This window comes from Paraburkholderia graminis (genome assembly GCF_003330785.1).
GTDB lineage: Bacteria > Pseudomonadota > Gammaproteobacteria > Burkholderiales > Burkholderiaceae > Paraburkholderia > Paraburkholderia graminis.
Genome location: NZ_CP024935.1, coordinates 2,506,977 through 2,968,349, shown reverse-complemented (window position 1 = coordinate 2,968,349; position 461,373 = coordinate 2,506,977). Strand labels below are relative to the sequence as shown.

The following is a 461,373-nucleotide window of genomic DNA, read 5'->3' as shown; positions in this document are numbered from 1 at the left end:
AATAATAGAGCTACAGACTTCGCCCGGCTACCGGGCTGCAGAAAACTGCGCCACTCTCCCGATATCATGTTGATGGTTACCGGCGTGAATATTAGAATACCTAACGAATCAGATATGACCCAGTTGGAGAAAGAAGAAAAGGGGTGCGTTGTAAAGACCCCCTCAAGCAGAAATACAGCAGCAAGCCCTGAAATAAGTGGTGCAAAAATCCCTGCGATGATGACGAAGCGGAAAAGGATTCTAGGGACTATTAGTTCATCGGCCGAATGAACCTGGGGCAAGAGCAAGGCCGCCGCACATACCTCAATTAACCCGCAAGCGGTAAACGATAGGGACACGTAGAGACTTTCTCCGCCCAGCAGATTTGCCGCAAGATTCCCCACGAACCCGCCAATAAGGACGGATGCTTTGCGGTGTCGACGAACTGTCAGCAGGTGCCCCAGCAGGTAGCCGGCGGCTATCCACACCGCAACGATTTCACCCGCCATTGTCTTCAACTGCCCACTAACAACTACGAGACAGAAAGATGCGATGGCAGCGATGGTAACCACGCGCATCTGGTTACGTGTATCAATCGGCACTGCGGTTAGCGTTGGAGCCCCGTCGTCATCCATCTTCCACCCTGTCTGAGTTGTTCGCATTGTGAGAAGGTCTGCGGATGTTGCTGCATTCAACCCCTTTGCCAATCGTATTTCCAGTAGCCATGCGCAAACTGGACGGCAAGTAGGCGGACCCCGTGCTTGCTGAGAGCCAGTTCCAGTGCCCTCGCTTTTGGCCATTTTCGAATGTTGAAAAGTGCAACGGCACAACTGGCCAAAGGGACAAGACGAAAGTGCGCTCAGCTATGCACAGTCGGTGCCAACTTCCTGGCCGTGTCACGTCTTTTGCAACAAATTCTCCGGCCCGTAAAGCGGGCCGCGTGGGCGCGTCCACAGACGCATTGCAATGCAGTCTCAAATGGAGACCCGACCGATGCCGGATGGGACGGCTCTTCGGGACGAATGGAATATGGCTCGAAACATTTCATCCCCGATACGAGACGAGTCAAAAAATCATGCGACGTTCGCCATCGCTTCGTCAGACACCGCCATATCGCGAATGGAACCCTTCTCATTGTTGAGCGCTCGCTCGCAGTCGGGAAACGTTGCACTTATGAAAAGCGAAATCGTCGATTAGCGCTCCTCCATCTTCGGTCGGCTTACCTGAAAGGACGCCAAGCTCTTGTTGGCCTGATGCATTCATGAAACGCCGACGGTGTTGTTTAAAGCGAGAAGAGTGCTGTTCCAGCGTGCAAGAAGAGACGACGTCTATGCGGATGGCGGCGACTGCGTTCTGCTACACCTCGCGCTCCCTCTCATACTGTGCCAAGGGGAACGGGTCGGGCTTCATGCGGGCCGGCGCAATGAAGGCGCGCGTCACATATCCGGCTAGCGTCGGTCAACGCCTCTTCTTACCGCCTGCCCGTCGGTAATTGGTCGTTATCCCCAGCGCCTTGTTCCGACGGATGATGAATACGCTGAGTATGATTGCGATAACAATCAGCACTGTTAGCACTCCGGTCAGCCCGATTCCGCGGCTAGACGCGTTCATGCGGTTTCCGGAAGAGGTGACCCCTGGCGACGGGGCATTACTCGCGGCAGGTTGCGGCAGCGTGGCGCCGGCCTCCCTGCCTTGAAGCGCCTGCGAGGCTCCAGCCGGCGGCGATGCTGCAGATGCGGAAAGACTGTCATCGTCTGACATAACAGCGTCTGCACCAGATGCGGCTGCAACAGGAGCCGGTTCTGATACGGAAGTCATGTTCGCAGTGTTCGATTCAACGGCTTTAGTTTTGATTTTCCCTCGTCCGAACACTGTGTCAATGCAAAGGATGTCGGCGCAGGCGCTCCCGGATTGTCTCCATTGGGTGAGTCGCGCGGCGAGCTTCCCGCCGCGGAGCAGCGCCTGCGGCGCAGCGACGATATCGTTCCGCTCGTTGCTGCGAATGGCATGGCCACAGACGACGCGTACGACTGATGAGCGGGTTGCCGCGCATTCAATGTCTCGCGACCATACTATTGTCGAAACGAAGGCTGCCATGTACACCAGCAGGTCCAGACACTGCCTCGTACGCATCAGACCTCCTCTATTCCGTGACCGCCCTTGGGCATCTGTCGAAGCTCATCATGGCACATTGATACCCAAAGGTTTTAGCCCGAAACCATTACGCGGCAAGAAGCGCGTTTGAGAAGTCTCCGGAATACAAGCCTTCGAGTGCCCGAGCCTTTGCTTCCAAGGTGTCGTTGTGGGAAGCAGTGCCACTCGGCGCCCCGTAGCGCAGGCTTCCCATTGCTCTCATGTTGTCGCGCGAGCTGGCTCCGTTTTGGGAACAGCCGTTGCGCATCTGTTGGAACACACATCAACAGGAGCGTCAAAATGGCTACACAACCTACCGAGCAGCGCGCGCCCGACGACAAATCCGAGAAGGACGTCGATGCAGCAGTCGAAGATACGTTTCCCGCGAGCGACCCGCCGTCGACAGGTGGAGCGACCAAAATCGGAGCAGACGAGCACGCTGGAACGCAGACGGACAGCGACGTGCCGGGAACCGAACCGGACGAAGACGTTCCCGACGAGGAGACACCTCCGGAGCCGTCTCCCGGCGACGAGCCGCTGGGCGAAAAGGCACCGTGAACGGTAAGTTCAGGTGTGCAACGAAAGAGGCCCGCAAGATTTGCGGCGGGCCCATTCAGGCTGCAACAAGGGCATGCGATGGGTGTGTCGCCCATCCAGTGTCCCGTTGCCCTGCCGGCGATGCGGATACGTCGTTTAGTATGAACGACCCGTTCGAACGGCGTTAGCGGTTCCACGCGGCCCGTTAGTCACTGTGTCGTGCGCAGAAGATTCCGCCAGCTTCGGAACTTTGAACGCGCAGCTCTCGGGTGCGCGCCAATGTCCAGCCCTCGCGTGCCTCGCAGGGTGCGCGTTTTGCTTTGAGCCGCCTCGGCCGTTAGCGCGGTACTGGCGCCGATTCTGCGACTATCAAGTCAGTTGTGAAACCAGCGTTAGTAACTGCTCCACGACCACCGGCTTCTGAACATACGCATCGAAACGGGGCGCGTGCCGGTCTGTTGGCTGCGGGCCGTCGGATAACAGGATGACAGGAAGCCCTTTGCCCGGGTCCGCGTGTCGTAGCAGCTTGCTTAAGGCGAGTTTGTCGAGCATCTTCGAGTCCGTGACAACCACGTCCGGGAGTCTTCCCGATACCATCTCCAAGGCCTCCAAGCCATCCAGCGCCGTCATGGTGTGATGCCCCCTCAACTCCAGACAAACGCGCAGGTCCTCAATCAGATTGGGCTCTTTGCCGACCAACAGTATTCTGCTCATGGACTTCCTCGCTTGGCTACTTTACAGGCGCATGGGACGTGCCTACTCGTGCGCGTGGCGGAGAGCCGCTACTGGAAGCCGGCAGGCTCCGTTGCCACCTCGAGCGACGTGCATCTCGCTAGTGCACCGCCACACGCCGCACTCGCAAGCGAGGGCGGCAACGCCGCTTCTTCCAGCATGGAATGTGTGGTTGCGAAAGGAGGAACTCGGAGGAGGGCCGACCGTATCGTGGCGCCGGTGAATCGTCTTCAAACCGCCGGCCCCAAGCTGAGCAAGCCGGCTATTCATCCCGCAACCACGCACAGGCGGTACATGCGGCGTCACCTCTCCTTGTCGTCGCCAAGTTCGGGATGCAAACGAATGTGCAGGCATGCAAGCCAGCGCCCACGAAAGGTTGGACGAATCGAGATTATGCGCGGCGGGCATCCTTCAACAACGACATGGCGTTGTCGAAGCGCTGCGTCGAATGCTCGACGTGCGTCAGAAAGCACCCATCGGTAACCGAGCAACACGGTTGCCGCACCATACAGAACGAGAGCAGTCGGGGGAACGGCGCCTGCGTTCAGGTCGACAGCAAGTGAAAGCACTATCGCGCTGGTCTCGGCGATGGAGGCCGCAATGACAGCTACCGTTAGTTGAGCCTTTAGTTTGGCTATGAGACCTGGTTCCAAGTCGAGCCTCGTTGACACTTTGCGACTCACACCGCTTGTAGTGCATATCCCCCGATGATGGCGATTCGAAGCCTCGGATAGGGAGCGACGTCAAGAGGCCCCAGCAGGACCGCCGGGCTACGGGCTCTCCGTCGTCGGCCCGGTGTCGGCCGATTTGTCGGTGGGTTTGTCTTCGCCAAACGGGCATCGTCTGGGCAGACAACGCCGGTTGCAATCTCACCTTTCGCTCCGTCCCCATCGGCGGTCCAGCCGGGCCTTCGCGTAAGAAACCGCGTATTCACACGCCGCTTTCTCGCTACAGAAATATTTCAACGGCCCATAGATGCGCTGTTTGCCGACCCCATTGGTAACAATAGCAGTCGCGACATACCCACGTACCGATAACGACGCCACAGGCATTATGATAGCGCCCGCGTACTCAACCGGTTCGGCGTGCATGGTAGGTACCTCCCCAGCCCGGCAGACTAACAAAGATGACGGCGAGTTACGCGCGTGCGCTAGCAAACATGACTGACCGCACCTGAGCGTTTGTCAGCACGCACAATGCCTGCGACTGCAGTTATGGAGCTGGCGGTGATGCAGGTTGTTTAGTGGACGAAAGGTGGCGACAACAGTGGCGGCTTTCGTGGCCCGCTTACGGGTGCAACGTTGGGCCTCTGTCGGCGCGTGTACAGAACATCGGAAAGAGGAATGCATCCGGCCGAACCGCAATCATCGACACCACCGGAACCAGCGCGGCTGCTCTGGGAGCCCCTCTCCGTCCTACGTCCGCTAGTCACGCGCATTTGGCGTCAAGATGCGTTGGCCACGTCACTCGGAGAAGATACGACGGTGCAGCTCTTCTTACCAAGGTCCATTGGGCAGAAACTGCCGCCACAGGTCGGTCCTCCGACTGAGAGCCCTTCACTGGGCACCGCATCGAGACGCGTCTTGCCAATGGAGCACAATCACGGCGTCGCTGCCGCATTGGAGGCTGTTCTTGAATCCATGGACCCACGGCAACGCATGTCGCAAGCATCTGACGATGCGCTAGTGGTCCTGCAGTCTGGAGCGCGTTACGACCTCGTCCTTTCCGACGTACAGATGCCCGAAAAGACCAACGGCATCGACCTTACGGAGTGAGCAAAGCAGAACAGACCTCACCAGACGATAGCGCTCATGACCGGATATACCGACGAATTGGACAGAGCGCGGCGTACCGGGTGCCAATCGTTGCAAAACCATTCGGCAGTAGTGAACTAGTCGCGCTGCTCGCCCAGGTTTGCCGTAGGAGCTCAAGCGGATCGTCTCAATCTCGCCGCTGCGCGCAACGATGAAGCGAGCATTGGCATGACGGGCTCGAGCTCAATGCATCGCTTGTCTGCGTCTACTGAAGCGTCGTGGCGTTTTAGTCCCGCCCGATGACAGCGCCCTTAAGCACAGTTGTGCATCGTCAGGAAAAATACTCCGGCGCTATGGCACGGACAGAGAGCACCTCGTCCCTACGCGTGTTCGGTCTGCTTCCTCGATTTCAACTACGCGCCACCCGTGTCTCTATCGCCGCGGCGACCGGCCAACGGTCGAACGGTCAGTCCGTGTGCGCACGACCGATACGGCCGGCTGGACCGTGTATTCCGACGCACTGACCGCCCAAAGTTTCGCGTGCGATGCGCCGCCGCCGGACGCCGCGAAGCGGCTGAAGCGGACAGGGAACTGAGAGCCGAAACACAGCTGCCGGGCTTCAGTTCTGGATGTCGGCCACGTGCAACTGCCAATTGAGGCTTCCTGACGTTCTCCTGAGGAAGTCAAGTATCTCTGCCTTCGGGGTCGAAAATATCGGAGGTCTCGTTATCATGGACTTCTCCGGAACCGTAACATCGTGTGCAGAGCTGCCAGCGCTCTCCGTCGCATTTTGGGCACGTGATGGTGTTGGACGTGCGAGACACTTCTGAAACAGTCTCAATTTCGGTTATCTGCAGCTTTCCCGTCCCGCCACATTTTTCGCACTTGATTTTTCCTTGGCCACCACATTGCTGACAGGTAGTCATGGTCTCCCCTCCTGGTGGTTAGGTGGACATGACCATACTACTCCGAGCGCCTGAGAGCACGAAGCCAGATACTGGCCTCCACGAACTCGCGCAGTTACTTGCCGGGCGACGAGAATCTGTCGGCGTGGTACTGGGCCAATCGTGCCTTTTTGAGAACACGTGACGGACCTACGCGGCGCTCAGCGACCCGCCCCGACCCGACAGCGACAAGGCGTTCGCTTCGCTCGTGAATAAGACAGTGGAACTGGCGAAAAGCAAAACGGCGCTTGGACTACCGGGCTACCTCGGACCCGAACGCTGACGGGTCAAGAAAGGCCGACGCTTGCGTCGTCCGCGCCGGCTGCGCATGCGCGAGAGGTCCCGGCAGCAAAGCTAAATGCGAAAACACTAGCGACCCATGTTCTCGGGTCGGTATGAAAGCAACGCTGGAACGTTCACGTCCTCATCTATTTCGGGCGCAGAATATCTGCGCATGGTCTAGCGAGATGGCAAAGTGTTCACGCTCGGCTGCTGAGGCTTCCTGCAGCACGGGAAACCAGTCCAGTGGGAATTGAACCGCGGGACCCTCGGACATGTCGAGAAACAGGTTCACGCTGTCAAAATGCACGTCCACCGCAGTGCGCTCCATGGTCGCCTCCTCAATCAGAATCATCTTGAAGATAGGTCGCGGCAAAGCTGCGCTCAAGAGTGCATTTAGTTCGAGAATCCAGCCAGAATGCTCAATGTGTAACGGCAGCCGGACGTTCCCATGCAGGCGAGTCAAGACTTATCCACTTGCGTCGCGGACAACATAGGATAAGGTTATCCTGGCAGCAGGTTGTCAACCTGCCTCTCAGTGGCACAGCGCGGCGGAAAGTGACAGTCGATGAACGAATATCCGATGTGTGAAACGGTTCACTAACCTTGGAACCTCCTGGGCGACGCCTTCCCGCAGTACTATGTTCGCGCGTAGCAATAAACGACTTGCGGGAGTCTCTCACCTTGGCGGTCGACCAAAGCAGTGAGCCCGATGTACCGATACCGGCGCGCAATTTCGAGGTGACGCGGCGCGTGCTCGCCGTCGTCCTGTTTTTGTCGGTCCTTGTTCCTCTCGGTTGCGTCGCGGGCTATGGCTACTTCGACTATCAGCGGCGTATTACCGACTCAAGCGACATAGTGGACCGCCTGACCAGGGTGGCCCAGGAGCACGCGCTGAAGATTGCCGACATGAACCACGAAATCGAAACGCGCATTGTCGAACTCCTCGATACCGACAATGACGACGAAGTGCGCAGGCATGAGGGCCCTGTACATAGCAGGCTCAGCACAATTGCGGCGGACTACCCGCAGCTTGCAGCCATCTCCGTGTTCGGTACCCACGGCGACTTGCTGGCGAGCAGCCGCTTTTTCCCGGTGCCGCCAATTTCCATCGCCGGACGCGAAGACTTTCGAGGGGCACTGGCGTCAGCGCCCGCTCCCTACTTCTCCCGGCCGTTATCCGGCAAAGTTATGCAGTCCGACATTTTCACGACAAACATGGCACGGGTCGGGAAGGACGGAGTTTTGCTCGGCGTTGTATCCATCGCGCTAAAGCGGCAGTATTTCAGCGAATTCTACGCGGACTTGACCAATTCCAACCCGGCGTTACTCGTTGGACTGTATCGGCAGGACGGGACCATTCTGGCTAGACTTCCGGACGTCGGGACCTTGAGCAATCCCGCGCCAGATACTCCCTTTACGATTGCGCTTGGACAGGCGGTGAAAGTTGGCCGGGTCAATATGGTCTCCACGGTTGACGGTGTCGAGAGAATTCTATCGTTCCGGCGCGTCGGAAGGTACCCGCTGTACGTCGCGAGCGGCTATTCCACGGCGGCAATACACGAGCAATGGCGCAAACACTTCATGGTCGTCGCGATGTTCGCGCTTGTCCCGTGCGTCGCGCTCTGGTCACTGATTGTTTTCTCGCATCGTCAACTGCGAACCGAGGAAGCGGCATGGAATCATTGGAAAGCGGAGTGGGTACGGCGAGCGTCCGCTGAAGCCTCGAGCCGGCAGCTACGGCGCATGGGCGCGCTGGGAAATCTGGTGGCGCGAGTGGCCCACGATTTCAACAATCTGCTGATGGTGGTAGCCGCAAATATGGAATTAGCGACGCGAAAGAACTATACGAACGTTGAGAAGGAGGTTACTGCTGTAAAGCGAGCGACAATCGGAGCGGAAGAACTTGCCCGTAGGCTCATGAGCGTCGCGCGTAAGCAGCCGCTGAAGCATGAAGTCGTTGACCTTGCTACGTGGTTTCGGAGTGCCAGTGACATCATAGGCACGGCTCTCACCGAGAAAATCCAGATGACCTTGGACGTCGCGCCAGGTACCGGGTTAGTCAAGGTGGACGCCACCGAGCTCGAGTCTGCGATTCTCAACATTGCGGTGAATGCGAGGGATGCAATGCCGGATGGAGGACGTTTCTCTATCCGATGCTCAAATATTCACCTGAGAGAAGTCGAAACCAGACTGCCCGCAGGAGAATACGTGCTTATAGCGCTTTCGGATGACGGGCACGGGATGCCTCCGGCGGTGAGAGAGCACGCGTTCGAGCCGCTTTTTACCACCAAAGCGCTCGGCGCCGGCACCGGTCTTGGTCTCGCGCAGGTACTGGCAACGTGCGAGCAATCAGGTGGAACTGCGATGATAGAAAGCGAGCCTGGCAGAGGAACAACGCTGAAACTGTTTTTGCCTCCATACATAGGTACAGAAGGTGTTGTCCAACCGGCGTCGCCGAAACAAGCTGCTGCCGCAGCGCCTACGCCTCAGCACGTGTTCGTAGTAGAAGACAACCCGGAAGTGGCCGCCGGACTTTGCGCCGTTCTGGAGATGCTCGGATGCACAGTACGGCACGCGATGACGGCCGACGAAGCCCTTGAGGTGCTCATCCAGGGCGCCGCTTTCGACTTCGTGCTTTCAGACGTGCATCTGCCCGGCAAAATGAGCGGTATCGACTTTGCAGAACACGTCCGGAGCAGATGGCCGGCGCAGAAGATTGCCTTGATGACCGGCTACGCCGACGAACTGGAGCGCGCAAAACTGGGCGGCGTAATCGTTTTGGCAAAGCCGTTCAATATCGACGAACTGACATTGCTGATGAGCGACAGCGTTGCCTTCGCCCAGCCGTAGCCGTAGCCGTAGCCATAGCCATAGCCAGCGCACATAGCCAGAGCCATTAGCTGCTTTGCGTTTCAGCAATGCGTTGAGCCGGGCCAATGTGGTTTCCCCTTTCCTTGCGCATGAGGCTTCCTTCGAGCATCCACAGGATGCGGTTGCCCGCCCTAAAAAGAGTCTCATCCATTCATGGCTTTAATGTCTAAGAGACTCTTCGAGATACGAATGAGTAAAGACATATCTAGCGAACGAGGTTTTAACTTTTCTGAAGGCCACTTTAGGCGGGAGCGCCCCCCCCCGCAGACCGATTCTTCCATGCTAGCGGCTCTGGAAAGCTGCTCTTTCGAGAAGGCGCTCAATTCATCGCGCATCGGTAGCTTCAATCCGTCACAAAATGACTTATGCCGGTGCCGCTTGCAAGCCATTCCCGAGGTTGATTCCTCACAGGCTTGCGCTTCCGCAACGTATTAACTCGTATTCGCAATTCCGCGAAAACCCGCGAGAGGGCCGCAATTGAAGGAATAGCCGTGCAACCGGACAGTGCGCACTTGGGCAAGGGGTTGGCGGGTACTAACGAGGTTCAACAGGAGGCTGGAAAGGAATTGGCTTGACTTCCTGCTCGAAGTCACTACTACAGACGTGTGTTGCTGTCGGACCTACATCATGGCCTCTCCGACGAAAAGCGGAACCAATCCACATGCGCTTCATCGAGCGGCGCAGTACATCCGCATGTCGACTGACCACCAGGAGTATTCACCGCTGTTCCAGCGGGAGGCTATCGCGGAATATGCGCGCGCTCACAATTTCCGCGTCGTTTGCGATTACGAAGACGCGGGCCTGAGCGGGCTCACATTCAGGCAACGTCCGGCGCTTGTGCAACTGCTGCTGGACGTTGAGAATCCACGCCGGAGATTCAATACCATTCTGGTCTTCGACGTGAGCCGTTGGGGCCGCTTCCAGGACGTGGATGAAGCGGCTTTCTACGAGTACGCGTGCAGGCGCGCAGGCGTAAACGTAATTTACGTCGCGGAGTCGTTCTCGAACGATGCGAGCCCCGCAACGTCTGTCATGAAAGCACTAAAACGGGCGATGGCGGCAGAGTTTAGCCGGGAGATGTCCCGTAAGGTCTTCCTTGGGCAATGTCTGAACGCGCAGCGCGGATTTCATGCGGGTGGGCCACCCGGTTATGGTCTGCAACGTATTCTCATTGATTCGAAGCATGAGACAAGACGCGGCCTTGCACGCTACGAATACAAGAGCGTGCAGAGCGACCGCGTCGTCATCGCGCCCGCATCCACGACCGAAGCGTCGCTGGTCAGGAAGATGTACGAATGGTATGCAACGCAAACGGTCACAGGCGTTGGCATTGCGAAGCGCCTCAATGATTTTGGCCTGCGCAACCGCTCGGGGCGGCCTTGGGACGCCCAGAACATTCTGCGCATCCTTCGCAATGAAGCGTACGTCGGTACTAACGTTTACAGCAGGACGTCCTCAAAGCTCGATGGAGCATGGCAGCAGGTTCCGCGTCAGGAATGGATACGTCTCGAGAATGCGTTTGAGCCCGTAGTCGACAGGCGGGTCTTCGCGGCCGTGCAGAAGAAGATGGAGGCGAACCGGAGGCAGTCTACGCGCGCAGAGATACTCGATGGCTTGCGCAAAGTTATAGCGAAAGCCGGCAAGCTCGACCAGGCGACCCTGAGGTATTACCGGAGCGCTCCGTCGGTTGAGCAGGTCATGCGCGAGTTTGGGAGCCTTTACAAAGCGTATGACGAGGTAGGTTACGTACCGAGGCTTGCGTCCGAACGGTCTTTGAACCGACGCACCGAGCAGAACGTGGAACACCACGTCGCGGACGTCACTCTCGATGCGTTGAGGAGGCAGGGCCACGATGTCCGTTACGAAAAGCATACCAGCACGTTTTGCGTCGATAACTGGCTGAGACTGAACCTTGCCGTTCGCAGCCCGTGGCTCATCGGCGGCCACCTGCCCTATTGGGTCGCACGTTGGCCGGACAGCTTCCCTGTCGACTTCCTTGTCTATGGCCGCATTGCGCGGGCAGGCACAGAGTTGCTCGACTTCCACATCTTCCCCAGCGGAAGTCTGGTGCCTGGAGCATTTACCGTTGTCTGCCGCCACGGACAGACACATTTCGGCATGTACCAGCGGCCCGACCTGCGCTCACTGCTGGTTATCGCCGAGAGCGTTCCTTTCGAAATAACGCCGGTTGATGGCACGACCGGGAGCGGACAATGAAGCCGGCACACGGCGGTGCACGAAGTGTCGCGGGGAAAGCTGCACCTGGTGGTCGGCATGACAAGACGGTGCCTCATGTGCGAGGCGCGCGCGGTCGGGCAACGCCGGAGTCGAAGGCGCAATCGGTTCTGACAGAGGAACTGCGCCGACAGCGCAACATGGTGAGTCGCATGAGCGATACCGACCGGGAGATTACGCTGGTACTCGACATTCTGCGCGAGTTGACGCGTGACCCGGGGTTCGTCGCGCTGATGAACACCCGGGGCTTCACGACGCTTCCCCGGCTCCTTCACGAGCGCCTGACCGGCCGTCCGCGATGAGGAAAGCGCAAAGCCCGCGATTCATATGCCGCACCGTTAGCTCAGGCAATCGGGTGCCCGGGAATCTCTGCCCCGAAGCCGCAGCGATGGTGGCGGAACAAACGCTGCCAGCACGGACAGCGCAGGCGCTCGAGAAAATGTCCCCGGCGCGCCAGGTTGAGGCCGTCTCCACTATTGTCCGGCAGGACAACCTCACCGGCGATTTCGCTCGCGCACTGCTGACAGCGACGCCCGCGAGCATGCGTGTAGATGCTGCGCATGGCCACGTTTCACCTCCTGATTGCGTGCGTCGACTGGGTCGCATTGTGCAAAGACTCACCGCACTACAGCAGGATGCGGAATGCCTGCGGTCTCGCCATGACGGGAACCTGCTACTTCTGACACTTGCCGCGGGTTGGGCCAGAGGATGGGTTCGCGACGCCGTCATCGCGCAATGGCTTAAGTCGCGCCGACCCGATTACGCTGCGGTGCTGGAGCGCCTTGTACAGGACGCGGACTACGCGATTGTGCCGGGCCGCCGCATGAAGCTTGCATACGAAGTGGCCGGCGGCATGGTAGCTGCCGCTCGTCGAAGCAAAGGACGCAGAAGAAGGTGCCTGTAGACAGTCGAAACCTTGCTTCAGAAAGAGCCTCAATCAACCAGGTGTCTCAGACAGTACTGGTAAATTTCACGCGCCACGGGCGAACGGAAGTCGAGCCGCAGGTTTTCGCAAAAGAGCGCCGGGACGGATTTGGGTGTCACGGCCGGTTGCAACGTCTTCTCGAGACGTCGGGCGATATCCACTGCCTGGGCGGACAGCATCACGCGCTGCATGACATCGGCGCCTCCCCCGTTCGTTTTGAGCCAGAGCTGCATTGACTCGACGACATGCGCGGCCGACAGCCATTCGCCCGTCATCTGCCGGGCAAGCAGATGCGCTGCGACGAGGTAGGCAAGCAGCTCCGCGCGGGCGTGCAGGTCGAGGTTAAGCGGGTTATTCACTCTTTTACAGGAGCCATAGTGCGGTTAGACGGAGTCAGGCGGCCAGCCGATGCTCGTAGTATGGCCGGTCCCTGTCGTCCAGTATCGCGTACATTGCGTCCAGGTTCGACGGGTCAGGGTTGAGCCAGGCGTCGACGTTTTCCGGCTTGATGGGGATGATGCACCGGTCGTGACCGGCAGCAGCAATCTCCGGTGGCGGCTCGTCGGTGATGGCGGCGAACGAGAGTAAATCTGGGTGACCGGGCGCAGTCCATCGCGACCAGAGGCAAGCCACATGCATCAGTTCGCCGTTGGCCGGGCGGAATTCGAGCACTACGTTCTCGTCGCGCTCGTGTGTCTCGAGAAGCGTGCCTTCAAATTTGGCCTTGCTCACGTTCTCGTAAAAGACCTCAACCAGCAGAATGCCGTGAGTATGTCCAAAGCACGGTTTCCAGAATCCTTGCAGGCTGTCCCTGCGGGCGTTATAAGTTCCGGGAAATTTGATATCGTAAGACGCCGGTTTGCCTGCAATGCGGCATTGATAACGCATCGGCTTGACGACGCGCTTTCCCTTTTCTGAAATCATCACGGGCGCGTAGTGACCTGGGAAAATGCGCGAGTCACGCGGTTCAGGCTCCGTGCGCTGGAGGTCGTCAATTCTGGCTTTGGCCCAGGCAATCTTGGCGGTTGCTATGCGCCGACTTTCGCTGGCAGCCTTCGTAATTCTCGTCTGCAGGGCTCGTTCGGCATCGGCCAGCCGCTTGCGCTGCCTGAACAGGTCCTGCTCGAGCTCTGTCGCCCGTGCAGCATTGAACCGGCCGATGAGGGTAGCGATTTCGCGTTCCGCTTCGTTCTCTGGTTGCGCGAATGCGGCCTCCATGGCCTTCGGTACCTTCGCATTGCTGATGTCTTCGGCTCGCTCAAAAAACAGGCGCGCAAACTCATGAATGTCCATGATGGCGCCGAAGGTGCGCACAAATTTTCGGTAGTCCGCGACTATCTGGGCCGAGTAGCACATCAGTTCCTCCGGTATCCATCACATGAGTGGGCTGCTGATGAAGTGCCCCTAGCTGGAATCGACACCTTTACTGCCCGCCGGCGGTCGGCGTCGGCAACCGCATGAAGCGGCCAAGCGTCAGCAGAAATTCCTGCTGACAGAATGCAGACCGCCCAGCAGATGTGACATGTCGACGAGCCGCTGCGCCACCAGATGCCGCACCTCGCCCTGACACTGCCAGACCCCGTAGACCGCCAGCAGCGACGCACTGAGCGCTTCCTTGCGCTGCTTCTCGAGCAGTGTCGGCCAGATGATGACGTTCACGTTGCCCGTTTCGTCTTCGAGCGTGACAAACACCACGCCCTTGGCCGTGCCAGGCCGCTGACGCACGGTGACGAGACCACAGCCGCGCGCGAGCCGGCCGTCCCGGTAGGTGCGCAATGTTGCCGCGGGCATGAGGCGATTGGCGAGCAACTGCGGGCGCAACAGTTCCAGCGGATGACGACCGAGCGTGAGGCCCACCGAGCGGTAGTCCGCCACGATGTCGTTCGCTTCCGAGGGCGCGCCCAGTTCCGGCGTTTCATCCTCGACGGCCGCGGCCGCCAGCATGTCCTTCTCAGGGACAGCGGCCACCGACTGCCAGAGGGCCTCGCGCCGGTTGCCGGCGAGCGCGGCGAGCGCATTCGCGTCGGCGAGAATATGCAGGTCCCGACGGTCGAGCGCCGCGCGGCGCGCGAGGTCCTTCACGCTCGCGAAAGGCCGTACCGCGCGCGAGTTCTCAATCCGCTCGGCCGTGCCTTCCTTCATGCCACGCAGCAGCGAGAGACCCAGGCGCACTGCGGGCCGCTTCTCGCCGGCCATAGGTTCGAGGGACGAATTCCATCCACTAATGGTCACATCGACCGGCAGCACTTTGACGCCGTGGCGCTGCGCATCCTGCACCAGCTGCGAAGGTGAATAGAAGCCCATCGGCTGGCTGTTGAGCATTGCGGCGAGAAATGCCTCCGGCTCGTGACATTTCAGCCAGCTGCTCGCGTACACGAGCAACGCGAAACTCGCCGCATGACTTTCCGGAAAACCATATTCGCCGAAGCCCTTTATCTGCTCGAAGATGGCTTCGGCAAATGCAAGGTCATAACCCCGTTCCTGCATGCCAAGCACGATGCGGTCGTAGTATTTTCCGAGGCCACCCTTGCGCTTCCATGCGGCCATTGCGCGCCGGAGCTGGTCTGCCTCGCCCGCGGTGAAGCCCGCGGCGAGAATGGCGACCTGCATCACCTGCTCCTGGAAAATCGGCACGCCGAGCGTGCGGCCCAGTGCGGTCTTCAGTGCATCGCTCGGATAAGTCACCGGCTCAAAACCCTGGCGGCGGCGCAGATAAGGATGAACGGCTCCGCCCTGAATCGGACCAGGCCGCACGATGGCCACTTCAATCACGAGGTCGTAGAACGTGCGCGGTCGCATGCGTGGCAGCATCGACATCTGCGCGCGCGATTCAATCTGGAAGACGCCTACCGTGTCGGCGGCCGAAATCATGTCGTAGGTGGCCTTGTCTTCTGCGGGAATGTCCTGCATCTCGAAGCGCTCGCCGCGCTGCTCGGACACGAGGTCGAGCGTTCGACGGATGGCCGACAGCATGCCAAGCGCAAGCACATCAATCTTGAGCAGTCCGAGCGATTCAAGGTCGTCCTTGTCCCACTGGATGACGCTACGCTCGGGCATCGCGGCATTCTCAACCGGAACCAGCCGCGTGAGCTTGCCCCGGCTGATGACGAAGCCGCCCGAGTGCTGCGACAGGTGTCGAGGAAAGCCATAGAGCTGTGCGGCGAGCGAGGCCCACGCGCGGATGAGCGGCGTGTCCCCATTCAATCCGCACTCCTCGAAGCGCTTGAGCAGGTCCGCACTGTTATCGAACCAGTGATGCGACTTGGCGACCGCATCGACTATCTGCAGGTCGACGCCCAGCGCCTTGCCCGTTTCGCGCAAAACGCCCCGCGCGCGATACGTCGACACAGCAGCAGCAATCGCTGCGCGGTCGCGACCGTACTTGCGATATATGTACTGGATGACTTCTTCGCGCCGCTGGTGCTCGAAATCCACGTCGATGTCCGGCGGCTCGCCGCGCTCCTTCGAAATGAAGCGCTCGAACAGCATGTTGCCGCGTGCGGGGTCCACCTCCGTGACGCCGAGGCAGTAGCACACCGCGGAATTGGCTGCCGACCCTCTCCCCTGACACAGGATGTGCTGACTGCGCGCGAAGCGGACCAGGTCGTAGACCGTCAGAAAATACGGCTCGTACTGCAGGTCGCCAATCAGTTCGAGCTCGTGCTCAATCTGCTCCTGGACGTGATGCGGAATGCCCGACGGAAAGCGTCGCTGTGCGCCGATGTACGTCTCCTGCCGCAGATAGGCGCCCGGCGTGAATCCCGGCGGCACCAGTTCGTCTGGATACTCGTAGCGTAATTCATCGAGCGAGAAGGTACAGCGCGCGGCAATGTCGACCGTTGCGGCAAGCGCATCCGGTGAATACAGATTGGCGAGCCGCAGGCGCGAGCGCAGATGCTGCTCGGCATTGGGCGCGAGGTCGTAGCCGCATTCATGGACTGGCTTGCCGACCCGGATGGCGGTTATCGTGTCCTGCAGGGGTTTCCTCGAGCGCACGTGCATCAGCACTTCGCCGAGTGCGACCACCGGCACGTCGCGGTTGCGCGCGACGAACTCCACCGCGCCCCGGTGAATGTCGTCCATCGCCCGCTGATGCAGCACGAGACCGACCCACGCGCGCCCCGGAAATGTCTCGTCCAGCCATTCGACCTGCGCGTCGAGCACGTCTTCCTTTGCGGCGAAGCTCGGTACCAGAATAGCCAGGCAATCCGGCACGCCCAGCAGGTGCCGGTATTCCTTGTCGGGCCGCGACACGTCTTGTGGCGTGAGCCGGTATTCGCCTTTCGGCGCGCGCGTGCGGGCGAGCGTGATGAGCTCGGAGAGGTTGCCATATCCTTCGCGATTTCTGGCAAGCAGGATGAGTCCGAATGCCGGTGAACCGTCCGCGTTCACCAGACAGAAGTATGAGCCGACGATAAAGGGTAGCTTCGCTTCTTTGGCCGCGACGTGCGCCCGCACGACGCCAGCGAGCGAACATTCGTCGGTAATTGCCAGCGCCGAATAGCCGAGTTGCGCGGCGCGCTCAGCGAGTTCCTCCGCGTGGGAGGCACCACGCAGGAACGAGAAGTTCGACAGGCAGAAAAGCTCGGCATACGCCGGCAGCATGGTGAAGGTGGTGTCCACGGCGCGTCATCCAAAGAGGCCGTGCAGGAACCAGCGCTGGTCTTCTTCGGCGTCACGACTGCTCACGCGCTCGCGGTAAATCCAGTAACAGCTCTGGTCGTCGGCCTGCGCGACGAAGTAGTCGCGTGTAACCAGCTCGCCATCGAACCAGCCCGCCTCGATGCGCTCGCCCGGCGATACCATGCGCAGCGGCGAACCATAGAACGGGCGGTGCTGGCGCATGAGCAGGCGCACCGGCGTATCGAGCATCCACGTCGGTCGCGGCAGGCCTTCCGGGATGACCACGGGCTTCGCGGTTTCGGTGACCGGCACCCATGAGTTGGCGACTTCCGGGCGATGGTCAGCGCTTGGCGCCGGCCGCAGTACATTGTCTTCACCAAGCCGCGCGACGAGTAATTCGAGTAGCCGTGCGTGGTCTTCCTTCGAGCCCCCCGGCTCGGGGAAAAGCGTGTCGGACGCTGGCGCCGCGGACTCGACCTTTGATGCGTCCAGGCGCAATGCGATAACCGGCGCGGTGAGCTCAATGCGATGCAGCCGCTCCTTCAGCAACCTCAGGAGGTGCTCTTCCCGCCAGGTGGGCTCACCCAGTGCAATCTCGATAGTGGTCGGTTCGATGGCGTCACGCCCGCGCTCGTGCTCGAGCGACAGGCGAACCGCGGTCACTGCGAGCTGTTTTGCACAGAGCCACCCGCACAGTTGCACGATAAGCCGGTGTGCGCCGAAGACTGCACCGTCCGCGTGTTCGAGCCGGTCTGGCATTTCGATGCGCGCGGAAAACGTGGGCGGCAGTTCCAGCCAGTCGAACAGTTCCGGCGCGGTGCCAAACGCGCGGTCGAGCGAATCGAGCAGATGTTCGCCACAGCGCCGCTGCAGTCCAGCGCGCGGTAGCCGGCGGATGTCGGCGATGGTTTCGCAGCCGAGCCCGCTGAACCAGTCGGCGAACTGCCGTACTTCGGGGACGGCGACCATGGGCAGACTGGCAAGCCGCTGTTCGAGCGTGGAAAGTTTGAGCACGCGCCGCGCACCATGCCCTTTCGCATACCGGGCCAGCAGCCATGCACCCTGCCCGGTCGGCGCGGCACTGATGCGCGCGGTAAGACCAAGCGTGGCGAGCAGCGCCTTTGCTTCGCGGCACAGCGCGAGCAGTCCGCCAAAGAGGCGCAGGCTCGCGCCAACCTCGACCACCACAGTCGCTTCATCGAGCAGCGCGACTTCGGGCGAAAAGCGCATCAGCGCAATGCCGACGTCGCGCTGCGCTGCCCGCTCGCGGGCGAAGTCGCGCTCGTGCATTTCCGTGTCCGGCGAGAGCGTCAGCACGCCACCGCGCTTCATCCCGAGCCGCACGCCTGCCGCGCGCGCGACGCTGTCCGCGATGACGACCTTGTCCTTCTCGAGCACGACGCTGCCGTGAAGCGGCTCAGGCGACCACCTCGGTCTGAAGACTTCGAGCGGCAACTTCGGCAGGTGAACGGCGAGAAAGACGCGCATGTCGTGACAGCAGAACAGGAGTGGGTTGAAGGGGAATCGACAGAGGCTCCGTGCGCGAGGGCCCTCGTCGTTTCACGATGTCGACGGTTAGCCCGTCGGCCGATGGTTTCAGCGCCAGCCGCAGGAGCGCTGGTGACGCGTCCTGTGCGCTCGCAAGCGGGCGCACCATGACGAACAGCGTCTGCGACGACTGCGCGGCCAGATGCAGGCGCCGCAGCGACGAAGCCTGCGCGTACTGCGCCCAGAAAATCAGCGCGCCGCAGCTTCCCGCCCGAAGAATCTGTTCCGCAGACCACAGTGCATCCGCGGTTTTCTGCGCCTTCACGCGCAGCACCTGGTCGAGCGACAGACCGATGTAGCTGAGCCCCAGGCCGTCCGGCGTATGCGGCGGCTGCAGGAATGCAACCGGCCGCTCGTCTACAGCACTCAGCGCGGGCCGCAGCAGCCGCAGCTCACCCACGCCCGGTTGCTGCACCAGCAGGTCCACGAGCGCACCGACCGGCCAGCCGCCCCCGGGCAGCTCGGCTGAGAGCGCCGGATAGCCCGTATCGACCACGCGGCCGCGGCCCCGCGCGAGCTGCGACGCGCGCCACAGGGACGGGTGTATCGCTTCGGGGGACGGCAAGGGGGATGTCATTGCGAGAAAACCTGTATGGATGTACAGTATCCTACACGGATTTCCGTAGCGGCGAACAGGCACTTTTTTCGGGAGCAAGACGGATGGATATGCGTGTCCATGAACCGGTCAGCCATCCGATGCCGGAAATTGCGGCGTTTGTAGCGCAGATGAAATCGGCGTTCGGCGAGCAGGAAATCAACGAGGCGATTCGCCGTGGCAAGGCGGGCGAGCCGACGTTTTACGCCGCCGAAAACGGTCATACCGTTGGGACAGCGAGTCCGCTGACCGCAAATGCATGGCGAGTCACCGAAGTCATTCGGGCACGCCACTATTGCGCAGGTTGCCACGGCGGATGCCTCAACCAGGCGGTGTCTTGCAAACAGTGGCAGCAGCGAGAAGCAGGCAAGGGGAAATCGTGAGGCAACTTGGACTGGCGTTACTGGCCGTGGCGTTTGCGCCGGCGGCTTTCGGGGCCGGCACATATTCGGAAGTCTGGAATCCGCCTGAGGCGCGCGCGACTGCCCCGCATAGGGCCGGTACTCCACACAGGCTCGCAGTACGACGTCACGTGGCCTTGCACGCGAAGAAGGTGCATTCGCCCCGCGCGTTAGCAACTGCTCCACGGCTCGTGGTCAGGCAAGGTAACGCGCAAAAGACCTTGCTCAAGGACGAACCGGACATGTCCGGGATTCCGCGGCAAACCACGCCGGAAGGCAACGTGCTTCGCGTGACAGGCCACACGGCTTCCGCTCACGTAGTCCGCTAATGCAATCGCAGAAGTACCGCGGCTATGACGTATGGGGGCACGCCATCGTTGAGGAAAACGACGCCGACCATCAGCCAGAGCGTTATGCAGCGAGCGGGACCATTACCCGTGGCGGCAAGCTAATTCAGGTGTCGGGCGTTCTGGGCGATTTTGAAAGTGAGGAGGACGCTCAGCTTGCGGGGCTGGAATGGGCCCGCGCCTGGGTTGATGCAAACGCCTGAACTGCCCACTTGGTCTGCGTTTCCCCAAAACGTCAAACCGCCTCCGCTCGAGTCGTTTCTGCGCTGCGCATGAGGCTTCCTTCAAGCATCTAAAGATTTGGTGACTACGACCGTAATATTGGAGGTGTGGTGGCGCGCAGTATCGAAGGCCCCACTCGAACAGGCGGTCGGAGAGTAGCTTGAAAGTAGAAACGGTATGGCACCGTATTGGAACCAATATTAACCGCGCCCGCAGTGATGGCAGCGCGTCCGCATGGCCAGCGCGGAACCAGCAGTTCCTTTCCTATTTCCTTGTCCGCTACGGTCAAGCCACAGCCGCGCCTCTTACGATTCTGCTCATCGCTATTTCTGCTGGCGTTGGCATTAGCTCACTGGTGCACCACTTAACCGCTGAGGCGGCGATGCCGGTACGTCTTGCCGCATCTATAACGGTCGGTGTCGTTGCGCTCGCATCTATACATCGAAAGCTTGCGGCTGACTACCGTCTGCGGTGCGCCGCTGTTGCTCTGGCAAGCGGAATGCTGAACGCGAACCGGGATTGCCTGAAGGTGCTTTCGACAGACGGAAAGTTATTGCGGGTGTCGGAGCATGGCGCGGCGTTGATGGAAGCTGAGTCGCCGGACGAGCTCAGCGGCGCTGACTGGCTGAACTTCTGGAACGGTAATGACCGTGCGCTGGCCGAAAACGCGTGCCGTGACGCTGTTGCTGGCATCAGCACGTCATTTACGGGCAGCTGCGCCACCACGAAGGGCCAGAAGAAATGGTGGAATTCGACAGTCTCCCCAATAGCCGGCAAGGATGGTTCAATTGTCGGTCTGCTGTGTGCTTCCGAGGATGTCACTCAACAGTGCGACTTGATGAAGACCCTTCGTGAACGTGACGAGCTAATGCACGAGATGGAGTCGCACGTTCGGCTTGTGTTCTATTCCTATAGCCCGGACTTCCAGCACTTCCATCACGTGAGTGCGGGGGTTGAGCGTGTGTTCGGCATCACCGCTGAACAGCTTGCCACCACGCCTTCAGCGTGGCTCGAACTGGTGTGCGCCGTGGACGTCGGTCCTCTTCGTGCGGAGATGCATCGCATCGCGTCTGAAGGCGTCGAGGGCCGCTTCGAGTACCGCATCCGGCGCCCGGACGGTTGCCTGCGTTGGATTAGAAGCACGGCATACCCGGTGCGCGATGAAACGGGAGCCGTTGTCCGCATTGTTGGCGTGAGCGAGGACATCACGGTCGAGCAGGAACGGCTGGCAGCGCTCGACCGGCTCGCTCACACTGACGGGTTGACGGGCTTAGCTAACCGCAGCGCACTTGTTCGGCAGATGAAGACGCTTTGCAGTTGCGACGCCGCATTCGCTCTGATGTTCATTGACCTCGACCGCTTTAAAGTCCTTAACGACACTTTGGGGCATACGGCCGCTGACCGTCTGTTGAAGAACATCGCCGAAACCATCCAGGCAGCGCTTCCTGAGGATGCATGCGTTGCGCGCCTCGGAGGCGACGAGTTTGCCGTCATCCTTAACGGCGAAGCAGACAAGGGGAGACTGGCGACGTTGGCGCACACTCTGCTCAGCGCGTTTTCGAGCGGTGTCCCAGCGGACAGCGCCGACCCATTTGTCACGGCATCTATTGGCATATCGGTTTACCCCGAGAACGGACGAGACCACGAATCGCTGCTGACAAGCGCTGACATCGCAATGTACGCGGCAAAAAAAGGAGGCCGTAACGGCTTCAGGTTTGCCGGTAAAGCGTCGAGCGACGTGCTCGGTGATTTCGAACTTGAGCGAGTTCTGCCTCTAGCCCTGGCGTCCGGCCAATTTGTCCTCCATTTCCAGGGTATTCACCAGCCGACGTCTTTGGCGATGACGGGCGTTGAGGCGCTTATTCGATGGAACCATCCGGCGCGAGGCATGGTGCGGCCCGCCAGTTTCATTCCCATACTCGAAGAAAGCGGATTTATTGTCGAGGTTGGCGCATGGGTGATGGATGCTGCTCTCGCGCAGCTGGCCTACTGGCGAAACGCAGGCGAAAAGGACCTTCACATGTCGGTGAACGTGTCAGCGCGCCAACTCAGGGATAACACCCTCGTGGCCATCGTCGACGAAGCATTGCGCAAGCATCAATTGCCGCCGCGCTGCCTTGAAATCGAATTGACGGAAAGCGCACTGATGGAAAATACTTCCCTCGCACAAGAGACGCTCATAGCGCTCAAGCGCCTTGGCGTACGCATCGCCATCGATGACTTTGGAACGGGCTACTCCAGCCTCGGCTATTTAGCTGACTTTTCGCCCGATACGGTGAAGATTGACCGCTCGTTCACCGCAAGGCTTGGTCGCGACGCGGCAGCCGCTGCGATAGTCCGCGGCATTATTCAGATGTCGCACGAACTAGGCATGAAGGTGACAGCCGAAGGCGTCGAGACAAGCAAACAGCTGCAAACCCTGCGTGAGGCGAGTTGTGACTTTGCTCAGGGGTATCTCCTGACAAAGCCCGCGAGCGCTGAGAGCCTCATGCTCGCGTGTCGCTCGGTGACTACAGGACACGACGCATAGTCTGCCCCCGTGGCTGTTTCCGATGGCCGCGACTTACTAGTCAAGAGTTGATTTACCGGCGCAACGCCGTGCAATCGGCAATGAACACCGAGTATGCGGACCAGGCCGCAACTCCGCGAGACTGACGCAACTCTGCTGGCGCCTGTTCGAAGCGTATCAGCGTCAGCACTCGAATGAGACGGAGCAGGCGCGCCTCAATGCCTTCGAGTCCCGGTAGCCGACTTTCCCCTGTCGATGCGACCGCACGCTTTGGCAAGGCAATCAATAGGACCAATCGGTTGACGAAGCCGGAAAGCCGCAGCAGTCGTCCACCGCCCGCCGTTACTCGCCGTCAGAACGGAGGTGGCTTCTGGGTTATCGTCGCGTCCCCGCTCGCACAACTCAGACGTTTGTCCGACCGAGCGCCCTCCACACCCGCGGTATCGCGAAATTTATTGACTTCGCGGCATTGCCCCGTACAATGAATTTTGTTGCAGCGCAGCATTTGCCTTACTCCCCCTCGGGGCGTGCGGGTCTGGTTCTGTTTGGACCCCCCGTCCTTCTGCCGCCTGCCTTACCCTTACGGAGCAGTGATGAGCACTCTTATTCCGCAACAACTAGTTACCGCCCAGCAATCCAGCCTGGAAACACTTTTTGGTCTAACGAGCAAGGTGTTCGAAGGTTTCGAAAAGCTGGTCGCGTTGAATCTGCAGGTTAGTAAAGCGGCTATCGTCCAAAACCACGAAAATGTCACTAAAGCCATGTCGGGCGGCAACCCGGGTGAGCTGCTCGCACTGCAAGCGAGTCTTTCCCAGCCCGCGGCGGAAAAGGCGGTCGCCTACGGTCGTCAGGTTCACGAAATCCTAGCCGGAGTCCAGAGCGAAATCTCAGCCGCCGCTACAGCGCAGGGCCAGCAGTTCCAGCGGGAGGCACAAGGGTTCGTCGAAAACCTCACGAAGAATGCCCCGGCAGGAAGTGAATCGGCCATTGCAGCATGGAACTCGGCCTTCTCCACAGCCAATACCGTCTATGAATCGGCCAACAAGGCGGCAAAGCAGTTCGTGTCGAAAGTTTCCACCGTTCAGTAAGCGTCCTCGTCTCTCTCGCGGACCTTGTACGTCTATCAATGCGAACTCCGGTTCGCATTTCTGCTTTACGAAAGGCGTGTCCTGAAGCGACGAATGCTGTGCAGGTTTTCGGTAGCGGAGTGCCATGCTCCGCGAGCACATATTGACCGAGATGCGACACGTTCCAGGCGATGACGCGCTGGCGCACGAGGTGTCGCGCCGGAACACGGCGCGTCTCGCTAGCGACGAAATGAACGGACAATTGCAATGGACGACCGATTTGATAGACGGGAACTGCTGCTTCATCTTGGCGATATTCTGGAAGCATTGAACTGTTTAGCCCAGATGGGCCGCACCGACGCTATGGTGGTGCAGCTCGCGCAGAGAGAAAACTCTTTGCAGGACCTCGAGTTCCTCAGGGCGCTGCCGTCAACAATGACGATGGCTGAATTTACTAAACGGGTCACCAGCGCATTCTGCGTGTGGCCAAGGGAGCTGCTTGAGGTGGAGCTCAACCGGGACGCACTGGCGTCAACGGTACAGCTCAACCTTTTTGACGGTAACCCTCACGGCTGGAAGGCGTATGTCAGCCACGTCCAGAACAAAGTGAAATGGTTCGGGACCGGGCTTTCGAATATTAAAGAGGGCGCTCGCGCCGAACCGTCGCACGATGCCACCGATGCGGCGAGTCCGGTCGATGCACCGGATACCGCCGTGTCGCCCGTGGGAGGGGATGTGCGCAGTGAAAAGAGAGGTTGGCCTTGGCCCGAACCGAGGCCTAAGTCGTGACGCTTGCAGCTGTCGCTACGAGGAATCCGTCAATAAGCGGCAGATAGGCAGGGCCTTGCCCGTCCCTCGCATTGGACGACGTTTAACTTCAGTACTCCTGTCAGCACAGGCCCTAATCGGCGGACGCAGTGACAAGCGATAAGCAATTGTAGCGTTTCCCGACAGTCTTTCGCCAGCGTTTTCGAGGCATATCGCTTCGGACGGTGTCTGGCGCCTCAGCTTACCGCCAAACAAGGCGCCGACGCAGGAGCAGAGCCCCATCCCCAACGTGCTCGAGAACCACGCGGACGGTGCCGACGCCAAGTTTCGCCCCACCAGCTTTCGCGGCCACGCCGCCCAGAACGGCCAACGAAATCGAAGTGGAAACGACGATGGCCGGTACCATTCTCGGCGCTGACAATGCTAATGTCCGCCACTCTCGTGTTTGCACTGCCTTGCTTGTCGTGCGTTCCGGATTTTTCAACCATTGTCGCGCTACCCCGATTCAAGCCTCGCTCGTCGATTCCTGACGTCGTCACTTTCGCCTTCTGCTTGGGCGTCGAGTGGCTGAACCGTACTGCCATAAAGAAAGCACTCGCTGACCGTATCGAAACGAGAAACACCGCCCACACGACGGTCTGGCATCCGCGCGTGAAGCTGCAGATGCCGGCAGCGGCAATCGGCACGATGCCCTTCGCGATGTTCGAGTGAAAGGAAAGCATGCGGTTGACTGCTTTACCTCGCCACTGGTCGGCCACGCTTCCGTTTGCCGGCAAGTGCGGCTGGTGAGACATAATGAGGTAAGCAACCGGGCTTGCCATCAATGCAAGCTGGTATCTCTGACCGGAGGACTCATGCCCAGTACTGACGCGTCGACCGAGTCGCCCCGGTCGATAGCCCGTGACATAGCGTTGATATCGCGCATCGGAGCAGTCCCTTCGATGCTCAAGATGATTTGCGACGAGACCGGGATGGGTTTCTCCGCTGTCGCTCGGGTAACTGACGTTAGTTGGACCGCTTGCGCGGTCCACGACAACATCGGCTTCGGGCTGAAGCCTGGCGAGCAACTCGAGTTGCACAGCACGTTGTGCTGCGAGTCGCGTGTTGCACGCACCCCAATCATCATCGACGATTTCAGCCTCGATGCTGCCTATAGGGACCATCACACGTCGAAGATTTACAAACTGCGGAGCTATATCTCCGTGCCCATCATCACACCGGGTGGCAGTTACTTCGGGAATCTGTGCGCCATCGACCCGAGACCCGCCCGCGTTTCCGAGCCGCGAGTCATCAGAATGTTCGAGGTCTTCGCGACCCTGATTGCCATGCAGATTGACAGCGAACAGCGACAGTCATCAACTGAGGCGCAACTGACCACCGAGCGGGAGACCGGTACATTGCGCGAACAGTTTATCGCCGTCCTCGGGCACGACCTGCGCAATCCTCTGTCAGCCGTTAATGCAACGGCGGAATATCTGGTCCGCCGCACTGACGACACGAATCTGGTCAATACAGGTAACCGGTTGAAGCGCACTGTATCCAGGATGGCGCGGCTTATCGATGACGTAATGGATTTTGCCAGAGGGCGGCTCGGGTCCGGAATGGCTGTTTCGATTCAGCCCGTTGACGACCTTGACGAGCGTCTGCGAGCGGTGGTTGACGAGCTAAGGCTCGCCAACCCATCGCGCGATATAGTCACCGATTTCGCGCTGACCAGACGCGTCAATTGTGACCCATCCCGCATGCAGCAACTGCTATCGAATTTACTTGGAAACGCCTTGACCCACGGCGCGGCGGACGAACCCGTCGTTGTCCGGGCGGCGACTGACGACGACCATATCTGTATCAGTGTGGCCAATCGCGGCGAGCCGATTCCGTCCGAGGTGCTGCCAAAAGTATTCGAGCCGTACTGGCGACCGCCGTCGAGTTCGCCGGGCGGGGGGCTCGGACTCGGTCTCTTCATTTGCAAAGAGATTGTCGAGGCGCACGGGGGCACCATTGAGGTTTGTTCGTCGGCTGGGGAAGGCACCTGCTTTACGGCGCGGCTCCCCGTCCTTAAGTGCGGCGGTGAACGAACGACTATCCCCTCTTAACAGACCCGGACCTCGCGACCAGAACGCAGTTCCATGTCCTCATGAGCGGCGTCCCGAGCAACGCCTCGTTGAGGTAATTCCGCCGCAGCACATGCGCACGGTGCACGCCCCCTTCAGTGACCAGCGATGCACCGCTCGAAGCGCCGCACCTTTACAGCCCGAGGCACCGTCGACAACGCGTTAGTCAGCGCTGTTGTGCAGCGGGACAGTTACCCAAGCGCCTGCTGGGGGAATGCGTGCAGAGGTGTTCGGTATTCCCCCCACAGATGAGTCGCGACGAACAGGTGCTCCGCGTCACAACGCGAGAGACAATCTGAGCTCGAGCGCCGATGCAGTCGCGGCAATTAGCGGCTAAAGGTTTAGGGGCATTACACCCCCAGCAGGAAGACATGCGATGTCCGTCACTCGATGCAGTATGCGAAACATCGCGATGAACGGCACATTAGTCGACGCTTCGGGTGTGCTCGCGCAGTTTGACACTGAACACGTCAAGGGAATCCTGTCGCGAGGTGCCCGCCGGCGGCCACTGGGCAATGCACCGGGTACGGTACTTGCGCGCTACCTCATACTCACAATTGGGTCTCCCTCTGATGTCTCTCATACTGCTTGTCGATGACGACGCGGAGAACCGATACGCCCTCAAAATGGCGTTTGAGAGCCGCGGGCATCATGTGCTCGTCGCAAACAACGGGCGGGACGCCTTGCGCAAAGCGTCGTCAACGCTTCCGGAACTAATTGTCACTGACCTGCAGATGCCCGAGATGGGCGGCGAAGAGCTCTGTCATCAATTGAAGCGCCGGCCGCCATTCGCCGCCGTCCCGGTAATCTTGCTGTCCGCCGTGCGAGAGCCGGCCTACACCGTCCGCAACTGGGCTGCGTATTTTCGCAAACCGGCTGTAATTGGACGGTTATTAAGCATGGCCGAGGCGTTCATAGCCGCGCGCGGTGGATACCGCCGCGCATTTCGCGCTTCCGAGTATCACGGAATGTCGCGCAGACAAGGCATCGACTCACGAGGTTGGCCATGAGCGTTCAGAGCGCGGCTCGCGGCGAAGGAAGGCGGACGTACGATTCGGGCTCGACCTGCCACAGGTCCGGCGCATTTCGTGGCTGGGTTTGCTGCAGCGTGCGCGTGTCGCTCAATGGCCACGTCCCAGGACGTTGGCGAAGGAAAAAACCTTGGGGTCACGCCATCGTTGAGCAAACAACGACGACCATCGGCCAGAACGTTATGCAGAGAGCGGGACCATCACCCGTGGCGGCAAGCTAATTCAGGCGTCGGGCGTTCTCTGTGATTTTGAAAGTGAAGAGGACGCTCAACTTGCGCGCCTGGGCTGGGCCCGCGCCTGGGTCGACGCACATGACTGAGCTCACCACTCGGTCTGCGTTTCTACAAAACGTCAAACCGCGTCCGCTCGAGTCGTTTCTGCGCTGCGCATGAGGCTTCCTTCGAGCATCCGCAGGATGCGGTTGCCTGACCCAAAAAGAGTCCCGTCACTGAATGGCTTTAATGTCTGAAGAGACTCTTCGATGATACGAATGAGTAAAGACATATCTAGCGAACAAGGTTTTAATTTTTCGCGGCGGCCACTTTAGGCGAATCCGTCTTTCTGCGATAGCTTGCTGAGGGCAGCAACTCGCGCGGGAGCATCACGATGCGAATGCCTCTGCAAGCTCCTTGTCGCGTTGTGTACTGCTGTTGCGGGCTACTGTGCCTGTACCAACTCATTCACCTTATTGAACCTGATGCACCACTCCTGGAAAAGTTGCTCTTCCGGGAATCCGTCGACTTCATAGCGCACGGGCAAAAGTACTGTGCGCTTCATGAGGTGCGCACATTCCTTCACTAGCTCACGCCACGGCACGAAAGCCATTTGCTTCGGCTCCAGGCGCACCAGCACCACGATGTCTGTCGCGGGCAGTAACGAGTGCACGCTGTCCGTCCAAACGCAGGCGGTGAACAACTCGCCGGAAGGTCGTTCCGCTACGGTGTATTGCGGCACAAAAATGTCGACACCTTCGCGACCATGGATGTCGTTCAGATGTGCCTGCTGGTCGTGATAGTCGCCGGCAATCTCCCGGGTTCTCAACTGCCTGAGCTTCGCTTCAAGGCCGTCCGGCACGAACTTCTGCCACACCGCTTCGTCCCACCGAAGCATCAGCGCAGGCAACGCCCGAGGCTGCCCCAATGCTTCTTCCGCTATCTCCATCATTGTCTGCAAACCCACGATGTTTCGGTCGCCCGTCAGGAGCAGCACCGTCCGATTCGGAGCCATGACTACCGGGGCGCCTGAAATAGGCTGCCTGTGCAACACGTCCGTGAGCAAGAGGCGGGATGCGTCGTAATCGTCACCGAACTGCGATAGGTGCACACCATTTTGCAGAGTGGCGAATGGTTTCGATGAAGCAAGTCGCAAGTTGTCGATGGCGATGTCGTAAGCCTCATCGAAGGTCACATTCCACTCGGAAAGCTTGTGTTCGGTAAGCCGCATGATGGTTGACTCGCCATCGTACGCAATTCCGATTTCGAGGTTTTCGCATAGCGGTCGAAAAGCAATGTCGAACCGTGAGCCGGTACCACGGGTCTGGAGGTATGTCACGCCGCGTTCCGTCGAGCTTCGAACGACTGGTCGCAGCCGTTCCCGCGCCTCCTCGAAGATGCTTGGAATGGTCTGCTCCCTCATGCCGTTCGTCTGGCGCCTGAGAATGTCAGTGCGCTCGGCAGGCTTCGCCTCAGCATATTCGCGGAAGAGGTTATGCAGATTGATGAAATGGACAGGCGCTATACCGTCCGTTTCATCCGGCACAAGCCTGTTTAGATTGCTGTCGTACTCCCAGGCACGCGTGTCGCCGGAAGACCGCAGGCTGGACATGAACAACTCGGCGAATTTCTGCGGCGTCGGCTTGCGGAAGCGGTCAAAGAAGCGCATGGCGAAGAGAGATGCTTTGTTTATATCGTAAATGGCGAAACGTCAGCCGCTGCACAGGATGCCATGTGAGTCGGCGTCAAGCTCCGCGATATAGCCGCGTTCTGACAATATGGGGAGAGCGACGGCGAGCGGCTACCCGCCTGCCGCCTGCCTCGGTGCAATGTCGCAGAGCTTTTGCAGCAAACGCCACAGCGTGGACGTTAACTCACTCAATGTGCCGGTTTCAGTCGGCTTTCTTGACAGCTGCGGTGGTTTGAGCTGCAACGTAGTGCAGGTCCTCAAGGTTCTTCACGGCCTCGTCAGCCGACTCCAGCGACGGAACTATCCGACCTACGAGCAGCCCGAATCCAACGCTGGTCTTAACGTATTTCGTTTCGCCCGCGTCAAGCTTGAACGACACTGTCTTCTCCGTCTCGGTGGCAGTCGATACCACATACTGGCCGGCAGGCTCATCGACATAGAAGAATCCACCCGGCTGCGATTTGCCGACCGGTGCGCCGTTCAGATTGATGCTCGGCTGCAAGGCAGCGCCGAACATCGAGTTCGAGCGGTAGAAATAGATTCGGCCTTGAGTCTCTTTTAACGTCGGAATAGATGAGGCGACTTCCTTGTACTGAGGACCACTCGCACAGCCGGACGCGACGAGCGCTACCAACGTGCTGGCAACTAATGCTTTGAATAATTTAGTCATTGATTCTCTCGATTGTTATGGATTGTGGTGGGTCAAGCGGTGAAAAATGGGATTCGCCGGGCAGGAAAAAGCCCACCAAGGTACTTGCCTTCGTCACCAGGTACGCCTCGTGAATCTGGCGACCTTCGATGGTGAACACTCCGCTCACCGGCCGAAGAACGGTTCCCTGCGTTATTGTCCCCACGGGCTGCCAGAGCGACCCCGCACGTACCTCGCGTGAATAGCCCGACGTGAGCCTGACGGTGACGGAACCGACCACTTGAAAGCGCTGCTGAGTCGCGGTAATCGGTACCAGTTGGGTGCTCTGTACCGGTATCGACGGCGCGCATGCAGAAAGCATCAGCGCGGCAAACGCTGATGTAAGGACGGCTCTGATAATCACAATGGATATATTCCTAAAGTCTCCGGCAACTACATATCGGCAATACCGGGAAGAAACTTGAGTTCCATTGGGCATACAGAGAAGTGCACTTCTGTCCGAACGGCAAGTCGCGGAAGCCTTCGCCGGTGCGCGCCGTTGACCAAGGCTCAGCGTTTATTCCATCGACCAGTGAGCCGGAGGGCGCATATTCCTTGTTACGGAAATACATCCACCATTCGTCGGCACCGCATATCGTCCTTCAGTGCGCCGAGCGCGGCAGGCCTCGGCTCTAGCGTTCTGGTAGCGGGCACGTGCCGTGCATCTTTCCCCTAGTTCAGAAGGGGAGAGACATGCCGGGACGATGGAGTACGCCACGCAAGCCCGCACGACGGGTCGTCGACGACCCGCCAGGGGCCATGCCATCAGTCATCGAGCCCGAACTGGCTACCCTTGTCAGCCGCGCCCCCGCTGATGGCGACTGGTCTTATGAAATCAAGTACGACGGCTACCGGATGCTCGTTCGTATCGAGGAAGGTTCGGCCAAACTCATCACGCGCAATGGGCATGACTGGACGGACAGAATGCCCAAACTGCGCAAGGCCGTTGAAGCGCTTCCCGTAGACGATGCGTGGTTAGACGGTGAAGTCGTCGTCCTCAATGCAGCGGGCACCCCAGATTTCAACGCGCTCCAGAACGCCTTCGACCGCCGCAGCACCGCCGACATTGTCCTGTTTGTATTCGACATTCTGTGGCTCAACGGCACCGATGTGCGAGACCAGCCGCTACGAGCAAGACGCCAGCTTTTGCGTGTGCTAATGGACGAGGCCGAAGGTCCGCTGCTGCGGTTCTCCGACGACTTTGCGCAGGACCCCGATGCACTCGTCGCATCAGCGTGCAGGATGAAGCTCGAAGGCATCATTGGTAAGCGCGGTGACGCGCCATACCGCTCGGGTCGCTCCACCGACTGGATAAAGCTGAAATGCAACCTTCGGCAGGAGTTTGTGATTGGCGGCATCTCCCGAACGAAAGGCGCAAAGACCGGCGTGCATGCATTGCTTCTGGGCGTCTACGAGCAGGACGGCTCCCTCCGGTATGCAGGCAATGTGAAACCGTTCCTAGCGCCGGGCCAAAGCGCTGCGTTTCTAAAGAGACTTCAGCCCCTAAAGCAGAGCAAGCCGGCGTTTTATAACCCGCCCGAGCGCGACCGCGAGCGGGACTACCACTGGTTTGCACCGGAGGTCGTGTGCGAGGTCTCGTTTCTCGAATGGACACCTGGCGGCGAAATTCGTCACCCCGTTTTTCATGCCATCCGGGAAGATAAACCGGCACGCGCAGTGACGGAAGAACCGGTCGCCGATGCCTCGGCAGGCGAGCCGGATGATTCTCGTGTCGGGTCGACCCGCGAGCGCCCGGGGCCGCGTGGTACCGTCATCATCGGCGACATAAAGGTCAGCAATCCTGGCCGCGTGATGGACGACGTCACTGGCCACACGAAGCTCGAGCTTGCGCGCTACTACGATGAGATTGCTGAATGGGCGTTGCCGTATCTTCATAACCGGCCTTTGACGCTCGTGCGTGCTCCGGACGGAATCAAGGGAGAACTGTTTTTCCAGAAGCACTCTGAACGCGTGCGGATACCGGGCGTCGAAGAATTGCCGGTGGACCTTTATCCGCGGCATCCGCCGCTGCTCGTTGCCAACAATGCTGAAGCACTTGTCGGACTCGCTCAGATGAGTGTCGTCGAACTGCACTCCTGGAACGCCGTCGCGCCCGACCTGGACCATCCGGACCGCGTTATCTTTGACCTCGACCCGGACCCTGCGCTCCCCTGGTCAGCCATGCTGGAAGCCGCGTCCCTTGTCAAACTTGTGCTCGACGAAATCGGATTGAAGTCGTTTCCGAAGACTAGCGGCGGCAAGGGGTTTCACATCGTCGTACCGTTGACTCGCCGGCAAGGCTGGGATGAAGTGAAGGCGTTCTCACAAGCGGTCGCCCGCCACATGTCACATGTCGTGCCTGAGCGCTTCTCGGCTGTATCCGGTCCTCGCAATCGTGTTCGAAAAATCTTCATCGACTATCTGAGAAACAGCCGAGGGGCGAGCACGGTCGCACCGTTCTCCGTTCGTGCACGCTCCGGAATGGCGGTCTCAATGCCAGTTTCTTGGGACGAACTTAAGACCGTGGAGCGAGGCGACCAGTGGACGATGAAAAAGGCAGTTGCGCGGCAGCGTACGCTTAATGCTGACCCATGGGAGGGCTACTGGCGCGCACGGCAGGGCATCACTGCTGCCATGCGTCGAGCGGTCGGCATGACGCGGTAGTTTGAAGGGGAATTTGTCAGCAGACGCCGACACACCAATTCGGCTTTTTAACCAGCCGGGGTCGTGATAGTCGTTGCCGCCGAGCCGTTGACGTACTTTCACGACGCCGAACATGCCGGCGATTCCCAGCGCGCCTTGATGCGGCAAACCCGCTTGAGAAGCCTCTGTTTTCCTGAATGGTGTGGGCCATGGCATATCGTTACTATTACCGCGGAGCGCCATACACTTCTGCTGACAGTTATGGAGGGGTATCCGTCGGCGGTTGCGATGACTGACTACCTGCCGGCCAAGCGCCTACAATCTTTTTAGCCGAGCGGTCGCTCCAAGACATCTATTCCATGTTCACACGCCATAACGCCGCCTTCACTGCACTTCTGGCAGCCGCGCTCTTCGGCGCGACTACACCACTCGCCAAGACGCTGCTTGGCACGCTGTCGCCTTTCATGGTCGCAGGACTTTTCTACCTAGGCAGTGGCGTTGGTCTTGCCATCGGAATTCTTGTTCAGCGCCTGCGTCGCACGACTGCAGAACGCCGGAACGAAAACCAGATTCAGGTCGTTGAAGTACCTTGGCTTCTCGGCGCAATCGCAGCTGGCGGGGTCGCTGGGCCTGCGCTGCTGATGCTCGGTCTCACCACAACCTCCGCTGCAACCAGTTCGCTGCTCCTAAATCTTGAAGGTGTGTTCACGGCGGTAATCGCCTGGGTTGTGTTCCGCGAGAACGTGGACGTGCAGGTATTCCTTGGCATGGTTGCGATAGTGGCAGGCGGCGTTCTCCTTTCGTGGCAGCCTGGCGACACTCCGGTGTCGCTCGGCGCACTGCTCGTCGTCGCAGCGTGCGTGGCCTGGGCAGTCGACAACAATCTGACGCGGAAGGTGTCGGCGAACGACGCGATGGTCATCGCCTGCGTGAAAGGTCTTGTCGCCGGCTCCGTCAATCTGTGCATTGCGCTGCTTCTCGGCGCGCATCTGCCAGGCGTCGGAAAGATGGCTGCCGCCATGCTGACCGGCTTCGCTGGCTACGGCGTGAGCCTCGTTCTTTTTGTCGTCGCCCTTCGAAATCTCGGCACCGCCCGAACAGGTGCGTATTTTTCTGTGGCCCCAGTGTTCGGCGTCGCGTTATCGCTTTTCCTGTGGCCGGAGGTGCCACCGCTGTCTTTCTGGACCGCGACCCTACTTATGGCTTTGGGAATCTGGCTTCATATCCGTGAGCGGCATGAGCATTCTCACACTCATGAGGCCCTGGACCATAACCATCGACACCGGCACGACGAGCACCATCAGCATGTGCATGATTTTAATTGGGACGGTGACGAGCCGCACACGCATCCTCATCAGCATGCGCCTATTACTCATACGCACGCGCACTTTCCCGACATCCATCATCGGCATACCCATTGATTTGCGGAGGACAATAGAAGCCTATTTGGGTCTTCTGTTGACGTGCGGCAGCATCAGCAGCGTCAGCAACTGGTGCTGGCAAAAGGCCACTCTAGGAACAACCAGTCGCCCGGCGAGTCCGATTACACCGCATGCGAGCACGACCGTTATCACTCGGACCTTGAACCGAAACAGTGCGATAGCGACAGCTACTCCTGTAGCAGCGAGTGAGGGCATGCCCGCGGCGCTAGTCGACAAACTTCGAGTAACCGAGGTGGGCCCCCGATTCCTCGCACCACGTTTCATCAGGGCATAAACGCGGCGCGAACGGGGCAGACGCCGGGCGAGATAGATGCGGCCCTGACAGGCAAACCGCTTTCAACCTTGCAATTCAGTTCCTGCTCCCGACTGTTCGTTTCGAGAACGACAGCCGTTGAACTGACGCCGCGGGCTGCTGAACGGGTGTTCAGGCCATCGAAGTGGATATCCTCGATTCGTCATCCTGAACAGCTTAGGAGGCGCAGTAGCGATGCCCGTATCGTCTCGGTAGGCACAGGTTTTTGCCAAAACTCATCCCACCGCCCCGTGTCGCCGGGCCTTAGCGGCTCAGCGCTGCTGAGAATGAGAGGAATGCGCGCAAGCTCCGGTTTCAGCTTAAGTTGACGGCAAAACTCAACGCCGTCCAAGATTGGCATAGCTCGGTCTGTGATGATGAAGTCGGGCGCTGCCTCCTTGGCGACGACAAGTCCGGCGTGGCCCTCGCTAGCGGTCACGACTCGATAGCCTTCCAATTGTAGGAGACGCTTACAAGCGCTCGCGACGCTGAGTTCGTCATCCACAAGAAACTATTCATGTCCGGCGGCAGTCGCGGCATCGGACTCGCAATTGCACTCAGAGCTGCACGCGACGGCGGGAATGTCGTGATTTGCGCGAAGACTGCCGACCCAGACCCGCGTCTCGAGGGCCTGATTCATACGGCGGCTGCAGCCGTTCAAACTGCCGGCGCTTCCGCTTCCTGTCGATACTAGGAAGACAGACGAACCTCGCGTTTACCGCCGAATAGAGCGGCGAAAATGTCTGCTCCATCGTGGTGCAATGGTTCATTAAATATTCACTTAAATTCTCCGCGACCGGGCCGTAAACAAGAAGCGCAGCGCGTTGATAGTTGGCATCCGGCCGTCGTCATGGCTGGCACGACGTGACGCGCCTCCGTTCACTCACTTCAAAGACCAATTGCAGTCCGTTCCGCCATGAACAAACTCACCGTAAAGAGCCGACTCCTGTTTGTCACGGTGTCTGTAGCCGCCGTGCTCGTCGCCATTGGAAGCACGGGACTCATTGGCATGGCGCAAGGCACAGGCGCTCTCAAAGATGTGTTCCAGGGCGGCGCAAAGGCACTTCAAACGATATCCACTATCGACGAGCTCGTAGCCGAGACGCATTTCTCGGTGAGTGATGCCGTACTGGACCCTTCCGCAACGAAGACGGAAGCAGTTACGGAAGCGACCACGCGACGCGTAGAAAGAATTGACCAGCTCATCGACAACTTTATGAGTCATCCGTTGACGGGCGACCAGAAAAAGCTGGCCACCCAATTCGTTTCCGACTGGCACACGCTCCGCGATAAGGGATTTAAGCCCGTCTCGCAGTTGCTGAAGGCAAACAATCTTTCAGAGGCGCAATGGGTTGTAACTCAAACCATCGAAGCGACAGCCAAGGCCGTCAAGTCGGAAGGCGCACAGCTGCGTGAACTTCAACTTGCCGCGGCGCAAGCGGAATACGACCGCGCACTGAACACCAGCCGAACTGTGCAATGGGTCGTCGCCGCGTCCATCGCTTTGGGAGTCGGCGTTGTTGCACTGCTTTGCGTGTCGATGGCTCGCGTGCTTTTCTACCAGCTAGGGTGCGAACCAGCGTTGGCAGCCAGCGTTGCACATCGGGTCTCCCAAGGCGATTTGTCAGTCGTCGTTCCGGTGAAAAATGGCGACGTCCATAGCGTTATGTACGCAATGAGTTTGATGCGCTCACGACTGTCATCCATGATTGGAGACATCCAGTCGTCCGCAGACACGATTGCGAAAACGACTGTTGATATGAGCGGGGGCAACACAGCACTTTCCAGCCGGACAGAAGAGCAAGCTGCAAGTATCCAGGAAACGTCCGCGAGCATGGAACAGCTTGCATCAACCGTTAAGGCAAACGCAGACCACGCCGTCCGGGCGCGCGAACTTGCGAGCGTCGCGTCGGCCAAGGCACGCGAAGGCGACCGCGCAGCAACAGACGCAGTACGCAGAATGCAAAGCCTCGCTGAACGTTCCGCTCAGATTCGGGAAATCACATCGGTCATCGAAGGCATCTCGTTTCAGACTAATCTGCTCGCACTCAACGCCGCTGTGGAAGCGGCGCGCGCAGGGGCTCAAGGCCGCGGATTCGCCGTCGTCGCGCAGGAGGTGCGAGGTCTTGCCGAGCGCAGCTCGACGGCGGCAAAAGAGATTGCAGCGTTGATTAGAGACGTTACAACGGAGGTCGATTCGAGCGGTGCGGCCGTGAAGGTGGCAGGCGAAACCATCGTTGAGCTTCTGGGCTCGGTAACTGGCGTCACCGAGCTTGTCGACGCCATCGCAAACGCCTCCCGCGAACAAAGCGCGGGCATCAACCAAATCAGCGGTGCGGTTTCGCTGATGGACCGTATGACCCAACAAAACTCGGCGCTAGTCCAGGATAGCCTGAACGCCGCTAATGCACTGGAGACCCAGGCTCAACAATTGAGACAGTCTGTGCAGACATTCCGCATCTAACGCGACGCCGGTTCAATCGCTTGGTGCGGCCAAAGCATGGCAAGAATCGGAAGCGAACCTATCAGTCAACGCGCGCGTTCCATCGTTGCATTGTGGCTCGCCACTCTGGCCGCGCGATAGCAGAGCGGCACTTAGGGTTTAGCCTTCGCCGGCCGCCCCGTCTTCACCGTTTCTACCGCCGAAACTGCTGCCAGAAATCGTTTGGGCGCCGCAGCTTCCAGCATAAGCAACCCTGCTCGCAGGAGCTCACTCTTCTTGACGGAGACGCCTGCATCGAGACACTTCTGCTTTAGCGCAGCTATCTTTTCGTAGTCGGATTTCGGCATCGTGAAGCTGTCTCGCACGACTTTCTCCTTCTTTGTACGCTTGGTCTTCGCCTCTGCTGAAGCCACTTCTTGTGCCTTCGGAGCGGACACGCGCTTCGCTTGGGTGAGCTTTTTTGCCGGAGTGCGTTCGACTTCTGCGGACTGCTGAGCGGCGGCCTCCTCAAGAGCCACCCCTTTGCCTCTTGCGCTCTTGGGGAAATGAAAAGCTTTCTTTGTTGGCTTCTCGACGTTCGGGACGTTCATCTACTTCTCCACAGCGTTAACGATATAAACAGTATATACCGTTTCAGGTCGAGGCAGACCTGTGCATCGCCTCAAGGGGCGTTGGGTACCGCCTGCAAACTGCACGGTGTTTCGCGCCTCTTCTTTATATCAAGCAAACCTACCCTCTAGAGTCGTCCGAGCATCGAATGACTGTTGCGGTGGGCGGGCGTAGGAAGCAGCCAGCCTCGCGCATGGCAATCCTGACACGCACGCATGTGTTCGGGCGGCAGCGCGTGGAGTCGAGTGGCTGAATAAGAAAGCAAGTCGCGGCGCCATAGAACAGCGACTCACCCCCTCGGCGAGACGCCTTGTATTGCCAGCTACGCGCGACTCGCCAATGGCGCTGCTCGTAGTCGAGTTCGGCGACGAGCAAGTCGTTACGTGCCCCCCATGTCGAAAACCGGTGTCGCGCTGCCAAATAGTGGCTCCGCAATGGGACACAAAGTTGGCGTCCGAGCACGAGAAGTTCAGGTCGGCTGATTTAACGTGGATTCACAAAATCTTCACAAACCCGTCGGCCGGTGGTTCGTCTAAAGTCGTTACAGACGCGTTTCATCGGCAAGCGGCGGCAAACAGCGTCACGCCGCGAAGTTAGCGCCGCGAGGAATGTTTTTTGCCCTAGCTGGTGCATTGTGCGAGACAAGGAATCTACATGACCCTAGACGGTAGCAAACCGATATTCAACCGCGAAGTGCTGGCGGAAGAGAGCTTCGCGACCTATGCAAACCCATTGGTCAGCGAGGCCATCGAACACGTGTCAGCGCTGCAGGAAGATGCAGACGCCGAGAAGCTTCACAAGCTTCGCATCGCCCTTCGTCGATTGCGCACCCTTGTCTGGGCCTATCAGCCGATTCTCGACGAGAAATTCGACAGCCAGCAGCTGGCAGTTCTGAAGTTCCTGGCTGGCGCAGCGGGGAACACGCGCGACTGGGACATACTGATTAAGCTTGTCGAAAAAGACAGTGACCAGGCTCTTCTCGATGCGTTCATGAGATATCGAAAAGAAACGGCCGAGAAAAGCGCCGGGATATTGCGTAGCGCTCATCTGGACAAGACCCTACGCAATGCGGTGAGCGAAGCGAACAGGGAGTTAAACACAAGGCCAGCGCGAACACCGCTGAGGAAATTCGCGCGGGAGCGGGTAAAGACGGCACAGCGCCAATTAGAAAAACGGATGCGTCGCGCGTCGAAAGCGGGCACCTCTAACTACAACTCATATCACGACGTCCGCAAGGCGGGAAAAAAAGTCCGCTACCTTGTCGAGTTTTTCGAGCCTTTGCTGAAGAAGAAACAGCGCGATGGTCTTAAGGGACTCAAGCGGCTACAGAAGCATTTCGGCGCGCTCAACGATGTCGTTGCGAGCCGCGACCTTATAGACGCGCACTGTTCTTCTTTGCCCGCCGGAGTGGATGCAACACCAGCCCTTCGTGCCTTGGAGAAGCAGCAGAAGCGCCAGATTAAGGCGGCGTCAAAACTGCTTTAGCCACGAATGCGCGGGCAGATGACTGCACGTCATCGGAACGACTAGGTGTACCGTAGGCTCACCCATCATCCACGCTGCCGTGCGGTCGACTAACGCGATGCGTCATTCAAGTAGCGAGGAAATCTTGTCTAGCGTGACGGAAGGGAGAAATTCCTTGTCCTGATAAACCTTCGCCAATTCCTCTTCTGGTATCTCCCGAGCTCCTGAGGGCAGTGACGTGTCAGCCTTCTCAAATGCTGCCTCCCAGATGGCGGCAAGGTATCGCGCGCCTGCACCCATTAGCTTTGCGGTATCGTCTCCGAAAACGTTCCAGAGACCGTCGACAACCCTCGCCGAACTGCCACCACCGAGGCGGACATACTCGTCGATAAGCTTGCTGGGAGGGAGCATGTCTGCTGCCTGCGCCATCAGCGTTACTGTGGCGAAAGCGGCGCCGCGGCCGTCTGAAATACGGGGGATAGTGCCGTTGAAGCGTTTCGCTTGTTGAGAGATTTGCGGCAGCAACTCACGCGAGTGCCGGTCCACCATCTTATCTTCGAATGTCGAATGGACTCCCTTGCCCGGCCACGCCTTACTCGTTGCGCCCGGGGCATCGCGGTATCCATCAGCATGGTAAGAGCCGTGAAGGGGCTGGCATGCGTCGCCAACGTAATGAGCCAGCACCCCTGCGGCGCACAGGAAACGCGCATCATCCCCCGCCTTCAACTGCCGAACCATCTCATCGAAGATTTGCCAGACACGGAACGGCAACAGCCCCTCTGAGCGGGTGTCCGCCTGCCCGTCATCGGCATACCACTTCAACCAAGCAGAAACACTCATGTTCTCGATACTGCTTAACGTGGCCTCGCGCAACGTTTTGCCGTCGGGACGCGGCTTGTCGATGTCGGCATAGTGGTTCGGATGTTCGGGTCCGGCGTTCTGCGCATAATCCCGTCCGCCGGGCACACGCCCCGCGGTCTTCTTCCACACCAGGTCGGGCACATCAGCAAGCTCGACAAATTGGCCGTTCGCAAGTTTCTCGTGAATCTGCTCCGGCGTCAGCTCATCCGGGCGAAAACTGATGCGTTCGATGTTCGCCTTCAGGAAGTCCCGTAACGGACCACTGCCTACCGATTCAATTGCAGCGGTTGCGATACTGTAATGCCCCGTTTGTCCCCAATATGGCGTAGCGCCTTGGTTGTGGTCGCGGACTAAGTCGACGTCGAGCAACTGACATGCAGCGCTGAGCCCGGCGGCTAGCGCGTAGTTAAGGCGCTTGTCGCCTGCCAGTAGCGACTGCCCGCCCCATTCCACCGCCAACGGATGCAGCGTGGGATTTTCTTCGTCGCCCGACTTCAGATACCACAGAGTTCCCGAGTCTCCAGGCCCGCTTTGGGTAAAGCCCCTTGCGGGCGCGATGAGAAACTGCGAAACGTAGTCGTAACCGGCCAGGGATTTATGCCGGTAAAAAAGAGCCTTGATGGTTCCCTCAAGCAGCCCGGAAGCACTACCGAACGCGGTCACAGGCTGGTCGATAAATTGAAGGCTCAGGCTCAACTCATTGAGGTCAACGATTTCTCCGGGGGTGCCCTTGATACCGAAGGGCTGACTCGACCAATCGTTGACGTCGTGTATCTCGACCAGACCAATGTCCAGCGTAAGATAACTGCGGCTCCCGGGAAATTCAGGAAAGACAGAAGTGAACGGTTCGCGCGTCAGTTGTCGCTCCGAGGCGATGCCAATATCAACGGCTGCGCCGCGCAGTCGGGCCTTGACGATACTTCCTGGCTCCCCGCACACGTGTCTATTCGTAAGCGCATAAGTGGTATGCCCATCGGTGACGAGGCATCCCACGGTTGCCGTGCGTTCGACACCTTGCGCCTGCGAAAGCACGGGACATCCGCCACCGATGTAAGTCGAGGGCCAGCGTGTAGCGGCGGGGGCGCCTCTTGACGGCTCGGTCACCTGCACAGCGACGACACAAACAGGAACTGCGCGGCCGTCCTGCATATAAAGGGTCCGCGGCACCATGTGGTCTGGGTCGACCTTGCCATATCCGAACTCCGTCGCATCCACCCAATCGCGTACGAGCACGATGATTGCGGGCCACGAGTAGGGACGTACTTCGGAGTTGTCAAACGTGCGAATACCCTTCGCATAAGGAGAACCGTCTTTGTCTTGAGCCGCGGCGTCTCCCGGCCAAGGGTCGTCCGTTCGAATCAGGTAAAGCCCCACAGCAGTGCCCACGACGTTTGCTTTGTTAGACAGATGCCAGTGATACAGCTCTCTGGCTTCCAGCAAATCCTTGAGCGAAAGGCTCTGGAAATTCTGCTGCGTGGACAGTGGGCTCATCTCATTACCTTCGCGAGTTCGGATTGAAGGGGCCGTGCACGTTACGCTTCTAGGAGGAAAAAGCTTTCACGCTCGCGCGTTTCCGCATTGAGGTTGGATGAGCCATGTGACAACTTCGGGACAACGTCGTCGACTCGCCTTCAACATGGGGGGCCTACCAGCGGAGCCGAGACGACTCAATCAGCCCGGGGGCCGCAATTACGGCCAATTGATGAGGGACAAAGGTGAATTCCTGCGCGCGCACATCTCGGCGTCGCAACGAGGAAGCCAGGGCGAATGGGCTGAAAGGGGCGCCCCCAACACTTGTCGTTCGGAGAATCTGCTCGACGGATTGGACGGACGTCTGCCAATTCCATGTGTCTCCTGAAGTCCTCGTCAAGCGACAGGCGTCATAGGCTGCCGAACTACGGAGCGCAAGGCGGTCGCACGACTGGAACGGGTTGCTTGCCCACTGCACTCCGGCAGCGATGCGCTGACGCAATGGCACCTGGTCGATGCGCGGGGCCACTGTGCGTCGTGCGGTACTGTAGGCTGAATTCATGCGATACGCGAGCATCGTCCGTACCGTTTGGGAGTCGAATCCCCGGCTCATAGCGGACCTATTCAATCCGTTTTTCGAACACCTATCGCGCACGCTTGGTGCAGACTTCGAAAGCGGGCACAGTCCGATTAGAATCGACTTTGCGGCCGAAGGCACAGTCTGCGAGAGCGGTTGAACTTGCGACAATTGCGAGCGTCCTCCATGCTGCCGACGTAATGAACAAGTGCACGGCTAACTCGCTCGCGTCACTTGTCTCTGCCCTTGTAGGCTCTACTGCGGTACGCGGTCCCAGTGGGCGAACTTATATTCTGACCAGCCGGGGGAAATGTTGTGGACAAAGCGGAATATGAAGGTGCAATCAATCGGTTGGTTGCTGCGGCAGAGCTGGTAGTAGCTGGTGCGTCGGAAGAGCAGAGACTGGATGCTCTCGGGATGTTGGCGTCCCTCCGGCTGCGGCGCGCACGCATCGCCGAGCAGGGTCTTCCGCAAATCTCGGACGAGAACCTATTCAGGGAGACGGCGACTGCAGCACTCGCGATGGCGGGGCGCAAGGAGCTTCTCGCGGCATCCGCGCTTCTGGACCAAGCGCGGATGCTTATTGAGACCTAGCTAACGTAATAGTAGCAACCGGACAAGGCTGCGGACCGGACCACCATCGCAACGACGTGGCCCGCGCGCGACGTTGCATCCAGCGTTTTCATAACCAGCTCCGGGGTCCGACCGAGGTAACCTTCGCCGTGCCTTGATACAGTTAGCTTACACCTCCACGAACCGAGTCGTTCTCTCGGTGCGATTGGTCAGTCGGACACGGTATGCGGCAGATAAAGAAAAGGCGTCGAGACGACGGCTTCCTGCAACTATGGAAATAGCTTGGAGAGGGCGACGTCAGGCCGGCGCCTGCCCAGAGGCGCTGTCAAGAATGCGAAGCTTGTCGCCGAAAATCGGGAATATTGTGACCGCCCGCGCGCAACTCGTCGACAAGCCGATGCGCGGTTGCACGACATTGCTCAAACGTCTCGGGCCGCATTGCCGCATTCCGCATTCCGCATTTTATTGCACGCAATCAATGGCTGGACACGCCACACCCGTTGCGAGAACGAGAAGTGCGGGTCCTTGTTGCTCTGAACCGGACTACTCGTGGACGTTGCCTCCAGTGACAGCGCATCGCATGTTGTCCAGGACAGTGTCAACGACCCATTAGCCATTGCTCAGCGTCTAGCTCAACATGGTATCAATGCCGACGCTGGTCTATCGAACCAGGAACCCATAAGTCAAGGGGTCACGCTCGTCCACAATCCAATTCGCGAAGCCGCAAAGGTATGCGTTGCCTTCCACCTCCGGGATGACTGCCTTGAAGTTGCCGACGGTCGTTTCGCTGAGAACGCGGCCTTTGAAAACAGTCCCGATGATAGACTCATTTACAAGCGTCTCGTCTTTGCCCAATTCGCCGCGTAGGTAAAGTTGAGCGACGCGACCGCCTGTTCCGGAGCCGGTCGGTGAACGGTCCACCTCGCGGTCTGCAAACACACAGCAGTTGGCTTGCGTGGAACCTTCATGCCGCGGTTTGTTGGCAACAATGGTCCCGTAGATGTGATTGATTTCTGGAATGTCGGGATGCTGAACGGGGAATGCCTGGTTTGCAGCGTCCTTCACTTCGGCACCGAACTTGATGAGTTCTTCGACAGAAGACTCGCGAACTTCAAGACCGTGCGGCGCGCCGTCCGTGTAGAAGTAAAATGCGCCACCGAAGGCGATATCGCCCTTGACCGTGCCAAACGACGCGGTCTCGACAGTGACATCTCGCTTCCAGATAAAGGACGGCACATTAACGAAACGGACATTGCCCGCGTGCTCGCCGTTCCACTGCACGAATGCCTCGATGAAGCCGCACGGCGCATCGATACCGACGCGGGTTTCGGGCACCTGACGCTGCACCCACCCAAGCTCCACCGCCGCCGTCGATAGTGCGATGACACCGTGCCCGCAATGGTCGCTGTAGCCTTCGTTGTGAAGAAAAATGATACCGAAATCAGCGTTCGGGCTAACCGGTTCCGTCAGGTAACCGCCGTACATGTCCGCATGACCCCGGGGTTCAAACATCAGGGCCTTGCGGATTTCATCGGCGTTCTCCTTCAGCCACGCGCGCCGTTTGACGATAGTGTCGCCAGGCAGGCGCGGAAGACCGCTGGTGACAATGCGGAACGCTTCACCGCCGGTGTGAACTTCAACAGTCGAGATGGTGCGTGTGATTTTCATGTTTGCTTCGGTGAAATCTGTGGATGTCCTGCTTTTACTCACCGCACGGGACCGGCAGCGATTTAAATCGACGCTAGTTACATGTCAGCGCTCATTTGACGGGCGTCTAAGTCGAGCGCTGAACGCGCTACGCGGCTCGCGGCCAAGTCCCACGCAGCGCAGCCAACACTCTTGAACAGAATCGGCGCACTCGGCTTCAGCTCGCCAGCTAGTGCCTTGGCTAGCGGAGAAACTGAGGCCCACTCAACCCTGGCCTGGATAAGGTCGCCCGCTTCATGCATTGCGCCGACAGGGTCATCTACAACCAGGAAACTTCCGTCGACGGTCTCCTTGCCAATTTCTGCTGCATCTGCCGTGAAAGCGCCGACCCCGACGACGAGACGGTCGGGTCGCGCCGGCAACGTGTAAACGGGAGACTTGCTGGTTGTCAAGGTGATGACGACTTCAATGCTGTCGGGAATCACGTCGCCATCAAGGACAGACAGGTTCGGTGCTACCGACCGGCTCTGAGCCACGAAGGCCTCCGCAGCCGCCCGGGAGCTGCCCTTGACCAACAGTTTTGCTTCCGGAAAGGAAGCCGCGAAAGCTTCCGCGTGGTTGGCCGCCTGTTTTCCTGTGCCAATGATGAGAATTTCGCAGGGAGCCGTGCCATGCAGCGTCTGAATGCCCAGCACAGTGACCGCTGCCGTTCGCCGGCCGGTCACGGTCGGCCCGTCGAGCACGAACAACATTTGCCCGGTGCGCGTGTCGCATGCGATGACCTGACCATGGATGGTCGGAAGCTGGCGCTTTCCATTCCCAGGACACACGGTCACCAACTTATGGATGGCGATGTCTTTAGCACTGGCAGGCATCGACAGCATAAGGCCGCTTTCCTGCATCGGAATGGCCAGGCGCTCAGGACTCGCGATGTGTCCCGCGCCGTATTCGATGATGGTCTCCCGGAGAACTCGCACCAGCGAGGGATAGTCCAGCAGTGCAGCTGTTGCGTGGGCGTCGAAATTTCTGGTGCTGAGAGAGGTCATGTTCGGGTGCGCCTTTGGAGGGGTGTGCGCGACCGATGCCGCGCGCCAGCGGTTCACTCTGCCACTGGCTCGAGCAGTCGGCCGGCTTCCTTCATACACACTCCAGCCTTGATGACCACAGGAATGTGTTCGCCTTGCCCGAGCAGAAGTGAAATGTCCTCAATCGGGTCACCGTCGACGATGATGAGGTCAGCCGCGGCCCCGACGGCGACCGTTCCCCGCACCCCTGCTTCACCTGTGATTTCGGCGGCAACGCAGGTTGCCGACCGGATGGCCTCAACGTTGCCGACGATTTCTGCCCGAACCGCGAACTCGTCGGACTGGAAGGAGTGCAGCTCGCCCAGCATGTCTGAGCCGAACCCAACCTTCACGCCTTCGCGCGCCATCAGCGCAAGTGCCTGCCGGCCGACGGAGCGTGCTCCCTCAATCTTTGCGAGCGATTCAGCGGGAAAACCAAGCGCGGGACCTTGTTCAATGAGACGGTCGAGAGTAGCGATTGTGGGCACGACCGCTACGCCACGCTCCGCAAGGAGCCGGGCGGTCTCCTCGTCGATGAGGTTTCCGTGCTCGATACATTTAACCCCGCACTCGACGGCGCGCCGGACGGCACGAGCGGTGTAGGCATGCGCCATCACGTAAGTCCCGGCCGCCGCCGCTTCCTGAACCGCAGCACGGATTTCATCTTCCGAGTACTGGGTGTTGGTGATGGGGTCGTTGGGCGAAGCGACACCGCCCGACGCCATTATCTTGATTTGGGAGGCACCTTTGAGGAGTTCTTCGCGTACTGCGAGGCGCATCGCCTCGACACCATCGACCACCCGAGCAATCGCTCCCTGACGTCCCAGGCACCCGCAGGCATCGTCAAGCTTGTCATTGCGCTGACGGAAGTCGCCATGTCCACCGGTCTGCGATAACGCCTTGCCCGAAGACAGGATGCGCGGGCCCCAAAGCACGCCGCTGTTGACAGCATCGCACATTGCAAAGTCAGCGCCACCTGCATCACGAACGGTGGTGAACCCGCGATTCAGCATGCCGCGTAGGATGGGCAACGTTTTAAGCGCAGCCAGGAAATTTGGCATCATCGCGTTAGCGCCCAGATTCGCATTCGACGCGACGACGTGGACGTGCAGGTCGATGAAACCCGGCAAGACGGTACGCCCGGGAAGACTTATCCTGCGGGCATCGACAAACGACGAAGGTATCTGTCCTATTGCCGCAATCCTCCCGTCGGCGATGCAGACATTAGTGTTCGTCTCGCGTTTCTTCGTTGCGGGGTCGAAAATGTTGACCCCTTCGATTACCAACATGTTCATGTGAATTTCCTCAAGCCTGGTGTGGCTTTGTCAGCGAGATGCCGAGCAGGCTAACCACCGCGGCGAAGACGATGTAATAAGACGCAGACTCGGCGTCACCCGTGTGTTGGGTAAGCCAAGTGATGATGAAAGCGGCAAAGCCACCGAAGATGGTCACGGCGCCGTTGTAGGCCAAAGACAATCCGGTCGCACGGACGCGGCTCGGGAACATTTCCGTGAAGAGAGCCAGAATCGGGCCGGTGTATGCCGCAATCAGCACGCCGAAAATCGCCTGGAAGGTCAGCAGCGTGGCAAAGTCGGGCGATTTAATCAGATGAGAGAACAGTGGATAGCTGGCAACCAGAATAACGAGCGCAGCGACCGAAAGGACCCGCCGCTTGCCAACCTTATCCGCCAGTGCCCCGAACACGGGCGCCATGACCATCAGCACGACACCGCTGACGACGCCCGACGTGAAGCCCTCACGCTGGGTCATGTGCAGATACTTCACAACATAAGTCGGGATGTAGAACAGGATGACGTACGTGCAGACGGTCCACAGTACGACCATCAGCAGGCTTGAGAGCACCTGGCGCGGATACTCGCGAATGACGTCACGCAGCGGCGTGTTGGTGTGACGCTTCTCCGATATGAACTCGGGCGTTTCCTCGATTTTCAGCCGGATGTAGTATCCAACCGGGGCCACCAGCATGCCGATGAAAAACGGAATGCGCCATCCCCATGTGGTGAGCGATTCGGCCGACATGCTCGACGTGATAAGCGTACCGGAAAGGCTGCCGATGACCACGGCGAAACCGATACTCGTCTGAATCCAGCTCGAATAGAAAGCACGACGTTTAGCTGGAGCATGCTCGGTCAGGAACGCAGTAGCGCCGCCCATTTCACCGCCAGCGGACAGACCCTGCAGCAATCGCGCGATGACGATAAGACATGGCGCGGCGATTCCGATAGATTGATACGTAGGAGCGAAAGCAATGATGCCCGAGCCGAGCGCCATAATGAGCATGGCGAGCGACAGCGCTCGCTTGCGACCCACCTTGTCGCCGTAGATGCCGAAAGCGATGCCGCCGAGCGGTCGCATCACGAAACCAACGCCAAAAGTAGCCAGCGATAGTAGAAGCGACGTTGTCTCGTTGCCTGCGGGAAAAAATAGCTTACCGATGGTTGCAGCGAAGAACGCGTATCCGGAAAAATCGAACCATTCTAGACCGCTGCCGATGACGGTGGCCAAAATCGCCTTCCGGCGCGTTGCCGTCCTTGTGGGCGGCTCGCCCACCAGTATGCCGTTTGATGCACTCGTTGCCATTTAGACCTCTCTGGATTGTCGCTTTGCGAGATGAGCGTCCGTGATTCGTTACGCAATCAATGTAATTTTTGGCGTGACGGCCGCATAACGCTAAATTCGCAAACGCGCTTGCAAAAAACGCAACCGCGTCCAGAGGCTTGCAAGCGGGGGCGTCACAAAGCGGGTGTCTGGCTAATTACCCACTCGCGAAACCGACGGGCGGCTGGTGTTTCCGCACGCTCTGATGGCCAGGTGACAAAGTAGGAGCCGCCCATTGTCGCGTGAGAGTCCGATGCCCTGACGAGCGCGCCGTGCTCGAGGAGCGGGTCGATAACCCGGTTCCAACCGAGCGCGACGCCCTTGCCATGCGTCGCAAGCTGGACAATGAGTGGGTAGCTGTTGACGATGATGGTTTGATTGAGCGCTGGTCGTTCAAGTCCCGCCTTTTCGAACCAGGTGTGCCAGGACATCCAGCTCCGCTCTGCGTCCTCAAGAACAAGCAGCGTGCAAGTCAGCAGTTCCACCGGCTTCAGTTTGCGCCCATCGAGATAAGTAGACGAACAAACCGGAAAGACCTCTTCGTCGAAAAGCTTCCGTGTGTGCGTCCCGGGAACCTCGGGGTTGCGTAGATAGAAAATGCCGACGTCGTATTCCGCTGGCGAGACGGCTCCAAAGTGGTCCCGCACAATGATGCGCAGGTCCACATCGGGATTCCCGTCGATAAACGAACCGATTCTGGGCGCGAGCCAGAATGCCGAGATACCAGCTGAACAGGACACCGTGAGGCGAGACCTGACAACGCGAGCCATCAGACTCGAGGTAACGCTGGTGCACAGCTCCAACATGCGCCGCACATCCACCGCATAGGTTTCCCCCGCCGGCGTGAGCCTTAGGGCGTTGTGCTGCCGCACGAACAGCCGGCGCCCCAGGAAATCTTCGAGTTGAGAAATCTGCCGGCTTACAGCACTGGTGGACAGGTGCAGTTCCTGCCCCGCGCGAGTGAAGCTCAAATAACGGGCGCTAGCCTCGAATGCTTGCAGACATGCGAGTGGAGGCAAGGGAGAAAGAGCCATAGCGTTCGGCGGACTGTCCTGGTTGTAGTAGAGCAACAGGATAGCCCAACGACGTCAGCCGACGGTCATGAGCGTCCGCAGACAGCTTCACGGCCGTAAAAGTCACTTGGATAGCGGCTCGAACGGACCGATTAAGAATCCGAGGCTGCCTGACATCCACATTCATCGCGTGGTGCCAGACCGAGCGCTCCCCGGAACCTTGCGATTGGCGCCTGGGCCACAAGCCACCTTTTGGCGTCGAAAGAAAAGCGAGACGGCTGCCTTCAGGCGCGGGGACAATGATTCTGCAGATTGCCTGCAATCTGTTGTGGTCACTGCCCGGTTCTGCGAGCAGTGCTGGCTAGTGCTCCAAGTTGTCGACCTCCAGAGTGAACACGCTGCCGTCTGTCAGCAATTTTCTGAGACGCCGCGGAGTGTCGCCGAGGCGTTGGCGAAAGTCGAGACTGTCATGCGCGGCACTATTTGCCTCCAATGACTTTGTGAACGCGCTCCGCGACCGCCACTGCCTCGCTTGGCGACATGGGCAGCGGCTCAAGTGGTGCTACGTTCACGACCCAGTCGGCCAACCGGCTGACAAGCGAGACGTCGTCTGCGTTCAGCCCGAGGGCCGCCAACGACTGCGCCAACGATTCCAGCTGCGGAGAACAGCAATAAATGGCATCAAACGCGGCACGTACGCGCGTGGACTCTGTTAGCCCGGCATCGCGAGCATCCGCAATCAGATTCTCGTATTGCACATCAGCTCCAGTTTTTGACCTGAGTGCCGCGAGCCCCGCGGGCTCGCTTATACCGAGGAGTTGGGTCCCGCACACCAGGATTTCGCGGCGCCAAGCGGGGCAGTGAAGATAGTCATCATCTAACGCTAGCCCAAGCAGCGGGCTCGCGGCGCTGAACGTCACTCCATATCTGCATCCCACAGGCCAGGCGGTTCATCGTCCTCCGTCTGGCTGTCGAGATACCGTCTCGCCCTCTCGTCCAACTCTTGCCGGTAACGTCTGACGGAGCCCTCATCGACCATGTACTCGCCATCATGGCCGAGCGCACCGTGAAGGTGTCCGCTCTCCAGCAGATGTCTAACGTGCGACCGGCTAACAAATAGCAACCTCGCGACTTCGGCGATGGTCATACTTTGCCTCCACTGCAGACGGGCCACGGAAGCGCAGTCGGCAGTCACTTTTGTTTGCCATAGATGCCCGCTTCCTGCGAAACGCGTGCGAGTTCTTCGAGCGCTTTGCGCCCATGCCGTTTTGCTCTCAAGCGAGACGCTTCCGCGTCTGTGCGTACGACGGTGTGCGTGCCCTTTGCATTTGCGCTTGCGGGTAATTTGCCGTCGCGGATTAGCGCAACGACATACGCTGGCGAAACATTTAGCATCGCTGCAACCTCAGCGACGGTCATGATTTGGTTCATCTTTGTACCCGTGGGAACGGTGAGCAAGCCGGCGTCGTCAACGGCTTCCGACTTTCGCTCAGCATCTGTGGAGAATCGACGCAGATTCGAGCCTACGTTCGGTTAGCTGCTACCAGTGGAGCAACGCTCGCAGCCGTTCGACAAGCCAGTCCGCTTCCACAACGCTTGCCCACCTTTGGCCTCGATTGCACACCTCATGCGTTGCAGAGTGACCTCCCGCGAATGCTGCGGATACTTTGCTGCGTCCTTTCGAGCCTTCGCGACCAGTTGCTGCGCGAGGTCTGCACATACTTCCCATCGTTGGTAACGCTCATCGTCCGTCTGCCCAACGACAAACTTGCCGTTAATGAGGCGCCCGGCCAGTTTTGGCTGCGCTCCGGACAGCGACGCTGGCGTCACGTCTCGGGGAAAGTCGTCAGGTACATGTTGGCTCATCTCAGGTGGGCGATGACTCGCTTAGCAAGGTCAATAAGACTCGTCTTTCTCAAGGCCGGTAACATCTGTGACTTAAGCGTCGCACCGGGCGCAGCAACGACGCGGACATGAATATCTTCGCGGTCCACTACGATTTGTATGCAAGCCTCTGGCGTCGGCGCACCATCCCCAGCTGTTTGTCGCTCAACAAAAAGGGTGAATTGTCGGACGTCCGTATAAGGGCCGAGCGGCCATTCGTATCCATGGGCGTGAAGGGCCTCCGACGCGCGCTCCCACAACGGACGGCGCGGGTCAATTTCTGCGATTGCTGTGTACAAAGGGGAGACGTCAGTTGGCTCCGTCTCGTGCACGCCCCCGTAGACGTTTACCGAGGTCCGCGACCACTGCGAGGCCCACGCCACTGCTGCTTGCCGTAGCGTCTTGAATTCATTGTCGTCTTCGAGCATGTCCAGCGGGCGCCGGTCGCCAAGACTCCCGTTCTGCGACACTAGGAACTCCAGTCGGCTCATCGGAGGCGCAGGCACTATGAGCTGGCAGATTGCCTGCAAACGCTTGCTGTTCAGCGACGGGTTGGCCAGGACAGCGGGCACGTATTGAACTCCGTCGACCTCGACTGCAAAGACGCTGTTGTTGTCGAGCAGCTGCGTAAGTCGCTTTTCGGTGACACCGATTACCTCTCTGAAGTCTCCGGGCGTCAGTAGCTTTCCACTTGTGACCATTTCTCGACGGGCTTCGAGTGCTAGCTGCCAGAGGTGCTCTCGCAATATGTCGCCGCCGACGTCTTCTCCAGCTTCGAGGTAGGCTTGACGAACGATATGTTCAATCCGGCCAATGACCTCGTCGGGCAACTGCTGATACTTGGCCCGGTCTGTCGCCGGGAGCCGAAACTTGTTTGCAGCGATTTTTCGCACAAGTGCTGACGCCACAAACTGAGGAAGGTCGTAGATGGCGTCGATTCGTCGCATTGCGATGCTCCAGCCGCGTGCACGCGAGGAGGACTGACGTGACATGGCGTTGTTACGTTGCGAGCAAAATCACAGAGACGTTTTCATAAATCATGTTCTCGCAATCGTAACGAAGTTCGCTGTGCCGTTCGCCCCGATACAGTGATTCATATGGGCGCCCCTTACTTAAGCCCCGCTCATACGTCCAAGTTTTCTCGTCCGAACGAACGGAGCGGACCGCTTCAGCATCTTCTTCGGGCGCATCGTAAGACACGAGCATCACGGTGGCATCCGGGTCCGCGTTCCGCAGATGGCCAATCAAGTCTCTTACCTTCATTGCATTCACTCCTTCACTTCACCCATGATGGATGCGTTCAGTGTCCTGTCTTTCCGCGCAGAAGTCGGCCCGCAGCATGCCCCGCGATGGCTGCGCTCAAGGGGGCCGCAAGTAGTAACCAGTTCTCCCGGAGCAATTGCAAGAGGAAGACTGTCATGCCGCAGACCTGAAAATCGCGCGAGCTATCTCAACAACGTCGTCACCGATGCAAACACGAACATCCTTTGAAGCCACGCGTGAACTCGTGCCTTGGACGTGTACGTGCGCTACGTTCTGCTCGCACACCACGTCAATGCGATATGTCGCCAACACGTTCGTGTCGGCTCTCGAATTCGGAAGCGTCTCGTGGATAAAAACCGTGAAGCGGTTTGAGACGGGGTATGGACCGCGCGGCGACGGAAAAGCGAGTGCATCCAGAGCGCGCTGCCACGTCGAGCCGCCGGATTCGACGGATGTTCCCTCGCAGGCAATAAGCAGGCTATCGCCTGTGCAGTCGTCTGCATATACCGTGATGTCGGTTTGCATGCTCATTCCACGCCAGACAACGCATGGTTGAACACGTGAAAGGTATCTCCACCGTGCATGTCCGTTCGGCGCTTAAAAGACTTCACGACCGCCCCTTTCCGCTAGCTCTTTCGTAAGCAACTCGTTTGCTGCCCATCTGAATCCTCCGGCTTATCCGGCGTCCCCCTGTTCTCACGACTGGCATCATAGGGATTTGGGTAGTCCGGCCGGAGTTGTATTCTTCAGCTAGCGTTCCGGGGCTGACGACTATTCCCAGTTTTGTAAACGCTTCTGCCGCAACAGTCTCAAGCGGCGCGGCCGGCAACATTGTTCCCGTGAATTTATTCCTTCGCGTTTTCACATACACGCCGTGTCCGACCCGTACCAGCTTTTCAGCCGTAACCAGTTTCGCCAGGACTTTCGTAAGCTGTGAGCGGCTGCCCAGCTTTGTCAGCTCTGACCGTAGAACGACGACTCCTGAGCGACCGCGGATTGAACGCATCACACGGTCCTCTAGTTGCGACTTCCTGCCGGCTCTTTTTCTCATCAAATCAATCGAAGCCGACCTGACGCAGGCTCGTTTCGAATATTCGTCCAGCGAGCCCGCACACGTCGGATACCGAAATTGCAGGTAGAAATGCGGTGCCTCGCTGCGCCCAGTACAGCAGTAAATCGACCGCGATGCTGTCGCCGTTTGATAGTTTCAACGCTGGAAGCGCGGCATCAAGAGTATCGAAGCTCGGGCGTATGACGGAGAACACATTTCGAGAAGCGTTGCGCTGCAAGTCCTGCATGTGGTCGGTCGTTCAAATTGAGGGGGCATCAATTCGAAGTCGATGCCAACCTTTCAATGACTGGCGGAACTTCAATCTGTTCGACCACGGTCTTCATCTGTGCTCGCTCAAGGAGCGCGGCACCAACCTCATGCATGGATTCTTTCGAGAGCAGTCTAATCACCGGCTGAAGCTCATTTGCTCGGGGATGTGCGGCGCGCAGTTGTGCTTGCAATGCTTCCAGTTCCGTTGCCGGACGCGGAATCATGATGTCGATACGTCGCGAAGCGTTGGACCGGCGGAACGCGCTATAAGGTGGCCTCACAACAACGCCTACTACTCCGAGTGAGTCAAGGGTCGTCAGTGCTACGTGCGCATACTCTGCCCAACGTGCCAACGCAATTGACGCCTTCATTGGGATATCGCGCACCGCATCCACGCGCCGGTCGAGACGGTCAGCCATGGCGTAGTAGTCGAATTCCACCGGTTCTTTCATCTCCGTTGGATACCCTTTCGGGCAATCCAACGCGCGAAAATTACAGGCAAGTCTGTGGACCCAAGTCCTCGCTTCGTCGGAGAGTTGCCCCTCGATTTCGACCGCGCTGCTAGAAAGGCTTTCGAACGCGACGAGTTCGTCGTAAATCACCCGACGCACACATGCCCGGTGAACGGAGCTTTTCGACATCGAATGCGGAATCACCGAGCGGATGGCGTTGGCGTGTCTCGAGAGAGCATCGGCATTCGGGACAAGCGAGGCGGACAGCGGCTCCGCCAAGCCATGCTCGAAAGAAATCGGAGCGGGATGCAGAAGGACTTCTGCGTCCTCTTTGGTCGGCGACTTCGCCTTGCTTCTCCGCTTGTTCGGAGCATGCTTCGAGAGTTCGCGGGCCATCAACTCGCCAATTGGCAGGTCGTCGTCGACCCTCTCGCGGCGTCCGGAACGGCAAACCACACGAACTCCTTCGACGACCAAGTCGATATTTGCCCCAGTAAGACCATGCACCCAGAGGGCGATATCGTCACGGTGTTCACGCAGGACATTGCGCAGGTCGTTTGCCTCGGCACGGAGTCGGACGAGTTTGCGTCGGTACCTCGAGTCCTCAAATTGAAAGATATCGACGGTTTCCGCAGGATAGCCGTCGACGCCCACCAAAGACGCTCGAGTGGGCGAATTGCTTGAAACGACCACCGTAAATCCGTCGAACGGCGTGCTTAGCTTGTCCTCGAGCCAAGCGAGCGCGTGTCGATGCTCAATGTATGCCGCTGCTGGATGCATCGAATCTGCGCTGAAACACGGTTTGGACAATCCTGCTATTCGATAGAGTGCCTCCGCTTCGCGACGGTTCTCGGCTTCGCTCCACCAGTCAGTCGCCTTTATGTCAGCCAACACGGGCGGTGTCGAAATACACTCGGCGACAATTGCAGGGTTCCAATCAGAATAAGACGACCAGAAGGTCGCACCGAGGAATCGGACCCCTGCGATAACCACCTCTTCCCGGTCTAGAACATACACATCCGTCCCTTCGGCAAGCTTCCGCGCGGAAGCCACTGCGGAGGTCACTTCGTGACCGTGCAGCTCTGAAGGACCTAAAACGTACACGCAGGGCATTCCCGTTTTAGACAGAGCCTCGACGGACTCGTCCAATTTGCCAAGTCCACCAGAGACAACCAGAACGTCCGCATCGCCAATTGCGGTGAGCGACTCCATGCGCTCTTCGGACGTGCGTCCTGCAAGGACTTGAATGCGGGGAAACGGCGCGTCTCCGTAGAGGCGCCAGAGCCCTTTAGGCACGGACATGAGCAATCCTTCTGATAAGCGGTGAGGGGCGTTTTAGCAGTTGGAAACGTGCGCGAATGTCCGACTGCCGACAGGTCGTAAACTACCGGGATGTGCGAAGTTTGTCTATGTAAACTTTGTCTATGTAAAGTGCGCCGTAGACCAACTTCACACAGCATGGGAGCATCGGCGACCTTTAGCCCCGCCCTCGAACTGTGACTTCGTCCGCCCAACGCTTTGCAAAAAATCTAAGAGAGGAACGCTTGGGCCTGGATTGGTCGCAGCTCAGGCTTGCCCAAGCAATCGGCGTAGATGTGACTACGGTGAGCCGCATCGAGCGCAATAAGGCAGGCGTCACGGTCGAACGCGCAGCGGAGCTGGCAGCGGCTCTCGGCGTCAATTTGGCGCGCATGCTCAGCGATGACGACTCGCAGAAAATCGCGGAGGGTATGACAGACCCGAGCGCAATTTCCAGTGCAAGAAGCGTTGCCAAATTCAAAGCTCGACGCGAGCAGCTTGGGTTATCACAGACAGCAGTTGCCGCGCGCGGCGGCTTAGGGCGTGATTACATATCTCGGCTGGAGAAGGAAACGAGCGACACCAAGCTCTACCTCACTACGCTGGAAAAGCTCGCGAGGGGACTAGGCGTGCAGATAGCAGAATTACTCTGAAAGCGTTGATGAAGTGTTTGCCTCCTCGACTAAGCCCTCGCTTTGCTCGTGCTCCGCATCCTCAGTCACTGCCGTCAGCCAGTTCAGAACGACATCTTGACGCCAACGCAACAATTCGCGGTCGTAGAGTTCGGCGCGAGGTGGCAAGAGCCACGACCAAATTCGACAGCCCGCGGCAAGGACGAGGTTGTCCAGACCTTAGCCCTGCCTCGCGGGGCCAAGTCGACGGCCATTGGCCGCCGCTGAGGGGGGCGCCCCACTCCATGCTCCCACGGTTGCTAGTGGCATACCAGACGGGGTACCGCGACCGTTTTGAGGATGTGTCGTTTTCGCCCGCTCCTGCGCCGTTCCTGACGGTGTTCCCCCTGCATTCTCGGTAAGCAGCCACAGGCCAATTGCGCTGATGGTAGCTAACTCAACGCTGAGTATGGGGGCGTATTGCTGCGGCGGCGGTCGGCCCGCCCTGTGGCCGACGTCAATTCGATGTCTGTCTAAAACGAAATATAAGTTGGCTCGTTATACCGGCGACCATCAACCGTTTCTCGAAGCGAGACCACTGTAACGGACGGTTCGCCACTTGGCTTTTACCCAAGTGGCGGAGGCAGCGTGAAAAATCATCGCAACTTCAACGACTTACACAAAGTTCGTTACCACATCAAACTCTGCCATAACGAAGGCGAGCGCGACTCGTGGCAGCTATTCGAGAGCCAACCGAAGCCGGAAATGCAACAGACCTATCGCGAAGTAATTGGCCGCAGAAGATTGGAACTACAGCCTGGCGCAGACACGCTCAGTTCGTCAGACACTCAAGTCTTCAAAAACAACCTCTCCACTCTTCACTCATTCCTGGCTTTCTTCGGAAAAACTGAAGACTCTACCGTCGGACGCGAGATGCTTCAGAACTTCGACGAGAAAATGCAGGTGTACCTCGACTCAATGAGTGTGGCGCCGCGCACGAAGAACGACCGCCGCAGTCATCTTCGTGCGTGGCAGCAGAGCATCGCAAACGCCCAGCAGCCTGCTGACCGTAAATCGACGGATACAAGTCCGCCGAGCACCTTTCATCAACTGCTTAGGGAAGCGATTTCCATCTCAGGGTACGCACCCAAGACGCTCGCCAAGCAAGCCGGCGCTTCAGTGTCAGCTATCCAGCGATGGATGAAAGGAGCAATCCCCAACCGTCGTGCCTTCCCGTCGGTTAATCGCATCGAGGCTCAACTTGGATTGCCACGTGATTCACTACTCGCCTCGGTGCCTCAGCGTTCTCGGGAAGCACAGTCCGAGATACTGCGGACACGTAGATTTTCGATTGGCTTCCGAGAGCGTCAACACGCAAACAGCAAAAGCCCCTACATCCTGCACGCGAGGCAGATGACTGCTGAATTCCTTCATGAGTGGGACGATTTTTTCGAGTACAAGACCCAACGGAGCCCGCAACTCGTGCGTTCAGGCCGGGGGTCATGGCGATTGCTTCCGCTTGAAAAGGTTGTGGAGAGACTTCCACCCTATGCACGCCGAGGCAAGATGGGATGCGTCACGGCAAAAATTACGATGGACATGGTGCGCACCTTTTCCGGATACCTTTCACTCCCGAGGGACTCGGGCGGCCGGGGAGTTCCCTTAATCGATGCCCAAACGCTCGCATGGCTGATTGTTCCCAAAGCCATTGAGGGTTTCCTCACTTTTCGAAGCGACCGCTCGGGGGGACTGGTACACAAAGGCCACGCGAATTTCTGTAAATTTGGTGCGAGCCTGACCCATCCGTTGACAGGATATCTGACTCAACAGCCAGAATTTGCATCGAAGTTACCGAACGGGACAGTCACAGGGAACTGGGCCGACGCGTGCGCCAAGGCCCATCGCCTTTATCAAGAATGGATACGGGACGCCAGAGACATATCGCGCAAGCCAGAAGAGCCCATCCAAGGCCTCCTCAATCTTGCTAAGCCCCTCGCTCCCGTCATGCGTGCAGTCGAGCAACTTGACACACTCGCGGCGCGGGCCGCGGCCGGAAGTCTAGAAGAAGCGAGACATAAGCGGGACGCCCTCTTGCTGTCAATGCTGATGGCAAATCCGCTTCGAGCGCGCAACTTTATCTTGATGACATGGAATGAAAAGGGCACGGGCGCACTCTATCGCCGGGAGAGCGGACAATGGCGCTTGCGATTCGGCGCTGGCGACTTCAAGAACGACCGGTATGCCAACAAGACCGACTACGATGCGCCGTTGCCACATGCGTTAAGTGACCGAATCGAGGAGTACTTATATGACTACCGACCACGTCTCATCAAAGAGAATCCTTCCTGTGCTTCGGTTTTTCCCGGACAAACAGGGAAAATCTTCTATGGATTGAACAAACACATATTTCAAATCACGCAGCGCCACGTCCCGGAAACGCCCGGATTTGGTCCACATGCGATGCGACATGTGGTAGCGACTGATTGGCTCAGGACACATCCTAACGACTTTCTCACCGCTGCCCAGCTCCTCCATGACAGGCTCGAAACCGTTCTGAAGGACTACGCTCATCTCAAGCAAGACGAGGCGTTCAGTCGTTTCGAAGAACATTTGAATGCCGTGGGGTACGCGATGAAAAGCTGAACGAGCGGAGCGGATTGGCACGCCGCGCTGTACTAATCGCGAAATGCGCAAGGCCAGCGCCTCCCCGTAGGTCGGCAGCGCTCCGTTCCGTTGCCGACTTCACCCGCTCCTACACCGCTCGCTAACAACTCTGGCTGCACCGCAAAAAGCTATGGGAACGTCATGCTAAGCAACAGCATGGGCGTTGCACGATTCATGCGGGAAGCCATCGATGTATCGTCAACCCACCGTCAAAAGATTTCTTCAACAAAATTCGGAAAGCCCCGCCGCGTTCTCTCTTATGAAGTGACGGGCTGAGTCAAAAAAGCCCGGCGGCAACACCTTATCGCTTCCCTTTGGGAGCACACGTTCAAAACAGTCGTTATCGGGCATTAAATACTGCAGGCACAAAGCTCCGTCGCCACAAGTAGCCGCCCGCACCGTTGTGTCCATTGCGAGCATTGCTTGCTTGACGGCTTCACGGTCTTCGGAGGACCTCCACATGTGCCGGCGCCAGCGATTGTGCTGATATCCGACTACGGCTTCATCGTATTCGAAAAGCCTTCGAGACATTATCTGAACCCCTTTAGGGTCCACGCTCGACTCTGCAATCCAGACGCTTGAGCGGAATATGGGCTGTTCAGGGAAGCCTCGCAAGAGAGCGTCCACGCGTGCTTGCGAAAGTCTCTCAAGTGCCGAATCCACTCCGAAGTGTGGTGAGATTTCGCCGTTGTGCTTTTTGAACGGCGCAACGAGCCATGGGAGCACCTTGTCAAACAAGCTGTTTGCACGGTGAACCGTGACCTGTACATCATCGAGCGTCCCTGCCCCCGAAAACCCGACAAAAAACTCAGCACCCGATGCATCCCACCTAGTTAAAGCAGCATCGAGCTCAACGAGTGACGAAAAAACCGGCGCTGGCGGTTGCGGCGGAAATGGATGCATCGCACGCTTTTTCGTCCTTGCGTGGTTAGCCTCGAATCGCCGCCGAACCTCCGTGGTAGTCAAACGACGGTCAACGATAGCCACGCGACACTCGCAACGGCGAGCAAACCGGCGCCCTACGACAGCAAGCACATCGGACTCATCAGCTGTCGCTGTTCGACAGACCAGCGCAGTGACATGCTCATCTGTCGGCGGCGCGGGCCAGTTCACGCTGTCGGCAACGACAGGGCGCGACTGTCGCGTGAGGCCCCAGTCGAGCAAATACGTGCGCGCGTTTTCTTGTGAAAGATTCAAACGCCGCGCCAAGACAATAGCCTGGCGTTGTCCACGTTCTGCGACCTCGGATGCGGTAATTTCACTGTCGAGTGCGCTGGCACGAATGCCATTGCGCACCGCACGCTCGAGCGCGTGCCAATCATCGAAACCAACTGCCTCTGACGTGACCTGCTGAGCAGACGAAAGTGTCAGTCGGGGAAAAGCCCGATGGAGCTGTTTGGCCTTACGCTTGGCGTGGCCGATATCTGACGGGACGAAGGCGGGTGCGTATTCAAAAGCTGCTGACATGGCTCGCTCCTGCGCGTTAAGCGCAATGAAAGGCTCGTGCCGGCTCCAAGCCTCACAAGGGAACAAACCAAGTGAAGAATGACAAAACGCGAAGCTTCTCTTCCAAGAATTGTGCTACCGGCGCACACGGCCAGAAGCGGGGCCGCGCGTAATTAACTCACGCCGCGCTCTGCATCTGCAAGCGCTGTCGAACAACCGCTCACGCACGCGGCGCGTGACGTCGGGAGACGACGGCCAACCCCGTGGTCGTTGCTCACGAGGGGGCCAGCAGAATTCGCATTTGAAGTGCTACCTTGGCCTGCTATCCTGTAGTCGTGTAGCAGCCGCGAAACCAAGCGTGACAAGCTTCTTCTGACATCTGCCGCGAATCGCCGGTTCGATGCCCGCTTGCAGCGCCGAGTTATAGGTGCCGAGATTCCAGTGATCGAATTTGTCGATGGCATCCGGCGCGGCATCGAACGGAGCGAGCAGCGGCCAGGTCTCGCGTATGCGCTGTCGATTGACGATCAGCATGCCATTGCCGACGGGCGCGCCGAGCCACTTATGCAAACTCGTGACGAAGAAATCGCAGCCGAGTTCGCGGAAGCTCACCGGCATCTGCGCGAACGACTGCGCTGCATCGACAACGGTGATGATGCCGCGCTCTCGCGCGAGCGCGCACAAGCGGCCGACAGGCAGCACTCTGCCGGTCCAGTGAAGCATATGCGTCAGGTGAAGCACGCGCGTGCCGGAACGCATCGCGGATAAGTACGCGGCGACGATTTCGTCGTCGCTTGCAAGCGGATCGAACGCGGCCGTGTCGACAACAATGCCCTCGCGCGTCTGCCGCTGCTGCCAGCCGCCAAGTGCGCTCGGGTAGTCCCACGGAGACACGAGCACCCGCTCGCCGGCCGACAACGGAATGCCGAAAATCGCCACGCTCAGGCCTTCGCTTGCGTTCCGGTTGAGCGCGATTTCGTCGGCGGCGCAATCGGCTAGTGCAGCCAACTGCCGCTTGATGTCCGGCAGCTTCGCATCCAGACCGGTCCACATGTTGACGTCCGGATTTTTGCTGACGAAGCGATAGGCGTCGATGACCGCCTGCTCGACAACCAGCGGCGGCGGACTCACGGCGGCGTTGTTCAGATTGAGCAGCGGATGCTGCTTCGGGTATGACTCGCGCACGCGTGCCCAGTCCACGCCGGCGTTGGTTTTTGTGAAGCTCAAAGTGTCCGTGTGCATTCGCTCGTCCTCTGCGTGGCGCGACGCGGGGGCGCGTCTTTCGGTGCCGACGTTAACTTAGCCGGTAACCGGGTGCGTGTCTCGTCGTTGAGGCGGCGAAAACCGCACGCAGAAAATGTTTTTACGGCCGGAGGAAAGAGGTTGTGCCGTGGGGACCGCTGCCGACGATGCCGCGGCAGATGCGGTCCGCCGACAACGGTGTATTAGGAGAGGCGCGCATGTAGCGCATAGATTGACGTTGTTCTTTTTTTGACGAGGGCGCGCACCAAAAGATGCACGCCCTCTCGCACACACGCCCGACCGATTGCATCCGGTCAGGCGTAGTTCCTTCGCTCGCTTAACGATCCAGTTGCTGAATGCCCGCGAGTCGCCACGTATCTCCGGTATGCGCGCTTCGGACAATATTCCAGACCTCCTGGAACGGTTGCGCGGTCGGTGCATCGTCCTCACGCATCTGGCCGTAGAAGCGCACGCTGACGAACGTTTCGTTTGCCGTACTTTCGACACCGAGCACTTCCGCATCGAGTTGCGGCACCTCCGTACGGCTCGGCTGGCTGCCGCGGCCCTCCAGATCGCGCTTGAGCTGCGCGAACATCTCAGGCGTGGTCAGCTCGAACAGGTCGCCCTGCTCGTTGGCGTCCCATGCACGTTGAAGACGCATGAACATGGTTTTCGCCGACGTCACCAGTTCAGCCTGATCGAGCCCGAGCGGCTGCGACGGCGCGCTGAATGCGCCCGTTGCAGCGACCGGATTCGTCGCGGCGCGCTGCGTGCCGAAAAAATTCGTATCGGGCCGCGCCTGGCCGTTCTGGTTCGGGTGCTGGAACGGCGAACCGTTGCCCTGCGACCGGCTCGCGGCGCCCTGTCCATAAGCCAGATCCGGACGACGACGATTAGCGATAAAGCGGAACAGCATCACGCCGGCCATCACGACGAGGCCGATCAGCAGCATGTTCGACAGCATTTGCGCGAGCCCCGCGCCCAGTCCGAGCGACGACAGCAACGCGGCGATGCCGAAGCCGGCGGCGAGACCGGCCAGCGGACCGAGCCAACGGTTGCGCGCGGGCGCCGCGGCCGGCGCCTGCGCGGCCTGCTGCGCCGGCTGAGCCTGCTGGCTTCGTTGCGCCGGAGCGGACGGCGACGCCATCTGCGACTGGCGTCCGATGCTTTGACTGCCGCCGACGCGCTTCGCTTCGGCGTCGTTGGCCGCCAGCGCGCCGAGCGCCAGCACGGCCGCGAGACCGAGCGTCGCGGTGCCGCGCGTCACCTTACTGGCGACACGGCGGAACTGATTGATGGCTTGCGTATGCATATAAACCTCTCTTGATGAACCGGGGCGCCCGCCTCGCGCGTCGTCTTCACACGCGACTAGCTTACGGACGGTAATTTTCTTCGGTCGCCATGTTTGCCGCTGGTCTGCCGGCAATTTGCAACGTACGACCTGCGAGCCTTCAATCTAGCCGAAGTCCAGACGACGGAAAATTCGTATTTTTATTGCTGATCATTCGTAAAAACCGTAACGTTGCTGAATCGACGGAGGAACGCGTGAACTTCAAGCATCTGTATTACTTCTGGGTCGCGGCGCACGCGGGCGGGATCGTGCGCGCGGGCGAGCAACTGCATGTCACGCCGCAAACGCTGAGCGGTCAGATCAAGCTCCTCGAAGAAGCGCTGGATAAGAAGCTGTTCAGAAAGAGCGGACGCACGCTCGAACTCACCGACGCGGGACGGCTCGCGCTCGACTATGCGGACGAAATTTTTTCACTGGGTTCGGAACTGGAAAGCGCGGTGCGCCGCGAGAAAGAGGTCGGCACGCAATCGCGGTTTCGTGTCGGCATCGCGGACTCGGTGCCGAAGGCGATCGCCTACCGGCTGCTGGAACCCGCGCTGAGCGCGCCGGTGTCGCTGCGTGTGATCTGTCACGAGGGCAAGCTGCATGCGTTGCTCGCGCAACTGGCCGTGCACCGGCTCGATCTGATCATTGCCGATGCGCCCATTCCCGCCGACGTCAACATCAAGGCGTTCAATCACCGGCTCGGCCGTTCGACGTTAAGCTGCTTTGGCGCCGAGTCGCTGCTGCAGGGCGTTCGCAAACGCTTCCCGCTGTCGCTCGGTCAGTTGCCGCTGCTGCTGCCCGGCACGGAGTCGGCGGTGCGCCGCAAGCTGGATCATTGGCTCGCGTCGCGCGCGATTTCACCGCGGATCGTCGGCGAATTCGATGACGGCGCGATGGCCCTCGCGTTCGGCCGCGAAGGACGCGGTCTGCTGTTCGCGCCGACCGTGCTCGAGGCGCAGTTGCAGGCGGAACACAAACTGACCACGGTCGGCCAGATCAATACGATCGTCGAGGAATTCTTCGCGATCTCGATTGAGCGCCGCATCAGTCATCCGGCTGTCGCGATGATCATCGACGCCGCGCGCAGCGAACTGTTCAATGCGTAGACGGCAACGCGCAGGCACGCACCAAGAAAAAAGCCACTCGCGATGAGTGGCTTTCGAAATGTTTGGTGGGCCTCCCGTGAGTCGAACACGGCACCAACGGATTATGCTAACCAGCTACGGCTTTCGCCGCCCCTTTCGGGTTTGTGGTCTGGACTGTCTCTTGTCTTTACGACCTGCCCGTTCAGTCTCTACACGTTCTCTCAAAGAGAGCTTCGCTCGGGATTGCCACGCTGCGAGCAGCAGAGGTTTCCCCGAATTTGAGCAGTTCTACCAGGGGGCAGAGCTAACTTACCCCAAGGCAACCCATTCACGACTCACCATGCCAAGCTGCATGGTTTAGGTGAGCCTTTGCTAAGTCCGCTGCTCTAACCAGGCATGAGCTAGAGGCCCTGAGAACTCGGGATTTTACCGTATCGGATGCAAACAACGAAGGGCTTCGCGTGCGGCCCGCCTTCTGACTGGCCGACTACATGAAAAAGGGCTTCCGCAACCGCTTCGCTTTTGCGAAACGACCGGGAAGCCCCTTCAACATCATGTGCCGCTAACGACGCTTCAGACCATCGCGCCGATCAGTTGCCTTCAAGGAACGACTTCAGCTTGTCGGACCGGCTCGGGTGACGCAGCTTGCGCAGCGCCTTCGCCTCGATCTGACGAATCCGCTCACGCGTGACGTCGAACTGCTTGCCGACTTCCTCGAGCGTGTGGTCAGTGCTCATCTCGATACCGAAACGCATGCGCAACACCTTGGCTTCACGCGGCGTCAGCGAGTCGAGCACGTCTTTCACGACATCGCGCATGCTTGCATGCAACGCGGCGTCTGCGGGCGCGACCGTGTTCGTGTCTTCGATGAAGTCGCCAAGATGCGAATCGTCGTCGTCACCGATCGGCGTTTCCATGGAGATCGGCTCTTTCGCGATCTTCATGATCTTGCGGATCTTGTCTTCCGGCATTTCCATCTTCTCGGCCAGCGTTGCCGGGTCCGGCTCGAGACCGGTTTCCTGCAAGATCTGACGCGAGATGCGGTTCATCTTGTTGATCGTCTCGATCATGTGAACCGGAATGCGGATGGTGCGCGCCTGGTCCGCGATCGAACGCGTAATGGCCTGGCGAATCCACCACGTTGCATACGTGGAGAACTTGTAGCCACGACGATATTCGAACTTGTCCACCGCCTTCATCAAGCCGATGTTGCCTTCCTGAATCAGATCGAGGAACTGCAGACCGCGGTTCGTGTACTTCTTCGCAATCGAAATCACGAGACGCAAATTCGCCTCGGTCATTTCGCGCTTCGCCTGACGCGCCTTCAGTTCGCCGGCCGCCATCTGACGGTTGGTTTCCTTCAGGTCCTTCAGCGGCAACACGACACGCGCCTGCAAATCCAGCAGACGTTGTTGCTGCTCGCGAATGGCCGGAATGTTCCGCGTGAGGATCGCGCTATACGGATGCCCTTCGCTGACGATCTTGTCGGCCCATTCGAGATCCGTTTCGCTACCCGGGAAACGCGCGATAAATTCGGCGCGCGGCATGCCGCACTTGTCGACGACGGTGTGCAGAATCTGACGCTCGACCTGACGCACTTCATCCACTTGCGCGCGCAACGTATCGCACAGACGCTCGACGGTACGCGCGGTGAAGCGGATCGTCATCAGCTCGTTCTGGATGGTTTCCTGCGCCTTCAGATAGGACTTGGACTTGTAGCCTTCCTTCTCGAACGCGCGACGCATCTTGTCGAACCATTCGCTGATGAGGGCAAATTTTTCGAGCGACGCACGCTTGAGCGCTTCCATTTGCGCTGCGTTGGCCGTGGCCTGCGCGGTGCCGTCGTCTTCTTCCTCGTCCTCTTCGTCCTCTTCCTCTTCTTCCTCTTCTTCGCTCTCGATGGCTTCCGCTTCCTGCACCGAGAAGCCGTCCGCGTCTTCCGCGTCGGCGTCGATCAGGCCGTCGACCAGTTCGTCGATGCGGATTTCCTCATTCGCGACGCGCTCGGCCATGGCCAGAATGTCGGCGATCGTGGTCGGGCACGCGGAGATGGCCATCACCATGTGCTTCAGGCCGTCTTCGATCCGCTTCGCAATCTCGATTTCGCCTTCACGCGTGAGCAGCTCGACCGTGCCCATTTCGCGCATGTACATGCGGACGGGGTCGGTCGTGCGGCCGAATTCGGAGTCGACGGTGGAGAGCGCGACTTCGGCTTCCTCTTCCACTTCGTCGTCCGACGAAGCGGCCGGAGCGTTGTCGTTCAGCAGCAGCGTTTCGGCATCGGGCGCCTGCTCGTAGACAGCCACGCCCATGTCGTTAAACGTGCTGATGATGCCTTCGATCGCCTCGGTCTCGGTGAAGTTGTCCGGCAGGTGATCGTTGATTTCAGCGTATGTGAGGAAGCCGCGCTCCTTGCCGAGCTTGATCAGCGCGCGGAGTTTCGAACGACGCTCTTCCAGTTCCTCGACCGTGCCGGGCTGCGACGACGAAAACGCGTCTTTCAGCAGCGCCTTTTCTTTCGCACGGCGGTCGCGAGCCTTGGCCTTTTCCACTTTGCCGGGAGCGGCCACAGGGGTTTCTTCGCTTTGGGTTGCGTCGTCATCGACGGGTACTTCATTCAGCTTTTTCGTCATGGAGTTCGCCGTACCGGCTGTAGTCTCGACTCGCGGCTGGTGGACAACAGCCGGTTGAACCGTGGATACTGGAGTCTCGCGCACTGCCGCATCGTCCTGCGCGACAGCCGCTTCCCTTGCGCTTCTGACACCCGGCCGCCTCGCAGCCGGAGGCGGTACGGCTTGCGCCGTCTTCGTGACCGCCGTTGCCACTCCTTTTGCCTTGCCTGCCGGCTCCGCTTGCGCGGGCGAAGTGGTCGATGATTTTCTCCTGGCAGCCGGTGTCACGCTGGCAGCAGACACCTTCCGGGTAGAAGAAACCAACTTGGCCGAGGCGACCTTTGCGGTCTGCTCCGTGGAGCGTGGGCCTGTTTTGCTCTTTCCACCTGTAGTCTTTGCCATCGCATCGCCTTTTCGCCTTTGCTAGGAAAACCCTTGAAAAACAAACCGCTGGAAACCTTTTATTATACCACTCAGGCTTCTGCGGCTCCGCCTACAAGCCGAGCTGGCGCTTCATGTCAGCTCGCTTACGATTAAGCTCCGCGAGTTCCGCGAACTCCTCCGGCGTGTGCCGGGATTGCCGCGAAAGCTGCTCGAGACGATCGCAATAAGCGTCGTAACGCATCTTCAGAATCGCCGCTTTCAACTCCTCTCCGACGATCCGTTCCTGCTCGCGCCGCTCCTCGATGACGGTCGCATCTTCCGGGTCCTTCAGCAACAAATCCCGGACATTTTCATCATAGTCCAGAATTTTGCGAAAGATTTCCTCGAAAGTTGGGGCGTTTGCACCGTTTCGCAATAGGTCGGAGAGCAACTGGAACTCCGCCGAATCGCCGAGTGCGCGCGCGTGCGTCGTCACTTCCTCGAATAGCTCGCCGTGCCGCGTGACGGTCAGCAACGCCTGTTCGGCCTCTTCATCGAGCACCGCGACCGTGCGCGGATACATCACAAGATTGCGCAGCGTCTTTTCCTCGATGCCCGTCACGCTGCGCCGGTCCTTGCGAGCCGGCGCGAGGCGCGCGGCCGCCGCGATGCGCGAATCGACCTCGCAGAGCGCGGCCACCTCGTCGAACGGCACGTCGAGCCGGTCGGCGAACATATGCATGATCTGCGCGCGCAACGCATTGGCCGGCAGCGCCTGCAACAGCGGCTTCGCGTCGAACAGCGCGCGCGCCCGGCCTTCGGGCTGATCCAGTTCCTTGCCGGCGAGCACTTCGTTCAGCATGAACTGCGACAGCGGCATCGCACGCTCGACCTGCTCGGCGAACGCCTCGGTGCCGAATTCGCGCACGTAGCTGTCCGGGTCGTGCTCCGCAGGCAGAAACAGGAAGCGGATGGTCCGGTTGTCCGCCGCATGCGGCAAGCAGGCGTCCAGCGCGCGACGCGCGGCGCGCCGCCCAGCCGAATCGCCGTCGAAACTGAAAATGACCGTGTCGGTCTGGCGCATCAGCTTCTGCACATGGACCGGCGTGCAAGCCGTGCCGAGCGTGGCGACCGCGTTCTGGAACCCCAATTGAGCCAGCGCGACCACGTCCATATAGCCTTCGACGACCAGCACGTAGCCCTGTTCCCGAATCGCGAGACGCGCCTCGAAGAGGCCGTATAACTCGCTGCCTTTGTTAAATAGCGGCGTTTCCGGAGAATTCAAATATTTCGGCTCACCGCCGTCCAGCACGCGGCCGCCGAAGCCGATCACCTGTCCCTTCACATTGCGTATCGGGAACATGATCCGCTCGCGAAAGCGGTCGTAGCGCCGGTTCTGACCCTGTGCGTCCGATTTTTCGCTGACGATCACGAGACCCGATTCGACCAGCGAGTCATCGCGATAGTTCGGAAACGCGGCTTCGAGGTTCTGCCAGCCGTCCGGCGCGTAGCCGAGGCCAAAGCGCGCGGCGATCTCGCCGGTCAGGCCGCGCTTCTTCAGATATTGGATCGCGACCGGCGCGCCGCGCAGTTGCTTGCGGTAGTAATCGCAGGCGGTCTGCATGACGTCGGAAAGCGCGGTGGTGACTGCTTTGGAAGCGGCCGGCGAATAGCCGCCGCCCGAGCCGCCTGCGCCTCCGTAGCCGGGCGAAGGCTCGTTCGGCACTGTCAGGCCGACGGATTGCGCAAGTTCGTTGACGGCTTCGGGAAACGAGGCGCCGACGTGTTCCATCAGGAAACCGATCGCCGTGCCGTGGGCGCCGCAGCCGAAGCAGTGATAGAACTGCTTCGTCGGACTAACGGTGAACGACGGGCTTTTCTCGTTGTGAAACGGGCAAAGCCCCATGAAGTTCGCGCCGCCCTTCTTCAACTGCACGTACCGGCCCACCACGTCGACGATATCGACGCGGTTGAGCAGATCCTGCAGGAATGACGGAGGAATCAAGGTAGATGACGCTGCCTGAATGACTGCCTGAAACACCCGATGCGGCGCGCGCCACGCTCAACCGCGGGCACGCGAACCACACACACAGCCCGCGCTTTCGCCTTACTTCGCGAGCGCGGCTTTGACCTGAGCCGATACGGCGGTCATGTCGGCACGGCCCGCGAGCTTCGGCTTGAGCACGCCCATTACCTTGCCCATGTCCTGCGGACCGGCGGCACCGGTTTGCGCGACGGCGGCCTGCACCTCGGCGACGATTTCCGCCTCGGACATCTGCTCGGGCATGTATGCCGAAAGAATGGCCAACTCCGCCTTTTCCTTGTCGGCGAGATCCGTGCGGCCCGCGCCTTCGAACTGGCTGATCGAGTCCTTGCGCTGCTTGATCATCTTGTCGATGACAGCGGTCACCGCGGCGTCGTCCAGCGTCACACGCTCGTCGACTTCGCGTTGCTTGATCGCGGCGAGCAGCAGCCGGATCGTGCCAAGACGCTCGGTCTCACGTGCCCGCATGGCGGTTTTCATATCGTCGTTGATCCGGTCTTTGAGGCTCATCACTCACCTGAATGCGTTGAAAATTGAGAACCGGCCGCGTCGGACATACGCACAAGCACGCACAAGCACGCATAAGCAGCGCATGAACACAAACGCCCGCTTGGGACTGCTTCCTCAAGCGGGTTGACGCAATTGTGCGTAGTGGATGCGACCCTGCTGGCTGGTCCGAAGAGACCGTGTTTTCCGTGACGGCACTGGTTGCGCCGTCACCGGTTCGTTGTCGTTGTTCCGTTGGACTGCAACAGCGGCAACACCAGAATCAGTAGAACTTCTTTGGCAGCATCTGGCTGCGCAGACGCTTGAAATGACGCTTCACCGCGGCGGCCTTCTTGCGTTTGCGCTCAGCCGTAGGCTTTTCGTAAAACTCGCGCGCCCGCAGTTCCGTCAGCAACCCGCTTTTCTCCATGGTGCGCTTGAAACGGCGCATGGCGACTTCAAACGGCTCGTTGTCTTTTACGCGGATGGTCGTCATTTTTCAATAACGGAACTTTGTAAAGGTTCAGGAGTATAGCAGAGCTTTTACACAAAGCCACTGCGCCGTCAAGCCCCCCGAGCGTACTCCGCGGCAGCCTGGCCGGCCGCCACGCCCGACGCCCAGGCCCACTGAAAATTGTAGCCGCCGAGCCAGCCGGTGACGTCCACCGCCTCGCCGATGAAGTACAGGCCCGGCGCGCGGGCGCTCATCATCGTCGTCGACGAAAGGTCGCGGGTGTCGACGCCGCCGCGCGTCACTTCGGCCTTGCGGTAGCCTTCGGTGCCGTTGGGCGTGAGCGTCCAGCGCGACAGCGCCTCGCCGATGCGCCGTAGCGCCTTGTCCGGCAGATCGGCCACGCGCGCTTCGGCGGGAATCTGATGGGTGTCGAGCCACACGTGGGCGAGCCGCTGCGGCACCCATTCCGACAACAGATTCGCGATCTGGCGGCGGGTCCCGGTCTTCGCTTCGAGCAACGCGGCAGCCGCATCCTGGTTCGGCAGCAGATCGATGTGGATCGGCTCGCCCGGCTGCCAGTAGCTCGAAATCTGCAGCACGCCAGGGCCGGAAAGCCCGCGGTGCGTGAGCAGCAAATCCTCTTCGAATTCGGCGCCCGTCTTCTTGTTCCCCGTCGCGATCCGCACTTCCAGCGAGACGCCCGACAGCGCCGAAAACGGCTCCCAGTCGGCGGCGGCAAAAGTCAGCGGAACGAGCGCGGGGCGCGTATCGATCAGCTTGTGGCCGAATTGCTTCGCCAGACGATAAGCGAAATCCGTGGCGCCGATTTTCGGAATCGACAGCCCGCCCGTCGCGACGACGAGCGCGCGCGCCGCAATCGGACCCGCATTCGTGTCCAGCGTGAAGCGGCCTTCGGCGTCCTGCCTCACATGTTCGACCGCAAGCGGCGTACGCCAGGCGACATGCCCCGCGTCGCACTCGCTTTTGAGCACGTTGATGACCGCGTCGCTCGACTCGTTGCAGAACAACTGGCCCTTGTGCTTTTCATGCCACGTCACGTGATGGCGCTTGAGCAACGCCATGAAATCGCGCGGCGTGTAGCGTGCGAGCGCGGAGCGGCAAAAATGCGGATTCGCCGACAGATAATTGGCCGGGCCCGCGTACAGATTCGTGAAGTTGCAGCGGCCGCCGCCCGAGATGCGGATTTTTTCCGCGAGACGCTGCGAGTGATCGATCAGCACGACACGCCGGCCCAGTTGCCCGGCCACGGCCGCGCACATCATGCCGGCCGCGCCCGCGCCGATCACTGCGATATCGAAGGATTCCATGGGGCCGCATTGTACCTGCGGGCCGGCGGCGGCTTGCCCGCGCTGCTATACTTTCAGGCTTACTTCTCTGCGTTGCGGACGCTCTCAAGCGTCCGTTTCAGCCCCACCAGACATGCTCGTTCTCGGCATCGAAAGCTCCTGCGACGAAACCGGCCTCGCGCTCTACGACACCGAGCGCGGCCTGCTCGCGCATGCGCTGCATTCGCAGATCGCGATGCATCGCGAGTATGGCGGCGTGGTGCCTGAACTCGCGTCGCGCGATCATATCCGGCGTGCGCTGCCCTTGCTCGAAGAGGTGATGGAGCGCGCGGGCGCGGCACGCGGCGACATCGACGCGATCGCCTACACGCAAGGGCCGGGGCTCGCGGGCGCGCTGCTGGTGGGCGCGAGCGTCGCCAATTCGCTGGCGATGGCGTGGGACAAGCCGACCATCGGCATTCATCATCTGGAAGGGCATTTGCTGTCGCCGCTGCTCGTCGACGAACCGCCGCCGTTTCCGTTTGTCGCATTGCTGGTGTCGGGCGGCCATACACAGTTGATGCGCGTGACCGACGTGGGCGTGTACGAAACCCTTGGCGAGACGCTCGACGACGCCGCCGGCGAAGCCTTCGACAAAACCGCCAAGTTGCTTGGCCTAGGCTATCCGGGCGGCCCGGAAGTCTCGCGCATGGCCGAATTCGGCACGCCGGGCGCGGTCGTGCTGCCTCGTCCGATGCTGCATTCCGGCGACCTTGACTTCAGTTTCAGCGGTCTGAAAACGGCTGTGCTCACGCACGCGAAAAAGCTCGGCGGCGCGAACATCTGCGAGCAGGCGAAAGCGGACCTGGCGCGCGGTTTCGTCGACGCAGCCGTCGATGTGCTGGCAACCAAGTCGATCGCCGCGCTCAAGCGCACGAAGTTAAACCGCCTCGTCGTGGCGGGCGGCGTGGGCGCGAACCGGCAGTTGCGCGAAGCGCTCTCGGCGGCGGCGCAAAAGCGCAACTTCTATGTGCATTACCCGGACTTGTCGCTGTGCACGGACAACGGTGCAATGATCGCGCTCGCCGGTGCGTTGCGGCTGCAGCGCTGGCCGGATCAGTCGGGCAAGGACTACGCGTTTACCGTGAAGCCGCGCTGGGATTTGAGCTCGCTCGCGCGCTGAACGTGAGTCAGATTTTCACGTAGCGCCCGACGCATCCCGTGTAAATGCCGACAAAAAAGCCGCTTCAGCAAGCGGCTTTTCATTCAGTCATTGCCGGCTATCAGTCGGCGTTAAACCACTCGCTTATCGCGCTCGATCACCGCATACGCGCTGTGATTGTGGATCGACTCAAAGTTCTCGGCCTCGAGCACATAAGCGACGATCCGCTCGTCCGCGTTCAGACGTTGCGCGACGTCGCGCACCAGGTCTTCGACGAACTTCGGGTTCTCGTACGCGCGCTCAGTGACGAACTTCTCGTCCGGGCGCTTGAGCAAGCCCCACAGTTCGCACGATGCTTCTTCTTCGGCGATACGGATCAGGTCTTCCACCGCGACCTCGCCTGCCAGTTCCGCGTTGATCGTGACGTGCGAGCGCTGGTTGTGCGCGCCGTACTGCGAGATCTTCTTCGAGCACGGGCAGAGGCTTGTGACCGGCACCAACACTTTCAGGAACAGACGCGTTTCGCCATTACGCGTCTCGCCGGTCAGCGTGACTTCGTAATCAAGCAGGCTTTGCACGCCCGACACCGGCGCGGTCTTGTTCACGAAGTAAGGAAACGACACCTCGATGCGGCCCGCCTCGGCCTCGAGCTTTTGGAGCATCGCGGCAAGCATCGTGCGGAACGTCGCCGGTTCGAGTGGCGCCTTGTTCTCCTCGAGCAACGCGACGAAGCGCGACATGTGCGTGCCCTTCTGATCGGCGGGCAAATGGACGTCGAGGTTCCAGGTGCCGACCGTCGGCTGCGCGTCACCGCTTTGTGTACGCACCGTCAACGGATGGCGCACCGCCTTGACGCCAACCCGCTGAATCGGAATCTGGCGGGTATCCGGCGTGCTTTGCACGTCGGGCATCACAAAGGCGGGATTCATCTGATTCATGTTCTTGTCCTTTCAGGAAGACGCTGACTCGCCACCCTGTGTTCAACTTCGCAGAAAATCTCCGCTCCTTGAAGGAAGTCTTCGTGGATGGAGAGTCGCCCCTTTGAGGCGTTCGCGAAGCGACAGGTCTGGGAGTCGTCAGCGGCCGCGCGAAGCAAAAACCGCAACGGCAAACGCCGGCCCCTGCCGGCGTTCGATGATGGGCACACGCCCATCGACTCAAGTTAGAGATGGCGCATCGTGACGGCCGGCGCGTTGATCGAGCGGCTAGCCTGACTGGTCAACAGATGCGATCGACCAGCTTAAGCCTCCGCTCAAGCAACCCGCTTAACCGACGATTGCGCGCCGACCGCGCCGCTCGACAGGAAGCGTTCGCGAATCGACTTCGCGATGCCCGCGGCGTCCAGTCCGCATGCGGCGAGCAGCTTGCCCGGATCGCCATGATCGATGAAGCGGTCGGGAAGGCCCAATTGTAGTACCGGACGCATAACCCCACTCTCGAGCAGGGCTTCGACGCACGCCGAGCCCGCGCCGCCCATTACGCAGCCCTCTTCGACTGTGACGATGGCGTCGTGCGTTTCCGCCAGTTGACGCACGAGGTCTGCGTCGAGCGGCTTCACGAAACGCATGTTCGCCACCGTGGCGTCGAGTTGTTCGGCAGCCGCGAGCGACGGCGCGACCATCGTGCCGAACGCGAGGATCGCAATGCGCTTGCCCGCCGGTTGCGAGGTTTCGCGACGCACTTCGCCCTTGCCGACCGGGAGCGCGGCCATCTGCTTGACCGTCGCCACGCCGGTGCCGGCGCCGCGCGGATAGCGAACCGCCGTCGGGCACGACTGCTGCAGCGCCGTGTACAGCATCTGGCGGCTTTCGTTTTCGTCCGACGGAACCATCACCATCATGTTCGGAATGCAGCGCATGAACGCGAGGTCGTAGGCGCCCGCGTGCGTCGCACCGTCCGCGCCGACCAGACCCGCACGGTCGATGGCGAACACCACCGGCAGATTCTGCAGCGCGACGTCGTGGATCAACTGGTCGTAAGCGCGCTGCAGGAACGTCGAGTAGATCGCGACGACCGGCTTCATGCCGTCGGCGGCGAGGCCACCGGCGAACGTGACCGCGTGCTGCTCGGCGATGCCGACGTCGAAATAGCGGTCCGGGAAGCGCTTCTCGAACTCGACCATGCCCGAGCCTTCGCGCATGGCCGGCGTGATGCCGACGACGCGCGCGTCGAGTTCAGCGGCGTCGCACAGCCATTCGCCGAACACCTGCGTGTAGGTTTTCTTCGACGGCGCGGAGGCCGGCTTGATGCCCTCGGCCGGATTGAACTTGCCGGGGCCGTGGTACAGCACCGGATCGGCCTCGGCCAGCTTGTAGCCCTGGCCCTTCTTCGTCACCACGTGCAGGAATTGCGGACCGCGCAGTTCCTTGATGTTTTGCAGCGTGGGGATCAGCGAATCGAGATCATGGCCGTCGATCGGGCCGATGTAGTTAAAGCCGAATTCCTCGAACAGCGTAGCCGGCACGATCATGCCCTTCGCGTGCTCTTCGAGCTTGCGCGCCAGATCGAGCATGGGCGGAGCGACGCGCAGTACGCGCTCGACGCCCGCGCGCGCCGCAGCGTAGAAGCGTCCGGACATGAGCCGCGCCAGATGGCGATTGAGCGCGCCGACCGGTGGCGAAATCGACATGTCGTTGTCGTTCAGGATCACGAGCAGCGGCACGTCGTCTTCAACGCCCGCGTTGTTCATGGCTTCGAACGCCATGCCCGCCGTCATGGCGCCGTCGCCGATCACGGCGATGCCCATGCGGTTGTCGCCCTGCAGCTTGCTCGCGATAGCCATGCCGAGCGCCGCGGAAATCGACGTGCTCGAATGCGCGGTGCCGAACGTGTCGTACTCGGATTCGTCGCGCTTCGGGAAGCCGGAGATGCCGCCCAACTGGCGCAGCGTGTGCATCCGTTCGCGGCGGCCCGTCAGGATCTTGTGCGGATACGTCTGATGGCCGACGTCCCACACGATGCGGTCGTGCGGTGTGTCGAACACATAGTGCAGAGCAATGGTCAACTCGACCGTGCCGAGGTTGGACGAGAGATGGCCGCCCGTCTGCGACACGCTGTCGAGCACAAAAGCGCGCAACTCGTCGGCAAGCGGTTGCAATTGGCGGCGATCGAGGCGGCGCAGGGCGGCCGGGTCGTCGATGGTTTTCAGCAAGTCGTACATCGTCGTTCCATTGTAGGAAAACTTACGCGCCCGCACTTCATACACGCACCTTGTGGGACGGTGCGCGGCGGCGGGCTTTCGCGTTCAGCTAACCCGGTTCACCACCAGGTCGGCCAATTCGGCAAGACGCTGCGCGCGTGCGCCGAACGGCGCCAGCGCGGCGTGCGCGTCGCTGCGCAACTGCGCGGCGAGCGAACGCGATGCGTCGAGCCCAATAATCGACACGTAGGTCGGCTTGCCGTCCTTCGCGTCCTTGCCTGCTGTCTTGCCGAGCGTCGCGGAATCGGTCGTGACGTCGAGAATATCGTCGACGACCTGAAACGCGAGACCGACCGCGGCCGAATAAGCGTCGAGCGAACGCATCGCGTTTGCGTCGGGCGCCTCGCCGGCCAGCGCGCCCATGCGCACCGCGGCGCGCAGCAACGCGCCGGTCTTCATGCGGTGCATGGTTTCGAGCTGCGCGCGCGTCAGCGTATGACCGACGCTCGCGAGGTCGATGGCTTGACCGCCGCACATGCCGATCGAACCGCTCGCCAGAGCCAGTTCGCGCACGAGCGCCGCCTGTTGCTGCGGCGCCAGCACATCGGACGTCAACGAAACGAACGCCTGCGATTGCAGCGCGTCGCCAACCAGCAGTGCCGTGGCTTCGTCATATTTGACGTGTACCGTGGGCTTGCCGCGACGCAGTGCGTCGTCGTCCATGCAGGGCATGTCATCGTGCACGAGCGAATACACGTGGATCATTTCAAGCGCCGCTGCCGCCGCATCGAGACACTCGGCGCGCGCGCCGGTGAGTTCGCCCGCTGCATGGCACAGCAACGGGCGGACCCGCTTGCCGCCGCCGAGCACCGCGTAGCGCATCGCTTCGTGAAGCTTTGCAGGCTCCGTTGTTTCAGCCGGCAAGTAGTGTTCGAGTGCCGCTTCGACGCGCTCGAGCACCGAGCGAGTCCATTGTTCGAATGTCATAGGTCGTCCCCGCTTTCAGTAGCGGCTGTTCCTGCTGTATTCACGGGCAGTGGCTTGAGCGTCTCGCCGTCGAGCACCCGCACCTGCTGCTCGACCTTCTCGAGCTGCTGCTGGCAAAACGCCACCAGAGCCGCGCCGCGCCGATACGCGGACAGCGACTCTTCGAGGCTCAGATTGCCGCTTTCCATGCGTGCAACGAGGCCCTCCAGCTCCGCCTGCGCCGCCTCGTAATTCTCGGGCAGCGGCGTGTTGTCGACGCCCTCGGCTGGCGCGGCAGCGGTATCGTTCGACGCGGTCTTCGCCATGAATAGTCGCAAAAATTAAAACAAGTCGGACATTCTACGGCAAAAGCGATAAATCCGATCTCTCAGCCCACCTTCGGGCTGCGTGTTCGCCGGTGGCCGCCCTGTCAGTCTCGCAGAAAAAAATCGATCGGTCTGTGCCGAAAAGGCCGAACTTTCCCGACATTTTTGACCCAAATCAGTGACTTAACTGTCCCAAGGAGGGGGAAACAGGTATAATCTCGGGCTCCCTAAATCGAATCTTCGATGGTTGGGTTGTTCACTGCTTTCACGTCTTCATCGGGAGTGGGAATGTCCAATCTGAGCAATGCATTGCAGTTGCGGTCTGTTCACAGCCAACTGCCAGTCACGGCTTACTTTGACGAAGCGCTTCTAACGCGCGAAATCGAAACCCTTTTCAGGAAAGGTCCCCGTTACGTCGGGCACGAGCTCATGGTGCCGGAAGTGGGGAATTATTTTGCCTTGCCCAGCGAAAGCGAGGGGCGCGTGCTCGTTCGTAACCAGCAGTCGCAAGTCGAACTTCTGTCGAACGTGTGCCGCCACCGGCAGGCCATCATGCTCAACGGCCGCGGCCACGCGGAGAATATCGTCTGTCCCCTGCATCGCTGGACATACGACCTCAACGGCCAGCTTCTCGGCGCTCCGCATTTCGCGGACAACCCCTGTCTGAATCTCGGCGCCACGCCGCTGCAGAACTGGCAAGGGCTGCTGTTCGAAGCACAAGGCCGCGACGTCGCGCGCGATCTGTCCAACCTCGGCACCAGGCAACACTTCGACTTCTCAGGCTTCATGTTCGATCACGTCGAAGTGCACGAGTGCAACTACAACTGGAAGACCTTTATCGAGGTCTATCTGGAGGACTATCACGTTGCGCCGTTCCATCCGGGCCTTGGCAGCTTCGTCAATTGCGACGACCTCGCGTGGGAATTCGGCGAGTGGTACAGCGTGCAAACGGTGGGCGTGCACAAAGGCCTCGAGCAGCCGGGCAGTCCGACGTACCGCAAATGGCACGACGAAGTCCTGCGTTTTCGCGGCGGCAATCCGCCCGAGTTCGGCGCGATCTGGATGGTGTACTACCCCGGCATCATGATCGAGTGGTATCCGCACGTGCTGGTCGTGTCATGGCTGATTCCGCGCGGTCCGCAGAAAACCACCAACGTGGTCGAGTTCTATTACCCTGAGGAAATCGCGTTGTTCGAGCGTGAGTTCGTCGAAGCGGAGCGCGCCGCGTATATGGAAACGGCGCGTGAAGACGACGAGATCGCCGAACGCATGGACGCGGGCCGCCGGGCACTCATGGAACGCGGCGAGTCGCAGGTTGGTCCATACCAGAGCCCGATGGAAGACGGCATGCAGCACTTCCACGAGTTCCTGCGGCGCGAACTGGGCACGATCTAGAATCGGCGCTCACGCATCGCCTCATTCGCGTTTGCACGAACGCATGGAAAGACGGGCTTCGGCCCGTCTTTTTTTGTTTAGACTAACGATGTAGCCCAGCCATCCGGTCGCGTCATGAGGCCGCCGGCAAGGGAGCCGCCATCGCCCGCATCGAGGAGACGTCATGCCCCACACTCACTACACCACTTTGATCTCCGCGACCAATCTCGCGGAACGGCTCGCCGAGGCACCGGGCAGCGTGTTCGTCATCGACTGCCGGTTCGATCTGGCCGATCCCGAAGCCGGCGAAAAGGCGTATCTCGCCGGACATCTGCCGGGCGCGCATTATCTGCATCTCGACCGCGACCTGTCGGGGCCGAAGACCGGCACGAACGGGCGCCATCCGTTGCCGGATCGCGAGCGGCTCGTCGAAACGCTGGAATCGCGCGGCCTGAAGCAAGGCCAGCAAGTTGTCGCGTATGACGCGCAAGGCGGCATGTACGCCGCGCGCGCGTGGTGGCTGCTGCGCTGGCTCGGCCACGACGCGGTCGCGCTGCTCGACGGCGGATTGCAGGCGTGGGAAGCCGCGGGCCAGCCGCTCACGCAAGACGTGCCGCCGCAAAACACCGGCGACTTCAAGGCCGGCGCGCCGCTGTCCGTTACCGTCGACGCGCACATGATCGAGCGCAATCTCGGCTCGAAGGAACGCGTGGTGGTCGACGCGCGCGCGGCCGACCGCTATCGCGGCGAGAACGAGACACTGGATCGCGTAGGCGGCCATATTCCCGGCGCGCTCAATCGCTTCTTCAAGGACAACCTCACCGCCGACGGCCGCTTCAAGCCGGCTCACACGCTGCGCGATGAATTCCACGTGCTGCTCGGCGACACGCCGCCGGAACACGTCGTCCTGCAATGCGGCTCGGGCGTGACAGCGTGCGTCAATGCGCTTGCAATGGAAGTGGCCGGCCTGCATGGCGCGGCGCTCTATGCGGGGTCGTGGAGCGAATGGAGTTCGGACCCGAAGCGGCCCGTTGCGACCGGGCCGAAGCCTTGAGGCCGCGCGAAGATTAAGTCTGAAAGACGAAAGGCCGTTGCCGCTTATAAGCGGCAACGGCCTTTTTTCATTCAGCAAACGCACGCGCCTCCAAACACTCCGAATCGCCCGTCAAGCCACGCCGTGCTGCTTGAACCAGGCGAGCGCGCGGCGCCAGCCATCTTCAGCATCGGCCTTCTTATAGCTCGGCCGGTAATCCGCGAAGAACGCATGGCCCGCATCGTCGTAGACAACGAACTGCGAACCGCGCGCGACGTTCGGCCCTTGCGCGATCGCCTGCTTCATCTGCTCGAGCGATTCCTGCGGAATGCTCTGATCCTGCAAGCCGTAAAGACCGAGCACCGGCGCGTGAAGATCGGCCACGCGGTCGAGCGGATTCGCCGGATTGGTGGCCGTATGATCGCCGGCTACGCGCCCATACCACGCGACCGCCGCCTTCAGCCGCGGCTCGTGCTCGGCATACAGCCAGGCCATGCGGCCGCCCCAGCAAAAGCCCGTCACACCGAGGCGCTTCAGATCGCCGCCGTGCTCGCCGGCCCACGCAACGGTCGCGTCGAGATCGGCCAGCGCCTGGTCGTCCGGCACTTTGCTGAGGATCTGCTGACTGATCTGCGCAATGGTCGGCAGCGCCATCGGATCGCCTTCGCGGACAAACAGATCCGGCGCAATGGCCAGATAGCCGAGTTTGGCGAAGCGCCGGCAAACGTCGGCGATATGCTCATGCACGCCGAACGCCTCGTGAATCACGATGATCACCGGCAGATGCGCCTTGCCCTTCGGCTGCGCGCGATAGGCGGGCACCAGCGTGCCGCCCGAGCGCACGGCAATTTCGCCGGCCTCGAGACCTTCGCTATCGGTATGGATGGTTTGCGCCGACACCGGCAACACCGCAGCCGCGAAGCCGGTGCCGAGTGCGGCCTTGATGAAGGTGCGTCGATTGAAGGGAACGTGCGGGGCGAGGCTGTCGACATCGGGGTTCAGCATGCGGGCGCTCCTCGTTGAACGGTGGAGGCAACAGGATACGCCTCACGCGTGTCCCGTTGCAGATCCGAACATGCGAACATGCAACCACGCGCGAACGTGCGAGCGTCCAACATGCCGCGCAGTCAGTGCAGCTTGACCCGCGGCAACGTGGTGCGCCGCAGCCAGTGCGCGAACGTGTCGAGCACCATACGCGCATAGCCGTGCAGCGCGGCAATATGCAGCCGGTACAGCGACATGTACATGAAGCGCGCGAACAGCCCTTCAATCAGCATATTGCCGCCGATCACCCCGCCCATCAGATTGCCGACCGCGCTGAAGTGCCCGAGCGACACGAGCGAACCGAAGTCGCGATAGGTGAACTCGGGCAGCGGCCGGTTCTCGAGCCGCGCCGCCAGCGCCTTCAACAGAAAGCTCGCCTGCTGATGCGCGGCCTGCGCGCGCGGCGGCACATTCTTCTCGTTGCCCGGCCACGGACACGCCGCGCAATCGCCGAGCGCGAACACGTTGTCGTCGATTTCGGTTTGCAGCGTGCGGCGCACGTTGAGTTGACCAAGACGGTTGACGGGCAGGCCGTCGAGCTGGCTCAGAATAGCCGGCGCCCTGATGCCCGCCGCCCACACCGTCAGATCGGCGCGCACGGTTTTGCCGCTTGCCGTGCGGATGATGCCGGGCGCGACCTCGGCCACCGTTTCGCTCGTCATCAGCCTGACGCCGAGCTTGGTGAGCAATTCGGCCGTTGCCGTCGACACGCGTTCCTGCAAGGCCGGCAAAATGCGCGGCCCCGCTTCGATCAATACAATGCCCACGTCATGCCGCGGATCGAGCTTGTGCAGACCGTACGCCGACAAGACCTGCGCCGTATTGCGCAATTCCGCCGACAGTTCGACGCCGGTCGCGCCGCCGCCGACAATCGCCACCTGAATGCGCGGCTCGGTTGAAGGCGACGTGCCCGGTCCCGACTCGACCGGTTCATGCGCCTGATGCTCGGCCCGCATGCAAGCCGCGATAAGACGCTTGCGAAAGCGCTCGGCCTGGCTGACGGTGTCGAGTGCAAGGGAGAATTCCGGCGCGCCTTTCACGCCGAAGAATGCCGTCGTGCTGCCGATCGCGATGATCAGCGTGTCGTACTCGAGCTGGCGCACGGGCAGCAGTTCGGCGCCGTCGTCGTCGAGTACGGTGCCGAGCGTGAGGCGCTTGTTCGCGCGATCGAGTCCCGTCAGCTCGCCCTGCTGAAACTCGAAGCCATGCCAGCGCGCTTGCGCCGCATATTCGAGTTCCTGCGTGAACGGGTCCATGCTGCCGGCCGCCACTTCATGCAACAGCGGCTTCCAGATATGCGTCGGATTACGGTCGACGAGCGTGACCTGCGCACGCGTGCCCGCCTTGTTGTTGTGACCATAGCGATCGCCCAGGCGAGTTGCCAGCTCGAGTCCTCCTGCGCCTCCGCCAACGACGATAAAACGATGCATTGAACTCTCCGTATTTGCCGATGGGTTGTGCGTCGTAATCGCGCGCCGCGGGCACGCGTTCTTACCGATTGTCCGTGAGCCGCACGGGTTGTCACAAGCTGCCAATTTGCATGTGTGACATGCAAACGACGCTATTGCGCGCCGTCACACGTGCGTCAATGCGCTTCCTCCCAGTTGAGCCCCGCGCCGACTTCCGCGACCAGCGGCACTTTCAGCGCGGCGACGCCGCACATCAACTCGGGCAGACGCTTGCGCACGTCGGACAGTTCTTCATCCGGCACTTCGAGGATCAGTTCGTCGTGCACCTGCATGATCATGCGCGTGCCGATGTTCGATTCCTCGATCCACTTCTGCACCGCGATCATCGAGAGCTTGATGAGGTCGGCGGCCGTGCCTTGCATCGGCGCGTTAATCGCCGCGCGCTCGGCGGCCTGACGGCGCGGACCGTTGCCGCCGTTGATTTCCGGCAGCCACAGCCGTCGGCCGAAAACGGTCTCGACATAACCCTTGGCTTTCGCGCTCAAGCGCGTTTCGTCCATATAACGCGCGACGCCCGGATAACGTGCGAAATAGCGGTCGATATAAAGCTTGGCGGCATCGCGCGTAATGCCGAGATTCGACGCGAGGCCGAACGAGCTCATGCCGTAGATCAGGCCGAAGTTGATGACCTTCGCCACGCGCCGCTGATCGTTCGACACTTCGAGCGGCGTCACGCTGAAAATTTCCGCTGCGGTCGCGCGGTGAATGTCTTCACCTTCCGAGAAGGCGCGTAGCAACGATTCGTCGCCGGAAATGTGCGCCATGATGCGCAGTTCGATTTGCGAGTAATCCGCGGAAACGAGCTTGTGTCCCGGCGGCGCAATGAAGGCTTCGCGAATGCGGCGGCCTTCGCCGGTGCGCACAGGAATGTTCTGCAGGTTCGGATCGTTCGACGCAAGACGCCCCGTGACCGCGACGGCCTGCGCATAGTTCGTGTGCACGCGGCCCGTGCTTGCGTTGACCATGCGCGGCAGCTTGTCGGTGTACGTGGACTTCAGCTTCGACAAGCCGCGATGTTCGAGCAGAATCTTGGGCAACGGATAATCTTCGGCGAGCTTTTGCAGCACTTCTTCGTCCGTCGAAGGCGCGCCGCTCGGCGTTTTCTTCACGACCGGCAACTCGAGTCGTTCGAAGAAGATCTGGCCAATCTGCTTCGGCGAACCGAGGTTGAATTCGCCGCCGGCGAGCACATATGCCTCGCTCTCCAACTGGATAAGCCGCGTTGCAATTTCGCTGCTTTGCTGACGCAACTTTTCCGCGTCGATCAAAACGCCGCTGCGCTCCATCTTGCGCAAAACGCGCGACGTGGGCACTTCGATGTCGCGATACACATGCTCGAGCGTTTCTTCCGCCGCGAGCTGCGGATACAGCGTTTGATGCAGACGCAACGTGATGTCGGCGTCTTCGGCTGCGTATTCGGCGGCCTTGTCGAGCGCGACTTCGTCGAAACCGATTTGCTGCGCGCCCTTGCCCGCGACGTCTTCGTACTTGATCGTCTTGATGCCGAGATGGCGCAGCGCGAGGTTGTCCATGTCGTGCGGACGATGCGATTCCAGCACGTACGATTGCAGCAGCGTGTCGTGTTCGACGCCGCGCATTTCAATGCCGTAATTGGCGAGCACCTGTTCGTCGTACTTCAGATGCTGACCGACTTTCTTGTGCTCCGCGCTTTCGAGCCACGGCTTGAGCTTCGCGAGCACTTCGTCGCGCGGCAGTTGCACGGGCGCATCCGGGCCGCGATGCGCGACCGGCACATAAGCGGCATGACCGGCTTCAACCGAGAACGACAGGCCCACGATTTGCGCGACCATCGGATCGAGCGACGTGGTTTCCGTATCGAACGAAGTGATCTCGGCCGCGTTGATCTTTTGCAGCCACACGTCGAATTGCTCCCACGTCTGCACGGTTTCGTAGTGCCGTTCGTGATCGACGGTGAGCGCCGGCGGCACGTCGGTTTCCGGACCTTCCACCGCGTCGGCAATTTCCACCTCGCGCAGCCAGGTCTTGAAGCCGTGGCGCGTGAACACGTCGCGCAATTCCTCCCGCGATTCCGGGCGGCTCTGCAAATTTTCCTCGATCGACGCGATATGTTCGGTCAGATCGCAATTGCGTTCGACGGTGACGAGCTTGCGCGCCATCGGCAGAAAGTCGAGCGCGCGTCGCAGATTGTCTCCTACCGCACCTTTGATCTCGTCCGCATGTGCGACGATGCCATCCAGCGACTCATATTGCGTCAGCCATTTGAGCGCGGTTTTCGGCCCGCATTTCTCGACGCCCGGCACGTTGTCGACGGTATCGCCGATCAACGACAGGTAGTCGACAATGCGCTCCGGCGGCACGCCGAATTTGGCGAGCACGCCGGCACGGTCGAGCTTTTCGTTGGTCATCGTATTGATGAGGGTGACATGATCCGACACGAGCTGCGCCAGATCCTTGTCACCAGTCGACACGATCACGTTCATGCCGCGCTTTTCGGCCTCGGTGGAAAGCGTGCCGATCACGTCGTCGGCTTCCACGCCGTCGATCATCAGAAGCGGCCAGCCGAGCGCGCGCACGGCCACGTGAATCGGCTCGATTTGCCGCGACAGATCGTCGGGCATGGAGGGACGATTCGCCTTATAGTCGGGATACCAGTCGTCGCGAAACGTTTTGCCCTTGGCGTCGAACACGCACGCGCTATACTCTGCTGTGACTTCCTTGCGCATGCGCCGCAGCATGTTGATCATCCCGTAGAGCGCACCCGTGGGACCACCGTCGGGCCCGCGCAGATCAGGCATCGCATGGTAGGCCCGGTACAGATAACTCGAACCGTCGACCAATAGCAGGGTCTTACCTTCAAGGCTTCGTTCTTCAGGCATTATGACTAAGAGAAAAGTGATTCCGAGTCTGCGATCACTCGCAGATCAAGAGCGCGCAACGGCAAAAAAGGCCCGCGCATCGTGGCAGATGTTCACGATTATGGCAGAGTTTATTGAGGCGACCGAGTACCTCTCGGAGATTCGCCCGGCTGTCAGCATCTACGGTTCAGCGCGCCTGAAACCGAACTCGCCGTATTACAAACTCGCCACGCAAATCGCGCGCAAGCTGTCGGATGCGGGCTTCGCCGTGATCTCTGGCGGCGGCCCCGGCATCATGGAAGCCGCGAATAAAGGCGCGCATGCAGGCAAGGCGCCGTCGGTTGGCCTCAACATCGAGTTGCCGCACGAGCAATCGGGCAATCAGTGGCAAGACATCTCGCTGCGCTTTCGTCACTTCTTCACGCGCAAGGTCACGTTCGTCAAGAACTCCGACGCGGTGATCGTCATGCCCGGCGGTTTCGGCACGTTGGACGAACTCGCCGAAGTGCTCACGCTCATTCAAACCAAGAAGTCGCGCCACGTGCCGATCATTCTGGTCGGCGCTGAGTTCTGGGAAGGTCTGCTTGCGTGGTTCAAGAATTCGCTCACGCCAATGGGTCTCATCAATCCGACCGACATCGACCTGATGCAGGTGATCGACGATCCGGACCAGGTGCTCGAAGCGGTGTTGAAGTTCTACGAAGATCGCGAAGGCGCCGAGCCGCAGCCGACCAAGTCGGAAGAAGACCGGATGTTCTATCTGTAACGCAAGCACGCGGAAGCGTTAAAAAAGCGGGCAGCCTTTGTGCTGCCCGTTTTGCGTTTGTGCTTCATGTTTAATGTTTAACGGCCTACGTCTGCGCCTGCACCTGCATTTGCATCTCGTCGGTCTGATCGCCTTGCGCCTGCAACCATTCGCAGAATTGCGCGACGAGCGGCGCATTCGCGACCTCCCTGCGTGCGACCCACCAATAGCCGCGCGCGTCGATCCGCGGTCCGGCGAGCGGCACGACGAGCCGGCCCGACGCGAGTTCGTCGGCGAGCAGCGGCAATGGGCCGAGCGCCACGCCGAGCCCATCCACCGCGGCCTGCAACGCCAGATAGAAGTGATCGAACGATTGCTTTTTGCGGCACTTGGCCGTCACGCCCGCCGCCGATAACCAGTTGCTCCACGCATCGGGCCGCGTGTCCGAATGCAGCAGCACATGCCGCGCGAGATCGTCCGCGATTCGGATCGGCGAGCGCTGCAGCAACGCGGGACTGCATACGGGCAGCTCGCTCTCGCCGAGAAAATGGCCGCTCACGCAGTTCGCCCAATGCGCGGGACCGCGCCGCACCGCGACGTCGAAACTGTCCAATGTCTCGACGGGCGCATTCGACGTTGCGAGCCGCAGTTCGGCATTCGGCACCTTGCGCTGGAACTGGTGCAGACGCGGCAGCAGCCACTTCATCGCGAACGTGGGAAGCGCATTCACGCGCAGCACATGCACGACGCCGGTGTCGCGCAACTGGTCGGTGGCGTGCGCGATGCTGTCGAACGCGGCTTGCACCGTCGACAGATAGCGGCGGCCGTCGGCCGTCAGCCGCACACGCTTGCCGTGACGCTGGAACACCTGCACGCCGAGCCAGGACTCGAACGCGGCGACCTGCCGGCTGATTGCACCGTGAGTCACATGCAGCTCGTTCGCGGCGGCGCTGAAGCTTTCGTGACGCGCCGCAGCTTCAAAGGCGCGCAGCGCAGGGAAAGGAGGAAGATTGCGAGCCATGCTTGTGATTGTAGATCACAAGGCGCGGCCCAAAAATCGTTTTGTGGCGCGGCGGTTCGGCGCTAACCTTCTGAGCTTGAACTGGAAGCGAAGCGCCATGGACCACAACCTCACCTCACTTGATTCCGCCACGGGCCCGAAGCCCACCGTGCGGGAAATTTTCAGCGGCTTTCTCGGCCTCGGCCTGATCTCGTTCGGCGGCGCGTTGCCGCTCGCGCGCCGCGCGCTCGTCGAGCAGCGCCGCTGGCTGAGCGCCGAAGACTTCACCGATCTGCTCGGCCTCTGCCAGTTCCTGCCCGGCGGCAATGTGATCAATCTTTCGGTCGCCGTTGGCATGCGCTTTCGCGGAATTGCGGGCGCGCTTGCCGGATTGCTTGGGTTGATCGCGGGGCCGTCGCTGGTCGTGATCGGTCTGGGCGTGCTGTACGAACGCACGCAAGACGACCCGCATGTGCGCCATCTGTTCGCGGGGCTTGCGGCTGCCGCGGCGGGCCTCCTGATTTCGATGGCGATAAAGATCGTGCTGCCGTTGCGCAATAAACCGATGGCCGCGCTGATCGCCGCGCTCGGCTTCATCGCGATTGCGATCATGCGGCTGCCGCTCTTGCCCACCATGCTGGTGCTGACGCCGCTCAGCATCTACGTCGCATCGAGGAACGCGCAATGAACGACACGCTGATTTCCCTCGCGATCATTTTCAGCCAGCTTTCGCTGCTCGCATTCGGCGGCGGGAACACCATTCTTCCGGAGATGCAGCGTCAGGTGGTCGAGGTGCATCACTGGATGCCGGCCAGCGAATTCAGCGCGCTGTTCGCGCTCGCGCAAGCCGCGCCGGGGCCGAACCTGATGATCGTCACGTTGATCGGATGGCACGTGGCCGGTTGGCCGGGCATGCTGGTCACGTCGATTGCGAAGTTCGGGCCGTCGTCGATCGTGACGATATTCGCGCTGCACGCGTGGGACCGTTTCAAGGACCGCCCGTGGCGGCGTTACGCGCAAGTCGGACTCGTGCCGGTGACGGCCGGCATCGTCGCGGCGAGCGCGGCGCTGATTGCGCAAGCGTCGGATTCGACGGCGATCGCATGGGCGATTACCGCGTTGACCGCGGCGGTCGCGTTGAAGACGCGCATTCATCCGCTGTGGCTGCTGGCCGCCGGGAGCTTGATCGGGCTTACGGGCTTCGGGCAGTAAGGCGGGTTGCGGTCGCGGTTGCAAACGCAGAAGCGCGCAGCGAAAACCACTGCGCGCTCCCGAAAACGCCGCGTTACTGAAACGCCACTTCCGCGAAACTGCGCAGCTTGCGGCTATGCAAACGATGCAGCCCGTTCTCGCGCAAAAGCTCCATCGCCTTCACGCCGATTTGCAGATGCTGATCGACCTGCGCGCGATAAAACTGGTCCGCCATGCCGGGCAGTTTGAGTTCACCGTGCAGCGGTTTATCGGACACGCATAGCAAGGTCCCGTAAGGCACACGGAAACGGAACCCGTTCGCGGCGATCGTCGCGCTCTCCATATCCAATGCAATCGCGCGGCTTTGCGACAGCCGTTGCACCGGCTCACGATGATCGCGCAACTCCCAATTACGGTTGTCCACACTCGCGACCGTGCCCGTGCGCATCACGCGCTTGAGTTCCACACCGTCGAGTTGCGTGACCTGCGCGACCGCGCGCTCGAGCGCGACCTGCACTTCGGCGAGCGCCGGAATCGGCACCCACAGCGGCAAATCGGCGTCGAGTACATGGTCTTCGCGCACATAACCGTGCGCGAGCACATAGTCGCCCAGACGCTGCGTATTGCGCAGACCCGCGCAGTGGCCAAGCATGATCCACGCATGCGGACGCAGCACGGCGATGTGATCGGTGATGGTCTTCGCGTTCGACGGCCCCACGCCGATGTTGATCATCGTGATGCCGCTGCCGTCCGCGCGCTTCAGGTGATACGCGGGCATCTGCGGCAGACGCGGCGGCGCCGTGCCTTCCTGCGCCTGCTCGCCGAGATTCTCGTTGTACATGACGACGTCGCCCGGTTCGACGAACGACGTGTATTCGCTGCGATAGGCGCGCAGTTCCTCGTCGTCGGTATGGGCCATCATCGTGCGGCCCAGCTTGACGAACTCGTCGATATAAAACTGATAGTTCGTGTACAGCACGTAGTTCTGGCAATGCGTGGGCGAAGTCGCCGTGTAATGCTTCAGCCGATGCAGCGAGAAATCGACGCGCGCCGCCGTGAAGAGCGCGAGCGGATGCGGATCGCCAGCCAACGGCTCATACGTGCCGTTGACGATGCGGTCGTCGAGCAGCGCGAGGTCCGGCGTGTCGAACACGTCGCGCATCAGGAACAGACGCTCGCGATCGAGATCGCCCTCGAGGTGAATGCCTTCGGCGAACGCGAAATGAATCGGAATCGGCTGGTCGGATACGCCGACTTCGATCTTCACATGATGGTTCTTCGCCAGCAGCCGCAATTGCTCGCGATAGTAGTTGCCGAACAGATCGGGCCGCGTCACCGTGGTCTCGAACACGCCAGGCCCCGCGACGAACCCATACGAGCGGCGCGAATCGATATGCGTGTTCACTTCGGTGCAGACGCGCACGAACGGATAGCATGCGCGCACCCGCCGCTCGAACAGTTCGTTGCGGCGATAGCGCGCGAAGGCGTCGCGCAAAAAGGAGGTGTTCGCTTCGTAGATCGCCGACAGGCGGGTGACAGCTTCGGCAGCGTCGTCGAAGGATTCGGTCGGGAAGCTGTTCGCGGGAGTTTGCACCGCGCGTTGATTGGTATCGTTGTTCATCTTCGTTCGCCTCGATTGATGAGACGACATTACCACGGAACCCGTGATCGCCAAATGACTGCGCCGCTCGTCGACATGCGCCGTCGCGGCGTTCGCGCAATCGCGGACGCGTCGCGCGAAAGCGGCGCAAAATAAGGGATCGCGCCCGTGGCAGAGGTCTGGATTTGCTAGAATCGGGGCACCCTCCCGGAGAATCACCATGAAGCCGCTCCTTCCCGTCGCCGTTGCACTGGCCCTTGCCTTTGGCAACGCCGCGATGGCTGCTCAGCCTGTCGACGCCACGCCGCCTCCAGGCGCGCCGCAGTCCGCCAACGAACGCGCCGGTCTGCCCGACCTTGACAAGATCAACCGGCCGGCCGCCGAGGTCAGTTCGAAGGTCGAGATCAACGTCCCGCGCACGCCGAGCTTTTACGAGCGCAGCGCGAACGGCACCGAAATCACCGAATACCGCGACAAGGGCAAGCCAGTCGAAATCAATGTGCATTCGAACCTCGGCACGCGCTATCAGATGAGTGCGCCGCTCGACACGTCGCCATCCGTGCGCGACAACGGTCGAGCGAGCACGCGCTTGCCGTCGGTGAATCTGAGGTACTGATGAATCGCGGGGCAGTGGCTCCGCCCCGCTTTTGCCAACGCGCGCGTGGATGTGGCGTCGCGAAGTTGGCCGCCTTGACCGCCTGACCGCTTGTGCGGCTTCCGCTGCTTTAGCCGCTGTAACCGTTTCGATGCCGCTGTTGCCGTGAATCCCGCTGCCGTTTGCGGACCCGCTGTTCGCGCGTTCGCCACTGCCTTGACCACCGCACGTATGTTGCTGGCCGCACCGCGCCAGCCCGACCAACCTGATCCGACGTTCCCCGCATGGCTGTCTTCACCGCTGTCACCGAATCCCAACTTGCAGAATGGATGCGCCATTACGATCTCGGCGACGTCGTCGAATTTCGCGGCATCACATCCGGCATCGAAAACAGCAATTTTTTTCTGACGACGACGCGCGGCGAATACGTCCTCACCATTTTTGAAAAGCTCACGGCCGGGCAGTTGCCGTTCTATCTGAACCTGATGCGCCATCTGGCGGCGCACCGCGTACCCGTGCCGGACCCGATGCCGCGCGAGGACGGCTCGCTGTTCGGCATGTTGCACGGCAAGCCCGCGGCGATCGTGACGAAGCTCGAAGGTGCGCCCGAGCTCGCGCCGGGCGTCGAACACTGCATCGAAGTCGGCCAGATGCTGGCGCGCATGCATCTCGCCGGGCGCGATTACAGCGGCTATCAGCCGAATCTGCGCAGCCTGCCGTGGTGGAAGGAAACCGTGCCGACCATCGTGCCGTTTCTCGAAGGCGAGCAGCGTGAACTGCTGTCGTCGGAACTCGCGTATCAGGAAGCGTTCTTCGCATCCGCCGATTACGCGGCGCTGCCCGAAGGCCCGTGCCACGCCGATCTGTTCCGCGACAACGCGATGTTCGCGCACGCCGCGCCCGACACCGGCCACGAAGTGCGGCTCGGCGGCTTCTTCGATTTTTACTTCGCCGGCTGCGACAAGTGGCTGTTCGACGTGGCGGTGACGGTCAACGACTGGTGCGTGGACCTCGCCACCGGCAAGCTCGATCACGCGCGTACCGAGGCGATGCTGCGCGCATATCAAACCGTGCGTCCTTTCACCGTCGAGGAAAACCGTCATTGGGGCGACATGCTGCGGGCGGGCGCGTACCGTTTCTGGGTGTCGCGCCTGTATGATTTTTATTTGCCGCGCGCGGCCGAGTTGCTCAAGCCGCACGACCCCGGCCATTTCGAGCGCATTCTGCGCGAGCGCCTGTCCGGCGTCGCACTTCCTGGCATCCATACCTCATGCAACTGATCGAAGTCCCCGCGAAAACCGGCTATGTGTGGTTCCGGCAAGGCATCTGGCTGTTCCGCAAGAATCCGCTCGCGTTCCTGACGCTCTTCTTCACCTATCTGCTGGTGATGACGCTCGTCGCGCAAATTCCGCTGATCGGCAGCGTTTTGCCGCTCGCGTTCATTCCCGGCGTCGCGGTCGGCTTCATGGCCGCGTGCCGCAACACGATCGCCGGCAAGCCGGTGTTCCCGACGATTCTCGCGGACGGTTTCCGTTCCTACGGCTCGGCAGTCGCGCGCCGGCTGATCGTGCTCGGCGTGTTCTATGTGATCGCGATGGCGCTGGTGCTGGCGGGCTCGGCGCTCGCCGACGGCGGCATGCTGCTCAAGGTGATGCTCGGCGCGGCCGGCGCAATGGACCCCGAGGCGATGGCCAACAGCAATATGCCGCTGGCCGTGGTCACGGCCTTCGCGTTCTACATTCCGGTGGCCATGCTTTTCTGGTTCTCGCCGATTCTTGCTGCCTGGCATGACGTGCCGCCCATCAAGGCGATGTTCTTCAGCCTCGTTAGTTGCTGGCGCAACCGCGGCGCGTTTGTCGTGTTCGGCGCGCTGTGGTTCGCGGTGGCGACAACCGTATCGCTCGGCTTGTCAGTGCTGATGCAGGCGCTCGGCGCCGGCGACTTCGCGTTCGCCGTGCTCATGCCGGCCACGATGATCGTCACGACCATGCTGTATTGCTCGTTCTACGCGACCTATCGCGGCTGCTACGGCGTACAGGCGCCGCAGACGCCCGATCTGCCGAGCACACCGGCGACCTGAGGGCGCCGCGCGTCCGTCGTGAACGACACTTTCGACACCGCGCTGGTCTGGTTCCGCCGCGACCTGCGCACCACCGACCACGCCGCGCTGTACCACGCGCTCAAACACTGCGAGCGCGTCTGGTGTGTGTTCGTGTTCGACACCACGATCCTGCAACCGCTCATCGATACATGGCAGGCCCGCCATCCGGGTGCGCCGGCGCAAGACCGGCGCGTCGAGTTCATTCTTGCGTCGCTGCGCGAACTGGACGACGCGCTGCGCGCGCAAGGCGGCGGTCTCATCGTGTTATACGGCGATCCGGCGGATCTCGTGCCGAAACTGGCCGACGAGCTTCGCGTCGACGCGGTGTTTGCGAACCACGATTACGAACCCGCCGCGATCGAGCGAGACGAGACCGTGCGCGAGCGGCTCGCCGAAGCGGGCCGCGCGTGCCTGACGTTCAAGGACCAGGTGATCTTCGAGCGCGCGGAATTGCTGACCCGCCAGAACAAGCCATTCACCGTGTTCACGCCGTACAAAAATGCGTGGCTCAAGCAGTTGACGAGCTTCTATCTGAAGCCCTACCCGGTCGAAACTTACGCGAATCGTCTCGCCGCGCTGCCGCCGGGGCTGAACCGACAGTTACCGACGCTCGAACAACTCGGCTTCGCGCCGGGCAACCTCGCGGAACTGGACTTGCCTACGGGCATGAGCGGCGCACAGCGTCTGCTTGACGACTTCGTGACGCGAATCGCCAGCTACGCCGAGCGGCGCGATTTTCCGGCGGCCAGGGGGCCGAGCTACTTGTCGGTGCATCTGCGCTTCGGCACGGTGTCGATCCGCACGCTCGCGCGACTCGCTCACGAGATATCGCTGCAGCCGGATGGCCTGGGAGCGGCGACGTGGTTGTCGGAACTCATCTGGCGGGATTTTTACTTCATGATCCTGTCGCATCACCCGAGGCTCGCGGGCGGCGCATCGTTCAAGCAGGAATATGACGCGCTGCGCTGGGAGCAAGGCCCGGCAGCGGATGCCGCGTTCGCCGCATGGTGCGAAGGCCGCACGGGCTACCCGCTGATCGACGCGGCGATGCTGCAACTGAACCGCACCGGCTACATGCACAATCGCCTGCGCATGGTGACGGCGAGTTTTCTGGTCAAGGATCTGGGTATCGACTGGCGGCGCGGCGAACGCTATTTCGCCGACCAATTGAACGACTACGATTTGGCAGCGAATAACGGCGGCTGGCAGTGGGCGGCGTCGACGGGATGCGATGCTCAGCCCTATTTCCGCATCTTCAATCCGATTACGCAGTCGGAGAAATTCGATGCCGACGGGCGGTTCATCAAGCGCTATTTGCCGCAACTCGCGAAGTTGCCGGCCAAATGGGTTCATGCGCCGTGGTTGGCTGGCGCGCAAAAACTGGCGGCGTTCGGCGTGGTGCTGGGCGAAGACTACCCGCAGCCGATCGTGGATCACGCGCAAGCAAGGGCGCGGACGTTGGCCCGATTCGGCAAGTGAGCACACGCTCACATTAAACTAACGATGCAGCCCGGCAGCCGGAGGATGGCTCGCTTCGGCTTAATTGAGTTCGAAGCCTCAAAAGCTTGAGAGCTCGGGGGCAAAAAGCAAAGTCGCTCAAGCCCCGCACCGGCGTCCTTCACTACCGCCGATGCTTCAACTGACGCGCAGCTTAGTGCTGGCTCATCCACGACGGCTGACGGAAGTTCGCTTCGCGATCCAGCTTGCGCATGCGGAATTCCAGGTCGTACAGGTCAGTGGCTTCGGCGAGGAACGCGTCAGCGCGTTCTTTGGCGAGTTGTTCGGGCGACTTCGTCAGAAACAGGAACAGGCGGCTAAGCAGGTACATGGTGAACCTCGGCAATGAGTGTTGGCGTTCGCTTGGTGTTAACGCCTAGGGGATAACCCGTATTATAGGGAAAACCCTAGGCGCGCGCCAGCATCCATTTTCGAAGTGTTGCTCGGATGTCACCGGGCCTGAGCGGACGCCTCGTCGGCGGTGCTTTCAACAACGCCCGCGCCCACTCGCCGTTGATGCTTGAAGAACTCCCACACCATTGCGCTCGCGTCCGGCCCCTTGGACGAATGGAACGGCACGGCGTCGTCGCCGCCGGCCCACGCGTGCGCGAGTCCCTGCACGCGGCACATGCGCACCACGCGCCGGCCGCTGCGGAAATAGTCGCGAATCGTCACGCCGCCTTTGCGCTCTTCGCGCAATTCGCCGGCTTTGCGCGCGCCCTTCGGATCGACCATCCGGTTCAGCCGCAGAAACTGCGTCGCGAGCTGGTCGGCATTGACCGCCGCAACGACATGGTCGGCGTCGCCGTGAAGGATGATCGCCGGCATGCCCGGATAATTGGTGACGTCGGCCACTTCGTCGGCGAGTTCGACGGGATCGCGCCGTGCGCCGCGCCGCATCACGTCCATCGCCGTGATGCCCGAGCGGGCTTCGCCGAAAGCGGGGCCCGAATGCAGCGCGACCGCGGCGAAGCGCTCGGGATAACGCAGCGCGAGCAACGCCGTCAGCCCGGCGCCGGCGGAAATACCGGCGACATACACCCGCTCGCTGTCAAAACCGTGCTGCACGATCAACGAATCGACGAGCGACGCCACCGCGCGCGCCTCCGCGCCGCCCGCGTTCTCGCCCGCGTCGTACCAGTGCCAGCAACGGTGCGAGTGCGCGTGCTTCGATTGCTCGGGATAAACGACGGCAAAGCCGTAGCGATCCGCCAGCACGTTCATCCGTGTGCCTTGCGCGAATTCGTCGATGGACTGGGTGCAGCCGTGCAGCATCACGACGAGCGGCATGCTCTCGAGTGCGTGGCCCGACGGCACATACAGCCCATATTGGAGATGATTGACGAGCCGTCCCGGCGCCGCGGGCGCCGAATGAAACGAACGCGTCCACGCACCGCTCGCCCACGCGGCCGCGCGCGGACGCACCCGCGATTCGCGCGCGGCAGCGTGCGGCGTCTCGCGTTTGGCGGGAGTACGGAGCGCGGCGGACTTGAGCGGACGAACTTTCGTCGACGGCTTGCTGGACGCCGGCCGGGCCGGGCGCGTCGTGGTGCGCTTGGTGGTCTTGTGGGCGTGCTCGCTCTGAATCGCCAGCAGGCGCTTAAGACCGCCGAGCCAGATCTTCGATAGACTTTTTGCCATCGGCGCAAAAACCTCGCAAAAAGGGGCAGGACTGCCGGGCGAAACCGGCTTCTTGTGCAATGCACAATAACATCAATCGAGCAGCGATGCAGAACGCGTCACGCGAATTCGCCGCCCCGTTTTTTTGCGATGAACCCGTGCGGTGACGACGCGCGCGCAGCGCTGCCGGCCCCTGTTGGCCACCTAACGTCCCGAAACAAAAAGGCTTTTCGTACGGCGCGAGCCGTCGATGGCCGCCGTCTATACTGGCGGTTGTCGCGCGCGTCGTCGGTTTGCCCGGTTCGCGCGTTGCAGTCTGATATGAACGATTCTATGCGGCCCTGAGCGCCTTTTCCGATGCCTGAATTGCCTGACTATCTGTGGTACTCCATCACCAGCCTGGGCGGCGCCGGCATGACGCTGCCGCTCGCGTTCGCCATCGCGCTGTGGCTCGCGGTCGGCTATACGTGGCGCATGGCGGCGGGCTGGCTGGTGCTGCTCGGCGCGGCGATCGGCGTCGTGACCGTCACGAAGCTGGCGTTCCTCGGTTGGGGCGTCGGCGTGCGCGAGCTGGATTTCACGGGCGTCAGCGGCCACGCGATGCTGTCCACGGCGGTCTATCCCGTCGCGCTTTTCCTGATGCTGCTGCGAACGCGTCCGCCGGCTCGCGTGCTCGGCGTTCTGCTCGGACTCGCCGCAGGCATGGCCGTGGGCGTGTCGCGCGTCGTCCTGAGCGCGCACTCGCCTTCGGAAGCGATTACCGGCTGTCTCGTCGGCGCCGTTGCCGCGCTGCTTTTCGTGCGGATGGCATGGAAGGCCCAGCCCGAGCGCCTTTCGGCGGTTCCGGTCGCGGTGAGCCTGATGGTGCTGGCGGTGCTGATGCACGGCGTGCACGTGCCGACGCAGCGCTGGGTGACTCACATCGCGCTGAAAGTGTCGGGGCATGACCGGCCTTTCATCCGCGCAAAATGGAAGGCCGTGCGCGATGTCCAGCCGGGCGCCGCGCCGGTCTCGCAGACGCGCGACACGCTCGCGCTCATCAGTTCTTCCCACGTTTAAACGCGTTTTCGCTCTGGCTCGCTGCTCTATTTGACCGGCCGAATGTCCGTCATGCCAGCGCTATAACCTCGTCTATATTACGATATGCGTTTTAACCACCGCTCCGGCACACGCCAGAGTCTGATACGTTCATGACGCCTTCCCGCCGCCTGCTGAAACAAGCGCTGTTTGTCGCCAGCGCGTTTTCCGTTGCCTTGAGCGCCAACGCACGCGCCGATGAGCTGGTCGTCTCGGCCGCCGCGAGTCTGACCAACGCATTCAAGGCCGTCAGCGACGCCTTCGAAAAGCAACACGCCGGCACCAAAGTGCTGCTCAACTTCGGCGCGTCCGACGTGTTGATGCAGCAAATCGCCAAAGGCGCGCCCGCCGACGTGTTCGCCTCGGCCGATCAGAAGGCGATGGACAAGGCCGCCGCCGAAAAAGTCATCGTGCCGGCCACGCGCAAGGATTTCGCGGCCAACTCGCTGGTGCTGATCGTGCCGGCGGACAGCCGTTTTGCGCCGTCGAGCCTGAACGAACTGGCATCGTCGAACGTGAAACGGATAGCGTATGGCGATCCGGCGTCCGTGCCGGTGGGCCGCTACACGCAAGGCGCGCTGCAAGCCGCGGGCGTGTGGGACGCGGTCAGCGCCAAAGCCGTGCTGGCGGCGAACGTGCGTCAAAGTCTCGACTACGTGTCGCGCGGCGAAGTGGACGCCGGTTTCGTGTTCGGCACCGACGCCGCGATCGTGCCGGGCAAGGTAAAAGTCGCGCTGAGCGTGCCGACGCAAACGCCGATTACCTATCCGATCGCGCAAGTGGAAGGCAGCCGGCACGCGGCGGATGCGCAGGCTTTCGTCGACTTCGTGTTGTCGCCGGCGGGCCAGGCGGTGCTGGCGAAGTACGGCTTCAAGCCCGCTCACTGATCGGCCATCCACTTACGCCCACAGGAACCGCAAGTCATGCAACAAGCCTGGATTCCGCTGATGCTGTCACTCAAAGTGGCGGGCTGGGCGACCGCGCTGAATCTCGTGTTCGGCGTCGCGGCGGGTTTCGGCTTGTCGCGCTGGCGCTCGGGCGCGCGCGACATCGTGGATTCGTTGCTGACACTGCCGCTCGTGATGCCGCCGACCGTGCTCGGCTACTACCTGCTGGTTCTGCTCGGGCGACGCGGCGTGATCGGCGCGTGGCTCGACCGCTTCGACATTCAACTGGTCTTCACCTGGCAAGGCGCGGTGATCGCGTCGACGGTGGTCGCCTTCCCGCTCGTGCTGAAGTCCGCGCGCGCCGCATTCGAAGCCGTCGATCCGCAACTCGAGCGCGCCGCGCGCACGCTCGGCGTCAGCGAAACGGCGGTGTTCTTTCGCGTGAGCCTGCCGCTTGCCGCGCGCGGCATTCTCGCGGGCGGCTTGCTGGCGTTCGCGCGGGCGCTCGGCGAATTCGGCGCCACGTTGATGATTGCGGGCAATTTGCCGGGCCGCACGCAGACGCTCTCGGTAGCGGTCTATTCGGCCGTGCAAGCCGGCGACGACAGCACCGCGAATTTCCTCGTGGTCGTGACTTCGGTGACGTGCGTCGTCATCCTGCTGCTCGCCGGCCGCCTCGTGCCGCAACGCACGCTTCTGGTTTCCCGCTGATATGCCGCTAAGCGTCGACATCCGCAAGACTTTCGAGAGCGCCGAGCGCCGCTTCACGCTCGACGTCGCCTTTACCGCGACCACGCAGCGGGTGGTGCTGTTCGGCCCTTCGGGCGCGGGCAAGAGCCTGACGCTGCAGGCGATCGCCGGTCTGCTGCGTCCCGACGAAGGCACGATCACGCTGCACGGCAAAGCGCTGTTCGACAGCGCGCGCGAAATCGATCTGAAGCCGCAGGCGCGTCAGGTCGCGTATCTCTTCCAGGACTACGCGCTGTTTCCGCATCTGAACGTGCGCCAGAACATCGGCTTCGGCTTGCAGCGCGGCTGGTTCAATCCGCGCGCGCGCAAGAGTTCCGCGCAAGTCGATTACTGGCTCGATGCATTGGAGTTGCGCAGCGTCGGCGGCCACTATCCGGCGCAGCTTTCCGGCGGACAAAAGCAGCGTGTCGCACTGGCGCGGGCGCTGGTGGCCAACCCGCAACTGCTGTTGCTGGACGAGCCGTTTTCCGCGCTGGACAGCCATTTGCGCCAGCGCATGCGCCAGGAATTATCGGAGCTGCAAACGCGCCTCGACATTCCGATGGTGTTGATCACGCACGATCCCGACGACGTCGCCGCCTTCGGCGATCAGGTCGTGCAGATCGGCGACGGACGCGTCCGCGAACACCAGGCATTCAGCGGCTACGTGCGCAGCGAGACGTGAACGTGATCTGAGCGCGCAGTTTCGTCGCGCGTTTCACCGCTTCAGTCCGCTCAGTCCGCTTCAGTCCTTCACGCCAAGAATCACGCTCGATGCCTTGAAGGCCGCGACCGCGCTCGCGCCTTCCACGAGACTGAGCGCCTCGGCACTCTGGTTCGTGACGACGGCGGTAATGACCGCGCCGCCTTCGAGCACGAGCGACACTTCCGCATTGACCGCGCCGCGCTTCACGCTTTGCACACTGCCACGCAACTGATTGCGCGCCGACAGTTTCAGCGGCGCGCCGCTTTCATCTTCGACGAGCAGCACGACCCACGACGCCTTGATCAGCGCGAACGCCGCCGCGCCGACCGTGAGGCCGAGCGCCTCGGTGCTTTCGTGCGTGAGAACGGCGACGATCGTGTGGCCGCCGGGCAGCGTCAGCGAGATTTCGTCGTTGATGGAGCCGCGCGTGATCTGCGACACCGTGCCATAGAGCTGATTGCGCGCGCTCGTCTTGACGCCGATGCGGCCGATCAGATCCCAGTCCGTCGCAAAGCCTTCGATGGCCGCGCCCGCGCGCTCGAGAAAGCGCCGATGCTCGCGCTCGACGGCGCGAAACGTCTCTATGAGCTTGACCGCGCGCGGCGTCAGCGTCGTGCCGCCGCCGCCCTTGCCACCGGTGAGCCGCATGACGAGCGGCTCACCGGCGAGATTGTTCATGGCGTCGACGGCATCCCACGCGCCCTTGTAGCTCATGCCAACGGCTTTCGCGGCGCTGGTGATGGAGCCCGTTTCGCCGATCGCCGCGAGCAGCGCGATTCGCGACGCGCCGCCGAGCGTGTTCGCGCCCGCCTGGAACCAGACGGAGCCGCCGAGTTCCAGCGGCTCGTGGGACGAATCGTTGCGGTCGGATGCCATGGCGCGGGCGGTCGGGAATGAGCGGGTCGGAATTGAGGAAAGGCAGCGGATCATTATAGCGACCGGCCTTCCGGCCACCGCTCACAGCGCGTAGTGCGCAATCCCGTTGCCGAACGACCAGTTCTCCTTGACCACTTCCACGAGACTGATCAGCACGTCTTCGCGCCGCAGTCCCGGCGACTCGTGCAGTTCGTCGACCAGGCGTTGATAGAGCGCCTTCTTCTGCTCGAGCGTGCGCGTGTTGCTCACGGTGAGCTGAATCATCACGAGATCGTCCGTTCGCTGGACGTTCAGATACTGATTGTCATAGACAAAGTTCGCGGCGTCGTGCTCGCTAATCAGCATGAAGATGTCGTCTTTCGGTACGTTGAAGGTGGCGACGAGCGCGCGCTGGATGCTGTCCGTGAGCGCCTTCCGGTATTCGACGGGCTTGCCGGCGCGCAAAGCGATGCGGGTGAAAGGCATGACGTTCTCCTTCGAGGTGGTGAATACATGCACACAGCGTAGGCGCGCTCAGCCATAATAAACAGACATCTTTAGCTATTTCATCTATGTTGGATTGAAATGAAAGTCCTCGATCTGGACGCCGTTCGCGCGTTCGTGCTCGTCGCCGACCTGTGCAGTTTCACGCGCGCCGCCGACGCGCTCGGCACCACGCAATCCGCCGTCAGCCTCAAGCTGAAGCGGCTGGAAGCGCATCTGGGCAAGCAGTTGCTGGAGCGCACGCCGCGCGTCGTACGGCTTTCCGTCGACGGCAAGGCGTTTCTCGGCGCCGCGCGCGAACTGCTGGGCGCGCATGAGCGGGCGCTGGGGTCGCTGTCGGTGGAGCGCCGGCGGCTGGCGCTCGGGTTGAGCGAACACGTCGCGGGGCGCGATCTGCCGCAACTGCTCGCGCGGCTGAATGCGCACGATCCGGCGCTGGTGGTCGAACTGCACCTCGGCACGTCCGCCGCGCTGCTGGCCCAGTTCGACGAGCGCCGGCTGGACGCGGTCATCGTCCGTTATGGCGCTGACGAGCCGCCGCGCGACGACGCACAGGTGCTGTTCAGCGAACCAGTCTGCTGGCTCGCGACGCCGGCGTGGCTGCCGCGCGTCGGCGAGCCGTTGCCGCTGGCGCTGTTGAGCGCGCCGTGCAATGTGCGCGACGTGGCGCTGCGGACGCTGACGGAGGCGTCGGTGGCATGGCAGGAGGTGTTTGTCGGCGGTGGCGTCGCGGCTGTCGGCGCGGCCGTTGCAGCCGGGCTCGCGGTGTCGCCGCTGGCGAGAAGAGTTGCGCCGCGCGGTTTAGTCGATGTCGGTACGCGGCTCGGCTTGCCGTCGTTGCCGGAATCGCGCGTGACGCTGCACTCGCGCGTGAAGGATGCGCGTTTGAGGGAAACGCTGCGGCTGGTGACGAGCGGGCTGGCGGGCGGTTGAGCGCGCGCCGGCTCGGGCGTTCAGTGCAAGATCGGCGGAAGGGAGCCGCTGCGGGCTGTCGCAGGATTGGCGACTGCGTCTAGCTGATCCGCGGAAGTGTTAGCGGCGAGCGCCGGCGTCTTGTGGTCCGCTGGCGCCGGGCGGGCAGCCGCGCCTTTCGCTGTGCCGGCAACCTTCACTACACCGCCATGCGCGCTCTGACCTTGCGCGATGTTTGCGTGAATGGCCTTCGCGTGAATGGCCTTCGCGTGATCGGACTTCGTCTGAACGACTTGCGCCGGGCGTTTGACGGCATCCGCGACGCCCGCGCTCTTCGGCTTTGCCCTGCCGCTCGCGAGGCCGGAAGCTTTATTAGCAGCCGCGCTTGCCACATGCTTTACGCCCGTCTTCGACTTAGCGGCCCCCGCAGACGCCACATGCTTCGCAGCACTCTTCGCCCGCCCCTTCGCCGCCCCATGCTTCCCGTGCGCCGCGGCCTCAGGCGGATTCCACACTTCGCTATAACCGCTCGCCATTGCCGCGCCGGACGCGCACCACACCGCAACCGCCGTTGCTACTGCACGAAATCTCATCTCCTGAACTCCTGAATTCTTTCCTTTGCGACGAGCCGGGATTATATTCCCTTGCAAAAATCCCGAAATGGACTAGCATAGGAAATAAGTACATATAAGGACTTACCCGCTCATGGCACATGCCGCCCGCGCCGCCCAAGCTGAAGCGCCGATTCGTCGGCCGCTTTCGGAACCCTCGTTTGCAGAAATGTCCGCAGCGGGATTGCGCGCGTTCTTCAACATCGCACGAGACTGGGATCTGAGCGCGGACGAGCAGATCGTGCTGCTCGGCTCGCCAGGCCGCTCGACTTTCTTCAAATGGAAGCAGGCGCCGGAAACGGCGCGGCTAGGCCGCGACACGCTGGAACGTCTGTCGCTGCTGCTAGGCATCTACAAGGCGCTGCAAATTCTCTTGCCGCAACCCAGCGCCGCGGACAACTGGGTCAAGCGTCCCAACAGCGCGCCGCCGTTCGGCGGCCGCCGCGCGCTGGATCGCATGCTGGCCGGCAACATTAGCGACCTCGTCGCCGTGCGCCAGTATCTCGACGCAATGCGAGGCGGCTGGGCGTGACAGAACCGCATTGGCAGGACCGCTGGCGCAGCGCGCCACTGGATTGGTCGCCCGCGTATCGCGTGATTCCCACACGCTTTCCGGCCGTCAATCTGTTCGACCGGGTTGCATCGGCGGAAGATTTCGACGCGCTCTACGCGCTCGAAGCCATGACCAACGACCGCCTGCGCACCGAAATCGGCGAACTCGATCTCGTGCCGCGCGAAGAACGCCGCTTCGGGCCGGGTTATGGACCGATCATGGCCGCGCTCACGCATCTCAATCCGCTCGGCAGCCGTTTTTCCGACGGCACGTACGGCGTGTTCTATTGCGCCCGCTCGCGCGCGACCGCCATTGCCGAAACGCGTTATCACACGGGAAAATTCCTGGAAGCCACCGCCGAGCCGCCCATGCGTCAGCAGATGCGTCTCTATACCGTGGCGGCGCAAGGCGAAGTGGTCGATCTGCGCGGCGACCCGAAGCTGGACCTCGCGGTGCTGTCGCCGGACGACTATCTCGCCGGCCAGTCGCTCGGACGTGCGGTGCGCGAAGCGGGAGCGCCGGGCATCGCGTATCCGTCGGTGCGCGACCCCGAAGGCGAATGCCTCGCCGCGTTCAGAACGACGCTGCTGCGCGATTGCCATCACGCGGCGTACCTGGAATACAACTGGAACGGCAGCAGCGTGGATATGGTGTTCGAACTCAGCCAGGTCGGCTGACACGCGTCGAGCAACGCGCGATCAGGGCAGCGCCAACGCCGCCGCGCCTTCCGCGCGCGCTTCTTCGACGGAAATGGACCAGCGCCGCAGCGCCCTCGGCTCGACCAAAGTCAGCCTGCCGCCAGGCCCGAACGCGCCCGTATCGACGAACACCTGCGAGCCGATCTGCTTGATGTCGCGCATCGGCGTATGGCCGCAGTAAGTGAGCGACAAACCGCGTTGCCGTTGCGGATCGCCGTTGCCCATCGCGAGTTCGCGTCCCCACAGCATTTGCTGGCGCGTGTCGGAGGAGAAATTGCCGGCGTCGAGTTCGGCGTCGGTGCCGAAAAATTCGGCGTGCAGAACATTGAAGCGCTCCGGCCCGCTGCCCACCACGCGCGCGAGCGGCAGTGTGCGCAGCCGCTCCGCATAGCGGCGCAAACTTTCGTCGGGCAGGTTGGCGGCCCACGCGCCGCCTATGCCGTACCACCACTGACGCCGCAAGCGGCCATCGGCGACGGCGCACAGCGCGTCTTCGTGATTGCCGAGCACGGCGAAGAACCACGGCTTGTCGAGCAGCGCGAGCGCCTGCTCCGAATGCTCGCCGCGATCCACGAGATCGCCGACTGAAAACAGCCGGTCGCACGCCGGGTCGAACGAAACCAGGCGCAGCAGATAGCGCAATGCATCGACACAACCGTGCAAGTCGCCGACGACGAAGTCGCGGCCGCTCCGGTTGGCCGGGTGGTGCTGAACAGAGATGTCGAGTACGGAAGCCATAAGCCCATGATAATGCGCAATGTCCGACGCGTATGCGCGCTGCCTCTCGTAGCGCGGCAATCGAAAGCGCAAAGTTGACACAAAATCACGCGAAAACGACAGATTCCGGGCAGATTTTTCCGGAAAATCGCTGACTTGAGGGCGCGTCCTTGCTGGCTTCGCAAACTGCCAACTGGCTGTGCTCATTGGCCGATAAACGCAGATTCGACGCCCATGCGCGGCTAAAGTTGCGAGAAGCGCCACGCGTAGGCTCGGCCTGCAATGCGCTTTCGATTGAAAGCGGCCCGCAAGGCCGTTACGGAACACTACGGGCGCATCAACAGACTCCGCGCCACTTCAGCGCCACTTCAGCGCCTCGCTCGCCATTCCATGTTCACAAAATATTATCCGCAAACGCTTCGCAACCGCCCACGCATGCTGATCGCCCTCGCGTTCGGCGTCGCGGCTGCCGTGCTGATCCCCGCGCACATACGCCCGATGGCGCGCGTACTCGTCGGCTGGGACACGACCGTGTGGAGTTACCTCGTGCTGATCTGGGCGCACATGGTCCGCGCCGACGAAGGCAACGTGCGCGATTCCGCGCGCCGCGACGATGAGAACGCAGGCGTCGTGCTGTTCGTGATCTGCGCCGCCACCGTCGCCAGCATTGCCGCGATCGTGCTCGAGCTTGCGTCGGCGAAAGGCACGGCGGGCGCGTCGACGGTATGGCACTACACGCTGACCGGACTCACGATGATCGGCGCGTGGTTCATGATTCCCACCATCTTCACGCTGCACTATGCGCGGCTCTATTACGACACCGACGTGCCCGAAACGCCGCTGCAGTTTCCCGACCGCTCGCTCACGCCCGACTATTGGGACTTCCTGTACTTCTCGTTCACGATCGCGGTCGCTTCGCAGACGTCGGACGTGGTGCTGCGCTCGCGCACCATTCGCCGCGCGGCGCTCGCGCAATCCATCCTGTCGTTCTATTTCAACGTTGCCGTGCTCGGCTTGTGCGTAAACATCGCAGCGGGCTTGCTCGGCTCGTGACCTGCTCCGCTGGGCGCGCGCATCGCCGCCCGGCGACCTCTCCTTTCCCGCTCCGCTAAATCGCGCGCAAGGCGAGTCGCGTGTAAAACGCGGACGATTGCAGCGCCTTTTACACGCGCCCGCCCTCTGCGGCAGCGTCGGGCCGCAAGCCCCGGAGCAAGCCTCCCCATAAGGGCACCCGCACCCCTTCATCGCGCGCCGGCCGAGTTCACTGGCACAGGCCTTGCTGACTTCCGCAGACGTTCTGGCCGGCTCGCGTCGCGACGCCTGGCGGCGAGGCACCCGTAACTGGCCAGCGGCGTGACGATCTTTGCACTACATTGACCAAGTACGCGCCGACAGTTCACGAATCGCGCGGCCGCCGGCTCTGGAAGCCCAATGAGCGCTGTGATCGCATGCCAACTGCATCCACACCGCAGCAGGACAAATCTGGAAACGACCGATGGAACCTCCAAAAGGGTACGCGCCGCGGATCTATTTTTTTCATTCACTTCTTGTTGGGCCGCTTGACGCGTGGCCGGCGCAGTTCGCCCACGCGGCCGCGCTCGGCTTCGATCATGCGCTGATCGGCAGTCTGTTCGAGCCGGGCCGGGCGAGTCATGGCCAGGTGGTCGGCAATCATGCGCGCCTGCATCCGGTGTTCGAAGCCGGGCAGTCCGCCACGGACGCTATCCGCACGCTCGCGGACGCCGCGCACCAGCATGGCCTGACATTGCTGGTGGATCTCGTGATCGACCGCGTGGCCGCCGACGGCGCGCTTTACGCCGAGCATCACGACTGGTTCCATCCACTCGAGACCGAAGAGGCGCGCCTCGATCCGCGCCACGTGCATCGCGAGGACAACGTCGCGTACGCCAACTTCAGCGATGCCGGCACGCGCGCCGCGCTCGTCTCATGGTGGACGCAGCAGTTGCTCGCGCTCGCCGATGCGGGTATCGGCGGCTTTCGCTTCGACTCGCCGCATCGCGTGCCCGCCGACGTGTGGCGGCAGTTGCGCGATGCGGTGCGCGCCGCGCATCCCGACGTGCGCTTTCTCGCCGCGACGCCCGGCCTCGCGCGCAGCGATCTTCCGGCGCTCGAAGGCGCCGGCTTCGACAGCGTGTTCTCGTCGCTGCGCTGGTGGGACTATCGCGAAAGCTGGATGGCCGACGAGTACGCGGCGCTCGCGCGCATCGGCGGACCCATTGCTTTTCCGGAAGCGCCTTACGGTACGCGGCTCGCCGCCGAACTGAGCGATCCGCACGATTCGGGCATCGTCGAGCGGGCTTATCGGCGCGCGCTCTTCACGTCCGCGTCAATCGGCGCTGGCTGGATGATGCCGATGGGCTTCGAATACGGCGTAAGCGAACCGATGTCGCAAACGCGCGGCGACGCGTCGCAGTTCGCGCTCGCTTGCCAATCCAAACGATTCGACCTCTCGCAACAGATCTCGCGCGCGAACGAACTCGCACGCACGGCCGGCGCGCTGCACGCGAACGGCGAGTTGCGTCCGTTGAGCGGACCGGGCGCGCCCGCCGCCGTGCTGCTGCGCGCGGATCGGCCCGACGTGCGCGATGCCGGGGAAGCGGTCCTGATCGCGATCAATCCCGAACTCGGTGCGCCGGTTCGTGTCGACCCGGCGCGCTTTCTCGCGGGCGTACCCGGCAATTTCACGCGCTTCATTCCGCTCGATGCGCCGGGCCACGCGTCGCCCACGACATTGACGCCGTTCACGCTCGCGCCCGGCGCCGTGCGGCTCTTTCAGGCCGTGACGGAAAAACCGATCTGTCTCGCGCCGCCCATCGACAAGGCGAACAGCAAGCGCAGCGGCCGCAAGACCGTGCTCGAAGCACTCAACGCGCCGCGCGTGGCGATCGAAAGCGTGATGCCTTCCGTCGACAACGGCCGCTTTCCCGCGAAGCGCAGCGTCGGCGAGCGGGCCGAAATCAGCGCCGCGATTTTCGCCGAAGGCCACGACAAGATCGCCGCCGCCGTGCTGTGGCGCGCCGCCGACGAAAACACATGGCACGAAGTGCTGATGACTCCCGCGCAACCCGCGGGCCTCGACATCTGGAAGGCGCGCATTCCACTCGAACGCATGGGCCGTCATGAATTCACGGTGATTGCGTGGCGCGACGACTTCGCTTCGCTCGTCGAACATGTCGAGAAGAAATTGAAGGCGGGGCAAACGGTCGAAACCGAACTCGACGAAGCCGCGCATCTGTTCGCGCTCGTGCTCGCCGAAGTGGAAACGGCCGAAGGCGCGGACAGGCAACCGCTGGAACACATCGTCAAGGACTTCACGAAGGCCGACGACGAGACGAAGCTCAGGCTGCTGCTCGATCCGGCCACCGCGAAGGCGATGACCGCCGCGCGGCATCGCCCGTTCCTGAGCCGCGATCCGGTGACTTACAAGATCGACGCCGAACGCACGGCCGCGCGCTTTGCAAGCTGGTACGAGATCTTCCCTCGTTCGATGAGCGACGACGAAGCGCGCCACGGCACCTTCTCCGATGTCACCAAGAAGCTGCCGCGCATTCGCGACATGGGCTTTGACGTTTTGTACTTTCCGCCGATTCATCCAATCGGCGTGACCAATCGCAAGGGCCGCAACAACACGCTGAACGCGCAGCCGGGCGACGTGGGCAGTCCGTATGCAATCGGCGCCGCGGAAGGCGGCCATACCGCCGTGCATCCGCAGCTCGGCACGCTCGACGACTTCAAGGCGATGCTCGCGGCCGCGCACGCGCACGGACTCGAAATCGCGCTGGATTTCGCGATTCAGTGCTCGCCGGATCATCCGTGGCTGAAGGAGCATCCGACATGGTTCGCGTGGCGTCCCGACGGCACGCTGCGTTACGCGGAAAATCCGCCGAAGAAGTATCAGGACATCGTCAATCCCGACTTCTATGCACACGACGCTAAGCCCGACTTGTGGCTCGCATTGCGCGACGTGATCCTGTTCTGGATCGAAGCGGGCGTGCATATTTTCCGCGTGGACAATCCGCACACGAAGCCGTTGCCGTTCTGGGAGTGGATGATCAACGACGTGCGTTCGCGCTATCCCGACACGATCTTCCTCGCCGAGGCATTCACGCGGCCGCGCATGATGAACCGGCTCGGCAAGATCGGCTTCTCGCAGTCGTACACGTACTTCACGTGGCGCGAGTCGAAGCGAGATTTCATCGAGTATCTGACGGAGCTCACGCAAACCGGCGCGCGCGATTTCTATCGGCCGAACTTCTTTGTGAATACGCCGGACATCAACCCGCGTCATCTGCAATCGCAGGGACGCACCGGCTTTCTGATTCGCGCGGCGCTCGCGTCGACACTCGCCGGATTGTGGGGCGTGTATAGCGGCTTCGAACTATGCGAGGCCGCGGCGTTGCCGAACAGCGAGGAATACCTCGACTCCGAGAAGTACCAGTTGCGCGCGTGGGACTGGAACCGGCCCGGCAACATCATGGCCGAGATCACTACACTGAACCGCATTCGCCGCGCCAATCCCGCGCTGCAAACGCATCTCGGTCTCACGTTCCTGCCCGCGCACAACGACAACATTCTGTTCTTCGAAAAGGCGACCGAAGCGCGCGATAACGTGATCCTGGTCGCGATCAATCTCGATCCGTTCAACGAACAGGGCGCGGACATCGAGCTGTCGTGGGACACCTTCCAGAAATGGAATCTGCATGACCACGGCCCGCTTGAAGTGACCGACCAGATGACGGGTGCCCGTTTCGAATGGCATGGCCGCTGGCAGCATGTGCGGCTCGGCACGGGTCAGCCTTTTTCGATCTGGCGCATCGCGCCGCTCGGCGGCCTGCCCGCCGAACGTCCCGATGAAGCCGACAGCGATTCGAGCAGTGCCCCGCCTGGCGCCTTTCACGCAGACGCCGGCAACCCTACCCCGACGGAAGGTGCGATATGAAGCGTGACGATCCCTCTCAGGCCGCGTCGCAAGCCCATGCGAGCACGGCGACCGCCAGCGCAACCAACGCGCGCACGCGTCGCCGCGGCAAGCCGGCAGCGCTCAGCGACGATCCGCTCTGGTACAAGGACGCGATCATTTATCAGGTGCACATCAAGTCGTTCTTCGATGCGAATAACGACGGCGTCGGCGACTTTCCCGGCCTGATCGCGAAGCTCGACTACATCGCCGAACTCGGTGTGAACGCGATCTGGCTGCTGCCGTTCTATCCGTCGCCGCGCCGCGACGACGGCTACGACATCGCCGATTACCGCAACGTGCATCCGGACTACGGCCAGCTCTCCGACGTCAAGCGCTTCATTCAGGAAGCGCACGCGCGCGGCATCCGCGTGATTACCGAACTGGTAATTAACCACACGTCGGACCAGCACCCGTGGTTTCAGCGCGCGCGCCGCGCGAAGCCAGGCTCGAATCATCGCAACTTCTATGTGTGGTCCGATACCGATCAGAAGTATCAGGAAACGCGCATTATCTTTATCGACTCCGAGCCTTCGAACTGGACACACGATCCGGTCGCGGGCGCGTACTACTGGCATCGCTTTTACTCGCATCAGCCCGATCTGAACTTCGACAATCCCGCGGTGCTGCGCGAGGTGTTGCAGATCATGCGCTTCTGGCTCGATATGGGCATCGACGGGCTGCGTCTGGACGCGGTGCCGTATCTCGTCGAACGCGAAGGCACGAACAACGAGAACCTGCCCGAAACGCACGAAGTGCTGAAGAAGATTCGCGCGACCATCGACGCCGAGTATCCGAACCGCATGCTGCTTGCCGAAGCCAACCAGTGGCCGGAAGACGTGAAGGAATATTTCGGCGACGAAGACGAATGCCACATGGCCTTCCACTTCCCGCTGATGCCGCGCATCTACATGTCGATTGCGAGCGAGGACCGCTTCCCGATCACCGACATCATGCGGCAAACGCCGGACCTCGCGCCGTCGAATCAATGGGCGATCTTCCTGCGCAATCACGACGAACTCACGCTCGAAATGGTCACGGATTCCGAGCGCGACTACTTGTGGAACACCTACGCAAGCGATCGCCGCGCGCGCCTGAATCTCGGCATTCGCCGCCGTCTCGCGCCGCTGATGGAGCGCGACCGCCGCCGCATCGAGCTGATCAATTCGCTGCTGCTGTCGATGCCCGGCACGCCCGTGATCTATTACGGCGACGAGCTCGGCATGGGCGACAACATTCACCTCGGCGATCGCGACGGCGTGCGCACGCCGATGCAATGGTCGTCGGATCGCAACGGCGGTTTCTCGCGCGCCGATCCCGAGCAACTCGTGCTGCCGCCGGTGATGGGCTCGCTCTACGGCTTTGACGCGGTGAACGTCGAAGCGCAAAGCCGCGATCCGCATTCGCTGCTCAACTGGACGCGGCGCATGCTCGCCACGCGTCGCGCGAAACAGACGTTCGGGCGCGGCACGATCCGTTTCCTGAAGCCGGAGAACCGCAAGATTCTCGCGTATCTGCGCGAATTGCCCGGCGAGCCGCCGATTCTTTGCGTCGCGAATTTGTCGCGTGCGCCGCAAGCGGTGGAACTCGATCTGTCGGAATTCAACGGCGCGGTGCCGATTGAAATGACCGCCGATTCCGTGTTCCCCGCGATCGGTCAATTGACTTATCTGCTGACCTTCCCGCCGTATGGCTTCCTGTGGTTCCTGCTGTGTGAAGGCGGTCAGCGTCCGACGTGGGCGCAGGCGCATCCCGAGCCATTGCCGGAATTCGTGACCATCGTGATCCGCGAAGGCCAGGCCGGCCCGACGCCTGAAAACGTGCGGCTGCTCGAATCGGAAGTGCTGCCTTCGTGGTTGAGCCGGCGCCGCTGGTTTGCATCGAAGGATCAGAAGATGCATGCGGTGCGGCTCGCCGCGTTGACCACGATCCCGAACGGCGGCTTCGCGTTCACCGAAATCGAAGCGGACGTCGGCAAGCACACGGAACGCTACGTGGTGCCGATCGCGATCACGTGGGGCGGCGAGACGACGACACCGCTCTTTCTGCAGCTTGCATTGGCGCGCGTGCGGCGCGGCCGCAACGTCGGGCATCTCACCGACGCGTTCGCGCTGCCGATTTTCGCGCACGGCGTGCTGCGCAAATTGCGCGAACGCGCGGTCGTGCCGACCGTGCAAAAGAGCGAGATCAGGTTCATTCCAACCGACCGTTTCGCGGAACTCGACAATCTCGGCGAACGCCCCGAAATCCGCTGGCTCGCGGCGGAGCAAAGCAACAGCTCGCTGATCATTGCCGACGCCGCGGTGCTCAAGCTCGTGCGGCGTCTCGTGAGCGGCATTCATCCGGAAGCGGAGATCAGCCGCTATCTGACGCAGCTCGGCTACGCGAACACGGCGCCGCTCTTCGGCGAAGTGGTGCGCGTCGACCCCGAAGGCGTGCCGCATACGCTCGCGATCGTGCAAGGCTTCGTCGACAACCAGGGCGATGCGTGGAACTGGTCGCTCGATTATCTGCGCCGCTCCGTCGACGAACTCGCGATCACGATCGATACGGAAGCGTCGTCTGCGCCCGATCGCGGCAACGAGGCGATTCTGCTCGAAGGCTACGCGGCGTTGGCCGGCATCATCGGCAGACGGCTTGGCGAGTTGCACGTCGCGCTCGCTTCGCCAACCGACGACCCGGCGTTCGCCCCCGAACCGACGAGCGCCGAGCAGGTGAAGGCGTGGGTCGACGGCACGCAGTCGATGCTCGCGAGCGCGCTCGATCTCCTCGCGCCGCGCATCGACCAGTTGCTCGATGCGGACACGAAGGCGCTCGCGCAAAGTCTGATCGACCGGCGCGCGGCGCTCGCCGAAGCTGTCGACAAGCTCATCGCGCCGGACACGCAGGCGCTGCGCATTCGCATTCACGGCGACTTCCATCTGGGCCAGGTGCTGGTCGCGCAGGGCGACGCGTATCTGATCGACTTCGAAGGCGAGCCCGCGCGTTCGCTCGAAGAGCGTCGGCAGAAGTCGAGCCCGCTGCGCGATGTGGCCGGCCTGATGCGTTCGCTGTCGTATGCGAGCGCCGCGGCGCAGTCCACGACGGAAGCCGCGCCGCAACAGACCGCGGACCGCAAGCGCGCGCTGTTCGACCGTTTCCGCGCGGAAGCCACCAACGTCTTCCTGAAGGAATACCGCGCGGCCACCGCCGAAGCGCCGACGCCGCTCGTCGCGCCCGAGGCGGAGCAGGCGCTCCTCGATCTGTTCCTGATCGAGAAGGCCGCGTATGAAATCCGCTACGAAGCGGCCAACCGTCCGACGTGGCTCAGCTTGCCGGTGCGAGGCCTTGCGGCGCTCGCGAGCCGGCTGCTCGGCGACACCGGCGCGCCGCACGATTCCTCAACCCAGGCGCCAGACGCCGCCACACCGCCTCATCCGGCCGAGGGCGATCATGAGTGAACACGATCCGGCCGCAGGCCTCCAGCCGCTCGACATCGACGCGCTCGTCGAGGCGCGCCATCCCGATCCTTTCTCGCAGCTCGGGCCGCATCACACCGACGGCGGTCCCGTGGTGCGCGCGCTGTTGCCGAATGCCTCGCACGTCAGCGTGATTTCGCGCGCCGACGGCGCGCTGCTCGGCGAGCTTCAGCAGTTGCGTCCGGGCTTATTCGCGGGCCGCGTGAGTTCGGCGGCGCCGTATCGCTTGCGCATCGACTGGCATGGCGTCGTGCAGGAAATCGAGGATACCTACTCGTACGGCCCAGTTCTCGGCGATGAACCGCTCGGCCGTCTCGCGGGCGGCGATCCGTATGCGGTGCTCGAATGCCTCGGCTCGCGTCCGATGGAAATCGACGGCGTGCCCGGCGTGCGCTTCGCCGTGTGGGCGCCGAATGCGCGGCGCGTCTCCGTGGTCGGCGACTTCAATGCGTGGGACGGCCGTCGTCATCCGATGCGTCTGCGTCATCAGGCGGGCGTGTGGGAACTGTTCGTGCCGCGCGTCGGGCCGGGCACGCGCTACAAATACGAGTTGCTCTCGCGCGATGGTCATCCGCTGCCGTTGAAGGCCGACCCTTGCGCGATGCAAAGCGAGAAGCCGCCGGGCACGGCGTCGGTGGTCGCGCATGTCGACGAGATCGAGCAGTTTCCGTGGACGGATCACGAGTGGATTCAGTCGCGCGGCGCGAAGCAGACGCCGCGTTCGCCGATCTCGATCTACGAGGTGCATGCGGAGTCGTGGCTGCGCGTCGCCGAAGAAGGTCAGCGCGGTCTCAATTGGGAAGAGCTCGCCGAGCGCCTGATTCCGTATGTGAAGACGATGGGCTTCACGCACGTCGAATTTCTGCCGGTCGCGGAGCATCCGTTCGGCGGATCGTGGGGCTACCAGCCGCTCGGGCAGTTCGCGCCGTCCGCGCGCTTCGGCAAGCCGGAGCAGTTCGCCGCGTTCGTCAACAAGGCACACGAAGCCGGGCTCGGCGTGATTCTCGACTGGGTGCCCGCGCACTTTCCAAACGACGCGCACGGTCTGATCGAGTTCGACGGCACGCCGCTTTACGAGCATGCCGATCCGCGCGAAGGCTACCACCAGGACTGGAACACGATGATCTACAACCTCGGCCGCAACGAGGTGAGCGCGTTCCTCGTCGCCTCCGGTCTCGCGTGGCTGAAGCGCTATCACGTCGACGGCCTGCGCGTGGATGCGGTCGCGTCGATGCTGTACCGCGATTACTCGCGCGCCGCCGGCGAGTGGGTGCCGAACATCTATGGCGGACGCGAGAATCTCGAGTCGATCGCGTTCCTCAAGCGTTTGAATCATGAAGTCGGTTATGTGCCGGGCGTGCCTGGCGCGATCACCATCGCCGAGGAATCGACGGCATGGCCGGGCGTGACGGCGCGCGTCGAAGACGGCGGCCTCGGCTTCCATTTCAAGTGGAACATGGGCTGGATGCACGACACGCTGCACTACATGCACGAAGATCCGGTGTATCGCCAATACCATCACCACAACATGACGTTCGGCATGGTGTACGCGTATTCGGAGCGCTTCGTGCTGCCGCTTTCTCACGACGAAGTAGTGCACGGCAAAGGCTCGCTGCTCGGCAAGATGCCAGGCGATACATGGCAGAAGTTCGCCAATCTGCGCGCGTATTTCGGCTTCATGTGGACGCATCCGGGCAAGAAGCTGCTGTTCATGGGCGGCGAATTCGGTCAGATCGCCGAGTTCAATCACGACGCGTCGCCGCACTGGCATCTGCTCGACGACGCGCATCATCACGGCGTGCAGTTGCTGGTGCGCGACCTGAATCGCCTGTATCACGACGAGCCGGCGCTGCATCTGCTCGACAGCGAGCCAGGCGGCTTTGGGTGGCTGATCGGCGACGACAGCGCCAACAGCGTGTTCGCGTATCGACGCACCGACGGCGCGGGCCGCGAGCTCGTCGTGGCCTGCAACATGACGCCGGTGCCGCGCGTCGGCTATCGCATCGGCCTGCCGCGCGAAGGACGCTGGTCGGAAGTGTTGAACACGGATGCGGGCGTGTACGGCGGCTCGAACATGGGCAACGGCGGCGTGATTCACACCGAGGCGATCTCGAGCCACGGCTGGCCGCATTCGGCTTCACTGACCTTGCCGCCGCTGGCGACGATCGTGCTGCGCGCCGATTGAGCGGCACTGACCGCGGAATCCGGCAGCGCCGCCCGATTCCGCCCGAGTCCGCAGAAGGCGAGCGCGCGGCCTGTGCGATGACAGGCCGCGCGCTCGTCGCATGAAGCACCGCGCTCGCGCTCCATCGAATCAGAACAAGGAAGGGGAACCATGTCGCATGCAATGCCCGACCGGCTTCTGCCCGGCTCGCCGTATCCGCTCGGCGCGAGTTGGGACGGTCTAGGTGTCAACTTCGCGGTGTTCTCGGCGAACGCACAGAAAATCGAACTGTGTCTGTTCGATCCCACCGGCCGCAAGGAAATCCGACGCTACCCGATGCCCGAATGCACCGATGAGGTCTGGCACGGCTACCTGCCGAACGCGCATCCGGGCACCGCATACGGCTTTCGCGCGCATGGGCCGTATCAGCCTCAGCACGGGCATCGCTTCAATCCGCACAAGCTGCTGCTCGATCCGTACGCGCGCAAACTGGTCGGACAGTTCCGCTGGTCCGATGCGCTGTTCGGCTATCGCGTGCATTCGAATCGCGCGGACCTTTCCATCGACCGGCGCGACTCCGCGCCTGCCATGCCGAAATGCGTGGTGATCGACGAAGCGTTCGACTGGTCGCACGACAAGCGCCCGAATGTGCCCTGGGGCGAAACTGTGATCTACGAAACGCATGTGCGCGGCGCGTCGATGCTGCGCGCCGATCTGCGTCAGCATGAACGCGGGACGTTTGCCGCGCTGTCGTCGCCGGAATTTATCGAGCATCTGCTGAAGCTCGGCGTGACTGCCGTCGAACTGCTGCCGGTTCATGCGTTTCTGAACGACCGCTTTCTCGTCGAGCGCGGCCTGCGCAATTACTGGGGCTACAACACGGCGGCGTTTTTTGCGCCCGAGCCGTCGTATCTGAGCACGCACCGGCTGGACGAAATGCGCATTGCCGTGCGCCAGTTGCACGCGGCCGGCATCGAAGTGTTTCTCGACGTGGTCTACAACCACACGTGCGAAGGCAACGAAATGGGCCCGACCGTTTCATGGCGCGGCCTCGATAACGCGAGCTACTACCGCCTGATTCCCGGCGACGAGCGGCATCACATCAACGACACCGGCTGCGGCAACACGGTCAATCTGCTGCATCCGCGCGTGCTGCAGATGGTGATGGATTCGCTGCGTTACTGGTCGACCGCGTTCAACATCGACGGCTTCCGTTTCGATCTCGGCGTGACGCTCGGGCGCGAGCCGCACGGTTTCGATCCAGGCTCCGGTTTCTTCGACGCGTTGCGCCAGGACCCGGTCCTCTCGCAACGCAAGCTGATTTCCGAACCGTGGGACATCGGTCCAGGCGGTTATCAACTCGGCAACCATCCGCCGGGTTTCGGCGAATGGAACGACCGTTTCCGCGATACGGTGCGCCGCTTCTGGCGCGGCGACGCGGGCCTGCGCCAGGACCTGGCCGCGCGTCTGACCGGTTCCGCCGATCTCTTCAACCGCCGCTTTCGCAAGCCGTGGGCGTCGATCAATTTCGTCGCGTCGCATGACGGCTTTACGCTCGCCGACATGACCGCGTACGAGGACAAACATAACGAGGCAAATCGCGAAGACAACCGCGACGGCCATAACGAAAACTGCAGCAGCAACTGGGGCGTCGAAGGACCGACCGACGACCCCGCGATTCTCGAGACACGCAAACGCGTGGCGCGCTCGATGATGGCGACGCTGTTCGTCGCGCTCGGCACGCCGATGATGCTAGCCGGCGATGAATCGTTGCGTACGCAGAACGGCAATAACAATGCGTACTGCCAGGATAACGAAATATCGTGGATCGACTGGGAACGCGCCGATTCGCCGGACGGACGCCAGATGACCGATTTCGTCGCGCGCGTGGTGGCGCTGCGCAAGCAGCATCCGCTGTTGCGCGAAACGCGTTTTCTGTTCGGCGACCGCGAAGTGCTGCCGGGTCTTTTCGACATCGGCTGGTTCGACGAAAACGGCGAGCCGCTGACGATCGAAGCATGGGAAGACCCGGAAGGCCGCGCGTTCACCTTGCGGCGCGCGGGCCCAGGTCTGAACGGCGAAACAGAAGTATTGTTGATGATGCTCAACGCGAGCGCGGAAACTCTGCGTTTTACACCGCCTCCGCCGCACCTGGAATGGCACGTGCTGTTAGACACTGCGGATACGCAAGGCGCCCCGCACCGGCTCGCCGCAATGGATCTGGAAGTGGCCGCTCGCGGGCTCGTGATACTCGCCGCGCACCCGGTCGGCGAAGCCGACTGGCAAGCGGGCTGGAAAGCCGGCGCGCAGCACGGACAGCGGCTATTGACGGCGTTGCCGCCGCGTCCGGGCGAGCATCCGTTTGCGAACGATGCGTGAGCAATCCGACAGCAAAACCGAATGGTGAAGAGTCATGTCCGAACATCCAATCGATCCTCACGCGCATCATTACGCGCATTGCCTGCCGTTCGGCGCGCAATTGCTCGGGCCCAAGGGCGCGAATCCGCGCACGCGTTTTCGTTTCTGGGCGCCTTCGTGCAAAAGCGTGCAGGTCGAAATCGAGAACGGCGCCGCGCAAGGCGCGCATGAAATGACGCCGGCCGGCAACGGCTGGTTCGAAGCGAGCGTCGAGAGCGGCGCGGGCACGCTGTACCGCTTTCGTCTCGACGACGGCAATGCGGTGCCCGATCCGGCGTCGCGCTTTCAGCCGCAAGACGTGCATGGTCCGAGCGAAGTCATCGACCCGCGCGCCTATCGCTGGGAACATTGCGACTGGCATGGCAGGCCGTGGGAAGAAACCGTGCTGTACGAACTGCACGTCGGTGCGATGGGCGGCTATCAGGGCGTGCAAAAACGCTTGCCGGCGCTCGCGGCGCTCGGCGTGACGGCGATCGAACTGATGCCCTTGAACGACTTTCCGGGCAAGCACAATTGGGGCTATGACGGCGTGCTGCCCTACGCGCCCGATTCCGCATACGGCCGCCCCGAGGAACTGAAGGCGCTGATCGACGCCGCGCACGGTCTCGGCCTGATGGTGTTTCTCGATGTGGTCTACAACCACTTCGGCCCTGACGGCAACTATCTGCACGAATACGCGCGCTCGTTTTTCCGCGAAGGCACGCATACGCCGTGGGGCCCGGCCATCGACTTCGAGCGCAGTGAAGTCAGCGACTTTTTCATGGACAACGCCGTCTACTGGATCAACGAATACCGGATAGACGGCCTGCGTTTCGACGCGGTTCACGCGATCGACAATCACCGCTGGCTGCGCGAGCTGTCCGATCATATTCGCGCCCATGTGCAGCATGGCCGCCATGTGCATCTGGTGCTGGAAAACGAGCACAACAGTGCAAGCCTGTTGGAGAACCACTTCAACGCGCAATGGAACGACGACGCGCACAACACGCTGCATGTGCTGCTGACCGGTGAGACCGAAGGCTATTACCACGCGTACGAGGATCAGCCGATCCGCCGTCTTGCTCGCGTGCTCTCCGAGGGCTTCGCGTATCAGGGCGATCCGTCGCCGCTGCACGACGGCGCGCCGCGCGGCGAATCGAGCGGGCATTTGCCGCCTACGTCGTTCGTGATGTTTTTGCAGAATCACGATCAGATCGGCAATCGCGCATTCGGCGAGCGTCTGCGCAAGCTCACGTCGGACGACGCCTTGCGCGCGGCCACCGGCTTGCTGCTGCTGTCGCCGCAAATTCCGCTGCTCTTCATGGACGAGGAATACGGCTCGACGCAGCCGTTTCTGTTCTTCACCGATTACACCGGCGATCTCGCCGACGCCGTGCGCGAAGGACGTCGCCGCGAGTTCGCGCGTTTCTCGTCGTTCAGCGACGAAAAGCGTCGCGCGCAGATTCCCGATCCGAACGACGTGAAGACGTTTGCCGCATCGTCGCCGCCCGAGCCCGTGACCGCCTCGTCTACTGCGCAGGATGACGAAGCAAAAGACCGCCTCGACTGGATGCACTTCTACAAATCCGCGCTGACGGTACGCGCAAAACTGATCACGCCGCGTCTGAAGCACGGCAAGGCGCTCAACGCAACGGTGCTTGTGGATGAAAACGGCACGGACGCGAATGCGCTAATAGCACGCTGGAAACTCGGCGATGGCGAGACGCTGTCGCTCGCGCTCAATCTGTCGAAGCAAAGCGTGCCGTTTAACGATGTGCCTGCCGGCAAGGTCATTTTCGAAACGCCGCCGCGCGTGCGCGAGCAGATCGACGCGAACGTGCTGCCGCCGAATGCGTTCGTCGCGTGGCTGACCGGCGACATCAACGACTATGCGATCGGTCATGATGCTCGCATAGTTGGGAAAGAGGAGCGCCGCTCGTGAGTACCCGACGCTCTGGCGATACCATCGACACGCTCGCGGCGCGCGCCGGCTTCGAGGTGGAGTGGGAAGACGCGCATCACAAGGTGCATCGCGTGCCCGAGAAGACGCTCGCGGTTCTGCTCGAACGCATGGGCTTGCCGTGCGGCAACGCGACGCAAATCCGGCAAAGCGCGGCTGCACTCGACGCCGAATTGTCGGGCCGCAAACTGCCGCCGCTGATGACCGCCGAAGTCGGGCGCGGCATTGCGTTGCCCGCGACCGCGCTCAAGTCGGGCAGCCATTACCGCATCGAGCTGGAAAGCGGCTCCATCATCGACGGACGCTTTACCGCGCCCAAAGGCGAAGAGGCGTTGCTTGCGCCCATCGACGAACCCGGTTATCACACGCTCGTCATTCACGAACAGCGCGTGACGCTCGCGATCGCGCCGTCGCGCTGCTATACCGTCGCCGACGCATGGCGCACGTTGCGTGACGACGAGCGCGCCGAGGCGCCGCCGCTATGGGGCGTGGCCGCCCAGTTGTATGGCTTGCGCCGCGTGGGCGACGGCGGCATCGGCGATTATTCGTCACTCGCCCGCATCGCCACGGAAAGTGCAAAACGCGGCGCGCATGCGCTCGCCGTGAGCCCGACGCACGCGATGTTCAGCGCGGAGCCCAATCGCTTCAGTCCGTATTCGCCGTCGTCGCGTTTGTGGTTGAACGTCACGCATATCGATCCGGCAGCGGTGTTCGGCGCGGATGCTGCGCGCGCCGCGATGGAATCCGCACAAGCCGCGGATGCGTGGACCGGACTCGAAGGCTTGCCGCTGATCGACTGGCCGAAGGCGGTCGTGCTGAAGCTGAAGGTGTTGCGCGCGTTGTTCGAGAATTTCTGCGCGCATGAGCGGGCCCACGACGGCACGCCCGATACGCCGCGCGCGCTCGAATTTCACGGCTTTTGCGAACGCGCGGGACGAGCGCTCGAAGATCATGCGCGCTTCGAAGCACTGCAGGCCGCGCAACTCGCGCAAGGCGGCAACGGTCATTGGCGCGACTGGCCGGAAGCATTGCGCGATCCGCGCAGCCCGGAAGTGGATGCGTTCGCGCAAGCGCATCGCCATGAAGTCGACTTTCATCTCTTTCTGCAATGGCTTGCCGCGAAAGGTCTGTCGCACGCGCAGCACGCGGCGCGTGAAGCGGGCATGGCGGTCGGTGTGATCGCCGATCTCGCCGTGGGATGCGACAGCGCGGGCAGCCATGCATGGTCCTACCGCGACGACATGCTGCAAGGCGTGTCCGTCGGCGCGCCGCCCGACCTCTTCAATCAGGCGGGACAAAGCTGGGGCCTCACCACGTTCTCGCCGCGCGCGATGCGCACGCAAGGCTTCTCCGCGTTCATCGACATGCTGCGCGCCGCCTTTGCACACGCTGGCGGAATTCGCATCGATCATATTCTTGGCTTGCGGCGCCTCTGGCTCGTGCCGGAAGGCGAGAGCGCGCGCAACGGCGCGTATCTGCGCTATCCGCTCGAAGACCAGTTGCGTCTGATCGCGCTCGAATCGTGGCGGCATCGCGCGATTGTGATCGGCGAAGATCTCGGCACCGTGCCGCCCGGCTTTCGCGAGCGGCTCAACGAGCATGGCATTGCCGGCATCCGCGTGCTGTGGTTCGAACGCGGCGAAGACGGCACAGGCTTCAAGCCGCCGCAGGCGTGGGACCGCAATGCGGTCGGCACGACGACCACGCACGATCTGCCGACCGTCGCCGGCTGGTGGGCCGGCAGCGACATTAGCTGGCGCAACAAGATCGGCCAGACGATGGCGCGCCCCGATGGCCGCGATCCCGAAGAAGCCGCGCAGGAAGAGCGCGCGAGCGACCGCGCCGACTTGTGGCGCGCGTTCCAGGAAGCCGGCGTGGCCGCGCCGGATGTCGACGCGCCGCCGCTCGAGAGCCCGCCCGTCGACGAAGCCCTCGCCTTTGTCGCGGCAACGCCCGGCCCGCTCGTCACGTTTCCGCTCGAAGACCTGCTCGCGCAGAGCGAACAGCCGAACTTGCCCGGTTCGATCGACGAGCATCCGAACTGGCGCCGCCGCATGAATCTGCCCATCGACGAAATGTTTCTCGACGACGCCTTCTGCGACCGGCTGCTCGCAGTCGACCGGGCGCGCAGCGCCGCGACCGTTTCCACTCCTTCAGCCAATACCGCTTCGGAGCCTGATACGCCATGACCGTCCCACGCTCCACTGTTCGCCTCCAGTTTCATCGGGGCTTCACTTTCGACGATGCCGCGAAGCACGTCGAGTATTTCGCCGCGCTCGGCATCAGCCATGTGTACGCGTCGCCGATCACCACGGCCGAGCCCGGTTCGATGCACGGCTACGACACCGTCGATTACACGCACGTCAGCGCCGAATGCGGCGGCGAGGCGGGCCTGAAGCGCCTCGTCGAAAAATTGCACGCGCACGGCATGGGGCTGATCGTCGACATGGTGCCGAACCATATGGGCGTCGGCGGCTCGAGCAATGTGTGGTGGCTCGATATTCTCGAATGGGGCCGCCACAGCACGTACGCGCGTCACTTCGATGTGGACTGGCATTCGCCCGATCCGGCGTTGCGCGGCAAGGTGCTGCTGCCGACGCTCGGCGCGCCGTATGGCGACGAACTGGCGTCGGGCCGCATCGCGCTGCACTTCGCCGCGGACAGCGGGCGCTTTTATGTCGGCTACGGACCGCACGTGTTTCCGGTGTGTCCGGTCGATTACCCGTCGATCCTGCAAAGCGCCGACCGCGCCGATCTCAGCGCGCTCGCCGAGCGCTTCCAGGGACTGACGACGCAGCCCACCGATCAGCCGCGCGCCGCCGAAGGCCGCGAGATGCTGCGCGAGTTCGTTGCGCTAAACGGCGAGTCGGCGATTCAGTTCGCGCTGCAAACCTATTCGCCCGAAGACCCGCTGACGCGCGACCGCCTGCATCGGCTGCTCGAACGCCAGCATTTCCGCCTCGCGTGGTGGCGCACCGCCGCCGACGAAGTCAACTGGCGGCGCTTCTTCGACATCTCGACGCTCGCCGCCGTGCGCGCCGAACGGCCCGAGGTCTTCGAAGCGACGCATGCGCTGGTTTTTCGTCTGTATCAGGAAGGCGTGATCGACGGTCTGCGGATCGATCACGTCGACGGCCTCGCCGAGCCGCGCGAGTACTGTCAGCGGCTGCGGCAACGTCTGACGGAATTGCGCGATACGACGCCGTATGTGGTCGTCGAAAAGATTCTGGCGCGCGGCGAACCGCTGCGCGACGACTGGCCGGTGGACGGCACGACCGGCTATGACTTCATGAACGACGTGGGCGCGCTGCTGCACGACCCGGCAGGTGCAGAGCCGCTTGCCGACGCGTGGGCCGAACTCACGGGCCGCAGCCCGAATTTCGCGGATGAAGCATTGGCCGCGCGGCGCAAGATCGTCGCGGAGAATCTGTCGGCGGAACTCGACCGCGCGGCGCGCGCGCTGCATCGCATTGCGCGCGACTCGCTCGCCACGCGCGATTACACGTTCACCAGCTTGCGCCGCGTGTTGACCGAACTGGTCGTGCATTTTCCCGTGTACCGCATCTATCCGCAAAGCGGCTTGCGCAGCGCCGCCGACAACGTGTTCTTCGAACAGGCGCTGGCGGGCGCGCGCGCGACGCTTTCGCGCGCCGATCATGGCGTGCTCGAACGTGTCGATGCGTGGCTCGGCGGCGGCGTCGACGACACGCAGAGCGCGCGCCACAGTCAGCCGCAGCAAGGCCCGAACGGCGCACCGCCCAACCATGCCGGCTCCGCGCGGCGCACCGCGCAAACGCTGTTCTCGCAGTTGACCGCGCCGGTTGCCGCGAAGGCCGTCGAGGACACGGCCTGCTATCGCTATGGCCGGCTGTTGTCGCGGTGTGAAGTCGGCGCCGATCCGGGCGAGTTTGCGTTGTCGGTTGAGCAGTTTCACGCGGGCAACGTCGAGCGCTCGCAGCGCCTGCCTCACGCAATGCTGACCACCGCCACACACGATCACAAGCGCGGTGAAGACGTGCGCGCGCGGCTCGCGGTGCTGAGCGAAATTCCGCACGAGTGGACGGCGACGTTGCGCGCATGGTCGACATTGAACGCGCCGCAGCGCCGCTCGCTCGACGGCAAGCCGGTCAGCAGCGTCGGGCAGGACACGAGCTACGACTGGGCGCCCGGTCCCGCCGCCGAGGCGATGCTGTATCAGACGCTGGTCGGTTGCTGGCCGCCCGACCTGCAGCCCGACGACCAGGCGGGCGTCAAGGCATTGGCCGAGCGCGTCGCGCAATGGCAGTTGAAGGCGCTGCGCGAGGCGAAGCTGCAAACCAACTGGTTCACGCCCGACGAAGCCTACGAAGCCGGTTGCCGCGACTTCCTGTTCGACATTCTCGCGCCGCAGCGGCGCGACGGGTTCCTCCAGGAACTGGCCGCGTTTGTCGCACGCATCTCGCGCGCCGGCGCGCTCAACAGTCTGCAGCAGACCGTCTTGCGGCTTGCATCGCCTGGGATTCCCGATCTTTATCAAGGCACCGAGTTGTGGGACTTCAGCCTCGTCGATCCGGACAATCGCAGGCCCGTCGATTTCGACGCGCGCGCCGCATTGCTCGCGCAAACGCCGCCGTCCGAATTTCTGTCGACGTGGCGCAACGGACGCGTGAAGCTCGCGGTCGTGCAGCGCGTGCTCGCGCTGCGCGCGCATTTGCCGGAGTTGCTGAGCCAGGGCACTTATCTGCCGCTGACGGTGCGCGGCGCGCATGCGTCGAATGTGATCGCGTTTGCGCGGCGGCATGGCAATGCGTGGGCGGTTGTCGTCGCGAGCCGGCTTGCGGCCGGGCTGCTCGGCGGCGAAGGCGATCTGCCGATGGTGGACCCGGAGAAGTGGCAGGACACCGCCGTCGAGATGCCCGCCGATCTGTCCGCGCGAGCGCTCTTCGACTGGCTGAGTCCGGCCGCGCCGAAGGTCGATGAGAACGGCTTGTTGTGTCTACGAGATGCGCTCGCCGCGATGCCGATTGCGGTGCTCGTTGAGGACGGCGTGCCGCGGAGTTGACGGCGGCTTTAGCGCTTTCGCTAACCGCCTTCGTCGTCGAACACCTTGGGGTACACGCGCACGAGCACGATGCGCGGTCCCTTCATCTTTTTCACGACCACGTCGAAGCGGTCGAATTCGACGCGCTGCCCTTCGGTCGGCAAATCGTTGAGCGCCTGAATCACGAGGCCGCCAACGGATTCGGCCTTGCCTTCGTCGATGTCGATGCCCAATGCGCGTTCGAGCGACACGACCGGCAAGCTGCCCTTGCCCATCAACGTGCCGTCGTCCATGCGCGACCAGTCGGCGTCGCCCTGGCGGAATTCGTCGTGAATCTGGCCGACTAGCGCGCCGAGCAGATTGTCGAGCGTGAGAAAACCAATGGGCTTCGAATTCTTGTGGCCCACCAGCGCGAAATGCGGCGCGCCCTTGCGGAACCGGCGAAACAGTTCGAGTGCCGGCATATCGGGCTTCACGTATTGAACGGGGCGCGCGTAGTGCGACAGATCGTCGAGCGTACTGCCGGCATGGCGCGCGAGCAGCAAGTCCTTCAGGTGGATCATGCCGGCCACGCGTTCGCCGGACGCATCCTCGAAAAGCGGGTAGCGGCTGAAGCGATGCCGCGCGACCACCTGCATGTTTTCGCGCAATGGCAGATCGACACGCAGGCCGATCATTTCGTAGGCCGGACGCATCAGGTCCGACACCGTCATGCGCGAAAAATCCAGCGAATGCGCGATGGTGTTCCACTCGTCCTGACTGTACGCGTCTTCCGGCGCGCCGCGCTCCGACGCGACATTACGGCGGCTGCGCAGGATGAGCTTCAGTTCGTCGGTCGAATAATGCGAGTCGTGCGCATGCTCCGCGTGGAGGCCGGCGAGTTTGAGGACCGCGTTCGCGCTCGTGTTGAGCAGCCAGATCGCCGGATACATCGCCCAATAAAAACCGTACAGCGGCGTGGCGGCCCATAGCGAGACCTTTTCCGCTTCGCGAATTGCGAGCGACTTCGGTGCGAGTTCGCCGACCACGATATGCAGAAACGAAATGCACGAAAACGCGAAGAACAGCGAAATGCCGTGAATCAACTGCTCGGACTGCACACCGGCGATGCTGAAGAGCGGCGTCAGCAGTTCGGCAAACGCGGGCTCGCCGATCCAGCCAAGCCCGAGCGAGGCGAGCGTAATGCCCAACTGACACGCGGACAGATACGCGTCGAGGCGGCCATGCACCTTGGCGAGCAGGCGCCCGCGCATGCCGTGGTGTTCGGCGAGACTGCGCACGCGCGTCTGCCGTAACTTGACCAGGCCGAATTCGGCGGCAACGAAGAAACCGTTGAGGGCGACGAGAAGCAATGCCCCGAGAAGGGCGACAACCTGGATCAAAGCGGCGGGCTCCGGCAACAAAAGTTGTCAGTATAGAGGGTGAAAGCTCGTCGAAAAGTTAATCGCCGATGACGCGTGCCGTAAGTACGTGCCGTAAGCGCTGCAAGCGTTCATCGCGCTGCCGGGGCGCTCAACGGAACGCGCAACGACAGCGTGGCGGGAGCGGCGTCGGTGGCGTCCTGTTGCTCGAAGCCGCCGCCATGCGCTTCCGCGACGCGCTTGCACAGCGCGAGCACCCACGCGATGCGATTGGCTTCGCGCGGCTCGCGAGCCTGCTTCCGCGCAAACGCTTCGAGCAGATGAGGCAGCGACGCATCGACCAGCGCGGCGCTCGCCTCGTACGTGACCGCGGCATGCCAGGCCGTTGCATCCGCACGCGCTTCAAGCGTGACAGCCGAGTCTTGCGCGCTCGATTCGACCGCAAAGGTGAGCATCATCCATAACGCGGCGGCGAGGCGCTCGCGGTCGCCATTCAGTTGCTCGGTGCCGAGTTGAGAATTGACGACGACTTCGACGCCGCGCGTACGCGCGAGGCCCGAGCGCACTTCTTCCGCGGTTTCGTCGAGCAGCGGATGCAGCGGAAACGGCGCATACGCGAGCGCGAGCGATTTCGTCTCGGCGCGCGTGGCGTCGACGACCGTTTCGAGCAACTTCACCTGTTGATCGACACCGTTGCGAATGCCGGTCACCGCACGCTGCGAATTGGGATCGTTGGGATCGAGCTTGCGCTCCAGCACATAAGCCCAGCTATGAATAGCGTTCAACGGACCGCGCAAGTCGTGCGACACCAGGGACAGCACATGGTCGCGCATGAAAAGCGCGGCTTCGGCGCGCAGATGCGCGGTGCGTTCGGATACGGCGAACGTGGAAGCCGCCGGCTGGGTCCCGGTTGCCCCGGCCGTTCCCGTTGTAGACGTTGTCACGATCGACCTCTCAGGCAATGCATCATGATTGGGAAAGTCCCATTATAGGCATGCCACCGGACGCCACCAGCCTGGCCGGATGGCTATTGCTGGCCGCAATCCGCGTGCCACGCCGCGCTGTTCGACTGGCCTGCGTCAACGCGCCTACAATGTCGGTTTTACGTTTGTGAACCAAGGAGCGACATATGTCGACTGTGACTACCGAATCCGGCTTGAAGTATGAAGACATCGTTGAAGGAACGGGCGCGGAAGCGGTTGCTGGCAAGACCGTCAGCGTGCATTACACCGGCTGGCTGACCGACGGCCAGAAGTTCGACTCGAGCAAGGATCGCAACGATCCGTTCGCGTTCGTGCTCGGCGGCGGCATGGTCATCAAGGGCTGGGACGAAGGCGTGCAAGGCATGAAGGTCGGCGGCACGCGCAAGCTGACCATTCCGCCGCAACTCGGCTACGGCGTGCGCGGCGCGGGCGGCGTGATTCCGCCGAATGCGACGCTCGTGTTCGAAGTCGAACTGCTCGACGTTTGAGGCTTCGGCCATCCGTTTCGCTGCTGGTCTGTTGCCTGATTTTCGATGACGCACGCCGCCGTTACCGCACCTAGCGTTTCGCTGCGCCGCTTCGGCGCGGCGCAGGCGTCGGACGTGCACGACTTCCACCAGGTCGTGCTCGGACTCGACGGCGCGATGGTGATGGCGGTGGACGGCGTCGCGCAACGAATCGACGCGCGCTGCGCGTGGCTGATTCCAGCAGGCGCGCGGCACGATTACGCGGGGCTCGGCGAAAACCGGCAGTTGGTGCTGGACTTGCCGGCCGCGACGCTCGCCGTGCCCGAGCGATTGTTCGACCGGGCACGGGCTGTTGTCGTCGATGCGCCGTTTACCGAACTCGTGCAGCGCATTGCGTCACACGCGGCGCAGGGCGTGGACGACACGCACGACGCGCCGGCGGACGATCTCGATGTGCGGCGTTTTCATTGGGACGCGGCTGCGCGCCTCGGCGCAGCGTTGATTGCCGGCGCCGGCATCCAAGGCGCGGAAGCGCCCGCGGCCGGGCTCGACTTCGCGCGGATCGACCGCTGGTTGCGCGCGCATCTGTCCGAACCGCTGCGTATTGCCGACCTTGCCGCGCATTGCGGCTTCGGCATGCGGCGCTTCCATCAACTTTTTATCGACGCGTTCGGCGAAACGCCGCATCGCTATTTGCAGCGGCTGCGGCTCGATACGTCGCTCACGCTGCTCGCCGATCCGCGGCTTTCGCTGGCGGACATCGCGCTCGACATCGGTTTCGGCGATCAGAGCGCTTATACGCACGCATTCACGCGACGGTTCGGGTTAGCGCCTGGGCAATGGCGGGCGTTGCGGCATTGACGATTTTGGGTCGAGGGCGTTGAGCTTCAGACGCTTCAGGCGCTGCCGCATCGACGCATCAAACCTTGCCGCATAAAAAAGCGCGCTGGCCAATAAGCTCAGCGCGCTATGTACCTACTCTTTGCGATAACTCAGCACTCAGCCTGCGAGGCCGCGCTCCAGATCGGCGCGAATATCCGCCGGATTCTCCAATCCCACCGCGAGACGAATCAGACCCTCGGTGATGCCGGCCGCTTCTCGTGCTTCGGGCGTCACGCGGCCATGCGTTGTCGTCGCCGGATGCGTGATGGTCGTGCGCGTGTCGCCGAGGTTGCCCGTGATCGAGCAAATCTTCGTGCTGTCGATCACGCGCCACGCGTTCGCGCGCATCTGCTCGGGCGTGTCGCCCTTCAACTCGAACGAAACGATCGCGCCGCCCGCCTTCTGCTGACGCATCGCGAGCGCGTGTTGCGGATGCGATTCGAGACCGGGATAGAACACGCGCTTCACGGCAGGATGCGAGTCGAGCCAGCGCGCGAGTTCAAGCGCATTCGCCGACTGCTTTTCGACGCGCAGCGACAACGTTTCCAGGCCCTTGAGCAGCACCCACGCGTTGAACGCGGACAGCGTCGGCCCGGCGCTGCGCACGAACGGAAAGACCTTTTCCATGATGAACTTCTTCGAGCCGACCAGCGCGCCGCCGAGCACGCGCCCCTGGCCGTCGAGGAACTTGGTGGCCGAATGCATGACCACGTCCGCGCCGAGCTTCAGCGGCTGCTGCAACGCCGGGCTGCAAAAACAGTTATCCACGACGAAGAGCGCATTCGCCGCCTTCGCGATCTTGCTGATCGCCTCGATGTCGGCAATCTCGGTCAGCGGATTCGACGGCGTTTCGAGGAAGAACATCTTCGTCTCGGGACGCACCGCGTTTTTCCACGCATCCAGATCGGTCGGATCGACAAACGTGGTCGTGATGCCGAACTTGCTGAAGATTTGCGAGAACATGCCGAGCGTCGAGCCGAACAGCGCCTGCGAGCTGACCAGATGGTCGCCGGCCTGCAGCGTGGACATCACCACCGACATGATCGCGGCCATTCCCGAAGCCGTCGCCATGCAGGCTTCGCCGCCTTCGAGCGCGGCCAGACGGTCCTGGAACATCGAGACGGTCGGGTTCGTGAAACGCGAGTACGTGTAATAGTCCTCGGACTTCTTGAAGCGCTCGGCCGCGTCCGCGGCACTCGCGAAGACGAAGCTCGAAGTGAGGAAGATCGCTTCGGAATGCTCGTTGAAGTCGCTGCGCACCGTGCCGGAGCGGACTGCCAGCGTATCGAAGTTCAGGGAGTCGTCCATAGTCGTTGTGGTTTCCAAAGTTCCATGACTGCATTCGGCGCGCGGTTTGCGTCATGCAACCAGACCGCGTGGTCGAACGGCAGTAACAAAAAAGCCCGCTTTGCGCCGGCGCTTTTTGCGTCGGTACAAACGGGCTTCATGTGCGGGGAAAGCTGGAGCGGAGGCGGACAAGTGCGGCTTTTCCACCATTCGCTTTAGCTGTTTCGGGTTGCCCCGCGTCCGCAAGCTGAGATCAAATCGACGCAAGCCATCATGCTAACACGCTCGCGGCGCGGCGTGCAGCGACGCACGCGATGCCGCGAACGCGCGCTCGGCATTTAACCTACCGACAACTGCAAGTGCAACTGCGAGCGAGCGGGACCGCCGCCGTCGATGGCTTCGCTCGCGGCGTCGCGATCCGATTGCGACGACGGCGCAAGGCGCGCGGTTTCGATGCGGTCGAGATACTCGGTCGTCACGTCGCCGGTCACGTAGTTGCCGTCGAAACACGAAGCCTCGAATTCCTTCAGCGCCGGATTGATGTCGCGCACGGCCTGCTTGAGCGCGTCGACGTCCTGATACACGAGATGATCCGCGCCGATCATGCGCGCGACTTCTTCGTCCGAGCGGCCATGCGCGACCAGTTCGCCGCGCGTCGGCATGTCGATACCGTAGACGTTCGGGAACTTCACCGGCGGCGCCGCCGAAGCGAAGATCACCTTGTTCGCGCCGGCATCGCGCGCCATCTGCACGATTTCATGCGAGGTGGTGCCGCGCACGATCGAGTCGTCGACGATCAGCACGTTCTTGCCCTTGAACTCGATGCCCATTGCGTTGAGCTTCTGGCGCACCGACTTCTTGCGCACCGCCTGGCCCGGCATGATGAAGGTGCGGCCCACGTAACGGTTCTTGAAGAAGCCTTCGCGATACTCGACGCCCAGCTTCTTCGCGACCTGCATCGCGGCCGGACGGGACGAATCGGGAATCGGCATGACGACGTCGATCGCGACGTCGGGCAATTCGCGCCTGATTTTCTCGGCGAGGTAATCGCCCATGCGCAGACGCACGTTATAAACCGGCACGCCGTCGAGCACCGAGTCCGGACGCGCGAGATACACGAGTTCGAAAATGCACGGGTTCAGGCTCGGGTTCGTCGCGCATTGCTGCGAGTGCAAGTTGCCGTCGAGGTCGATAAACACCGCTTCGCCCGGCGCCACGTCGCGTACGAATTCGAAGCCGATACCTTCGATCGCCACCGACTCCGACGCCAGAATCCATTCGACGCCTTCCGCCGTCTCCTGCTTGCCGAGACACAGCGGGCGAATGCCGAACGGGTCGCGGAAAGCGAGCAGGCCGTAACCGGCGATCAGCGAAACAATCGCATACGAACCGCGCACCCGCCGATGCACGCCCGACACCGCCTTGAAGAGCGCCGCCGGATCGAGCTGCAGGCCCGAGCTCGAAAGCTGCAATTCGTGCGCGAGCACGTTGAGCATGACTTCCGTGTCGGAATTGGTGTTGATGTGGCGGCGGTCGATGCGGAACATCTCATCTTTCAACTGCTGCCAGTTGGTCAGATTGCCGTTGTGCGCGAGGATGATGCCGAACGGCGCGTTCACGTAGAACGGCTGCGCTTCTTCTTCGCTCGACGCCGAGCCGGCCGTCGGGTAGCGCACCTGGCCGATGCCGGTGTTGCCCGGCAGGCTGCGCATGTTGCGCGTGCGGAACACGTCGCGCACCATGCCGTTGGCCTTGTGCATGTGGAAATTGCTGCCGTTCGCTGTCGCGATGCCGGCGGCGTCCTGACCGCGGTGCTGCAAAAGCAGCAGGCTGTCATAGATCAGCTGGTTGACCGGAGAATGGGAAACTACGCCTACGATGCCGCACATGGCATGTCCTTCAAAGGTACGAAATTCGTCAGAGCGGCCGGTGCCTCGCGAAGCGCGCGCGATATGCCGCGACGGTTCGCGACATGATGACAAGGCAACCGGTTTGAGCCGGAGTCCTGCCGCGTTCCCTTTTCGCTTAACTGATCGTCACACGCGGACGTACGCAGCGAGCGTTTCCGGAAGCAGCGGTTTCATTACGTGCACGCCCTCTACCGCATATGGCCGCAGCAAGGCGTTGCGCCAGAATTCCTGTTGGGGCAGTTCGGTCAGGCCTGCGAGGGCGACCAGAATCAGCACCAGAACGACCCCTCGTACGAGGCCGAACATCAAACCGAGCGAGCGGTCCACGCCGCTCAAGCCGGAAGCCTGCACGATGCGGCTCAGGAGCGCATTCAGCACGCTCGCCACCAGCACCACGCCGATCGCCACCAGCGCGAAGGCCAACAGCCACTGGGTCAGCGCGCCGCCCGGCCACGTGGACGGGATATACGGCACGACATAACCGACGAAGCGGCAGGCAATGAAAAACGCCGCGATCCAGCCGATCAGCCCGAACACCTCGGACAAAAACCCGCGCCATGTGCCGCGCAAGGCCGACAAACCGATCACCGCCATTACAGCGTAGTCGAAGGCAGTGAACATCGCTCGCTTTACTGGCTAGCGCCGTTGTTCGTGCCCGAACCCAGACCTGCCTCGCGAACCTTCGCGATGGCGGCGCTTGCCGCCGCGCGATCCGCGAATGGTCCGGCGCGCAACAGCGTGAGCGTCGAGCCGTCAGCCTGCTTCCGATGTTCGGTATATGCGGGCACTCCCGCCGCTTTCAACTTGCTTGCCCAGTTGCGCGCATTGGCTTCGTTTGCAAAAGCGCCGAGCTGGACGGCGAAACGGTTGCCTGGCGGCGAGGCTGGCGTGCCCGAATTCGCGTCTGCACTCGCGGCGACGTTGTTTTCATCCGCGGATGGCGCGGCGGCCGTGGCATTGCTGCGGGTTGCCGGCTTGCTGGTCGGCTTCGCCGTCACGGCGGGCGCTGTCGATGTGGCGGGCGCCGGTGTCGGCGCGGTGTTGGCTGCGACGGCGGGCGCCTGCGGCTTCGTAGCAGGCTTCGCGGCGGACGCCGAAGCTGCGTTCGCGTCGGCCCGCCTGGTGTCCTTCGACGGCGCTTGCGCGGCCGGCGCGAGGCTCGAAGCGGCGAGTGCCGCGTCCGGCGTCGGATTGTCCGGCGCGACGCCAGCCTGCGTGTCGATTTCGTGCTTTGCGAGTTTCGGTGCGGGACGACTGGGGATGTCGATGGAAATGTCGTCGGTAACGGGCTTGGGGTGCGAGTCGAGCACCATCGGCAGGACGACCACTGCCGCGACGACCATCGCGATCGCGCCGACGAGCCGCCGCCGCGCGCGCTGCTTTTCCGGCAACGTGGGGTCGAGCAGCATCGCATCGGCATCGACGGTGCGCTCGGTGCGGCGGGTCCGCCGCTCCACGCGCTCGCTACGGGCGGCCCGGGTGGAACTGGTGTTTGCGCCGCGCCGGCTTGGCGCGTCGTCTTTCTTGCCGAACGAGAAAATTCCCATGAATCGCTTGGTTCGAGCGTGGCGCCCGTTCAGTGTTGCTGCGATTTACGGTAGGCCATCACGCCTGCTACCGTATAGAAACTGCCGAAAACCACGATTCTATCATTCTCTGACGCCCGCTTTAGCGCATCTTGGTACGCGTCGGCGGGGTTGGCGTAACGCGTGACGCTGCTGTCGGCGCTGTCTTCCACGCCCTGCTCGCGCAACGCGGCTTCCAGTTGCCCGGCCGAGGCCGCTCGCGGCGTGGGCAGATCGGTCACGCACCAGTGATCGATTTCGCCCTTCAGATGCGCGAGCACGCCGGCGATGTCTTTATCGCCCATCATGCCGAACACGCCATAGGTGTACGGAAAAAAGCCCATATTGCCGAGATTCTGGCCCAGCACCGCGGCCGCGTGCGGATTGTGGCCGACGTCCAGCACGACCGCCGGCTTGCCCGGCAGGACCTGGAAACGGCCAGGCAACTCGACGTTCGCGAGCCCAAGCCGGATATCCTGGGCCGAAACCGGCAGGCGATCACGCAGCGCCTCGAGTCCGGCCAATGCAGCGGACGTGTTGATCAATTGATTCGCGCCGCGCAACGCCGGATAGGCAAGCGCCGAGCGCCGCAGCGTCGGGCCGACGTAATTCCATTGCTGACGCTCGCTGCCGGCCTGGCCTTCGTAGCGGAAATCGCGGCCAAATAGCCACAGTTCAGCGCCGATCTGCTCCGCGTGGTCGATCAGCGTTTGCGGCGGCACCGGGTCCGCGCAGATCGCCGGCTTGCCGGGGCGGAAAATCCCCGCCTTTTCGAGCGCGATTTTCTCGCGCGTGTCGCCGAGATATTCGGTGTGATCGATGTCGATACTGGTGATGATCGCGCAGTCGGTGTCGAGAATATTGACGGCGTCGAGGCGCCCGCCGAGGCCCACTTCGAAGATCACCGCGTCCAGTCCGCGCGACGCGAACAGGCTCATGATCGCGAGCGTCGTGAATTCGAAATACGTTAGCGACACCGGTTGGGCGAGGCTCGAACGCGCGGCCTCGACCTTCTCGAAGTGCTCGAGCAGATCGGCGTCGCTCGCCATCTGGCCGTTGATCCGCGCGCGCTCGTTGAACGACAGCAAATGCGGCGACGTGTGACAGCCCACCGTGAAACCGGCGCGCAGCAGGATTGATTCGAGAATCGCGCAGGTCGAGCCCTTGCCGTTCGTCCCGCCAACCGTGATGACCGGGCACGCAAACGAGAACTGCATCGCGTCGCGAACCTGGCTGATTCGCGCGAGCCCCATGTCGATGCCGACCGGATGCGCGGATTCGAGATGCGTGAGCCACGCGTCGAGGGTGGGGAATGTGGTCATCGGGTGAATCGCGAGAAAATCATTGAGCGGTGTGGCAAACATGCGCGGCGCAGGGCCTCGCGCAGTATGTGAGACCGTGATTATCCCGGAAATGACAGCGCGCCGCTTGATTGCTCAAGCGGCGCGCTGTTTTTTACGTTTTTGCCGACGACGAAGACGTCTGTCGTTGGCCTTCGCAGCTTACGCGACGGCGTCCGCCGGCTGATGGCTCAACAGCGCCATCAATTGAGCGAGTTCCTCGCGCAGCTTGCGGCGGTCCACGATCATGTCGATCGCACCCTTCGTCAGCAGAAACTCCGCGCGCTGGAAGCCTTCCGGCAGTTTTTCGCGCACGGTCTGTTCGATCACGCGCGGGCCGGCGAAGCCGATCAGCGCCTTGGGTTCGGCGATCACGACGTCGCCGAGAAATGCGAAACTCGCGGATACGCCGCCCATGGTCGGATCGGTCAGCACCGAGATGAACGGCAGCTTGGCCTCGGCCAGCTTCGTCAACATCGCCGTGGTCTTGGCCATTTGCATCAGCGAGAGCAGGCTTTCCTGCATCCGCGCGCCGCCCGATGCGGTGAAGCAGATAAACGGCACCTTTTGCTCGAGCGCGTTCTGCGCGCCGCGCGCAAAGCGCTCGCCAACCACCGAGCCCATCGAGCCGCCCATGAACGAGAACTCGAAGCAGGCCACGACGACCGGCAACGTGTGAATCGCGCCGCCCATGACGACCATGGCGTCGGTTTCGTCGGTGTCGTCCATCGCCTCTTTCAGGCGGTCCGGGTACTTGCGGCTGTCCTTGAACTTGAGCGCGTCGACCGGAACGATCTCCTGGCCGATTTCATAGCGCCCTTCCGGGTCCAGCAGGCCGTCGAGCCGCTCGCGCGCGCCAATGCGCATGTGGTGGTCGCACTTCGGGCAAACATGCAGATTGGCCTCGACGTCGTTGCGATACAGCACGGCTTCGCACGACGGGCACTTGATCCACAGGCCTTCCGGAATCCCCTTGCGGCTCTTCGGGTCGGTTTGTTTGATTTTTGGCGGCAGCAGCTTATCGAGCCAGCTCATATTGAATCCTTCTGGGGTCAACGGTTGCGCAAACGGCGGGACAAACCCGCCGCTCACACTACAGACGACAAAATCACTGTTATCGGGCAGTCGCGACGCTATCGAGCGCCTCGCGCACCTCTGCGATGAAACGCGTGAGCGTCTCGGCAGCGGTTTCGGGGGCCGCCTGCTCGAGCAATTGCACGATACGGCTACCGATCACGACGGCATCGGAAACTTCGCCCACGAGACGCGCCGTTTCCGCGTCACGGATGCCAAAACCGACGCCCACCGGTAGGGGCACGCGCGACTTGATCGCCGGGATTTTACTCGCGATGCTGGAAACGTCCAGATTTGCCGCTCCGGTCACGCCTTTCAGCGACACGTAATAGACGTAACCGCTCGCGATCTTGCCGACTTCGGCGATGCGCTCGTCAGTCGACGTGGGCGCCAGCAAAAAGATCGGATCGATCCCCGCCGAACGCATTTTTTCGGCGAAGTTAGCGCATTCTTCGGGCGGATAGTCGACCACCAGCACGCCGTCGACGCCGGCTTCCTTCGCCGCCTGCGCGAAGGCTTCGGTGCCCATGCGCTCGATCGGATTGGCGTAGCCCATCAGCACGACCGGCGTCGTGTCGTTGGTTTCGCGAAAGCGTTTCACATCGGCGATCACATGGCGCAGCGACACGCCGTGTGCGAGTGCCCGCTCGGACGATTGCTGGATCACAGGACCGTCCGCCATCGGATCGGAAAACGGCACACCGAGTTCGATGACATCCGCGCCGCCGGCGGCGAGCGCATGCATGAATTCGACCGTGCGGGCCGGGTCGGGGTCGCCGGCCGTCATGAAAGGAATCAGGCCTTTTTTGCCCTGCTCGGACAGTGCGGCGAACGTGTTCTTGATACGGGACATGGAGTTGTTCTCGATTGAGCTACTGCGCTGCGCGTCGGGTTATTGCACTTCGGCTTGCCGTTGCGTTTTGGCTTTGGCCGGCCGACGCGCGGCGGGCGCGGCAGCAGCCGCGCTGACGCGTTCCCGCGCTATCGCGCAGTAACTTTCATTGATCTCATAGCCGACGAATTCGCGCTGCTGGCGGGCGCAAGCGACTGCGGTGGTGCCGCTGCCCATGAAAGGGTCGAGCACGCGGCCGCCCTTCGGACAACTGGCCAGCACCATTCGCTCGACAATCTCCAAAGGCTTTTGCGTGGGATGATCGACGCGTTCGGCGTGTTGCCGATGCAGCCTCGATACAGACCAGACGTCCTTTGGATTATAGCCAAGCTCCAGCCACTTACTGCCTTCGAACAATTTACGCGAACGCGCCTTCTTCGTGACGGCATCGTACGGGATGCGGACGGGATCGAGGTCGAAGTAATAATCTTTCGACACCGCGAAGAAACCGATGTTGTCGTGCACCGAGGTGAATCGGCGCGTCGTTCCGCCCATGCTCGGCACGCGCCGGTCCCAGATGATTTCGTTGATCATCGTGAGCTTTGTCTTCAGGAAGCTGAAGATTTCCGGCGCGTACTGCCAGGTGCAGAAGATGTAGAGCGAGCCCGACGGCTTGAGCTTCGGGATAGCAAGCTCGAGCCAGCCACGCGTCCAGGCGAGGAAGTCGTCGCCGGTGCGCATGTCGGAGTCGTTGCCGTAGTCCTTGCCGAGCCCATATGGCGGGTCGCAAAGAATCAGGTCGATCGACGCGTCGGGAATATTCGCTACATCGGTCAGAAAATCGCGGTTCAACAACTGGATGCCCGCGGGCACCTGCGGCAACAGCAGCGCAGGCGCCTCGGGCGCCAGAAGCTCGCCGGCCGGCGTCGTTTCACTGGTCGCCGGCTGCGGCTCGTCGAACTCGTCGCGCATCGTGGCGGCGCTCAGAACTGGATGCCCGATCGCTCCGCGACCGTGTGCATGTCCTTATCGCCGCGGCCGGACAGGTTCACCAGCAGGTGCTTGTCTTTGGCCAGCGTCGGCGCGAGCTTGGTGGCGTAAGCCAGCGCGTGACTCGACTCCAGCGCCGGAATAATGCCCTCGATGCGGCAGCAGTCGTGGAACGCCTTGAGCGCTTCTTCGTCGGTGATGCCGACGTATTGCGCGCGGTTGCTCTCTTTTAGCCACGCGTGCTCGGGCCCGACGCCCGGATAGTCGAGGCCGGCGGACACCGAATGCGTCTCGATGATCTGGCCGTTCTCGTCCTGCAGCAGATACGTGCGATTGCCGTGCAGCACGCCGGGGCTGCCGCCGATCAGCGAAGCGGCGTGACGACCGGACTCGATGCCGTCGCCGGCCGCTTCGACGCCGATCAACTGCACCGAAGTGTCGTCGATATACGGATAAAAGATGCCCATCGCGTTCGAACCGCCGCCGACGCACGCAATTACCGCGTCAGGCTGCCGCCCGATGAGCTCGGGCATTTGCACCTTGCACTCGTCGCCGATCACGCGCTGGAAGTCGCGCACCATCATCGGATAAGGATGCGGCCCCGCCACCGTACCGATGATGTAGAACGTGTTTTCGACGTTGGTCACCCAGTCGCGCATGGCCTCGTTCAGCGCGTCTTTCAGCGTGCGCGAGCCCGACTCGACCGGCACCACGGTCGCGCCCAGCAGTTTCATGCGGTAGACGTTGGCGGCCTGGCGGCGCACGTCTTCGGCGCCCATGTAGACGATGCACTCCATGCCGAAGCGCGCGGCGATGGTCGCGGTGGCAACACCGTGCTGCCCGGCGCCGGTTTCGGCGATCACGCGCGGTTTGCCCATGCGCTTCGCGAGCAGCGCCTGGCCAATCACGTTGTTGATCTTGTGTGCGCCGGTGTGGTTCAGGTCTTCGCGCTTCAGAAAAATCTGCGCGCCGCCGAGCATCTCGCTCCAGCGCTGCGCGTGATAAATCGGCGAAGGCCGGCCGACGAAGTACTTCAGCTCGCGCTCGTACTCGGCGACAAACTCAGGATCTTTCTGGAATTTTTCGTAGGCTGCGCGCAGCTCGTCGAGCGCGTGAACCAGCGTTTCGGCGACGAACACGCCGCCAAACTGGCCGAAATGGCCTCTTTCGTCAGGCAAGTTATACATGTGGATCACTCTTTTCGTGGCGCGCGGCGAGCTCTTTGGAGCGCCGCGCCGCGGAATCATCCGGCGTCCGCCGCGCGCACTGCGCGTACGAACGCCGCCATCCGGGCGTGATCTTTCACGCCCTTGGCGCCCGGCACTTCGATGCCGCTCGAGACATCGACCGCGTACGGGCGCACGCGATGGATCGCATCACTGACGTTTTGCGCGTTCAACCCACCACTCAAAACGGCCCGACGCGCGAGCTCTGCTGGAATAAGTGACCAATCGAAAACCTTCCCGCCGCCGCCATAGCCTTCGACGTGAGTGTCGAACAGAAAGCCATTGGCGCCTGAATAGTTGAGAGCCGATTCTACCAAATCGGCCGGTCGAGTATCCGCCGCAACGCGCAGCGCGCGCAACCAAGGCAAACCCGCAATGCCGGCGAGCGATTCGCACTGCTCGGCGGTCTCGTCGCCGTGAAACTGCAACAGCGAGAGCCCGACGTTACTGACCACTTCACGCACCCATTCCGGCGACGGATTCACGAACAAGCCGACTACCGACACGAACGGCGGCACACCCTGCATGATTTCGACAGCCTGCGCGACGCTCACCGAGCGCGGACTCGGCGGATAGAACACGAGGCCGATGGCGTCCGCGCCCAATTCGATCGCGTGGTTGACGTCGGCCGGATTCGACAGGCCGCACAGCTTGATGCGCGTGCGCCGGGGCACGGCTTGCTGTGCGGCGCCCGTATCTGACTCTGACGCTGCTGTTGCGAGGTTTTCGGTCGAACTCATGTGTGTGCCTGCTCGTTCCATACGGTGCTCCACGGCACGCTGCCGGTCTGCGGCGCGGGCACCTCGAAGTGCTCAGGATAGCCCACCTGCGCGAGATACAACCCGTCCGGCATGAAGGTCGGCGCCGCCGACTCGCGATCGCGGCTCGCGAGCACCTCGGCCATCCATTCGACCGGACGACGCCTCTTGCCGATATACACCAGGCATCCCATCAGGTTGCGCACCATGTGATGCAAAAACGCGTTAGCCCGGAAACGGAAATGCACGAAGTCGCCGTGCTGTTCGATGTCGATCTGATGCAGATGCTTGATCGGCGTCTTCGCCTGGCATTGCGACGAGCGGAACGCCGAAAAGTCGTGCTCGCCGATCAGATGAGCCGCCGCCGCCCGCATCGCTTCAATGTCGAGCGGCGTGTGCACCCAACCCGCCCGCGCCGCCAGCATCGGCGAACGCACCGGATGCACGTACAGCAGATAGTAATAAGTGCGCTCGAACGCGGAAAACCGCGCGTGGAACGCCTCGGGCATCGGCTTGGCCCATTGCACGGAAATCGTCTTGGGCAAAAACGTATTCGTGCCGCGGACCCATGAGACGTCGGCCCGCTCGAGTTCGGTATCGAAGTGCACGACCTGGCCGAGGCCATGCACGCCCGTATCCGTCCTGCCCGCGACGACGGTATGCACAGGCGTCTGTGCGAACTCGCGCAGCGCCCGTTCCAGTTCGTCCTGAACCGTGTTGCCATGCGGCTGCGACTGCCATCCGCAGAACGCCGATCCGTCGTACTGAATGCCTAAAGCAATGCGCTTCACGACAACGGAGCGAGCGTCGAGAGCAACGCGCGGGCATCGTTGCGCGTGGCCGGATCGTTGGCTTCGATCACTTCGTTGATCAGCGTGCGCGCGCCGGCAAGATCGCCCAGCTCGATGTACTCGGCGGCCAGATCGAGCTTGTTTCGCGCGATGCGGGCAAGATCCGCCGGCGTGAATGCGGGCAGCGGCTGCGCGGGGCTCGGCGGGAGTTCCAGGTCGAAGTCGAGCTTCAGCGCGCCGAAACCGGCCGCGCCCAAGGTGCCCGCGCCGAGACCCGCTACGGCGCCACGTCCGGCCGTGCCGGCCGCGATTTCGTCGGCGGCATGCGGCGCCTGTTCGGCGTTGGGCGGCGGCACCGCTTGACGCGCGGTGGCTTCCGGCGACGCCACGGGCTGGCTGCTTAGCGACTGCGGTGCGCTCACGGTGTCGGCTGCCGACCCCACGCGCGGCGGCAACGGCATATCGAGGCTGCCGAACGCGGTGAGCGCGTCGCGCGGGAATTCCGCCGATGCGGGCGCGCGCGGCTGGTCGTGATCGACTTGGGCGCTCGTGGTCGGCGCTTCCGGGATTGACGGCTCCATCGGCTCGGGCGGCAACGGCTCGTCATCCCATTCCAGACGATGCGATAGCGGCTCGGGTTCCCACGCCTCGTTGAACGGCTGAAGCGGCGCTCGCGGCAACGCGTCGGCGCCTAGTTCGGCGGCGGCGGCGAGGCTCGCGGCTGTCGTCGCGTCGTCGATGTTGTGGCGATGTTCTTCCGATGCGAGGTCGCTTTGGTCGAAGGCAGCGGGTTGTTCCGGCGAGTGCGGTTCGAAAGCCGCCGATGGTTCATGAGGCGCCGATCGATCTGCCTGTTCCGATGCCGGCTCGTGCGCCGCTACGCGTTCAGCCGCGGGCTGCTCCGACGCGAGTTGGGCTTGCCTTGCGGTTGCCTCGTCTGCTGCGGCTTGCTGGGCTGCGGTTTCCTCGCTGGCGCTAGCGCCAGTTACGGCGTGTTCCGCTGTCGAACGCTCGGCCGCGAGGCGTGCTGCGTCGAGGTCCTGTTCAGCCGCGACGCGGTCATGCGCAGCCTCGTCGGCTATCGCGCGTTCTGCCGCTTCGCGCTCCACCGCGCCTTGCGCAGCCGCCTGCTCCGCCGCTTCGCTCGCCTCTGCCTCGCGTGCGGTTGCGGTGCGGATTTCGGCCTCGCGCTCGGCCGCGATGCGCTCCGACATTTCGCGTGCGGCGGCGTCGCCTTCAGCCGCTTCGCGCTCCGTCTCGGCCATCGTTGCGGCGTGGCGCGCGGTCGCGGCGTCTTCGGCGTTGGGTTCGTGGGATTCGTCGCGTTTGGCGATGTCAACGGGAATAGCAGCCGGAACTACCGGCGCGGCGTCATTGGCCGCCGCAGCCTTCTCGGATGCCTCCGACGCCTCCGCTCGCTGCGCGTCGGCCAAACGCTCGCGCTTGCGCCGACCGAGCCGCAACGCAGTCAGCAGCACGACCAGCGCCGCGCCGACCGCCGCGCCCACGGCGAGGTTCGTCTGCGAAAGGCCGGCCTGGTTCGACGTCGACACAGCAGCGCCCGGATGACCCGACACGACAGCCGGGGCCGATGCGCCCGCCGCCGGTTGCACGCCGCTCGCCGACGACTGCACAGCCGGCGCCGCGGGCGAGCCGCCGATGCCATGCTTCTGCAACTCCATCAGCACGCGATTCTTGAGCGCGAGCAGTTGCTGCAAGCTCGACACCTGCGCGCGCGGCTGCGATGCACCCGTGCCCGCGCTGGCGGCTTCGCTCGCTGACGGCTGCACGGACCCCGCCCACACATGCGTGCCGCTCGCGGCGGACGTCGGCTGCGCACCAGCAGCAGCCTCCGACGACGCGGCGCCGGCCCCGGCCGACGCTGCCGAACCCGCGTCCGATGCCGCATTGGCGTTGGCCTGAACCGCAGGCGCTGCCGACGGCGCAGCCTGCGTCGCGGGAGTTTCCGCCCCTGGCGCGCTCGCCGCCGCACTCGCCGCCGCACTCGCCGCCGCATTGCCTTGCGCGGCGCCGCTCGCGGCCGCCGCGACCGAAGCATTCGACGACGACCCGCTGCCAGCCGCCGGCCCCGAAGCGGCTGCAGTTGGCGTTGCACCCGCCGCCGCAACCACTGCGCCCGACGCGTCCAGCGGCGGCACCGTCAGCACCGCCCCCAGACGCATCCGGCTCGGATCGTGGCCCATGAAGGCGTTCGGGTTCGCGTCGAAGACAGCGCGTGCCGCGCGTGCGAGCGTGGCGCGGTCGTGTGATTGGGTGACAGCAATCGCGACATCGTTCAGCGACTGACCCGGCTTGACCGTGTATTGCCCACCCGCCGAGTACGAGGCCGACGCGGCTTGAGGCGCAGATGCCGTGGCGCCTTCGGGCGCGCTCGCGGCGTCGCCGGGCGCGGCCATCGCGCTGCCCAAACCGGCGCCCGTCAGCATCAACGCCAAAGCGGCTGTGGCCGCGAGGCGGCCGGTACGTGGGCGCGCAAACATGGCCCGAAGGGAAGAGAGTCGAGGTTTCATCGGGACTCCTGGCGCGTCAGCGCGCGGCCCTTTTTTGCGGTTATAAAGAGACAAGATAATCGGAGCACACAAATGAAAAAAGCGCCGCGCAAGCGCGACGCTTCTTGAGTTTTCTACGCGTCGTGAGCGCGTAGTTTACTTTACTTGTCGAGCACAATGCGAAGCATGCGGCGCAGCGGCTCGGCCGCGCCCCACAGCAGCTGATCGCCGACAGTAAATGCCGACAGATATTCGCCGCCCATGGCCAGCTTGCGTACGCGGCCGACCGGCACCGTCAGCGTGCCCGTCACCACTGCCGGCGACAGATCGCGCATCGACGCTTCGCGTTCGTTCGGCACCACCTTCACCCAGTCGTTGCCCGAAGCGAGGATGCTGTTCACTTCGTCAAGCGGCACGTCCTTGTTCAGCTTGATGGTCAGCGCCTGCGAGTGGCAACGCATCGCGCCGATCCGCACGCACAGGCCGTCGACCGGGATCGAACCCGGCGTGCCCATGGCCGGCTTGCCGAGAATCTTGTTGGTTTCGGCGCCGCCCTTCCACTCTTCCTTCGACATGCCGTTGCCGAGATCCTTGTCGATCCACGGAATCAGCGAGCCGGCGAGCGGCACGCCGAAGTGATCGGTCGGCATGCTGTCGCTGTTCATCGCTTCGAGCACGCGACGGTCGATATCGAGAATCGCCGAAGCCGGGTCCGCGAGTTCGTTCTTCACCGCGCCGTGCAGCGTGCCCATTTGCGACAGCAGTTCGCGCATGTTCTGCGCGCCCGCGCCGGAGGCGGCCTGATACGTCATGGCCGTCATCCAGTCGACGAGGTTTTCGCGGAACAGGCCGCCGAGCGCCATCAGCATCAGGCTGACCGTGCAGTTACCGCCGATGAAATTCTTTTGGCCCTTGACCAGCGCGTTCTTGATCACGTCGAGATTAACCGGATCGAGAATGATGACCGCGTCGTCCTTCATGCGCAGCGACGAAGCCGCGTCGATCCAGTAGCCGTTCCAGCCGGCCGCGCGCAGCTTCGGGAACACTTCGTTCGTGTAGTCGCCGCCCTGGCAGGAGATGATTGCTTCGCACTTCTTCAGGTCGTCAATGCTTGTCGCATCTTTGAGCTTGGTCTCGTTTTTGGCGAACGACGGCGCGTTGCCGCCCGCGTTGCTGGTGCTGAAAAACACCGGTTCGATCAAGTCGAAATCGCCTTCCTGCTGCATACGCTGCATCAGGACGCTGCCGACCATGCCGCGCCAACCTACGAGACCTACGTTCATGACTTCATACCCTTCGAGTGGAAACTTCCCCGCATCTTTGCCCGCAGTGACCGCGCGGGGAAGATGAGCGGGCACGACGGACGATCAGCGTTTCGTGATCGTTTTCGGGGTAATCGTTTTAATCAGCGCTTTGGTGGTAATGGCGAGCTCAACCACACGGGCCGTTTTGCCGTGCAGTTTCGAAATCGAGGAGATTTGAGCCATCTGTGCCATCGCTACAATATACACGAAAACCGAATCCGGCGACGTCCCTAACCGTCGCTGCCGCCCGTATTACACGCACGAATCGGCCTGTTGCAGGCCGATTCGCGTATTAAAGATCATTTTAACGACCTGATTACCGCCGACTTGAACGCGGGGCGCGGCCATCTACGCCCCACATGCACGAGCCTCTTTTACAGTGCTGCGACCACTGCGTCGCCCATCGCCACCGTGCCGACCTGCTTGCAACCCGGCGTGAGAATGTCGCCAGTGCGGTAGCCCTGTTCGAGCACCTTCTTGACCGCGTTTTCGATGCGGTCGGCCTGCTCCGCCTTGTTCAGCGAATAACGCAGCATCATGGCAGCCGACAGAATCGTCGCGAGCGGATTCGCCACGCCCTTGCCGGCGATGTCCGGCGCGGAACCGTGCGACGGCTCGTACAAGCCCTTGTTGTTCTTGTCGAGCGAGGCCGACGGCAGCATCCCGATCGAACCCGTGAGCATGGCGGCTTCGTCGGAGAGAATGTCGCCGAACATGTTGCCGGTCACGATCACGTCGAATGACTTGGGCGCCTTCACGAGCTGCATCGCGGCATTGTCGACATACATGTGCGACAACTCGACGTCCGCGTATTCCTTGGAGACGTCGATCATCACGTCTTTCCAGAACTGCGACGTTTCCAGCACATTGGCTTTATCCACCGACGTCAGCTTCTTGCCGCGCTTTTGCGCTGCCTGAAACGCGACGTGCGCGATGCGGCGCACTTCGGGCTCCGAATAACGCATGGTGTCGAAGCCTTCCTTCGCGCCCGCAAAAAGACCGTCCGGCGCTTCACGCACGCCGCGCGGCGCGCCGAAGTAAATGTCGCCGTTCAGTTCGCGCACGATCAGGATGTCGAGACCCGAAACGATCTCTTCTTTCAGCGACGAAGCGCCGGTCAACTGCGGATAGCAGATGGCCGGGCGGAAGTTCGCGAACAGTTGCAGATGCTTGCGCAGGCCGAGAATGGCCTGCTCCGGGCGCAGCGCGCGCTCGAGCTTGTCGTATTTCCAGTCGCCGACGGCGCCGAACAGGATCGCGTCGGCTTCCTTCGCGAGCGCGAGTGTCGAATCGGGCAGCGGATGACCCTTCGCCTCGTAGCCCGCGCCGCCAACCGGCGCTTCTTCCAGTTCGAACTTTTCGCCGAGCACGTTGAGAACCTTGACGGCCTCCTTGACGATTTCGGGGCCGATGCCGTCGCCCGGCAACACTGCGATCTTCATGCGAATTCCTTGGTGATTTTCTTCGAGACTTCGAGTCTTATCCGACGATGCGGTGAGCGAGCCACGGCTGCTTCGCGATGCGTTCGGCTTCGAACTGGCGGATCTTGTCGGCGTGACGCAGCGTGAGGCCGATGTCGTCGAAACCGTTCAGCAAACAGTATTTGCGGAATGCCGCCACTTCGAACGGATACTCGGTGCCGCCGTCCGCCGTGCGCACGACCTGCTTGTCGAGGTCGATGGTCAACTGAAAGCCGTTGAACGCATACGTCTCGTTGAACAGGTGATCGACTTGCTGCTCGGTCAGCACGATCGGCAACAGGCCGTTCTTGAAGCAGTTGTTATAGAAAATGTCGGCGAAACTCGGCGCGATGATCGCGCGGAAGCCGTATTGCTGAAGCGCCCACGGCGCGTGTTCGCGCGAGCTGCCGCAGCCGAAGTTCTTGCGCGCGAGCAGCACCGACGCGCCTTGATAACGCGGCTGGTTCAGCACGAAGTCGGGATTCAGCGGACGCTTCGAATTGTCCTGACCCGGCTCGCCGTGGTCGAGGTAACGCCACTCGTCGAACGCGTTCGGACCGAAGCCGGTGCGCTTGATCGACTTGAGGAATTGCTTGGGAATAATCGCGTCCGTGTCGACGTTCTCGCGATCGAGCGGCGCCACGACGCCGGTGTGTACGATGAATTTATCCATGACGCTTGCGCCTGTTTCAGGACCGGCGATGCGCGTGGCGGCACGAAAGCCGCTCGCTGCGTCGCCGGCAAAAAATCAAAAACCGGTTATTTCTCAGCGTGATTGCTGATCGAATTGCCGAGGTGCGACATGTCCTGCCCAAATCCGTGCACCGTGTTGCAGCCGGTCAGGCCGAGCAGCAACCCAGCCAGAGTACCGAGCGCGAAGCGGCGCAGTAGAGTAGTGCGATTCATGTTCTTCATCATGCGATTTATCCCAGCTTGCGAATATCGACAAAATGCCCTTCGATAGCCGCGGCTGCGGCCATGGCGGGGCTCACGAGATGGGTACGGCCACCGGCGCCCTGACGACCTTCGAAATTACGATTCGACGTGGACGCGCAACGCTCGCCCGGATCGAGCCGGTCGGCGTTCATCGCGAGGCACATCGAGCAGCCCGGCTCGCGCCATTCGAAACCGGCGTCGGTGAACACCTTGTCGAGGCCTTCACGTTCGGCCTGCGCTTTCACCAGACCCGAGCCCGGCACGACCATCGCGAGGCGAATGTTCGGCGCGACGCGGCGGCCCAGTTTCTTCACGACGTAAGCCGCGGCGCGAATGTCTTCAATGCGCGCGTTGGTACACGACCCAATGAAGATTTTATCCGGCTTGATCGACTCGATCGGCGCATTCGGTTCGAGCGCCATGTATTTGAGCGCGCGCTCCATCGCCTCGCGCTTGCCCGGGTCCTTCTCGCGCTCGGGATCGGGCACGCGGCCGTCCACGGCGGTGACCATTTCCGGCGACGTGCCCCACGTGACTTGCGGCACGATATCGGCCGCGTTCAGTTCGACCACGCGGTCGAACTGCGCGCCTTCGTCGGACTTGAACTGCTTCCAGTAATCGACTGCGATGTCCCACTCCGCGCCTTCGGGCGAGAACGGACGGCCTTTCAGGTATTCGATCGTGGTGTCGTCCACAGCGACCATGCCGGCGCGCGCGCCTGCTTCGATCGCCATGTTGCAGACCGTCATGCGGCCTTCCATGGAGAGCGCGCGAATGGTCGAGCCGCCGAATTCGATGGCGTAGCCCGTGCCGCCCGCCGTGCCGATCTTGCCGATGATCGCGAGCACGATGTCTTTCGCCGTGCAGCCGCGCGGCAGCGGTCCTTCGACCTTGACCAGCATGTTCTTGCTTTTCTTCTGCAAGAGCGTTTGCGTGGCGAGCACGTGTTCCACTTCCGACGTGCCGATGCCGTGCGCGAGCGCGCCGAACGCGCCGTGCGTGGACGTGTGCGAGTCGCCGCACACGATCGTCATGCCCGGCAGCGTGGCGCCCTGCTCCGGCCCGATGATATGGACGATGCCCTGGCGCAGGTCGTTCATCTTGAACTGCGTGATGCCGTAGGCGTCGCAGTTCGAGTCGAGCGTGTCGACCTGCAGCTTCGAAACCGGATCGGCGATGCCGTGGCTACGGTCGGTGGTCGGCACGTTGTGATCCGACACGGCCAGATTCGCGCTGATGCGCCACACCGGACGCTCGGCCAGCTTCAGGCCTTCGAACGCTTGTGGGCTGGTGACTTCGTGCAGCAGGTGACGGTCGATATAGAGAATCGTCGTGCCGTCTTCTTCCGTGTGGATCACGTGCGTGTTCCACAATTTGTCGTAGAGAGTCTGTGCCATGGTATGCGGGGGTAGTAATGACTGCGGGCTGACTGTGTCGGTCGATTATGCCACGCGAAGTCACGCCGTGGGCCGCGCAACCATGCAAAAAAGCGATAAAAAACAGGGAGTTGGGTGGTAGTGTCGATACCTGTATCGGCGGCACCCGGCAAGGTTTAGTGCCGCCGTTGGGGCCGGGATCGAACGATGCAGCGCCGATCGCGGCACACATCACCCCAGCACAAGCAGCCTCTCCGCATACCCCGTCAGCACCGAAGCCAGGATCATCTCGAGCGCATTCGACGGCGGTGCGGTGCCGCGGTGGAACGGCCGGAACACCACATCGCCCCGCTTGACGGACATGCCGCTCAGCGCGCAAACACCTCTGACGCGCGCATAGCCGGCGCGCCAGGTCTGATCGAGATAGCTGCCGCGCGTGGCGTCGCTCCACGAAACGAGCACCGTCGTGTCGGTTTGCCATTCGATGCTTCGAATCGTAGGCAGGCGGCCGTTGAACACCGCATGCGCAGCCATCGGGCGGCTGCGTCGGTTGCGGCGCCCCGACGCCTCGCAAACCGCCGATGCAGTCTCATGCCAATGCGCGCTCAGCCGTCCGATAATTTGCGACCAGGGGTCGGGTCCACACATCTCCGGTTCTCCTGCGACTTGCAGCGGCGATCGCCTGCACAATGCTTCGCCTCTGGCTTTAGAGTCTCATGGCTGCGGGCTGACGCTGCCGGCTTACCGCTTTGGCGCGCTGTCCGGCCGCGCGAGTGCGACGACGCTCACGATCCCCTCGCGCGCCATCTTCGCGTACGGACAGAAACGTTCGGTGTCGCGCACGAGTGCTTCCGCAATGGCCGGCTCAACGCCCGGCAAATGAATGCGGACCTGCGCAATCAGCCTGAACAGGCCATCGACGGGGTCCCGCCCGAAATCGACCGTCACTTCCACCTTCGCGTCGACGATCGCTATCTCCGCCTTGGCGGCGAGCAGGTTCAACGCGCCGTGAAAGCATGCGGCATAGGCGGCGGCAAACAACTGCTCGGGATTCGTCCCGCCGCCCGGGCCGCCGAGCGCTGCGGGCAGGCGCAAGTCGAGGTGGAGTTGGCCGTCGTCCGACTGGACTACGCCGGATGCCCGGCCATGACCCGCCTCGCCGCCCGTGGCGGTCACGGTCGTCGAATACAGTGACTGAAAATCTGGCCCGAAGTACTTATCGAGCAGCGTGAGGGGCGGCGGATGCAAAGGGCTCATCATGTATGTCCGACAGCCGTTGGCTCACGCCGAGGCTCGCAACCAGTCGAACCATGCGCGTGAGTTCGCGACTCTGTAGGTAGTGCGCCGGACCGGCGTGGATGCGCCGTCAGCGTATGAGTGCATCGTAGGTGCGCGGCCGCCCGTCGGGAAGGCTTGTGCGGCGACGCACCGTGTTGCCTCCAAAGCACCAATCAGAGCGCCGGCACCGCCATCATGGTGCTCAGGCATTGCAGGTCGAGCGCGCGCGTTTGTTCCGCCATGTAGTCGATGAACACGCGGATTCTGGCGGGCAAATGCTTGCGGCTGAGATAACAGACATAGTGACCGCGGTCGTCCGGCGCATATTGGGCGAGGCAGGAAACCAGGCGCTCTTTCCGCAACAGATCGCAGACCTGATAGGCCGGCAATTGAGCGATGCCCTCGCCGTCGAGCACGGCCTGCACGATGAGGTCCATGTCGTTGAAGGTGTGCTGCGCTCGCGGCAACTGCTTTTGTATGAGTCCGTCGACCTTGAACTCCCAATCGCTTACGCGCCCCGACGCACTGCGGAAGTTGATGCACCGATGCTGGGCGAGATCGTCGACATGACGCGGCACCCCATGTTTTTTCGCGTACTGGGGCGACGCGCAGACGATCATCTGCATGGGTATCAGTTGCTTTGCCACGACCTCGCTGTCTTCCATGCGCCCGTCGCGAAACCCGACATCGACGCGATCCGCGATGAAGTCGGCAGGACGATCGTTCAGCAACAGTTCGAGCGCTATGTCCGGATACCGCGAGCGAAAACCGCGCAGCAGCGGCGCGACGATCTTGCGGCCGAATCCGGGTGTCGAGCAGATACGCAGATGTCCGCGCGGCGGTCCGTTACGCAATTCGCGCATGTCCTCGAGCGCCTGCACGATGCGTTCGACGCCCGGATGACAGTTCTGATAAAAAAGTTCGCCTTCGCGGGTCAGCGACGTGCTGCGCGTGGTGCGCAGAAAAAGCCGCGCATCGAGCTGCGCTTCGAGCTTTTGCACGTTTCGGCTGACGGCGGAGCGGCCAATGCCGAGGCGGTCACCCGCCTTGGCAAAGCTGCCTTCATTGGCCACGGCGAGAAACGAAACGACACCGGCGTAACTCGTGGCAAAGCTGCTCGCGAGCGAATTGTCGGTCAAGGGGCGGGCGGAATGATCGTCGGACATGGGCGGGCACGATTTAAAGGTTTCGTACTCGACAAGACGTTTTAACCCGGCCGTCTGTGACAAATCCGGCTCACGAATCCGCTGGGATAGACAATCTGCCAGTCCGCCCGCAAGTTTCAGTCGCGCGATGGCGGGCGCGCTTCCCACTCAGCAATGTTGCGGCATCGATTTCGCTGCTATTGCAATTAATCGTATGGACGTTGTCCAGACCTGGCGGGGTCGCGAATCATCGGCCGTCGAATCTGGCCGCGATGCGCGCCAGCTTGTCGGGATTTCGCTGCACCTGAATGCGCACAATGCGCTCGCCATCCGTCTCGTACGTCTGCGCCGATTCGAGTGCGCCGTCGAAAAAGCGCAACAGTGCCGCCTGGCTGTTGAGGACGATGAGTTCGACGCGCAGTCCGCTTTTGTAGCGAAGCGCAGCCGCATAAAAAAGCTGCGCGATGCGCCGGCCGCCCACCATCGGTTTTGGAAAGCTCTGCACCCGGCCGCCGCCATCGCCCATGAGCACGGCATCTTCGGCCAGCATTGAATTGATCGCCGCAAAATCGCCGCGCTGCAAAGCGTGCGCAAAAGTCTGCAGCAACCGATGATGCGTCTCCCGCGACACGACGTAGCGCGGACGATCGTCGCGCAACTGCGCCTTCGCGCGGCTCACCAGTTGCCGGCAGGCCGCTTCGCTCTTGCCGATGGCTTTTGCTATTTCATCGTAGTCGGCATCGAATACTTCGCGCAGCAGGAAGGCCGCACGCGCTTCCGGGCTCAGCCGTTCGAGCAGCATCAGAAACGCGACGGACACATCGTCAGCGCGCTCCTTCGCCTGCTCCGGCGTTGCGGGATAGTCGGTAACGTGCGGCTCAGGAAGCCAGATGCCGGTGTAATGCTCGCGCTGGATTTTCGCGGCGCGCAAACGGTCGATGGAGATCCGCGTCGTCACGGCGACAAGCCACGCTTCCGCGTTCTCGATGGTCTCCCGTGTGGTCGAATGCCAGCGCAACCAAACGTCCTGCACCACGTCTTCCGCTTCTGCGACCGAACTCAGCATCCGATATGCAATGCCCTGCAAACGCGGGCGTAGCTTGTCAAAAACGCTGGTGTCGTCCATGGAGCGGTCCTTGTGCACAGTACATGGGATCTATTGCGTTTCCGTGGCAGAAACGCATGACCAAACCGCGCACATACGCCCGCGCGATCATTCGCGCCGATCAGTATACCGTCATGAAATCCGGCACCTCCGCCAATCTTTACTGCGCACGGCGCTCGCCGCCGGCTGCTGTCACCGGGGCAACGTTGAAACCGGCATCGCGCCATGCGTCGATGCCTCCGGTCAGCGGCAACGCAAGTCTGATTCCGGCGCGCCGCAAACGGCCGGCCATCCATGCGGCGGACACTTCTCCCGGGCACGAGCAGTAAATGACGAACGTCCGGTTCGCGTCGTACGCCCGTACTATCTCGCTGCATTTGCGTTCGTCGGCGAATACGGCGCCCGGAATGACGAACGGATCGAGCGTCCGCCTCTCGGGAGAACGAATGTCGAAGATGACCGGCCGCGGTTCGTCGGTTAGCAAACCGTGCAACTCCACTGCATCGATCCGCGACGTTTCGAGCGCTTTCGACAACATGAGATGCCGGCAATAGCGATAGCAGCAATACAGCGCGAGTGCACTTGCGACGATACCCAATGCCCGCCAGCCGAGATGCGAAATCACCGCGAATAACAGGTCGATCTGCGCGGCGAACGCTCCGCCAATAGCGAGCGCGATGGAAGCCCACAAGGCCACTCCGGCGCAATCGCAGGCGATGAAGTACCGCAACCTCACCGCCATTGCCCCGCACAACGGCACTGCAACGAGCGACAGGCCGGGGACGAAACGGGCGACGATCAGAACTCGCACGCCCCAGCGCCCAAAGAACCGCTCGGTTTTTCTCACACAACTATCACGCGACGACGATAAGAGACAAACCGTTCGAAGCGTGCGTTCGCCGAATCGTCTTCCGCCTTCATACCAGACGAGATCGCCAAGCACTCCGCCCAACGCGGCAGCCCCTAACGTCGACGCGAAATGCGACACTGCCGATTGCTGAGCACCGGTTGCAATCGTGATGCTGGCGCCGACGGTAATCAACGTTGGCATAGCGGGCACAGGCAGACCGAGTGACGCGCCAAGCACACTCAGGAATACGACGAGCGCGCCGTATTGCGCGATGAGTTCATGGGAAAACACGTTGCCTCCTGACCCGGGAACGGCCGGGTGCTATTGGACGTGCCAGGGAACAGCGGAATTGACCGCGATACCGGCGGTGCAACAACGGATGACCTCGCCGGTCGACCACAATGCGCTGCTGCTCCAGTACCTGAACAGCTCTGAGATTTGCGTCTCGTTGAAGTACTTCCGCATGCGCGACCAGATTTCATCGGACGCCGATTGTTCGCTGACACCCGAAAGATGTTCAGTCCAGGCCAACGCGGCCTTCTCCGCATGACAGAAAACATCGGCGCGCCGCCAGCTTCCGATATGCTCGATCTTCGATGCGGCGACGGCAGCTTGCAGCGCGAGGCGCAGGCCGTGCTGAACGCACAGCAAACAACCGTTGATTTGCGATGCGCGCAACTCGAGAAGCGCGATCAGGCCCGCGTCGAGCGAGCCGCACTGGATTGGCCGCGTCACGATTTCGCACCCGGCCTGTATCGATGCACGTCGTGACTGATAAAGCCGACTTCACGGCTGGGAATATCGAACCACTCGGGATGACAGAAGGAATTGCGAATGTCGTCTAATCCACTCGCCCAGTGCTCCTTCATTGTGTCCTTGCTGAACTCGTAGTCCTTATAGTGCCCTTCGAACGACTTGTTCTTGTAGATCAGGTGCACCACATTCACCGCGCTGCCATCCGCCGTCTTCTGCGCTTCCTGAATGACCGCATGATCGCGGCGCACGGAATCGGGGATATGTTCGAGCAGTGCCTTGATCAATTGAGCGTGCTTCTGGTTCTGCGCCATGAAGGCGGTGACGGCCCGCGTACGGCTTGAATACTGAATGTCCTTGACGCGTTCGTTGACGTCGAGAAAATCACCTGGCAACTTGCCGCGCGAACTCCACAAATCGACCTGCAGAACGAGCGTGTCTCTGTGCTGACTCTCCCTGATAATTTCCGTCAGCGGCGTATTGGAGACGAGCCCTCCGTCCCAGTAAAACTCTCCATCGATCTCGACGGCGGGAAACCCTGGCGGCAGCGAGCCGGACGCGATGAAGTGCTCCGGCTTCAGTCGCATCGTCGAGTTGTCGAAGTACACGAGATTGCCATTCCGTACGTTGACAGCGCCGACCGAAACGCGGATGCCTCCATCGTTGATCCGGTCGAAGTCGGCGTACTTCATCAGCGTTTCACGCAACGCAGTGGTGTCGTAATAGCTGACTTCGTCGGGACGCCTCTTCACGAGATCGGCCGCAAGCGTGCGCATACGCGGCGAGAAAAATCCCTGCTGTCCCTCGACCAGCGTGCGCGTTGCCGCCCACGCGCTCGACCACTTGCGCGCCATGTCTTCACAGCCCGGATAGACGGGCAGCAGGGAACGGACATGCGAGAAAACATCCGCGGGTTGACTTATCGTGTTCCAGAATCCGCGTAGCGCCTCCACCCGGTCTTCCGGCGCGTTCCCCGCAATCACCGCGGTGTTCAACGCGCCGATCGATATGCCGGAGATCCGGGTGGGCTCAATACCCACTTCGGCAATCCCTTCGTATACGCCGGCCTGATACGAACCCAGGGCTCCGCCACCCTGGAGCACAAGTCCGATTTCATCGTACCGGGGCAGCCTGAAAGGAGACGGCTGCTGCAACTCTTTGCGCTGACTCGATCTCACGGTTATCCCCTTACTGCATGAACCAGCCGTGGCTCACCACGACGGACTGGCCGGTCAGCGCATTCGATTCGAAGCCGGCGAGAAACGCGACCGTATTGGCGACATCGGCGAGCAACGTAAACTCGCCGTCCACCGTGTCCTTCAGCATCACGTTTTTCACGACCTCCGCCTCTGAAATTCCCAGCACTTTCGCCTGCTCAGGAATCTGCTTGTCCACCAGCGGCGTTCTGACGAAACCAGGGCACACGACATTCGCGCGCACGCCGTGCGGGCCGCCTTCCTTCGCGACAACACGTGCAAGCCCAAGCAGCCCATGCTTGGCCGTCACATAAGCCGACTTAAGTTGCGATGCCTCGTGCGAATGCACGGAACCCATGTAGATCACGGCGCCGCCTTTACCCGATGCGTACATATGCTTCACCGCTGCCTTAGTAGTGAGGAATGCGCCATCGAGATGAATAGCTATCATCTTTTTCCAGTCGGAGAACGAGTAGTCCTCGATCCGGTTGATGATCTGAATACCGGCGTTCGACACCAATACGTCGATGCTGCCGAATCGGCTTACCGTATCGGCAATGCCCGCATTGACCACCTCTTCGTTCGTCACATCCATGGAGAGAGCAACCGCGCGGCCACCGCTGCGGACGATGTCTTCCGCCACTTTCGTTGCGCTCGGGAGATTCAGATCCGCTACGACGACCGTCGCTCCGTCCTCGGCCAGCTTGCGTGCGCATTGCTCGCCAATTCCGCTCGCCGCGCCCGTGACGAGCGCCACTTTGTCTTTCAATGCCATATATCCTCCGGGAGAGTTATTGGTTCACTACGAGTTTCATCGGATCGACGGAGGCAAGGTAGTCGTGCGCCACCTCGCCCACATCGAGTGTGAGATTGGCGACGACGTGACGCGCGCCGATTACCTTGCGAACGGGCAGGTCCGCGACCGAAGCCAGCGCGTGGGGATGAAGCTCGAGCGCAGCCGGCCCTTCCCAAGCGCCGGTTACCTGAACGTCGCGCAAAAAGAAGCGGACGAGTTCGCATATTCGAACCGAGCCGTCGACGTGCGGTATTACCTTGAGCAGATAGTTGGGTGTGTCGGCGAGCTTGTGTTGCTCGGCAGCGGCGTCGAGCGGACGATACTTATAGCCCATCGTGCCGGTGGCAATTCGCTGCGTGCCGTAGTCGAGCGTTCCGAGCAAGGTGTCTTTTCCATCAATCGAAAGCCGCGGCGAAGCGAGCTTCTTGGGAAAGCCCCAGATTTCCCGGCCGCCGGCGATCGGACCTTCGTCGTCCAGATACATCGAGTGCGTGTAGTTCGCCTTTCTGCCCTGCTCGTCCAGAACCGAGATGACCTGACCGCTCTCCGTATAGTCGCCAAACCCCGACGAATCCGGCATACGAATGAACTCGTAATGAACGATCGCGTTATCGACCTTCAAAGGTTCGGGAACGACGGCTCTTAGCGCCTCGATATCCGTCTCGTAGGAAATAATGAAGTACTCCCGGTCGACGAACCGGAACGGCGGACGCGGGTATGCCGGATTGTGCAGCGGCATCGAAAAAGCGTGTTTGCGGATATCGTCTTTTGTCACGGCTCACTCCTTGGTTGCTTTGAATCACGCTTTCCGCAAACTAGCTTCGCAGGAAAGACAACAGGTCCTGATTGAGCTGGTCCTTGTGGGTATCAGTCAATCCATGCGGCGCGCCGGGATAAATCTTCAGGATCGCGTGAGGCACGAGTTTCTTGCTCGAACGGGCTCCAACATCCACGGGAACGACCTGGTCGTCGTCGCCGTGAATGATCAGTGTCGGTCGGTCGAACTTCAGCAGATCCGCCGTGAAATCAGTTTCGGAATAGGCTTTGACCGATTCGTAGACGTTCTTGAAACCACCGCTCATTCCCTGACGCCACCACGCGTCGATCAGACCTTGCGACACCTTGGCGCCCGGCCGGTTAAAGCCGTAGAACGGACCGGCGGGAATGTCCTTGAACAATTGCGAGCGGTTGGCGATCATCGCAGCCCGAACGCTATCGAACGATTCAATAGGTACACCTGTCGGATTGCCGGGCGTCTTAACCATCAGCGGCGGCACGGCTGAAATCAATCCGATCTTCGATACGCGTGACGTACCGTGCCGGCCCACATAACGCGCGACCTCGCCCCCGCCGGTCGAGAACCCGATAACGGCTATCTCGCGCAGGCCGAGGGTGTCGATGACTGTCGCGAGATCGTCCGCGTAGTGGTCCATGTCGTTGCCGTCCCACGGTTGGCTCGAGCGGCCGTGTCCGCGGCGATCATGTGTGATGACTCGAAACCCGTGCGACGCCAGAAAGAAGGCCTGGTTTTCCCAGCTATCCGAGTTGAGCGGCCAACCGTGACTCAGCGTGACGACGGGAGCGTCTTTCGCGCCCCAATCCTTGAAGTACAGGCTCACTCCGTCCCGGGTGCGGATAACGTCACCGGTATGGTTTGCGGACGACATGTACGCGACCGCCGCGCCGGGTCCTGACTGTTCGCCGGCAGCCGATGCCACCGTTGTCGTCAACGTTGCGGCGATTCCGCCAATCAGCAGGTTGCGGCGTTTTGCGTCGGGGGAAACGTGTCCCAAGTCTTTAGTCATGGCTCAAGTCCAGGAATTATTCGACCGGGAGATAAGGGAATTGGCTTGCTTACCGGTCGAGTATTCAGAGTAACCACGACGCGTTTATCGGCCCAGTTAAGCGCTGCAAAACTCCGTTTATCTTTCTACGTACACCCAACTAAAAATAGCCGTTTCCTTTAACGACGCTTAACAATCAGAACTTCAACGCATGCAGCCGATGAATCTTATCCAGAAGCCAATGGAAGCTGGCGTGCTCATCGTCTGCATGAGCGGCGTTCTTCATCGCCATCTTGTGCAACATGTCTTGCCGTTGGGAAAGCAGCCGGCACATTCGATGAGTCACTTCCTGACTATCCCTCAATAGAGGCGTCACAGCGTCTTTACTCAATCTGTAAATGACACTCCGGGTGAGCGTCACGATCTTCACCTGAACCGGCAAACCCGCGAGTAGTCCGGTCTCGCCCATCGTATCGCCGGGCCCGAGACGCACCACTTCGACCGCCCCGGTAGATTGCTCCGTTGAAACACTGAGCACGCCCGAGTCGACGATTGCGAGACTGTCGGGCACCACTTCCGGCGTGAAGATCACCTGCCCCGCGTCGTATTCATGCCGCACCATGCAACTGGAAAGCATCTTCAACTCGTCGTCGCTGATGGCGGCGAACAGTTCGATGCGTCTAAGCAGGCGCTCCTCGGCGTTTGCCACAATGGCCGTGACAGATGGCACGCCTGGTGGCCGCAAAGCGACTCCCGCGGCGGTGAGGTGTCGATAGCAGAGGTCGTACAGTTCGTTCGTCAATGGCGTCTTTTTCGCGGTGTCATCCACGAAAGCCGTTGCTTCGTACTGAATGGAATGTATCGTCGATTTTCTCGCCTGCACGAAGGGAGCCGGTGTCGGCAGAATGGAACGCGCCGCAGCCAGTGCGCATTCAAGCGCTGCAATCACCGTTGCAGGCCGCTCGTCGGGCGAAATTTCCAGAGACACCGTCACGCCATGCAAAGCGTGCGGCCGGTTCGTATTGGTGATATTTGCCTTTGCCGCCGCGGCATTGGGAACGATGGTTACATTGCCGTGCGAATTGAGAAGATGCGTTGCTCTCCAGTTCATCTCGATCACCTTGCCTTCGGCGCCGTCAATCGAGATCCAGTCACCCACGCGGTACGGTTCCGTGGAATTCAGTACGATGCCCGCAAAGACATCGTGCAAAGTACTTTGAATAGCCAAACCAAGAATAACGGCCAATGTGCCCGACGTCGCAATCAGGCCGCGAACGGGTATTTCCAGAACGAATCCCGTCGCGGCTACTGCCGCGGCAAGAAACACCACGGCGCCGAATACGTCCTGAAACAGTCTCTGCTTGCGCCAGGTCTGCGGCAGCAGAAGGGCGTCGAGAGCAAGCGTGAACAGGCGGGCACCGGTCAGCCACCAGAATATCTTCAGGGCCTGCGCCGCTTCGTGAAGCAGCGACGCTTCAAGATGCGTAGCCTGTCGGAAGGGGCTGAGGCCCGCGGTGAAAATGCTCGCCGTGAACACGGCAAAGATCGCGAGCCGAAGCAATAGACGCGAAACGTCTTGCTTCGGCACTTTGAAACGCCACAGTGCCACGTCGATCAGAACGACGACATAACCGAACACCAGCGAATCGCTCACGGACGCTCCGACGGGAAAAACGCGCCTGACGAGTACTCATGCCGCCCCCGCCCGGAGCCATTGTGAACGACTAACCGCGATGCCCGAACGCACTAACGTACTAACGCATTAGCCAAATGACGCCAGCGGGTCGCCTGCCGCGAACGCATCGGCGCGATTCGGCGCCGGTGGGTAGATCCACTGCGTATTGATCATCTGCTTGCGTGCTTTTCCTTCTGCATGCGTCAGCTTGATCTGGCGGTCCCAGCCTTCTGAATAGACCGCGCCCCACTCGCCGAGATCGAGACAAGTCGCATAAAACGGCTGGGTATACGCAAGCGTCGATTCGCCGATCAGATCGGCCGCGACATTGTGACCGCCGAATTTGCCCATCACCATTGCGTGCTGACAGGACATCAACGCGTAGTGCCCTTGATCGTCGCTACGCACTCGCGCCACATCGCCTGCGACGAACACGCCGGGCGCTTCTTCCACACGAAGATCAGGTGCGACTTCGACACGGCCAAGCGGGTCGAGTCGCGACGAAACCTGCGCTGCAAGCGTGCTCGCTCGCATGCCGCCCGCCCACACCACCGTGTGCGCTTCGATATGCGTGCCCGAGGCGGTTCGGACGCCACTCGCGTCGACCGATACGACACTCGAGCCCAATACCGCTTCGATGCCCAGCGAAGCGAATGCCTCGGCGACGAAAGGCCGCGGGTTAGGTCCGAGATCGGGACCGATGTCGGCCTGCGAACCGACGACGATCACTTTGATCGCCGCATCCGGGCCGAATAGCGCGCGCATTCGTTTAGGCAATTCGGTTGCGATCTCGATGCCGGTAAAGCCGCATCCCACCACGGCAACGGTATTTCGAGCGCTTGAATGGGGCAGCTTCGCGAGTTCCTTCAGATGCTCTTCAAGTGCCGATGCATCCTCCATGCAATCGACCGAGAATGCATACTCGGCGAGCCCTGGAATCGACGGCCGGCTTAACTTGCTGCCGCTCGTGAGCAGCAACCGGTCGTAACCGAGCGTGCGGGTTGCGCCGCTCGCGGCTATCACACGCACGGTCTTCTCGCGGACAGCGATTTCGTCGACACTGCCCTCGACGTAGTTCACACCGACGGCGTCAAGGAGAGGCAAAAGCGGCGCGGACATCAGATGCGGCTCGCTTTCGTACATCCGTGGCCGGATCTCCAACTCGGGTTTCGGCGAGATAAGCGTAATGTCGATGTCGCCAGCCGTTGCGCCGGCACGGTCGCGCACGCGAGCCGCGCCAAGCGCGCCCCACACTCCGGCGAAGCCGGCACCCACAATCAAGATCTTCTGCGACATGATTCTTGCCCTAAGTTTTTAAATTGCCAAGTTGACGATGTGCACCGGAACTCACGACAAACCGAGCCCTGCTGCGCTGCGCGACGATCGCTAATGATCGCGGCGGCCGACTCATCTGCCGCCCGCCGTCACGACAAATCGTAGACTTGGTGTTCGAATGGCAGTAGGCACGCAAAGGAGATCACCGTGTTGTCTCGGGGACAACAATCGACGACTTCAATGTCGTCAATTCATTCTGGCGAGCTCGGCTTCGAGCGTCGCATGGGGATGTTCGCCATCCTCCTTGGCAAGATTCACGATGGTGCGAATGCTCCACGGCGCTTCTGATCTGGACGCGTGTTGTTCAGCCGCAGCCGCGTGTTCCTGCATTGCCTGCTTTACGCCATTGGGAAAGGCAACCCTCGTGTCTCCCACCGCCGTCTGCAATACATGCAATACGGCCTGGCCAAACTTCACGCATTCTTCGCGCGTCGGCATTTTTCCTTTCTGCATGACCGAGTCTTTCCAGTCGTTCTGTTGGTGGCTGAGTAGAACGGGACGCCGCGCGCAGAAGTTCCGGTAGTTCAGCAAGTAGGCTTCCTGGCGATTCTGCGGGCTAATGCCCAGCAGCTTCCACGCGGCATCGAAACGCTCTTTCTTTATTCCGTTCTCGTACGCCATCGCGCGCAGAAAGAATTCGTGAAAGGCTTCGAGACTCGCGGTGCAGGACGATACCGATTGTCGATAGTGTCCATCGCGTATCGCGTAAGCGGCGAGTTCAAAAAGAATCTCGAACTTCTGCTGCCGCAATGCCACGATCTGCTGATGACCGCGCGAGCACTCGGATCTATACCTTCCGTCGCCGTCGGGTCGAAGATCCAGCAAAACAGAAGAAAGAACGGAATTCCCTACGGAGCTTCCGTCCGGGTTGCATTCGAGGCAAATAATGGGAACCGATATCTTTGTCATGGCATGTCTCACAGTTGGATGTTGTTTCTCGCTTCTCGCCGCATCAACTCTTCTCTTCTCTTATCTTCTCGCTTCACCAGCAGATCACACGCGGAGGCGCAAACCTCGTTCGAAACCAGGTCTCGCTGGCACTCTATGCCCAATCAACAGCTTCTGCAGATGAGGTCCGGTGAATGGGCTAGTACGCTAATCATTCGATGGTCCGATGTTGTCCTGGCGGCAACACTGTGATATCCCGCCGGCGTCTTCCATGTTCTGGGCGGCGCAACTAGGATTGCTTGTGACGCAATGTTTCGCCGCGGAGAGACCGGGGTGATGGGTCTATTCCAATGCACCTGAATCGCGCAATCCGGAGTCTGCTGAGAAGATGAATGCCAAGGAAGATTTTTTGCGTTCCGGCGTGATGACAAATACCGACCGGCAGGACTACGGCGAGGCCATATCGTTTGGTCCGTTCACACTGTTTCCGGCGGAGAGGCGTCTCGAACGGTCAGGTTCATTCGTGCAAATAGGCAGCCGCGCGCTGGATATTCTTATTGCGCTTATTCAGAACGCCGGACAGGTCGTGGAGCGGCGCATGTTGATGTCGCATGCGTGGCGGAATATCGTCGTGGACGAAAGCAACCTGCGCGTGAACATTGCTGGATTACGCAAAGCACTAGGCGACGGCGAAGACGGTGTGCGCTACATTAAAAACGTTCAGGGCATCGGCTACTGCTTTGTTGGTCAGCTTACGCGTGAACGGATCGTTGTCGAATCCAGCTCCCGGTTTGCTGAACCTTGTCCCCGAGTACATTCCGGCGACTTCGCACCAGGATCCGCGTGCCCACAAGGTCGCGACGAGGTCTTGCGAACGCTTGCGTCCGACTTGAGCAGACATCGGCTCATATCTATTGTGGGACCGGGAGGCATCGGCAAAACGACAGTCGCCATTGCTCTCGCGAAGAGACTGTCCGGAGTGTTTCCTTCGGAGATCCACGTCGCCGATTTGAGCGAAGTTACTCATGGCGATACGGTAGCGCTCACGCTCGCTCGTCTGCTTGGGTTAGGCGATCTTCACCACATACCCGTCGCATGCATCGCCAATTATCTTTGCACCCGGCGCGCGCTGATCATTCTGGATAACTGCGAGCATGTCATCGACGAGGTGACGTCGCTCACAACGCAAATCCTCGCGGTCTCATCCGCGACCTATTTCGTGCTGACAAGTCGCGAGGCGCTACGAGTGAAATACGAACACGTCTGCCGCCTGCCTGCGCTCGAAGTCCCGCCGGGACCTGAGGTGATTTCGATCGAACATGCGCATACTTATCCCGCCGTGCAGGTATTCATTCAACGCGCTCTGGAAGCGGGCGCGAGATTCCCGCAGACCAGCAAGAGCTATGCAGCCATTTCGGAGATGTGCCGCGAACTGGAAGGCGTTGCGCTTGCAATCGAACTTGCTGCGGCGCGCGTCGCGACGTTTGGACTGGCCGGCACCATGACGCTGCTCGGAACCCGCTCACGTCTTCAATGGCAGGGATGCCGCAATGCGCCTGCGAGGCATCGGAGTCTCGCCGCATCGATTGGATGGAGTTACGCGCTGCTGTCGGACGAGGAGAGGTGCGCTTTCCGCCGGTTGTCGTCGTTTGAACAGCCGGCAACGCTCGATGCCGTTCTCGCGGCGGTGGCGAACGGAACGAATGGAACGGGCGATCTTTCGAATGCGATAGACGTAGTTGAAGGTCTGGTTGCAAAGCACATGCTGCATATCCAGCCCGGACCGGACGACTTGCCTCGCTATCGGCTCGCGGCTTCGGAAAGAATCTATGCACGAGAACAACTCAATCAGCCTGCGCTCGATAAGCGGAGCATCGTGCAATTGAACGGCGTGCAGAGGATTTGTATTTGAAATACGGCAACCGTTCCACCGGCAGCCGAGCTGCCAGGAACGGTTGCCGATATCCTGGTTCTTGCACCCGTCAGTCGTTAATCGTTAGTCGACGCGCGATGATATCTCGCGACATACTTCGCCTGAGCAATGACTTTCCCATGCATCTGATAGGCGACGACTGCGGGACTCGCCGCCGGGGCGACATCGATTTGCGCCACGTCGAGAGCAGACGCCGTCACGACATATCGATGCGATTCCCCTTTAGGCGGACACGGTCCGCCGTATCTGGATTCGCCGAAGTCCGTCAACGTCTCAATGGCGCCTGCCGGCAAGAGCTTCGGATTGCCGGAAGCGCCTTTTTCGAGCGACGACTCGGAAGGTGGAATATTGGCGATCTCCCAATGCGTCCAGCCGAGCCCGCCAGTCGGCGCATCAGGGTCGAAGATGGTCACGACAATGCTCTTCGTGCCGCGCGGAACGTGAGCCCATGAAATGCGCGGCGAAACGTTGTTACCGTGACAGCCAAAGCCTCCGTACACCTGCTCGTTCGAAAAGTGCCCGTCACGCAGGTCATCGACCCTGATCGTGAACGGCTCGGCGCCGGCTATCGCGGGGATGACCGCCAGCGCCATCGACGTGCATAAAATTGCGGGCAACAAACTCTTCACTCTCATGATGCGCTCCGTTGAAGGATGAAAGATGCGTGCAACCGGTATCAACGGCACCGCATTGATCTGCCGCGGTCACACCAGGGCAAGTGACCGTTTGCAAAAAACCGCCGTGAGCCTTGTGCGCTCGTGGCGGTTTTCTGACAAACGTCAGTGCAATCTATACGGCGATGGTTGATCGTCGGGCACCGATCAGTAGTCCCACACCACCGGCACGAAATGGAAGCCGTTGTCCGTCTTCGCAACGTGACCGATGGATGGGAACGCGACGTGCGCTGCGGCCAGCAAAGCGCCGGTTTCCGCGGCTTCGTTGAGTAGCGCGATACGCACATCCGCAGCCAATTCAGGATCGTGCTCGAAGCCGTTTTGCCAGTCGGGATGGTCGAAGTTGACCTCGAAAATCGCGTCGCCCACGAACGTCAGTTTTTCGCCGTTCGATGCGACGTCCACGACGCAATGCCCCGGCGTGTGTCCACCCGTCACGCGCGCCGACACGCCCTTGGCAACTTCCACGGTCTGATCGAACTGCACGATGTTTTCGCGGTAGAGTTCCGCGAACGTCGCAGCAGCCTTGCGTAGCGCCGGAGGAACAGTTTCCGGCATCACCGTCCTGCTGAAGTCCGGATTTTTCCAGAACTCTACTTCCTTCGCCGACACGTGAATGCGCACGTCCGGGCGCAGCTTGGCCCTGACGCCGGCAACGTTCAGGCCGCCGACGTGGTCCATGTGCATGTGCGTGATCACGATATCGGTAATCGCAGACAGGTCGATACCCGCCGACTCCAGGCGCATTACCGAGCGGCCGGCGCGCGTGAAGTATTCGAAACCATCGCCCACGCCCGAGTCGATCAGAATCAGGCGGTCGCCGCTGCGCACGAGCGCAATATTTAGCGCCCAGTCGAACATATCGCGCTGCAGGAAACGACCATCGAACCATTCGTTGCGGTCAGCTTCGCTCACGTTAGTCGACATGGTGGAGGTGGGCAGCGGCAGAACGCCATCGCTGATCAGCACGACGTCAACGTCGCCCACGCGCACGCCGTAGCGGGAAGACACGAGTTCGCCTGACCCTTCTTTGCCGACGTTGGCGATAACCGGCCGCACATTGCGAGTTGTTTCGCTCATGTTCAATAGTCCAATTGATTAAGTGGGGTGAGCCGCACTGCACCGCGCGACGCGGTTCACGAGCACGACTACGAGTGTCACGCGCTCCGTATTGCCTGCATTTCGAAGGAGCGTGTGACAGATAGTAGTCAGCGAGGACGAGCGCCAGTAGCATCGCGAATGCGTACACCATGTTGCCTGGAGGGCAACAATTTCAGGCAGGCACGCAGTGAAATGTGGTGCGGGTGGCGCAGCAGATTTGCCGGATACGTGGTAATTTACGCACCGTTCTTCAAGAACACGTTCTCGGGGCGGGGTGCGATTCCCCACCGGCGGTAATCGTCTTTTGCAGACGTAGCCCGCGAGCGCTCTGTTTCGATATTGCTGCGATAACAGAGGTCAGCAGACCCGGTTGGATTCCGGGGCCGACGGTATAGTCCGGATGAAAGAGAACAGAACAGCCACAATGCCCGCACTGGCGGGAGACGGCTGTTCTTCGCCCTGTTCACACAAAACAGGCTGAACTCCATGAACACATCTCACTCGATCGAAGCACAAGCAGCATTCGTTTCCGGCAGCAACCGCGGTCGCATCGCTTTTGTCCAGGCGTGCTGGCACCGCGACATCGTCGACCAATGCAAAACCTCTTTCCTTAAGGTCATCGAGGACTTTGGTTATGCGAGCGGCGACATCGATCTTTATGAAGTACCCGGCGCGTTCGAAATCCCGCTGCACGCGAAACGGCTGGCACTGAGCGGTCGATACGCTGGCATCGTTGCGGCCGGACTTGTTGTCGACGGGGGCATCTATCGCCATGAATTCGTCGCTCAAGCAGTCATTTCAGGCTTGATGCAGGTTCAACTCGAAACAGGTGTTCCTGTGTTCTCTGCCGTGCTGACGCCGCACCACTTCCACCACGGGGAAGAGCATGTGAAGTTCTTCACTGAGCACTTCGTCGTGAAGGGCGCAGAAGTGGCGCGCGCCTGCGGCGAGACAGTGAATAAGCTTTCGCTATTGCAGACTGCTTGAGACTCGCGGACCGATTCCGATAGAAAGTCGCGAGGCAACGTGTCTCGCGACCTGCGAACGCGGCCTCAGGACATGAACATTCCGCCATCGACGTTCACGGTCTGCCCCGTGATGTACGACGCGTCATCGGACGCCAGGAACGCGACCAGACCTGCTACATCCTTGTCGCTACCTGCACGCTTCATGGGAATGTTCTCGACCCACTCGGCCATGAGTTCGCCAGGCTTGTAGTTGCCAAGCAGCTTGCCCCACGCTTCGTCGTTATACGACCACATGTCAGTCGCGATGATGCCGGGGCAGAACGCGTTCACTGTGATGCCCGTTGGCGCCAGTTCTTTCGCGAGGCTCTGCGTGATGCCCAGAACGCCAAACTTGCTGGCTGCATAGTGCGGGGTATAGACGAAACCTTGTCTGGCCTGTCCCGATGCCGTATTGATCAGACGGCCCGCTTTCCCGGCACGCAGCATCCGTCTCGCCGCTTCCTGGCAACACAGAAAAACGCCTTTGGTGTTCACCGCAAGTACGTTGTCCCATTCCTTCTCAGTCAGATCTTCCAGCTTCGCGATCGTAATGACGCCCGCGTTCTGGACTGAAACATCAACCTCACCTAGCGTGGCCGCCACTTCCTCGTAGAGCGCGACAACCTGTTCCTTGCTCGTGACATCGGTTTGCACGGCGATGGCCTCGAAGCCGGAATCGCGTAGCTGCGCGGCAGCGTCGTGCACGGCTTTTTCATTCGCCGACACGCACACTTTCGCGCCCTCCTGCGCAAAGCGCCTGGCAATGCCCAATCCGATACCCCGGCTGCCGCCAGTGACAACCACCACCTTGTTTTCGAAACGCTGCTGGAATGCCATATGCCGATCTCCACTAATCGACGGAGCTTAAAGCCGTCGTATCCATTGCAACCATTGCTCGTGATTTCTTGCAGCCGCTTCGACGCCTGGCCCTGGTTCAACGCGTCGTGCCACCACGCGAGTCTCGCGATAGGCGTCGAGTGAGTTGATTAACCCGAGCTTCAACGCGGCAAGCGCTGCTGCGCCCGCAGCCGATATCTCGCTCAGCGTCAGCGTGCTCACCGGCCGGTTCAATGTGTCCGCAAGGTATTGAAGAAGGAATGGCCGTTGAACCAGTCCTCCGTCGAGAAAGAGTTCGCGCAACGGGACGTCGGCAGCGCGCTCCATGACTGCGATCACGTCCCTGATCTGATAGACGATCGATTCATAAGCTGCGCGCACGACGTTTTGCCAGGACGTCGAGAAATTCAGCCCGACGATTTGCGCGCCGCCTGGATATTTCCAGTGCGGGCAACCGATTCCCGAAAAAGCCGGAATAAGAAACACGCCGCCGTTGTCATATTCCGTGAACGCCTCTTCCGCTTCCGCGAAATCCTTTACGATGCGCAGTTTTTCCTTGAGGAACGAAGGCGTTGACCCCGCACTGATGACGATGCCTTCCAGCGCGTAATCCACCCGCTGTTCGGTGGCAAAGCAAAGCGTCGACACGAGACCGTGGTCCGCTGGCAACGGCTTGCCACCCACGTTCATCATGATCGAGGAGCCCGTCCCCATTGTTGCCTTGGCAAAGCCGGGACTGAGGCAGCCTTCGCCAACAGCCGCCGCATGGGAATCGCCGATCATCGATACGATTGGGATGGGTCGATCGAAAATGCCGTTGAAATCGCTCGCGCCGAAATCGGATGCCGACGGGCGCAGTTCAGGCAGCCGCAGTTTCTGCAAACCGAAATCGGCGAGCAGTTCGCGATCCCATTCAAGTCCTGCAAGATTGAACAGCATGGTTCGCGACGCGTTCGTGTAATCGGTGCGATACACGTCGCCGTTTGTCAAACGGTACAGAAGCCAGCTATCGACCGTGCCGAAGCGAGCGGTGCCGGCGGCGATATGCGCGCGCACCCGCTCATCGTTTTCGTTAAGCCAGATGAGCTTCGTTCCCGAAAAGTACGGGTCGATCAATAGTCCCGTCTTCTCTGCAATGACCTGTGCCCTGCCTTCCTGCTTCAGACGCTCGCATATCGCGAGAGAACGTTGGCACTGCCACGACACTGCCGGAACGATCGGGCGACCTTCGTCATCCCACAGCACGACCGTCTCACGCTGATTCGAGATGCCGACACCTGCTATCTCTTTCCGGTCGCCTTTGAATTCACCGAGGCAAATGGAGACCGCTTGCAGTACCGACTCATAAATCAGCTGCGGGTCCTGCTCGACGAATCCGTTGCGAGGATGCGTACACGGTACGGCCACGAAACCGCGAGCGTGCACCTGCCCTTCCGCATCGAACACGAGTGCTTTTGTACCGCTCGTGCCCTGATCGATTGCCAGAACATATTGCATGTTGCTTTCCAGAAGACGGCTCAACTCGCGACGCTCACGCGGTGAGCGAAACCATGCGGCTCTGCAGGCGCTGCTGCAACTGATCGATGACCACAGCGAAGATGATCACGAGGCCCTTGATCACCATCTGCCAGAAATCGCTGATACCGCACATCACCATGCCGTCGCCGAGAATGCTGATCACACAGGCGCCGACGACCGAACCGAAGACCGTACCGCGGCCACCCATCAACGCAGTTCCTCCCAATACGACCGCGGCAATCGCGTTCAGCTCGAACGTCTGGCCGGTCAATGGGTGAGCGGTCTGCAACTGCGCAGTGATGACCAGTCCGACGATCGCCGCACAGAATCCCGAGAACATGTACACGAACAGCTTCACGCGGTTGGTCCGGATTCCCGAGAAGCGCGCCGCCTGCTCGTTGCCGCCGATCGCATAGATGCGCCGGCCAAGCGGCGTGCGCCTCGCAACAAAGATGGTGATGGCAGCAAGAATCACGAGAATCCACACGGGCATGGAAAGGCCGAGAATTGTGCCGTTGCCGAGGAATTCGAAGCCCGTATTGCCCAGAGCCGGATTGCCTCCGAGATCGGCGAACGTGCTGCCGTTATTCACGAGCAGTGCTGCGCCGCGTACGACATACAGCATGCCGAGGGTTGCGATGAACGGTGCGACATTGAGCGCCGTTATCAGATAACCATTCACCGCACCGATGATCGCGCCGAGCGCGCATGCAATCAGCGTCACGCCCCACGGGTTGAAGAACACGACGTGATGACCGATCTTCACGCCTTCGAGCAGAAGATAGCCCGCCGCCATCCCGCTTATTCCGACAATGGAACCCACGGACAGGTCGATGCCGCCCGTCAGAATCACAAGCGTCATGCCGATCGACAGAATCGCGACGATAGTCACGTGTTTCGCCATGATCAGCATGTTGCTTGTCGACAGGAAGTTCTCGGTTGCAAGCGAGAACACGATAATGATCGCAAAGAGCGCAATGAAGATTCGCAGCTTGAGCAGGTTCACCGCCATGCGCGAAGCCATGTAAGCGGATTGCCGGTTGTGCTTGCCGTGAACCGGTTGAATCGAAGGAGTGCTGCTGTTCTGAGTAGTCATGGTTTCCACCTCAAGGTGCTTCACACTACGGCTGTCGCGGGCGTTGACGCGCGCACGATGCGCTCGCTGTCAAACTGTGCACGTTCCATGATCGCCGTCAGCTTGCCGCTGGCCATCACGAAGACCCGATTGGAAACAGCCATTGCCTCGTCCAGTTCCGAGGTCGCATACACGACTGCAATGCCTGACTGCGCGAGCACGCTGATCGTCTTGTACACGTCCTCTTTTGCACCTACGTCGATTCCCCGCGTCGGCTCGTCCATCAGCAGTACTTTCGGCGACGTCAGCAATGCCTTGCCGATCACCACCTTCTGCATGTTTCCGCCCGACAGCGACGTGATCGGCGCATCGACCGACGACGCCTTGATTGCGAGGCGCTTGACGATATCGTTGGACGCAGAGAGCTGCCGGTCGCGTCGCAGTGCACCGAACGCGAGACGGCGAGTAAATCTGGACAGACTGGACAGCGTCATGTTTTCGAGGATCGACATGAGCTGCACCATCCCCTGCTTCTGTCTGTCTTCGGGTACGAGCGCAATGCCCGCCTCGATCCGTTTCGGAATTGGCAGATCTTCGATTGCCTTGCCGGCGAGTTCTATTTCGCCGAGAGCCAGCGGCTGCGCGCCGAGTAAAGACTCGAGCAGTTCAGTGCGGCCGGCGCCCATCAAGCCGTAAATTCCAATGACTTCTCCGGCCCTGACGGAAAACGAAACATGGTCAACCGCGTAGATGCCATTCGAGCGCTTCAGCGCAAGATCCTTGACCTTCAGGACTTCCTCGCCGATTGCATGCTGCTCGAATGCGAAACGCTTCTTCGACGATCCGACCATCGCCTCGATGATCCAGGGAATGTCGATATTCGCAATGTCGTCTTCTGCGACGAGGCGCCCATTACGCAATACCGTAATGCAATCCCCGATCGCCATGATTTCCTCAAGACGATGCGAGATGTAAATGACCGTGACGCCCTCTTCCTTGAGCTGCGCAATGATCTTGAAGAGAATCTCGACTTCCGTCTTCGAGAGCGCGGAAGTCGGCTCGTCCATGATGAGCACCTTGATGTGCTTGGAGAGCGCCTTTGCAATTTCGACCAGTTGCTGTTGCCCGACGTAGAGATCGCCGAGTCGCATGCGCGGGTCGATTGGAATCTGCAGACGGTTAAGCAGTACTTTCGCCTGATGGTTCTCGTCCTTCGTGCGGATCACGCCGGAACTCGTCAACTCGTTCCCGGCGAAGATGTTCTCCGCCACGGTCATATCGGGAAAGAGGTTCAATTCCTGGAAGATGATGCCGATGCCGTGCTTTTCGGCGGTACGCACGTCCGTGATGTGGGCAATCTTTTCATCGACCCATATCTCTCCCGATGTCGGCGTCTCGGCACCGGCGAGCAGCTTCATCAGCGTCGATTTGCCGGCGCCGTTTTCGCCGATCAACACATTGACCTTGCCGCGTCGCACCTTGTAGTCGACTTCGACCAACGCAGCGGTGCCCGGATAGACCTTGGACAGTCCGCGCGTCTCGATCACGTTGGCGGGATTCATGGTGTGCGGTTGGTTCATTTCCAGGTCACCGGAATTGCGCGGATTTCGCCCGTCGGTTCGCTCCAGCTGCTGAATACCGCGGCTACGTCGACCGTGTCGCCCACTTTAGGCTTGAGCGACTTTTGCGCTCGCGCGACCACCAGCTTGTTCAGGTCCTGTCCGAATACGGCGAAACGCGTCTGATCGTCGAAGTCGCTGTACTTGACGCCGGGGAATCCGTCGCGCACGCCAGTACCGATCACGACCGGCCCCGTCTCGAGTGCGACATGGACGGGCTCGCCGCCCGAAGCGGGCGTGACATCGACGAATACCTTCCCAACGCGCGACGAAGTGTCGACCTTGATAACCTTGCCCTGCACGCGTATCCAGAAGTTGCATGGGAAAGCCGCGCTTTGGCGAAAGCCGTACTCCTTGCAGGCGTTATCGAAGTTCTGACCGGCAGCGCCGATCACCTGTGCAGCGGGCCTGGCATTCTTGTCCGCATACGGAATCAGTTGTTCATTCAGGATCTTTTCCGGGTCCGGGCCTTGATGCTGGCCCTGACTGCGAATCTGGGCCAGCTCGGTATCCGTCACGACGTGACACCCGGCAACTGAAACGAGAGCGACGACCACCAGCGCGAACCTGGCTACAGATGGGGAAAAAACCATGACAACCTCTCCTGACGACACGTCAACAGGTGCAGCGCCGGCCGCACCCGCCTACTTGAAAAGCTGGCGCGCTTACTTGTTGTAGTAGAAGTCTTTGACGTGCGACGCGTTGTCCTTCGTGATCAGGATGCCGCGCGTGAGCTGGCGCTCCGGTTCGCCGGTCTTGCCCGTCGTGATGTACTTGTTGAGCAGGTCGACGCCGTGAATCGCAAGGCCTTGCGCCTGCAACATGACGCTTGCCTTCAACTTGCCCTGCATGAGCGAATCGCGCTCGTCATTACTGCCGTCGATACCCATCACGACAACGTCTTTCTTGCCGGCGGACTCGAGCGACGCAATCGCGCCGAGGGCCACGGGCCCGTTGCCGCAGATCACGCCCTTGATGTTCGGATGTTCCTGCAGGATCGAGTCCATTGCCTGCTTGCCGGGCAGCAGCGCGCCCTTCGCATCCTGACGCGCAACCATCTTGAGGTCCGGATACTGGTCAAGCACCTGGTGGAAAGCCTGCGAACGGGTCACACAATTCTTGTCTGCCTGATTGCAGGTGAGCTCCACATATTCGCCCTTTTCGCCGATCGCTTCCACGAACTTCTGCGCGACTTCGGTACCCGCCTGCAGATTGTTGTGGCTCAGTTGTGCGATGGCAATGCCATCCTTCGGGATCTCGCGGTTGATCAGCACGACCGGCACCTTCTTTTCCTGCGCGGTGCGAACCGTGGCGACGCTACTGTTCGAATCCGCATTGTCGAGAATGATCCCCTTCACGCCTTTGCCGATCACCAGATTGACCAGTTCATTCTGCTTGTTCACATCCTCGCCGTGCGACAGCACGATGGTGTCGTAGCCAAGCTTCTTCGCCTCGGTGTCGGCGCCCCTGGCTTCGGCGGCGTAATACGGATTGTCGAGCGCGTTCACCAGAATGGCGATGGTTCCTTTCGAAGCGGCGAGTGCATCGACGGAATGAACCGCTGCGAACGAAGCAGCGACGGCAGCAACAAGTGCGATCTTCTTCAGCATTTTTTGTCTCCAGATTGATCTCTTTCTTAACGTGTTGCAGCCTCGGACCGGCTGCGCTCGAACTGCATCAGCAGATGGTGTATCCCCCATCGATCATGATGTCAGCGCCGGTGATCATGTCCGCTCCATTCGAGAGCAGAAACAGAATGGCCGCGGCAATCTCATCCGTGTACGCAAAGCGTCCGACGGGTATTAGCTTCTTCATCGCTTCGCCCTTTTCGCCCTCCCAAGCGGCTGCGCCCATCGGCGTCAGTACAACGGTCGGCGAAACGGTATTCACTGTTATTCCGCGCAACGCCCATTCTTTCGCCAGCACTTTCGTCATACCGATCAACCCGGCTTTGGCCGACGTGTACGCACAATGCTTGTCGATCGCCACGGTTGCAGCCTGCGAAGCAATATTGACGATCTTGCCTCCGTGGCCGCTCGCGAGAACATGCCGCGCGAAATGCTTCGCGCACAGGAACGGACCCGTGAGGTTCACGCCGATCTGCTTTTGCCACTCGTCGACACCGATGTCTTCGGCTGCCGTCAGCGTGATGCAGCCGGCAGCATTGACGAGCAGATGAAGATCGCCGAAGTGGCCGAGCGCAGCCTTCATTGCCTTTTCGACGTCGGCCTCGTTAGCGACGTCGCATGGAAACGCGCGGGCGTTAGTGGCCCCGAGTTCTTCGATCGCCGCCTGCACGCGCGGCTCTTCGAAACTCGGATAGAAGATCGCAACGCGGGCACCCTTAGCGATAAGCGCTGCGTTCGTCGCCATCGCGATACCGCCCAGACCACCTGTGACGACGGCGACCTTGCCGTCGAGCCGGAAGTCGAAGTCGACGCCATGACGCAGCGACATGTCGTACTGAATTGCCATTCCAGTGTCTCCTTGAGGTCTTTGCTATACGTTCAATGCGCGCACTGGGCGCGAATTGCGTCGGCGATACCTGCCGCGTCGATTCCGTAATGGCGCCGGATGCCTTTGCGCGTACCGTAGTTTGCGAATTCGCCTTCGGTGATGCCGAGCATGGTCAGCGGTTTCGAGAGCTGACGCCGCGCCATCAGCACAGCGGTAAGCGCGCCGATGCCGCCATGAAGCGAATGCTCCTCAACGGTGACAATCGAGTCATGAGCCGCAATGATTTTTGCGAGCGCATCGGCATCGAGCGGCCGGATTGAAGAGAGGTTGACGAGCGTCGGCGCAATGCCATGCTCTGCCTTCAGCGACTCGCACGCTTCGAGCGCCTCGCCGACCACGGAGCCCAACGCAATCACCGCGACGCGGCTGCCCTCGATCACCACGTCCGGGCGACCAGGCTCGAAACGGTAGCTCGCCTCGTGAACGATCGGGAACTTCGCGTTATCGAGCCGGATATATACGGGACCTTCGACGGCCGCGGCGTATTCGATCATCTGCACGACTTCGATCCCGTCGCACGGCGCAAGAATCTGCACGTTGCCGAATCCGCTCATGATGGATATGTCGTCGATGGCATGGTGCGTCGACGCCAGCGGGCCGTAGGCGACACCGGCGTTCAGGCCCAGCATCTTCACGTTTGTTGCGCTATAGCAGACGTCGTTCTTCACCTGCTCGTTAGCGCGAGCCACGAGGAACGGCGCCGCGTTGGCCGTGAAGACGACATGGCCGCCCAGGGCCAGGCCCGCGGCCATACCGACCATGTTCTGTTCCGCGATGCCGACATTGATGACCCGTTCGGGGTACGTCTCGAGAAACGGGCTGATCTTCGACGTGGACGTCGAGTCCGCGACCATCACGACAATGTCGCGGCCTTCGGCCGTCAACCGTCCGAGCGCGCTGACCGCACCGTCCCGCAAATCGGCGTACTCACGCATGGTCCAGTTCCTCCAATGCCTGCTTCAGTTGCGTTTCGTCCGGGACCTTGTGATGCCATGCCGGCACGTTCTCCATGAACGACACGCCGCGGCCCTTGATCGTATGAGCGATGAGGACTTTCGGCTTCCCGTTTTCGTAGTCCAGACTTTCGATCAGTTTCCAGATGGCGTCGGCCTGATTGCCGTTGACGTCGTGCACTTCGAAGCCGAAGGCCCGGAATTTTTCGTCGAGCGGGTCCATGTCCATGATGTTGTGGGTGAAGTCCGCCAGTTGCAGCCGGTTGCGGTCGACGATCACCACGAGATTGGCCAGTTCGAAATGCGCCGCCGCCATTGCGGCTTCCCAGTTCGAACCCTCTTCCAGTTCGCCGTCGCCTGTGAGAACGAAAACGCGGCCGACTGAGCCTTGCGTGTTAGCGGCATGACGCCGCTTAGCCATCGCGAGCCCTGCCGCGATCGGGAAGCCGTGTCCGAGCCCGCCCGTGTTGACTGTCACCAGCGACGGCAGCTTTTGCCTGACCGGATGTCCCGGCAGACGCGAACCGTCCTTGAGATACGTGAGAAGTTCTTCGTCAGCCAGCCAGCCGAGTTCGGCAAAACAGGAATAGAGGCCGCCTACGCCGTGTCCTTTGCTGAGGATGAATTCGTCGTGCCATTTGACGGTGCCGTCCGACTGAACTTGGTAGCGGAGCACATGGAAGTACAGCGCCGCGAGCACATCGGCCTCGGACATGTCGCCGCCCGTGTGGCCGCTCTTTGCAGCGGAATTCATCACGCAGATTTTTTTACGGATTTCCTGCGCCCGCCGATGTAGGGCGTCGCCAGACTGCTTGTAGGGGTTTTCCATTCCCAACTCCCGAACTTCCCGTTTGCTTGAGATTCAGTTTCTGTTACTTTCTTTCGAAAGTCAAAGAGAAATAGATGGAAAGCGGGAAAACCCCTGGCCGGGCCATACTGCTGCCGTTTAGGGCACAATATCGACGGGTGTTGTGAAGCCGCACCGACGCTTCGCGGGATGAGCAAATGGACCAACGGACAAGAACAGAGAAGATCTTTGAGAAAGTGCAGGCCGCCAGGCTGGTAAAGCTTTCCGAGCTTTCCAGCGAGTTTGGCGTTTCGATGCCAACTATTCGAAAAGACATTGATGAGCTGCAGAAGCAGGGACGCGTTGAACGCGTTCACGGCAACGTCCGCCTGGTCACGTCGGAGGCGGGTCCGAAGCGGCATTTTGTCGATCGGGCCAACATCCTTCCGACAAGTCCGGAAAAAGCGCTGATCGGACGGATGGCGGCGAGCCTCGTCAAAAACGGCGACTCGATTATTCTGGATTGCGGTGCGACGACGACCGAACTTGCGAAAAATCTTCTTGATCGTCAGAACCTGCGGATCGTGACGAATGCGCTCAATATCGCGATCATTCTCGGCGCGGAGCCTACCAACCGGATCATGCTGACGGGCGGCGAATTCAAGCCGGAAACCATTGCGGTCTCAGGGGAAAAGGCGTCGGCCTTTTTCCAGGGCATGTTCGTCGACAAGCTGTTTCTGGCTGCCGGTGGTGTGTCGAAAGAATCCGGTATTTCGTACCCCGACTTCATCGACCTGCACGTTAAGCGGGCGATGATCGATGCGGCAAAGACCGTCTACCTTCTCGCCGATTCGGGCAAGTTCGGAAAACGCGAGTTCGCGGCGTTCGGGGCGATGGACCGAATCGACTACCTTGTCACCGACGGGGGCTTGACGGACGACTTCGCAAAGTGGCTCGGCGATAACGGCACGCAGATCATCTACGCTGCGGACGAGACGGACGAGTTGGCGCGCTGAGGGACAGTAGCGCTAAGTGCTTCGTCCGACGTTGCGGCGGCGGCTCCGGATTTCGCGACGATTTCCACGCCGTCGGGCTCGAACGCAATTCGCCTATCGCGCGGCCAGGTCGAGCCGACAATCGATAGCCGCATCACCGACAGTCCAACGCAGTGCTCAACGGCAAGTGCGGGACATTCCCGGACGTCGTAGTCGCGCCTGGACCTGGGCGCGATTGTTGCGACGGCGCACGCGATGCACAAACCAATGCGCCTTTTTTGGCCCTATCCCGCGTCTCGCGTATGCTCCGAAAAGCGTCGCCGGGAAAGCGGCAGCTCGTAGTAAAGAAGACTGAAGTACTCACACTCTTTGGGAGGTCAGCATGTTTTCCTTCATTGGTACAGTGATCGTAGGGCTGGTCGTCGGATTGATTGCGCGCGCGCTGAAGCCAGGCGACGACCGCATGGGTCTCATCATGACCATCATCCTCGGCGTTGCCGGCTCGCTGATTGCGGGCTACGTCGGACGTGCGCTCGGCTGGTATCAGCCGGGGCAGCCGGCAGGCTGGGTGGCGTCGGTGATTGGGGCGATCGTGCTGCTGGTCATTTATGGAATCGTGCGGCGCCGGGCATGAGCGCCTGGCGGTGACGCGACGCGCCCGCCCGGAGTCGGCTCTGGTCTGCAAGCGAATAAACCGAGTCGTCGCCGGCGGGCATCCGATGCTTTAGCGCGAAAGATCGAAGCCGAGTTGCGCGCGGCCAAGCGGCGTCAAATCGCTTTCCTGAGCGCGGCCGGCGAAGTCCGTTTCGAAGTGGTCGGCGGGAAAGTCGGGCGGACTTTCGCCGCGCAAAAAACTCGGCAACTGACGCTTCAGGTAAGCCTCGTTTTTCGCGCACCACGGCGCCGATGCGATGTACATCACGTTGCTGTAGCCGCTGCCGCGATGCGCGTCCTCGACGGAATGCACGACGTCGCTGTGCCAGAACACCGCGTCGCCCGGCTGCATGTGCGGAATCGGCGTGACTGCTTCGAGCAGCAGGCCGTGCCATTCAGGTTTGATCGACAGCGCGCGGGCGGGTTGAGCGCCGCACAGTTCGTCGTCGGGAACGTCGTCCTGCAACGCTCGCAGAATCACGTAAGCCATCGCGTTGGCGATCGGGATCAATTGCAATGTGCCGTCGCCGGGGCCTTGCGGCGTTAGCGCAGTCCAGCCCTGGAAAGTGCGGAACATCGAACACACCGCCGGCGACGGAATTTCCTGCACGTCCGGCCGATACGCGGCGTCGAACGGGTCATACGCGCGCCAGTTGCCTGACAGCACATGCCGATAAACCTGCTGAAAATTCGTGTCGAGCCAGCGCTCGACCGAGCCGCCATCCACATGCGGCGACAAACCGAGCGACTCGGAACCCGGCGGCCGGCGACGAATCCGATCCGCGTACACCGGCACGCGCTCGGGATCAAAGTGCCGCCGGCCTTCGCTTTCCGACGTCCACAGGCGGTTGAGGAACACGCGCGTATTCGTTAGCTGTGGCGACTGGCGCGCGGCCGTTTGCGGCTTCGACCAGTAGACGCCGTAAATCTGCGGCTTGCTCGACGCCAGGTTGCCGAAATACTTGTCTTCCGCGCGATGCGCCAGCTTGGCGTCGAGGTCGTTACGCTGCACGTATTCGGCGATTTCGTCGTTCCATTCGCTTGCTTGCTGCCGGTCGAAAACGCCGCGCACGACGCATGCGCCGCGCGTTTTGATGCTGGCGATCGTCACCTGATCGACAGCGCCGGACATAATCGACGAATAATCGAACACGGGAATCGCATCGCGCCCCTGCGCGCGGTCGCGGTGAATTGCGTCGATCTGCTGGCGGATCGCGCCTTCCACCTGCTCGAACACTTGCTGGTGGTTCGGCAGCGCGGCGCGCAACGTGCGCTTGTTGCTGCGAATAGCCTCGGGAAGATTGTCGATGACGAGCGGCATGGGTTGTCTCCTTGAGATGATCTGTGTGCTTCGGCCTTCTTGCAGATTAAGGATGTTCGGCCATCGCCAAGCATGCTTTACGGCCACATACCGATACAATCCAGACATTCGCCGCCGTTTCCGGCTCCCGAGTGCGGCCAGGCTGCCTATCGTGAAACCTCAATACGAACGCGTCACCATTCCGGACGGCTGCTCGATCCGCGTCTACCATCGGCAGCTCGCGCAGATACCGTTCGAGTGGCACCACCACCCGGAATACGAACTCACGCTGACGATGAATAGCCGCGGCCGCCGTTTTATCGGCGATCACATCGCGGACTACAGCGGCGACGATCTCGTGCTCGTGCCGCCCGACATGCCGCATACGTGGGCGTCGACGGCGCCGATCGACGCGAGCGCGCCTCAGGTGGCGATCGTCGTGTGGTTCAGCGGCGACTGGGCGCGGCGAATCGCGGACTGCTGCCCGGAGTTCGCGTCGCTGCGCACGCTGCTGCGGCGCGCCGCGCCGGGGCTGCGCTTTCCGAGCGAGGCCGCTGCGTCGATGCGCGAACGAATGGAGGCGTTGCTGGACCCGTCGCCGCGCGTGCGGCTTGGCGCTGTGCTCGACGTGCTCGCGCGGCTTGCGGAAGGCGCTTCGGAGCCGTTGGCGTCGCCGGCGGCGTATCGGAGTGCAACGAAGCGAGGCGGTGCGTCAACGTATAGCGCCGTGCGATTTGCCGGGCCGGGCCGACCGGCCGATTCCGTCGAGGCGGGAGCGGGAGGTGAAGCAGAAGCAAGAACGCGTCGCCCCGTCGGAGGCGTTACCGTCACGCCGGGCGCAAGCGCGTCCGAAGCCGAGCGGCTGAACCGCGTCCTCGATCTGCTCGACCGGCGCTTTCACGAGCCGCTGCGGATCACCGAACTGTGCGAGGTAGCGAACCTGTCCGAGCGCTCGTTGCACCGCTACTTCGTGCGGCATCTCGGCGAAAGCGTCGGGCGCTATCTGAACCGTCTGCGGATCGGCTATGCCACGCGTCAACTGACGGACACGACATGGCCCATCGCGCTGATCGCAGCAAAGGCCGGCTTTGCGAATCTGGCCAATTTCAATCGACAGTTTCTGTCGGCGCGCGGCATGACGCCGAGCGCGTATCGACGCTTCTTCGAGACGCATGGCCGGACCGCGGAAGACGCAGCCGCGACGCCGCATAATTTGCAGATGCGTCCGCCTTCGCTCGAGAGGTCGGGAAGGCGGCAGCGGCGCGAATGAGCTTCCAGGACGAACGGCTCGCCGCACGCAACACCCATCGCAATACGCGTCGAAAACGGAAACGCCCCAACGGTGTACCCGTTGGGGCGTTTTCTATCTCAAGCGTTGAAGCCCACTCAAGCCCGTAGCGAACCAGCCACTACAGGCCAGGCAGACTCAACCCGCTCAGCGTTGCCCGATCGGCTTCGCTTCACGCGGCGTATCGCCGATGAACAACTGACGCGGACGGCCAATCTTCTGCTCAGGATCGGCGATCATTTCGTTCCACTGCGCAATCCAGCCAACCGTACGCGCCATCGCGAAGATACACGTGAACATCGACGTCGGGATGCCCAGCGCGCGCTGCACGATGCCCGAGTAGAAGTCGACGTTCGGGTACAGCTTGCGCGACACGAAGTATTCGTCTTCCAGCGCGATCTTTTCCAGTGCCATGGCGAGCTTGAACAGCGGGTCGTCGTGCAGGCCCAGTTCGTTCAGCACTTCGTGGCAGGTTTCGCGCATCAGCTTCGCGCGCGGATCGTAGTTCTTGTAGACGCGGTGACCGAAGCCCATCAGCTTCACGCCCGAGTTCTTGTCCTTCACCTGCTTGATGAACTCAGGAATGTTGTCGACCGAGCCGATTTCTTCCAGCATGTTCAGCGCCGCTTCGTTCGCGCCGCCGTGCGCCGGGCCCCACAAGCAGGCGATGCCCGCTGCGATACACGCGAACGGATTCGCGCCCGACGAACCGGCGAGACGCACGGTCGACGTCGACGCATTCTGCTCGTGATCCGCGTGCAGAATCAGGATACGGTCGAGCGCGCGCACCAGCACGTCGTTGACCTCGTACTCCTCGCACGGGTTCGAGAACATCATGTGCATGAAGTTCGCGCTGTACGACAGGTTGTTGCGCGGATACGCGAACGGCTGGCCGATGCTGTACTTGTACGCCATCGCGACCAGCGTCGGCAGCTTTGCGATCATGCGAATGGCCGACACTTCACGGTGACGCGGATTGTTGATGTCCAGCGAGTCGTGATAGAACGCCGACAGCGCGCCGACTGCGGCAACCAGAATGGCCATCGGGTGCGCGTCGCGACGGAAACCACGGAAGAAGAAGTGCATTTGCTCATGCACCATCGTGTGATTCGTGACGGTCTTCACGAACTCGGCCTTCTGCTCCGTGTTGGGCAGTTCGCCCTTCAGCAGCAGATAGCACGTTTCGAGGAAGTCGGCGTTTTGCGCGAGGTTGTCGATCGCGTAGCCGCGGTACAGCAGTTCGCCCTTATCGCCGTCGATGTAGGTGATCGCCGAATTGCACGCCGCCGTCGACATGAAGCCCGGGTCGTACGTGAACTTGCCGGTCTGGCCGTACAGCTTGCGGATGTCGATCACGTCCGGGCCGAGAGTGCCCTTGTAAATCGGCATTTCAACGCTCGGCGAATTGTCGCTGAACGATAGCGTGGCTTTAACATCTGACGGGGTCATAGCACATCCTCAATCGAAGTATGTAAACAGGGTTTCGATAATTGCACGCCTGGAACAACGCACTCGCGGCGCTCAAGCGTTGCGCAGCAGCTCCAGGACCCGAATCACATCGGGGTCGGCAAGCTCGCCTTCAGGTTCCTTGCGCGCGAGAAGCAAGTCCATCAGGTCGTTATCGCTCAGCTCGAGCAGGCGCGTAAGTGCGCCCACATCGGCATCGCTGAGGTCATGCTCATATCGGCTGAAAAAACGTTCAAAGATCAGATCGTTTTCCAGCAGGCCCCGCCGCGCGCGCCAGCGAAGACGCGCGCGGCGGAGAGGATCGGACTGATGCGATGCATCGTTCATGTCAATACTTGCCGGGTCGCTCCGCGGCGCTCCGACCGCTCTTTCGGGCAGCCAACGACACGAAGCGTGGGTTATTCACTTCACTCTAGACAGTGCGGCGAACCATCAATTCCTTGATCTTGCCAATCGCCTTCGTCGGGTTGAGCCCCTTCGGGCAGACGTCGACGCAGTTCATGATCGTGTGGCAACGGAACAGACGGTACGGATCTTCGAGGTTATCCAAACGCTCGCCGGTCGCCTCATCACGGCTATCGGCGATAAACCGATAAGCCTGCAGCAGACCCGCCGGACCGACGAACTTGTCCGGATTCCACCAGAAGCTCGGGCACGACGTCGAGCAGCTCGCGCACAGAATGCACTCATACAGACCATCCAGCTCGTCGCGTTCTTCCGGCGACTGCAGACGCTCCTTCTCCGGCGGCGGCGTGTCGTTGATCAGGTATGGCTTGATCGAGTGATACTGGTTGAAGAACTGCGTGAAGTCGCAGATCAGGTCGCGCACCACCGGCAGTCCCGGCAGCGGACGCAGCACGATCTTCTGCGGCAGATCGTTCAGGTTCGTCAGACATGCCAGACCGTTCTTGCCGTTGATGTTCATCGCGTCCGAACCGCATACGCCTTCGCGGCACGAACGGCGGAACGACAGCGTTTCGTCGAGCGCCTTCAGTTTCACCAGCGCGTCGAGCAGCATGCGCTCGTGCGAGTCGATCTCGATCTCGTACGTCTGCATGCGCGGCGCTGCGTCCTTATCCGGATCGTAGCGGTAGATTTCAAATGTACGCTTGGCCATATTGTGGGTCCTTTGACTTGTGCGTGTGCCTTAAAAGGTCCGCGCCTTGGGCGGCACCGATTCAACCGTCAGCGGCTGCATATGCACCGGCTTGTAGTCGAGGCGATCGCCCTCGCTGAACCACAACGTATGGCGCAGCCAGTTTTCGTCGTCGCGATGCTCGAAGTCGTTCTGCGCATGCGCGCCGCGGCTTTCCTTGCGTGCCTCGGCCGAGACCATCGTCGCGCGCGCGACTTCGATCAGGTTCGCCACTTCCAGCGCCTCGACGCGCGCGGTGTTGAACACCTTCGACTTGTCCTTCAGGTGGATATTGTCCACACGCGCCGCCACTTCGCGGATCGCCTCGACGCCTTCCGAGAGCAGCGCCGACGTGCGGAACACGCCCGCATGTTTCTGCATCGTGCCGCGGATGTCGTTCGCCACCGACTGCGCATACTCGCCCGACGACGAGCTTTCCAGCTTCGCCAGACGCGACAGCGCGAAGTCCGCCGCATCGGCCGGCAGCGGCTTGTGGTCCTTGATTTCCTTCACGTGCTTCACGATGTGATTGCCCGCCGCGCGGCCAAACACCACGAGGTCGAGCAGCGAGTTCGTGCCCAGACGGTTCGCGCCGTGCACCGACACGCACGAACATTCGCCGACCGCGTAGAAACCGTTGACCGGCTCCTCGTGACCGCGCGCCGTGCCGACCACCTGACCGTGGATGTTCGTCGGAATGCCGCCCATCTGGTAGTGAATGGTCGGCACAACGGGGATCGGTTCCTTGATGCAGTCGACGTTGGCGAACTTCAGCGCGATTTCGCGGATCGACGGCAGACGCTTCATGATCGTCTCGGCGCCGATGTGCGACAGGTCCAGCAGCACGTGGTCCTTGTTCGGACCGACGCCGCGGCCTTCCTTGATTTCCTGGTCCATCGAGCGCGAAACGAAGTCGCGCGGCGCGAGATCCTTCAGCGTCGGCGCGTAACGCTCCATGAAGCGCTCGCCGTCCGAGTTACGCAGAATGCCGCCTTCGCCGCGCACGCCTTCGGTGATCAGCACGCCCGCGCCCGCCACGCCCGTCGGGTGGAACTGCCAGAACTCCATGTCCTGCAGCGCGATGCCCGAGCGCGCGGCCATGCCGAGGCCGTCGCCGGTATTGATGAACGCGTTCGTCGATGCCGCGAAGATGCGGCCCGCGCCGCCCGTGGCGAACAGCGTGGTCTTGCCTTCGAGGATGTAGACGTCGCCGGTTTCCATTTCGAGCGCGGTCACGCCGAGCACGTCGCCGTCGGCGTCGCGGATCAGATCGAGCGCCATCCATTCGACGAAGAACTGCGTCTTGGCCGCAACGTTCTGCTGATAGAGCGTATGCAGCAGCGCGTGACCGGTGCGGTCAGCCGCGGCGCACGCGCGCTGCACGGGCTTCTCGCCGTAGTTCGCCGTGTGGCCGCCGAACGGGCGCTGGTAGATCGTGCCGTCCGCGTTACGGTCGAACGGCATGCCGAAGTGTTCGAGTTCGTAGACGGCGTTCGGCGCTTCGCGGCACATGAACTCGATCGCGTCCTGGTCGCCGAGCCAGTCGGAGCCCTTGATCGTGTCGTAGAAGTGGTAGTGCCAGTTGTCCTCGCTCATGTTGCCGAGCGACGCGCCGATGCCGCCTTGCGCGGCGACCGTATGCGAGCGCGTGGGGAACACTTTCGAGAGCACACACACCGACAGACCCGCGCGCGCCAGTTGCAGCGACGCGCGCATTCCCGAGCCGCCCGCGCCGACGATAACCACGTCGAACTTGCGACGCGGCAGGGCATTCTTGATTGCAGCCATGCTTTTACACTCTCCAGAGAATCTGCGCGGCGTAGCCCGCACACGCGAGCAGCCAGACGATCGTCAGCGCCTGCAGCAGCAGACGCACGCCCACGGGCTTCACATAGTCCATCCAGATGTCGCGGATGCCGACCCACGCGTGATAGAAGAGCGAGAGCAGCGTGACGAAGGTGGCGAGCTTCATCCATTGCGTGGCGAAGATCGACGCCCAGCCTTCGTAGGAGAAGTCGCGCGCGCCGAAGAACCACGCGAGCAGGATCACCGTGTAGAGCGCCATCACGCACGCGGTGATGCGCTGCGCGAGCCAGTCGCGCAGACCGTAGTGGGCGCCCACGACCAGACGCTTCGAGCCGATTCGGTTATTGGCTGCCATGTTTAGAATGCTCCGAAGAGTTTGAGCGCGAACACGATGGTCAGCAGCGACGACACCACGAACACCACGATCGAGGTCTGCTTGCCTTTCTCTTTGGTGACGGCTTCATGGTTGGTGTCCATCAGCAGGTGGCGAACGCCGGCGCAGAAATGGAACAGGTAGGCCCACGCGAGCACCAGCGTGATGAGCTTGACGATGAGGTTGGAGAGAAAGCCCTTGAAGACTTCGAAGCTCAGCTCGGAAGTCAGGCTCTGGTCGAAGAGGTACAGCAGGAACGGCAACGCGACGAACAGCAGGCCGCCGCTCAGCCGATGCAGAATCGACACGCGCCCCGCAAGAGGCAGGCGATACGCCGTCAATATCTGCCCGATACCGATGTTCCGGAACTCCGGCCTCGGTTTTTTTACCGCTTCAGCCATGCTAGACCCCCTGCTATGTAGTTCACACCAATCCGCAATTTTAGCGCCTTTTCATTTCGCGCTGCAGCGAAAACCCCGACAGGTCCATTGCAGCGCGCGCAATAAAGGCGCCGTCAAACGGCGCGCGTGTGGGACGCCGCGCCTTCAATCCAGCTCGGTCCAGCCCGATTTAGCTGAGATCGTTCTGATAGTAGTACCCGGTTGTGACATACCAACCTCGCCGGACTTCGACCGGCCGATCCCCATAGGTGTAGGACACGCGTTCGACGGACAGCAGCGGAAAACCGGGCGGCACCTGCAGCAGATCGGCCACCGACGGCTCGGCGGCGACCGCGCGGATTTTCTCCGTGGCGCGGATCATGCGCGTGCCGAACTCCGTCTCGAACATCGCGTAAAGAGGACCCTTGTACTCCGACAGCCGCTCCAGCGTCAGCCCGCGAAACACGGCGCCTGGCAGCCAGATTTCATCGAGCACGGTCACTTCGCCGTCGAACTGCAACAGACGCTTGATCAGCACAACGGGATCGGCGGGCTTCAGGTCAAGTTGCCGCGCGATGTCCGCCGATGCACGCAAGCGCCGGCACTCGAGCAGGCGGCTAACGTGCGGATGTTCGGCGCCGTCATCGGCAAGTAACCGCAAAAAGCGAAACTGCGCGCGATCTTCGTTGTGCGTCGCAACGAACGTGCCCTTGCCCTGGCGGCGCACGAGCAGGTTCTCGGCGGCGAGTTCGTCGATCGCTTTACGCACCGTGCCCTGGCTGACCTTGTATCTGGCCGCTAATTCGACTTCACTAGGAATGATCTCGCCGGGCTTCCATTCACCGCTTTCGAGACTCTGCGTGATCAGCCCTTTGATCTGCTGGTACAGCGGGCTGAAAGTGGGTGACGCAGCGGGGACGGCCGCGGATGCACCTTCGCCCGCGGCCGCCTGGCCGCCGGGATTCGTGGTGTTGGCCGGGTTCGAATTCATGCGCGCATTTCATCATAAAGCGCTGGCTCGCGTCCAGCGTTTCCCCGGCAATAGATGTGTCTTATATAAGACATAAGATAATGTTGACTTTGCCTCTGCCGACTCCTACACTCCTTGTCGAGCAAGGGTTTGCGGGCGTTTTGACGGCTCTGCGCTGCATCCGGTTTGGCAGCGCCGCCACGCACTGGCAGCCACTCTGCACCATGCTGTTCCCACGCAGTCCAGGGTTTCGATTCGCCGCCGTTCGTTGGTCCGACGCTTGCCGAAACGCGCTGTTTGCAGGAGCCCGCACCGTGCAGCGGCTGCCCCGGCGCCTCAATGACCGCTCCCGCTCTGAAGAAACGGCCGCTTCCCCGTTTGATATGTCGGCGGAACAGGGGCGAAGCGCCGGCTCGAGAGAGCTCAGCAGTACCGGTTTCCGGCATGGCGGTCTTGCCGCAGCGCCGCTTTCGGCCCGCAATTAACGGGCCGGCAGCGAGCCTCCCGCGAACAGCGAATTCCGCCGTGTTTAACAACGCTTCGCTGAACGCGCATATAGAATGGCGTTTTCCCTAGCGTCTAACGCATCGTCCTGGAGATTTCTCAATGGCTAAGCCCGCAAAGCGCGTTGCCGTCACCGGCGCCGCAGGTCAAATTGCTTACTCCCTGCTGTTCCGCATCGCCAATGGTGATCTGCTCGGCAAGGATCAGCCGGTGATCCTGCAACTGCTCGACCTGCCGCAAGCGCAAGGCGCCGTCAAAGGCGTCGTGATGGAACTGGATGATTGCGCATTCCCGCTGCTGTCGGGCGTCGTGATCACGGACGACCCGAAGGTCGCATTCAAAGACGCCGACGTCGCCCTGCTGGTCGGCGCGCGTCCGCGTTCGAAGGGCATGGAGCGTAAAGACCTGCTGTCGGCAAACGCCGAGATCTTCACGGTTCAAGGCAAGGCGCTGAACGAAGTCGCCAGCCGCGACGTGAAGGTGCTGGTGGTCGGCAACCCGGCCAACACGAACGCCTACATCGCGATGAAGTCGGCACCGGACCTGCCGAAGAAGAACTTCACCGCCATGCTGCGTCTGGACCACAACCGCGCGCTGTCGCAACTGGCCGCGAAGTCGGGCAAGCCGGTCGCTTCGATCGAAAAGCTGGCCGTGTGGGGCAACCACTCGCCGACCATGTACCCGGACTTCCGCTTCGCCACTGCAGAAGGTCAAAACCTGACCAAGCTGATCAACGACGACGAATGGAACCGCAACACGTTTATCCCGACCGTCGGCAAGCGCGGCGCGGCGATCATCGAGGCACGCGGTTTGTCGTCGGCGGCGTCGGCGGCTAACGCTGCAATCGACCACGTGCGTGACTGGGTGCTCGGCACGAACGGCAAGTGGGTCACCATGGGTATTCCGTCGGACGGCTCGTACGGCATTCCCGAAGACATCGTCTACGGCGTGCCGGTGATCTGCGAAAACGGCGAATACAAGCGCGTGGAAGGCCTGGAAATCGACGCGTTCTCGCGCGAAAAGATGGACGGCACGCTGCAGGAACTGCTGGAAGAACGCGAAGGCGTTCAGCATCTGCTCGGCTAAGCACCTGATGCAGACCAACCGGAACTCCGTAGCGTCACCGCGGCGGGTTCCGGTTTTTTTCGTGCGAATCGAGCAGACCAGTCGATTCGCACCCGATCCGAGCGCGTTTTGCCGGTCTGCCTGTACGACCGGACAGAGCGCGCCCGAATCGGTTTTTCCTCAACAAAACCCACGCCCCTGACGCCGAAGATGCGCGCCCTCACACCCGCCGAAGTGCTGTTTGACGGCGAAGTGCCGCCCGCTGTGCTGCCTGCCTGCGATCACTACGCCGGCAGCGAAAAGCTGATGCTGAAATCGCTCGCGTTGCAGCAGCAACTCGGTCCCGTGTTCGACATCACGCTCGACTGCGAAGACGGCGCGCAAGTCGGCCGCGAAGCGGAGCATGCGGAGTTGGTCGCGTCGCTCATCGGCAGCGAGCATGACCGCTTCGGACGCGTCGGCGTGCGGATTCACGACTACGATCACCCGTACTGGCGTGACGACGTGCGCCTGATTCTGCGCGCGGCGAAGCGAGCGCCTGCTTTCATCACGCTGCCGAAAATCCGCAATGTGCTGGACGCAGCCGAAATGGTCGCGTTCATCGAAGCCACGCGGCGTGAGCTTGGCATCGCAAAAGCCATCCCGGTGCAACTGCTCGTCGAAACGCATGGCGCGCTCACGCGTGTGTTCGATCTCGCCGCGTTGCCGGGCGTCGAGGCATTGAGCTTCGGCCTGATGGATTTCGTCTCCGCGCACAACGGCGCGATTCCGGACACGGCCATGCGCTCGCCCGGCCAGTTCGATCATCCGCTCGTGCGGCGCGCGAAGCTGGAGATTTCAGCGGCCTGCCATGCGCACGGCAAGGTGCCGTCGCACAACGTCAGCACCGAAGTGCGCGACATGAGCGTGGTCGCGAGCGACGCCGCGCGGGCTCGCAACGAATTCGGCTACACGCGCATGTGGAGCATTCATCCCGCGCAGATTGAGGCCATCGTGAGCGCGTTCGTGCCGCGCGACGAGGAAATCGCCACCGCCGCCGAAATTCTGCTGGCCGCGCAGTCCGCTCAATGGGGACCCACACGCCATCGCGACACCTTGCACGACCGCGCGAGCTACCGCTATTACTGGTCGGTGCTGCGTCGCGCGCGATCCACCGGCCGCGCGATCCCGCAAGATGCCGCGCCGCTTTTCGGGGACGTGAAGCAATGAGCACGCAAACAGGAGACAGCGGCAGATGAGCGAGACAACGCAAACCGCCGGCGTACAAGGCGGCTTCAAACCGAAAAAATCCGTCGCGCTGTCCGGCGTGACCGCGGGCAATACGGCGCTGTGCACGGTCGGCAAGACCGGCAACGATCTGCATTACCGCGGCTATGACATTCTCGACATCGCGGGCAATTGCGAGTTCGAAGAAATCGCCTATCTGCTCGTGCATGAAAAGCTGCCGACGCAAGCCGAACTCACCGCCTACAAGAGGAAGTTGAAGGCGTTGCGCGGCCTGCCCGCGAACGTCAAGGCCGCACTCGAATGGATTCCCGCGGCCGCGCATCCGATGGACGTGATGCGCACCGGCGTGTCGGTGCTCGGCACCGTGCTGCCGGAGAAGGACGATCACAACCTGCCGGGCGCGCGCGACATCGCCGACAAGCTGATGGCGTCGCTCGGCTCGATGCTGCTCTACTGGTATCACTACTCGCACAACGGCAAGCGCATTGAAGTCGAAACCGACGACGATTCGATCGGCGGCCACTTCCTGCATCTGCTGCATGGTGTCGAGCCGCCGAAGTCGTGGGTCGATGCAATGCATGTGTCGCTCAATCTGTATGCCGAGCACGAGTTCAACGCGTCGACGTTCACCGGGCGCGTGATCGCGGGCACGGGTTCCGACATTTACTCGGCAATTACCGGCGCAATCGGCGCGCTGCGTGGCCCGAAACACGGCGGCGCCAATGAAGTCGCGTTCGAAATCCAGTCGCGCTATCAGACGCCGGACGAAGCGCAAGCCGACATCCGCAGGCGCGTCGAGAACAAGGAAGTGGTGATCGGCTTCGGTCATCCGGTCTATACGATCTCGGACCCGCGCAACAAGGTCATCAAGGAAGTCGCGAAGAAGCTGTCGAAAGAAGCGGGCAACAACAAGCTCTTCAATATCGCCGAGCGTCTTGAAACAGTTATGGCTGAAGTGAAAAAGATGTTTCCGAATCTCGACTGGTTCAGCGCGGTTTCGTACCACATGATGGGCGTGCCGACGGCCATGTTCACACCGCTCTTCGTGATCGCACGCACTGCAGGCTGGAGTGCGCACATCATCGAGCAGCGGATCGACAACAAGATCATCCGTCCGAGCGCGAATTACACCGGACCTGAGAATTTGAAGTACGTGCCGCTAAATAAGCGAAAATAGCGGTCGCTGTGCGCTTCAAGGCGCTGCAGTTCAACCCCGCGGCCGCCAGGACCGGTAGACCGCGTACCGTTTAACTGAAATTAGATAGAAAGGTTCTCCATGAACAAGTTGATGATCGCCGCCGTGATTGGCGCCCTGTCCACGACGATGCTGACCGTCGCGACTGACGCCGCCGCGCAAACGGCGACCACCACGAAGCCCGCCGCCAAGGCCGTGGCCAAGAAGCCGCAGCCGCGCCGTCTGATCAAGCGCAAGGCAAACCCGGTGAAGGAAGCGAAGCTCGATCCGATCCCGGAAGGCGCGGAAAAATGGTCGTGCAACGAAGGCCTGTCGTTCGATCTGAAGGGCGACATGAAGCGTGACCAGATCGTCACGGTTCACTGGGCGAACAAGAACTACAATCTGCCGCGTCAGTCCACGACCACGGGCGCAGACCGTTTCCACGACGCCGCCACCGGCATGGACCTCGTCGTGATCCCGACGAAGGCCATGCTGTTCTCGGACAAGGACAGCTCGCGTCTCGCCGACGAGTGCAAGACGGCAGCCATGGTGCAGGGCGCGCCGGCTCCGACGCAATCGAACGCGATCAACAAGACGAACTAACTGTCGTCATCAGGAAGAGCTCTCGATGTCCGCTCCGATTTCCAACGTGCGACCCGACCCGGACAAAGTCCTGGTCGATATCGTCGACTACGTTCTGGACTATCCGATCGACAGCGCGCTCGCGCTGGAAACCGCGCGTCATTGCCTGATCGATACGCTCGGCTGCGGACTCGAGGCGCTCACCTACCCTGCCTGCACCAAGCTGTTGGGACCCATCGTGCCGGGCACGATCGTCCCCAACGGCGCCAAGGTGCCGGGCACGCCGTTCCAGCTCGACCCGGTTCAGGCCGCGTTCAACATCGGCGCGATGATCCGCTGGCTCGACTTCAACGACACCTGGCTTGCCGCCGAATGGGGTCATCCATCGGATAACCTCGGCGGAATTCTCGCGACAGCCGACTGGCTCTCGCGTACGGCCATCGCAGCGGGCAAAGCGCCGCTGACGATGAAAGACGTGTTGATCGCGATGATCAAGGCGCACGAAATTCAAGGCTGTATCGCGCTCGAAAACTCCTTCAACAAGGTCGGGCTCGATCATGTATTGCTGGTGAAGCTCGCGTCCACGGCGGTCGTCGGTCAGTTGATCGGCCTCACGCGCGACGAGCTCATCAACGCGGTCTCGCAGGCGCTCGTCGACGGGCAAGCGCTGCGCACGTACCGCCATGCGCCGAACACCGGCTCGCGCAAATCATGGGCCGCCGGCGACGCGACCTCGCGCGCCGTACGTCTCGCGCTCATTTCAAAAACTGGCGAGATGGGCTATCCGTCGGTGCTGACGGCGAAGACGTGGGGCTTTTACGATGTGCTCTTCAAGAGCAACGCGTTCAAATTCCAGCGCCCGTACGGCTCCTATGTGATGGAAAACGTGCTCTTCAAGATCTCGTTTCCGGCCGAGTTCCACGCGCAGACCGCCGTCGAAGCGGCCATGACGTTGCAGGCGCAGCTCGTCGCGCACGGCAAGCATGTGGACGACATCCGCAAGATCACGATCCGCACGCACGAAGCCGCGATTCGCATCATCGATAAAAAAGGTCCGCTCAATAACCCGGCCGACCGCGATCATTGCATTCAGTACATGATCGCGGTGCCGCTGATTTTCGGTCGCCTCACGGCTGCCGATTACGAAGATTCGATCGCGCAAGACGCGCGTATCGATGTCCTGCGCGCCAAAATGCAATGCGTCGAAGACGCGCAGTTCACGAAGGATTACCACGATCCCGAGAAGCGTTCGATCGCCAATGCACTGACGATCGAATTCAACGACGGATCGCAGTTCGACGAAGTCGTAGTCGAATACCCGATCGGTCATAAGCGTCGTCGCGAAGACGGAATTCCGTTGCTGGTCGAGAAGTTCAGGACCAACCTCGCGCGCCGCTTCCCGGTCAAGCAACAACTGGCGATCCTCGACGTGTCGCTGGATCAGGCGCGGCTCGAAGCCATGCCGGTCAATGAGTACGTCGATTTGTACGTCATCTAGTCAAGTTAAGTACTGTAGTTCCGCGATCAAACCAAGGAAAACACCATGGCCCACAACCTCCACAAAACGCTCAAGGAATTCGACAGCGGTTCCGGCAAAGGCAAGTTCTACTCCCTGCCGCAACTCGGCAAGGCACTGAACATCAAGATCGACCGCCTGCCGGTTTCGATCCGAATCGTGCTGGAATCGGTGCTGCGTAACTACGACGGCAAGAAAATCGCCGAAGAACACATCACGCAACTGGCGAACTGGAAGCCGACGGCGGCACGCGTCGACGAAATCCCGTTCGTCGTGTCGCGCGTGGTGCTGCAGGACTTCACCGGCGTGCCGCTGCTCGCCGACATCGCCGCAATGCGCGGCGTCGCGAAGCGCGTGGGCAAGAATCCGAAGTCGATCGAGCCGCTGGTCCCGGTCGATCTGGTCGTCGATCACTCGGTGCAGATCGACCACTTCCGCGAAAAGAACGCGCTCGACCTGAACATGAAACTGGAATTCCAGCGCAATAACGAGCGCTACCAGTTCATGAAGTGGGGCATGCAGGCATTCGACACGTTCAAGGTCGTGCCGCCGGGCGTCGGCATCGTTCACCAGGTGAACCTCGAGTACCTCGCACGCGGCGTGCACAAGAAGGCCGACGGCACGGACACCGTGTACTACCCGGATTCGCTGGTCGGCACCGACAGCCACACGACGATGATCAACGGCATCGGCGTGGTCGGCTGGGGCGTGGGCGGCATCGAAGCTGAAGCCGGCATGCTCGGCCAGCCGGTGTACTTCCTGACGCCGGACGTGGTCGGCGTGCACCTGAAGGGCAAGCTGCGCGAAGGCGTGACGGCAACCGACCTGGTGCTGACCATCACCGAACTGCTGCGCAAGGAAAAGGTTGTCGGCAAGTTCGTCGAGTTCTTCGGCGAAGGCACGCGCTCGCTGTCGCTGCCGGACCGCGCGACGATCGGCAACATGGCGCCGGAATACGGCGCGACCATGGGCTTCTTCCCGGTCGACGAAAAAACCATCGACTACTTCAAGGGCACGGGCCGCACGGACGCAGAAATCTCGGCGTTCCAGAACTACTTCAAGGCTCAGAACCTGTTCGGTATTCCGAAGGACGGCGACATCGACTACACGAAGGTCGTCACGCTGGATCTCGGCACCGTCGCGCCGTCGCTGGCAGGCCCGAAGCGTCCGCAAGACCGCATCGAAATCGGTCATGTGAAGTCGACGTTCAGCGACCTGTTCTCGAAGCCGGTTGCCGAAAACGGTTTTGCGAAGAAGCCCGACGATCTGAACGCGCAATACACGACGACCAACGGCGTCAACGTGAAGAACGGCGACGTGCTGATCGCCGCGATCACGTCGTGCACGAACACGTCGAACCCGAGCGTGCTGCTGGCTGCCGGCCTGCTCGCGAAGAAGGCGGTCGAAGCTGGCCTGACGGTCGCTCCGCACATCAAGACGTCGCTGGCTCCGGGATCGCGTATCGTCACCGAGTATCTGACGAAGACCGGCCTGCTGCCGTACCTCGACAAGCTCGGCTTCACGCTGGCCGCTTACGGTTGCACGACCTGTATCGGCAACGCGGGCGATCTGACGCCGGAACTGAACGAAGCGATCACGAAGAACGACATCGTCGCGGCTGCCGTGCTGTCGGGCAACCGTAACTTCGAAGCGCGTATTCACCCGAACATCCGCGCGAACTTCCTGGCTTCGCCGCCGCTGGTCGTGGCTTACGCGATCGCCGGCAACATCACGCGCGACCTGATGACCGAACCGGTCGGCAAGGGCAAGGGCGGCAAGGACGTCTACCTCGGCGACATCTGGCCGACCAGCGACGAAGTCAACGACCTGCTCAAGTTCGCGCTCGACGCGGAAGCGTTCCGCAAGAACTACTCGTCGCTGACCAAGAAGGGCGACCTGTGGAGCAAGATCGAAGGCGAGGAAGGTCAGGTCTACGACTGGCCGAAGTCGACGTACATCGCAGAGCCGCCGTTCTTCGGCGACGACTTCTCGATGACGCCGGCCGACAGCATCGCCGCCGTGAAGAACGCGCGCGCGCTGGGCATTTTCGGTGACTCGGTCACGACCGACCACATCAGTCCGGCTGGCTCGATCAAGGAAGACTCGCCGGCAGGCAAGTGGCTGAAGGCAAACGGCGTGCAGAAGGCCGACTTCAACAGCTACGGCTCGCGCCGCGGCAACCACGACGTGATGATGCGCGGCACGTTCGCGAACGTCCGGATCAAGAACCTGATGATCCCGGCGAAGGCAGACGGTTCGCGCGTGGAAGGCGGCCTGACGATTCACCAGCCGAGCGGCGAACAACTGTCCATCTATGATGCAGCGATGAAGTACATCGACGCCGGCACGCCGACTATCGTGTTCGCGGGCGAAGAGTACGGCACGGGCTCGTCGCGCGACTGGGCGGCGAAGGGCACGCAACTGCTGGGCGTGAAGGCTGTGGTCGCACGCAGCTTCGAGCGGATTCACCGTTCGAACCTGGTCGGCATGGGCGTTCTGCCGCTGCAATTCAAGGGCTCGGACAGCGTGCAATCGCTCGGCATTACCGGCGAAGAAACGTACGACATCGAAGGCCTCGGCGCGGACTTCAAGCCGCAGCAGGAAGTGACGCTGGTGATTCGCAGCAAGGACGGCCAGGAGAAGCGCGTGCCGGTGCTGCTGCGTATCGACACGCCGATCGAAGTCGACTACTACAAGCACGGCGGTATTCTGCCGTTCGTGCTGCGTTCGCTGCTGGCTGCTTAAGGCTCGCGACGACGCAAACAGCTTGCTGTTTTGCAGGGGCTGCGTCCTGTGGAGGGCGCAGCCGACTTTTGAAGCCCGACCTTGGTCGGGCTTTTTTTTCGTCGATGGTTTTAGCGCTTATGGCTGCGCGCGGTCGGCCTGGAAAGCGGCGGGATTGTCGGTAATCCGGCGCTGCGTCATGTGAGCATTCCAGTCGGAGTCGGCTTGCGAAGATGCCGGCGACGTTGCACGTGTGTTGGCGTTTGCGCGCCGCTGTTGAGCGGCCCAATCGAACAATGCCGCGCTCTCGGTTGAGTCGTTTGCGAGAGTTCGCGGTGTGGGCCGCTCGGGTTGCCCCTGTCCCCTCGATACCGAAGAGTTCGCCAGCGAATCAATCGAATGGTTCGATCCGCGACGCAGTCTTTCGATTTCCACGCGATTCGCCAGTGCCGCTGTAGTTGTCGCAGTGCGATACGCTTTTGCCAAGCGGTTGTCCGCGGCGATATGGCGTTGCGTACCGGCGTTACGCTGCGAGTCGGCACGTTGTTGCGGCGAACTCGCTGTGTCGACGCGATATGCGGCTTGCGGTGACCGAGCCGTCACTGACGATGACGCCTGCGCCTGCGCCTGCGCAGTACGTTGAGGCGCTTCTGCCACGCGTGGCATCGGCTTGAGTGCGTCTGGTTGGACGTCTGCTAATGGCTGAACTGTCACGCGGCCAGTACGCGTCGACGTTGCAGACGGCTTTGCCGCTGTTGCGAATTGATCGGCGACGTCATGCGTGGAACAGGTCGCCAGCAGCCACGCGAGCGCAATGCTGCAGCCCACGAAGATCGCGGCGCCAAGCATCCGATCCGAACGCGACGAATGCGGACGCACGTAGTCCGCCTGGAGATAATGCCGCGCTTCTGCCAATTGCTCGTCGAAACGGCTGTCCGAATTGGGCCGCTGCGGCAACTTGTAGAAGAATCGGAACCTGTTGTTCGGGGGATTCCGTCGGCGAGGTTGCGGCCTTGGCGTGTATTGCGGCACGCCCGGCCTTGCCGGTTGCGGGACGCGTTCCTGTGTGTACGACGCCGACCGTCGCCACGAGCCGAAAGGCGGCGGCAAACCGGACAGCGGACGCGAACTGGGAAGCGCAAGCGCGCCCTCGATCAAGGCCAACGGCCTGTTCATGGTCGTGCGCTCCGGTGTTCGTCACGCACGCCTTCGAATTGCTCGATCAGCGCTCGCATGCGTGCGGCAAGCGCATCAATTAATTTGCAAGTGGGCTCGGATCGCGTGGTGGGTACGCGCCGCAATGCGTCCATCAAACTGTGGGCGCCGACAAGTCCTAGCGCCCCGCTGAGCCTGTGCAATAGCGGCGGTAAATCGTCGAAGTCGCCTTCGTCTTGCAGACTGCCGAGACGGTCGAGATCGTTGCGCATCGCTACGCACCATCCTTCGAGAAATGCGCCGAGATCGATCCCTTCGTGGATCAGTGCATCAAGATAGCGGCGATCGAATGGCTCATGAAGAGCGCGTCGCCGATCGCCTTGTTCGACATGCCCCGCGAGAGCATCTGCAAAATGACGAGTTCCTTGTCGGACAGCAGCATGATCCGGCCTTCCTCGCCGCTCGGCGCCATGCCCGGCGCAATGCTCGCGCCGTTGGGTCCGACCGGAAAAACCGTATAGCCCGCGAGCACCGCTTCGACGCCGCGCAAGATTTCCTTCATGTCCTGCGACTTGCCGACGAAGCCGTGAACGCCCGAACGCATTGCGCGCGGCGCGAAGGTCGCCGCGTCGTGGCCCGACAGCACCATCAGGCGAATCGAAGGATGCACGAGCTTCAGACGCGGAATCACATCGAGTCCGCTGATGCGCGGAATGTCCAGGTCGAGTATCGCGAGGTCGGGCTTGTATTGGCGAGCCATCTCGACAGCGGTCTGGCCGTTGTCCGCCTCGACCACTTGTTCGACGCTAAGCAGTTGCATGAGCTGCAACCGGACAATCATCCGGAACGCTGGGTGGTCATCGATAATCAGAATAGTCGACATGTGTTGCATTTCTCCTGAAAAACTTCCATTTCCGGTTGGGGCGATCATGGACTTCTGACGGCCCTCTCGTGACCTCCCGGCAGCCATAAGCCGTTGGCGTCCGCGGGGTACGACGTTCGTGTGCGCAACCTGAGCAGATCAGGAAGGCGCGACGACGAACTCGATCTCCACCCTCCGGTTCGGTGCGAGACATCGCACCAGTTCATCGCGCCTGGTTTGCCGGCATTGCGCCACCGGTTTCGCACTGCCAAGCCCGCGAATAGCGATTGGCACGGTGACGCCGCGAGCGCGCAGATACGCTGCTACCGTTTGCGCGCGTTGCAGCGACAGGCTCTGGTTATGGGCGTTGTCGCCGAGACGGTCGGTGTAGCCGGTGATCCTGAGTTCGCGAAGCGTGGCCGTTGTCTTCATGCTTCGCGCCACTTTGTCGAGTTCGCGTCTGCCGGCGGCCAGCATCGCGGCATCGTTGCCGCCGTCGAAACGGAACAGCGAGTCGGCGCGCAGCGTGACCGTTCGTGGCATTGCCGGACTCTGCGCCGCAGCGCTCGCGGGCACGGCCTGCTTGCATTGCAGCGCGCTCTCGGCCGATTTACGCAAGTTATCCTGAATGTCCGGCAGACGCTTTTCGGCATGAGCGAAGTTGCGTACCCATGCATCATGGCCCGCTTGCATGAGCTGGACTTCAGCGCATGCGAGCGGCTGCTGCGCTTCGCGACACGAAGCCGTGACCGGGTCCGACTTGATGGTATTGACGATCTTCCACAGATCGGGACGCACCACGGAGACGGTGCGCAGCGCCGGATTGGCAGCCGATAACGACGTGCCATTTTCAAGGCCCAGGGTGATGACCGCCGCCTGACCGATGGCCTCCTCGACGAAACCCCAGTGGTCGCCGGCTTGCCGCGCCTCCTGGCCCGCGCTGATCCAGCACTGCGCCTTCGCGCGGAAATAGCCGTTCTGTTCAGGCGGCAAGCGGTTCAGCCGCGCTTGCAATGACGCGAGCGCCGTGCCGCCGCTGGCAGCGGGCGCGTATGCGTTGATCCATTGCGGGTTGGCGGCGCCTGCCGCCTCGTCTTGCGAGGCGCCAATGCCGGATTGAAGCAGGGTGGGGTCTTGAATGCCGAGCCGTGCGCGCGCGGCGTGATCCGCGCAAGCTGTCAGTGTGAGCGCACACACAAGCACGGTTAGCGGGGTTTTCATTGGTTATCTGCGCCTCGCGCATCTTTTTATCAAGGGATAAAAGTATGACGAGACGCAGAAGCCCGCGGAATGGGATGAATCTTAGAACGGTGTCAAGAGTTGTCGATTCTCATGTTGCATCAACGAAGTTACCGGATATTTGCTCGCGCCGCATTTACGCCCGAACCGCTCGCGCCGCATTGCGGCCACGAAGCCATTCCAGCGCCAGCAATAAGCACGTCGAAAAAATAATCAGAATGGTGGCGAGCGCTGCAATCGTCGGGCTGATATTTTCGCGGATGCCGGTGAACATCTGGCGCGGCAGCGTCGTCTGGTCCGCGCCTGCCAGGAAGAGTGTGACGACGACTTCATCGAACGACGTCGCGAACGCAAACAAGGCGCCGGAAATCACGCCTGGTGCAATCACGGGCAATGTGATGCGAAAGAACGTCTTCACCGGATTTGCGCCAAGCGACAAGCTCGCGCGCACGAGGTTGTAGTTGAAGCCCTGCAAGGTCGCGGCCACCGTCGTCACGACAAACGGCACGCCGAGCGACGCATGCGCGAGAATCAGCCCGACATACGTATTGGCGAGTCCGAGCGGCGCAAAAAACAGATACATGCCGACGCCGACAACAACCACCGGCACGATCATCGGCGAAATCAGGATTGCCATCAGCAAGCCCTTGCCGCGGAAGTTGGCTTTCGTGAGGCCGATTGCCGCCAGCGTGCCAAGCACAGTCGCGACCACCGTCGCGGACGGCGCGACAATAAAGCTATTCTTAGCCGCCATACGCCACTCATCAGACGCAATGAGATTCTGATACCAGCGCAGAGACCAACCAGGAATCGGATAGACGAGGAACGTACTCGATGAGAACGACAGCGGCACGATCGCGAGCACGGGCAGGATCAGATACAGCAGCGTGAGCACGGCAAGCGCACGCAACGCGAAATACCACGCGCGCTCCACCCAGGACGTGTGCGGCGCGAACAGGGGCTTGGCAAGTTTCATGTCGGTAGACTCCGTTCAGCCGAGGCTCAGCGATGAACGCGTGAAGCGTCCATAGATCACATACAGCACCAGCGTCGCGGCAAGCAGCAGCGCGCCGAGCGCACACGCCATGCCCCAGTTGATCGTCACGTTGGTGAAGTAGGCCACGTAGTAGCTGACCATCTGGTCGTTCGGGCCGCCGAGCAGCGCCGGCGTGATGTAGTAGCCGATCGCCAGAATGAAGACGAGCAACGCGCCGGCGCCGATGCCGGGATAAGTCTGCGGCACATACACGCGCCAGAATGCGGCGAACGGATGGCTGCCGAGCGAAACGGCCGCGCGCTGATACGTCGGCGGAATCGACTTCATCACGCTGTAGAGCGGCAGGATCATGAACGGCAGCAGAATGTGCGTCATCGAAATATAGACGCCGGTGCGGTTGAACAGCAGCGCGAGCGGATCGTGCAGCAGGCCGCTGCCCACCAGCGCCTTGTTCACGAGACCTTCGCTCTGCAAGATGACGATCCATGCCGCGACGCGCACGAGGATCGACGTCCAGAAAGGAATCAGCACGAGGATCATCACGAGATTCGCGCGACGCTCCGACAGCGTCGAAATCCAGTAAGCGAGCGGATAGCCAAGCAGCAGCGCGAACAACGTAACGGCAGCGCCGATCACGAAGGTGCGGGTGAACACGGCGAGATAGATCTGCTGGTCGGGATCGGTCGGAATGATGTGACCGAACGCGTCCTGCTTGTGATCGAGCGAAGCGAGCACGTAGAACGGCGAATACGGACTGCCGTTCTTCGCGATGGCTTGCCAGTACGCGATGTTGTTCCAGCGTTCGTCGAGCTCGGCGAACTTCGCGTGAAATTGCGCGGGCGTCAGTTGCAACGGCTTGCTGTTGTCGTCGACGAAGGGCATCGCGCGCGCCGACTTGGCGACCAGCGAGCGATAACCAGGAATTTCCACATTGAGCCGGCGCGCGAGCGCGCCCATGCCGTCGCTATCGGCGATGGCGGTCAGATCGGTCGCCAGTGCGGCGTATGCGGCATCGGGCGGCGGCGTCTTGCGGTCCCATGCATGCAGTGCGCTGAGCGTATGCGGCAACGCGTTCACGACTTCGGGATTCTGCGCGGCGCGGGTCAGCAACGCGCCGATCGGCACGACGAAGATCAGCAGCAGAAAAATCGCGAGCGGCGCGATGAGCAGCAGCGCCATCGCACGCTTTTTCGCTTCCGCGGCCTTCAGTTCGCGCTTGAGCCGGCCGGTTGATTCCGGCGTGGAATCGGCGGCGATCGTCATCGTAGTCACACCTGGTCTCCCTGCAAAGCTGCGGACCGGAGCAGCGTTAGTCCGGCTCCAGTCCATCCACCCGCGCGCGCAGCGGATCGCTCCAACGCGCGCGCGTCATCGCATCACTTCACGGCTTACTTCGAAGCCCACGACGAGAAACGCTGCTCCAGCTCGTCGCCATGATCGGTCCAGAACGACAGGTTCTGCAGCACCGCGTTCTTGCCGTTAGCCGGCGAGTTCGGCAGATTCGAGAGCGTCTTCGCGTCGAGCCCCTTGATCGCCGCCACGTTCACCGGACCATAAGCGATGTGGTGCGCGTAGTCCTGCTGCGGCTTCGACGAAAGCGTGTACGCGATGTACTTCTCGGCCAGCGCCTTGTTCGGCGAGCCCTTCGGAATCGCCCAATAGTCGAGGTCGTAAATGCTGCCGTTCCACACGACCTTGAGGTTCTTGCCTTCCTTCTGCGCGGCGTCGATGCGGCCGTTATACGCCGTCGACATCACCACGTCGCCCGCCACGAGAAACTGCGGCGGCTGCGCGCCCGCTTCCCACCACTGGATGTTCGGCTTCAGCTCGTCGAGCTTCTTGAACGCGCGGTCCTGGCCTTCCTTCGTCGCCAGCACCTTGTAGACGTCTTTCGGCGCGACGCCGTCGGCCATCAGCGCGAACTCGAGGTTGTAGCGCGCGCCCTTGCGCATCGCACGCTTGCCCGGAATCTTCTTCACGTCCCAGAAATCGGCCCAGCCGGACGGCGCGCTCTTCAGCTTGTCGGCGTTATACGCGAGCGCCGTCGACCACACGAAAAAGCCCACGCCGCAAGTTTGCGGCGCTTCAGGAATCAGATCCGACTTCTTGCCGATCTTCGACCAGTCGAGCTTTTCATACAGACCTTCGTCGCAACCGCGGCCGATGTCGCCCGACTCCACTTCCACCACGTCCCAGTTGACATGCTTGGCCTCGACCATCGCCTTGACCTTGGCCTGCTCGCCGTTGTATTCGACGGCGGTCACCTTGCTGCTGGTCTGCGATTCGAACGGCTGGTTGAACGCTGCCTTTTGCGCGTCCCCGTTGGCGCCGCCGAAGTTGACGACCGTCAGTTCGGCCGCATTCACCTGCGCCGCGCCCAGCGCGAGCGCCACAGCACCGACAGCGATGGCGCAGCGCGATTTCCCGATCTTGCTCATGGTGTGTTGCTCTCCTTTGGTGGTGGTTTCAAGCATGAGTCCATGCGACGTTCTTATGTGCTGCTGACTGCCCCGCTGATGCAATCATGCTCGCGTTTGCCGCGCTTACGCCCCCGCGAATACCCGCAGATGCTCCGGCGCGAACTCGAGCGCGACGGGCGCGCCGGGTGCGAACGCGTTGAGCGCGTCGGTGCCGAGCGGCACCTTGACGAAGCACTCGTCCTGCTGCGGCAAACCGCAGCGCATCCGCACGTGATCGCCGAAATAGATGAGTCCGCGCGCTTCGCCGGCAAGCGCGTTGGCGCCAGGCCGCGCAGCGCCGTTGGCATGTCCATTGCCGCCCGCCGAGAGCTTCATGCGTTCCGGCCGGATGCACGCGATGGCCGGCGTGCCCGCCCGCGCGCCGCCGATATTGCGGCCCGTCACTCGTGTGCCGTCAGCCAGATGAAGCTCGCAATATTCGCCGTTCACGTTCGCGATCGTGCCGCGCAGCTTGTTGCTGTCGCCGATGAAGTTCGCGACGAATTCGTTGCACGGCGATTCGTAAAGACGGTCCACCGTATCGAGTTGCTGCACGATGCCTTTATCGAAGACGGCGACGCGATCGGACATGGTCAACGCCTCGCCCTGATCGTGCGTGACGTAGACAAAGGTCACGCCGAGCTTCTCGTGCAGCGACTTCAGTTCGTACTGCATGTGTTCGCGCAATTGCTTGTCGAGCGCGCCGAGCGGCTCGTCCATCAGCACGAGTTTCGGCTCGAACACCAGCGCGCGCGCAAGCGCAATGCGCTGCTGCTGTCCGCCCGAAAGCTGCGCGGGATAGCGCTTGGCGAAGCTCTCCATGCGCACCATCTTCAATGCGTTATTCGTGCGATGCGCGCGCTCTTCCGCGGAAACCTTGCGCACGGTCAGCGGATACGCGACGTTCTGCTCGACCGTGAGATGCGGGAACAGCGCGTAGTTCTGAAACACCATGCCGATGTTGCGCTTGTGCGGCGGCACGGTATTGAGCAATGTGCCGTCGAGCCAGATCTCGCCGCCGGTGGGAAATTCGAAACCGGCGAGCATCATCAGACAGGTGGTTTTGCCGGAACCCGACGGCCCGAGCAGCGTCAGGAATTCGCCCTGATAGATGTCCAGATCCAGTTGCTTGACGACCAGCGTTTCGCCGTCGTACGTCTTGCGCACGCCTCGAAAGCTGACGATCACTTCATCCGTTTTCATCGCCGTAGTCTCCTCTGCGGTCGAGCCGGCTGCTCTTGCGTAACAGCGGGCTTGCATCAATTGCGTGGCCCACTATAGACCGTTACGGTTCTACAATATGGAACCATTTCATTATTCCGGATAGAACCACTTGGATACGATCATCTTGTCGGATTGGCTCGCCGCCAGGCTTGATCGCGCGGCCTCGGAACCGCTCTACCGGCAGACGTTGCGGCTGATGCAGCAGGCCATTCTCACCGGTCAGTTGCCGCCTGGCACCAAGCTGCCGAGTTCGCGCACGCTCGCCGAAGACCTGGGCATCGCGCGCAACACGGTGCTGCATGTGTACGACCAGTTGACCGCCGAAGGCTACGTGATCTCGACCACGGGCAGCGGCACCTATGTCGCCGACACGCAGCCGGACAGCGCCGCCGTCAACGCGCGCCGAAAGCCGGCGGTGGCGGCGGTTGGCGCTACGGCCGGTGCGGCAGTCGGCACGCAAACCAAACCGCCGAAGCGCGATCTGAACGACCTGTCCAATCGGGGGCGGCGTCTGATCGGCCAGGCCGGGGTCTCGGCGAAACAATGGGGCGCCTTCATGCCGGGCGTGCCGGACGTCGCGGAATTTCCGGCCCGAACGTGGAGCCGCCTGCAAGCGCGTTTGTGGAAAGAAGCGAATCCGGATCTGCTGACGTATGCGCCCGGCGGCGGCTATCGTCCGCTGCGCCGCGCGTTGTCGGACTATCTGCGCGTCGCGCGCTCGGTGAATTGCACGCCGGATCAGATCATCATCACTACGGGTATTCACCAATCCATCGATCTCGCCGTGCGTCTGTTAACCGACGTCGGCGATCGCGCCTGGGTGGAGGAGCCGTGCTATTGGGGCGCGCGCAGCGTGTTGCAGTCGTCGGGAATCACGCTGGTGCCGGTGCCCGTGGACGATGAAGGTCTCAATCCGCGTGAGGAGGATTTGCGGGAGCCGCCACGTCTCGCGCTCGTGACGCCGTCGCATCAATACCCGCTCGGCATGGTGATGAGCCTCGCGCGCCGCCGAACGTTGCTCGAATACGCGCGTCAGCACAACGTGTGGATCATCGAGGACGATTACGACAGCGAGTTTCGCTACGGCAGCCGGCCTCTTGCGTCGCTGCAAGGTCTCGACGAAGCCGGTCAGGTCATTTACGTGGGCAGCCTCGGCAAGATGCTGTTTCCGGGTCTGCGCATGGGCTACATGATCGCGCCGGAGCATCTCGTCGATACGTTTCGCATGGGCGTCGCGGAGCTTTATCGCGAAGGACAGTTGATGCAGCAAGCCGTCATGACCGACTTCATCATGGACGGCCACCTCACGTCGCACGTTCGGCGCATGCGCGCGCTGTACGGAGAGCGCAGGCAAATTCTGATCGACGCGATCACCGCGCGTTTCGGCAGCGAATTGCCGGTGATGGGCGACGAAGCGGGCTTGCATCTGGTGCTGGGCTTGCCGGATCACGCGGACGACCGTGCGGTGACGGCGGCCGCATTCGACGCCGGCGTGATCGTGCGGCCGCTCGCGACCTATTACAGCAGCGATCCGCCCGCGCGGCGCGGGCTGTTGCTCGGCTATGCGTGCGTGCCGAACGAGAAGATCGGGCCCGCGTTCGACACGCTCGCGCGCGTCATCGAGCAGACCGCGTTGAAGACGCCGACGCGCGCCGCCTGAGCGACGCGATTACGCCGCCGCGCACGTGACCTTACTCACTTCAGCCCGAAATCAACGCGCGTAGTCGCGCCTTTGTCCTTGATGCCGTCCGCGTCGAGCTTCGGCGCGACGACAAACACCCGGCTGCTGTCGATCTTGCCATCCAGATACTGCTGCACGCTTTGCGCCCGCTGCTGCGCAAGCTGCCGCAGGCTGGCCTCGTCGATGGGCGCGTTTGCTGCGAGCGCGCTCTTCATGTCGTCGTCGGGCAAGGACTTCGTCAGGCCGACGAAATTGCGCGGCTTCTTGAAGTCCGCGGACTTGTAGGCCTTCGTCAGATACTTGTCGTATTCCTTCGGATCGACGGTGACGCTCGACAGGTCCACGCTCTCGCCGTTGCCCACCACGTCCTTGATTTTCTGCTGCTTGACGAGGCGGTCCACGTAGCGCATGCGCAACGCGGGCTCGTCGATCTTCGGGTCGACGCGGCCGATCAGATCCATCTTGATCGACGGCTTCGCGCCGAGCGCCTTCACGATCGTCTCGAGCTTCTTCGTGTCGGCGTCGGTGAGTTGCGCGGAGCCCGGTTCGAATTCCACGTAGCCGAGTTCCTCGCCGCTGCCGCCGAACGCGTTCGCGATCAGCGAGAACGGCGCGGTCACCGCCTTTTGCAGCAGATTCAGCACCGCATGCCAGATCAGGCCGCCAATGCTGAACTCGGGGTTCGACAACGAGCCGGACACCGGCAGATTGACGTCGATCTCGCCGCGCGAATTTTTCAGGAGCGAGATGGCGAGCCGCACCGGCAGTTTGGTCGCCGTGTCGTTTTCGATGTGATCGCCGAACGTCAGTTGGTCAATGAACAAATGGTTGTCCGCGTTCAACTGGTCGTTTTCGAGCTTGTAGTGAAGATCGACGTTCAGCTTGCCCTTGGTGATCGGATAGCCCGCGTATTTCGCGGAATACGGCGTGAGATTGGTCAGCTCGATGTCGTGCGCGCTCGCGGTCAGATCGAGCGCCGGTTTCGCGATCAGCGGATTGACGGTGCCGCGAATCGACAGCGGGCCATTGGCGGCCAGCTTCGCCGCGATGTCGACGGGCGCGGACGTGGTCGACTGCGTGCCGAATGCGCCGACGGTGCCCTGAATGCCAACCAGGTTCGCCGTGAAGTTCGGCTTGATGAAGTTGTCGGTGTAGGTCACGCGGCCTTGCTGCAAGACCAGTTGGCCGAAATGCAGCTTGACCGGACTTTGCGGCGGCGTCGCGGCAGTGACGGTGGTGGGCGTGGCAGATGCACCAGCCGCACCAGCCGCACCAGCCGCAGCGGACGACGCCGGCGCGGACGCTGACGCCACGATCGGTGCCGACGCGGCAACCACGGCCGAGGCCGTCGGCGGCGTCAACGGCACGGGCTCCGCGCCGTCCTTGGCGTTCTTGTCGCGCGTAAGCGACTGCGCCGCGCCGCTCTGATGCGCGACGACATCGTTCAGGTTGAGCTTGCCTTGCGCGTCGAGCAGCACGCGTCCATAGAACTTCGTGAAGGTGACGCGCTCCGCGTCCACCGACGTGCCGCGCTCGTCGTAATCCGCCTTCAGCCCGGTCAGCGCGAGCGAGCGCCACCCGGCGAACGGATCGGAGGTGGCCTTGTCGAGCATGCGCACGTCCACGAGCGCCACATCGCCGCGATAAGTCGCCTTCAACGACTTCGCCTGAGTCAACGCAAGATCGCCGCTGCCGTTGAGCAGCGCGCTCGCAATCGTCGCATTCAACTGGCTGCCGAAGTACGGTTCGAACGCCGCCGCGTCCAGCCGGTTCGCGTTCACCTTGACCGCAACCTTGAGCGGCGTCGCGGTGACGTCGCCCTTCAGGCCAAGCGTGCCCTTCTTGTTCAGCGTGGCTTGCAGTTCCACGGGCAGCGGACGGCTCAGGTCGTCGCTGATCTGCTGCACTTTCAGTTGCAGCGGCGCGATGCCGAGTTTGACCGGCTGCGGCGTGGTGTTGTCGGTGAAATTGGCGGTGCCGTCCTTCACGTTCAGCTCGCCGATCTTGTAGTGCCATGCCGGACCTTCCGCCTGCGCCTTCTTCACAGCATGAATGGCCGTGCGTTTCGGCTCCGCCTCATGCGGACCGGCGAGCGACGCAAGGTTGATGCTGCCGTCTTTCAGCCGTTGCACGTCGACGGCGAGGCCGGTCGTGTCGACGCTCGTCACATCGGCGGTGCGCGCGTTCAGGTCCACCTGCTTGACCTTGACGCTGCCCTGCGCGAGCGAGATCACAGGAGCCTTCGCGCCGCGCGTCGTCAATTTCAGCGATTGCAGATCGAGCTGCGAGTCCGCGACCATCACCGCGGCCGGCGACTTCGACCAGTTCGCGCCGATGTTGGCGGTCGTCGAAAGCGTGCCGTCGGTAACTTGCGCCACGGTTGCCGCATCGAGATAAGGTTGCAGCAGCGGCAGATTCAGCGACTTGATATCGAGTTTGGCGCTCGCGGTTTTGGCGGCCAGGCTCAATGCGCCTGCGACGCCCAGTGAACCGCCGCTGCGTTTGAGGTTCGTGTTGAGCGTGTAGTGCGCGGGCGCGGTGGCGAGCGTCGAAAAATCGGTCAGCGTGACCGCGAGCTTTTCCATACCGACGTCGACGGGGCGCGACGTAGCTTCGTCGCGCGCGTTGACGGTGCCGTCGTTCAGTACGAAGCGTTTGATCGAGAGGTCGAGCGGCGGTGCGGGTTTGTCCGCGCTTTTTTGCGCTTCGTGCTGAGCGTTGTTCTGCGCGCCGCTTGCCGCAGATGCAGCCGACGGTGCCGCCGCTGCGGAGCCAGGCGCCGGCGAACTGGCGGCTTGCGCCGCATTCTTCGCAGGCGCGGGGGCAGCCGAAGGCGCCGGCGCGGGGGCGAACATCTTCTCGACGCTCAGCGCTCCGTTCCTGTCGCGCGCGAGATTCGCAATCGGCGCGTCGATACGAATGTCGTCGAAGTGATAGACGCTCTTCAGCGGCTCGAGCGTGCGCGCCGCGACATGCACCGCGCGCGCGGCGAAAAACGGCGCCTTGCTTGCGTCCCGCACATCGACATCGTTCAGATCGACGGTGCCTGCGACGCGCAGCGTGGGCGCGTCGTTCGACATCACGAAGTTGAGCTTCAGATCCGTCGAGAGCTTGCCCGCCTGCACGATCACCGGCAATTTGGTCGGCACATACGAAATGAGGCGCGGCACGTCGAGCCCTTCGAAGCGCAACGACACTTCCGACTCGCGCGACGCGGCGAACGGTTTCGTCTTGCCGTCGATGGCAAGCGGGCTGCCGTCGATGCGCGCGCGCAGCAACGGCTCGACGAAGATATCGGTTTTCGACGGCAACGTGGCGATAAACGGAATGCCGAGCTTCCATTGATCGATCACATGCGTCGCGCCGAGCAGTTTGTCGTCGAACGTAATCTGGCCGTTCTCGAGACGAATGTTCGACACGGAGAAGAGCGTCGGCTTGCTGTCGGGCGTGCTTGGCTGCTTCGAGAATTTCTCGATCAGATCGGTGAAATTAAAGCGCTGCGCGTCGTAGCGAACAATATGAAAACGCGGCGAATCAAGCTGTATTTCATCGACAATCGGCGCCGCGCGAAACAGCGAACTCCACGACGGCTGAACAATAAGCCTTTCGATGTCCACGAAATCGCCCGCGCCGCCGCGCTCGCCGATATGCACGCGGTCCGCTTCGAGTTTCAGCGTATAGGGATTGAGCGCAATGCGGCCAATCGTAGCGGGCCGGTCGAGTTGCTTGCTGAGCTGTTGTTCGGCGATATGGCGAATCAGCGGCGGCGCCGCGAAAAAGCCCAGCAGTCCGAACACTACGATGAAGATCAGCAGACCGGTGATGACGCGACGTGTGCGGCGCGACTGCGCGACATCGCGCATGGTCTGCATGGAAGACGCGAGTGATGCTTTATTGATGCTTGCCATGCTCGGTTTTGGGTAATGCGGCGGCAAGCCGGCCGCGACACGAAAATCCCGCAAGCGGCAGTATAAGTCGTGAATCTTTCGTCGGATAGAAATGTAAGCCGTGCTTACACAATCGCCGGCGCTCTACAACCGCGCGTCCGTCATTGACCGCGAAGTCGTGACGGACGCGCGCTGCCGGCCTTCGAATCTTGCCGACTATGCGAAGCGCAAGTTACTGACGCACGACGGCGGGCGGCTGCCAGGTGCCGTCGGTGGCTTGAGGCTTCGGCGCATAAAGGCGCAGCACGAGTTGCAGATCGGCGCGCGGCGCCGGCAGCCAGTTGCCGCTCTTGCCGCGCGTCGACGAGACCGTGACATCAAGCGATCCATCGCGATTGCGGCGCGCGCCGTTGCGATCGCCGACCGCAATACGCGCCGGCGCGCTTTCGCCGAGCGCGCCGTCCTTCGTATAAGCGGTGATCGACCAGAAGCCGCGCACCGGCAACTGATTCGGCGCGAAGTGAATCACATAGCGATTCGCGCCGTTGAGCGCGTGACCGTCGCTGTCCTGAGTGACGACCGCGCGCACTTCATCGTCTTTCGTGCCGATGCCCGGCTGCGCGAAAGCGGCGTAAGCGCGCAGCGCATAGTCGGGGCCGTAGCTACCCACGCCGTCGCCGAACCAGCTCCAGCCGTTGCCCGTCAGCAGGTTGGACGGCGGCGTGACCACGCGCTCGTGGCCGTCGGCAAGACCCGCTGCAATGGCGTCCGATGCGCCCGGCAGCTTCACCGGCTGGCCCGGCGTCACGCCAAGGTCGGAGAGAAACTTGAGCGCGTGCGGATCGGCCGGCGTCGGCGGGTTGTCGGGCAGCGCCTGCGCGAGCCGGTTGAAGAAGCCGTTTGCGTCGAGCGCGGCGACCTGCGCGGCGGGCGTGCCGGATGCACCCGCGGCGCCAATGGCGCCGGTGGGCGCATCGGCATTACTGCGCGGCGGCGCAATCGACGCCGAGCGCGTGCTGCCCGCGTACACCGAAAGCGGCGCCACGCGAATCGCGCGCTGCAGTTTGCGAACCGCCGTCAGATCGCGCGTGCCGTTCGACTGGACGCGCACGCTCACCCATGCGTTGCGGGTCGGCACGTCGACGCGCTTGACGTTTTTCGGCAGATCGCCCTGCCAACCCGGTCCGACGAACGCGATGGCCTGCGCCTTGATGCCGTTCGCGCGCGTCGCGAACTGGTCGGCCGTCGACCACACCACGTTGGTCCACATATCGAGCACGCGGGCGTCCACATAGCGGCCGCGCGAGTCGGGCAGCGCGAGAATCACCGGTTCGCTGCCGACGTCGAGCCAGCCGGTGGAGTCCAGCGTGTCGAGGCTCGGCTGCATCGGATTCGCCGCGCCGATGGGCGGCAGCGCCTGCGCATGGCGCAGTGTATTGAGCGGCGCCTGGCCGGGCTCGGTGCCGACGGCCGCGTCGCGCGCCACACCCATCAGCACCAGTGGATAGCCGAATACATAGGAATCGGCGACTTCGTCCTTGATCCAGCCGGTGGATTTTTGCGTCGTGGACGGCGTCGACGCGCAACCAGCCAAAAATGCGAGGCCTGCGAGCGATGCGCAGGTCCAGTAATTCGTAAACACTGCTCGGCGATTTTTTATCATTCGTTCAGAGGGCGGAACGTGCTGTCCAAAGGGAGACGCCGGCGTGAGGGCAACAGTGCTCGCGCGGTCTCCCAAAACCAGCGCAGCCAGTCCGCGTTGCATCGCCGACAACATCGCGTTGTATCGTATCCGCGCTCACCAGGCAAGCGCAAAGGCGTGAATCGCTGATTGCCGCAAAGCCCGGCGCGTGGCGAGACTGCGCTTGACCTTCCCATCATGGGAAGGTCGATACTAGGCTTCATCATGCGGCCGATGCCGCCACGAGCCTTCATCACCATGACCGAACTTGCCGCTGCTGCCCGTCCTGCCGACGCCGATCCGATCCACACCGCCGAGCTGGAAATCGGCGGAATGACCTGCGCGTCGTGCGCGATGCGCGTCGAAAAAGCGCTGGCGAAGGTGCCGGGCGTCGCCGGGGCGTCCGTCAATCTGGCGACCGAGACCGCGAGCGTCAATCTGATGAGCGATGCGGCGACCGGCGCGGCGGTCACTGCCGACGCGCTCATCGCCGCCGTCAAGAAAGCCGGCTACGAAGCCGCGCTGGTCGCGCCGCCGGACACCGCGCCGGAATCAGTCGATGCCGGCCCGTCCAGCGCTGCCGGCGCTTCCGGCGCCGCCGCGCCGTCCGCCGCCGAGCGCAAACGCAGCGAGGCACGCCGCGAACTCGCGGCCGTGCTCGTCTGCGCTCTGCTGACGCTGCCGCTCATCGTCCCGATGATCGCCGCATGGTTCGGCACAGAGGCGATGCTGCCGGTCTGGCTGCAGTTCGGCCTCGCGTCGGTCGTGCAGTTCGTGTTCGGCGCGCGCTTCTATCGCGCGGCCTACCGCGCGGTGCGCGCCGGCGCGGGCAACATGGACTTGCTGGTCGCGCTCGGCACGTCGGCGGCGTATGGCATCAGCGTTTATCAACTCGCGCGTCATCCAGACGACGCGATGCATCTGTACTTCGAAGCGTCGGCGGTCGTCATCACGCTCGTGCGCTTTGGCAAATGGCTCGAAGCGCGCGCGAAGCGCCAAACCACCGACGCAATCCGCGCGCTCCAGGCGCTGCGGCCCGAGCGCGCGCGCATTCGCGTCGGCGCGGGCGAGCGCGAAGTGCCGCTCGCGGAAGTGACGGTCGGCAGCGTCGTGATCGTGCGGCCGGGCGAACGCGTTCCGGTCGACGGAGCGGTGCTCGAAGGCCGCACGCACATCGACGAATCGCTGATTACCGGCGAAAGCCTGCCCGTCGCCAAACAGACTGGCGACGCGGTGACCGCCGGCTCAATCAACGGCGAAGGCGCGATTGCCGTGTCCACCACCGCGACCGGTGCGGAAACGACGCTCGCGCGGATCATTCGGCTTGTCGAAAGCGCGCAGGCCGAGAAGGCGCCGATCCAGCGGCTCGTCGACCGCGTCAGCGAAATCTTCGTGCCGGCGATTCTGGCGATTGCGGCGCTCACGCTGATCGGCTGGCTACTGGCGGGCGCCGGCGGCGAAACGGCGATCCTGAACGCGGTCGCGGTGCTAGTGATCGCCTGCCCGTGCGCGCTCGGCCTGGCGACGCCGGCCGCGATCATGGCCGGAACCGGCGTCGCGGCGCGGCACGGCGTGCTGATCAAGGACGCCGAGGCGCTCGAAACCGCGCATCGCGTGAATCTCGTCGCGTTCGACAAAACCGGCACGCTGACCATCGGGCAGCCTTCGGTGACGGCGTTCGAACCGGTCGGCGACATCGCTCGCGATGAAGCGCTCGCGCTCGCGGCAGCCGTGCAGCGCCAAAGCGATCACCCGCTCGCGCGGGCCGTCGTCAGCGCGTATGAGGCGGCGAAATCCAGCGCGCACGCGCTGACTGCGAGCGACGCGCGCGCCGTGGCCGGCCGCGGCGTCGAAGCCGAAGTCGGCGGCCGCAAGCTGGCGCTCGGCAGCACGCGCTGGCTCGATGAACTGGGCGTCGAACTCCCGCCGCCAGTCGCCGCGCGCGCCCGCGAACTCGAAGCGGCCGGCAATACCGTGTCCTGGCTCATGCAGCTCGATCCGTCGACGCCCGTCGCGCTCGCGTTGATGGCATTCGGCGACACCGTCAAACCGACCGCGCGCGCGGCCGTCGCGCGGCTCGCGGCAATGGGCGTGAAAAGCGTGCTCGTGACCGGCGACAATCGCGGCAGCGCGGCGAGCGTCGCGCAAGCACTCGGCATCGACGAATTTCATGCGCATGTGCTGCCGGACGACAAGGCGCGCGTGATCCGCGATCTGAAGATCCGCAGCGCGGGCATCGTCGCGATGGCCGGCGACGGCATCAACGATGCGCCCGCGCTCGCCGCCGCCGACATCGGCATCGCGATGGCGACCGGCACCGACGTCGCGATGCACGCGGCCGGCATCACGCTCATGCGCGGCGACCCGGCGCTCGTGGCCGACGCAATCGACATTTCGCGCAAGACGTGGCGCAAGATCCAGCAAAACCTGTTCTGGGCATTCGTGTACAACCTGATCGGCATTCCGCTCGCCGCCTTCGGCTTGCTGAATCCGATGCTGGCCGGCGCGGCCATGGCGTTCTCGAGCGTGAGCGTGGTCACAAACGCGCTGTTGCTGCGCACGTGGACGACGAAGCGCTGACAGGCCGACGGGGTGTTCAGGCGCTGTCAGACGGTGCGTTGAGACGTGCAAACAGGCGCTTTGAAGCGCCGCAGTATTACGAAATGCTTCCAGTTCGCTAAAGGAAGCGTTATCGGCGGCCGTAAACCAGACACGATGCCGGCGGGTGCCTGCGCGCCCGCCGTGCATCGTTTGTCCTTCTTACTCCGCACACGTCCATGAAATCATTCTCTTTGCGCGGCGCCAGCGTCGGCGCGCGGCTCGCCGTACTTTCGTGCGTGCTGGTCGCGTTGATTTTCGCCTCGTTCACGTGGGCGCTCACGCGCAGCGCCGGCAAGCAGGTCAGCGACCAGGTGCTTGAACGCATCGCCGAAAAAGATCGCTCGATCGCCGCGATGATCAGCTTGTTCGACAAGGCGCTGTCCGCCGAAGTGGACCGCTCGACGTCGCTGTTCGCGAGCTTCCTGCCCAGCACCTATACGCTCGACGAAACGCAGAAGATCGACGTCAACGGCGTTGCCACGCCCACGTTCAAAGCCGGCGACAAGGTACTGAACATGGACTTCACTATCCCCGACCAGTTTCTCGAACGCAGCGGCGCGGTCGCCACGATCTTCGCGCGCACCGGCGACGACTTCGTGCGCGTGACGACCTCGCTGAAGAAACAGGACGGCTCGCGCGCAATCGGCACGCTGCTCGACCGCAACGGACCGGCGTATGCGCTCGTCGTCGCCAACAAGACCTATACCGGGCTCGCCGCGCTGTTCGGCAAGCGCTGGATCACGCAATACCGGCCGGTGACGGACGCGAGCGGCCGCGTGATCGGCGCGCTGTTTGTCGGCGTGAACGTCGATCCGGAAATCCAGCAGGTCCAGGACGGCATCCGCAAGCTGAAGATCGGCGACAGCGGCTACTACTTCGTGGTCAACGCGTCGAAGGGCGCGGACCGCGGCAAGCTGGTCGTGCATCCGGCCGCCGCCGGCCAGAACGCGGACAACGCGAACGCGCCGTATCAGCAAATGCTCGACATGAAGGAAGGCCGGCTGGAATACAGTTCCGCCGACGCCACGCTTGGCGAGCAAGGCGCGCGCGACAAATTCGTTTCGTTCATCACCGTGCCGGAATGGCAATGGCTCGTGGGCGGCGTCGCGCCGCGCGACGAAGTGATGGCCGAAGTCAACGCGACGCGCAATCACTTCCTGATCGCTGGCTTCGTGCTGGTCGGCGTGTTCGCGGTCGTGTTTCTGTTCGCGGTGCGCCGCCTCGTCAGCCGGCCGCTCGACGAAGCGGTCAAGGCGTCCGAGCGCTTCGCGTCGGGCGATCTGAGCGTGCGCGTCGCCCAGGGCGCAAGCGGACGCGCCGACGAAATCGGCCGCCTGATGCGCTCGATCGACGGCATCGGCGAAGGTCTCGCGCGCATCGTTTCGCAGGTGCGCAGCGCGTCGACGGATATGTCGGAAGGCACCGAGAAGATCGCCACGGGCAGCGGCAACATCGCCTCGCGCATCGCGACGCAGGCCAGCAGCCTGGAAGAAACCGCGGCGAGCATGGAGCAGATCACGTCGACGGTGCAGCAGAACGCCGATCACGCGTCGCAAGCGAACACGCTGGTCACGCGCGCGGCGGACGCGGCGCTCGAAGGCGGACGCGCGGTCGAACGCGTGGTGTCGACGATGGGCGACATCAGCCGCTCGTCGCAGAAGATCGCCGAAATCACGAGCGTGATCGAAGGCATCGCTTTCCAGACCAACATTCTGGCGCTTAACGCAGCCGTCGAGGCGGCGCGCGCTGGCGAGCACGGCAAGGGCTTCGCGGTCGTCGCCTCGGAAGTGCGGGCGCTCGCGCAGCGCAGCGCGGCTTCGGTGAAGGAGATCGAAGGTCTGATCGCCGAATCGACCGCGACCGTGCAAAGCGGTTTCCAGATTGCCGAGCAGGCCAGCTCGACGATGCAAGGCATCGTTCAGCAGGTCGGCCAGGTGCGCGCGATCATGGGCGAGATCAGCGTGGCGTCGCGCGAGCAGTCGGGCGGCATCGAGCAGGTCAATCTCGCCGTCACGCAGATCGGCGAAGCGACGCAGCAGAACGCGACCATTGTCGGGGAAGCGGAAGAGGCGGCTGCGGAATTGCGCGACCATGCGGCGCGTTTGGCGCAAGTGGTTAGCGTGTTTAAGCTTGAGAGCGGGCGGGATTGAGTGGGTTCGAGGCGCGCTTGAGGTGGGGCTGAGGCGCGCTTGAAGGCGCGCTCGGAGCGGGACTCAGCCGCGCTCGAAGGCGCGGTCCAAGCGTGCTTCTGCTGTGCATTGCTCGGGCTGTAGGTTGCTCGGGCTGCGAGCGCGCCGCGTTTGCAGAGGCCTGCTGTTACGCGGTCGGCCGGAACATCTCGAACATGTTGCCAATCTCCGCGTAATCCGCGCGATAACCGGCGCGCATGATGGGTTGCGCGGCGTGCGTATCGAACAATCCATCCTTCAGATAGGCCTCGTTGATGTGCACGCCGACCACCTGCCCGAGCGACAGGTAGTTGTCCATCGGCTTGCCGTCGAGAGTATGCAGCCGCACGACCTGCAGCAGCTTGCATTCGAGCGCGGCCGGCGATTCCGCGACGTGCGGCACCTGCACGTTACGCCCCGGCGCAGGCGTGAGCCCCGCGAGCTCGAATTCATCGACATGCGGCGCAACCGGCGCGGACGAACGGTTCATCTGCTCGGCGAGCGGTTTCGTCGCGAGATTCCAGACGAATTCGCCGGTGGCTTCGATGTTGGAAACGCTGTCTTTGCGGCCCTCGCTGCAAAAACCAATAATCGGCGGAAAAGTCGCAAACGCGCCGAAAAAACTGTACGGCGCGAGATTCAGCGTGCCGTCGGCGTCGCGAGAAGAAATCCATCCGATCAGACGCGGCGCGACGATCGCCTTGAACGGATCGTGCGGGAGATTGTGGCCGGCGGCAGGGTCGTAGAAGTAGTGGGACATGGGTGTGGCGCGTGTTGGAAGGATGATGGGTAGTTATAGCGCAGAGTCGGGCGGGCGGTGCGGCGCACGTTTAACAGGTTTTAGCTTGTAATTTGCGAATACAGGCTTAAGCCTGTATTTGCGATTTATATGCCTTAAGTCAGCGGCATCGCCGTAACCCTACCCCCGCCCAATCACCCGCTTGCGCCCTTCCTTCACCTGCGCGAGATGCGCTTCGTCCCAGTCATAAAACCCGGCGCCGCTCCGCACGCCGACGCGCCCCGCGTCCACCTGCTGACGCAGCAGATCGAGCACGTCTTCGTCTTTCGCGAGCTCGGGCATCAGATGCGTGGATATATCGAGGAAGGTGTCCAGCCCGCCCATGTCTGCCGCCTCCAGCGGACCGACGATTCCCCAGCGGCGCCCGAGCGACGCCTTCATGACGCGGTCGACCACATCCGGCGTCGCCGCGCCCGAGCGCACGATGTTCAGCGCCTCGCGCAATACCGCGAACTGCAGACGGTTGCCGACGAATCCGGGAATCGCCTTCGTCAGAACCACCGGCTCCATGCCGATCGCGCTCATCAATTCCGCGGTCTTTGCGGTGACGTCCGGCGCGGTCGCGCTTCCCGGCACCACTTCGACGAGCGGAATCATGTGCGGCGGATTCCAGAAATGCGCGATGACAAAGCGCTCTTTTGCGCGCAACGGCGTGACCAATTGATCCGGCGGGAAGCCGCTTGTGTTGCTGGCGAGGATGGCGTCGTCGGCGAGAAGCGTCGACAGCTTTTCGTATAGGCGGTGCTTCAGTTCCAGCACTTCTGGAATCGCTTCGATGACGAAATCGGCGGAACGCATTACGTCCAGCGCGGCATGCGTCTCGATATGCGCGAGCGCCGCCTGCTTCGCCTCCGGCCCGATGCGGCCCGCGTCGATCAGTTCGTCCAGCACCGCTTCGGCTTTCGGCACGACGCTCGCGAGACGAGCCGCGTCGACGTCATGGACGACCGTCCGGTGTCCGTGCAACGCGCTCTGCGTCGCGATGCCGACGCCCATCAACCCGGTGCCCACTACGCCTATCACTGCCTTTGCTGCCTTGCTCACGCCGCTACCTCGCTGACAATCCATAAAGCGTTAAAGCATAGCGCAGGCCGAGCACGCTCCATGCCGAACGCGACAAAGCCGGCCTTCCTCGCGGAAGAGCCGGCTTTGCCAGGTCCGCGCCGTTTCAGGCGGCGCGAAGGTTCATGCGCGAATTAGTAGCGCGCAGGCGGACGGTGCTCGTCGCGGCCGTGGTGACGCGGATCATAGTCGTGCGGGTGATGACGCATCCACTCGTCGTGCTGCCAATAGCGATGGCCGTCGTAATAGCGATCGCCGTGCCAGCCGATGTCGATCGACACGCCGACCGGCATCATATGCGGCTGACCATAAACGACCGGCGCCGGGCCGTGTTCGACGATGACGCGTTCCTGAGCGGACGCGCCGCCGGCTACCAGCATGGCGCCGCCGGCCAGCAATGCCGCGACGATAGTCCGCGATGTCTTGTTGAAGGCTTTCATGGTTCTCTCCCGTAAAGTTCGGATCAAGCCGGCGCCGCGCTGCATTTGGCCGGGTTTTGGGCCTGCACACGCCGCCGTGCGCTTGAAAACCACTTTAACGACGCAAACCGCATGAAGACGTGAGCACTTGTAAGCGCACATTTCAAAGATAGGGACGGATGGCGTTAGCGCCTTCTCGGCTGAGACCTGCGGGCAATAAGGCTCTCGGGGCCGAGCGCGCGCTTTGCGCGGCGCAATCACGTCAGCCGCCGTTACATTCATTTCGGCGGGGAAATATAAGACGGCAGCGAACCCGCTGAAGCGGCGCGCCAGGCGCCGAATAAACAAAAGCCACGGCACGCTTTCGCGGGCAGTGGCTTGAAATGATGCGCGCGCACTCGAGGTGCGCACCCGGCGCTTTAACGCGCGCGGGCCGAACAGTTTGCTCTTAGTCGGTCAGCTTGATGCCGAACAGCGTGGCTTGCGCCTTGCGCTGACGCTCGGCTTCGCGGGCGCGTGCCGCATACGAATAGTCTGCGTCCAGCGGCAGGTGGGGCGACGCAAAGAGGTCGCTGACCTTTTGAAACAGTGCAAAGATGAAGCTCATGGCGACTCCCGGTTAATTGCTGCATTTGCTAGGGGTTTTCCCTTAAGAAGAATTATAGGGTTTTCCCTAGGCAAAAGCTAGTGCAGCGCAGCAATAAATCGGAGGTGCGACGCCTGGCCGCATCTGCGGGCATATTGCGTTGCAACATTACAACATCCCTGTTTTTGCCCGCCTTCCGTTTGTCGCCGTCAGCGCTTATTACAGCGTCGTCGGCCCTGCTTTCGGGCTGGCCGCTCGCCGCTTTGACGGCCCGCTTTTGCGCGGGTTGACGGCGGCGGCGTCGACGGAGCCTTCCGCCGACGGGTCAGCCGCCACCAGCGTCGCGCTGTTGACGGACACGATCAGCCCCGGCAGCGTGCGCGTCGGCTGGTCTTGCGGCTTGACGGCGGCGCCGGTGGCCGAGAACTCGATGTTCAAGGCCCAGTGTCCGTCGTGTATGCCTTGATCGCGCAGAAGCGCGGCGATCAGGTCGTCGATGGAATATTTGTGTTCGCTCGTCGGCATGTGGCTCGGGTCGGATGAGGCGCTGGCGTGTCCGATTCGGCTTCGCGGCAGCAGGCAGAGTGTAGAGCGCGCAATTGCGCTTGCGGCGGACGACGGGCGGCGTCCGCCTTACGGCGTCTATCCGGGCGAGGCGGTGGAAATAACGGCGCGGCCGGCATTGCGCCGGCGCGGCGGGGACTCGCGGACGATCAGCGCGTGGCGGTCTTCGGCTTGTGCGCGTGTTGAGTACGGACGGCGCGCTTGCCGTTCGCTGTCGGCGTCGTGGTGGCTTGCTGCGGTGCTGCGCCCGCTGCAGCGCCCGCCGTCGGCATCACGGCCGGGGAAGCGGCCTTGGCGGCGGCGGCATTGGCCATCGCCAATTGGGTGTCGAGCAGACTGGCCATCGCGGCCTGCTGGTTTTGCATCATCTCTTCGACGCGATGCTGCTGCGCCGTCGTCTCGCGTGTCAGGCGCATGAGAAGCAGCGTTTGCGTGATGCCGATCGCGACCGTCATCAGCAGCGCGCCGACCACGATCGACAGCATCCATTTCATGCGGCGCGAGTGGTCAGTTGCCGCGCGGCGCTGGTCGGCGATCACGCCGTACAGCGCATCGACGGTGTCCGCGAAGGCGGTTGCACGCGCGCGGTCGAGTTCCGGTGCGGTGGGCGCGGCGGCGGGTTCGGCGCGTTGGGCTTCTGTCGCTGCTGTCGCGGTTGACGTTGCGCCGCGCGCCGACGTCAGTGCAGTGGCGGTGCGTTTAGTCTCTGGCGCTTCGGGGGCCACGGTCGCAGTCGGTGTCGTATCGCGCGCCGAGGTGGGCGCGGTGACTGTGCGTTTAGTGTCGAGTGCTTCTTTCGCTGCAGTTGCGGTTGACGTTGTATCGTGCGCCGACGCGGCCGCGGTGCCGATGCGTTTGGTTTCCGGCGCTTCTATGCCTGCGGTTGCAGTTGCCGTTGCGTCGCGCGCTGATCCAATCGCCGATGGCTTCGTCTCGTCCGCAAATGAGCTCGCAAATCTGTCCGTCGACGCGGCCGTCCGACGCGCTTGCGCGTCCGCCGCCCTGGACGACGCCACGCCTGCGGCCAACCCAAGCCCAGACTCCAGCGCTACAGGCGCTCCGCCGCGGGGGCTCGCTGCAGTCGCATCCGCCAAGCCAGGCAGCGCCGCTTCCGTTCGCTCGGTCGAAGCCAACCGCTGCCCGGATTTGGCGTTCCCCTGTCTTGCGCCGTCACCAGCCGCCGAGTCCACACTCACGCCGCCAGGCTCCACGGCCTGACGCAGCGCGGTCACGCTGCGCGCGACGGTCGCGGCCGCCATGGCCGGCGTAAGCGCCGAAGTGGCCAGCTTATCGCCGTCAGCCGAATCCACAGCCGACGATTCGCGCGCCGCATCCGACGCAACGGCCGCCGACGGCTCGATCTCCAGCCCAGTCAATTGCGCGCTCACCGCCTCAGATTCGTCACTCTTCCCGCCGCGACCTGTCCGCCGCGCCGCCTTACCACCATCCATCGACACACCCTCAGCCGACGCATCCAAAGCGCCCACCGCCGCGAGCACCACATCGGGCAGCTCGAAGCCATGCAGCGTGCCCTGGCGGATGTCGATATTCATCGCTTCCAGCGTCGCGCGGGTGGGGTCGTCGGGGAACAGGTCGAGCGTGCTGTCGTCGCGCGCGACGTCGCTCAGTTGCGCGAGGCGTTGCGCCGAGCGCGCGGCGCGCGCCAGCTTCTTTTCGGTTTCGGTTGGGACGGTGGCCTGCCGACGCTTCTTCGAAGCGGCGCGCTCAGGCCGGGACTGCTTGGTTACTGCGGAATCTGCCATAGAGAAGAAAGCGGCCGTCGCCGGGGAGCGGGCGCCGGCACCGCTCGTCAAATGCCATTGGAATTTTTCGAGACCGCATTGTCGCATGGCGCCCACCGCCGCCGAAGCCATTCGCCGACGATTTTCGCTTAACCCGACGCGTCGTCCTGACGGAACTCCCTCACGCCCTGCAACTGACGCAAGCGCGTGCAAATCGCCTCGTATTCGACACTCGACACGCGATGCAGCGTGATCATCACCTCGTCGCATTCGGGCGTTTCGTCGCTCTGCTGCATCACGAATTGCTTCACGCGCGGGCTCGCCGCGCCCAGCTCGTCGTGCAGCGAGTGAAACGTGAGAGTGCCGCGCTCGACGAGCATCGTCACCTGGCGCCGCTGCTTCACGGTGATGAAGCGCCGCTCAAGCGGCTTGATGCCCGCGAGGATGATCAGAATGATGACGGTCGCCGCAATCGACGCCGTATAGAGCCCGCCGCCGACCGCAAGACCGATCGCGGCGACCGACCAGAGGCTGGCCGCCGTCGTCAGCCCGCGCACGATTTCGCCGCGCAGCAGAATCGAACCCGCGCCGAGAAAGCCGATTCCGGAGACGACCTGGGCCGCCATCCGTGAAGGATCGAGCACGACGTGTTCGCCGGTGAGCACCTCGGCGAAACCGTAGGCCGACACGATCATGATCAGCGCCGAGCCGACGCACACGAGCATGTGCGTGCGCAAGCCCGCGGCCCACGACAGGCGCTCCCGCTCGAAGCCTATGACGCTGCCGAGCGCCGCGGCCAGCACCAGACGGGAGATGAGATCAAAGTTGCCGAGCATCGTCTTCTCTCCTTCTTGAAGTTATTAAGCCTTTTCGCTGCCGATTTTGGGTGCCGGCTCGCATCCGTTTGCATTATGCTAAGCCGCGTGCCGTTGCTGGTTCCGCCGCTCCTGCTGCACCCGCCGCTCCTGTCGTACCCGCGAGGCAGGCCGCACGCCGCAGCCGCGCTGCCGCCGAACCCGGCCCGCTCTCACGGGCGCCTTGAAACCCGCGCTTGAATTTGATTATGCCCAGCACCCACTCTGACGCCGCCTCGACGATCGCGCTCGCCGCCGGCCTGCGCGACCACTTCAACGGCGTCATCCTGCCCATGTGGCGCGGGCCCGGTTTCAACCCCGCGCTCAGGTTGCCGTACGAAGCGCTCGTCGCGGAAGACCACCGTCCGGCGCCCGTCGAGCGTTACCGGGCAATGGCGTGCGCGCGTCAACTGTTCGTGTTCTCGCAGGCCGGCGATGCGGCCCACGCGCAGGTCCTGTTCGATTCGCTCACGCGCACTTTTCAGGACACGGAACACGGCGGTTGGTTCTACAGCGTAGACGCGCAGGGCGCACCGCTCGACACCGTCAAAGACCTGTACACGCATGCGTTCGTCGTCTTTGCGTGCGCGGAATATGCCGGCCGCTCGGGCAATCGCGACGCGCTCGAGATCGTGCATTCAACGTCGGCGCTGATCCAATCGCGCTTTACCGCCGACGACGATCTCTTCAACGCCGCGCTCACTGCCGACTTCGCGAACGTGACCGGCACGCCGATCCAGAATCCGCTGATGCATTTGACCGAAGCGTGGCTCGCCGCCCGCGAGGCCACGCGCGACAACGCTTTCGACGCCGCGCTGCGGCGCCTCGCCGGCGCCGTCGCTCGTCACTTCGTGCATGCGCCGTCGGGCTGCATCGCCGAATTGCCGGTCGGCGCGCCGGACAATCGCCTGGAGCCAGGCCATCAGTTCGAATGGTTGTGGCTGGTCACGCAGGCACGCGAACTGTTCGACGGCTCCGGGCTTGCGGAAGCGTTGCCGCGCGCGTTCGCCTTCGCGCAACGTCATGGCGTGGATCAGGAAACCGGCGGCGTGTATGCGTCGCTGAATGAAGACGGACAAGTCAAAGACCCAATCCAGCGCATCTGGGCGCAGACGGAATATCTGCGTGCACTCGCGAGCCACGACGATGCGGCCGTACGCGCCGCGCTGCCGCGGCAAATCGAACTGTTCCAGCAGCGCTTCCTGCGGCCGCAAGGCTGGTTCGAATGCAAAACCTCGGCCGGTGAAGTGGCGCGCGCCGACATGCCGTCGACCACCCCTTATCACCTCGCCACCGCTTTCGACGCGTTACCGGCCTGAAGCGCCAAAATTCCGGGGCAGGCCAGTCCGGGGCAACCCTTAATACCAAGGGTTTACCCTGGTTCGAGTAATGCGTTTTTTGCGCCGTTGACACCGGAAAAACCCCCAAACCTGGGAATACCCGAATACTGGTTGATTGGCGTCCGTCATAAAGACGTGATACAACTCGTACTTCGCGCTCGATCTCGGGTTGAGAAGTAGCGGTCGCGAATGCAATACACAACATTTACTGGATTAAAAATGGCAACAGGTACTGTGAAGTGGTTTAACGATGCAAAGGGCTTTGGTTTCATTACGCCGGACGACGGCGGCGAAGACCTGTTCGCGCACTTTTCGGAAGTTCAAGGCAGCGGCTTTAAGTCCCTGCAAGAAAACCAAAAGGTGTCGTTCGAAGTGAAGCAAGGCCCGAAGGGCAAGCAAGCTGCGAACATCACGCCGGCCTAAGTACCCACGGTACTTTGAGCTTTGCGTAGGCGCTTGCGCCTGACAAAAAAATGGCCCGCTTTTGCGGGCCATTTTCTTTTTGCGGCTGCCTGATTTTTATGCGCAGACGATTTAAATCGCGCGCATTCGCGACAACGCAAATTGCGCAGATTGGACCGGCATTGCGTCGAACTGTTGTGTCCGCAACACAGCTTCAGAAATTTCGAAGACGGAAACCGCCTCCTTCAATTGCTGCGTCTGTTGATGCAGCGAAGCCGCCGCTGCCGCCGCCTCTTCCACGAGCGCCGCGTTCTGCTGCGTCATCTCGTCCATCTGAACCACGGCCTGATTCACCTGCTCGATGCCCGTGCTCTGTTCGAGCGACGACGCGCTGATTTCCGCCATCATCTGCGTGACGCGGGAAATGGACGCCGACACGTTGCTCATCGCCTCGCCGGCGTGCTCGACCAGCGCGGAACCGCCCTGGATTTCGGCAACCGACTCGCTGATCAGCGTCTTGATCTCCTTCGCCGATTGCGCGCTGCGCTGCGCGAGCCCGCGCACTTCGCCGGCCACGACCGCGAAGCCGCGGCCCTGCTCGCCCGCGCGCGCCGCCTCGACGGCCGCATTGAGCGCGAGGATATTGGTCTGGAACGCAATGCCGTCGATCACCGAAATGATCTCGGCAATCTTGTCCGAGCTTTGCGCGATGCCGCGCATCTTGTCGACGACCTGGTCGACCACTTCGCTACCGCGCGAGGTCGCTTCCAAAGCGGTCTCGGCGAGCGCATTGGCCTGACGCGCGTGGTCGGCATTCTGACGCACGGTGGCGGTCAATTCCTCCATGCTCGACGCCGTTTCTTCCAGCGATGCCGCCTGGTTCTCCGTCCGTGCGGACAAATCGGCGTTGCCGGTCGCGATTTCATCGGCGCCAAGGTGAATCGAATCGGCGGATTCGCGCACGGTCTGCACAGTGCGAGCGACGCTTGCTTGCATCTTCGCCAGGCCCGAGAACAGCCGGCCGATTTCATTCGTGCCGCGCGCGGCGATCGGCTGATCGAGGCGCCCTTGAGCGATGCGCTCGAAGTGACGGCCGGCTTCCTCGAGCGGCGCGACCACGCCACGGCGCAACGCCAGATGCACGGCGAACGTTCCGCCGACCAGCGCCAGCAAAATCACAATGCTGACGACGCGGAAAGTCGCCATGCGCGTGTCGATCGAATCCAGCGACGCGCGGCTCGCGGCGTTACCGAACTGCGTGAAGTTATGGAGCTCGGTCAGATAGGCGTCCTGGAACGACTGCGTCGGCTGATCGAGAAAAGCCTGAATGTTGTTCGCGTCGAGAAACTGCGCGAGCTCGCTGAGCGCGCCATGCAGCTTCTTGTAGCGCTCGGCAAGCGCCGCCGCGCGCGCGCCGTTTTCGTCGCTGGTTTTCGGCGCGCTCGAGAACGCGTTGAACGACTGCTCGGCGGCCGTGAGCTGCTCGCGGGCATGCTGGACGATGTCCGTCGGCTCCGCGCCGCCGCGCACCATCCGCGTACCGGCGCGCGACAGGTTGATACGCGCGTCCATCAGATGCTGCGTCGTTTCGTTGACGGCATCGACCTGCTTCAACGCGATATTCGCGAGGTCGCCAACGTCGTGATGGGTACGCGTCAACGACCAGAAACCCAACCCCACCGTGACAAGCTGGAAAACGCAGAACGCGGCCAGGACACATAACAGGCCGGATGCGACCTTGATCTTGCTGAACATCGTGAACACCTGAAGGCAAAGAATAACGGGAGCTACGTCAGGGTTAACGGCAGCATCAAAGCTGGCTGAAGATCAAATTCGTCAAAGTTCGCCTTACGGTGCGTTTACGTCGGCCATCGTCTGAATTTCTGTCGACCGACACAAGCATGCCGCCCGGATATTTCCGATTCACCTTGACGGCGTGCGTCGGCGCTTCCTAGAGTGGGTAGGGACCGACGAGCGCACCCTCGTGCGCGATGCCACCGCGGGCCTTCCTCGAAGGAAACACAATGACTGACCTACTCGACCGGGCGCGCGGCGCATTGCACGCCCAGCCGTTCAGCATGCTGTTAGGCGCCGAGCTGATGTACACGGGCACCGGCGAACTCGCACTGAGCCTGCCGATCCGCGACGAACTGCGGCAGCAGCACGGCTTCGTGCATGGCGGCGTGATCAGCTATCTCGCCGACAACGCGCTGACCTTTGCCGGTGCGCTCTCGCTCGGGCCGAAGGTCGTGACGGGGGAATATAAGATCAACTATCTGCGTCCGGCCGTGAACGGGACGCTGATTGCGAGGGCGCAAGTGGTGTATGCAGGCCGCCATCAGGCGACCTGCCAGTGCAACATCTTCGTGATGGACGGCAACCGCGAGAAACTCGTGGCGGTTGCGCAAGGCACGGTCAACCGGATCGGCGAGAACGGCGACCACGAACCGGCGAATTGAAGTCGACGACGTGAAGTTGACGCGAAGTTCACGTTGAAAGCGCGAGGCTCATGCGCCCCGCGCCCGCGTCGGCCGCGAGCGTTTTACTCCGCCGCGTAGGTCTTCTGCGTTTGTTCGCCGAGACCTTCGATGCCGAGGCGAATCGTCTGCCCCGGCTTCAGATACACCGGATTCGGCTTCACGCCCATGCCGACGCCCGGCGGCGTGCCAGTGGAAATCACGTCGCCCGGTTGCAGGCTCATGCACTGCGACACGTACGAAACCAGCTTGGCGACGCCGAACACCATCGTCTTCGTGTTGCCGTTCTGATAGCGGTGACCGTCCACTTCGAGCCACAGGCCCAGGTTCTGCGGATCGGCGACTTCGTCGCGCGTGACCATCCACGGGCCGATGGGGCCAAACGTGTCGAAGCCCTTGCCCTTGTCCCACGTGCCGCCGCGTTCGATCTGCCATTCGCGTTCCGACACGTCGTTGATCACGCAATAGCCGGCGACGTAGTCGAGCGCATTCGCTTCGTCCACGTACTTCGCGGGCTTGCCGATCACCACGCCGAGCTCCACTTCCCAATCGGTTTTCTTCGAGCCGCGCGGAATTTCCACGTCGTCGTTGGGACCGGAAATCGCGCTCGTCCACTTGTTGAAGATCACCGGTTCGGCGGGCACGGGCAGATTCGATTCAGCCGCGTGATCCGCGTAATTCAAGCCGATGCAGATGAATTTGCCGATCTTGCCGACGCACGGACCAATGCGCGGATTGCCTTCGACCAAGGGCAGCGAGGCCGCGTCGACTGCACGCAGTTTGGCGAGGTTTGCGTCGGTCAACGCCGCGCCGTCGATGTCGGCAACCACGCCGGACAGATCGCGAATCTTGCCTTGCGCGTCGAGCAAGCCCGGCTTTTCCTGGCCTTTCGGCCCGTAACGAAGCAGTTTCATCGTTGCACTTTCCTCTGGGTTTCAGTGGTGTTCAGTTGGTACGTCAACGCGCGCCGGCTCAGGCAGGCGCGCATGAATCAGTTCGACCAGCCGCCGTCGATCACATGCGCATGGCCAGTCGTGAACGCCGACTCGTCCGACGCGAGATACAGCGCCAGCGCGGCGATCTCTTCCGGCTTGCCGATGCGGCCCATCGGCTGACGCGCGACGAACGCGGCCTGCACGGCTTCGAGCGTCGCGCCTTGCGCCGCGGCCTGCGTGGCGATTCGCTGTTCGAGCGACGGCGACGACACCGTGCCCGGGCAAATCGCGTTACAGCGTACACCACGCGTGATGAAGTCCGCGGCGACCGATTTGGTCAGCCCGACCACCGCCGCCTTCGACGCGCTGTACGCGAAGCGATTCGGCACGCCCTTCACGCTCGACGCCGCCGACGACATATTGATGATCGAGCCGCCGCCGCGCTCGAGCATGCCTGGCAGGAATGCGCGGATCATCCGGTACATCGCCTTCGCGTTCAGGTCGAACGCGAAGTCCCAATCTTCCTCGCTGCATTCGAGGATCGAGCCCGCATGCACGAAGCCCGCGCAGTTGAACAGCACGTCGATCGGACCGATTTCGGCGGCCAATGCCTTGATCGCCTCGCCGTCGAGCACGTCGAGCTTGCGCGCCTCGACCGGTTTGCCGGCGAGGCCGTCGATGCGAATGTCCGTGGCGATCACACGCGCGCCTTCGCGTGCGAACATTTCCGCGGTCGCGAGCCCGATGCCTTGTCCCGCTGCGGTAATCAATGCTGTCTTGCCGGCCAGTCTTTGCGTCATCTACGACTCCAGTTGAATGGGCTTAACCTGTGTTGGTCTGTTTGCTTGGGTCACATCACAGTCGATAAAACGCTGCGGCGTTGCCGCCGAAAATCGCTTCGCGCTCGCTGTCGGCGAGCGACGAAAGCAGCGTGTTCGCCACCGAATGCCACAGCAGATAATCGCCGTTGAGTTCGAGCACCGGCCAGTCGCTGCCCCACATCAGCCGCGCGGGACCGAACGTGGCCAGCAGATGCTCGACGCAGGGCCGCAGCGTGTCTTCGGTCCAGCCTGGCGACGCCTCGGTCGCGAGTCCGGACAGCTTGCAGTGCACGCCGGGCAACGCGGCGAGCCGCGTAATTGCATCCGCCCAGGTCTGCCAGCCCGTCTGACCGTAGCGGATCGGCGGCTTCGCGCCGTGGTCGACCACGATGCGCAGCGCCGGAAAGCGTCGCGCGAAGGTTTCAACGTGTTCGACGTGCCGCGCGTAAATCAGCGCGTCGAAAGCGAGGTCGTGTGCGATCAGCGCGTCGATGGCCGGCGCGAGATCGGGATTCGCGATCCAGGTGTCGTCGGGCAGATCTTGCAGCATCGGGCGCACGCCCTTGAACTTGGGCTCGTCCGCGAGCGCGCCGATCAAAGCCGGCGCGGTGGGCAGCAGCAGCGGCACCCAGCCGACCACGCCGGCAATCGACGGCTCGTTGCGCGCGATGTCCAGCAAATAACGCGTTTCGTCGATGGTCGGCGCCGCCTGCACGACCACCGTTTTCTCGATGCCGGTTTGCTCCCGCAACGGCGCGAGATCCGCCGGGCCGAACGGCCTGTACAGAATCTCGAGTTCCGGCGTGAGCCATTCGTAATCGCCGCGGGCGGGGTCCCAATAGTGCTGGTGGGCATCGATACGCATGTTCTGTTCAGTCCTCTGGCGCGGGCGCGCGGGCGTCGAGCAGGCCCTCGTCGCGCAAGGCGGACCACAAGGCCGCCGGGATGGGCAACTCGAACGACGCCGCGTTCTCGCGCAGTTCGTCGGTACTGCGCGCGCCGGTCAGCACGGTGGCGACCGCCGGATGCGCATACGGAAACTGCAAGGCCGCGGCGGCGAGCGGCACGCCGTGCGCGCGGCACACCGCCTCGAGCCGCGCAACGCGCTCGATCACTTCGCGCGGCGCCTCGCCGTAGTTGAATTTCAGATCGCCTTCGACACCGCGCGCCAGAATGCCCGAGTTGAAAGCGCCGCCCAACAGGATGCTGACGCCGCGCTGTTCACACGCCGGCAGGAGGTCGTCGAGCGTCGTCTGTTCGAGGAGCGTATAACGGCCCGCGAGCAACGCGCAATCGATATCGAACTCGGCCATCGCGTCGAGAATCACGGCGCTTTCGTTCACGCCGAGTCCCACGGCCTTCACCGCGCCGGCCGAGCGCAGTTCGTCGAGCGCCCGAAAGCCGCCGCCTTCGGTCAGTTGCCGCCAGTAATGCGGATTGTTGTCGCCGTGCGTGACGCGGCCAATGTCGTGCACCAGCAAAATGTCGATGTCGACGATGCCGAGCCGCTGCTGGCTGTCTTCGAACGAACGCAGAATGCCGTCATGCGTGTAGTCGTAAATCGCCTCGAAGGGCAGCGGGTTCTGCCAGTCTTCCTTGCCGTCGTAGGGCGTCGTGCGCGGCACGAAGCGGCGGCCTACCTTGGTCGACAGCGCATACTCGCCACGCGGATAGCGGCGCAATGCGTCGCCCAGACGATGCTCCGCCTTGGTGTGCCCGTAATGCGGCGCGGTGTCGAAATAGCGAACGCCGGCGTCCCACGCGGCCGCGATGGTGGCATGCGCTTCTTCATCCGACAGATCGCGATAGAGGCCGCCAAGCGGCGCACTGCCGAGGCTCAAGCCGGTTAATTCCAGCGCGCTACGCCCGACGCGGCGGCGCTGCCGAACCTTCGAACCGATCGTTGCGGTCATGTACCCGTCTCCATCCTGGTCACACTCTGTCGAATGAGCTTTTTATCACACCGCGAGCCGACGCTCAGTGCGGTTCTTCACTGCGGTTCTTGCGCTGCCTTATTGCGTTGCGTTACTGCGGCTCGACCGCAACAACACGACGCGGCGCCGCCACGCTCGACGGCAGGCACGCGGGCCCGACCGGCTCGAACGTCTTGTACGTCAGAATGAATTCCTGGTGGCCCAGCATTTCCGATTTCGACGCCGCGCCTTGCGACACCGCCACGGTCTGCTCGAACACCTCGCGGCCCACTTCGTCGAGCGTGCCGCGCCCTTCCAGAATGCGGCCTGCGTCGACGTCCATGTCGCCGGACAGATTGCGATATGTCGCGGGATTCGCGCACACCTTGATGACCGGCGAGATCGCCGAGCCCACCACCGAACCGCGTCCGGTCGTGAACAGAATCACATGCGCGCCGCACGCAATCAGTTCGCCGATTTCCGCATTGTCGCTGATGTTCGGAAAGCCGAAACGCGGCTCGCCGTCCGGCACCACGTCGAGCAGATACAGGCCGCCGGTCGGCGGAATATCGCCCGGCTTGACGATGCCCGCGATCGGCGACGCGCCGCTTTTCGCATACGCGCCGAGCGACTTTTCTTCCTGCGTGGTGAGGCCGCCGTCCGCGTTGCCGACCGCGAAACTGCCGTGGCCGAGAATCGAGTAATAACGCGCCGCCTTGGCCACACACTCGACAATCGCATCGCCGAGTTCGGGCCGCGCCGCGCGCGTCTTCATATGAAACTCGCAGCCCACGAGTTCGCCGGTTTCCTCGAAGATGCAGGTCGCGCCCGCATCGATCAAATGATCGAACGCGCGGCCCACGGCCGGATTCGCGGTAATGCCGCTGGTGCCGTCGGAGCCGCCGCAAATCGTGCCGACCACGAGTTCGCTCAGCGCCATCGGCACCTTCTGCTGCGCGGCGAGCTGCTCGCGCGCGCCGCGAACCCAGTCCACGCCATACTGAATCGTGCTGCGCGTGCCGCCTTTCTCCTGAATGGTCAGCACTTCGACGGGACGGCCGCTCGCGCGCACGACATCGACGAGATAGTGCTTGTTCATGCTCTCGCATCCCAGCGACACGAACAGCACCGCGCCGACGTTCGGATGCGTGGTCAGCCGCTCGAGCATTTTCTCCGCGTAGCCGTTTGGATAGCAGCCGGGAAAGCCGATCAGATGAACCGGCGCTTCATGCGCCGCGCCGGCCTCGCCGAACGCGTCGAGCGGCTCGCGAAACTGCGTGACGATCTCGCGCGCCACGTGATGCGCGCACTCGACCAGATACGCGACGGCAACCACGTTGCGGATGCCCTTGCGGCCGTCGCTGCGCAGGTAGCCTTGCAGCGTCGGCTGTTGCGCAGAGGCGCTTGCTACGGATGTCTCAGTCATGTTCGTTCCAGCGCGGCGCGAGGCCGCCTCGTGATGCGCAAATCAGTGGTGGACGAATTGATGACCCGCGTCGTGCGTGTACGTCGGCAGGTAATCGCTTTCGAGGTTGTGCGTATGCAGATGCTCGCCGCGCGGCACCGCTTCGGTGACGTGGCCGATCACGGCGCCGTAGCGCAGCACCTTGTCGTCTTTCGCCAGATCGCGGCGCGCCACCTTGTGCCCGAGTTCGATGGTCCGCGAGAGCGTGACGCTTTCGCCTTCGATCTGCACCTGCGTGCCGGCGTCGAGACGCGCCGCCGCGATCAGGCAGTTGTCGTCCGGACTGAGCAGGATCAGTCGCGGATCGGTTTCTTGTTGGCGGCTCGTCAAATGAGTTCTCCGTCAGGCCGTTGAATGAGCGTTGTGTTAGTTCTGGCCTTCGCCGCTCGCGAGGCGCGCCACCATCAGCGAGCCGAGGATGATCGCGCCGTAGATCGCCTGAATCCAGAACGACGGCACTTGCGCCAGAGTCAGCAGGTTTTGCACGACGCCGAGCAGCAGCACGCCGGAGAGCGCGCCGATCATCGTGCCCTTGCCGCCGTCGAGCGAAATGCCGCCGATCACCGCTGCCGCGAACACCGTAAAGATCATGCCGTTGCCCTGGTTCGCATTGATCGCGCCGACATAGCCGGTCACGATCAGGCCGCCGACCGAGGCCAGCATGCTGCCGAGAATGAACACGCCCCACGTGATGCGCTCGACGCGAATGCCCGCCGCGCGCGCCGCTTCCGGATTGCCGCCGATCGCATAGAGCGCGCGGCCGAGCCGGTGATAGCGCAGCATGAAGGCGGCGATCGCGAACGCCACCGCGGCGAGCCACACCGACAACGGCAAGCCCAGCACGATGGTGGTCGCGAGCGAGAAGAACGACGGCGGCATGTCGAACAGCGTGCCGCCCTTGGTCGCGCCGACGAGCATGCCGCGCAGCACGATCAGCATGGCCAGCGTGACGATGAAGGCGTTCAGCCGCAAACGCACCACCAGAAAACCGTTGATCGCGCCGACTACTGCGCCGACCGCGAGAATCGCCAGCAAGCCGGCCGCGGCGGGCCATTGCGTGCCGAATCCGGCCGAGGCGGCCGGCATCACGAGCATCGCGCCCACGGCCGGCGCAATGCCGACCGTCGATTCCAGCGACAAATCGAACTTGCCCGTCAGCACGATCAGCGATTCGGCGAGCACGACAAGCGCGAGCGCCGCCGACGCGCCGAGCACGCTGATCAGATTCGCACGCGTGAGAAAGCTCGGGCTCACGAACGCGCCGATCACGATCAGCAGCACGAGCGCAGGCAACAATGCGAGCTCACGCAAGCGGGCAAGTTGCGAGCGTCCGCGTTTGCCGCGCGAAGCCGATGCAGATGCGGATGCGGACGCTTGCGCGTGGACCTGGGCCTGCGCCGCGCCGAACGCGGGACTGGGCACACTATTCTTCATGGAGACTTACTCCTTCAACGGATGCAATCAGATCCTGGTCCTGCCATCCCGCGGGAAATTCCGCGGCGATACGGCCACGGAACATGACCAGAACACGGTCACAGGTGCGCAGATCGTCGAGTTCGCCGGACACGACCAGCACGGCCTTGCCTTCTTCGCGCACGCGATCCACGACGGAGAGCAGCGCTTCTTTCGATTTCACGTCGACGCCCGCCGTGGGGTCGATCAGCACCAGCACGTTGGGATTGGTGGCGAGTGCGCGCGCCATCACGACCTTCTGCTGATTGCCGCCCGAGAGGCCCGATACGACGTGCTCCGGTCCTTGCGCGACGATGCCGAGCGCGTCGATCATCTTCTGGCCGAACGCGTTTTTCTTTGCGGGCGTCGCGATGCCGAACTTGCCGAAGAGCCGCGCGATCGTCATCGACGCGTTTTCCGCGATCGATTGCGTCAACACGAGCCCCTCGTGATGGCGGTCTTTCGGCACGCAGCCGATGCCGTGCGCGAGCGCTGCGGGCACATCGCCGGGCGGCAGGCTCACGCCGTCCACGCTGATCGTGCCGCGCTTCGCCGCGCGCAAGCCGGCAATCGCTTCGGCTACGCTTGTGCGGCCGCTGCTCGTCGCGCCGGTCAAGCCGACGACTTCGCCGCGCTTGACGGCGAACGACACGTCTTCGTAGTCCGCGCCGCTGAGCCGGTCGACTTGCAGCGCAATCGCGGTGTCGGCGCGCAACGGTTCGCGCGCCGCCGCATCCGCGACCAGAAGGCCGCCGCGTTCGCCCGTCATCGCTTCGATCAACTGTTCGCGCGGCAACGCGGAAACCGGCGCGCTGACGATATGCCGCGCGTCGCGCAATACCGTGACCGCCTGGCAAATCTCGTACACCTCCTGCAGATGGTGCGAAATGAACAGGAAGGTCACGCCTTCGCGCTGCAATTCCTCGATACGCCGGAAGAGCCGCTTGATTTCGTCGCCGTCGAGCTGCGCAGTGGGTTCGTCGAGGATGATGAAGCGCGCGCCGTACGACAACGCCCGCGCGATCTCGACGAGTTGCCGCGCCTCGACGCTCAGGTCGCCGGCGCGCGCGTCTTCACGCACGTCGATCTTCCAGTGGTCGAGCAAGGTGCGCGCGTCACGGCGCATGGTTCGCCAGTCGATCACGCCGCCTCGCGACGGCTGCCGGTTGATGAACAGATTTTCCGCGACGGACAGGTCGCGAATGATCGTCGAATGCTGATACACGCAGGCCACGCGCTCGCGCCATGCATCGCGGTCGGCGAGCGGCGGCGCGGGCTCGCCGTTAAAGCGCACGTCGCCGGTATCGGGCTTGCGCAAGCCGGTCAGGATCGACACGAGCGTCGACTTGCCCGCGCCGTTGCGCCCGACGAGCGCATGCGACTCGCCGGGCATCACGCGAATGCTCACGTCGTTCAGCGCCGCCGTCGAGCCGTAGCGTTTGGTGACCGACAATGCTTCGACCACCGAAGCAATTCGCGCGCGTGACGTGCGCTCGCTGATGTCGCCGCTCATGTCGCCGCTCATTTGACGGTGTTGCCCCACAGCGCCTTGTCGTCGACATTCGACTTCGTGACGAGCGGCGCGGGCAACTGGTCTTCGAGGATGCCCGGCGCGAGCTGGATGATCGTGCTGCCGTGATCGGTCGGGCCCGGCTTGAAGGTCTGCCCGGCCAACGCCGCCTTGATGTAGTAGAGGCCGTACTTTGCGTACGAATCGGCGGGCTGCGACACGGTGGCGTCGATGTCGCCGCGGCGGATCGCGTCGAATTCCTGCGGAATGCCGTCGTTGCTGACGATCACGACGTGCTTTGCGTCGCCGGCCGGAAACAGCATCTGCTTGCGACGCAGCGTTTGCAGCGTCGGCGACAGATACACGCCGCCCGCCTGCATGTAGATCGCCTTCACGTCGGGATTCGCGGTAAGCAGACTGTCGAGTCCGGTAGCCGCGACGTCGCCCTTCCAGCTCGCCGGAATTTCCAGCAGCTTCAAACCGGGAAAGCCCTTCAGGCATGAGCGGAATGCCTCGGAGCGGTCGCGTCCGTTCACCGAACCCAGGTCGCCCATGATCTGCACGACCTTGCCCGACTTCACGTGTTCGCCGATGTACTTGCACGCCTTCTCGCCGTACGCGTGATTGTCGGCGCGCACGACCATCGCGATCTTGCCTTGCGTCGGTGCGACATCGACGGCGACGACCGGCACGTTGCGCGCCGTCGCGGCGTCGAGCGCGCGGCTGATCGCGGCGGAGTCGAGCGGGCCGACCACGATGCCCTTCGCACCCAGGTTCAACAGGTTGTTCATGTCGGTGATCTGCTGCACCGGATCGCCATTCGAATTCACCGGCGCGAGGATGTCGATGCCCATCTCCTTCGCGTACTTCGGCAGATAGTTGTTATACGACTGCCAGAACGGCGACGTCAGCAGCGGCAGGCCGAGGCCGACCTTGCCTGCCTCGGCGGCCTCCGCAGCGCCGCCCAGACTCAAACCGGCGATGCACGCGGACGCGGCCACCGTGAAGAGCGACTGACGGAACGAACGGGAAAACAATTGGCGAGCCGGCTTCTGCTCTTTCGCGAACGACATGACTGTGTCTCCTGATATGCGTTGTTGAACTGCGTGAACCGGTCGTGGATGCCGGCACTTCGTCCTGCGCTTTCTTATGTGCATTGGCGACTCTGTGCGAATCTTGGCGTGCGCTCATTCACCAATGAACGTATTATTCATATACGGACTTTTCGAAGTCAAGCGAAGTGCACTGCACCAACCGTCCGTGTTTTCCCTGGACGCATCGGCGCGCACGGAGCGCGCTGCGGCACTTACACTCAAGCGCCACTTACTGAGAACAGCTCACGGAACTCGCTCACGATGGACGCAGAAGACAAGGACGATGCCGACCGTTATCGCGCGCCCGCGCTCGACAAGGGCCTCGACATCCTCGAGTTGCTGGCCGAGCAGAAGGAAGGGCTCACGCGCGCCGAGATCACGAAGCTGCTCGGGCGCAACGCGAGCGAGATGTATCGGATGCTTGAGCGTCTGGTCGCGCGGCAATACGTGGTGCGCTCCACGGGCGGCGACCGCTATTCGCTTAGCCTGAAGCTGTATGCGCTGGCGCATCGTCATCCGCCGATGAACCGGCTCATCTCCGAGGCGTTGCCGCTGATGCAACGTTTCGCCGATGCCGCCGAACAATCGTGCCATCTGGCCGTGTACGACCGCGGCAATCTGCTCGTCATCGCGCAAGTGGATGGACCGGGCACGTGGGGCATGTCGGTGCGGCTCGGTTCGCGCGTCGGCTTGATCGACACCGGCTCGGGCCGCGTGATGCTCGCGTTCCAGACCGTCGAACAGCGCGCGCAGATGCTTGCCGAGCACACCAAGGTCAAGGGCGAAGTGACGATAGACCGCGAGGCGCTCGAAGCCGCGTGCGAGCGGATTCGCGCGGCCGGTTTTTCGCAGAAGGACAGCCAGCAGACGTTCGGCGTGACCGACGTCACGTTCCCGGTTCTCGGTCCGTCCGGCCAGGCGATTGCGGCGCTCACCTGCCCGTATCTGAAGCGTATCGACGAATATGTCGCGCCCACGCTCGCGGCCGCAACGACGCTGCTGCGCGAAACGGTGCAGGCGCTTTCGATGTTTCGCGAGCAGACGGTTTGAGGTGTGGTGGAAGTGCAGTTGCGGTGTCTGCGGCGTGTGGTCGATGGAATTCGCCGCGGCAAGTTTGATTAGAAGCGGGCCGCTTGCGCATATGGTTTAGAATGGCGGCCCTCTCAAAAAACGACGCCGCGTGAAGTCATTCGTGCGCATCCATCGATAAGCAATGGCGAAACTTCTGACCGATTCCGAATTCCAGCGTTTTTCCGAACTCCAGCAGAAGCAATCGAGCTTCACGATCACACCGGAAGAAGCCGACGAACTGCGCGACATCGTCGCTCATGCGCAGAAGCGCCGCGACGATCGCGCGGCGGCAATGCAGAGCATCGAGACTTTCATCCAGCAATTCGACATCAGCCCGGACGAGCTGTTTTCGCCGGAACAGATTGGCGAAGCGGCGCGCACCTATGGCCTGATTCCGGCGGCCAAGAAGGAGCGCGTGCTGCCGCCGTCGTTCACCTTCAACGGCAAGCCGTACCAATGGACGACGCGCGCGCTGCCGGACGACATTCGCGTGCCGCTGTTCGATGCGTTCAAGGCGGGGCAGTCGGTGAAGTCGTTTATCGCGACGCCGAAAGATGCGAACCGTTGCGCGGCGACGATCGCGCGTCTGGAGCGTGAAACCGGTGCGGTGTATGCGGATGCGTGGCTCGAAGAGCTGGCGGTGACGCGGGCGCAGGTTGATGAGGCGGCGGGGAAGTTGCCTGCCTAAATAATTGTTGGCCGGGCACCAGCGCGGTGGTGCCGGCTTGCTGATCTTGTCTTGTACAGATCATTATCCTAGCGAGCACCTGCGCGGCTTGCTCTGCAATTGCCTTCTCATCTCCGTCTTTGGTGCGCTTTCCGCAACGCGAAAGCAACCGCCGCGCTGCGTCTCGTAGGGCGGCGTCTCATGTCTCGTGTCCGATCCGCTGCTCGCACTTCTGACGGCATACGCCGACAAAACACGCAGAAAAAGCCAGTCGCGCCCTACGCGCGTAGGAATGCAGAGAGCGGAAACTTCCGCCATTACACAAATTCGGCTGTAGCGAATGGGTGACTCTTGTCACATGGCCCCGGATATTACAAACTCGTCAGCTCGCTTACAAATCGCCGAAATTAACTATCACAGTTGAGAGTAAGCCGCAGGAGGGATGACTCACCTTCTACGAGTTTGCCGAAAGCCAGGTTGCGTGGCCTCTACTTAGTTAGGATCCCAATCGACTCTTAGACTTTTGATGGGGACATGAGAAAAAGTCGAGGAAGCATCGGACGATCTGAAACGCGAGTGTTTCGAACAAGAACAATCCTATTCACTCACAATCCTTTTATCCTGATGATCAAAAATATTAGAAGGAGCCTGACGAGAAACATCGTTAGATGGCTCATGGCCGGCTCGCTCGCGGCATCTCTGGCTGCATGCGGCGCAGGCGACGGTGTGTCGTCCCAGCCCACGTCTACCGGAGCAAACACGGCGAAAAGCGCGAGCAAGACACCTCTGCAGACGCCGAAGTTCACGGAGGTGAAGTTGTCGTCTGCTGCGCGCGCCTCGACGAATGCCCCAATGTTATTTAGAGCGTCTCAGCTGGGCAGCGCTTCGCTGGGGGGTTATCCCATTCCTCCGTTGATCTGGAACTCGCACCGGATCAACGTGTGTTGGGAGAACGCGACAGACGGGAATGAAACACAACGCAACTGGGTGAGGGAAGCTGTCACCAGTGCCTGGGACGCAAATTCCGACGTCACGTTTGCCGACTGGACGCAGTGCCCCGACTATGACACCTCGCCGACTTACCTGGGCGTTCGAGTGGCCTTCGCGGACGGTGGTCCTCGAACGCTTAGCCCAGGGGAAGCAGGCCTCGGCCGCAGAGGCGACGTCCGATTAAGGATGGCTTTTAACCAGTGGGAAACTCAATGCGCAACAAAGGATGACTCAGGAAACTGTCTGAAACAGTTGTTCTGCTGGAATTGGGATGATCTGGAAGCGTGCGTCAAAATAGTTGCCGTGCACGAATTCGGCCACCTATTGGCATTTGCTCATGAACAGGATCGACCAGAGACGCCTGAATGGTGCAAGAATCAACCTGAGGTGCTGCAAGAACCCAAGAGAGGAGACGGCGTGGTCTTTGGGCCTTGGGACCTGCATTCCGTAATGAACTACTGCAACCCCGATTGGATGGGCTTTGGCGTTTTGAGCCCGGGCGACGTCAGCCTCGTGCAAGCGTATTACGGAAAACCGGGAAGCAAAATTTATTCTGTATATACAGCTAATGATCCGCCCATCGTAGTGATCCAGGATAGTAAGACTTTCGACTATGCTGCGGACTACCTGACCATTCCCAATGCGGACGGCTTCGTGGTTCGTCATTTCGCGGCTACGCCCGACGGCAACAAAGTCGCATACACGCTGGTCAATCGGCAAAACCACAGCACAATGCTTGGCTACATCGATACGCACTCCGATACGCTAAAGCTTCAGAAAACGATCGCCGAAGAAATCGTGGACATGCAATTGTCCGGCGACAGCAAGTACGCCTATGTCATATGGCAGCAGGGTAGTACTACTGGACTTCGCGCCTACGACATGAGCACCCTGAATGTCGCCTGGAACCTGCCTATTGCGGGGGCTAAGCGAATCGCGGCACAACGTAATGTCTCCAGCCAGCGGCTCTATGTGGTCAAGAACGCAGGAACCGGTAGCGCGCAGTCGATCGCCGTGGTGGATATCAACTCGCACAGCCAGATTGCCAGCTACCCTGTCGGGACAACGCATTCGCAAGCGTTGCTGGTTGGTCTGACGCCCGACGAGAAGACGCTGTATCTCGCCGATCCGAGTACCGAAAATCAGCTCGTTCCGTTCATTGCCAACCTCGATACACAGTCTGGCCAATACAATGTTCTGCAGCCAATTACCCCCGCCGATGCCGGTGTTCACGATCTCCACGTGCTCGACAGCAACCGGGTTCTACTTGGAACGAATAAGCAAGGAATCGCACCGCTTGTTTATGATGTCGGCGCAAAATCGTTCAAAGCGATAACCGATGGGATTCCGGACAATTGGTCTCTCCCGTTCGTCTACTCACCGGACGGCAAAACAGTGTTCACGATGGGCCAGTACTGGGACGACGGCATTCCGTATTACTCGTTCGTTCGCCTCGACAGTTATAGGTTGCAAATGGCGACTGCACCCCCGATCTGGGCGGGCTCCAACCATCCGGTCTGGAGTGTCGGTTTCGGTCAAGACGTCGTGACTCGACCATTCGCGGTGATCTATCGCTGATGAGATCTTCACCGCGCAATTGTCACGCTGACGTTCTCTAACGTAAAAACGCCGTTCAGCCTCCCGGTTGAACGGCGTTTTTAACGAGTCGGCGCACGGCAACAAGCCAGCGCAATCGCGCGCTATTCCCTAAAACGTTGTGGAAACCGTGACCCACGTCTGCTGACGAGCTGTGTGCGCCGGAGCATGCCCGGCGCGCATCGCGTAGCTCAGTTGCGCGGCCACGCGTTTGCCGCTGAAATTTGCGCCGATCCCGTAGCCTTGCAGTCTGACGCTGCCACCGGGTATGGGGCCGTCGCCGCGCGTTCTCCCTCGTGCATCGTCGTAGAAGATTTGCAGGGATGTACCGGGAATACTGCTGAAGGACTTGCTCGCGGCGACGGAAAACACGAACCCATCGTCCACCGAGGCCGCGTTCTGATCATAGGCGCGTACCGCCGATGGACCACCAAGCCCGAGCCGCTCTGAGCTATCGAGACTGCGGCTCGCCCATTGCCCGCGCATCTGAACGGACGCGCGAATGGTCGGCGTAATCGCCTGCACGTAGGCGAGCGCCGGCTCGGCCTTATAGAAGTCGAATCGTCGCCCGCTCAACGCAGCAACACTGCCCGAGTAGTCGGATTCTCTCTGCTTCGCCGTACCGCGACTGACAATCGCGCTGTATTGAATCGCGTTCCGGCGCTCGTCGAGCTGCCCGAGCATGGTGCCGTCGACGCGCACCGAAGCAAGAACGCTGCGCTCGTCGGTGCGAAGAATTTCGCCGAACTTTTCGTCGCTGGATCGTTTGAAGTTGAGACTGGCGCCCACGTCGAGACTCACGGTGCCTGAGCGAATCACGGGGTTCGTCCCGTAGAGACTGATTACATTGGCGGAACCCGTTCCCAGGCCCGCGAACGCTTCCCCGAGTTTGTAGTCGACGCGCGAGTATGCGATACCGGCTCGACTCGCACCTACGCCCGTGAGCAGGTCGTAGGAAACACGGCCCAGGCGGGTATGGCCATCTTCGCCCGCTTTGGTCTGCATGAAGCGAGGCGTCAGATAGGCTGTCGCCTGGAACTGATCGCCGAGTCCCAGCGGATTGTTGATGCCACCTGTTACGCCGAATCTGCGCCAACCCGCCTGTCTGGAACCGGCGTTGTCGATCGCAGCGGCGCCGTAGAAGCGGTCGCCCGGCTCGACATCGACCGTGGCGATTGTGCCGCCCGGTTCACTTCCGGCCGACAAGGTCGGCGTTGCAGACGCGACTCCCGGGACTTCTTCAGTCAGCCGCACGTTACGCTCGATTTCACGCAACGAAGGTTGTCCATCGCGCGACGTATGGAGAATCTCTCTCAGCCGTTCAGTGACCACGTTAGAGGTATTCTCAACATCGAGCGACTCAATGTGGCCGCGCACGATCTCGAAGTGGACGACACCGTCCGTCACTGTTTGCGGCGGAAGAATCACACGAACAAGTGAGTCACCGCCGTTGTAGAGCACGGCAGTGAGCGCGTCGCGCAACGCATGTAGCTGTGAGATGGTTACATTGCGTCCACGCCAGGGTGTGGTGAACGCGTCGGCGCGTTGTTGCTCCTCCGGGGACAGCGCACTGCCGAAATCGAACGCCGTGACGGGGAACGACAGTTCGCCGTCGTCCCGCGCGGTTGCGACCGGAGCCGATGGCTCCGCTGGGATAGCTCGATCTAGTCCGGGCTCCGCTCCGGCTCCTCGTATGAGTTCGGGATTTTGCCGAAGCAGCGAACCCGTGCTAGTCGGTTCATAGGCATGGACGGACGCATGCCAGGCGGTCACGCCGATTAACGGTAGCCATGCTGGGCTAAACGCGCGGCGCAGAGGCCGGGATTGAACGGCGATTTTCAAAAGGCAGTGACGTCAGAACGTATTGCTAAAACTGGCGCGAAGGACAGACGTGACGCATCCGCATCGTCACGTCAACCGAGCGTTACAGGCTCGCCGATTCCGGCAGAATCCGGACGTTACCTTTAACGTTCTCCGTGTTGTCCGGCAGGTTGATCTCCGGCGCAGTCAGCTTCCCACCCAGGCGCGCAATATAAGCGTTGACGTTGATCTGCTTGCCGGCGTCGATCTTGCCCGTGTCGACAGCGAAGCTATCTAACGTGACAACCTTGCCCGCCGAGGTGCGCGACTTCGATTGCTGTGAAATGGAGCTGCTCGCATCCAATGTCACGTTCCCGTCGCGGCTGATGACGTTACCCGCCTGAGCGAGATGGCCGCCCGTCAGCACCGCGATACAGGACATGCCCGAAGGACACGACGGGCTGTACGTTTTGGACTTGACCGAGATGTCGTTATCCGCGTTGAGGTTGCCGGCGAGTTTGATATCGCCACCTCGAATATTGATCGTTTCAGCCGCGATATTCGCTGCTCGAATTTCGTTCGACCGCAACCTGTACGACCAGTAATTCGAATCGGTGTCTAACGTAACCGTGTGGGCCGCAGAGGTTTTGACGCTATCGGCCTGTTTTATGTTGCCTCCAGCCAGTAAGTATATGGAGCCGTTCGTCGACGTTACATTGGCTCGCTGATTGACGTCGCCGCTGTAGCTTTCCACATACACACCGTTCACTGTCTTAATGGGCGCATTGATGTTGATACTGTTGCTCATCAATTGCGCGGTCTGAGCGTTGATCCGGCCGTTGGTGGTAATCACGCCATCAGCCGTTTCGGGACCCATGTCGCCGTATTTCATAACGGTGGAATCGATATTGACATCGCTGCCAGCATTGATAACGCCGTTCATATCGACTTTGCCGCCATAAGAGCTAATGTTCACCGATCCTTTTGACGCCAGCTTTGCGCCAGATTCAACCGTCACGTCGTGTGTCGAAGGCGCCGAATACACGCGTGCGCGGGCAACGGATGGGTCGAGGAAGGTGCCGGCCGGAGCGAGCACTCCGCCTTGGCCTTCGGAACTGATCTCGATTCGATTGTCAGCCGATACACGGCCGCTTACGCTGATCTTGCCGCCGTCCATAGAAGACAGCCTGATAGTGCCGCCTTCTCTCGCAGATGCACTTGTTGCCTCAATGCGACCTGTGTTCTGAATAACGGTACCAATAACGGCACCCGTGGCGGACGTGGATAACAGGACGTCGCCGCCGTTCGCGGTAATAGAACCGTGATTCGCTGCGAGCGCATTTTGTGCCTGTTTCCCAAGCACCACCCGCAGGCTTGAATCGTTCATCACCATTGCGGCGCCATTCGCCGCACCCAACGTGACATCCTTCGCCACGATCACGCCGGAATTGGTTACCTGTGGGCCAACGAGAATGACCGCTCCCTGCGCAACGAGCTTGCCGTTGTTCGTCACACGTCCGTCTGCCTGGCCGGGATACAGATTGAGGCTCCGATAGTTGCCTCCGTACGGCTGCCCGCCGTCCATGAACTCCTGATCATGCATGTCCAGCGTCGACGCCACCAGACTCCCAACATCCACTTTCGCGCTCTTGCCGAACACAACCCCGGCCGGATTCACCACGAACACGCGCCCGTTAGCCTTCAGCGTGCCGTCGATTTGGGTCGGATTCGCGGTAGTCACACGGTTGAGCACAGCCGATGTAGCGCCCGGTTGATTGACAATCACCGACTGATCTTTGCCGATGTTGAAGTTCTTCCAGTTGACGATCATCTTGTCGCTCGACTGCGAAATCGTCGTCGTTTTGCCTTGCGTCTTGATCGCGCCGGCGCCCGCCGCTACGACACCGCCGTCCACGGCCCACGCAGTGCCCACGACTGCCATGAACATGGCTGGCAGCAGCGCCAGACGATAATTCGGCGCCACCCCGCGCCCGATTGGCTCGCGGATACATTTCTTATTCATTCGTTGACCTTTTAAGAGAGCTAACTAAATTTCTCACGCGAACGCTGAGCGTCGCACGGCAGGCGTTCCAGCAATTGAAGTCGGAACGTAACCGCGTCGTAAGATTGTAGGGATACTCTCAGCCGAAGAACTTGAAGAAACGTCCGAACCTATGTGTGCTTTCGTCATCGGATAGACGGCGTTTCGCTCTCGCCAGAGTCATCCAGCGCCATCCGAAACCCCACCACGCCCGGATCTTCCGTCGGCGTCATCGTGAAGCCGCTCGCCCTCGCGAGCGCGATCATCGCGGTATTCTCACGCAGCGCCTCGCCCACCAGCCAATGCGTGCCGCGTGCCCGCGCATACCGGATGATCCGGTCCGTCAGCAAACGCCCGAGCCGTCGCCCCTTCTGATCCGAGCGGATCGCCACCGCAAACTCGGCCGTTTCGTTATCAGGATCGGCAACCGCCCGCACCACGCCGAGCGTGCGCGAAACGCCGGCTTCGTCCCGCACGGTCGCGATCAGCGCCATTTCGCGGTCGTAGTCGATCTGTGTCATGCGCGCGAGCTGCGAATGATCGAAGCTGCCGACCGCGCCGAAGAACCGCAAGCGCAGATCCTCAGGCGTCATCGCTTCGACGAAATCGTGATGCGCGGCCTCGTCTTGCGGGCGAATCGGCCGCACGGTCACACGCAGACCTTCCCAGTCGAGCGTCTCTTCGAAACGGCGCGGATACGGCACGATCGCAAGCCGGCTGCGTTTCGCCGCAATGCTGACGATCGGCTCAAGCACCGCGACGTGGTCGTCGTACACATTGAGCGTCAACGACAATCCGACGATCTCCTTCACATCGCACACCGCGTGCGACAGCGCCGTGAGCGCAGCGAGCGCCGGCTCGGGCGCGACGAGCCGCGCATAGGGCGAACGCGTGACGATGTCGCGTGCGAGAACCGGGTTCAACGGCGGCAGGCCGTACACGCGCAACGGCTCGGAGACGCCATCGGCGGATGGCGCCGTGAAGCGGAACACCGGGCCAAAGTTATCGTCGTCGTGAAGCGCGACCGCGATGCCGACTATCGGCTTGGCCTCATGCGCGCCGCCCGCTTCGTTTTCGACCCGAAGCCCGAACCGCTCCAATAGGCCCGCCGCGGCTTCGCCGGTTAGTTGGTGCTCACCTGCCGCGAGCGCCGCGCAAACCTGCGCTTGCGCGGCGTCGATTGCGTCGGGGACTTCGGCAGGCAAACCCTCGGGCGTCTGCATCAGCAATTCGCGCCCCATCCGATAATCGACGAGACGTGCGAACGCGCGGGCGAGCCGCTGCGGCGTCGTGTGAACCGGAATGCCTTGCGCGTGCAACGCATCGCGCGTAGCCGCGTCCACGCCGCCAAAGAAACAGGCGAGCAGACCGCGATAGGCGAACCGTTGATTCGCGATCAATGCCTGCGCGACCTCGTCGACCGGCGCGCTATGCGTCGACGCATGAACGACGAAAGCTGTGCCGGTGCCGCGATGTTGCGCCAGCAGCTTTAGCGCGGTGCCGAAATGCTCGGGACGCGCGTCGTCGCCGAGTTGCAGCGGATTGCCGCCGATCACGTTCGGCAACGCTTGCTGCAATGCCTGCGATGCTTCGTCGGGCCACGGCGCGAGCGTATCGCCGGCGGCGGCGAAGGCGTCGCAGGCCAATGTTGCGAGGCCGCGGTCGCTCGTAATCAGCGTCGCCGTCGCGCCCGCCGCGACGCGGCCCACGCCGAGCGTCTCGATTTCGTCGAGCAGATCGTCGAGCGCGTCCACGCGCACCATGCCCGCGCGGCGGAACGCAGCGGTGTAAAGCGCATCCGCCGGATCGGCGCGGCCCGAGCGCAGCGCGAGCACCGGCTTGTTGCGCGCCGCGGCGCGAGCCGCCGACATGAACTTGCGCGCCGCCCGCACGCTGTCGAGTTCGAGCAGAATCGCGCGCGTGCCGGGATCGCTCGCCAGATAGTCGAGGACGTCGCCCGCGTCGACGTCGGCCTCGCCGCCCAGCGCGACCGCGTGCGAAAAGCCGAGGCCGCGCGCGTGCGCCCAGCCGAGCACGGCATTGGTCAGCGCATTCGATTGCGACACCCACGCGACGCCGCCCGCCTTCACCGTGCACGACGGCGCGCCGAAATGCGCGCGCAGCGCCGGCGACACGACGCCGAGACTACCCGGCCCGACGATCCGCAACAGATGCGGCCGCGCCGCCGAAAGCGCATGCCGCAACGCGAGCCGGTCATCGTCGCAGCGTGCTTCGCCGACGATGATCGCCGCGCGCGTGCCCAAACCGCCGAGCTTGTGAATGATCGAAGGCCAGGTCGCGGGCGGCGTGCAGATCAGCGCGACGGTCGGCGCTTGAGGCAAGTCGCCGGCATCGGCGATCACCGCGTGGCCGTTGAGCGTGTGGTGCTTCGGATTGACGGGCCACAGCGGGCCGTCGAAGCCGCCTTCCAGGAGCCGCGCCCACACCATCGCGCCGGTGCTGCCCGGCCGCTCGGAAGCGCCGATCACGGCGACGGATTTCGGTCGGAACAACGCGTCGAGATTGCGAACGGTCACAGGCGCTCCGCAGATGGAAAGGGCGCGCCGCTCGGGCGTCGACGCGCGCGTCTTCGTCAGGATAGGCGAAGTGGAGCGATCGCGCGGTGCTTCTCGAACGCAAGCCTTGGCCGCCGTCAATCGACGCTTGATTAACGCGACCGCGCGCCGGGATTTTTTTAGCGTGCGCAGGCAAAATACCGCGCTTCAGTGCGACAATCGCAGACGATCCGCGCGCCTTCCCATCGGCCGCACTGCCCCGGATGTCAAAGAATCAGAAGGTGATGTATGCGACGCTTGCCATCGCTCATCGCGTTGCGCTTTTTCGAGGAAACCGCGCGCCACATGAGCTTTAATCGCGCGGCGAGCGCACTGTGCGTGACGCAAGGCGCCGTCAGCCGGCAGATCAAGCTGCTCGAGGAATCGCTCGGCGCGAAGCTGTTCGAGCGCGACCACAAGGGCATCCGCCTGACGCCGGTGGGCGTGCAGTTTCTGCCTTGCCTGTCCGACGCATTCGATACGATCGAGCGCGGCTTCCGTCAGATCACCGCGGCCAAGGGCCGGCGCCGTCTCGTGGTTGCCGTGCCGCCCACGTTCGCGACGCAGTGGTTCTCGCCGCGGCTCGGTTCGCTGGCCGACGAAATGCCCGACGTCGAATTGTCGATCCGCACCGAGCCCACCACGGACTGTCATTGCAACATCCGCTTTGGCCGGCACGCGCTGGCCGATACGCATTCCGAACTGCTGATGACCGAGCGCCATGTGCTCGTGGGTGCGCCGAGGTTGCTCGGCGAGCCGCTCGACAGGCTGCTTGAACACATGCCCGCGCTGCATGTGCTGCACAACGACGCAAGGCTCGACCTATGGCCGAACTGGCTGGCCACGGCGGGGCTGCCCGCGCGTTACGCGGAAAACGGCATTGAATTCTCGACGCTCGAACAGGCGATTCGCGCGGCGCGCAAGGGCGCGGGACTGGCTATCGTCGACAGGAACATGATCGTCGAGGAACTCGCGGACGGCAGTCTTGCACGCTTCTCGGACGTTGAAGTGGCCGGCCCGTTCGGCTATTGGCTCGACGTCGCGCCGCAGCACGCCGCGCTTGAATACGTGCAGGCGTTTGCGGCCTGGCTGCGGGAAGAAGTGTTGAAGATGGGCTGATGGAGCCGTGTCCGGCGGCAGCGCCTATGCCGGCAATGAGCCCGCAATCGAATGGAAAAAGCCGCGTGGGCATGACTGCACCACGCGGCTTTTTGTTGTTGCGTAAGTTTGTTACGTAAGCCGCTGTGAGCTCGCGGCCCACCTGCGTTACATCGCCTTCTTGAACGGCGCGCCCGAATGCTCGCGCAACTCGTTGAACACGATCTTCGGCCACGCCTTTTGCGCGACTTCGATTTCCGAGACATGCGAAGCGAGATACGTCGGTGCGTCGGATGCGTCGAGCGCGATCCGCGCCGCGTATGAATCGGTGAAGCGACGCAGTTCGGCGGGATCGTCGCAAGTGACCCAGCGCGACATGCGGTAGCGCGCGGGCGCCATGCGCACATCGACCTTGTACTCAGTCGACAAGCGGTGCGACACCACCTCAAACTGCAGTTGCCCAACCGCGCCCAGGATCATCAAGCCGCCCACTTCCGGACGGAACACCTGAATCGCGCCTTCCTCGCCGAGTTGCTTCAACGCTTCGCCAAGTTGCTTGGCGCGCATCGGATCGACCACTTCGACGGTCTGAAAAATTTCCGGTGCAAAGAACGGCAGCCCGACGAACTGCAGCGCCTCGCCTTCGGTCAACGTATCGCCGAGACTCAGCGTGCCGTGATTCGGAATACCGATGATGTCGCCCGGATACGCCTCGCTCACCGTCTCGCGCCGCTGCGACAGAAACGTCACCACGTTATTCGCGCGGAATGTCTTGTTGGAACGCGTCACCTTCACGGCCATGCCGCGCTCGAAACGCCCCGAACACACGCGGATGAACGCCACGCGGTCGCGGTGCGCCAGGTCCATGTTCGCCTGCACCTTGAACACGACGCCGGTGAACTTCGGCTCGTCGGGCATCACCGGACGCTGCACGGTCATGCGCATCGACGGCGGCGGCGCCAGGTCGACGAGCGCGTCGAGAATTTCCTTCACGCCGAAGTTGTTGATCGCGGAGCCGAACAGCACCGGCGACTGCTGACCGGCAAGAAACTGCTCGCGGTCGAAATCGGGCGTGGCGCCGGTAATCAGATCGATCTCTTCCTTCGCCTTCACCCAGCTTTGGCCGAAGCGGCGTTCGCCTTCCTCGCTGCTCAGCGCCTGCAGCGTTTCGACGTCGCCGCCCGCCTTATCTTGCCCGGCGCGGAACACGCGAACCTGATCGCGCTGAATATCGTAGACGCCCTGGAATTCCTTGCCCATGCCGATCGGCCACGTGAACGGCACCGCCGCCACGCCCAGATGCTGCTCAATTTCGTCGAGCAGGTCGAGCGGCTCGCGCACTTCACGGTCGAGCTTGTTGATGAACGTGACGATCGGCGTCTTGCGGCTGCGGCAGACTTCGAGCAGCTTGAGCGTTTGCGCTTCGACGCCGTTCGCGCCGTCGATCACCATCACGGCGGCATCGACCGCGGTCAGCACGCGGTACGTGTCTTCGGAGAAGTCTTCGTGGCCCGGCGTGTCGAGCAGGTTGATCACCGCGTCGCCGTACTCGAACTGCATCACCGAGCTGGCGACGGAAATGCCGCGCTGCTTTTCGATCTCCATCCAGTCGGATGTCGCGTAGCGATTGCTCTTGCGGCCCTTCACGGTGCCGGCGATCTGAATCGCGCCCGAGAACAGCAGCAGTTTTTCGGTCAGCGTGGTCTTACCCGCGTCCGGGTGGGAAATAACCGCGAAGGTGCGGCGGCGTTTGAGTTCGGAGACTGACATCGGGTCTGGCGGTCACGGATAGGGGTTCGGCGGTCTTCGGAAGCGGCTGGCTTCCGGGCTGCCGCGCGTGGCGCGGCGGCGTCGAGCTGCGGGAGTCGGGTCGGGAACCCGCATCACTATGGCAACCGGGCCGCGTCGGAAAACAGGTCGGGAACGAGCGTTCGACAATACGGATAATCGCCAGCGCAGAACAGCGCAGGGAACGAATGATACACGCCGGGACGCCGGACGTGGGAAAGCCGCCCGCGAGGGGCGGCTGTCTGGGGAGGGGGATTGGGGAGGCGGAGAGTGCGTTAGGTCGTTGCAGTGGTCCGCGGGCGGTCGTGCCTTCGTGCCGTAGTGGTCGCCGTGGCGAGCGGAACTTGGCGGCGGCCGCCGGGCAGTTCGCGGTTCGCGGTTCGCGGTTCGCGGTTCGCGGTTCGCGGTTCGCGGTTCGCGGTTCCGGTGCCCGGCTCCCGGCTCCCGGCTCGCCGCAAATACCCCCTACCCGCCGCTGGCCTGGTTCAACGTCAAATGCTTCGTTTCAGGCGCCCACGCAATCGACACAACCATGCCGACGAGCAGCACCGCCGCCAGCACCATCATCGTGACGTGAAACCCGAAGCCGGCAATGCCGAGCGGCAACAGAAACGTACCCACCGCCGAGCCGAGACGGCTGCACGCAATCGCGAGACCGACGCCGCACGCGCGCACTTCGGTCGGAAAGCACTCCGGCGGGAACACGCCGACGAGATTCGAGAACGCCGACATGGTCAGCGTGAAAATGCCGAACGCGACGATCATCGCGAGCGTCGCCGATTCCGGCAGCACGCTCAACGCGATCAGCGAAACGCACGTCACCGCAAACGAGCCGATCAGGAAGAGTCGCCGCGACAGCTTGATGGTCAGCCAGATCCCAATCAGTGCGCCAAGCACCAGAAAGCCGTTCAGCAGCAGATCCGCGCCGGAATCGTTGTTCAGGTGAATCGCCTTCAGGATGGTCGGCAAGAACGTGTAGATCGCGAAGTACGGAATGACGAGACACACGAAAAACGCGCAGTTGAAAATCGTCCGGCGAATCAGGTCTTTTTCGAAGAGACGCATGAACCCGCTGGCCGTTTGCGCGTGTTCGTCGTGCACGCCGTCGAGCGTCACGTTTTCGCCAAAGTGCTTCAGCACGACCGACTTCGCCTCCGCAACGCGGCCCTTGCCGAGCAGCCAGCGCGGCGACTCCGGCGTGCCCATGCGCGCGATCAGCACGATCACCGCGGGAATTCCCGCCGAGGCGAGCAGCCAGCGCCACGCATCGGGCGACGCATCGGCGTAATGCATGCCCAGCACGTTCGCGACCACATAGCCGACGGTCCATATCACGCTGAACGATCCAAGCAATGTTCCGCGATGCTTGCGCGGCGAGAATTCCGCGAGAATCGCATGTCCGACGGCGAAGTCGCCGCCCATGCCGAAGCCGATCAGCACGCGCAGCAAGCACAGTTCGAAAGGCGAGTGCACGTAGAACTGCGCGAACGCAGCCACGGTGATGATGACAAAGCTCATCAGGAAAATTTTCTGCCGGCCGAGCCGGTCCGACAGCCAGCCGAACACGAGGCTGCCGAGAAAAATGCCCATCAGCGCGGAGCTGCCGATCATGCCCATCCAGAAGGCGTCGATCGGCATCTGACGATTCATCGCGGCGAGCGCGTAGCCGATGGTGCCGAGCGCGAAGCCCTCGGTGAAGTGCGCGCCGAACGTGAGGCCCGCAATCTTGACGTGAAACGCGTTCAGCGGCACGTCGTCAATGGAAACGGCGCGCGTCGCGGACGACGCCGCAGCGGGGAACGCAGGCGCGAGGCCGAGCGCACTTGCCTGGATATCCTGATTATTCATCTTGTCTCCTGTGATTGTTCTGAGCGGCGGATGCCGCGTAACGACATCCGCCAACGGTCTAACGATCAGCGCCCCAAGCCGCCCATCATCATGTACTTGAGCTCGGTGTATTCATCGAGTCCGTACTTCGACCCTTCGCGGCCAAGGCCCGATTGCTTCACGCCGCCAAACGGCGCGACTTCGGTGGACAGAATCCCTTCGTTGATGCCGACCATGCCGCTTTCGAGCGCCTCGCCGACACGCCACGCGCGCGCCAGATCGCGCGTGTACAGATAGGCCGAGAGTCCGAACGGCGTTGCGTTGGCAGCGGTAACGGCTTCGTCTTCGGTCTTGAAGCGAAAGCACGCGGCGACCGGCCCGAAGGTTTCTTCTTGCGCGATCAGCATCGAACTGGATGCATCGACGAGAACCGTCGGCTCATAAAAGGTGCCGCCCAGCGCGTGCCGCTTGCCGCCGGTCAACACCTTGGCGCCTTTCTGCAATGCGTCGGCGACGTGCGCTTCGACCTTGCTCAACGCAGCCTGATTGATCAGCGGACCCTGTTCGACGTCGCCTTGCAACGCGTCGCCCACGCGCATCTTGCGCGCGGCCTGTGCGAGTGCCTGCGTGAACGCGTCGTAGACGCCGTCCTGCACATAGAAGCGATTGACGCACACGCAGGTTTGCCCGGTGTTGCGAAACTTTGAAGCCATCGCGCCTTGCACGGCGGCGTCGATGTCGGCATCGTCGAAAACGATGAACGGCGCATTGCCGCCAAGCTCCAATGAGAGCTTCTTCAACGTATCCGCCGACTGCTTCGCGAGCAACTTGCCCACGCGCGTCGAGCCGGTGAACGACAGCTTGCGCACCACGTCCGATTCGGTGAGCGCGCCGCCTATCGCGACGGCATCGCCGGAAACGATGTTGAACACGCCCGGCGGAATGCCCGCTTTCGCGGCCAGCACGGCGAGCGCAAGCGCGGACAACGGCGTTTCTTCCGATGGCTTGAGCACCATCGTGCAACCGGCCGCGAGCGCGGGACCGGCCTTGCGCGTGATCATCGCGAGCGGGAAATTCCACGGCGTGATGGCCGCGACGACGCCCACGGGTTCGCGCGTCACGACGATCTTCGCGTTCGGATTCGGGCTCGGAATCACGTCGCCATAGGCGCGCTTCGCTTCCTCCGCGAACCATTCAAAAAAGCTCGCCGCATAGCCGACTTCGCCGCGCGCTTCCGCAAGCGGCTTGCCTTGTTCGCGCGTCAACAGCTCGGCAAGCGCATCGCGATGCTCGAGCATCAACTCGCCCCAACGCCTGACGCGCGCGCCACGCTCTTTCGCCGTCAACAAGCGCCACGCGGAAAGTGCGCGCTCGGCGGCGGCGATGGCTTGCACCGTCTCTGCCGCGCCGCCCTTCGCGACTTGCGCGATCACTTCGCCTGTCGCGGGATTGCGGACCGGATAGGTCTCTGCACCTTCATACCACTCGCCTCCGATGTAATGCCCGGTTCGAAGAAGTTCGCTCATGCCGCTTTCTCCAGGTTTTCGACGAACGCGCCTTGCGCAAGCCGCGGCTCGCGCGCAATGCGCTTGCCGGCGGTGTAATCGTTGATCAGATCGCACGGTGTGTAATTGCGTTCGAGTTCGAAGAACTCATCGTCGGAGAGCGTCGTGCCGAGCGCGGCGAGCGCGCTGTCGAACTGCGCCGGCGTATCCGCGCCGACCAGCATGCTCGCCACGCCTTCGTGCCTGAGCACCCAAGCCTGCGCGATTTGCGCAGCCGACACGCCGCGCCGCGCGGCGACGCGCGCGACCGACGCCGCGATTTCGCGCGACACGTTATCGCCGTACATTTGCGCGGTGAAGAAGTCGGTCTGATTGCGCGTCGAGTTGGCGTCGCTCGTCAACAGGCCGCGCGCGAGCGGACTGAACACCGACACGCCGACGCCCTGATCCTGGCAATACGGGATCATCTCGCGCTCTTCTTCGCGATACGCCAGATTCAACTGCAACTGCATGTTGATCGGCTTATGCCAGCCGTTGCGCTCGCAGACCTGCATGATCTTCGCGAACTGCCACGTGTACATGGTCGATACGCCGATATAGCGCGCCTTGCCCGCGCGAACGATATCGTTCAGCGCACTCATGGTTTCCTCGACCGGCGTGTTCACGTCAAAGAAATGCAGCATGTAGATGTCCACGTAGTCCATGCCGAGGCGCGCGAGCGAGCCGTCGATGCCGTCCATGATGTGCTTGCGCGAATGGCCGCCGGCGTTCTGATACACGCCCATGTCGTAGCCGACCTTCGTCGTCACGACGATTTCCTCGCGGCGCGCGAGGCGCTTCAGAATGCGGCCCACGACTTCTTCGCCGACGCCTGTCGAATAGAAATCGGCGAGGTCGATGAAATTGACGCCGGCCTCGAGCGCGTGACGAACGATGGGCTCGCTGCGCGCTTCGTCGAAAATCCAGGGCTTCCACTGCGGCGTGCCCATGTTCATCGTGCCGAGGCACAAGCGCGAAACCTTCAGGCCGGATTGGCCGAGGCGAATGTATTCCATGAAACCTGTCTCCTTGTAGTTCGGATGCGGCGCGTGCAGTCGGCGCCGCGCTCCGCGTGTGGTCACCGTTTGGTCAGCGTTGTTTCGGCGTGTAGAAGGGATTCGAGACGTCGCGCGCGGCCGCGAACACTTCGTCGCGATGCGGCAGGCCTTTCATCGCCGCGACAATGGCGTTCCTGCACGCGCGGTAGTTGTTTTCGAAGACGGCGTCGAGGTCGTCGGTGGCCGGATTGACCCAGTTCGCCGACACGACCACCCAGTCGTTCTCCGCTTCGGCCGGGAGCGTGCCGTTCTCGAGCGACTCGGCCACTGCCTTCGCGATGCCCGCCTGCGACGCGCCCCACGTCGCGTTGCCGTGAAACTCGCTGCCGATCTGCGCCTTGTTCACGTAGAGCGTCAACGGCTTGGTCGGCACGCCCGGCCGCGCGATGACGACGAATGGCGCGTGACCCGCCGAAGGCGTCGCCAGCGCCGTCGCGAACGCTTGCCCCGCGGGACCGTTGCGCGGGCCGACCAGCACGTTGATATGCGCGAGGTTCACGCCCGGCCCTTCGAATCCTTCGCCGATAAAAAGTTGTTTGTCTGCCGATACGCTCATGGTCTTTCCGTCGAGTTAAGTGGATGACCGATTGTGGCGTTCGGCGTCCGCGACCATGTATCGATGAGTTTTGATCCGGGGTATGAGGCGAACTCAACTCCGGGTTTGTCCCGACGAATGCGGACGAACGTTACGACGCATCGCGTTGCCGGTGACGACGCGCGCAAAGGTGAGGGTTTTCGGGACTAGCAGCGACGAGGCGTGGAGGACAGCGAAAGGTGAGCATCCGCGAAGTGCTTATTGCACCGACGATACCGCGCGAGCCGCGCGCCGACGCCTATCCGTGAAAGGCCGACGGACGCAGCGGGAGCTTCGCCGGATTCTTCGCACAGCCTGGGAATGCCCGCCAGCAAAGGCTGGCGCGGGTTTGCGGCGCGTCGGTGAGACCCGATGCTTGCGCCGGGCTCACCTCGCGGCCGGTGCGCGCCGCAGAGAAACCAGGCTCACCGAAGCAATGCCGCCAGGTGCAAGCCGCCGGTTTCTATTCACCAGTCGAATCGGGAATTTGAAGCAAAGGTGAGCGTTTTCGGGACTTGCGCAGCGGTGCGAAAAAAGCCGCGGGCATCGTCACCTGAGAGTGATGGATGGCGCAATCGCGCTCTACGCGTCGATCAGATAACGATCGCGATTCTTGCCCGCAAGCCAGCCCGGCGAACGGCCTCGCCCGCTCCACGTCTCGCCGGTTTTCGGGTTGCGATACTTGGCGACCGCAGCGCCTTTGCTCGCCGCCGTACGAGTTTTCGCGAAGCCGAGTTCCTCGGCCGTCAGGTCGTACTCGGCAATCTTCTGCTTGATGTCGGCGATCGCCTGCGCGATCTCCTTTTCGCGAGCCGCCGCAACTTCCTTGTGAAGCTTTTCGAGCTGAGCGGTCAACTGCTTGTAAGAGGCCATGACGAAATGCTCCCATTGATTGTGGCGGACCGACATGCGGACGCTATCAGACCAAAAAACGCTGGAAAGAGAAAGCCCGTCATCGTGCGGCGCTTGAACGAGCGGCGGACCATCGGCGAGGCGCGCGCTCAATCGTCAATTGCATCGTACACGCGACGTTCGAAGTCGACTGCCATGGGAAACGGATCGATTGAACGGCGCTGAATCAGCATGACGCCGATAAGATCTTCCACCGGATCGGCGAACCAGCTCGTGCCAAAAGCGCCGGGCCAGCCGAAAGAGCCGATCGAACGATAGCCTTGCGGCAACTGCTGCGCGGGATCGTCGACGATCGACAAGCCGAGGCCGAAGCCCTGACCCGCCCACATCGCATGACCGAACGCCGGCAGGCGGCGCTGCTCGCGAGTCAGAAAGTTGGAGCGCATGAGATCCACCGAGCGATGCGACAGCAAGCGCGTGTCGCCGACGCGTCCGCGCCGCAACAGCAACTGCGCGAATTGCAGATAGTCCTGCGCGGTCGAAACGAGCCCGCCGCCGCCGCTTTGAAAGCGCGCCGGGTTCGCCCAACGGCTCGCCGACGCGTGATCCTCGACCACGCGCCGCCGCGTGCCGGCATCGACGCCATAGGCGGTGGCGAGCCGTGCGAGCTGCGGCTCGGGCACCGAGAAAGCGGTGTCGCGCATGCCGAGCGGCTCGAAAATCCGCGTGTGGAAAAACTCGCCCAGCGGCATGCCGGTCACTCGTGTGATTAATGCGCCGAGCACGTCGGTGGCGACGCTGTAGTGCCAGCGCGAGCCGGGCTGAAACATCAATGGCAATCCGGCGATGCGCGCGAGCCACGCGTTCACATCGGCGCGCGCGTCGAGACCGTTGAAGGCGGCCGCATAGGCTTCGGCTAGCGGCCCGGTCGCCGTGAAGTGATAAGCGAAGCCCGCGCGATGAGTCAGCAGGTCGAGCACGGTCAGCGGCTTGCGCGCCGGGTCGGTTTGATCGAGCGGGCCGCCGGGGTCGCGCAGCACGCGCGGCGCGGCGAATTCGGGCAGCCACTGCGCGATCGGCGCGTCGAGCGTGAGCCGGTCCTCTTCCACCAGCATGAGGATGGCGGCGCTCGTCACCGGCTTGGTCATCGACGCGATGCGAAACAGCGTGTCGCGCTCCATCGGCAATGACGCGGCTTCGTCGCGCAGGCCGAGCGGCTCGAAGTAAGCGGTTGCGCCGCGCCGCCAGACGAGCGCGACGACGCCGGCCACATCGCCTCGTTCGACATAGCCCTGCAACGTACCCGTGAGCACCGCGAGCCGAGGCGATGAAAATCCCACTGCTTGCATATCGATGTTGTCCGGCCTGGCTTCGTCGATGGATCGTAATGAGGCGAAAAACCGCTGCCGACAGCAGAGGCTATCGCCTCAGGCTTTTTGGCGCTCCTCGAGTGCGGCGAGCGCGGCATTCAGCCGTTTGATGCGATTGACTTGCGTTGGCACGCGAACCGCGCCGGAAACCGAATCGATGCGATTGCGCCAATAAGACAGCGGTATTCGGTCTTCAGCGGAAATGTGTGAAATGACGTGTTCTAGATGTCGGATGTCTTTTTCGAGTTGATGGTGATTCATTCGTTTCCCCGGAATGCTCGTTGACTTAATTCGAAACGCAACGTTAAGCACAGATTGTGCCGCTCTCAAAGCCTGTTTTTCTTGGTCGGCAAGTTCTTCCCGCCTTTTGCCGATTGGCCTCCCTATCCGGCAAAAGCTGCTGATCGCATGCGTTAGCGAACCTGTGAAAATAGAATACTGCCGCTTAATTCAGGGTTCCGTTACCTTCCGCACCGACTTCACTCCAGTGCGAAAAAATACAGTGACTTTTTATTGCTGTCGATCCGTTCGGAATAAATCTTGTCAAATCGAAATTCATTATGCGGCGCGCATAGTGGAACTTCCTTCGTCTCGCCGCATTAGAAGCATATATTTATGACGCGGATGCACGTATCGGGAAACGCGTACGCTCAGTAATGAGGAGAGCGCAGACAACGGCGCGCGGATTAAGCCGCTTTTTAAAGGAAGGCGAGCGCAGCCCGTCGACGGGTTGCGAATCGCAGAAGACAGTGAAAGTCCGGCCGCGCGCCGCATGACGCGGCGCGCATCGCGTTACTTCGCGCGGCAGGCGTAGATCAGGCTAAGCGTGCCGTTACTCGTGGATTGGCGCACGGTGTCGAACGCACCGCCGCTGCAGCTTGCGGCCGCCTGCTGCGCGCAGGAGTCGGAACCCGCGGGGCATTCGACCAGCGTCGTCGGGCGGCCGTCCGACAGAAACAGCGGCGCGCTGCTGCCGCAGCCGCCCAGCGCGGCGCCGGCTGACACAGCCAGCATCAGGCCGAGATAGCGCGCAAGGAAAGAGAAGCTCCGGTTCATGTGAAACCCCGATCACGTCTTGTTTTTCGATCACGCGATTGTGCCACGCGGCCATGACGCTGCGTGACAGGATGCAGGCCCGCTCCGCTCAAACCTGGATGCCGTGTGCCGCGATCTTCTTGTACAGCGTCGCGCGCCCCATGCCGATTTGCGCGGCGGTCTCGATCACGCGCCCGCCGTTCGCACGCAACGCATCGCTCAGGAAGCGCTTTTCGAACGCCGCCATCGCGTCGCTCCATGACGATGGCTCGCGCGCCGCATCCGCGCCGCTCGCAGCCGTCTGTGATGAGCCGTCCGGCGTCTGCGCCGTCGCGCCTTGCGCGCCGCTCTGCCCCGAACCGATGAACGGCGCCAGCGCGCGCGCGTCGATCCGCTCGCTGTCCGACAGCATCACCGCGCGCTCCAGCGTATTGCGCAACTCGCGCACGTTGCCTGGCCACGCATACGAGCACAGGAGGCGCAATGCGTCGTCCTGCAATTCGTAGTGGCTGCCGCCGCGTGCCTGCGTCGACAGGTCCTCGAGCATTGCGTACGCGAGCGCTTCAATGTCCGACGTGCGCTCGCGCAGCGGCGGCGCATGAATCGTCAGCACGTTCAGTCGATAGAACAGATCGGCGCGGAAACGGCCCGCCGCGACCAGCGCCGGCAAATCCGCGGAGGTGGCCGCGATGATCCGCACGTCGGCGCGCACGATCCGGTTGGAGCCGAGCGGCTCGAACTCCTTGTCCTGCAGCACGCGCAGCAGCTTGCCCTGCAAAGGCAGCGGCATGTCGCCGATCTCGTCGAGAAACAGCGTGCCGCCGTTCGCCAGTTCGAACTTGCCGACCCGTCCCTTGCGATCCGCGCCCGTGTAGGCGCCAGGCGCCGCGCCGAAGAATTCGACTTCGAGCAGGGTGTCCGGGATCGCCGCCACGTTGACGGTCACGAGCGGCTGATTCGCGCGAGCCGAGCCGCCGTGGATCGCATGCGCGAGCAATTCCTTGCCGGTGCCGGTCTCACCCAGTAAAAGCACCGGCGATTCGAGCTGCGCCGCGCGGCGCGCCTGGCGCTTCACTTCCAGACTGGCCGCGCTGGTGCCGACGAAGCTGCCGAATGTGTACTTGGCTCGGCGGGCCTGCGCGAGCGACTGACGCGTCGCGATCAATTCTTCCTGCACGCGCGAATAGTGGGAAAAAAGCGGCGTGAGCGCCTTCAACTCGTCGAACAGCGCGAAGCCGACGGCGCCGACCGTCGCACCGGCGTCGTCCTTCAGCGGAAGACGCGTGACGACGAGCGGCTCGCGGTCCGTTTCGAGAATGTCGAGCAGAATCGGCTTGCCGGTTTTGACGACCTCGCGCATCAGGCTGTTTGGAATCACCGCTTCGCAATCGCGGCCAATCGCCTGCTCGGGGTCGGCAAAGCCGAAGCGCGCCGCATAGCGCTTGTTGATCCACACGACGCGCGCGTCGGCGTCGACGATAAACGTGCCTTCGCTGAAGTTCTCGAATGTGCGGAAGAGGGAATCCATCGCGCGGCGCAGCACGTCGCCGTAGATGGCGGGAAGTCCCGCCCAGTCGTTCATCATGTTGTCGCTGTCTCCGGCTATCGTTCTATTTGTCGCTTGTCTCTTTTCGTGGACAAGCTTATCTCAAGGTGGAGATCGCCGACAAGCCCATCGCCATGCGGATTTCGTGTCAATACCGGACACACTTAGCACGATTGACGTCCCCGTTTGGAGACGTTTGGGTACAATCGGCGGCGCCACGTCTCCCGGTTTTGCCGGCTTTTGGCCCGCCGCGTCAGCGCGCGAGCCGATGCCGGCCGCATGGCATGGAACCTGCGTTCGCGGGCGCCATGCCGTCGTCAGCGGGAGACGGCGTACACGTAGAACAAACCAAGCTTCTGGAGACTCAATGTCCTTTGTCATCGTCCTTGCCGCGCTGGCGTTTCTGATGTTCGCCGCGTATCGCGGCTACAGCGTTATCCTTTTCGCGCCGATCGCCGCGCTCGGCGCCGTCCTTCTGGTCGATCCCGCCGCCGTCGCGCCCGTGTTCACGGGCATCTTCATGGAGAAGATGGTCGGCTTCGTCAAACTCTATTTCCCGGTGTTTCTGCTCGGCGCCGTGTTCGGTAAGGTCATCGAACTGTCCGGCTTCTCGGAGTCGATCGTGGCGGCCGCGATTCGCTATATCGGCCGCTCCCGCGCCAATGCGGTGATCGTCGCGGTGTGCGCGCTGCTCACCTACGGTGGCGTCTCGCTGTTCGTCGTGGTGTTCGCCGTCTACCCGTTCGCCGCCGAACTGTATCGCCAGAGCAATATTCCGAAGCGCCTGATGCCCGGCGCCATCGCACTCGGCGCATTCTCGTTCACGATGGATTCGCTGCCGGGCACGCCGCAAATTCAGAACATCATCCCGACGACGTTCTTCAAGACGACGTCGTGGGCCGCGCCCGCGCTCGGCGTGATCGGCTCGCTGTTCATCATCGTGGTGGGTCTCACCTATCTCGAGTGGCGCCGCCGCTCGGCGATGGCAACCGGCGAAGGCTACGGCACGGAACTCGTCAACGAGCCGGAGCGCGTCGAGTCGAAGCAATTGCCACATCCGTTGCTGGCCATTGCGCCGCTGGTTCTGGTGGGCGTCGCCAACTTCTTCCTGACTCGCTGGATCCCCGACGCGTACGGCACGTCGTACACCGTCGCGCCGGATATTTTGCCGGGCGTTCACACGCCGCTCACCACGACGATCAAAACCGTGCTGGGGATCTGGGCTGTCGAAGGCGCGCTGCTTCTCGGCATCGTCATGGTTGTGGTTACGGCGTTCGGCCGCGTGCGCGAGCGCTTTGCGATCGGCACGAAGGCCGCCGTGGCGGGCGCGCTGCTGGCGTCGCTGAATACGGCGTCGGAATATGGTTTCGGCGGCGTGATCGCGGCGTTGCCCGGCTTCGTCCTGGTCAGCGACGCGCTGAAGAGCATTCCGAATCCGCTCGTCAATGCGGCCGTGTCGGTCAGTTCGCTGGCGGGCATCACCGGTTCGGCGTCGGGCGGCATGAGCATTGCGCTCGCGGCCATGTCGGACGTGTTCATCAAGGGTGCGGAGGCGGCGCATATTCCAATGGAAGTGCTGCACCGCGTGGTCGCAATGGCGAGCGGCGGCATGGACACGCTGCCGCATAACGGCGCGGTGATCACGCTGCTGGCGGTGACCGGGTTGACGCACCGTCAGTCGTATCGCGACATTTTCGCGGTGACGGTCATCAAGACGCTGGCGGTGTTCTTCGTGATCGCCGTTTATTACACGACGGGGCTGGTTTAAGAAGGGCTTGGGCGGGTTCGGGGACTGCTGGTCCTGAACCCGCCCATCAGCATCTGGCGCGGCGAGTCGCCCGTCTCGTTTGCGAGCCAGACGACATCTTCTTTCCACGGCTCGTTGCTCGTCAAGCGCGCTAACTTCTCCTGCAAAATCGCGATCCACGCGGTGGCGAATCTCGGTAGCTCGCGTTCCTGAAGTCGGAGCATGCGCTCGCGATTTTCGACAATACCGGGCTCGAGCAGCCGCAGATGAACTAGTCAGTCATGGCATCAAGTTTCTGCGCTGGCCGTGTAGAACGTTAGTATCACTACCTATTAGTGGTCATGTCATATCCGGCTTCGAATAGCAAATTCAATTGAGTCACTACCTCCAGAAAACAGGCTCTCGCTGCAATCATTCTCTTGGTGTCCGTGTGCGCAAAGCGGTCGACGGCGCCGGAGATGGGCGAGAACGACGCAGTGGCGCCTCGCCGATTTTCGCAAGTGCTCGAGAACTTGCTCGGAGAGCGGGTGACTGTGTCGTGTTGCCCAACGCAGGTCACGCGATGGCGCCTGAGCAGCCAAAAGCAATGGCCGACGCGATCCCGACGTTCGCGAAGCGCGTCAATCAGTAAGTGATTCCACGATGTCCAGACATCGGCGTCGGCCACGCGTCGCGACTTTTGATCGGTTATCGTATCAACCCACATTCGCAGCCGTGAGGTGCAATCTCCATGAGCCCTACCCCCGCTTTCTGGATGGTCCCCGGCGCGCCGACGCCAGTCGGCCCGTTCTCCCACGCCGTGGAAACCGACGGCTGGGTCTTCCTCACCGGCCAGATGCCGACCTCGCCCACCGACGACGCCGCGCCGCTTCCCGAAGGCGTGGTCGCGCAGACGAAGCGCGTGATGGACAACCTCGTGCTCGTGCTGCAAGGTCTCGAACTCGGCTTGCAACACGTGGTTGCCGTGCGCATTTTCCTCACCGAGTTCAAGCGCGACTACGGGGCGATGAACGACACTTATCGCGCGTACTTTCCCGCCGACGCGCTGCCTGCCCGGACGTGCATCGGCGTAACGGCATTGGCGCGTGACGCGCTGGTGGAAATCGACTTCATCGCGCGACGGCCGGGCTGAGCGTCGACGCCTCAGCACTGGCTCGATAGCCCATCCTGAGCAATTCGTTTTGCCGCAGCTTCGGGCCGTGCCGTGCCGCGGCCTTCACCCGATGTTCGCGACACCGTTCGAGAATCGCGAATCGGTTGAATGGGCAATTGCCTTCTCCATGACGTCCCCGTTATTCAGGGCGGACTAATTATCCGAATCAAATGCGAATGGATTAAAACGGGCGATGCAAAAAGTCCCGTTGTGACCATTAATAATTGCATGCAGCGGGGAAGGCGGCGGCGTTTCTATTAAATCTAATACGACCAATATTTTCCGACATTCAATGCACATGTCCGGCGCTGACATTTTCGCTTGCTGAAATTGAGGCGACTATTCAAGCATTTCGGCGCTATCACACCTTGCAGTGTTTTTCGTTAGGACAATTCCTAAAAGCGTCCGCGCCACATTCTTGCGTCTTGCATTTTCTTGATCTCCGTCACCGCTGATTTCTCAATTTTCCCTGGTATTTAGGAATAATCCTATTGAGCCATCGTTCAAGTCTCATAAAGTTCGGTTGTTGCCGGCAATTTTGAGACGGGGTGTGACTTAGCTATCGAGCTGAATTCAAATCCATAGTGGACGAGCAGTCGTCGCAAAAATCGTGAATCGGTGTGCGATTCAGTTGATTTTTGTGCGATTTAATCGTGACGAGCCGAGCGCAGTAATCGTCACGTCCACTCCCAAGCCTGAGTTGAGCAGCGACAGAACGCGTGACGATATTTGTTCAATAAGGGGTTTTAAATGAATAAAGCATTTCGCTCGGTTTGGAACGAGTCAACCGGCACTTGGGTGGCTGCGCAGGAAGATGCAAAAGGAAAAAGCAAAAATTCGAAACCCGCTTGTAAAAGTAGGCTGAGCGCTATTTCGTGCTCGTTAGGCGGCTCGGCGGGCATTGCGCTTGCGATTTTTTCTTTGCCAGCATCTGCAAGCGTTCTGTGTCTGTATGACAACATTGGAAAAGACCAGGTCTCCAGTAATTCGACATTTGCTAGTGGCTGTTCAAGCCGGTACGTGCCCTCCAGCGACTACTATGCCCTCCTCGAATCCGGCTCGCCGTCTGGAGCTTCCGGCATCGTGCTCCAGGCTGGAAACATAACGTACTACCTGGCCAGCACGATGACCCAGAACACGCTCACAATGAGCGTGTCTGACACCAACGTGTTGTTGGACGGCCTGGCGCCAGGAGCAGTAACAGCCTCAAGCCTGAATGCTATTAGCGGTTCCCAGCTTTACGGTACGGCAAGTACCACGGCGGCCGCGCTAGGCACGACGATGGCGGCGAACGGCACGATCGTTGCGCCTGGCTACGCGCTGCCGCAAGCGAATGCAATCGATGGGACGTCGGGCCCGGCTAACAACGTGAGTTCGGCGTTCGCTACGGTCGATACAGCCCTGGGCAAGTTAAGCGACAAGCTCAGCGCAGGCATCGAGTACTTCCACGCGAACTCGGCGCTGGCGGATTCGTCGGCGATTGGCTCCGAGGCGATCGCGATCGGTGGGGCCGCGGCCGCATCCTCCGGTGGTGCGATTGCCGTGGGCCAGCTAAGTATGTCCAACGGTACGGCTGCTGTTGCAATCGGCCAGAATGCAACCGCCACTGGCATTGCCAATATCGCGATCGGTCAACGCGCCACCAATGCGGCGACTCTCAACAATTCGATTGCAATTGGCGGAGACTCAAAATCGGGTGGTCAGTCAAGTTCGCTGGGTAATAGTGCCGACACGTCGGCAACCACATTCGCAGTCGCTGTCGGTCACAGCAGCGTGGTGACAGGTAGCTCCGGCACCGCGCTGGGTGCCGGAGCGTCGGCAGCGACGGCGAACTCGGTAGCGGTCGGCTCGAACTCGGTGGCGAACTCGACGACGCTGGCGACGGCAGGCTTCACGCCGCTCGGCGGCACGGCGATTTCGGCAGGGACGGCAGCCGGCGGCGAAGTGTCCGTGGGCTCGGCAGGTGCAGAGCGTCGCATCACGAACGTCGCGGCAGGCCTGAACGCCACGGACGCGGTGAACCTGAGCCAGCTCATGTCGGAAGACGCGAAGGTCAACACGATCAACAACAACGTGAACAACCTGAGCAACACGGTGAACAACATCGTGAACGGCGGCGGCATCAAGTACTTCAACGCTAACTCGACGCTGGCGGACTCGTCGGCAACGGGCACGGATGCAGTTTCGATCGGCGGCAATGCTCAGGCGACGACGGCGAACTCGGTGGCACTGGGCTCCAACTCGGTTGCCAACTCGAGCACGCTGGCGACGGCAGGCTTCAACCCGGGCAGCAGCGCAATCTCGGCAGCCACGGCAGCCGGCGGCGAAGTGTCGGTAGGCGCTTCAGGGGCAGAGCGTCGCATCACGAACGTGGCAGCAGGTCTGAATGCGACCGATGCGGTGAACGTAAGCCAGTTGCAGTCGGAAGACGCGAAGGTGAACCAGATCGGCACGAGCACGGCGGCGTCGCTGGGTGGCGGTTCGACCTACGACACGACGACGGGCGCAATCACGAACCCGACGTACTCCGTGGGCGGCACGACCGTCAACAACGTGGGTGACGCGCTCACCAATCTGGATGGCCGTACGACGCAGAACACGACGAACATCGGCAGCCTGACGCAGAACATCAACAACGGTACGGTCGGTCTCGTGCAGCAGGACGCAACGTCGCGCAACGTCACGGTGGCGAAGGATACCGGCGGCACGGTGGTGAACTTCACGGGTACGGCAGGTTCGCGCACGCTGACCGGTGTAGCAGCAGGCGCGCTCAACGCCACGAGCGTGGATGTGGTGAACGGTTCGCAGTTGTACGCGACGAACCTGAACGTCTCGAACCTGACGAACGTCGTCAACAACATCAGCAGCGGCGGCGGCATCAAGTACTTCAACGCTAACTCGACGCTGGCGGACTCGTCGGCAACGGGCACGGATGCGGTGGCGATCGGCGGCAACGCACAGGCGACGACGATGAACTCGGTGGCACTTGGGTCCAACTCGGTGGCCAACTCGACCACGCTGGCGACGGCTGGCTTCAACCCTGGCGGCAGCACAATCTCGGCAGCCACGGCAGCCGGCGGCGAAGTGTCGGTAGGCGCGGCAGGTGCAGAGCGTCGTATCACGAACGTGGCAGCAGGTCAGAATCCGACCGATGCGGTGAACGTGAGCCAGTTGCAGTCGGAAGACGCGAAGGTGAACCAGATCGGCACGAGCACAGCGTCGTCGCTGGGCGGCGGTTCGACCTACGACACGACGACGGGCGCAATCGCGGCCCCGGCGTACTCCGTCGGCGGCACGACCGTCAACAACGTGGGTGATGCGCTCACCAATCTGGACGGCCGTACGACGCAGAACACGTCGGACATCACCAACATCAACAACACGCTGAACAACATCACCAATGGCGGCGTCGCTACCAGGTACTTCCACGCCAACACGACGTTGCCGGATTCACAGGCGACGGGCGCGGAATCGGTGGCGATCGGCGGCAACGCGCAATCTCTCGCGACGAACTCGGTTGCGCTGGGTTCGAACTCGGCGGCTGATCGTGCCAACACGGTGTCGGTCGGCTCGGCGGGCAACGAACGCCAGATCACCAACGTCGCAGCCGGCACGGCCGACACGGACGCAGTGAACCTCGCTCAGTTGAAGGCCTCGGGCATCATCAACCCGAACGGCACGACCAACGCGGCAGTCACGTACGACCACAACGCCGATGGTACGACCAACTACAGCAGCGTGACGATGGGTAACGGTGCTGCGGGCGGCACGACAATCCGCAACGTGGCGGCAGGTACGTCCGGTAACCACGCAGTCAACGTCGACCAGATGAACGCAGCGATCTCGACGGCGACGGACATTGCCAAAGCAGCCAGCAACCCGATGTTTGCAGCAGACGGCAACCAGGACACGCAGATGGCTAGCGCAACTGGCTCGTATTCGACTGCGATGGGTGCCAGCGCCAATGCCGGCGGCAAGCAGTCGATTGCAGCCGGCAACAATGCCAACGCAAGCAGTGAAGGTGCAACTGCGATCGGCGCCAATACTCAGGCGACCGGCAAGGGTTCGGTTGCCCTGGGTTCCGACTCGGTGGCAGACCGCGACAACACGGTGTCGGTGGGCTCGGCAACGAACCAGCGCCAGGTCGCCAACGTCGCAGCCGGTACGGCGACGCACGACGCAGTCAACTTTGGTCAGTTGAACGACGCGATCGGCAATCTGCCGGCCGGCATGACGGCAAAGACCTACGTCGATCAGCAGATCAACTCGGTGCAGAACAGCGTCAACCAGGTCGCCAGGAGCGCTTACTCGGGTATTGCGGCAGCCACCGCGCTGACGATGATCCCGGACGTCGATGAGGACAAGAGGATCGCGGTCGGTATCGGCGGCGGTTCGTACAAGGGTGCGCAGGCTGTGGCGCTCGGCATCTCGGCGCGTATCAATGACAACCTGAAGATGAAGGCCGGCGCGGGCACCAGTTCGGGTGACACGACGTTCGGCGTGGGTGCTTCGTATCAGTGGTAAGTGCCGTGATGGATCGGACGCAAGTCCGGTCCATCAACCGGATCTGCGTTGACTGAACTGCAAGCGCGCCCTTGTCCGTCGGACCCTTGGCAAGGGCGCCGCTTCAATCACTGCATTCGTGAAAATGAACACTTCTCTCTTTAAATCTATGCGCCGACTCAATGCGCCGACGCTTCGTCGACGCCATAGCGATCGCACAACGCTTCGTGCAGCGACACGGCGCGCTCGTCCATCTCCGTCGTCCAGCTCTCGCTTTCGTTGCATAGGCGCTGCAACTGCCTGCATTCCTCGACGAATCCCGGCTCCTGCACGATCACGAACGCGCCGCTCGCGCTATGCGCCCAGCCGGCCAGCGCCTCCCGGTCTTCTTCATCGACGATGGCGAGAAGCCGCGGCAAGTCGTTCTTCAAATGCTCCTTGAGCATCGCGGTGTAGCGCGCTCTCTCATCGACGGTGAGTGTGCTTGCAGCCGAGGCAGCGGACGCCGGCCCTGTCGTGCGCGCCGCGCTGTCCTTCGCGACGGGCGCCACCGCGACCAGCGCAGTCTCGAGTTCGCTCAACGAAGCGGGCTTCGACACATGACCGCTGAAGCCGCGCTCGCGCCAGCTATGCGCCTCCTGATTCTCCGCGACCGCGCTGAAGGCAAGCACCGGCACCTGCTGGTCCCGCTCGCGCAGCGCGGCAAGCAGTCGATAGCCGTCCATCGCCGGCATGTGGATGTCGGTGAGCACGGCGTCAAAACGCTTCGCCTGAAACGTGGCGAGCGCCTGTTCGCCGTCTGGCGCGATGGTCGGCACGCAGCCGAGCGTCGCAAGCTGTTCGGCGATCAGGCTCTGGATCAGCGGATTGTCTTCGGCGACCAGAACCCTGAGTCCTTGCAACGCCGGATGCGTCGCCACGGAAGGCGCGGGAGCAGGCGCCGCGTCCAATGCGTTCGATGCGTCCATCTCGGATGCCGCCGCTGCCGCCGATGCGGACACCGCAGCAACAGGCACGCCGTCGACGGCCTGCTCGATGGCCCTGCGAATCGCCGTGGCGCTGAATTCGGTCACTTCGAGCACGCCCTCATCACGCGCGCGCGGTCGCGCCGGGCCCTCGCGAGTGATCCACACGGCGCTCAGCGGCTGCAACGCGCGCAAGCTCGCGATCGCCTCGAGATCGTATGCGTCGGAGACAATCAGCGCCATTGCGCAGTTCGTCCGCAGCCAGTTCTGCGCGTCAGCCAGCGTCGAGACGACGTGCGCGCTCCAGCCAAAGTGCTCGAGCCAGCGGTCGAGCAGATTGACGACCTCGCGATCGGGAAACAGCGCGAGCAGCGGTCCACGCGTTGCCGGCTGAGGCGCCGGTTTTTCGTCAGGCGACGCAACCAGCGGAATCGATACATTGAATACGCTGCCGACGCCCACCACGCTTTCCGCCGACACCGCGCCGCCCATCAACTCGCACAGCCGCGCGCAGATCGCGAGTCCAAGGCCGGTGCTTTCCGCGCCGCGCGAGGCGCCTGCCTCGCCTTGCACGAACGGCTTGAAAAGCCGCCCGACGAGTTCCTCGCTCATGCCGGGCCCCGAATCGGAGACGCGGCACTTCAGGACCGGGTGGCCTGGCGTATCGTCGGCGAGTTCGGCTTGCAGCGTGATCTTGCCGCTCGACGTGAACTTGAATGCATTGCTCAACAGATTGTTGATGACCTGCGCGATCCGCATTCTGTCGCCGATCACCGTGCGATCGATCGCGGGCGAAAGCAGCGAATAGAAACGCACGCGCCGATCGCCCGCCATCGACGCATACGAAAGCGCGATGTTCTCGAATGCGTCGAGCAGCGCAAAGGGCGCGCGCACCAGAAGCATTTCGCCCGCATCGATCTTGGAGAAATCGAGAATGTCGTTGACGACGCGGCGCAGCGCATCGCCCGCCACGTTCAGACTGGCGAGCCGCTGCGCATGCGCGTCGAGCCCAGGCGTACGCGCGAACAGTTCGAGATTGCCGAGCAGCGCATTCAACGGCGTCCGGATTTCGTGACTCATCGCGGCAAAAAAATTCGTGCGCGCGCGCATCATCGCTTCCGACGTCTGCTGCGCTTGCCGCAGTTGCTGTTCGAGCTCGTGCTGCGCGGTCACGTCGAGGATCGCGCAGAACAACACGTCCTCGCCGGCATAACGAGCGGGCGCATAGGTGAACTGCAGGAAGCGGGCGGGCGTGCTGTCCGTCTGAACCGGCGCCGAGGACGCTTGCGAAGGCGCCGGCTGAACTTCCTGCACGGGCCTCGCCGGTGCGACGAAAGCGGCAATCCGCGCCAACGCGGCCGCCGAAACCTGCTCCGGCACCTTCGTCAGAAACTCGGCGGCAATATGCGGCGGCAGGCGGCTCGTGCCCGGCTCGATACCCAGGAGTTCGGTGGCGAGTGCATTCGCCGTCAATATCGAACAGTCGCTTCGCCGGACGATGCACAGTCCGACCGGCGTCGCGCTCACCAGAATGTGATTGAGCGTCTCGCTTTCCAGCGCGCGCGAGGTCTCGGCGAACGCACTGCGCAGAAGCCGCAGTCCGAAGAAGCGCGCGGTCAGCGCGATAGCCAGCAGCACCAGCAACGCGAGCCCGCCGATCACGCCGAGTTGCCAGCCGAGCGCCACGGCGAGCGCGCCCCACGGCACGTAGCCGACCAGCGAGCCGAAGCCCGGCATCAACGGCTCGTGAAAAATCGCGCCTTCGCGGCCGAAGTGGAAGGCGTGAGACGGGGTCGCGGCTATCGTCCGTTGCAGCCTCGCGCCGGTTTGCGCGCTGAGCGCGGCGGAAGATACGAGAATGCGCCGGTCAGGGCCCATCAGCAAAGTCGCGCCCGCGCCGCCGGGCGGCGCAAGGCGCGCGGCGAGCACGTCGAGCGAAACGCTTGTGGTGATCAGCGTGACAGGCTTGTCGCCTTCGTAGTAGGCACTCACCACCGAGATGACCGGCGTGTTGCGCAGCGGATCGCGATACGGTCCGATCCACACGTGCTCGCCTTTGCCGGGCACGCGCTTGCCTGTTTGCGCTTGCAGCTCATGCTCGATCGTGTCGCGCAACGTGCCGATTACCGCCTCTTGCGGCGGCGGCGCCCGCGTGGCCCCGGCTCCAACGTCGGTTGCCGAATCCGCGAGCGAAGGCAAAATCACGGCGTAATTTTCATCGAGGCCGATCAGCGTCGCGTGCTGCGCGAGTTCGAACGCCTGCTGCGTGACCAGCGTCGATTGTGCGGATTCATACAGCCGCCAGACTTTGTCGCCGAACTGCGCACCCCACGCCGCGCGCGTTGCCTGGCCGATGACGATGTCGAATTCCGCGTCGACCCGGTCGACCTTGCCGCGCGCCGCGCCCGTCTGCGCGATGGATCGCTCCACCGCTTCGGGTGCGCGCCGCACCTGGGTCGCGCTGTAGTAATAGTCGAGAGTGAATTCGGTGCGCCGCAAGAACGACTCTTTGCGATGCAGGAGTAGCGACAGGTCGGTGGCGCTTTGCGTCGCGAACGTCCGGCGGTATTCCAGTTGCTTCAGCCCCGCGACCACAGCCAGCAGGAGCGAAAAGATCACCACCATCAGCATCAATGAGCCGATTGTCGCGAGATAAACCCGCCGCTGGCGCTTCGCGTTTTTTGCGAGCGAGGCAAACGCCTGAGCGAGTGACTCTTGAGTACGATCAAGGATTTTCTGCATCGGCCCAAGTACGTTGCGGTTCGCGCAGGCAGACCGCTGCGATCTTTGGCAAACCACGTCTGCTGACCTATACCGGCGCAGTGTAGTCTTTTTGAAGATGATGCGCGACGCATCCGGCACCTTTTACGCATTGACCTTTCACGCATTGACCTTACGCATTGATCGGATAGATCAGCATTACTCCCACCTCGACAGCGATGAATTGGCGACCCACGATGCATGCGTCAGTGCCCGATGAATGCATGGGGCGGACTGACCCAAGTAACAACGGCGTTTAGCGGCCCGTCGCAAGACGGGCCGTTTTTTTTGTGCGCGGTCTATGCTGTTCAGGCGCAGAGGTCGATGTGCGCACACCATCCACGGAGGCAGACATGGTTCGTTCCGACTCGCGAGGCGCTGCGCCGCGCGATGCGCTGTCTGAGCATTTCAGCGATATGGCGCGCAACAACGCGTGGTCCAACCTGCGCCTTTACCGCGCGTGTCTGAGCTTGAGCGACGAAGCGTTCGCCGCGCACCGGGTGAGCTTCTTTCCGTCGTTGCAGCTCACGCTGAATCACATTCTGCTGGTGGACCGCTACTACTTCGACGCGCTGATCGACGGCGGCCAGGGCCTCACGATTTTCGACGACGAAGTGCCCTATCCGCACGCGGCGCAACTATGGCAGGCTCAGGCGGACAGCGACCACGCGCTGCTGAGCTTCTGCGAATCGCTGACGGCCGACGACTTGCAGCGCGAAGTGCAAATCGACCGGGGTCCGTCGATCGGCGTGCAACGCGAACGCATCGGCAACGTGCTGCCGCATGTGTTCGTGCATCAGATCCATCATCGCGGACAGGTTCATGCGATGTTGAGCGGCACCGCCATCGCGCCGCCGCAACTCGACGAGTTCTTTCTCGATGCCGACGCGCCGCTGCGCGCCTCGGAGATGCGGGAGCTGGAGCGCATGCGTGAAGGACGTGCAGAGCGTAATCGGCCGCTATAGCGTCGCGGCGCTCATGGCATTGCCTGCCCACGCTGCGACACGCGCCTCATGATCTCTTCAGGTGCGCTTTGCATCGGGCGTTTTTGCCGATCAGCGCGCACGCGGTTGCGCGTCGCGTCTAACCGTACCGCGCGTCACGCGCATGACAACGTCGAAGAACGATTGCACCGCGACGGGGCAGGAAAAATGCAGCCGTCGTCGCGACGACTCCGTTAAACTCATTGTCACTGCGAACGTCATCGCCTGCGTGGGCGCGCGGCCCGCAAGGCCACGCGCACGGCGGCGCTCGGGCTTGCAGGCAGAGGCGCCGGCAATCGCCAAAAGCGTCAACATTGCGCGACAGACGGCGCGTCATGCTGCCCGTACAATGATTCGATCAACAACGGAACAAGGACAACTTCGATGCGCACTACCGGGTCCTCCGGGTCAATGGCCCTGCTCACCGAATACGACGACGCAACCGGGCGTGAACTGCGCACGCTGCGCCTCGAATCGACAGAAGACGGCAAAGGCATCCTTCTGGTCGAAGTCGACGAGCGCAAGCCAGGCATCCATCGGGAAGTCCGCTACGAAATCACGCCGGCGGAACTGATTGCCGCGATTCGCGCGCACGGCGCCGAGTTGCCCGGCGAGCAGCACAATCATCGTCAATAACGCAAACGCGCGGCGCCTTGTGGTGGGCGTCGCGTAGGCAGCGGTTTTCGCCGGCGTTGCAGTCGGCGTTTGTTGCTCGCGGTTCTGATGCTCGCCGCTCTGTTGCTCGCCCTTTCCCGCAGTCTTCGCGCGCCGATTTTATTCAGAGCGCGCGAGCTTTAATCGTTTTTGATTATTAGAATCCGGGCCGCGCGGCGGTAGCGCTTCCAACGCCGCTTCCAACCCCGAATAACCGGGGCATTTCAAGGGCTTTGCACGTCTTGAAAATGGTCCATAATCGCTCCATTCTCCTTTGCTTCCCTACTGCGCGCCGTGCCTGAAAAGGCCGCGGATGTAAGTCGATGCTACATGACCTCGTCGAGCAATATGGCCCGGCGCTCATCTTTGTGAACGTGCTGGCCGCCTCCATCGGCCTGCCGGTGCCGGCCATGCCGTCGCTCGTGTTGTTCGGCGCGATGGCCGCAATGCATCCGGGGTCCGTCGGCACGGAATTGCTGCCGGTGCTCGTGCTGTCGATCTTCGCGACGCTGATCGGCGACAGCGCCTGGTATCTGGCGGGCCGGCTGTACGGCGGCAATACGCTGAAAACGATCTGCCGTCTGTCGCTGTCGCGTGACACGTGCGTCAAGAAAACCGAGCGCTTTTTCGGGCGTTGGGGCGTGCGCGTGCTGGCCGTCGCCAAGTTCGTCCCTGGCCTGTCGATCGTGTCGATTCCAATGGCGGGCGCAATGGGCACGCGCTACCGCACGTTCCTCACCTACGACAGCATTGGCGCCGCGTTGTGGTCGGGCACGGGGCTCATCGTCGGCGCGTTGTTCGCGCGTCAGATCGACATGGTGTTCGCAGCCGCCGGGCGTCTCGGGCGCACTGCCGGCGCGGTCGCCATCGCGTTGCTGCTGTTGTATGCGGTGTACCGCTGGATTCGCCGTCGTCAGTTGATCAACAAGCTCGCGTCCGCCCGCATCGAAGTGGACGAGCTCGCCGAGCTGGTCGCCGCGGGCAACACGCCGGTGCTGTTCGACATCCGCTCGCACGAGAAGCGCAAGCTCGATCCGTTCGTGATTCCCGGCTCGCAATTCGCCGACGAACGGCAGCTCGATCAGATCGTCGCCACTTATCCGCGCGATCAGAAACTGGTGATCTACTGTTCGTGCCCGAATGAAATTTCGGCCGCATGGATGGCCAAGCAGTTGAACGAAGCGGGCTTCGACGACGTGCTGCCGTTGCGCGGCGGCATGGAAGCCTGGCGCGACTCCGGCCGGCCCGTCGAGGGCTTGCCCGGCATGCCGCCACCCGAAGCCGCCGTCGAGCATATCGCGCCGAAAGCGGTCTGACGCCGCGCGCGGCACCTTCGCTAGCGCGCGCGCTGGCGGATGCGCGCCGTCGCGCCTTCGTTCAGTCAATCAACGAACATCGAGGGAGCGGTTCGATGCTTTCCACTGCAGAACCCGAAGTACAGCCCGATGCGGTAGTCGCGGACGCACCGTTTTCCAATCTGTCGACGCGCATGCACCAGATGTTTCCCGAGCTCACCGCGGCGGAAATCGATCGCGTGCGCAAGTTCGGCGAAGTCGGCCAATGGCAGGCTGGCGAGCTGCTGTTCGAGACGGGCCACACCGGCCCGGGCATGTTCGTGCTGCTCGAAGGGCGCGTGAAGATTTCCCAGCGCGACGGCATCGGCCGTGAAGTGGTGATCGGCGAACACGGGCCGGGGCATTTCCTCGCCGAGGTCGGTCAACTGTCCGGGCGTCACGCGCTCGTCAACGGCATGGCGCTCACTCACGTCAAGGCGTTGCTGATTCCGCCGGAGAGGCTGCGCGCGCTGCTGGTGGCGGAAGCCGAGCTTGGCGAGCGCATCATGCGCGCGCTGATTCTGCGGCGCGTATCGCTGATCGAAAAAGGCGCGGGCGGGCCGATCCTGATCGGCAGCAGTACCGACGCACGGCTCGTGATGCTGCAAGGCTTCCTGTCGCGCAACGGCCATCCGCACTCCACGATCGACGAATGCGATGAGGACGCGTTGCGCCTCGTCGAGCAGTTCGGCGCGCAGGACGGAGACATGCCGCTGGTGATTTGCCCCGACGGCTCGGTGCTGCGCCATCCGAGCATGCCGGAACTGGCGACCGCGCTCGGCCTGCTGCCCGATCTGAACGACTGCATGGTCTACGACGTCGCGATCGTGGGCGCGGGGCCGGCCGGACTCGCCACCGCGGTCTATGCGGCGTCGGAAGGTCTCTCGGTGATCGTGCTCGACAGCCGCGCGCCCGGCGGCCAGGCGGGCGCGAGCTCGCGAATCGAAAACTATCTCGGCTTCCCGACCGGCATCTCCGGTCAGGCGTTGGCGGGCCGCGCGTTCGTGCAGGCGCAGAAGTTCGGCGCGCACGTCGCCATTCCTGTGCATGTGAAGGCGCTGCATTGCGGCGAGGCGCCGTACCGGCTCGAGCTCAAATGCGGCGGCCATATCAGCGCGCGGACAATCGTCATCGCGAGCGGCGCCGTGTACCGGCGCCCCGCGCTGGAAGGACTCGACCGTTTCGAGGGACGCGGCGTGTACTACTGGGCGTCGCCCGTCGAAGCGAAGCTGTGCAAGCGCCAGCAAGTCGTGCTGGTGGGCGGCGGCAATTCGGCCGGCCAGGCGATCGTCTATCTGGCGACGCACGCGGCCAAGGTCCACGTACTGATCCGGCGCAGCGGCTTCGAGGCGACCATGTCGCGCTATCTGATCGACCGTATCCGCTCGTTGCCGAACGTCGTCGTTCATCCGAATTCGGAGATCGGCCAGCTCATCGCGGACGAAAGCGGACTCGCGGCGGTCGCCCTGAAAAAGCCCCTGCCCGACGGCACGGAGCAGATCGACACGCGGCATCTGTTCCTCTTCACCGGCGCGGACCCGAACACCGACTGGCTGCGCACCTGCGGCGTGGAACTCGACGAGAAGGGCTTCGTGTTGACGGGCACGGGCGCGGACGGCGCGTCGGCTTGCGACCTCGCGACCACCGTCAAAGGCGTGTACGCGATCGGCGACGCCCGCGCGGGCTCGACCAAACGCGTGGCGGCGGCGGTCGGCGAAGGCGCGGCCGTGGTCGCGCAAATTCACCAACTGCTGGCCGTTTCCGCGGACGAGGCGGTCGCCTCGGTGGCCTGAACGGGCGCTCATGCAAGGGCCGTTGCCGCCGCCACACGTGGCGGCGGCGCCCCTGAAGTAATGGCTTCCGAAGTAATCCCCTGTTACACACGCCTGCAACTCGTTGCACCTGCTTTTCTTTCTGCCTCGTAAGATAGACGTCAGCCATTCGACAGTGAATGCCGACCGTCGAAACAGCCATTGTCTTGCTGGGAGACAGGAGAAAAGCATGAACACACGCGCGATCGTCTTCGCCGCCTTCGGACTTGCCGCCGCCTGCGCATCGACTGCCGCTTCCGCTCGCGTCGACGTCGGCGTGTTCGTCAACACGCCGGGCCCCGTCTATGCCGCGCCGCCGGTCATGTACGCGCCGCCGCCGGTCGTCTATGCGCCTCAGCCGGTCTACGGTTACGGCTATCGCGACGACTATTACCGGGAGCGCCGCTGGCATCACGATCACGGCCGTCATCGCGGCTGGGACAAGCATCACGGCCGCGGCTGGTAATCGTCGGAGCGAGCAACGCGGCCGCTCGTCTTGCACGGCACTTCGCTCGTCACTGCGGCGCTTCGCTCGTCACGCCGTCAACCACGGCGCCGACGCATTCACGCTACAGTAGCGTCTGCTGATTCAGGCGGGCTTTCTGCCCGCTTCATCGCAGTCACTTACTGAACGACGTCCGCGTGAAGACTCTTTCGCTTTCCGCCGCCCGCACACTCCACCTGGCCGCGCAAGGTCTGCTGTCGCCGCCGCGCCGCAAGGCCACCAAAGCCGACGTGCTCGAAGCAATCCGCCGCATGGCGCAGTTGCAGATCGACACGATTCATGTGGTCGCGCGCAGTCCTTATCTCGTGCTCTTTAGCCGGCTCGGCGCCTATCCGCAGCAATGGCTCGACGAACATCTCGCCGCAGGCAAGCTGTTCGAATACTGGTCGCATGAAGCCTGTTTTCTGCCGATCGAAGACTACGGACTGCTGCGCCATCGCATGCTGGACCCGAGCGGCATGGGCTGGAAATACGCGGCCGACTGGCACCACAAACATCGCAAGGACATCGACGCACTGCTCGAACACATTCGAGCAACGGGCCCCGTGCGCTCGGCGGATTTCGCTCGCGAGTCGGGCAAAGGCAACGGCTGGTGGGACTGGAAGCCGGAGAAGCGTCATCTGGAAGTGCTGTTCGCCATCGGGCAATTGATGGTGGCCGAGCGGCGCAATTTTCAGCGCGTCTACGACGTCACGGAACGCGTGTTGCCGCATTGGGACGACGCTCGCGATCTGCCGCCGCAACAGGCCGTCGCCGACGAACTGCTGCGCCGCACGTGCCGCGCGCTCGGCGTCGCGCGGGCCGACTGGGTCGCGGACTACTACCGGCTGCCGCGCCGTCCGTATCGCGACGAACTTCATGCGCTTGCCGATCAAGGGGAACTGATTCCTGTGCAGGTGCCCGGCTGGAAGCAGGACACGTTCGTGCATCGCGACTTCGGCCCCATGCTCGACGACGCCGCGAGCGGCAAGCTCGCATCGACGGTGACGACGGTGCTCTCGCCATTCGACCCGGTCGTGTGGGATCGCAAACGCGTGGCCGCGCTGTTCGACTTCGACTACGCGATCGAATGCTATACGCCGGCAGCGAAGCGCAAATACGGCTACTTCGTGCTGCCTCTGCTGAGCCGCGGGCGTCTGGTCGGCCGCGTCGATGCGAAAGCGCACCGCGCGGAAGGTGTTTTCGAATTGAAATCGGTGCACATGGAAGCGGGCGTACGGCCGAGCGCGCGGCTCGCGGGCGATCTGCGACGCGCGTTGCAACGGTGTGCAGATTGGCACGGCACGCCGCATCTGCAGATCACGTCGGCGGCGCCGGAATGGCGCGAAGCGCTCAGCGCGGGCGAGGACGAAGCGGAAACCGAAGCCGAAGACGTGAAACCGAAAGTGAAAGCGAGCGCATAGGCACGCCTTCAGCGCGTGCCGTCAATGCAACGCCGACCATGCAAGCGTCAGCGAAAACACGCCGAGCACGACCGACGCGCCGCGCTGGATCTTCGCCGGATCGAGCCAGCCGAGCTTGCCGCTGCCGAGTGCCGCGCCGAACGCAATCCACGCGAGCGCGATCGGCGCGAGAAGGCACGCGAATATCAGCATCGACAGCAGATACGCCGGCCAAAGCACGAAAGCAGCAGCCGGAAAGATGGTGCCCGCGAACAGCAGCGCCTTGGGATTGAGCAGCGTCGCGATGAACAGGCGCAGTGTGCCGCTCGCTTTTTGCGTCGAGTCCGGCAACGCGACGGCCGCGCGCCACATATCGACGGCGAGCCACGCGATGTACGTCCCCGCCGCCACGCGCAGCAGCGCGGGCAGCCAGGGCAGCGCGTGCGCGGCCTGTGCGAGAAAGCGTCCCCAGACGGAAATGGCGACGAGATAGCCGGCGAGTTCGGCGGCTATGAGCGGCAGCGAGCGCCGCACGCCCTGGCGCAGACCGGCCGACGCGAGCAACGTATTGGTGGGGCCCGGCGTGATGAGCACGACGACAATGCCGACGGCTAATAACGCGATAGCGGACACAGAGAACATGGAAAAGGCGCAATGTTGGAAACAGTGCGCCTTTTTATCACAGAAGCGGATTCGGCCCGCAAACAGGCTCTATCGCGATAACCGGCCGCAATCCTCAAGGGTCAAGCGGCGAGCCGCGAGAGTCCGCTCAGTGCTCGAGCTTCGCGCGCAGTTCGCGGGCGGCTTCGAGCAAGCCTTCGTAACCGGAACGCGCATGCTCGGGCAAGTCGGGATCGCCGACGAACGTGCCTAGCGTTTCGATCAGGCTGTACAGAATGCCCTTCGCGGCACCCGACGCAATGCTGCCGGATGACACCTGCTGATTCACGTGACTGAGCGCCGCGTCGAGGTTGTCGAGATCGGGCCGGTCGCCGGTGGGCGGCTTGGGCGTGGGCGTTACGTCTTGCGTCATGATGATGCATCTCCCCGTTGAAGCTTCGGTAAACGAGCGATCCTTTCACGTTTGTTATATACCGATCGCGCGTTGCCGTCTATTCGTGATCCGCGCGACGAGCCCGAAGCGATTCGCCGCACGGGCCCGCGCGCTGAGGTTCGCAGCGCTCCCGAAATAGCTCACCGATGGCCTTGATGAACGCGGCGTCCGTGCGTCGTCGTCTCTATGTCGTTATGTCCTTACGCCTTCATGTTCGTGCAATGGCCGCGTCGCCCGAAGATGCGCCGGGTCATGTCGAAGGCGACGAGGTTGCCGGCCACCACGAGCAGCAATCCGACCACGGCCAACGCGGACCACTGGTAGCCTTCGAATACCGTCGACACCGCGAGCGCCACGATCGGAAAGAGCACCGTCGAATAGGCCGCGCGCTCCGGGCCGATGCGCCCCACCAGCATCAGATACGCGGTAAAGCCAATCACCGAGCCGAAAATCGCGAGATACGCGAGCGCGCCGACGTAACGCGCGGAGGGCTCGATCGCGAACGGGAAACCGGCCACGACGCTGCCCACTGTCAGCATGCTCGCGCCGATCAGCATGGCCCAGCTATTCGTGGCGAATGGATGCAAGCCCATCGATTGCATGCGGCTCGACAGCAGATTGCCCGCCGAAAAACACAAGGTGCCGAGAAACGCGATGCCAAGCCCGAGCCACGCCGCGTGATCGCCGAGATGCCCGCTCATCTGCTGGACGAACAGACACACGATGCCGACGAGGCCGAGCATTGCGCCCGCAATCGCCGAAGGCTGCAACGGGCGCCCCATGAAAAGCCGTCCGTTGATCGAATTGAGAAGCGGCGCCGTCGAGAATACGACGGCGACGAGCCCGCTCGGCACCACCTGTTCGGCGTAGTAAAAGCACAGAAAGTTGACGCAGAAGAGCGCGAGCCCCTGCGCGAACAGAAAGCGCCATGCGGCGCGCGGCGGCCACATCGGCCGGCGCATGATGCGCAACAGCGCGAACAGCACCAACGCCGCGATCCAGAAGCGCCACGCGATCGACACCGGCGGCGGCACCGAGCCCAGTTGCCACTTGATCGCGATCCACGTGGTGCCCCAGATCAGGACGGTAATGGCATAAAGAAAGAGATTCATGGTCAAGCCTGCAAGCAGCGGATACGGGAGTTCGACTATGCGTCGGCGCGGCTCGCGGCACTTGTCCAGGATTGCGCATTTTTTGGCGCGCGTCGCCGGGGCGTGTGTCGTCATGCGCGGCGGGTCGTATACTTGCACTATTCCTCGCAAGAAAGACACCCGCCCATTCCGTGAACACGAGCCCGCCCGTCCCCGTGATCGACGCCACTGAAACGCCGTTCGGCATTCAGTCGGTATGTCACACGCTCGGCACCTCGAATGCGAATTTGGACCGCTTCGCGTGGCTCGGCGACGGTCTCGCGATTGCCGTCTGGACGCGCGACACCGAAGTCGCGGAAACCGTCTACGAGCGCCCAGGCCATCACACGCTGTCGTGCTATCTGGACGGCGGCTATCGCACGGAGCGTCAGAAAATGCCGGGGCGTTATGGTGCGCCGTCCCGGCTGTGCGCATTGCCCGGCGATCATGAATCGCGCTGGTGGGTGCGCGGCCATATGCACTTCATGCACCTGTATTTTCTGCCCGAGCATTTCACGCAGCGCGCCGTGCAGGAACTCGACCGCGAACCGCGCGAGCTGACGCTTGCCGATCGCACGTATTTCGAAGATGCGCGCATTGCCGGGTTATGTCAGTCGCTCGCCAACGAGCATTGGGACGATGCCGACGGCTTGCTGCGCACCAACGAAACCGCGCATGAAGTGCTGAGTCTGCTGCTGCAGGCGCAAGGCGTGCGGCGCAGCGGCGTCGCGCTGAAGGGCGGCTTGTCGGTCGGGACGCGGCGGCGTCTGCGCGATTACATCGAGAGCCATCTCGCCGAGCCGCTCACGCTCGGCGAACTCGCGAGTGTCGCCGCATTGTCGGAGTTTCACTTGGCGCGGATGTTCCGCACGTCCTTCGGATTGCCGCCCGCTGCATGGATCGCGCAGCAGCGGCTCGAGCGCGCCCGGACGCTGCTGCGCACCACCGCGCTGCCGCTCGCGCAAGTCGCCGGACTATGCGGCTATGCGAACGCGAGCCACCTGAGCCATCGTTTCCGCGAAGGCGTCGGTGTGTCGCCGGGCGCGTACCGGCAGGCTATGTCGGCGGTCTGATAGCAGCGGGCTCCAGCGCAGCGCGCGCGTCATGTCATTGCAGCGCCATCGCCAGCACGCGCGCGACGTGGATCGCCTCGACGCCCGCGCCGTCATGAATCTGATGACGGCAGCTCGTGCCGTCGGCGACCATGATCGTGCCGGCGTCCATTTTGCGCACTGCCGGCAGTAGCGACAACTCGGCCATCGCCTGCGAAGTCGCGTAGTGCTCCGCTTCGTAGCCGAAGCTGCCGGCCATTCCGCAGCACGACGATTCCACCGTCGATACCGTCAGTTCAGGAATCCATTTCAACACGGTTTGCACGGGCGTAAAGGCGTCGAATGCCTTCTGATGGCAATGGCCATGCACGAGCGCCTGCTGCGTCGCCAAAGGCTTCAGCGCAAGCTGCAAGCGCCCGGCCTGTTGCTCGTGCACGAGGAATTCTTCGAGGAGAAACGCCTGTTTCGCGAGCCGCTTCGCTTCGTCGCCGAAACCGTAGTGCAGGAATTCGTCGCGCAACGACAGCAGGCACGAAGGCTCGAGTCCGACAATCGGCACGCCGCGCTCCACGTAGGGCTTGAACAGATCAAGCATGCGCCGCGCTTCGTGCTTCGCTTCATCGACAAGTCCTGCGGCCAGGAACGTGCGCCCGCAGCAGACCGGCCGCTCGCCTTGCCGCGTGTTGAAATGCACCGTGTAGCCCGCGGCTTCCAACACCTTCTGCGCGGCCCGCGCGTTGTCGGGCTCCATGTTGTTATTGAACGTATCGACGAACAGCAGCACTTCGTTCAACGCCGCGCCGCGCGCGTTCACAGTCGGCTTCGCGCTCGACAGAAACGGTTTTGCGAAACGCGGCAAGCTCCGTTCGCTTGCAAAGCCGACCGAACGCTTGAACCACGTCGACAGCAGCGGCACGTTGTCGGCAAATGCGATGAGGCCCGGCACGCGGCTCGCCGTTGCCGCGTAACGCGGCATGAAGGCAACCAGCTTGTCGCGCAGCGTCAGTCCGTGCCGCTTCACGCGCGCCGCGCGCGCCTCGATCTTGAACTTCGCCATATCGACGCCGGTCGGGCAATCGCGCTTGCAGCCCTTGCACGATACGCAGAGATCGAGCGTGTCCTTGACGTCGTCGCTGGCAAGGCCGGCTTCGCCGAGTTGTCCCGAGATCGCGAGGCGCAACGTGTTCGCGCGTCCGCGCGTGACATGCTGCTCGTCTTTCGTCACGCGATAACTCGGGCACATGGTGCCCGCGTCGAACTTGCGGCAGTGGCCGTTGTTGTTGCACATTTCGACGGCCCTCGCGAGACCGCCCGACAGATCGTTGCCGCTGCCCGGCGCGCTCTCGCGGCCCGTCAGCGGATCGCGTTCCACATTCCACGCGGACCAGTCGAGCGCGGTGTCGATGCGCCGTTCGCGATAGCCTGGCGCGAAGCGGAAGTAGCGCGCGTCGTCCATTTTCGGCGGACGCACCATCTTGTCGGGATTGAAGCGGTTGTCCGGATCGAACAGCGTTTTGATCTCGCTGAACGCCTCGTTCAGTTTCGGGCCGTATTGCCACGCGACCCATTCACCGCGGCACAGGCCATCGCCGTGTTCGCCCGAATAGGCGCCCTTGTATTCGCGCACCAGCGCCGCGGCTTCCTCGGCGATCGCACGCATTTTGACGGCGCCGTCGCGGCGCATGTCGAGAATCGGCCGCACATGCAGCGTGCCGACGCTTGCGTGCGCGTACCAGGTGCCTTCCGTGCCATGCCGATGAAAAACTTCCGTCAGCTTGCTCGTGTATTCGGCGAGATGTTCGAGCGGCACGGCGCAGTCTTCGATAAAGGACACGGGTTTGCCGTCGCCCTTCATGCTCATCATGATGTTGAGCCCGGCCTTGCGCACTTCCCACAGCGCCTTTTGCGCATTCATGTCCGGCATTTCGACGACAGAGCCAGGCAAGCCGAGATCGGCCATCAATTCGGTGAGCTGCCTGAGCGACTCGAGTTGCGCGTCGCGCGATTCGCCGGCGAACTCGACTAGCAACACCGCTTGCGGTTCGCCGACCAGCGCCTTCGCGACCACCGGACGAAACGCGGGGTTGCTCATCGCGAGATCGATCATCGTGCGATCGACCAGTTCAACCGCGACCGGCTTCAGCTTGACGATGTGCTGCGTGAAATCCATCGCCTGCCAGAAGGTCGGAAAGTTGACCACGCCGAGCGTCTTGTGCGCGGGCAGCGGCGCGAGCTTCAACGTCAACTGACGGCTGAACGCGAGCGTGCCCTCGGAACCGACCAGCAGATGCGCGAGGTTGGCGACGCCGTCGTCGGTATAAGCGCGCGGGTTCTGACAATCGAACAGGTCGATGTTGTAGCCGGCCACGCGGCGCAACACTTTCGGCACGCGCGCCGCGATTTCGTCGCGCTCGCGCTCCGCGATCCGCTTCACGCCTTCGAGTATCTGCTGCAAGCGTGCGCCTTGCGGCACTTGTCGCAACGATGCGAAACGCGCTTCGCTGCCGTCGGCGAGAATCGCGTCGATGGCCTCGACGTTGTGCACCATGTTGCCGTATTCGATCGAACGCGAGCCGCACGAATTGTTGCCCGCCATGCCGCCGATCGTGCATTGCGCTGCCGTCGATACATCCACGGGAAACCACAAGCCATGCGGCTTGAGCCACGCGTTCAGATGATCGAGCACGACGCCTGGCTCGACGGTAACCGTGCGTGCGTCCGCATCGAAATCGACGATGTTATTGAGCCACTTGCTCGTGTCGATCACGAGCGCTTCGCCGACAGTCTGTCCGCATTGGCTCGTGCCGGCGCCGCGCGCGAGCAGCGGCACTTTTTCACTGCGCGCGATGTCCAGCGCGATGCGCAAATCGTCCTGATCTCGCGGCACCACGACACCGACCGGCATGATCTGGTAGATGGACGCATCGGTCGCATAACGGCCGCGGCTCGCCGCATCGAACAGCACGTCGCCGCGCAACGCTTTGCGCAGATGCTGCGCGAGCGGACTCGTCAGACGCGCGGCGGACGGCACAAGATGAATCGGCTTGACCAGCAAAGCGGAAGTGGGATTCGTCATAACGTCGATGGTTGTTGCATTGCGTGCATTGCGTGCGTCGCGTGCGTCGCGCGAAGGTTCAGTACAGCGTGACGCTCACGGACGGCAGTCCTTCAATGCGTCCGTGCGCGAGGCCCGCGCTTCGCGGGAAGAACATGCCGGTGTATGAACCCGTGGTGACGACCATGTCCGGCGTCACCGCAATGCCGCGCGATGTCGCGTGATTGACGAGCCACGTGAGCAAGCGGCGCGGATCGCCGGCCGGGTTGGCGGGCGTCAGTTCGACGACATCGCGTCCGTTGAAATCGAAGCGCAGCGCAGGCGAGGCAAACGGAAAATCGTCGTGATACGGCATGAATTCGCCGACGATCAGCGCGCCGTGGTTCTGCAAGTCCGCGAGTTGCGCGAGCTTGTCGATGTCGGGCCACGCGGCGAAACGGCTCGCGACAATTTCAATCGTCGCGCCGAACGAACCGATTGCCGCGTGCACGTCGGCCTCGCTATAAGGCGTTGCCGAAGGCTCGAAGCGGCGGCCGAAGCGAAAGGCGATTTCGAGTTCCAGGCCCAAGGGCGCAAAGGCCGCGCGCGGCAATGTGGAGCCGTCGGAATGCAAGTCGATGCGCGGCAGAGGCGCGCCCTGGATCGGGCCCGTTGGCGACTTGGCGCCGATCTTCCAGCCGCCGATGCGCGCGCCGCCGATTGCCAGAATCTCATGCTGGATCGCATAGGCCGCGTCGGCGTCGGCGGGCGTGAGGTTGGGCTGCGGCTTGCCGAGCGTCGCATGATCGCGGCGGGCATCGGCAAGCAGGCGGCTGAGGGGCGAGGCGCCCGGCTTCATTGCGTCGGCGTGAGGGGACTTGAGCATCGCTCACACGCCCATGCTGGTGGAAACCTGCCCCTTGTCCGCGGCATTGCCTGCGAACTTGCTTTCCGGCTGCATGCGGAACGCGAGCACGACACCGAGCGCCATCAACAGCATGCTGCCGACGAACGGCAATTCCCAACTGCCGAAATAGTCGATCAGGAAGCCGCCTACCACCGGCGAGATGATCGCCGCGAGCGCCGAGCCCGTGTTCATCATGCCGCTCGCGGTGCCCGAGGCGTCCGGCGCGATGTCCATCGGAATCGCCCACATCGGTCCAATCGTCATTTCGGCGAAGAAGAAGCCCGACGCGAGACACGCCATCGACAGATACAGGTGGTGCGTGAACATCAGCGGAATCAGCGACAGCAGGCAGAAGAACATGCACACCGACACCATCCAGCTACGCGCGCGCTTGAGGCTCCCCGTGCGCGTATAGATGAAGTCGGTCACGATGCCGCCGAGCGTGTCGCCGACCACACCCGCGAGAAACACGGCCGAAGCGAAGATCGCCGACTTCTTCAATTCCAGGTGATAGCTGTGCAGGAAATATTGCGGGATCCAGCTCAGGAACAGCCACAGTGTCCAGCCGTAGCAGAAGTAGACGATCGTGACCGGCGCCATGCGGCGAAACAGCTTGCCCCAGGGCACGCCCGCCGACTTTGCTTTCGGCGCGGGCAGCACTTCGAGTTCTTCCTTCGTGATACGCGGATGGTCTTTCGGATGCTCGGTGAACGTCAAAGCCCACACGACGACCCACAACAGACTGAACGCGCCGCAGATATAGAACGATTCGCGCCATCCCCAGTTCGCCATCACGAGTACGACGATGCCGGGCGCGACCGCATTGCCGACGCGCGACGCCGCATGCGTGATGCCCTGCGCGAAACCGCGTTTTTCTTTCGCGACCCAGCGCGCCATCGCGGACGTCGCCGCAGGAAAGGTCGCGCCTTCACCGAAACCGAGCAGCACGCGCGCCGCCAGCAGCGAGATCAGGCCACCGGCAAAACCGGTCAGCAAGGTCGCGATGCCCCACACCGCGCCGCACGCGAGCAGCGTGCGTCGAGCGCCGAAACGGTCGCTGACCCATCCGCCGATGATCTGGAAAAGCAGATACGGATACGCGAAAGCCGAGAACACCAGGCCGACTTCCGTATGCGAAAGATGGAATTCCTTGCCGAAGCCCGCCGCCGCCGTACTGACGTTGACGCGGTCCAGGTAAGTGATGAAGTACATGATGCAGAGCATCAATAGAACGATACTGGTCGCACTGGTCACACGAAACCGCTTCATCGTCTCTCTCCATTTGCATGTATCGACGGCGTTCCTGAGATGGCGCGCTTCGTCGTCGCGAGACGGCACGCGCCGCCTCGCCATCGCATTGTTCGGGGCCGCGTTCTGTGCGCGGCTTCATGACGGAACTGACTTCGTTGATGCCTGCTTGTTGTTATTGATGCGGCCTCGCTTACGCTGCCGCCCTCAAACCCGAGGCTTGCGTCGGCTCGCTCAACCAGTCCATCGCGGCCGGCAAGCCGCTTTCGTCGAGCGGCACGCCGGCGAGCCGCATGCCCATTTCGCAGCCGGCCAACGTGGCGAGCAACATCAGATCGTTGCAATCGCCCAGATGGCCGATGCGGAACATGCGGCCTTTCATCTTGCCGAGGCCCGTGCCGAGCGACATGTCGAACCGTTCGTAGATGAGCTTGCGCACCGCGTCGGCGTCGATACCCTCGGGCATCATCACGCCGGTCAGCACCGGGCTATACACGGAAGGATCGGCGCACTGAATCTCAAGCCCCCACGCACGCACCGCGCGACGCGTCGCCTCGGCAAGACGCTCGTGACGCGCAAAGACGTTGTCGAGCCCTTCGCCGAGAATCATGTCGATTGCCTCGTGAAGGCCGTAGAGCAGATTCGTATTCGGTGTGTATGGCCAGTAGCCGGTCTTGTTCATCTCGACGATGTCGCTCCAGTCCCAGAAGCTGCGCGGCAGTTTTGCGTGCTTGCTGGCGGCCAGAGCCTTCGGCGAAATCGCGTTGAAGCTGATGCCCGGCGGCAGCATCAAGCCCTTCTGCGAGCCTGACACCGTCACGTCGACGCCCCACTCATCGTGGCGATAATCGGCGCAGGCGAGGCCCGAAATCGTGTCGACGAGCAACAGCGCGGGATGGCCAGCGGCGTCGATTGCGCGGCGCACGGCAGCAATGTCCGACGTGACACCAGTCGACGTTTCGTTGTGCACGACGCACACTGCCTTGATCGAATGCTGCGTGTCGGCGCGCAGCCGTTCTTCGATCAGGTTCGGTTGAACGCCGCGCCGCCATCCTTCGATACCCGGAAGGCCGAGAAACTCAGGCTTCAGGCCGAGACTCTCCGCCATCTTTTTCCAGAGCGTCGCGAAATGCCCGGTCTCGTACATCAGCACGTGATCGCCGGGACTCAGTGTGTTCGAGAGCGCCGCTTCCCATGCGCCGGTGCCGGACGCCGGATAAATCACGACCGGATGCTGCGTCTTGAAGATCTTCTTGATTCCGTCGAGCACCTTCAAACCCAGTTCGCCGAATTCCGGCCCGCGATGGTCGATGGTGGGATAGCTCATCGCCCGGAGGATGCGATCCGGCACGGGACTCGGCCCAGGGATCTGCAGGAAGTGACGGCCAGCGGGGTGGAAATCTAACTTCAGCATTACGCTCCTCCGATTGAATTTTGCATGCAAAAAACTATATCAGACGAAGTTGCGCGAGCGAAAGGCGAAAATTGCGTGCGGGCACAGGTGTTTACCCGCGCTGTATCGTTGTCGGCGGTGATCCGATAAAATTGCGGCAGAGAGGCATCTGAGGACGTTTGTATGCAAAATTCTGAAATTGAAGCAGGTTCGGCGGGTTCGGCAGTGTTGCCGAAAGTGGAGCGTCAGCGTTTGCACGACACGGTGGTCGAGCACATTCGCCGGTTTATCGTCGAAGGCGTATTGGAGCCGGGCAAGAAGTTGAACGAGCGCGAGTTGTGCGAAACGCTCGGCATTTCACGCACGCCGTTGCGCGAGGCGCTCAAGGTATTGGCCGCTGAAGGGCTGATCGAGATTTCGCCGAATCGCGGCGCGTCGGTGTCGAAGATGTCGGAAGCCGAACTGCGCGAGACCTTCGAACTGATGAGCGGTCTCGAGGCTTTCTCGGGCGAACTCGCGGCCGAGCGAATGACGGCGGCCGAGCTCGCCGAAATCAAGGCATTGCATTACGCAATGCTCGCTTGTCGCGCGCAGAACGATCTGGCCGGGTACTACAGCCGCAATCAGGCGATTCACGACAAGATCAACGAGGCCGCGCGCAATTCGGCGCTGCGCCAGACGTATGTGTCGGTGAACCGGCGTTTGCAGGCGCTGCGCTTTCGCTCGAATTTTCAGATTCCGAAGTGGGATCGCGCGATTCATGATCACGATGAAATGCTGAAGGCGCTCGAGGCGCGCGACGGCAAGAGGCTCAGCGCGATTCTTCGGCAGCATCTGCTTGATAAGCGCGATGCGGTGTTGCAGGTTCAGTCGCGGGAAGAGGCGGCGGGGGGAGCGGGGTTATCCACGTAAATTGTTCATAGGGCTGTGGACAACGTTCTTATAGTCGGCGCAAGTGGTTGATGCGATGGCTGAATTTGCAGGCGGGTGATGTATGGGCAGGGAGGGTGGGTTTGAGTACTCTGCCCTTGGTACGCTTTCATCGCGGCCTGCGCGGAAAAATGCATTCCTCGCTGTCGTTCGAACATTTGTTCACCTACGTTTCCCCACAGGCCCGCTGCGGTGCAGGGAAACGGCCATTCTCCCAATCGCTGTCTCGAATAGCCTATGGATGACATCTGCCATTCCGCGCCGGAAGGTGGCAAAACCCCAGGCGCAACGCAGTGGCAGCGATGCAACTTCATGGCCTCACCAGTTTGTACACCGTCGCTGACTTCCGCCAACGGGAGAGCGCCCATGCATTCATCGCCAAACCCGCGAGAAGGCAAACGACGGTTCCGACCGTATTGGCGCCTCCACTGAGGACTTCACCCAACCACTTAATTGAAAAAGCGGCTGAGATAACGGCAATAACGACAAACGAACCCAAAGACTTTGCGGGCGAATTGACGCCGCAGATCTGCCCAGTCGAGTGATCCAGCCAGCCGACCAGTGTCTGCCAGTTATCCGGGTCGCGCAGTACCGCAGTCACTACCATGCCGCTTTCAAGCCTCGGCTTGCCGTCCATCTTCACGGAGTACTGACGTCTTCCAGCGATCGTTACGTTAAACATTGTGGCGACCGTGCCGCCACTCTTGTCTTTCTCAAAAACAACGCCTCCTATGTCGTCAAGGGTTACTGTAATGGCGCGGTAGGTCATGGGCAAATGGTGCGGTGATTGATTCGAGAAGTTCTACGGGCTCATTGTGCCAACTCGAGCGTATCGTTCTCGATTTTTTATCAACTGCGCAAGCATGAAGGAGCAGGACCTCTATGATTCAAGATCAAGCGATCGCGCAGCAAGTAAGCGACCGACTATTGCAAGTGAACGGCGCGCTAGACGAAGCAGTCGTCTTCGTTCAGGACAACTGTTCTGCTATCGAGATTCAGGAGTTCAAACGGGCTATGGGCGAGATCATGTACAAGGTGTTCGAAGAAGCCCTCATCCCCATCTACAAGAAGCATCCGATTCTTGTCCCCGAAGGACTGCGCGTGAGTGGCATCACTGATTGAGACACCGCAGGGCAAAGCAGGGCGCGGGACGCCGCGCCCCAACTGCCCAGACGCGCACCAAAGTGCGCGTCTCCCCACATAGAAACGCACTACACCTCAAACGCCCTACCGCACCCCATCCCTGGCCCGAAGCGACTCCGGCAACCCCCGCAACACAATCAACGCACAAATCACGCTCATCGTCCCGATCACATACAAAGCCGGCGTCGTACTCCCAGTCAGATCCCTGACGCGTCCCACCATGATCGGACTCACGATCCCGCCAAGCTGTCCGAGCGTGTTGATCAACGCGATGCCGCCCGCCGCGCCCGCCCCCGTCACCAGCTTCGGCGGCAATGCCCAGAATGCCGGGATCGACGCCACCACGCCCCCGCCCATCACCGCAAGCGCGACGATCAGGAAGCCCGTCTGTTTGTCGAAGAAACCGGCCGCAAAGAATCCGATCGCCGACATCACCAGCAAACCGAACACGAACTTGCGACGCTCGCCGCTTGCATCGGACAAGCGCCCCACAACCACCATGCAGATCGCGCCGCACACATAAGGCACGGCTGTCAGCAAACCGATCAGCGTCGGATTATGCGTACCTGCCACGCGGATCAAATGCGGCGCCCAGAAATTCAATCCATACGACGCCACCTGAATCAGAAAATAGACGAGCCCCAGCGTGAGAAATCCCGGCGTCTTTATCGCGCCGATGAACGAATGCCCAGTCTCAGGATGACGGCTCTGCTGCGCAATCTGCTCAGACAGGAATGACTTCTCCGCGGGCGACAGCCAGTTTGCATCGTCGATGCGATCTTTCAGCAGCTTCAGCACAAGATAACCAAGCAGCACGCACGGCAGGCCGCCGAGCAGGAACAGCCAGTGCCATCCCGGCATGCCAAGCAGGCCGTTCATATGGCCGATGACAAGCCCCGCCAGCGGCGCGCCGACCAGCCCCGAAAACGCCGACGCGAGAAACAGCATCGACGTAATGCGTCCGCGATAGCTCGGCGGAAACCATAGCGTGAGGTAGTAGAGCACGCCCGGCGCGAAGCCGGCTTCCATCGCGCCGATCAGAAAGCGCAGGCCGTAAAACTGCCATTCGGTGTTGACGAACACCATCGCCGCGGTCGCGAGTCCCCACGAAATCATGATGCGCGCAATCCAGCGCCGCGCACCGACCTTGTAGAGGAACAGATTGCTCGGCACCTCGAACAACACATAGCCGATCACGAACAAACTCGCGCCGAGACCATATGCGGTGTCCGACAAGCCGAGATCGCTTTGCAACTGAAACTTCGCGAAGCTGATGTTGATGCGGTCGAAGAACGCAAACAGATAGCAGATCATGATGAGCGGCATCAGCCGCCATGCCACTTTGCGGATGATGGCCGCCGCGCCGTCCGCGCTCTGTTCACGGCCGCCGGTTGCGATTGCGCCGAGGTCACTCATGATTCGTCTCCAATGCCGGATTCGGCTGTACCGTCCGGTCGTTTAGTGGATCAGGGAAAGTCAGATTTGCAGCACGTAGTCCGGCACGGGATGCAGGTCACGATTGCGCCCCGCCTTCGCCACTTGCCCGGGCACGTCGTGGCCCAGCAAAGCCGGCAACGCTCGCGACAGCGCAAGCAGTTTCTCGAGGTCGATTCCCGTGGGAATACCCATTTCGTCGCACAGATTCACGAGGTCCTCAGTGCAGATGTTGCCCGACGCACCGGGCGCAAACGGGCATCCGCCGAGACCGCCCAACGCGGCGTCGAAGCGCCGCGCGCCGGCTTCGTAGGCGGCCAGTACATTGGCGAGCCCAAGTCCGCGTGTATTGTGAAAATGCAGCGTGAGCGCCGACGACGGCACGCGTTGCAGCACTCGCTCGACAATCCGCGCCACCTGGCGCGGATTCGCCATGCCGGTCGTATCGGCGAGCGTGATGCCCTCAATGCCCATCTCGCGGTACGTATCGACAATGCTGACCACGCGGTCCTCGTCGATCGTGCCTTCGAACGGACAGCCGAACGCCGTCGCGACGGACGCATTCAACAGCACGCCCGCGCCCTTCACGTGACGCACGATGTCGCCAAACGCCGCGAGCGACGACTCGCAGCTCATGCGCATGTTGGCGCGGTTGTGCGTCTGACTCGCGGACATCACGAGATTCAGTTCGTCCGCCTTCGCGGCGAGCGCGCGCTCGGCGCCCTTGAGATTCGGCACGAGCGCGACGTAGATCACGCCCGCGCGCCGCTCGATCTGCTGGAACACGGCCTCGCCGTCGCGCAACGCAGGAATGGCTTTCGGCGAGACAAACGAGCCGGCCTCGATGCGCGTGAAGCCCGCCGTCGAGAGCGCGTTGATCAATTGGATTTTGTCGGCGGTGTCGACCCACGTCGGTTCGATCTGCAAGCCGTCGCGCGGCGCGACTTCCTGCACGATGAGCTTGTCGGCGACTTGTGAGTTCAATTCGCGGTTCGTTGCACCGTTCGTTGCATGTGTCGTTGCATGTGTCATTGCACGGCTCCTTCGCGGCGCAGCCGCTCGACCTCTTCACTCGCGAAGCCGAGTTCGCTCAGCACGCTTCCCGTATGTTCACCGAGCGCGGGGCCTTGCCAGCGCACTTCGCCTGGCGTCTCCGACAGCTTCGGCACGATGCCCGGCATCTTCACCGAGGCGCCGCCCGGCAGTTGCGCCTGCAACAACATGTCGCGCGCCTGGTAGTGCGGATCGGCGACGATGTCCGCGACGGAATAGATGCGCCCCGCCGGCACTTCAGCGCGTTCGAGCGCGGCCAGCACGTCGTTGGTGGAATGATGCGAGGTCCATGCGGCGATCGCTTCGTCGAGCATCGCGCAGTGTTTGGCGCGGCCGTCGTTGTGCGCGAGCGCGGGATCGTCGGCGAGATCGGCGCGGCCGATCACCTGCATGAGGCGCCGGAAAATCGGATCGCTGTTGCCGGCGATCACGACATAGCCGTCGTCTTCGGTGGGATAGGTGTTGGACGGCGCGATGCCAGGCAGCGCCCCGCCGCTTCGCTCGCGAACGTGGCCGAGCAGATCGTATTCGGGGACGAGACTTTCCATCAGATTGAAAACGCTTTCGACGAGCGACACGTCGACCACTTGCCCGTCGCCCTGCCCTGTCTTCACGCGCAGCAGCGACATCAACGCGCCGATCACGCCATGCAGCGACGCAAGCGAATCGCCGAGACTCACGCCGACGCGCGCCGGCGCGCCGTCCACCTCGCCCGTCGTGTAGCGAATGCCACCCATCGCTTCGCCGATGGCGCCGAACCCCGGACGGTCACGATATGGACCCGACTGGCCGTAACCGGAGATACGCACCATCGTCAGTTTGGGGTTGATCGCGTGCAGCACGTCCCAGCCGATGCCGAGCTTTTCGAGCGCACCAGGACGCAGGTTTTCGATGACGACATCGGCCTCGGCCGCGAGCCGCTTCACGATCTCGACGCCCTCCGGCGACTTCAGATTCACGCACACCGACTTCTTGTTGCGCGACTGCAGATACCACCAGAGCGACGTGCCTTCGTGCAGCTTGCGCCATTTGCGCAGCGGGTCGCCGGTTTGCGGCGCTTCGATCTTGACGACGTCCGCGCCGAACTCGGCCATCAGGCGCGCGGCAAACGGCGCGGCGATCAGCGTTCCGATTTCAACGACGCGGATACCTTGAAGGGGTCCACCCATGTGCTGTCTCCGAAGTGGTTTTCTGTTGGGAGACAGCTTGCAGGCGTGCGGCGGCGGCGTCCAACCGCAATTCGCCAACGACCGTTCGCGAACGACGAACGCTCAAGCGCGGCGCAGATTCATGCCGCCGGCGTTTGCGTGGCTTCGGAGGCTTCTATCGAACGCAAATGATCGAACAGCAAACGGCTCACGGGCGAGAGCGCATCGACATCGCGCACGACCAGCACGAGGCTGCGCTCCGACCAGTCGTCTTCGAGCGGCGCGCCGACGAGCCCGAGCGGCCGTCCCATGAGTTCATAGACCTTGCGCGGCAACACGCCGACGCCCATTCCCGCCTGCACCATCCGGCAAACGGCGTCGAAGCCCGGCACATGGATGCGCAAGCGCAACGGCTTGCCGGCGACGCGCGCGGCGATATGCGTTCGCGCATTGATCGAACTCGCGGCGTGCAGGCCGACGTGATCGCCGTCGAGCGTTTCGGCAAACGCCACGCTCGTGCGCGCGGCGAGCGGATGATCGCCGCGCATCACGAGCACCAGCGAATCGCGGCGATAGTGCTCGACGTGCAGCTCGCGCGTGTCGGCATCGGCGGAACAGATGCCGAGATCGGCGAGGCTATCGTCCACCGCTTCGACGACGCCGCCGCTCGGCCGCTCTTCGAGGTCGAGCTTCACGCGCTCATGCAGCAACTGGAACGCGCGCAAATCTTCAGGCAAAAATTCGACGATGGCAGACAGGTTCGCCATCATCCGCACATAGCCGCGTACGCCGCTTGCATGGCCAGCCAGTTCGATGCCGATGTTTTCGATGTCGCGCATCACGCGCCGCGCATGATGCAGCAGCGTTTCGCCGGCCGGCGTTAGCGTCATGCCGCGCGCGTTGCGCTGAAAGAGCGTCGCGCCCACGGCCTGTTCCAGTTCGAGCAGCCGCTTGCTCGCAGCGGAAACGGCAATGGCCTCGCGCTCCGCGGCACGCGTGAGCGTGCCTTCCTCGTAGACGGCGAGAAACAGTTGAAGCGTGGTCAGGTCGAGCTTGCGGAGAAGGTTTTTAATCACCATGGCGCGGCGCCGGAAGTTCGGTCAGTGGCTAATCATCCCATATGCGGCGCGTGAATCATTGCTTGCGCGACGACTATGCGAGGCTGTTTGGCCTCGCCGTGCAGCGTCAAAGCGCGTTTGGTATGCTGGGCCACCGCGTTTTCCCCAACAATCGCGCGAGGCCGTAGAACGCTGCCAATCGCACCGCGTTCACTGCCGCGGTTTGCTTATCGTGAAAGGAATCATTCGATGCCCACCGTCGCGATCGCGATCTTTGCTGGCGTGCAGGCGCTCGACGTCGCCGGTCCCGTCGACGTCTTCTCAGAAGCGAACCGCTTCATCGCGCCGGACGCGCGCTACGAAGTCACGCTTCTGAGCGCGCAACAAGCACCGCTGCGCGCGTCCAACGGCATGACGCTGATCGCCGACGCCGTCTTCGCGCGCGCTCGCAAACCGTTCGACCTCGCGTTAGTCGCGGGCGGCCCCGCGCTCCCCGAAGGCGCTCCGCCCGAGGCGTCCTTGCTCGACTGGTTGACCAACATCGCGCCGCAATGCGGCCGTTACGGCTCCATCTGCACGGGCGCTTTCGCGCTCGGCCATGCCGGTCTGCTCGACGCGCGCAACGTCACGACGCATTGGCAGCACGCGGCCCAACTCGCCGCGCAGTTTCCGAAAGCGCGCGTCGACTACGACCGCATTTATCTGCGCGACGGGCAACTGGTCACTTCCGCGGGCGTGACTGCGGGTATCGATCTGTCGCTCGCGCTCGTCGCCGAAGATCACGGTGCGCATATCGCGCTCGCGGTGGCAAAGCGGCTCGTCGTGTTCGCACAGCGCCAGGGCGGACAGTCGCAATTCAGTCCGTATCTCACGGCGCCCGTCGACGAAACATCGCCGGTTGCAAAAGTCCAGGCGCATGTGATGGAGCGCATTCACGAGAGCTTTACAGTCAAGCAACTCGCCGATGTCGCCGGCATGAGCGCGCGCAATTTCGCGCGCGTGTTCGTGCAGGAAACCGGCGTGACGCCGCATGAATTCGTCGAGCGCGCGCGTGTCGATGCCGCGCGCAAGCTGCTGGAAAGCAGCGGCGCCGCGCTGAAAGCGATTGCCTACGATTGCGGTTTCGGCACCGCGGATCGCATGAGGATCGTCTTCGTGAAGAGAATCGGCGTCACGCCGATGCAATACCGCGAGCGCTTTCGCGCGGCCTGAAAGCGCGCGAGCGGCGCCGCTGCGCGTGCGAAACATGCGTGAGAAGATAACGGCCTGCATGAGCTATTTTCAAGGAACGACATGAATCCCTCTTCTCCCATTCGCGCGATCGTCACCGGCCATACGCGCGGCCTCGGTGCGGCGCTCGCCGCGCAACTGCTTGAGCGCGATGTCGCGGTGCTCGGTCTCTCACGCTCGCGTCATGCGTCGCTCAAACAGCGCTTTCCCGCGCTGCTCGATGAAGTTGAACTCGAACTCGCTGACACGTCGCGTGTTGCGCAATGGACGGCGACCGATGCACTGCGCGCGTTCGTCAGCGGCGCGCACACTGTGCTGCTGATCAACAACGCGGGCATGGTGCAGCCAATCGGTCCAATCGACGCGCAGGACGCAGCGGCCATTGCCAGCGCAGTGAGCCTGAACGTCGCCACGCCGTTGATGCTCGCAAGCGCGCTCGCCGCGGCAAGCCCCGATGTGAGCGACCGACGCATCATGCATATTTCGAGCGGCGCGGCGCGCAACGCTTACGCCGGCTGGAGCATCTACTGCGCGACGAAGGCGGCGCTGGATCACCACGCGCGCGCCGTCGCACTCGATGCCACTCGCGCGCTGCGTATTTGCAGTCTCGCGCCGGGCGTCATCGATACGAACATGCAGGCGGAGATCCGCAGCACCGGCGTCGAACAGTTTCCAATGCGTGAGAAGTTCGAGGACTTGAAGCGCAACGGTCAGCTTTCGACGCCCGAGCAAGCTGCGGCTCAATTGCTCGACTATGCGTTCAGCGATGCATTCGGCGAAACGCCGGTGGCTGATATTCGCGAGGTTGGGAAGCGGGCGTGATGCGCTGTTGATGCGCTGGGGTGCACAGTCACTATCGCGGCTCCTGAAAAGTCTCACCTTTGGACCCGCGCGGCGATGATTCGTGTGCTTTTTGCAGCGGCGCGTCGCGCGAATTGCGCTTGATATGCTGTGGTTTTATCGCGCTGCTGCTGCGGCTTGCCTCGCCACCTGCGCCAGAACAGCGGGCTCCCGAAAATCCTCACCCTTCGCACGCAGCGGCCGAAGGTGAGCGGGAGGGAGCAGTTTCACAACTCCCGAAAACCCTCACCTTAAGCGCTTGCGGACCGCCCGCAAAGCCATGCTGGGCGTGGGCCGACGACCCCGAAAGAGGCGAATCCCGAAAACTCTCACCTTTAGAAGCACGCGAATGATCGGGATACCCAGGTAAGACGTCGATGTGGGGTGCGGTGAAAAAATGACTCGCAAACCGCGAACCGTCCGACTCGATATGGACGGTGAGGCACATGCGTTCCAGTCGCTCACGGATCGCCGCAGCGTCGAAGTGCTCCCGAATTCCCTCACCTTAGAGCGGATGAAGCCCCGGGACGACACAGCTTTGGCCTCCGCACCAGGCGGACATTTAGCGGATTTCGCCCATTTCCGCGACGATAACGCGTGCGAATCAAGCGCGGAACTCACGCGCCGAACCGCTCCCGAAAACCCTCACCTTTGACGGCGTGGCGCGCAAGCGTCAGTTCGCGAGCTTATGAAACGTCTCCAGCACCGCGTCGCCCTTGAACGGCTTCACGATCGAGCCCTTGACGCCGCAGCCTTGCGGCGTTCTTTCATTGCCGGGCTGCTTTCGGTTGTGAGCATGATGACGTTGACGGTCTTGTTCGCGAGTTCGCCGCGAATTTTCTTGGCCATCGTGAGGCCGGCTATATACGCGCGTCTACGTCGCTGAACAGCGAGCTTCATGCTTTGCCGTGCATCGCTCGTGTCGATGCCGAGACCGTTCCGGTTCAGAAAGAAAACCCGCCACTTCGTCGCGCACAGTACTGGACTCATCCACGATCTCACCTTTGCGGCGACCTCCTGGAACTCCTCACCTTTACGCACGCTGTCGGGTGAAATGCAGCAAAGGTGCGGCGTGAATCCTGGGACGACTCACCATTGCAGGCGTCGCGTCATCTCCTGGAACATCTCACCTTTGCATTGAAGACGTCGATGGTGATGCCGTCTCCTGGAATTCCTCACCATCCTGGAACGGCTCACCTTTGGCGATATCCGCAAGCAACGTGCGGACTCACGCGATACGTTATCGCGTCAGCTTGATGACATTCGACAGCCCCGCAGCCGGCGAATTGCCGAAGCTATAGGTCGAACGCCCGCTGCGTTTGGCCGCGTACATGGCGGCATCGGCGACGTCGAGCAAGCCCGCGATGCTCTGCACTCTGTCGGGAAACGTGGCGATGCCGATACTCACGCCAATCGCAAAACGGCCACCGTACTCTTTGTCGCCGATTGCTCGCACACCTGAGACAAGGCGCTCGGCGAGTTCCCGCAATTGGGCGTCGTCGCCGCAATCGGTTGCGAGCAGCACGAACTCATCGCCGCCGACACGAGCGAGCATGTCGCTCTGCCGCGTCGCGGCCCGCAGCGATTCTGCAAGCCGACGCAGCAACACGTCGCCGGCGCTATGGCCCATCGCGTCGTTGACCTTCTTGAAGCCGTCTATGTCGAGGTACAGAAGCGCGATTCGGCGCGACTCGGCCTCGTTGCCCGAGAGCGCGTCGATGGCGGACAGCAGCCGGCGGCGGTTCGGAAGTCCCGTCAGCGTATCCTGCGCGGCCTGTTGATCGAGCATGTTCGAATACGCGTGCACCCTCGCGAACGCACGACGCTGGACATACACCGTGTAACCCATCAGGCAGCACACGAGCACGGCAATGGCAACGAGCGCGGCGCTTCCGAACACGAGGCGCCGATGCGCATCCTGCGTGGCGACCTTGCGCCTTTCGCGCCACTCGTTCAGCAGTTCGCCGAGGTCCTGGCGCAGGCCATCCATATACGCCTTGCCTTCGTTGGTCTGCACGAGCTGGATGGCGGCCGCACGATTCCCGCTGCGAGCCAGTTCGATCGTGCGCGCGAGTTCGACCACCTTGTCGGTCTTCGCATGCTCGACACGGCGCACGAGTTCGAGCGATTTTTCGTCGCTGCCTGCTGTCTGCTGCAAACGCAAAACGGTGTCGTCGAGATCGCGAATGCCCTGGCGATAGGGCACGAGGTAGGCCTCGTCGCCGGTGAGCAGATAGCCGCGCTGGCCGGTCTCCGCGTTCTCGAGATCGTGCAGCACGCGATTCGCGGCGCCGAGCACGGCGAACGCTTCCTCGTCGCGCAGACCGTCGGCGACAATGATCTTCGCTTCGTACACGAACAGACCGGCTGCGACGAGCAAGCCAATGGCCATGCTGATGTAGAGCGCAATGAAACGGTTACGGTCGGCTTTCGCGGAGCGGAACAAACGCGCGGGCACGAGAGGCTCCAGGGCGGTGGGAATGGTGGAAGGGTGCAATGATACTGGAGAGCCGTGACAGGCTCTCGCGAAGCGTCTCTGGGTCGGCTATTCCGGTGATGCCACCGCATAACAATTTTTTTGAAAAGCAGTGTCAGGTTTTTGCGGCAGCCCCGACTAAGCCCAACATCGACCGTGTTGGATAGCGCGACAACGTCCGAACTATCAAACGCAACACGGGAAGAATGATTTGGCCAAAGGAGCTTGACGGATGGATATCGACTTCGACTGCACGATGTGCGGCAAATGTTGTCACAACCTTCGGTTGCCGCTGACCGTATCCGAAGCAATCGCGTGGCTCAAGCGAGGCCACGACGTTCAGCTATTTGTTGAAGCGCTGCCGTGGCCGGAAGAGCCGCCGGAAGACAATCTGGTCGCGGCACATAAGCGCCGGCGCTCGTTTGCGGCTACAAGCGGTTCTCTGCCCGTACGAGTGGTCGTTGTCATCGTTGCAGCATTCGATGGTCCATGTCCGAACCTGCTGGAAGATATGCGATGCGGAGCTTACGAGAGTCGACCTCTGGTATGCCGTATTTATCCTGCGGAAATTAACCCGTTCATTTCCATGGACCCAGCGCAGAAAGCATGTCCGCCAGAGGCCTGGACGGGTGCGAGCTCGCCACTGTTGCGTCAAGGACAAATTGTCGACGCGCAGATCGCCGCGCTAGTCGCTGAGTCGCGCAACACGGATGCTGCCGATGTCTGGGCGAAAGCCGCCCTCTGCACAACGCTCGGAATCAGCAGTGCGGCCTTGAGCAACGAAGGGTTCGTTGTTCACACGCCAGACCGATCCAGTCTCTTAAGCGCTCTTGAGTCGGCGCAAATGGTCAAGACGGCCACGGCAAGTTCCTGGCAATTTGTCTCGAACCGAAGTGAGACGGCGAACGCATTGGATTCAGTTGATGCGGTCGTATCGAGAACGTCGGCTTGGGAAGCAGAGGGCGCTACCTTCCTGGGCTTTTTCCCGGACGATGTCTCGGGGAGTGGGACTCACGAAAGCGGCGCTCACTGAAAGGTGAATAAGCACTAAAACTTGACCTTCACCTGAAAGCCGATGGTGAAGGGAAGATCGTCGGAAGGGATCGGCGGAATCACGATGAAGTTCGCGCCGACACGCTTGTATTCGACCATGATGAGCGGCGCGAGCACGGGTCCGATCGTGTGATCGCGGCCGAGTCCCCAGTTGCCATAGTTATAGCCGGAGATGATGCCGCCCATCGCCGCTATGCGGACAATGCCCCAGTGCAGAAAATCCGGCGACCAGACGCCGCCGCCGTAATACGACGGCCGGCGCAGTGAATTGCGAAAGCCGCCCGCCGTCAGCGCCCATTGATTGTTGAGCCAGCACTCGACGCCGAGGCCTGGGTTGAACTGCTCGAAGTGTTTGTCCGGGTCGGGATTGATGTGATACGAGCCGAGCATCGCGTCGACCCATACGCCGCCCTCGCACCAGTTGCCCGCATGCGCCGCCGATGTGCCGGCGACGCTCGCGGCAAGCGCGAACAATGCGCGGCAAAAGTGCGTTTTGAACTGGCCGGTGTGCTGGCTTTTGTGCTGGCTGTTGTGCCTGCCGATTTGCGTGGTCATCCGCCTGCTGATCTGCCGAAGATGCATGTCCTCTCCATCGCCAGTCGAACGCCGGCGCGATGCTGTTCTCATATCGGTGCGTGCCGCCCGTCGCGCACTGTACCGCAAGCCACTCGTGCGATGTTGAGGACGCACTCGGGCTTGCGGGCACAAGACGTGCCGTCAAGCGTCAGCACAACTCTAATGGAGGACCGATGGCAAAGCGGTGAAAGACGCGCGCCGCGTTTTCACGCGTTTTCACGTTGCAGGCAGAGTGTTTATAGACCGAGGTCGGAAAGGCCAGGGTGATCGTCGGGACGGCGGCCGAGCGGCCAGTGATACAGACGGTCCGCTTCGCGGATCGGCAGATCGTTGATGCTGGCGTGACGGCGCGCCATCAATCCATGCTCGTCGAACTCCCAGTTCTCGTTGCCATACGAGCGGAACCAGTTGTTGGAATCGTCGTGCCATTCGTAGGCAAAGCGCACGGCGATGCGGTTATCGGTGAACGCCCACAGTTCCTTGATCAAGCGATAGTCGAGTTCCTTCGCCCATTTGCGGCGCAGTAAGCCGACGATTTCCGCGCGCCCATGCGTGAATTCCGCGCGATTGCGCCACACGCTGTCCTGCGTATAGGCGAGCGACACACGTTCAGGGTCGCGCGTGTTCCAACCGTCTTCCGCGGCGCGAACTTTCTGGATGGCGGTTTCGCGCGTAAAGGGCGGCAGCGGCGGACGGGTTTCGATCGGATCGGTCATGAGATACCTCGCTTTTGGTCAGGTGGGCAGTCAGGATGCGGGTCGCCTCGTCGGCGGGGACTTGCGTGAAGGTCGGCTTGAAGTTTTGTTGCGTGCGGGCGTGTTCCCGTTGCCGGCTGATTGAGCGTCGAGCAAGGTGACAGCGACGGCCTGCGCGTCGAGCGCCGCATCGGGCTCGCCGCTCACAAGCGCAACGGCGATCGCACCGTCGAGCAACACGAGCCACTGCCGCGACAAACGGGCGGCGCGCCTCGCGTCCAGTTTGCTTTCGGCGATGAACTCGTCGAATTGCGTCCGCACGAAAGTCAGCAAGCGCTCCTTGTGCTCGCGCGCGACGATGCGAATCGGGTCTTCCGCCGAAGCGATCTCACCGGCCGCGTTCAGAAACGCACAACCGTGAAAGTCCTCCGACGCGAACCATTCGCGCAATACGTCGAACATGCCGAGCAGCCGTTTGCGCGCGCTCTTGCCGCGCCGCTGCGTGCCCTCGACAAACCAGTTCATCCAGCGTTCGTCGCGCCGCTCGAGCGCGGCCGCGACGAGCGCGTCTTTCGATTCGAAATGCGTGTAGAAGCTCTTACGCGCGGTGCCCGACTGCTTGACGATCGCGTCCACGCCGGTTGCATGAATGCCGCCCGCGTAGATCAACGCTTCGGCAGCGTCCAGCAGACGCTCACGCGCGCCAGCCGCCGATGCCTTTTCCATGAGAGTATCCGTAGCCATGTGCGAAGGGTAGAACGATCATTCTCCCTCGTCAAGTCTTGCCGCTTTTTGCACGACGTGCGCGGCACCTGTTATCCTGGTTGCCAGCAAACAACCGGAACTCACTTGATGAATGCGTTCACTGCCCGCAGCATTGCCGTACGCGCTTTACTCGCCGCAATGCTGCTTACATCAATGGCCTGCACGCCGCTGCAAGTGCTGACGCATTCGGTCAGCCAGAACGAAGCGCGCGTGCCGGTCGGGCGCTACGACCTCGACCTGGATCATTGCAGCATTACGTTCGACGTCGAACACTTTAAGTATTCGCGCTTCACCATGCGCTTCGATCGCAAGAAAGGGCAACTGAACTGGAATGAAGGCGGTCTCGAAAAAAGCAGCGTGTCGGTTTCAATCGACGCCGCGAGCATCGACACGAACGTGCCGCTGCTCGACAAGATGGTGAAAAGCGCAAGCCTGCTGGACGTGGAGCGCTATCCGGAGATTCGGTTCGTGAGTACGAAGTTCGAGCGCACCGGCGAATCTCGCGGCACGTTGACGGGCAATCTGACCATTCACGGCGTAACACAACCCGTCACGCTGGATGTCACGTTCAACGGTTTCGCACGAGATCCGCTGACGAAAAAAGACACGCTCGGCTTTTCCGCGGAAGGACAGTTCAGCCGCGCGAAGTTTGGCCTCGCGACGTGGTATCCCGCAGTGGGCGACGACATTCACGTACGAATTCAGGCTGAATTCGGCAAAACGCCCGCGGGCGCGTGAGCGCATCGCGGGCGTGTGTGAGACGGCAAGCGTCGTGATGCTTACGCGGCCGTCCAGTCGAGAATGACCTTGCCGCTTTCGCCGGAGAGCATGGTCGCGAACGCTTGCTGGTAATCGTCGACCTTGAAGTGATGCGTGAGAATCGGCGACAAGTCGAGCCCGCTTTGCAACATCGCCACCATCTTGTACCAGGTCTCGAACATCTCGCGGCCGTAAATGCCCTTGATTTCGAGGCCCTTGAAAATCACCTGAGTCCAGTCGATCGCGGTCTGCGCCGGCGGAATACCGAGCAGCGCGATCTTGCCGCCGTGGTTCATCGCTTCGAGCATGCTCGTAAAAGCGCTCGGCACGCCGGACATTTCGAGGCCGACGTCGAAGCCTTCGGCCATGTGCAGGTCCGCCATCACGTCACGCAGCGATTCGCGCGACACGTTCACCGCGCGCGTCGCGCCCATCTTGCGCGCGAGGTCGAGCCGGTAATCGTTGATGTCGGTAATCACGACGTTGCGCGCGCCGACGTGCTTCGCAATCGCCACGGCCATGATGCCGATTGGCCCCGCGCCGGTAATCAACACATCTTCGCCGACGAGGTTAAACGACAGCGCCGTGTGTGTGGCGTTGCCGAACGGATCGAAGATCGCGGCGAGGTCGTCGGAGATTTCAGGCGGAATCTTGAACGCGTTGAACGCCGGAATCACGAGATACTCGGCGAACGCGCCCTCGCGATTCACGCCGACGCCCACCGTGTTGCGGCACAAATGCCGGCGTCCCGCGCGGCAGTTGCGACAGAAGCCGCAAGTGATGTGGCCTTCGCCCGACACGCGATCGCCGATCGAAAAGCCGCGCACTTCCTCGCCCATTTGCACGATTTCGCCGACATATTCGTGGCCGACATGCATCGGCACCGGAATCGTTTTTTGCGCCCAGTCGTCCCACTTCCAGATGTGAATGTCCGTGCCGCAGATCGCCGTGCGCGTGATGCGGATCATCACGTCGTTATGGCCGACTTCGGGCAGCTTCACATCGGTCAGCGTGAGACCCGGCGCGCGTTCGAGTTTTGCGAGTGCCTTCATGCGCCCTCCGCCTGGATCACGCCAAGCTCACGGCCGACGCGCGCGAACGCATCGACGGCGCGGTCGATCTGTTCCGTCGTATGCGCCGCGCTCATTTGCGTGCGGATGCGCGCGCGGCCTCTCGGCACGACGGGGAATGAAAAGCCGATCACGTAGACGCCTTCCTTCAACAGCGCATCGGCCATTCTGGAAGCAAGCTGCGCGTCGCCGAGCATCACGGGAATGATCGGATGTTCGCCCGGCACGAGCGTGAAACCAAGCGCGCTCATCTTCTCGCGAAAGTGCGCGCCGTTTTCGCGCACGCGGGCGCGTAGTTGCGCGCCTTCGTTGCTGGCGAGCAGTTCGAGTACTTTCAGCGACGCCGCCGCGATGCTCGGCGTCAGCGTGTTCGAGAACAGATACGGCCGCGAGCGCTGACGCAGCAATTCGACGATCTCCTTGCGCGCGGCGATATAGCCGCCCGATGCGCCGCCGAGTGCCTTGCCGAGCGTGCCCGTGATGATGTCGACGCGCGAGAGCACACCGCAATGTTCCGGCGTGCCGCGTCCCTGTTCGCCGATAAAGCCGACGGCGTGCGAGTCGTCGACCATCACGAGCGCGCCGTAGCGGTCGGCCAGATCGCAGATGCCGGCGAGGTCGGCGATGATGCCGTCCATCGAAAATACGCCGTCTGTCGCGATGAGCTTAAAGCGTGCGCCGGCCGCGTCCGCCTCTTTCAGTCTGGCTTCGAGGTCCGCGAGATCGTTGTTCTTGTAGCGAAAGCGCTTGGCCTTCGAAAGCCGCACGCCGTCGATGATGCTCGCATGATTCAGCTCGTCGCTGATGATTGCGTCGTTCTCGTCGAGCAGCGTTTCGAACAGGCCGCCGTTCGCGTCGAAACAGCTCGAGTAGAGAATGCAGTCGTCGGTTTGCAGAAACGCGGCGAGCGCCCGCTCGAGTTGCTTATGGACCGTCTGCGTGCCGCAAATAAAACGCACCGACGCCATGCCGAAGCCGTCGTTGTCGAGCCCTTGCTTCGCGGCGTCGATGAGGCGAGCGTCGTTGGCAAGACCGAGATAATTGTTCGCGCAGAAGTTCAGCACCTCGGCGCCGTCGGCGAGACGAATATCGGCCGATTGCGGGCTGTCGATAACGCGCTCGCTCTTGTAAAAGCCGTCGGCGCGAATCTGCTCGAGCGTGCCGCGCAGATGGGCGAGAAATGAGTCACGCATGAACCGGGCTCCTGAATGGGTGAGACCGACGTGGGCGAACAGGCAACGGCCTGCTATAGTCGGTTGTCAGTTTTATCGGATATTTTCGTTTTTTCGAACTAAAATCCGGTATATCGAACAACTCTAAACGATGGGTCAGGAAATGGCAAGTTCGGGTATTCGCCGTGCGGCGGCCGGCGCGGCACCCACTCCGAGTGCGATCGCGGCGCCGGCAATCGCGGCGCCGCCGCGCGTCGGCGAACAGATTCAGCGCCTGCGCGCCGAGCGGCGCATGACGCTCGACGATCTGTCGCGTGCGGCAGGCGTGTCGAAATCGATGCTCTCCGAAATTGAGCGTGACAAGGCGAATCCAACGATCGCAGTCGCCTGGCGGCTGACCAATGCGCTTGGCGTGAGCCTGGATTCGCTGTTCGCGCCGCAAAAGACGCCCGAGGCGATCGCCGTCGCCGGTCCGCACGAGATTCCTACGTTAAGCGGACACGACGCGAAATACCAGTTGCGCGTGTGGGGGCCGATCGAGCTGGCCGGCAAATTCGAGTGGTACGAGTTGACGCTTCAGGCGGGTGGTGCGCTCGTGTCCAATGCGCACGAACCCGGCACGCGCGAGCATCTCACGGTGCTGCAGGGGTCGATTGAAATCGAGGCGGCCGGGACGACAAAACGGCTCAAGGCCGCGGACACGGCACGCTACGTCGCCGATGAGCCGCACGCTATCCGCAATGCCGGCAAAGGCGAGGCGAAGGCGTTGCTGGTGGTGATTCACGGCTGAGGTATCGAGCAGCAAGAGGCGTCTACGCGGAATCGGGGCTTGCGCGAGGTTGCGCCGGATACTGTATGTTTGTACAGTACAGGCTATCGACTGGAGCCGATAATGAACGACCTGAAAACCGCCCCGACCGACCACGCTCTGGCTGCGCTGCGCTATCAAACCGCGGCGCGCGATCTCGAACGTATCGTCCGCAACATCGCCGGGCGCTATATCGTGCAGCAAGTGCCGCTCACCTGGCGCCTGCTTCACGCGATTGAAGCCGAGGCGCTCGCCGACCTCGGATTTGCCAGCCGGCATGACGCGCTCATGCTCGGTCTGTTTCAACGTCCGTCGGATTTGCCCTATCCCGAGACTGACGAGGCCGTGGACTTCGGCATGTCGACCGCGCTGCCCGCCGTGTTCGCGTTTGCTGTCTCGGCTTACGAGGAAGCCGCTCGCCGCGCCGCGCAACGTACCTCCGAAGGCGCTGCTGTCCACAAGCGAGTGCAAGCCTGGGGCGATTAAGCCGGCTGCGCTTGCGCCGCGTCTACAATATGCGCAACTAACCGATAGATAGCGCATGTCGCCTCCTCACTTGTCCGATCCGGTGCCGCGTCCCCAATCGTCCACCGATCTGTTCGATCAGCAACGCGAAGACTGGCGCCGCGATCCGCAAGTCGCGTTCGACGCGTGGCTCGCCCGGCAGCATTTCAGGCGCTCCTCGGCGCAGGTGTACCAGGCGCAGTGGGGGCTTTTCCTCGAGTGGCTGAGGGCGCGCCAAAAGAGTCTCGTCACCGTCGATACGCAGACCATCGCCGATTTCGTCGCCGGGCTCGAGATTCGCAAGCCGCAACGCGTACGCTATCTGCGGCTTATCGAGCGGGTGCTGGATCATGTGCGCGAAGTCGAGGCATCGTCGACCAATCCTGCCCGCTTCATCGCTCAGGATGGCGAGGCTGCGTGGCGCAACGCGCGCGACAACGAGCCGACCGGATTCCTTCATCACGCCGAACGCGCCGCGCTGATCGCGCATCTGTTTTCGCCCGTGCAGGCGCTCTCACGCGCGCAGCGCTGGAAAGAACGGCGCGACCGCGCGCTGATCGCGGTGTTTCTCGGCGGCGGACTGAAAACGGGCGAGGCCGCCGCGCTTACGGTTAGTTGCGCGACGCCAGGCTCGCCGTGGATCACGATCGATTCGACCAATCCCATGCTGGTCCGGCGGACACGGCTCGCGCCGTTCGCTTCCGCGATTCTCGACGCCTGGCTGGCCGAGCGGCGTTTGGTCGGGCTCGCTGGCGATCTCGTTTTTGCCGCGTCTCCTTCCGGCAGGCCGATGCATAAAGCCACGATGCTTCGCGCAGTGGATGCGCTCGTCGACGCGGCGGGCATCGCGGCGTCGCGTACCTCGCGCGCCAGTCCGCACACCTTGCGCAACACGTTTGCCGCGGATCTGTTCGAGAGCGGCGTGGAAGCGGAGCTGGTCGGACAATGGCTCGGATTTGTTCAGGCCGTGTCCGCGAATCGTCTGTATCGCGCGTGGCAAACGTGGATGGAACAGCAGAATTCACGCGTCACCGAGGAACCCGATCCGGCCGCGCCGCTCCTGCCCGAAGCTCGCACCGACAGGCGTTTTACGAGGAAAGCAGGCTCGGCCGAATCCTGAAACTTCTCACGTTTCAGGTCCCGAATTTCCTCACCTTTGCGGGCTCTCGGGCTCTCGGGCTCTCGGGCTCTCGGGCTCTCGGGCTCTCGGGCTCTCGGGCTCCTCGGCTCCTTGCTTCAGGCCGGAGCGGACAAAGAGCCGCGCGACAAAAACCGGCTCACGGCTTCCAGCCGTGAATCGCCCGGCCCGGACGAGTGATCGCATTCCGGACATTGCAATTCGAACTGGTGATCGACTTGCGACAGTTCCGGCTCACCTTCTTCGCATTTAGGACAACGCAACGGCAAGCTCACGTGGCCATCGGCTGCGGTGCCGATCGTGCGCAACTCGTCGCTGGTGAGACGGCCGGCTTGCACGAGCGAGTACAGCAAACCGCCGATCGCCGGATCGATGCCCTGTTGGCTGCGCAGGCTCGCGAGTTCTTTCGTCAGCGCGTCGATCTCGTCCGATTGTTCGCGCATTTGCGCATCCAGCCGGTCGCCGCGCGCTTTCGCCGCGGCAAGTTGCTGAATGAACTCGAACTCCTTGCGGCTGGCGTCGCGCACACCCGACTGATAGGTCGCGGCCATGCTGCGCAACGAATCCAGTTCGACGAGCATCGGCTTGACCCGGCGCTCGGCTTCCGCGACGGCGTCCTTGATCTGCTGGGCATAGTGCTCGGTGCTCTGGCGCAGCTCGACATGTAAGGCGTCGATGCGATCGCGCAGCGTCGCGTTTGTCGCCTGCTCGGTGTCGACGCGTTGCTGAAGTGTCTGATTTTCGTGTTCGAGCCGGCGCACCGCTGCCTGAAGTCCTTCCTGATGGGCGGTGCCGTGCGTGGCGACGGCGGAGAGCTCGGCTTCCAGCGCCCGGATGCGTTCCCACGCGGCTTCCGCCCGTTGCTCACTGCGCTTGATGGCTTCTTCGGAGGCGTCGCGGCGGATTTCCGCGTCGCGCGCACGCTGCTCGGCTGCTGCGATTTGGGCGCGTGCTTCGTCGCGCTCGGCATCCAATGAGGTGCGTGCTTGTGCGACCGCTTCTTCAAAGAGTGCGCCCAAGAGTTCTCCGGCACGCTCTTCCAAAGCTTTCGGGATTGCGCCGCCGCCGATCTTCACACGCGAGACGTTGCGGATGCGCTCCCAGAAGTGGTCGATGTCTTTCGGGATGTCGCTGGCGCTGCCGGTCTGGGTTAGATCGCGGACGGCTGCCATCGACGGACGTATGCCGAGATCGAAGAACAGCCGCTTGCAGGCGTGCAGTGAGAGTTCTTGCCGTCGAGCGCCTTTGGTTCGCATCGCGTCCAGCTCTTCGCGTAGGGCTCGACGTTCGTCGTCCAGGTTCATTTAGGCCTCTGCGAGTCGTGAAGTGTAGCGATCATAACAAGTTACGTATCGGACGATACGATTTTTTGTCTACTGGCTGTGGCAGAGCCTTTTTATGCTGGGTAGCCTGCGCTTCCTGTTCGTTGCGTCGTGCGTGCTGGTTTTTTCCGTGAAACAAAACGAAGAACGTCATGTAAGTCTTTGTTCTGTCGGCTGAATATCCACTTTTTCTTTCATTAGGCACTGTTTCACGATGCGCAAGCTTGGGAAGGTGGTTGGGGATGTGGCTCTTTCCGGAGGACTCGCGGGTTCGAGACTAGAGAGTAATAAAAGTAAACACCCTTGAACCTAGGTTAAAAACGTTAACGCCAAGGCAAAGCCTTACCTGGCGCGGGTTTCCCGGCGGCAAGGTGAAGCTTTCCGGGAAGCCAGGTGAGATCCTGCGGGACGCACGAGTGATGAGGTTCGGGGACAGTGGTGAGCCGGTGCGGGAAACATCGTGAGCGGGTTCGGGAAGCGTCCTTGCAGTGAGTGCCGGCACAAGGTGAGATTTTGCGGGAGCTTATCATTCGCGAGCGCCCGGCTGCGCTAGAAAGCAATCCCTCGCGCCGGCGGAGCCAAGGTGAGTGTTTACAGGACGGTCGCAACACGCTGTTTTTGCCCCTGTTCGGGGGTCCAAAAACCTCGAGGTGAGCGAAGACAGGAGAAAACGCGGATGCAAGGTGAGGTTTTACGGGGATCGGTAGGCTGTTTTGCCTTGATTTTGTACAGTCGACTGGCGTAGGTGAGCTTTTTCGGGAGCGTTGGCGGCATTGGTGATGCTTTTTGCCACGACATGGCGGTGAGCGGTGACTGCCCTATGCAAAAGGTGAGGAAATACGGGACCTGCAACTAGGGGCTTGCCACGGGTGCTCAAAATCCAGGCGCCGACAGGCAAAGGTGAGGCTTTTCGGGAGATTTTCGGCCGCGTTTCTCGCCCAAAGGTGAGCGAATGCAGGAAAGCAGCCGACTTTATGGTCCGCAAATGTCCTGTGGACGGGGCTTGATCTTCATCGGGCCAGAGCGAGTTGGATCTGAACGGTGAGCGTTTTCGGGAGCGTCTTGCGCTGCACCAAGGCTCCTGGACAGTGACAATTCGGCGTTAAGGTGAGGTTTTACGGGAGATGCAGAGCCGCGCGCGGTGCATGGTGGTTCTTTTGTGTTCGACGTAAGTCACTGACAATAAAGGGGAAATTACTGAGTTAGCCGAAAGGTGAGGCTTTTCGGGAGGAAGGTTTGGCAACTGCGCCAGCGCATCGCCGATACCAAAGGTGAGAACTTCCGGGACTGTTTTGAAGCAGTACCGATAGCCTGGGTTGCTGGAACCCGCGTCATCCGGAGCGCTGAACGCACTTAATGGTGAGCTTTTGCGGGAAGCTACGGGCACTACTGATCGCATGCGCCGCCGGACAACTGGACTGCGCTGGCCGCGGCGCTCCGCGAACGCATAGGTAAAGGGTGCGCTTGCCCGTCGAGATCGCAGTATTCGCGTCGTCGATCTGTCTGCGTCCGGCTTACCAGCGCCGCGACCGTGGACGACAAGCGTTGCGGTCCAAAACCCAAAAATTTTTAAGGTGAGAAGATTCGGGACGATCGAGTTCCCCTTTCCGTCCGCACAAAAAGCGCGGGTTTTTTCCCAAGCCGCGACGCTAAAGGATCGCCGGAATCTCGCGTCAAATGGTCAGGTGAGGGTTTTCGGGAGTCGCCCGAGGTGAGCCGCGTCGCGTAAACTGCCTTCACCCGCAACGGTGAGAGCCGCGCTATAGACGCGTATCACCACAGTCGGTATGCTCTCGCCAAATCCCTCCTTGACCAGACGCATGGCCACGAAGCGCGCCAAGAAAACCGATGTAGTCAGCCCGAGCTCGGCGGAGTTGCGCAAGGCCGTCGAGGCGATCGCCATTCAGCCCAAGAGCGGCAAGATCACGCTGCTGACGCGCAAGCTGTTCAACGTGCTGCTCGCCGTTGCACAACAGGCCGACGAATCGGGCGATACCTACCGCGCGTTGCTGTCCGACATCGTCGCCAATTCCGCGTTCGATTCCAACGACACCGCGCTCGTCAAGGAACACCTGCGCCGTATGGTGTCGGTTCAGGTCGAATGGAGCACCGGCACGTCCAGCCAGAAGCCCGGCCGCAAGTGGGGCATTTCCACGCTGATCGCCGACGCCGAAATTCTCGAAGATCCGACTACGCGGCGGGTCTGGGTGGAGTTCTCGTTCGCGCCGAAGATCAAGAAGAAGCTGCTCGATCCGGTCCAGTATGCGCGCCTGAGCCTGCAATTCCAGAGCCAGTTGCGCAGCAGCGCGGGTCTCGCGCTGTACGAAATCTGCGTGCGCTATCTGACTAATCCGAGCCATCTGACGATGCGCGAATCGTGGGAATGGTGGCGCCCGATCCTGTCGGGCACGCCCGACACGGAAGCCGGCGACGAAGCGAAGCGCGAGTACAAGTACTTCAAGCGCGACTACTTGCGCCCGGCGATTGCCGAGGTTAATGCGGTCACGAACATTTTCGTCGAGCTGATCGAGCACCGCGAAGGCCGGCGCGTCGCCGAAATCCAGTTCCGCGTGACCGAGCGCAAGCAGCCGATGCTCGCGCTCGATGAGCATCCGAACGTATTCGACAGCACGCTGGTCGACCGGATGGTCAAGATCGGCATCCCGCTCAAAGAGGCTCAGACGCTTTACGCGGACAGCGAGGAGAACCGTATCCGCGCGGCGCTGCAGATGACCGAGCAGCGCATGCGTAGTACGTCGTTGCCGCCGGTCCGCAGCGCGCCGGCGCTCTTCAAGGACGCGCTGAAGAAGGGCTACGCACCGCCGGTCGAAGCCGTGCCGTCCGTCGGCAGCGCGAAGGCTGCGGTGGCGGCGCCCGCGGACGACCTGAAGGCGCGCCTGTTGGGCGAGTATTCCGCGTATCGCCGCCGGGAAGCGCGCGAGCTCTACGACGAGCAGGGCGAGTCGGAACGCGAGATTGCGCGGCAGTCTTTCGAGGAAGAAGAATTGCCGGGGCTCGGCGCTCACATGCGCGACGACTGGCGCCGCCGGGGACTGGACTCGAAGATTGTGGAAACCGCTTTCTTCGATTGGCTCGCTCGCAAGACGTGGGGCGAACCGACGGATGGCGATCTGCTCGCCTTTACGCTGAGTCAGTCGCGCGCGGCCTGATTGCGCCGCGCCTCGCCGCATCCCGCTCTGATTGCTGGCGGCGGCGGTTGGCTTGCGCCGTTGTGCCGCCGCTTCGTTCCGCGCCTGGTTCTGCGCCTTGTTCCGCGCTTTGTTCCGCGTCTATTACTTCAGCATCTTCTCGATCTGGCGAAGAATGTCGTCGCGCTTTTCACGCGTGAGACCCTTCAGGCGCAACTCGATCCGATCATCTCCGTATGACTTCAGGTCGCCCACCGATACGCCGTCCAGCTTGATTTCCAGCCGTTGCGCGTAGCGCTGGCGACCCGCAGGCTTGGTGCTTTCCTGCGTGGTTGCCCTGCCTTTGACGATGTCGGCGACCTGCCGCGTGCTCAGGTCGTCGGAGATGATTTTGTTGATGAGGCGCAGCGTCGCGTCGGCACCGCGCGCGGTGTGGTAGCGGCCCACTTGATAAGCCATGTTGGAGCCGAAACGATCCGGCCGCGCGACCATCTCGTGCATGACCGCTTCCGGCAATTTGGCGATCGACAAGGCGACTGCAACCGTCGACTCGTCGAGGCCAAGGTGCTCGGCAAGTTCCTTCTGGCTCTGGAAATGGCGATCTTCAAGAAAGCGTTTCCAGACGACTGCGTTGTCGAATACGGTCTGCGAATCGCGTTGGACGTTGAGGTCGTAGCCGAGCTTATAGCTCTGGATTCCGATCGGCAGGTCGATAACGATCGCCTTCACCGATTCCTTGTTTGCTTCCTTCAGCGCGCGCACGCGTCGGCCACCGTCACTGACGAAGTAGGTGCCGGGATTGTCGTAGTCGGGAATGACGTGAATTGCCTGCTGCTGCCCTTGCTTCGCCAGGTTGACGGCAAGTTCGGCAATCGACGACTTCAGATAAAAATGCCGCGGATTGAACGGGCTCGGCTTGATGGTCTTCAACGCGAGTTCGATCACCTGGCCGGGGCGGTACCCGTGTTCCATTCTCCACGCGCGATAGGCGGCGGACTCGTTCTCCGTATCAACGGTGTGGAGGTCGGTGTGTGCCTGCGGGATCACGGACGATAAGGTCCGCGCCGTCCCGTCTTGGGACTTCGCGACGTTGTTCTTCACCAGACCGTCGATGGCGTTCAGGCGGTCAAGTGCAGTTCGTTTCTCGCTGCTGGTCGTATCAGGACGTGCTTGAAAGCCTTTGGCGAATTGGGAGGGTTTCATTCAGGGTCCTTTATGCGCATAAACTTCACGGGAGCAAGGCGGCGATCTCATTCGCGCACGCCCGTACTTCGATCGCGGCGAGCTTGGCGCCTCGATCGCTCATCTGTAGCACTGTTTGACCCAACGCCATCGCCTGCTTGTAGGCTTCGCGCGTGGGGATCTGGGTCTTAAGGAGAGGAAATCCAAGCTCCTCCAACGCGCGCTTTAGTTCACGCGTGAGCATCCGTTTCTCTTCCGTCTTGTTCAAGAGGAATACTGCGCGCAGGTCTTCGTTCATGACCTGCGCCTGCTGAACGAGTTTGACGAGGCCGATGCTCGACCAATAATCGGCCGGCGATGACGACGTCGGTATGACGGCGACGCTCGCCGCCAGCAGCACAACGCCCGACACTTTTTCCGTAATGGAAGGCGGGCAGTCGACGACGATGATGTCGTAGTCGGCCACGAACTTCTTGATCTCGCGGTGGATCTGGCTCCCGGCTTCGGAGAGGTTGACAACGGGGAACGGGATGCCGGTATCACCGTCGGATGAGGCGCTCGCCCAGTGGATCAGAGTGTTCTGACCGTCGGCGTCGACGACGAGGACCCGTTTGCCCTTCTCATGAAAAGCTGCCCCGAGGTGCATCGCGATTGTGCTCTTCCCGACACCGCCCTTCTGTTGAGTTACCGCGATGATTTCCGCTGCCAATGTTCACCTCCTTTTTTAGACGCAAAAGGATTTTACCTGGATGATTTCGCATTTCAATCGTTTCTTGTGTAAAGAGATAGAAATGGCCGATCGGGTTAGGTTTATGCGCATAAAGATGCGGTGAAGCGTGGCGAGTTGGAGCTTGGGGAAAAATGCTTCGCGGCTTGTGCTGTGCGGATGAGCCTACTACCCGTCGACATCGTGCTGGTCTCCAAAGACCGGTTGGTGCGCTGGCGATGAATGCGACGCGTGCCACGGTGGACTCATGCGTCGGCTTGCCCGTGCGATCTCGTATTGCGGATAAGCATGGGCACGAGGCATGAGACGCGAGACGCGCGCGTGGGATTGGCAGCGTGGGGCGTGGGCGCAAATGCAGCGGGTTCGTTCCGAAGCGCCCGGAGCGGTTTATGCGCATAAACTCGCGTCTATCACGGAGTGCTTGTGCGTGTCTTTGTGGGTCGACGCTATTAGTAGGTCCGTGGGCCCGCGCGTTCGAGGGGCGAGCGGCGACTTGACGATCACCATGCAGAACGCAGTGTCCCGTGCGAGGCGAAGCCTGACTACCAACCCTGCGAACTAGACGTAACAACTGTCTTGGGTGAGGCTAGAGCTAACGCCAGCGCGGGGCAGTTTATGCGCATAAACCGCGGTCCGCGCGATCGGCGTCTCTGTCACGGATCGCAAAAGCCGCCAGAACAAAAACTGACAGCGGCGTGCAGCAAGGCACAAGCGTCGGGGACTCCCCAGCGAACGACCAAGAAACACCGCCTGCTCTATCGCACAAACGGACAGTCAATCGCTGCAAGACAGTCCTGCGCGCATTAGCCGCCTAGAAAAGTTGCTCAACGACGCATCTAGCGAAGCCCCGCCAACCATCGCCCCGAAGCGTCCCGGATCCGCACAAATCTCCTGGCGCTCGCGTCGTTAGCGGTCCGCGCCTCGCACCACCGATACCCAACCCACGCCCACAAACCCCAACCTCTCCAACCCGAGCGGCTAAAATCAGGCCAAGCCCCATCCCCGGAACGAAACGACTGACTGGCTCACCCACCTCCTTTACTCACCGCCCGATGATCACCATCTACCACAACCCCCGCTGCTCAAAGTCCCGCTCGACGTGCGAGCTAGTCACCGCGCAATACAACCGCGACGAAGAACCCACAACAATTATCGAATATCTGAAGCAACCGCTCACAGTCGCCGAATTGCATGAGCTGAATCGACAACTCGGCTGTCCCGTCCGCGACATGATCCGCGACTCGGAGCCCGAATATAAGGAACTGGGTCTTTCCAATGTGACGCTTTCGGACGCTCAGTTATACGAAGCATTGGCCGCGCATCCGATCCTCCTGCAGCGACCCATCGTGGTGCGGAACGGACGAGCCGTGATAGGCCGGCCACCCGAAAACGTAGCGGCGTTGTTCGTCTGACGCCGTTGCTGCCTGCTCCAGTCGCGAGGCAAAGCACGAACGCAACTTGCGAACGCAATCACACTGGCAGCAATTGACGCAGCGCTGTCAGTTGCGGAAACGCCATGCCACCTACACTGGCGCTGCGCTCAATGCTAGCCAGGTTCGTCAGCGCGCGAACCGAAAGAACTTGATGCGGAGTCCGAATGCTTGAACTACGACCGTCCTGTGAAGGATGCGGCAAGTCGCTGCCGCCGAACGCGTCCGACGCGATGATCTGCACCTACGAATGCACTTTTTGCGAAGTATGCGCACTCACCACGTTGCGCAACGTGTGCCCGAACTGCGGCGGCAATTTCCAGCATCGGCCGATACGTACGCGCGCGCAATTAGCGAAACATCCGGCGCGCGATGAACGAAGCCCCGTCTCAATCGACGAACCCGCGCACGCACAATTCCTCGAGCGCTATCGGAGCACGCCGCCCAGCGAACGGTAACGCTGGCAGTCGCAACGGGCATCACCCCGCAAGGCGAGGCAAGCCAACGCGACCTCAATCGTCGCCGTTCGCCGCGCCAGACGTCGAAATGCCGCTCATCGTGTGGGCGGCTTCACGCAGCAGTCGGATCTGTTTGCGATAGTTGCGGCAGCCGCTGCACGTCGGCAAATGCAGCCGGATCGCGACCCACTCGCCGGTCGTCAAGGAACGGTCGAGTGCGTCGGACAACAGGCGAGTGATGTTCTTACACTTCCCCATTGGCGTCCTCGCTGGATAGACCCTTCTCGCTCAGGCACGTCCGCAAGCGCAGTCGCGCGCGATAAATCAGCACACTGCAATGGTTCGCGGTCATCTGCAATTCGGCGCAGATCGCGTCGGTGTCGAGGTCGAGAAATTCGCGCATCATGAAAACGCGGCCGATGTGCTCAGGCAGATGCTCGAGGCACATCTCGAACAAAGTCCAGAACTGTTGCTGACGCAGCGCCGTTTCCGGTGTGGGCCACGGTCGGGGTTTGGTCTGCTGCGACCAATGGCCGTTGTCCTTGAACAACTCGCGATCCAGCAGCGCCTCGTCCTCGAGTTCGGACTCCAGCGCCGAGAGATTCACCGTGCGTTGCCGGGCCCGCAACGTATCCACGAGCTTGTGCCTCAAGATGCCGAATACCCACGTCTTATGCTCCGATTGCCCGGCAAACCGGTCGCTCTGCGTCCAGGCGGCCGCCAGCGCTTCCTGGACGGCGTCTTCGGCAGCGGCGGCATCGCGCAACTGGAGGCGGGCGAAACGCACCAGGTCCCGGCGAAGTCGCGTCAGGTAAGCGCGATCGTCGAGTGCGGCGCCGCTCACTTGCGCCACGAAACGCTCCGCGCCACATTTCGCGGCACGCGCAGGGTGTCGTTTGAATAGTTGTCGCTCATAAGCCGGGCGTCTGTCTCGTACGAGGTTCGAAGATGTGCGCCATTCTGCCGTAGGTTGCGGCCCAAGCGAATGAGTAATGGACATGCGCGATTCCCCCATCGAGTGATTCAAAGGGTTCTGTCGCGCCGCGCCGCCGGTTTATGACGAACGGAAATTGATTATTGCGGAAATCGAAAACCGCACGCCGTGCTGATATCGAAAGCCGTAAGGCCGCCGGCAAACGCAGGCAGGCAACGGCGCGGCCCCAAAGAACGCTCGGCGCCGGCACCGATCATTTCAAAAAGCGAAAAGATGTCTTCCGGTCTTCCCCATTTTTACGCAGACACCGAATGGCTATTCTTCGTCCGTCGATCGACCGAGATCGCTGCCAACACCCTGAGGAGTAGCACCATGAAACGCATTCTGTCCGCCTTGATCGCTTCCATCGCACTGTTCGCCGCCGCTTCGGGCGCAGCCGAGGCCGCCGCTCCGTCGCAGTGCAACGGCCCGGCGTCCTACTGCAACGTGTTCTTCGGCAACTGATCGGCCGGCGCCGGCTACACGAACCCCGAGCCGACGCAAACAAAAAAGGGCGCCCATTAAAAGGCGCCCTTGTCACATCCAACACCAGCGCGGCAACCCACGCCGCCCAGCGCACAGCGCACAACAGACCGCTACGACTTCCCGCTGCCGTCCATGCCGGCGCCGGTCCGCCACACATCTTTGCCGCGCTCCGACAGCTTCCCGCTGCTATGCGTCGCGTCCGCCTGCGTGCCGTCGACGGCCATCTCGCCGCCCGGTTGTTCCAGCGAGCGCGGCTTCTCCTTTTTGCGAGCCGCGACTGCTTCATCGTGCGATTTTCCGGCGTGATCCAGACTCATGGCTGATCCTCCGTGAATGCTTGCTGCCTCCAAATGGCATAGGCCGGAGGCAGGCTTGATTGACAAGGCAAAAGTACCAGTTATCCACAAGGTTATTCAGTAAATCTGTGGATAACTTTTGCTGGCCGTGGCTTATCCACCGGCCTAGCGCAAACCCGCCACACTTTTCCGCCGATTCACCGCTCTGGCGCTCGACCACGCACCGGCGTCGGGCTTTTTGCCTATGATGAGCAGTTCGTACCCTTCGCGCCTCGAGCGCCTAATCCAAGGAAGCGAATCATGGCCCTACATATCGCAGTCGTCGTCGGCAGCCTGCGCCGCGAGTCGTTCAACCGCCAGTTGGCGCAAGCCGTCATTTCTCTCGCGCCGCCCGAGTTCACTTTCGAATTCATCGACATTGGCTCATTGCCGCTTTACAGCCAGGAGTACGACGCCGACTTCCCCGAAGTTGCCAGGCAACTCAAGCAGCGCGTGGAAGCCGCCGATGGCCTGCTGTTCGTCACCCCCGAATACAACCGCTCGATTCCCGGCGTGCTCAAGAACGCGCTCGACTGGGGTTCGCGCCCGTGGGGCAAGAATTCCTGGGGCAACAAGCCGGGCGCGGTGATCGGCACGTCGGTCGGCGCGACCGGTTCGGCTCTCGCGCAACAACATCTGCGCAATGTGCTTGCCTATCTGGACGTCGCCACGCTCGGCCAGCCCGAGGTGTTCATCAAGCACGACCCGGCGGTCATCAACGAGAAGGGCGAAATTCTCAACGACGGCACGCGCAAGTTCCTGCAAAGTTTCGTCGACCGCTACGTGACGTGGGTGAAGCGGCATACCGCCGCCTAACGCCGGCACCTACGCTTCGCAAGACAAGCTGCCCACATCAGCCGATATCAAATGCAGCGGCGTCGCCATCGCTTCACGGCGCGCCGCTGCAGGTTCACACGTGATGATGCCCGGTCACGCGCTCCCAGCCGTGACGCACGGCGAGCTTGAAGCGCTCCCACGTGCTGTTCTCGGCCGACGTCGATTCCCAGTGACGCCGCGCTTCCGGCTCGACGTCATCCCACGCTCGATCGCGATAACGCACGTCCTTGCCGATCTCCGCGCCGTAGCGGTAAGCCGGCACATAGTCCTCATAACGCGAGTCGTCGGCGGCGTACTGCTCGTCGTAATGCGTGCGGAAGTCTTCTTCGTATTCCAGATATTCGTTCGGAATCTGGCCGCTCAGGCCCGCGGTCGGCTGAGCGGTGCCCGACACGACTTCGGACGGCTGCATCACCGCGCCCGAACCCGGCGCCGAGCCCGCGGCAATCGCGCTGCGTCCGACATCGCCGGCCAGCGGATCGCGCACGGGTTCGCCGAGCGGATCGGCGGTCGGCCGCTCGCCAAGCGGCGGCGGCACGAAGGGTTCGGCGTCAGTGCTGCGCGGTGGCGTGGAATACAGCGGGTCGGCCGTTACATCCGACCGCGCGGCGGCGGCATTCGCAGCCGCGCTGCCGGGCGTCGCCACGCCAGCGGTCGGCGGCGTCGTCGTTCCGGTTCTCGGGGATGTCATCGTGTCCCGGCTCCCGACGCCCGTCGTTCCGACCTCGGAGCCGCGTGTGGCGCCGGGCGTAGGCGTGCCGATGCCCAGTTCGTCGAGCAGCGAATGTTCGCGCGCGGTTTCGGTGCCGGCTTGCGTGCCCCAATCCGGCGAGCGCTCGCCGATGTCCGTCGCGCCGAGCCGCGTCAGCGTGTTGCGACCGAGTTCCGCGTGCGATTCGCTGGCGGCGTCGATGACGACCAGCACCGCCCCACGACGCAGCGCTTCGCTGTAACGCGCCGTCTCCGGCGCGCGCGGCCCGCTCGCGAAGAGGCTCGCCAGAAACCGCTCAATGTTTGCGAGCACGCCCGAACCGGCGACTTCGTCGGTGGCCGAGCCGACCGAAGGCTCCGCGTTTGCCTGCAATTCGATCGTCTCCCGCGCGAAACCGGTCTGCACCAAGGTGTCGCGGGCGGCTTCGGCCTCAGCGTAGGTGTTGAATAAACCAATCACGGTATGTCGCATGGCTGCCTCCCGTTTGGCTACGACGGACAGCGCAGCGCGCGCCATCCCCATTACCTGTCGGATGCCGCAACGTTCATGCCGGAACGCGGCGATGCGCGGCCCGCCCGCCGCCGTGGGCGTGAGCGAAACGCTTTGTCGACCCGCCGTGGCCGCGTCAACCGCGCTTTTTACAATTCCGCGTAACGGGAGGAAGAGGCAAAAAGCCGCCGGCGAACCGCTTATTGGACGTGATGCGCCGCTGGATCGAGGCCGCTCTGAGCGAGTTCATGCTGGATTGTCTTCAGCAAGCTTTCGAGCAGCGCGATGTCGAACGGTTTGGAAAGCACCCGCACGTTGACGTGCCGCGCGCGATCGAGCTCTTCCGCGTAGCCGGTCACGAGGATGACCGGCAGCCTCGAGTCGAGCGCCCTGATCGCCTCGGCGAGATCGATGCCGTTCAGGCTTCCCGGCATATGGATGTCCGACAGCACGACGTCGAACGGCAGCGGCTCACCGGTGCGCATTTGCCGCGTGTGGGCGTCGTCCAGAAGGCCCAACGCCATGTCCGCATTCAATACGCAGGTGACGTGGTGGCCCATCATCTGCAGCAGCGCTTCGGTGCCGGCCGCCACTTCCTCGTTGTCCTCGACCAGCAGAATGCGCAGCGCGTGCTGCGCGGCTGGGTCGTCGGCGCCGGTTTCGATCGGGCCGTCGACGGTCGCTTCTTCCGTCGCCCGCGGCAAATAGAGCCGCACGGAGGTGCCCGCGCCGACCGCACTGTCGATCGCGGCCAGCCCGCCCGAGCGCTCGCAGAACGCAAACACCTGCGGCAAGCCCAGCCCCGTGCCCATGCCCTTCGCCTTGGTCGTGAAAAGCGGCTCGAAGGCGCGCGCGAGCACCTCGGGCGCCATGCCGGCGCCAGTGTCCTCCAGCGACAACTGCACGAAATCGCCCGTCAGCGGGAAGCCGTCTTCATGACGGAACGTGATGTTGGTCGCGCGCACGGTGAAGCGCCCGCCGTTGGGCATGGCGTCGCGCGCGTTCACGGCGATGTTGATGAGCGCGAGTTCCAGTTCGGCGACGTCCACGCGCATCGGCCAGATATCGACGCCGATATCCATCACCAGGGAAACCTTCGCGCCGAGCGACGCGCGCAGCAGATCGCGGCACGCCGGCAGCCACCGTTCGAGCGCGACGGTTTCGTTGCGAAGCGGCTGTTTGCGCGCGACGCCCAACAACTGCCGCGTGAGCGACTGGCCGCTTTTCAGCGCCCGTTCCATCGCCGACAGTTCGCGGTCGAGCCCCGCCGCGCCGCGCCGCCGCGCGACCTGGACGTTGGCCGAGAGGATCATCAGCAGATTGTTGAAGTCGTGCGCGACGCTGCCGACCAGCGTGCCGAGCGCTTCCATCTTGCGCGACTGCCGGTATGCCGATTCGATCGAGCGGCGCATGGACGCTTCCGCCTGCCAGCGCGCCCACGCTTCTTCTTCGGCGCCGAGCCGCCGCAACGACAGCCAGATCACGCACCAGAGCGCGACGGACGGCGTGAATATCGTCAGAAACAGCACCGCGAGATGCCGATACCAGGCGGCCCACATCGCCGACGCGCGATAGCCGCACATCACGTACACCGGATACGAGCCGACGTGCCGGAACGCGACGATCATGTTGTCGCCGTCGACGTTCGAATGCATGCGCGTGACGCCGGCGCGGCGTCCCTCTTTCATCGCCTGGGCGAACGGCGAATCCGCCGCGACGGCCGCCGGCTCGCGCGGGCGGCGCGGATAGTGCGCGAGAACCGCGCCGTCGGCGCGCACGAGCGTCATGGTCATCGGCAGGCCGTCGTTGCCGCCGAGCAGCTCGCGGTAGAACGCGTCGAAATAGCTCGGACGCAGCGCGACCGACACGACGCCCGCAAACGTGCCGTCCGGCGCGCGCCGTTCGACGCCGGTGTTGAACACCTGCTCGCCGGCGACGTGCCCCGTCATCACCTTCGATACATGTTCGAGGTCGCGGCCCTCGCGAAGGCCGACGAAATCGTCGCGCTCGCCGATCGACACCACCGGCGCGGGATAAAACCGGCTGCTGACGAGCAACGCGCCGTCGCGGCCGAAAATCGACACGGCGGCCACTTGCGGATAGCCGCCGCCCATCGTTCGCACTTTCTGGTGAATGACCGCCGCGCGCGCACGAATGCCGTCGTCGTCGAGGCCTTCCGTCAAATCGACGATGCGCGTGTCGAGCGTTTCGTTCATGTCGAACACTTTCAGCGCGTGTTCCTCGGCGACGCGCACGGTGCGCAGGGTCATGTCGGTGGCGTCGGCTTCGCGGGTGCGCAGGTCGCTGAACGCCATGGCCGCGACGTAAAGGCACGGCAGCACGACCGCGGCGACAAGCAGCGCGATCAAAGTCATGCGCCGAACCTGAAAATTCTGCTCCGGCACGGCGGGAAATACCGCCTCGCCCTGCCCGTCAGCGGAAAGGCGGCTCGCTCGATGCGGGTCGAACCGGTCTTGTGTCATTAATAAACGCTCGGTGTTTCAAGGCGGAAAAAGAAAGGATACGAGAAGCATAGTCGCAGAACGGCGGTAGAAGTTACCGTTATGAACTGAGCTTGCCGCTTTAATGCGTAATTCGTCGCCCTTTTAAAACAGTGACAAATCGAGAAGCGCAAACGTACACAAAAGTATAAACGGTATAAAAACGATTATTATGCGGCGCGTATGTTTTCGAAAAGCCTCGAACCAAGGAAGATATTGTTAGCGCGACGCGAATACCGTGTATTGCTTTTCGGCTGCTTTACTTCGAGAATCGACGCACGATAAAAAGTGCGTCCGCCATGTTCGAACGCATACGCCGCGAGGGCACCGGATCATGCGTACGCGCGTGAGTGCCGGCGTTCGCGGAAACCACGCGCGCGCGGCACGGAATCAGCCAGGTTCAGCGAGCCGCGCCGATTCATATACGGGGTAGGCTCAGCACATGCCGGTCATAGCCGTCGTCCGCCGCACACGCGCGCATTCCTGCGCGAGCAATGGTTACGCTAGGCGCGCGTCGCCGCGCCTTCTCCACGTCTTGCCGTTCTCCGCTTTCCCGCCAGCATCGGCGCGGTTCGCCGCGCGCCGTCAGACTTCTCCCTAAAGAGATCCCGCTATCCGCCGTTAACACGCACGAGCTCATTCCGTCTTTCGTCCGCCATGCCTTTGCCTATCGTGATCGCCGATGATTCATTGCTTGCCCGCAAGGTGCTCACCAAGGCATTGCCGCCGGACTGGGACGTCGACGTGTCCTACGCCACGAACGGACGCGAAGCGCTCGCTTTGTATCGTCAAGGGAAGGCCTCGGTGATGTTCCTCGACCTGACCATGCCGGACATGAACGGCTATCAGGTGCTCGAGGCGTTGCAGCATGAGGATCTGAATACCTTCGTCATCGTCGTCTCAGCCGATATTCAGCCGATGGCCCAGGCGCGCGTGCGCGCGCTCGGCGCCGCGGCGTTCATCGCCAAGCCCGTGACGCCCGAGGCGGTACTGCCCATCCTCAAGGAGTACGGGTTGTATGTCTGAGCCAGTCCTCACCGAAGATCAGCGCGACGCGCTGCAAGAGGTCGCCAATCTGGCGATGGGTCAAGCCGCGACGCGTCTCGCCCGGCTGCTCGATTCGTTCATCGAGTTGTCGGTGCCGCGCGTGAGGGTGGTGGCGGTCAGCGAGGCGGCGCAGGCGCTGCGCGAGATGACCGGGATCGAAGACCCGGTGAGCGCGGTGCGCCAGGGTTTCCGCTCGGACATCAAGGGCGAGGCGCTGGTGATTTGCCGCAGCGACAGCGTCGACGATCTGTGTGCGCTCGTGAGCGATCCGTACTCGCGCTCGGCCTACGAATCGGTGAGCCAGAAAGAGTTGATGTTCGACGTCGCCAACGTGCTGACCGGCGCGTGCGTGTCATGCATCCTCGACCAGCTCGGCCGCACGCCGGTGTTCTCCGCGCCCGGTCTTCTCGGCGACGCCATGACGCTGGACGAAGTGTTCCAGCCGGGCGTGCTGCAATGGGAAGTCGCGCTGCTCGTCGAGGTCAATTTCACGCTCGAAGACCAGAGCTTCCGCGCGCATCTCGTGATGCTGATGGCGGAAGAATCGATCCGCCACATGAACGACGCACTCGACGCGTTGCTGTCCAGCCTATGAGCTCGCCCGCGCAATCGTTGAGCGACCTGGTCGTGGAGCGTGTCGGCTTCGGCATTTTCGTGCTGGATCGCGACATGAACGTGCTGATGTGGAATCGGTTCATGCAGGACCACAGCGGTTTGTCGGCGGAACAGGTGGTCGGCAAGTCGCTGTTCGTCCATTTTCCGGAACTGCCGCGCGTGTGGTTGTCGCGCAAGATCGAAAGCGTGTTTCAGTTGGGCAGTTTCGCGTTCAGTTCGTGGGAGCAGCGCCCGTATCTGTTCAAGTTCGATCACGACCGGCCGATCACGGGCGGTGTCGATTACATGCAGCAGGACTGCACGTTCATGCCGCTCACGCGCGAGCGCGAAGTGGTGGCCGTGTGCGTGACGATCTCCGATGTGACGCACGTGAGCATCGTGCAGCGCGAGCGCGAAGAGGCCGTCGCGAAGTTGCAGGAATATGCGGATCGCGACGGACTCACCGGCATTGCCAACCGCCGCTATTTCGAGGCGCGTCTGCTCGACGAATACACGCGCTGGCAGCGCTACGGCGGCGACATGTCGGTGCTGCTGTTCGATCTCGATCATTTCAAGAAGATCAACGACCAGTTCGGTCACGGCGTCGGCGATACGGTGCTGCGCGTGATGGCGCAGCGCGTCGCCGGAGTCGTGCGGGCGCAGGACACGTTTGGGCGTTTCGGTGGCGAGGAGTTCGCGTTGCTGCTGCCGTGCACGCCGCTCGAGGACGCAATGCGCGTCGCCGAAAAAATCCGCTGCACGATTGCGGATACGCCGGTCGAAGTGCAGGGCACCAGCGTGCCCGTGACGGCGAGCGTGGGCGGCGCGGCCGCGCGCCCAGGGTTGCCCGCCTACGAGGTGCTGATCAACGAGGCCGACGCGGCGCTCTACAGCGCCAAGCGGCAAGGACGCAACCGCTCGGTGGCGTTGACGTGACATCGTCTGTCGCCGGGCGATCTGGCGGCTCGCCCCCGTATACAGCAGCGGAAACTGCGTCGTCCGACAAACGTTGATATACTTTTCGCCGTTTCCGGCATCCCAGCCGTCTGTTTCGCGCGTGTCCGCGCGCGCGGACCGCCCGCCCTGCGGCGAGGCATAAAAAATTCCTGAACGCCTTTCAGCGGGCGCCCTCCTGCGGAGATCGTCTTGGCTGTTTCCAATCTTGTCGTGGACGATACTGAAATCGACGCCGCTGCCGCCACATCCGGCAGCTCGTTCTATCTCGCAATGCGCATCCTGCCGGCCGCGCAGCGCGACGCGATGTATCAGGTCTACGCTTTTTGCCGCGCCGTCGACGACATCGCCGACAGCGATCTGCCGCGCGCCGACCGCGCCGCCGCGCTCGAGCGCTGGCGCGCCGACATCGACGCCTGCTATGCGGGTGCGCCGCGCGCTTCTTTGCGCGCGCTGACGCGGCACATTCACACGTTCCATCTGCAGCGCGAGGATTTTCACGCGATGATCGACGGCATGGCGATGGACGCCGCCGGCGACATCTGCGCGCCCGACGAAGCCACGCTCGACCTGTATTGCGACCGCGTCGCGAGTGCGGCGGGCCGTCTATCGGTGAGAATATTCGGGATGCAGGAGGAGCCGGGCCGTTTGCTGGCGCACCATCTGGGCCGCGCGCTGCAGCTCACGAACATTCTTCGCGACATCGACGAAGACGCCGGCATCAACCGTTGCTATCTGCCGCGCGAGTTGCTGGCGCGCGAAGGCATCGCCGTCGAAAACCCGGCGCAGATCGCCGACGACCCGTCGCTGCCGCGCGTCTGCGCGACGCTTGCCGAGCGGGCCAAGGCACACTTCGCCGCGTCCGACGCGATCATGGACCACGAGCCGCGCAGCCACGTGCGCGCCCCGCGCATCATGTCCGGCGTGTATCGCGTGCTGCTCGAGCGGACCCTTGAGCGCGGTTTCGACATTCCGCGCACGAAGGTCAGCAAGCCGAAACTGCGCTTGCTGTGGATCGTCGCGCGTTACGCGCTTTTCTGAGCCGATGCCGAGGCTCGTACATGTGGTCGGCGCGGGCCTCGCCGGCCTCGCCGCCGCCGTGCAGTTGCAGCGGCGCGGCGCGCGGGTCGTGTTGCACGAAGCGGCCGCGCAGGCCGGCGGCCGGTGCCGTTCGTATTACGACGCGAAGCTCGGCGCGACGATCGACAGCGGCAATCACCTGATCATGTCGGGCAACGCGGCCACGCTGAACTACCTTCGGGCGATCGGCTCGGCGGACGAACTCACGGGGCCGGCGCTGCCGGAATTGCCCTTCGTCGACCTCGCCACGCGGGCGCGCTGGACGGTGCGCATGTCGCCGGGACGGCTGCCGTGGTGGGTCTTCGACCCGAACGCGCGCGTGCCGAACACCGGCCCCGGCGATTACCTGAGCGTGGTGCCGTTGTTGTTCGCCAAGCCCGGCCGCAGTGTCGCGCAGACCATGCGCAGCAACGGTCCGCTGTGGGACCGTCTGCTGGCGCCGCTGTTTCGCGCGATGCTCGGCGTCGAGCCGCGCGAGGCGTCGGCGGAACTCACCGCGGCGATGGTGCGCGAGACGCTGATTGCCGGCGGTCTGGCGTGCCGTCCGCTGGTTGCGCGCAACGGCCTGAGCCATGCTTTCGTCGACCCGGCGTTGCGCCTGCTGCAGCATGGCGGCGCGACCATCGAACTGGGTTCGCGGCTCGAAAACCTCGTGTTCGCCGAAAGCGCCAACGTGAGCGCGAGCGCAACGTCGAATTCGAACCGCGTAAAGGCACTGAATTTCGTCGATGAAACCATTGCGCTCGACGCGAACCATGCGGCGATCCTCGCCGTGCCGCCGGACGTCGCGCAGACGCTGGTTCCGGGTCTGCGCACGCCGACTCGCTTTACCGCGACCGTCAGCGTGTATTTCGCGGTGGAGCCGCCGTTCGGCTTGCCGTCCGTGACCGGCCTCGTCAACGGAACGGCGCAGTGGCTGTTCGCGTTCGACGGGCGTCTTTCGGCGACGATCCACGGCGCGGAATCGCTCATCGACACGCCCGCCGAAGAGCTTGCGGTGCGCGTGTGGGCCGATGTCGCGCAGGCGGCCAATCTGCCCGCCGCGCCGATGCCGGACTGGCAAGTCGTCGTCGACAGGAATGCGACATTCGCCGCGCTGCCGGACCAGGAAACGCTGCGTCCGGGCACGCGCACTCGCTGGAATAATCTGATGCTCGCGGGAGACTGGACGGCTACCGGCCTGCCCGCGACGATTGAAGGCGCGATCCGCTCCGGCCAGAAGGCCGCGGATACGCTGCTGAATCAACCGATGGAACGCTGATGAACGACTTATCTCAAGCCCACGCGCTGGGCGCCGCCATGCCCGAAACCGCCGGCGAGGCGCAGAACGCGCAGGCCGCGGCGAACAGTGCAGCCGCCGCAGCCGAAGCATCCGCCGTGTTGGCTCCTTCGCTCGACGCCGCCATCACGCGCGCGACCGATGCCATTCTCGCCGCGCAGAAACCGGACGGCCACTGGGTCTACGAACTCGAGGCGGACGCAACCATCCCCGCCGAATACGTGTTGCTGGTCCATTACCTCGGCGAGACGCCGAACGTGGAGCTGGAGCAGAAGATCGCGCGCTATCTGCGCCGCATCCAGTTGCCGAACGGCGGCTGGCCGCTTTTCACCGACGGCGCCATCGACATCAGCGCAAGCGTGAAGGCGTACTTCGCGCTGAAGATGATCGGCGATCCCGTGGATGCCGAGCACATGGTCCGCGCGCGCGAAGCGATTCTCGCGCACGGCGGCGCGGAAACCGTGAACGTGTTCACGCGCATCCTGCTCGCGCTCTTCGGCGTGGTGTCATGGCGCGCGGTGCCGATGATGCCCGTCGAAATCACGCTGCTGCCGATGTGGTTCCCGTTCCATCTGTCGAAGGTGTCGTACTGGGCGCGCACGGTCATCGTGCCGCTGCTCGTGCTCAACGCCAAGCGGCCGCTCGCGCGCAATCCGCGCCGCGTGCGCATCGACGAACTGTTCCGCGGCGCACCGGTGAACACCGGCATGCCGGCGCGCGCGCCGCATCAGCACGTCGGCTGGTTCGGCTTTTTCCGTGTCGTGGATACCGTGCTGCGAGCGGTCGACGGCCTGTTCCCCAAAGCCACGCGCGAGCGCGCGGTGCGCGAGGCGGTGGCGTTCGTCGATCAGCGTCTGAACGGGGAAGACGGCCTCGGCGCGATTTTCCCCGCGATGGCCAACTCGGTGATGATGTACGACGTGCTCGGCTATCCGGCCGATCATCCGAATCGTGCGATCGCGCGCCGGTCGATTGAAAAGCTGCTCGTCATCAAGGACGACGAAGCGTATTGCCAGCCGTGTCTGTCGCCGGTATGGGACACGTCGCTCGCCGCGCATGCGCTGCTCGAGACGGGCGAGGCGCGCGCCGAGCAGGCGGCCGAGCGCGGCCTTGCGTGGCTGCGTCCGCTGCAAATTCTGGATGTGCGCGGCGACTGGATTTCGCGCCGGCCCAATGTGCGTCCCGGCGGCTGGGCGTTCCAGTACAACAACGCGTATTACCCCGATGTCGACGATACGGCAGTGGTCGCGATGGCGATGCATCGCTCGGAAGCGCTCACGCACTCGGGCGCGGACCGTGAGGCGATTGCGCGTGCGCGCGAATGGGTCGTCGGCATGCAGAGCAGCGACGGCGGCTGGGGCGCATTCGAGCCCGAAAACACGCAGTATTACCTGAACAACATTCCGTTCTCGGATCACGGCGCATTGCTCGATCCGCCGACCGCCGATGTGTCGGGCCGTTGCCTGTCGATGCTCGCGCAGCTTGGCGAATTCCCGCAGAACAGCGAACCGGCGCAACGCGCGCTCGACTACATGCTGAAGGAGCAGGAAGCCGACGGCAGCTGGTACGGCCGCTGGGGTCTGAACTACATCTACGGGACGTGGACTGCGCTGTGTTCGCTGAACGCGGCCGGCATGCCGCACGACGATCCGCGTATCCGGCGCGCCGCGCAATGGCTTCTGTCGATTCAAAACGAAGACGGCGGTTGGGGCGAGGGCGGCGAGAGCTACAAGCTCGACTATCGCGGCTACGAGCGCGCGCCGAGCACGGCGTCGCAAACGGCATGGGCGCTGATGGGTTTGATGGCGGCGGGCGAGGTCGATCACGAGGCTGTGGCGCGCGGCATCGAGTACTTGCAGCGCGAACAGCGTGAGCATGGTCTGTGGGACGAGACGCGCTTTACGGCGACCGGTTTCCCGCGCGTGTTTTATCTGCGTTACCACGGCTATCGCAAGTTCTTCCCGCTGTGGGCGCTGGCGCGCTACCGTCATCTGAAGCGCAACGGGCTCACGCGCGTCGCGGTCGGGATGTAACGGATGGTTCGTTCAACAGGGCGGTCCGCCGATGCGGATGCCGGCTCACGCTCCGGCTCTGGCGATCTGCCGGTGATCGTCGTGACGGGCATGGCCTTCGAGGCGCGGATTGCGCGCGGCGAGGGCGTCGAAGTCGTGTATGCGGCACGCGCCGATCTGCTCGAGCGTGCGCTGAGCGCCGCGGTGGCACGCGGTTGCTCGGGCATCGTCAGCTTCGGGACGGCGGGCGGTCTCGCGCCGGATCTGAAGCCGGGCGCGCTGGTTATCGCCGACGCAGTCGTCGGCCCGTTCGGCCGTGTTCCGACCGATGCCGCCTGGGCCAACCGGCTCGCCGCCGCGCTCGGAATCGCGCCGCTCGCGTCGCGTTTGCGGCGCGGTCCAATGGCCGCGGTGGCCGCACCGCTCATGTCCGCCGATGACAAGCGCGCGCTTCATCGGTCGACGGGCGCGTTGGCTGTGGATATGGAGTCGCATCTGGCCGGCGCGATGGCCGCGGCGCGTGGCTTGCCGTTCGCCGTGTGCCGCGCGATTGTCGATCCGGCGTGGCGCACGTTGCCGTCGGCGGCGACTGCCGGACTGCGCGACGACGGTAGCACTGCGCTCGCGCCGATTTTGCGTGAGCTGTTGAGGCAGCCGTCGCAGATTGGCGCGCTGATTCAGGTGGCCGTCGATGCTCGTGCGGCGCGGGTTTCGCTGGTGCAGGCGCGGCATGCGCTTGGCGCGGCTCGTGCGTTGGATATGCGCGTGGTTGACGGCGCGCGGTGAGGGCGGCTGGGCCAGTAGTTTTGCCCCGGTCGCCCGCGCCGCATCCGCACAGTTCTGGCACGGCCAGCCGCTGCTCGCCCATCCGCGCAGTGCTTATCTGCGACGTTCAGCTATGACGCCTACTTGCCGCAAACGCACCTGCGGCGAACCCACCTGCGGCAAACCCACCTGCGGCAAACCCACCTGCGGCAAACCCACCTGCGGCAAACCCACCTGCGGCAAACCCACCTGCGGCAAACCCACCTGCGGCAAACCCACCTGCGGCGGCGCACCCACCTGCCGCCACTTCGATCCGACTGCTCTGCTATCCTCGCCCGCCTGAGCACACCCATCTGCCGCCCGACTGCCTGCGGCACTTTATAAGTGGACTGCTTGCCTATCCCCGCCCACCTCGGACCATGACTCGCCGATGGCCCTTATTGCGCGGCGGGCGCTGAAGCCGGCTGTTTATTATCAGCAGGCGCAGACTGCGGAGCCGGCGTGGTTGTGCCCGGCGCGGAAGCCGCAGCCGGTGCCGTTGCCCCACTATTCGCTCCCGTCGCCGCACCACCCGCACCACCCGCCGGCGCTTCCCCCGGGTCCGTGTAATCCGGCACCCCCGCCGGCGCGCCCGTAGCCGCACCAGACGCCGCATCCGGCGTCCCCGCCGTATCGCCAGGGTCCGCGTAGTTCGGCAGCGCGGCCGGCGCGCCTGCCGCAGCGCCTTTCGCCGGAACCGTCGCGGCGCCCGAGTCGCCCTCATCGTCGTATTCCGGCAGCGGCGCGGCGTTATCGCTCGTGCCGCGCAGACGCGCCCGCCGTTGCTGCGTGTACGCGTCGCGCACGAACGAGTATTTGTCCAACGCCGCCTGTTGCAGCAGATCCGTCGCGCCGAGCAGGTCCGAGCGCACGCTCACGAACTGCAGCACATACAGCGGATTACGCACCGCCGGCTCCATGTAGTTCAACGGATTGAACTTCACGTCCACCACCAGCCCCATGCTGTCGCGCACCGTGCTCGGGCCGAACAGCGGCAACACCAGATACGGTCCCGACGGAATGCCCCAATGCCCAAGCGTCAGTCCAAAATCCTGGTGATGCTTCGGCAAGCCGGCGGGCGTCGCCCAATCGAGCAGGCCGCCAAGACCGAACGTCGAGTTGAACGCGAAACGGATGATGTCCTCGGTCGCGTCGGTGATCTTCAATTGCAGCAGCGCGTTCGCCGCGTTGCTGAGGTCGCCGAGGTTCGAGAAAAAGTTGCTCACGGCCGTGCGCAGCGGCTGCGGCGTCACCTTCTGATAGCCCTTCGCGACGGGCACCGCGACGTAGCGGTCGAGGCCGTCGTTGAAGTTGAACACCGCCCGGTTCATCGGCTCGAACGGATCGCCTGGCTTGCGCTCAGGACCGGTCGCGCAGCCCGATATGAGGCCGGTGGCGGCGAACGCCAGCACAGTGGTACGCAGTTTCATGCTTATATTCCTTGGTGCTTCGCGCGACGTGGGCGCGGCTTGCCCATCAGCACAGGTTGAAAAACCACGGCGCCGATGAGTGTGCAAAAGAGCGAAAGCGCCAGCAGGCGACCCATGCTGGACGTCCCCGGATGATGCGATAGCCAGAGGCTGCCGAACGCCGTCGCCGTGGTCGCGGCGCTGAACAGCACGGCATGCGTCAGGCTCGACTGCAACAGGCCGGTCTGGCCATTGCGCCACGCCATCACGAAGTAAATCTTGAAGGCCACGCCGACGCCGAGCATCAGCGGCAATGCGATGATATTCGCGAAGTTCAGCGGCATGCCGAACACCACGCACAATTCGAGCGTGACGAGCGCCGACACGAGCAACGGAACCAGCGTGCGCAACATGTCGCCGAGGCGCCGCAGCGCGACCCACAACAGGATCGCGATGGACAGCAGCGCCCAGCCGGCAGCCTGCAGGAACGCCTTGATGATCGTGTCCGCGGAATGCAGGATCGAGATCGGCCCGCCGATCGCGCCCGGCTCGGCCTTCTTCACCGCATGCGCGAAGCGGGCGAGCGCGACGTCGTCATTCGGATCGGCGCCCGGTTTTACTTTCGGCGCGATGTCGACGAGCGCGCGGCCGTCTTTCGAGACCCAGCCCTTCGAGATTTCCTTCGGCAGATTGTCGCGCGTGATCTCGGTCGGCTGCAGCAGGTTTTCGAGTTGCTTGAGCGCAATGCGGAGCGGCTCGGACATCGCGTTTTCGGCGCGGTCGCGCGTGGCGGCATCGGCGGCGGCGAGCTTTTGCAGCGTGTCCGACAAGTGTTTGGCTTCGGCCGCGCCGGGGCCGGGGTGATCGTCGGCGGCGAGCGAGAGCTGGTTCGACGCGCGCTTGAGCGCCGCGACGCGCACGGCGTCCGTGGCTTGCGGCGCGGGCTGCTGTTGAAGCGCGGGCAGCAATTGCTGCGCGGCGCTTGCGATCAGCATCATCTTCTGTTGCTGCTGCGCCGGAACGAACGTGTCGAGCGTCGTCACGCGGCCGACCTCGGGCAACGCGCGCAAGCGCTCGGCCATGCGGTCGGCGTCGGCAAGCGACGGCGCAAGCGCATGCACATTGTTCACCGCGGCCTCGGGCGAATCCTTCAGCGACAACAGCGTGGCCATCGACTCCGTATGCGGATCTTTCAGATGCAGCGGATTGAAGTCGAAGTGCAGACGCGTAAGCAGCGGCGTCGCGCCGATCACGACGATCAACGTGCCGATCAGCACGGGCTTGCGGTGACGAGCAAGGAAGTCGTCGACGGGAGCAAGCTGTTTGAAGCCAGGCGATGCGGGCTCGCCCGGCGGATTGAAGATCTTCAGCAATGCCGGTAGCAACGTCATGTTGGTCAGATACGCGACGAACATGCCGACGCCGGCAATCTCGCCGAGCTCGGACACGCCGCGATACGCCGTCGGCAGAAACGAGAAGAAGCTGAGCGCGACGGCGACCGCCGCGAGCGTGAGCGGCACGCCGATACTGTGCGCGGTATGGGCGAGGGCGGCGGACAGCCGGTCGTCGCGATTGCGCTCCTCACGATACTTGACGCCGAACTGCACGCCGAAGTCCACGCCGAGCCCGACGAACAGCACCATGAACGCAACCGAGATCATGTTCAGCGCGCCGACCATCATGAGGCCGAGCGCCGCGGTGATCGCTAGTCCGACGAAGAGCGTGATGAAGACCGCGGCGATCATGCGGCCCGAGCGCAGCGCGAGCCACAAGATCACCAGCACGACGACGAACGTGCCGATGCCGTTGAGCACCGCACCGTCCTTGACCGACGCGAATTCCTCGTCGGCGAGCGGCTGTTCGCCGGTCAGGCGCACGCTCGCGCCATAGCGCGAGTCAAGGTGCAGCGAAGCGGCTGTATCGCGGATCGCCTTCGACGCGCTTGCGCCCGGCTCGAGCGCATCGTAGTTCACGACCGGCTGCACGACCACGAATGCGCGCGCCGGATTGGTGGCCGCACTCTTATCGACGAACGCGCGCCACGAGAAGGCAGCGGGCTTGCCCGCCAGCACAAGATCGAGCGTGTTGGCGCTTTGCGACAACAGGCGGCTCATGTCCGAGAGCTTCACCTGGCCGATTTGCAGCGGCAGTAAGAGGCTCGTGGTGAGCGTGCCGGCGAGTCCCGTGAGACTCGGGTCGTGCGCGAGCGTGTTCACGAGCGGGCGCGACTGCACGAGTTGCGAGGTGGTCGACATGACTTCTTCCGTCGACGGGAACAGCAGGCCGTTGTGTTCGAAGAACGGCCCGCCGGCGGGCTGCGAGACCGCGACGAATTCCTTCGGCTCGGCCTTCAGAGCGGCTGTGAGCGCATTCGCGGCAGCGTCGGCGAATTCGGGCGCGCGCGCCTCGACGACGACCAGCACCGTTTCGCCGCGATCGGGGAAGGCCTGGTCCATCGCATGCTCGAGCGTTGACCATTGCTTGTCCGTTTCGATGAGACGGCTGATGTCCGTGTTGATCTTGAAGTGATGCGCGACATAGATCCCGCTCAGGACGGCGAGCACGATCGACAGTGCGATGATCCGCAGCGGATGACGCACCGAGTAGGCGACGAGGCGAACGATAGATGACTTCAGCATGTAGGCGGAGCTGGCCTTATCACGGGTGGCATTTTCAGGAAAGTGCACAAGTATACAGAGCCGGAGCAAACCGGACCGCATTCGACGGCAATGCGCGTCGGCGGCGCGTAGTCGCGTCGGCATCGCCGGCGTGCCCGGCATGGCCGGCAGCAAGGGCGGTAGCAAATGCGGCTCCCGGACGCGCCGTTGGATGGCACTGCTCGCCGGCATCGCTCGATGGGGCGGGAACGCAATCTCGGTATACTGGTCTATCCAGCTTTCGCCGCCAGCTTGCTTATCCGTTGTGCTTGCTGGTTCGCTGCTTCGCGGCTAGCGGGCGGCGCACACTTTTTCCAGGTTGCCTGAGCGTATGAAACGTTATCTATCTGCTTTTCTGGCTGCGGCCGTTGTGTCGACGGCTGCCTATGCGCAAACTGCGCCCGACGCCGTGGTAAAAAGTGCCGTCGAGGGCACGGTCTCGGCAATGAAGGCCGATCCGCAGGCACGCGGCGGCGATATGTCGAAGATCACGCAACTGGTCGAGACGCGCTTCGTGCCGGCAACCGACTTTCAGCGCACCACGCGTATCGCGGTGGGCAAGGCATGGAGCACGGCGACGCCCGAACAGCAGAAGCAGCTCTACGAACAGTTCACGCTGTTGCTCGTGCGCACTTATGCTTCGTCGCTTTCGCAGTTGCGCGATCAGGACGTGAAGTTCAAGTTTCTGCCGGTCAACGCGCCGGGCGGCGCAAAAGACATCGTCGTGCAATCGCACGTGCTCAGCAATGGCGGCGACGACGCAATCGACTACCGGCTGACCAAGGGACCGTCCGGCTGGAAGATCTACGACATCAACATGATGGGCGCGTGGCTGATCCAGGTGTATCAGACGCAGTTCGCCGATCAACTGGCCAAAGGCGGCGTCGACGGATTGATCAAGTTCCTGACCGCGCATAACGCGCGCAGCGCGGGATAACTGCACTGCAAAGAAAGCTGCAAAGAAAAAGCGCGGTGGCCTCTAAAGCCACCGCGCTTTTTTATTTCGATTCAACGCTCAGTGCGCAGCCGTAGCCGTCTGCACCTTCTTGCCCTTGCCCGCCACCTTGATCTCTTCCAGCTTGATCTCGACGTGGCGCGAGAACACGTACTCGGCCGGGCGCTGCTTGTCCAAAGGAATGTCTTTGGTGAAAGCACCGCTCGTCTTCGGACCGCGCAAGCTCACCTTGAGCGCCTTCAGCGGATGCGCAACCGTATCCATCACGGCCGTCGCTTCGAAACCGCAGTGGACCATGCAGTCGGCGCACTTTTCGTAGTTGCCGGTGCCGTACTTGTCCCAGTCCGTAGTTTCCATCAATTCCTTGAAGGTCTTCACGTAGCCTTCGCCGACCAGGTAGCACGGCTTCTGCCAGCCGAACACGGTGCGTGCCGGGTTGCCCCACGGCGTGCATTCGTACGTCTGGTTGCCGGCGAGGAAGTCGAGGAACATGGCGGACTGGCTGAACGACCAGTTCTTGCCGTTGTTGCCGCGCTTGAAAATCTCGCGGAACAGATGCTTGGTCTTGTCCCGGTTCAGGAAGTGCTGCTGATCCGGCGCGCGCTCATACGCATAGCCCGGCGACACGGTGATGCCGTCGACGCCCATCGGCCCGACCGTGTCGAAGAACGCGGCCACGCGCTCCGGCACGGCGTCGTTGAACAGCGTGCAGTTGATGTTGACGCGGAAACCGCGGCGCTTCGCTTCCTTGATGGCCGCGACCGCCTTGTCGTACACGCCGTCTTGCGACACCGAATGGTCATGCATCTGCTGATCGCCATCCAGGTGAACCGACCAGACGAAGTACGGATTCGGCTCGTAGTCGTCCATCTTCTTTTCCATCAGCAGCGCGTTCGTGCACAGATACACGAACTTCTTGCGCGCGATGATGCCCTTGACGATCTGCGGCATTTCCTTGTGCAGGAGCGGCTCGCCGCCTGCAATCGACACCACCGGCGCGCCGCATTCGTCGACTGCGCCAAGACATTCTTCCAGCGACAGACGCTGATTCAGGATGGGGTCCGGATAATCGATCTTGCCGCAGCCATTGCAGGCGAGATTGCAGCGGAACAGCGGCTCCAGCATCAGTGCGAGCGGGTAGCGTTTGTTGCCGGAAAGGTGCTGACGCATGATGTATGCGCCGACCCGGACTTTCTGTAGCAGCGGAATAGACAAGACGTCCTCCTTAAACTTCGCGTGCCGCGAGTGGTTGCATCAGCTTCGATGGCAACTTGAATTCGACTTTCTCTTCACGGCCCGCCATCGTCGTGACGTCGACGGGCCCCATTGCGCTCAGCGCATCAATTACGTTCTTGACCATTTCTTCCGGCGCCGAAGCGCCGGCCGTGATGCCGATGGTCTGCGCATTCGCAAACCATTCCTGCTTCACCTCCGAACCGTCGGCGACGAGATAGCTCGCCACGCCGCTTTCACTGCCGATTTCGCGCAGCCGGTTCGAGTTCGAGCTATTGGTTGCGCCCACCACCAGCAATACGTCGACCTGCTTGCTCAACTCGCGCACCGCGGCCTGGCGGTTTTGCGTCGCGTAGCAGATGTCGCGCGTATCCGGCCCGACGATGTCGTTAAACCGGCGCAGCAGCGCGTCGATAATGCCGCGCGTGTCGTCCACCGACAGCGTGGTTTGCGTGACATAGGCGAGCGGCGTATCGACCGGCAGGTTCAGATGCTCGACCTCGGCTTCGCTCTGCACCAGCAGGACCTTGCCCGGAATCTGGCCGATCGTGCCTTCCACTTCCGGATGCCCGGCGTGGCCGATCAGGATCAGCGTGCGCCCGGCGGCCACATATTGGCGCCCCTGCACGTGAACCTTGGTGACGAGCGGGCAGGTCGCGTCCAGCACGTCGAGGCCGCGCGCTTCCGCGTCGCGTTCGACCGTTTGGGCGACGCCATGCGCGCTGAAAATCGCCACGGCGCCTTGGGGCACTTCATCGAGTTCTTCGACGAAACGCGCGCCTTTCTGGCGCAGATTGTCGACCACGTGGCGATTGTGGACAATTTCGTGGCGCACGTACACGGGCGCGCCGTGCTGCTGCAGCGCCCGATCGACAATCTCGATTGCACGAACAACGCCCGCGCAAAAGCCGCGGGGTTGGGCAAGGATGACTCGCATATGTTGGCGGACTCCGACTGACGCGGGTTTCGAAGAAGCCGGAAATTCTGACTTTATCGCCGCGACCATCTAATTAGTTAGCGTCTTGAGCTCCGGCGACGTGCCGGGTACAGCAAAACCAAACGCGCATTCTAACGCTATCAGGCCAGCTTTGCTTTGGCGGCCCCGCCACAGTGTTGGGCGCACGCGGCACTTTCAATCGGCGCGCCGATAATTCAGGCGGCAATAATTGCACGCTGCATCGCTTTGGCGGAACCCTTAAACTACGTCGTCCCGTGGAGCGCTTCGCGCCCACATTAAAAATGATTGCGACGCTTGCTGGAAATCGAGGGTAACGCTTAATGGGCCTGGTGGCGGTAATTCTGTTTTTTCTCTCCTGTTTGTCCCTGCTGATTTGGGCCGTGCTGCTGTTCGCTCGGGGCGGCTTCTGGCGCGCGCGGCCGGCCGCGCCGCTCACGCCCGCGCCGCGCGACGCGTGGCCCGCGGTGGCCGCCGTGGTGCCCGCCCGCAATGAAGTCGACGTCATTGCCGAAGCCGTCACGACGCTGCTCGAGCAGGACTACCCCGGCGAGTTTCACGTGATCGTCGTCGACGATCACAGCACCGACGGCACCGCCGACGCCGCGCGCGCGGCGGCATTGCAACTGCAATGCCCGGACCGCCTGACCGTGCTCAGCGCGAAGCCGTTGCCGCCGGGCTGGTCGGGCAAGGTGTGGGCGCAGTCGCAAGGCATCGAGGCGGTGCGCACGCTTGGCTTGCCCGCGGATTTTCTGCTGCTGACCGACGCCGATATCGGTCATCCGCCCGACGCCGTCACGCAACTCGTGACCCGCGCCGACATCGAAAGCCGCGACCTGGTCTCGCTGATGGTCCGCCTGCGCTGCGATTCGTTCTGGGAGAAGGCGCTGATTCCGGCCTTCGTGTTCTTCTTCGCGAAGCTGTACCCGTTCGCGTGGGTCAATAACCCGCGTAATCGCACGGCGGCCGCGGCGGGCGGCTGCATGCTCGTGCGCCGCAGCGCGCTCGAGGAAGCGGGCGGCATCGAATCGATCCGCGCTGAATTGATCGACGATTGCAGTCTGGCGGCGCGCATCAAGCATCGCGGCGCCGGGCGTCATGCAATCCGGCTCGACGTGGCGGCGCGCAGCGTGTCGCTGCGTCCTTACGACAGTTGGCGCGACATCTGGAACATGATTGCGCGCACAGCGTTCACGCAACTGCATTATTCGCCGGTGTTGCTTGCGGGCACGCTCGCCGGCATGACGGTCATCTACCTCGTGCCGCCCGTCGCCGCGCTGGTGCTCGGGCCGACCGGCTGGCCCGCATGGCTCGCCTGGGCGGCCATGTGCTGCGCGTATGCGCCGATGCTCAGCTATTACCGTCGCTCGCCGCTGTGGGCGCCGTTTCTGCCGCTCATCGCGCTGTTTTATGTCGGCGCGACGTTCGCGTCGGCGGTGCGCTACTGGCGCGGGAAAGGCGGGCAATGGAAGGCGCGGGTTCAGGCGCCGGTGCAGGAACGTTGAGATGGGTGCGGCCCGCATCGGGCCGCACGAAGCAGTGCAGGGCGGTAACGAAAAAGCGGCGCACAAGCGCCGCTTCGTCATTTAGCCCTTCGTGAGCAGCATATAAAGCTGAATCACCATGTCCGGCGAAAAAGTGAACGGCACCCAGCCGTGACCGGTATGGCGCATGACCAGCAGACGGTCGCCGTTCGACTGCTTCTGCACGGCCATGACCGGATTCTTCGTCGACACGAAACGCCAGCCCGGCGGAATGCCTGGCGGCGGCTCCGGCGTCATCGACGCGCGCGCGTTCGACAGTTCCTCGATCAGTTGTCCGATCTGCTCGGCACGCAGCGCGACGGTCTGACCGCCGATCGTCATGGTGATTTCGTTCTGCGCCGGACGATTGATTTCGAGCGTGGGCGGAACCGGCTCTGCGGCGGCTTCGTTCACCGCAACATCAACTTCCGCATCAACCGCTTCTGCTTGCGCTTCGTCCGCTACGGACGCAGCCTGCTCCGCCACCTCATGCGCGGCGTTCTCGTTGCGTGTCTCGGGGATATTCTCGGCCGGCGGGGCCACGACAGCCTGAATGAGCTGATCGACGCCCACTTCCAGCGCGCCGAGCTGTTCGTGAAGATTCATGCGAGGTTTCTCTGGTAAGACCCACGATTTTAACTGCTGCGCGCAGGCTTTTACCTTTCGCAACCACAGCGACGTTGTAACAAAATGCTTGCGCTACGGCTTCAGATAGCCGGCCTGCCGGAACCATTCGAGCGCATCGCTCAAACCCTCGCGATACGGCCGGGCTCGATAACCGAGTTCGCGCTCGGCCTTCGCGGAACTGAAATACATTTTGTTCTTCGACATCTTCAGTCCGTCGACGGTCACGAACGGTTCGCGCTTCGTGAACCTGGCGACGGCTTCCGCGCCCACGGCAAGCGGATAAAGCGGCCAGCGCGGCAAGCTGATGGTGGGCGCCTTGCGGCCGGTCAGCGCCGCGATGTCCGCGAGCATCTGCTGAAGCGGCAGATTTTCGCCGCCGAGAATATAGCGTTCGCCGATCTTGCCGCGTTCGAGCGCGAGAAAGTGGCCTGCGGCGACATCGTCGACGTGCACGAGGTTCAGGCCGGTGTCCACGAAAGCGGGAATCTTGCCGAGCGCCGCCTCGACGATGATGCGTCCGGTCGGCGTCGGCTTCACGTCGCGCGGACCGATCGGCGTGGACGGATTGACGATCACAGCCGGCAGCCCGTCTTCGGCGATCATGCGCTCGACCGCGCGCTCGGCCAGCACCTTGCTGCGCTTATACACGCCGATGGCCTGATCGGCTTTGAGCGGCGAGGTTTCGTCCGCGGAATTGCCGGAGTTGGTCACCTTGAGCGTCGCCACGCTGCTCGTGTACACGATGCGCTCGACGCCTTCCTTCAGCGCCGCGCGCATGGTGGCCTCGGTGCCTTCCAGATTCGAGCGCTCGATCTCGCTCGGGTCAGGCGCCCACAGCCGGTAATCCGCGGCGACGTGCAGCAGGTAGCGCACGCCGCGCAGCGCGTTGCGCATCGACGCTTCGTCTCGCATATCGCCCACGACGATTTCCGCGTCGAGCGATTCGACGTTTTGCCGTGGACTGGTGGCGCGCACCAGCACGCGCACTTTGAAGCCCTTCTGTTGCGCGATGCGCGCCACCGACGACCCGACGAAGCCGGATGCGCCGGTCACGAGCACGAGATCGCGATTGTGTTCGGTCATTCTGTTTCCGTTTCCTGCGTGACAGTCGGGGGATTGTACGTGGCGCGCGCGGCCGCTGTCGCCCAAGCAGGGTCGCCGCGACCCGACTAGAATGCCGGCTTGAAAGATTGTGAGGAGAGAACGGCATGGCCCCGGATCTGGATGAGCGGATCGAAACGTATTACGTGCGCGTGCGCGGCACTGTGCAGGGCGTCGGCTTTCGTCACGCGACGGTGCGCCAGGCGCACGCGCTCGGCATCAAGGGATGGGTGGCGAATCTCGAGGACGGCTCCGTCGAAGCCATGTTGCAGGGCGCGGCGAATCAGGTCGACCGGATGCTGTCGTGGCTGCGGCATGGGCCGCCGGCTGCGCGCGTGACCGAAGTGAGCGGCGAAGAACGCGCGACGGAAAAACGCTATGAGCGTTTCGAGCAGCATTGAGCGGTAAGAGGCTCAACCGCGGCGCCGTCTGACGCAAAAAACGGCGCGCGGTTTTTAGCATCGCGCGCCGCTTCGACTGGCTGCGTTGAAAAATCCGCAGCGTTATGAAAAGCCTTAAGCGCCCAGCCTGGCCTAGCGCGCCACTAACAGGCTCTCCGCGAATCCCCACTCGTTTTCCACCCACTGATGGCTGCACGCGAAACCCGCGTCGTCGGCGATCGCAGGCATTTCATCGGCGCGATATTTGTGGCTGCTTTCGGTCCAGATCGTCTCGCCTGCCTTTAGCGTGACGGTGAGCTTCGCGGCCGCGATATGCGCGGTCACGTCGCGTTTCGCGCGCAAATGCATTTCGATGCTGCGCGCGTCCGGATTGAAACGCGCGACGTGCTCGAACGCGTCGAGCGGAAAATCGCCGCCCAGTTCGCGATTGATGCGCGCGAGCAGATTCAGGTTGAACGACGCCGTCACGCCGATCGCGTCGTCGTAAGCGGCAATCAATGTGGGCGTTGGCTTGATGAGATCGGTGCCGAGCAGAAGCGCATCGCCGGGCGCAAGCATGTTGCGGATGTCGCGCAGAAAACGCGTCGCCGCAAGCCGGCCGAAATTGCCGATCGTACTGCCGAGGAACAGCACGAGTAGCCGCTCGTCGGCCGCGCGCTTCTTGCTGACTTCCGCGAGACCGGCCAGATAATCGCGTTCGTAACCGACAATCGAAATACGCTCGATGTCGCCAAGTTCGCGCCTGCACAACTGCAACGCGCTGCGCGAAATTTCAATCGGGCAGTAAGAAGTGGGGCGCTTTTTACACAGCGCTTCAAGAATGCGCCGCGTTTTGCGGCCGCTTCCGCTGCCCAGTTCCGCGACCGTCACATCATGTGGCAGATGCTCGACGATGTCCGCGGCGTGCTTCGCGAGCAGCCGCTCTTCCGCGCGCGTCACGCCGTATTCGGGCAACACGGTGATCACTTCGAACAACGCGGAGCCGACTTCGTCGTACAGATACTTGGAGGGCAACTCTTTCTGCGGCGAATGGGTGAGGCCGGCGCGGACGTCGGCGGCGAAAGCTGAGCGTAGATCTGGCGATGCGTCGTGCGAGATGGCTGGCTGGGTCATGCTGGCTCCAGTAGTCACATTCGGTTTGCGGGATTCGTGCGGGACGCCGGCACGCGTGCGAGTGTGCGATGCGTGCTGCGAAGGAAGCAGGTCCGGCAAAGCCGGCCCGGCTCGTGGATGTTGCAAACGCTGCAGGATGATCCCGAAGCAAGTTTCGCGCTTGAGCGACGGCGTGCTGCGTTGCGGATGCAGACGCGCGGGCGTTACCGCCCGCGCGCGTGAAGTTATGTTCTAGTTCATCGACGCGAGATGTGCACGGATTAATTTGCCGCTGCAACGCGAAAAAGCGCAGAACGCGCGCAACGATCCCGCGAATGCCACGTCGATAATCCGGCTAGAATGCCCGGCTTGCATCGTCAGATAAAAGCAGAAACAGCGGCACGTAAGCGCTGCCGCTCACCGACTTTCACATCGAATGACAACAACTATAGCGATGCGCCGCCATGCCGCGCGACGGGCCGCGCAATGAACGCCTATTCGCCGAAGCGCGGCATTGCCTTATCGATTAGCGCCTGTGCGATGTTCGCGTTGCTGTCGGCTTACGCGACGCTGCTCGCGCCGCTTAGCGGCCTCGACATTTTCGCGTGGCGTATCGTGTGGACCGTGCCTGGCGCGCTGTTGCTTGTCGCGTTGCGCAAACGCATGCCGATTCTGCGGCAGCTTCTTTACCGGATGGTGACGCAACCCACGCTCGGCCTCGCGATGATCGCGGCCGCCGCGCTGCTCGGCGCGCAGTTGTGGGTCTTTCTGTGGGCGCCGCTGCATGGGCGCATGCTCGAAGTATCGCTCGGCTATTTCCTCTTGCCGCTCGTAATGGTGCTGGTCGGGCGCTTCTACTATCGCGAGCGCCTCGACGGCTTGCAGTGGGCCGCTGTCGTCAGCGCGGCCGTCGGCGTCGGTCATGAATTGTGGGTGACGGGCGCATTCTCGTGGCCGACGTTGCTGGTCGCGCTCGGCTATCCGCCGTACTTCGTGTTGCGCCGCAAAATCCAATACGATTCGCTTGCGGTGTTCACCGTCGAAATGATCTTGTTGCTGCCGGCCGCGGTCGCGTTTGTCGTCAGCGGAGGATCGTTGCCGCTTATCTCCGGGCGCATCGACATGTGGTTGCTGCTGCTGCCGGGGCTTGGCCTGCTGAGCACGCTCGCCTTGGCTTCGTATCTGACGGCAAGCCGTCTGTTGCCGGTCGCGTTGTTTGGGATTCTCGGCTACGTGGAGCCGGTGTTGCTGGTGCTGGTGTCGATAACGCTGCTCGGCGAAACGTTGAGCGCCGCGCAACTGGCCACGTATGTGCCGATATGGATCGCCGTCGCGCTGACGGCGCTGCATAGCATGCGGTTCTTGCGCTTCGGCTGAAAGATTAAAAGACTGAAGCCGCACGGTTCATGAGGCAAGGCGGCGCGTGTTATCGGTGTGCCGCGGCGCGGTCTTCGTTGATGCGCGTCGGCCCCACCTCGCGTTCTATCGCCTCACGCAATGCAGGCCGCCAGCCGATGCCGAACAGTGCTTCGGCCAACACAAACAGCGGCCCGATCAGGAGGCCAATTACATCGTCGATAAAAGCCGGCTTGCGATGCTCGTAGGCAACGTGCCCGATAAACTGAAACACCCAGCCGATCACGAAGAGCCCAACACCCGTTGCGAGCCAGGCCAACGTGGACTGCGCGGCGATCCACTCGCCGAATGCGATGCACAGCGCGGACACCACGGCCATCATCAAACCGAGCGGCACGTCGAGCACGAGGTAATAGAGCGTGGCCGCGACGAACAACAGCCACGCCGGCGATAACGCGAACGGCCACCCGCCCGGCACAAACGACGGGCGGCTCAGCAGCACCGCCAACGCCAGCACGATCAGCGGAATGCCGATGAAATGCGTGGCGATGTTGCGCCGGTCGCGATGGTAAGCCGCATACTGCGTAAGCTGTTGCGTCAGCGTTCTCATGGATGCCGCTCCTCGGTCAAAGTCAGCATAATCGCGGCGATCGAAATTTGAAACCATCGGGTAGCCGACAATCGGCAATCGGCACAGGCGCGATTCATATTCAATGACCGAAGCTCTTTCTCCCACTCAGCTTGCCACGCGGCTCGCACGCAGCGCATGGTTTCGCTCGGCGCCGGCCGCGTTGCAGACGCAATTGACCGACGGCGGACGAGTCGAGCGCCTCGCAGCCGGCGAGCGTCTTTTCACGCGCGGCGATGCCGACGACGGCCTCTATTGCGTGCTAAGCGGTCTGATGCGGATCGGCGCCGCGAGTGTGAGCGGCAAGGAAGCGCTGCTTGCTGTCATCGAGCCAGTGAACTGGTTCGGCGAGATCGCGCTGTTCGATGATCGTCCGCGAACGCACGACGCGTATGCCGAGCGCGAAACCGAACTGTTTCATGTGCCGCGCGCCGCACTCGCCGCGCTGCTCGAACGCACGCCGGCCTATTGGCACACGTTCGGCTTGCTGCTCACGCAAAAGCTGCGTCTCGCCTTCGATGCAATAGAAGAAGCCGCGTTGCTGCCGGCCGCGCAACGCGTCGCGCGGCGCTTGCTGCTGATGGCGGGCGGCTATGGCGACGCGGGCGTCATGCGGCGTGTTATCGGCGTGCCGCAGGAAGATCTCGCGATGATGCTCGCGCTGTCGCGGCAAACCATCAATCAGGTGTTGAAGCAGTTTGAAACGCAGGGCGCGTTGAGGCTTGGCTACGCGGAAATAGAAATCGTCGATGCACGCAGGCTTGCCGAGTTCGCGCAGTCGAACACGAAACAGGATTAATGGCGTGCGCGCATGTGCAGGCATAGCGCGATTGCCATCACAACCATTGCCCCGCTGAAAAACCCCATGAAAAAAGGGCGAATCATACGATTCGCCCCTCCCTGAACGGCTTCGCCCGGCTTCGATTATCTGCTTCTAGCTTTTAATACATGCGTGGCCGGTGCGCGCCGAAACCGTACACGTGTTATTGCGTTTTGGTCGTGCCGGTCTTTGCGCCGTCGGCGTTCACCGGCGCGGTGCTGGTCTGCTGCGTGCCGTCCGTTTTCGTTTTCGCTTTCGCAGCGCTCGAATCGGCCGGCGTCTTCTTCACGGCTTTATGCTTTTTCGTGACGTGCTTCGAGGACGTCTTCACATGCGACTTCGCGGTCGTTGCAGTCGTTGCCGAAGGCGCTTTGGCCGTGGCCGCGCTGTCGTCCGACGCGCCGGTTTGCACGGCGGTGCTCGCCTTCAGATTCGCCTGGCCGGCGGGCTGCGTTTGCGCGGGCTGCGCGGATTGAGACGCTGCGGGTGCCGCCGTTTGAGCGAAAGCGGTCGACACGAGCAGAGCGGAAGCGAGAGCGGCGAAAAGCGTCTTCATGGTTTTGACTCCTTGTTGAACCGGTGGATTCCTGTTTGGATTCCTGATCGCGGCTGAATTGTTCAGCGCTGCCGGTTTAACGCAGTCCGGAAGACAGCAGTTGACGATGCTCTGGTGACAAAAAGTAACTGCGGGGCAGTCGCGGAAACATATCGGCATGCGACTACGCTGCGCTTTAGACGTTACTGAAACGGGTTATCGACGACGCCCGGCTTCGCGTCTGGTTCCTCTTTCACTTTCGCGGGCAGCGCCGGCTGCGCCTGCAACGCCGCCACGATCGCATCCACCGCCTGCTTCAATGCAAGCGCGGCCTTCAGCCCGCGCTGATCTTGCGTGAGTTCGAGCGTGCCGTTGAGTACGACGCGCGTCGTGCCGTTGCTCACGGTCATGGCGTCGCCCTGGATGTTGAGCACGTCGTCGTCGTTCGAATAGGGTTTAAACACCTTTGAGTCCTCCCGGTCGCTGATCTTTGAGGTTCTCCGGAATGCCCGGAAAGCGGATGCCCGATACTGCCTCGAGTTCGTGAATCGTCCTGATGTCATAGCGGTTCGTGGATACATTGTCGACCACGACCGCGAACGCGAGTTGCCGCGAAGGCACATAGACCACCTTGAACAACTGCGTCGGCACGAACACGCGCGAGGAGCCGATAGTCTGCAACTGCTGTCCGCTGAACATCGGGCCTGTCACGACGTAAGTGTCGTCATACGCCATCGCGATTTTACGCACCGACGTTTCGATGCGCGCCCACAAGCGCTGATTGTTCTCGCGATTTTGCGGCACCACGTTGGCAAGCGAAAACGATTGTGCCATCGCGTCCCGATTCCAGCGATTGCCCGCGGGGCTCATATGCCCGCGGTCGAAGCCGCTGCGCTTGTAGTCGGCGAGCGTCGCGCCTTCGCCGTCGGGCAAGCGCGCGTCTTCGAAGAACTTGTTGGTGCGCACCATGTCTTTCGCGGCTTCGATATGGTCGCGCGTCAGATGTTCCGCGGACCACAAAGGGCCATGCGTGATACCGGAATGCATGACGGCGAAATCGCTATAGCAAAGCATGCGCGCTTTGGCCGCCATCTTCTGATTCGTCAGAACGGGCCATTGCGCATTCGGTGTGAACTGGGTACAGGAAGGCGCTGCATTCGCGTGAGCGGCAAACGCGACGAGCAGACAGGCGAACCACTTCTTCATGTGTCGAACGGTGGAGAGGTAAGGGGCGCAAAGTATAGCGTCGCGCGCACGCATGAGGCGATGCAATGCGATTCGCGCGGGCAAAAAAAATGGGCCGCCTTGCAGCGACCCGAATGCGTGGATTTCCAACTCTACGCACGCAAACTTAAGGCCGGCTTAAGGGCATGCGTCGCGGAAACGCGTTTGGTGCGCTCGCACTCATATTGCGCTCACCTCATGCTCACTTCGCGCCGACACGTGAACAAAAAATTCCACGCGCGAGCCTCAACGACCCGCGCGTGGAATTTCGACCGAGCAGAAAGAGCTGCGGGAATTAATTGCCGAACACGCTATTTTCAGCGTGCACGTCTTGACGATCGACCGCTTGCAAACGCCAGAAGCCGCTCGTCGGCGCGCGATTGTGCATCGCGGTCCAGGCGGCGTCGCCTTGCGCCGCGCTCACACGCTGCTTTCGGTCGACGTGCAAGCCGCGCAGCGTGCAAAGCGGCGCGTCGTTACTCGGCGCGCACAGTGTCGTCACGCCGTCTTCGTCGTGCAGTTCGCCCCACGGGGGCAGATCGATCCCTTGATGCGCTTCCCTCGACCACCGGTGCTGGTCGGTGTCGAGCCATAGAACAGCGTAGTCGTGACTGACGGTGGGATCGGAACCGTTGATAAGGATAGTCAGGCGCATATCAGTTCCGTGCAAAGTGCCAAGAATTGCTTTAACAGTCTATGTCGCGGCACCGGTTATTCAAGGCGAAGCTATGAGTTTCGGCGTTAAAAAGCGACGCCGAAGCCCGCGCGGAAACACGCCTGGATGGACGCGCAAACGCCCGCCTGCGACACGAACGCGCAGCTCGCGCGCGCGTCCTTCGACGAGCTCACGCGAGGTCCAGCGGCGCCGTCAAATCGCCAGGCGGCACAAGGCCGTTACGGGCGAACGCGCGATCGCGCGCAACGACGCCATCGAGCGGCGCGAGTCCGTGCACGCGGCTGATCAGCCGAAGAATCGAATTCGTGTCGTACACGGTGTGATCGACGTAGCCCTTTCTGGCAAGCGGCGAAATCACCAGCGCGGGAATTCGCGAGCCCGGCCCCCACCGGTCTCCTTTCGGCGGCGCGACCGGGTCCCACCAGCCGCCGTTTTCATCGACGGTGACGATCACGACCGTATTGGCCCACTGCGGACCGCGCTGAATATGCTCGATGACGCGCGCGATGTGCCGGTCGCCCGACTCGACGTCCGCGTAACCGGCGTGCATATTCAGATCGCCTTGCGGCTTGTAGAACGTGACGGCGGGCAGACGCCCCGCGTCGATGTCCGCGATCAGACGGTTCGTCGACGGCTCGCTGCCGAGGCCCGCATCGCGGAGATATTTGCGCCGCGCCGCCGTGCCCGGCGCGTAGTTGGCAAAGTAGTTGAACGGCTGATGGTGATACTGGAAGTCGGGCACCGCGCCCGTGTCCTGATGCTCCAGCGCGTATTGCCACGCGCCGCTGTACCACGCCCAATCCACGCCTTTGTCCGAGAGACGGTCGCCGATCGTCGCGTAATGCTGCGGCGGCAGCACGCGCGGATTCGACGCATCCGCGAACGCCGGGTCGCCGCCTTCCGCCGGGCGCACGTTGCTCGGCTGATACGGCGGCGCCATGGTGTTGACCGCGTAGCCGTCGGCGGTGAAGGCGCCGTCGTTGACGTATTTCGGCGGACCGTCCAATGCCGATGCCGGCGAGTCGGGCGCGGGCTTCAGCCGCACGCCGGTCGGATCGTCGCCTTCGACCACCGACACCATTTTCTTCGCCGGGCTGTTATGGATGTCCGGATAGAACGGCGCCTGCGCCGAAATCAGAAAGATGTGGTTCAGCCACGAGCCGCCGAACGCGGCCATGAAGAAGTTATCGCACAGCGTGTATTGCTGCGCGAGACTCCAGAGCTTGAGGGTATCGGCGGAATTGCGGTAATGGCCCATGACGAGGCCGCCCGAATCGCCCCACGCGGCGAACTGGTTGTTGCGCCCCGCGTTGATCTGCATCTGGTTCTGATAGAAGCGATGCACGAGGTCGCGCGTGATCACACCTGTGGGCAGCGGCGCGCCTTGCGCGTCGGTGAGATGAAAAGGCCCGTTGCGCAGATTGCCGAGGTCCTTCTGGCCGATCATGTAGCGCTTGCCGTCCACTTCCTGGGCTTGCGGAACGAGGCCGCCCCAGATGGCCGGCAGGCGCGGCAACGGCGTCTTGCCGTCGCGGTCGAGTTGCAGATAGCGCTCGGCGGCGACGGCGTCGAGTGGATGCTGGATGCCTGGAAAATTGCCGTAGAGATTGGCGAAACTGCGGTTCTCCGCGTAGATCACCACGATCTGTTTGACCTGGTCGCGCAGTGCGGCATCGAGCCGTATATCCGCCGCGCTGCGCGGGCCGGCGGCGCTCGCCATCTCTTCGGTCTTGCAGCCGCTCAGCGCGAGCCCGATGCCGACGGCGGCAAGGCCCGTCAGTACACGGCGGCGCTCGGGATTAAGAGGGTCGTCCGCGGCATGGGCGGGGTGATCGGCGCTGTCGGCGCTATTGGAGTTCGGCGGCGAGGAGTCGTGGTCTGTCATCGGTCGGTTCCCAGGTGGGCGTGACGAGCGTCAAATGCGGCTCGGGGCGGCGCGCAAGACGCCGGCGAAAGCTACGATCGTGCTGATGGTGCGGCGGGGGTTTGCAGCTAAGCGGCAACTAAGCGGCAACTAAGCGGCAACTAAGCGGCAACTAAGCGGCAACTAAGCGGCAACTAAGCGGCAACTAAGGCAAGCGGCGCTTCACGCGCCAACTGTTGTGCGTTGCATCGACGGCAAACAGCAGCCAATGCCTTGAATTGACCGGATGGCGCTGTTGGGTCGCGTAACCGTCGACGGTCAGTTCGAGTTCGTCGTGCGCCCGCAGATGACAGGTGGCATGAGCGCCCGAGCCGTCCGCGAATTCGACGATCGCGGCGGCCGCTCGCGCCGGCTCCGGTAAGTGCGCGATGTGCACCGCGCAGCCAGGGTAGAGATGCGAATCGGCAACCTGAATCTGCACGGAATTAGGCATGAGCGTAGTCTCCGGACGCTTGAGCGGAACGAAGGCGCGGCTACGAGGCCTCGCGCAGCGGACCGCATCAAAGCATAGCACCGCAAAGACGCTATCATGCTGATCTGACCTCGATGAACAGCAGAAAAACGGCAGCCAAGATGGCAAAAGAAGAGCAGACAGGAGCGGCACGCAAGCAGACCAGGCCCCGCGCTGCGGCAGCGCCGGTTTCGCAGGACGATGTCATGCCTTCGGCGCAAGACGCCGCCGTGGACGAAGACAGCGCCGGCGGCCCGACTTATCTCGTGCCGGGCCTCGAGCGCGGCCTGCGTATCCTCGCCGAATTCAGCGCGCGCGAACCTGTGCTCGGCGCTCCCGAATTGTCCAGGCGCATCGGCATTCCGCGCACCACAACCTTCCGTCTGTTGCAGACGCTCGAAGCGCTCGGCTTTCTCGAACGCGTCAACGGCGACCGCTATTTCCGGCTGAGCGTCGCGGTGCTGCGGCTCGGTTTCGAATATCTCAACTCGCTGGAATTGACCGACGTCGGCACGCCGATTCTCGAACGTCTGCGCGACGTCACCGGTTTGAGTTCGCATCTGCTGATTCGCGATCAGCGCGACGTGGTGTTCGTCGGCAAAGCGCAAACTCATGAGCCAATGTTCAGTTCGGTGAAGGTGCACGTCGGCACGCGCCTGCCCGCGCATGCGACGGTGCATGGCCAGGTGCTGATGGGCGATCTCACTTTCGACGAACTGCGTCAGCTATATCCCGAACCGCAGCTCGAACGATTCACCGAACGCACGCCCGCGACTGTCGAAGAACTGTACGGACGAGTGCGCGAAAGCGCGGCGCTCGGCTATGCGCTGAGCGAGGCGTCGTTCGAGCGGGGCATTTCAGTAGTGAGCGCCCCGGTGCGCGACCAGAGCGGCAAGATCGCCGCCGCGTTGACCGTCACCATTCCGCGTTCCGATCTCGGCGAGAGCGAGGAGCGCGAGCCGCTCATTAGCGCCGTGTGCCAGGCCGCGCTCGAATTGTCGGAGCGGCTGGGCTATCGTCCGCGCGCGGACGACCCTACCGCGTCGCAGGCTCGCCGCAAACCGGTCACGGCGAGCTAGTTCGGAGGTTCCGAGGTTCCGATCTTCCGCTCAGAACGAGTGGTGGATGCCGGTCAGAATGATCGTCTGGTTGCGGCCACTCGACACGCCCGCAGTGAAGAACGCAGCGTCGGTATTCGAACCCGCACGCTCATAGAGCGCATTCACATACAGTTGCGTCGATTTCGACAACGCGTAGATGTCGCCGATCTCGAACTGCGTCCAGCGGTGCCCGGCGAGCGTGGTGGTCGCGGCGCCGCCCGATACGCTGTTGAACGGCGTGAACTGATAATTCGCGCCGACGTCGTAGCTCTGATAGGTGTCCGAGTGCCCGGCCGACTCCAGTTTCACTCGCGTGTAAAGACCGTGCACGAGCAGCTTGCCGAACTGGTATGACGCGCCCGCGCCCATGTTTTGCACCTTGTCCGCGCTGTAGCTGGCGGCGGGCACGCCCTGGAAACTGGTGATGCCCGTGGTGACGATCGACGGCGTGCGGTTGTGCTCGTTCGCATACGCCGCGCCGGCCTTGAACGGACCGTTCGCATAGCTAAGCGCAAAGCTCAGCGTCTTGCCGGTCGAGAAGTTCGTCGTGTTGCCCAGACCCATCATCGCGCCGACGCTGAAGCCGTTGAATGTGGCCGAGCGAAACTTCACCGAGTTGTCGAACGGCACGACGCCCGTGTCCGCGAGTTCGTCGATATTGCCCGGATGGAACGCATACCAGCTCGCCGCGAGGTAGGCGGTGCTGAGCGGACCCAGCACGTCGAAGCTGAACGGCGTCTGATGGCCGAAAGTCAGCGTGCCGATCTTGTCCGAACTCAAACCCACGAACGCCTGCCGATTGAACAGCGTGCCCGCCTTCGCGAACGCGCCGGTGTTCGTGTAAAAGCCGTTCTCCAACTGAAAGATCGTCTTCAGGCCGCCGCCGAGATCTTCGACGCCCTTCAGGCCCCAGCGGTCGGGCTGCATGTTGCCCTGTTCCTCGATCCACTTCGCGTGGCCGCCCACGTTGCTGATGTACGCGATGCCGGCATCCAGGCTGCCGTACAGCGTCACGCTGCTCTGCGCCCATGCGCCTGTCGTTACGCAGATTGCCGTCAAACCGGCTGCAATGATGTGCTTCACCGTTGGTTCTCCTGATCACACGACGCGTGGCTCGGGCCAGTTTCGTCGTCCCTGATCGCTTGCTTTTTGGGTTGATGCAGCTTTGGTCGAGCCGCCAAATCTGCCGCGCTTTATGTTCCACCTATGGGCGTGTGTATCGCCTATGGAAAGTATAGTGACTTCGAAAGTGGTCAAAATAAATTTTCGGTGTCCGTAGAAACCCGAGTCTGGGCTTCGTCGGATGCGCTGGTTTTACGGCCGAAACCGCGCCGGCAAAGCGTTGTGGCCGTGTGTGCCGGTCGGAGCAATGCCGGGCGTGGTCAGTGACCGTCAGTGTTTTCCCCTAACGCTTGAGATTTTTATTTGTCGCGGCTAGAGTCACTCCTATAATTATCCATACACGAACTGATGTTCCTTATATGGAACATAGAGCTTCAGGAGAAGGCGAGAAATGACTGAACAATGGCGCTGCGCCGGCCATGCCGGCGACCTGTCCGACGACGCGCCGCTCGAGTTCAAGCTCGACGGCACGGAAATCGGCATCTACAAGGTGGGCGATGCGCTCTATGCGCTCGAAAACGTCTGTCCTCATGCATACGCGCTGCTGACGCAGGGCTTTATCGACGGCGACACGGTCGAATGCCCGCTGCACGAAGCCGTGTTTCACATTCCGACGGGCAAGTGCCTGAAAGAGCCCGGTGGCCGCGACCTGAAGACGTATTCGGTGCGCCTCGCCGGTGAAGAAATCCAGATCAAGGTGGAATGACATGCGAGAAGTAGCCGTGAACTTCAATCCCTTCCTGAAGCCGTGGCTCGCGCCGCAGCCGAACAACGTCGCCGGCAAGGGCGTGATCGAGAAGCCGGGCGAGACGGAAAACTTCATCTGGCAAACGCGCAAGGCCGAGCCGACGCAATACGAAAACGACTTCGGCGATGCACTCGAAAAAGTTTTCGAAGCCGGCGCGGTGGAGTTGCAGGAAGTCGTCGACGGTTTGAATGGCATTGGCTTTCGCACGCCGGAAGGCAATGCGTGGAACGCCGAACGCCTCGCCGCCGAATTTCGTCTGCTCGCCGAATAAGCGCGCTCTTTCGACCACGCTCACTGCGTCCGCATTCGCATCCGGAGTCTCTTCATGACGTCCCCCGCTACAAGTCAACCCGCAGCCGATCCCATCCAGTCGTATCTGGACCGCGGTCTGCGCAACTACTGGTATCCCGTCGCGCCGAGCTGGCAAGTCGGCGATGCGCCCATCGGCATCACGCGCCTTGGCGATCAGATCGTGCTGTGGCGCGACAAGGAAGGCAAAGTCCACGCGCTCGAAGACCGCTGCCCGCATCGCGGCGCGCGCCTGTCGCTCGGCTGGAATCTCGGCGGCAGCGTCGCGTGCTGGTATCACGGCATTGAAATCAACGGTGGCGGTACGGTCACTAAAGTGCCTGCCGTGTCGAACTGTCCGCTCGAAGGCCAGAAGTGCGTGAAGTCGTATCCGGCCGAAGAACACGCGGGCGCGATCTTCCTCTGGTTCGGCGACGACGCTCACAAAGAACCCGCGCCGCTGCAATTGCCGGAAGAACTCGTCGGCGACGAATACGCGAGCTTCCTCTGCATGTCGAACTGGAAGTGCAATTACCAGTACGCGATCGACAACGTGATGGACCCGATGCACGGCGCCTACCTGCACGCGACTTCGCACTCGATGGCCGAAGGCGACAAGCAGGCCGACATGCGCGTGCGCAAAACCGAAACCGGTTTGATGTTCGAAAAGGTCGGCCAGCGCGACGTGAACTTCGACTGGGTCGAACTCGGCGAAACCGGTTGCCTGTGGATGCGCCTCGCGATTCCGTACAAGAAGAAGTTCGGCCCCGGCGGCAACTTCGGGATCATCGGCTTCGCGGTTCCCGTCGACGAAAACAACTGCCAGGTCTATTTCTGGCGGACCCGCAAGGTGCAGGGCTGGCAGCGCGACGCGTGGCGCTTCATGTATCGCAATCGGCTGGAAGGTCTGCATTGGGCCGTGCTGGAGCAAGACCGCTATGTGCTCGAAAGCATGGCGCCGAATGCGCGCGAGCGTGAGTTTCTCTATCAGCACGACGTGGGCATGACGCGTGTGCGGCGCATGCTGCGCCAGCGCGCGCAACAGGATTTTGCTGCGCTGGAAGCGCATCAGGCGCAAGCCGCGCAAACCGAAGCAGCGGGCCAGAACCATGCATAACGACGCGTCCGCGATGCTCAACGGCCGGCGCGTCCTCGTGACGGGCGGCGCGCGCGGTCTCGGCGCGGCGTTCGTGCGGGCCTTGGTGCGAGCCGGCGCTCAAGTCGTATTCGGCGATGTGCTGCACGACGAAGGACGCGCGCTGGCGGCATCGCTTGCTGTTGAAGGCCATGCGGCGACGTACCTTCCGCTCGATCTGGCCAACCCCGAAAGCATCGCGCAATTCGCCGACCAGGCGGCGACGCAACTCGGCGGCATCGACGCGCTGATCAACAACGCGGCCATCACGAACTCGGGCGGCAAGTTTGCCGACGAGCTTTCCGTCAATACCTGGGACGCCGTAATGAATGTGAACGTGCGCGGCACCTGGTTGATGAGCACCGCCGCGCTGCCTTATCTGCGCGACTCGGGCCGCGGCAGCATCGTGAACATTGCGTCGGATACGGCGATGTGGGGCGCGCCCAAGTTGCTCGCGTACGTGGCGAGCAAGGGCGCCGTGATCTCGATGACGCGCTCGCTCGCACGCGAATTCGGCGCGCATCAGGTGACGGTCAACGCGATTGCGCCCGGCCTCACCGAAGTCGAGGCGACCGCTTATGTGCCCGCCGAGCGTCATCAGTATTACCTGCAAGGCCGCGCGCTGACGCGTGCGCAAGTGCCCGACGACGTGACTGGGCCGGTGCTGTTCCTCTTGTCCGATGCCGCGCGCTTCGTGACCGGCCAGTTGCTGCCGGTGAACGGCGGCTTCGTGATGAATTGATCTTGTCGAATCGAAAGGAGAAAGAGATGGCGGACGCCGATATCGAACGCAAATCGTGGGACCAACCCGCGGACGCGAGCTTTGCGCAGTGGCTCGACAGCCGCGTCGCGCGCTTTGAAACGCGTCGCTACGACTGGGACGCGCTGAAATTCCAGGCCGACTTCGACCCGAAGTATCGCCGTGCGCAAATGCGCTACGTCGGCACGGGCGGCACAGGTGTCGCCAAAGATTCGAACACAGTGCCCGCAGGCGGCTTCACGTTTTCGACGATGGTGATTCCGGCCGGCAACATCGGCCCGAGCCATATTCATATGGATGTCGAAGAAATTTTCTTCGTGCTGCGCGGCAAGATGAAAGTGATCTGCGAGAAAGACGGCGAAACGTGGGAAGCCGTGCTCGGCGAGCGCGATCTCATTTCGGTGCCGCCGGGCGTGTATCGCACGGAGATCAACATCGGCGAAGAAGACGCGCTGATGTGCGTGATGCTCGGTTCGCCGAAGCCGATCACGCCGACGTATCCGCCGGATTCGCCGCTCGCCGCGCTCAAGCGCTAAGCGCTTTTCGTCAAAACACCCGCGAAGGAAATCATGTCCGCAGTCTCGTCCGCTACCGCCGCAGCTTCACACGCCACGCTCGAAGCACGCGTTGCGCGCTTTCCTGCGCGGCAGGTCGAACTGGCATCGCAGCGCGTGCTGAGTTATCGCGAAGCATGCGAGACGAGCGATGCGTTGCCGCTCGTGTTGCTGCACGGTATCGGCTCGGGCGCGGCTTCGTGGGTGCAGCAGTTCGAGGCATTGAGCGCGAGCCGTCGCGTGCTGGCGTGGGACGCGCCGGGTTATGGCGAATCGACGCCGGTTGCCGCCGCTTCTCCCGCAGCCACCGATTACGCAAGCCTGCTCTACGAATGGCTGGAAAAGCTCGGCATCGAACGTTGCGTGCTGGTTGGTCATTCGCTCGGCGCGATCATCGCCGGTTCGTTTGCCGCGATGCATCCGCAGCGTGTGGCGGGTCTGTTGCTGTTGTCGCCGGCCGGCGGCTACGGCGCGGCTTCCGCGGAAGTGCGCGAGACGAAGCGCGATCAACGGCTCGCGATGCTCAACGAACTCGGCCCGCAAGGTCTCGCGGAAAAGCGCAGCGCCAATATGTTGTCCGCGCATGCAAGCGACGAAGCGCGTGCATGGGTGCGCTGGAACATGTCGCGTGTGATTCCGCACGGCTACGCGCAGGCCACGCATCTGCTCGCCAACGCGGACCTCGCCAGCGACCTCGCGCGTTTGAAGGGCCGCTATAACGGCCGCCTGCATATCGCGGTCGGCGCGGACGACACCATTACGACTCCCGCGGCCTGCGAGCGACTCGCGCTCGCCGCGGATACCCAACTGCAAGTCGTGCCACACGCGGGGCACGCCGGCTACATCGAAGCAAGCGCCGCGTACACCGCGATCATCGACACGTTCTGCCGCGCAAGCGCCGGACAACGGAGCCAATGAATGACGCCCGACACCCTCAACGAGCGCGACGCGGAAGAAGACCGCAACGACAGCAGCGATAGCAACAGCGATAGCAGTTACCGCGTGCCCGGTCTGGAACGCGGTTTGAAGATCCTCACCGAATTCTCACCGCGCGAGCCGGTTCTCGGCGCGCCGGAATTGTCGCGACGCCTGAAGATTCCTCGCACGACAGTTTTCCGCTTGCTGCAAACGCTGGAATCGCTCGGCTTTCTCGAACGCGCGGATAAAGACCGTAACTATCGACTCGGCGTCGCCGTGTTGCGCCTCGGCTTCGAATATCTGAGCTCGCTTGAATTGACCGACCTCGGCTTGCCGATCATCGAAGCCTTGCGCGACGAAACGGGTCTCACCGCGCACATTGTGATTCGCGATGGACGCGATGTCGTTTTCGTCGCAAAGGCGCAGAGCCACGCGCCGATTTTCAGTTCGGTGAAGGTCAACGTCGGCACGCGCCTGCCCGCATATGCAACGACGCACGGTCAGGTCCTGATGGGCGACATGACGCTGGACGAACTGAAAAAGCTTTATCCCGAGCCGGAACTTGAACGTTTCACCCGACAGACGCCCGCGACGATAGACGACCTCTACGAACGGATTCGCGACGACGCGCGGCGCGGTTTCGCGATCAGCGAGTCGTCGTTCGAGCGCGGCATTTCGGTTGTCAGCGCGCCGGTGCGCAATGACACGGGGCGCATCGTCGCCGTGATCACGACGACGATTCCGCGCCAGGAGATCGACGCGTCGCTGCTGGACAGCGGTCTGGTCGACAAAGTGCGCCGCGCAGCCGACGAGCTTTCGCAGCGGCTCAATTACCGGCCGGGCAACGGTTCGAATGCGGGCAGCAAATACATGAAGGCATTGGGACTCAAATGATTCAAATCGATCTCAGCGGGCAAGTAGCGGTGGTGACCGGCGGCTCGTCGGGCATCGGCCTTGCGTGCGCCGAACTGTTTTTGAAAGCGGGCGCATCGGTTGCCATCTGCGGCCGCGATACCGAACGTCTCGCGCAAGCCGAGGCCGCCTTGAACGCGCAGTTTCCCGCCGCGCGATTGCTCGCGCGCCGCTGCGACGTGCTGAATGCCGACGACGTCAACGGGTTTGCACAAGCGGTGCAAGCACGCTTCGGCCGCACGGACATGCTGATCAACAACGCGGGCCAGGGCCGCGTGTCGACCTTCGCCGATACGAGCGACGAAGCATGGCGCGAAGAGCTCGACCTCAAATACTTCAGCGTGATTCGCCCCACGCGCGCCTTTCTGCCGATGCTGCGCGATGCAGCCAACGGCGGCGCGGGCAACGCGGCCGTGGTCTGCGTGAATTCGCTGCTCGCGCTGCAACCGGAGCCGCATATGGTCGCGACTTCGTCGGCGCGTGCGGGGGTGCAGAACCTCATCAAGTCGCTCGCGGTGGAACTCGCGCCGCAGCGTGTGCGCGTCAATTCGATTCTGATCGGCATCGTCGAATCGGGGCAATGGCGCCGACGCTATGCGAAAGAAGCGCAGCCGGGCCAGAGCTGGGACGACTGGACCGCCGAACTCGCGCGCAAGAAAAACATTCCGCTAGGCCGCTTCGGCAAACCCGAAGAAGCCGCTCAAGCGCTCTTTTATCTGGCTACGACGCTGTCGTCCTATACGACGGGCAGTCACATCGATGTTTCTGGAGGCGTTGCACGACATGTCTAACACAACCACCGTTGGCGAACTGATCGCCGCTTTTCTCGAGCAGTGCGGCGTAAAAACCGCGTTCGGCGTGATCTCGATCCACAACATGCCGATCCTCGACGCGATCCACAACCGCGGCAAGATTCGCTATGTCGGCGCACGCGGCGAAGCGGGCGCTGTGAATATGGCCGACGGTCTTGCGCGCGTATCGGGCGGACTCGGTGTGGCCTTCACGAGCACCGGCACGGCGGCAGGCAATGCAGCGGGCGCGATGGTCGAAGCACTGACCGCAGGCACCGCGCTGCTGCATGTGACCGGCCAGATCGAAACCGAATATCTCGACCGCGATCTTGCGTACATCCACGAAGCGCCGGATCAACTGTCGATGCTCCAGTCCATTTCGAAGGCCGCGTATCGCGTGCGTTCGGTGGAGACCGCGCTGCCGACCATCCGCGAAGCCGTGCGCGTTGCGCAAACCGCGCCGAGCGGTCCGGTGAGCGTCGAGATTCCCATCGACATTCAGGCCGCCGCAATCGAATGGCCCGCCGACATGGCCGCGCCGCATATCACCACGCTCACGCATTGCAGCGAGCGCGTCGCGCAACTCGCCGAGCAGCTCGCGAAGGCGAAGCGTCCGCTGTTGTGGCTCGGTGGCGGCGCGCGTCATGCGACGCATGCCGTCGAGCGTCTGGTCACGCTTGGTTTCGGCGTCGTGACGAGCGTGCAGGGCCGCGGCGTGTTGCCCGAAGATCATCCCGCGACGCTGGGCGCGTTTAACGTGCATCCGGCCGTCGAAAGTTTCTATAAGACTTGCGATGCGTTGGTCGTCGTCGGTTCGCGTCTGCGCGGCAATGAAACGCTCAAGTACAAGCTCGCATTGCCGCAACCGCTGTATCGCATCGACGCCGACGCGCTCGCCGATAACCGCGGCTATCGCAACGAGATGTTCGTTCACGGCGATGCATCGGCGGTGCTCGAAGAACTCGCGACGCTGCTCGAAGGACGCGTGAAGGTCGATCCTTCATTCGGACCGGATCTGGCCGCGGCGCGCGAAAGCGCAGTCGCCGATGTAGGCAAGGGTCTCGGTCCGTACAAGCGTCTCGTCGACGCGTTGCAGTCAGCGGTGGGCCGCGACTACAACTGGGTGCGCGACGTCACGATCTCGAACAGCACGTGGGGCAACCGCATGCTGAAGATTTTCTCGCCGCGCGCCGGCGTGCACGCACTCGGCGGTGGTATCGGCCAGGGGATGCAGATGGGCATCGGCGCGGCGCTTGCAGGTAGCGCTGCAAAAACCGTGTGCCTCGTCGGCGATGGCGGCCTGATGGTCAACGTCGGCGAACTCGCGACGGCCGTGCAGGAAAACGCCAACGTGATGATCGTGTTGATGAACGATCAATGCTACGGCGTGATCCGCAACATTCAGGACGCGCAATACGGCGGCCGCCGCTGCTATGTCGATCTGCATCAGCCGGACTTCGCGCAGTTCTGCGAAAGCCTGAAGCTCACGCACTACCGCATCAAATCGCTCGATGAAGCCGACGCGATCATTCGCGAAGGCATGGCGAAGACCGGTCCGGTATTGGTCGAGGTGGACATGCTGTCGGTCGGCTCGTTCGCCACCGCGTTCGCCGGGCCGCCGGTCAAGAAAGAGGAGCCGGAACATGCGTGATGCGGGCTACGCGGGGCACCACGCTCCCGTCGACGTCGCGATGATCGGCTTCGGCGCGATCGGCCAGGCGGTGTACCGCTCGGTCGCCGCCGATCCGGCGGTGCGCGTGTCGCACGTGATCGTGCCGGAGCGTCATATGGCTTCGGTGCGCGAAGTGGTCGGCTCGACGGTGGACGTGGTGGCTTCAGTGTCCGCATTGAGCAGCCGCCCGCATTTCGCGTTGGAATGCGCGGGACACAGCGCACTGGTCGATCACGTTGTGCCGCTGCTGAAGGCCGGCACGGATTGCGCGGTCGCGTCGATCGGTGCGTTATCCGATATGACGTTGCTCGATGCGTTGTCCGCAGCAGCCGACGAAGGCGACGCAACGCTGACGTTGCTCTCGGGCGCAATCGGCGGCGTGGATGCATTGGCCGCGGCGAAGCTCGGCGGCCTCGACGAAGTGTTGTACACGGGCCGCAAGCCGCCGACCGGCTGGCTCGGCACGCCCGCGGAACAGGTCTGCGATCTGAACGCGTTGAAAGTCGAGCAGGTGATCTTCGAAGGCAGCGCGCGCGAAGCGGCGCGTCTCTATCCGAAGAACGCCAACGTTGCCGCGACGATTGCGCTCGCTGGTCTCGGTCTCGATCACACGACCGTTCGCCTGATTGCCGATCCGAATGTGACGCGCAACGTGCATCGGATTCTCGCGCGTGGCGCGTTCGGCGAGATGTCGCTGGAAATGTGCGGCAAGCCGTTGCCCGACAACCCGAAAACATCTGCGTTGACCGCGTACAGCGCGATTCGCGCGTTACGCAATCGCGCGGCGCGCTGCGTGATTTGAGACCTTGGCCGAATAGTTGAATAGCCGAAGCAAACCGGAATGACCGACATGACTCACTTCGATACCAGCCTTGTGCCGACCGGCGATATTTTTATCGGCGGCGAATGGCGGCAAGGGCGCGGCAACCCGTATAAAAGCCTGTATCCGGCGGACCAGTCGGTCAACATGGAAATCTCCACGGCGAACGCCGACGACGCCCGCGAAGCCGTGGAAGCCGCGGATATCGCATGGCGTCGCGCGGACTGGTCCGGTTTGAAGCCGCATCAACGCGCGCTGATCCTGTATCGCATCGCCGATCTGATCATGGCGCGTCACGAAGCGCTCGCGCAGTTGCAGCGTCGCGACAACGGCAAGCCGATTGGCGAAACGCGCGTGCTCGTGGCAAGCGCGGCCAACACCTTCCGCTATTTCGCGGCGTGCCTCGAAACGCTCGACGAAGAAGTCACGCCTTCGCGCGGCGATTATCTGACGATGAGCGTGTATGAACCCATCGGCGTGATCGCTGCAATTACGCCGTGGAATTCGCCGATTGCGTCCGACGCGCAAAAGCTCGCGCCCGCATTGGCAGGCGGCAACGCCGTCGTGCTCAAGCCCGCGGAAGTGACGCCGTTGACGTCGCTGGCGCTCGCGCGCATCTGCGAGGAAGCGGGCGTGCCGAAGGGCGTGATCAGCGTGTTGCCGGGCAAGGGCTCGGTGATCGGCGACGTGCTCGTGCGTCATCCGCTCGTGAAGAAAGTGTCGTTCACCGGCGGCACCGAAGTAGGCCGAGGCATCGCGCGCATTGCAGCGGACAAGCTGATGCCGGTCTCGCTTGAACTCGGCGGCAAATCGCCGACCATTGTTTTCGACGACGCCGATCTCGATCACGCGGTGAACGGCGTGCTGTACGGCATTTTCAGCTCGTCGGGCGAGGCGTGCATCGCGGGCTCGCGTTTGTTCGTGCAGCGCTCTATCTACGATGCGTTCATGAAGCGTCTGGTAGAAGGCGCGCGCAAGTTGCGTGTCGGCGATCCGTCGCGCGTGGAAACGCAAATGGGTCCGCTGATCACGCAGGCGCATCGCGAAACGGTCGAGCGTTATGTCGCGCTCGGTCTTGAAGAAGGTGGACGCCTGCTGTGCGGCGGCGAGCGTCCGGTCGGCGATGGTCGCGAACAAGGCACCTATTTTCAGCCGACGATTCTCGAAGGCCTCACCAACGACGCACGCATCTGCCAGGAAGAAATCTTCGGCCCTGTGCTGGTCGCGATGCCGTTCGACGACGAAGCGTCGTTGGTCAAAGAAGCGAACAACAGTGTGTTCGGCCTTGCCGCCGGCATCTGGACGCGCGATTACAAGCGTGCTTACCGGATCGCCCGCGCGCTGGAAGCCGGCACGATCTGGATCAACACCTACAAGCTGTTCTCGATCTCGACGCCATTTAGCGGCTGGAAAGAGAGCGGCATGGGACGCGAGAAAGGCCGGCTCGGCATCCGCGAATACATGCAGCAGAAGAGCCTCTACTGGGGCTTGAACGACGCGCCGCTGGCGTGGGCTGACTGAAGACACACGATACGCAAGAGGCACGTTATGACGATTCTCGGCATTGAACAGATTATCTACGGCGTGACGGATCTCGCTACCTGTCGGCGCTTTTTCGCGGACTGGGGCTTGAAGGAAGTCGCGCACGACGAAACCCATGCGCGCTTCGAAACGCTCAACGGCTGCACGGTTCTTGCCGTCGATGCAAACGATCCGTCGCTGCCGCCCGCATTCGAAGAAGGTCCGACGCTGCGCGAAGTCACGTGGGGCGTTGCGACTAAAGCGGAACTCGACGAATTGCGCGGACGCTTTGCGGGTCAGCCGGGCCATTTCGAAACCGAAGATGCAGTCGGCTGCATTGATCCCAACGGCATGGCGATTCGCGTTGAAGTGACGCGCAAACGTGCGCTCGATATTCACGGCTCGCCTTCGAACGTGTGGGGCCAAACGCTGCGCGTGGATCAGCCGTCGCCGATTTACGAGCGCGCCGAACCCGTCGAAGTGGGTCATGTCGTGTTTTTCACGAACAGACTGGCCGAACAGGAAAAGTTTTACCAGGAACTGCTCGGCTTCGAAATGTCGGACCGTTATCCGGGCCGCGGCGCATTTATGCGCTGCGCGCCGCACGGCGGCCATCACGACATTTTTCTGCTCGCGTTGCCGAACGGCAAGCGCGGTCTGAATCACGTCGCGTTCACCGTTCGCGACATCCATGAAGTGTTCGGCGGCGGCATGCACATCAGCCGCTGCGGTTGGGATACGCAACTTGGGCCGGGACGTCATCCGGTTTCGTCGGCGTACTTCTGGTACTTCCAGAATCCCGCGGGCGGCCTGATCGAGTACTACGCCGACGAAGACCAGCTCACGCCCGAATGGCAGCCGCGCGATTTCGAACCGGGCCCGACCGTGTTCGCCGAATGGGCGATCGACGGCGGCATCGACGGCAATACGCGTCGGCAGAAAAACGCGAAGGCGCCGGAAGGCAAGTTCATGACGGAGCGCAAAAATGACTGACGCTGCTACTGAAAAAGCGCGAGCCGCGCACGCCGAGCTTGAAGTGCCGCGCACGATTGTCGTGATCGGCGGCGGCCAGGCGGCAGGCTGGGTCGTGAAGACGCTGCGCAAGGAAGGCTACGACGGCCGCCTCGTGATGATCGCCGACGAAGTGCATTTGCCGTACGAACGTCCGCCGCTTTCGAAAGCCGTGCTTTCCGGCGAAGCAACTATCGACACCGTGCGTCTCGTCAAGCCCGACGATTTCGACGCGCTGAAGATCGAAGCGTGGCAGCCGGATTGCGCGACGTCGATTGATCGCGAGAAGCGTGTTGTTCGCACGCAAGCGGGACGTGAAGTGCAATACGACCGCCTCGTGATCGCGACGGGCGGCGCGGCGCGTCGCTTGCCTGATGCGCTGGTGAAGACCTCGCACGTGACTTATCTGCGCACGCTCGACGAAGCCGTTGCGCTCGGCGAACGGCTGCGTGCGAGCAAGCGTGTGCTCGTGGTGGGCGGCGGCTGGATCGGTCTCGAAGTGGCCGCGACCGCGCGCAAGCTCGGCGTTGATGCAACCGTGGTGGAAGGCGCACCGCGTCTATGCGCCCGTTCATTGCCGCCGATGGTCTCCGACTTCCTGCTCGACCTGCATCGTGCAAATGGCGTGGACGTGCGCCTCAAAGCCGCGCTCACGAAGCTCGAAGATCATCCGAACGACGCCAATCGCATTCGTGCAACCTTCGCCGACGGCTCGACTTTGGACGCCGATTTCGCGGTCGCCGGCATCGGTCTCGCGCCGCACACGGCGTTGGCCGAAGCGGCGGGCGTGAAGGTGGAAGACGGCATCGTGGTCGATCATTTCGGCGCGACCGACGACCCGCGCATCTTCGCTTGCGGCGACGTGGCGAATCATCCGAGCGCGTGGCTGAAGCGGCGCGTGCGTCTCGAATCGTGGGCCAATGCGCAGAACCAGGCGATTGGCGCGGCCAAGGCGTTGCTCGGCAAGTTCGAACCATACGCGGACATTCCGTGGTTCTGGTCCGATCAATACGACGTCAATCTGCAGATTCTCGGCGACATTCCCGCCGATGCGCAACTCGCGATACGCGGCGATTTGCCGGGCAAGCGCGCGACGCTTTTTCATCTGGAAGACGGCGCGATTCGCGGCGTGATCGCTATCAACACTCCGCGCGAACTGAAGCTCTCGCGCAAGTGGATGAATCAAGGCCGGACCATCGACCTTGCCACACTGACCGACGCCTCAACGGCGCTTGCCTAACCACATCTACGGACGGCACCACGGCATGAGAACCATCGACAACACCATTGGAGACCGCAGCGCCGCAGGCGTTTCGGGCCCTGTCACGAGAGGCTCGATCATCGCGCGGCTCGAGCGACTGCCGAAGAACGCGATGCAGGTGCGCGCGCGGATTCTGATCGGGCTCGCCACGTTCTTCGACGGCTTCGACGTGATCGCGATTGCGGCCACGCTGCCGGTGCTGATCGCGAAGTGGCATCTGACGCCGTGGGAAATCGGCTTTCTGATCGGCTCCGGTTCGGTCGGGCAACTGATCGGCGCGTTCGTGTTCCCGTGGTATGCCGAGCGTCAGGGGCGAGTTCGAGCGATTGCGCTGAGCTCGGGGATTATCGGTGTCACGAGCATTGCGTGCGGATTTGCGCCGACGTTCGCGGCATTTGTCGTGTTGCGCGTGATTCAGGGCTTGGGACTCGGCGGCGAATTGCCGGTTGCCGCGACTTACATCAACGAGATTAGCCGTGCGCATGGGCGCGGTCGTTTCGTGCTGTTGTATGAAATTGTTTTTCCGGTTGGGTTGCTGGCTTCAAATGCGCTCGGCGCGTGGATCGTGCCGCGTTTCGGCTGGCAGGCGATGTATTTTATCGGCGGCATGCCGTTGATTCTGTTCTTCGTGTTGCGCAAGCTCGTGCCTGAGTCGCCGCGTTGGCTCGCCGAGCGCGAACGCATGGCCGATGCCGATGCAGCAGTCCATGCATTCGAGCGTGCCGCGAAGGGCCCGTTGCCGCCGGTTGTCCATTCGGCCGAATTTGAAGCAATGGCGAATCGTCATCCGAAGCGCCGCATGGGCGATCTGTTTGGTCCGGCGTATTTGAAGCGAACGCTGGCCGTTGCGATGCTGTGGATCACCTGCGGCTTCATTCAGTATGGTCTGTCGACGTGGCTGCCGACCATCTATCGCACGATCTATCACGCGCCGTTGCAACTGGCGTTGAACCTTGCGGTGGCGGCTTCGGTGCTGGGCGTGGTGGGGTCGCTGACTTGCGCGCTGCTGGTGGACAAGGTGGGGCGTAAGCCGATCATTAATCTGTCGTTTCTGGCGTGCGCAGTTTCGCTGCTGATGGCGGGCGTGTTGCACGATTCGTCGGTGTATGTGGTGGCGACGTGCTGTGCGTTGTCGCTCGGCTTTCTCGCGTGCGGCTTCATCACCGCTTATGTGTACACGCCGGAACTGTACCCGACGAGCATCCGCGCGATGGGTTGCGGCGTCGGCGGCGCATGGCTGAAAGTCGCGGCGATTTTCGCGCCGGCGATTGTGTCGAAGACGATGATCGGCGGTAATTTACAGATCGCGTTTTATATTCTCGCGGCTGTGCCATTTCTTGCGGCGGTGGCCGTGCATTTTCTCGGGATTGAAACCAAGGGCAAGGTGCTCGAGCAGTTGGAGGCTTGAGGGCGGGTTAGGTGGGCGGTGATGTGAGGCCGTAATTGCGGGGATGAAAAGCGCACTGGGTGGTGCGCTTTTTGTTTTGGGGCGAGCCGCGTGAATGTCTAAAGCAGCGGGGCGTTGCTCACACCTGCTTCCGATAAACCACAAACCCCGACTTATCCGCCACCGCGTCGTACAACTTCATCGCCGTGTGATTCGTCTCGTGCGTTTGCCAATACACGCGCTGCGAACCGTCTGCTTTCGCGCGCGCATACACTGCCTCGATCAACGCGCGCCCCACGCCTTTGCCGCGCTCGGATTCCAACGTATACAGGTCCTGCAAATAACAAATCGGTCCCGCGAGCGTCGTGTGCCGGTGATACAGAAAGTGCACGATGCCGACCAACTGCCCATTGCGTTCCGCAACCATCGCATGCATCGGCTCGTATGCATCGAAAAAGCGGCCCCACGTAAGTTGCGTGATTTCACGCGGCAATGCGGTCTCGCCGGAGCGGCCGTAAAACGCGTTATACGCGTCCCATAGCGGCAGCCATGCATTGAAATCGTCCTGTTTGACGGGGCGGATCTGAATCGTGTCGGACATGCGCGGCTCCTTTGTTATATCGACGCAAACCGTCAGCATAAGAAAATCGGGCCGCGATTGTTAGCTCCAGCGCATGCGCAGAATTTGGAACCATGCACTCACTCAGCGCAAGATCAAGCGCCGTCGCTCACAACGTCCTCACACCGTTTCCGCTCTGAGCCACTGAACGAGCGTGGTGTCGTCATCGGTTTCGAGCGCATGCGCGACTCGCTGTCCCACGGCCGCGCCGAATTTGTAGCCGTGCCCCGAGCACGCCGACACCACGAGCGTCTTGCCGATGCGCTTCGAAAAGAACCGCTCATCCGCGGTGAACGTGTACGCGCAGGTCTTCACCTCCGTGACCGTGTATTCATCGATGCGGCTAAACGGCGGCGCAAAGAGCCGTCGCAAACGGTCGCCTTCGTCGGGCCCGGCGATGCGGTCGGTTTCTGCATCCGGCACCGACCGTTTGAATGCACGCGCACCGAACTTCAGACCAATACCGTCGCTCGGCGGCAATACATAGCCGTCGCTCGAACCGCCGATGTCGACGATTGCCGGCGCGTTCGACCACGCATCGTCGAGATCGGCGGGCGGCGTCAGATAAGCAACGGCGTTGCGATAGATAGAGAGGTTTTCCGCGAGCGACGGAAAGAGCCGCAGCGTCCACGCACCGGCCGTCACGACGAGCCGGTCCGCGTGAACCGTCGCGCCGCTTTCGATGCGCACGCTCGCGTTCTGCGGATCGATCGCCACGGCCTTCGTGTGCATGCGAACGTCGACGCCGCGCATGCGGAGCCATGCTTTCAGATCATGCGCAATGCGCTCGCTAAACAGCGTGCCGCCGTCGCGATCAAAGTAGGCGTAGCGAAACGTAGCGGCATCGAGAAACGGGTAACGCTGGGCGGCCTCGCGCGAATCAAGCCGTTCGTACTCGAAGCCCATGCGGTCAAGACCGATGCGGAACCGCTCGGCGCCATCGCCGGCAAACTGCGAAATACCGAGCACGCCGCAATTTGCATAGTGCGAAACGCCGAGATCGTCCCATAGCATGTCCCAACTATCGAACGCTTCGGCGATGGCCTGCGCATAGCCGTCGGCTTCGCCATATGCCCGGCGAATCATGCGATGCCGGTCGCCCGATGCGGCGAGCGGATTCGGGATCGAGCCCTGCTCGATCAGCGTGACATCATGCCCCAGTTTGGTGAGCGACCATGCCGTGCTCAGCCCGGCGATTCCCGCGCCAACGATTGCCACACGCATGCCAATCCCCCGGTCGGTTGAACGGAGTTCAGTCTAGCAGCGGGAAAAAATAAGCGGTGTTTTACGTGCAATGGCGCGGGTATCGCGGCGTATATCGCCGCATGTATCAGGCTAAATCAACCGACGAATCGCATGACACGCGCCGCGATATTCAATGCTTGCGATGTGACGCGTCGCGAAGCTGGTCGCGCACTTTCCTCGCCGCGAAGAGCGGCACGTAATCCTGCACCTTGGCTTGATGGCGATAGTCGGCCAACGTGTCCGCGTACATCTTCGAGACCGTCTCGGTCGGCGTATCGGTCTCCTCCGCGATGCTTCTCACCACTTCTTCCACATTTGGCTCGGGTTGCGACATTGATGTCTCCGGTTAAGCGACGGTCGATAGGTGAATGCAGCCAAACACAGGGCTTTTATTAGAGGATGCGATTTCCGCCGATGCCAATTGAATTGGGCTATCGCGGGTTGCACGCCACAGAGATATTTTTCTTGCGCCACGAAGTTCTCGGGTCTAGCGCAAACTCGCCGACGCCTGCCGGCGTGAAATAAACCGAAACACATCATTAAGCACGTCATGGAATAAAACGGCACACTCAGCAGTTCTTGTCCCTGAATGGTGCGTCGCTTAAGCCGCTGAACTCGCTGACCACGCCATTACAAAGACATTGCAACGATTCCCTCGCCGATCACATCACTCATGAATACGCACACTCAACGTCTGGCCAACCAGACCCACGCTTCGGCGGCCCCGCGATACACGCGCACGGCGATCGCGCTGCACTGGCTCATCGCGTTGCTGATCATCGGCAACGTGGTGCTGGCCTTGAGCGCGGACTCGTTGCCCGACGACTGGGTGCGTCCCGTGATCAATACGCACAAGTCCATCGGCATCACGGTACTGGGCCTCGCGCTAATGCGGATCTTGTGGCGCGTATCGCACAAGCCGCCGCCGCTGCCGCGCGAATTTCCGTCGTGGGAAAAAGTGGCCGCGCATGTCGCGCACTTCGTTCTCTATTTCCTGATGATCGCGCTGCCGCTCTCGGGCTGGCTGCACGACTCGGCATGGAAGGACGCGGCCACGCATCCCATGCGGCTCTTCGATCTGTTTCCCTGGCCGCGCATCGGCTACGTGATGAACCTCGAGCCCGCGTTGAAGGAGACGCTGCATGACCGCTTCGGCGCATTGCATACGTGGCTCGGCTATGCGCTGTACGCGTTGCTCGCCATGCATATCGGCGGCGCGCTGAAGCACGAGTGGATCGATCGCAAATCGGTTCTGAGGCGCATGGTGCCGTGACAACCGCATCGCTCATTTTCTGAAACGGCAGCAACCATCGACGCTTAGCAATTTTGAAAAAGACCCTGGAACAGGCGTTCGCGCTTGCATCGCCCCGCATCGTGCCGCGCGGCACGACGTGGTTGAGCACGCTGATTCATACGGCCGTCGTCGCTGCATGGCTGCTGTTGTTTGCGCGTGCATTCTTTCTGCACGGCGTGGTTGCGTGGTCGACGGGTATCGCCTACGTGATCTACGACACGTTGCTGCTCGCGTTCGTCACCTGGAAAAGCTTGCCGTTGATGCGCCGTGTGCCGCCGCTCGAGCCCGATTACGATCGGCGCGCTCTGCCGGACATGGGCGTGATCGTCGCCTCGCATAACGAGGCGGCCGTGCTGCCGGTCACGATCGCGGCGCTGCTGCGGCAGGTGCACGGCCCGGCTCAAATCGTCATTGCCGACGACGGCTCGACCGATCAAACGCACTCGCTCCTTACCGAACGCTTCGGTCTCACCGCGCCTGCCGAGGGCACGCTGAGCGCACCGAGCGCGCTGCATCCGAATCTGTTCTGGCTGCGCATGCCGCACGGCGGCAAGGCGCGCGCGCTGAACGCCGCCATCACGTTGATGACGACGGAAACCGTGATGACCGTCGACGCCGACACGCTGCTCGATGACGACGCCACCTACGCGATGCGCGCCGCTTTTGCGAACGACGCGAAGCTCGTCGCCGCGGCCGGCATTCTGGTGCCGGTGTGCGGCAAATCGGCGTCGGGCCGCGTGCTGCAATGGTTCCAGACCTACGAATACATGCGCAATTTCATCGCGCGTTTTGCGTGGATGCGCGCCGACAGTCTGCTGCTCGTGTCGGGCGCGTTCGCATCGTTCAAACGCGAGGCGCTGCTGGACGTCGGCGGTTTCGATCCGCAGTGTCTGGTCGAAGACTACGAGCTGATTCACCGGCTGCGCCGTCATTCCGTCGATCACGGCCTCGGCTGGGACGTGCGCGTGATCGGCAACGCGCATGCGCACACGGATGCGCCCGACAACCTCGCCAGTTTCCTGCGCCAGCGCCGCCGCTGGTTCGCGGGCTTCCTGCAAACGCAGTACTGGAATCGCGACATGACCGGCAATCCGCGCTATGGAATGCTCGGCATGCTGATGCTGCCCGTCAAGGCGCTCGACACGATGCAGCCGATCTACGGCCTGACGGCGTTCGGATTGCTGCTCGCTTTTTTGCTGGGCGGGCACGGCGCTATCGTCGCGTCGATCTTCGGCGTGATCGGCGTCAAAACGGCGATCGATCTCGCCTTTTACCTGTGGAGCATCCATCTTTACCGGCGCTGGACCGGCACGCGCAGCCGTGCCGGCATGGGGATGGCGATGCTCGCGGCAATCGCGGAGCCGTTCACTTTCCAGTTGCTGCGGCACCTGGGTGCGGCGCTCGGCTGGCTGCATTTTTTGCGCGGCGGACGCTCGTGGGGCGTGCAGCGCCGCACCGGCCTGATAGCCCGCGACGACGCGTAGCGACACCCCCGAGCACCCGGCCGCCGGGCGCGGCGCGATGTCCCGCCCGCCCCAGGCTCCGCCCGGTTCGAGTAGACTGACGGCGATAACGGCCGCCACACGCGGCCTCCTACTCTATCCGCACGTGCACGGAGGCTCCACACTATGCATGCTGTTCCCCCGCTCGAACAAAACACCGTCGAGGCGTCGCCAACGCATGCGGCATCGCCAAAAGCCGCTCCCACACAGGGCCAGGCCGCCAACGACGCGCCGGTTCGCGACCTGCGCCGCGTCGGGATTCACCCGGACTACTGGTATCCGCTCGCGTGGTCACATGAGGTGAAGCGCGGCAAGACGCATGGGGTGACGTTCGCGGGCGATCCGATCGTGCTCGCGCGCACCGAGTCCGGCAAAGTGTTCGCGCTCGAAGACCGCTGCGCGCATCGGCAGGTGCCGTTGCACCAGGGCGTGGTCGATGGCGAATCGATTCGTTGCGGTTACCACGGCTGGACTTACGACTGCTCGGGCAAATGCATCGACGTGCCCTATCTCGGGCGCGAGCGTTTGCCGAACGGCGTGCGCTCGTATCCGTGCCGCGAAGTGGAAGGACTGATCTTCGTATTCCCCGGCGACCCGGCAATGGCCGAGGTTCGGCCGCTGCCCACGCTCGGCTCCGTGTCGGACAAGAAGTACAAGACGCGGCGCTTCGGCCGTCCGGTGAATTGCCACTACTCGTTCATGCACGAGAATCTGATGGACATGAACCATCAGTTTTTGCATCGCCGGCAAATGGGACAGATGCGCGCGCGTTCGCTCGGGCGGCGGCGCGGCGAAGGCTGGGTCGAGGTCGACTATACGTTTGCGCGCATGGCCGGCCAGCAGCCGATCGGCGAGGCTATCGTGTTCGGCCAGAGCCGCAAAACGGGCGGCGACAACGACAAGGACGTGATGACGATCCGCACCGAGTATCCGTATCAGACGCTGCAGATTCGCACGTCGGAGAAGACACTCGTGATGGATCTGTGGATCGTCTATGTGCCGCTCGATCGCGAGCAGCGCACCAATCGCACATTCGGGCTGCTGTCGATTCGCAAGCCCGGAATTCCTGGCGCACTGAACCTCGCGTGGCCGCTGCTGGTGTGGTTCACCGAGCGCATCTTCAAGGAAGACCGCGAAATCGTCGAAGCAGAGCAGCGCGCGCACGATTCGCAGGGCGCGGACTGGAATCACGAGGTGTTTCCCGTTATCAACGATCTGCGCGCGCTGCTGCGCGAATGCGGCTCGCCGGATCAGGTGGTCGGCGCGGGCACCGGGGATACCGAAGTGATCCGCTTCTGGGACTCGCGTCACGGCAGCCCGCTGGCGAAAAGCTGAGCGGAAGCGCGGGGCGGCCTATCGCGGGCGGCTTTGCGCCTGCCCGCGAATGAGTTCATCTCCGCGCCGTAAATAATCCGGCGCGTTCGCGCTGCGATAATGGCAACTGCTCGCCAATCGGGCGAGCCACCGCTTGCCCAAGATCACACACGGGTTTGCGCAAATCGGCATGCGCCGCTGCGCGACCCGTGTACCATTTCGCTTTTTCCGATTTCCGAAGACCGTCTCGTGACCACGCAACAACTCCCCACCGCATCGCGCAAATCCCTCACTCTGCTTCAATTGCTCGGCCTGATCGGCGGCACTGCGCTTATCGCGGCCATCGTGCTGAATCTGGTCGTGTAACGCCGTCATGTATAAGAAGGGCGTAGCGCTGGAGATCCAGTTTTCCCCCGAACGGCTCAACGACGGCGCAGGCGATCCCTACTGGATCGACCTCACGCAAGACGAAGCGCAACGCCTGCTCGACAGCCTGCAGGCGCGCCTCGCAGCGAGCAGCGCAAGCGGCGCGAGCACGGAGGCGCCGCTCGTCGTCAGCCTGGACGAGACGCCGGCTTCACAGCAGCAAAGCGCGCCGGATTCGCCATCGGCGAATGCCACCAACGCCGCCAACGCCGCCAACCCCGCTTCCGCCGACGACTTCAAGCAGTGGGTCTGCGTGATCTGCGGCTGGATTTACGACGAAGCCGCCGGCTTGCCCGAAGAGGGCATCGCGCCGGGCACACGCTGGGCCGACGTTCCCGCCGACTGGCGTTGCCCGCTGTGCGACGTGGGCAAGGAAGACTTCGCGCTCGTCGAGTTCTAGGCGTCCGGGTAATCGGCGCCCACGGTGGTCGCTTCCCACGCATCGAAATCGCCGCGCATGAAGTCGAGCTTCTTGCGCGCGAGTTCGAGCGCGGTCTTGCCGAGCAGCAAACGCAGAGGCGGCTTGTCCGATAGCGCGGCGTCGATAATCGCTTGCGCCGCGCGCACCGGATCGCCCGCCTGGTTGCCGCTGCGCGCTTCCGTCTGCTTGCGCCGCTCGCCGGCGGTGGCCGCGTAGTCGTCGATGACGGTGGCCGACTGCTTCATCGACGCACCGGCCCAATTCGTGCGGAACGGACCGGGCTCCACGATCAGCACGTCGATGCCGAGCGGCTTGACCTCGGCGGCGAGCGTTTCCGACAGACCCTCCACCGCATATTTCGTCGCGTGGTAATAGCCGGTCGCCGCGAAACTCGCGAGCCCGCCAATCGACGATACGTTGACGATCAGACCGCTACGCTGCTCGCGCATGACCGGCAACACGGCTTTCGTGATGTCGACGAGACCGAACACGTTGGTCTCGAACATCGCCCGCACTTCCGCGTCTTCGCCTTCTTCGATTGCCGCCAGATAGCCGTAGCCGGCGTTATTCACGAGCGCGTCGATGCGGCCAAAACGCTGCTTTGCCTGTGCGACGACCTCCGCGATCTGCGCGCGGTTCGTCACGTCGAGCGGCAGAACGAGCGCGCGCTCGCCGTGCGGCTCGGCAATGTCTTTTACTTTCGATGCATCGCGTGCCGTGACCACGGCGCGCCAGCCGCGCTCGAGCACCAGCTTCGCGAGTTCGCGGCCAAAGCCGGTCGAACAGCCGGTGATCAGCCAGACGGGATTGTCTCGATTCATCATGTGGGAAAACTCCTGTTGATGGTCTGCGACATAGCCTCGCGCCTTTCTTTTTACTGACGCCTCGAAAGTTGTTCGCGCGAAGAAGGGGGCTTTGATTCTAGTCGCAGCGCGGCAAGCCTGCTTGCAGCGCCTCCATCAACGCGCCCGCACGGTGCGCGTGTATGACGCGATCATCGTGGCGAGTTCCTGCGCGGCGGGCGTGAGCGGAATGGCGGCGCGTTGCAACAGGCAGACGGTTTGCTCGATCGCGCGCTCGCGGACCTCGATCGTGGTCAGCGCGCCGGCAAACGCGCCCAGTGTTGCGACAATCGACGACTCCAGCGACAGGCAATCCGTCGCGCCCACGAGATGCAGCGTCTCGTACAAACCTTCGACGGTCGCGACGATTTTCGGCGGCGGCAAACCGTGGCTTTCGAACAGATGATTCAGGCGATTGACTTGCGGATCGTCGGTGAGATTCGGCGAGCGCGTGGCGATCCATGTGCAATCGGCGAGATCGGCAAGCGAGCGAGCCAGCGCCTTCGGATGACCCTTGCGGCAGACGATCACTGGATCGGAGCGATACAGCGGCGCGACGGAAAGATCAGCGGTATCCGTGTGCTTCGACACTAGCGCGACTGCGAAGTCGAGCGTGCCTTCGCGAATCCACGAAATCATCATGCGCGATGTGCCGGTGCGCAGATGCAGCGCCACTCGCTCGAAGCGCGTGCGGAACTGCATCAGCACGGGCGCCAATGCATCGACTAACGGTTCGGTCGTCATGCCGAACGTGACCTCGCCCGCGTAGTCGCCGCGCAATTGCTGCACCTCCTGCTCGGCGCGCTCGCACTCGCCGATAATCGCGCCCGCTCGCTGCAACAGCCGCTGGCCGAGCGCAGTGAGCGCGATGCCGCGATTCGTGCGGATGAAGAGCGTCGCGCCCAACATCGATTCGAGGTTCTGTAACTGCTGCGTGATGCCGCTTTGCGCGACGCCGAGTGCACGCGAGGCCGCGCGCAAGCTGCCATGTTCGGCGACGGCCTTGAAGGCGCGCAGTTGAGAGATCGTCAACGCCATTGGAGCGTCCGTGGTTCACTGCCAGCGATCGGCAAAGGTGATCATGATAGTCCGAAGCTGACTTCTATGAAGCGGCGCAGCGGCATACGATGGGCTCGCCGTGTTCCGTCCACTTCGACAACTTCCGCTCCTATGAAACTGCCTCTGATGATGATCGTAAGCGCCGCGCTGGCCCTCAGCAGCGGCGCGTTTGCCGCCGGGTCCGACACGCTGCGCCTCGGCATCGACCCAAGCTATCCGCCGATGGATTCGAAGTCGCCCGACGGCAGCCTCAAAGGCTTCGACGTCGATCTCGGCAATGAAGTTTGCCGCCGCATTAAAGCGCGTTGCCAATGGGTCGAGCTCGAATTTTCGGGGATGATTCCCGCGCTGCAGGCACGCAAGATCGACGCGATTCTTTCGTCGATGGCGATCACGCAGAAACGCGAGCAGCAGATTCTATTTACGTCGAAGCTCTTTCAGTTCAAATCGCGGCTGATCGCGCGGCAAGGCTCGCCGCTCGCCGCGGGCTTGCAGGCGCTCTCGGGCAAACAGATCGGCGTGCAATCGGGCACGCAGTTCGAAGGTTATGCGTTGAAGAACTGGACGCCGCTCGGCGCGCATGTCGTCGCGTACAAGAGCCAGGACGAGGTGTTCGCCGACTTGCAGAATGGACGACTCGACGGCGCGCTGCTCGGCTCGGTGGAAGCGGACTTTGGCTTTCTGCGCACGCCGTCCGGCAAGGGCTTTGCGTTTGTCGGCGAACCGCTTTCGATGGGCGATCGCGGCACGGGCATCGGCTTGCGCAAGGACGAGACGGCAGTGCAGGCGTCGATGAACGCCGCGATTGCCGCGATGCTGAAAGACGGCACCTATGCGCAGATCGCGAAAAAGTACTTCGACTTCGACCCGTACGGCAATTGATGCCCGCGCGTTCCGCTCTTTAACTCCACGCTCGTCTCTCATGAACAAGCAATCGCATCCGCTCATTTCGCCGGCAATCGGCACCCAGCGCGAACTCGTATCGTTTCACTTCGGCGCGCAAGGCAGCGGCGAGAAGATTTATATCCAGTCGTCGCTGCATGCCGACGAAACGCCAGCGATGCTGACCACGCTTCTATTGAAGCGTCGCTTGATCGAACTTGAAAAGCAGGGCGCGCTCAATGCGGAGATCGTGCTGGTGCCCGTGGCTAATCCCGTCGGACTCGGGCAGTACGTACTCGGACAATTTATCGGGCGCTTCGACCTTGCAAGCGGCAAGAACTTCAACCGGCATTTTCTGCGGCTGACGAAACTTGTCGCGCAAGCGCGCGAAGCGCTAGGTTCGGACGCCGCCGAAAACGTGCGGATCGTTCGTCGTCTGATTGCTGACGAACTCGCCGCGCAAAAGCCGATGACCGAGTTCGAGTCATTGCAATTGGCGATGCTGAAGCTCTCGTTCGATGCAGACGTCGTGATCGATCTGCATTGTTCGCTCGAGGCCGCGATGCATCTCTACACGAGCGAGGCGGCGTGGCCTCAAGTCGAACCGTTCGCGCGCTATCTTGGCGCAGAAGCGTCGCTGCTGGCGACGAACTCAGGCGGCGAGGCGTTCGACGAAACGCATAGCCTGCTGTGGTGGGAGTTGCAGCAACACATGCCCGCCGACAAGCCGGTGCCTACCGGCACGATTGCGGTGACTGTCGAATGCCGCGGCCAGCGCGACGTTTCATACGAAGCGGCACAGCACGACGCCGATGCGATCGTCGACTATCTCATGTGGCGCAAGGCGATTCGGCTGGAAGCGAAGCCGCTGCCGCCGTTGTTGACGCCTGCGACGCCGCTTGCCGGAAGCGAGCAGTTCTATGCGCCCGTGAGCGGCATTCTCGTGCATCGCGCGAAGATCGGCGAGACGATTCGCGTCGGTCAACCGTTGTTCGATATTGTCGATCCGCTGACGGACGAAACCACTACGTTGACGAGCAATACGGAAGGCGTGTTTTACATGCGTCGCGCGATTCGGTTTGTGACGGCGGGCGCGCCGCTGGGGCGTGTGACGGGGACGCGGGCGTTTAGAACGGGGGTGTTGTTGGGGGCGTGATGACAGCAGCTTCGTGTGAACTCTGCTTGCAACCAACAGAGGCTGCGGCCAGACGCGCCGACACCACGCACGCGCAACCGCAACCGCAACCGCAGCCTCAACCTAACCCGCCTTAACTTGCCACCAACACCGGCGCAATCGCAGCCGGATCGCTAATACTCGGCCGCCCATTCTCCACATGACCCGCAACGCGGCGCGAGAAGCTGTCGTCGTCGTTGCTGGTTATCGTCAAGTCATACCAGTGATGGCTCGCTGCCAGCACCCAAGCCTCTTCGACATGCGCGCCTGGCGGCACGATCACCGGACGCGGACGTGCGCCATACGCGTTGTCCGTCACCGTCAAACGCGCAAAGCTGCCGCCCTTGTTGCTGAACTTGAGGAACACGTTGCCGTTCGCGACATCGTATTGCACCTTCACTTCAGGCTCCGCCGGTTTGCCGTTGTGATGGCCACCCGCAAGCTGCTCTGCCTGCGCATTGCTCCCGACGTTACCCGCGAACTTGCGCACGAAACCATTCGGACCGAACACCTGAAAAGCGTAGACGCCGTTCGTCGATGTCAGATCGAACGACTCGCTGAGCGACTTGCCCGCTTCAACGGTGTAACGCCACGGACCGTCCGTGCGATTCGTCGAGTACACATAGAAATGCGCGCCCTGGTCGCCGGTATTGCCGAATGAAATTTCGAACGCGTTCTGCTTCGCGTCCGCGTGGCCGTTCACATGCAATTCATACGGCAAGGCGCGCGCGAAACGAATGCCGCTTTCCTGCGGATCAATCGAGCCGGGCGTCGCGGGCACGGTCGGTTTCGGCTGCGTCGCGCACTGGTTGTCGGCAATGGTCTTGTAGTTGCTCGTGTCGGGCAGCGGCGGAATGCGCGAGTCGGGCGTGCGGAAATCGAACGCTGTCGTCAGGTCGCCGCACACCGTGCGACGCCATGCGGTGATGTTCGGCTCATACACGCCAAAGCGCGTTTCGATGAAGCGAATCACCGACGTGTGATCGAACACCTGCGAGCACGCAAAGCCGCCCTTGCTCCACGGCGAGACGATCGTCATCGGCACGCGCGGGCCGAGGCCGTAGGGCAGGCCATCGGCGGTATAGCTGCCGCCGCGTCCCGGGTTGACCACGTTGTGAATTTCGCCTTCGGTGCTGACCGTCGACTTGCCTTGCGCAGCGGTCGTCGCCGGTTGCGGCGGCACGAGGTGATCGAAGAAGCCGTCGTTCTCGTCGTACATGATGAAGAGCACGGTCTTGCTCCACACCTCGGGGTTCGACGTCAACGCATCCAGAATCTGCGACGTATATTCGGCGCCATACGCCGGCGTGTATTTCGGATGCTCCGAGTACGCGGCGGGCGGGCACAGCCACGACACTTGCGGCAGCTTGTTCGCGAGCACGTCGGCCTTCAGATCGTCGATGGTGCGTACGGTTTGGGCGCGCTCATACAACGGCGAGCCAGGCTGCGCGTTGATGAAGTTGCTGAAGTTTTGCAGGATGTTGGTGCCGTAGTTGCCGTTCAGCGGATCGGCGCCGGTCAGACCCTGCTGATAGATCTGCCACGAAATGCCGGCGGCTTGCAGGCGCTCGGGGTACGTGGTCCATGAAAGCAACTGATAGTTCGGCGGGCCGTCGCCGTCGACCCAGTCGTTGTTGTCGAGCAGCGGTCCGCCGAACTTGGCCGTCGGGTCGACCGTGCCGCTCATCAGATACGAGCGGTTCGGATGGGTCGGTCCCGGCATCGAGCAGAAGTACGCGTCGCAGATCGTGAACGCATCGGCGAGCGCATAGTGGAACGGAATGTCGCTGCGCAGGTGGTAGCCCATCGTCATGTCGGTCTTGGTCGCGGGCCACTGGTCGTAGCGGCCGCCGTCTATCGCGGCATGCGTCTTGTACCAGCTATGATCGAGGTCGCCCACGCATTGCGCGCTTGTGGTCGACGTATCCAGATGGAAGGGCAGCACAGGCTTCGTGGGGTCGGCCTTCGACGGCTGATACCAGACCGGCTTGCCGTTCGGCAGCGGAATCGGGAAGCGGTCGTTGTAGCCGCGCACGCCGCGCATATGGCCGAAGTAGTGGTCGAACGAGCGGTTTTCCTGCATGAACACGACGATGTGCTCGACATCGTGAATCGTGCCCGTGCGCGAAAACGCGGGAACGGCCAACGCATTGCGAATCGACTCGGGCAGCGCGGTAAGCGCAGCGGCAGCGCCGGCGGACGAAGCCACGGTCTGCAGGAAACGGCGACGGCTATTTGATGTCATGGAATATCACCTTCTGCGGGGGGAAGAATAGCGCGCCACGCGCGCCAGGGGAATCGGTCAGTTGCTGTTCGCGCTGTCGCCCGGTGCATAACGCATGACGGGCGCGACTTGCTGGCTGTCGGCGGCGAGGCTGGCTTGCACGTTCTGCGTGATGGCGTCGGATGTGAGAGCGGGGTTCGCGGCGAGCGCCGACGATGCATTCGGAATAGCGGCTGCGGACAATGCCGCGGAAGATGGCGCATCGAGCGACGCATCAACATTCGATGAAGAAGACGCATTGGCCGATGCGGAGTCATCCGCGCCGCAGCCGCTTAATGCACACGTTAATGCGCACGTTGCGAGCGCAACGAAAAAGGCACTCACGAGGCGTTTGTCTCTTCTCATGTCGGCATCCGGTTTTGTGAAAGCGGATGCAGTCTCCAACCCTTTCAAGAAATAATTGTGAAACGTTTGCGAGTGGGAAAAATGACTCGCGTTTGTGAGTTCTTCGAAAGGAACCGGAAAGTGATAAGTAGGAGAATGGACACGCTAATGCCTTCCATCGCAAGATCACTCACGCCATGACACGCATTGAACGACCTTTCGACATGCCGCGGCTCGAAGACGAATGGCTCGAGGCAGACGGCTTCGGCGGCTTCGCGTCGGGGACCGTGGGCACCGAGCGCACGCGCCGCTATCACGCATTGCTGCTGGCGGCCACGCGCGCGCCAGGCGGGCGCGTCGTGCTGGTCAACGGCGTGGAAGCCTGGCTCGAAGCGGACGGCGAGCGCTATCCGCTCAGCATGCAGCGCTACATGCCCGACCTGCTGTATCCCGATGCGAGCGCGAATCTGCTGGCGTTCGGCACGGAGCCGTGGCCGACGTGGCGCTTTCAGTTCAATGCGCAGATCGTCATCACGGCCGAAGTGTTCGTCAGCAAGGCGACGTGCGAAACGGTATTGCGCTGGCAATGGGAACGTCCGCAAGCGGCGACGCCAACAGGCGCGCTTACGCTGAAGGTCAGGCCGTTGCTGTCCGGCCGCGACTATCACGCGCTGCATCACGAGAACGCGGCGTTCAACTTTGGCGCGCAAATCAGCGACGACGCGCGCAACGTAAGCTGGCAACCCTACGGCGATCTGCCGCGCATTCATGCCGCGACGAATGGCAGCTACGCGCACGCGCCGGACTGGTATCGCAACTTCTGCTACGTTCGCGAGCGCGAGCGCGGCCTGGATTTCAGCGAAGACCTCGCGACCCCCGGCGTATTCAGCTTCAATCTCGCGGATGAGCAAGCGGTCATGATTCTCAGCGCATCGGATGCGACACAAACACACGTAACCGCATCGCGCCAAGCAGAAACCCTCGCCGAAACCGAACAACAACGCCGCGAAGCATTCGGCTCGCGCCTGCAACGTTCCGCCGACGCCTACGTCGTCCAGCGTAACGAGGGCCGCACGATACTCGCGGGCTTCCCGTGGTTCACCGATTGGGGCCGCGACACGTTCATCGCCATGCGCGGCTTGCTGATCGCGTCGGGCCGTCTGGATGCCGCCGAGGCGATCCTGCTCGAATGGGCGGGCACGTTGTCCGAGGGCATGCTGCCCAATCGTTTCCCCGATTACGGCGACACGCCCGAATACAATTCCGTCGATGCGTCGCTGTGGTTCATCGTCGCCGTGCACGACTATCTGTCGACGGATCACGCGGGCGCGGCAACCAGGGCGCGTCTCCAGGCCGCCGCTGACGCGATCCTCGCGGGCTATACGCAAGGCACGCGCTTTAACATCAAGGCATCGGCGGAGGACGGTTTGTTGTGCGCGGGCGTCGCAGGCATGCAGCTCACGTGGATGGACGCGAAGGTCGGCGACTGGGTGGTGACGCCGCGCATCGGCAAGCCGGTCGAAGTGCAGGCACTGTGGATCAACGCATTGCGCATTGCAGCAACGTGGAATGCGCAATGGCAACAACCGGCCGACCGCGCATGGCAGGCGTTCCGCGAGCGTTTCGTCGACCCGTCGACACAGGCGCTTTTCGATAACATCGACGTCGATCATGTCAGCGGCACAGTGGACCGCGCGATTCGTCCGAATCAGATTTTCGCGGTCGGCGGGCTGCCGTTGCCGTTGCTCGAAGGCGCGGCGGCGCGCGCCGTGGTCGATCAGGTCGAAGCGCAATTGCTGACGCCGCTCGGCTTGCGCACGCTTGCGCCGTCGGACCCGGCTTATCGCGGCCGCTACAGCGGCGCCCCTTACGAACGCGACGGCGCCTATCATCAGGGCACGGCGTGGCCGTGGCTGCTCGGTCCATTCGTCGAAGCGTGGCTGCGCGTGCGCGGCAACACTGACGAAACGCGCCGCGAAGCTCGAACGCGTTTTCTCGATCCGCTGTATGCGCATCTCGATCACGCGGGGCTCGATCACCTTTCCGAAATCGCCGACGGCGATTTGCCGCACGCGCCCGCCGGCACGCCGTGGCAGGCGTGGTCGCTCGGCGAATTGCTGCGCGTCGAGCATTTGCTTGCCGGGTTGGATCGCCACATCGCGTAAACCGCGCTACGATGTGTGTCCCACCGCCAAGCCCGACGCAAGGAAGCTGTCATGCCACCGCTGCGCGCTGCGAATCTGTTCGCCACTGTTGAAGGTTCACGTCTGCATTCGGCGGATTGTGCCCACTGGCAGCGCTGGGGCCCCTACCTCAGCGAGCGTCAATGGGGCACCGTGCGCGAGGATTACAGCGCGGACGGCACTGCGTGGGACTACTTTCCGCACGACCATGCGCGCAGCCGCGCATACCGTTGGGGCGAGGACGGCATTGCCGGTTTCGGCGACGACACGCTGAGCTGGTGCGTGTCGCTTGCGCTGTGGAATCGCAAAGACCCGATCCTGAAAGAGCGGCTCTTCGGTGTCACGAACGCGCAGGGCAATCACGGCGAGGACGTGAAGGAGCTGTACTTCTATCTCGACGGCACGCCGACGCATTCGTACATGCGCATGCTGTACAAGTACCCGCACGCGGCTTATCCGTATCAGGATCTGATCGAGGAAAACGCGCGGCGCGGCGGCGACATGCCGGAGTACGAAATTCTCGATACGGGCGTGTTCGACGACTTGTGTTACTTCGACGTGCAGGTCGAATACGCGAAGCACGCGCCCGACGATATCGTGATGCGCGTCACAATCGAGAATCGCGCGGACGAACCCGCATCGCTCGATGTGCTGCCGCAAATCTGGGCGCGCAATTCGTGGTCGTGGAAACCGAACACGGACAAGCCGTCGCTTGCCGCAGGCACGGACCACGAAGGCCGCGCGCAGTTGATCGGCCATCAGCATGGACATGAACCGATTGTCGTCACCGCGTGGTCGAAGGACGCGCCGCAAATCGCGTGGCTATTCTGCGAGAACGACACGAACGTAAAGCGCCTCTTCAATATGGAAGGCGAGGGTCCGTTCAAGGACGGCTTCAACGATTACCTCGTGCATGGCGATCAGCACGCGGTGCGTCGCGATCGCGGCACGAAGGCGGGCGCGCATGCGCCAATCGAACTCGGTCCGCATGGGCGCGCGGTCGTGTATATGCGCTGGCGTCCGGAGGCGACGCCCGACGAAGTGCCGTTCGACGCGGACGCACTCTTTGCAAAGCGTATCGCCGAAGCCGACGAATTTTACGGCGCGCTGCAACGCGACATGAACGACCCGGACGCGCGTCTCGTGCAGCGCCAGGCGCTCGCGGGCATGCTGTGGTCGAAGCAGTACTACCGGTACGACGTGCATCGCTGGATCGAAGGCGATCCGTTGCAGCCTCAACCGGCGGCCGCGCGCAAACGTGGACGCAACGCGGACTGGATGCACCTGTGCAATGCGGACATCGTGTCGATGCCGGACAAGTGGGAGTACCCGTGGTACGCGTCGTGGGATCTCGCGTTTCATGCGGCGGCGTTTGCGTTAATCGACCCCGCCTTCGCGAAACGTCAATTGCTGCTGCTGGTGAAAGACCGCTATCAGCATCCGAATGGACAACTGCCCGCTTACGAGTGGGCGCTAGGCGATGCCAATCCGCCGGTTCACGCGTGGGCCGCGTGGCGCGTGTACGAGATCGACCGCGCGCTCACCGGCAAGCCCGATCGCGATTTTCTGGAACTCATTTTTCATAAGCTGCTGCTCAACTTTTCGTGGTGGGTGAACCGCAAGGACGCCGACGGTCACAACATCTTTCAGGGCGGTTTTCTTGGGCTCGACAACGTGGGCATCTTCGATCGTTCGTCGCCGCTGCCCACGGGCGGCCACATCGATCAGGCGGACGGCACCGCGTGGATGGCCGCGTACGCACTCGACCTCATGCGTATCGCGCTGGAACTTGCGTATGCGAACCATGTGTTTGTCGACATCGGCGTAAAGTTCTTCGAGCACTTCCTGTATATCGCGCAAGCCGTGAGTTGCGACGACGGCTGCGATACCGGACTGTGGGACAGCGAGGACGAGTTCTTCTACGACAAGCTGCGCCTGCCCGACGGCACCAGTGTTCCAATGCGCGTGCGCTCGATCGTCGGGCTCATTCCGCTTTTCGCGGTGCATGTACTCGAAGAGCGCCTGCATGGCGAATTGCCCGGATTGCGCGAGCGGCTCGTGTGGTTCCTCAAGCATCGGCCGGATCTCGCGAAACTCGTCTCGCGCTGGAACGAGCCGGGTAAGGGCAATGCGCTGCTGCTGTCGGTGTTGCGCGGACATCGGATGAAAGCGCTGTTGCGGCGCGCACTCGACGAAAGCGAATTTCTCTCCGATCACGGCGTGCGCGCACTGTCGCGATACCACCGCGATCATCCGTTCGTGTTCGATCACAACGGCAACAGCTTCACGGTCAAATATCTGCCGGCTGAATCGGATACGCGCGTGTTCGGCGGCAATTCGAACTGGCGCGGTCCGGTGTGGATGCCCGTCAATTATCTGTTGATCGAATCGCTCTACGAATTTCACCGCTATTACGGCGACGAATTCCGCGTCGAATATCCGACGGGCTCGGGAAAGACCTTGTCGCTGTCCGAAATCGCCGATGAACTCGCGCGCCGCGCGACCACGCTGTTCCTCAAGAACCGTGACGGCGAGCGTCCGGTCATGGGCGCCTACCCGTTGCTGCAAGCGGACCCGCGTTCGAGCGATCTGATTCTGTTCCACGAATACTTCCACGGCGACAACGGGCGCGGCGTCGGCGCTTCGCATCAAACCGGTTGGACCGGGCTTGTCGCATTGCTGCTGCAACCGCGTGAGATGGCCGCATCGGGCAGCGTGCCGCTTGCGGGCGAGCCTGGGCGCGCGCCGATTCCGGCAGCGCCGTCGGCTCCGGCGCGGCCCACGGAGCCCGCGGTCGAACCTGAAACGGTTTCCGCGCTGGCGAGCAGTGCGGTCAAATAGCGCGTGACCGTTGTTGAACTGTGTGGGGGCGGGCGCGGTCTTCTCTCTATTGCCACGTCCGTTTCATTGGCTTACTCGAGTGAATCCCATGTCGACTCCATCGAATCCCCAAGCCGCTAATTCTCCGAACGCGGATGCCAACGGCAACCTTGCCGCGCCGCGCAGTTGCAAAGTGAGTGCAAGCGCGCACGGCGAGCCGCCGTCGCCCGCCGGCAAGCGTCCGGCGCCGCCATGCACGCTGGTCATCTTCGGCGCGGGCGGCGACCTCACCAAGCGCCTTCTGATGCCCGCGCTCTACAACCTCGCCGTGGATGGCCTGCTCGACGGCGGCATGCAGATTGTCGGCGTGAATCACGGCGAGCGCGAAACGAGCGCATGGTGCGAGGAGCTGCACCAGTCGCTGCAAAAATTCGCCGCCGACAAAGCCAGCACTTTCCACGCCGGTAAGCTCGACGACAGCGCATGGGATTGGGTCGCGCAGCGCCTCACCTACATGGCCGGCGATTTCGACACGCCCGACACCTTCGCGCGTCTGAAGCAAACGCTCGCTCAGGCGCCCGGCGGCAATGTGATCTTTTATCTGGCCGTGGGCTCGCGCTTTTTCAAACCGATCGTCGAACATCTGGGCGAGACCGGTTTGCTGAAAGAGGACAGCGGCTTTCGCCGCATCGTGATCGAAAAGCCGTTCGGCACCGACCTCGCATCGGCGCGCGATCTGAACGCGCACATTCTTTCGCATGCGAAGGAATCGCAGATCTATCGCATCGATCATTTTCTCGGCAAGGACACGGTGCAAAGCATTCTTGCCGTGCGCTTCGCGAACGCGTTATTCGAGCCTGTGTGGCGGCGCGAATATATCGACAGCGTGCAGATCACGGCGGCTGAAACGATCGGCGTGGAAGGACGCGGTAAGTTCTACGAGCAGACCGGCGCGTTTCGCGACATGGTGCCGAACCACCTGTTCCAGTTGCTCGGCATGGTCGCGATGGAGCCGCCCAATTCGTTCGACGCCGAAGCCGTGCGCAATAAAAAAGCCGAGATCTTCGACGCGATCTTGCCGCTCACGCCGAACGACGTCGTGTTCGGTCAATACGAAAAGGGCGCTGCGGGCGTGGGTTATCGCGAGGAACCGGACGTCGCGCCGGACAGCAAGACAGAAACGTATGCGGCCGCGCGCGTGTTCGTCGAAAACTGGCGCTGGGCCGGCGTGCCTTTCTATTTGCGCACGGGCAAGCGGCTCGCCGTGCGGCGCACTGAAATCTCCGTGCAACTGAAGCCGGTGCCGTTCCGTCTGTTTCGCGACACGCCCGTCGACGCGCTCACGCCGAACGTGCTGACGCTGCGTATCGATCCCGCGCACGGCACGAGCTTCGACTTCAACGTCAAGACGCCGGGCCCGGTGATGCAGATCGGCCCGGTGCATTCTTCGTTCAACTATGGAGACTTTTTCGCGGAGCGCGCGAACGTCGGCTATGAAACGCTGCTGTACGACTGCATGCTCGGCGACGAGACGCTGTTTCAGCGCGCCGACAGCATCGAGACGAGCTGGTGCGCGGTGGACGATGTGCTGCATCCGAAGACGGGCGGCGCGATGCCCGTGCACGGCTATGCGGCCGGCAGTGAGGGGCCCGCCGAAGCCGATGCGCTGCTCGCACGCGACGGCCGCGCGTGGCGGCCATTAAAGACCAATGCAATCGAAAAGAAGTGAACGCGCTCGGTAAAACCACATCAACGGGGGGCAACATGGCGGCATCGAAAGACAAGGCAGCAACGCGTAACGAACGGATTCTTGCAATCGACGTCGGCGGCACTGGCCTGAAAGCGGCGATCATCGACGCAAACGGTCAGATGCAAACCGAGCGATTGCGCGTGGCGACGCCGCATCCGTGCACGCCGCAGCAACTCGTCGATGCGTTGGCAAAACTCGTCGAGCCATTGATCGCGAAGGCGCCGGCGCAGTTGATGTCGATCGGCTTTCCCGGCGTGGTCCGCAACAACCGCATTCTGACCGCGCCGCATTTCGGCGTGGAAGGATGGCGCGACTTTGCGCTTGCCGATCTGCTCGCGCAAAAATTGGGCGGCTTGCCCGCGCGCATGATCAACGACGCCGAGATGCAGGGCTTCGCCGCGATAGAAGGCAAGGGCATCGAATTCGTGTTGACGCTCGGCACCGGCGCGGGAACCGCGCTCTTTCGCGACGGCGAGTTGATGCCTCATCTCGAACTCGCGCATCATCCAGTCAGCAAGAAAGGCGTGGCTTACGACGAGTACATCGGCGACGCAGCACGCGAAAAAGCCGGGAATAAACGCTGGAATAAGCGTGTTCACAAAGTGATCGGCATTCTCGAATCGCTCGTGAATTACGACAAGCTATGGATTGGCGGCGGCAACGCGGCGCGGCTGACATTCGATTTGCCCGCGAACGTTGCAACCGTTTCGAACGATGCGGGTATTGAAGGCGGCGCGCGCTTATGGCATCCGCGGTCGGTGCGCGAAACGCGGCAATTGCCCGAAGCGAATGCACGCACGGGGAAGTTCAAATAGATCTCAACTGGCGCGAATCGCCGGGAGCAAACAACAATGATTCGACGGGCTTACGTTGGCGCTGCGCGGCGCATGATTTCGTTGAGCGTCGGCGCGATGCTGACGTTCGCCGTTGCTCACGCCTATGCGGCCGAGGCTTTCACATTGAGCTCGCCCGGTTTGGCCGATGGCGGCACACTCGAATCGACGCATGCGGCAAGCGCGAATAACTGCGGCGGCGGGAATGTGTCGCCCGCGCTGCAATGGCGCAACGTGCCGGCCGGCACAAAGAGTTATGCAGTGACGATCTTCGATCCCGATGGCGCCAAAGGTCTCGGCATCGTGCATTGGGTGCTATACGGCATTGCGTCTTCGGTGACCGCGCTTGGCGAGGGAGCCGCGCCGCCGCCTGGAAGCGTCGCCGGAACGAACCGCACCGGCGGCCCAGGCTATTACGGGCCGTGTCCGCCGGTCGGCGAGGTGCCGCATCACTATGTCGTGCAGATCTACGCGCTCGATCTCGCGCCGGATGCGTTGCCGGCCGGTCTGACGAGAGACGCGCTGCTCGCCGCCATGAAGGACCATGTGATCGCGGCCGCCAGCACGGTGCTCAGATACGGGCGATGATCGCAGCGCGCGTGTTGCGGCTCGCGATCACTCGCCATACTGACTGCCACGTTTAACGCGCCGCATCGCCCCAACGGTATTCGACGCTCGCTTCGTCGAGTTGCTTCTTGATGTCGTCGTCCAGCACGAGTTCGGATGCGGCGAGCGTGTCGCTCAGTTGCTCGGCGCGGCTCGCACCGATAATCGCAGACGTGATGAGTGGATTCGCCAGAACCCACGCGAGCGAAACGCGCGTGAGCGATTCGCCGGTCGGCTCGACAATGCTCTTGAGCCGCTCGATCGTTTCGAATTCGCGGTGATGCCAGTAGCGCTCCTGATACATCGCGCCCGCCTTGCCGACGCTTTCGGTGAAGCGGCCCGACGCAGGCGCTGCATCGAGCTTGTGCTTGCCGGTCAGCAAGCCGCCCGCGAGCGGGTTGTATGGCATCACGGCGAGTTCCTCTTCGGCGGCGAGCGGCAGCAGTTCGCGTTCGATCTGGCGGAACAGCAGGTTATAACGCGGCTGCACCGAGACGAAGCGCGCGACGCGCAGCACGTCCGCGCGGCCGAGTGCGCGCGCGAGCCGATACGCGAGAAAGTTCGACACGCCGATGTAGCGCGCCTTGCCCGAACGCACGATCACGTCCAGCGCTTCGAGCGTTTCGTCGAGCGGCGTGTTGGCGTCGTCGGAATGCAGTTGATACAGGTCGACGTAGTCGGTGCCGAGACGCTTTAGCGAGGCGTCGATGGCATCGAGCAGATGCTTGCGCGACGCGCCCTGATCCCACGCGGAAGGGCCCATTTTGCCGACTGCCTTGGTGGCCAGGATGAAGCGATCGCGCTTGCCCTTCAGCCAGCGCCCGACGATTTCTTCGGTGCGTCCCGCGTTGTCCTCGCCGCCGCCGAGCGGATAAACGTTGGCGGTGTCGATGAAGTTCACGCCGGCATCGGCGGCTGTGTCGAGAATGCGGCGCGAAGCGTCTTCCTCGGTTTGCAGGCCGAACGTCATGGTGCCGAGACACAGGCGGGAAACAGTCAGCCCTGTGCGGCCGAATTTGCGGTATTGCATGCTCAACTCCGAATGGGACCAAACGATTGCGATGGAGAACACTGCGAGAAACGAGCAAAGAGGATAAACGCAAAACGAGAGTCGCGTTCGCGAGCGCTCGGCGTGCATTCAAATCGTAAGCATGCGTGGTTGCGTGCGTGCGAATGGCCGCTCACGCTAGAATCGTTGCAGTTGATTCATCCCCGCGATGACACGCGCCATGACCACCATCGGAGCACAACAATGAAAACGTCGCGCCGCCATTTTCTATTGATGAGTGTGAGCGCCGGCTCTTCGCTCATGATGTCGCGCGTGGGCTTCGCCGCCAGCGCAAACGCAAATGTACTCAGCGAGACCGACCCGCAAGCGCAAGCGCTCGGCTATAAGGAAGACGCGTCGAAGGTCGACAAAGCGAAGTATCCGCAATACGCAGCGGACCAGAAATGCAGCACATGTTCGCTGTTTCAGGGCAAGGCCGCCGATGCCTACGGCGGCTGTACATTGTTCGGCGATAAGCAGGTCGCCGCGCCAGGATGGTGCAGTTCGTATACGAACATGTGACGCGTGCGGGCCGATATTCGTCGGATCAGCTTGGGATCAGCTTCACATCAACGCATCTGTCGGCACGCGCGTTCGTGAATGGTCATGTCAGCTCGTGCGGAGTCAGTTCTTATCCGCCATTCATTCTGCTTCAGTTTCCGCCGACGCCCGTGGCGAGCGCCTCATGTGAAACTCTCTTTCATCTTCGCTCACGACTTCGAAGCCGAGCCGTTCGTAAAGACGCCGCGCCGGATTGCCCTTGAGCACCTTGAGCGTGACGGGCAAGGTCGCGGCGTCGGCGTCGCGCAGCACCGTGCGCAGCGCTCGTTCGCCGATGCCGCGCCCTTGCAGTGCCGGCGCGATCTGCAATTGAACGACTCGCCATTCGGTATCGGAACGATGCGCCTTGAGCAAACCGGCAGGCGTGCCGTCGACGCAAATCACGCGCGCCGCGTCGTAACGATGCAGCAAACGAGCGCGATGCTCGGCGTCGTCCGCGGGTTCGCCGACGCGCGCGAGATGCTCGGTCATCGTCGCCTTGCGCAACTCGAAGAGAAAAGTTTCGTCGTCGGCGGAAGCGGGGCGCAGGGTTATCGCAGGTTGGTGGTCGGACATGTCGTCGGGAGTCGGCGCGCGGGCCGTTAGTAAGAATGGGCGCGAATTGTCATGCTGCCAGCGCGTTTTTACCATGCATCGGCGTGTGAACGTGCTCGCTTGCGCAGTTGATCGACGTGTATCGCGGCTCACGCGACTGTCGACAACACGATGCACCACCGCGGCTTTACCCGCGACGCATCAAGCGCCGCCGATGCTTCGCCGTTCGCAGACCGCGCTACGTTTGCACTTTATGGTGCTCGACGGAAACCGGACGCGGCGCGTTCGACACAGATTGGCATGTGCCTTGCTTTTGCCCTTACCCGCGGATTGATACGCGCGCAGGTCGAGACCTCGCGGCGCGACACGCCGAAACGCCGACAGACGGCGCCACCTGGCATACGACGAACAATGCTGAACCCGAGAACCGAAGTTCTGACGCGCGCAATCGAGGGCGACGTGACGACGCTCGTCTTCTATCCCGACACGGGCTGCCTGCGTTTCCGCGATTCGCGTGGTGTGACGTCCCACGAATTGCGGCCGCCGCATTCCTGGTTCGCGATTGCGTCCGCGTCGCGCGGAGTGCGCGGCGGGACACACGCGATGTCCGAAGGTTTGAGTACGCTATTGCATGACTTCTGTGTGAAACGCTCGCGGTGGATGAGCGCGACGCCACGTATGCCCGAGCTGACGAACGCGCGTGCAGTTTCGCCTGCGCTTCGGTTGGGGCACGCTGACATGCACGCGTTTTCACGTTCGCTTACGATTGAGGTAGCGGCGGCGCAGTAGCGGATTCATCAGCCGAAAGACCGATGCGGGCTTGCGTGTCTATTCAGTTTTGTTCGGCGTCGCTCGTTGAATACGACGGGCGGCATAAGCAACTTTGCGAGGTGGGCCATGGAGATTATCGAGCTTGAACCAAGCGTCTCCCCAGACGGGCGCGCGGTGATTTTCCAGCTTTCGGCGCGAGGACGGGAACTCGAATGCGCCGTCACGCGTGAAGCACTGGAGCAGTATTTCTGGCTGCAACGCGGCGCCGCGGAAGACCGCATGCTGAAAACTTTCGCCGATGGCCGCAAGCGCATCACCGCTGTGGCCGAAAGAAAGATGCTGGCGCGTCCGGGCGAAAAAGTCCTGCTGACGATCAGCGACTTTGCCGCGCGCTGATGTCGATTGATCGTTGCGCATGCAGCGTCTACGTGATGCTGCGTGCGCATTCGTTGTGCTGTGTCCGCTTGCGCTGAGTTGCTCTGATTCGCGCCGAGTTGCTCTGACTTGCGCGCGGCGGTGTCCGTTCGCGTCGTTCCCCGCAGTGCTCTTCCACATGCGTCCCCGATTGTTACGTCCATTCGTCAAACAGGCGTGGCAATGCCCTTCCTTTTGCCCAATTGCTCGAGCGCTCGCTCGCATAAACTGTTTTTCATGGAGCGACAAATCACCGAGCCCATCGACGCGGTCTTCCCCCGCGTTGTTTTGAACCGTACCGTTGATGGCAGTTTGCCGTGGCAGTCGACACGGCAGGGCAGTAAAGCAGTAGGAAGTAGAAGCAAATGGCGCAGTGGCAGGTGAAGTAGCAGATCGTTTTTTTCAAGTTGCAGTTTGCAGTTTTTGCAGCACCGGTAATAGCTTGAGCAGCAATAACACAAGCAGTTGACGTCGCAACAAAAGTCTTCGCAGTAGCGGTAAAGCAGGCAGCAAACGTTTTGCTTTTCGCAGTAGCAGCACAAGCAGCAACAGCTTGGTTAGTTTCGATGGTTAAAGGTCGGCGAGCATCCACGCGCAAGCACGACTTCCATCCTGTCCGGCCCTGTTCTCTCGCGGGAACAGGGTTTTTTTTTGTACTTGCGGCGCACGACCGGGAATTTCGCCGTTTAAGCCGGTCTTAATAAAGGCTTGCCATCATGCTTACACAGACTCACATTAGAGGCTGTCGAGCCGCCGGCGCATCGGCGGCATTCGTCGCCGGAAAATCGTACCGATGTGGCGACGAAGCCGAGAGTTAGCGAAGGAGGTTGAATCTATGTCCAGTAAAGCGCGAGTCCGCAAACACAATGCGCCGGCCATGTCGCCGCTATTGCGTGCGCTCACTCACAGCCGCAGCGCACACGAGCCCGTTACCGCCGCGATGATCCTGCAGTGCTATGCGTCGCTCGACGCGTTCCAGCGCGGCCACGGTTCGCGCGATCTACACATGATGTTGAGCCGGCATTTATTGGTGTCGCAGGAACTCGCGCGTCTCGGCCTCGGCGAAGACACGCTCGACGATATTCAGAGCGGACACGCGGCGATGGTTCACCTCGACGAGCGCGAGCAGCGAACCGGCGCATGGAAGTTGAATGACGACGAATACGCGCGACTCTGCACGGCGCTGGCGATTCTCGATGCGCAACTTTCGGTGGCGTCGTTGAGCGAGATTGCGAACGCCCAGGCGCGCATGATCGAAGGCTTGATGCGGTCCGCGCGGACGAGAGCGATCGCGGAAGCGGTGCTTTGAGTCGGTAAGTTGAAGACGATAGAACGCCCCACGTGGGGCGTTTTTTTTGCGTCTGTTGATCGTTGTGCTGCGTCACATTGAAGTGCTCAATCTTCTTCCGACTGCCGCTTAGTTTGAAGCAGACGTTAGCGCGTTCGCAACCGCTTCAAATCGGCGCAATGCCACGCGCACAGCGAAACTCAATTCGCCTGCCGTCCATCTATTACGAGTCTTCGTAAAACTCAACGGCCGACGGCCGATTACCCACCAAGGCAGGTTTACCGGAACGATCCGCGCTTGTTAGACTGGCTTTCCGCGCTCGCATGAGCGCGTCCATTTGTGTCATACGACTGCCGGGCTGACGGTCCGCAGCGTCATTCATTGGAGACGCCATGTCTTATATGCTGCTGATCGTCGAACCCCCCGAACAACGCGCGCAACGCGGCGAGGCCAAGGGCCGCGAAGTCTACGACGAGATGGTGCGCTTCGGCGCCGATCTCAAGGAGCGCGGCAAACTGCTGGCGGCCGAAGCGCTCACATCCTCCAGCGACGCCGTGCGCGTGCAGGTGCGCGGCGGCCAGCCGAAACTGGTCGACGGCCCGTTCGCCGAAGCGAAGGAAATGATCGGCGGCTTCTACCTGCTCAATTGCGAATCGCGCGAAGAAGCCGTGGCGATTGCGCAAGCCTGTCCGGCGGCGACGTGGTGCACCGTCGAGGTACGCAAGCTCGGCCCGTGCTTCATGTAAGCGAGCGACGGCTTTTGACTCGGGGTTTTCCCTAGGCGACGCATCATAGCTGTCGAATCGTTCGTGCATTGCTCGTCGTGTGAGTAAGAGCGGCCAAGGCGCCGCACGCTCTCTACAACATCACGACAAAGGAGTAACCGCGATGCGATTCATGATCCTGGTGAAGGCAACCGCCGCAAGCGAAGCCGGCGAAATGCCCGAAGCGTCCCTCATGGCCGCGATGGGCGCGTATCACGAAGAACTCGCGAAGGCCGGCGTGCTGCTCGACGCCACCGGCTTGCAGCCGACTTCGAAAGGGTGGCGCATTCGCTACAGCGGCGGCCAGCGTTCGGTGATCGACGGTCCGTTTGCGGATACCAAAGAAGTGATTGCCGGCTACACGCTGATCCAGGTGCGTTCGCGCGAGGAAGCGATGGAATGGGCGCGGCGTTTTCCCGCACCGTTCAGCGAAAACGCCGATGGTGAAATCGAAGTGCGGCAACTCTTCGAACTCGAGGACTTCGAGCCGGGTCCGGAGCTTGAGCGTTTCCGTGAACTGGAAGCGGGCCGCCGCTAAATTGCCGCTGAGCCGCAGCGAACCGATTATTGGATTCCATCATGCACAAGCAAATTTTCGTGAATCTCGCCGTCGGTAATCTCGAACGGTCAAAGGCATTTTTCAGCGCGCTCGGTTTCGGCTTCGATCCGCAATTCACCAACGATCAGGCCGCATGTTTGATCCTCGGTGAAAACCTTTACGCGATGCTGCTCGTGAAAGACCTCTTCAAGTCGTTCACGCGTAAATCGCTTTGCGATCCGAAAGAAAGTACGGAAACACTCGTCGGCCTGTCGTGCGAAAGCCGGGGCGAAGTCGACGCGCTGGTCGCCAAAGCAGTCGAAGCGGGCGGCAGCGTGCCGCGCGCGCCGCAGGACTACGGCTTCATGTACGGCCACGGATTTGAGGACATCGACGGACATATCTGGGAGCTGATCTACATGGACCCGAACGCCAAGGCGGCGGGCTGAGCCTGTGACGGAACTGGCCACTCATCGTGCCATCGAGGCCGTCTGGCGGATCGAGTCCGCCAAGGTCATCGCCCACGTCGCGCGGATGGTGCGCGACGTCGGGCTCGCCGAAGAACTGGCGCAGGACGCGCTCGTGTCCGCGCTCGAACATTGGCCGGACGCGGGCGTGCCCGACAATCCCGGAGCGTGGCTGATGGCGACTGCAAAAAATCGCGCGCTCGACCGCTTGCGGCAGGAAGCGCTGCACGCGCGCAAGCGCCAGGAACTGGGCCATGACATGGACGCACTCGAGGCGCATCTGGTGCCCGATTTCGTCGATGCGCTGGATGCGGCGCGTGCCGACGACATCGGCGACGACTTGCTGCGGCTCGTGTTCACCGCATGTCATCCGGTGTTGTCGACGGACGCGCGCGTCGCACTCACACTGCGCCTGCTCGGCGGTCTGACGACGGACGAAATCGCGCGCGCGTTTCTCGTGCCCGAGCCGACCATCGCGCAACGGATCGTGCGGGCGAAGCGCACGCTGTCGGCGGCGAAAGTGCCGTTCGAGGTGCCGCAGGCCGACGCGCGCGCGCCGAGGCTCGCGTCGGTGCTGCAAGTGATCTATCTGATTTTCAACGAAGGTTATTCGGCCACGGCCGGCGACGACTGGATGCGCCCGGCGCTCAGCGAAGAAGCGCTGCGACTCGGGCGCGTGCTGAGCGGTCTCGTGCCCGATGAAAGCGAAGTGCATGGCCTTGTGGCGCTCATGGAGATTCAGGCGTCGCGCATGCATGCGCGAACCGATGCGCAGGGCCGCCCGGTTCTGTTGCTGGACCAGGATCGCAGCCGTTGGGACCCGCTGCTGATTCGTCGCGGATTGGCTGCGCTCAACACGGCGCATGCGCTTGGCGGCGCGAGCGGGCCGTATGCGCTGCAAGCCGCGCTGGCCGCGTGTCACGCACGCGCGCATCGCGCGGAAGAAACCGACTGGGCGCAGATCGTCGCGCTATATGACGCGCTTGCGCAGGTGGCGCCTTCGCCGGTCGTCGAATTGAATCGCGCGGTCGCGGTGGGCATGGCGTTCGGGCCGGCGGCCGGGCTCGATATAGTCGATGCACTTGCCGCCGATGCCACGCTCGCGAACTATCACTGGCTGCCGAGTGTGCGCGGCGATCTGCTCGCGAAACTCGGCCGCCTGGACGAAGCGCGCGCGGAGTTCGAACGCGCCGCGGCGATGACGCGCAATTTGCGAGAGCGTGAGTTGCTGCTGGAGCGCGCCCGCTCGGCGATGCAGTAGGGCGCCGTAGTTTGTGCGCATAAACTGGGGCGGACGCGGCGCGGCGTCATGCGGCGAGGTCCGCGAACATACGCCCCCACCAACCCCCTACCGTATCAACTGCCGCACACCCAACGCGATAATCACGCCGCCGCACACGCGATCGACCCACGCCTTGCTGCGCCGATACGCCGATGCAATTCGCGCATGCGACAACGTCAGCGCGACAAAGCCATACCAGCTGCTTGCCACGACGAACACCATGCCGAGCATCGCGAGGAACGTGCCGGCGCTCTCGTGCGGCGGCGCCGCCGACGAAAACACCGCGGCAAAAAACGCGACCGACTTCGGATTGGCGATATTGGTCGCGAAGCCTTGCGCGAACGCCTGACGAAGGCTGCCGCCAGGCGCTTGCGCGATCTCTTGCGAGTTGCCCGCCGAGGCTTTGAAGATCAACCGTCCGCCGAACCAGATCAGATAAGCCGCGCCGGCTACCTTCACGGCAAACGCCAGCCACGGAAACGCCGCAAACACGATACCGACGCCGAGAATCGCGCAGCTTGCCCAGAACAGATTAACGAGCACGATGCCCGCCACGACCGCGAGCGCTTCGGTGCGCGTGGTCGAGGCTGCCTTATGCGCGACGGCCACGAAGTTCGGTCCTGGAATCACGACGCCGGCCACATACACGGATAACACGCCGAGAACGGCTGAACTATCGATCACACGAAGCTCCCATCAAGCCGAGAAAAATGCGAGCGCGCCAGTGGCGACACCCACGGCCGCGACCACGAAAGACAGATTGCGCAGCCACTTCTTGCGTGTCAGCAACGTGATTGCGCACAGCGCGATAGCCACCTGAATCAGCGTAGTAGCTTGCGCCCAGCGATGGTGACCGTGCAGCAGCACTTCGCTCTTCGCATTGTTATCGAGGACTTCTTTTTCGATCTCTTCGGCTTTGGCGCGGATCGGTTCTTTCTGCTGCTTATATTTGTCGACGTCCGCGAGAAACTTTGCGTGTTCGTCCGACTGACCCGCGGACAGCGCCGCGCCCAGCTCCGCAAGGTTCTGCTTCTCGCCCTTCGCCTGATAGTAATTCCATTGATTCGATGCTTCGGTCTTTTTGATCGCGGCTTCGTTCTTGTAGTACAGCGCGAGGTTTTCGCTGTTGCCGCTTTGATAGGCGCACAGCGCGCCGATCGTCGCGAGCACTGCCGTGATCACGGCCATGCGGCTCCCGAAAGAGTCCGCGTCGTGGTGACCGGCGTGCTGCACCGCATGGTCGTGCGGACCATGCACTTCATACTCTTCAGGCATCAGATTCTCCGAGGCAAACTGTCTTGTCGCGCCGGGCGTCGCGCGGGCCCGGCGGCCTCAATCTTAGCGTGTGATGCGGCGTGGCTGGAAAAGCGCGCGTTGTTTTGCGGCTGTGGGTGCGCGTGCGTTTGGATTCAGGCGCGATGACCCATCCATAGCAACAGCAGCGAGAGCGTCACGACGGAGCCTACCGTTGACAACAGAATGGTGCGCGATGTGATGTGCGCCTCGCGTTCATAGAACTCGGCCAGCATGAACGGGCCGGTGCCGGTGGGCAGCGCGGCGAGCACGACCGCCATTTCGACGAGCGCGGGTGAGAGGCGAAAGACGCGCGCCGCGAGCCACCATGTGAGCGCCGGTTGCGCGATCAGCTTGACGAGCGTGAGCAGCCACGCAATGCCGCGCGTGCCCGATTCGGACGGACGCTTTTCCGCGAGAAACAAGCCGAGGCTCACCAGCGCGCACGGACTGGCCGCGCCGCTCAACAGCTTGAGAAAGGTCTCCGCGCTCGGCGGCAACGGCACATGAAGACTGGCGAAAAGCGCGCCGGCAATCGGCGACACGATCAGCGGATTGCGCGCCAGCGAGCCCAGCACTTTCAGGCCGAGTTTGTGCGGCGTGCGCTCCGTCTGCAAGCCGACTTCGATCAGCACGATGGCGCCCGCAAACAGTACGCACGCGACCAGGATCGTCGCGATGGTGGTGGGCGTGAGGCTCGCCTGGCCGAACGCGATCATGCCCAGCGGAAAACCGATATAGCCCGTGTTCGGATACGAGGCGGCGATCGCATCGACACTCGCGTCCGCGAGATGCCGTCCGTTCAGCAGGCGCATCACGAGTATCAGCGCGAAGATGCCCGCGCATGCAACGGAAAACGTGACGACGAACGCCGGCTGATACAACTGCTCCCACGTGGCGCGCGCCATCGTGTCGAAGAGCAGCGCCGGCAACGCCAGCCAGACCACGAAGCGATTCAGTTCCGATGCCGAGTTGGGCCCGAGCACGCCGCGACGGCGGCACGCAAAGCCCGCGAATATGAGGCCGAAGACGGGAAGCAGAATCTCGAGAGTGGCTAACATCGGTGTGGAACGCGCGGGCAATAAACGCGGATAGAAGGGCGAGCCGTCAGCGTAGTGATTTGCGTTGATACAATCAAATACCGTTTTTTGCCTTCGACGATACCTTTTATGCATCGTTGGAAAAGGGGGATACCAACGTGATCGACATCAAGCCGCTGCGCTATTTTGTGATGCTTGCCGAGACGCGCCATTTTGGGCGTGCGGCGGCGCGCCTGAACTTGTCGCAGCCTCCGTTGAGCCGCCAACTTGCGGCGCTGGAAGCGAGCCTCGGTGTGACGCTCATTGAGCGCAGCCCGCGCAGCGTCACGCTGACCGCCGCGGGCGAGCGTTTCTACGCCGATGCGAAGGCGATCCTCGCGTCGGTCGAGCAGGCGGTGAGCAATGCGCAGGCAGCGGCGTCCGGCGAAGCGGGCAAGCTCGCCATCGGCTTCACGATGTGCGCGGCCTATAACGTGGTGCCCGGTTATGCGCGCGCATTCGGCGCGGCGTATCCCGAAGTCGCTTTGAGTCTGCGCGAGGTCGTCTCGAACGATCTCGCCGCGCAGGTGGTGGCCGGGCATATCGACGCGGCCATCATGTTTCCGCATGTGCCGGGCAAGGGACTCGCGACGCGCACGATTCTGCGCGAGCCGTTGTGCGTGGCGCTATCGCGTGGTCATCCGCGAGCCCGCGCGCGGCGGCTCAGGATCGCGCAACTGGCCGGCGAACCGTTCGTGCTGGCATCCGAGGAAGTGGCGCCCACGTTGCGCGCGACGATCCTCGAGCATTGCCGCTCGGGTGACTTCGAGCCCGACATCCGCTTCGAAGTGCAATTGCAGCAGACGGTGCTGAGTCTCGTCGATGAAGGCGTGGGTGTCGCACTCGTGCCGGCTTCAATGCGCAAGGCGCAGCTTGCGGGCGTGGTGTTCAAGCCGCTCGTGGATGCGCCTTTGGTCGAGCAGGTGCTGGCGTGGTCGCCGGCGAATCGTAATCCTTGTTTGGGGCGGTTTTTGGAGTTGGCGTGAGCCGCGGGCGGCAACTAACCGCCGCGATAATTTGGCGACGCGAGGAATCTGCGATGATGCAAGCGCAACGTCTTTGAGCGTCAACGTTCAACTTCTCAATCTTCAAGCTCACTCGCCGAGCCGCCGCTCAGTCAAATGCCCACGCCTCCTTCCACCCTCACCACCCCCCACCTCACCCTCCGCCCACACACGCGCGACGACTTCCTCGACAGCTTCTCTATGTGGTCCGATCCCGAGGTCGTCCGGTACATCGGCGGCAAGCCTTTTGCGCGTGAGGAAGTGTGGGCGCGTCTGCTGCGCTATGCCGGTCACTGGGCGCTGCTCGATTACGGCTATTGGGTAGTCCGCGAAACGGACACCGGGCGCTTTGTCGGCGAAGTGGGTTTCGCCGATTTTCAGCGCGAGATCGAGCCGTCATTGGCGGGCACGCCGGAAATGGGCTGGGCTTTGAGTCCGGCGATGCACGGCAAAGGCTACGCGACGCAAGCCGTGCGCGCCGCGTTGGAATGGGCCGATCAAAAATGGCCGGGCGCTGCAACCGCATGCATCGTCGCGCCGGAGAATGAAGCGTCGCTGCGAGTCGCGCACAAGGCCGGCTATCGCGAGCAGCTTCGCACGACGTATAAAGGTCAGCCGACCATCATGTTCAAGCGCGAGCCAGGCGCGGCGATGTAAAAGCAAAGCCGGCGCGAAAGCCGGCTCAAAAATTCATCGTTCGAACTGATATCAGCGGGACTCAATCAGACGCCGCTCTTCCCCGCGCAATCAAATCCGCCAGCCTTTCCACTTGCCCGCCTTCGGCATCGAAATTGGCATCACTCAGCCAACGCGTATAACTCGGCCGCAACACCGGCCATTCGCTGTCGATAATCGAAAACCACGCCGTATCGCGATTGCGCTGACGATAAACAATCGCCTGACGGAAGATGCCTTCGAACGTGAAGCCGTAACGCAGCGCCGCCGCGCGCGACGGTCCGTTCAACGAATCGCACTTCCATTCGAAGCGCCGATAGCCGAGCTCGTCGAACACATATTGCATCAGCAGAAACATGGCCTCGGTCGCGATGCGCGTTCGCTTCAGACGCGGCGAATAAACGACGTGTCCCACTTCGATCACGCCATTGGCCGGGTCGATGCGCATCAGCGCGAAGGTGCCGACCGCCTTGCCGCTCGCGCTGTCGATCACCGCGTAGTGCAGCGGATCAGCCGATGCGGCGAGCCGCGCCAAATGTTCGCGATACGCCTCTGCACTCTCGAACGGGCCGACGCCGAGATAGGTCCAGTCGCGGCCATCGTCGGCCGAATCGTAGGCTTCGAACAGATCCGCCGCATGGGCGTCGACGTCGACCGCTTCGATCCGGCAATAGCGGCCCGCCAACTGCGCGCGCCCTGGCGGCTTTGCGCCGCGCCACTCGGGCAGCGGCGCGCCGATCGGCTGGTCGAAGGCGTTACGTTGCGGTTCCATGTGTGCACTCCTCGCGTCGTGGTTGTCGTTGATCGTCGAAATCATGGAAGAACGATACGGCAATCGTGGTATGTTAAAAAGATCCAGCTCAATCGAATTCGATAGGTCCAGCCGTCATGATCGAGATTATTGGTCCGCTTGCTCATACGGCCGCGAACCGTGGCAACAGCGACCGCAGCGCCACTGGCAACCCCGCCGGGAAAACCGCGCCGCTGCAAAAGCAGCTAATCGAGCGCCTGCAGCAGGCCATTCTCGGCGGACGCCTGCCGGCCGGATCGCTGCTGCCGTCGTCGCGGCTGTTGGCGGCGGAAATGGGCGTGTCGCGCAACACCGTCGTCATCGCGTATGAGCACCTCGCCGCGGTCGGCTATGTGGTCGCCGACAAAAAGGGCACGCGCGTGACCGCGCTGTCGAGCCGCGCGGCGCGCGCCGAGCCGCCCGCGCGACCCGCCGCGCCGAAAGTGGCCTACGCGGCTCGCGTCGGCGAATTCAAGGCGACGCGCACCTACATGGATGGCGCGTTGCCGCTGACGCCCGGCACGCCCGCTTTGGACCGCTTTCCGCTAGCCGCATGGCGGCGCGCACTCGAACGTTCGATGGAGCGCGCGTTGCCGCTCGCGCTCGGCTACGGCACGCCGGCCGGCGAGCCGGCATTGCGCGACGCGATTGCCGCGCATTTGCGGATGGCGCGCGGCGTGCGCTGCGAGGGCTCGCAGGTGATCATCACCGAGGGCGCGCAGGAGGCGCTGAACCTGTGTGTGCGGCTTTTCACCAATCCCGGCGACGTCGCGTGGATCGAGGACCCCGGCTATCGCGGCGCGAAGGCCGCGTTCAGACAGGGCGACGTGCGCGTTCAGCCGATTCCCGTCGACGAAGAAGGCATGTGCGTGCCGCCCGGCGCGTGGGCCGCGCATCCGCCGAAGCTGATTTACACGTCGCCCGCGCACCAGTATCCGACGGGCGCGGTGTTGTCCGTGGCGCGGCGGCTCGAGCTGATTGCCGAGGCGCGGCGCTGCGGCGCGTGGGTGATCGAGGACGATTACGACGGCGAATTCCGCTACTCCGGCGAGCCGATCGCAAGCATGCAAGGGCTCGTGGACGACGCGCCGGTTCTCTACGTCGGCTCGTTCAGCAAGACGATGTTTCCGGCGCTGCGCATCGGCTTCGTGGTGTTGCCGCCCGCCATCGCCGCGCATGCCGAAGTCGCGCTGTACGAGATGCTGCGCGGCGGGCATCGTCTGGAACAGCTTGCGCTCGCGCATTTCATGGAAGGCGGTGAATTCGGGCGGCACCTTGGGCGCATGCGGCGGCTTTATCGCGAGCGGCAGCAGGCATTGCGCGAAGCGCTTACAGAGCACTTCGCCGCATCTGAAATTCTGGGCGGCGACTGCGGGATGCATTTGACGCTGCGCTTGCCGGCCGGCATCGACGACGACACGCTGACCGAACGCGCGTTCGCCAGAGGCCTGGCCCCGCGGCCGCTGTCCAGCTTCGCGCTGGAGCAGCGAGCGGGCACCAACGGCCTCGTGATCGGCTACGGCAACACCGCCGCGGAGCAGCTCACGCCGGCCGTCCGCGTGCTCGCGGAACTGGCTGCGGGCATCGAAAAACCGCGTCGGCGGCGCGCGTAAGTTTTTGGGTTTGTCCGCGCGGCCCATGTCGCGCTATCGTGTCGTTTATGCGCGGCGACACCGGACACGCGATGTCGACCGATCGCCCGCATCATGTTCCGCGCGCCGTCTGGTGCGCGTCGCCGGATGGCTGTGCAGTCCGGGCATGAAGCTTCCCTTTGGTGTGTTTTCTATGACGATTTATCCGAGTGGAGATGACATGAAGGAAATCGAACCGACCCCGTGGTTTGAACTGGCCGCTCACTCGCCCGCGCGCGACGGCTGGTACGAGGTGCAACTGACGAGCGGGGACACGGCCTTTGCGAAATTCGGCGAGGGCGAGTGGACCGACAAGCCGGACGACGCGTTCACGCACTGGCGCGGGCTGTCCGCCGATCCATCGCAGGCGGCTGACGGCAAGGCGCAAGCCGACGCCGAGGCCACCGCCGACGGCGCCGAAGCCGCACCCGCAGCCGAGGCCAAAGGCGCCGATGAGCCCATCGACGCCGAGGCCACTGCGGCGAACGGCGTGCGAGCCGCATGGAACGCGTTTTTCCCCGGCCTCGGGGAAGAGCAGCATAAGCCGGTGGACGCCGTCCCCAATGGCAAAGCGCCGCATTGACGCATGAAGGGCGGCGGCTTGCTGGCTGCCGCCCTGACAAAACCAGACCTTCGGGCAGAAACCAAGTATGCAAGCTACCCGGGAACCCGTGGCATTGCCGCGGGCCACGCAGTTACTCAATCATGGACCTGTGACGATCATCACCAGCGCGCATGGCGGGCGCTCGAACGTGATGGCGGCTTCGTGGGCCATGCCGCTTGACTTCGACCCGCCGAAGGTGATTGTGGTGGTCGACAGCCGCACGCTCACGCGTCAATTGATCGAAGCGAGCGGCGTGTTCGGGCTGCAATTGCCGAGCCGCAAGTTCGCCGCGCAGACGCTGGCCGTGGGCACGAACGCGGGGCTCGAAGTCGACAAGTTCTCAGCCTTTGAACTCGGAACTTTCGCCGCCGAAAAAATCGATGTGCCGATGCTGGCCGGTTGCATCGCGTGGATGGAGTGCAAGGTGATTCCCGACGACAGCCAGCGTCACGATCTGATTATCGGCGAAGTGGTGGCGGCGTACGCGGACAGCCGCGTGTACTCGAACAACCGCTGGCATTTCGGCGACGACCCCGAGCTTCGCACCTGCCATTACGTCGCGGGCGGGACGTTTTTTGCCACGGGCGAAGCGTTCGACGTGTCGCCTGCGGCAAATGCCTTGAGCGCTTCGCCGGCGAGCCGGTAGCGAACCCATTCGCTTTGCGCGCTCGCGCCGATGGATTCATAGAAACCGATGGCGGGCGCATTCCAGTCGAGCACGCTCCATTCGAAGCGGCCGCAGCCGGTCTCGCATGCGATGGCCGCGAGGTGGCGCAGCATCAGTTTGCCCGCGCCGCTGCCGCGCGCTTTCGGCGACACGTACAGGTCTTCGAGATACAGGCCTTTCTTGCCGAGCCACGTCGAGTAAGAAAAGAAGTAGACGCAAAAGCCGATGGGCTCGCCGTTCATTTCGCAGATGAGCGCGGTTGCTGTCGATGCGTCGGAGAACAGGCTTGCTTCAATGTCTGCGACGGTGGCGACGACTTCATGCTCGGCCTTTTCGTACACCGCGAGTTCGGTGATGAAGTGGAGGATGAGCGGGGCGTCGGAGGTGGTGGCGGGGCGGAGGTGGGTGGTCAAGGGGGGATAGGTGATCTGTGGAGTTAAGGAGTAGAGTTTAGCGTTCGCTCTCGCATCATGCCGTAGCGGCCATTCAACGAAAAATAACGAGCGCACGCTGCCGTTTTCCCGAGTTGATGCCAAGAATATCGGGACGCTCTGCTGACGGCTGCAGATCGGAAGAGCGTCAGACATTAGACGATTGATATACGAACCAAGATGGCCGCTTCAGTTCAGACCGGCTCACGGTTGAGATCGCGCCGCAAAGTTGCCGACCGAAACGTGAGCCAGCGCTCAAGTATGGAGCATTCGGGCCGTCAAATAGATGGTGTCAAGCTTTTCTTGGCAAAGACACTCGCTTCGCGTCCGTATGCAGTTGGGTTAAGGCCGCGAGCTTTTCCGTACGACCAATTTTAAAGTACTAAATGAATTCTCGATTGCTTGAGGTCGTTTCCTTATTGTGGCGCAATGGCAGGGCACGTGGTGCACTGTTCATTATCATTGCATTGCTCGTACTGCACTATTTTCCGGCGAACGGTGGGAAGATGCTCGGAGCCGGACTGGTCTTATTCCTCGCGGTTGGGTTGTACCGAGAATGGAAAGAATATTTAAGGCCGGTTCGCACGCTATATGTGATCCATGGCATTCGCGCCCGGCGGTTCGTGAAGAGGTTGGCACGCATTCCACCCGATGTCCCGTTCCTTTATGGCATTGCGCTCATGCTCTCGTTGGCCGGGACGGTACTGGGTGCGTTCATGAAGCCGACCGAGTCAGCAATGTCATTCATGATCGCTACGGAGTGGATTATCGGGCTGGGGGCTTTTAGACACGGCTTGGTTGCAATTAGAACCATAGCCAAGCTAACTTGGAGCGGTACACTGGGAAAGTTGCTCTATGCGAGTCTTTTTTCCGTTGCCTTATGGCTCGGACGGAGCGACGCAGCGGCGGCAGTTCGGCAGCTGACCCATGCGGATGCGAAGTACTTTCCAATCTTTGTTGGTGTGATGTCAGGACCATACAGCATCTTTCGAATGCTCCAGTTCGGTAGCGCGTTAATATCGGTCTGTGCGGTGCTATTGTTGTTCGCGTCGTGGCCGAGAATTATTGGAAGAATGTTGCGTACGGGCCTCTCCCGCCAACGTCTATCGCAAGGTAACGACGAGCACCGCCGTCGGAATGTCCTACCCGATGCAATTTCACTTTTGACCCCGGTCGGATTGCTGTTGGTTGCCTCGCAGTTGTTGGAACTGCCGCAGCTAGGAATCGCCGCTCTACAGAAATTCAGTGCTCCCGCGCTCGTCCTGGCGCGGACCGAATATGTAGATGATCGTGCGTGCAAAAACATTCCCACTGGTGTCCTGACGCAACATCTCGGGGATAAGCAGGTCTCTGTTTTAACTATTGAGAACGGGACACCGGTCTTTTCGCAGTCCGCTTGCGATCAGCCGTCGTAGTCTTATTTGTCTCTCACGAGACGTCGACAGCGGAAACTTATAGGCCAAATTTGCCTCGCCGGTTATTTGGTGCTGCGACGGTTCGACCGCTGTCTGGCGTGCACGACGTTTTTCCTTACATCGGCTCTCCCGTCGGCTAATCTGTCAAGAGCGGCGCCTATTTTATCCGCCCCAGTTTTAAGCGTATTTTGTCCAGAGGCAGAAGCATCAACAGGAAGCTCAAAACAAATGTCCCGAAGATAAACATAAGCGAATGGCGCTGACTCCTCAGTGTATCTAGGTAACTGTCCGCTCCTGGTTTAAACACGTCCCATAGCCCATTACCCGCCATCCCAAACAATAGCCCAAGCAGCAAGAAGCGAAAAATATAAGAACGAGGTCGAATGCCAGAAAATCTGGGTTTCAAGGCGTCAGATCATGCTCATCGCCGCCCACTGAGAGAGCGTGTGAAATTTCCGTGCACTTCAGAACAGTTCCAGCCTCCGCCGCCAGACTATCCCACAAGCGCGGACTACACGAGCGAGTGACCTTTCCTAATAATCCGAACCCTGCTCGCCTTGTTCGGTTCCCCAATGAGAGCGTTCCATTCATTTGCTCGGCAATGTCCTGGCCTGCCTCCCTTATAATCATCCAGTCGCTGGGAAACACTCAGCGGCCAGGTTTGACAGCCTGCGGCATAAACCGCACACCCGCTCACGCGGGTCGTGCGTCTACCTCTGCACGTCTATATTTCAATGGGCGGGCCTTGGTAGGGGAGCCGCAAGGCTCGCCGGTTTGTTTATGTCCCGGTCTGTCAACCCTACTTCGCGCCCGCTCACCCACGCTAAACCGAGTGCCCGGGCGACCTACCGAAACACAGGGAGATCGCACCATGACCAAAAAGTCACTCAAGCTTCAACCCACGACGCCCACCCGTCCCCCCGTCGACGCCCTTCAGTACGAAAAGCTCGCCCTGTCAGCTTTCGACCTCTGCGACCGGAGCCTGACACAATTGGACACACTGATCACACTCGCGTCGTCGATACATAGGAATCCTGCGCTCACGCGCGACGAGCGTCAGCGTCGCCAGAAGCTGATCGAATTGCTGGTGGACACGGCAGAGCAATATCAGCAGGAACTCGAATGCGACCGCGAGCTTTTTCAGGTCATCGCGTTGGATGCAAAGGGCGTCCCGCACAGCCGCATCACCGCGCGCCATGCGGCGAATCTGCTCGCGGAGGCAGCGCAGAAAGGCGGCGCGTCGCAGGAGGCTGCGGCAAACGGAAAACGCGGCAAAACGTCATCCGCGAAAAACGCCGCTGCATTGAGAGTGGACTCGACGCCGCAGCCGCCCGCCGCGCCTCACTGAGTTACAAAGACAAAGGCAAAAGCAAACGGCAAAGACAACGGCGGGCAGCATAAAAATCCCCGCCGAACGCGCCCATCCACAAACCAACCCAGATCACGCCTTCAAAGGCAACCAGATCTCCAACCCGCCCATCCCGCTAACCGGATCGAACTTCTTGTCGTAGCGCTCGAAGTTGGGCGCATCGGCGGGAAGGTGTCCCGATGCCGGCAGCCACGTGTTCCAGATCGTGTTCCACGTGCGTCGTATCGTCGACACATGCTCGCGATGGCTGAACACCGCATAGCGCTGTGCGGCAATCCGCAAGCGGCTGAATTCGGCGGGCAGGGCCGAGAAGTCGCCGACTTCGACGCCGCACAGGTAGTCGATGTTGCCGGCATCGTCCGCGTTGTAGCAGACGCCATACGCGACGTTGCCCACCTGGCCCGGCACTTTGCCGAAGTACTCGTTAAAGCGCTGCCACTGCGATGGAATCGCGGCGGCGCTCTCGCACGTATAGCGCTCGCTCAGACCCGCGACGAGAAACGGCCTGCCGTCTTCAAAGCGCGGCGGCTCCAGATGCGTGAGAAGAGTTTCGTCCATTTTGATCGGCTCCACGATGACAAGATTGTCGAGATGACCACGCGCGCGCAGCGCTTCGGGCGTGAGCCCGAATTGCTCGCGAAACGCGCGCGTGAATGCTTCGTGAGAGCCGTAACCGGCGTCGATGGCAACCGTCAGTATGTCCGGCGCGCCGTCCGCGAGCCGACGCGCAGCCTCACTCAAGCGACGCCCGCGCACGTAGCGCATGACCGGCACGCCCGTCGCCGCTTCGAAAGCACGCGCGAGGTGAAAGCGCGACACGCATCCACAGTGGGCGATGTCGTCGAGCGTGAGTTCTTCGGCAAAGTGGCTTTCGATAAACCACAGCGCTTTTCCTACCGGATTCATAGCGGCTCTCATGTCAGCATGAAGCCAGCATAGCTAGCTGCGAACGCGTGCGTTTGATCGGGCTTGCGCTTTTGCAGTTCATGCACGCGATGCAAGCGGCGCGTGCGTTGGGACTACTGCGACTAAGCGTGAGCGCGACAGCCAAACCGCATTCAGCAGCCAGCGAGCCGCCTTCCGCGCATCACGTCGCGCACCACGCGACGCGTCCGATCAAACGTTCTCCGTCGCCGCCGTATTCCCCGCCGAACGCGGACGTTCGGCAGCGGCCACGCCATGTCCATCACCCGCATCCGCATGAGCGCCAGCATCCGCAGCGCCCGGCCGTCCCGCGCGCAGCATCACACCGCCGATCACGCCCGCCGCCGCCGCGAAGATCGCGCCGAACGCAAACGCCACGTGATAGCCGCTGTTGAGCGCGGCGAGCGCGTTTTGCGTCGACAGCATCTCGCCGCTGCGCGCGGCCGCGAGACTCGCGAGCACCGCGAGGCCGAGTGCGCCGCCCATCATGAACGACGTATTGACGATGCCCGACGCGAGCCCGGAATCGGCCGGATCGACGTCGCTCATCGCTGCGAGCAACATGGGATTGAACGCGATGCCCGCGCCGAAGCCGAGCAGCATCATGCCGGGCAACACGTCGACGATGAAGCTGCCGCCCACCGGCGCGCGCGCGAACAGCGCAAGACCGCACGCGGCAACCAGCAGACCCACCGCGAGCGGAATCCGCAGACCGAAGCGCATCACGACGCGCGCCGACAGTCCCAGCGAAAAGAATCCCATGATGAGGTTCGCCGGCAAAAACGCGAGCCCGACTTGCAGCGGCCGATACCCGAGCACGCGCTGCAAATACAGTGCGGAAATGAAGAACCACGCGAACATCGCCGCGGCCCACAGCACGCCGACGACATTCGCGGTCGCGACGTTACGCAAGCGGAACAGGCCGAGCGGCATCAACGGATGCTGCACGCGCGACTCGATGATCAGGAACGCGGCGAGCAACGCAAGCGCGACGAGCAGCAAGCCGAGCGTTTGCGCCGACGTCCAGCCGGCTTCGTTGCCGTTGACCACGGCATAGACGGCGAGCATCAACGACACGGTGACCGACACGGCGCCGGCGACGTCGAGTCGTTCGCCATGCGCGTGGCCGCGCGCGGACGGCAGCAGCGCGACGCACAGCGCGTACACGGCGATGCCGATAGGCAGATTGACGAGGAAGATCCAGTGCCAGCTCAGCAGGTTGGTCAGCAATCCGCCGAGCAGCACGCCGATGCTGCCGCCGCCCGCGCAGACGAAGCCATAGACGCCCATCGCTTTCGCGCGCTCGCCGGGCTCGGTGAACAGATTCATGATGAGCGACAGCGACACGGCCGATACGATAGCGCCGCCCAGGCCCTGCACGGCGCGCGCGCAGATCAGCAGGATCTGCGAGTTGGCGAGGCCGCACGCGAGCGATGCCACGGTGAAGAGCGTAATGCCGCCGAGAAACAATCTGCGATGACCGTACAGATCGCCGAGCCGTCCACCGAGCAGCAGACAGCCGCCGAACGTCAGCATGTACGCGTTGACGACCCACACGAGCGATGTTTCCGTGAAGCCGAGATCCGCGGCGATAGAAGGCAATGCGACGTTCACGATGGTCGTATCGAGCACGATCATCAGCACACCGAGGCACAGCACCATGAGCGCGAGCCAGCGTTTATTGCCGTGGATGGAATGGGTCATGCGAGGGCTCCTGTGCCGCGATCGTTTGAAATTGCCGGCGGCTTCGAGCAAACGTGGGCTGTTTCAATGCGATGCCGGACGGGCCCGCCGCCCGGCGCGATGTTGATCAACCGGATGTTGACCAACGTATTGGCAAGTTGTTGAGGGCGAGGGGTTTTTCAGTCTAGCACCCGCGAGTTTTGCGTCACAACTACGAATTCCTGGGCGGGTGGGGCGTACGTCGACGGCCTCGGCACGGTCTGCACGGATCAGAACCCAGACTGGCGGTGAACAGAAGAATGGCGACGTCTTTCGATGTTCGCACGTTCGCACGTTCGCACGTTCGCACGTTCGCTCGGCGTCAGGCGTCAGGCGTACTTCATTCGATGCGAGTGGGCCCGCCGTCTTCGCGCGACATCACGATCCATGTCACTGGCCCTTCGCGACGGTCGCGACCGATGCCCTCGGGGAACACATCGCCTTCCCTGAACATGTGCTCCTGGAGGAACGCTCCCGGCGATTCCAGCACGCCCCAGCGGCCCGTGTGCGGGCAGCGCTCGCCGGTCCTGCGTGAGATGTGCGGCTTCTGGACTTCGCCCCGCGGAGCCGTCGCCTGCTCGCGCGCGAAGTCCACCAGGTCCTTCGGATAGAAGCGCATGTCGCGATAGCTGCTGTCGTCAATGTTCCATAGCAGCGTCACTAGCCCGGCTTCGAAGGCCCAATAGCCGAAGAAACCAGCGTCAAGACGCTTATGGCGGTCGTACCAGTAGCAGTCCTTCATCCCGCCGTACCAGTGCTTCAGATAGTCGGCCGTTGCCTTTTGCTGTGCCTCGCCGTGCGTCTCCGTCGCGCGCAGCAGATCGGCGTAGGGCTTTTCGTGAACCAGCGATTCGCCGGGCAGTGAGATACCAAACTGTCCAAACAGACGACTTACCAGCGCGTCCTGACCGTCGTCGGCATCAGTGCTAATCCACGTCGCAATGGTCGGCACCCACTCCTTCAGTCCGAGCAGTACCGCCAGCGACAGCAGCCACATCACGTACTGGTAGGCGTCCCGCTCCCAGAGTTTCAGCCGTCCATACTTGGGATATGCGAGATAGTGGGTCTTGAATGCGTCAAAGCAACGGCGGGCATCAGATTTAAGTGACCCCACAGGCTCGCCCGCTGAGTAGCGCAAAAATACGATCTTCAGCGCGTCATCAGACCGACTCCAAGACAGTCTGCCCTTATGCTCAGGGGACCTGTCTGGCGACGCCAGTATTTGGTCGATTTCAGGATCGGTTAAACCGGCCTCATGGAACGCAAGCGTTGCGCGATAGTAGCTTTCGGGCAGCAGGGATTCACGCCTAGTTTTGTCGAATAGTTGGTCCATCACGATACCTTTGCTCTGCATTTGGTTCACGTTGCGCCGCTCAGTTTAACGGCACTTTGACAGGATTACCGGCAGCATCCAGCAACGCATTGCCGTATGGGTCGAGCTTCGTGATATCAACTACTCGCCCGTTTTCATCCACCACGATCAGCCAACTTTCGTAGTCGGCCTTCAGTATTGTGCGCGCCTTGGTCCGACCGCCAACGGCATCGGCCAACCGACTATCAATCCAAGGTCCGCTCATCTGTTTGCCCGACCCCTTGGTCATGGGCAACTGGCTCGGGCTGAAGTTTCCTCCGGTCCTGAACTTCGTCTCTGTAATCACGTATGGCGGTGGCGGCTCATTGTTCCTATACACGCCGTCGATACCCCGGCCCGTCGGCTTCTCTTCCAGCAGGCGCATCTGCCGGTCCGCTGACAGTTCCGACGTGAACTTCCGCGCCTTCATCCAATCGTCGCTGACCTGCTCGCCAAAGATACCCTTCCGCGCGCTACTCATCTTTGCGACATCGTCGCGATGCACGTTACTGCTTTCCGTCTGAGCTTCCTGCGGCTTCGGCGATTCACCGCCGTGCGCCGCACCGCCCGCTGCCTCCGCGCCATCGCGCAGCATCGGCAACAGTTTCGCTGGCCCGCCTATGCCCGGGCTCACGCGCACCTTCGGCGGCGTCACCACCTCGGGCTTCGGAGCCGGGACGCCCGCATAGGCCGGATGATACGTCGGCGGCAACGTGTCCTTCAGCAGCTTCTGCAACGCCTCGTCCAGTTTCGCCAGCGCCTGCGGAACCTGCTTCACTGCGTGGGTCTGTACCGCATAGAAGCGCTTCTCCATGCGCTCGAGTTCGGCTAACGCTGCCTGCGCCCGCCCGATGTATTCGATCCGGCTTAGAAGTCCTTTCGCATACCTGATTTTCTCCAGCACCCACCGGAAAAACCTGTCGAGGTTTTTTACCAGCGGGTCGCCATAGTCGGCGAAGTGAATCTTATCAAGCAGCCTGACGATGTTGCCCTTCGTGAAGCGTGCCAAAAAGCCAACCACCCTTTCGAGCACCAGACCGCTCCGTTCGATCAGCAGCAGACATACCGTGCGGATCACGGCGGCGGCTTCGTCGCCAACCATTGCTCCCGCAAGCCCACCCACCGCCGCACAGATCGCCGGGCCAAACACGCCCAGCGCCGATGCAACCAGGATCACCCACTCCTGCCACTCCGGATGGGCGGCGTTCTCAACGTCAGTCGATGTGCCTTCATACCGTCTGCCGAGCCGCAGGCTCACCGCCGCGAGATCGCGCGCACTCGTCACGACCACAGCGCCGGGGACCATGATCGCCGCCAGCATGTCGGCCACGATCACGCTCGTGGGTCTGTCTTCCGCGAATTCCCCATAGGCAAGCGACCTGAGCCAGTTCAGGGTGCTCACGGCATCGTCCCACACGTCGCCGAGCGTACTCATGCCTTGCTCCCGGCCGACGGCACCAGTTCGCGCAGGTCCTCATCTGCGGCGACGCTGTGAATGGTGCCATGGTGATTCGGGTCGTCCAGATACCTGACCTTCGCATCGGTGCCAGCGGGCACGCCACTCAGGCGCATGTAGCCGTCGGCGTCAAGCATGCCCCGCTGCGAGCGGCCATTGATCCAGGCCACATAGCTGCATCCCGCGACCGGCAAGCCGTCGGGGTAGACATGCCGGAACTCGAGATCTGTGGCGACGGGCGCTGCACGCGGTATGGACGGCATGGGCGTATTCATCGACGCCTTGCCCTGTTTCTGCACAGTGATGGTCTTGAAGAACAGGTCGAACGGACCGCCGAGCGTAATGCTGCCGTCCTTCAACTGGATGAACGCGCCGCCGCATTCCAGAATGATTTCCTTGGCCGCTGCAAGATTGATCTTGCCGTTGACGCTGGCAACGTTCAGGTCTCTGTCGGCGATGAACGACATCGGGCCGTCCTGCGCGTGGATTTCGACCGCACCTTTGGCCGCAAAAATCTTGATGCCCAGCTTCTGCGCGAATAGCGAAAGCTTCTCGCCCGCAGCGACCGTGAAGCGCTTCAGCACACTCCAGTCGGCACTCTTTCCGGCGACAGCCGAGATACTGTCCTGCGCCGAAAGCTGCACGCCGCCACCCGCGACAATGCCCGCCGATGCAGGCGTGCTCATCAGCAGCGCCGGCTGCTTCAGGCCGTCGAAATCCGCCTTCATCTGCTGCTGCGCATCGGTGTCGGCAGGCTCGGCCTTTGCACCGCTGGCCGAACTGGCCAGCGCCTTTGCCAGTTCCAGCGCGCTCTCAAGCTGCGCGATGGTTTCCTGCATGTCGAGCTGCTGACCGGTTGCAGCAGGGCGGTCATATGCGCTCAGATGCAGTCCCTTGCCCGCGCGATTCACCCCGTAGCCCGATGTCCTCAGCTCATAGCCTTCGCCCCTTTGCTCGAGCTTGCTGTTGACGAGGTAGCCGAGATTCAGTTGCGACTTGCCCGAGTGGTCCGTGCTGACCTTGATGCCTTCCTGGCCCGCCCAGTCCTCCATGCGAAGCTTGTTGTTCGCCTGCGTGCGGATCACGTTGCGCGAGAGCCAGCGCCGGTCGTTTGTGACGAGGTCGCGCGCCTGGCTGTGATGGTGGAACGCGATGACTTCGGGCTTGTCCGGGTCGCCGTCCCGGCAGGAAATGACGGCCTCGTCGTTGTCCAGCGCGACGAAGTGCATGCCGGTTTGACCCTTGCCCGCGAACGGTTTAGCCAGCCGCAGCGGTACGCTCTCGCCACCGTTGGGCCACGTTTCGAAATCGGAATCGAAGCGCACCGTGTAGTGCCCGCTTGCGGTGATGTACGCGTATTTGTATTTGTCCGGGCTCGTGACGCGCGCTGAAAGCGTGCCGGTCACTTTGGCCCACGTCTGCGGCTCGAGCTTCAGCCGGAAACGCCGGTCCGCCGGAATCGCCCGGTAGCTGTTCGTATAGGAGGCATCGCGCGCGCCGCTATGCGTGACTTCGACAATGACCTGGCCTTTCGGTGCATCGGGCAAAACAAGATCCGTTTCCAGCACGCGCCCCGGCTGCAACGCCAGAATATTGCTTTGCCCTTCATAGACAATCTGCCAGGCGATGGCGGCTTCGTGGCGTAGCTGCGCCTCCCATTTCGCGCCCGCCTGGTCAAGATGGTGGGTGCCGTAGATGTAGGGCTGGCCGTAAGTGGTTGGGTCCTGCGGTGCGACGTTCGCTTCATCGCGAAAGCGTTCCCAGGCCTGCTCCGGGTTGTAGTCCGCGACCATGAACGACTGCGGCACCGTGACGGTGTGTGTCCTGAGCGACGTCACCGCTTCCACGCCACCCGCTTCGAGGCCGGCCGCTTCGCGGTACGGCACGATCAGCCGCGGGTCGTAGATATAGTGATCGACGTCATCCGCGAATACGATCTCGTCGCCGTATTGCGTCTCCACAATGAAGCAGTAAATTCCGGCCTTCTCTGCGAGCATGTGGACATAGGCAAGGTCGCTCATCTGGTGCTGCATGCGAAACAGATGCTTGCGGTATTGCCCGCGCAACCTGAATGAAAACTGGTGCTCCCTCAGCCCATGACCGCACAGAACCGCCGCGATAATGTCGGGCGTGCTCGCGTGCTGGAAGATTTTTCTGCGGGTCACTGCCTCGAGTCGCGCGAAGTGCGATCTGAGCACGACCTGGTACTTCACGTAGTCACGGGTAGTCTGGATCGTGGAGAAGCGCGCGATGAATCCCGAGAACTTACGTGTAGCGCCATCGTCGGGCACGATGGAAAACGTGGCGTCGACGTTCAGATAGTCGGCGCGTGCAAGCTGCTGCGGGTGGGTCAACTCGATGCGCACCTCGGTGGGTGCGCCCATCTTTTCGGTTGCCGTGAACGAGACGACCGAGAGCGCCGCTGCGCTCTCCGTGCCGGGCACGTCGAGAAAGTACGCCTGACGTCCGGTTATGGCACGCAGCGCGTCTTGCAGGTCTGCCATGGACCTGGCCTCCTTGTTGATTTGTCGGAGACGCGGCTCGATAGGTCAGGACTGCAAAGGTCAGGCTGGCCGCGATCTGGAGCTATTTCAGCTCTTCACGCGTTTTACGCTGTGGGGTGATTCGGTCCAATCAGACGTCTCTGAAAAACCGTTATCTGTGGTCAAACGACAAAGGGCGACCGAAGTCGCCCTTTGTCGCCAGAAAACTGCTGGCGCGCTAATCATGGGGCGACGGCTTCCCGTCTCCCGTTTCGTACCACCGTACTCCCGACGCACGCGGCGCTTCATCACGCGGGTTGCCGGTGCCGATCTCAACCGAGCGCTGCAGGCAGCGGCGCAGTCGCATCACTTCCTAGGTTGTTGCGCGGTTCGCGCACACGGCTGGGATAGCATGCACTGCGTGCGGCGGCGCATCAGCGCTCACTCGTGCACTCGCCACTTGTCGACCGCGGCAACCGGACCTCGCTATAGCCCATGCGCTTCAGATCGCCGACCGCCTCGACAAGACCCTTCTCTACCATCAGCCTTATCCGCTGCGCGTAAAAGACATCGCCCAAACCCGGATATAACGACTGGTCGGCGAATTCGCTAATAGTCGTACCCACGACTCTCGCAACCTTCCGCCAGTTGTCGACAATGTTAGCAATGGTTGCAGCATCTATGGCATGCAGATCTGCTTCCGTGAGGCGACTGACCGCTTCCTGCTGTGCAGCGGTCAACGGCGGATTGTCGCCGTGCGGGTCGTAGTCTTCCGGGTATTGATGGACTGACTTGATCATCCTGCGGGTGTCCTTTGTTCTTTTTGAAATCGCGGGAGTTTAGTGCAACGATGCATTCCGCGCCATGGCTCGTCACCCGATCACCCCCCACCCACAACCCCATACTCCCCACCCCTCTCCAAAGCCCGCCGATACGCCGCGCGCGCATGAATCCTCTGCAAAAACGCAGTCACAGCAGGCAGCCGCATCCCACCGCGCGCCGTCGCCGCCTCAAGCGGAAAACTCATCTGCACATCGGCGGCAGAAAACTCATCGCCAGCAAACCACGTGCTCTTACTCAACTGCTCCTCGATATACCCAAGATGCAGCTTCAACTGCGGATCGACGAAACTCGATTGCAGCGTCCCCGCGATCTTTCGCGCGATCGGCTTCGCAAAGAAGGGCATCGGCGCACTCGCGATACGCAGCGCGATCAGCTTCAGCAGCAACGGCGGCATCGCCGACCCTTCCGCGTAATGCAGCCAGTACGTGTAACGCAAACGCTCGGGGGTGCCGGCCGCTGGCGCAAAGCGCCCCTGTCCATACTTGTCGACCAGATATTCGATAATCGCGCCCGACTCGGCAATGGTCAGCCCATCATCAGTAATGACCGGCGACTTGCCGAGCGGATGCACCGCGCGCAACTCGGGCGGCGCGAGCATCGTTTTTGGATCGCGCTCATAGCGCTTGATCTCGTACGGAACGCCGAGTTCTTCGAGCAGCCACAAGACGCGTTGCGAGCGCGAGTTATTCAAATGATGGACAGTCAGCATGGTCGATAAACGGTGGCCAATGGAACGTCACATCATAGGGCTATTGTGCAGAGGCGGGCCTCTAGCCGCACCCTTGCACGAAACAAAGAGTCACACGCGCGACTTCGCTCCCATCAACTCATTAGAAGGCAAGCTCTCATCGAGCAACTTACGCGCGCTTTCAATCCCCGCCACCGGCAATCCCTCGGGATCGAGCAAGCCCACCTGCACCAGCACACTCGCCTGATCCCAGTAGATATGCTCGTTATAAAGCTTGTCGCCGCGGAAGCACACCACAGCCAGCATCGGCACTTCAAAGTACTTTCCCGTCGGCGCAACACCCGGCAATAGCCAGTCGATTTCGCAGCTATGCGTGCAACTGAAAATGAATTCATCGACGATACGATCCGCGCCGATAGTCCGCGAAATCGGAATCAGCTTCGTGTCGGGCGGATTCGAGTTAACGAAGTGATGCGTGTAAAAGCGCTTGAGATTGTCATGACCGACACCGCCGGTCATCGTCGGAACGTGATTGACGTAAGGCTCGGCGACCATCGTCGGCATGACCGCTTCCACGTCGCGCGTCGCGAACTCGTGATAGCAATGCGCTTCCCACAACGCGTTGAGATCGTAGACAGGCCCGAGTACTTTGCGCAACAGCGCCAGCGTGCGCGAATACGCCATCATTGCAGCAGGCTTGTCGTATTGCGGACGCGCAGGCGCGGCAAACGCATGATCGCAACCGGGGTACACGTACTGCTCGATTTGCGGACGCGTGCGCAACGCAGCGCTGATCCGCTCGCGCGTTTCCGGCGGACACATCGCGTCGTTCCCGGGGAAGTGAAACACCATCGGACAACGCACAGCCGGTACTTCGTCCAGATACGCATCGAGGCCCACGCCGTAGTAACTCACCGCGCAATCCACATCGGTACGCGCCGCGCTCAGAAACGCGAGCTTGCCGCCGAGGCAGTAGCCGACCGCGCCAACCTTGCCGGCCTGCTCGGGCATCGCGCGCAACGCGGCAACGGTGGCCGCGATATCGTCGACGGCAAGGTCGGTGTCGAATTGCGCCAGATAGTCGAGCGCCTGCTTCATGTCGGCGTCGCCATAACCGAGTTCGATGCCTGGCTTGATGCGCCAGAACAGATCGGGCACCAGCACCACATAGCCTTCTTCGGCGAAGCGCTCGGCCGTCGCCTTCATGGTCTCGTTGATGCCGAAAATTTCCTGCAGCAGAACGAGCCCAGGGCCCGAGCCTTGCGCCGGACGCGCAACGTAGGCATTGAAACGGCCGCCGTCCTGGGCGACAACTTCGATGAAAGAGCCGGCCATGCGTGTGTCTCCTGACGTCTCGTAAGATTTGCGAGGAAGAGGGCTACGCCATCGTACGCAATTCGAACCGCTTGAGCTTGCCTGTTTCAGTGCGCGGCAGTGAATCGACGAACACGATAACGCGCGGATACTTATACGGCGCCACCGTATTCTTCACGAATTCCTGCAACTGTGCGACGAGTTTGTCGTCGGCTGTATAGCCGGGATTGACGACGATGAACGCCTTCACGATCTGCCCGCGCGTGTCGTCCGGCACGCCGATCACGCCGCATTCGGCCACGGCTTCATGTTGCAGCAACACGCTTTCCACTTCCGGACCGGAGATGTTATAGCCGGCTGAAACGATCATGTCGTCGGCGCGCGCCTGGTAGAACACGTAGCCGTCTGCGTCGATATAAACTGAATCGCCCGGCAGATTCCAGCCGTCGCGCACGAATTTCAATTGCCGTTCATCGGCGAGATAACGGCAGCCGGTCGGCCCGCGCACCGCGAGCTTGCCGATGGTGCCTGGCGCGACCGGTTGCATCGCGTCGTCCACGGCTTGCACGACGTAGCCCGGCACCGCGCGGCCAATGGCATGCGGGCGTATCTCGCTGCCCTGCGCCGAAATAAAAATGTGGATTAACTCGGTGCCGCCAATTCCGTCGATCATGTCGATGCCCGTCGCGTCGTGCCATAAACGCCTCGTCGAATCAGGCAATGCCTCGCCGGCCGCCACGGTTTTCTGCAAGCTCGACACGTCATGATGCGGAATGAGCGGCGCCATCTGCCGATAAAAAGTCGGTGCGGTGAACATGATGGTCGCGTGAAAGCGCTCGACGGTCTGCAACAACGTCTCGGGCGTGAGTTTCTCGATCAGTACCGTCGACGCCCCCACGCGCAGCGGAAAACACAGCAAGCCGCCAAGCCCGAATGTGAAAGCGAGCGGCGGCGTGCCGCAGAAAATATCGCTGGCGGAAGGGCGCAACACATGACGCGGAAACAGATCGCACATCGCCAATACGTCGCGATGAAAATGCATGCAGCCTTTTGGCGCGCCTGTCGTGCCGCTCGTGAACGCGATCAGACAGACGTCGTCGGCTGCGGTATCGCATGCGGTAAAGTCGTCGGGCTTATTGACGGCGAGCGTATCGAGCGAATCGGCTGCGTCGTCATGAAACAGCAGCGTTTGCTTTAACTCCGCGCAATAGAATTCGTCTTGCGGATCGGTGCAGCGCGCGAGTTCTTCGGTCAGGCGCGCATCGCAAAGCGCGGCGCTCGCCTGCGCCTTTACGATGATCTGCTTCAATTCCTTTGCGCGCAGCAGCGGCATGGTCGGCACGACAACGAGTCCGACTTTGAGCGACGCAAGCATGGCGACCGCCATCTGCAACGTATTAGGCCCGCGCAACAGAATGCGATTGCCAGGGTGCAAACCCATTTCATCGACGAGTACATGCGCGCTGCGATTGACCATCGCGAGCAACTCGTTATACGTGGTGGCGCGCGGCTCGCCGTCCACCAGCGACCAAACAGCCGGACGCTCGCCGTGACCTGCTTCGATCGTGCCATCGAGCAACTCCGTTGCGCAATTGAAACGCGCCGGATAAGCGACGTCGGGGTTGTCCAGCAGAAAAACAGGCCATTGATCCTGCGGCGGAAGATTGTCGCGCGCGAAAGTATCGACGTGTGCTGACGGTTCCATCGTGGTCTCCCCGGTATCGAGCCGGCTCCATGCGCTTCAGTTGACGAGAGCTTGCGTGTCCTTACTGCGGAATGACGGCGGTGGCTTCGATCTCGACCTTGGCTTCGTCCTCGATCAACGCGACGACTTGCACCGCGCTCATCGCGATGTCGTAGTCGCCGATCAACTCGCGAAACGCGCGGCCGATTTCCTTCAATGAGTCCAGGTACGCGCGTTTGTCGGTGACGTACCACGTCATTCGCACGAGATGCTCGGGTTTGCCGCCGGCTTCGTGCAGCACGGCGAGTACATTTTTGAGCGCCTGAATCGCCTGGCCGGCGAAGTCGTCGGTCTGAAATTGCGCCTGTTCGTCCCAGCCGATCTGGCCTGCAATGAACACTTGCGTGCCGGTTGCCGCGACGCCGTTTGCGTAACCGCGTGGCTTGATCCAGCCAGCGGGAAGAAGTGCTTTTTTCATGAGCGTTGCGCCTCGCTGAATTCGGGCTGGGGAGCGAACATCGCGAGTGCGTTGGCGATGTCGGTGGGAATGTCGATCGACCGGCCGCTTTCAAGCGACGTCGTCACGAGTACCTGTTTCGCGCGGAAACGTGTCTCGCCGTTGCAATGACCGAGAATGTCGATGCTGATCGAGCGGCGGCCGATTGCGCTCACGCTGAGCGTCAACATGATCGTTTCGCCCATCTGGCTCGGCCGTGAAAACTCGCAGTCGAGTTTGACGATAGGCAACCCGATGCGGCGCTGGGCGATCATCTGCGCATAGTCGATGTGCAAGCCCTCGTTGAACCAGTCTTCGACGAGCGCATTCGTCATCACCAGATACTGCGGAAAGAACACGATGTCCGCAGGATCGCAGTGCGAAAAGCGGATACGTACGGGCCTTTCGAAGTGCGTGGTCATTTCGCGCTCTCTCCAGCGGCGGCGCTTGCGGCTGCGTGCGCCTTCAGCAGATCGCGGCCGACGATCAATTGCTGCACCTCCGTCGCGCCTTCGTAAATGCGCAGCGCGCGAATCTCGCGATACAGCATTTCGACCGGCACGCCGCTTTGCACGCCCATACCGCCATGAAGCTGCACGGCGGCGTCGATGACCTGTTGCGCGCCTTCGCTCGCGTGCCATTTCGCCATTGCCGCTTCGCGTGTCACGCTTTCGCCCTGATCGCGCAACCAGGCCGCGCGATAGACGAGGAGCGCGCTGCTGTCGATGGTCAACGCCATCTGCGCGAGCTTCGCTTGCGTCAGTTGAAAGTCGGCGAGCGTCTGGCCGAACATCTTGCGCGACGCGGCGCGCGCGAGTCCCTCGGCCATCGCATGCCGCGCGAATCCGAGCGACGCAGCCGCAACGGACGTGCGGAAAATATCGAGTGTGCGCATGGCGAGTTTGAAGCCTTCGCCAGGCGCGCCGAGCATCTGGCTGCGCGGTACGCGTGCGCCCGCGAAATGCAGACGCGCGAGCGGATGCGGCGCGATGACGTCAATGCGTTCGGCGATTTCGAGTCCCGGCGTATCCGCGTCGACGATGAACGCGCTGATGCCGCGCGCGCCCGGCGCTTCGCCGGTGCGTGCGAACACGACGTAGAAATCGGCGATGCCGCCGTTCGAAATCCACGTCTTGTCGCCGTCGAGTACGTACGCGTCACCGTCTTCGCGCGCAGCCAGCGACATGGCGGCGACGTCAGATCCCGCCTCCGGTTCGGACAACGCAAAGGCCGCAATCGCGGTGCCGTTCGCCACGCGCGGCAAGTAGCGGGTTTTCTGCTCATGCGTGCCGCCGAGCGAGATCGCGCCTGAGCCGAGGCCTTGCATCGCGAGTGCGAAATCTGCGAGGCCCGAATGTTTGGCCAGCGTTTCGCGCAGCAGGCAGACCGCGCGCGTGTCGATGGTGTCGCCGTGGCCGCCGTAAGCGACGCCGCCGACGCCATACTTAAGCCATCCGCTTGCGCCGAGTTCGCGCACGAGCCGGCGGCACGCCGCATCGACATCATCGCGCTCGACGTTTGCCGTGTGTTCGGCATCGGACAAATTCTCGCGGCACCAGGCCTCAATGCCCGCAGCCAGCTCACGATGACGCGGCTCGAAAAAAGGCCACGCGAGCGCGCTATGCAAATCGATGTGCTTATCGGCGCTCACGTCAATCTCCCTCGAACACAGGGCGCGATTTCGCAGCGAACGCCTGATATGCGCGCTCGAAATCGCGAGTGCTCATGCAGATGGCCTGTGCCTGCGCTTCGGATTCGATCGCTTCGTCAATACTCATGCTCCATTCCTGGTGCAGCATCTTCTTCGTGATGCCGTGCGCGAATGTCGGACCGGCGACGAGATCGGCGGCGAGTTTCTGTGCTTCTTCAGGAAGCTCGGCGGGCTCGCAAAGCCGGTTATAGAAACCCCATGCATAGCCTTCGTCGCCGCTCGCCGAGCGTCCCGTGAAAAGCAGTTCGGCGGCGCGCCCTTGACCGATGATGCGCGGCAAGATCGCGCAAGCGCCCATGTCGCAACCGGCGAGACCGACCCGCGAAAACAGGAAGGCGAGCTTGCTGCGCGCGGTGCTAAGGCGCATGTCGGACGCCATCGCGAGAATCGCGCCTGCGCCGGCGCACACGCCGTCGACGGCGGCAATCACCGGCTGCGGACAATGGCGCATCGCTTTCACGAGGTCGCCCGTCATGCGCGTGAAGAGCAGCAGTTCGGGCATCGGCAGGTCGATCAGCGGCGCGATGATGTCGTGCACGTCGCCGCCCGAGCAGAAGTTCTCTCCTGCGCCGTGGATTACGACGGCCTTCACGTCGGTCGCATACGCCAGCTGGCGGAACAGGTCGCGCAACTCCGCATACGATTCGAACGTGAGCGGGTTTTTGCGCTCCGGGCGATTGAGCGTGATCGTCGCGACTTTGTTCGCGACCGACCAGCCGAAGTGCCGCGCTTCGTAATTCGCGAGTGTGACGCGGTTGCCTGCTAATAGCGCGTCGGCGTTTGTTTGTGACATATGCGTGTGTCCTCCTTGAATGCGCGAGGCCTTAGTCCTTCAGACTATCCAGCAGATGCTTCTTCAACTTACCAAGCCGCTGATGCGTGCGCGACTTCTCCTCGAGACTCAAGCCGCCGAACAGCTCCACAACCCATTGCTCATGCGCGGCCGCCATCCTGTCGAACGCTTTGCGGCCCGCAGGCGTGAGGCACACGCTAATCGAACGGCGATCGTTCGGATCGTTATCGCGCGAGACGAGGCCTTCTTTCTCGAGCTGATCGGTAATGCCAGTGACGTTGCCGCCCGTCACCATCAGCCGACGCGAAAGTTCGGTCATCTTCAACCCTTCAGGATGACGCTCGAGTTGCGCCATCAAATCGAATCGCGGCAACGTGGTGTCGAATTCGTTACGCAGACGCTTGCGCAATTCGGCCTGCACAAGGTTCGTCGTGGTCAGCATGCGCAGCCACAAACGCAAGCCCATGTGACTGTCGGCGCCAGTGCTCATTTCCAGATCCACGACGTTCTCCGCGGGTTTCGCGACGCCTTTGCGCGGCGCTTTGGCTTCTGCTGCCTTCGCGTCGCCGGGGGCAATCTTCTTGACGTTGGATGACTTGCTCACATCACTTCTCCACCGGCGATGGAAATGGACTGCCCCGTGATCGCATCAGAGCCAGGCTGACATAACCACAGCACCGCATTCGCAACCTGCTCGGGACTCACGAAGCGATGCTGCGGATTCGAGCGAAGCAGGCTTTCGCGCGCCTGTTCTTCCGTGCGCGAAGTCTTGCTGGTGATTTGCTCGAGCGACGCATGCAGCAGTTCGGTTTCGGTGTAACCGGGACAAACCGCATTGACGGTGATGCCTTTGGTCGCGACTTCGAGTGCAAGCGAGCGCGTAAGACCGATCACGCCGTGTTTCGCCGCGCAATACGCGGCCACATACGCATAGCCGATTTGCCCCGCTGTACTCGCCACATTAACAATGCGTCCGTTCTTGCGTTCGAGCATGCCCGGCAACACTGCACGCGTGCCGAGAAAGACACCGGTGAGATTCACGTCGAGCATGCGCTGCCATAGCGTCATGTCGGTATGCGTGAACGGCGCGGCTTGGGCCTGACCCGCGTTGTTGATCAGTATGTCCACCGCGCCCGCTTTACTGAAAGCCTTCGCGACGGACTCTTCTTGCGTGACATCGACGGTGATGCTCGCGACATCGCCCAATGCGTGGCATTTTTCGCGCTGCATTTCGAGCCGCTCCGCATTGCGGCCCATCAAGGTGACGCGCGCGCCGACGCGCAGCAGTGCTTCGGCAATAGCGGCGCCGATACCGCTGCCGCCGCCAGTGACGACAGCATGCTGTTCCGCGAGTGACGAGTGGTTTGAATTCACGTGGTTCCTTCCGCGCGCTGTGCGCGCTCTTGCGCCGACAAACCTGCATTGGCCAGAGCCTGTGCGCGTTCGCGTTCCAGGTTGCGTTCGAGTTGCGACTTCGCGGCGATGTATTGATTGGGCCACGTTACGTCGAAATAGCCTATTTTCGCGGCCTCATTCAACGTCCACGATGGATTGGCGAGATGCGGACGCGCGATCGCGCACAGATCGGCGCGGCCGGCGGCGATGATGCTGTTCACGTGGTCCGCTTCCGAAATCGCGCCCACGGCGATGGTCGCGATGCCCGCTTCGTTGCGCACGCGATCGGCGAACGGCGTCTGAAACATGCGGCCATAGACGGGCTTTTCTTCCTTGCTGACCTGACCCGACGACACGTCGATCATGTCGGCGCCCGCGGCTTTGAATGCGCGCGCGATCTGCACGGCGTCGTCGGGCGTCGTGCCGCCTTCGACCCAATCGTTCGCGGAAATGCGCACGGAAATGGGCTTGTCTTGCGGCCACACCGCGCGAATGGCCCTGAAGATTTGCAGCGGATAACGCAGACGATTTTCGAGCGAGCCGCCGTATTCGTCGGTGCGACGGTTGGTGAGCGGCGACAGAAAGCTCGACAGAAAATAGCCGTGCGCGCAGTGCAATTCGAGCCAGTCGAAGCCGGCTTCCGCGGACATTTGCGTTGCGCGCGCGAACTGCGCTTCGATTTCGCGCAGGTCGTCGTGTGTTGCTTCGCGCGAATGCTGGCTGACGCCGCGCAGATACTGCTGCGGCGATGCGGAAATGAGCGGCCAGTTGCCTTCGTCGAGCGGCTGATCGATGCCTTCCCATGCGACGCGCGTCGAGCCTTTTGCGCCGGAGTGGCCGAGTTGAATGCCGATTTTCGCATCGGACTGGCGATGCACGAAATCGACAATGCGCTTCCACGCGGTGAGATGCGCGGGCGCGTACATGCCGGGACACGCTGGCGTGATGCGCGCCTCGGGAGACACGCAGGTCATTTCCGTCATGACGAGCGCGGCGCCGCCCATTGCGCGCGCGCCGAGATGCATCAGGTGATAGTCGCCGGCAATTCCGTCGACGGCCGAGTATTGCGCCATCGGCGACACCACCACGCGGTTTTTCAGCGTGACGCCGCGCAACGTGAACGGCGTGAACATGGGCGGGACCGAATGCTTTTGCGGCGCTCGCTCGACGCCCGAACGTCGCGCGAGCCAGTCTTCGAAACTGGACACATAACGCGCGTCGCGCTCGCGCAGGTTCTCGTGCGAGATGCGCTGTGAGCGCGTGAGCAGCGAGTACGCGAACTGTTCGGGCTCGAACGATGTATAGCGCTCGACGTGCTCGAACCATTCCGTCGAATTGCGCGCGGCGTTCTGAATGCGCAATACGTCGACACTGCGCACTTGCGTGTAGTGCTCCAACGCCGCATGCAGATCGTCGCGATGCGCGCCGATGCTGTTGGCGAGTTCGATCGAATCTTCGAGTGCGAGCTTGGTGCCCGAGCCGATCGAGAAATGCGCGGTGTGCGCGGCGTCGCCCATCAGCACGACCGGCGTTTGCGTGCCGTCTGCGTTGCTGCGCCAGTGCACCCATTCCTCGTTGACCACGCGCGGAAAGCGAATCCATTGCGATGAGCCGCGCAAATGCGCGGCGTTGGAGAGCAGCGGATTGCCGTCCAGGTACTTCGCGAAGAGCTTCTCGCAGAATGCGATGCTTTCTTCCTTGCTCATTTCGTCGAGTCCGGCGGCGCGCCATACGCGCTCCGGCGTTTCGACAATGAACGTGGATGTCTCGTCGTCGAAACGATAGGCGTGTGCCTGAAACCAGCCGAATTGCGTCTTTTCGAATGCGAAGGTAAACGCGTCGAATAACTTCCGCGTGCCGAGCCACACGAAGCGGCAATCGCGCATGTCTACGTTCGGCTTATAGGCCGAGGTGTACTTCTGACGAATGGCGCTGTTCGCTCCATCGCACGCGACGATCAGGTCGGCTTCGTACTGGGTGTCGTCAGTGACCTGCGTTTCGAAGACGAGCTTCACGCCCAGTTCCTCGCAACGCACCTGCAAGATATTCAGCAGACGTTTACGGCCGATGCCGCAAAAGCCGTGACCGGACGAGCGCACTTTGCGTCCGCCGAAATGGATTTCGATGTCGTCCCAGTGATTGAACGCGTTCAGTATTGCGTCGGCGCTTGGCGCATCGGCGGCGCGCAGGTTGCCGAGCGTCTGATCCGAAAAGACGACGCCCCAGCCGAAAGTGTCGTATGGACGGTTGCGTTCCACGACGGTGACATCGTGCGCCGGGTTGCGGCTCTTCATCAACAGGGCGAAGTACAACCCCGCCGGGCCGCCGCCGATACAGACGATGCGCATGCTGTTCCCCACTGTGGACTTTGCTGTGGGGTTAATTTAGGTCTAGATAGTTTAGATGTCAAGTAAAAGGCGTTGCGAGACCAGGCGGCCAGCCCATGATCCACTTAACGCTCAACGCTTAACGCATGAAAAGCCCGCCGTTGATGTCCCAGCAAGCACCGTTGGTGAAATAGGCATCTGGCGATGCGAGCAACACGGCGACGTCCGCGATATGAGTTGCAGAGCCGAGGCGCCCCACCGGAATGCCTGCGATGATCTTCCCCAGCTTCTCCGCCGGTACGGTTTCATGGACGATGGCCAGATCGAGCGGACCCGGCGAGATAGCATTGACAGTCACGCCAAGCGGGCCGAGATCGCGAGCGAAAACTTTCGTGAGCGTGAGAGCGCCGCCTTTTGCCGCGGCGTAATGCGCGCCGGTCGCCGAGCCGCCGTTTTGTCCCGCGAGCGAAGCGATATTCACGATGCGCCCTGCGCCCTTTGTCGCGAAGTGCTGTCCGAAAACCTGGCAGCCGAACAGCACGCTGCGCAGATTCACGTCGATGACCTGATCGAACTGCTCGGCCGTAATGTCCATGACCGGAACGATTTTCGATGCACCCGCGTTGTTCACGAGCGCATCGATCGCGCCCCAGCGCTCGAGCATCGCATCGCGTGCGGCCTCAAAGTCCGCCTTCGATGTGACGTCGAGCCTGATCGCAAACGCACGCGATCCATCGCTGCTCAGTTCGCGGGCGAGCGCTTGAGCGGCGTCGACGGCAATGTCGCCTAACGCGACCCGATACCCGGCATCGAGAAAGCGGCGCGCGAGCGCTGCGCCCAATCCTCTCGCAGCGCCTGTAACGAGCACGACTCTACTGGACATAAGCGCGGCTCCTCAATGTGCGTTCGACGCGCTCAGCGCATCAACATGGCTTCGATATGTGCCGCAACCGCGCACACCGTTTCATCTTCGCCCGTGCGACCCACGACCTGCAATCCCGCTTTAAGCGACGACCCGACGATCGGAACCGGCAACGTGAGCGCCGGATGTCCGCTGAGATTGAAAGGCCGGATAAGCGACGACATGCCGATCACCGACGTGCCGGCACGCGCCGCTTCGACCGTGATCGGCAGCGCGGGCATTGTCGGGAGGATAAGCACGTCGGCTTGCTCGAGCGCGCGGTCGACCTCATCGGTGAAGATGTGGCGGATACGTTCGGCCGAATCCAGATCAGCCGCTTTGGTGTTCGCCGCGGCGCGCAGGCGCGCTTCGATATCCGCGCCGAGCTTGCCGCCGTCGACGAGATGACCGAACGCGCGCCATGTCTCCGCGTTGATGACCGCAAGACCTGCCGCGAACGCATCGCGCATGGATGGCAGCCGCACGTCATGCGAGCCAAGTTCGCTGCGTGTCACGGCGGCCGCGATGGCGCGACTGATTTCGCCATCGGCTTCGACATCGAGCATGGCGATACGCGCGGTTCTTGCGTCGCGGCGCGCACGGTCGACTTCAAACGATGGGTCGATGGCGAGCATCACGTCGATAGTCGTCTTCATGTCGCGCGCGAAGGGACCGACGCAGTCGAGCGTTGTAACCCGCGGCGACACGCCTTCGCGCGACACCCGCCCGAACGTCGGCTTGAGTCCGGTCACGCCGCAGCATGCAGCGGGACCGCGCACCGACCCGCCCGTATCCGTTCCAAGCGCGGCATCGACGAGCCCGAGTCCAACGGCCGATGCCGAACCGCTCGACGAGCCGCCCGGAATGCGCGCCGCGTCTTGCGGATTGCGCGGCGTGCCGCTGAAGTCGTTAATGCCGGTCATGCCGAACGCCAGCTCGTGCATGTTCGTTTTGCCCGTGATGCGCCAGCCTGCATCGAGCAGGCGCTGCACAACTTCCGCGTGACGCGAGGCGGGCGGCGTATCGGCGAGCGCGCGGCTTGCAGCGGTTGTTGAGTAGCCGGCAATGTCGATGCTGTCCTTGATCGCGATCGTGGGCGCATTCGCGCGCGGTTGCGCGATGAGATCGAACTGTTGCAGGAAAGCGCTCATGCGCACGCTCCTTGAACGGGGTTGACGTGCCAAGGCGCACTGAAGAGACGCTCGGTGCGGAAGTGGCGAATCAGCCAGTTATCGTTGTCGCGCGGCGACGGCGTGAAATCCACTTCCAGGCGTGCCGAGATGAGCTCGGCGTTGGCACCGACATAGCCGGAAGCCTGCAACATGACCCAGCGGCCTTTGGCTGTATCGCCGTCTACTTCGATATGCTCGCTCGTCAGAAAATGAACGTTGGTCGCGAAGTGCGGCGTGGGCGGCAGATAGCGTTGCAACATCGCGACGATGTCCGCCGGTCCCTGCAAGCGGCCGAACTTGTTCGCATACTGCGGGCCGATGCCTTCCCACACGGCGTCATCGGTGAATAGTGCCGCGAGTGATTCGTGTTCGAGCGCGCGTGCCGGTACATCGCACAGTGCCATATACCGCGCGATGGTGTTGCGCACGGCGTTTTGCGCTTCGAGTGCGTGCAGGCGCGCCTGCAGTCGTTCGAGAGTGATGTCGATCATCGCGTCATATATCTTTGCTGGCGGAGACAGGCGGCGCGGTCAGTGGGCGACCTACACGCGCTTCGATCTTGCCGTAGCGCCAGAGGTTGTATCGGCCGACAGGCGTCGTGCGATACAGATTGCAGACCGCAACGGCGGTGTCGAAGTCGGCAACATCGGCCATGATGTAGAAGGTCCACGGCGCGCCGTCAGCGTTGCCGACGACCAGCCTGTCGTCGTCCATCACGCCGAGCACGCGTACGTTGTCCATGGCTTCAATCGCGGCGAGCATGGTGCTGTAGGCTTGCCATACTTCACCGATTTCGTCGCGCGGCAGGTCGAAAAAATTCTGCGTGACGCCGCAGCAAAACAGCACGCGCAACGGTAGTTCTCGGGTGTCGGTCATCGTGTCCTTTGAAGTGACAGCGGGTTGGTGAGCCGCGCGCGTGCATCGCGTCGCTATCGGCCCAAAGCGCGAGCGGTTTTACCGCCAAGACCAAAATCCGTATTCGGAATGTCTTTGATCATCACGCGTGTGGATTGCAACGGCACGTCAAGCACAGCGGCGCTGGTTTCACAAAGCTGTGCGATCAGCGCTTCCTTCTGCGCGTCGGTGCGGCCCGCGATCAGTATCGCGACGATCACCGGCAACGCGGCTGGCGTGAGCTTGCCGCCCAGCCCGATATTGGACAGCGGCAACTCCGACAATAGAATCCGCACCGACTCGGCGGGCGCGCCGATGGCATCGACGGTAGCCTGCGTGAGGCCATGAATGAGCGATGCCTTTCGGTCGTCGCTGTGACCTTGCGGCAAATAAACTTCGAGTGTCGGCATGATGAAAAGGCGAAAGCGCATCGGCGCATGCATGTGCCGATGCGCGATTGAACATCAAAGCAGGAAGCCGATCGCGTTCAGCGCTTCCGTCGAATTGATCAGGCGGATGACTTTCTCGACGAGACGCGGCTCGCCGTCGGCCATGCTGATCTTGTGCGTGAGATCGGCCGCGAAGATCGTCGACACGCCACGCTTGTACGCGATGATGATCTGCGAAGACTTCACTTCAACGAGGTCCGCACTCTCCGACGACCGCGTGAAGCGCGATACCGTGCGGACCGTGCGGGCGGCATCGGATGCGGATGCCGAGTAGCCCGACGTCATGCGTTGCACGCGCAATTCGCGCATGTGCTGGTCGTCGAATGCATAGTTGAGCGTGGATGCGTAGTCGGTCGTATCGGGATCGATCGGCACGACATAAACGCCTTTCGGGTCCCACATCTGCAACCACGCGTGATAGTCGCGCCGGTCGAGAAGCTCGGCTTCGCGCCAGATAAACTCGATCGCGCGTGCAAACGTCTGGTGCGAGAAAAGTGCGTTGCGCTCGTCCATCATGCTTGCTCCATCATTGCGCGCCATTGGCGGTAGGCTTCGCGCATGCCGGTTTCGTCGGTTGCGTGCGCAGTCTTCTCGCCGTTCGGCGCGGTCGTTTCGCGGTTGAGGCCACGGTTCACGAGAATGGGTACGTCAGGGCCCGCGTACGAGCCGCGCTGCACGCGTTCCCATGCTTCCGCGTCGTCGGGACTGCCGAAGCCAAACGGCCCCTGAAAGTGCTCGTGTATGCGAAGCCGCACGCGGTTCGCTTCTTCGGGGCCGCCGTCCATCGCGAGCGCGACGTGACGAATCTCCGTTTCTTCCGCGGAGATCGGGCGCAGCACGCGGAAGAAAGCCATCGACAACGCGAGGTTCGGGAACAGATTCAGATTGAAGCCGACGCCCATCAGCGATCGCACAATGCGGCGCACTTCTTCGGGCGTGTGCTTGTGCGCGAGTTGCGCGGCGAGTTCGTTAAAGCGCTCGGGCAACGGCGCGCCGTCGTCCTTATCCAGATCGACGATCTCGGGCACCAGCACCGCGAGGCTATGGCCATTGCCGAGCGAGCGGCAAAACGCGTCTTCGCTCGTCATGAAGCTGGTGATGGCGGCGGCGGTTTCGTCGTCGATCGACTTCATCCACGACTTGTGCACGACGGGGAAGTGATACAGGTCGGTCGTGTTCTCGAGCTGAATCTTCCAGTTGCCCTTGAACTTGAACTTGTGCTCGCCGTTGGCCTTGATCGGATAGCCGGCGCCTTGCTTCATGAAAAGGTCGATCCACGGTTTTGCACCGCCGAGGAAGTCTTCCAGCGATTCGATGTTTTCGTTGAAGCTCGCGAAAATCAAACCCTGGTACACGCCGACGCGCAGCTTCTTGAGCGGCAGATCGCCTTTCTCGCAGACGCCTTCGTAGCCGTCGCCATAGGGCAGCGCGCGCAGTGTGCCGTCGAGCGCATACGACCAGCTGTGATACGGGCACGTAAAGCCTTTTGCATTGCCCTTGTGCTCTTCGCACACGGTCGCGCCGCGATGACGGCAACGGTTCTGCAGCACATTCACCGCGCCCGTCTTATCGCGTACGACGATGACCGGCTGCCGGCCGATCGTCGTCGTCACGAAGTCGCCTGGCTTTGGCAACTCGCTGTCATGCGCGACCCACACCCACGTCTTGTAGAAAATGCGCTCAAGTTCTTCTTCGAACAGTTGCGGATCGTAGTAAAGCGAAGGCGCGATGCGGTCGGCTTCCGCGCGCTTCGCGAGCGCGCTGGTGTCGATGGTTTGATAGGTCGGCGTACTCATCGTGATCGTGGGGAGGTTGAGTGGCTGAGAAGGGAGAGGCACTGCGACGTGAGCGCATCGTCTCGTTGACATCAGTCTCGCTTTGCGAAGATCATGCGTCAAATCGATTAAAAACAGGTCGCCCGATAAACGCGGCCGATTTAACGCGAGTCCCCATGACCTCCATCGACCACATCGATTTGAATCTGCTGCGCGTTTTCCAGGCCATCGTGGAGGAACGCAGTCTGACGAAAGCGGGCGAGCGGCTTGCGCTGTCGCAGCCCGCAGTCAGCTACTCGCTCGGACGACTGCGCACGCTTTTCGACGACCCGCTTTTCATTCGCACGAGAGCCGGGATGCAACCGACGCCCGTTGCGCTGGAACTCGCGGACATCGTGGGACGTGCGCTGGATACCGTGCGGCAGGCGCTGCGATACGCCGAGCGTTTCGATCCGGCGACGAGCACGCGCACGTTTCGTCTGTCACTATCGGATGCAGGCGAAATGGCGTATCTTCCGGCGCTATGTGCCGCGCTCCAGAAAGCCGCGCCGCGCGTCAAGCTGGTGGTCGAGCCGATGCGCGTGGAAGAGATGGAAGAGGCGTTGCGTTCCAGCCGCCTCGACTTCGCCATTGGCAATCTGCCGCTGTTGTTGCCGCGCACGAAGCATGGGTTGCTGTTCGAGGAATCGTATGTCTGCATGACGCGCAACCGGCCGGATTTGCCGCGCGGAAATGAGTTGAAGCTCGAGCAGTTCCTGACCGCATCGCATGTGCAGATCAATTCGCTCGAACACAGTCATCATGCGCTCGACGATGCGCTGCGTTCGCAAGGCGTCGGGCGCAATGTCGCGCTCGTGCTGCCGCATTTCGTGGCGGTGCCTGGCGTGCTCGCTGCAACGGATTTGCTGGCGACGTTGCCGGAGCGGCTCGCGCATATCCTGAATCGCGGCGACGCTTTCCGCATTTACGCGTTGCCGGTGCATGTGCCGAAAGCGGCCGTCACGATGCACTGGCACGAGCATTTCAACGACGACGAAGGCATTGTCTGGATGCGAGGTCTCATCACCGACATCCTCGCCGGCTTCACGAAGATGTGAGAAGTACAGGTCGCAGAGCTACAAGTCGAGCACCAGCACCGGCGTACGCGAGCGCGATACACAGCAGCAGATCACGCTGTTGCTCGCGCGTTCCGCCTTGCTCAGGCAATGATCTCGATGCTCCGGTTCGCCGCTTATTACGTCGACCATGCAAGTGCCGCACACGCCCTCGCCGCATGATGTGTCTACTTCAATGCCGATGGTCGCGAGGGCATCGACGATGGATGTTTTTTCGTCCACCTTCACGGTCTGACCCGTGCTCGCCAGTTGTACCTGGAAGCTCGCGAGCGAGGTTCCCGTTTCGTTTGCGGGCTCGGCCTTGAACCGTTCGAGATGAATGGCATCGGCGGGCAAGCGCTTTTGCGCGGTGTCGACCACGAGGTCCATGAACGGCGCGGGACCGCATGTGTAGACATGCGCGTCGGCGCCCGCTTCGCTCACGCAGATGTCGAGTTCAGCGGCAAGCGCGTCGCGCCGCACACCGAAGTGCAATCTCACATGGGAGTCGAACGGCGCGCGCGTGAGCAGCGTCATGAAGGCGGCATGTGCCTCGCTACGCGCGAAGTAGTGCAGCGTGAAGCGCGCGCCGCGTGCAGCGAGGCGATAGGCCATCGAGAGCAACGGCGTAATGCCGATGCCCGCGCCGATCAGGATATGCTCGCTGGCGCCGTCGTTCAGTTGGAACAGATTGCGCGGCGCACCGACTTGCAGTTCTGTGCCGATACTCACTTCCTCATGCAGCGAGCGCGATCCGCCGCGCGACTGCTCTTCTTTTTTAACCGCGAAAACCTGGGACGATACGCATTCGGGATCGCCGCATAACGAATATTGCCGCGTGATTCCCGAGGGACTCGTGACGTCGATATGCGCGCCCGGTTCGAAGCGTTCGAAGTCCATGCCGTCGAGGCGCGAGATTTTGAACGAGCGCACGCCGTGCGCTTCTTCAGACAGGGCGTCGACGCGGACCTTGAGGGCTTGAGCTTGCATGATGCTTTCCGATGACAATTTCAAAAACGATGAGTCGAGGTTAGCGCCGCGTCTCATGCGTGAACCTGAGCGTCACGACGGTGACGAGACCTAGGCCGATGAGGAATAACGCGACGGGCCAGTAAGCGTGATACCGCACGAGCAGCGCCGTCGCGATGAGCGGCGACAGCCCGCCCGCGAAAATCGACGCGACCTCATGTCCGAGTGCAACGCCTGAATAGCGCACTTCCGTGCTGAACAATTCGCCGACCAGCGCGGGCAGCGTGCCGATCATCGCGCCGTGGCAGACGGCCGTTCCGAGCACCAGCGCGAGCCAGATCAGCGGTGTCGAATGCGTGTCGAGCAGCCAGAAGAACGGGAACGCCATGACCACGAGCGACACCGCGCCGATCATGTAGACGGGCTTGCGTCCAATGCGGTCGGAGAGTTTGCCCCACAGAAGCATCGCAAACATCTCGATGATCATCGCGAGCATCACACCGGTGAGCATGATCGAGTTGGAGATACCGGCAAACTTTCCGTAGACCAATGAGAACGCGAGAAAGATATAGGCACCGCCGTTCTCCGCGACGCGCAAGCCCATCGCCATGAGAATCTCTTTCGGGTGACGCTTGATGACCTCGATCACCGGCATGTGCGCGGTCTTGCCCGCCTTGTTCGCTTCCTCGAAATCGTGGCTCTCCGGCAGGTTGTGGCGGATGTAGACACCAATCGCGAAGATGGCGATGCTCGCGAGAAACGGCAGACGCCAGCCCCACGAAATGAACTGATCGTGCGGCAACGCTTGAACGCCGAGAAATGCCGCCGACGAAAGTACGAAGCCGCCGCCCACGCCCAGTTGGCTCCACGCCGCGTAGTAGCCGCGTTTCTCGGGCGGTGCGCTTTCGCTGATCATCAGCACGCCGCCGCCCCACTCGCCGCCCGACGCAATGCCTTGCAGCAGACGCAGGCCGACAAGCGCGGCGGGCGCCCATAGGCCGACGTGATCGTAGGTCGGCAACAGGCCGATTCCGAACGTCGCGACGCCCATGATGAGCAGCGTCCAGACCAGCGACGCGCGACGTCCGTAGCGGTCGCCGATATGTCCGAACACGACGCCGCCTAGCGGCCGCGCGACAAAGCCCATCGCAAACGCCGCGAAAGCGCCGAGCGTTCCGACCAGCGGGTCCGCGTTGGCCGGAAAGAACAGTTGCCCGAACACGAGCGCCGCGGCCGTGCCGTAGACGAAAAAGTCATACCACTCCATTGCATTGCCCGCGACGGACGCGACGACGATACGTCTGAGTGCGCGATCCGGCGTCGCTGGAATACGTTCGGCTGCCGAGGAGGATTGAACCGTGGACATGTCTGCTCGCTGGGTAGGTAGGTGGCGCGCGCCTCTCGGGCTTCGCATAGCGGACAGTTTCAAAGCGCCGGATAACTGCGTCAAATCGGCCGAAAAGGGCGGGGAATATCAGCGCGGCAAATAGTCCGGGCGGGCCCCGCGCGTCAGGCTTGCGGCTGATGGAACATCGCGAACAGCGCGTCCCGCAGCCAGGCAATGCCGGGGTCGGACGCGGACTGCGTATGCGAATGCACCTTGATTTCGATCGGCGGCAAGGAGAACGGCAACGGCAGCACGCGGAACGCCTTGCCGCGATTGAACCGGCGCGCGATGCTCTTCGGAAAGATCACGGCGAGGTCGGTGTTCATCACGATCTCCGGCGCGACGACGAAATGCGGCAGTCGCACGACGACCTCGCGCTTGACGTCGAGTTCGTCGAGCCACTGCTCGACCATGCGGTGGCCGGTCGCGTTGGTGGTCGCATACACGTAGCGCAGCGCGGCGAGGTCTTCGCGTGTGGGCTTCGTCTTACGCAGTGGATGACCCGCGCGCACCACGCACACATGTTCGTCGACGAACAGCGTCTGGCTCACGCAGCCTGCGTCGAGTCCGGGCACATAGCCGAGCGCCAGGTCGATCTCGCCGGCGCGCATCGCGGCGCTCACCGATTGAACAGGGATATTCGCCACTTCGATGCGAATGCCGCGCGCCTCGCGATCCAGCATCGAGACGAGCGGCGGCAGAAAATAAAACTCCGACATGTCGGACATCGACACGCGAAACACGCGCTGCGCCGTGGCGGGGTCGAACTTCGCGAGCTGCTGCACCGCGTCGTTGATGATCGCGAACGCCTGGGCGAGCGGCGGATAAAGGCGGTAGGCGGCATCGGTGGGCACCATGCCGCCGGGCGTGCGCAGAAACAGCGGGTCTTCGAAAAGATTTCGCAGACGACGCAGCGCGTGGCTCACGGCCGGCTGCGTCAAACCCAGGCGATCACCGGCGGCAGTGAGGCTGCGCAGATCCCAGATCGCAAGGAAAACGCGCAGCAGGTTCAGATCGGCGATGCCGACATGCGGCTTGGTCATGCGCTTCGCTCGCGGACAAAGGGGGCAACGCGCATCTCGCGACGCCGGTCAGTGTGTCCCGAGATTACCGTAGTTGCTGCGCATTGCAAAATGCGGCGTCGCGCCCGTGAAAGGCGGCAGCGCGTGGAAGTCGCGGCGCATCGCGTCGCGGACCGGAGAGGCAAGCGCGATCGCGAGTGCGGAGGCATCGTCGAATACGACCTTGTTGCGCTGCATCGCGTTGGCTTGTGCAAAGGGCAAGCCGCTTCTGCTGTCGATGCGCGTGTAGATTTCCAGCTCACGCAGCGCCGGCAGTTGCAGCATCAATGGCGGGTGATGCTCCAGGTAATGCGAAAGCCACGCGTTGAAGTTGTCGGCGATGCCTTCGTAGGCGACCAGATAGGTGCAGCGTTGCGGTTTGGATCGCGCAGAGGCTTTATGCGTGCGCACCGCCATGACCTGCTGCGCGAACGATTGCCGGCTCAACGCGTGACTCGCCGCAGCCTGCAACGCGCGATGAATCGCGCCGTCTTCCGCGCAGGCGGTTTCGAGCGGCGCAAGATCGTCGAAGTACCACTGAAGTACGGACGACGGCGCATCGCTCGAGGCCGCGATGCGCGGGTCGACGTGCTGCGCCAGCGGTTCGTGAACGATGAGCCTGCTCAGACCTTCGATGCCTTCCGCCGCCCGTTGCAGCGCGGCGCCGTCAAGCAGCGGCTGCATGCGCGGCGCGCCGATCACGAAAAGGCAAACTTGCATCGTCATGCCGCCTCGCCTGTGAGCAGGTGGAATCGTCTGCCGAAGTAGACGAGGCCGTTGCCTTCGCCGCACAGATCGATATGCTCGATCCGCACGAAGATCACGGAGTGCGAGCCCATCGTTTTGCTGTCGATGATCGTGCCTTCCAGCGTGGCGATTGCATCGTCGAGCACGGGGACCGCAAGGCGGCCCGCGTGCCACGCGCATTGATCGAAGCGCGCTTGCATCGAGCAACCGGTCATGCCCGCGAACACGCGCGCCGGCTCCTGGCCTTGCGCGCCCAACACGTTGATGCATACGCGGCCGTTGCCGTGCAGCACGTCGTGCACATAACTCGACTGATTGATGCAGATGAGCATGGTCGGCGGCGAGTCCGTCACCGAGCAGACCGCGCTTGCCGTGATGCCGCATCTGCCGTGCGGACCGTCGGTGGTGATCACGTTGACCGCCGCCGCGAGGCTCGCCATCGCGTTGCGGAACTGCGTGCGTTGTTCGTCGTGCGTCATGGCCATCGCTCCTCTCACGGCTCAGGGATACGGCGTCACAGGCGGAATGCCGACGAAGACGGCTCCCGATGCGTCGTAGGTTCCTTCGCCGAGGAACGCGTGCTGCGTCACGACGATCGAATCGCGCACGAGCCGTTGCATGCGGCTCTCCCGGTAGATCGCGCCAACGCCCGCCATCTTGTACGCCTGCATCACGATGTCGGCACACGTATGCGCCGCGTGCGTCGCTGAGAGGCGTAGCAGGTTCGCTTCCGCGGGCAGCACGGGGTCGCCTGCGAGCACGGTGCGCCACGATGCTTCCGCGGTGTCGAAGAAAAACGCGCGGGCGCTGCGCCACTGCGCTTCCGCTTGCGCGAGGCCGGAGCGATAGTAGGCGCGGTCGGCGAGACGCGGCGCGCCCGTGGTGGTCTTCGTCACGCCCGACATGCCTGCCAGCAGGTCGAGCGCCGCGCGCGCGAGGCCGACGTTGACGGCGGCATGCACCTGCGCCTGATAGCTGACGGCAGGGTAGCGATACAACGGCTCGTCGATCAGCGCGACGCCGCCGCGAACGAAGGTCCATCGCTCGTCGACGTACTTGTCCTTCAGGCGCAAGTCGTGACTGCCGGTGCCCTGCATGCCGACCACGTTCCAGTTCTCGACGATTTCGACTTCGCTCGCGGGAAAGACCGCGGTGAACGGCTTACCCGCGTTTTTATCGTCTGCGCCGGCGGGAGCGCCGCCGATGCCGACGCCGATCCAATCCGCGCCCTTGCAACCGCTCGCGAAGCGCCATTGCCCGGACACGCGGTAACCGCCTTCCAGGCGCTCGGCTTTTTGCAGCGGATACAGCCCGCCGGCAAAGACCTGATCGGGCCCGGACGCATAAATTTCAGCCTGCGTTTCAACGGGCAATGACGCGAGATAGGTGTTTGCCGAGCCGAACGCGGCGACCCATGCGGTGGAGCCATCGGCAATGGCGATGCGCTCGAGCATCTCGAGAAAGCGCGGCGGCGGCAGTGCGTCGCCGCCGAAACGCTTCGGCGTACTCGCGCGAAAAATGCCTGCGCGTTTCATCTTGGCGACCATATCGCGCGGCACATGCGAGAGTGCATCGAATTCATCGCGGCGGCGCTCGACCTCGTCGATCAGCGCGTCGAGCGAAAGGGGCGCGGCGTATTCGGGGTAGTCGTTCTGCGAGTCGATAATCGATTCGCTAATCGATCGGCTAATCGATCCGCTATGAAGGGCTTGCATGCGAAGTACCTCTTGGTCAATGAAGTGATGCGTCATTCGGATCGCTGATGCGCGGCGCTGCGCATCGCTTTGGGAAAGGTCTCGCGCGCGAGCAGCGTCGCAATCACGGTGACGAGGCCCAGGCCGCCGAGATAGATCGCAACCGGCACGGCGCTGCGATAGTGAGCCAGCATCGCGGTCGCGATCATCGGCGAGAGACCGCCGCCGAGTACCGACGACAACTCGCGGCCAATGCCAAGTCCCGAGAAGCGCAGGTGTACCGGCAGCATTTCGCTGATGAAGGCAGGCTGTGCGCCTTCCAGAATGCCCAGCGTGAGGCTGTTCGCCAGCAGCAGCGCGGCGATGACCTTCCAGTATTCGCCCGAGCCCAACAGCGAGAAGTAAGGCCATGCGACCAGCACCATCGCGATCGCGCCCACGAGGTAGACCGGCTTGCGCCCGACCTTGTCGGTGATGTGGCCGGACAGCAGCGAGACCGGGATCATCAGCAGCATGGAGATGGTGAGGCCGCCCAGGATCCAGCTCGACTTGATGCCGAGGAACTGCCCGTATGCAATAGAGAACGCGAAGAAGATGTACGACGCGCCGCCTTCGCCGAAACGCAGGCCGAACACGGTGAGCACTTCACGCGGACATTGCTTGAGGACTTCGATCACCGGCATCCGGCTTGCGTGGCGCGTCGCCTTGACTTCCGCGAAGGCGGCGCTTTCGCCGACCGAGCGGCGCATCCACAAGCCGAGTGCGACGAGTGCCGCGCTCGCGACGAACGGTATGCGCCAGCCCCAGCTCTGGAAGTCGCCGGACGGAAGATTCTGGACCAGCAGGAACGCAGCGGTCGACAGCACAAAACCAAGCGCGGCGCCGCATGGGCTCCACGCGGCGAGCGCGCCGCGCCTCGATTGCGGCGCGTTTTCGTGGATGAGCAGAATGCTGCCGCTCCATTCGCCGCCCGCCGCGAGCCCCTGCAAGATGCGCAACAGCACGAGCAGCACCGGCGCTGCGATACCGATCTGGTGATATGTGGGCAACAGGCCCATGAGCATCGTGGCCGAGCCCATCGTGAGAAGCGTGAGCATCATCACGACCTTGCGGCCGTAGCGGTCGCCGATATGGCCGCACAGTACGCCGCCTATCGGCCGTGCGATGAAGCCCACGGTAAAGCCGCCAAATGCAGCAATGGTGCCGGTCAACGGATCGGTGCCGACAGGAAAGAACAGCTTGCCGAAGACGAGCGCCGCAGCGGTGCCGTAAAGGAAAAAGTCGTACCACTCGAGGATCTGCCCAAGCACGGCAGTCGTGACGGCGCGCTGCACGTTGCTCACGTCGCGGGGCGCGGGCCTCGCGGCGAGCGTCGGCGCGCTCAGATCGGGATTCACGGCGTCAGGGTTCATAGTCATTCGGATAACGAAGGTTTTTAACCCGCTTCAAATTGCTCGAAGACGGCGCGGCGCTTTCAATCGACACGGAAACGGCATGCGTCGAACGATATAAGCCGCCATGACACCGGTCAAATTCGAGCCAAAAATGCGCGATATGAATTCGGTGCATGAGCTGTCCGTGAAAACCCTCGGCATTAATAGGCAAATCAGCGATATGGATGCGGCGCGCGATATTGATTTATTTGACCGGCGTTGCGGGCGACCTTACCTTGTGACGCAGCTATCAGTTCACTTCATTGGCCATGACTCAACCGACAATCGAACGTATCGAAACGCGCCTCGTCGACTTGCCGACGATCCGGCCGCACAAGCTGTCAGTCGGCACCATGCACGGCCAGACGCTGATGCTCGTGACGGTCTATTGCAGCGACGGCAGTGTCGGTACTGGCGAAGGGACGACGATTGCCGGCATGGCGTATGGACCTGAAAGCCCGGAGTCGATGAAGCTCGCAATCGACGCATACCTGGGCCCCGCGATGATCGGCAAAGACGCCTCGCGTGTTCAGGCTTTAATGGCGCATTTGAGTAAGCTCGTCAAAGTGAATCACTTCGCCAGGAGCGCCGTCGAAACAGCGTTGCTCGATGCGCATGGACGGCGTCTTGGCGTGCCAGTCAGCGAACTGCTCGGCGGGCGTTGCCGCGATCGTCTGCCGGTTGCATGGACGCTCGCTTCGGGAAGCACCGAAAAGGACATCGCGGAAGCGGAGAAGATGCTCGAATTGCGCCGGCACAAGACCTTCAAGTTAAAGATCGGCGCAAGAGATCCCAAGGTGGATATCGAACACGTAGCGCGCATCAAGAAAGCATTGGCGGATCGCGGCGCAGTGCGCGTCGACGTCAATATGGCGTGGAGCGAAACGCAGGCGGCGTGGGCCATTCCTGCACTCGCCGAGGCGGGATGCGAACTGGTCGAGCAACCGGTGAACTCCGCGGCAGCGCTGAAGCGGCTAATGCGTCGCTTCCCCGTTGCATTGATGGCCGACGAAGTACTCCAGGGTCCGCAGAGCGCTTTCGACATTGCGAAGAACGATGGCGCCGATGTATTCGCGATCAAGATAGAACAGAGCGGCGGACTCTTCGCGGCACAGCGTGTCGCTGCTATCGCGGACGCCGCCGGTATAGAGCTTTATGGCGGCACGATGCTCGAAGGTGCGGTCGGCACGATTGCATCGGCGCATCTGTTTGCGAGCATTCCGAATCTGCAATGGGGAACCGAGCTCTTCGGTCCGTTGCTGATTACCGAGGAAATTCTCGTAAAGCCGCTCGATTACAGCGATTTCGAATTGACCGTGCCGGATGGTCCCGGCCTCGGCATCGAACTGGACAAAGACAGGATAAAGCGCTTTACCCGCGACGGGTCCGAGAAGATCACACAGTAATTCCCTGAAAGAGTGAGACACGACAATGCTCTACCACGTACGCATGGATGTCAGCATTCCGCCCGACATGCCGGCCGATAAGGCAAATGAACTGAAAGCACGCGAGAAGAGTTATTCGCAGGAATTGCAGCGTAGTGGCAAGTGGCGCCATATCTGGCGCATTGCAGGCGAGTACGCCAACTACAGCGTGTTCGACGTGGAAGGCAACGCTGAGCTTCACGACATTCTGATGGCTTTGCCGTTGTATCCGTATATGAAGATTTCCGTCACGCCGTTGTGCCGTCATCCTTCTTCCGTTCGTACCGGCGACGCGTGAGGCCGACAAAGCGCGCGATGTACCGACGCGCCCCCACGCCGCTTTCCCAATACAACATGGAGGCAGAATCATGAGTATCAAAGTATTTGCAACACAGGAAGTGCAAGACCTGCTGACGGCGGCCGCGAATCTCAATAGCGATAGCGGCGATAAGCGCGCGAGACAGATCACACATCGTCTGTTAAGCGACCTGTTCAAGGCTATTGACGATCTCGACATGACGCCGGATGAAATCTGGACTGGCGTGAACTACTTCAACAAGCTGGGACGAGATGGCGAAGCGGCCTTGCTTGCTGCCGGCCTTGGCCTCGAAAAGTACCTGGACATCCGCATGGATGCTGCCGACAGGCAAGCCAGACTCGACGGCGGCACGCCCCGTACTATCGAAGGTCCGCTGTATGTGGCCGGTGCGCCTGTGCGCGACAGCGTGTCGAAAATCGACCTCGATCCAGACAACGAAACGGGCCCGCTAGTCATTCGCGGCACTGTCACTGGGCCCGATGGCGAGCCTGTCGCGGGTGCGGTGGTCGAGTGCTGGCACGCGAATTCGAAAGGCTTCTATTCGCACTTCGATCCGACCGGGACACAGAGCGACTTCAATTTGCGCGGTGCAGTAAAGACCGGTACGGACGGAACCTATGAGTTCCGCACCTTGATGCCGGTCGGTTATGGCTGCCCGCCGCATGGCGCAACGCAGCAACTATTGGACGCGCTCGGCCGTCACGGCAATCGTCCGGCGCATGTGCACTTCTTCGTCACAAGCAGTCAACACCGCAAGCTCACTACGCAGATCAATATCGAAGGCGATCCGCTGATGTGGGACGACTTCGCCTATGCGACTCGCGAAGAACTTATTCCCCATGTGGTCGAGAAGACCGGCGGCGAGGCGTTGGGTCTCAAGACTGACGCGTACAAGGAAATCGTGTTCGATGTGCGCTTGACGCCGCGCGTAGAGGGCAAGGACAACCAGTTGGTCAATCGGCTGCGTGCATCGGCGGCGGCGTGACTCGCCGCGCAAGACATCGCGCAACGACAACAAGAACTGAACTAGCCGCCACGGCGACGGCCCGTTATTGACAGACCTTTTCCTCGGAGACTGCAGTCGGAACTTCTTTCGGCGCAGTCTTGAAGTGACCATAGGTTCTGTATGTTTTGCCTTTGACGGTCACTACTTCCACCGACTCTTTCGCAGCCGCGGCTTTCCGGTCGGCTTCGACGCTGCTATTGCGCCACGAGCCGGACTTCGAAAAAGTTTCGGGCGTAACGCTTTGTCGCGGCATCGCATGATTCGATGCCGTGATCGCAGCAGTCGCCGGATTGCTGAAGCGCGGCGGATTGCCGTCCCGTGCAGTAGCGGCATTAGCCTGCTCTGAGCTCGCGGTACTCGTGCCGATTCCATTCGGTGCCCAGCCGATTACGCCAGGTCCGACGACCAGCGGCGACAATTCGATCGCCACGATATGCGATTGCCGACGAGCAACGAGCAGGCATTTTTCGCCGCCTGCAGTACTTAAGGGAATGGCGCCGCTCCATTGCAGCAATGCAGGAGCCGACACGCTGGACGTTGCCGACACTCCGCCCGGCTCGCCAGCCCACACGCTCGCCGGCGGTGCCGCGGCCAGCGCATTCGCACCAGTCACCGCGGCGAGCGTCAGCATCGCGAATACCAAATGGCTCTTCATACAGTGCCTCGACTGTTCTCTCTTCGGTCCACTTTGCCATGCGCAAAGAAAGCCCTATTTGATTAGCGAAACCTTGAAGTTGTCGCTCGCGGGCGATGCCGGCTTTCCATCAGAGAGTTCGTCGTGTCCAACGTTGAGCGATGGCGCCTTGCGCGTTTCCGCTGCAGGTTGGGCCTTCACCGGCGCCGTGCGTTCGTTCGTTGCAGCCACAGGCAGACCGAGCCGGGCGCGAACAATCGGATCGCGATACTTTTCGTCCTCTGAGTATTGCGCCGCGTCGGGCGTGCGTGCAAGAGGCGCGGTCGTGCCGGGGCAGAGATGGCCCGTCGATTCGACAGCCTTGCGGTTCGCGTCGCTCTGACACAGCAATGCAAGCGCGACGTCGGTGAGGCCCATCGCGCGGAATTCGCGTGCGTCGAGTCGCCGGACGCAAGCCTGATCGACTTGTGTCGTACCGCCCGTCAGACCGAAGCCCGTCACCGAGATGCCGAAGCTGGTCGATCCCATGCAGGTGTCCGACAGTGTCGTCGTCAGTGCGGGCGCGGCGATGCTCGGCGTCGTGCGCACGGAGTACGAACTCTGGTTGTAGTCGACCGTCGCTCGCGTGTCGTACGCGTTCGTTCCCGGACCTGCCGAAGCTTTGCTGGTCGTGTCGGCGCCTGTGCCGCTGCCCGACAGAGCTCCCGTCGACGCAGTCATCGTCGGCATCGTGACCGATACGTTCACGTTGGACGAGCCGCCCGAAGCGGTGGCTCGCCCAATGCCGCCTACCGAAGTCGACGTCGAGTTCGTCGTGGCGGATGAGTTCGACGATGTGCCGATGTTGTTCAGGCTCGAGCCGCCGCCCTGGCCGATGCCGATCGAACTGGAACCCGATACGGAGCCCGACGACGAATCGGCGGTCGTATCGGCGTTAGCGGCGTGCGCGGCGCAAAGCGCAATGGCGCATGCCAGATGCAAGATAGTTTTGTTCACTTTTGTTCTCCCCAAACCCTTCTTCACTACAAACGAGGCGGCGTGCAAATGAGGCGGTGCCCATTGGGCCGCACTCGGCCCATGCACCGCCTCGAATGAGTTGCTTAGTGCCAGCCGCTGCCGAGCTTGCTCCATGCATTGGCCGCTGCGTCGGCGCCCGAGAGGCCGCCGGCTGTCGATCCGCCGAAGCCAAAGCCGCCTGCTTGCGACGTGTTGATGTGGCTCGTCGTTGCATTCGTCGTGTTACCCGTGACGCCATAGCCCGAACCGGCCGTGGCGGACGCGTGACCGTTGGCGGCGCCGGCATCGGTGGCGGTGAAGTGGCCGAAGCCGATCACTGCGGCGGTGGTCGAGCCGCCCGACGTCGAGCTCGAAGTGGAGCTTGTACCGGTAGCGAAAGCGGCGACGGAAATGAACGAGAGGACTGCTGCTGCAATAAGGTTGCGTTTCATAATTGATCTCCCATAGGACGCGCGTGGTTATCCCGCTACATCGGCGCGGATATGTAGCAGGTACTGCAAGAAAATTTTTGGATTGACGCCTGTCTTAGGCGTGCGGGCAGCGGGCGAACGTCATGGAGGCAACCCGTGGCAGTCGCGTGATGCAAGTGCACAAGTCGCGGAAGAGTTCGCTGCGAAGAAGTGGTGTTGTCGGGGAAGAAGACAGTGCCGTGTGGTGCCATGTTTAATCGGCACACACAGGTCAGCGTTCGCGCATGTCGGCGCGGCCGTGTCGGCCGCCCGCATGCGGTTTGTATTGGTGTTCATGACTGTCTCCCCGACGCATCTAATGATTGATGCTTGATGTGTTTCTGTTCTTTTGATTTCGTGCTTCTGAGTGGACTTTAGGCAAGAGGGACAGGTTCAACCGTGGGCGAACTAACACATGTGGTCATGCGACTGGGTAACGTCGCGCGCTTTGTGGGCAAGCGCTCAATATCAGCGGCGTGAGGCCAACAATCGGGCGATGCGATGGCAAGCCGGAACCTCCCCCCGCGCGACATGTCAATACAGCAATGTCGCGCATTCAATCGGGGGTGCGAAATGACTGCCACGCAACCAGGGGCGGTGCCCCTCTCCGACGAGGACGCACGGCGCCAACTGCGCCGCGCCGTTATCGCCAGCACGATCGGCACGACGATCGAATGGTATGACTTCTTTCTCTACAGCACGGTAACGGGTCTGGTATTTGCGAAGCTGTACTTTCCGCAATCGGACCCGCTCGTCGGCACACTCCAGGCGTTTCTCATCTACGCGGTCGGCTTTATCGCGAGGCCGGTAGGCGCAGCCATTTTCGGGCATTACGGCGATCGTATCGGCCGCAAAGCCACGCTTATCGTCACGCTGCTGCTGATGGGACTCGCGACCTTCGCCGTCGCGTTTGTTCCGACGTATGCGTCCATCGGAATCTGGGGCGCGGTGATACTCACGGTGCTGCGCTTCATTCAGGGCGTGGGCGTCGGCGGCGAGTGGGGCGGGTCGGTGCTGATGTCGATGGAATGGGCGCGCACCAACGCGCACCGCGGCTTCGTCGCGTCGTGGCCGCAGTTCGGTGTGCCGGCCGGGCTGTTTATCGCGAACCTCGCGGTATTGGCCATGAGCGCTATTGCCGGCGACGCGTTCCTGACCTGGGGCTGGCGCGTGCCGTTCTTCCTGAGCATTGTTCTGGTCGCAATTGGCCTCTACATTCGACTGAACATTCTCGAGACGCCGATCTTCGCGAAGCTCCTCGCGGAACGCAAAATCGAAAAGACGCCGATGCTCGAAGTCATTCGCCGTCAGCCGAAAGACATTCTTCTTTCGGCGATTGCGCGCATGGCTGAACAGGCGCCGTTCTATATCTTCACGGCGTTCGTTTTCACGTATGGCGTAACGACACTCGGCGCGTCTCGCGATCTGCTGTTGACGGCGGTGCTGGTCGCTTCCGTGCTGGAATTCGGCACTATTCCGCTGTTCGGCCATGTGTCGGATCTGATTGGGCGGCGCCGCATGTACATGATCGGCGCGGCCGCGGCGGGCCTCTTCGGCTTTGTTTATTTCGCCATGGTCGACACGCGCGATCCGACGTGGATTTTCGTGGCCATCGTGCTCTCGCTCGTACCGCACTCGATGATGTACGGGCCGCAAGCCGCATTGATCGCCGAGTCGTTCACGGGGCGGCTGCGCTATAGCGGCGCGTCGCTCGGCTATCAACTGGCGTCGGTGATCGCGGGCGGTCCCGCGCCGCTGATCGCAACGGCGCTGTTCGCTTACTATCACTCGGGCTACGCCATTGCCATCTATGTGTTCGTTTGCGGGCTGCTGAGCCTCATTGCTGCATCGCGTCTGGGCGACTACACGAACAAGGACATCTCGCAGGAATACGACGAGCCGCAGTCGATGAGCAGCGGCGATCATGGTCATCGGCATGCGTGAACATGCGGTGCGGCGCAGCATGCCGCACGCCGCGACTGCTGCTATCTGACTTCGCCGGTCTCGCGTTCGGGGCGGCGCACGGCGCGCACTTTTGCGCTATTGCCGCCGCCGCAAAAGAACTGCTCGCCGCCGTCCGACTCGAGACCGGACACGCCGACGCCCGCCGGCATCTCGAGGCTTTCCAGAACTTCGCCGGTACGCGGATCGATGTGACGCAGCTCGCTCGCGTCGTCTTCCCAGGTGCCGTGCCAAAGCTCGCCGTCGACCCACGTGACGCCCGTCACGAAGCGATTCGATTGAATGGTGGACAGCACCGCGCCGGTCTCGGGATCGACCTGATGAATCTTGCGCTCGCGATATTCGCCGACCCACAGCGACCCTTCAGCCCACGCAAGTCCTGAAGCGCCGTTGCCGCCAGGCGCGGGAATCGTCGAGAGTATGCGGCCGCTGGCCGGGTCGATCTTGTGGATGCGGCCTTCGGCGATCTGGTACAGATGCTGGCCGTCGAAGGCCGTGCCCGCGTCGGCGGCGATCTCTATGCTGCGCAGCGTGTCACCGCTCGCGGGATCGAATGCGTTCAGCGTCTTGCCGGCCGCGATCCAGACATGCTGGCCGTCATATGTGACGCCGCCGACTTGCTCGACGTCCGGAAAGGGACCGTATTCACGGATGATGGTGGCGTTTGATCGATTCATGCTGTCATCCTAATTGAGCGCGAGCGGCGCGGAGAGTAACAACGTTGTCGCGAATCCGGATGCGGGCGGCGCCATCCAGCGGCGCGCGCGTCCGCGGCCAAAAGACTGCGCCTTGCCTGCGGCCGCGAGCGAATCGAGTGTGCGCTGAACGGTGCGCTGGCTTGCGCCGAGTGCGAGCGCAAGCGCGGAACTCGACCACGACTCGCCATCGGCGAGCAGTGCGAGCATGGCCGCGTGAGTTTCTTCGACGGGACGCGCGAGCAGCACAACGCGATGCCCGTGACGCGGCATCAACGCAAAGCCGCGCCGCGTTGCACTCACTTCGGCGAGCGCGCCGAGCATCGTGCGCAAGCGGCCCATTTCTACACGCAGGCGCGCGCGATGCGAGTCGTCGGCGTGGCTCGTCCTGAAGGCGCGCGCGATCAACATGTCGCGCGGGACATCGGCGGGCCACGCTTCGGCGAGTTGATACGCGAGATCGAACAGCACGGGCCGCCGCGTCAGCGAGACGATCGCGCCGGTCTTCTGCACGACGTGACGGCATGCGTCGACCACGAGCGCCTCTGACGCGAGCAACGCTTCCACTTCGTCGAGCAGTAAAAGCCGCTCTTCGCCGCTTGCGATCAAACGCGCGGCCGGCAGCTTCAGCGTGTGCGAAGCGCTTTCCACTTCGGCGATCAGCGCGGGAATACGCGCTTCATAGGCGGCCTGTTTCGCGCGTGCGAATGCGACGCGAGCCGCGGCAGTTTGCAAGCGGCGCAGCGCGACGCCTGCCACGACCAGCTCATGCGCGGCCCGCAACGCAGGCGGCAAAGGTGTGGGATCGAGCGCGCCAAGCAGGCGCTCGGCGTCGTCGATATGACCGATCAGCACGAGCCGCCGCACCTCCAGATACGCTGCATGCGCGGCATTGGCGCGGTCGCCGTGGGCTTCGAGAATCGCGCGCGCGTCGCCGAGCGCTTTGGCTGGCCATGCAAGATCGCGCGAGGCGAGGGCGATCTCCGCTTCCGCCACCACGCATCGCGCACGCGCGACGGCTTGCCGGGCGCCGAACGCGCGCGCGGCACTTCGCACGAGCGCCTTCGCCCGAATCAGATCGCCGAGTTGCGCCAGGGCGATGCCGCGAAGGGCGAGCGCCGGCGCGTCGTCGCGCAAGGCGACGCGCTTCAATGCGCCGAGCGGATCACCGGCCGCGAGTGCCTGCGCCGCGGCTTGAATGAGCGGATCGGTCTTCATTGAAATCGCGCCACACTTGTCACTCCCACGGTCAGGAATCCCGGTACTAATCTAGCACGACCGCTAACCAGTACGTCGTATCGAAAGCGATCGAACGACGAAGGAAACCGAACGGAGAGAGCCATGACCACGACACATAAGACCGGGACACGCGAAGAATGGCTGGCCGCGCGCCTCGATCTGCTCAACGCGGAAAAAGAATTGACGCGGCGCAGCGACGAGATCGCGCGGCAACGCCAGGAATTGCCCTGGGTTCGCGTCGACAAGACGTATCGATTTGAAACCGAGCAAGGCAGTGCAACGCTTGCCGATCTGTTTGCAGGACGCTCGCAGCTTCTCGTTTATCACTTCATGTTCGGGCCGGACTACAAGGCGGGCTGCCCGTCGTGCTCGTCGATTGCGGACGGATTCGACGGCTTCGAGGTTCATCTCGCGAATCACGACGTGAGGCTGATGGCGATTTCGCGCGCCCCGCTTGCAAAGCTCCAGGAATACAAGCGGCGCATGGGATGGACATTTCCGTGGGCGTCGTCGGCGGGCAGCGACTTCAACTTCGACTTCAACATCTCGTTCACCGAGCAGCAGCAGCGCGAGGGCACCGTCGAATATAACTATCAGCGCGGCCGTCACGCAATGGACGCCGTGCCGGCGCCGGAGCCCGTCGCTCAGTTTGCGGAGACTTGCGGAACCGACCCGTCGACGTATGCGCGCGACCGGCCAGGACTCAGCGCGTTCGTGCTCGAAGACGGCCACGTGTACCACACGTACTCGACTTATGCGCGCGGACTCGACGGACTGTGGGGCATGTACCAATGGCTCGACCGCGCGCCGAAAGGGCGCAACGAGACGGGCATCTGGTGGCGCCGTCACGACGAATACGAGAAGCGCTGAGGCGCGTGATGGACCTCGTTAGCGTCGGCGAAAGCGGCGCGCGATGCTCTGCGCGCGCTGTTTTCTACAGCGTCTGCGGCTTGCTGTTCGCGATCAGTGCGGGCGCGACCATCGCGGCTTGCCTGTCGATGTCGGCAATGGGCGAGTTGCCGATGCGCGGCGGCTGGAGCATGTCGATGATGTGGATGCCCATGTGCGGAAAGACGTGGCTGCGCGTCGCGGCATCGTTCGTCGGCATGTGGATCGCGATGATGACCGCGATGATGCTGCCTTCCGTCGCGCCTGTGTTGTGGCGTTATCGCGAAGCGCTCTGTAGTGTGACGCACGCGCGGGCGCCCGCGCTCACATGGCTGACCTGGCTCGCAGGCATCGGCTATTTCGCCGTATGGACTGCGTTGGGCGCGGTGGTGTTCGCGCTCGGCGCAGCCTTCGTCGAACTTCAAATGCAGGTGCCGGCGCTTTCGCATGCTGTGCCCGTTATAGCCGGTGTAATGGTGCTGCTCGCAGGCGCGTTGCAATCCTCCGCATGGAAGGCGCATTATCTCGACTGCTGCCAACAGCCACAGGAATGCGGCCACGCTGCATTGCCGCTGCGTTCCGATGCCGCGTTACGATACGGCCTGCGTCTCGGGCTTCATTGCTGCTATTGCTGCGCGAGCTTCACCGCGGTGCTCGTCGCGATCGGCGTGATGGATCTTCTTGCGATGGCCGCGCTTACTGTGGCGATCACGCTCGAGCGTCTCGCGCCGCGTGGTCCGCTTGTCGCGCGAGGTATTGGGTATTCAATCGTCGGCATGGGTTTGCTGATGATCGCGCGAGCCGCTTCGCTCATGTAAAAGCATTCGTTGCAACGCTCAATAAAACAGAAACGAACTGATGACCCGATATATCGCTCTGCTGCGCGCCGTGAATGTCGGCGGCACCGGCAAACTGCCAATGGCTGAATTGCGAAGCATGTGCGAGTCCGTTGGCTTCACGAATGTCCGCACGTATATTGCGAGCGGCAATGTCGTGTTCGACAGCAAGCTTGCCGAAGCGTCGGTGAAGAGCCGGCTCGAGCGTTGTCTCGAAGCGTATGCGGGCAAGCCGGTCGGCGTCGCGGTGCGCACGAGCGCGGAACTTGCGCAAATACTCGCGGCGAATCCGTTCAAGTCGGCCCCAGCGAATCGTACGGTCGCGATCTTTCTCGACGCACCGCCGCCCGCCGATGCACTCGCTCACGCAAGCGGCCAGCGCGACGAAGAAATGGCGCTCGGCACGCGCGAGATTTACGTGCACTACAACAACGGAATGGCCGACACGAAGCTCAAAATTCCCGCAGCCAAAACGGGAACCGCGCGCAACATGAACACGGTTGCAAAGCTAGTCGAGATGGCGAACGAGTAGCTTAAAGTCTTCAATCGGCGCTAATAAGAAAGGAAAGGGCGGCACAATCAATCGTGCCGCCCTTTCACAAACTGACTGCGGATTGCCGATCGCAACGTTAGCCGCTTACCGCACCTTGCCCGCCTTCCACGCCGACAGCAACTGATCGTACTTGACCGTCTCGCCCTTCGGCTTTTCGTTGGCGAGCTTCTTCCACGGCGCGTGCTGATCGGACAACCACTTCGACGGATCGCTTGCCGCATTCATCTCCGGCGCGCATGCCTTCATGCCGGCTCTCTGCAAGCGCGACAACACCTGGTCCATCTCCTTGGCGAGGTTATCCATTGCGGCCTGTGGCGTCTTTTCTCCAGCGACTGCGGTGCCCACGTTCTTCCACCAGAGCTGCGCCATCTTCGGATAGTCCGGCACATTGTTGCCGGTCGGCGTCCACGCGACGCGTGCCGGGCTACGATAGAACTCGATCAGACCGCCGTACTTGTCCGCGTTCTTCGTGAAGTAGTCGCTATGAATATCGGAGTCGCGAATGAACGTGAGACCGACAATCGACTTCTTCAGCGACACGCTCTTCGACGTCACGAACTGCGCATACAGCCATGCGGCGGCGCGCTGATTGGCCGGCGTCGACTTGAAGAAGGTCCACGAGCCGACGTCCTGATAGCCGTTCTGCATGCCGTCCTTCCAGTACGCGCCGTGCGGCGACGGCGCCATGCGCCACTTCGGCGTGCCGTCCGGGTTCGTCACGTTGCCGGGTTTCAACATCGACGCGGTGAACGCGGTGTACCAGAACACCTGCTGCGCGATCTTCCCTTGCGCGGGCACGGGGCCGGCCTCGCTGAAGGTCATGCCGGACGCTTCGGGCGGCGCGTATTTCTTGAGCCAGTCGATGTATTTGGTCGTCGCATAGACGGCCGCCGGGCTGTTGGTGCCGCCGCCGCGCGACACCGATGCGCCAACCGGATGGCAACCGTCCGGCGTCACGCGAATGCCCCATTCGTCGACGGGCATGCCGTTCGGAATGCCCTTATCGGCTTCGCCCGCCATTGAAAGCCATGCGTCGGTAAAGCGCCATCCGAGCGACGGGTCTTTCTTGCCGTAGTCCATATGGCCGTAGACTTTTTCGCCGTCGATGTTCTTCACGTCATTCGTAAAGAACTCGGCGATGTCTTCATACGCGGACCAGTTCACCGGCACGCCCAGCTCATAGCCGTACTTCGCCTTGAACTTGTCCTGCAGGTCCTTGCGGGCGAACCAGTCCGCGCGGAACCAGTAAAGATTGGCGAACTGCTGATCGGGCAGTTGATAGAGCTTCTTGTCCGGCGCGGTCGTAAAGCTGGTGCCGATAAAGTCTTTGATATCGAGCCCAGGATTCGTGTATTGCTTGCCTTCACCCTCCATGTAATCGGACAGCGGGATGATGACGCCATAGCGATAGTGCGTGCCGATCAGATCGGAGTCCGAGATCCACCCATCGTAAATGCTTTGCCCGGATTGCATCGACGTCTGCAATTTTTCGACGACATCGCCTTCCTGAATGATGTCGTGCTTCACCTGAATGCCGGTGATTTCAGTGAAGGCCTTCGCGAGCGTTTTGGATTCGTAGATATGCGTGTCGATCGTTTCCGACACGACGTGAATTTCCTTGACGCCTTGCGACTTCAGTTTGTTCGCGGTGTCGACGAACCATTTCATTTCGTCCATCTGCTGCTGTTTCGAGAGCGTGCTAGGTTGAAACTCGCTATCGACCCACTTCTGCGCTTCAGGTATGCCCGCCATAGCCTGGTTCCCAAAGGCACCCGACACGATGCTTGCCACTGCGAGCGCGACGATCCGTCTCCTCTGTTGCATGGTCTTCTCCTGTGTCCTTCGTGCCCCTTCGATCTTTCCGGCGCCCGCTTGGGGCATCAGCGGAACCGGCAATTGCGAGTGCTCATTGCGTGCGTTTCGTTTCTATTCAACCTTTCCACATGATCGCGAGCAGAACCAGTAGCGAAGCCAGCGAGCCCGGCCACGAAGTCGAGCCTTCGGCGCTAATGCCGATCCACGCGAGATTCACATACGCGGCCGCGAGCAGGCCGATAAAAAGGCGATCGCCGCGCGTGGTCGCGATAGGCAGAAAGCCCTTGCGTTCATGCGTCGGCGAGCGCAGTTCCCACACGGTCATGCCGGCCAGCATCATGACGATGCAGACGAAGAAGATCGCCACCTCGGGCGTCCAGTACATCCACGTGAACATCAGACTCTCCCCATCGCGAAGCCCTTCGCGATGTAGTTGCGCACGAAGTAGATCACCAGCGCGCCAGGCACGATGGTCAGCACGCCCGCCGCCGACAGCACGCCCCAATCCATGCCGGCCGCCGATACGGTGCGCGTCATCACGGCCGCAATCGGCTTCGCGTTGACGGATGTCAGCGTGCGCGCGAGCAGCAGTTCGACCCAACTGAACATGAAGCAGAAAAACGCCGTAACGCCGACGCCCGATTTGATCAGCGGCAGAAAGATCTTCACGAAGAAAGCAGGGAACGTATAGCCGTCGATGTACGCGGTCTCGTCGATTTCCCGCGACACGCCCGACATGAAGCCTTCGAGAATCCACACGGCGAGCGGCACGTTGAACAGCATGTGCGCGAGCGCGACGGCGATATACGTGTCCGTTAGACCGACACTCGAATAGAGCTGGAAAAACGGTAGTAAAAACACGGCGGGCGGCGTCATCCGGTTGGTGAGCAGCCAGAAGAACATGTGCTTGTCGCCGAGAAAGCGATAGCGCGAGAACGCGTAAGCGGCGGGCAGCGCGACGAGCACGGACATCACCGTGTTCATCAGCACGTAGATGATCGAGTTGATGTAGCCCCAGTACCAGGAGGGATCGGTGAAGATGATCTTGTAGTTGTCGAACGTGATGTGCTGCGGCAGCGTGGCGAACGTCGACATGGTTTCTTCGTTCGTGCGCAGCGAGATCGACAACATCCAGTAAAGCGGAATCAGTGCGAACAGCATATAGACGACGAGCACCAACGTGCGCATCCAGCGGCGCTTATCCTGCATGTTCGTCTCCTTCCGCAGCGGGGCCGCCTTTGCCTACACGGCTCATCCAGTTATAGAGAATGAAGCACAGCAGCAGAATGATGAGGAAATAGATCAGCGAGAAAGCCGCGGCGGGGCCGAGGTCGAACTGGCCGACCGCTTTTTGCGTCAGGTACTGGCTGAGAAAAGTTGTCGAATCGCCGGGGCCGCCGCCCGTCAACACGAACGGTTCGGTGTAGATCATGAAGCTGTCCATGAACCGCAGCAGCACGGCGATCATCAGCACGCCGCGCATTTTCGGCAGTTCGATGTAGCGGAAAACCGCGAAGCGGCTCGCGCCGTCAATTTCGGCGGCCTGATAGAACGCATCGGGAATGGCGCGCAAGCCCGCGTAGCACAGCAGCGCGACGAGCGGCGTCCAGTGCCAGATGTCCATCACCAGCACGGTGATCCATGCGGCCGTGGGGCTTGCCGTGTAGTTGTAATCGAAGCCGAGGCTATTGAGCCAGTAACCGAGCAGGCCGATATCCGGGCGCCCAAAAATCTGCCAGATCGTGCCGACGACGTTCCATGGAATCAGCAACGGCATGGCGAGCACGACGAGCGCCGCCGATGCGCGCCATCCGGAAGCCGGCATCGAAAGCGCGAGGCCCACGCCCAACGGAATCTCGAACAGCAGCACGCAAGCGGAAAAGATGATCTGTCTGCCGAGCGCGTCGCGCAAATCGGGATCGGTCATGATGTTGCGAAACCATTCGGTGCCGACGAACACATGCTGCGTCGGACTAATGATGTCCTGCACCGAATAGTTGACGACCGTCATCAGCGGCAAGATCGCGGAAAAGGCCACGCAGATGAACACGGGTATTACGAGCAGCCACGCTTTCTGATTGACGGGCTTGTTCATTGCGCGGCTCCTTCTGCGTTACGTGCATCGATTCTTTCGTCATTGCAGAAGAACACCGTTTCTGGCGCGGCCACGCGCAGCCAGGCGGGCCCGTTCACCACGCGCACATGCGGCTCGAGTTTCGCGTTGAAGAGATGGCCGTCGCATTGCGCGGTCACGAGTTGATAGTTGCCGAGTTGCTGCGCGCGCAGCACCTCGACTTTGACGGCGCCGGCTTCGCCTTCGTGGGCGAGCCGCACGAACTCGGGGCGAATGCCCAATGTAAGCGGGCTCTTTGCCTGCTGATGCGCGTCGCCCAGCGCCGCGAGGGTGGCGGCGCCGAGCGTGAGACGCTGTGAGCCGATCCGCGCGCCGTCGGTGTCGAGTTCGATCGGGCAAAGATTCATACCCGGACTGCCGATGAAGTAGCCGACAAACGCATGATCCGGCCGCAGAAACAGCGCATCGGCGCCGCCTTTCTGCACGACGCGGCCGTTGGTCATGACGACGACTTCATCGGCGAAAGTGAGCGCCTCGACCTGATCGTGCGTGACGTAGATCAGCGTGAGCTTCAGTTGCTGATGGATCTTTTTCAACTGCCGGCGCAGCATCCATTTCATCGCCGGATCGATCACGGTCAGCGGTTCGTCGAACAGAATCGCCGCGACGTCCTGGCGAACGAGGCCGCGCCCAAGCGATATTTTCTGCTTTGCGTCGGCCGCGAGATTGCTGGCCTTGTGCGGCAGATCGCGCGTCATGTCGAGAATTTCCGCGACTTCGTGCACGCGCTTTTTCACTTCGGCGGCGGGCATCCTGCGGTTGCGCAGCGGAAACGCGAGGTTGTCGAACACGGTCATCGTGTCGTAGATCACCGGGAACTGGAACACCTGCGCGATGTTGCGCTCGCGTGCGCCGAGCGCGGTCACGTCGCGTCCGTCGAACAGCACCTTGCCCTCGGACGGTTTGACGAGGCCCGACACGATATTGAGCAGCGTGGTCTTGCCGCAGCCCGACGGCCCGAGCAGCGCATAAGCGCCGCCGTCTTCCCACACCATGCTCATGGGCTGCAGCGCGTAGTCGTCGAGTGTCGCGGGCTTCGGACGATACGCGTGCGCGAGATTCTGGAACTCAATGCGCGCCATGAGCGGCCTCCGGGCTCGATACCAGTTTCGTATCCGCGCCGAACACGAACAGTTCGTCAGGGTCGATGAAAACGTTGAGTTCGGTGCCGAGCTCGATCTGATGCACGCCCTGCAACTGCGCGACGAGGTCGATGCCGCCCGTCAGCGTGCGCAAATGCAGATAGGTTTCCGAGCCGCTCAACTCGGCCAGTTCGAGCCGGCAGGGAACAGCGACTGCATGCGGCGCTTTCGCGTGAAGGCGCAAGTGCCCTGGCCGTATGCCGATGCGGCATGCGCCGTTCGCAGCGGTGCCTTGCCGGAGCGGAACGTCGACGCCGATCGGCAGACGCGCGCGGCCGTTGCCGTTGAGCTCGCTCGTCAGCATGTTCATCGGCGGATCGTTGAAGACGGCTGCTGCATCCACGTTGACCGGCGCGTTGTAGACGTCGAGCGTCGGACCGAATTGCAGCACGCGGCCTTTGTCGATGATCGCGGTATAGCCGCCGAGCAGCAGCGCTTCGAGCGGCTCGGTGGTGGCATAGACCACGGTCGTCTTGCCGTCCGCGAAAAGCGTGGTCAACTCCATGCGCAATTCCTCGCGCAGCTTGTAGTCGAGATTCACGAGAGGTTCGTCGAGCAGCACGAGCGACGTGCGCTTCACGAGCGCACGCGCGAGTGCGCAGCGCTGCTGTTGACCACCCGACAGTTCGCTCGGCCGCCGCTCGAGCAGATGCTCGATATGCAGTTTCCCCGCGACCTCGAGCACGCGCCGGCGAATTTCCGCCGAATCGGTCTTCTGCAACTGGAGCGGCGACGCGATGTTCTGGAACACGGTCATCGCCGGATAATTGATGAACTGCTGATAGACCATCGCCAGATTGCGCTGGCGCACGCTGACGCCTGTCACGTCCTGGCCGTCCACCAGCACGCGGCCCGCGTTCGGCCTGTCCAGTCCCGCCATCACGCGCATCAGCGTGGTCTTTCCCGCCTGGGTCGGACCGAGCAGCACATTGATAGCGCCTGGCACAAGACGCAAATCCACGCCGTACAGATACGGTTGCCCGCCAGAAACGACACTGACTTGCTCCAGTTCCAGGACCAAATTGTTCTCCTTTCAGGCGCGCGCGATGCGACCGTCAAACCGCAGCTTGACGATGGCATCGATTGGGTTGCACTTTTATTACACGCAGCAGACAGAATTTCCCTTTTGTTGGTTTGCGTTTAAATCGGGGTTAACCTTACGAAAGGCCGAAATAGAGAATCTCGTCGATACGGGTCTCCGTAAAGGGCCTACCAAGCCGTTTTCTGTCGGGCATATACCCAGCAAGTGGGAAAGCGGATTCGCGCCACTATTTGGCGGAATTAACCTTTTGCCGAACGTTTACGTGATAATCGGTACGCACGCTGCCGGTTTCGAACCACTAACCACTAAAAATGCGCGGGTCATGGCTTTTAGCGAACCAAGGTCTCCATTTTTCCGGTGGCTCGTGTCTTCGGCTCAGAATCTGAGCGCGGAGAACCGCCAGATACTTCTCGCCAATCTTTTCACACGCACCGCGTCCATCGTCTTCGCATCCATCTGCGAAATCAGCGTCTGCGCGACCGCTTACTATCTGCACCCGAGCTTGCTGTATGCGACGTGGACGGGCGCCGTTGTCGCGCTGCTGATCGTGCGGCTCGCGCTCATCTGGTCGTGCCGCCGCCGCAGCGCACTGGGTCTGCCCACACCTACCGCCGCCTTCCTGTTTGCAAGCGTTCTGTGGAGCGCGTTGTTCGGCCTGGGCGCTTTGCTGTGCAACATCAGCGGAGACGCAACGCTTTTCCTGCTTGGCAATGTTTGCGCGGTCGGCGTTGTCGGCGGACTCGCGGGACGCAATGCGGCCACGCCGCGGCTCGTGATGCTGCAGATCGTCTTCATCATCGGTTTGCTGGGCGTCGGCGCGGCGCTGTCGCCGGGCTCCGGAAAACTCGTGCTTCTGTTTCAGGCGCCGTTTTGCGCCGCCGGTTTTCTCACGGTTGCGCTGCGCAGTAATCGCGATACGGTTGCGCTGCTGCTCGCGCGCGAAAGCAGTCAGCGGCTCGCGCATCACGACAGCCTCACCGGCTTGCCGAATCGTGCGCGCATCAACGAACTGCTGTTCGAGCGCACGGCGGTCAGCGCGGCGCAGCGCGACGGATTGTTCGCTGTTCTATTGATCGACCTCGACGGCTTCAAGGCGATCAACGACAGTCTCGGCCACGCCGCGGGCGACCAGATTCTTCAGGAAGCCGCGGTTCGCCTGCGTGAAGTGATGCCGGCCACCGACATCGTCGGACGCCTGGCCGGCGACGAGTTCGTGGTGATCTCGGAAGCGCCCGAGCCGTCCCGCGATGTGCGGCTCATCGCGGACAGCATCGTCAAGACGCTGGCGCGCCCCTTCGTGCTGACGGAAGCGCTCGTGCATATCGGCGCGAGCGTGGGCGTGGCGCTGTACCCCGAGCACGCGTGCACGGGTCCGCAATTGCTGATTTGCGCCGACCGCGCGTTGTACGCGGTCAAGCGCAGCGGCAAGAGCGCTTATCTGATTTTCGACGCACACGAACATGTCTCCGACGAAAGCCTGAGCCTGTTGCGCAGCGACCTGGAAGGCGCGTTGCGCACGTTCATCGGACTGCGCATGGAGTATCAGCCGATCCTGGACCTCGCGGGCGGCGAAGTGACGGGCCGCGAAGCGCTGATTCGCTGGACGCATCCGACGCGCGGCGAGCTCTCGCCGTCCGCTTTCATTCCGACTGCCGAACGTACCGGGCTGATACTCGCGCTCGGCGAGTGGGCGTTGCTGCAGTCGTGCAAGGAAGCGGTCATGTGGTGCGACAAGGTGCCGGTCGCGGTCAACGTGTCGCCGGTGCAATTGCGCGAGGAGGCGTTTGCGTCGATCGTGGCGGGCGTGCTTCGCAAGACGCGGCTTCCGCCCGAGCGCCTGAACATCGAGGTGACGGAGACAGTGCTTCTGAACGACGACGTGGTGACCCGGCGCAACATCTCGCGGCTGCGTGCATTGGGCATCGGTCTTGCGCTCGACGATTTCGGCACCGGCTTTTCGACCATGTCGACACTCGTGCGCTTCACGTTCGACAAGCTCAAAATCGACAGCTCGTTCGTGAAGGAGTCAGTGCATCGGCGCGAATCCGCGGCAGTGGTGCGAGGGATCGTCGCATTGGCGCGCGAGATCGGCATGCCGACCACGGCCGAAGGCATCGAAACCCAGGAGCAGCTCGATTTCGTGCGGCGCTCCGGCTGCACGCATGCGCAAGGCTTCCTGCTTGGCAGACCGGTGCAAGGCTGTGAGATCGCGCGTATCGACGACAAGCTGCCCGTGCAGTCCGTGCGCTCCGTGAACCAGTCCTGAGCCACGGCCTGTATTGCAAACGCGAGGGTTCTTATCCAACAGCGAACGGCGAGGCAAATGTGGATTCGACCTTGAAATTCCAGCTACGGCTTACCGTATCGCCGGAACTTGCCGATGCGCTGCGCACCGACCCTTCGGGCGCGGCGCACGCGGAACTGCAGCGTATCTTGCATCGGCATGATGCGACGCTGAAATGCCAGTACGACGCATTCGCGGACTACGTGAGCGAGGCCGAGCGGCTCGGCACCGAGAAGTACTCGCTCTATCAGTGGACGCGCGAAACGATCCGGAATCCGGAGAAGAAAGCAAAGTACCTGCGATCGTTCACGGTCTATGTGAAGGGCGAGCAGATCTACGACAAGCAGATCGCCGATGCGATGGAGAACGAACTATTGAAACTCGCCAGCGTAGACAGCCCGCGCGGCATTGAAAGCGTTTCGAAGTTCGACACCAATCCCGCGAATAGTCCGCAGCCGCCAAAGCGTTAGCCGCTTGCGCATCATTTTCCCGTCGCTTGCTCATTAGCGGTTAGCCCTTTTCATTCAACTGTCACCGTTTCGCGACTAGGATCACTGGTCAAAGCCGCCAGTCCTTCCTATCCACAAACACAGACATGTCGAATACAAAGAACGCTAATGCCTCGCCAGCCGATCAGGGCGCATCCATCGTTTCGCGTCGCGGGTTTCTGAAGTTCGCGGGCGCATCGGGTCTTGCCGGCGCGGCCAACGCGCTGTCGACGGCACGCGCCGCGAGTAGCACGCCGGACGGCACGCCCGAGCAGATCCATCTGACGTGGGGCAACGATCCTTCGAGCGACGTCACCGTGTCGTGGACGTCGCTCGCGGCTGCCGTGAAGCCGCATCTGCGCATTGGCCGCATCGGCGACGCGAAGCACATCGTGCATGGCGTGCAGACCACTTACACCGACGGCCTGAACGGCGACGTCGTGTTCAGCTATCACGCGCGCCTGCGCGACCTGAAGCCCGACACGAGCTATGAATACGAGGTCACGGCCGAGAACGACAGCAATGCCGCGCAGCCTTTCACCGGCAGTTTCCGCACCGCGCCGCGCGGCCGCGCGCCGTTCCGCTTCACGAGCTATGGCGATCTCGCGACGCCGAACACCGGCTGGGTGCTGTCGTCGCCGCAAAGCCGCTTCGCGGTGCAGGCCGTGGAGCGCTTTCAGCCGCTGTTTCATCTGCTCAACGGCGACCTGTGCTATGCGAACCTGAACCCGACGCAACAGCCGCAAGTGTGGCGCGACTTCGGCAACAACTGCCAGAACTCGGCGGCGAATCGTCCGTGGATGCCGTGCCCCGGCAACCATGAAATCGAATTCCATAACGGCGAGCAAGGCTTCGCGTCGTATCTCGCGCGTTATGCGCTGCCCGACAATCACACGCGTTTTCAGGGCCGCTGGTACAGCTTCCGCGTAAGCTCGGTGCTGTTCATTTCGCTCGATGCCGACGACGTCGTCTATCAGGACGCCGCCGCCTTCGTCGCCGGACCGGCCCCGCTCGTGCCGGCCGCAAGCACCGGCAATCCGCCGATCCAGCCAGGCACCTCGTTTTATGTGCGAGGCTACAGCGATGGCGAACAGACGCGCTGGCTCGAAAAGACACTGCGCCACGCGGCCGACGATCACGGCATCGACTGGATCGTCGTGCAGATGCACCAGGACGCGCTGAGTTCGTCGAAGACAGGCAACGGTTCCGACAAAGGCATTCGGGAGGCGTGGCTGCCGCTCTTCGACCGCTACGGCGTGGACCTCGTGCTGTGCGGCCACGATCACGACTACGAGCGCAGCTACCCCGTGCGCGGCTGCAATCACCACAAGGGCACCGACATCGCCACGGGCCATCCGGTCGATACCTTGCAGCCAAAGCCGGTGATGTCGGCGATCTCTGCGGGCGCGTCCACGTTCGATACGAGCCAGGGCACGATCCACCTGATCCTCGGCGGCGGCGGCACGAGCGCGCCGCTCGATGTCTATGGCGTCGATGCAGGCACCGGACTGCCGCAAGCGCGCATCTTCACGCGGCCGAATCGTCCGGTGCCGGGCACGACCGCGGGCACCTTCGTTCGTGCGAGCGCCGATGCCGTCGAAGATGCGATCTGGTCCGCGCAACGCGATACGGGCACGGGCTACGGCATCGCCGTGTTCGATCACGATCCGGGTCACGCGGGCGGCGAGACGACGATCACGATGAACTACTACCATGCGCCCGGCGCCGATCAGACGCCGACCGCGAACTACGAATTGTTCGAAACGATCGAGCTAAAAAAGAAGCGCAAGCGCTGAGGCGGGCGGACAGTAAAAAGGTAAAAATGACGGCGCTACATCATTTGTTACACGTCTTACCGGTAAGCCGTGCAGTGGTTACAGAGGGCTTTCATGTCACCGGTTATACTCGGCGCCGTCTCGTAAAAACCAAAGACCTTTTATGTCCAGAAAAATCCTCCAGATTGTGGCTGTCGCGGCGCTCGCGAGCGCGGCTTCCTTGTCGGCTGTGGCCGGCGACATGAACAATGCGCTGGGCGGCGCGCTCGGTGGCGTTGCGGGTGCGGCACTGGGCGGCGCGGTCGGCGGCAGCACGGGTGCCGTGATCGGCGGCGCCGTGGGCGGCGGCGCGGGCGGCGCAGTGACGTCGAACCGCCGTGAGCGCACGGGTGCGATCGTCGGCGGCGCGCTGGGCGGCGGTGCGGGCACGGCGGCCGGCAATGCAATGGGCGGCCGTGGCGGCGGCCTCGTCGGCGCAGCCCTGGGTGGCGGCGCGGGCGCGGCGCTCGGCGGCAACATCTCGCGCTCGAACTCGTATTCCGACGACTATTCGCGCGGTTATCGTTCGGGCAAGAAGCGTCATAAGCATCGCCACTACGACTAAGCAGCACGCAGTAGCGTAGTGCGGTGAAGGCCGCGAAAGCCTGGTGCGCCGCGCGAGCGGCGCTTGCTTCGGCGAATCGAGGCCGGGCTTTTTCAGCCGACGTGCTTCAAAAAGTCCTTCAAGCGCGGCGTGGGCGGGTTGTCGATCAGCTCGCCCGGCGCGCCATCTTCCGCGATGCCGCCGTTGTCCATGAACAACAGGCGCGTACCGACACGCTTCGCGAAGCCGATCTCGTGCGTGACGACAATCATCGTCATGCCCTCCGTCGCGAGATCCTGCATGACCTTCAGCACTTCATGACGAAGCTCGGGATCGAGTGCCGAAGTCGGCTCGTCGAACAGCATTAGCTTCGGCCTGATCGCCAGGGCGCGCGCAATTGCGACGCGCTGCTGCTGCCCGCCGGACAACTCGGACGGATAGTGATTCGCGCGCGATTCGAGCCCGACCTTGTCGAGCAGCGCCATTGCCTGATCGCGCGCTTCGGCTCGCGATGCGCCGCGCACCTGAATCGGGCCGAACATCACGTTTTCGAGCGCGGTCATCTGCGGAAACAGGTTGAACTGCTGAAACACCATGCCCGCTTCCAGACGGATCGCGCGGATGTCAGACGCATTGCCTTTCACGCTCAAGCCGTCCACGAGCAGTTCGCCGCCGCTGATTTTTTCGAGTGCGTTAATGCAGCGGAGCATGGTCGACTTACCCGAGCCCGACGGCCCGACGACCACCACGACTTCCGAACTCTCGATGCGAAGATTGATGTCGTTGAGCACCGGCAGATGGCCGAAGCTCTTTGAGACGCGCTGAAATTCGATCATGCTCATAGAATTCGCATCCTTCTTTCGACGACGCGCAGCGACAGCGTCATGACACCGGTCAGGACCAGATAAATGACCGCGACGGCGGACCAGATTTCCACCGCGCGAAAGTTGCCGGCGATGATCTCCTGACCCTTGCGCGTCAGTTCCCCGACGCCGATCACGATAAACAGCGACGTGTCCTTCAAGCTGACGATGCACTGATTGCCCAATGGCGGAATCAGGCGTCGAAATGCGAGCGGCCCGATGATCTTCATCAGCACGCGCGGCGTCGAGAGTCCCATCGCGAGGCCCGCTTCCATCAAGCCCTTCGGGATCGACAGCAACGCTCCGCGCACCACCTCAGCAAGATAGGCACCCGAATTCACCGTAATGGCGATGATGGCGGCGGTCAGCCCGTCGATTCGCAAATGCGCAAGCAACGGCAACGCGAAGTAGAGAAACATCACCTGAACCACAATCGGTGTGCCGCGTATCAGTTCGACGTAAACCTGCGCAATCACGTTTAGCGCAAGCGGGCCGTAGGCGCGGCATGTGCCCGCCACGACACCGACGATAAAGCCGCCGATCAAGCCCACGAAGGCGATGAATACAGTCAGCTCCACGCCGTCTATCAGATCTGGAAGCGCACTCCAGATAACTGTCCAATCGAATTCCACGAACCGCTCCTTAGGTGTGCGTCTGCCGCGCGGCGGGAACTGCCGCACGGGACGTCGCAACGATTACGATTTGGGCGGCTCGGAGCCGAACCACTTCTTGTACAGCGTCGCATAGCGGCCGTCGGCCTTCATCTTCGCGAGTTCCGCGTTGACGCTCGCGACGAGCGGACTGCCCTTCGGAAAGCCGATGCCGTACTTGTCGCCGCTCACCGGCGTGCCGGCGACCTTGACCTTGCCTTTACCGGCCGTGCTCGCGAAATACAGCACGTTGGGCGTGTCGTGCATCGCGGCGTCGACGCGGCCCGCTTCGAGCGCTAGGTACGCCTGGTCGATGTTCGGGAACTGGCGGATTTCCTTCGGCTTCAGATGCGCCTTGATCCAGTCGATAGTGGCCGTGCCTGTTTTCGCCGCGATCACCTTGCCGTTCAGATCGTCGATGGACCGGATGCTCGTGTTGCCGCTTTGGACCATCGCGGCGAGGCCGCTGTCGTAGTACGGGTCGGAGAAGTCGATGGCTTTCCTGCGCTCCTCCTTGATCGTCATGCCCGACAGCGCGACGTCGATATTTTGCGTCTGCAACGCGGGAATCAGGCCGCTGAAATCCATCGGCTGGACCTTGTATTTCCAGCCCAGGTCTTTCGCGATTTCGGCCCACAGGTCCAGGTCGAAGCCGACGTACTTGTCGCCCTGCTTGAATTCGAACGGCATGAACGACGTGTCCGTGCCGACCACGAGTTCTTTGGTGTCCGCGCGGGCGAGCGCGCTGCCGAATAGCGCGGCCGCAACGAGGGACATGAGGAAGACGCGACGTACCATGATTTTCTCCGCATTGATTGACGATGAACACGCGTTGTGTCTACAACATGCGGTGTTCCGTCGGCATAAGCGACAACATATGTTGTCAATGCGGATACTACGACATCAAAAAGTTTGGCAACAGGAATTTTTGTCGATGAAAACCCTGGCGTGACGCCACGTGCCCGGCGCGGTGGACGCTCGTGCGAAACAAAGGCATAAAAAAAGCGCCGCTGTTGCGGCGCCTCGAGCGAGTCTCTTATGCGAAGGTATCGCGACTGCGGCTACGCCGTCATGACTTCGACGTGAACGCCGCGACCGCTTCCCTGAAACGGCTGCTGCCGTAGACGCTTTCGATCAGATCCTCGTCGTCGAGCCGCTGATCGATCACGATGCGGCGCAGGCTCTCTTTCACCGCGTGCTGCGTGACGGGCGAAAGCGCAATCAAACGTTGCGCGAGCGAGTGCGCCGCTTCCTGCAATGCGTCTCGCCCGCAGATTTCGTGCACGTATCCGCACGCGAGCGCTTCGTCGGCGCTCAGATAGTCGGCGAGCATCAGCATCTTCTTCACGCGAGGTGTGCCGAAGGCTGCCTGAAGCCGCGCGATATTGCGCGACGACAGCGTGTTCGACAGCGTCTTCGCAATCGGTGCGCCGAAGCGCGAAGCGTCGGTGCACACGCGAAAATCGCAGGCCGTCGCGAGCGCGAGACCGCCGCCCACCGCCCAGCCGTCTATCACCGCAATGGTCGGCATGGTAATTCGCTCGATAGTGTCGATCACGCGCTCGACGAACGCTTCGTATGCGAGCCCATCGCGGCCGTCGCGGAAGTCCTTGAAATAGCCGATGTCCGTGCCGGAAATGAACGACTTGCCGCCTGCGCCGCGCAGCAGAATGCAGCGCACGTCGTCGTTCGCTTCGCATTGCGCCACGAGTGCAAGCAGCGACTCGTACATGTCGAGCGTCATCGCGTTGTGCCGCTCGGGTCTGTCTATGAGGATTTCCGCCGCGCCCGAAGCGTGAACGGTCAGACGAACCGGTTCGCTCATGACGCGGCTCCGTTGATTTCGGCGAAGATCTCGTCGTTGTGCTCGCCGAGCAGCGGCGGATGGCGGCGCACGGTCGGCGGCGTGCCGAGCAGTTTGACCGGAAAGCCGATGTTCTTGACCTTGCCCTCGTTCGGGTGGTCGATCTCCATGCACATGTTGCGATGCTGCGCGTGCTCGCTTGCAAATGCTTCGGGATACGAAAGAATTGGTCCTGCGGGGATGCCGGCCGCGAGCAGCAGATCGACCCATTCGCTGCTGTCGCGCTTGCCGAACTCCTGTTCCAGCACTTCGATCATCGCCTCGCGATTTTTCAGTCGCAGCGACACGCTCGCGTAATCCGCGTGATTGATCAGATCGTGCCGATCCAGCGTTTCGCACAGCCGGGTCCATAGCTTCTGGTTGGTTGCGCCCATCACGAAGTAACCGTCGCGTGCCTTCACGGCCTGATAGGGTGCGCTCATCTTGTTGCTCGTGCCGAGCGGTGTCGGCGGGACGCCGGTGCCCCAATAGTCGGACATGTCCCAGATCGAGAAGGCCATGATCGAATCGAACAGCGACGCGTCGATATGCTGGCCTTCACCGCTTCGCTGCGCGCCGATATACGCCGACAGCAGACCGAACACCGCGAACATCGCACAGCCGATATCCGCGACCGGAACGCCGGCTTTCACGGGCTTGCCGCCTTTGTAGCCCGTCACGCTCATCACGCCCGACATGGCCTGCGCCATCAGATCGAAGCCGGGCCGCGACGCCCACGGCCCGCTTTGCCCGAAGCCGGAAATGCTCACATAGACGATCTTTGGATTGATCGCCTTGATGGACTCGTAATCGATCCGCAAACGCTGCACGACGCCCGGCCGATAGTTCTCGACGATGACATCCGCGGTTTTCGCGAGCTTGTAGAACATCTCGCGCCCTTCGTCGCTTTTCAGATCGAGCGTGACGGAGCGCTTATTGCGGTTGAGGTTGAGAAAACCCATGCTGTCGGGGCCTTTCATCTTGAAGCCCATCGAACTGCGCGTCTGGTCGCCCTCGGGCGGCTCGACCTTGATGACGTCCGCGCCGAGGTCGGCCAGCATCATGCAGGCGAACGGCCCCGCCATGACCTGGCTCACGTCGAGCACGCGTATGCCTTGCAGCGGTAGATGCGTTGATTGCGTCATGTCGGGCTTCCTCCTGGTCGGTGAGTCATGTTGTGACTCCACTGTCGCCGGGCAGAAGCGTTGCCGCAAGAATCGCCGCGTCATGGCTGGTTTCGCGGATCGCGAAACCGTCGCGCGCGTGTGCTCCAGCTAGACCGCTAGACTGCTAGGCACCCGCCAGCAACTCCGCGACGACGTTGCGCAGCGTTTGCTCCTGCGCGTGCCCTTCGACGCAGGACAGCACGTAACTGCGCCGCGACCAGTCTCCGTCGAGTTCGACCGATGCGAGCGATGCCTCGGGATGAAAGCTCTGCAACACATCAGGCGGCATGAAGCCGACGCCTAAGCCGTGACGCACCATCGCGAGCATGGTGTCGAAGCCGTTGACGGTCAGGTTGTCCGGAAACAGCCGGCCGCGGCTGCGATACGCGCGCTCCACGGCGGACAGGACGGCCGAGCCCTTGCCGAGGCTCACAATGGGAAGATCGAGAATATCGTCGATGCCCACTGGTCCATTGCCGAATTCAAAATGCGCGCGGCTATAAACCAGCACGAGGCGATCTTCTCGATACGCGCATTTGTCCAGATCGAGAAAGCCGCTTTTCTTCTCGTAGATGCCGACATCGATCACTTTGTCGCGCAGCAGTTGCTGCACGATCTTGCTGTTTTCCTCGACGATTTTCAGCGCGATGCGCGGATACTTGCGCTGAATCCCGGCGATTTCACGCGCCAGAAACTGAATGACGACTGCCTTCGGTGCACCGATGATGATGCGCCCTTCGAGCCCATGATTGAGCGCCTGTGCATCGCCTTCCATGCGATCAATCAGGTTGTCGATCTGCCGAACGTACTCGATCAGCTTCGCGCCCGACTCGGTGATTTCCGCGCCGTGCGGCACGCGTTGGAAGAGCTTCGCGCCGAGTTGCTCTTCGAGATCCGACACGCGCCGCGATGCCGCCGCGACTGCCAGGTTCAGCTTGTCCGCGGCGCGCGAGATGCTGCCTTCTTCCGCAATGGCAAGGATCAGCCGGACAGTTGTCGTGTCGAATTTCACTTGGTCTCCAATGGGTATTCAACGATGAGTCGGTGCATGCGCCGCCCGCTAGTTTAGTGCGTCGCGAACCGCGGCAATAACGAAAACGCTATCACGGCATGCGGTTTCGACATTGGAGCTCTCGCGCCTGCATCCGTACACTTGTCCTTCAGCACCTGCATACAAGTGCCGCGCTCTGCGGCACGATGCATATCGACAACGACGAATGGCCTTTATCAACGTTCATGGCCATCTGGACGGAGACACGATTTTGGACAAGCCCACTGGTTCGCTCACGGCCGCCGCGGTGCGGCCCGCTCGCCTCAATTTCCGCTGGCATGTGCTTATCTGGCTGCTGATCGGCGGGATCATCAACTACATGGACCGTGCGAGTCTTTCGATCGCAGCGCCGGGCATGATTGCAGAACTCGGACTGACTCGCACGCAAATCGGCCTGCTCGGCAGTGTGTTTGCGTGGACCTATGCCGTCATGCAATTGCCGGCCGGCTGGGTGATTGACCGCTTCGGCGCAAAGCGCGCTTACGCACTCGCGATGATCTGGTGGAGCGTCGCCACATGGCTCACTGGCGTGGTCGGTTCCATTTCGGGGCTACTGGTCATGCGCGCGTTGCTCGCGGTCGGCGAGGCGCCGTGCTGGCCGACATCCG

Annotated in this window: 403 protein-coding genes, 2 pseudogenes and 1 riboswitch (2 of these 406 running past the window's edge); of the genes and pseudogenes, 160 read left to right on the top strand and 245 right to left on the bottom strand. The window is 62.2% G+C overall.

The window, feature by feature from the left end:
- A protein-coding gene (locus CUJ91_RS31400; protein ID WP_161966606.1) for a bifunctional diguanylate cyclase/phosphodiesterase crosses the window boundary here: on the bottom strand, positions 1-614 show its beginning. The gene continues 1,237 nt to the left of window position 1, outside the view; the window shows 614 of its 1,851 coding nt (coding positions 1-614); the start codon lies at positions 612-614; the stop codon falls past the left edge of the window.
- A gap of 1,798 nt (positions 615-2,412) precedes the next feature.
- Between CUJ91_RS31400 and CUJ91_RS31395 the strand changes: the two genes are divergently transcribed.
- On the top strand, positions 2,413-2,670 hold the full coding sequence (locus CUJ91_RS31395; protein WP_114157978.1) for a hypothetical protein: 258 nt from the start codon (positions 2,413-2,415) through the stop codon (positions 2,668-2,670).
- Positions 2,671-3,018: 348 nt separating this feature from the next.
- Here the strand turns inward: CUJ91_RS31395 and CUJ91_RS31390 are convergent, their stop codons facing one another.
- Positions 3,019-3,363, bottom strand: coding sequence for a response regulator (locus tag CUJ91_RS31390; RefSeq protein WP_006046862.1), 345 nt, complete (start codon positions 3,361-3,363; stop codon positions 3,019-3,021).
- Positions 3,364-6,503: 3,140 nt separating this feature from the next.
- Positions 6,504-6,824: a DUF2442 domain-containing protein gene (locus tag CUJ91_RS34990; RefSeq protein WP_244231055.1), complete on the bottom strand. Its 321-nt coding sequence runs from the start codon at positions 6,822-6,824 to the stop codon at positions 6,504-6,506.
- 218 nt (positions 6,825-7,042) lie between these two features.
- Here CUJ91_RS34990 and CUJ91_RS31370 point away from each other — a divergent pair, with 218 nt between their 5' ends.
- The 4 genes from CUJ91_RS31370 (at position 7,043) to CUJ91_RS35305 (ending at position 12,371) form a co-directional block, all read left to right on the top strand.
- A complete protein-coding gene (locus tag CUJ91_RS31370; protein ID WP_114158116.1) occupies positions 7,043-9,211 on the top strand; it encodes a hybrid sensor histidine kinase/response regulator in 2,169 nt (722 codons plus the stop codon).
- Positions 9,212-9,859: 648 nt separating this feature from the next.
- Positions 9,860-11,449 (top strand): recombinase family protein, encoded by a 1,590-nt coding sequence (locus CUJ91_RS31365; protein ID WP_114158115.1) that lies wholly within the window; start codon positions 9,860-9,862, stop codon positions 11,447-11,449.
- A gap of 170 nt (positions 11,450-11,619) precedes the next feature.
- Entirely contained in the window at positions 11,620-11,769 is a 150-nt protein-coding gene (locus tag CUJ91_RS34220; RefSeq protein ID WP_157140568.1) for a hypothetical protein, read from the top strand.
- Positions 11,766-12,371, top strand: coding sequence for a plasmid partitioning protein RepB C-terminal domain-containing protein (locus CUJ91_RS35305; RefSeq protein WP_114157976.1), 606 nt, complete (start codon positions 11,766-11,768; stop codon positions 12,369-12,371). The genes CUJ91_RS34220 and CUJ91_RS35305 overlap by 4 nt, the downstream gene beginning before the upstream one ends.
- Before the next feature lie 29 nt (positions 12,372-12,400).
- Here CUJ91_RS35305 and CUJ91_RS31355 read toward each other — a convergent pair whose 3' ends face one another.
- From CUJ91_RS31355 to imuA, 5 genes are all read right to left on the bottom strand, one after another.
- Positions 12,401-12,751 (bottom strand): hypothetical protein, encoded by a 351-nt coding sequence (locus CUJ91_RS31355; protein WP_114157975.1) that lies wholly within the window; start codon positions 12,749-12,751, stop codon positions 12,401-12,403.
- 34 nt (positions 12,752-12,785) lie between these two features.
- A complete protein-coding gene (locus tag CUJ91_RS31350) occupies positions 12,786-13,748 on the bottom strand; it encodes an SOS response-associated peptidase family protein (RefSeq protein WP_114157974.1) in 963 nt (320 codons plus the stop codon).
- Positions 13,749-13,865: 117 nt separating this feature from the next.
- Positions 13,866-17,015 carry an error-prone DNA polymerase gene (locus CUJ91_RS31345; RefSeq protein WP_114157973.1) on the bottom strand — a complete coding sequence of 1,050 codons (3,150 nt, stop codon included), beginning with the start codon at positions 17,013-17,015 and terminating at the stop codon, positions 13,866-13,868.
- 6 nt (positions 17,016-17,021) lie between these two features.
- Positions 17,022-18,503: a Y-family DNA polymerase gene (locus CUJ91_RS31340; RefSeq protein ID WP_208716172.1), complete on the bottom strand. Its 1,482-nt coding sequence runs from the start codon at positions 18,501-18,503 to the stop codon at positions 17,022-17,024.
- Positions 18,433-19,140, bottom strand: coding sequence for a translesion DNA synthesis-associated protein ImuA (gene imuA, locus CUJ91_RS31335; RefSeq protein ID WP_114157971.1), 708 nt, complete (start codon positions 19,138-19,140; stop codon positions 18,433-18,435). The genes CUJ91_RS31340 and imuA overlap by 71 nt, the downstream gene beginning before the upstream one ends.
- Between imuA and CUJ91_RS31330 the strand changes: the two genes are divergently transcribed.
- The 8 genes from CUJ91_RS31330 (at position 19,134) to CUJ91_RS31290 (ending at position 27,593) form a co-directional block, all read left to right on the top strand.
- Positions 19,134-19,541, top strand: coding sequence for a hypothetical protein (locus tag CUJ91_RS31330; protein ID WP_425273893.1), 408 nt, complete (start codon positions 19,134-19,136; stop codon positions 19,539-19,541). The two genes, imuA and CUJ91_RS31330, sit on opposite strands and share 7 nt — an antisense overlap.
- Before the next feature lie 346 nt (positions 19,542-19,887).
- Positions 19,888-20,109, top strand: coding sequence for a hypothetical protein (locus tag CUJ91_RS31320; RefSeq protein WP_114157968.1), 222 nt, complete (start codon positions 19,888-19,890; stop codon positions 20,107-20,109).
- A 179-nt stretch (positions 20,110-20,288) separates the two neighbouring features.
- A complete protein-coding gene (locus CUJ91_RS31315) occupies positions 20,289-22,658 on the top strand; it encodes an EAL domain-containing protein (RefSeq protein WP_114157967.1) in 2,370 nt (789 codons plus the stop codon).
- Positions 22,659-23,230: 572 nt separating this feature from the next.
- Positions 23,231-23,725: a TIGR01841 family phasin gene (gene phaP / locus CUJ91_RS31310; RefSeq protein ID WP_114157966.1), complete on the top strand. Its 495-nt coding sequence runs from the start codon at positions 23,231-23,233 to the stop codon at positions 23,723-23,725.
- A 246-nt stretch (positions 23,726-23,971) separates the two neighbouring features.
- The gene (locus CUJ91_RS31305) at positions 23,972-24,493 is read left to right on the top strand and encodes a hypothetical protein (RefSeq protein WP_114157965.1); all 522 of its coding nucleotides are present in this window, start codon (positions 23,972-23,974) and stop codon (positions 24,491-24,493) included.
- 405 nt (positions 24,494-24,898) lie between these two features.
- Complete coding sequence (locus CUJ91_RS31300; RefSeq protein WP_114157964.1) at positions 24,899-25,183, top strand: hypothetical protein; 285 nt, start codon at positions 24,899-24,901, stop codon at positions 25,181-25,183.
- A gap of 230 nt (positions 25,184-25,413) precedes the next feature.
- A complete protein-coding gene (locus CUJ91_RS31295; protein WP_341868929.1) occupies positions 25,414-26,565 on the top strand; it encodes a GAF domain-containing sensor histidine kinase in 1,152 nt (383 codons plus the stop codon).
- Between the two features lie 590 nt (positions 26,566-27,155).
- A complete protein-coding gene (locus CUJ91_RS31290; protein ID WP_244231054.1) occupies positions 27,156-27,593 on the top strand; it encodes a response regulator in 438 nt (145 codons plus the stop codon).
- 678 nt (positions 27,594-28,271) lie between these two features.
- Here the strand turns inward: CUJ91_RS31290 and CUJ91_RS31280 are convergent.
- The 3 genes from CUJ91_RS31280 to CUJ91_RS31270 form a co-directional block, all read right to left on the bottom strand.
- Positions 28,272-29,495, bottom strand: a complete 1,224-nt coding sequence (locus CUJ91_RS31280; RefSeq protein ID WP_114157961.1) for a DUF1444 domain-containing protein — start codon at positions 29,493-29,495, stop codon at positions 28,272-28,274.
- Between the two features lie 223 nt (positions 29,496-29,718).
- Positions 29,719-30,186 carry a DUF2846 domain-containing protein gene (locus tag CUJ91_RS31275; RefSeq protein WP_114157960.1) on the bottom strand — a complete coding sequence of 156 codons (468 nt, stop codon included), beginning with the start codon at positions 30,184-30,186 and terminating at the stop codon, positions 29,719-29,721.
- A complete protein-coding gene (locus CUJ91_RS31270; protein WP_244231053.1) occupies positions 30,179-30,568 on the bottom strand; it encodes a hypothetical protein in 390 nt (129 codons plus the stop codon). Before CUJ91_RS31270 ends, CUJ91_RS31275 begins: the two co-directional genes overlap by 8 nt.
- A 395-nt stretch (positions 30,569-30,963) precedes the next feature.
- Here CUJ91_RS31270 and ligD point away from each other — a divergent pair, with 395 nt between their 5' ends.
- Positions 30,964-32,868 (top strand): DNA ligase D, encoded by a 1,905-nt coding sequence (gene ligD, locus CUJ91_RS31265; RefSeq protein ID WP_114157959.1) that lies wholly within the window; start codon positions 30,964-30,966, stop codon positions 32,866-32,868.
- Positions 32,869-33,206: 338 nt separating this feature from the next.
- Positions 33,207-34,268: a DMT family transporter gene (locus CUJ91_RS31260; protein WP_114157958.1), complete on the top strand. Its 1,062-nt coding sequence runs from the start codon at positions 33,207-33,209 to the stop codon at positions 34,266-34,268.
- A 476-nt stretch (positions 34,269-34,744) separates the two neighbouring features.
- Here CUJ91_RS31260 and CUJ91_RS35300 read toward each other — a convergent pair whose 3' ends face one another.
- Entirely contained in the window at positions 34,745-35,086 is a 342-nt protein-coding gene (locus CUJ91_RS35300) for a response regulator (RefSeq protein ID WP_114157956.1), read from the bottom strand.
- Positions 35,087-35,497: 411 nt separating this feature from the next.
- Here CUJ91_RS35300 and CUJ91_RS31240 point away from each other — a divergent pair, with 411 nt between their 5' ends.
- Positions 35,498-37,045 carry a methyl-accepting chemotaxis protein gene (locus tag CUJ91_RS31240; RefSeq protein WP_114157955.1) on the top strand — a complete coding sequence of 516 codons (1,548 nt, stop codon included), beginning with the start codon at positions 35,498-35,500 and terminating at the stop codon, positions 37,043-37,045.
- 131 nt (positions 37,046-37,176) lie between these two features.
- On the opposite strand, the gene CUJ91_RS31235 is transcribed toward CUJ91_RS31240, so the two are convergent.
- The gene (locus CUJ91_RS31235) at positions 37,177-37,614 is read right to left on the bottom strand and encodes a hypothetical protein (RefSeq protein ID WP_114157954.1); all 438 of its coding nucleotides are present in this window, start codon (positions 37,612-37,614) and stop codon (positions 37,177-37,179) included.
- 673 nt (positions 37,615-38,287) lie between these two features.
- Here CUJ91_RS31235 and CUJ91_RS31230 point away from each other — a divergent pair.
- The gene (locus CUJ91_RS31230) at positions 38,288-39,118 is read left to right on the top strand and encodes a CHAD domain-containing protein (protein WP_114157953.1); all 831 of its coding nucleotides are present in this window, start codon (positions 38,288-38,290) and stop codon (positions 39,116-39,118) included.
- A gap of 102 nt (positions 39,119-39,220) precedes the next feature.
- Here CUJ91_RS31230 and CUJ91_RS31225 read toward each other — a convergent pair whose 3' ends face one another.
- Entirely contained in the window at positions 39,221-41,449 is a 2,229-nt protein-coding gene (locus CUJ91_RS31225; protein ID WP_114157952.1) for a phospholipase C/P1 nuclease family protein, read from the bottom strand.
- An 871-nt stretch (positions 41,450-42,320) separates the two neighbouring features.
- Between CUJ91_RS31225 and CUJ91_RS31220 the strand changes: the two genes are divergently transcribed.
- Complete coding sequence (locus tag CUJ91_RS31220) at positions 42,321-42,599, top strand: hypothetical protein (RefSeq protein ID WP_244231052.1); 279 nt, start codon at positions 42,321-42,323, stop codon at positions 42,597-42,599.
- Between the two features lie 639 nt (positions 42,600-43,238).
- Here the strand turns inward: CUJ91_RS31220 and lhpH are convergent.
- The 14 genes from lhpH to CUJ91_RS31145 form a co-directional block, all read right to left on the bottom strand.
- Positions 43,239-44,246, bottom strand: coding sequence for a trans-3-hydroxy-L-proline dehydratase (gene lhpH / locus CUJ91_RS31215; RefSeq protein WP_114157951.1), 1,008 nt, complete (start codon positions 44,244-44,246; stop codon positions 43,239-43,241).
- A gap of 77 nt (positions 44,247-44,323) precedes the next feature.
- The gene (gene lhpI / locus CUJ91_RS31210; protein ID WP_114157950.1) at positions 44,324-45,271 is read right to left on the bottom strand and encodes a bifunctional Delta(1)-pyrroline-2-carboxylate/Delta(1)-piperideine-2-carboxylate reductase; all 948 of its coding nucleotides are present in this window, start codon (positions 45,269-45,271) and stop codon (positions 44,324-44,326) included.
- A gap of 53 nt (positions 45,272-45,324) precedes the next feature.
- Entirely contained in the window at positions 45,325-46,584 is a 1,260-nt protein-coding gene (locus CUJ91_RS31205; RefSeq protein ID WP_114157949.1) for a metal-dependent hydrolase family protein, read from the bottom strand.
- A 10-nt stretch (positions 46,585-46,594) separates the two neighbouring features.
- On the bottom strand, positions 46,595-47,890 hold the full coding sequence (locus CUJ91_RS31200) for an MFS transporter (RefSeq protein ID WP_114157948.1): 1,296 nt from the start codon (positions 47,888-47,890) through the stop codon (positions 46,595-46,597).
- Between the two features lie 152 nt (positions 47,891-48,042).
- Positions 48,043-48,942 (bottom strand): LysR substrate-binding domain-containing protein, encoded by a 900-nt coding sequence (locus tag CUJ91_RS31195; protein ID WP_114157947.1) that lies wholly within the window; start codon positions 48,940-48,942, stop codon positions 48,043-48,045.
- A 458-nt stretch (positions 48,943-49,400) separates the two neighbouring features.
- A complete protein-coding gene (locus CUJ91_RS31190) occupies positions 49,401-49,679 on the bottom strand; it encodes a hypothetical protein (protein WP_114158112.1) in 279 nt (92 codons plus the stop codon).
- A gap of 158 nt (positions 49,680-49,837) precedes the next feature.
- Complete coding sequence (locus tag CUJ91_RS31185; RefSeq protein ID WP_153067650.1) at positions 49,838-50,068, bottom strand: helix-turn-helix domain-containing protein; 231 nt, start codon at positions 50,066-50,068, stop codon at positions 49,838-49,840.
- 44 nt (positions 50,069-50,112) lie between these two features.
- Positions 50,113-50,352 (bottom strand): helix-turn-helix domain-containing protein, encoded by a 240-nt coding sequence (locus tag CUJ91_RS31180; protein WP_114157945.1) that lies wholly within the window; start codon positions 50,350-50,352, stop codon positions 50,113-50,115.
- A 431-nt stretch (positions 50,353-50,783) separates the two neighbouring features.
- A complete protein-coding gene (locus CUJ91_RS31170) occupies positions 50,784-51,752 on the bottom strand; it encodes a hypothetical protein (RefSeq protein ID WP_244231051.1) in 969 nt (322 codons plus the stop codon).
- Positions 51,753-51,804: 52 nt separating this feature from the next.
- The gene (locus CUJ91_RS31165) at positions 51,805-52,068 is read right to left on the bottom strand and encodes a hypothetical protein (protein WP_114157943.1); all 264 of its coding nucleotides are present in this window, start codon (positions 52,066-52,068) and stop codon (positions 51,805-51,807) included.
- A 153-nt stretch (positions 52,069-52,221) separates the two neighbouring features.
- Positions 52,222-52,593, bottom strand: a complete 372-nt coding sequence (locus CUJ91_RS31160) for a hypothetical protein (protein WP_153067649.1) — start codon at positions 52,591-52,593, stop codon at positions 52,222-52,224.
- Between the two features lie 82 nt (positions 52,594-52,675).
- The gene (locus CUJ91_RS34980) at positions 52,676-53,074 is read right to left on the bottom strand and encodes a DUF6088 family protein (RefSeq protein WP_244231050.1); all 399 of its coding nucleotides are present in this window, start codon (positions 53,072-53,074) and stop codon (positions 52,676-52,678) included.
- Between the two features lie 49 nt (positions 53,075-53,123).
- Positions 53,124-53,366, bottom strand: a complete 243-nt coding sequence (locus CUJ91_RS31150; protein WP_114157940.1) for a hypothetical protein — start codon at positions 53,364-53,366, stop codon at positions 53,124-53,126.
- A 28-nt stretch (positions 53,367-53,394) separates the two neighbouring features.
- Positions 53,395-55,143 (bottom strand): metallophosphoesterase family protein, encoded by a 1,749-nt coding sequence (locus CUJ91_RS31145; RefSeq protein ID WP_114157939.1) that lies wholly within the window; start codon positions 55,141-55,143, stop codon positions 53,395-53,397.
- A 194-nt stretch (positions 55,144-55,337) separates the two neighbouring features.
- On the opposite strand from CUJ91_RS31145, the gene CUJ91_RS31140 reads away from it, so the two are divergent.
- Together CUJ91_RS31140 and CUJ91_RS31135 are read left to right on the top strand one after the other, a co-directional pair.
- The gene (locus CUJ91_RS31140; protein WP_114157938.1) at positions 55,338-55,793 is read left to right on the top strand and encodes a helix-turn-helix domain-containing protein; all 456 of its coding nucleotides are present in this window, start codon (positions 55,338-55,340) and stop codon (positions 55,791-55,793) included.
- A 606-nt stretch (positions 55,794-56,399) separates the two neighbouring features.
- On the top strand, positions 56,400-58,394 hold the full coding sequence (locus CUJ91_RS31135; protein WP_153067648.1) for a site-specific integrase: 1,995 nt from the start codon (positions 56,400-56,402) through the stop codon (positions 58,392-58,394).
- A gap of 243 nt (positions 58,395-58,637) precedes the next feature.
- Here the strand turns inward: CUJ91_RS31135 and CUJ91_RS31130 are convergent, their stop codons facing one another.
- The 3 genes from CUJ91_RS31130 to CUJ91_RS31120 all read right to left on the bottom strand — a co-directional run bounded on the left by CUJ91_RS31130 (position 58,638) and on the right by CUJ91_RS31120 (position 62,415).
- Positions 58,638-59,882, bottom strand: coding sequence for a hypothetical protein (locus CUJ91_RS31130; RefSeq protein WP_114157936.1), 1,245 nt, complete (start codon positions 59,880-59,882; stop codon positions 58,638-58,640).
- 288 nt (positions 59,883-60,170) lie between these two features.
- A complete protein-coding gene (locus CUJ91_RS31125) occupies positions 60,171-61,103 on the bottom strand; it encodes an aminotransferase class V-fold PLP-dependent enzyme (RefSeq protein WP_244231049.1) in 933 nt (310 codons plus the stop codon).
- A 337-nt stretch (positions 61,104-61,440) separates the two neighbouring features.
- Complete coding sequence (locus CUJ91_RS31120) at positions 61,441-62,415, bottom strand: Tim44 domain-containing protein (RefSeq protein ID WP_107710478.1); 975 nt, start codon at positions 62,413-62,415, stop codon at positions 61,441-61,443.
- 233 nt (positions 62,416-62,648) lie between these two features.
- Between CUJ91_RS31120 and nhaR the strand changes: the two genes are divergently transcribed.
- Complete coding sequence (gene nhaR, locus CUJ91_RS31115; protein ID WP_006047663.1) at positions 62,649-63,545, top strand: transcriptional activator NhaR; 897 nt, start codon at positions 62,649-62,651, stop codon at positions 63,543-63,545.
- 569 nt (positions 63,546-64,114) lie between these two features.
- On the opposite strand, the gene rpoD is transcribed toward nhaR, so the two are convergent.
- The 5 genes from rpoD to CUJ91_RS31090 form a co-directional block, all read right to left on the bottom strand.
- Entirely contained in the window at positions 64,115-66,538 is a 2,424-nt protein-coding gene (gene rpoD, locus CUJ91_RS31110; protein ID WP_107710477.1) for an RNA polymerase sigma factor RpoD, read from the bottom strand.
- A 91-nt stretch (positions 66,539-66,629) separates the two neighbouring features.
- Complete coding sequence (gene dnaG, locus CUJ91_RS31105; RefSeq protein ID WP_107710476.1) at positions 66,630-68,504, bottom strand: DNA primase; 1,875 nt, start codon at positions 68,502-68,504, stop codon at positions 66,630-66,632.
- A 102-nt stretch (positions 68,505-68,606) separates the two neighbouring features.
- Positions 68,607-69,053, bottom strand: coding sequence for a GatB/YqeY domain-containing protein (locus CUJ91_RS31100; RefSeq protein WP_006047659.1), 447 nt, complete (start codon positions 69,051-69,053; stop codon positions 68,607-68,609).
- A 259-nt stretch (positions 69,054-69,312) separates the two neighbouring features.
- Positions 69,313-69,525, bottom strand: coding sequence for a 30S ribosomal protein S21 (gene rpsU / locus CUJ91_RS31095; protein WP_006047658.1), 213 nt, complete (start codon positions 69,523-69,525; stop codon positions 69,313-69,315).
- Between the two features lie 68 nt (positions 69,526-69,593).
- Positions 69,594-70,811, bottom strand: a complete 1,218-nt coding sequence (locus CUJ91_RS31090; RefSeq protein ID WP_107710475.1) for a BaiN/RdsA family NAD(P)/FAD-dependent oxidoreductase — start codon at positions 70,809-70,811, stop codon at positions 69,594-69,596.
- A gap of 112 nt (positions 70,812-70,923) precedes the next feature.
- On the opposite strand from CUJ91_RS31090, the gene tsaD reads away from it, so the two are divergent.
- Entirely contained in the window at positions 70,924-71,952 is a 1,029-nt protein-coding gene (gene tsaD, locus CUJ91_RS31085; RefSeq protein ID WP_029971448.1) for a tRNA (adenosine(37)-N6)-threonylcarbamoyltransferase complex transferase subunit TsaD, read from the top strand.
- A 110-nt stretch (positions 71,953-72,062) separates the two neighbouring features.
- Here tsaD and folE2 read toward each other — a convergent pair whose 3' ends face one another.
- From folE2 to CUJ91_RS31065, 4 genes are all read right to left on the bottom strand, one after another.
- The gene (gene folE2 / locus CUJ91_RS31080) at positions 72,063-72,869 is read right to left on the bottom strand and encodes a GTP cyclohydrolase FolE2 (RefSeq protein ID WP_053859668.1); all 807 of its coding nucleotides are present in this window, start codon (positions 72,867-72,869) and stop codon (positions 72,063-72,065) included.
- 314 nt (positions 72,870-73,183) lie between these two features.
- The gene (gene dxs / locus CUJ91_RS31075) at positions 73,184-75,091 is read right to left on the bottom strand and encodes a 1-deoxy-D-xylulose-5-phosphate synthase (protein WP_114157935.1); all 1,908 of its coding nucleotides are present in this window, start codon (positions 75,089-75,091) and stop codon (positions 73,184-73,186) included.
- A gap of 84 nt (positions 75,092-75,175) precedes the next feature.
- Positions 75,176-76,057 (bottom strand): polyprenyl synthetase family protein, encoded by an 882-nt coding sequence (locus CUJ91_RS31070; protein WP_053859669.1) that lies wholly within the window; start codon positions 76,055-76,057, stop codon positions 75,176-75,178.
- Complete coding sequence (locus CUJ91_RS31065; protein ID WP_006047652.1) at positions 76,054-76,362, bottom strand: exodeoxyribonuclease VII small subunit; 309 nt, start codon at positions 76,360-76,362, stop codon at positions 76,054-76,056. The genes CUJ91_RS31070 and CUJ91_RS31065 overlap by 4 nt, the downstream gene beginning before the upstream one ends.
- Positions 76,363-76,650: 288 nt before the next feature.
- Between CUJ91_RS31065 and CUJ91_RS31060 the strand changes: the two genes are divergently transcribed.
- On the top strand, positions 76,651-77,757 hold the full coding sequence (locus CUJ91_RS31060; RefSeq protein ID WP_029971445.1) for an aromatic ring-hydroxylating oxygenase subunit alpha: 1,107 nt from the start codon (positions 76,651-76,653) through the stop codon (positions 77,755-77,757).
- A gap of 163 nt (positions 77,758-77,920) precedes the next feature.
- Positions 77,921-78,790 (top strand): sulfurtransferase, encoded by an 870-nt coding sequence (locus CUJ91_RS31055; RefSeq protein ID WP_053859670.1) that lies wholly within the window; start codon positions 77,921-77,923, stop codon positions 78,788-78,790.
- Positions 78,791-78,901: 111 nt separating this feature from the next.
- On the opposite strand, the gene CUJ91_RS31050 is transcribed toward CUJ91_RS31055, so the two are convergent.
- The 3 genes from CUJ91_RS31050 to polA all read right to left on the bottom strand — a co-directional run bounded on the left by CUJ91_RS31050 (position 78,902) and on the right by polA (position 84,140).
- Positions 78,902-79,774 (bottom strand): dienelactone hydrolase family protein, encoded by an 873-nt coding sequence (locus CUJ91_RS31050; protein ID WP_107710474.1) that lies wholly within the window; start codon positions 79,772-79,774, stop codon positions 78,902-78,904.
- Positions 79,775-79,896: 122 nt separating this feature from the next.
- On the bottom strand, positions 79,897-81,243 hold the full coding sequence (locus CUJ91_RS31045; protein ID WP_006047647.1) for an NAD(P)/FAD-dependent oxidoreductase: 1,347 nt from the start codon (positions 81,241-81,243) through the stop codon (positions 79,897-79,899).
- Positions 81,244-81,398: 155 nt separating this feature from the next.
- Positions 81,399-84,140 (bottom strand): DNA polymerase I, encoded by a 2,742-nt coding sequence (gene polA, locus CUJ91_RS31040; RefSeq protein ID WP_114157934.1) that lies wholly within the window; start codon positions 84,138-84,140, stop codon positions 81,399-81,401.
- Position 84,141: 1 nt separating this feature from the next.
- Between polA and CUJ91_RS31035 the strand changes: the two genes are divergently transcribed.
- A complete protein-coding gene (locus tag CUJ91_RS31035; protein WP_013342013.1) occupies positions 84,142-84,885 on the top strand; it encodes an LOG family protein in 744 nt (247 codons plus the stop codon).
- Between the two features lie 85 nt (positions 84,886-84,970).
- Here the strand turns inward: CUJ91_RS31035 and CUJ91_RS31030 are convergent, their stop codons facing one another.
- Complete coding sequence (locus tag CUJ91_RS31030) at positions 84,971-85,885, bottom strand: transcriptional regulator GcvA (protein WP_006047644.1); 915 nt, start codon at positions 85,883-85,885, stop codon at positions 84,971-84,973.
- Between the two features lie 97 nt (positions 85,886-85,982).
- Between CUJ91_RS31030 and CUJ91_RS31025 the strand changes: the two genes are divergently transcribed.
- Positions 85,983-86,552 (top strand): chromate transporter, encoded by a 570-nt coding sequence (locus tag CUJ91_RS31025; protein ID WP_006047643.1) that lies wholly within the window; start codon positions 85,983-85,985, stop codon positions 86,550-86,552.
- Complete coding sequence (locus CUJ91_RS31020) at positions 86,549-87,076, top strand: chromate transporter (RefSeq protein WP_006047642.1); 528 nt, start codon at positions 86,549-86,551, stop codon at positions 87,074-87,076. The genes CUJ91_RS31025 and CUJ91_RS31020 overlap by 4 nt, the downstream gene beginning before the upstream one ends.
- Before the next feature lie 73 nt (positions 87,077-87,149).
- Here the strand turns inward: CUJ91_RS31020 and CUJ91_RS31015 are convergent, their stop codons facing one another.
- Complete coding sequence (locus CUJ91_RS31015) at positions 87,150-88,676, bottom strand: AMP nucleosidase (RefSeq protein WP_006047641.1); 1,527 nt, start codon at positions 88,674-88,676, stop codon at positions 87,150-87,152.
- Positions 88,677-88,875: 199 nt separating this feature from the next.
- Between CUJ91_RS31015 and CUJ91_RS31010 the strand changes: the two genes are divergently transcribed.
- The 4 genes from CUJ91_RS31010 (at position 88,876) to CUJ91_RS30995 (ending at position 92,830) form a co-directional block, all read left to right on the top strand.
- On the top strand, positions 88,876-89,271 hold the full coding sequence (locus tag CUJ91_RS31010; RefSeq protein WP_006047640.1) for a hypothetical protein: 396 nt from the start codon (positions 88,876-88,878) through the stop codon (positions 89,269-89,271).
- Between the two features lie 263 nt (positions 89,272-89,534).
- Complete coding sequence (locus CUJ91_RS31005) at positions 89,535-90,530, top strand: homoserine kinase (protein WP_029971441.1); 996 nt, start codon at positions 89,535-89,537, stop codon at positions 90,528-90,530.
- Positions 90,521-91,330, top strand: a complete 810-nt coding sequence (locus CUJ91_RS31000; RefSeq protein WP_114157933.1) for a BPSS1780 family membrane protein — start codon at positions 90,521-90,523, stop codon at positions 91,328-91,330. The genes CUJ91_RS31005 and CUJ91_RS31000 overlap by 10 nt, the downstream gene beginning before the upstream one ends.
- Positions 91,331-91,348: 18 nt before the next feature.
- Positions 91,349-92,830, top strand: coding sequence for a cryptochrome/photolyase family protein (locus CUJ91_RS30995; protein WP_114157932.1), 1,482 nt, complete (start codon positions 91,349-91,351; stop codon positions 92,828-92,830).
- Positions 92,831-93,002: 172 nt separating this feature from the next.
- Here CUJ91_RS30995 and CUJ91_RS30990 read toward each other — a convergent pair whose 3' ends face one another.
- Positions 93,003-93,179, bottom strand: coding sequence for a DUF3563 family protein (locus tag CUJ91_RS30990; protein WP_006047636.1), 177 nt, complete (start codon positions 93,177-93,179; stop codon positions 93,003-93,005).
- Positions 93,180-93,298: 119 nt separating this feature from the next.
- Positions 93,299-94,489: an extracellular catalytic domain type 1 short-chain-length polyhydroxyalkanoate depolymerase gene (locus CUJ91_RS30985; RefSeq protein ID WP_029971438.1), complete on the bottom strand. Its 1,191-nt coding sequence runs from the start codon at positions 94,487-94,489 to the stop codon at positions 93,299-93,301.
- A gap of 336 nt (positions 94,490-94,825) precedes the next feature.
- Here CUJ91_RS30985 and CUJ91_RS30980 point away from each other — a divergent pair, with 336 nt between their 5' ends.
- The 4 genes from CUJ91_RS30980 (at position 94,826) to CUJ91_RS30965 (ending at position 97,846) form a co-directional block, all read left to right on the top strand.
- The gene (locus CUJ91_RS30980; RefSeq protein ID WP_107710470.1) at positions 94,826-95,527 is read left to right on the top strand and encodes a phosphatase PAP2 family protein; all 702 of its coding nucleotides are present in this window, start codon (positions 94,826-94,828) and stop codon (positions 95,525-95,527) included.
- Between the two features lie 131 nt (positions 95,528-95,658).
- Complete coding sequence (gene modA, locus CUJ91_RS30975) at positions 95,659-96,432, top strand: molybdate ABC transporter substrate-binding protein (protein ID WP_114157931.1); 774 nt, start codon at positions 95,659-95,661, stop codon at positions 96,430-96,432.
- Positions 96,433-96,468: 36 nt separating this feature from the next.
- A complete protein-coding gene (modB, locus tag CUJ91_RS30970; RefSeq protein WP_006047632.1) occupies positions 96,469-97,143 on the top strand; it encodes a molybdate ABC transporter permease subunit in 675 nt (224 codons plus the stop codon).
- Position 97,144: 1 nt separating this feature from the next.
- Entirely contained in the window at positions 97,145-97,846 is a 702-nt protein-coding gene (locus CUJ91_RS30965) for a sulfate/molybdate ABC transporter ATP-binding protein (RefSeq protein ID WP_107710468.1), read from the top strand.
- Between the two features lie 60 nt (positions 97,847-97,906).
- Here the strand turns inward: CUJ91_RS30965 and CUJ91_RS30960 are convergent, their stop codons facing one another.
- A complete protein-coding gene (locus tag CUJ91_RS30960; protein ID WP_107710467.1) occupies positions 97,907-98,743 on the bottom strand; it encodes a TOBE domain-containing protein in 837 nt (278 codons plus the stop codon).
- Between the two features lie 81 nt (positions 98,744-98,824).
- Positions 98,825-99,208, bottom strand: a complete 384-nt coding sequence (locus tag CUJ91_RS30955) for a tautomerase family protein (protein ID WP_107710466.1) — start codon at positions 99,206-99,208, stop codon at positions 98,825-98,827.
- A gap of 99 nt (positions 99,209-99,307) precedes the next feature.
- Here CUJ91_RS30955 and CUJ91_RS30950 point away from each other — a divergent pair, with 99 nt between their 5' ends.
- Complete coding sequence (locus tag CUJ91_RS30950) at positions 99,308-100,159, top strand: LysR family transcriptional regulator (protein WP_107710465.1); 852 nt, start codon at positions 99,308-99,310, stop codon at positions 100,157-100,159.
- A 20-nt stretch (positions 100,160-100,179) separates the two neighbouring features.
- Here the strand turns inward: CUJ91_RS30950 and CUJ91_RS30945 are convergent, their stop codons facing one another.
- Entirely contained in the window at positions 100,180-100,731 is a 552-nt protein-coding gene (locus tag CUJ91_RS30945) for a hypothetical protein (protein WP_114157930.1), read from the bottom strand.
- 112 nt (positions 100,732-100,843) lie between these two features.
- Here CUJ91_RS30945 and CUJ91_RS30940 point away from each other — a divergent pair, with 112 nt between their 5' ends.
- Positions 100,844-101,281 (top strand): MbcA/ParS/Xre antitoxin family protein, encoded by a 438-nt coding sequence (locus CUJ91_RS30940; protein WP_053859681.1) that lies wholly within the window; start codon positions 100,844-100,846, stop codon positions 101,279-101,281.
- Entirely contained in the window at positions 101,278-101,979 is a 702-nt protein-coding gene (locus CUJ91_RS30935) for an RES family NAD+ phosphorylase (RefSeq protein ID WP_006047625.1), read from the top strand. Before CUJ91_RS30940 ends, CUJ91_RS30935 begins: the two co-directional genes overlap by 4 nt.
- Positions 101,980-102,000: 21 nt before the next feature.
- Here the strand turns inward: CUJ91_RS30935 and CUJ91_RS30930 are convergent, their stop codons facing one another.
- Positions 102,001-102,738, bottom strand: coding sequence for a metallophosphoesterase (locus tag CUJ91_RS30930; protein WP_006047624.1), 738 nt, complete (start codon positions 102,736-102,738; stop codon positions 102,001-102,003).
- A 369-nt stretch (positions 102,739-103,107) separates the two neighbouring features.
- Between CUJ91_RS30930 and CUJ91_RS30925 the strand changes: the two genes are divergently transcribed.
- The 8 genes from CUJ91_RS30925 to treY all read left to right on the top strand — a co-directional run bounded on the left by CUJ91_RS30925 (position 103,108) and on the right by treY (position 122,715).
- A complete protein-coding gene (locus CUJ91_RS30925; protein WP_107710463.1) occupies positions 103,108-103,770 on the top strand; it encodes a DUF1345 domain-containing protein in 663 nt (220 codons plus the stop codon).
- A 442-nt stretch (positions 103,771-104,212) separates the two neighbouring features.
- A complete protein-coding gene (locus tag CUJ91_RS30920; RefSeq protein ID WP_114157929.1) occupies positions 104,213-107,677 on the top strand; it encodes a maltotransferase domain-containing protein in 3,465 nt (1,154 codons plus the stop codon).
- Positions 107,674-111,135, top strand: a complete 3,462-nt coding sequence (gene treS / locus CUJ91_RS30915; protein WP_114157928.1) for a maltose alpha-D-glucosyltransferase — start codon at positions 107,674-107,676, stop codon at positions 111,133-111,135. The genes CUJ91_RS30920 and treS overlap by 4 nt, the downstream gene beginning before the upstream one ends.
- Complete coding sequence (gene glgB, locus CUJ91_RS30910; protein WP_029971429.1) at positions 111,128-113,338, top strand: 1,4-alpha-glucan branching protein GlgB; 2,211 nt, start codon at positions 111,128-111,130, stop codon at positions 113,336-113,338. The genes treS and glgB overlap by 8 nt, the downstream gene beginning before the upstream one ends.
- Before the next feature lie 150 nt (positions 113,339-113,488).
- Positions 113,489-115,696, top strand: a complete 2,208-nt coding sequence (gene glgX, locus CUJ91_RS30905; RefSeq protein WP_006047618.1) for a glycogen debranching protein GlgX — start codon at positions 113,489-113,491, stop codon at positions 115,694-115,696.
- 34 nt (positions 115,697-115,730) lie between these two features.
- Complete coding sequence (gene treZ, locus CUJ91_RS30900; RefSeq protein WP_114157927.1) at positions 115,731-117,656, top strand: malto-oligosyltrehalose trehalohydrolase; 1,926 nt, start codon at positions 115,731-115,733, stop codon at positions 117,654-117,656.
- Complete coding sequence (gene malQ, locus CUJ91_RS30895; protein ID WP_114157926.1) at positions 117,653-119,863, top strand: 4-alpha-glucanotransferase; 2,211 nt, start codon at positions 117,653-117,655, stop codon at positions 119,861-119,863. The genes treZ and malQ overlap by 4 nt, the downstream gene beginning before the upstream one ends.
- A complete protein-coding gene (gene treY, locus CUJ91_RS30890) occupies positions 119,860-122,715 on the top strand; it encodes a malto-oligosyltrehalose synthase (RefSeq protein ID WP_114157925.1) in 2,856 nt (951 codons plus the stop codon). The genes malQ and treY overlap by 4 nt, the downstream gene beginning before the upstream one ends.
- Before the next feature lie 20 nt (positions 122,716-122,735).
- Here the strand turns inward: treY and CUJ91_RS30885 are convergent, their stop codons facing one another.
- On the bottom strand, positions 122,736-124,076 hold the full coding sequence (locus CUJ91_RS30885) for a hemolysin family protein (protein WP_006047614.1): 1,341 nt from the start codon (positions 124,074-124,076) through the stop codon (positions 122,736-122,738).
- Positions 124,077-124,186: 110 nt separating this feature from the next.
- Positions 124,187-124,999: a sensor histidine kinase gene (locus CUJ91_RS30880; RefSeq protein WP_006047613.1), complete on the bottom strand. Its 813-nt coding sequence runs from the start codon at positions 124,997-124,999 to the stop codon at positions 124,187-124,189.
- Between the two features lie 185 nt (positions 125,000-125,184).
- Here CUJ91_RS30880 and CUJ91_RS30875 point away from each other — a divergent pair, with 185 nt between their 5' ends.
- Positions 125,185-125,526, top strand: a complete 342-nt coding sequence (locus tag CUJ91_RS30875; RefSeq protein ID WP_006047612.1) for an FKBP-type peptidyl-prolyl cis-trans isomerase — start codon at positions 125,185-125,187, stop codon at positions 125,524-125,526.
- Between the two features lie 45 nt (positions 125,527-125,571).
- Positions 125,572-126,366, top strand: coding sequence for an AraC family transcriptional regulator (locus tag CUJ91_RS30870; protein WP_053859687.1), 795 nt, complete (start codon positions 125,572-125,574; stop codon positions 126,364-126,366).
- A gap of 138 nt (positions 126,367-126,504) precedes the next feature.
- Here the strand turns inward: CUJ91_RS30870 and CUJ91_RS30865 are convergent, their stop codons facing one another.
- The 30 genes from CUJ91_RS30865 to CUJ91_RS30720 all read right to left on the bottom strand — a co-directional run bounded on the left by CUJ91_RS30865 (position 126,505) and on the right by CUJ91_RS30720 (position 158,572).
- Positions 126,505-127,695, bottom strand: coding sequence for an O-succinylhomoserine sulfhydrylase (locus CUJ91_RS30865; protein ID WP_053859688.1), 1,191 nt, complete (start codon positions 127,693-127,695; stop codon positions 126,505-126,507).
- A gap of 317 nt (positions 127,696-128,012) precedes the next feature.
- Positions 128,013-129,563 carry an amidophosphoribosyltransferase gene (gene purF, locus CUJ91_RS30860; RefSeq protein WP_029971422.1) on the bottom strand — a complete coding sequence of 517 codons (1,551 nt, stop codon included), beginning with the start codon at positions 129,561-129,563 and terminating at the stop codon, positions 128,013-128,015.
- 147 nt (positions 129,564-129,710) lie between these two features.
- Positions 129,711-130,205: a CvpA family protein gene (locus CUJ91_RS30855; RefSeq protein WP_053859689.1), complete on the bottom strand. Its 495-nt coding sequence runs from the start codon at positions 130,203-130,205 to the stop codon at positions 129,711-129,713.
- Positions 130,206-130,213: 8 nt separating this feature from the next.
- Positions 130,214-131,131 (bottom strand): SPOR domain-containing protein, encoded by a 918-nt coding sequence (locus tag CUJ91_RS30850; protein WP_053859690.1) that lies wholly within the window; start codon positions 131,129-131,131, stop codon positions 130,214-130,216.
- A 29-nt stretch (positions 131,132-131,160) separates the two neighbouring features.
- Positions 131,161-132,471: a bifunctional tetrahydrofolate synthase/dihydrofolate synthase gene (folC, locus tag CUJ91_RS30845; RefSeq protein WP_029971420.1), complete on the bottom strand. Its 1,311-nt coding sequence runs from the start codon at positions 132,469-132,471 to the stop codon at positions 131,161-131,163.
- Between the two features lie 180 nt (positions 132,472-132,651).
- On the bottom strand, positions 132,652-133,524 hold the full coding sequence (accD, locus tag CUJ91_RS30840) for an acetyl-CoA carboxylase, carboxyltransferase subunit beta (RefSeq protein WP_006047605.1): 873 nt from the start codon (positions 133,522-133,524) through the stop codon (positions 132,652-132,654).
- A gap of 79 nt (positions 133,525-133,603) precedes the next feature.
- The gene (trpA, locus tag CUJ91_RS30835) at positions 133,604-134,416 is read right to left on the bottom strand and encodes a tryptophan synthase subunit alpha (RefSeq protein ID WP_107710454.1); all 813 of its coding nucleotides are present in this window, start codon (positions 134,414-134,416) and stop codon (positions 133,604-133,606) included.
- Positions 134,417-134,455: 39 nt separating this feature from the next.
- Positions 134,456-135,367: a DNA-methyltransferase gene (locus CUJ91_RS30830; RefSeq protein ID WP_053859692.1), complete on the bottom strand. Its 912-nt coding sequence runs from the start codon at positions 135,365-135,367 to the stop codon at positions 134,456-134,458.
- A gap of 11 nt (positions 135,368-135,378) precedes the next feature.
- Positions 135,379-136,572 carry a tryptophan synthase subunit beta gene (gene trpB / locus CUJ91_RS30825; protein WP_029971417.1) on the bottom strand — a complete coding sequence of 398 codons (1,194 nt, stop codon included), beginning with the start codon at positions 136,570-136,572 and terminating at the stop codon, positions 135,379-135,381.
- A 56-nt stretch (positions 136,573-136,628) separates the two neighbouring features.
- On the bottom strand, positions 136,629-137,351 hold the full coding sequence (locus CUJ91_RS30820) for a phosphoribosylanthranilate isomerase (RefSeq protein ID WP_208716170.1): 723 nt from the start codon (positions 137,349-137,351) through the stop codon (positions 136,629-136,631).
- Complete coding sequence (truA, locus tag CUJ91_RS30815; protein WP_006047600.1) at positions 137,348-138,160, bottom strand: tRNA pseudouridine(38-40) synthase TruA; 813 nt, start codon at positions 138,158-138,160, stop codon at positions 137,348-137,350. The genes CUJ91_RS30820 and truA overlap by 4 nt, the downstream gene beginning before the upstream one ends.
- Positions 138,157-140,691, bottom strand: a complete 2,535-nt coding sequence (locus CUJ91_RS30810) for a FimV C-terminal domain-containing protein (protein ID WP_114157923.1) — start codon at positions 140,689-140,691, stop codon at positions 138,157-138,159. Before CUJ91_RS30810 ends, truA begins: the two co-directional genes overlap by 4 nt.
- 140 nt (positions 140,692-140,831) lie before the next feature.
- A complete protein-coding gene (gene asd, locus CUJ91_RS30805) occupies positions 140,832-141,953 on the bottom strand; it encodes an aspartate-semialdehyde dehydrogenase (RefSeq protein ID WP_053859695.1) in 1,122 nt (373 codons plus the stop codon).
- A gap of 395 nt (positions 141,954-142,348) precedes the next feature.
- Entirely contained in the window at positions 142,349-143,416 is a 1,068-nt protein-coding gene (gene leuB, locus CUJ91_RS30800; protein WP_029971412.1) for a 3-isopropylmalate dehydrogenase, read from the bottom strand.
- A gap of 37 nt (positions 143,417-143,453) precedes the next feature.
- Positions 143,454-144,107: a 3-isopropylmalate dehydratase small subunit gene (gene leuD, locus CUJ91_RS30795; RefSeq protein WP_006047596.1), complete on the bottom strand. Its 654-nt coding sequence runs from the start codon at positions 144,105-144,107 to the stop codon at positions 143,454-143,456.
- Between the two features lie 86 nt (positions 144,108-144,193).
- Positions 144,194-144,352, bottom strand: a complete 159-nt coding sequence (locus tag CUJ91_RS30790) for an entericidin A/B family lipoprotein (protein ID WP_029971411.1) — start codon at positions 144,350-144,352, stop codon at positions 144,194-144,196.
- 5 nt (positions 144,353-144,357) lie between these two features.
- On the bottom strand, positions 144,358-145,767 hold the full coding sequence (gene leuC, locus CUJ91_RS30785) for a 3-isopropylmalate dehydratase large subunit (RefSeq protein ID WP_053859696.1): 1,410 nt from the start codon (positions 145,765-145,767) through the stop codon (positions 144,358-144,360).
- A 210-nt stretch (positions 145,768-145,977) separates the two neighbouring features.
- Complete coding sequence (locus CUJ91_RS30780) at positions 145,978-146,280, bottom strand: DUF3331 domain-containing protein (RefSeq protein WP_244231048.1); 303 nt, start codon at positions 146,278-146,280, stop codon at positions 145,978-145,980.
- Positions 146,281-146,487: 207 nt separating this feature from the next.
- Positions 146,488-147,003, bottom strand: coding sequence for an Ohr family peroxiredoxin (locus CUJ91_RS30775; RefSeq protein ID WP_167450698.1), 516 nt, complete (start codon positions 147,001-147,003; stop codon positions 146,488-146,490).
- A gap of 194 nt (positions 147,004-147,197) precedes the next feature.
- The gene (locus CUJ91_RS30770) at positions 147,198-148,190 is read right to left on the bottom strand and encodes a LysR family transcriptional regulator (RefSeq protein ID WP_029971854.1); all 993 of its coding nucleotides are present in this window, start codon (positions 148,188-148,190) and stop codon (positions 147,198-147,200) included.
- Between the two features lie 226 nt (positions 148,191-148,416).
- Complete coding sequence (locus CUJ91_RS30765; protein ID WP_053859698.1) at positions 148,417-149,295, bottom strand: RNA polymerase sigma-70 factor; 879 nt, start codon at positions 149,293-149,295, stop codon at positions 148,417-148,419.
- 139 nt (positions 149,296-149,434) lie between these two features.
- Complete coding sequence (locus CUJ91_RS30760) at positions 149,435-150,415, bottom strand: DedA family protein/thiosulfate sulfurtransferase GlpE (protein WP_114157921.1); 981 nt, start codon at positions 150,413-150,415, stop codon at positions 149,435-149,437.
- Positions 150,416-150,445: 30 nt separating this feature from the next.
- Positions 150,446-150,859, bottom strand: a complete 414-nt coding sequence (locus CUJ91_RS30755) for a carboxymuconolactone decarboxylase family protein (protein ID WP_161966603.1) — start codon at positions 150,857-150,859, stop codon at positions 150,446-150,448.
- A complete protein-coding gene (locus tag CUJ91_RS30750; protein ID WP_114157919.1) occupies positions 150,856-152,055 on the bottom strand; it encodes a DUF3734 domain-containing protein in 1,200 nt (399 codons plus the stop codon). Before CUJ91_RS30750 ends, CUJ91_RS30755 begins: the two co-directional genes overlap by 4 nt.
- A 10-nt stretch (positions 152,056-152,065) precedes the next feature.
- Entirely contained in the window at positions 152,066-152,848 is a 783-nt protein-coding gene (locus CUJ91_RS30745; protein ID WP_114157918.1) for a 3-hydroxybutyrate dehydrogenase, read from the bottom strand.
- A 16-nt stretch (positions 152,849-152,864) separates the two neighbouring features.
- Positions 152,865-153,644 carry an acetoacetate decarboxylase gene (locus CUJ91_RS30740; RefSeq protein WP_114157917.1) on the bottom strand — a complete coding sequence of 260 codons (780 nt, stop codon included), beginning with the start codon at positions 153,642-153,644 and terminating at the stop codon, positions 152,865-152,867.
- Positions 153,645-153,684: 40 nt separating this feature from the next.
- Positions 153,685-154,674 carry an alpha/beta fold hydrolase gene (locus tag CUJ91_RS30735; RefSeq protein WP_114157916.1) on the bottom strand — a complete coding sequence of 330 codons (990 nt, stop codon included), beginning with the start codon at positions 154,672-154,674 and terminating at the stop codon, positions 153,685-153,687.
- 175 nt (positions 154,675-154,849) lie between these two features.
- Positions 154,850-156,307 carry a mechanosensitive ion channel domain-containing protein gene (locus CUJ91_RS30730; RefSeq protein ID WP_114157915.1) on the bottom strand — a complete coding sequence of 486 codons (1,458 nt, stop codon included), beginning with the start codon at positions 156,305-156,307 and terminating at the stop codon, positions 154,850-154,852.
- Between the two features lie 108 nt (positions 156,308-156,415).
- Positions 156,416-157,624 carry an NAD(P)/FAD-dependent oxidoreductase gene (locus CUJ91_RS30725; RefSeq protein ID WP_114157914.1) on the bottom strand — a complete coding sequence of 403 codons (1,209 nt, stop codon included), beginning with the start codon at positions 157,622-157,624 and terminating at the stop codon, positions 156,416-156,418.
- A gap of 225 nt (positions 157,625-157,849) precedes the next feature.
- Positions 157,850-158,572, bottom strand: coding sequence for a hypothetical protein (locus tag CUJ91_RS30720; RefSeq protein WP_107710443.1), 723 nt, complete (start codon positions 158,570-158,572; stop codon positions 157,850-157,852).
- Between the two features lie 367 nt (positions 158,573-158,939).
- On the opposite strand from CUJ91_RS30720, the gene CUJ91_RS30715 reads away from it, so the two are divergent.
- A complete protein-coding gene (locus CUJ91_RS30715) occupies positions 158,940-160,463 on the top strand; it encodes an ATP-binding protein (protein WP_107710442.1) in 1,524 nt (507 codons plus the stop codon).
- A gap of 77 nt (positions 160,464-160,540) precedes the next feature.
- Here CUJ91_RS30715 and CUJ91_RS30710 read toward each other — a convergent pair whose 3' ends face one another.
- Together CUJ91_RS30710 and CUJ91_RS30705 are read right to left on the bottom strand one after the other, a co-directional pair.
- A complete protein-coding gene (locus tag CUJ91_RS30710; RefSeq protein ID WP_006047578.1) occupies positions 160,541-161,119 on the bottom strand; it encodes a YbhB/YbcL family Raf kinase inhibitor-like protein in 579 nt (192 codons plus the stop codon).
- A 186-nt stretch (positions 161,120-161,305) separates the two neighbouring features.
- Positions 161,306-162,238, bottom strand: coding sequence for an MBL fold metallo-hydrolase (locus CUJ91_RS30705; RefSeq protein ID WP_114157913.1), 933 nt, complete (start codon positions 162,236-162,238; stop codon positions 161,306-161,308).
- A 277-nt stretch (positions 162,239-162,515) separates the two neighbouring features.
- A riboswitch (FMN riboswitch) is annotated at positions 162,516-162,675 on the top strand.
- 70 nt (positions 162,676-162,745) lie between these two features.
- On the opposite strand from CUJ91_RS30705, the gene CUJ91_RS30700 reads away from it, so the two are divergent.
- Entirely contained in the window at positions 162,746-163,246 is a 501-nt protein-coding gene (locus tag CUJ91_RS30700; protein WP_107710441.1) for a 6,7-dimethyl-8-ribityllumazine synthase, read from the top strand.
- 65 nt (positions 163,247-163,311) lie between these two features.
- Here the strand turns inward: CUJ91_RS30700 and CUJ91_RS30695 are convergent, their stop codons facing one another.
- The 9 genes from CUJ91_RS30695 to CUJ91_RS30655 form a co-directional block, all read right to left on the bottom strand.
- Positions 163,312-164,103 (bottom strand): glucose 1-dehydrogenase, encoded by a 792-nt coding sequence (locus tag CUJ91_RS30695; RefSeq protein ID WP_107710440.1) that lies wholly within the window; start codon positions 164,101-164,103, stop codon positions 163,312-163,314.
- 27 nt (positions 164,104-164,130) lie between these two features.
- Positions 164,131-165,600 carry an FGGY-family carbohydrate kinase gene (locus CUJ91_RS30690; protein WP_114157912.1) on the bottom strand — a complete coding sequence of 490 codons (1,470 nt, stop codon included), beginning with the start codon at positions 165,598-165,600 and terminating at the stop codon, positions 164,131-164,133.
- Between the two features lie 34 nt (positions 165,601-165,634).
- A complete protein-coding gene (locus CUJ91_RS30685) occupies positions 165,635-166,717 on the bottom strand; it encodes an ABC transporter permease (RefSeq protein ID WP_107710438.1) in 1,083 nt (360 codons plus the stop codon).
- A 20-nt stretch (positions 166,718-166,737) separates the two neighbouring features.
- The gene (locus CUJ91_RS30680) at positions 166,738-168,276 is read right to left on the bottom strand and encodes a sugar ABC transporter ATP-binding protein (protein WP_082367130.1); all 1,539 of its coding nucleotides are present in this window, start codon (positions 168,274-168,276) and stop codon (positions 166,738-166,740) included.
- Positions 168,273-168,908, bottom strand: a complete 636-nt coding sequence (locus CUJ91_RS30675) for a DUF2291 family protein (protein ID WP_082367132.1) — start codon at positions 168,906-168,908, stop codon at positions 168,273-168,275. The genes CUJ91_RS30680 and CUJ91_RS30675 overlap by 4 nt, the downstream gene beginning before the upstream one ends.
- 72 nt (positions 168,909-168,980) lie before the next feature.
- On the bottom strand, positions 168,981-169,925 hold the full coding sequence (locus CUJ91_RS30670; protein ID WP_006047570.1) for a D-ribose ABC transporter substrate-binding protein: 945 nt from the start codon (positions 169,923-169,925) through the stop codon (positions 168,981-168,983).
- A 67-nt stretch (positions 169,926-169,992) separates the two neighbouring features.
- Positions 169,993-170,790, bottom strand: a complete 798-nt coding sequence (locus CUJ91_RS30665; protein WP_029971835.1) for a GolD/DthD family dehydrogenase — start codon at positions 170,788-170,790, stop codon at positions 169,993-169,995.
- Between the two features lie 32 nt (positions 170,791-170,822).
- Complete coding sequence (locus CUJ91_RS30660; RefSeq protein WP_029971834.1) at positions 170,823-171,767, bottom strand: transketolase family protein; 945 nt, start codon at positions 171,765-171,767, stop codon at positions 170,823-170,825.
- A complete protein-coding gene (locus CUJ91_RS30655; protein WP_114157911.1) occupies positions 171,760-172,614 on the bottom strand; it encodes a transketolase in 855 nt (284 codons plus the stop codon). Before CUJ91_RS30655 ends, CUJ91_RS30660 begins: the two co-directional genes overlap by 8 nt.
- Positions 172,615-172,790: 176 nt before the next feature.
- Here CUJ91_RS30655 and CUJ91_RS30650 point away from each other — a divergent pair, with 176 nt between their 5' ends.
- Both CUJ91_RS30650 and CUJ91_RS30645 read left to right on the top strand, forming a co-directional pair.
- Positions 172,791-173,588: a DeoR/GlpR family DNA-binding transcription regulator gene (locus tag CUJ91_RS30650; RefSeq protein WP_114157910.1), complete on the top strand. Its 798-nt coding sequence runs from the start codon at positions 172,791-172,793 to the stop codon at positions 173,586-173,588.
- A gap of 361 nt (positions 173,589-173,949) precedes the next feature.
- Entirely contained in the window at positions 173,950-174,201 is a 252-nt protein-coding gene (locus tag CUJ91_RS30645) for a GlsB/YeaQ/YmgE family stress response membrane protein (RefSeq protein WP_006047565.1), read from the top strand.
- A 90-nt stretch (positions 174,202-174,291) separates the two neighbouring features.
- On the opposite strand, the gene CUJ91_RS30640 is transcribed toward CUJ91_RS30645, so the two are convergent.
- Positions 174,292-175,542 (bottom strand): DUF1479 domain-containing protein, encoded by a 1,251-nt coding sequence (locus CUJ91_RS30640; RefSeq protein ID WP_114157909.1) that lies wholly within the window; start codon positions 175,540-175,542, stop codon positions 174,292-174,294.
- A gap of 151 nt (positions 175,543-175,693) precedes the next feature.
- Between CUJ91_RS30640 and CUJ91_RS30635 the strand changes: the two genes are divergently transcribed.
- Positions 175,694-176,791: an AraC family transcriptional regulator gene (locus CUJ91_RS30635; protein ID WP_114157908.1), complete on the top strand. Its 1,098-nt coding sequence runs from the start codon at positions 175,694-175,696 to the stop codon at positions 176,789-176,791.
- A 165-nt stretch (positions 176,792-176,956) separates the two neighbouring features.
- On the opposite strand, the gene gltA is transcribed toward CUJ91_RS30635, so the two are convergent.
- The 7 genes from gltA to CUJ91_RS30600 all read right to left on the bottom strand — a co-directional run bounded on the left by gltA (position 176,957) and on the right by CUJ91_RS30600 (position 182,961).
- Positions 176,957-178,258, bottom strand: coding sequence for a citrate synthase (gene gltA, locus CUJ91_RS30630; RefSeq protein ID WP_006047562.1), 1,302 nt, complete (start codon positions 178,256-178,258; stop codon positions 176,957-176,959).
- 72 nt (positions 178,259-178,330) lie between these two features.
- A complete protein-coding gene (locus CUJ91_RS30625) occupies positions 178,331-178,603 on the bottom strand; it encodes an FAD assembly factor SdhE (protein WP_006047561.1) in 273 nt (90 codons plus the stop codon).
- A gap of 85 nt (positions 178,604-178,688) precedes the next feature.
- Entirely contained in the window at positions 178,689-179,393 is a 705-nt protein-coding gene (locus CUJ91_RS30620) for a succinate dehydrogenase iron-sulfur subunit (RefSeq protein WP_114156815.1), read from the bottom strand.
- 30 nt (positions 179,394-179,423) lie between these two features.
- A complete protein-coding gene (gene sdhA / locus CUJ91_RS30615; RefSeq protein WP_053859657.1) occupies positions 179,424-181,199 on the bottom strand; it encodes a succinate dehydrogenase flavoprotein subunit in 1,776 nt (591 codons plus the stop codon).
- 4 nt (positions 181,200-181,203) lie between these two features.
- Positions 181,204-181,572 (bottom strand): succinate dehydrogenase, hydrophobic membrane anchor protein, encoded by a 369-nt coding sequence (gene sdhD / locus CUJ91_RS30610; protein ID WP_006047558.1) that lies wholly within the window; start codon positions 181,570-181,572, stop codon positions 181,204-181,206.
- Between the two features lie 2 nt (positions 181,573-181,574).
- On the bottom strand, positions 181,575-181,991 hold the full coding sequence (gene sdhC / locus CUJ91_RS30605; protein WP_006047557.1) for a succinate dehydrogenase, cytochrome b556 subunit: 417 nt from the start codon (positions 181,989-181,991) through the stop codon (positions 181,575-181,577).
- Between the two features lie 169 nt (positions 181,992-182,160).
- On the bottom strand, positions 182,161-182,961 hold the full coding sequence (locus tag CUJ91_RS30600) for a GntR family transcriptional regulator (RefSeq protein WP_006047556.1): 801 nt from the start codon (positions 182,959-182,961) through the stop codon (positions 182,161-182,163).
- A gap of 585 nt (positions 182,962-183,546) precedes the next feature.
- Here CUJ91_RS30600 and CUJ91_RS30595 point away from each other — a divergent pair.
- The 6 genes from CUJ91_RS30595 to acnA all read left to right on the top strand — a co-directional run bounded on the left by CUJ91_RS30595 (position 183,547) and on the right by acnA (position 191,756).
- A complete protein-coding gene (locus CUJ91_RS30595) occupies positions 183,547-184,530 on the top strand; it encodes a malate dehydrogenase (protein ID WP_006047555.1) in 984 nt (327 codons plus the stop codon).
- Positions 184,531-184,719: 189 nt separating this feature from the next.
- Entirely contained in the window at positions 184,720-185,718 is a 999-nt protein-coding gene (locus CUJ91_RS30590) for an HpcH/HpaI aldolase/citrate lyase family protein (protein WP_114157907.1), read from the top strand.
- 25 nt (positions 185,719-185,743) lie between these two features.
- The gene (gene prpC, locus CUJ91_RS30585; protein ID WP_114157906.1) at positions 185,744-186,913 is read left to right on the top strand and encodes a bifunctional 2-methylcitrate synthase/citrate synthase; all 1,170 of its coding nucleotides are present in this window, start codon (positions 185,744-185,746) and stop codon (positions 186,911-186,913) included.
- A 99-nt stretch (positions 186,914-187,012) separates the two neighbouring features.
- Entirely contained in the window at positions 187,013-187,516 is a 504-nt protein-coding gene (locus tag CUJ91_RS30580) for a hypothetical protein (RefSeq protein WP_006047552.1), read from the top strand.
- Positions 187,517-187,541: 25 nt separating this feature from the next.
- The gene (locus CUJ91_RS30575; RefSeq protein WP_114157905.1) at positions 187,542-188,993 is read left to right on the top strand and encodes a bifunctional 2-methylcitrate dehydratase/aconitate hydratase; all 1,452 of its coding nucleotides are present in this window, start codon (positions 187,542-187,544) and stop codon (positions 188,991-188,993) included.
- Positions 188,994-189,038: 45 nt separating this feature from the next.
- Positions 189,039-191,756, top strand: a complete 2,718-nt coding sequence (gene acnA, locus CUJ91_RS30570) for an aconitate hydratase AcnA (RefSeq protein WP_029967393.1) — start codon at positions 189,039-189,041, stop codon at positions 191,754-191,756.
- A 1,151-nt stretch (positions 191,757-192,907) separates the two neighbouring features.
- On the opposite strand, the gene CUJ91_RS30560 is transcribed toward acnA, so the two are convergent.
- The 7 genes from CUJ91_RS30560 to CUJ91_RS30530 form a co-directional block, all read right to left on the bottom strand.
- A complete protein-coding gene (locus CUJ91_RS30560) occupies positions 192,908-193,162 on the bottom strand; it encodes an Hpt domain-containing protein (protein ID WP_114157903.1) in 255 nt (84 codons plus the stop codon).
- Between the two features lie 50 nt (positions 193,163-193,212).
- Positions 193,213-193,773, bottom strand: coding sequence for a response regulator transcription factor (locus CUJ91_RS30555; protein ID WP_244231047.1), 561 nt, complete (start codon positions 193,771-193,773; stop codon positions 193,213-193,215).
- Positions 193,774-193,911: 138 nt separating this feature from the next.
- A complete protein-coding gene (locus CUJ91_RS30550) occupies positions 193,912-194,973 on the bottom strand; it encodes an OmpA family protein (RefSeq protein ID WP_107710686.1) in 1,062 nt (353 codons plus the stop codon).
- Positions 194,974-195,127: 154 nt separating this feature from the next.
- Entirely contained in the window at positions 195,128-195,967 is an 840-nt protein-coding gene (locus CUJ91_RS30545; protein WP_006047545.1) for an ABC transporter permease, read from the bottom strand.
- A 15-nt stretch (positions 195,968-195,982) separates the two neighbouring features.
- Complete coding sequence (locus CUJ91_RS30540; protein ID WP_114157902.1) at positions 195,983-197,260, bottom strand: ABC transporter permease; 1,278 nt, start codon at positions 197,258-197,260, stop codon at positions 195,983-195,985.
- A gap of 116 nt (positions 197,261-197,376) precedes the next feature.
- Entirely contained in the window at positions 197,377-198,426 is a 1,050-nt protein-coding gene (locus tag CUJ91_RS30535; protein WP_006047543.1) for an ABC transporter substrate-binding protein, read from the bottom strand.
- 105 nt (positions 198,427-198,531) lie between these two features.
- Positions 198,532-199,650, bottom strand: coding sequence for an ABC transporter ATP-binding protein (locus CUJ91_RS30530; RefSeq protein WP_006047542.1), 1,119 nt, complete (start codon positions 199,648-199,650; stop codon positions 198,532-198,534).
- Positions 199,651-199,780: 130 nt separating this feature from the next.
- Between CUJ91_RS30530 and pdxR (CUJ91_RS30525) the strand changes: the two genes are divergently transcribed.
- Positions 199,781-201,331 carry a MocR-like pyridoxine biosynthesis transcription factor PdxR gene (gene pdxR / locus CUJ91_RS30525; RefSeq protein ID WP_006047541.1) on the top strand — a complete coding sequence of 517 codons (1,551 nt, stop codon included), beginning with the start codon at positions 199,781-199,783 and terminating at the stop codon, positions 201,329-201,331.
- A 35-nt stretch (positions 201,332-201,366) separates the two neighbouring features.
- On the opposite strand, the gene CUJ91_RS30520 is transcribed toward pdxR (CUJ91_RS30525), so the two are convergent.
- Both CUJ91_RS30520 and CUJ91_RS30515 read right to left on the bottom strand, forming a co-directional pair.
- Positions 201,367-205,260 (bottom strand): DUF748 domain-containing protein, encoded by a 3,894-nt coding sequence (locus CUJ91_RS30520; RefSeq protein ID WP_114157901.1) that lies wholly within the window; start codon positions 205,258-205,260, stop codon positions 201,367-201,369.
- A gap of 211 nt (positions 205,261-205,471) precedes the next feature.
- Positions 205,472-206,902 carry a DUF1254 domain-containing protein gene (locus tag CUJ91_RS30515; protein ID WP_114157900.1) on the bottom strand — a complete coding sequence of 477 codons (1,431 nt, stop codon included), beginning with the start codon at positions 206,900-206,902 and terminating at the stop codon, positions 205,472-205,474.
- Positions 206,903-207,178: 276 nt separating this feature from the next.
- Between CUJ91_RS30515 and CUJ91_RS30510 the strand changes: the two genes are divergently transcribed.
- Positions 207,179-209,500, top strand: a complete 2,322-nt coding sequence (locus CUJ91_RS30510; RefSeq protein ID WP_244231046.1) for a heavy metal translocating P-type ATPase — start codon at positions 207,179-207,181, stop codon at positions 209,498-209,500.
- Positions 209,501-209,697: 197 nt separating this feature from the next.
- A complete protein-coding gene (locus tag CUJ91_RS30505) occupies positions 209,698-211,671 on the top strand; it encodes a methyl-accepting chemotaxis protein (protein WP_114157899.1) in 1,974 nt (657 codons plus the stop codon).
- Positions 211,672-211,837: 166 nt separating this feature from the next.
- On the opposite strand, the gene CUJ91_RS30500 is transcribed toward CUJ91_RS30505, so the two are convergent.
- The 7 genes from CUJ91_RS30500 to CUJ91_RS30475 form a co-directional block, all read right to left on the bottom strand.
- Positions 211,838-212,449, bottom strand: coding sequence for a flavin reductase family protein (locus CUJ91_RS30500; RefSeq protein WP_114157898.1), 612 nt, complete (start codon positions 212,447-212,449; stop codon positions 211,838-211,840).
- Between the two features lie 159 nt (positions 212,450-212,608).
- Complete coding sequence (locus CUJ91_RS30495) at positions 212,609-213,556, bottom strand: 3-hydroxyacyl-CoA dehydrogenase family protein (RefSeq protein WP_081652987.1); 948 nt, start codon at positions 213,554-213,556, stop codon at positions 212,609-212,611.
- A gap of 128 nt (positions 213,557-213,684) precedes the next feature.
- Entirely contained in the window at positions 213,685-213,990 is a 306-nt protein-coding gene (locus CUJ91_RS30490; protein ID WP_114157897.1) for a hypothetical protein, read from the bottom strand.
- Positions 213,991-214,417: 427 nt separating this feature from the next.
- Positions 214,418-214,576 carry a hypothetical protein gene (locus tag CUJ91_RS34525; RefSeq protein WP_167450680.1) on the bottom strand — a complete coding sequence of 53 codons (159 nt, stop codon included), beginning with the start codon at positions 214,574-214,576 and terminating at the stop codon, positions 214,418-214,420.
- Between the two features lie 198 nt (positions 214,577-214,774).
- Positions 214,775-215,080, bottom strand: coding sequence for a hypothetical protein (locus CUJ91_RS30485; RefSeq protein WP_114157896.1), 306 nt, complete (start codon positions 215,078-215,080; stop codon positions 214,775-214,777).
- 188 nt (positions 215,081-215,268) lie between these two features.
- Complete coding sequence (locus CUJ91_RS30480; RefSeq protein ID WP_167450679.1) at positions 215,269-216,882, bottom strand: hypothetical protein; 1,614 nt, start codon at positions 216,880-216,882, stop codon at positions 215,269-215,271.
- Between the two features lie 128 nt (positions 216,883-217,010).
- Positions 217,011-217,697, bottom strand: coding sequence for an MgtC/SapB family protein (locus tag CUJ91_RS30475; protein WP_006047530.1), 687 nt, complete (start codon positions 217,695-217,697; stop codon positions 217,011-217,013).
- Positions 217,698-217,924: 227 nt separating this feature from the next.
- Here CUJ91_RS30475 and CUJ91_RS30470 point away from each other — a divergent pair, with 227 nt between their 5' ends.
- Both CUJ91_RS30470 and CUJ91_RS30465 read left to right on the top strand, forming a co-directional pair.
- Positions 217,925-219,034, top strand: coding sequence for an AGE family epimerase/isomerase (locus CUJ91_RS30470; protein WP_114157894.1), 1,110 nt, complete (start codon positions 217,925-217,927; stop codon positions 219,032-219,034).
- A gap of 240 nt (positions 219,035-219,274) precedes the next feature.
- The gene (locus tag CUJ91_RS30465; RefSeq protein WP_006047528.1) at positions 219,275-219,478 is read left to right on the top strand and encodes a cold-shock protein; all 204 of its coding nucleotides are present in this window, start codon (positions 219,275-219,277) and stop codon (positions 219,476-219,478) included.
- Between the two features lie 111 nt (positions 219,479-219,589).
- Here CUJ91_RS30465 and CUJ91_RS30460 read toward each other — a convergent pair whose 3' ends face one another.
- The gene (locus CUJ91_RS30460; RefSeq protein ID WP_114158110.1) at positions 219,590-221,212 is read right to left on the bottom strand and encodes a methyl-accepting chemotaxis protein; all 1,623 of its coding nucleotides are present in this window, start codon (positions 221,210-221,212) and stop codon (positions 219,590-219,592) included.
- A 269-nt stretch (positions 221,213-221,481) separates the two neighbouring features.
- Between CUJ91_RS30460 and CUJ91_RS30455 the strand changes: the two genes are divergently transcribed.
- A complete protein-coding gene (locus CUJ91_RS30455; RefSeq protein ID WP_006047526.1) occupies positions 221,482-221,916 on the top strand; it encodes a PaaI family thioesterase in 435 nt (144 codons plus the stop codon).
- Between the two features lie 83 nt (positions 221,917-221,999).
- Here CUJ91_RS30455 and CUJ91_RS30450 read toward each other — a convergent pair whose 3' ends face one another.
- The 9 genes from CUJ91_RS30450 to CUJ91_RS30410 form a co-directional block, all read right to left on the bottom strand.
- A complete protein-coding gene (locus CUJ91_RS30450; RefSeq protein ID WP_006047525.1) occupies positions 222,000-222,848 on the bottom strand; it encodes an ureidoglycolate lyase in 849 nt (282 codons plus the stop codon).
- A gap of 77 nt (positions 222,849-222,925) precedes the next feature.
- Positions 222,926-223,669: an SDR family oxidoreductase gene (locus CUJ91_RS30445; protein ID WP_029967366.1), complete on the bottom strand. Its 744-nt coding sequence runs from the start codon at positions 223,667-223,669 to the stop codon at positions 222,926-222,928.
- Positions 223,670-223,724: 55 nt separating this feature from the next.
- On the bottom strand, positions 223,725-224,555 hold the full coding sequence (locus CUJ91_RS30440) for an amidohydrolase family protein (RefSeq protein WP_114157893.1): 831 nt from the start codon (positions 224,553-224,555) through the stop codon (positions 223,725-223,727).
- A gap of 7 nt (positions 224,556-224,562) precedes the next feature.
- Positions 224,563-225,603, bottom strand: a complete 1,041-nt coding sequence (locus CUJ91_RS30435; RefSeq protein ID WP_114157892.1) for an aldo/keto reductase — start codon at positions 225,601-225,603, stop codon at positions 224,563-224,565.
- A 112-nt stretch (positions 225,604-225,715) separates the two neighbouring features.
- Positions 225,716-227,029: a UxaA family hydrolase gene (locus CUJ91_RS30430; RefSeq protein WP_006047521.1), complete on the bottom strand. Its 1,314-nt coding sequence runs from the start codon at positions 227,027-227,029 to the stop codon at positions 225,716-225,718.
- 42 nt (positions 227,030-227,071) lie between these two features.
- Entirely contained in the window at positions 227,072-227,398 is a 327-nt protein-coding gene (locus CUJ91_RS30425; protein ID WP_006047520.1) for a UxaA family hydrolase, read from the bottom strand.
- Positions 227,399-227,434: 36 nt separating this feature from the next.
- A complete protein-coding gene (locus tag CUJ91_RS30420) occupies positions 227,435-228,502 on the bottom strand; it encodes an ABC transporter permease (RefSeq protein WP_114157891.1) in 1,068 nt (355 codons plus the stop codon).
- Positions 228,492-230,033 carry a sugar ABC transporter ATP-binding protein gene (locus CUJ91_RS30415; RefSeq protein ID WP_114158109.1) on the bottom strand — a complete coding sequence of 514 codons (1,542 nt, stop codon included), beginning with the start codon at positions 230,031-230,033 and terminating at the stop codon, positions 228,492-228,494. Before CUJ91_RS30415 ends, CUJ91_RS30420 begins: the two co-directional genes overlap by 11 nt.
- An 8-nt stretch (positions 230,034-230,041) precedes the next feature.
- Entirely contained in the window at positions 230,042-231,103 is a 1,062-nt protein-coding gene (locus CUJ91_RS30410) for a sugar ABC transporter substrate-binding protein (RefSeq protein WP_161966602.1), read from the bottom strand.
- A gap of 282 nt (positions 231,104-231,385) precedes the next feature.
- On the opposite strand from CUJ91_RS30410, the gene CUJ91_RS30405 reads away from it, so the two are divergent.
- The 3 genes from CUJ91_RS30405 to CUJ91_RS30395 all read left to right on the top strand — a co-directional run bounded on the left by CUJ91_RS30405 (position 231,386) and on the right by CUJ91_RS30395 (position 235,430).
- On the top strand, positions 231,386-232,174 hold the full coding sequence (locus CUJ91_RS30405; RefSeq protein WP_006047516.1) for an IclR family transcriptional regulator: 789 nt from the start codon (positions 231,386-231,388) through the stop codon (positions 232,172-232,174).
- 163 nt (positions 232,175-232,337) lie between these two features.
- The gene (locus tag CUJ91_RS30400) at positions 232,338-232,883 is read left to right on the top strand and encodes a hypothetical protein (protein ID WP_006047515.1); all 546 of its coding nucleotides are present in this window, start codon (positions 232,338-232,340) and stop codon (positions 232,881-232,883) included.
- Positions 232,884-233,537: 654 nt separating this feature from the next.
- Positions 233,538-235,430 (top strand): hypothetical protein, encoded by a 1,893-nt coding sequence (locus CUJ91_RS30395; protein WP_114157890.1) that lies wholly within the window; start codon positions 233,538-233,540, stop codon positions 235,428-235,430.
- A 129-nt stretch (positions 235,431-235,559) separates the two neighbouring features.
- On the opposite strand, the gene CUJ91_RS30390 is transcribed toward CUJ91_RS30395, so the two are convergent.
- From CUJ91_RS30390 to CUJ91_RS30380, 3 genes are all read right to left on the bottom strand, one after another.
- Positions 235,560-237,221 carry a ShlB/FhaC/HecB family hemolysin secretion/activation protein gene (locus CUJ91_RS30390; RefSeq protein ID WP_114157889.1) on the bottom strand — a complete coding sequence of 554 codons (1,662 nt, stop codon included), beginning with the start codon at positions 237,219-237,221 and terminating at the stop codon, positions 235,560-235,562.
- Positions 237,222-237,372: 151 nt separating this feature from the next.
- Positions 237,373-239,271 carry a filamentous hemagglutinin N-terminal domain-containing protein gene (locus CUJ91_RS30385; protein ID WP_114157888.1) on the bottom strand — a complete coding sequence of 633 codons (1,899 nt, stop codon included), beginning with the start codon at positions 239,269-239,271 and terminating at the stop codon, positions 237,373-237,375.
- 164 nt (positions 239,272-239,435) lie between these two features.
- Positions 239,436-241,826, bottom strand: a complete 2,391-nt coding sequence (locus CUJ91_RS30380) for a bifunctional acetate--CoA ligase family protein/GNAT family N-acetyltransferase (protein WP_114157887.1) — start codon at positions 241,824-241,826, stop codon at positions 239,436-239,438.
- A 267-nt stretch (positions 241,827-242,093) separates the two neighbouring features.
- Between CUJ91_RS30380 and CUJ91_RS30375 the strand changes: the two genes are divergently transcribed.
- Entirely contained in the window at positions 242,094-242,963 is an 870-nt protein-coding gene (locus CUJ91_RS30375; protein ID WP_029967355.1) for a LysR substrate-binding domain-containing protein, read from the top strand.
- A 147-nt stretch (positions 242,964-243,110) separates the two neighbouring features.
- On the opposite strand, the gene CUJ91_RS30370 is transcribed toward CUJ91_RS30375, so the two are convergent.
- From CUJ91_RS30370 to CUJ91_RS30325, 10 genes are all read right to left on the bottom strand, one after another.
- The gene (locus CUJ91_RS30370) at positions 243,111-244,712 is read right to left on the bottom strand and encodes a peptide chain release factor 3 (RefSeq protein WP_006047510.1); all 1,602 of its coding nucleotides are present in this window, start codon (positions 244,710-244,712) and stop codon (positions 243,111-243,113) included.
- A 483-nt stretch (positions 244,713-245,195) separates the two neighbouring features.
- Positions 245,196-246,578, bottom strand: a complete 1,383-nt coding sequence (locus CUJ91_RS30365) for an MFS transporter (protein WP_114157886.1) — start codon at positions 246,576-246,578, stop codon at positions 245,196-245,198.
- A gap of 65 nt (positions 246,579-246,643) precedes the next feature.
- Positions 246,644-248,083, bottom strand: a complete 1,440-nt coding sequence (locus CUJ91_RS30360; protein ID WP_114157885.1) for an NAD-dependent succinate-semialdehyde dehydrogenase — start codon at positions 248,081-248,083, stop codon at positions 246,644-246,646.
- Positions 248,080-249,117: an aldo/keto reductase gene (locus CUJ91_RS30355; RefSeq protein ID WP_114157884.1), complete on the bottom strand. Its 1,038-nt coding sequence runs from the start codon at positions 249,115-249,117 to the stop codon at positions 248,080-248,082. The genes CUJ91_RS30360 and CUJ91_RS30355 overlap by 4 nt, the downstream gene beginning before the upstream one ends.
- A gap of 73 nt (positions 249,118-249,190) precedes the next feature.
- A complete protein-coding gene (gene fae, locus CUJ91_RS30350; protein WP_006047506.1) occupies positions 249,191-249,715 on the bottom strand; it encodes a formaldehyde-activating enzyme in 525 nt (174 codons plus the stop codon).
- Between the two features lie 600 nt (positions 249,716-250,315).
- Positions 250,316-250,606 (bottom strand): H-NS histone family protein, encoded by a 291-nt coding sequence (locus tag CUJ91_RS30345; protein WP_006047505.1) that lies wholly within the window; start codon positions 250,604-250,606, stop codon positions 250,316-250,318.
- Between the two features lie 128 nt (positions 250,607-250,734).
- Entirely contained in the window at positions 250,735-251,934 is a 1,200-nt protein-coding gene (locus tag CUJ91_RS30340) for a serine hydrolase domain-containing protein (protein WP_114157883.1), read from the bottom strand.
- A 78-nt stretch (positions 251,935-252,012) separates the two neighbouring features.
- The gene (locus tag CUJ91_RS30335; protein WP_006047503.1) at positions 252,013-252,216 is read right to left on the bottom strand and encodes a hypothetical protein; all 204 of its coding nucleotides are present in this window, start codon (positions 252,214-252,216) and stop codon (positions 252,013-252,015) included.
- Positions 252,217-252,747: 531 nt separating this feature from the next.
- Positions 252,748-253,011, bottom strand: a complete 264-nt coding sequence (locus CUJ91_RS30330; protein ID WP_006047502.1) for a hypothetical protein — start codon at positions 253,009-253,011, stop codon at positions 252,748-252,750.
- Positions 253,012-253,099: 88 nt separating this feature from the next.
- Entirely contained in the window at positions 253,100-254,575 is a 1,476-nt protein-coding gene (locus tag CUJ91_RS30325) for a sigma-54 interaction domain-containing protein (protein WP_006047501.1), read from the bottom strand.
- Positions 254,576-254,903: 328 nt separating this feature from the next.
- Here CUJ91_RS30325 and CUJ91_RS30320 point away from each other — a divergent pair, with 328 nt between their 5' ends.
- The 4 genes and pseudogenes from CUJ91_RS30320 (at position 254,904) to CUJ91_RS30300 (ending at position 261,960) form a co-directional block, all read left to right on the top strand.
- Positions 254,904-256,304 carry a GntP family permease gene (locus CUJ91_RS30320; RefSeq protein ID WP_006047500.1) on the top strand — a complete coding sequence of 467 codons (1,401 nt, stop codon included), beginning with the start codon at positions 254,904-254,906 and terminating at the stop codon, positions 256,302-256,304.
- Between the two features lie 709 nt (positions 256,305-257,013).
- A complete protein-coding gene (locus CUJ91_RS30305; protein WP_053859743.1) occupies positions 257,014-257,415 on the top strand; it encodes a RidA family protein in 402 nt (133 codons plus the stop codon).
- 771 nt (positions 257,416-258,186) lie between these two features.
- Positions 258,187-258,297: pseudogene (locus CUJ91_RS35295) on the top strand (ESPR domain-containing protein); the annotation flags it as partial.
- Positions 258,298-258,582: 285 nt separating this feature from the next.
- Positions 258,583-261,960 (top strand): YadA family autotransporter adhesin, encoded by a 3,378-nt coding sequence (locus tag CUJ91_RS30300; protein WP_244231045.1) that lies wholly within the window; start codon positions 258,583-258,585, stop codon positions 261,958-261,960.
- Positions 261,961-262,118: 158 nt separating this feature from the next.
- Here the strand turns inward: CUJ91_RS30300 and CUJ91_RS30295 are convergent, their stop codons facing one another.
- A complete protein-coding gene (locus CUJ91_RS30295; protein ID WP_114157880.1) occupies positions 262,119-265,646 on the bottom strand; it encodes a response regulator in 3,528 nt (1,175 codons plus the stop codon).
- Between the two features lie 371 nt (positions 265,647-266,017).
- On the opposite strand from CUJ91_RS30295, the gene CUJ91_RS30290 reads away from it, so the two are divergent.
- The 6 genes from CUJ91_RS30290 to CUJ91_RS30260 all read left to right on the top strand — a co-directional run bounded on the left by CUJ91_RS30290 (position 266,018) and on the right by CUJ91_RS30260 (position 272,354).
- Positions 266,018-266,629 carry a DinB family protein gene (locus CUJ91_RS30290; protein WP_114157879.1) on the top strand — a complete coding sequence of 204 codons (612 nt, stop codon included), beginning with the start codon at positions 266,018-266,020 and terminating at the stop codon, positions 266,627-266,629.
- Positions 266,630-267,031: 402 nt separating this feature from the next.
- Positions 267,032-267,283, top strand: coding sequence for a hypothetical protein (locus CUJ91_RS30280; RefSeq protein ID WP_006047495.1), 252 nt, complete (start codon positions 267,032-267,034; stop codon positions 267,281-267,283).
- Positions 267,284-267,624: 341 nt separating this feature from the next.
- A complete protein-coding gene (locus CUJ91_RS30275) occupies positions 267,625-268,617 on the top strand; it encodes a DedA family protein/thiosulfate sulfurtransferase GlpE (RefSeq protein ID WP_006047494.1) in 993 nt (330 codons plus the stop codon).
- A 95-nt stretch (positions 268,618-268,712) separates the two neighbouring features.
- On the top strand, positions 268,713-270,428 hold the full coding sequence (locus tag CUJ91_RS30270; RefSeq protein ID WP_006047493.1) for an FAD-dependent oxidoreductase: 1,716 nt from the start codon (positions 268,713-268,715) through the stop codon (positions 270,426-270,428).
- Positions 270,429-270,636: 208 nt separating this feature from the next.
- On the top strand, positions 270,637-270,912 hold the full coding sequence (locus CUJ91_RS30265) for a hypothetical protein (protein WP_006047492.1): 276 nt from the start codon (positions 270,637-270,639) through the stop codon (positions 270,910-270,912).
- 176 nt (positions 270,913-271,088) lie between these two features.
- Entirely contained in the window at positions 271,089-272,354 is a 1,266-nt protein-coding gene (locus tag CUJ91_RS30260; protein WP_114157877.1) for a winged helix-turn-helix domain-containing protein, read from the top strand.
- 21 nt (positions 272,355-272,375) lie between these two features.
- Here the strand turns inward: CUJ91_RS30260 and CUJ91_RS30255 are convergent, their stop codons facing one another.
- The 3 genes from CUJ91_RS30255 to CUJ91_RS30245 all read right to left on the bottom strand — a co-directional run bounded on the left by CUJ91_RS30255 (position 272,376) and on the right by CUJ91_RS30245 (position 274,499).
- The gene (locus CUJ91_RS30255) at positions 272,376-272,975 is read right to left on the bottom strand and encodes a LysE family translocator (protein ID WP_114157876.1); all 600 of its coding nucleotides are present in this window, start codon (positions 272,973-272,975) and stop codon (positions 272,376-272,378) included.
- Between the two features lie 127 nt (positions 272,976-273,102).
- Positions 273,103-273,366: a hypothetical protein gene (locus CUJ91_RS30250; RefSeq protein WP_006047489.1), complete on the bottom strand. Its 264-nt coding sequence runs from the start codon at positions 273,364-273,366 to the stop codon at positions 273,103-273,105.
- A gap of 221 nt (positions 273,367-273,587) precedes the next feature.
- Positions 273,588-274,499 carry a DMT family transporter gene (locus CUJ91_RS30245; RefSeq protein WP_114158107.1) on the bottom strand — a complete coding sequence of 304 codons (912 nt, stop codon included), beginning with the start codon at positions 274,497-274,499 and terminating at the stop codon, positions 273,588-273,590.
- A gap of 170 nt (positions 274,500-274,669) precedes the next feature.
- Here CUJ91_RS30245 and CUJ91_RS30240 point away from each other — a divergent pair, with 170 nt between their 5' ends.
- Positions 274,670-275,590 (top strand): helix-turn-helix domain-containing protein, encoded by a 921-nt coding sequence (locus tag CUJ91_RS30240; protein WP_006047487.1) that lies wholly within the window; start codon positions 274,670-274,672, stop codon positions 275,588-275,590.
- Between the two features lie 34 nt (positions 275,591-275,624).
- Here the strand turns inward: CUJ91_RS30240 and CUJ91_RS30235 are convergent, their stop codons facing one another.
- The 4 genes from CUJ91_RS30235 to CUJ91_RS30220 form a co-directional block, all read right to left on the bottom strand.
- Complete coding sequence (locus tag CUJ91_RS30235; RefSeq protein ID WP_114157875.1) at positions 275,625-278,645, bottom strand: FAD-binding and (Fe-S)-binding domain-containing protein; 3,021 nt, start codon at positions 278,643-278,645, stop codon at positions 275,625-275,627.
- Between the two features lie 58 nt (positions 278,646-278,703).
- Complete coding sequence (locus tag CUJ91_RS30230; protein ID WP_006047485.1) at positions 278,704-279,489, bottom strand: 2-keto-4-pentenoate hydratase; 786 nt, start codon at positions 279,487-279,489, stop codon at positions 278,704-278,706.
- Between the two features lie 3 nt (positions 279,490-279,492).
- Positions 279,493-280,779, bottom strand: a complete 1,287-nt coding sequence (locus CUJ91_RS30225) for an MFS transporter (protein ID WP_107710689.1) — start codon at positions 280,777-280,779, stop codon at positions 279,493-279,495.
- A 172-nt stretch (positions 280,780-280,951) separates the two neighbouring features.
- Positions 280,952-282,172, bottom strand: coding sequence for a pyridoxal-phosphate-dependent aminotransferase family protein (locus tag CUJ91_RS30220; RefSeq protein ID WP_114157874.1), 1,221 nt, complete (start codon positions 282,170-282,172; stop codon positions 280,952-280,954).
- A gap of 162 nt (positions 282,173-282,334) precedes the next feature.
- Here CUJ91_RS30220 and CUJ91_RS30215 point away from each other — a divergent pair, with 162 nt between their 5' ends.
- Positions 282,335-283,063, top strand: a complete 729-nt coding sequence (locus CUJ91_RS30215) for a GntR family transcriptional regulator (RefSeq protein ID WP_114157873.1) — start codon at positions 282,335-282,337, stop codon at positions 283,061-283,063.
- Positions 283,064-283,391: 328 nt separating this feature from the next.
- Here CUJ91_RS30215 and CUJ91_RS30210 read toward each other — a convergent pair whose 3' ends face one another.
- Positions 283,392-283,850, bottom strand: a complete 459-nt coding sequence (locus tag CUJ91_RS30210) for a hypothetical protein (protein WP_114157872.1) — start codon at positions 283,848-283,850, stop codon at positions 283,392-283,394.
- A 113-nt stretch (positions 283,851-283,963) separates the two neighbouring features.
- Between CUJ91_RS30210 and CUJ91_RS30205 the strand changes: the two genes are divergently transcribed.
- On the top strand, positions 283,964-284,203 hold the full coding sequence (locus CUJ91_RS30205; protein ID WP_114157871.1) for a hypothetical protein: 240 nt from the start codon (positions 283,964-283,966) through the stop codon (positions 284,201-284,203).
- A 105-nt stretch (positions 284,204-284,308) separates the two neighbouring features.
- Here CUJ91_RS30205 and CUJ91_RS30200 read toward each other — a convergent pair whose 3' ends face one another.
- The 4 genes from CUJ91_RS30200 to CUJ91_RS30185 form a co-directional block, all read right to left on the bottom strand.
- Complete coding sequence (locus CUJ91_RS30200) at positions 284,309-285,640, bottom strand: MFS transporter (protein WP_114157870.1); 1,332 nt, start codon at positions 285,638-285,640, stop codon at positions 284,309-284,311.
- Positions 285,641-285,700: 60 nt separating this feature from the next.
- The gene (locus CUJ91_RS30195; protein ID WP_244231044.1) at positions 285,701-286,690 is read right to left on the bottom strand and encodes a hydroxymethylglutaryl-CoA lyase; all 990 of its coding nucleotides are present in this window, start codon (positions 286,688-286,690) and stop codon (positions 285,701-285,703) included.
- Entirely contained in the window at positions 286,687-287,880 is a 1,194-nt protein-coding gene (locus tag CUJ91_RS30190) for a CaiB/BaiF CoA transferase family protein (RefSeq protein WP_053859756.1), read from the bottom strand. Before CUJ91_RS30190 ends, CUJ91_RS30195 begins: the two co-directional genes overlap by 4 nt.
- A gap of 119 nt (positions 287,881-287,999) precedes the next feature.
- The gene (locus CUJ91_RS30185) at positions 288,000-288,938 is read right to left on the bottom strand and encodes a LysR family transcriptional regulator (protein ID WP_053859757.1); all 939 of its coding nucleotides are present in this window, start codon (positions 288,936-288,938) and stop codon (positions 288,000-288,002) included.
- Positions 288,939-289,166: 228 nt separating this feature from the next.
- Between CUJ91_RS30185 and CUJ91_RS30180 the strand changes: the two genes are divergently transcribed.
- Together CUJ91_RS30180 and CUJ91_RS30175 are read left to right on the top strand one after the other, a co-directional pair.
- Positions 289,167-290,129, top strand: a complete 963-nt coding sequence (locus CUJ91_RS30180; protein WP_114157869.1) for a GlxA family transcriptional regulator — start codon at positions 289,167-289,169, stop codon at positions 290,127-290,129.
- An 81-nt stretch (positions 290,130-290,210) separates the two neighbouring features.
- Positions 290,211-290,969 (top strand): SDR family oxidoreductase, encoded by a 759-nt coding sequence (locus tag CUJ91_RS30175; protein ID WP_114157868.1) that lies wholly within the window; start codon positions 290,211-290,213, stop codon positions 290,967-290,969.
- 691 nt (positions 290,970-291,660) lie between these two features.
- Here CUJ91_RS30175 and CUJ91_RS35290 read toward each other — a convergent pair.
- Both CUJ91_RS35290 and CUJ91_RS30165 read right to left on the bottom strand, forming a co-directional pair.
- Positions 291,661-291,848, bottom strand: a pseudogene (locus tag CUJ91_RS35290) (response regulator); the annotation flags it as partial.
- A 379-nt stretch (positions 291,849-292,227) separates the two neighbouring features.
- Positions 292,228-293,445: a diguanylate cyclase domain-containing protein gene (locus CUJ91_RS30165; protein ID WP_114157867.1), complete on the bottom strand. Its 1,218-nt coding sequence runs from the start codon at positions 293,443-293,445 to the stop codon at positions 292,228-292,230.
- Positions 293,446-293,695: 250 nt separating this feature from the next.
- Here CUJ91_RS30165 and CUJ91_RS30160 point away from each other — a divergent pair, with 250 nt between their 5' ends.
- Complete coding sequence (locus CUJ91_RS30160; RefSeq protein ID WP_107707123.1) at positions 293,696-294,496, top strand: YkgJ family cysteine cluster protein; 801 nt, start codon at positions 293,696-293,698, stop codon at positions 294,494-294,496.
- Positions 294,497-294,510: 14 nt separating this feature from the next.
- Here the strand turns inward: CUJ91_RS30160 and CUJ91_RS30155 are convergent, their stop codons facing one another.
- The 3 genes from CUJ91_RS30155 to CUJ91_RS30145 form a co-directional block, all read right to left on the bottom strand.
- A complete protein-coding gene (locus CUJ91_RS30155; RefSeq protein WP_244231043.1) occupies positions 294,511-295,098 on the bottom strand; it encodes a hypothetical protein in 588 nt (195 codons plus the stop codon).
- A gap of 230 nt (positions 295,099-295,328) precedes the next feature.
- Positions 295,329-295,808: a nuclear transport factor 2 family protein gene (locus CUJ91_RS30150; RefSeq protein ID WP_006047470.1), complete on the bottom strand. Its 480-nt coding sequence runs from the start codon at positions 295,806-295,808 to the stop codon at positions 295,329-295,331.
- Between the two features lie 30 nt (positions 295,809-295,838).
- Complete coding sequence (locus tag CUJ91_RS30145; RefSeq protein ID WP_165919802.1) at positions 295,839-296,531, bottom strand: TetR/AcrR family transcriptional regulator; 693 nt, start codon at positions 296,529-296,531, stop codon at positions 295,839-295,841.
- Positions 296,532-296,639: 108 nt separating this feature from the next.
- On the opposite strand from CUJ91_RS30145, the gene CUJ91_RS30140 reads away from it, so the two are divergent.
- Positions 296,640-297,290, top strand: coding sequence for a YceI family protein (locus CUJ91_RS30140; RefSeq protein ID WP_114157866.1), 651 nt, complete (start codon positions 296,640-296,642; stop codon positions 297,288-297,290).
- 41 nt (positions 297,291-297,331) lie between these two features.
- Here CUJ91_RS30140 and tdh read toward each other — a convergent pair whose 3' ends face one another.
- Together tdh and CUJ91_RS30130 are read right to left on the bottom strand one after the other, a co-directional pair.
- Positions 297,332-298,363 (bottom strand): L-threonine 3-dehydrogenase, encoded by a 1,032-nt coding sequence (tdh, locus tag CUJ91_RS30135; protein ID WP_006047467.1) that lies wholly within the window; start codon positions 298,361-298,363, stop codon positions 297,332-297,334.
- Positions 298,360-299,574: a glycine C-acetyltransferase gene (locus CUJ91_RS30130; protein ID WP_114157865.1), complete on the bottom strand. Its 1,215-nt coding sequence runs from the start codon at positions 299,572-299,574 to the stop codon at positions 298,360-298,362. The genes tdh and CUJ91_RS30130 overlap by 4 nt, the downstream gene beginning before the upstream one ends.
- A 130-nt stretch (positions 299,575-299,704) precedes the next feature.
- Here CUJ91_RS30130 and CUJ91_RS30125 point away from each other — a divergent pair, with 130 nt between their 5' ends.
- From CUJ91_RS30125 to CUJ91_RS30115, 3 genes are all read left to right on the top strand, one after another.
- Positions 299,705-300,343: a helix-turn-helix domain-containing protein gene (locus CUJ91_RS30125; protein WP_029967291.1), complete on the top strand. Its 639-nt coding sequence runs from the start codon at positions 299,705-299,707 to the stop codon at positions 300,341-300,343.
- 102 nt (positions 300,344-300,445) lie between these two features.
- Positions 300,446-300,847 carry a DUF2471 family protein gene (locus tag CUJ91_RS30120; RefSeq protein ID WP_029967289.1) on the top strand — a complete coding sequence of 134 codons (402 nt, stop codon included), beginning with the start codon at positions 300,446-300,448 and terminating at the stop codon, positions 300,845-300,847.
- Between the two features lie 55 nt (positions 300,848-300,902).
- Positions 300,903-301,985, top strand: a complete 1,083-nt coding sequence (locus CUJ91_RS30115; protein WP_114157864.1) for a tyrosine-type recombinase/integrase — start codon at positions 300,903-300,905, stop codon at positions 301,983-301,985.
- 116 nt (positions 301,986-302,101) lie between these two features.
- On the opposite strand, the gene CUJ91_RS30110 is transcribed toward CUJ91_RS30115, so the two are convergent.
- Positions 302,102-303,307, bottom strand: coding sequence for a DNA-binding protein (locus tag CUJ91_RS30110; RefSeq protein WP_107707117.1), 1,206 nt, complete (start codon positions 303,305-303,307; stop codon positions 302,102-302,104).
- A gap of 1,838 nt (positions 303,308-305,145) precedes the next feature.
- Here CUJ91_RS30110 and CUJ91_RS30105 point away from each other — a divergent pair.
- Positions 305,146-306,495, top strand: coding sequence for a replication initiation protein (locus CUJ91_RS30105; protein ID WP_114157863.1), 1,350 nt, complete (start codon positions 305,146-305,148; stop codon positions 306,493-306,495).
- A gap of 123 nt (positions 306,496-306,618) precedes the next feature.
- Here the strand turns inward: CUJ91_RS30105 and CUJ91_RS30100 are convergent, their stop codons facing one another.
- Positions 306,619-307,677 (bottom strand): ParB/RepB/Spo0J family partition protein, encoded by a 1,059-nt coding sequence (locus CUJ91_RS30100; protein WP_114157862.1) that lies wholly within the window; start codon positions 307,675-307,677, stop codon positions 306,619-306,621.
- Positions 307,678-307,702: 25 nt separating this feature from the next.
- Positions 307,703-308,365: a ParA family partition ATPase gene (gene parA, locus CUJ91_RS30095; RefSeq protein ID WP_006047459.1), complete on the bottom strand. Its 663-nt coding sequence runs from the start codon at positions 308,363-308,365 to the stop codon at positions 307,703-307,705.
- Positions 308,366-309,435: 1,070 nt separating this feature from the next.
- On the opposite strand from parA, the gene arsC reads away from it, so the two are divergent.
- A complete protein-coding gene (gene arsC, locus CUJ91_RS30090) occupies positions 309,436-309,795 on the top strand; it encodes an arsenate reductase (glutaredoxin) (protein WP_114157861.1) in 360 nt (119 codons plus the stop codon).
- 185 nt (positions 309,796-309,980) lie between these two features.
- On the top strand, positions 309,981-310,271 hold the full coding sequence (locus tag CUJ91_RS30085; protein WP_114157860.1) for a DUF1272 domain-containing protein: 291 nt from the start codon (positions 309,981-309,983) through the stop codon (positions 310,269-310,271).
- Between the two features lie 54 nt (positions 310,272-310,325).
- Here CUJ91_RS30085 and CUJ91_RS30080 read toward each other — a convergent pair whose 3' ends face one another.
- Together CUJ91_RS30080 and CUJ91_RS30075 are read right to left on the bottom strand one after the other, a co-directional pair.
- Positions 310,326-310,529: a zf-HC2 domain-containing protein gene (locus tag CUJ91_RS30080; RefSeq protein WP_114157859.1), complete on the bottom strand. Its 204-nt coding sequence runs from the start codon at positions 310,527-310,529 to the stop codon at positions 310,326-310,328.
- On the bottom strand, positions 310,516-311,124 hold the full coding sequence (locus CUJ91_RS30075) for an RNA polymerase factor sigma-70 (protein ID WP_029967272.1): 609 nt from the start codon (positions 311,122-311,124) through the stop codon (positions 310,516-310,518). Before CUJ91_RS30075 ends, CUJ91_RS30080 begins: the two co-directional genes overlap by 14 nt.
- 249 nt (positions 311,125-311,373) lie before the next feature.
- Here CUJ91_RS30075 and CUJ91_RS34520 point away from each other — a divergent pair, with 249 nt between their 5' ends.
- The gene (locus tag CUJ91_RS34520; protein ID WP_167450661.1) at positions 311,374-311,709 is read left to right on the top strand and encodes a hypothetical protein; all 336 of its coding nucleotides are present in this window, start codon (positions 311,374-311,376) and stop codon (positions 311,707-311,709) included.
- Positions 311,710-311,840: 131 nt separating this feature from the next.
- On the opposite strand, the gene CUJ91_RS30070 is transcribed toward CUJ91_RS34520, so the two are convergent.
- A complete protein-coding gene (locus CUJ91_RS30070) occupies positions 311,841-312,047 on the bottom strand; it encodes a hypothetical protein (protein ID WP_114157858.1) in 207 nt (68 codons plus the stop codon).
- A 279-nt stretch (positions 312,048-312,326) separates the two neighbouring features.
- On the opposite strand from CUJ91_RS30070, the gene CUJ91_RS30065 reads away from it, so the two are divergent.
- Complete coding sequence (locus CUJ91_RS30065) at positions 312,327-312,881, top strand: NADPH-dependent FMN reductase (protein WP_114157857.1); 555 nt, start codon at positions 312,327-312,329, stop codon at positions 312,879-312,881.
- 94 nt (positions 312,882-312,975) lie between these two features.
- Here the strand turns inward: CUJ91_RS30065 and CUJ91_RS30060 are convergent, their stop codons facing one another.
- Together CUJ91_RS30060 and CUJ91_RS30055 are read right to left on the bottom strand one after the other, a co-directional pair.
- The gene (locus CUJ91_RS30060) at positions 312,976-314,085 is read right to left on the bottom strand and encodes a hypothetical protein (protein ID WP_114158106.1); all 1,110 of its coding nucleotides are present in this window, start codon (positions 314,083-314,085) and stop codon (positions 312,976-312,978) included.
- A gap of 218 nt (positions 314,086-314,303) precedes the next feature.
- Positions 314,304-316,586 (bottom strand): hybrid sensor histidine kinase/response regulator, encoded by a 2,283-nt coding sequence (locus tag CUJ91_RS30055; protein WP_114157856.1) that lies wholly within the window; start codon positions 316,584-316,586, stop codon positions 314,304-314,306.
- 675 nt (positions 316,587-317,261) lie between these two features.
- Between CUJ91_RS30055 and CUJ91_RS30050 the strand changes: the two genes are divergently transcribed.
- The 8 genes from CUJ91_RS30050 to CUJ91_RS35285 all read left to right on the top strand — a co-directional run bounded on the left by CUJ91_RS30050 (position 317,262) and on the right by CUJ91_RS35285 (position 324,719).
- Positions 317,262-317,630 carry a response regulator gene (locus tag CUJ91_RS30050; protein ID WP_006047448.1) on the top strand — a complete coding sequence of 123 codons (369 nt, stop codon included), beginning with the start codon at positions 317,262-317,264 and terminating at the stop codon, positions 317,628-317,630.
- A complete protein-coding gene (locus tag CUJ91_RS30045; RefSeq protein ID WP_006047447.1) occupies positions 317,623-318,246 on the top strand; it encodes a chemotaxis protein CheC in 624 nt (207 codons plus the stop codon). The genes CUJ91_RS30050 and CUJ91_RS30045 overlap by 8 nt, the downstream gene beginning before the upstream one ends.
- A complete protein-coding gene (locus tag CUJ91_RS30040; protein ID WP_006047446.1) occupies positions 318,243-319,181 on the top strand; it encodes a sensor domain-containing diguanylate cyclase in 939 nt (312 codons plus the stop codon). Before CUJ91_RS30045 ends, CUJ91_RS30040 begins: the two co-directional genes overlap by 4 nt.
- A gap of 210 nt (positions 319,182-319,391) precedes the next feature.
- Complete coding sequence (gene hpnD / locus CUJ91_RS30035) at positions 319,392-320,240, top strand: presqualene diphosphate synthase HpnD (protein ID WP_029967266.1); 849 nt, start codon at positions 319,392-319,394, stop codon at positions 320,238-320,240.
- Between the two features lie 4 nt (positions 320,241-320,244).
- Complete coding sequence (gene hpnE / locus CUJ91_RS30030; protein WP_114157855.1) at positions 320,245-321,540, top strand: hydroxysqualene dehydroxylase HpnE; 1,296 nt, start codon at positions 320,245-320,247, stop codon at positions 321,538-321,540.
- Positions 321,540-323,591 carry a squalene--hopene cyclase gene (gene shc, locus CUJ91_RS30025; protein WP_114157854.1) on the top strand — a complete coding sequence of 684 codons (2,052 nt, stop codon included), beginning with the start codon at positions 321,540-321,542 and terminating at the stop codon, positions 323,589-323,591. Before hpnE ends, shc begins: the two co-directional genes overlap by 1 nt.
- Positions 323,592-323,594: 3 nt before the next feature.
- A complete protein-coding gene (locus CUJ91_RS30020; RefSeq protein WP_114157853.1) occupies positions 323,595-324,356 on the top strand; it encodes a phosphorylase in 762 nt (253 codons plus the stop codon).
- 123 nt (positions 324,357-324,479) lie between these two features.
- Positions 324,480-324,719, top strand: a complete 240-nt coding sequence (locus CUJ91_RS35285; RefSeq protein ID WP_161966601.1) for a pentapeptide repeat-containing protein — start codon at positions 324,480-324,482, stop codon at positions 324,717-324,719.
- A 53-nt stretch (positions 324,720-324,772) separates the two neighbouring features.
- Here the strand turns inward: CUJ91_RS35285 and CUJ91_RS30010 are convergent, their stop codons facing one another.
- Positions 324,773-325,804, bottom strand: coding sequence for an MlaA family lipoprotein (locus tag CUJ91_RS30010; RefSeq protein ID WP_107707111.1), 1,032 nt, complete (start codon positions 325,802-325,804; stop codon positions 324,773-324,775).
- A 2-nt stretch (positions 325,805-325,806) separates the two neighbouring features.
- Positions 325,807-328,422 (bottom strand): hopanoid transporter HpnN, encoded by a 2,616-nt coding sequence (hpnN, locus tag CUJ91_RS30005; RefSeq protein ID WP_114157851.1) that lies wholly within the window; start codon positions 328,420-328,422, stop codon positions 325,807-325,809.
- A 349-nt stretch (positions 328,423-328,771) separates the two neighbouring features.
- Here hpnN and CUJ91_RS30000 point away from each other — a divergent pair, with 349 nt between their 5' ends.
- On the top strand, positions 328,772-329,377 hold the full coding sequence (locus CUJ91_RS30000; protein WP_006047439.1) for an MlaC/ttg2D family ABC transporter substrate-binding protein: 606 nt from the start codon (positions 328,772-328,774) through the stop codon (positions 329,375-329,377).
- A gap of 78 nt (positions 329,378-329,455) precedes the next feature.
- Here CUJ91_RS30000 and hpnH read toward each other — a convergent pair whose 3' ends face one another.
- Both hpnH and ispH read right to left on the bottom strand, forming a co-directional pair.
- Positions 329,456-330,610, bottom strand: coding sequence for an adenosyl-hopene transferase HpnH (gene hpnH / locus CUJ91_RS29995; RefSeq protein ID WP_006047438.1), 1,155 nt, complete (start codon positions 330,608-330,610; stop codon positions 329,456-329,458).
- 10 nt (positions 330,611-330,620) lie between these two features.
- Entirely contained in the window at positions 330,621-331,565 is a 945-nt protein-coding gene (gene ispH / locus CUJ91_RS29990) for a 4-hydroxy-3-methylbut-2-enyl diphosphate reductase (protein WP_006047437.1), read from the bottom strand.
- A 341-nt stretch (positions 331,566-331,906) separates the two neighbouring features.
- Here ispH and CUJ91_RS29985 point away from each other — a divergent pair, with 341 nt between their 5' ends.
- Complete coding sequence (locus CUJ91_RS29985) at positions 331,907-333,088, top strand: glycosyltransferase (protein WP_114157850.1); 1,182 nt, start codon at positions 331,907-331,909, stop codon at positions 333,086-333,088.
- 81 nt (positions 333,089-333,169) lie between these two features.
- Here CUJ91_RS29985 and CUJ91_RS29980 read toward each other — a convergent pair whose 3' ends face one another.
- Both CUJ91_RS29980 and hpnA read right to left on the bottom strand, forming a co-directional pair.
- Positions 333,170-333,712 carry a hypothetical protein gene (locus tag CUJ91_RS29980; protein ID WP_006047435.1) on the bottom strand — a complete coding sequence of 181 codons (543 nt, stop codon included), beginning with the start codon at positions 333,710-333,712 and terminating at the stop codon, positions 333,170-333,172.
- A gap of 93 nt (positions 333,713-333,805) precedes the next feature.
- Positions 333,806-334,816 (bottom strand): hopanoid-associated sugar epimerase, encoded by a 1,011-nt coding sequence (gene hpnA, locus CUJ91_RS29975; RefSeq protein ID WP_107707107.1) that lies wholly within the window; start codon positions 334,814-334,816, stop codon positions 333,806-333,808.
- Between the two features lie 125 nt (positions 334,817-334,941).
- Between hpnA and CUJ91_RS29970 the strand changes: the two genes are divergently transcribed.
- Positions 334,942-335,235, top strand: a complete 294-nt coding sequence (locus CUJ91_RS29970; protein WP_006047433.1) for an acylphosphatase — start codon at positions 334,942-334,944, stop codon at positions 335,233-335,235.
- Positions 335,236-335,367: 132 nt separating this feature from the next.
- Here the strand turns inward: CUJ91_RS29970 and egtD are convergent, their stop codons facing one another.
- Positions 335,368-336,348 carry an L-histidine N(alpha)-methyltransferase gene (gene egtD, locus CUJ91_RS29965; RefSeq protein ID WP_114157849.1) on the bottom strand — a complete coding sequence of 327 codons (981 nt, stop codon included), beginning with the start codon at positions 336,346-336,348 and terminating at the stop codon, positions 335,368-335,370.
- Positions 336,349-336,813: 465 nt separating this feature from the next.
- Here egtD and rarD point away from each other — a divergent pair, with 465 nt between their 5' ends.
- Entirely contained in the window at positions 336,814-337,704 is an 891-nt protein-coding gene (gene rarD, locus CUJ91_RS29960) for an EamA family transporter RarD (RefSeq protein ID WP_006047431.1), read from the top strand.
- A 49-nt stretch (positions 337,705-337,753) separates the two neighbouring features.
- Here rarD and CUJ91_RS29955 read toward each other — a convergent pair whose 3' ends face one another.
- Positions 337,754-338,293 (bottom strand): Mpo1 family 2-hydroxy fatty acid dioxygenase, encoded by a 540-nt coding sequence (locus CUJ91_RS29955; RefSeq protein ID WP_006047430.1) that lies wholly within the window; start codon positions 338,291-338,293, stop codon positions 337,754-337,756.
- Between the two features lie 103 nt (positions 338,294-338,396).
- Here CUJ91_RS29955 and CUJ91_RS29950 point away from each other — a divergent pair, with 103 nt between their 5' ends.
- Complete coding sequence (locus CUJ91_RS29950; protein WP_114157848.1) at positions 338,397-339,110, top strand: Crp/Fnr family transcriptional regulator; 714 nt, start codon at positions 338,397-338,399, stop codon at positions 339,108-339,110.
- Positions 339,111-339,294: 184 nt separating this feature from the next.
- Here CUJ91_RS29950 and CUJ91_RS29945 read toward each other — a convergent pair whose 3' ends face one another.
- The 6 genes from CUJ91_RS29945 to CUJ91_RS29920 form a co-directional block, all read right to left on the bottom strand.
- Positions 339,295-339,687: a hypothetical protein gene (locus CUJ91_RS29945; RefSeq protein WP_114157847.1), complete on the bottom strand. Its 393-nt coding sequence runs from the start codon at positions 339,685-339,687 to the stop codon at positions 339,295-339,297.
- Between the two features lie 182 nt (positions 339,688-339,869).
- Positions 339,870-340,130 (bottom strand): hypothetical protein, encoded by a 261-nt coding sequence (locus tag CUJ91_RS29940; protein WP_006047427.1) that lies wholly within the window; start codon positions 340,128-340,130, stop codon positions 339,870-339,872.
- Positions 340,123-340,872 (bottom strand): DNA/RNA non-specific endonuclease, encoded by a 750-nt coding sequence (locus CUJ91_RS29935; protein WP_114157846.1) that lies wholly within the window; start codon positions 340,870-340,872, stop codon positions 340,123-340,125. The genes CUJ91_RS29940 and CUJ91_RS29935 overlap by 8 nt, the downstream gene beginning before the upstream one ends.
- A 313-nt stretch (positions 340,873-341,185) precedes the next feature.
- A complete protein-coding gene (locus CUJ91_RS29930; protein WP_006047386.1) occupies positions 341,186-341,545 on the bottom strand; it encodes a DUF3564 domain-containing protein in 360 nt (119 codons plus the stop codon).
- Between the two features lie 190 nt (positions 341,546-341,735).
- Complete coding sequence (locus CUJ91_RS29925; RefSeq protein WP_114157845.1) at positions 341,736-343,451, bottom strand: acid phosphatase; 1,716 nt, start codon at positions 343,449-343,451, stop codon at positions 341,736-341,738.
- A gap of 184 nt (positions 343,452-343,635) precedes the next feature.
- A complete protein-coding gene (locus tag CUJ91_RS29920) occupies positions 343,636-343,923 on the bottom strand; it encodes a hypothetical protein (protein ID WP_006047384.1) in 288 nt (95 codons plus the stop codon).
- A gap of 140 nt (positions 343,924-344,063) precedes the next feature.
- Here CUJ91_RS29920 and CUJ91_RS29915 point away from each other — a divergent pair, with 140 nt between their 5' ends.
- Positions 344,064-345,020, top strand: coding sequence for an IclR family transcriptional regulator (locus CUJ91_RS29915; RefSeq protein WP_114157844.1), 957 nt, complete (start codon positions 344,064-344,066; stop codon positions 345,018-345,020).
- Between the two features lie 30 nt (positions 345,021-345,050).
- Here CUJ91_RS29915 and CUJ91_RS29910 read toward each other — a convergent pair whose 3' ends face one another.
- Positions 345,051-346,124 (bottom strand): porin, encoded by a 1,074-nt coding sequence (locus tag CUJ91_RS29910; protein ID WP_006047382.1) that lies wholly within the window; start codon positions 346,122-346,124, stop codon positions 345,051-345,053.
- 430 nt (positions 346,125-346,554) lie between these two features.
- Here CUJ91_RS29910 and CUJ91_RS29905 point away from each other — a divergent pair, with 430 nt between their 5' ends.
- Genes CUJ91_RS29905 through CUJ91_RS29840 form a run of 14 tightly spaced genes read left to right on the top strand, consistent with a single transcriptional unit; the run spans position 346,555 to position 359,962 of the window.
- Positions 346,555-346,869 carry a non-heme iron oxygenase ferredoxin subunit gene (locus CUJ91_RS29905; RefSeq protein ID WP_006047381.1) on the top strand — a complete coding sequence of 105 codons (315 nt, stop codon included), beginning with the start codon at positions 346,555-346,557 and terminating at the stop codon, positions 346,867-346,869.
- Between the two features lies 1 nt (position 346,870).
- Positions 346,871-347,182 carry a recombinase-like helix-turn-helix domain-containing protein gene (locus CUJ91_RS29900; protein WP_006047380.1) on the top strand — a complete coding sequence of 104 codons (312 nt, stop codon included), beginning with the start codon at positions 346,871-346,873 and terminating at the stop codon, positions 347,180-347,182.
- A gap of 54 nt (positions 347,183-347,236) precedes the next feature.
- Positions 347,237-348,316 (top strand): aromatic ring-hydroxylating dioxygenase subunit alpha, encoded by a 1,080-nt coding sequence (locus CUJ91_RS29895; RefSeq protein ID WP_114157843.1) that lies wholly within the window; start codon positions 347,237-347,239, stop codon positions 348,314-348,316.
- The gene (locus tag CUJ91_RS29890; RefSeq protein WP_114157842.1) at positions 348,309-349,076 is read left to right on the top strand and encodes an SDR family oxidoreductase; all 768 of its coding nucleotides are present in this window, start codon (positions 348,309-348,311) and stop codon (positions 349,074-349,076) included. The genes CUJ91_RS29895 and CUJ91_RS29890 overlap by 8 nt, the downstream gene beginning before the upstream one ends.
- A 26-nt stretch (positions 349,077-349,102) precedes the next feature.
- Complete coding sequence (locus CUJ91_RS29885; protein ID WP_053859783.1) at positions 349,103-349,630, top strand: cupin domain-containing protein; 528 nt, start codon at positions 349,103-349,105, stop codon at positions 349,628-349,630.
- A 33-nt stretch (positions 349,631-349,663) separates the two neighbouring features.
- The gene (locus CUJ91_RS29880) at positions 349,664-350,566 is read left to right on the top strand and encodes an alpha/beta fold hydrolase (protein WP_114157841.1); all 903 of its coding nucleotides are present in this window, start codon (positions 349,664-349,666) and stop codon (positions 350,564-350,566) included.
- A complete protein-coding gene (locus CUJ91_RS29875; RefSeq protein ID WP_114157840.1) occupies positions 350,567-351,460 on the top strand; it encodes an IclR family transcriptional regulator in 894 nt (297 codons plus the stop codon). It abuts the gene before it with no gap.
- Complete coding sequence (locus CUJ91_RS29870; RefSeq protein ID WP_114157839.1) at positions 351,457-352,269, top strand: SDR family oxidoreductase; 813 nt, start codon at positions 351,457-351,459, stop codon at positions 352,267-352,269. Before CUJ91_RS29875 ends, CUJ91_RS29870 begins: the two co-directional genes overlap by 4 nt.
- Entirely contained in the window at positions 352,262-353,920 is a 1,659-nt protein-coding gene (locus CUJ91_RS29865; protein ID WP_044020272.1) for a thiamine pyrophosphate-binding protein, read from the top strand. Before CUJ91_RS29870 ends, CUJ91_RS29865 begins: the two co-directional genes overlap by 8 nt.
- Complete coding sequence (locus CUJ91_RS29860) at positions 353,913-354,743, top strand: aspartate dehydrogenase (RefSeq protein WP_006047372.1); 831 nt, start codon at positions 353,913-353,915, stop codon at positions 354,741-354,743. The genes CUJ91_RS29865 and CUJ91_RS29860 overlap by 8 nt, the downstream gene beginning before the upstream one ends.
- A gap of 48 nt (positions 354,744-354,791) precedes the next feature.
- Positions 354,792-356,282 carry an aldehyde dehydrogenase gene (locus tag CUJ91_RS29855; protein ID WP_114158105.1) on the top strand — a complete coding sequence of 497 codons (1,491 nt, stop codon included), beginning with the start codon at positions 354,792-354,794 and terminating at the stop codon, positions 356,280-356,282.
- 27 nt (positions 356,283-356,309) lie between these two features.
- Positions 356,310-357,275: a VOC family protein gene (locus CUJ91_RS29850; protein ID WP_006047370.1), complete on the top strand. Its 966-nt coding sequence runs from the start codon at positions 356,310-356,312 to the stop codon at positions 357,273-357,275.
- A complete protein-coding gene (locus CUJ91_RS29845; RefSeq protein ID WP_006047369.1) occupies positions 357,268-358,533 on the top strand; it encodes an NAD(P)/FAD-dependent oxidoreductase in 1,266 nt (421 codons plus the stop codon). The genes CUJ91_RS29850 and CUJ91_RS29845 overlap by 8 nt, the downstream gene beginning before the upstream one ends.
- Before the next feature lie 25 nt (positions 358,534-358,558).
- The gene (locus tag CUJ91_RS29840) at positions 358,559-359,962 is read left to right on the top strand and encodes an MFS transporter (protein ID WP_114157838.1); all 1,404 of its coding nucleotides are present in this window, start codon (positions 358,559-358,561) and stop codon (positions 359,960-359,962) included.
- Between the two features lie 118 nt (positions 359,963-360,080).
- Here CUJ91_RS29840 and CUJ91_RS29835 read toward each other — a convergent pair whose 3' ends face one another.
- The 3 genes from CUJ91_RS29835 to CUJ91_RS29825 form a co-directional block, all read right to left on the bottom strand.
- A complete protein-coding gene (locus tag CUJ91_RS29835; protein WP_006047367.1) occupies positions 360,081-360,542 on the bottom strand; it encodes a GNAT family N-acetyltransferase in 462 nt (153 codons plus the stop codon).
- 138 nt (positions 360,543-360,680) lie between these two features.
- Positions 360,681-361,784 (bottom strand): NAD(P)/FAD-dependent oxidoreductase, encoded by a 1,104-nt coding sequence (locus CUJ91_RS29830; protein WP_006047366.1) that lies wholly within the window; start codon positions 361,782-361,784, stop codon positions 360,681-360,683.
- A 151-nt stretch (positions 361,785-361,935) separates the two neighbouring features.
- A complete protein-coding gene (locus CUJ91_RS29825) occupies positions 361,936-362,139 on the bottom strand; it encodes a DUF3562 domain-containing protein (RefSeq protein ID WP_029967210.1) in 204 nt (67 codons plus the stop codon).
- Between the two features lie 339 nt (positions 362,140-362,478).
- Between CUJ91_RS29825 and CUJ91_RS29820 the strand changes: the two genes are divergently transcribed.
- The 4 genes from CUJ91_RS29820 to CUJ91_RS29800 all read left to right on the top strand — a co-directional run bounded on the left by CUJ91_RS29820 (position 362,479) and on the right by CUJ91_RS29800 (position 366,741).
- The gene (locus tag CUJ91_RS29820) at positions 362,479-363,078 is read left to right on the top strand and encodes a cytochrome b (protein ID WP_114157837.1); all 600 of its coding nucleotides are present in this window, start codon (positions 362,479-362,481) and stop codon (positions 363,076-363,078) included.
- Between the two features lie 53 nt (positions 363,079-363,131).
- Complete coding sequence (locus CUJ91_RS29815) at positions 363,132-364,583, top strand: glycosyltransferase family 2 protein (protein WP_114157836.1); 1,452 nt, start codon at positions 363,132-363,134, stop codon at positions 364,581-364,583.
- Between the two features lie 144 nt (positions 364,584-364,727).
- Complete coding sequence (locus CUJ91_RS29810; protein ID WP_006047362.1) at positions 364,728-365,936, top strand: aromatic ring-hydroxylating oxygenase subunit alpha; 1,209 nt, start codon at positions 364,728-364,730, stop codon at positions 365,934-365,936.
- A gap of 352 nt (positions 365,937-366,288) precedes the next feature.
- Positions 366,289-366,741 carry a rubredoxin gene (locus CUJ91_RS29800; RefSeq protein ID WP_107707090.1) on the top strand — a complete coding sequence of 151 codons (453 nt, stop codon included), beginning with the start codon at positions 366,289-366,291 and terminating at the stop codon, positions 366,739-366,741.
- On the opposite strand, the gene CUJ91_RS29795 is transcribed toward CUJ91_RS29800, so the two are convergent.
- Positions 366,738-367,586 carry an oxidoreductase gene (locus tag CUJ91_RS29795; protein ID WP_006047360.1) on the bottom strand — a complete coding sequence of 283 codons (849 nt, stop codon included), beginning with the start codon at positions 367,584-367,586 and terminating at the stop codon, positions 366,738-366,740. The genes CUJ91_RS29800 and CUJ91_RS29795 overlap by 4 nt on opposite strands.
- 135 nt (positions 367,587-367,721) lie before the next feature.
- The gene (locus tag CUJ91_RS29790) at positions 367,722-368,642 is read right to left on the bottom strand and encodes a LysR substrate-binding domain-containing protein (RefSeq protein WP_114157835.1); all 921 of its coding nucleotides are present in this window, start codon (positions 368,640-368,642) and stop codon (positions 367,722-367,724) included.
- A gap of 132 nt (positions 368,643-368,774) precedes the next feature.
- On the opposite strand from CUJ91_RS29790, the gene CUJ91_RS29785 reads away from it, so the two are divergent.
- Together CUJ91_RS29785 and CUJ91_RS29780 are read left to right on the top strand one after the other, a co-directional pair.
- Complete coding sequence (locus CUJ91_RS29785) at positions 368,775-369,545, top strand: transporter substrate-binding domain-containing protein (protein WP_114157834.1); 771 nt, start codon at positions 368,775-368,777, stop codon at positions 369,543-369,545.
- A 40-nt stretch (positions 369,546-369,585) separates the two neighbouring features.
- On the top strand, positions 369,586-370,701 hold the full coding sequence (locus tag CUJ91_RS29780; RefSeq protein WP_114157833.1) for a succinylglutamate desuccinylase/aspartoacylase family protein: 1,116 nt from the start codon (positions 369,586-369,588) through the stop codon (positions 370,699-370,701).
- A gap of 112 nt (positions 370,702-370,813) precedes the next feature.
- On the opposite strand, the gene CUJ91_RS29775 is transcribed toward CUJ91_RS29780, so the two are convergent.
- Positions 370,814-372,964 carry a phosphocholine-specific phospholipase C gene (locus tag CUJ91_RS29775; protein WP_114157832.1) on the bottom strand — a complete coding sequence of 717 codons (2,151 nt, stop codon included), beginning with the start codon at positions 372,962-372,964 and terminating at the stop codon, positions 370,814-370,816.
- 57 nt (positions 372,965-373,021) lie between these two features.
- Entirely contained in the window at positions 373,022-373,348 is a 327-nt protein-coding gene (locus CUJ91_RS29770; protein WP_114157831.1) for a hypothetical protein, read from the bottom strand.
- A gap of 176 nt (positions 373,349-373,524) precedes the next feature.
- Here CUJ91_RS29770 and CUJ91_RS29765 point away from each other — a divergent pair, with 176 nt between their 5' ends.
- The 5 genes from CUJ91_RS29765 to CUJ91_RS29745 all read left to right on the top strand — a co-directional run bounded on the left by CUJ91_RS29765 (position 373,525) and on the right by CUJ91_RS29745 (position 381,501).
- Positions 373,525-375,492 carry an amylo-alpha-1,6-glucosidase gene (locus CUJ91_RS29765; protein ID WP_114157830.1) on the top strand — a complete coding sequence of 656 codons (1,968 nt, stop codon included), beginning with the start codon at positions 373,525-373,527 and terminating at the stop codon, positions 375,490-375,492.
- Between the two features lie 51 nt (positions 375,493-375,543).
- The gene (locus CUJ91_RS29760; RefSeq protein WP_114157829.1) at positions 375,544-378,351 is read left to right on the top strand and encodes an MGH1-like glycoside hydrolase domain-containing protein; all 2,808 of its coding nucleotides are present in this window, start codon (positions 375,544-375,546) and stop codon (positions 378,349-378,351) included.
- 88 nt (positions 378,352-378,439) lie between these two features.
- A complete protein-coding gene (gene zwf, locus CUJ91_RS29755) occupies positions 378,440-380,059 on the top strand; it encodes a glucose-6-phosphate dehydrogenase (RefSeq protein WP_114157828.1) in 1,620 nt (539 codons plus the stop codon).
- 35 nt (positions 380,060-380,094) lie between these two features.
- Entirely contained in the window at positions 380,095-380,895 is an 801-nt protein-coding gene (locus tag CUJ91_RS29750) for an ROK family protein (RefSeq protein ID WP_006047351.1), read from the top strand.
- Between the two features lie 36 nt (positions 380,896-380,931).
- Positions 380,932-381,501 carry a YbhB/YbcL family Raf kinase inhibitor-like protein gene (locus CUJ91_RS29745; RefSeq protein ID WP_114157827.1) on the top strand — a complete coding sequence of 190 codons (570 nt, stop codon included), beginning with the start codon at positions 380,932-380,934 and terminating at the stop codon, positions 381,499-381,501.
- A 52-nt stretch (positions 381,502-381,553) separates the two neighbouring features.
- Here CUJ91_RS29745 and CUJ91_RS29740 read toward each other — a convergent pair whose 3' ends face one another.
- Positions 381,554-382,549, bottom strand: a complete 996-nt coding sequence (locus CUJ91_RS29740; RefSeq protein ID WP_006047349.1) for an aldo/keto reductase — start codon at positions 382,547-382,549, stop codon at positions 381,554-381,556.
- Positions 382,550-382,771: 222 nt separating this feature from the next.
- Between CUJ91_RS29740 and CUJ91_RS29735 the strand changes: the two genes are divergently transcribed.
- A complete protein-coding gene (locus CUJ91_RS29735; protein ID WP_006047348.1) occupies positions 382,772-383,089 on the top strand; it encodes a high-potential iron-sulfur protein in 318 nt (105 codons plus the stop codon).
- 120 nt (positions 383,090-383,209) lie between these two features.
- Here CUJ91_RS29735 and CUJ91_RS29730 read toward each other — a convergent pair whose 3' ends face one another.
- On the bottom strand, positions 383,210-383,683 hold the full coding sequence (locus tag CUJ91_RS29730) for a GNAT family N-acetyltransferase (RefSeq protein WP_114157826.1): 474 nt from the start codon (positions 383,681-383,683) through the stop codon (positions 383,210-383,212).
- A gap of 876 nt (positions 383,684-384,559) precedes the next feature.
- Here CUJ91_RS29730 and CUJ91_RS29720 point away from each other — a divergent pair.
- The 6 genes from CUJ91_RS29720 (at position 384,560) to CUJ91_RS29695 (ending at position 389,165) form a co-directional block, all read left to right on the top strand.
- Positions 384,560-384,829 (top strand): DUF1488 family protein, encoded by a 270-nt coding sequence (locus tag CUJ91_RS29720; protein WP_006047345.1) that lies wholly within the window; start codon positions 384,560-384,562, stop codon positions 384,827-384,829.
- An 853-nt stretch (positions 384,830-385,682) separates the two neighbouring features.
- Complete coding sequence (locus CUJ91_RS29715; protein WP_114157825.1) at positions 385,683-386,156, top strand: hypothetical protein; 474 nt, start codon at positions 385,683-385,685, stop codon at positions 386,154-386,156.
- 371 nt (positions 386,157-386,527) lie between these two features.
- Positions 386,528-386,881, top strand: a complete 354-nt coding sequence (locus tag CUJ91_RS29710) for a YciI family protein (protein ID WP_006047342.1) — start codon at positions 386,528-386,530, stop codon at positions 386,879-386,881.
- A gap of 142 nt (positions 386,882-387,023) precedes the next feature.
- Entirely contained in the window at positions 387,024-387,437 is a 414-nt protein-coding gene (locus CUJ91_RS29705) for a YciI family protein (protein WP_114157824.1), read from the top strand.
- 41 nt (positions 387,438-387,478) lie between these two features.
- Positions 387,479-387,886 carry a VOC family protein gene (locus tag CUJ91_RS29700; RefSeq protein WP_006047340.1) on the top strand — a complete coding sequence of 136 codons (408 nt, stop codon included), beginning with the start codon at positions 387,479-387,481 and terminating at the stop codon, positions 387,884-387,886.
- Between the two features lie 4 nt (positions 387,887-387,890).
- Positions 387,891-389,165, top strand: coding sequence for an RNA polymerase sigma factor (locus CUJ91_RS29695; RefSeq protein WP_114157823.1), 1,275 nt, complete (start codon positions 387,891-387,893; stop codon positions 389,163-389,165).
- An 87-nt stretch (positions 389,166-389,252) separates the two neighbouring features.
- On the opposite strand, the gene CUJ91_RS29690 is transcribed toward CUJ91_RS29695, so the two are convergent.
- The 3 genes from CUJ91_RS29690 to CUJ91_RS29680 form a co-directional block, all read right to left on the bottom strand.
- Positions 389,253-389,870, bottom strand: coding sequence for a LysE family translocator (locus CUJ91_RS29690; protein WP_114157822.1), 618 nt, complete (start codon positions 389,868-389,870; stop codon positions 389,253-389,255).
- Between the two features lie 12 nt (positions 389,871-389,882).
- Positions 389,883-390,461, bottom strand: coding sequence for a DUF4337 domain-containing protein (locus CUJ91_RS29685; protein WP_006047337.1), 579 nt, complete (start codon positions 390,459-390,461; stop codon positions 389,883-389,885).
- A 134-nt stretch (positions 390,462-390,595) separates the two neighbouring features.
- On the bottom strand, positions 390,596-391,540 hold the full coding sequence (locus tag CUJ91_RS29680; RefSeq protein ID WP_114157821.1) for an AEC family transporter: 945 nt from the start codon (positions 391,538-391,540) through the stop codon (positions 390,596-390,598).
- Between the two features lie 137 nt (positions 391,541-391,677).
- Between CUJ91_RS29680 and CUJ91_RS29675 the strand changes: the two genes are divergently transcribed.
- Both CUJ91_RS29675 and CUJ91_RS29670 read left to right on the top strand, forming a co-directional pair.
- Positions 391,678-392,544 carry a LysR family transcriptional regulator gene (locus CUJ91_RS29675; RefSeq protein ID WP_114157820.1) on the top strand — a complete coding sequence of 289 codons (867 nt, stop codon included), beginning with the start codon at positions 391,678-391,680 and terminating at the stop codon, positions 392,542-392,544.
- A gap of 135 nt (positions 392,545-392,679) precedes the next feature.
- A complete protein-coding gene (locus CUJ91_RS29670; RefSeq protein ID WP_053859813.1) occupies positions 392,680-393,219 on the top strand; it encodes a GNAT family N-acetyltransferase in 540 nt (179 codons plus the stop codon).
- Between the two features lie 61 nt (positions 393,220-393,280).
- Here the strand turns inward: CUJ91_RS29670 and CUJ91_RS29665 are convergent, their stop codons facing one another.
- Positions 393,281-394,009, bottom strand: a complete 729-nt coding sequence (locus tag CUJ91_RS29665) for a GNAT family N-acetyltransferase (RefSeq protein WP_114158104.1) — start codon at positions 394,007-394,009, stop codon at positions 393,281-393,283.
- A gap of 116 nt (positions 394,010-394,125) precedes the next feature.
- On the opposite strand from CUJ91_RS29665, the gene pdxR (CUJ91_RS29660) reads away from it, so the two are divergent.
- From pdxR (CUJ91_RS29660) to CUJ91_RS29650, 3 genes are all read left to right on the top strand, one after another.
- Positions 394,126-395,640, top strand: a complete 1,515-nt coding sequence (gene pdxR / locus CUJ91_RS29660) for a MocR-like pyridoxine biosynthesis transcription factor PdxR (RefSeq protein ID WP_114157819.1) — start codon at positions 394,126-394,128, stop codon at positions 395,638-395,640.
- 199 nt (positions 395,641-395,839) lie between these two features.
- The gene (locus CUJ91_RS29655; protein ID WP_006047331.1) at positions 395,840-396,241 is read left to right on the top strand and encodes a hypothetical protein; all 402 of its coding nucleotides are present in this window, start codon (positions 395,840-395,842) and stop codon (positions 396,239-396,241) included.
- A gap of 67 nt (positions 396,242-396,308) precedes the next feature.
- Entirely contained in the window at positions 396,309-396,908 is a 600-nt protein-coding gene (locus CUJ91_RS29650; RefSeq protein ID WP_029967167.1) for a flavin reductase family protein, read from the top strand.
- Here CUJ91_RS29650 and CUJ91_RS29645 read toward each other — a convergent pair.
- Positions 396,815-397,342 (bottom strand): GNAT family N-acetyltransferase, encoded by a 528-nt coding sequence (locus CUJ91_RS29645; protein ID WP_029967164.1) that lies wholly within the window; start codon positions 397,340-397,342, stop codon positions 396,815-396,817. The two genes, CUJ91_RS29650 and CUJ91_RS29645, sit on opposite strands and share 94 nt — an antisense overlap.
- Positions 397,343-397,746: 404 nt before the next feature.
- On the opposite strand from CUJ91_RS29645, the gene CUJ91_RS29640 reads away from it, so the two are divergent.
- Entirely contained in the window at positions 397,747-398,775 is a 1,029-nt protein-coding gene (locus tag CUJ91_RS29640; RefSeq protein WP_029967162.1) for a hypothetical protein, read from the top strand.
- Between the two features lie 871 nt (positions 398,776-399,646).
- A complete protein-coding gene (locus tag CUJ91_RS29635) occupies positions 399,647-400,123 on the top strand; it encodes a hypothetical protein (RefSeq protein ID WP_114157818.1) in 477 nt (158 codons plus the stop codon).
- Between the two features lie 93 nt (positions 400,124-400,216).
- Here CUJ91_RS29635 and CUJ91_RS29630 read toward each other — a convergent pair whose 3' ends face one another.
- The 23 genes from CUJ91_RS29630 to CUJ91_RS29520 form a co-directional block, all read right to left on the bottom strand.
- On the bottom strand, positions 400,217-401,050 hold the full coding sequence (locus CUJ91_RS29630; RefSeq protein WP_114157817.1) for an AraC family transcriptional regulator: 834 nt from the start codon (positions 401,048-401,050) through the stop codon (positions 400,217-400,219).
- Positions 401,051-401,260: 210 nt separating this feature from the next.
- Positions 401,261-402,772 (bottom strand): DHA2 family efflux MFS transporter permease subunit, encoded by a 1,512-nt coding sequence (locus CUJ91_RS29625; RefSeq protein ID WP_114157816.1) that lies wholly within the window; start codon positions 402,770-402,772, stop codon positions 401,261-401,263.
- Between the two features lie 358 nt (positions 402,773-403,130).
- Positions 403,131-404,144, bottom strand: coding sequence for a PoNi-like cognate immunity protein (locus CUJ91_RS29620; RefSeq protein WP_114157815.1), 1,014 nt, complete (start codon positions 404,142-404,144; stop codon positions 403,131-403,133).
- 19 nt (positions 404,145-404,163) lie between these two features.
- Positions 404,164-405,576, bottom strand: coding sequence for a hypothetical protein (locus CUJ91_RS29615; RefSeq protein WP_114157814.1), 1,413 nt, complete (start codon positions 405,574-405,576; stop codon positions 404,164-404,166).
- A complete protein-coding gene (locus CUJ91_RS29610; RefSeq protein WP_107707056.1) occupies positions 405,573-408,101 on the bottom strand; it encodes a type VI secretion system Vgr family protein in 2,529 nt (842 codons plus the stop codon). Before CUJ91_RS29610 ends, CUJ91_RS29615 begins: the two co-directional genes overlap by 4 nt.
- Before the next feature lie 413 nt (positions 408,102-408,514).
- The gene (locus CUJ91_RS29605) at positions 408,515-408,880 is read right to left on the bottom strand and encodes a DUF3658 domain-containing protein (protein ID WP_107707055.1); all 366 of its coding nucleotides are present in this window, start codon (positions 408,878-408,880) and stop codon (positions 408,515-408,517) included.
- 80 nt (positions 408,881-408,960) lie between these two features.
- Complete coding sequence (locus CUJ91_RS29600; protein ID WP_107707054.1) at positions 408,961-409,632, bottom strand: glutathione S-transferase; 672 nt, start codon at positions 409,630-409,632, stop codon at positions 408,961-408,963.
- Between the two features lie 90 nt (positions 409,633-409,722).
- Complete coding sequence (locus tag CUJ91_RS29595) at positions 409,723-410,946, bottom strand: dienelactone hydrolase family protein (RefSeq protein ID WP_107707050.1); 1,224 nt, start codon at positions 410,944-410,946, stop codon at positions 409,723-409,725.
- A gap of 43 nt (positions 410,947-410,989) precedes the next feature.
- The gene (locus CUJ91_RS29590; protein WP_107707049.1) at positions 410,990-412,630 is read right to left on the bottom strand and encodes an AMP-binding protein; all 1,641 of its coding nucleotides are present in this window, start codon (positions 412,628-412,630) and stop codon (positions 410,990-410,992) included.
- 61 nt (positions 412,631-412,691) lie between these two features.
- Positions 412,692-413,087, bottom strand: coding sequence for a RidA family protein (locus tag CUJ91_RS29585; RefSeq protein WP_107707047.1), 396 nt, complete (start codon positions 413,085-413,087; stop codon positions 412,692-412,694).
- Positions 413,084-413,527 carry an acyl-CoA thioesterase gene (locus CUJ91_RS29580; RefSeq protein WP_114157813.1) on the bottom strand — a complete coding sequence of 148 codons (444 nt, stop codon included), beginning with the start codon at positions 413,525-413,527 and terminating at the stop codon, positions 413,084-413,086. Before CUJ91_RS29580 ends, CUJ91_RS29585 begins: the two co-directional genes overlap by 4 nt.
- Positions 413,524-414,756 carry an acyl-CoA dehydrogenase family protein gene (locus tag CUJ91_RS29575; RefSeq protein WP_114157812.1) on the bottom strand — a complete coding sequence of 411 codons (1,233 nt, stop codon included), beginning with the start codon at positions 414,754-414,756 and terminating at the stop codon, positions 413,524-413,526. The genes CUJ91_RS29580 and CUJ91_RS29575 overlap by 4 nt, the downstream gene beginning before the upstream one ends.
- A gap of 1 nt (position 414,757) precedes the next feature.
- Complete coding sequence (locus tag CUJ91_RS29570; protein ID WP_114157811.1) at positions 414,758-415,609, bottom strand: enoyl-CoA hydratase family protein; 852 nt, start codon at positions 415,607-415,609, stop codon at positions 414,758-414,760.
- A 31-nt stretch (positions 415,610-415,640) separates the two neighbouring features.
- Positions 415,641-416,213: a MarR family winged helix-turn-helix transcriptional regulator gene (locus tag CUJ91_RS29565; protein WP_114157810.1), complete on the bottom strand. Its 573-nt coding sequence runs from the start codon at positions 416,211-416,213 to the stop codon at positions 415,641-415,643.
- A complete protein-coding gene (locus tag CUJ91_RS29560; RefSeq protein WP_114157809.1) occupies positions 416,210-416,983 on the bottom strand; it encodes an SDR family NAD(P)-dependent oxidoreductase in 774 nt (257 codons plus the stop codon). The genes CUJ91_RS29565 and CUJ91_RS29560 overlap by 4 nt, the downstream gene beginning before the upstream one ends.
- Positions 416,980-419,352 (bottom strand): bifunctional salicylyl-CoA 5-hydroxylase/oxidoreductase, encoded by a 2,373-nt coding sequence (locus CUJ91_RS29555; RefSeq protein WP_114157808.1) that lies wholly within the window; start codon positions 419,350-419,352, stop codon positions 416,980-416,982. The genes CUJ91_RS29560 and CUJ91_RS29555 overlap by 4 nt, the downstream gene beginning before the upstream one ends.
- Before the next feature lie 118 nt (positions 419,353-419,470).
- A complete protein-coding gene (locus tag CUJ91_RS29550; protein WP_114157807.1) occupies positions 419,471-420,214 on the bottom strand; it encodes an SDR family NAD(P)-dependent oxidoreductase in 744 nt (247 codons plus the stop codon).
- A 32-nt stretch (positions 420,215-420,246) separates the two neighbouring features.
- On the bottom strand, positions 420,247-421,383 hold the full coding sequence (locus CUJ91_RS29545; RefSeq protein ID WP_114157806.1) for an amidase: 1,137 nt from the start codon (positions 421,381-421,383) through the stop codon (positions 420,247-420,249).
- Positions 421,380-421,895 (bottom strand): nuclear transport factor 2 family protein, encoded by a 516-nt coding sequence (locus CUJ91_RS29540; RefSeq protein WP_029967133.1) that lies wholly within the window; start codon positions 421,893-421,895, stop codon positions 421,380-421,382. Before CUJ91_RS29540 ends, CUJ91_RS29545 begins: the two co-directional genes overlap by 4 nt.
- A 4-nt stretch (positions 421,896-421,899) precedes the next feature.
- Entirely contained in the window at positions 421,900-422,280 is a 381-nt protein-coding gene (locus CUJ91_RS29535; RefSeq protein ID WP_114157805.1) for a hypothetical protein, read from the bottom strand.
- Positions 422,281-422,333: 53 nt separating this feature from the next.
- On the bottom strand, positions 422,334-422,708 hold the full coding sequence (locus CUJ91_RS29530) for a tautomerase family protein (RefSeq protein ID WP_029967129.1): 375 nt from the start codon (positions 422,706-422,708) through the stop codon (positions 422,334-422,336).
- A gap of 54 nt (positions 422,709-422,762) precedes the next feature.
- Positions 422,763-423,263, bottom strand: a complete 501-nt coding sequence (locus CUJ91_RS29525; RefSeq protein ID WP_029967127.1) for an aromatic-ring-hydroxylating dioxygenase subunit beta — start codon at positions 423,261-423,263, stop codon at positions 422,763-422,765.
- Positions 423,260-424,543, bottom strand: a complete 1,284-nt coding sequence (locus CUJ91_RS29520) for an aromatic ring-hydroxylating oxygenase subunit alpha (protein WP_029967125.1) — start codon at positions 424,541-424,543, stop codon at positions 423,260-423,262. Before CUJ91_RS29520 ends, CUJ91_RS29525 begins: the two co-directional genes overlap by 4 nt.
- Before the next feature lie 155 nt (positions 424,544-424,698).
- On the opposite strand from CUJ91_RS29520, the gene CUJ91_RS29515 reads away from it, so the two are divergent.
- Complete coding sequence (locus CUJ91_RS29515) at positions 424,699-425,619, top strand: LysR family transcriptional regulator (protein ID WP_006047304.1); 921 nt, start codon at positions 424,699-424,701, stop codon at positions 425,617-425,619.
- Positions 425,620-425,637: 18 nt separating this feature from the next.
- Here the strand turns inward: CUJ91_RS29515 and CUJ91_RS29510 are convergent, their stop codons facing one another.
- From CUJ91_RS29510 to CUJ91_RS29480, 7 genes are all read right to left on the bottom strand, one after another.
- Entirely contained in the window at positions 425,638-426,606 is a 969-nt protein-coding gene (locus tag CUJ91_RS29510; protein WP_114158103.1) for a PDR/VanB family oxidoreductase, read from the bottom strand.
- A 40-nt stretch (positions 426,607-426,646) separates the two neighbouring features.
- A complete protein-coding gene (locus tag CUJ91_RS29505; RefSeq protein WP_114157804.1) occupies positions 426,647-427,951 on the bottom strand; it encodes an MFS transporter in 1,305 nt (434 codons plus the stop codon).
- 143 nt (positions 427,952-428,094) lie between these two features.
- Entirely contained in the window at positions 428,095-429,015 is a 921-nt protein-coding gene (locus CUJ91_RS29500) for a LysR family transcriptional regulator (protein ID WP_029967122.1), read from the bottom strand.
- Between the two features lie 48 nt (positions 429,016-429,063).
- The gene (locus tag CUJ91_RS29495) at positions 429,064-429,753 is read right to left on the bottom strand and encodes an ethyl tert-butyl ether degradation protein EthD (RefSeq protein ID WP_114158102.1); all 690 of its coding nucleotides are present in this window, start codon (positions 429,751-429,753) and stop codon (positions 429,064-429,066) included.
- Between the two features lie 2 nt (positions 429,754-429,755).
- The gene (hpaC, locus tag CUJ91_RS29490) at positions 429,756-430,259 is read right to left on the bottom strand and encodes a 4-hydroxyphenylacetate 3-monooxygenase, reductase component (protein WP_114157803.1); all 504 of its coding nucleotides are present in this window, start codon (positions 430,257-430,259) and stop codon (positions 429,756-429,758) included.
- Between the two features lie 21 nt (positions 430,260-430,280).
- Positions 430,281-431,495 carry an acyl-CoA dehydrogenase family protein gene (locus tag CUJ91_RS29485; RefSeq protein ID WP_107707147.1) on the bottom strand — a complete coding sequence of 405 codons (1,215 nt, stop codon included), beginning with the start codon at positions 431,493-431,495 and terminating at the stop codon, positions 430,281-430,283.
- A 32-nt stretch (positions 431,496-431,527) separates the two neighbouring features.
- Positions 431,528-432,886, bottom strand: coding sequence for an MFS transporter (locus tag CUJ91_RS29480; protein ID WP_244231042.1), 1,359 nt, complete (start codon positions 432,884-432,886; stop codon positions 431,528-431,530).
- A 290-nt stretch (positions 432,887-433,176) separates the two neighbouring features.
- On the opposite strand from CUJ91_RS29480, the gene CUJ91_RS29475 reads away from it, so the two are divergent.
- The 3 genes from CUJ91_RS29475 (at position 433,177) to catA (ending at position 435,635) form a co-directional block, all read left to right on the top strand.
- Positions 433,177-434,313, top strand: a complete 1,137-nt coding sequence (locus CUJ91_RS29475; protein WP_114157802.1) for a muconate/chloromuconate family cycloisomerase — start codon at positions 433,177-433,179, stop codon at positions 434,311-434,313.
- A gap of 25 nt (positions 434,314-434,338) precedes the next feature.
- Positions 434,339-434,629 carry a muconolactone Delta-isomerase gene (catC, locus tag CUJ91_RS29470; protein ID WP_006047295.1) on the top strand — a complete coding sequence of 97 codons (291 nt, stop codon included), beginning with the start codon at positions 434,339-434,341 and terminating at the stop codon, positions 434,627-434,629.
- A 70-nt stretch (positions 434,630-434,699) separates the two neighbouring features.
- On the top strand, positions 434,700-435,635 hold the full coding sequence (gene catA / locus CUJ91_RS29465; RefSeq protein WP_114157801.1) for a catechol 1,2-dioxygenase: 936 nt from the start codon (positions 434,700-434,702) through the stop codon (positions 435,633-435,635).
- 64 nt (positions 435,636-435,699) lie between these two features.
- On the opposite strand, the gene CUJ91_RS29460 is transcribed toward catA, so the two are convergent.
- The 3 genes from CUJ91_RS29460 to CUJ91_RS29450 all read right to left on the bottom strand — a co-directional run bounded on the left by CUJ91_RS29460 (position 435,700) and on the right by CUJ91_RS29450 (position 437,738).
- Complete coding sequence (locus CUJ91_RS29460) at positions 435,700-436,311, bottom strand: hypothetical protein (protein ID WP_114157800.1); 612 nt, start codon at positions 436,309-436,311, stop codon at positions 435,700-435,702.
- A gap of 54 nt (positions 436,312-436,365) precedes the next feature.
- On the bottom strand, positions 436,366-437,286 hold the full coding sequence (locus CUJ91_RS29455) for a hypothetical protein (RefSeq protein WP_051153897.1): 921 nt from the start codon (positions 437,284-437,286) through the stop codon (positions 436,366-436,368).
- A 104-nt stretch (positions 437,287-437,390) separates the two neighbouring features.
- Complete coding sequence (locus CUJ91_RS29450) at positions 437,391-437,738, bottom strand: hypothetical protein (RefSeq protein ID WP_029967103.1); 348 nt, start codon at positions 437,736-437,738, stop codon at positions 437,391-437,393.
- Between the two features lie 591 nt (positions 437,739-438,329).
- On the opposite strand from CUJ91_RS29450, the gene CUJ91_RS29445 reads away from it, so the two are divergent.
- Complete coding sequence (locus CUJ91_RS29445) at positions 438,330-439,700, top strand: MFS transporter (RefSeq protein WP_114157799.1); 1,371 nt, start codon at positions 438,330-438,332, stop codon at positions 439,698-439,700.
- A gap of 41 nt (positions 439,701-439,741) precedes the next feature.
- Here CUJ91_RS29445 and CUJ91_RS29440 read toward each other — a convergent pair whose 3' ends face one another.
- Positions 439,742-440,395: a Vgb family protein gene (locus tag CUJ91_RS29440; protein WP_107707031.1), complete on the bottom strand. Its 654-nt coding sequence runs from the start codon at positions 440,393-440,395 to the stop codon at positions 439,742-439,744.
- Between the two features lie 9 nt (positions 440,396-440,404).
- Complete coding sequence (locus CUJ91_RS29435; RefSeq protein ID WP_114157798.1) at positions 440,405-441,631, bottom strand: helix-turn-helix domain-containing protein; 1,227 nt, start codon at positions 441,629-441,631, stop codon at positions 440,405-440,407.
- Between the two features lie 123 nt (positions 441,632-441,754).
- On the opposite strand from CUJ91_RS29435, the gene CUJ91_RS29430 reads away from it, so the two are divergent.
- From CUJ91_RS29430 to CUJ91_RS29420, 3 genes are read left to right on the top strand one after another with little or no spacing between them, the layout of a single operon-like run.
- Positions 441,755-442,522: a DUF899 domain-containing protein gene (locus tag CUJ91_RS29430; RefSeq protein ID WP_029967095.1), complete on the top strand. Its 768-nt coding sequence runs from the start codon at positions 441,755-441,757 to the stop codon at positions 442,520-442,522.
- Positions 442,523-442,530: 8 nt separating this feature from the next.
- A complete protein-coding gene (locus CUJ91_RS29425) occupies positions 442,531-443,358 on the top strand; it encodes a DUF2182 domain-containing protein (RefSeq protein ID WP_114157797.1) in 828 nt (275 codons plus the stop codon).
- 40 nt (positions 443,359-443,398) lie between these two features.
- On the top strand, positions 443,399-443,908 hold the full coding sequence (locus tag CUJ91_RS29420) for a DUF1697 domain-containing protein (protein WP_114157796.1): 510 nt from the start codon (positions 443,399-443,401) through the stop codon (positions 443,906-443,908).
- A gap of 105 nt (positions 443,909-444,013) precedes the next feature.
- On the opposite strand, the gene CUJ91_RS29415 is transcribed toward CUJ91_RS29420, so the two are convergent.
- The 6 genes from CUJ91_RS29415 to CUJ91_RS29390 form a co-directional block, all read right to left on the bottom strand.
- The gene (locus CUJ91_RS29415; RefSeq protein WP_006047286.1) at positions 444,014-445,753 is read right to left on the bottom strand and encodes an ABC transporter substrate-binding protein; all 1,740 of its coding nucleotides are present in this window, start codon (positions 445,751-445,753) and stop codon (positions 444,014-444,016) included.
- Between the two features lie 106 nt (positions 445,754-445,859).
- Positions 445,860-446,141 (bottom strand): DUF2160 domain-containing protein, encoded by a 282-nt coding sequence (locus CUJ91_RS29410; protein WP_114157795.1) that lies wholly within the window; start codon positions 446,139-446,141, stop codon positions 445,860-445,862.
- Positions 446,141-446,953 (bottom strand): carbohydrate ABC transporter permease, encoded by an 813-nt coding sequence (locus CUJ91_RS29405; RefSeq protein WP_006047284.1) that lies wholly within the window; start codon positions 446,951-446,953, stop codon positions 446,141-446,143. The genes CUJ91_RS29410 and CUJ91_RS29405 overlap by 1 nt, the downstream gene beginning before the upstream one ends.
- Positions 446,943-447,839, bottom strand: coding sequence for a carbohydrate ABC transporter permease (locus CUJ91_RS29400; protein WP_029967086.1), 897 nt, complete (start codon positions 447,837-447,839; stop codon positions 446,943-446,945). The genes CUJ91_RS29405 and CUJ91_RS29400 overlap by 11 nt, the downstream gene beginning before the upstream one ends.
- Positions 447,836-448,960: an ABC transporter ATP-binding protein gene (locus CUJ91_RS29395; RefSeq protein WP_114157794.1), complete on the bottom strand. Its 1,125-nt coding sequence runs from the start codon at positions 448,958-448,960 to the stop codon at positions 447,836-447,838. Before CUJ91_RS29395 ends, CUJ91_RS29400 begins: the two co-directional genes overlap by 4 nt.
- Entirely contained in the window at positions 448,947-450,041 is a 1,095-nt protein-coding gene (locus tag CUJ91_RS29390; RefSeq protein WP_029967084.1) for an ABC transporter ATP-binding protein, read from the bottom strand. The genes CUJ91_RS29395 and CUJ91_RS29390 overlap by 14 nt, the downstream gene beginning before the upstream one ends.
- Before the next feature lie 343 nt (positions 450,042-450,384).
- Between CUJ91_RS29390 and CUJ91_RS29385 the strand changes: the two genes are divergently transcribed.
- From CUJ91_RS29385 to CUJ91_RS29370, 4 genes are all read left to right on the top strand, one after another.
- The gene (locus CUJ91_RS29385; protein WP_114157793.1) at positions 450,385-452,328 is read left to right on the top strand and encodes a putative bifunctional diguanylate cyclase/phosphodiesterase; all 1,944 of its coding nucleotides are present in this window, start codon (positions 450,385-450,387) and stop codon (positions 452,326-452,328) included.
- A gap of 59 nt (positions 452,329-452,387) precedes the next feature.
- A complete protein-coding gene (locus CUJ91_RS29380; protein WP_114157792.1) occupies positions 452,388-452,816 on the top strand; it encodes a hypothetical protein in 429 nt (142 codons plus the stop codon).
- A 125-nt stretch (positions 452,817-452,941) separates the two neighbouring features.
- Positions 452,942-454,630, top strand: a complete 1,689-nt coding sequence (locus CUJ91_RS29375) for a purple acid phosphatase family protein (RefSeq protein ID WP_114157791.1) — start codon at positions 452,942-452,944, stop codon at positions 454,628-454,630.
- A 142-nt stretch (positions 454,631-454,772) separates the two neighbouring features.
- On the top strand, positions 454,773-455,213 hold the full coding sequence (locus CUJ91_RS29370) for a hypothetical protein (RefSeq protein ID WP_006047277.1): 441 nt from the start codon (positions 454,773-454,775) through the stop codon (positions 455,211-455,213).
- Between the two features lie 92 nt (positions 455,214-455,305).
- Here the strand turns inward: CUJ91_RS29370 and glnQ are convergent, their stop codons facing one another.
- The 6 genes from glnQ to CUJ91_RS29340 all read right to left on the bottom strand — a co-directional run bounded on the left by glnQ (position 455,306) and on the right by CUJ91_RS29340 (position 460,726).
- A complete protein-coding gene (glnQ, locus tag CUJ91_RS29365) occupies positions 455,306-456,034 on the bottom strand; it encodes a glutamine ABC transporter ATP-binding protein GlnQ (RefSeq protein WP_161966600.1) in 729 nt (242 codons plus the stop codon).
- Positions 456,031-456,687, bottom strand: a complete 657-nt coding sequence (glnP, locus tag CUJ91_RS29360; protein WP_029967077.1) for a glutamine ABC transporter permease GlnP — start codon at positions 456,685-456,687, stop codon at positions 456,031-456,033. Before glnP ends, glnQ begins: the two co-directional genes overlap by 4 nt.
- A gap of 63 nt (positions 456,688-456,750) precedes the next feature.
- Positions 456,751-457,503 (bottom strand): glutamine ABC transporter substrate-binding protein GlnH, encoded by a 753-nt coding sequence (gene glnH / locus CUJ91_RS29355; protein ID WP_114157790.1) that lies wholly within the window; start codon positions 457,501-457,503, stop codon positions 456,751-456,753.
- Between the two features lie 271 nt (positions 457,504-457,774).
- Positions 457,775-458,530, bottom strand: coding sequence for an enoyl-CoA hydratase (locus CUJ91_RS29350; protein ID WP_114157789.1), 756 nt, complete (start codon positions 458,528-458,530; stop codon positions 457,775-457,777).
- A complete protein-coding gene (locus tag CUJ91_RS29345) occupies positions 458,527-459,693 on the bottom strand; it encodes a CaiB/BaiF CoA transferase family protein (protein ID WP_114157788.1) in 1,167 nt (388 codons plus the stop codon). Before CUJ91_RS29345 ends, CUJ91_RS29350 begins: the two co-directional genes overlap by 4 nt.
- A 145-nt stretch (positions 459,694-459,838) precedes the next feature.
- A complete protein-coding gene (locus CUJ91_RS29340; protein ID WP_114157787.1) occupies positions 459,839-460,726 on the bottom strand; it encodes a LysR family transcriptional regulator in 888 nt (295 codons plus the stop codon).
- A 250-nt stretch (positions 460,727-460,976) separates the two neighbouring features.
- On the opposite strand from CUJ91_RS29340, the gene CUJ91_RS29335 reads away from it, so the two are divergent.
- On the top strand, positions 460,977-461,373 hold the 5' portion of the coding sequence (locus CUJ91_RS29335; protein WP_114158100.1) for an MFS transporter. 917 nt of this gene lie beyond the right edge of the window; only the first 397 of its 1,314 coding nucleotides appear in the window; its start codon is at positions 460,977-460,979; its stop codon lies off the right edge, out of view.

Bases quoted from the DNA above. Each gene is read 5' to 3' on its own strand.
- CUJ91_RS29595 (WP_107707050.1), bottom strand. From the start codon at position 410,946: ATGGCCGGCTCTTTCATCGAAGTTGTCGCCCAGGACGGCGGCCGTTTC.
- CUJ91_RS29585 (WP_107707047.1), bottom strand. From the start codon at position 413,087: ATGAAAAAAGCACTTCTTCCCGCTGGCTGGATCAAGCCACGCGGTTAC.
- CUJ91_RS30050 (WP_006047448.1), top strand. From the start codon at position 317,262: ATGCCTTTGCCTATCGTGATCGCCGATGATTCATTGCTTGCCCGCAAG.
- CUJ91_RS31195 (WP_114157947.1), bottom strand. From the start codon at position 48,942: ATGGCTCTTTCTCCCTTGCCTCCACTCGCATGTCTGCAAGCATTCGAG.
- CUJ91_RS29440 (WP_107707031.1), bottom strand. From the start codon at position 440,395: ATGAATCGATCAAACGCCACCATCATCCGTGAATACGGTCCCTTTCCG.
- CUJ91_RS29505 (WP_114157804.1), bottom strand. From the start codon at position 427,951: ATGTCCACGGTTCAATCCTCCTCGGCAGCCGAACGTATTCCAGCGACG.
- CUJ91_RS30410 (WP_161966602.1), bottom strand. From the start codon at position 231,103: ATGTCGTTCGCGAAAGAGCAGAAGCCGGCTCGCCAATTGTTTTCCCGT.
- CUJ91_RS31230 (WP_114157953.1), top strand. From the start codon at position 38,288: ATGACCCTAGACGGTAGCAAACCGATATTCAACCGCGAAGTGCTGGCG.
- sdhD (WP_006047558.1), bottom strand. From the start codon at position 181,572: ATGGCAGCCAATAACCGAATCGGCTCGAAGCGTCTGGTCGTGGGCGCC.
- treS (WP_114157928.1), top strand. From the start codon at position 107,674: ATGAAGCGTGACGATCCCTCTCAGGCCGCGTCGCAAGCCCATGCGAGC.
- CUJ91_RS30980 (WP_107710470.1), top strand. From the start codon at position 94,826: ATGCCTGAATTGCCTGACTATCTGTGGTACTCCATCACCAGCCTGGGC.
- CUJ91_RS31025 (WP_006047643.1), top strand. From the start codon at position 85,983: ATGGACCACAACCTCACCTCACTTGATTCCGCCACGGGCCCGAAGCCC.
- lhpH (WP_114157951.1), bottom strand. From the start codon at position 44,246: ATGAAAATCACACGCACCATCTCGACTGTTGAAGTTCACACCGGCGGT.
- glgX (WP_006047618.1), top strand. From the start codon at position 113,489: ATGTCGCATGCAATGCCCGACCGGCTTCTGCCCGGCTCGCCGTATCCG.
- CUJ91_RS30220 (WP_114157874.1), bottom strand. From the start codon at position 282,172: ATGCTGAAGTTAGATTTCCACCCCGCTGGCCGTCACTTCCTGCAGATC.
- CUJ91_RS30820 (WP_208716170.1), bottom strand. From the start codon at position 137,351: ATGAGTTCGACCGAAAACCTCGCAACAGCAGCGTCAGAGTCAGATACG.
- CUJ91_RS30125 (WP_029967291.1), top strand. From the start codon at position 299,705: ATGGGTCAGGAAATGGCAAGTTCGGGTATTCGCCGTGCGGCGGCCGGC.
- CUJ91_RS30020 (WP_114157853.1), top strand. From the start codon at position 323,595: ATGGTTCGTTCAACAGGGCGGTCCGCCGATGCGGATGCCGGCTCACGC.
- CUJ91_RS31390 (WP_006046862.1), bottom strand. From the start codon at position 3,363: ATGAGCAGAATACTGTTGGTCGGCAAAGAGCCCAATCTGATTGAGGAC.
- CUJ91_RS29795 (WP_006047360.1), bottom strand. From the start codon at position 367,586: ATGATGAATCGAGACAATCCCGTCTGGCTGATCACCGGCTGTTCGACC.
- CUJ91_RS30335 (WP_006047503.1), bottom strand. From the start codon at position 252,216: ATGAATCACCATCAACTCGAAAAAGACATCCGACATCTAGAACACGTC.
- CUJ91_RS30495 (WP_081652987.1), bottom strand. From the start codon at position 213,556: ATGGATTGTCAGCGAGGTAGCGGCGTGAGCAAGGCAGCAAAGGCAGTG.
- CUJ91_RS30210 (WP_114157872.1), bottom strand. From the start codon at position 283,850: ATGACCTACCGCGCCATTACAGTAACCCTTGACGACATAGGAGGCGTT.
- CUJ91_RS30360 (WP_114157885.1), bottom strand. From the start codon at position 248,083: ATGAGCGAACTTCTTCGAACCGGGCATTACATCGGAGGCGAGTGGTAT.
- CUJ91_RS29710 (WP_006047342.1), top strand. From the start codon at position 386,528: ATGTCTTATATGCTGCTGATCGTCGAACCCCCCGAACAACGCGCGCAA.
- CUJ91_RS30590 (WP_114157907.1), top strand. From the start codon at position 184,720: ATGCGCGCCCTCACACCCGCCGAAGTGCTGTTTGACGGCGAAGTGCCG.
- CUJ91_RS30440 (WP_114157893.1), bottom strand. From the start codon at position 224,555: ATGCGTATCGATGCCCACCAGCACTATTGGGACCCCGCCCGCGGCGAT.
- CUJ91_RS30520 (WP_114157901.1), bottom strand. From the start codon at position 205,260: ATGGCAAGCATCAATAAAGCATCACTCGCGTCTTCCATGCAGACCATG.
- CUJ91_RS29890 (WP_114157842.1), top strand. From the start codon at position 348,309: ATGCATAACGACGCGTCCGCGATGCTCAACGGCCGGCGCGTCCTCGTG.
- CUJ91_RS30650 (WP_114157910.1), top strand. From the start codon at position 172,791: ATGGACCAACGGACAAGAACAGAGAAGATCTTTGAGAAAGTGCAGGCC.
- CUJ91_RS29785 (WP_114157834.1), top strand. From the start codon at position 368,775: ATGAAACTGCCTCTGATGATGATCGTAAGCGCCGCGCTGGCCCTCAGC.
- hpnE (WP_114157855.1), top strand. From the start codon at position 320,245: ATGCCGAGGCTCGTACATGTGGTCGGCGCGGGCCTCGCCGGCCTCGCC.
- CUJ91_RS30235 (WP_114157875.1), bottom strand. From the start codon at position 278,645: ATGACGAATCCCACTTCCGCTTTGCTGGTCAAGCCGATTCATCTTGTG.
- gltA (WP_006047562.1), bottom strand. From the start codon at position 178,258: ATGACCCCGTCAGATGTTAAAGCCACGCTATCGTTCAGCGACAATTCG.
- CUJ91_RS31275 (WP_114157960.1), bottom strand. From the start codon at position 30,186: ATGACTAAATTATTCAAAGCATTAGTTGCCAGCACGTTGGTAGCGCTC.
- CUJ91_RS29970 (WP_006047433.1), top strand. From the start codon at position 334,942: ATGGCCCCGGATCTGGATGAGCGGATCGAAACGTATTACGTGCGCGTG.
- CUJ91_RS30100 (WP_114157862.1), bottom strand. From the start codon at position 307,677: ATGAAACCCTCCCAATTCGCCAAAGGCTTTCAAGCACGTCCTGATACG.
- CUJ91_RS30245 (WP_114158107.1), bottom strand. From the start codon at position 274,499: ATGAATCTCTTTCTTTATGCCATTACCGTCCTGATCTGGGGCACCACG.
- CUJ91_RS29485 (WP_107707147.1), bottom strand. From the start codon at position 431,495: ATGCAAGCCCTTCATAGCGGATCGATTAGCCGATCGATTAGCGAATCG.
- CUJ91_RS30205 (WP_114157871.1), top strand. From the start codon at position 283,964: ATGATTCAAGATCAAGCGATCGCGCAGCAAGTAAGCGACCGACTATTG.
- CUJ91_RS30790 (WP_029971411.1), bottom strand. From the start codon at position 144,352: ATGATGAAGAACATGAATCGCACTACTCTACTGCGCCGCTTCGCGCTC.
- CUJ91_RS31395 (WP_114157978.1), top strand. From the start codon at position 2,413: ATGGCTACACAACCTACCGAGCAGCGCGCGCCCGACGACAAATCCGAG.
- CUJ91_RS30735 (WP_114157916.1), bottom strand. From the start codon at position 154,674: ATGACTAAAGACTTGGGACACGTTTCCCCCGACGCAAAACGCCGCAAC.
- CUJ91_RS29830 (WP_006047366.1), bottom strand. From the start codon at position 361,784: ATGCGTGTGGCAATCGTTGGCGCGGGAATCGCCGGGCTGAGCACGGCA.
- CUJ91_RS30465 (WP_006047528.1), top strand. From the start codon at position 219,275: ATGGCAACAGGTACTGTGAAGTGGTTTAACGATGCAAAGGGCTTTGGT.
- CUJ91_RS30230 (WP_006047485.1), bottom strand. From the start codon at position 279,489: ATGCTCAAGTCCCCTCACGCCGACGCAATGAAGCCGGGCGCCTCGCCC.
- CUJ91_RS31120 (WP_107710478.1), bottom strand. From the start codon at position 62,415: ATGCATACGCAAGCCATCAATCAGTTCCGCCGTGTCGCCAGTAAGGTG.
- leuB (WP_029971412.1), bottom strand. From the start codon at position 143,416: ATGAAGATCGCAGTGTTGCCGGGCGACGGCATCGGCCCCGAAATCGTC.
- glnH (WP_114157790.1), bottom strand. From the start codon at position 457,503: ATGGTACGTCGCGTCTTCCTCATGTCCCTCGTTGCGGCCGCGCTATTC.
- CUJ91_RS30420 (WP_114157891.1), bottom strand. From the start codon at position 228,502: ATGAAGAATAGTGTGCCCAGTCCCGCGTTCGGCGCGGCGCAGGCCCAG.
- CUJ91_RS34980 (WP_244231050.1), bottom strand. From the start codon at position 53,074: ATGCGTTCAATCCGCGGTCGCTCAGGAGTCGTCGTTCTACGGTCAGAG.
- CUJ91_RS30515 (WP_114157900.1), bottom strand. From the start codon at position 206,902: ATGATAAAAAATCGCCGAGCAGTGTTTACGAATTACTGGACCTGCGCA.
- CUJ91_RS29555 (WP_114157808.1), bottom strand. From the start codon at position 419,352: ATGCGCATCGTCTGTATCGGCGGCGGCCCGGCGGGGTTGTACTTCGCC.
- CUJ91_RS30225 (WP_107710689.1), bottom strand. From the start codon at position 280,779: ATGAAGCGGTTTCGTGTGACCAGTGCGACCAGTATCGTTCTATTGATG.
- ispH (WP_006047437.1), bottom strand. From the start codon at position 331,565: ATGCGAGTCATCCTTGCCCAACCCCGCGGCTTTTGCGCGGGCGTTGTT.
- CUJ91_RS30715 (WP_107710442.1), top strand. From the start codon at position 158,940: ATGAATGCCAAGGAAGATTTTTTGCGTTCCGGCGTGATGACAAATACC.
- CUJ91_RS29600 (WP_107707054.1), bottom strand. From the start codon at position 409,632: ATGCTGACTGTCCATCATTTGAATAACTCGCGCTCGCAACGCGTCTTG.
- CUJ91_RS29865 (WP_044020272.1), top strand. From the start codon at position 352,262: ATGTCTAACACAACCACCGTTGGCGAACTGATCGCCGCTTTTCTCGAG.
- CUJ91_RS30445 (WP_029967366.1), bottom strand. From the start codon at position 223,669: ATGACGCAAAGACTGGCCGGCAAGACAGCATTGATTACCGCAGCGGGA.
- CUJ91_RS29540 (WP_029967133.1), bottom strand. From the start codon at position 421,895: ATGATCGACATCACTCTCGAACGACTGCAGGCGCGCCTGCACGCACTC.
- CUJ91_RS29775 (WP_114157832.1), bottom strand. From the start codon at position 372,964: ATGACATCAAATAGCCGTCGCCGTTTCCTGCAGACCGTGGCTTCGTCC.
- CUJ91_RS29620 (WP_114157815.1), bottom strand. From the start codon at position 404,144: ATGCAGAGCAAAGGTATCGTGATGGACCAACTATTCGACAAAACTAGG.
- CUJ91_RS30505 (WP_114157899.1), top strand. From the start codon at position 209,698: ATGAAATCATTCTCTTTGCGCGGCGCCAGCGTCGGCGCGCGGCTCGCC.
- CUJ91_RS29510 (WP_114158103.1), bottom strand. From the start codon at position 426,606: ATGCAAGCTCAAGCCCTCAAGGTCCGCGTCGACGCCCTGTCTGAAGAA.
- CUJ91_RS31280 (WP_114157961.1), bottom strand. From the start codon at position 29,495: ATGCGCTTCTTTGACCGCTTCCGCAAGCCGACGCCGCAGAAATTCGCC.
- CUJ91_RS30480 (WP_167450679.1), bottom strand. From the start codon at position 216,882: ATGGCAGATTCCGCAGTAACCAAGCAGTCCCGGCCTGAGCGCGCCGCT.
- CUJ91_RS30870 (WP_053859687.1), top strand. From the start codon at position 125,572: ATGACGCACGCCGCCGTTACCGCACCTAGCGTTTCGCTGCGCCGCTTC.
- CUJ91_RS29955 (WP_006047430.1), bottom strand. From the start codon at position 338,293: ATGAGAACGCTGACGCAACAGCTTACGCAGTATGCGGCTTACCATCGC.
- CUJ91_RS29550 (WP_114157807.1), bottom strand. From the start codon at position 420,214: ATGTCCAGTAGAGTCGTGCTCGTTACAGGCGCTGCGAGAGGATTGGGC.
- CUJ91_RS29400 (WP_029967086.1), bottom strand. From the start codon at position 447,839: ATGAACAAGCCCGTCAATCAGAAAGCGTGGCTGCTCGTAATACCCGTG.
- modB (WP_006047632.1), top strand. From the start codon at position 96,469: ATGCAACAAGCCTGGATTCCGCTGATGCTGTCACTCAAAGTGGCGGGC.
- CUJ91_RS29945 (WP_114157847.1), bottom strand. From the start codon at position 339,687: ATGAAGACGCTTTTCGCCGCTCTCGCTTCCGCTCTGCTCGTGTCGACC.
- CUJ91_RS29730 (WP_114157826.1), bottom strand. From the start codon at position 383,683: ATGTCCGACCACCAACCTGCGATAACCCTGCGCCCCGCTTCCGCCGAC.
- trpB (WP_029971417.1), bottom strand. From the start codon at position 136,572: ATGTATAACTTGCCTGACGAAAGAGGCCATTTCGGCCAGTTTGGCGGC.
- CUJ91_RS30965 (WP_107710468.1), top strand. From the start codon at position 97,145: ATGCCGCTAAGCGTCGACATCCGCAAGACTTTCGAGAGCGCCGAGCGC.
- CUJ91_RS30365 (WP_114157886.1), bottom strand. From the start codon at position 246,578: ATGAATAATCAGGATATCCAGGCAAGTGCGCTCGGCCTCGCGCCTGCG.
- CUJ91_RS30600 (WP_006047556.1), bottom strand. From the start codon at position 182,961: ATGAATTCGAACCCGGCCAACACCACGAATCCCGGCGGCCAGGCGGCC.
- catA (WP_114157801.1), top strand. From the start codon at position 434,700: ATGAGTATCAAAGTATTTGCAACACAGGAAGTGCAAGACCTGCTGACG.
- leuD (WP_006047596.1), bottom strand. From the start codon at position 144,107: ATGGATAAATTCATCGTACACACCGGCGTCGTGGCGCCGCTCGATCGC.
- treZ (WP_114157927.1), top strand. From the start codon at position 115,731: ATGTCCGAACATCCAATCGATCCTCACGCGCATCATTACGCGCATTGC.
- CUJ91_RS29450 (WP_029967103.1), bottom strand. From the start codon at position 437,738: ATGAAACGCAACCTTATTGCAGCAGCAGTCCTCTCGTTCATTTCCGTC.
- CUJ91_RS31205 (WP_114157949.1), bottom strand. From the start codon at position 46,584: ATGAACATGTTGGTAATCGAAGGGGTCAACATTTTCGACCCCGCAACG.
- CUJ91_RS30640 (WP_114157909.1), bottom strand. From the start codon at position 175,542: ATGCCGCTCGTCATCGACAATCTTCCCGAGGCTATTCGCAGCAACAAG.
- CUJ91_RS29500 (WP_029967122.1), bottom strand. From the start codon at position 429,015: ATGACCAAGCCGCATGTCGGCATCGCCGATCTGAACCTGCTGCGCGTT.
- CUJ91_RS30280 (WP_006047495.1), top strand. From the start codon at position 267,032: ATGCGCACTACCGGGTCCTCCGGGTCAATGGCCCTGCTCACCGAATAC.
- CUJ91_RS30575 (WP_114157905.1), top strand. From the start codon at position 187,542: ATGTCCGCTCCGATTTCCAACGTGCGACCCGACCCGGACAAAGTCCTG.
- CUJ91_RS30545 (WP_006047545.1), bottom strand. From the start codon at position 195,967: ATGAAACTTGCCAAGCCCCTGTTCGCGCCGCACACGTCCTGGGTGGAG.
- catC (WP_006047295.1), top strand. From the start codon at position 434,339: ATGCTCTACCACGTACGCATGGATGTCAGCATTCCGCCCGACATGCCG.
- CUJ91_RS30320 (WP_006047500.1), top strand. From the start codon at position 254,904: ATGTCCTTTGTCATCGTCCTTGCCGCGCTGGCGTTTCTGATGTTCGCC.
- CUJ91_RS29825 (WP_029967210.1), bottom strand. From the start codon at position 362,139: ATGTCGCAACCCGAGCCAAATGTGGAAGAAGTGGTGAGAAGCATCGCG.
- CUJ91_RS30405 (WP_006047516.1), top strand. From the start codon at position 231,386: ATGGACGCAGAAGACAAGGACGATGCCGACCGTTATCGCGCGCCCGCG.
- CUJ91_RS30185 (WP_053859757.1), bottom strand. From the start codon at position 288,938: ATGGTGATTAAAAACCTTCTCCGCAAGCTCGACCTGACCACGCTTCAA.
- CUJ91_RS29445 (WP_114157799.1), top strand. From the start codon at position 438,330: ATGACTGCCACGCAACCAGGGGCGGTGCCCCTCTCCGACGAGGACGCA.
- shc (WP_114157854.1), top strand. From the start codon at position 321,540: ATGAACGACTTATCTCAAGCCCACGCGCTGGGCGCCGCCATGCCCGAA.
- CUJ91_RS29680 (WP_114157821.1), bottom strand. From the start codon at position 391,540: ATGTTAGCCACTCTCGAGATTCTGCTTCCCGTCTTCGGCCTCATATTC.
- CUJ91_RS30175 (WP_114157868.1), top strand. From the start codon at position 290,211: ATGAATCCCTCTTCTCCCATTCGCGCGATCGTCACCGGCCATACGCGC.
- sdhA (WP_053859657.1), bottom strand. From the start codon at position 181,199: ATGGCTGCAATCAAGAATGCCCTGCCGCGTCGCAAGTTCGACGTGGTT.
- CUJ91_RS30955 (WP_107710466.1), bottom strand. From the start codon at position 99,208: ATGCCTTTCACCCGCATCGCTTTGCGCGCCGGCAAGCCCGTCGAATAC.
- CUJ91_RS30560 (WP_114157903.1), bottom strand. From the start codon at position 193,162: ATGCGCAACGATCTCGACCGTCTCGGCAGTCTGCAAGACGAAGGCGAC.
- CUJ91_RS30065 (WP_114157857.1), top strand. From the start codon at position 312,327: ATGGCCCTACATATCGCAGTCGTCGTCGGCAGCCTGCGCCGCGAGTCG.
- CUJ91_RS30500 (WP_114157898.1), bottom strand. From the start codon at position 212,449: ATGTCCCACTACTTCTACGACCCTGCCGCCGGCCACAATCTCCCGCAC.
- CUJ91_RS29475 (WP_114157802.1), top strand. From the start codon at position 433,177: ATGACTCAACCGACAATCGAACGTATCGAAACGCGCCTCGTCGACTTG.
- folC (WP_029971420.1), bottom strand. From the start codon at position 132,471: ATGACCACATTCCCCACCCTCGACGCGTGGCTCACGCATCTCGAATCC.
- CUJ91_RS31015 (WP_006047641.1), bottom strand. From the start codon at position 88,676: ATGAACAACGATACCAATCAACGCGCGGTGCAAACTCCCGCGAACAGC.
- CUJ91_RS30040 (WP_006047446.1), top strand. From the start codon at position 318,243: ATGAGCTCGCCCGCGCAATCGTTGAGCGACCTGGTCGTGGAGCGTGTC.
- CUJ91_RS30950 (WP_107710465.1), top strand. From the start codon at position 99,308: ATGAAAGTCCTCGATCTGGACGCCGTTCGCGCGTTCGTGCTCGTCGCC.
- CUJ91_RS30690 (WP_114157912.1), bottom strand. From the start codon at position 165,600: ATGCAATATGTTCTGGCAATCGATCAGGGCACGAGCGGTACAAAAGCA.
- CUJ91_RS29885 (WP_053859783.1), top strand. From the start codon at position 349,103: ATGGCGGACGCCGATATCGAACGCAAATCGTGGGACCAACCCGCGGAC.
- CUJ91_RS30670 (WP_006047570.1), bottom strand. From the start codon at position 169,925: ATGCTGAAGAAGATCGCACTTGTTGCTGCCGTCGCTGCTTCGTTCGCA.
- CUJ91_RS30435 (WP_114157892.1), bottom strand. From the start codon at position 225,603: ATGACCGCAACGATCGGTTCGAAGGTTCGGCAGCGCCGCCGCGTCGGG.
- CUJ91_RS29735 (WP_006047348.1), top strand. From the start codon at position 382,772: ATGAAAACGTCGCGCCGCCATTTTCTATTGATGAGTGTGAGCGCCGGC.
- CUJ91_RS29855 (WP_114158105.1), top strand. From the start codon at position 354,792: ATGACTCACTTCGATACCAGCCTTGTGCCGACCGGCGATATTTTTATC.
- CUJ91_RS29880 (WP_114157841.1), top strand. From the start codon at position 349,664: ATGTCCGCAGTCTCGTCCGCTACCGCCGCAGCTTCACACGCCACGCTC.
- CUJ91_RS30485 (WP_114157896.1), bottom strand. From the start codon at position 215,080: ATGCCGACGAGCGAACACAAATATTCCATCGACGACCTGATCGCCGCG.
- CUJ91_RS30530 (WP_006047542.1), bottom strand. From the start codon at position 199,650: ATGAAAACGGATGAAGTGATCGTCAGCTTTCGAGGCGTGCGCAAGACG.
- CUJ91_RS29495 (WP_114158102.1), bottom strand. From the start codon at position 429,753: ATGCAAGTTTGCCTTTTCGTGATCGGCGCGCCGCGCATGCAGCCGCTG.
- CUJ91_RS30625 (WP_006047561.1), bottom strand. From the start codon at position 178,603: ATGAACGATGCATCGCATCAGTCCGATCCTCTCCGCCGCGCGCGTCTT.
- CUJ91_RS29655 (WP_006047331.1), top strand. From the start codon at position 395,840: ATGAAGGAAATCGAACCGACCCCGTGGTTTGAACTGGCCGCTCACTCG.
- CUJ91_RS29630 (WP_114157817.1), bottom strand. From the start codon at position 401,050: ATGAATCCGGTAGGAAAAGCGCTGTGGTTTATCGAAAGCCACTTTGCC.
- CUJ91_RS30865 (WP_053859688.1), bottom strand. From the start codon at position 127,695: ATGGACGACTCCCTGAACTTCGATACGCTGGCAGTCCGCTCCGGCACG.
- CUJ91_RS29665 (WP_114158104.1), bottom strand. From the start codon at position 394,009: ATGGAACCGCAACGTAACGCCTTCGACCAGCCGATCGGCGCGCCGCTG.
- CUJ91_RS31035 (WP_013342013.1), top strand. From the start codon at position 84,142: ATGACTAAGAGAAAAGTGATTCCGAGTCTGCGATCACTCGCAGATCAA.
- CUJ91_RS30180 (WP_114157869.1), top strand. From the start codon at position 289,167: ATGCCCACCGTCGCGATCGCGATCTTTGCTGGCGTGCAGGCGCTCGAC.
- treY (WP_114157925.1), top strand. From the start codon at position 119,860: ATGACCGTCCCACGCTCCACTGTTCGCCTCCAGTTTCATCGGGGCTTC.
- CUJ91_RS31070 (WP_053859669.1), bottom strand. From the start codon at position 76,057: ATGACATTCGAACAATGGACTCGCTCGGTGCTCGAGCGCGTCGAAGCG.
- CUJ91_RS29345 (WP_114157788.1), bottom strand. From the start codon at position 459,693: ATGACGCAATCAACGCATCTACCGCTGCAAGGCATACGCGTGCTCGAC.
- CUJ91_RS30985 (WP_029971438.1), bottom strand. From the start codon at position 94,489: ATGGCAAAAAGTCTATCGAAGATCTGGCTCGGCGGTCTTAAGCGCCTG.
- fae (WP_006047506.1), bottom strand. From the start codon at position 249,715: ATGAGCGTATCGGCAGACAAACAACTTTTTATCGGCGAAGGATTCGAA.
- CUJ91_RS30875 (WP_006047612.1), top strand. From the start codon at position 125,185: ATGTCGACTGTGACTACCGAATCCGGCTTGAAGTATGAAGACATCGTT.
- CUJ91_RS29580 (WP_114157813.1), bottom strand. From the start codon at position 413,527: ATGACCACGCACTTCGAAAGGCCCGTACGTATCCGCTTTTCGCACTGC.
- CUJ91_RS29685 (WP_006047337.1), bottom strand. From the start codon at position 390,461: ATGCCTGAAGAGTATGAAGTGCATGGTCCGCACGACCATGCGGTGCAG.
- CUJ91_RS29790 (WP_114157835.1), bottom strand. From the start codon at position 368,642: ATGGCGTTGACGATCTCTCAACTGCGCGCCTTCAAGGCCGTCGCCGAA.
- CUJ91_RS30355 (WP_114157884.1), bottom strand. From the start codon at position 249,117: ATGGAATACATTCGCCTCGGCCAATCCGGCCTGAAGGTTTCGCGCTTG.
- CUJ91_RS30155 (WP_244231043.1), bottom strand. From the start codon at position 295,098: ATGCATCTTCGGCAGATCAGCAGGCGGATGACCACGCAAATCGGCAGG.
- CUJ91_RS30555 (WP_244231047.1), bottom strand. From the start codon at position 193,773: ATGTCGACTATTCTGATTATCGATGACCACCCAGCGTTCCGGATGATT.
- prpC (WP_114157906.1), top strand. From the start codon at position 185,744: ATGAGCGAGACAACGCAAACCGCCGGCGTACAAGGCGGCTTCAAACCG.
- CUJ91_RS30700 (WP_107710441.1), top strand. From the start codon at position 162,746: ATGAACACATCTCACTCGATCGAAGCACAAGCAGCATTCGTTTCCGGC.
- CUJ91_RS30765 (WP_053859698.1), bottom strand. From the start codon at position 149,295: ATGGACGACACCAGCGTTTTTGACAAGCTACGCCCGCGTTTGCAGGGC.
- CUJ91_RS30385 (WP_114157888.1), bottom strand. From the start codon at position 239,271: ATGAATAAGAAATGTATCCGCGAGCCAATCGGGCGCGGGGTGGCGCCG.
- CUJ91_RS31260 (WP_114157958.1), top strand. From the start codon at position 33,207: ATGTTCACACGCCATAACGCCGCCTTCACTGCACTTCTGGCAGCCGCG.
- purF (WP_029971422.1), bottom strand. From the start codon at position 129,563: ATGTGCGGCATCGTAGGCGTAGTTTCCCATTCTCCGGTCAACCAGCTG.
- CUJ91_RS30675 (WP_082367132.1), bottom strand. From the start codon at position 168,908: ATGGTTTTTTCCCCATCTGTAGCCAGGTTCGCGCTGGTGGTCGTCGCT.
- CUJ91_RS29840 (WP_114157838.1), top strand. From the start codon at position 358,559: ATGAGAACCATCGACAACACCATTGGAGACCGCAGCGCCGCAGGCGTT.
- CUJ91_RS29480 (WP_244231042.1), bottom strand. From the start codon at position 432,886: ATGAACCCTGACGCCGTGAATCCCGATCTGAGCGCGCCGACGCTCGCC.
- CUJ91_RS29895 (WP_114157843.1), top strand. From the start codon at position 347,237: ATGACGTCCCCCGCTACAAGTCAACCCGCAGCCGATCCCATCCAGTCG.
- CUJ91_RS30745 (WP_114157918.1), bottom strand. From the start codon at position 152,848: ATGGCATTGAAAGACAAAGTGGCGCTCGTCACGGGCGCGGCGAGCGGA.
- CUJ91_RS29740 (WP_006047349.1), bottom strand. From the start codon at position 382,549: ATGCAATACCGCAAATTCGGCCGCACAGGGCTGACTGTTTCCCGCCTG.
- CUJ91_RS29900 (WP_006047380.1), top strand. From the start codon at position 346,871: ATGCGAGAAGTAGCCGTGAACTTCAATCCCTTCCTGAAGCCGTGGCTC.
- CUJ91_RS30960 (WP_107710467.1), bottom strand. From the start codon at position 98,743: ATGGCATCCGACCGCAACGATTCGTCCCACGAGCCGCTGGAACTCGGC.
- folE2 (WP_053859668.1), bottom strand. From the start codon at position 72,869: ATGAATCAGATGAATCCCGCCTTTGTGATGCCCGACGTGCAAAGCACG.
- CUJ91_RS30255 (WP_114157876.1), bottom strand. From the start codon at position 272,975: ATGTTCTCTGTGTCCGCTATCGCGTTATTAGCCGTCGGCATTGTCGTC.
- CUJ91_RS31065 (WP_006047652.1), bottom strand. From the start codon at position 76,362: ATGGCGAAGACCGCGTCGAACGATACCGCTGCCGCGCCAGCCGAGGGC.
- CUJ91_RS30595 (WP_006047555.1), top strand. From the start codon at position 183,547: ATGGCTAAGCCCGCAAAGCGCGTTGCCGTCACCGGCGCCGCAGGTCAA.
- CUJ91_RS30660 (WP_029971834.1), bottom strand. From the start codon at position 171,767: ATGCGTGAGTACGCCGATTTGCGGGACGGTGCGGTCAGCGCGCTCGGA.
- CUJ91_RS31305 (WP_114157965.1), top strand. From the start codon at position 23,972: ATGGACGACCGATTTGATAGACGGGAACTGCTGCTTCATCTTGGCGAT.
- arsC (WP_114157861.1), top strand. From the start codon at position 309,436: ATGATCACCATCTACCACAACCCCCGCTGCTCAAAGTCCCGCTCGACG.
- CUJ91_RS30620 (WP_114156815.1), bottom strand. From the start codon at position 179,393: ATGGCCAAGCGTACATTTGAAATCTACCGCTACGATCCGGATAAGGAC.
- CUJ91_RS31010 (WP_006047640.1), top strand. From the start codon at position 88,876: ATGAAGCCGCTCCTTCCCGTCGCCGTTGCACTGGCCCTTGCCTTTGGC.
- CUJ91_RS29745 (WP_114157827.1), top strand. From the start codon at position 380,932: ATGATTCGACGGGCTTACGTTGGCGCTGCGCGGCGCATGATTTCGTTG.
- hpnN (WP_114157851.1), bottom strand. From the start codon at position 328,422: ATGCTGAAGTCATCTATCGTTCGCCTCGTCGCCTACTCGGTGCGTCAT.
- tdh (WP_006047467.1), bottom strand. From the start codon at position 298,363: ATGAAGGCACTCGCAAAACTCGAACGCGCGCCGGGTCTCACGCTGACC.
- CUJ91_RS30080 (WP_114157859.1), bottom strand. From the start codon at position 310,529: ATGGGGAAGTGTAAGAACATCACTCGCCTGTTGTCCGACGCACTCGAC.
- CUJ91_RS29425 (WP_114157797.1), top strand. From the start codon at position 442,531: ATGGACCTCGTTAGCGTCGGCGAAAGCGGCGCGCGATGCTCTGCGCGC.
- CUJ91_RS29985 (WP_114157850.1), top strand. From the start codon at position 331,907: ATGGGCCTGGTGGCGGTAATTCTGTTTTTTCTCTCCTGTTTGTCCCTG.
- hpnA (WP_107707107.1), bottom strand. From the start codon at position 334,816: ATGACCGAACACAATCGCGATCTCGTGCTCGTGACCGGCGCATCCGGC.
- CUJ91_RS30430 (WP_006047521.1), bottom strand. From the start codon at position 227,029: ATGACTGAGACATCCGTAGCAAGCGCCTCTGCGCAACAGCCGACGCTG.
- CUJ91_RS34525 (WP_167450680.1), bottom strand. From the start codon at position 214,576: ATGAGCTTCATCTTTGCACTGTTTCAAAAGGTCAGCGACCTCTTTGCG.
- CUJ91_RS30510 (WP_244231046.1), top strand. From the start codon at position 207,179: ATGACCGAACTTGCCGCTGCTGCCCGTCCTGCCGACGCCGATCCGATC.
- CUJ91_RS29810 (WP_006047362.1), top strand. From the start codon at position 364,728: ATGCATGCTGTTCCCCCGCTCGAACAAAACACCGTCGAGGCGTCGCCA.
- CUJ91_RS30920 (WP_114157929.1), top strand. From the start codon at position 104,213: ATGGAACCTCCAAAAGGGTACGCGCCGCGGATCTATTTTTTTCATTCA.
- CUJ91_RS29350 (WP_114157789.1), bottom strand. From the start codon at position 458,530: ATGAGCGAACCGGTTCGTCTGACCGTTCACGCTTCGGGCGCGGCGGAA.
- rpsU (WP_006047658.1), bottom strand. From the start codon at position 69,525: ATGACGACCATCCGCGTAAAAGACAACGAGCCGTTTGAAGTCGCCATG.
- CUJ91_RS31055 (WP_053859670.1), top strand. From the start codon at position 77,921: ATGCCCCACACTCACTACACCACTTTGATCTCCGCGACCAATCTCGCG.
- CUJ91_RS30295 (WP_114157880.1), bottom strand. From the start codon at position 265,646: ATGCAGAAAATCCTTGATCGTACTCAAGAGTCACTCGCTCAGGCGTTT.
- CUJ91_RS31295 (WP_341868929.1), top strand. From the start codon at position 25,414: ATGCTCAAGATGATTTGCGACGAGACCGGGATGGGTTTCTCCGCTGTC.
- CUJ91_RS30550 (WP_107710686.1), bottom strand. From the start codon at position 194,973: ATGAAAACCCCGCTAACCGTGCTTGTGTGTGCGCTCACACTGACAGCT.
- CUJ91_RS31290 (WP_244231054.1), top strand. From the start codon at position 27,156: ATGTCTCTCATACTGCTTGTCGATGACGACGCGGAGAACCGATACGCC.
- CUJ91_RS29515 (WP_006047304.1), top strand. From the start codon at position 424,699: ATGACCTCCATCGACCACATCGATTTGAATCTGCTGCGCGTTTTCCAG.
- CUJ91_RS30120 (WP_029967289.1), top strand. From the start codon at position 300,446: ATGAACGACCTGAAAACCGCCCCGACCGACCACGCTCTGGCTGCGCTG.
- rarD (WP_006047431.1), top strand. From the start codon at position 336,814: ATGAACGCCTATTCGCCGAAGCGCGGCATTGCCTTATCGATTAGCGCC.
- CUJ91_RS29765 (WP_114157830.1), top strand. From the start codon at position 373,525: ATGACACGCATTGAACGACCTTTCGACATGCCGCGGCTCGAAGACGAA.
- modA (WP_114157931.1), top strand. From the start codon at position 95,659: ATGACGCCTTCCCGCCGCCTGCTGAAACAAGCGCTGTTTGTCGCCAGC.
- CUJ91_RS31000 (WP_114157933.1), top strand. From the start codon at position 90,521: ATGCAACTGATCGAAGTCCCCGCGAAAACCGGCTATGTGTGGTTCCGG.
- CUJ91_RS30450 (WP_006047525.1), bottom strand. From the start codon at position 222,848: ATGAAACTGCTTCGTTACGGGCCGAAAGGCCAGGAAAAGCCGGGCTTG.
- CUJ91_RS31300 (WP_114157964.1), top strand. From the start codon at position 24,899: ATGTCCGCCACTCTCGTGTTTGCACTGCCTTGCTTGTCGTGCGTTCCG.
- CUJ91_RS30855 (WP_053859689.1), bottom strand. From the start codon at position 130,205: ATGTTCACTGCCTTCGACTACGCTGTAATGGCGGTGATCGGTTTGTCG.
- lhpI (WP_114157950.1), bottom strand. From the start codon at position 45,271: ATGACCTCTCTCAGCACCAGAAATTTCGACGCCCACGCAACAGCTGCA.
- CUJ91_RS30680 (WP_082367130.1), bottom strand. From the start codon at position 168,276: ATGAACCAACCGCACACCATGAATCCCGCCAACGTGATCGAGACGCGC.
- acnA (WP_029967393.1), top strand. From the start codon at position 189,039: ATGGCCCACAACCTCCACAAAACGCTCAAGGAATTCGACAGCGGTTCC.
- CUJ91_RS30140 (WP_114157866.1), top strand. From the start codon at position 296,640: ATGAATGCGTTCACTGCCCGCAGCATTGCCGTACGCGCTTTACTCGCC.
- CUJ91_RS30775 (WP_167450698.1), bottom strand. From the start codon at position 147,003: ATGAGCCCTTTGCATCCGCCGCCCCTCACGCTGCTCGATAAGTACTTC.
- CUJ91_RS31320 (WP_114157968.1), top strand. From the start codon at position 19,888: ATGCAATCGCAGAAGTACCGCGGCTATGACGTATGGGGGCACGCCATC.
- CUJ91_RS30130 (WP_114157865.1), bottom strand. From the start codon at position 299,574: ATGCGTGACTCATTTCTCGCCCATCTGCGCGGCACGCTCGAGCAGATT.
- CUJ91_RS31160 (WP_153067649.1), bottom strand. From the start codon at position 52,593: ATGCAAACCGACATCACGGTATATGCAGACGACTGCACAGGCGATAGC.
- CUJ91_RS30340 (WP_114157883.1), bottom strand. From the start codon at position 251,934: ATGCAAGCAGTGGGATTTTCATCGCCTCGGCTCGCGGTGCTCACGGGT.
- CUJ91_RS30265 (WP_006047492.1), top strand. From the start codon at position 270,637: ATGAACACACGCGCGATCGTCTTCGCCGCCTTCGGACTTGCCGCCGCC.
- CUJ91_RS29625 (WP_114157816.1), bottom strand. From the start codon at position 402,772: ATGACCCATTCCATCCACGGCAATAAACGCTGGCTCGCGCTCATGGTG.
- CUJ91_RS29930 (WP_006047386.1), bottom strand. From the start codon at position 341,545: ATGCGCCTGACTATCCTTATCAACGGTTCCGATCCCACCGTCAGTCAC.
- CUJ91_RS30770 (WP_029971854.1), bottom strand. From the start codon at position 148,190: ATGTCCGACGATCATTCCGCCCGCCCCTTGACCGACAATTCGCTCGCG.
- CUJ91_RS29715 (WP_114157825.1), top strand. From the start codon at position 385,683: ATGTCCAGTAAAGCGCGAGTCCGCAAACACAATGCGCCGGCCATGTCG.
- pdxR (WP_114157819.1), top strand. From the start codon at position 394,126: ATGATCGAGATTATTGGTCCGCTTGCTCATACGGCCGCGAACCGTGGC.
- CUJ91_RS30850 (WP_053859690.1), bottom strand. From the start codon at position 131,131: ATGGGAATTTTCTCGTTCGGCAAGAAAGACGACGCGCCAAGCCGGCGC.
- CUJ91_RS30345 (WP_006047505.1), bottom strand. From the start codon at position 250,606: ATGGCCTCTTACAAGCAGTTGACCGCTCAGCTCGAAAAGCTTCACAAG.
- CUJ91_RS29980 (WP_006047435.1), bottom strand. From the start codon at position 333,712: ATGAATCTTCACGAACAGCTCGGCGCGCTGGAAGTGGGCGTCGATCAG.
- CUJ91_RS30105 (WP_114157863.1), top strand. From the start codon at position 305,146: ATGGCCACGAAGCGCGCCAAGAAAACCGATGTAGTCAGCCCGAGCTCG.
- CUJ91_RS31130 (WP_114157936.1), bottom strand. From the start codon at position 59,882: ATGTCAGCAGCTTTTGAATACGCACCCGCCTTCGTCCCGTCAGATATC.
- CUJ91_RS31045 (WP_006047647.1), bottom strand. From the start codon at position 81,243: ATGCATCGTTTTATCGTCGTTGGCGGAGGCGCAGGAGGACTCGAGCTG.
- CUJ91_RS29870 (WP_114157839.1), top strand. From the start codon at position 351,457: ATGATTCAAATCGATCTCAGCGGGCAAGTAGCGGTGGTGACCGGCGGC.
- CUJ91_RS30695 (WP_107710440.1), bottom strand. From the start codon at position 164,103: ATGGCATTCCAGCAGCGTTTCGAAAACAAGGTGGTGGTTGTCACTGGC.
- zwf (WP_114157828.1), top strand. From the start codon at position 378,440: ATGTCGACTCCATCGAATCCCCAAGCCGCTAATTCTCCGAACGCGGAT.
- CUJ91_RS29780 (WP_114157833.1), top strand. From the start codon at position 369,586: ATGAACAAGCAATCGCATCCGCTCATTTCGCCGGCAATCGGCACCCAG.
- CUJ91_RS29415 (WP_006047286.1), bottom strand. From the start codon at position 445,753: ATGCAACAGAGGAGACGGATCGTCGCGCTCGCAGTGGCAAGCATCGTG.
- CUJ91_RS30705 (WP_114157913.1), bottom strand. From the start codon at position 162,238: ATGAGCGAAACAACTCGCAATGTGCGGCCGGTTATCGCCAACGTCGGC.
- CUJ91_RS31125 (WP_244231049.1), bottom strand. From the start codon at position 61,103: ATGCACACGGACACTTTGAGCTTCACAAAAACCAACGCCGGCGTGGAC.
- CUJ91_RS29650 (WP_029967167.1), top strand. From the start codon at position 396,309: ATGCAAGCTACCCGGGAACCCGTGGCATTGCCGCGGGCCACGCAGTTA.
- CUJ91_RS29845 (WP_006047369.1), top strand. From the start codon at position 357,268: ATGACTGACGCTGCTACTGAAAAAGCGCGAGCCGCGCACGCCGAGCTT.
- CUJ91_RS30810 (WP_114157923.1), bottom strand. From the start codon at position 140,691: ATGAAACCTCGACTCTCTTCCCTTCGGGCCATGTTTGCGCGCCCACGT.
- CUJ91_RS30045 (WP_006047447.1), top strand. From the start codon at position 317,623: ATGTCTGAGCCAGTCCTCACCGAAGATCAGCGCGACGCGCTGCAAGAG.
- CUJ91_RS30685 (WP_107710438.1), bottom strand. From the start codon at position 166,717: ATGACTACTCAGAACAGCAGCACTCCTTCGATTCAACCGGTTCACGGC.
- CUJ91_RS29640 (WP_029967162.1), top strand. From the start codon at position 397,747: ATGAATTCTCGATTGCTTGAGGTCGTTTCCTTATTGTGGCGCAATGGC.
- CUJ91_RS29395 (WP_114157794.1), bottom strand. From the start codon at position 448,960: ATGGCGCGCATTGAGTTCCAGAATCTCGCGCACGCGTATCGTCCGAAG.
- CUJ91_RS30305 (WP_053859743.1), top strand. From the start codon at position 257,014: ATGAGCCCTACCCCCGCTTTCTGGATGGTCCCCGGCGCGCCGACGCCA.
- CUJ91_RS30645 (WP_006047565.1), top strand. From the start codon at position 173,950: ATGTTTTCCTTCATTGGTACAGTGATCGTAGGGCTGGTCGTCGGATTG.
- CUJ91_RS29760 (WP_114157829.1), top strand. From the start codon at position 375,544: ATGCCACCGCTGCGCGCTGCGAATCTGTTCGCCACTGTTGAAGGTTCA.
- CUJ91_RS29405 (WP_006047284.1), bottom strand. From the start codon at position 446,953: ATGCAGGATAAGCGCCGCTGGATGCGCACGTTGGTGCTCGTCGTCTAT.
- CUJ91_RS30780 (WP_244231048.1), bottom strand. From the start codon at position 146,280: ATGGCTGCGCATGCGGTGTTCAACGGCCGCCTGCCTACGATTCGAAGC.
- CUJ91_RS30940 (WP_053859681.1), top strand. From the start codon at position 100,844: ATGGCACATGCCGCCCGCGCCGCCCAAGCTGAAGCGCCGATTCGTCGG.
- CUJ91_RS29375 (WP_114157791.1), top strand. From the start codon at position 452,942: ATGTCGAATACAAAGAACGCTAATGCCTCGCCAGCCGATCAGGGCGCA.
- CUJ91_RS30055 (WP_114157856.1), bottom strand. From the start codon at position 316,586: ATGACACAAGACCGGTTCGACCCGCATCGAGCGAGCCGCCTTTCCGCT.
- CUJ91_RS30580 (WP_006047552.1), top strand. From the start codon at position 187,013: ATGAACAAGTTGATGATCGCCGCCGTGATTGGCGCCCTGTCCACGACG.
- CUJ91_RS31005 (WP_029971441.1), top strand. From the start codon at position 89,535: ATGGCTGTCTTCACCGCTGTCACCGAATCCCAACTTGCAGAATGGATG.
- CUJ91_RS29835 (WP_006047367.1), bottom strand. From the start codon at position 360,542: ATGTCCGACACGATTCAGATCCGCCCCGTCAAACAGGACGATTTCAAT.
- CUJ91_RS30990 (WP_006047636.1), bottom strand. From the start codon at position 93,179: ATGTACCTGCTTAGCCGCCTGTTCCTGTTTCTGACGAAGTCGCCCGAA.
- CUJ91_RS30200 (WP_114157870.1), bottom strand. From the start codon at position 285,640: ATGAGTGACCTCGGCGCAATCGCAACCGGCGGCCGTGAACAGAGCGCG.
- glgB (WP_029971429.1), top strand. From the start codon at position 111,128: ATGAGTGAACACGATCCGGCCGCAGGCCTCCAGCCGCTCGACATCGAC.
- CUJ91_RS29435 (WP_114157798.1), bottom strand. From the start codon at position 441,631: ATGAAGACCGATCCGCTCATTCAAGCCGCGGCGCAGGCACTCGCGGCC.
- CUJ91_RS30330 (WP_006047502.1), bottom strand. From the start codon at position 253,011: ATGAACCGGAGCTTCTCTTTCCTTGCGCGCTATCTCGGCCTGATGCTG.
- leuC (WP_053859696.1), bottom strand. From the start codon at position 145,767: ATGGCACAGACTCTCTACGACAAATTGTGGAACACGCACGTGATCCAC.
- rpoD (WP_107710477.1), bottom strand. From the start codon at position 66,538: ATGGCAAAGACTACAGGTGGAAAGAGCAAAACAGGCCCACGCTCCACG.
- CUJ91_RS30115 (WP_114157864.1), top strand. From the start codon at position 300,903: ATGTCGCCTCCTCACTTGTCCGATCCGGTGCCGCGTCCCCAATCGTCC.
- CUJ91_RS31020 (WP_006047642.1), top strand. From the start codon at position 86,549: ATGAACGACACGCTGATTTCCCTCGCGATCATTTTCAGCCAGCTTTCG.
- CUJ91_RS31340 (WP_208716172.1), bottom strand. From the start codon at position 18,503: ATGCGCGTCTTTCTCGCCGTTCACCTGCCGAAGTTGCCGCTCGAAGTC.
- CUJ91_RS29590 (WP_107707049.1), bottom strand. From the start codon at position 412,630: ATGGAACCGTCAGCACACGTCGATACTTTCGCGCGCGACAATCTTCCG.
- CUJ91_RS30490 (WP_114157897.1), bottom strand. From the start codon at position 213,990: ATGAAAGCCTTCAACAAGACATCGCGGACTATCGTCGCGGCATTGCTG.
- CUJ91_RS29670 (WP_053859813.1), top strand. From the start codon at position 392,680: ATGCCCACGCCTCCTTCCACCCTCACCACCCCCCACCTCACCCTCCGC.
- CUJ91_RS29700 (WP_006047340.1), top strand. From the start codon at position 387,479: ATGCACAAGCAAATTTTCGTGAATCTCGCCGTCGGTAATCTCGAACGG.
- CUJ91_RS29410 (WP_114157795.1), bottom strand. From the start codon at position 446,141: ATGTTCACGTGGATGTACTGGACGCCCGAGGTGGCGATCTTCTTCGTC.
- trpA (WP_107710454.1), bottom strand. From the start codon at position 134,416: ATGTCCCGTATCAAGAACACGTTCGCCGCACTGTCCGAGCAGGGCAAA.
- CUJ91_RS30720 (WP_107710443.1), bottom strand. From the start codon at position 158,572: ATGACAAAGATATCGGTTCCCATTATTTGCCTCGAATGCAACCCGGAC.
- CUJ91_RS30250 (WP_006047489.1), bottom strand. From the start codon at position 273,366: ATGACGCAAGACGTAACGCCCACGCCCAAGCCGCCCACCGGCGACCGG.
- CUJ91_RS30455 (WP_006047526.1), top strand. From the start codon at position 221,482: ATGACTGACCTACTCGACCGGGCGCGCGGCGCATTGCACGCCCAGCCG.
- asd (WP_053859695.1), bottom strand. From the start codon at position 141,953: ATGAACGTAGGTCTCGTAGGTTGGCGCGGCATGGTCGGCAGCGTCCTG.
- CUJ91_RS29370 (WP_006047277.1), top strand. From the start codon at position 454,773: ATGTCCAGAAAAATCCTCCAGATTGTGGCTGTCGCGGCGCTCGCGAGC.
- CUJ91_RS30195 (WP_244231044.1), bottom strand. From the start codon at position 286,690: ATGACACATGCAACGACACATGCAACGAACGGTGCAACGAACCGCGAA.
- CUJ91_RS31225 (WP_114157952.1), bottom strand. From the start codon at position 41,449: ATGAGCCCACTGTCCACGCAGCAGAATTTCCAGAGCCTTTCGCTCAAG.
- CUJ91_RS30300 (WP_244231045.1), top strand. From the start codon at position 258,583: ATGAGCGTGTCTGACACCAACGTGTTGTTGGACGGCCTGGCGCCAGGA.
- CUJ91_RS31100 (WP_006047659.1), bottom strand. From the start codon at position 69,053: ATGAGCCTCAAAGACCGGATCAACGACGATATGAAAACCGCCATGCGG.
- ligD (WP_114157959.1), top strand. From the start codon at position 30,964: ATGCCATCAGTCATCGAGCCCGAACTGGCTACCCTTGTCAGCCGCGCC.
- CUJ91_RS30400 (WP_006047515.1), top strand. From the start codon at position 232,338: ATGGCGAAACTTCTGACCGATTCCGAATTCCAGCGTTTTTCCGAACTC.
- CUJ91_RS29860 (WP_006047372.1), top strand. From the start codon at position 353,913: ATGCGTGATGCGGGCTACGCGGGGCACCACGCTCCCGTCGACGTCGCG.
- CUJ91_RS30665 (WP_029971835.1), bottom strand. From the start codon at position 170,790: ATGGCAATTCAGTACGACATGTCGCTGCGTCATGGCGTCGACTTCGAC.
- CUJ91_RS29525 (WP_029967127.1), bottom strand. From the start codon at position 423,263: ATGATGGACGAGCGCAACGCACTTTTCTCGCACCAGACGTTTGCACGC.
- CUJ91_RS29535 (WP_114157805.1), bottom strand. From the start codon at position 422,280: ATGACCGACACCCGAGAACTACCGTTGCGCGTGCTGTTTTGCTGCGGC.
- CUJ91_RS31145 (WP_114157939.1), bottom strand. From the start codon at position 55,143: ATGTCCGTGCCTAAAGGGCTCTGGCGCCTCTACGGAGACGCGCCGTTT.
- CUJ91_RS31165 (WP_114157943.1), bottom strand. From the start codon at position 52,068: ATGAAGGTAAGAGACTTGATTGGCCATCTGCGGAACGCGGACCCGGAT.
- CUJ91_RS30370 (WP_006047510.1), bottom strand. From the start codon at position 244,712: ATGTCAGTCTCCGAACTCAAACGCCGCCGCACCTTCGCGGTTATTTCC.
- CUJ91_RS29705 (WP_114157824.1), top strand. From the start codon at position 387,024: ATGCGATTCATGATCCTGGTGAAGGCAACCGCCGCAAGCGAAGCCGGC.
- CUJ91_RS30460 (WP_114158110.1), bottom strand. From the start codon at position 221,212: ATGTTCAGCAAGATCAAGGTCGCATCCGGCCTGTTATGTGTCCTGGCC.
- CUJ91_RS31200 (WP_114157948.1), bottom strand. From the start codon at position 47,890: ATGGCAACGAGTGCATCAAACGGCATACTGGTGGGCGAGCCGCCCACA.
- CUJ91_RS34220 (WP_157140568.1), top strand. From the start codon at position 11,620: ATGAGCGATACCGACCGGGAGATTACGCTGGTACTCGACATTCTGCGC.
- CUJ91_RS31330 (WP_425273893.1), top strand. From the start codon at position 19,134: ATGTCATTGCGAGAAAACCTGTATGGATGTACAGTATCCTACACGGAT.
- CUJ91_RS30150 (WP_006047470.1), bottom strand. From the start codon at position 295,808: ATGACCGATCCGATCGAAACCCGTCCGCCGCTGCCGCCCTTTACGCGC.
- CUJ91_RS29520 (WP_029967125.1), bottom strand. From the start codon at position 424,543: ATGAGTACGCCGACCTATCAAACCATCGACACCAGCGCGCTCGCGAAG.
- CUJ91_RS29905 (WP_006047381.1), top strand. From the start codon at position 346,555: ATGACTGAACAATGGCGCTGCGCCGGCCATGCCGGCGACCTGTCCGAC.
- CUJ91_RS30655 (WP_114157911.1), bottom strand. From the start codon at position 172,614: ATGGAAAACCCCTACAAGCAGTCTGGCGACGCCCTACATCGGCGGGCG.
- CUJ91_RS30925 (WP_107710463.1), top strand. From the start codon at position 103,108: ATGTTCACAAAATATTATCCGCAAACGCTTCGCAACCGCCCACGCATG.
- CUJ91_RS29545 (WP_114157806.1), bottom strand. From the start codon at position 421,383: ATGAGCGCTTTCCTGCAACAGTTCGATCTCATCGCGCAACCGCGCGCG.
- CUJ91_RS29605 (WP_107707055.1), bottom strand. From the start codon at position 408,880: ATGATCAAGTCAGTCCATCAATACCCGGAAGACTACGACCCGCACGGC.
- CUJ91_RS29635 (WP_114157818.1), top strand. From the start codon at position 399,647: ATGACCAAAAAGTCACTCAAGCTTCAACCCACGACGCCCACCCGTCCC.
- CUJ91_RS30470 (WP_114157894.1), top strand. From the start codon at position 217,925: ATGCCCAGCACCCACTCTGACGCCGCCTCGACGATCGCGCTCGCCGCC.
- CUJ91_RS29420 (WP_114157796.1), top strand. From the start codon at position 443,399: ATGACCCGATATATCGCTCTGCTGCGCGCCGTGAATGTCGGCGGCACC.
- CUJ91_RS30475 (WP_006047530.1), bottom strand. From the start codon at position 217,697: ATGCTCGGCAACTTTGATCTCATCTCCCGTCTGGTGCTGGCCGCGGCG.
- CUJ91_RS29875 (WP_114157840.1), top strand. From the start codon at position 350,567: ATGACGCCCGACACCCTCAACGAGCGCGACGCGGAAGAAGACCGCAAC.
- CUJ91_RS31240 (WP_114157955.1), top strand. From the start codon at position 35,498: ATGAACAAACTCACCGTAAAGAGCCGACTCCTGTTTGTCACGGTGTCT.
- CUJ91_RS30830 (WP_053859692.1), bottom strand. From the start codon at position 135,367: ATGCGCGACGAGTTCGACGAGCCGCAGCCGGCGACCAGTGAAACGACG.
- CUJ91_RS29720 (WP_006047345.1), top strand. From the start codon at position 384,560: ATGGAGATTATCGAGCTTGAACCAAGCGTCTCCCCAGACGGGCGCGCG.
- CUJ91_RS29935 (WP_114157846.1), bottom strand. From the start codon at position 340,872: ATGAAGAAGTGGTTCGCCTGTCTGCTCGTCGCGTTTGCCGCTCACGCG.
- CUJ91_RS31365 (WP_114158115.1), top strand. From the start codon at position 9,860: ATGGCCTCTCCGACGAAAAGCGGAACCAATCCACATGCGCTTCATCGA.
- CUJ91_RS29800 (WP_107707090.1), top strand. From the start codon at position 366,289: ATGTATAAGAAGGGCGTAGCGCTGGAGATCCAGTTTTCCCCCGAACGG.
- CUJ91_RS30395 (WP_114157890.1), top strand. From the start codon at position 233,538: ATGGCCGGCTCGCTCGCGGCATCTCTGGCTGCATGCGGCGCAGGCGAC.
- CUJ91_RS30290 (WP_114157879.1), top strand. From the start codon at position 266,018: ATGGTTCGTTCCGACTCGCGAGGCGCTGCGCCGCGCGATGCGCTGTCT.
- CUJ91_RS31060 (WP_029971445.1), top strand. From the start codon at position 76,651: ATGTCCAATCTGAGCAATGCATTGCAGTTGCGGTCTGTTCACAGCCAA.
- CUJ91_RS31185 (WP_153067650.1), bottom strand. From the start codon at position 50,068: ATGACCATCGCCGAAGTCGCGAGGTTGCTATTTGTTAGCCGGTCGCAC.
- CUJ91_RS35305 (WP_114157976.1), top strand. From the start codon at position 11,766: ATGAGGAAAGCGCAAAGCCCGCGATTCATATGCCGCACCGTTAGCTCA.
- CUJ91_RS31030 (WP_006047644.1), bottom strand. From the start codon at position 85,885: ATGGCTCGCAATCTTCCTCCTTTCCCTGCGCTGCGCGCCTTTGAAGCT.
- CUJ91_RS30930 (WP_006047624.1), bottom strand. From the start codon at position 102,738: ATGGCTTCCGTACTCGACATCTCTGTTCAGCACCACCCGGCCAACCGG.
- CUJ91_RS31180 (WP_114157945.1), bottom strand. From the start codon at position 50,352: ATGAACCAAATCATGACCGTCGCTGAGGTTGCAGCGATGCTAAATGTT.
- CUJ91_RS30145 (WP_165919802.1), bottom strand. From the start codon at position 296,531: ATGGCTACGGATACTCTCATGGAAAAGGCATCGGCGGCTGGCGCGCGT.
- CUJ91_RS30190 (WP_053859756.1), bottom strand. From the start codon at position 287,880: ATGGGTGGACCCCTTCAAGGTATCCGCGTCGTTGAAATCGGAACGCTG.
- CUJ91_RS29915 (WP_114157844.1), top strand. From the start codon at position 344,064: ATGGCAAAAGAAGAGCAGACAGGAGCGGCACGCAAGCAGACCAGGCCC.
- CUJ91_RS29920 (WP_006047384.1), bottom strand. From the start codon at position 343,923: ATGCCTAATTCCGTGCAGATTCAGGTTGCCGATTCGCATCTCTACCCT.
- CUJ91_RS30375 (WP_029967355.1), top strand. From the start codon at position 242,094: ATGCGACGCTTGCCATCGCTCATCGCGTTGCGCTTTTTCGAGGAAACC.
- CUJ91_RS30070 (WP_114157858.1), bottom strand. From the start codon at position 312,047: ATGAGTCTGGATCACGCCGGAAAATCGCACGATGAAGCAGTCGCGGCT.
- CUJ91_RS29925 (WP_114157845.1), bottom strand. From the start codon at position 343,451: ATGACAGACCACGACTCCTCGCCGCCGAACTCCAATAGCGCCGACAGC.
- tsaD (WP_029971448.1), top strand. From the start codon at position 70,924: ATGCTCGTTCTCGGCATCGAAAGCTCCTGCGACGAAACCGGCCTCGCG.
- CUJ91_RS30010 (WP_107707111.1), bottom strand. From the start codon at position 325,804: ATGAAACTGCGTACCACTGTGCTGGCGTTCGCCGCCACCGGCCTCATA.
- CUJ91_RS30215 (WP_114157873.1), top strand. From the start codon at position 282,335: ATGCAAAATTCTGAAATTGAAGCAGGTTCGGCGGGTTCGGCAGTGTTG.
- phaP (WP_114157966.1), top strand. From the start codon at position 23,231: ATGAGCACTCTTATTCCGCAACAACTAGTTACCGCCCAGCAATCCAGC.
- CUJ91_RS29530 (WP_029967129.1), bottom strand. From the start codon at position 422,708: ATGCCGACACTCGAAGTTTATTTGCCGCAAGGTCACAGCGACGACCGA.
- imuA (WP_114157971.1), bottom strand. From the start codon at position 19,140: ATGACATCCCCCTTGCCGTCCCCCGAAGCGATACACCCGTCCCTGTGG.
- egtD (WP_114157849.1), bottom strand. From the start codon at position 336,348: ATGACCCAGCCAGCCATCTCGCACGACGCATCGCCAGATCTACGCTCA.
- CUJ91_RS30160 (WP_107707123.1), top strand. From the start codon at position 293,696: ATGGATATCGACTTCGACTGCACGATGTGCGGCAAATGTTGTCACAAC.
- CUJ91_RS29460 (WP_114157800.1), bottom strand. From the start codon at position 436,311: ATGAAGAGCCATTTGGTATTCGCGATGCTGACGCTCGCCGCGGTGACT.
- CUJ91_RS31170 (WP_244231051.1), bottom strand. From the start codon at position 51,752: ATGCGACGAATCGACGCCATCTACGACCTTCCTCAGTTTGTGGCGTCA.
- CUJ91_RS30945 (WP_114157930.1), bottom strand. From the start codon at position 100,731: ATGAGATTTCGTGCAGTAGCAACGGCGGTTGCGGTGTGGTGCGCGTCC.
- CUJ91_RS29750 (WP_006047351.1), top strand. From the start codon at position 380,095: ATGGCGGCATCGAAAGACAAGGCAGCAACGCGTAACGAACGGATTCTT.
- accD (WP_006047605.1), bottom strand. From the start codon at position 133,524: ATGAGCTGGCTCGATAAGCTGCTGCCGCCAAAAATCAAACAAACCGAC.
- CUJ91_RS31350 (WP_114157974.1), bottom strand. From the start codon at position 13,748: ATGTGCTACTCGGCCCAGATAGTCGCGGACTACCGAAAATTTGTGCGC.
- CUJ91_RS29385 (WP_114157793.1), top strand. From the start codon at position 450,385: ATGGCTTTTAGCGAACCAAGGTCTCCATTTTTCCGGTGGCTCGTGTCT.
- dxs (WP_114157935.1), bottom strand. From the start codon at position 75,091: ATGTACGACTTGCTGAAAACCATCGACGACCCGGCCGCCCTGCGCCGC.
- CUJ91_RS30270 (WP_006047493.1), top strand. From the start codon at position 268,713: ATGCTTTCCACTGCAGAACCCGAAGTACAGCCCGATGCGGTAGTCGCG.
- CUJ91_RS30535 (WP_006047543.1), bottom strand. From the start codon at position 198,426: ATGAGCAAGATCGGGAAATCGCGCTGCGCCATCGCTGTCGGTGCTGTG.
- CUJ91_RS30415 (WP_114158109.1), bottom strand. From the start codon at position 230,033: ATGAGCGGCGACATCAGCGAGCGCACGTCACGCGCGCGAATTGCTTCG.
- CUJ91_RS29570 (WP_114157811.1), bottom strand. From the start codon at position 415,609: ATGTCACAAACAAACGCCGACGCGCTATTAGCAGGCAACCGCGTCACA.
- CUJ91_RS29615 (WP_114157814.1), bottom strand. From the start codon at position 405,576: ATGAGTACGCTCGGCGACGTGTGGGACGATGCCGTGAGCACCCTGAAC.
- CUJ91_RS29430 (WP_029967095.1), top strand. From the start codon at position 441,755: ATGACCACGACACATAAGACCGGGACACGCGAAGAATGGCTGGCCGCG.
- CUJ91_RS30060 (WP_114158106.1), bottom strand. From the start codon at position 314,085: ATGCGACATACCGTGATTGGTTTATTCAACACCTACGCTGAGGCCGAA.
- CUJ91_RS30725 (WP_114157914.1), bottom strand. From the start codon at position 157,624: ATGTCGCAGAAGATCTTGATTGTGGGTGCCGGCTTCGCCGGAGTGTGG.
- CUJ91_RS30110 (WP_107707117.1), bottom strand. From the start codon at position 303,307: ATGAACCTGGACGACGAACGTCGAGCCCTACGCGAAGAGCTGGACGCG.
- CUJ91_RS30085 (WP_114157860.1), top strand. From the start codon at position 309,981: ATGCTTGAACTACGACCGTCCTGTGAAGGATGCGGCAAGTCGCTGCCG.
- CUJ91_RS30710 (WP_006047578.1), bottom strand. From the start codon at position 161,119: ATGAGAGTGAAGAGTTTGTTGCCCGCAATTTTATGCACGTCGATGGCG.
- CUJ91_RS31150 (WP_114157940.1), bottom strand. From the start codon at position 53,366: ATGCAGGACTTGCAGCGCAACGCTTCTCGAAATGTGTTCTCCGTCATA.
- glnQ (WP_161966600.1), bottom strand. From the start codon at position 456,034: ATGAGCATGATCGAATTTCAGCGCGTCTCAAAGAGCTTCGGCCATCTG.
- CUJ91_RS29820 (WP_114157837.1), top strand. From the start codon at position 362,479: ATGAATACGCACACTCAACGTCTGGCCAACCAGACCCACGCTTCGGCG.
- polA (WP_114157934.1), bottom strand. From the start codon at position 84,140: ATGCCTGAAGAACGAAGCCTTGAAGGTAAGACCCTGCTATTGGTCGAC.
- CUJ91_RS30000 (WP_006047439.1), top strand. From the start codon at position 328,772: ATGAAACGTTATCTATCTGCTTTTCTGGCTGCGGCCGTTGTGTCGACG.
- CUJ91_RS30275 (WP_006047494.1), top strand. From the start codon at position 267,625: ATGCTACATGACCTCGTCGAGCAATATGGCCCGGCGCTCATCTTTGTG.
- CUJ91_RS31235 (WP_114157954.1), bottom strand. From the start codon at position 37,614: ATGAACGTCCCGAACGTCGAGAAGCCAACAAAGAAAGCTTTTCATTTC.
- CUJ91_RS31090 (WP_107710475.1), bottom strand. From the start codon at position 70,811: ATGGAATCCTTCGATATCGCAGTGATCGGCGCGGGCGCGGCCGGCATG.
- CUJ91_RS31050 (WP_107710474.1), bottom strand. From the start codon at position 79,774: ATGCTGAACCCCGATGTCGACAGCCTCGCCCCGCACGTTCCCTTCAAT.
- CUJ91_RS30325 (WP_006047501.1), bottom strand. From the start codon at position 254,575: ATGATGAACGACTGGGCGGGACTTCCCGCCATCTACGGCGACGTGCTG.
- CUJ91_RS29610 (WP_107707056.1), bottom strand. From the start codon at position 408,101: ATGGCAGACCTGCAAGACGCGCTGCGTGCCATAACCGGACGTCAGGCG.
- CUJ91_RS29850 (WP_006047370.1), top strand. From the start codon at position 356,310: ATGACGATTCTCGGCATTGAACAGATTATCTACGGCGTGACGGATCTC.
- CUJ91_RS29770 (WP_114157831.1), bottom strand. From the start codon at position 373,348: ATGAGAAGAGACAAACGCCTCGTGAGTGCCTTTTTCGTTGCGCTCGCA.
- CUJ91_RS29950 (WP_114157848.1), top strand. From the start codon at position 338,397: ATGACCGAAGCTCTTTCTCCCACTCAGCTTGCCACGCGGCTCGCACGC.
- sdhC (WP_006047557.1), bottom strand. From the start codon at position 181,991: ATGGCTGAAGCGGTAAAAAAACCGAGGCCGGAGTTCCGGAACATCGGT.
- hpaC (WP_114157803.1), bottom strand. From the start codon at position 430,259: ATGACGCACGACGAACAACGCACGCAGTTCCGCAACGCGATGGCGAGC.